The following is a 450669-nucleotide window of genomic DNA, read 5'->3' as shown; positions in this document are numbered from 1 at the left end:
GGCTGCGCATGGAAGCCGGCCCCGAAGGCGAGCTGGTCCGCCGCTACATCAAGGCGCTCGGCGGTGGCCATGCGACGCTGATCCGTGCATCGGAGCAGGTGCGGGCGGCAACCGCGGCGTTTCATCCGGAGGCCGAGGCGGTGGCGATGCTGTCGCGGCGGGTGAAAGAGAAGTTCGATCCGGCGGGGATCTTCAATCCGGGGAAGATGGGGTGAGAAGATGAGCCTGTGCGCGGAGTACCCCCTCTGTCCTGCCGGACATCTCCCCCACAAGGGGGAGATCGGCAAGAGGTGGGACGATCGCTTCCTATCTGGCGTATCGCAGTCGCAGCAATTTCGTTGTTTGGGGAGGCCGTCAATCCCATCCGATCTCCCCCCTTGTGGGGGAGATGTCCGGCAGGACAGAGGGGGGTGCCCCGGGTACAGCGCGCCCAAGGCGGAGGCCCCGCTAATGCAAACCAACTTCACCCCCACCCAGCTCGCCGATCCCGATGTCGCCGAATCCGAGAAGATCCTGCGCAAATGTGTCCATTGCGGTTTCTGCACCGCCACCTGTCCCACCTATGTGACGCTCGGCAATGAGCTCGACAGCCCGCGCGGTCGCATCTATCTGATCAAGGACATGCTGGAAAACGGCCGGCCGGCCGATGCCGAGGTCGTCACCCATATCGACCGCTGTCTCTCCTGCCTTGCCTGCGTCACCACCTGTCCCTCTGGCGTCGACTATATGCATCTTGTCGATCACGCCCGCGCCCATATCGAAAAGACCTACCGGCGCCCATTGATGAACAGGCTGACACGGGCGATCCTTGCCGCCGTGCTGCCCTATCCCAGCCGATTTCGCCTGGCGCTCAATCTCGCCCGCCTCGGCCGGCCCTTCGCCGGGCTGATGCTGGGGGCCACTCTCAAGCCCTTCGCCGCCATGCTGGCGCTTGCGCCGCGCCGCATCCCCGCCGCTTCAGCCATGGCAAAACCCGGCAGCTACCTGCCCGAAACGGAACGGCGCGGCCGGGTGGCGATGCTCTCCGGCTGCGCCCAGCCGGTGCTCGATCCCGGTATCAACGCGGCGGCGATCCGGCTGCTGACCCGGCTCGGCGTCGAGGTGGTGCTGCCAGAAGGCGAGGTCTGCTGCGGTTCGCTGGTTCATCACATGGGCCGCGCCGACCAGGCGCTCGCCAGTGCGCGCACCAATGTCGATCTCTGGACGCGCGAGATCGAAGGGCAAGGGCTCGACGCGATCATCATCACCGCCTCGGGCTGCGGCACGACGATCAAGGATTACGGCCATATGCTGCGCCTCGATCCCGCCTATGCCGCAAAGGCGGCGAGGGTCTCGGGCCTCGCCAAAGACATCACCGAATATCTGGCAACCCTCGAGCTGCCGGTGCACACGCCGAAGGGCATCACGATCGCCTATCACTCCGCCTGTTCCATGCAGCACGGCCAGCGCATCACGCTGACGCCGAAGCAATTGTTGAAGGCGGCGGGTTTTACGGTGCGCGATCCCGCCGAAGGCCATCTCTGCTGCGGTTCGGCTGGCACCTACAACATCATGCAGCCGGAGATCTCGGCTGCGCTGAAGGCACGCAAGGTCAAAAACATCGAAGCCACCAAGGCCGACATCATCGCCACCGGCAATATCGGCTGCATCACCCAGATCGCCACCGGCACCGGCATGCCGATCCTGCATACGGTCGAGCTGCTCGATTGGGCCTATGGCGGCGCTGTGCCGGAAAAATTAACAGGTTTGCCGTTAGGCTGACGTGAAAGGCCTGTCGGGCCTGTCTCGGGAGTTTAGACGATGTGGCGGGGAATGATCGTGTTTGCGGGACTGCTCGGTGCGGCGGGCGCCGCCCATGCCGACAGCCGTTTTTTCTGTTCCGCCGATGACAAGGAAGCGCGCTTCACGCTCGAAAGCGGTTTCGAAAGCGAAGCCGGCCACAAGCTCAACCATTTCCGCGGCGCGCTTGTTGTCAAGGATCCGGCCCAGGCGACCGTGTTCGGCAAGCGTGTTTTCGAATCGCAGCATCTGACCAACCATTGGTCGCGCGACGGCGATCTGCTTCTGGAGGTCTTCGATGGCGGCGAAGATGACACCGGCGGGGCAACGCTGGATCTGGTCGTGGTTGCCGGCGAACGCGGCAAGCCGGCGGCAAATTTCAGCGGCACCTATTCCCTGACGATCGAAGGCGGTGAAAAACCCTATGCCGTCGAAGGCAAGGTCAGCTGCGGCAAGAAATAGAGCAATGCCAGAAAAACCACGAAGCGCGTTTCCGTCTGGAATTGCGCCTTAGCAAAAAAATAGAGCGGCCCCAAAAGCTGGACCGCTCTAATGAGTTAATTACCAGTGGAACGAGACGCCGACATTGACGGCGTTGGTGAAGATGTTGGTCTTCAGGTCCACGCCGCTGTCGATCGGAACGTCGATGCGCGAATAGGTGCCCTTGTATTCGACGAAGGTCGACCAGCGGTCGGTCACCTTGAAGTCGACGCCGGCCTGGGCCTGCAGCGTCACGCCGCCGAATTCATAAGCCCAGGTCTTGCCTTCGGGGCGAATCACTTCGACATGCGGAATGTTCACGCCCACACCGGCGCCGAGATAGGGGGTCCAGCGGCGGCTCGGATCCTGAAAGCGATAGAGCCCGTTCACCGTCAGGAGGTTCAGGCCGTCGGTGAATTCGAAATGCGACCAGCCGGTCTTGGCCAGTGTATCGTCGTCGGCATAGACCTTGTCATGGGTATAATCGAGCGAGATACCCCAGTTCGGCTTGTTGAAGTTCTCGAGCCACCAGGTGACGCGGCCGCCGTAATAAGGCGGGGCGCCGAAGGATTTGCCTTCCCAGCCGGCGGTGAAATGCGTGCCGTCGGAGAGATCGACGCCGCTGTGCGGTGCCGTCTGGTAGCCGCCATAGACAGAAAATTGCAGATCTTCCGCCGAAGCGGAGGCTGCCGAACAGATCGTGAAAAACGCAATGCCCGCAAGCAGGGATGCTGAGGAACGCAGCGCATATGTCATTGAATAGCCCCGATATTGTAAAATAAGTCGACCTTGCGGCAGATGTGCCAGCTTTGTGCCGCAATGTCTAAGCAAAACGAAAGGCGCATCCGAAAGCGCCTTTCGTTTTTTTCGTGAGTGTTGCTCAGCCGCCGAACATTGTGCGGAGCACGTCGATGCCTCTGTCCTCGAACGCGACCTTGCCTTGCCTGTTGCCGGGGCCGATGACGATCACCTTGGTGCCGACAGGGGCGCGATCATAGAGATGCGTCACATCTTCGTTCATCATCCGGATGCAGCCGGAAGACATGTTGAGGCCAATCGTCCAGGGCTGGTTGGTGCCGTGGATGCGGAAGATCGTGTCGCGGCCGCCCTGGTAGAGATACATGGCCCGCGCACCGAGCGGATTATCCTCGCCGCCTTCCTGGAAAGCGGGAATGATGTGACCCTTGGCGGCTTCGCGGCGGCGCATCTCGGCCGGCGGTGTCCAGCCCGGCCATTCGGCTTTGCGGCCGATCTTGACGACGCCCGACCAGCCGAACCCGTCGCGGCCGACGCCGATGCCGTAGCGGGTGGCCCGGTTGTTACCTTCGACGAGATAGAGATATTTGTTGTTGGTATCGATGATCACGGTGCCGGCGGCTTCCGTCGTCACCAGCCGCACTTTCTTGCGCTTGAACTGCGGCTTCACATATTTCGGCATCTGCGCCACACGCACGACGTGCGCCGGGCGCTGGGTGTTGTCGGAGCCGGTAGGCGCGGCAAAGGCGGATGTAGACATCAAGGACAGGACAAGTCCGGCCGCGGCCAGACCTGGCATCAATTTGATCATGATCGATTCCCCTCAAGCAAATCTGCCTGAAGCTACATGAACTTCTGCCCGATTCAAGATCGGCCCGGCCGGATAAAGCAATTTCGGGGAAGGAAGCCGGCTGTTCTTGCGGCTTCCAAGATATTGTATGTGCCGTTACATGACGACGACGCGGGTTCCGACGCGGACGCGGTCATAGAGATCGACGACATCTTCGTTGCGCAAGCGGATGCAACCGGAGGAGACGGCGCTACCGATCGACCAAGGCGCGTTGGTACCGTGGATACGGTAAAGCGTCGAGCCGAGATACATGGCGCGGGCACCGAGCGGGTTTTCCGCACCGCCATCCATCCGCGCCGGCAGGTAGTGGCCCTTGGCGGCTTCACGGCTGATCATTTCGGAAGGTGGCGTCCAGTCCGGCCATTCCTGTTTGCGGGTGATCTTGTGGGCGCCGGCCCATTCGAAGCCGGGCTTGCCGACGCCGACGCCGTAACGCCGCGCCTTGCCGCCATCCATCACCAGATAGAGGAAGCGGTTGTTGGTATCGATGACGATGGTGCCGGGCTTTTCCTGAGTGTCGTAATCGACTATCTGCGGCAGGAATTGCGGCTCGATCGGATGGCGGATCGCCGGTATGCCCGGGTTGATCGCCGAAACGGTCTGCGGTGCGATCTGCGGCGCCTGGCGGATGACGCGGCGCTGGAAAAGGCCGCGCTGCTGCAACTGGACGACCGGTCGCTGATAGACGACGGGGCGAACCGTGCCGCCGCCGAGCTGGTTGATCCAGGGTGCGGTCAGGTCGGGGCTGAGCACGACCGGCGGACGGGTGGCGTAGCGGTCGTCTGCAAGGGCGGCCGTGGAGCATATGCCGAACAGGGCTGCGGCAAGAACAAGCTGTTTCATCATCGGGCGGACTCTCTACAAATGGCCGAAAATGCGCTGGCGGAGACGTCCGCCCGGGCGGAGATGTTCCGCCCGGGAAAGACGCTGCCACCCAATCCGCCAGCGAATGGTAAAGATCGATTTCATGAAAACCCGACCGGCCGAATAAACTTTTCGTCAGGGTTACCGTTCGGTTTGGAAAGACGGTTTGCAAATGGTAAAGCCGGAATCATGACCGGAAACCCAAGCGGACCGGCGAACGGACGGACCCGGGAATGAAGCGGACATGAGCGAGACAGGCATCATCATCGGCGAGGACGGCAGGAGCCGCTGCCACTGGCACGCCAATCTGCCGGATTATCTCCGCTATCATGACGAGGAATGGGGCCGCCCTGTCACCGATGATATCCGCCTCTTCGAGAAGATCTGCCTCGAAGGCTTCCAGTCCGGCCTTTCCTGGCTGACCATCCTGCGCAAGCGCGAGAATTTCCGTGCCGCTTTTTCCGGCTTCGATTTCGAAAAGGTCGCCCTCTTCGGCGACGAGGACGTCACCCGCTGCCTTGCCGATGCCGGCATCATCCGCCATCGCGGCAAGATCGTCTCGACCATCAACAATGCCAGGCGCGCCATTGCGCTGAGAGATGAATTCGGCTCGCTCGCCCATTATTTCTGGCGCTATGAGCCGGGTCATAACGAACGGCCCGGAGTAGTCGACCGCGAGCATATCGTCGCCAATCCGACGACGCCGACCTCGACGATCATTTCCAAGGATCTGAAGAAACGCGGCTGGACCTTTGTCGGCCCGACCACAGTTTATGCTTTCATGCAGGCGATGGGCCTCGTCAACGATCATCTGGAGGGCTGTTTCTGCCGGCCCGAGGTCGAGGCGATGCGCGCCGTTTTGGTCCGACCATGAAAGAAGATGCATCCGTGAGAACATTGATCGCCGCCGCTGCCCTCCTTCTCCTGACGGTCCCCGCTCTGGCGCAGACGCCGCAGCTCGATCCCGGCGAAAAGCTGGAGAAGCTGCAATTCCCGGCCGTCACCATGCAGTTGAAGGGCTGGACGAAGTTCGGCAACGGCCATGTCTACACGCTGCCGGTGCGCGCCGGCCAGCACATGAAGATCGACTTTGCCACCAAGAGCAAATTCGCCTTCCTGGCAATCTTCGACCTGTCGAAACCGGATGACGAGGCCTTCTTCGGCACCGACGAGGACGGCATGAGCTTCGAGACGACGGTCAAGGAAAACACCACCTGGCTGATGCGTCCCTATTATTCCAAGGTGTCGCCGCGCCGCGGCCTCGGCGCCCCCTTCAGCATCCTGATCGAGCCTTTGGCGGCTGCCCCGAAACAGCCGCAGCCGCCGGCCGAGCCGGAACGCCCGTCGCTGTTCCCGAAGGCGCCCGCCAAACAGCAATAAAGGCGGGCGAGCGGCCCGCCTATGCCAGCCGGTCGATCAGGTCACGCAATTCGCCGAGATGACCGATCTTACGGAATCGCGGCGCCTCCGTCGGTTCGTCCACATGTTCCAGCACCCAGGTGAGTTCATGCGGCACGAAGACACCGTAGCTGCCGGCGGCGATCGCCGGCACGATGTCCGATTTCAGCGAATTGCCGACCATCATCGCCCGTTCCGGTCCATCGCCGACCTTGGCGAAGATGCGACGATAGGTGACGGCCGTCTTGTCGGAGACGATCTCGACGGCATCGAAGAAGTCGCCGAGCCCGGACTGGGCGAGCTTGCGCTCCTGGTCGAACAGGTCGCCCTTGGTGATCATCACAAGCAGATATTTGCCGGAAAGCGCTTCCAGCGTGTCGCGCACATGCGGCATGGTCTCGACAGGATGGGAAAGAAGATCGCGGCCCGTATCGAGGATCTTGGCGATCACGCCGGCGGGAACCTTGCCTTCGGTGATCTCGATCGCCGTCTCGATCATCGAGAGCGTAAAACCCTTGATGCCGAAGCCGTAATGGCGAAGGTTGCGCTTCTCGGCTTCCAGCAGCCGCTCGGAGATCTTCGGCCCTTCGGCGAAATCGGCAAGAAGCCCGGTGAAATGCGCTTCCGTCAGCCGATAATATTGTTCGTTCTGCCAGAGCGTGTCGTCGGCATCGAACCCGATCGTGGTCAGTGGTCGCGTCGTCATATGCGTACCTTCGAGCATGATGCCGAAAAGTGCGAGCGGCTTTCGGACGACATCATGCTCTAACTCTAAAATTGAGAACAGGATTCAGATCTGAGGCCGACCCGGCCCAAAATCATCCTGTTCTTGAAATATGACCGGAAATCTATCGGTCGCCTGTGTCGAGACAAGGGCATCGCTTTCCCGGGCTGCAAAGGGCGCGGCGTTGAAAAGCGCCGCCGCCGCACTACATCGAGTTTGCCTCACCCTGCAGCCAGCCACGGCTGTGCCTGTCACGCGCAGGCCAATAATCAAAAAATGAAGTTCTTAGGTTCGCAAGCCCCTCTTGCGGCAGACACAAAGGATTTTTTCGACCATGCGTTACAATCAACTCGGAAATACGGGACTTTTCGTCTCGGAAATCTGCCTGGGCACCATGACCTTCGGCGAAGCCAAACAGGGCACCATGTGGGGCGCCATCGCCGATGTCGACCAGAATGCCGCCGACCGGATCGTCGAGCGCTCGCTCGGCTCTGGCGTCAATTTCATCGACACGGCCGATGTCTACTCCGCCGGCGAGTCCGAAAGGCTGCTCGGCCAGGCGCTGAAGAACCTCGACGTGCCCCGCAAGGACGTCGTCATCGCTACCAAGGTCTATGGCGTCATGGGCGAGAAGCCGAACGACCGCGGCGCCTCGCGCGGCCACATCATGGATTCGGTCGAGGCGAGCCTCAAGCGTCTGCAGACCGATCATATCGACCTCTATCAGATCCACGCGACCGACACGGTGACGCCGATCGAGGAGACGCTGCGCGCCTTCGACGATCTCGTGTCCCGCGGCCTCGTGCGCTATATCGGCGTCTCCAACTGGCAGGCCTGGCGCATTTCCAAGGCGCTCGGCCTCTCCGAACGCCGCGGCTTTGCCCGTTTCGAGACGGTGCAGGCCTATTATTCCATCGCCGGACGCGACCTCGAACGCGACATCGTGCCGATGATGCAGGAGGAGAAGCTCGGCCTGATGGTTTGGTCGCCGCTCGCCGGCGGTCTCCTGTCGGGCAAATACGGTCCCGGCGCGCCCGGCAATGGCGAGGGCCGCCGCGCCAGTTTCGACTTCCCGCCGGTCGATAAGGACAAGGCCTGGGCCTGCGTCGCCGTCATGCGTGAGGTCGCCGAAAAGCACGGCGTCAGCGTCGCCACCGTGGCGCTCGCCTATATCCTCGCCAAGCCTTTCGTCACCACCGTCATCATCGGCGCCAAGCATGTCGACCAGCTCGACCAGAATCTTGCCGCCGTCAAGCTGAAGCTCGACGGGGACGATATGACGAAGCTCGACGAGGTCAGCGCGCTTGCCCCCGAATATCCGGGCTGGATGCTGGAGCGACAAGGCGCCGGCCGCCGCCCGGCCGATTTCGAGCCGAAAGGCTGAGATCGCCGACAGGGGACCCTCATCCGCCTACCGGCACCTTCTCCCCGCTTGCGGGGCGAAGGGACTATGCCGCAACCTTTCGGTTCCCACCTCGCTCTCGCAAGGCACGTCCCCTCTCCCCGTCAGAACGGGGAGAGGGTTAGGGTGAGGGGCAGCCACGGCACGAACCGTGGCCTTTTGCCTGAAATCCCCTTCACCGGTTAGGGATACTTACTTGCCGTGGGCCTTAAGCCAGGCGTTCATCTCGGCGATCTCGGCTTCCTGCGCCTTGATCACCCCTTCGGCGAGTTTGCGGATTTCCGGATCCTTGCCGTATTGAAGCTCGATCTTTGCCATGTCGATCGCGCCTTGATGATGCGGGATCATGCCGCGGACGAAATCCGCGTCGGCATCGCCACTATATTCGATCATCATATTCTTGTGCATCTTGTCGTTCGCCTCGGTGAAGGCATGGCTTGCCGCGTCGTGGCTGCCCATCGGCTTGCTCATATCCATGGCCTTGTCTTCGGCAAGGACGGGAGCGGCAATGATGGCGAGCATGGCGGTAAACGTAATGATTTTCAGAGACATGAAAGATCCTTCCTCTTTCTGACAATAGGTTCGCGGGCGACTGAGGCCGCTCGCTTCTCAATGCATCAGCGTGATGTCAGGACAGTCGGGGAGGGGGTGCCTGCGGTGCGGGTCTTCTGTCATCCAGAGCGCGCGCAAGCGCGGGGGCGGGATAGAAGAAAACGGACTTTCCGCCATCCATGACCGTCACCGTCGGCGGCAGCAAAAGACAGGCGGCGCACAGCGGCATATGCGCGGCATTGCCGCTGGTGCAAGGGTCTCTCAAGGGATCCGCCTTGCCCGCCGCGTCAGGCATCTGCATGCCGGCCATCTCATGATGCATGCCGGCTTCGGCGGCGGCGGGTGCATTCATCGACGCACAGGTCGGACAGCCTGCCCAAGCAGACATGGCGCTGTAGACCAGCCAGCCGAGAACCATCGTGATGAGAGCGAGCGTGCGCATCGTCCTTCATATAGGCGAATGCCGGATGCAAGCCAAGCCGATCGGCGGTCACATCCTGGTCACCAGGCGGCAATCACCTTGTGCTCGATCCGGTAATCCCGGCTCTCCTCGCCAAGCGGCGCCACCGGCCATGTCCAGGTGGCTTTGACCGGCGGCGGCGGGATGCCGTGCAGCAGGTCGGCCTCCTCATGCGTCCGGCCGTTGCGGTCGATGACGGCATAGGCGATGTCGCTCACCAGGCAATGGCGGCAGGAGAGCCCCGAAAGCCCGACGAGATGCGCCGCAATCAGCCGTGCCACCGTATCTTCAGGCATTCCGGCCGCCTCGGCGTCGCAGCGCCGTTTTACGCCGCGGCCGATCTGCGACAGGAGATTTGCCGAAACCACGAAATCGAGATAGGGCACGGTGCGCAGGAAGCCGAGCGGCTCCGGCTCCTTGCCGGCGGCGAGATCGTCATAGCCGGAGAGATCGCGTTCGATCAGCGTGATATTGCGATAGCCCTTGGCCGCAAGCCATAGGCGCACCGAGGCGAGATGAACGAGATCGACCAGAACGACGGTATCGAACGCGCCTGCCAGTTCGTCGATCGGCACGTCGCGCAACAAGCCGGAGCCGAGCACGACGGCGGTCCGTTTCTGCCTGAGACCAGCCGCCGCCGCGCGGATCGCGTTCCGGCTCATCGTCTCATGTTCGGCCCAACCCCGGGCGCAACGCCCGGCCCGCGACCAGAGATTGACGGAATAGCGGATGAACTTGCGATGCGCCTTGCCGGTCAGCGGCCATGTCGCGGCATAAAGAAGCGTTTCGGTGATCATGAGCATATCCGCATTCTGATAGGCGCCTCTGCTTCAATCGATTCGGCTTGCGGCTTCAAGACCCTTCGCCCTTGCCGCTCCCCGCCCAATCCGCTAGGAAACCGCCACTGTCACAGTCAGTGGAATTCCCGGAAATGAATGACAAGCAGAAGAAACCGCAAAAGCTCAAGGCCCGCCTGCCGCGCGGCTTCGTCGACCGGACGGCCGGCGATATCCGCGCCGTCAACGAGATGACGGCAAAGATCCGGGAAGTCTATGAGCATTATGGTTTCGACCCGCTCGAAACGCCGCAGTTCGAATATACCGATGCGCTCGGCAAGTTCCTGCCCGACAGCGACCGGCCGAACGAGGGCGTCTTCTCGCTGCAGGATGACGACGAGCAATGGATGTCGCTGCGCTACGATCTGACGGCGCCGCTTGCCCGTCATGTCGCCGAGAATTTCAACGAGATCCAGCTTCCCTACCGCACCTATCGCGCCGGCTACGTCTTCCGCAATGAGAAGCCGGGCCCTGGCCGCTTCCGCCAGTTCATGCAGTTTGATGCCGATACGGTCGGCGCGCCGGGCGTCCAGGCCGATGCGGAAATGTGCATGATGATGGCCGATACGCTTGAGGCGCTCGGCATCAAGCGCGGCGACTACGTCATCCGCGTCAACAACCGCAAGGTTCTGGACGGCGTCTTGGAAGCGATCGGCCTCGGCGGCGACGATAAGGCCGGCCAGCGGCTGAACGTGTTGCGTGCCATCGACAAGCTCGACAAGTTCGGCCCCGAAGGTGTGGCGCTGCTGCTCGGCCCCGGCCGCAAGGATGAATCCGGCGACTTCACCAAGGGCGCCGGTCTCGACCAGGCGCAGATCGACAAGGTGCTGTTCTTCGTCGGCATCAAGGACTACGCCGAAAGCGCTGCCCGACTCGCCGAACTCGTTGCCGGAACGTCGAAGGGCGGCGAAGGCGTCGAGGAACTGAACTTCATTGGCGCGCTGGTCAAGAGCGCAGGCTACGAGTTCCGATCGCATCAAGATCGATCCCTCCGTCGTGCGCGGCCTCGAATATTATACCGGCCCGGTCTATGAGGCCGAATTGAGCTTCGACGTCACCAACGAAAAGGGCGAAAAGGTCGTCTTCGGTTCGGTCGGCGGCGGTGGCCGTTATGATGGTCTCGTCTCGCGTTTCATGGGCCAGCCGGTGCCGGCCACCGGCTTTTCGATCGGCGTCTCCCGGCTGATGACGGCGCTGAAGAACCTCGGCAAGCTTGGCGCCAGCGAAGTGATCGAGCCGGTGCTGGTGACCGTCATGGATGGCGACGTCGAGGCGATGGGCCGTTATCAGAAGATGACGCAGCAACTGCGCGCCGCCGGCATCCGCGCCGAGATGTTCCAGGGCAATTGGAAGAAGTTCGGCAACCAGCTGAAATATGCCGACCGTCGCGGCTGCCCCGTCGCCATCATCCAGGGCGGCGACGAACGCGCAACCGGTGTGGTGCAGATCAAGGATCTGATCGAGGGCAAGCGGCTCTCCGGCGAGATCGAGGACAATGCCAGCTGGCGCGAAGCCCGCGTGGCGCAGGAGACGACGCCGGAAGCCGACTTGGTCGCCAAGGTGAGGGAAATCCTTGCGGCGCAGGCGGAGGATCGGAAGAGGGCGGGCGATGCGCAATAGACCCCTCCCCAACCCCTGCCCACAAGGGGGAGGGGCTTCAAGTGGTGACGCTGTGCCCAACTCAACGTCTGCTTCCTCGACGGTTCTTTCGATTTGTTTCGACGGTCGCCACGGGATAATCCCTCCCCCTTGTGGGCAGGGGTTGGGGAGGGGACTTTTCCCGGGAGCGACACCATGCCCCTGATCAACCTCCCCGAATTTGCCAACGACCTGCTTTCCGAATTCGACGCCCGCAAGGCCGAGCGCATCGATACGCCTGTCATTCAGCCGGCCGAACCTTTCCTCGATATCGCCGGCGAGGATCTGCGTCGCCGCATCTTCATGACGGAGAGTGAAACCGGCGCCAGCCTCTGCCTGCGCCCCGAATTCACCATTCCCGTCTGTCTGCGCCACATCGAGACGGCGACCGGCACGCCGAAGCGTTACGCCTATCTCGGGGAGGTCTTTCGCCAGCGCCGCGATGGCGCCAATGAGTTCTATCAGGCCGGCATCGAGGATCTCGGCGATATCAACATACCGAGCGCCGATGCCCGCGCCATCGGCGATGCCACCGGCATTCTCGCCCGTCTGCTGCCGGGCCGGCGCCTGTCGGTGACGCTGGGCGACCAGGCGGTCTTCGAGGCCGTTGTCCAGGCGCTCGGCCTGCCGCTCGGCTGGCAGAAGCGGCTGATCCACGCCTTCGGCAACATGACGCAGCTGGAAGCGTTGCTGGCCGGTCTCGTCAGCCCGCAATTCGTCACCGGCCTCGACGACGATATCGCCAAGCTTGTTGCGTCAGGCGACGAGCAGGCGCTGGTCGCCCATCTCGAGCAGGAAATGCAGGCGACGGGCTATTCGACCAATGCCGGTCGCTCGCCGCTGGAGATCGCCCGGCGGCTCAAGGAAAAGCTCATCCTCTCCGAAACGCGCCTCGACGATGCAGCCTTCCATGTGCTGGAAGAGTTCCTGTCGCTCGACGTACCGCTCGTCAATGCGTCCGCAGCACTGGCCGGTTTTGCCGATGCTGCCGGCCTGAAACTTGGCAATGCGCTTTCCCGCTTCAACGGTCGTGTCGGCGCCCTTGCCGATGCCGGCGTCGATCTTTCCTGTCTCGACTACCGCGCCGCCTTCGGACGACCGCTCGATTATTATACCGGTCTCGTCTTCGAGGTGACGGCTGAGGGATCGAGCGCGGTTCTGGCCGGCGGCGGCCGCTACGATAGGCTCCTGACTTTCCTCGGTGCGACGGACCGCATTCCGGCTGTCGGCTTCTCCTTCTGGCTCGACCGCATCGAAACCGAAAGGGCAGCCGTATGACCATCACCATCGCGCTTCCCTCCAAGGGCCGGATGAAGGACGACGCTTCGGCGATCTTCGAGCGGGCCGGCATGCCGATCACGGCTGTCGGCAACGACCGCTCCTATCGCGGCCGCGTTGAAGGCTGGGACGATGTCGAGGTTGCCTTCCTCTCTGCCTCCGAAATCTCCCGTGAACTCGGCAACGGCACTGTCGATTTCGGCGTCACCGGCGAGGATCTGATGCGGGAAGGTTTTTCCGAAGTGGATAAGCGCGTCGAATTCTGCGCCCGCCTCGGCTTCGGCCATGCCGACGTCGTCGTCGCCGTGCCGGAGATCTGGCTGGATGTCGAGACCATGGCCGATCTCGGCGATGTCGCTGCCGATTTTCGTGCCCGCCACTCCAGGCGCCTGGCCATCGCCACCAAATACTGGCGCCTGACCCAGCAGTTCTTTTCAAGCCAGCACGGCATCCAGCTCTATCGCATCGTCGAAAGCCTCGGCGCCACCGAGGGCGCTCCCGCCTCAGGCTCGGCCGATATCATCGTCGACATCACCTCCACCGGCTCGACCCTACGCGCCAACCATCTGAAGGTGCTCCAGGACGGCGTTATCCTGCATTCGCAGGCCTGCCTTGTGCGCGCCCGCAAGGAAAGCCATGCCGATGAACCCGTCGTGCAGGCGATTATCGACGCGGTGCGCGCCGCCCTCTGATCTAGCCATCAATGCATAAGAAAACCCGCCGTCAATTCAATGACGGCGGGTTCTCTCATGTCTGGGAGGATGTCTGCTGGATCAGGCAGTCGCATAGGCGCCGCGGCGGGCGTCAATCGAATAGGCACCGGCACCGACGGTGGCGAGCAATATGTACGCGCCGGCAAGCGTGATGTTCTTCATGACCATGATCTGGTTGAGAATATTCACGAGATCCGCGCCACTTGCGTAGGGCAGATGGAAGGCAACCGCCGTGAAGACACAGAAGCCCGCCAGCAGCCAGCCGGCAATGCGGACCTGGAAGCCTGTGAGAACCGCAAGGCCGGCGAGCAGTTCAAAAAGGCCTGCGACATAGGCCAACAGGGTTGCGGCCGGCAGGCCGGCACCTGCGATCATGCCCGCAGTACCGGCAGGATCGGTTAGCTTCATGAAGCCGGAAAGGACGAACATGAAAGACAGAAGGATGCGGGCAATCAGGATAATGGCGTTCGACATGGATGCAGTCTCCGTTTGAATGGCTCTGGAGATCTTGGTGCCCCGGCACCGTGTGGACCTCGGATGCGTCCTATGTCGCTCTTTTCCTCCGTTATGGATAGATAAACAGACGCGGACAGTTCGTTCAATAATGTGGAACGATCTCCTGCGGACGGCCGCTTGCCTTTGCCGCACCCGGTCTCTTATGGTCGGCGCCCAACAAGGAGAATCCGATGGCAGATCTGTCCGCATTTCCGATCACGAAGCGCTGGCCGGCGAAAAATTCCGACATCATCCAGCTCTATTCCCTGCAAACCCCAAATGGGGTGAAAGTATCGGTCGCCCTCGAAGAGTTCGGGCTCGCCTATGAGCCGCATTATATTTCCTTCGCCGCCAACGAGCAGAAGTCGCCGGAATTCGAATCCCTCAACCCGAACGGCCGCATTCCGGCGATCATCGATCCGAACGGGCCTGATGGTAAACCGATCGGCCTTTTCGAATCCGGCGCCATCCTGCTTTATCTCGCGGAAAAGACGGGCAAGCTCATCCCCGAGGATGCTGCCGGCCGCTATGAATGCATCCAGTGGGTGTTTTTCCAGATGGCCGGTATCGGCCCGATGTTCGGCCAGTTCGGGCATTTCTACAAATTCGCCGCCGACAAGGTCGCCAACAATTCCTATCCGGTGGAGCGCTATCGCGACGAATCCAAGCGGCTGCTCGGCGTGCTCGAAGGCCGCCTGAAGGGTCGGCAGTGGATCATGGGCAATCAGTATACGATCGCCGACATCACCACCTTCACCTGGGTTCGCGGCGCCGATATCTTCTACGGCGGCCGCGAGGTTCTCGACTATGCGAATTTCCCCGCCGTGATGGACTGGCTGCAGCGCTGCATCGCCCGTCCGGCCAGCGAGAAGGGGCTCAACATTCCGGTCAAGCCGGAGTAGGGACTGCCGGAAAACACAAAGATCGTCCCCGGGGAACTCGGAGACGGCCTTTTTGCTCTGCATGGGTGGTCTTATCGCGGACTTGTGATCTGCCTTGCGCCTTCGAGCTTGAAGCGCGGAAAAATAAAGACGCCGACCATGCTGCCGCTGTATTTTTCCTCGAGCCCGTTCGACTCGCCCATGCAGAAGAGCGGCTGGCGCAAGCCGTTCGGCATGATGATCGTCGTCGAAAAACAGAAGGAGGAGCAGAGCGTCGCCGCCTGCTCGAATAGCTCCAGGATGTGGCCGCGGTCCTTGCTGTCATAGCAGCGGATCAGGCTCAATAGCCCGCAGTCTCGTGCGGAGAGGCCGTGCAGCATCGCGCTCCATTCGCCGAGGCGGAGCATGCCGCTCGACAAATCTCCGGTCCAGGCCTCGGAAATCGAAAACTGAGCCACCATCTCGTCATTTTGATTGTGGTGCTCCAGCGAGCCGGGTGTCAAAGGTACGGCTGCATTGGCTTTGGCGATCTTAAACAAGGCGTTCCCCCGTTCGGATGCAGCTCCTCCGCCGCACGCTCGGTAAACACAAAAACAGGATCACGCAGCAGCAGGCATGATGCCCGTGCTTTTACCGGCGATTGTTGCCGCGGCCCTCGGGCCGGCGGAACGTCAAGGATCCTCTCTCGCGCCCGTTTGGTAGGCGCACTTCAATTGCAGCGCGGATTTATAGGAGCTTTTGAACAAACGGCAACGGCTTTTTAAGGGGTGTTCGGATCGGCATTTTCCCCTGGGATGCCGCCACTCTCGCCTTATCCAGCGGGAAAGCCGCGCCGACACATCAATTTCGCGCGATTTGGATACCATTCCACTCGATATGAGGTCAGAAATGGCGCCCCAACACCGCATTCCCGCGCCGAGGCCGGCGGCCTGAAAAAACGCGCCAACGCAAGTTTCGCGCAAGTTTCCGGGGCAGGAGCCGGCAACGCGCCATAAAATTGCGCGCAACGGACCGAATCGCTTTGAGCGCAAAAGAAAAGGGCGACCCGAGGGCCGCCCTTCCTATTCCGGATGCCGGAATGGTGATCAGTGCAGGCTTTCGCCTATCACATCATGTCCATTCCGCCCATTCCGCCCATGCCGCCAGGCATGCCGGCAGGGGCATCCTTCTTCGGCAGTTCGGCGATCATGGCTTCGGTGGTGATCAGCAGCGATGCGACAGAAGCAGCGTTCTGCAGCGCGGTGCGAACGACCTTGAGCGGGTCGACGATACCCATGGAGATCATGTCGCCGAATTCGGACGTCTGGGCGTTGTAGCCGTAGTTGTCTTCATTCTTGTCCAAGACCTTGCCGACAACGATCGAGGCTTCGTCGCCTGCGTTTTCAGCGATCTGGCGAACCAGCGACTGCAGGGCGCGGCGAACGATGTTGATGCCGGCTTCCTGGTCGTCGTTTGCACCCTTGACGGTGATCTTCGTGGAGGAGCGCAGGAGTGCGATACCGCCGCCGGGGACGATGCCTTCCTGAACGGCAGCGCGCGTCGCGTTGAGGGCGTCGTCGATGCGGTCCTTCTTTTCCTTCACTTCGACTTCAGTCGAGCCGCCGACGCGGATGACGGCAACGCCGCCAGCGAGCTTGGCAAGGCGTTCCTGCAGCTTCTCGCGGTCGTAGTCGGAGGTGGTTTCTTCGATCTGGGCCTTGATCTGGGCAACACGGCCTTCGATGTCGGACTTGGCGCCCGAACCGTCGACGATCGTGGTGTTTTCCTTGGAGATCGAAACCTTCTTCGCACGGCCGAGCATGTCGAGCGTGACGCTCTCGAGCTTGATGCCGAGGTCTTCGGAGATCACGGTGCCGCCGGTCAGGATGGCGATGTCTTCGAGCATGGCCTTGCGGCGGTCGCCGAAGCCAGGAGCCTTGACGGCAGCGATCTTGAGACCGCCGCGCAGCTTGTTGACGACGAGCGTAGCAAGAGCTTCGCCTTCGACGTCTTCAGCGATGATCAGGAGCGGCTTGCCGGTCTGGACGACAGCTTCGAGAACCGGAAGCATCGACTGCAGGTTCGAGAGCTTCTTCTCGTGAAGGAGAATGAAGACGTCTTCGAGGTCGGCGATCATCTTTTCCGGGTTGGTCACGAAGTAGGGGCTGAGGTAGCCGCGGTCGAACTGCATGCCTTCGACGACTTCGAGTTCGGTTTCGGCGGTCTTGGCTTCTTCAACTGTGATGACGCCTTCGTTGCCGACCTTCTGCATGGCTTCAGCAATGTCGAGACCGACCTGCTTGTCGCCGTTTGCCGAGATCGTGCCGACCTGTGCAACTTCTTCAGAGGTGGAGATCTTCTTGGCCTTGGCCTGGAGATCCTTCACGACGTCGGCCACAGCGAGGTCGATACCGCGCTTCAGGTCCATCGGGTTCATGCCGGCTGCAACGGCCTTGTTGCCTTCGCGAACGATCGCCTGGGCAAGAACGGTTGCAGTCGTGGTGCCGTCGCCGGCGATGTCGTTGGTCTTCGAAGCAACTTCGCGGACCATCTGGGCGCCCATGTTTTCGAACTTGTCTTCGAGTTCGATTTCCTTGGCGACGGAAACGCCGTCCTTGGTGATGCGCGGAGCGCCGAAGGACTTGTCGATGATGACGTTACGGCCCTTCGGGCCGAGCGTTACCTTGACTGCATCGGCGAGAATGTCGACGCCACGCAGCATCTTTTCGCGCGCGGTACGACCAAACTTGATTTCTTTAGATGCCATGATTGAAACTCCTCAATTCGAGTGTCCGGGTTTTGGGACCCGTCGGCTACGTCGGAAAGGCCAGCGGCTGATCAGCCGATGATGCCCATAATGTCGGCTTCCTTCATGATCAGAAGGTCTTCGCCGTCGATCTTGACTTCGGTGCCGGACCACTTGCCGAACAGGATGCGGTCGCCAGCCTTGACGTCGAGTGCGACGACCTTGCCGGACTCGTCACGAGCGCCGGAACCGACGGCGACGATTTCGCCTTCCTGCGGCTTTTCCTTGGCGGTATCGGGAATGATGATGCCACCCTTGGTCTTGGCTTCGGACTCAACGCGGCGAACAACGACGCGGTCGTGAAGGGGGCGGAAGTTGGTGCTTGCCATTGTCTAATCCCTCGATCGAATGACATTCGCGGGCCGGAGCGGCCCACATGGATAGATGTTAGCACTCCCTTGCAGTGAGTGCTAGCGACGAGCATTTAGGGATGGCTCCGAGAGGAGTCAATGAGAGCAATCACGAATTTTTGTGCCGGAATTGTGAAGAGGCCGGAGAATTGCGGAGATTGCCGCCGAAACCGGCATGCTGGGCGAACGGCAAAGAAAATTCCTTGCCATCGCCTTGCGCCTTTGCAATGTCACCGGTGACTGAAGCAAATCGGGAAATCGGAATGGCCAGGCGGATAGAAAACTTCTCGGAAATCACAGCTCACTATGACGTGGTGCTCTGCGATGTCTGGGGCGTCGTTCACAATGGCGTCGATCCGTTTCCGAAGGCGGCCGCAGCTCTTGAAGCGGCCCGCGCCAGCGGCGTCGCCGTCGTCCTCATCACCAATTCGCCGCGCCTTTCCTGGCAGGTGGTCGAGCAACTGCGCCAGATCGGCGTTCCCGACGGCGCCTATGACCGGATCGTCACCTCTGGCGACGTCACGCGCCGGCTGATCGCCGAAGGGCCGAAGACGGTCTTTCTGCTCGGCCCCGAGCGTGACAGCCCGCTGCTCGACGGCCTCGATGTCGAGCGCCGGCCGGCTGAAGAAGCGCAATCGCTCGTCTGCACCGGCTTTTTCGACGATGAGACCCAGAAGCCGGAGGATTACACCGACATGCTTCTGGAGTTCAAATCCCGCGAGGTGCCGATGATCTGCGCCAATCCCGACCTCGTCGTCGAGCGCGGCCATCGCATCATCCCCTGCGCCGGCGCCATGGCCGCCTATTACGAGCAGCTTGGCGGCAGCACTCGCATCGCCGGAAAACCGCACCGGCCGATCTATGAGGCGACGCTGGCCGCTGCCCGCGAGCTTCGCGGCGATTTCCCCGTCGAGCGCGTGCTGGCAATCGGCGACGGCATGCCGACCGATGTGCGCGGCGCCTTGAATTATGGCCTCGACCTTCTCTACATCAGCGGCGGTATCCACGCCCGGGAATACACCTTGAACGGCGAGACCGACGAGGCGATCCTCAACGCCTATCTCGATCGGGAAAACGCCGCGCCGAAGTGGTGGATGCCCCGCCTTGCATGAAGACACGCCTTGCATAAAGAGAAGCCAGCCGATGACCGTCTTCCACCGCAATGAAACCCGGGAACCCTTGCCCGCCCATCTCAAGGGCGGCGTCATTGCCATCGGTAATTTCGACGGCGTGCACCGCGGCCACCAGTCGGTGCTCAACCGCGCACTCGAAATCTCCAAGGCGCGCGGCATCCCGGCTTTGGTGCTGACGTTCGAGCCGCATCCGCGCACGGTCTTCCGGCCCGAGACCCCGGTCTTTCGCCTCACGCCTGCGCCGCTGAAGGCCCGCATCCTGGAAACGCTGGGCTTCAACGCGGTGATCGAATACCCCTTCGACTACGAGTTCTCGCAGCGCTCGGCCGATGATTTCATCCATTCGATCCTCAAGGATTGGCTCGGCGCCTCTGAGGTCGTCACCGGTTTCGATTTCCATTTCGGCCGCGGCCGCGAGGGCGGTCCGGCCTTCCTGATGAATGCCGGCCAGACCTATGGCTTCGGCGTCACCCTGATCGATGCCTTCCGCGACGAAAATGCCGATGTCGTCTCGTCGAGCCATATCCGCGCGCTGCTGAAAGAAGGCAGCGTCAGCGAAGTCGCCGGCATGCTGGGCTATCGTTATACGGTTGAGGCCGAGGTGATCGACGGCGAAAAGCTCGGCCGCCAGCTCGGTTTTCCCACTGCCAACATGCGCCTGCCGCCGGAGGTTGAACTTGCTGCCGGCATTTACGCCGTCCGCTTCCGCCGCCAGGACGGCACGCTGCACGACGCCGTCGCGAGCTACGGCCGCCGCCCGACGGTGACGGAGAACGGCGCGCCGCTGCTCGAAACCTATCTTTTCGATTTCAGCGGCGATCTCTACGGTGAGCTCTGCTCCGTCTCCTTCTTCGGCTATCTCCGCCCCGAGCTAAAATTCGACGGCCTCGATCCGCTGGTCGCCCAGATTAAGCGCGATGAGGAAGAGGCGAGGGCGCTGCTTGCAGGTGTCAAGCCGCTCGGCGCGCTTGATCAGAAACTCTGCTTTTCCTCAGCGCAATAGCCGGCTGTCGAAAGGATAGCGGATCGTTTTTTCGATCGTCAGGCGCGACGCGTCCGGATGACGCGGATTGATAAGAATATTCGCGGCCTCTGGCATGATTGCCGATGGGACGCGCAGGAGACAGAATTCATTGTCTTCCAGTAATTTGTTGCCACGGTCGCGCGTCAGGCTGGTCTGGTTGATCGCAGCAGGATCGATCCCGATATCGAAGACTTCGATGTTATCCGGGCAACGGATTTTCAGGAGCTGAAAATCTCTCGGAATTTGATGCAGGTCGACCTGTACCAGAATTTCGAGGAGCGCAGTCGACGGGTGATCACAGCAATAGACGACGGGAATTCCCTGATGATGCCATCGTCCCGGTGCAAGCAGCCCGCCGCGTCCGGAAAGATCGGCATAATTCGAGATACGCCATAAGATCATGGCCTAGACGTAAATCCCGTGGTCGATCTGGTGCAGGGCCTGCTCGACGAGGCGGGCGCCGGTTTCCGATTCCAGCAGATCGATCGGCGCGATGCCGTCCATGCCGCGATTGGGCTTGCGCAGCCAATCGAACGCAACGGCTCTGTCGCCGAAAATGCGCTTAGCCATGTCCGCGATCCGCACGATGCGTAAGGCGCCGTCGTTTTCCTCGACCGTCAGCGGCTCGCCGTTCGCATTGCGTCTCGCCAGAGTTCGGCGCGGTGCGACGAAACGATATATTTCCTCCACGGAAAAGCCGAGTTCTGTCAATTTCAATGCCATTGCTCCGTCATAAACCTGGACGGAGCCGTGCGAAGCGATCTCGAGGCGCTCGCGTATAGTCATCGATTCTGGTGTCTGAAGAAAACCAAGCATTGCCCTGAATGACCTTTATGCCACTTGCCCCAATATATATGCGCATTTGGCGCCATCTTCAATTGCTTCCGTTGTGGCAGCCGGCCTCTTCCTTTTCCCGGCAAAAACGCCTATGAACCGGCGCGATGACAAAATATCGGCTGGCAATGATGATGCGAATTATCGGCCCGGCCTTCCGCGCGCGCTAAGCGGCCGGGAGGTCCGGGTTTTTGGCGCTTGGATATGAGCGCTTCCGTCACCAGCTTTTTCACGCCGTTGCGCCCCTTCCTGGGCCGCCAGAAACGATTGTCCCGATATGACCGACACAGCCGAAAAGATCGACTATTCGAAGACCCTCTATTTGCCCGAAACCGATTTCCCGATGCGTGCCGGCCTGCCGCAGAAGGAGCCGGAGCTGGTCAAGCGCTGGCAGGAGATGGGTCTCTACAAGAAACTGCGCGCCTCTGCCGCCGGCCGCGAAAAATTCGTGCTGCACGATGGCCCGCCCTACGCCAACGGCAACATCCACATCGGCCACGCGCTGAACAAGATCCTCAAGGACGTCATCAACCGCTCGTTCCAGATGCGCGGCTACGACGCCAATTACGTGCCCGGCTGGGATTGCCACGGCCTGCCGATCGAATGGAAGATCGAGGAAAAGTACCGCGAAAAGGGCAAGAACAAGGACGAGGTCCCGGTCAACGAATTCCGCCGGGAATGCCGTGAATTCGCCGCCGGCTGGATCAAGGTCCAGGCAGAAGAGTTCAAGCGTCTCGGCATCGAGGGCGACTTCGACAATCCCTATACGACGATGAACTTCCACGCGGAGTTCGCGCATCGCCGGCGAACTCTTGAAGATCGCCGCAAGCGGTCAGCTTTATCGCGGCTCCAAGCCGATCATGTGGTCGGTCGTCGAGCGCACGGCGCTGGCCGAGGCCGAGGTCGAATACCAGGACTATGAGAGCGACACGATCTGGGTGAAATTCCCCGTCGTCGAAGGTCCGGCTGCGCTCAAGGATGCGTTCGTGGTCATCTGGACGACGACGCCCTGGACGATCCCCGGCAACCGCGCGGTCTCCTTTTCCGCGCGTGTTTCCTACGGCCTCTATGAGGTGACGGCCGCCGAGAACGATTTTGGTCCGCGTCCGGGCGAAAAGCTGATCTTTGCCGATAAACTGGCTGAGGAGTCCTTTGCCAAGTCCAAGCTGCAGTACAAGCGCCTGAGCGATGTCTCCGCGGCCGACTTCGCAGCGATGGCCTGTGCGCATCCCTTCAAGGGTCTGGACGGCGGCTATGAATTCCCAGTGCCATTGCTCGATGGCGATCACGTCACCGACGATGCGGGCACCGGTTTCGTGCACACGGCGCCCAGCCACGGCCGCGAAGACTTTGATGCCTGGATGTCGGCTGTCCGCACGCTTGAGGCCCGCGGCATCGACACCAAGATCCCGTTCCCGGTCGACGACGGCGGCTTCTACACATCGGACGCCCCCGGCTTCGAAGGCGCCCGCGTCATCGACGACAACGGCAAGAAGGGCGATGCCAACGACCGCGTCATCAAGGCGCTGATCGAACGCAACGCGCTCTTTGCCCGCGGCCGGCTGAAGCACCAGTATCCGCATTCCTGGCGCTCGAAGAAGCCGGTGATCTTCCGCAACACGCCGCAATGGTTCGTCTATATGGACAAGACGCTTGCCGACGGCACGACGCTGCGTTCGCGCGCGCTGGGTGCGATCGACGACACCCGCTTCGTGCCCGCCGCCGGCCAGAACCGCTTGCGCGCCATGATCGAGGGCCGCCCGGACTGGGTTCTGTCCCGTCAGAGAGCATGGGGCGTGCCGATCGCCGTCTTTGCCGACGATGAGGGCGAGGTCCTGGTCGATGAAGCCGTCAACACCCGTATCCTCGAAGCCTTCGAACAGGAGGGCGCCGACGCCTGGTTTGCCGATGGCGCCAAGGAGCGCTTCCTCGGCAACGACCATGACCATTCCCGCTGGAAGCAGGTCATGGATATCCTCGACGTGTGGTTCGACTCCGGCTCGACGCACACCTTCACGCTGGAGGACCGTCCGGACCTGAAGTGGCCGGCCGATCTCTATCTCGAAGGCTCGGACCAGCATCGCGGCTGGTTCCATTCGTCGCTGTTGGAATCGGCAGCCACCCGCGGCCGCGCGCCTTACAACGCCGTCCTCACCCATGGCTTCACCATGGACGAGAAGGGCGAGAAGATGTCGAAGTCGAAGGGCAACGTCACCGCGCCGCAGGAAGTAATGAAGGATGCCGGCGCTGACATCCTGCGTCTGTGGGTGATGACCTCCGACTATGCCGACGACCTGCGCGTCGGCAAGACGATCATCCAGACCAATGTCGACGCCTATCGCAAGCTACGCAACACCATCCGCTGGATGCTGGGCACACTTGCCCACGACAAGGGCGAGGAGATCGCTTTTGCCGATCTGCCGGAACTGGAGCAGCTGATGCTGCACCGGCTTGCCGAACTCGACGAGCTGGTGCGCGAGAATTACGATGCCTTCGATTTCAAGAAGATCGCCCGTGCGCTGATCGATTTCGCCAATGTCGAGCTTTCGGCCTTCTATTTCGATGTCCGCAAGGACGCACTCTATTGCGACGCGCCGTCGAGCCTGCGCCGGCGCGCCAGCCTGCATGTCATCCGCCAGATCTTCGATTGCATGGTGACCTGGCTTGCCCCGATGCTGCCCTTCACCACCGAGGAGGCCTGGCTGTCGCGCAACCCGTCCGCCGTTTCCGTGCATCTGGAGCAGTTTGCCCCTGTTGCCAAGGAATGGCGCAACGATGCCCTGGCCGAGAAGTGGAAGAAGATCCGCGCTGTCCGCTCGGTTGTCACAGGCGCCCTGGAAATCGAGCGCAAGGACAAGCGCATCGGCTCTTCGCTGGAAGCCGCTCCCGTCGTCCACATCGCCGATCCGGAACTGATGAAGGCGCTGGAAGGCCAGGACTTCACCGAAGTCTGCATCACCTCGGCAATCGAGATTGCGGCCGGCGATGGCCCGGCGGAGGCTTTCCGCCTTGCCGAGGTGCCTCTGGTCAGCGTCGTGCCGAAGCTGGCGGAGGGCCAAAAATGCGCCCGCTCCTGGCGCATCACCAGGGATGTCGGTTCCGATCCGGAATATCCCGATGTCTCGGCCCGTGACGCTGCCGCGCTTCGCGAGCTTGCCCGGCTCGCGTGAAGAATATTGCCGGGTGAATTGCGTTTTCGCGGTTCATCCGGTAAAAGCTGCCTGAAAATGGCCGGATTTTTGCGTCAGGGGGACGGTTGTCCGGTAGGGCAACGATTGCACCGGTGGCTGGAAGGGTTTTCATGTTCGCAACGCATTGGTTCCGTATGGGCGCCTGCCTGTCTGTTGTCATGGCGGGATGCTCCCTGGTCTCCAGCTGCGCCAGCAGCCCGACCTACGGCACCGACAAGACCGCCATGGAGCAATTGACCGACGATCTCGGCCAGTCCGTGTCGCTGACCGGGCCGGACCCGAAGAACAAGGGCGTCAAATACACGCCGCGCCCGACGCTGGTGCTGCCGGCCCAGGCGCAGAGGGAAACCCTCGTTGCGCCACAGCCGACCGTCGCCAACAAGGACAATCCGCAGTGGATTGAATCGCCGGAGGAAACCCGCGCCCGCCTGGTCGGGGAAGCCGACGCCAACTCCGACAATCCGAATTACCGCTCGCCGCTGGCAAGCTCCGCCATCGAGGGCGGCCGGCGTACGACCGAAGCCCAGACCAAGGCCTATCGCGAAGCCCGCGCCCTGCAGAAGGGCTCCTATGTCGATCAGCGCCGCTATATTTCCGATCCGCCGCCCGGCTACCGCACCGTCGACGACCCGGCAAAGCTCGATGATGTCGGCGAGCCCGAACTCAAGAAGCAGAAGAAGCGCAAGAAGGATGCGGCGATCGCCAACAGCGGCAAGCAGTGGTGGAACTTCCTGCAATAGTCTCCTTATCTGCCTGAATAGACGCGAGGCGCTGTAGAGACTACGGCGCCTCTCTCTTTTGCGAGAAGAATGTTCGCAATATATCGGCCGATTGCACCTCGTTGAAGCCGGAATAGACTTCCGGTGCGTGGTGGCAGGTCGGTTGCGCATAAAATCGCACGCCATTGTCGACGCCGCCGCCTTTCGGGTCCTCGGCGCCGTAATAGAGCCTGCGGATACGCGCAAACGAGATGGCTGCCGCGCACATGGTGCAAGGCTCGAGTGTCACATAAAGATCGGCGCCGACAAGACGCTCCTGGCCGAGAGCTTCGCAGGCCAGCCGGATCGCGGCGATTTCGGCATGTGCGGTCACGTCATTAAGCTCGCGCGTGCGGTTTCCCGAGCGCGAAACGGCAATATCGTCGATGACGACGACGGCGCCGATCGGCACCTCGCCGCGGTCTCCGGCGGCGCGTGCCTCTTCGAGCGCCATCTCCATGAAACGATTTGTCTTCACGATCGCAAGAATTTCCACTTAACCGCAGATGCGTGACCTGATAGACAGGCCCAAAAGGCAGGCAAACAACAAATGACACCCAAAGACAAGCCAAAACGCCCGGGCGCAAAGCCCTTTTCACGCGACAGCGGGCCGAAGGCCGGCGCGAAGTCGGGCGGCACGAAGCCGGCAAAGGCTGCGATCGCGGCCGAGACCGAAGGCGAGGCCAAGGCCGAACGCATTTCCAAGGTGATGGCGCGCGCCGGCGTCGCCTCCCGCCGCGACATCGAGCGCATGATCATGGAAGGCCGCGTGACGCTGAACGGCGCGGTTCTCGACACCCCTGTCGTCAACGTCACGCTGGCCGATCGCATCGAGGTCGACGGCGTGCCGATCCGCGGCATCGAGCGCACCAGGCTGTGGCTCTATCATAAGCCGGCCGGGCTGGTGACCACCAATGCCGATCCGGAAGGCCGCGCGACCGTCTTCGACAACCTGCCGGAAGAACTGCCGCGCGTCATGTCGATCGGCCGTCTCGATATCAACACCGAAGGCCTGCTGCTGCTGACCAATGACGGCGGTCTTGCCCGTGCGCTCGAGCTGCCGGCGACCGGCTGGCTGCGCCGCTACCGTGTCCGCGCCCATGGCGACATCGATCAGGACGCTCTCGACAAGCTGAAGGACGGCATTGCCGTCGACGGCGTGCTCTACGGTTCGATCGAGGCGACGCTCGACCGCACGCAGGGCTCGAACGTCTGGATCACCATGGGTCTTCGCGAAGGCAAGAACCGCGAAATCAAGAACGTGATGGGCGCGCTCGGCCTTGACGTCAATCGTCTGATCCGCATCTCCTACGGCCCGTTCCAGCTCGGCGACTTACCGGAAGGCCATGTCATCGAAGTGCGCGGCCGCACGCTTCGCGACCAGCTCGGCCCGCGCCTGATCGAGGAAGCCAAGGCGAATTTCGATGCGCCGATCTATAACGCGCCGGCGGTTGCCGCCGAGGAAGGGGCTGAAGCCCCAGTACCGGAAAGGCGCGAGCAGCGTCCGCGCCGCGACGAGGACAAGCGCGAACGGGCGCTGAGCCGCCTCGACACCAAGCGCGACGATCGCCGCGGTGGCGGGCGTAGAGATGACGACCGCCGCGATGGCGGCCGCTTCGACGACGACAAGCCGAAACGTCCCCAGCCGCTCGGCCAGCGCCGCAGCGCCAATGTCTGGATGGCGCCGGGCGCCCGGCCGCTCGGCGAAAAAGCTGCGGCGAAAGCTGCCAAGAATGAGCAGACCGCGCGCCGGCGCGGCGAGCAGGTGCCGGCAAAAAGCAGCGGTTCCCAACATATCGAGGATCGCCCGCGCACACAGATCAATCGGGTGCGCGAAGAGGACGGCGAATGGATCCGCTCGAGCGAGCAGCTCAATCGCAAGGATGAAGGCGAAGCCCGCGGCCGCAAGCGTCCGTTCGGGGATCGTCCGGGCCGTGAAGAGCGCGGTTTTGGCGACCGCCCGGCCCGCGGCGACCGCAGGCCCCGTGAAGGGGGTGACGAACGTCCGCGTAGCAGAAGCTCTGCCGGTGAAGGCCGCCCCGAGCGTCCGCGCGGCGATCGGCCTTTCGGTGATCGTCCCTCGCGTGGCGACCGGCCCTTCGGCGACAAGCCGCGCGGGGATCGCAAACCGCGTGGCGATGGTGACGAACGTCCTCGTGCCGCCAGATCCTCCACCGGTGAGGCCCGTTCGGAGCGTCCGCGCGGTGACCGGCCTTTCGGGGATCGTCCTTCGCGTGGCGACCGCCCCTTCGGCGATAAGCCGCGGGGTGAACGCAGGCCGCGCGAGGACGGTGATGAACGTCCGCGCGCAGCCAGAAGTTTTGCCGGCGAAGGCCGCTCCGAGCGTCCGCGTGGCGAGAAATCCTTCGGCGACAAATCTGCGGGCGGCCGGTCTTCGGGCGATAAGCCGCGCGGCAAGGGCTTTGGCGCCAAGCCGGGCGCGGCCAAGAATTTTTCCGGTAAGCCGAAGGACGCCAAATCAGGCGGCGACAGACCGGGCGGCGACAGGCCCGCGGGCGGGCCGTCCAGAGGTAGTGGAAAAGGAAAGGGAATGACGCGCGGTGCGGATCGTCGGCGGTGAATTTCGCGGGCGGCCTCTCGCCGTGCCAAAATCCAACGAGATCCGGCCGACTGCCGACCGGACGCGCGAGAGCCTGTTCAATATATTGAGCCATGCCTATCCGGAATGCGTCGATGGCACCCGGATCCTTGACCTTTTTGCCGGAACCGGCGCGGTCGGTCTCGAAGCCGTTTCACGCGGCTGTCGTCACGCGCTCTTCGTCGAAAACAGCGTCGAGGGCAGGGCGCTGCTCTGGGAAAACATCGATGCGCTCGGCCTGCACGGCCGCACGCGCATCCTGCGCCGCGATGCGACCGATCTCGGCAGCGTCGGCAATCTCGAAGCTTTCGACATGCTGTTTGCCGACCCGCCCTATGGCAAAGGCCTCGGCGAAAAGGCGATGGCGGCGGCGGCCGGCGGCGGCTGGCTCAGGCCCGGCGCGATCGCGGTGCTCGAGGAACGCGCCGATATTGTCGTATCCGTGCATCCTTCCTATGTTTTCCTCGAAAACCGCATCTTTGGCGATACGAGGGTACATTTCTTCCGGTATCAGCCGCAATAAGCGGGGGCGGGGCGTGCAGCAGGCAGAGATCATCAGTCCGAAACTGCCTGCGATCAGCGATCTTCCAACGGTCGCCGTCGCTTTCGGCGGCGGTGGCGCGCGCGGACTTGCCCACATCCATATCATCGAGACGCTCGACGAACTCGGCATCCGCCCGGTGGCGATATCGGGTTCGTCGATGGGCGCGATCATGGGGGCCGGCATGGCCGCCGGCATGTCGGGAGCCGAAATCCGCGAACATGCGCTGACGACCGTCGGCAACAAGACGGCGGTCGTTGCACGCATCTGGGGCCTGCGGCCGGCGACGGTGCGCGATGCGGTGGCCAAGGGCATCCGCATCGGCCAGTTCAATCTGGAGCGGATCCTGAAAGCCTTTCTGCCGGCCGAGTTGCCGGCCCGCTTCGAGGATTTGCTGGTGCCGATGAAGGTCATCACCACGGATTATTACGGGCAGAACGAAGTCATCATCGAAGAAGGTGAGCTGTTTCCGGCACTCGCCGCGTCTTCCGCCATTCCCGCCGTCTTCATGCCGGTGCGCCTGCGCGGCCGGGTGATGATCGACGGTGGTATCAGCAATCCCGTGCCCTATGAACCGCTGATGGATCTTGCCGATATCGTCATCGGCATCGATGTCGTCGGCGCGCCGGAAGGCGACGGCACCCATATTCCGAACCGCATGGAGAGCATCTTCGGCTCCGGCCAGCTGATGATGCAGACGGCGATCACGCTGAAGCTGAAGCTCTGCCAGCCGCACATCTTCCTGCGCCCGGCCGTCGGCCGCACCGGCGTCATGGATTTCCTCAAGGCCCGCGAGGTGCTGGCCATGTCGGTCGGCGTCAAGGACGAGCTGAAATTCGCCCTTGACCGGGAAATCGAAGCGCGGCTCAAGCGCTAGAACATAGTGTTATTGGGCGTGGCCCTCATGGCCACCCGCCCCGTTTGACGCCGCGTTAATCATCATGACCGTGCCCTCGAAGCTTGAGAACAGTGCCAGCGCGGAGGGATCAAGGCTTGTCTCGGCCTCTTTCAGCTTCGCAGCCAGTCCGGCCGCGTCACTTGCCGGGAGGCCGATTTTCTCCAGCGTCCCCGCATCCTTCAGGCTGTCGCCGCTACTGAGATAGATGCTCCAGCCATGATGCGTCTTTTGCAGCAAGACGCGTCCGCCGCGCCCAGCTTGGCGCCAGCCGGCGATCGCCCAATCGGCCTGGACGACGACCGGGGCGATGTCCAATGGCTTATCAAGCCTTTCGAACATCAGCTTCAGCCTTGCCGGGATCGCCTGCTGCGGATCGTCGTCCGCAGCTGCCATGGATGCGAAAAGCATGCAGGCTAGAAGGGCAATGATCATCCTCATCGAATGGTCTCCCTTAAGCGACAACGCGTTTCAACACGGGCACGAAGCGCACGACGATCTGGTCGAAGGCGATCATGGCGACAATGGCGAGCCCGCTCATCGGGAAGGCGACGGCGAAGATGGCGGTAATCAGCCACAGGCCGTAATAGACCGCGCGTTTTGGCGGCATGGGTGGCACGCCGAGCCGGCCGGCCGGGCGCCGTTTCCACCACATGATGACGGCACTCACGCAGCTGAGCACGATGGCCAGGCAGGTTGCGAGCATCAGCAACTGGTTGAAACGCCGCCATTCCTGTCCCTGGTGGGCATTGATGCCCCACTCGATCGCCTTGCCGAGCAACGGATACTGATTGAAGCCGATATCGACCAGCGGTTTGCCGGAATACTGGTCGATATGGATGGTGCGTTCGTTGGCCAGATCGTCGGGATAGAGCGAGGCGGTATAGACGCCCGTCTCGTCGGAGGGAATGACCACGTCGAAGCCCGGCGCCATGCCCAGCCGCCTGGCGATCTCCACGGCCTTGTCGAGACCGATCGGCTTGGCCGATTGTGCTGCGGCGATATCGGAAAGCGGAACCGGCGCCTTTTCGACGATCCAGCCGCTCTTCGGCAGGATGTCCTCGGTCACCTTCTGCGATTTCGGCACGTCGTCCCAGAGCTGGACGGGATAGCCGAGGCCGTGTTCGGTCAGCCAGGCATTGGCGTTTGCGCCCCAATAGCCCGACCATGGCATGCCTGTTATCGCCAGGAAGAAGATCAGCACCCCGGCGAAGGCGCCCGTCACCGCATGCAGGTCACGCCAGAAAACCCGGCGGCCCGATGTTCCCCGCACGCTGACGACACCGCCCGTCTGGCGGCGCGGCCACCAGAGATAGATGCCGGTGACGACGAGCACCATGGCAAAGCCGCCGGTGATCTCAATCAGCCGGTTCGCTATACCGCCGAAATAGGCCAGGCTGTGGATGCGCTTGACGACATAATTGAACTCATCGGTCGATCCGACCACATCGAGCACCTTGCCGGCATAAGGGTCGACGAAGACCAGCGTCGTGCCGGCATCGCTGGCGACGGTGACGATGGCCGATCGCTCAGGTCCGGCCGGCTCCTTGTAGGAGGTCGCCGCCGAGCTCGGCACCGCGGCGGTGGCGATTTCCGCGATCCGCTCGGCCGGCAGCGCCTGGCCGGAGGGCTGGACGGTATAACGGTAGCCGAAGAAGCTGTTGTTGATCTCGTCCTTGAAAAGATAGAGCGATCCGGTCACGGCCAGATTGAGCATGAAGGGTATGACGAGAAGCCCGGCAAAGAAATGCCAGCGCCAGATGGCGCGGTAGAGCGAAACGCCGCTGGCGGCGTCCTCCGCCGGTCCGGCGGCAGTGATAGTCGACATGAGGATGGATCCGTATCCGCGGCCGGCTGCGGGAAGCAGTTCGGCCGGCGTTGAAAGGCGTCACGGCGCCTGCCGCAACACGAGGTTCAGGCGAGGATCGGATCGGAAGGCGGAGCGCGGGGACCGGTATTGGGCGGGAAAAGCCGGCGAGGGAAGCTTTCGGCCCGGATCGGCAGTTCGACCGCGACCGCAAAGGGTATCGGAGCACCGGCGACATCCATCGGCGCCGGCAGCAGGGTCGAGGCGCCGATCCGGCAGGCCTCGCAACCATGCGAATGGGTTTTGTCGTGCTGGCCTTGATCGGATTTATCGCTGACGGTGACGCAAAGCGACGGCAGCGTTCCATCGGGCAGTACATATTGCGCGAGTTCGGTCGGACCGGACTCATCGGCGACGGGAGCCTGATGGGCGAATGCGACAAAAACCAACGTCGCCGCGCACAGGATGCGCAGTGCCCATTGCTCGATCTGTCTCGCCCGTCTGATCAAGTGTCCCTCTCCGATCACCCGCTGATAGACGCCGCCGAGCGCATATTCAATGCGTCAATTTAACAAGCCGATCGGCGGCGATCAGGCCTCCGCCGTCGCATCCACCGTTCCCGCCAGCGGATCGTCCTCGAATGGATCGGCGGCGCGTTTCGGCTTCACGAGCGGTTCGGGGCGGACAGGGTGGGAAAACAGCATGTCGCGGCCGGCCTGCAGCCCTTCCGACACCTGCAGCACCAGGCGCGCCTCGTCGCGCTTGCGGATATCCTCGCCGATCTCATAGGCGTCGACCTCGGGAACGCCGAGCGCCTCCAGCGTCCGCCGCCCGAAGAGCAGGCCGGATTCCAGCGTTTCGCGCAACTCGTAGTCGACGCCCTTGTTGCGCAGTTCGATCGAATGGATACGGTCGTAGGAGCGCACGTAGAGCCTTGTGTGCGGATAATCCGCCTGCACCAGCTCCACCACCTTGTCGGTGACCTCCTTCTTCTGCGTGCAGACGAGCACGATCTTTGCCCGGTCGATGCCGGCCGAGCGCAGCACGTCCTTGCGGGTGCCGTCACCGAAATAGATGCGGAAGCCGAAAGAGGAGGCCTGGCGGATGCGGTCCGCCGAAAATTCGATGACGGTGACGCTGCGCCCGCCGGCAAGCAGGATCTGCGCGGCGATCTGGCCGAAACGCGAGAAGCCGACCATCAGCACGTCGGCGCCGGCGCCCTCGAAATCCTCGTCCAACTCCTCATGCTCGTCGCCGCTGAGCAGACGCTTCGCAAGCGCCGCGCCGATCGGCGTCAGCGCCATGGACAGCGTGACGATCGCGACCAGCAGCGATGCCGTGCTCGCCGACATCAGCCCGACGGTCGCCGCCGCGGTAAACAGCACGAAGCCGAATTCGCCGCCCTGCGGCAGCAGGAAGGCGATGCGGATCGCATCATCATGCGGAGAGCCGGAGATCCGGCAGAGCCCGTAGATGATGATCGCCTTGACCGCCATGATGATCGGCACCGCGACGATGACGAAGAGCACGTTGTCGGCAAGCACGTCGAGCTGCAGCGACAGGCCGACGGCGATGAAGAAGATGGCGAGCAGCACGCCGCGGAAGGGCTCGATATCGGCCTCCAGCTCGTGCCGATAGGAGGATTCGGCGAGCATCACCCCGGAGAGGAAGGCGCCCATCGCCATCGAAAGCCCGGCAAGCTGCATTAGGCTCGCCGATCCCATGACGACGAAGAGGGCGGCGGCGATCATCGCTTCGCGCGCACCGGTGCGCGCGATGACCTGGAAGAGCGGCGTCAGCAGGTAGCGCCCCATGACGACCATCGCCGCGACCGCGCCGACGGCGACCGCAAAATCGGTGAGCGGCGCAGGGCTGCCCTTGCCGCCGCCGTCGAGCACGGTGATCAGCGCCAAGAGCGGCACGATTGCAAGGTCCTGGAACAGCAGCATCGAGAAGGAGCGCTGCCCATACCTCGTGTTGACGTCGCCGTCGCCCTCGAGGATCTGCATGGCGAAGGCCGTCGAGGATAGTGCCAGGCCGAAGCCGGCGACGATGCTGCCGCGCCAGTCGAGAACCTCAGAAAACCAGGCAAGCGCGGTCAGCGCCAGCCCGGTCACCACCACCTGCGCCGTGCCGAGGCCGAAAATGTCGCGGCGCATTTGCCAGAGGCGGCTGGGTTTCAGCTCCAGCCCGATGATGAAAAGCAGGAAGACGACGCCGAGTTCGGCGACGGCAAGGATCTGTTCGCCATCGGTGATGCCGTGGAAAACCGGCCCGATGACGATGCCGGCGGCGAGATAGCCGAGCACCGTGCCGAGCCCGAGCTTCTTGAATATCGGCGCGGCGACCACCCCTCCGCCGAGCAGCAGGATCGTTTCGGAAAAAAAGGCATTGGACGCGGACATCGGGGCGATTTCTTTCGACGGCGGGGAACAGGCCGGCAGCCCCGACAAAGAATCGGCGGCGGCGGCCTTGATGCTTGGGTGAGTGCACAATAAATGGAAGCCGAAGGAAAGGCCAAATCATGTCCTCTGAAATCGATTCCTCGACACTTCTTTCCCGCGCAAGTCAATTGATCGATCTGGCCAGGAAGGCAGGGGCCGACGCCGCCGACGCCGTCGTCGTCCGGTCGCGCTCGCAATCGGTCAGCGTCCGCCTCGGCAAGGTCGAGGGCACGGAATCCTCCGAAAGCGACGATTTTTCGCTGCGCGTCTTCATCGGCAAGCGCGTTGCCAGCGTTTCGGCCAATCCGGGCTTCGATCTGCAGGCGCTGGCCGAACGCGCCGTCGCCATGGCCAAAGTCTCGCCGGAAGATCCCTTCGCCTGCCTCGCGGATGAGGCGAGCCTTGCGAAATCCTACCCCGACCTGCAATTGCTCGATACCACCGAGGTCTCCTCCGAGATGCTGCGCGAGGCAGGCCTTGCAGCTGAGGCCGCGGCCCTTGCGGTCGAGGGCGTCACCAATTCCTCCGGCGCCGGTGCCTCGGCCGGCATGGGCGGCCTGGTTCTCGCCACCTCGCACGGTTTCGAAGGCAGCTACATGGCCTCGCGTTTCGGCCATTCCGTCAGCGTCATCGCCGGAGAAGGCACCGGCATGGAGCGCGATTATGATTTCGACAGCCGGCTCTATTATGCCGAGCTCGACGATCCCGCCGAGATCGGCCGCCGAGCCGGCGAACGGGTGATAAAGCGCATCAACCCGCGCCAGGTGCCGACCGGCAAGGATGTCACCGTCATCTTCGATCCGCGAGTCGCCCGCGGCTTCGTCGGCCATATCGCCGGCGCAATCAATGGCGCCGCCGTCGCCCGCAAGTCGAGCTTCCTGCGCGACAGGATGGGTCAGCAGGTACTGAAATCGGGCCTGTCTATCACCGACGATCCGTTGATCGTGCGCGGCCCCTCCTCGCGGCCCTTCGACGGCGAGGGCGTATCGGGCGAGCGGATGGTGATGATCGAGGACGGCGTCTTGAAGCATTGGTTCCTGTCGACCTCGACCGGTCGCGAGCTCGGCCTTCAGACCAACGGCCGCGGCGTGCGCGGCGGCACTGCCGTTTCGCCGTCCTCCACCAATCTTGCCCTTGAACCCGGCGACATCACGCCGGAGGAACTGATCCGCAGCGTCGGCAATGGCTTTTATGTCACCGAATTGATCGGCCACGGCGTCAACATGATCACCGGCGAATACAGCCGCGGCGCCACCGGTTTCTGGATCGAGAACGGCGAACTGACCTTCCCGGTCTCCGAGGTGACGATCGCCTCGAATCTCAAGGAGATGTTCATGCGCCTGACGCCGGCAAACGACATCGACCGCAAGTTCGGCGTCGCGGCCCCGACCTTCGCCATCGAAGGCATGACCCTGGCAGGGCGGTAGAGCATGATGCCGAAAAGTGTGTGCGGTTTTCGGACGACATCATGCTCAAACGAAAGTTGGACGGATTTGACGGGATGAGCGATAGGGAAAAGCCCCGTTGGCAGAGCGATCTCACGCTGATCGTCGATGCTGCGAAAGAGGCCGGTGCGGTCGCTTTCGGTTTCTTCAACCAGTCTCCCGAGGTCTGGTGGAAAAACGACGACCGCTCCCCCGTCAGCGCCGCCGATTTCGCCGCCAACAAGACGCTCGAAACCATTCTGCGCAAGGCCCGGCCGGATTATGGCTGGCTGTCTGAGGAAACCGACGATGATGCCGGCCGCCTCTCGCATGAGACGCTGTTCATCATCGACCCGATCGACGGCACGCGCGCCTTTCTCGGCGGGCAGAAGCTCTGGTGCGTCAGCGTCGCGGTCGTTCATCGCGGCCGTCCGGTCGCCGGCGTGCTCTATGCCCCGGCGCTCGAGGAACTCTATGAGGCCGTCGACGGCGGCGTGGCGCTGAAAAACGGCGTGCCCTTCACCGTCTCCGCCGCGGGACCGGAGGAGACGAGCCGCCTTGCGGTCGGCGAGGACCTGTTGACGACCTTTCCGCCGGAGTTTCGCGACCGGGTCAGCCGCCACAAACACATTCCCTCGCTTGCCTATCGCATCGCCATGGTGGCGGACGGTCGTCTCGAAGGCACCTTCGTCAAGAGCAATTCGCATGATTGGGATCTGGCCGCCGCCGATCTGATCCTTAGCTGCGCTGGCGGTGGCCTCGTCGATCTCGACGGCAGGCCGATCGTCTACAATCGCGCCGACGTGACCCACAACGTCCTCTGCGCAGCACCGACGCCCCGCATCAGCGAGTTTCTCGCGGCCTTTGCGGGACGACGAGACAGTTGACGTTTCCGTCAAAATCCCGCAGATGGGGTGGCGGAGGAGAATAGCAGAAAGAGAACAAAAAATGACTGACTCCGGTGACAAGAAGCAGCTTTTGCATCTCGTTTTTGGCGGCGAACTGGAAAGCCTCGACAACGTCCAGTTCCGCGATCTGAAGGGTCTCGATATCGTCGGCATTTTCCCGGATTATGCCACGGCGCTGACGGCCTGGAAGTCGAAAGCGCAGCAGACGGTCGACAATGCGCATATGCGCTATTTCATCGTCCACATGCATCGTTTGCTCGATCCGCAGGAAAAGGCCTGAAGCAGCCGATCTCGGCCATCGGCCGCGGCATGTATCGGCGGCCTGCGGTTCGTCGCGCCGGGTTCGTGCACCGGCCGTCCGTCGATCCGGATCGTTTGACGCATTCTGAACAAATTCATCGGCCATTCCGGCCGCAACGATAATGAGGGAATGGGTTTGATGTCGATCTTGGATCGGAGACTGGCGCAATGAGTTCCCGGATGGCTCGGTTCGGTCTGAGCGCATACCGTTTGGCGGGAACCGTGGCCTCTCCTGTCGTCGGCCTCTATATCACCTACCGCACGGCCAAGGGCAAGGAAGACCGGGCGCGCCGCCTGGAACGCTTCGGCTATCCGAGCGCCAACCGGCCGCAGGGCCCGCTCGTCTGGTTCCATGCTGCAAGTGTCGGTGAAACCAATGCCGTCATTCCGCTGATCCGCGAAATCCGCCGCCGCGACATCCATGTCATCTTGACCACGGGCACGATCACCTCGGCCAGGCTCGCCGCCGAGCGCCTCGGCAATGACGCGATCCACCAATATGTGCCGCTCGACCTGAAGCCCTCGGTCAGCCGCTTCCTCGATTATTGGGCGCCCGATTGCGCAATCATCGCCGAATCCGAGATCTGGCCGGCAACAGTGCTGGAACTCGGCCGCCGCCGAATTCCGCAGATCCTGATCAATGCCCGCATGTCGGATCGTTCCTTTGCCCGCTGGCGCCGCCGGCCGGCAATCGCCGAAGCCTTGTTCGAGAATCTCGCCCTCGTCATCGCCCAGTCGGATATCGATGCCGAACGTTTCCGCGATCTCGGCGCCGTTCCCGTTATCACCTCGGGCAATCTGAAAGTCGATACCGACGCACCCCCTTATGACAGCGCTGTCCTCGCCCGCTACAAGAAGCAGATCGGCGACCGCAAGACCTGGGCGGCGATCTCGACCTTCGACGGCGAGGAGAATGCCGCTGCCATCGTTCATCGGGCGCTGAGGGAGCGCGATCGTCAGCTGACGATCATCGTGCCTCGCCATCCCGACCGTTGCGACGAGATCGAGGCGGCTCTGGTCAAGCTGGGGCTGAAGGTCGCCCGCCGCACCCGCGACGATGTCCTGTCGGCCGATGTCGATATCTTCCTCGGCGATACGATCGGCGAAATGGGCCTCTATTTGCGACTGACGGAAATCGCCTTCGTCGGCCGCTCGCTTTTTGCCGAAGGCGGCCAGAATCCGCTGGAGCCCGCCATGCTCGGCTGCGCCGTTCTCTCCGGCGGCCATGTGCAGAATTTCCGCGATGCCTATCAGAAGCTTGCCCGCAGCGGCAGCGCCCGCATGGTGCGCGATACCGAAATGCTGGCCAAGGGCGTGCATTACCTTTTGACCAATGACGAAGCCCGCCGCAATATGATCGAGGCCGGCATCACCGCCGTGCACGAGATGCGCGGTGCGCTGACCGCGACCGTCAAGGGGCTGGAACCCTATATCAATCCGCTGACGGTGAAGGCGCGGCTGCTGCCCAAGGCCGTGGCCCAGCTCTGAGGATAAAGCATGGCGGCAGCGTCGCTTATCAAAGGCATTCTCTTCGACAAGGACGGCACGCTGCTCGACTATGACGAGAGCTGGCTGCCGGTAAACCGCGAACTTGCCCGCATCGCCGCCGAAGGGGATCCGCTTCTTGCCGACCGGCTGCTGTCGGCCTGCGGCATGGATCCGGCGACTGGCCATATCGTGCCTGACAGCCTGCTTGCCGCCGGCAATACCCGCCAGATTGCCGAGGGTCTGGTTGCCGCGGGTTCGATGGTCGATGTCGGCGAACTGACGGTGCGCCTCGACGAACTGTTTTCCAACGCCGCCGAATTTTCCGTGCCGGTAACCAATCTCGCTGACTTCTTCGCCAGGCTGCATCGGCGCGGCTTCAAGCTCGGCGTCGCCTCCAGCGACAATGAGCGCTCGATCCGCCAGACCGCGGAACGTTTCGGTTTCGCCCGCTATGTCGATTATATCGCCGGATATGACAGCGGTTTCGGCGTCAAGCCGGAGCCGGGCATGGTGCTCGGCTTCTGCGCTGCGACCGGTCTTTCGCCCGAGGAAGTGGCGATGGTCGGCGACAACAATCACGACCTGCACATGGGCCTGAATGCCGGAACGGGGCTCAGGATCGCGGTGCTGACCGGAACCGGTTCGCGCGATTCGCTGGCCGCCGCCGCCGATCATGTGCTCGACGATATCACCGCTCTCGAGACACTGCTGCCGGATCTGCAGCCGGCCTGACTGGTAAGGGCTTGCATTTTCATTGAATTTGGCTTCTCAATCCGGCCGGTCGAAAAGCAAGGGGCTGGTTGCCGTAAGGCGGGCAGGGGAGCGGAACGGCAAGATGATATCCGAAGCGCCGCCGTTCTGGTGGAGGAAAGCCGATTGGCGGGCCTGGCTGCTGCTGCCGGTTTCCTTTCTCTACGGTCGTATCGCCGGCCACCGCATGGCCCATGCGCGCCGCGCCTCCGTTGCCATTCCGGTCATCTGCGTCGGCAATTTCACCGTCGGCGGCGCCGGCAAGACGCCGACAGCGCTGACCATTGCCCGCGCCGCCAAGGCGAAAGGGCTGAAGCCGGGCTTTCTCAGCCGCGGCTACGGCGGCTCGCTCGATGTGACGACGGTGGTCGATCCCGATCATCACCGGGCGGTCGCCGTCGGCGATGAGCCGCTGCTGCTTGCCCGGGAGGCGCTGACGGTGATTTCGCGGAGGCGCGTCGACGGGGCACAGCGTCTGGTCGCGGAAGGCGCCGATCTCATCATCATGGACGACGGTTTCCAGAGCGCCCGGCTGGCGATCGACTATGCCCTGCTGGTCATCGATGCGACCCGCGGCCTCGGCAACGGCCATATCGTGCCGGCCGGCCCGGTGCGGGCCCCGATCCGCCAGCAGCTGCGTTCGGCCACCGCCCTGTTGAAGGTCGGCGGCGGCAATGCCGCCGACAGCATCGTCCGCATGGCGGCACGCGCCGCAAAGCCCTATTTCACCGCCTCGCTGAAAGTGCGCGGCGACAATACGCTCGCCGGCATGAAGGTGTTCGCCTTTGCCGGCATTGCCGATCCCGCCAAATTCTTCCGCACGGTCGAATCGCGCGGCGCTGAAATCGCCGTCGCCAAGTCCTTCGGCGACCACGAGCACCTGACCGAGGACGAGATCGACGACATCCTGACGACCGCCGAGCGTCAGGGCTTGCTGATCGTCACCACCTCAAAGGATTTCGTCCGCCTTTCCGGCCATCCCGGCAAGGCGGCACAGCTCGCGGAAAAGTGCCAGGTGATCGAGGTCGACATGGTGTTCGAGGATCACCTCGCCCCGAGCCTGATCATCGACCGGGCGATCGTTGCCTGCCGCGAGCGGCGCCTAAGGGAGATGAAGGCCGGCTTTAAAGCGATGCCCGGAAAGGCTGGGCCGCTCTAAAAGACTGCCGCGAACTCGCGTTGGTTTGCGGAGGCTATGGATCGCCGGCCTCTTGTCCGCCGGTTCGCCGGGCTTTCTGCTACCCCAATCGCAATGTGGTTACACGATCGAATGAAGCAAAGTTTCGCGGGCGGAGGTCAGATGCGACCGACAAGCGTGATCGATCAACGCGACATTGCGGCTTTCGAGGGCATCGATCAGCGCGAGATGTTCCCCAATGGCGACCTCATTCCGAGCGCGTTCATCCCGCTTGTTCCACTGATAGTGATAGTGGAAGACCATGGCGATCACGTCTTGGAAGCTTTCGATAAAGCGGTTTGGCGCGACAGCCACAATCAGGCGATGGAACCGGCTGTCCAGTTCCGAGAAATCCTGAAACCGGGCATCGATGTCCGCGAGCAGTTCCAAATGCGCCGCTCGTATTGCACGCACCTGCTTCCAGATGGGTGAGCTGTCGGGCAGGGTAGCGAAGAGACGTGCGGAGCGCATTTCGAACATTTCTCTGATTTCGAACAGTTCGAGTGCGAAACTCGCGGTGAACCCTTTAAAAACCCAGCCTGCATTCTGACGCCTCTCGATCAGCCCATATTTCTGAAATCGATTGAGAAATTCACGGACTATGGTTGTCGCGACGCCGAATTTCCGAGCTAATTCAGCCTCATTGATTTCTGTGCCCGGACAGGCATCGCCGCGCAGCATCCATTCCATGAAACTCGTCTCGACCTGTTCCGAGATGGCTAAGGTCTCTTCCTTCGGATAACGCTCTATCTGCCGCGGCTGCTCGCGTATGATCCGCCTATGCGCTTCGGATATGATGATCCCACGTGCGGACATCGCCGCCAGCACCTTCCGCACCGTCGTTCTGCTCACGCCAAGCTGGGCGCGCAGTGCGTTTTCGGACGGCAATTCCTCCCCAAGACCGGATGTCCGAATGATATCGATCATATCATTGAAGGCCCGCTTAAAGGTCGTATCCGTCCTCATTGCACAACTCCCGGCATGTTTAGATATCCATAAGAAACAAATTGACGTACGTGTATCATATGTTTCTTATGTATAAAAAACCAGGGAGGCTGGGGAAATTTGGAAGACTCTGGGATTCTGCCTCAGAATTCGTCCCGACCTGGAGGTTCGCAAGGTGCAACCTTCCACCCGAGACAATCTGGCATCACATTAGGACTGAAGCTTTTGAGCTTAGGCCCATTGCTGATCCTCATCATCCTCATCGCCGTCGTCAGTCTGATCACGCCGGCTTTTCTAAAGCCCGGCAACCTGGGGAACATCCTGGCGCAGACGGCGGTGATTGCTCTGGTGGCGATGGGGCAGCAGCTCGTTATCCTGACTCGCGGTGTCGACCTGTCTGTCGGCTCGAATCTCGCGCTCGCGACAGTCATCGGCGGACTGGTCTATCAGCAGGTTGATGCCTCGATCGCCGTCATTATGGCCATGCTGCTTTCGGGTGCTGCAATCGGGGCGGTAAACGGCGTGGTATTTGTCTATGGCAGGCTGCCACACCCCTTCATTATTACCCTCGCGACCTTGAGTATCTGCCGTGGCCTTGCACTGGCACTGGCCCCTGGCCACACCACCATGCGCGGGATGCCCAATGCAATTACTGCGATCGGCGGCGGTACGACGTTTGGTGTGCCCAATTCCTTCCTTGCCGTCGGGATCTTCGGGCTTCTTTTTCTGATTTTGACGAAGTCAATGGTCTGTGGCCGATGGATCTATGCGGTCGGTGGCTCGCCGAATGCCGCCAGAAGCATGGGTATACCGGTAAAGGGCGTTCTGCTCTCGACCTACATTATCTCAGGCTTTTGTGCCGGCGCCGGCGCGGTGCTGCTGGCGGGACGAACCGGCGCCGCCTCGCCGATCTACGGCAATCTCTTGGAGCTCGATACGATTGCCGCGGTGATAATCGGCGGTGCCAGCTTCCTCGGCGGACGAGGCCATCTCGGCCACGCTCTGATCGGCGCCGTGCTAATCGGCGTCATCCGCAACGCCCTTAACCTTCTCGGCGTCGACGTGTTCTTTCAAATGATCGCGATCGGTCTCGTCATCGTCATCGCCGTTGAGGCCGATGTGCTTCGTAACCATCTCGAGGCGCGCGCGCGTGTGCTTCAATCGGCGAGAGTGCAATGAACGCTGCATCCGCTCCACCGGTCCTTTCGGTTCGAAATGCGCAGAAGCGCTTTGGCGCCATTCATGCCCTGAAAAATGTAAGCTTTGATGCATATGCAGGCGAGGTAACCGCTCTTCTGGGTGACAACGGCGCCGGCAAGTCGACGCTCGTCAAATGCATTAGTGGGCTTCATAGCCTCGACGAAGGAGAGATCCTCGTGGATGGTGCTCCCGTATTGCTCCATTCAGCGGCGGCGGCCCGCCGCGCCGGCATTGAAACCGTCTATCAGGATCTGGCGCTTTTCGACAATCTGACCCCTGTGCAGAATTTCTATTGCGGGCGAGAAATCTCTTTCCCTTCCTGGCTGCCACGCCCGCTCCGCTTCCTCAACACCGGCGTGATGAAGCGGGAAGCAGCGCGTGTGATCGATCGCCTGAAGGTCAAGCTGCCGCGGTTCGACGCGCCGGTCGCGCTGATGTCTGGTGGACAGCGACAGGCGATCGCGGTCGCGCGCGCCATTGTTTTTGCGCGCAAGCTTGTGATCCTTGACGAGCCAACGGCCGCCCTCGGCGTGCGAGAATCTCGCCAAGTTCTTGACCTTGTCAATCAGCTCAAAGCCGAAGGCAATGCCGTGATCATAATCACGCACAATATGGAACATGTCGTCGAAATCGCCGATCGGGCCGTGGTGCTGCGGCAGGGTCGCAAGGTGGGTGAACTGAAGCCAGCCGAAGCGAACAAGCAGGACCTTGTCGCGATGATTGTGGGCGCCGAGGCTTAAGGGAGATCACTGCTTCGATAGGGCAGTGGACAACGAGATCGCTCTAGAGGAGGGCGATCGAAACATGGGAGGTGTTATGATGAAACCGCAATCCCTGCTGGGAGCTCTTGCGCTTCTGGCTCTCGCTGTAGTCCCATCCTTGGCGCAGGAGCCGGTCAAGCTCGGCTTTATAACCAAGTTCCCGGTTCCGTTTTTCGCAACAATGGAGAACGCAGCCAAAGATTATGCAAAGAGAAATCCCGGCGTCGAGATCATCTACGGACAGGGGACGTCCGCAACTGACATCGAGGGCCAGATTGCACAGATCGAGTTGATGGTGACACGAGGCGTGCAGGGCATCGCCCTGACGCCCGTCGATCCTACCGTGTCCACGGCTCTGGACAAGGCGGTGGCAGCCGGCGTCAAGGTCGTCCTGATGGATAACAATATTCCGGATTGGAAAGGCAGAACGGCGCTTGCCACGACCAATAATTTTGCCGCGGGCAAAATCGCGGGCGAATATCTCAAAACGGTTCTCAAAGCGGGCGATACGCTCGGGATTCTCGAGGGTGTGCCCGGTGTGCCAGCGCTTGATGACCGTGTGAAGGGCATGCTTGAAGGGCTGCAGGGCCTTGACGTCAAGATCGTCGGGAAAGGCGCAACAAACTGCACTGAGGAACTCGGGATCAGTGTCGCCGAAGACCTGCTGACGAAGAACCCGGACCTCAAGGCCATTTATGCCGCTTGCGGCCCGCCCGCTGCTGGCGCTGCGCGCGCCATCAAGAACGCCGGCACTGCCAATGACAAGATTGTGCTGGTCGGTTTCGACTTCTGCTGTGGTGAAGAGGAAGCGCTGAAGAGCGGAATCGAGGATGCTTCGGTGGCGCAATTCCCCACCAAGATGGCTGAACTCGGTGTGGATGCGCTGGTAAAATCGATTCGCGGAGAGACGGTGGAGTCTTTGATCGATTCCGGCGCCGCGCTCGTGACGCCCGAGAATATGGCGCAATTCAAGTAAACCGTTGCCGATCTGTGCAATTTGCAGAGAGCGCATATCGACCTTGCTGTTGCCTAGCAAACGGCCCGTCCTTCGTGGGGCGGGCCGGACCTGCGGCCTCTCGCACGCGGCCGCGCTTAACGCCGCTGGTTCGGCAGCACGCCGGCGCGTTTGTCGGCTTCGATCGCCGAGATCACGTCGGCATAGGGCTCCTGGCGGGCGACGCTCCAATAGCGCAGTTCGTCGAGCGGGATCTGTTTTCCCGTCATTGCGCAGACGACATAGGAGCCGGGCGAGAGAATCTGGAAATCGCCATCGAGATATCGGATCTTCGCTTCGCGGTTTCCGTGCCCTTCGAACAAATTCATGCGCTCCGTACCCTGCAGCCTCTCATCCGTTTGCCATACTCCCGCAAAGGCGGCTTTTCCAGCTTTTTTAGCTTCTGCCGAAAAGCCGCTCGATATCGCTGAGCTTCAATTCGATATAGGTCGGCCGGCCGTGATTGCACTGGCCGGAGCCGGGCGTCACTTCCATTTCCCGCAGCAGCGCGTTCATTTCCTCCGGCCGCAGCCGTCGTCCGGAGCGCACCGATCCGTGGCAGGCCATGGTCGCCGCCACATATTCGAGCTTGGCCGACAGGCCTGACGCCGTATCCCATTCGGCAATCTCGTCGGCAAGCTGGCGGATCAGCCCATGCGCATCGACTTCGCCGAGCATCGCCGGCGTCTCGCGCACGGCAATCGCCCCAGGACCGAAACGCTCGATCGCCAGGCCGAGTTCGGAAAGCTCGCCCGCATGCTGCATCAACCGGTCGCAATCCTCTTCCGGAATATCGACGATCTCCGGAATGAGCAGCACCTGCGAGGCCAGCCGCTTCGAATGCAGCGCCTTGCGCATCGCTTCGAACACCAGCCGCTCATGCGCGGCATGCTGGTCGACGATGACGAGCCCGTCCTCGGTCTGGGCGACGATGTAATTGGCGTGGATCTGCGCCCGCGCCGCGCCGAGCGGATAGCGCGCGGTGGTGTCGGCTGCTGCCGGCTGCGGCGGAAACGGCGGCTCGGCCCGTGCCGTCGGCATCGAGAGCCCGTCGAAGGAGGCCTGCGGCCGTTCACCGAAACCGTTTGCCGGCTGGTAGGGACGGGAAGGCGAGGTCTCGGCCGACCATGCCGTCTGTGGCCGTTGCGCGTAGGGCTGAAAACCGGGACGGAAGGAGCGCAGCATGTCGCTTGCCCCGGTGGTTGCCGCCCGGCTGCCGTCACGCGCCAGGGCCTCGCGGATGGCGCCGACGATGAGGCCGCGCACGAGGCCGGGGTCGCGGAACCGTACGTCGGATTTTGCTGGATGCACGTTGACGTCGACGAGGGCGGGATCGAGGGTAATCGATAGCACCACCACCGGATGGCGGCCTGACGGGATGGTTTCGGCATAGGCGCCGCGGATCGCCGACAGGATCAGCTTGTCCTGCACCGGCCGGCCGTTGACGAAGGCATATTGATGGGCGGAGTTGCCGCGATTGAAGGTCGGCACGCCGGCAAAGCCCGTCAGCGAAATTTCCTCGCGCACGGCGTCGAGGGCGATGGCGTTGTCGCGGAAGTCCTTGCCGAGCACCTGCGCCATGCGCGCCAGATGGTCGTCGCCGGTCGCCGGAAATTCCAGCGTCGTGCGGTCGGAGCCGGACAGCACGAAGCGCACGGCCGGGAAGGCGATCGCCATGCGCTTGACGATCTCGGTAATGGCGCCGGCCTCGGCCTTCTCGGTCTTCAGGAATTTGAGCCGCGCGGGGGTCGCGAAGAAAAGATCGCGCACTTCGACGATCGTCCCGGGATTGGCGGCGGCCGGGCGCAAATGCGCGATCTTGCCGGCGTTGACGGCGATCTCGTGGCCGCCAGCGCTGTCGCGCCGGCGGCTGGCGATGCTGAGCCTTGCAACCGAGCCGATCGAGGGCAGCGCCTCGCCACGGAAGCCGAGCGTGCGGATATTCTCGAGCGTCTCCGATAGTTTCGAGGTGCAGTGGCGCCTGACCGCCAGTTCCAGATCGGCCGCATCCATGCCCGAACCGTTGTCGCTCACCCGCAGCAGTGCCTTGCCGCCGCCTGCCGTGGCGATCTCGATGCGCGTCGCGCCTGCATCGAGCGCGTTTTCGATCAGTTCCTTGGCAGCGCTCGCCGGCCGTTCGATGACTTCGCCGGCGGCGATCTGGTTGATGAGCGTTTCGGAAAGCTGTCTGATGGCCATGGGCTATTTTCGAGGATTCGCGGGCCGGAGGGAAGAGGGTTCGGCGGGCTTTCCCAAAGCGTGATCCGAGGCTCCCGCAACCTGGGAATCGCCGCTGCATAATTCATGCTTAAATCGGAACCGATTTACTGATGAAATTATGCAGCAGTTCAAAGTGTTATTGCGCCCTATGCGCGCCTGGAAAGGACCCGCGGCGCTGTAGTGTTAAGCCGGTTTTAACATAAAAATGGCATTTCTATTCAAATACCTCCGGAAGCTTTCGAAATCGAACAGATGTGGGACGCAACAGCATGAGTGCCGGCTTCGATAAGGCGGACACATCATCGGAAACCGACGGGATTTCCGCCGGAGCCGATCTGCAGACGGCGCTTTTCGATGTGGTGTGCGACAGCCTTTCGTCAGCTTTCATCATCTATGACAAGAACGATCATCTGATCTTCGCCAGCCGCCAGACGCTGGAATTCTTCCCGCTGCCCCCCGAGATGCTGAAGCCCGGCACGCGGCTTCGCGATTTCCTCGGCGCGGTTTACGACACCGGCATTCGCCAGCAATATGACGTGAAGCAGCGCGGCTCGCTGAGCCGCGAGGATTGGCTGTCGCAGAAAATCGCCTCGCATTGGCGCGAGCGCTTCGATGCCGTCGAGCGCCATGCTGCCGACAGCTGGGTCCGTTTCGTCAAACGCAGGCTCCCCGGCGGTTACGGCGTCACCATCATTTCTGATATTTCCGAGGACAAGAAGCGCGAAGAGCAATGGCGCTCGGATCTGGAGCGGGTGCAGCTCACCGAGGACATTCTCGACAATCTGCCGTTCCCGCTCTTCGTCAAGGACCGCAACCTCACCTATGTCGCGGTCAATCTCGCCTTTTGCGAGAAATATCAGACGACCGCCGACGAGGTGCTCGGGCGCAAGAGCAGCGACCTTTTTTCCGTCGAGATCGCCAAGCGTTTCGAAGAAAGCGACCGTCATGTGCTGGAGACCGGCGAGATGTCCGTCTCCCGCCAGCGGCAGATCTCCCGCGACGGCATCGAGCGCGACATCGTCAGCCGCAAGCACCGCATCGGCAAGCCGGGCCGCTATTTCCTCGTGTCGACCATGCAGGATCTGCCGCGCGATGGCGCCGATCTCGACGAGTTCGGCCGGGCATCGGCGATCACCACCTCAAGCAATCAAAGCTATCGCCGCGCCTATGTGCCGGTACCGAGCGCTGTCGAGCGCCGCGAGCCGGCGGCGATGGAAGCGATCGTTCCGGAGAATTTTTCCGGCCGCAAGGTCCTCGTCGTCACGTCCGACCTTGCCGCTGAGACCGCCGCGTTGCGGACGCTGTCGAAATACGGTTTCGAATCCTGCTCGGTCCGCGGCGAGGACGAGGAGGAGCGGTTCCTGGAAATCGCCACTTCCTCCGGCATCTCGCTCGATCTCTTGATCATCGACAACCAGATGGGCATGCGCTGCCTCGAACTGTCAGAGCAATATGGCATCCCGGCGCTTGTTATGGACGGTTTTCAGATCGCCAACGAGCTCACCTTCCAGATCGCCCGCCATTTCAATCGCAACAGCCGCAATGGCGCCGCCGGTGCGGATTCGGATTGGGAAATCAGCATTTCTGACGACGTCGTCGGCCTGCAGGTTCTCGTCGCCGAAGACAATGATATCAACCAGATCGTTTTTTCGCAGATCCTCGAAGGCCTTGGCTATCGCCATATGATCGCGGCGACCGGCGATGAAGCCGTGCGCCTCTGGGCCGAGCACCGGCCGCAGATCGTGTTGATGGATATTTCGCTGCCGGGCTTCAACGGCTTCGAGGCTGCCCGCCTCATCCGGCAGATGGAAGAAACCGGCGGGACAAGCCACACCCCGATCATCGGCGTGCTCACCCAGGCCTTCGAACGAGACCGCGCCGAATGCGTCAAGGCAGGCATGGACGATGTCATCATGAAACCGGTCAGCCCCGATATGCTCGAGGCTGTCTTCCAGAGGCATCTGCTGGATGAAGGCATACGGGCGCGAGGCTGATACATGTCATCAGGACCTCTTAGCGGTTCCGGCTAACGACATAAAAATTAACGACTTTAGCCGGGACTACCGGTCGACTCCTGGATTCTGGGGTGGTTTTAGCGGCAATGCCTGCTGATTTACTATCAAATTGTTAAGACATGCCGGTCATTCTTTGCATGGCGCGGGAAAGCTCGGGTGAATGATGAAATCGGCGGACACAGCTTTCTTGACCGTCGGTCAGAATGAGCTTCAGGCGATGGCCTATACCGATCCGCTCACCGGATTGGGAAACCGCAATCGCATGCGGGACAAGGTCTTGCAGATCTCTTCCGAGCGCGCTAGCGACCCGGCTCCCTTCACCATCGGCATCGCCAATCTCGACAGTTTCAAACCGATCAACGATCTTTTCGGCTCGGCTGCCGGCGATGAGATCCTTTGTCAGGTCGCCCATCGCCTCAGGGCCTGCATTCCCGATGGCGCGCTGGTCACCCGCCATGACGGAGATGAATTCGCCTTCGTGCTGCCGCTGATCTTCGAGCGGGCGAGTGCCGAAAAATTCGGCCAGATGATCCGTGAAATACTGTCGGCCCCCTGATGATCTCGGCGACCGCAACGTCCGTCTTTCCGCCTCCCTCGGCTTTGCCATCTACCCGTTCGCCGGAGAAGACTGCGAAGAGTTGCTGAAGAGCGCCGAAACCGCCCTCTACCGTTCCAAGCGCCGCGGGCGCGGCCAGATCACCGTCTATTCGCGCGAGATCGCCCAGGAAATGAAACGCGCGACGCAGCTGGAGCAGGCGCTTAGAAACGCCATCATCTCCGACGCGATCGACGTGCATTTCCAGCCGATCGTCTCGCTCTCCAACAATCAGGTGGTCGGCTTCGAGGCGCTCGCCCGCTGGAACGATCCCGATCTCGGCTTCGTCTCTCCCGGCGTCTTCGTGCCGCTCGCCGAAGAACGTGGTTTCATCGATGCACTGTCGGAAGCGCTGCTGCGCAAAGCCACCGAAGCAGCTCTTTCATGGCCGCGCGAACTCTTCCTGTCGTTCAATCTCTCCTCGGCTCAGTTGATGGATCCAGGCACCAGCGGCAGCGTCCTGTCGATCCTCGGTCGGGTCGGCTTCGATCCGCATCGCCTGGAGCTGGAGATCACCGAAACCGCGGTGATGAGCTCGGCCGATACCGCCCACCGCATCATCGCCGATCTGCGCGCCGCCGGTGTGCGTATTTCGCTTGATGATTTCGGCACCGGCCAGTCGAGCCTCGGGCGCCTGCGCGACTTCATCTTCGACAAGATCAAGATCGACCGCGCCTTCGTCTCGCGCATCAACTCCGACCGCGCCTCCGAACACATCATCAAGGCGATTCTGACCATGTGCGACGGCCTGGAGCTGGAAGTCGTGGCTGAGGGCATCGAGGATTATGCCGAGGCAGTGAAGCTGCGCATGCTCGGTTGCGGCATGGGCCAAGGCTATCATTTCGGCCGCCCGGCGGACGGGATCGCCACACTGCGCTTTCTGCACGAGAACTATTACGATCCCGCCATGGCGGAGCGTGTCAGCGCATAAAGCATGATGCCGAAAAGTGTGAGCGGTTTATCATGCTCCAAAGACCGACATAGCAAAAAGCGATGGCGCCCCTAGGAGCGCCATCGCCTACGCTATACTACCGCGCGGTATATCTGGCCGGGCTGGCTAAACGCCAACTTACTTGGGCGTTGTCGAGCCGGTGGCCGTGGTGTCGGTGCCGGTTGCAGCCGGAGCCTTTTCGGCCGACTGCATGGCCAGCGTCTTGAACTCAGGTGCAGCCTTCAGCGATTCAGCCGTTTCGCTTGTCGTCAGCTTGACGCTGCCATCCTGAGTATTCTGGGCGACCGTGATCTTCTCCATCGGGACGGCGACGTTCTTTTCGCCGATACCGAGGAAGCCGCCGACGCCGACGATCGCAGCAACGAAACCGCCGTCCTTCTTGAGAATCAGGTCGTTGACGCTGCCGATGCTTTCATTGTTGCCGTTATAGACCGACTGGCCGATATAGGTGTTGGCGCTGACCTGGTCCGGAGATTGCTCCGTGATATAGCCGGCCTGCGCCGTGTCTGCCGTCGGGGCTGCAGCCGGAGCCTGTGCGGCATCGCCTGCGGGCTTGGTGACGTCAGGGGTCATCGGCTTCGGTGCTGCCGGATCGGCCGGAGCCGCCTGTGTCGGAGCGGCCGGGTCCGCGGGCTGCGGCGCCGCCTGCGAGAATGCCGCCGGTGCGAAAGCCGTGGCAAACAGTGCGCCAGCGGCAACGGTCGTCAAGAGTTTGCGTGTCATTTCGAACCTACCTTCAGTTCCTAGAGTGGTCGCTGACGCGGCAATTTCTGTTTCATTGCCGCGCCGGTTCGAAAGGAAAATGACTGGTGCGCCGAATGGTTCCGGTTGAAAACACGGAAAATTTCTCGATTTTCACGGAACATTTATCGCGCAACCGCCACCAGAGCGAGAAAAGGCGCCTCCGGCCGGAAGCGCCTCTGATTGTTACGGGCAAGCTGTCTTCAGATCACGTAGACCGGATCGAACACGCCTTTCACCTCGATGCCGAGTTCGAGCAGCGCGCCGGCGCTCGGCTGCGCAGAACGGGCATCTTCGTCGAGGCCCTCCCAGGCGGTCGTCACTGCCAGCCGGTCGGCATTGACGCCGATGAAGGCGGGGCAGGAGGGCTGGACGGCGGGAACCTTATAGCGCGAGATGCGCAACCCGTCGGGATTGTAGCGGTCGACGACGCCAGCACCCCAGCGGGAATTCCAGATATAACCATCGGCATCGACCACCGAGCCGTCGATGTCGCCGGGCTCGTCGGCGCTGTCGACCAGCACGATCGGTTCGCCCGAGGGCATGCCGGTGTTCGGATCGACCATGACGCGCATCAGTCGATTAAGGCGGGAATCCGTATAATAGCCGATCGTGCCGTCCGGCGAGAAGCAGATCGAATTCGGGATGCTGATGCCGTTGAAGATCTTCGTCACCTTGCCGCCGGCGACATGATAGATGGCGCCGGCCTGGTTTTCCGCCCGCTTGCTCATTGTGCCGATCCAGAGCGCACCGGAAGGATGGGTGCGGCCGTCGTTCGAACGGTTCTCCGGCCTGTCGTTTTCGAGCGCGGCATAGAAGGTGAGGTTGCCGCTCGCCACATCGCGAACGAAAAGCCCTTCCTCCGTCGCGATCAGCTGCCGGCCGGCGTCGATACGGGCAAGCACGCTCGCCATGGCAGGCAATGGATGCACCTTTTTGGCGCCCGTCGAGAGATTGAGCTCGTGCAGTTCCTTGCCGAGGATGTTGAACCACCAGACGGTGTTGCTGTCCGGATCATAGGTCGGGCCTTCGCCGAGAACGGAATTGGTGTTGCAAAGGGTCTTGCCCTCGAACTCGTAGATATCGGTCATACGCTCACGCTCCCAATGGCTGCATCATAGGCGTAAATGGTCGCCTTGGCGCGCTCGGCAACCTCTGATGCGGTCATTCCGGGCTTGTAGAGGCTGGTGCCGAGACCGAAGGCGAAGATGCCGGCCTTGGTGTAATCGCCGAAATTCTTGTCAGACACGCCGCCGACGGCGGCAATCGTCAGTTCCGGCGGCAGGATCGCCCGGATCGCCGTGATGCCGGAAGGACCGAGCACGCTTGCCGGAAAGAATTTGAGACCGGTGGCGCCGGCCCGCGCTGCGGCGAGCGCCTCTGTCGGGGTAAAGACGCCAGGCATCGTCACCATGCCGTATTGGCGCGCCCGGATGATCACCTCGGGCTCGACATTCGGCGTGACGAGCAGCGTGCCGCCGGCCGCATGCAGGCTGTCGACCGCCTCGACCGTCAGCACCGTGCCGGCGCCGATCAGCACCTCGGGCGGCGCCATCTTGGCGGCGATCTCGATCGATTTGAACGGTTCCGGCGAATTCAGCGGGATCTCGATCGCCATCAGGCCATTGTCGATCAAGGCGCCGACCACGCTTTCGGTCTCGTCGGGCCGGATGCCGCGAAGGATGGCGATCAGCGGGCGCTTCATGTCGGGGAAGGGGATACGCTTCATCGTGTCGGCTTTCTCAATTCGGCCAGATGGCTTCGGCGGCGGCCGAAAGCCCGCGGCGCACGGCGGCGTCCGCATCGATGGCGGTGAAGGGAAGTGAAAGGGTTTTGAAGGCCTGTTCATAGAGCGCCTGCAGGCGCCCGGAAGCGACCAGGGTGATGCCTGAGTTGGCCGCCTCCTGCAGCGCACCGGCGATTTCGAGACCGATCAGCGTGCCGGAGAGGCGGGCCTGCGCGGCAGCGGCGGAGATTCCGTGCAGGAGCTGCCCCGAGCGGGCGGTAAAGAGCAGATTGGAGGCAAGCGCGGGCCGCGCGAAAGCGGCCGAGACCGCCGCCTCGAAGGCGGGCGCATCGGCCGGCTGCTCCTCGGCGCCGGCAACGGCATGCGAAAGGATCGTGTGTTTGCTGATGACGTCGAAAAGTTCGCCGGTCATGAAGGTCGAAAAACCGGTGACCTTGCCGTCGCCCACATGCACCCACTTCGAATGGGTTCCGGGCATGCAGACCGCCTGGGCGCCCGCGCTTGCGCTGCCGAGCGCGCCGAGAAGCTGGGTTTCCTCGCCGCGCATGACGTCGGGTGTCGCCATATCCCGCTGGGCAAGGCCGGGCAGGATGCGGATGTCACAGCTTTCGCCTGGCACGGAGACCGCCCCGGTGAGGACGGAGGCAAGGGGCGCCGGCACATCGATATAACCGGCCTCGACCCAGCCCTGCCGTGCGCCGGCCATGCCGCAGATGATCACCGGCAGGTTTTCCGGCGCCTCAATGGCTGTGAGATGGCCGGTAAGCACGGTGGAAAAGCCGGTCTTTGCCGCGCTCGTCATGCCTTCGCCGCTGCGGCGTTCGGCAAGGATGGTGCCGTCCCTACCCATGAGCCAGAGCCGGAAGCTGCTGGTGCCCCAGTCCACCGCGACATAAGCGGGATTTGCCATTACAGAACGCCTCCATCGACAATCAGGGACTGGGCGGTCATTCCAGCCGCACAGTCGGATGCAAGAAACAGGCACGGACCGACGATCGCATCGGGCTTGAGCGCGATCTTCAGGCACTGGTCCTCGACCGAGCGCGCAATGCTCTCCTCGGTGAGCCAGTGCTGCATCTGCCGCTCGGTGACGACCATGCCGGGCAGAATGCAGTTGACCCGGATGTTCTCCGGCCCGAGCCTGCCCGCCAGGCTCTTCGTCAGCCCGACGACCGCCGCCTTGGCTGCCGCATAGGCGGGAAAGCCACCCATGTTCAGCTTGAAGGCAATCGACGACATATTGATGATCGCCCCGCCGCCGGCCACCCGCATCGGTGGCACGACTGCCTGCGAGGTGAAGAACACATGCTTGAGGTTGACCGCCTGGTTGTTGTCCCAATAGGCCTCGGTCACCGCGTCGAATTCATGGCGGTCGTCCCAGGCGGCATTGTTGACCAGCACGCGGATCGGCCCTGAGCTGGCAATGACGCTATCGACCGTGCGCCGGATCGCCTCGATGTCGCGCAGATCGGCATGGTGAAAGGAGACTGGATGCATGGTCTCCTGCGACAGCCTTTCGGCGAGTTCGCGGCCGGCAGCCTCGGCGATATCGATGAACGAGACCTTGGCGCCCTGGCGCGCGAAGCCTTCGACGATCGCAGCACCGATGCCCGATCCGCCGCCCGTCACCAGCACGGTTCGATCTCTGAACTCCGGAAATTGTGCTGGCATCGCCGTCGCCTTTTGATATTCAATGCGTTCCATTATTTGGAACTATATTTGACTATATGGAATTATCAAATTATGCTGGCCTTGCTGTCAAGGGCGGACGAGACGATGAATTCAAATAGCGAAAGCATGGCGCAGAGCCGCGAGACCGGCACGCTCGGCAAACTGATGGTTCTGCTCGATCTCGTCACCCATGCCGATGCGCCGCTGCGTTTCACCGATATCCTCGCCCTTGCCGGCCAGCCGCGCGGCACCTTGCATCGCCAGCTGAGCCATCTGGTGGAGGAAGGGTTGCTTGAGCTTGATGGCGACGGCCGTTATGCGCCGGGCCTGCGCCTGCTCGATTTTGCGGCACGCAGCTGGGCGCGCAATGAATTCCGGCTGATTGCCGAGCCGCACCTTGCCGCTCTGCAGCAGGCGACCGGCGAAACGGTGCATCTCGGTGTTTTGAGGGGCCAGTCGATCATCTATCTCGACAAGGTCGACGGTCGTCAGCCGGTGCGCATGTATTCGCAGATCGGCAATGCCTCGCCCTGCTACTGCACCGGTGTCGGCAAGGCCGCCCTGTCCCTGCTACCGGCCGATCTCCTCGCCGATCTCCTCGCCGGCCTCAACTTCATCGGCTTTACCGCCTCGACCCATCTCTCGGCAGAAACGCTGCTTGCCGAAATCCGCGAGATCACCGACCAGGGCTATGCCTTCGACCGCGAGGAGCATGAGGCCGGCATCCGCTGTGTCGCCGCTCCGCTATGGTCGCAGGATCGGAGCTTTATCGGCGGCATTTCGATTACCGGCCCGGCCTATCGTCTGTCGATGGAACTTCTGTGCCAATGGACCGTTCCAGTTCAGCTGGCAGCTGGGAGGATCATGGAAGATATGCGCGTTCGGCTCGGCCCGCGCCGCTAAATGCGATCGGAGAGCATGCTTATGATGAGGGCGATATTGAGATTTTCGGGCGAATCACGACAACTGCAAATAGTCCGCGAAATCGATTAACCACCTGCCGGCCGAACGCCTCTGCGGCGAGGCCGATTCCATGTGATCCAATCAGCGATCGTCATTCCCCGAGGCAATCGAACCGGCCGTTGCGCCGAAGATGAAGAAATGTGATGGCACCCTTGTCGCAAACATCCCAGGAAGACGACGATTACATCCAGGAAATAGCCGGCCTGAAGACCCAGTTCGATATTTTCCGGTTCCTGAAACGTGTGACGGAAGCCTATCGCAGCCGTGCCTTCCTGGTTCTCAATCTGCCGCCGGTCACCTCCCTGGATATCCAGGGCAGCACCGTCATCACCAGTTGGCCGGCCGAGCTTCTGGCGCTCTACGACCAGGAGGGACTGCTGGTCAACAGCCCGGTTCTCAGGCGGCTCAGAACATCGGCGCGGCCCTTTTTCTACGACATGTCTCGCGAAAACTGGTCGCGCGACGACGGCAAGTCCATCCTCGTCGCCTCGCTGTTCGAACGTTTCCGGATGATGCGCGGCGCCTATTTCCCGACGCATGAGCCATCCGGCGTGCGCGGCGCCATCTCTTTCGCCGGCGACCGCGAGCCCTTCAGCCCGGCGGAGATGCGCGAGCTTTGCTATATCTCGATCCATGTCTATGACAGGCTTGCCGAGATCCGCAACCTCGACACGCGCATTACGGACACGCTGACCGACCGGGAAATCGATTGCCTCAACTGGACAGCGGCTGGCAAGACCAGTGCGGAAATCGCCGAAATCCTCACCCTCTCCGAGCACACGGTCAATCACTACCTCAACCGTGCCACCAAGAAGCTCGATACGGTCAATCGCACCCAGGCGGTGGCCAAGGCGCTTCGGATCGGCCTGATCAAATAAGGTGCAAAAGGCATAGCGGGTCTTCGCCGGGCGCCCAGCGCTTGGGCATATGGCGGCCGTCCCAGCCGGCGTTTGCGCCATTTCCGCCGATTTTCCGTCTGGCACGCTTTCTGCTTCTCTTTTGCCAGAGGCCCAGAGGGGACTTGGACCAGCGCCAGGAAATGGCGCGGCCGCACACCGCTGCCCGACGCCGATGCCGCTTTTCCCAAGCCTTCGGTGTCGGCGGCGGTTGTTGCGTTTTGGCACCGCCTCTTGCACAGCTGCGCGCCATTTGGCCCTCCCGCTTCATTTTTCGCTGGCCTTTTTGTCGGCTTGCTCTAGTTCGCCCCGGATTGCGCCGGTTCTCGGGGAGACCGTTGCGGCCATCAGGGCGAAAGCCCGGCGGACTTGATGGCCGCAACGGATTGCCCGTTCTCCCCGGCGCTTTTTGCAAGCCGGCAAATCGATTTTCCCGCCGATGATTTTGTTTGGCGAAGGCGTCCGTCTCCACTATCTGTGATCGGGAAGCAGCAGTGAGGGTGGAATGACCGACGTCACCAAGGAACAGGTTCTCGAAACGCTGAAGACCGTGCGTGGACCGGATCTCGAGCACGATATCGTCGAGCTCGGTATGGTTTCCGACGTCTTTATCTCCGACGGCAAGGTTTATTTCTCTATCACCGTTCCGGCCGATCGTGCCAAGGAGCTGGAGCCGATGCGGCTCGCCGCCGAGCGCGTCGTCAAGGCAATGCCAGGTGTCAAGGGCGCGCTCGTCGCACTGACCGCAGACAAGAAAGCTGCCGCCGCCGCTCCGGCTGCCCGCCCGGTGCCGAACCCGTCGCACGGCCATGCCGGCCACGATCATCACGGGCATGACCATGGTGGCCATGCGCACGCGCCGCAGCAACAGCCGCCGCGGGCCGGCAAGATCGGCGTCCCCGGCATCGGCGCCATCATCGCCGTCGCCTCGGGCAAGGGTGGGGTCGGCAAGTCGACCACCGCCGTCAACCTGGCGCTCGGCCTGCTTGCCAACGGTTTGCGCGTCGGCATTCTCGACGCCGATATCTATGGTCCCTCCATGCCGCGGCTGTTGAAGATATCCGGCCGCCCGACCCAGATCGACGGCCGCATCATCAATCCGATGGAGAATTACGGCCTCAAGGTCATGTCGATGGGCTTCCTCGTCGACGAGGAGACGGCAATGATCTGGCGCGGTCCGATGGTCCAGTCGGCGCTCCTGCAGATGCTGCGCGAAGTCGCCTGGGGCGAGCTCGACGTGCTCGTCGTTGACATGCCGCCCGGCACCGGCGACGCGCAGCTGACCATGGCCCAGCAGGTGCCGCTTGCCGGCGCCGTCATCGTCTCGACGCCGCAGGACCTCGCTTTGATCGATGCCCGCAAGGGCCTCAACATGTTCCGCAAGGTCGAAGTGCCGGTGCTCGGCATCGTCGAGAATATGAGCTATTTCATCGCGCCGGATACCGGCACCCGCTACGACATCTTCGGCCATGGCGGCGCCCGCAAGGAGGCCGAGCGCATCGGTGTGCCCTTCCTCGGCGAAGTGCCGCTGACGATGAATATTCGCGAGACCTCCGACGCCGGCACGCCGCTTGTCGCCTCCGAGCCGAACGGCGTCGTCGCCGGCATCTATCGCGGCATCGCCGCCAAGGTCTGGGAGCAGCTCGGCGGCCAGACCCAGCGTCCCGCCCCGACAATCGTCTTCGAATAAGCGCTGTCATCGGCACCCGGGCGGCTGCTCCGAGCGGCCGAATCGCGATCGCCAGTACCCCAAATTGTGGGGGAAACGTGGTGAAAAGCCGCGCTTCACGGAAGATGTCTTGATTATTTCACGGCTTTGCTGCATATGCGCGCGGCGCCATGATGGCGTTTGCTGCAGATGCTCAATGACGGCCGTCCTCGTTTGGAAGATTTCGGCCCGCCTGCAAGTTCGGAGTTGTCTTGTCGATCGAAGGATTGATCGCTGCGATGCGGTGGAGCACAATGCGCATGCCGGCCTTCAAGGTTGGATGCAGCCGGAGTTGTATGACCTTTTTTGATCCGCTTCCGTTGGGACCTGGGACGAGCGACCCTCGCGTTGCCGCGCTGGCGGCCGCATGGAAAGGCTGCCGGTGATCACCGCTTACTGTTCCAATTGCAGGTCGGTCGAGATCCGCGATCTGTCGCATCCCGCATCCTTCCCCGAGGATGTCGTCTGGATCGACATGATCGAGCCGAGCCGCGACGAGGAGCTTTATGTCGAGAAGGTGCTCGGCATCGAGGTTCCGACCCGGGACGACCTCAAGGATATCGAGCCCTCCGCCCGTCTCTACGTCGAAAACGACGCTGTCTTCATGACCGCCTCGCTGCTCTGGAAGGCCGATACCGACGCGCCGACGCTGACCGATGTCGCCTTCATCCTGGCCGGAAACCGGCTTGTCACCATCCGCTACGCCCATCCCAAATCCTTTGCGCTGTTCATCGCTGCCCTCCACCGGCTGCCGGAAAACTGGCGCAGCGGCGCTGCCCTTCTCGCCAAACTGCTGGAGACGATCGTCGACCGCACCGCCGAGATCCTCGAGGTCTCCGTCTCGCGCCTCGATATCCTGTCGATGCATGTCTTCGGCGATCGGGCGAAGAAGACGCGCAAGCCCTCGAATTATCTCAGAGGAGAAGCTGCGCGATATCGCCGGTTATCACCGGATGATCAGCAAGGTGCGCGACAGCCTCGGTTCGCTGTCCCGCCTGCTGACCTTCTTCCACACGATTCCGGCGGTCCAGCAGGACCGCGAGACGAAGGAACTCTGCCGCACCCTCTCGCGCGATATCCAGTCGCTGTCGGAGCATGCCGCCTTCGTTGCAGGCAACATCACCTTCCTGCTCGACGCTTCGCTCGGGCTGATCAACATCGAGCAGAATTCGATCATCAAGATTTTCTCGATTGCCTCGGTGGTTTTCTTGCCGCCGACATTGGTCGCCTCCATCTATGGTATGAATTTTCAGGTCATGCCGGAGTTGGCCTGGGCCGCGGGTTATCCCTATTCGCTGGCCCTGATGGTGATATCAGCCGTCATCCCCTTTTTCTTTTTCCGCTGGAAAGGCTGGCTCTGAGGAGCCTGTTGCAACTTCATGTCCGAAGAGAGCCATCCGAACGAATCCCAGATGACGCCGAAAAAGCTGTTCTATCTTGCGCTCGGTTCCGTCGGTGTCGTCTACGGCGATATCGGCACCAGCCCGCTCTATGCTTTTCGCGAGGCGCTGAAGCCGGTCGCCCATGACGGCGTCACCCGTTTCGAGGTCATCAGCCTGATCTCGCTGATGATCTGGGCGCTGACGATCATCGTCACCATCAAATATGTGCTGTTTTTGCTGCGCGCCGACAACGAAGGTGAGGGCGGAACGCTGTCGCTGCTCGCCCTTCTGATGAAAACCGCCAACGGCCATACCGCCATACTGATGCTGCTCGGCCTGATGGGGGCTGCCCTCTTCCTCGGCGATGCGATGATCACGCCGGCGCTGTCGGTACTCTCGGCGGTCGAGGGCCTGAAACTCGTCACGCCGAGGCTCTCGGAATATATCGTGCCGATTTCGGTGGTGATCCTGGCGCTGCTCTTCGTCGTGCAATCGCGCGGCACCGGCGCCGTCGCCAGGTTCTTCGGCCCGATCACCGCCGTCTGGTTCCTGGTCATGGCTGCCGCCGGCATTTCCCATATCTCCGACGATTTCGGCATCCTCGCCGCCTTCAACCCCTATTATGCCGTCAGCTTTCTGCTGCATGAGGGCTTTTACGGCGTCGTCGTGCTCGGCGCCGTGTTCCTGACGGTGACCGGTGCGGAGGCGCTTTATGCCGATCTCGGCCATTTCGGCCGCCGTCCGATCCAGTGGGCCTGGTTCCTGCTGGTCTTCCCGGCGCTGACGCTGAACTATCTCGGGCAGGGCGCTCTCGTTCTCGGCAATCCGGAGACGATGTCCGATCCCTTCTATCTGATGTATCCGAAATGGGCGCTGCTGCCGGTCGTCATCCTGGCGACTGCCGCGACGATCATCGCCAGCCAGGCGGTCATCACGGGCGCGTTCTCGATGGTGCGCCAGGGCATCAACCTCGGCTTCCTGCCGCGTATGGAAATCCTCTTCACGTCGGAAACCAATACCGGGCAGATCTTCGTGCCGTCGGTCAATGCTGTGCTGTTCATCGGCGTCATCTTCCTGGTCCTGAGTTTCAAGACCTCGGATGCGCTGGCGACCGCCTATGGCATCTCCGTCACCGGTGCGATGGTCGTCACCTCGATCATGGCCTTCGAATTCGTTCGCGCGCGCTGGAACTGGTCGCTTCCGGTGGCGGTGATCGCGCTTGCGCCGCTGGTCGTGCTCGAACTGATCTTCCTCGGCGCCAACCTTTTGAAGATCCACGACGGTGGTTATATCCCGATCCTGATCGCCACCGCCTTTACCGTCATCATGTGGACCTGGCGTCGCGGCACCGCGATCCTGATGGAAAAGACCCGCCACACCGATATTCCGCTCCCCTCCTTCGTCGAGCTCGATCGAGCGCAAGAGCGAACATTCGCCGGCCCAGGTCCCGGGCACCGCGATCTTCCTGACGAGCGACCCGGAATCGGCCCCCGCCGCCTTGCTGCACAATCTCAAGCACAACCATGTGCTCCACGACCGCAACGTCATCCTGACGATCCGCACCGTCAACAAGCCGCGCGTGCCGAGCCACGACCGCTATAAGGTCGAGCAGATTTCCGAGCGTTTCTCCCGCGTTGAACTGCTGTTCGGCTTCATGGAATCCCAAAACGTCTCGCAGGCCCTGGCGACGCTGCGCAAGACGGGGCTGAAGTTCGACATCATGTCGACCTCCTTCTATCTCGGCCGCCGCAAGCTGGTGCCGGACGCCAAATCAGGCATGCCCTACTGGCAGGACCGGCTTTACATCGCCCTTGCCAACGCCGCCGCCAACCCCTCGGACTACTTCCGCCTGCCGGCCAACCGCGTGGTGGAACTGGGGTCGCACGTTATTATTTGACAGGTGCGGGCGACATTCCCGACACGCGTGTCTGCGCTGTCTGGCTGCTTCCGCGACCTCGTCTTCCGTCATGCTCGGCCTTGAGCCGAGCATCCACACGGCATCCACAGCAGCCGCGGCATGGATCCTCGGCTCAAGGCCGAGGATGACGGAGAGTGGGGATGCGTCCCTGTCAAACAAGCCACATTAGAACATGCAAAACTTCGCATGGTCACATTCCGGCACGCCCCGTTAACCCGACGTCAAGGTTAATGAGAGATTTTCGATGGAATGTTCCCGCGTTCCATGCCCGGAGTTGGTGTTGCGTCGAAAGAGCTCTTCCCGTAGCAAGCTGCGTCTTCTTCCCGAGAATTGGGTGTCGCCCGCAATCTTCGGGCTCGCCGGCTGGCTGATCTTCCCGAGCGTCGCGTCTCATGCGGATCTCGCCGCCATGCTCGCCGGTCTCGATCGGGAGGGGAGAACTGGCGCATGGTGCTGACCAATTCGCCGGCCGGCTCGATCCATCAGGCCGAACTTGCCTTTTCCGATCCGGCGGTGACGGGCTCGATCTCGTCGGGTGCCGGCATGGTGCTTCCCGATGGCCGCAAGGTGGCTTTCAGCAAGGAAAAAGGCCACGAGGACACGCCCGACGAGGATCGCGTCAACCGCGGCACCAAGAAAGGCCGCGTTGTCGCCGTCGAGAAGATGCAGCCGCCCAAGGATTTTTCCGCCGGTTCGATCCTCGAGCGCACCAGGATGCTCTTCACCCCGAGTTTCGATCTCAAGGACAGGTCGGTTTTCGTCAAGCCGAAGATCCAAGGCAAGGAAATCGAGATCGCCACTTCTTTCTATAAGAAGCAGCCGGTGGTGACCGATAGTGGCGTGCCGGCAATGCTCGCAAGCCTCGTCACCAGCGACAAGGCCGATGTCCTGGCCACGGCCTATGGGCCGCCGGCGCCCGACTATTCCCGCCAATCGCCTTTCGATTCCATTCTGACCGAGCAGGATAGCGGCCGCTTCGTCCCGCAGATCGGCCCGCGCGACCATGCCTGGGCCGCCAGCATATTGTCGCCGAGCGTCTTTTCCGCCCGCGAGCAGCAGTGCCTTGCCTCCGGCATCTATTTCGAGGCGCGGGGAGAATCGGTGAAGGGACAGGCGGCCGTCGCCCAGGTCATCCTCAACCGCGTCCGCAACCCGTCCTATCCGAAAACCATCTGCGGCGTCGTCTACCAGAACGAGGACTGGCGCAACCGCTGCCAGTTTTCCTTCGCCTGCGACAGCATCAAGGACAGGGTGAACTCGGAATATCACTGGCGGATGGCCCGCGATGTGGCGATGGCGGTGACATCAGGTAAGATCTGGCTGCCGCAGGTGGGCTCGGCGACGCATTACCATGCCGTCTATGTCAGGCCGAAATGGGCAAAGACGATGGAAAAGGTCGGCCGCATCGGTCTTCACGTCTTCTATCGCACCTATGGCGGCGGCTGGAGCTGAGATAATTCGCTCGGGCAAGCGGATTTGCCGGGCTGAAAAGCGGATTCTTTCCATCGAATTTAACAGATCGCCCCAGAAACGACTTATCTCTTTGATTTGACAAAACTATTTTATGGCTGGACAGAAGCTGCCTACGCCTTGACTATACCAGTCCCTAAAACTATGTTGCGCGCGACTTCAGAACGGGCCGGAAGGGTTTCAACCTTCGCGTCCGGGGTCCGAATGACCGGGGTAGCGGGAGTGCGGGCGACGGGCAGGCGAGGAGAGATCCATGGCGGATGACCGCGAAGAAAGTCTTGAGAAGCGCCGTGCGCAACTGGAAGCGAAACTCGCGACCAAGCGCGTGGAGGCGAAAGTGGAAGAGGCAAGCGAAGCCCGTTCCGAGGTAAGCCGCAAAGGTTATGCCCAGGCGATGAAGCTTTCCAGCGAGTTCATTTCCGCAATCGTCGTCGGTGCTGTCCTTGGCTATGTCTTCGACCGTTTTGTTGGCACGGCGCCTTGGGGGATGATTGTTCTTCTGCTTCTCGGATTCTGTGCCGGCGTTCTGAACGTGCTGCGTTCTGCGGGGGTGGTGGCCCATCCTCTGGACGATAAGGACGACAAGAAGTAAGGACCGGTCCCGGTCCAGTGCAATGACCCCGCGTCCTGCGGGCCAAAGAGAGAGAACAAGCGGTGTCCAACGATCCGACTCATCAGTTCCAGATCTTCAAGATTGTGCCGATCGAAATCGGCGGGATTGATTTCTCGTTCACCAATGCATCGCTCTTCATGGTCGCTTCGGCCGCCGTGGCCGTAGGCTTCCTCTATTTCGCAACCTCGAACCGCGCCATCGTACCTGGCCGTTCGCAGTCGGTTGCGGAAATGTCCTATGAATTCATCGCCAACATGTTGAAGGAAGGCGCGGGAAAGCAGGGAATGAAGTTCTTCCCGCTGGTCTTCTCGCTCTTCATGTTCGTGTTGACGGCGAACCTGCTTGGCATGTTCCCGTATTTTTTCACGATCACCAGCCAAATCATCGTCACTTTCGCACTGGCGATCCTCGTCATCGGCACAGTTCTCGTCTACGGCTTCTATAAGCATGGCTTCCACTTCCTGAATGTCTTCGTGCCCTCGGGGGTCCCGGGTATCCTGCTGCCGCTGGTCGTCTCGATCGAAATCATTTCGTTCCTGTCCCGCCCGATTTCACTGTCCGTTCGTCTTTTCGCAAATATGCTCGCCGGTCACATTACGCTGAAGGTGTTCGCAGGCTTCGTCGCCTCGCTTGGAGCCCTTGGTGCAGTCGGTGTCGGCGGCGCCGTTCTTCCCTCATCATGACCGTCGCCCTGACCGGTCTCGAGTTCCTCGTCGCCTTCCTCCAGGCTTACGTCTTTGCGGTGCTCACTTGCATGTACCTCAACGACGCAATCCATCCGGGCGGGCACTAAGGATAACGACATCGACGTCATAGGGCGTCAGTCATTCGCCGCAACAACCATTTCAAAGGAGTTCAACATGGAAGCGGAAGCAGCAAAGTACATCGGTGCAGGCCTGGCTTGCTTTGGTATGGCCGGTACGGCTCTCGGCCTCGGCAATATTTTCGGCAGCTACCTCTCCGGCGCACTGCGCAATCCGTCTGCCGCTGACAGCCAGTTCGGCCGTCTGGTATTCGGCTTCGCCGTTACGGAAGCTCTGGGCATCTTCTCGCTGCTCGTCGCTCTCCTCCTCCTCTTCGCCGTCTGATATCGGCGAATAGATGGATCACGGCCTGCCACCGCAAGCCGTGATCCTTTGCATTTGCAGTCCACCTGGAGGTGAGAATGTTTTTTGTGACCCCGGCTTACGCTGAAGAAGCACCGGCGGCAGCGACGGGTACGGATGCGCATGCCGCTCCGGCCGCAGGCGAGGTCCATACCGAGACTGGTGTTGCCGGCGGCGAGCACGCCCGTGGCCCTTTCCCGCCTTTCGATTCGACGACCTTCGCGTCCCAACTGCTCTGGCTGGTGATCACGTTCACCGTCTTCTATTTGCTCATGCAAAAGGTCATCGCGCCGCGTATCGGGGCGATCCTCGACCAGCGTCATACGCGCATTTCCCAGGATCTGGAAGAAGCGGGCCGCCTGAAGGCGGAAGCCGACGCTGCTGTTCAGACCTATGAAGGTGAACTGGCTGCTGCCCGCGCCAAATCCAACGCGATCGGCTCCGCCGCACGCGACGCCGCCAAGGCCAAGGCCGAAGAGGATCGCCGCGCTGTCGAGGCGAGCCTGTCTGAAAAGATTAAGGCTGCCGAGCTCCGCATCGGCGAAATCAAGGCGAAGGCTTTTGCCGATGTCGGCACCATTGCCGAGGAAACCGCGGCTGCCGTGGTCGATCAACTGATCGGCGGCACCGTCGCCAAGGCCGATGTCGCCGCTGCCGTCGCAGCCGCCAAGAAGGAGGCTTGATCGATGGAATTTGCCTTAGACGCAACTTTCTTCGCCTTTGTCGGCCTCGTCCTCTTCCTGGCGCTGGTCGTTTACCTGAAGGTTCCGGGCATGATGGCACGGTCGCTCGACGACCGCGCCGATCAGATCCGCAACGAATTGGCCGAAGCCAAGCGCCTGCGCGAGGAGGCCCAGCACCTGCTGGCCGAATACCAGCGCAAGCGCAAGGAAGCCGAAGCCGAAGCGGCCCACATCGTTGCCGCCGCTGAGCGCGAAGCCGAAATGCTAACCGCCGAAGCAAAGAAGAAGACGGAAGAATTCGTCGCCAACCGCACGGCGGTTTCCGAGCAGAAGATCAAGCAGGCCGAGGCCGAAGCGATGAAGGCGGTCCGTTCCGCCGCCGTCGATCTCGCAATCGCGGCTGCCGAAACGGTGCTCGCCAAGCAGGCCGACGCCAAGGTCCAGTCCGAGCTCTTCGGCAACGCCGTCGGCCAGGTCAAGACGCGGCTCAACTGAGCAGTATCGAATGAAATGAGCAAAAGGCCGGGCATGTCCCGGCCTTTTCTTGTTGATAGTTTCTTTTATGAAATCCGAGCCTGTCCGGTTGGGGAGGGGGCCTGAAGCAGCTCTCGGCAGTCTGGAGTCCAGACCTATTCCGAGATCAGCTCGTCCATCTCAGGACCGTCCTCGACCTTGCGCAGCGGCCGAAAGCTCATCCGGTGCAGGGAGCAGGGGCCGAGTTTTTCGATGCCGGCGCGGTGCTGCGCCGTGCCGTAGCCGACATGAGCGGCAAAGCCGTAATCGGGAAAGACGTGATGGGCGCGCGCCATCATCCGGTCGCGTGTGACCTTGGCGACGATCGAGGCGGCGGCGATCGAGACCGAACGGGCATCGCCCTTGACGACAGCCTGTCCGGGACAATCGAGGCCGGGCGGCACGTCGAGCCCGTCGGTCAGCACGTAGCTTGCCGGGATGGCGAGGCTGCAGATGGCGCGGCGCATGGCGTCGAGGCTCGCCTTACGGATATCCGTCTCGTCGATACGTGTCGAGCTGGAGGAGGCGATCGAGACGGTGGCGGTCGCCAGGATCTGCACGAACAGCTCCTCGCGCCGTTGCGCCGAAAGCTGCTTGGAATCGTTCAGCCCCTCCGGGATGCGCTTCGGGTCGAGGATGACGGCGGCAGCAACGACCGGCCCGGCGAGCGGCCCGCGGCCGGCCTCGTCGGCGCCGGCGACCGGCCAGTGGCCGGCCTTGCGGGCTTTGAGCTCCAGCCGGAAATCCGGCACGAGGGGAACCGCTTGGAACAGCTGGGGAGAATCGGGTGGCGTGCGAGGTTTCATGCGGCTGAACCTCGCACGCCAACCCGATTGCCCGCAAGTCCCCGATCAGGGCGGCGGTCGGGGACCGGGTCCGGCGGATGGTGGCGGTCAGTGCCATCCGCGGGAATTGCGCTCGGGGCTCGAAAACAGGGCGGTTTTTCTGAGCAGCCGATGCGCAAGCTTGAAGCAATTCCGGGAAAAGTGCGGCACGGTTTTCCGTCCGGAATTGCGTAAAAAGTCAAAAAGCAATTCCAGACAAAGCGAGAAGCCAAGAATTGCGTAAGACAAAGCCTAGAGCAGCGACAGCTGCACGCCGCTGCCATCGGGCGGCACGAACAGATCGTCGCGCAGCGGCATGCCGCGCCGCGTCAGGCCGAAACGCCTGGCGGCCATTTCAAAGCGCCGGGCGATCTGCCAGGCATAGGGACCGGCGCCCTTCATGCGCTTGCCGAATTCGGCATCGTAATCCTTGCCGCCGCGCATCGAGCGCACCAGCGACATCACATGCCGGTAGCGATCGGGATAATGCTGCAGCAGCCAGTCGCGGAAGAGCGGGCTGACCTCGAGCGGCAGTCTCAGGATGACATAACTCGCCTCGGCAGCGCCGGCAGCCTTGGCCGATTCGAGGATGCGCTCCAGCTCGTGATCGTTCAGCGCCGGGATCAGCGGTGCAGCCATCACAGCCGTCTGGATGCCGGCTTCCGACAGCGCGTGAATGGTCTCCAGCCGGCGCGGCGGCGTGGCGGCGCGCGGCTCCATCGTCCGGGCAAGCTTGCGGTCGAGCGTGGTGACCGAGATGCCGACGCGCACCAGGTTCTTCGCCGCCATCTCCCGCAGAATGTCGAGATCCCGCAGGATCATCGCTGACTTGGTCACGATCGATACCGGGTGGTTCGCCTTGTTCAAGACCTCGAGAATACCGCGCATGATGCGCCATTCCTTTTCGATCGGCTGATAGGGGTCGGTATTGGTGCCGATTGCGATCGCCCGCACCTTGTAGCCCGGCTTGGCAAGTTCCCGTTCCAGCAGTTTTGCCGCATCCGGCTTGGCGAAGAGCTTCGTCTCGAAATCAAGCCCCGCCGAAAGCCCCATATAGGCGTGCGTCGGCCGGGCGAAACAATAGATGCAGCCATGCTCGCAGCCGCGATAGGGATTGATCGAGCGGTCGAAGCCAATGTCAGGCGATTCGTTGCGGGTAATGGCCGTGCGCGGCTTCTCGATCTGCACGTCCGTCTTGAACGGCGGCAGCTCTTCCAGCGTCTGCCAGCCATCGTCGAAGGTCTCGCGCTGCAGCGCCTCGAACCTGCCTGTCGGGTTCAATCCCGCCCCGCGCCCACGGCGCCGATCGACCTCGATCCGCAGCCCGGAGGACACGATCATCGCATCGGCAATATCTGCCGTATTGGCAGGCGCGAATGCGGCCTGCCCTGCCAAGGACTGCTCTCTCATCGGATTCTCCCGCGGCAAAAGCCATCGCTTCCGCCCGTTTTGATGATTAAATTCCTATCCGCAAAACAAGAACAATGCAAGAACAAAATGCGGAAAACGCCGCTGGCAATAATTTGTACGGCGCATTATGAATGGGCGATGTTGACGGTTGTTCTCGAATGTCAGGATCAGGAAACTGAGCTGGCCCAGACTTTATCGGTATTGGTGGCAGGCGCGGTAGAGGGGCTGGTCAGCGATGTGGTCGTGCTCGATCACGGCTCGCGCGACGGCAGCTCGCGGGTCGCCGACGCCGCTGGCTGCCGGTTTTATTTGCACTGGGATATCAAGGACATCGTCCGCTCCGCCCGCGGCGAATGGCTGCTCTTCGTCGAGCCCGGCGCGCGGCCTCAGGCCGGCTGGATCGACGAGATCGCCGAATATATGGCGCTGAACAAGCTGCCGGCGCGCTTCACCGCCTCGCGCGGCTACCGGCGCCCGTTTCTGAAGCGCATCGGTCGCGCCGCGCCGCCGTTGGAACTCGGTCTGCTGATGCCGAAGAACCAGGCGCTCGCCGCCGCCCAAAGCGGCATGGCCCTTGCCGAATTCGCCAAGGGCCAGAAGCCGCGCAAGCTCGCCAGTGAATTGATTCCTTCCTGGGTGGCGCGCGCCGCTCGGTAGACGATTTCGCTCTCAATCTTGAGCTGGGCTTGACCGCGCATATCTGGTTGGCGCCGAAAACGTCCTCTCCCCGTGAAGAACGGGGAGAGGGGACGTGCCCTGCGAGACGTTAGCGGGGAACGGAGAGGTTGCGGCATATCCCCTTCGCCCCGCAAGCGGGGAGAAGGTGGCCGCAGCCGGATGAGGGGCTGGTCCCGCAATAACGTCGGCGATTGCAACCCACCATCGCGCAAAAGATGGCGCCCAATCGGATTTTGCGCTATAATTCTTCCATGGCGCCGCCGAAGCGCCTCGCTTCGCAACGGATGGCCATGGATGCCGGTGGACGGCAGAACAGGTCGGCGACAATCTCCTCTTCTGCCGGGTTCCCGGCGGAAGGAGGTGCGTCATGGTACGCAATATGCTCTACGGCCTGCTGGCCGTCATATTGCCGACATTGGTGATCGCGCATCCGCATTCGGCAGCATCGCAGACGATGCTCAGTTGCGCAGGCCGATCCGAGGTCGTCAATTTCCTGGACAAGAATTTCGCCGAAAAGCTGACAGCGGTCGGACTGGTCAACGAGAACGCCGTTCTTGAGGTCTATGCCGCCGAAAGCGGCACCTGGACGCTCGTCGTCACGGATGTTCACGGCATAAGCTGCATCCTGCTGTCGGGTGACAGCTGGGAAACGATGCCCACTCTGCCGGGCCTTGCCACATAGCGAGCCGGGTTCGGTAGCCTATTTCATCGCGCCGCGTTTCAGGTGTTCGTCCAGACGCGGCATGATCTCGACGAAATTGCACGGCAGGCTGCGGTAGTCGAGCTGTGCTTTCAAAATGCCGTCCCAGGCATCCCGGCAGGCGCCGGGCGACCCCGGCAGCGCGAAGATGAAAGTGGCGTTGGCAACGCCCGCCGTGGCGCGAGACTGGATCGTCGCCGTGCCGATCTTGTCGTAGGAGATGCGGTGGAAGACGGCGGAAAAGCCGTCCATGCGCTTTTCGAACAAGGGCTCCAGCGCTTCGGGCGTCACATCGCGGCCGGTAAAGCCGGTGCCCCCTGAGGTGATGACGACGTCGATCTCATCCAGCTCGGTCCAGGCCTTCACCCGGGCGGCGATTTTCTCGCGATCATCCGGCACGATCGCCCGGTCGACCAGCCGGTGGCCCGCCTCGGTGATTCGCGCCGCCAGCGTGTCGCCTGACTTGTCCGTCTCCCGCGTGCGCGTATCCGAGACGGTGAGAACCGCAATACCGACGGCGATGAAGGGCCGCTTCTCGTCCAGACCTGCCATCACATGCCTCCCGAAACCGTTTCCGTCGCCTGGAAATACCAGTCGGGCCGCTCGCCGTGAAGGGCTGCAGCCGCTTCTTGCGCCTCAGCCATGTTGGCAAAGATCCCGAAACAGGTAGCGCCGGAGCCGGACATGCGGGTCAAAAGCGCGCCCCGGGTCTGCAGCATCTCAGAGATGACTGCAATCTCAGGCACGAGCTGGCGCGCCGGCGGTTCCAGATCGTTGCGGGCGGCATCGATGACTGCCAGCCAGCCGGCACTCCCGGATACACCGGTTGCGAGGCTCAGGGCCGCGTTGTTCTTTGTCGTCAGCCGGCGGAACACCTCGGGCGTCGCAACACCCTTCAGCGGATTGGCAAGCACCATGGCAAAGGCCGGCAGATCAGCCACGGCCTCGATCTCCTCACCGATGCCACGGGCGATCAGCGGCCGGCTTTCAAGGCACATCGGCACGTCGGCGCCGAGCTTCAGCGCCAGGCTGGCAAGCGCCTCCACCGGCAGGCTCATGCCCCAGAGCCGCATCAGCCCGCGCAATGTCGCGGCCGCATCGGCCGAGCCGCCGCCGATGCCGGAGGCAACAGGCAGGTTCTTTTGCAGGTGGATATGGACGGGGAAGGCGAGGGCGCCGAACTGCTCGCGCAGGAGATCGCGTGCCCGCAGCACCAGATTGGTGCCGCCTTCGCCGGCAAGCATCTCGCTGAAGCGGCCCGACAGGGTGAAGGCGTCGACTTGGGCAGGCAGGAAGCCCAGCCGGTCGCCGCAATCGGCAAAGGTTACCAGCATATCAAGCAGATGATAGCCATCTGCCCGCTGGCCCGTCACATGCAAGGCGAGATTGATCTTCGCGCGCGCCTCTTCGGTGACGCCGAACGCCTCGGCCAGGCCTGCTTCAGGCATGTTTGTCGCCCGTCAGGATTTCTTGTCGACCGGCGGCGGCGTGACCGGGGCCGGATCCGGCTGCTTCTTGTCGGCCGCCTTGGCATCGTCGCTGACGGCAGGCAGGCCATTGGCGACCTTGTCCTTGATCTTCGGGATCTCGGCTGCTTCTGGCTCGGAGGCGAGCGCCCGGTTCCACTGATAGACGGCCTCAAGCTTGCGGCCGACGCGCCAGTAGGCGTCACCCAGATGGTCGTTGATCGTCGCGTCGCCGGCCTTGATCTGGGCGGCCCGCTCCAGCTCGTCGACGGCATCGTCGAAACGGTTGAGGCGGAAATAGGCCCAGCCGAGCGAATCGATGATGTAGCCGTCGTCGGGGCGAAGGTCGACGGCCTTCTTGATCATGCCGAGACCTTCGTCGAGGTTGCGGTTCATGTCGATCCAGGAATAGCCGAGATAGTTCAGCACCTGCGGCTGGTCGGGATTGAGTTCGAGGGCCTTGCGAAAGTTCGGTTCCGCCTGGTCCCACTTCTTCAGCCGTTCATAGGCAATGCCGCGCTGGAAGAAGACGCTCCAGTTGGCGCGGCCGGGAATGGGGCCGATCGCGTCGACCGCCTTGTCGTAATTGGCGGCCATCGCCTCGTAGTCCTTGGCGTCGGAGAGCACGCTGCCATAGGCGAGATAGCTGCGGATATCCTTCGGGTCGGAAGCGATCAGCGCCTGCAGGTGCTTGCGCGCTTCGTCCACCTTGCCGCCCTGGGCTAGGGCAAGGCCGAGCTGCAGCTCGGAGATCCGCCGCATCGGCGAATTCTCCGGCACCTTCTTGTAAAGCGCAATGGCGCGATCCATCTGGTTCTGCTTCTCGGCGATGCCGCCGAGCAGCACCAGCGTATCGGCGCTGTTCGGGTCGAGCGCATTGGCGGTCTGCAGGTAAAGCGAAACGATGTCCTCGGCGCCATCGCGGTTCAGCGCCCCGCCGACCGAGAACAGTACGCCGGCAGCGCCTTCTTCGGCCGTCTTGACCTGTTGCTCCTGCTTCTCGTCTTTTTCGATACTGTCGCGCAGCGCGTTCAGCGGCGCGTAGTTCGGCAGCAGATTGTCGCCGACGGAAACGGCGTCGAGCGCCTTCTGCTTATTGCCTTGTGTCGCTTCGAGACGGGCCAGCGCCATCACTGCGCGCATGAAGGTGTCGGGTGCCGTCGCACCTCCCTCCTTGTCGAGCACGGCATCGTTGAGATGCTTCCGGGCCGATTTCACGTCGCCGGTGGCGATGGCGATTGCCCCGGCATTGTAATTCTGGAAGATGCGGACCCAGTCCGGCCCCTTCATCTTCTCGACCATGGCGAGCGCTTCCTTGCCGCGGCCTGCGCCGACGCGGGCCCAGGCGAGCAGCAGGTCGTTCATCATCCGGTCGAGATCGTTCGGCCCGTTATATTTGAGAATGCTCTCGGCCGTCTTGTAGTCATCACGGCGCACGGCATCCATGCCGCGCACGATCGTGGTAATGCGCTCGACGGACGGATCGCCCTTCAGGTCGTTGGCATATTTGACGCCGTCCTTGATGTCGCCATTGAGCAGCAGCGAGATCATCAGCCGCTGGCGGATCTCGGGATTGCCGGGCTCAATCTGCAGCGCCTTCTTGTAGAGTTCGATCGCCGTCTCGTAGTCATGATCGACATCGGCCGTGCGCGCCGCAAGGAAGGCGCCGGAGAAGGTGGTAACGCTATCGGCATCGAAGCTATCGGTCTTCGCCACATCGCTCGGCTTGGCCGCATCCTCGGCATTCGCGCCGCCGACACCGCTGAGCGAAAGGACAGCGGCAAGCGCTGCGCTCGTAAGAAGACGGATGGCAATTCTCTGCCGCATTAGGAAACCTTTCTTCGACAGCGTCCCGACAATGGTGCCGGTCGCAAAACCAGTTGTGTTCACTGATTCATAACAGGATGGCTTTTTTGAAGCGGCGCCGCAAGAAATTCAGCCTAAGATCAAGGACGTTTGATCAATTGACGCGCTCGATGCAGAAGTCGATCACTTCCATCAGGGAGGATTTCCATACGGTATCGGGCAGCGGCGCCAACGCGTCCCGTGCGATCGTGCCGTAATGAATCGCCCGGCCGATCGTGTCGGCGAGCGTGCCGTATTTGGTGATCAGCCCCAGCGCTTTTTCGAGGTTGGCGTCGGTGCTGTTGCCGGCTTCGATCGCATCGCGCCAGAAGGCGCGTTCGTCTTCGGTGCCGCGGCGATAGGCGAGAATGACCGGCAGGGTGATCTTGCCCTCGCGGAAATCGTCGCCGACATTCTTGCCGAGATCGGCCGCCTTGCCGCCGTAATCGAGCGCATCGTCGACCAGCTGGAAGGCGAGCCCCAGATTCATGCCGTAGGATTTCAGCGCGTTGCGGCCGGATTTGCCGGCCTCGGCGACGATCGGCCCGACTTCGGCGGCGGCGGCAAAGAGCGCCGCCGTCTTGGCGCGGATGACGGAGAGATAGTCGTCCTCCGTCGTCTCCATGTTCTTGGCGACGGAAAGCTGCAGAACCTCGCCTTCGGCAATGATGCAGGCGGCGGAAGACAGGACGTCGAGCGCATCGAGCGAGCCGACATCGACCATCATGCGGAAGGCCTGGCCGAGCAGGAAGTCGCCGACCAGCACGCTTGCCTGGTTGCCCCAGATCATCCGCGCTGTCGATTTGCCGCGGCGCAGGTCGCTTTCGTCGACGACGTCGTCATGCAGAAGCGTTGCGGTGTGCATGAACTCGACCGAGGTGGCGAGCTTGACGTGGTTTTCGCCCCGGTAGTCGAACAGCGAGGCGGCCGCCAGCGTCAGCATCGGCCGCAGCCGCTTGCCGCCGGACGATATCAGATGGTTCGCCACTTCGGGGATCATCTGCACGTCGGAGCCGGCCTTGGACAGAATGAGCTGGTTCACCCGCTCCATGTCCGCCCTGGTGAGATCGACCAATGGCTTGATGGATGCCAGTTTGTTTTTGCTTTCTTCAAGCGGTATGACCACGCCCAACGACCCGGACTCCTGTTCATTCTTTGCATCTGACAATAGAAAGGGGCGATGGACGCGGCAAGGGGTGAATTGTCGCGCAAGGCGAAATTGGAAGGAAAACGACGGCAAATGCATGAACTTATCCGCGCCAACGACGCTGTTCTGCTCTCCTTTGCTGAGAGCTTGATGAAGGATGCCGGAATTCACTGCTTCATCGCCGATCAGGGCATGAGCGTGCTGGAAGGTTCGCTCGGCATGCTGCCGCGCCGCCTGCTCGTGGATGAGGAGATGGCCGATCAGGCCCGCCGCATCCTGATCGACGCCGGCCTCGGCGACGAATTGCGTGACAGGACGTGAGGGGAGGATGACCGGGGAGCCCGCCGAAACCATCGATGCCTTCCATCGCGGCGCCTTCCACCTGGTGCAGCCGAAGGGCAGGGGCCATCGCGCCGGCATGGATGCGATGCTGCTCGCCGCCCTCGTTGCCGACGACCGTCCGGTCAAGGTCGCCGACCTCGGCGCCGGCGCCGGTGCTGCCGGCCTTGCCGTCGCCTCGCGGCTTGCCGATGCTGAGGTGGTGCTGTTCGAGCGCTCGGCCGAAATGGCCGATTACGCCCGCCGCAGCATCCTGCTGCCTGAAAACGCCCATCTTGCTACCCGCGTCAGCGTCGTCGAAGCCGATGTGACGCTGACTGCCAGAGCACGCAACGATGCCGGCCTCATCGATGAGAGTTTCCACCACGTCATCATGAACCCGCCGTTCAACCATGTGGGCGACCGGCGCACGCCGGATGCGTTGAAAGCCGAAGCCCATGCGATGACCGACGGCCTGTTCGAAAGCTGGATCCGCACGGCGGGTGCGGTCATGATCCCGGGCGGGCAATTGTCGCTGATCGCCAGACCCCAATCGATCGCCGAGATCATCGATGCCTGCGGCCGGCGCTTCGGCGGCATCGAAATCACCGCAATCCATCCGCGACAGGGTGAAAACGCCGTGCGTATCCTGGTGACCGCGATCAAGGGATCGCGGGCGCGGTTGTCGCTGCGCGCGGCCCTCATCATGCACGAAGAGGGGAGCCACAAGTTCTCCCCTCTCGTCGACGATTTCAACAATGGCCGGGCGGCCTATGCCAGGCTTTAATTTAGCCGGTGACGAAGTCGAAGAGCAGCTTGACGTTCAGCCCCGCAATTACAACCGCGATCAGATAGGCGATGCCGCTCAGCCAGCGCGGCGCCACGAGTTCGCCCATTTTGGCCTTGTTGGCGGTGAACATGACGAGCGGGAAGACGGCGAAGGAAAGCTGCAGGCTGAGCACTACCTGTGTCAGGATCAAAAGCTGCGCCGTGCCCTGGTCGCCATACCAGATGGTGACGATCGCCGCCGGCACGATGGCGATGGCGCGGGTTATCAGCCGGCGCATCCATGGCGGCAGCTTGATTTTCAGGAAACCTTCCATGACGATCTGGCCGGCAAGCGTCGCCGTCACCGTCGAGTTGAGGCCGCAGCAGAGAAGCGCGATGCCGAACAATGTCGGCGCGATGGCGAGACCGAGCAGCGGCGACAGCAGCGAATGCGCCTCGCCGAGTTCGACGACATCGGTCCTGCCATGCGCATTGAAGGCGGCAGCCGCCAGGATCAGGATCGAGGCGTTGATCAGCAGCGCGAAGCAGAGAGCGACCGTCGAGTCGATCGTCGCATAGGTCAGCGCCTCTTTCTTTTCGGGAACCGTATGGCCATAGGCCCGTGTCTGCACGATGCCGGAGTGAAGATAGAGATTGTGCGGCATGACGGTCGCGCCGAGAATGCCGAGCGCCAGATAAAGCATCTCAGGATTGGTGACGATCTCCGTCGTCGGGAAGAAGCCGGTGACGACGGCGCCCCACTGCGGATCGGCCAGCAGGATCTGCACGCCGAAGCAGATCGCGATGACGCCGAGCAGCGCGATGATGAAGGCTTCCACCCAGCGGAAACCGAGCTTTTGCAGGAAGAGAATGACGAAGACGTCGAGCGCGGTGATCAGCACGCCAAGTTCGAGCGGGATGCCCATCAAGAGGTTGAGGCCGATCGCCGTGCCGATCACCTCGGCGATGTCGGTGGCAATGATCGCGATTTCGGCAAAGGCCCAGAGCGGCACCGAAACCCATTTCGGATAGGCGTCGCGGCAGGCCTGCGCCAGGTCGCGGCCGGACGCGATCGCCAGGCGCGCGCAGAGCGATTGCAGCACGATCGCCATCAGGTTGGAAAGCAGCGCGACGGTGAGCAGCGCATAGCCGAATTTCGAGCCGCCGGCGAGCGAAGTCGCCCAGTTGCCGGGATCCATGTAACCGACGGCGACCATGTAGCCGGGTCCGGCAAAAGCTGCCGCCCGCCGCCACCTTGAGCTATGACGCCCGGTTCCGACGGTGCGATAGACATCTGATAGCGACGCCTCTCCCCGTTCGTGCCGCCAGCCGCGGTTTGCATTCGGATTCAGGGCATCCATACGATTTCCACCTATTAGTCGTGAGTGGCACTATGACGAATTAGAATGATAATGCAAGTCATTCGCAACAAGAAAATCAATCCGCTGTTTTCAGGGCCGATGTTTTCGAGAACGCGGCCATTGCGTTTGTCGTTCCAGCGCATACATGGATGCCGATCATCATTGACGTGATCGTGCGACCCGAAAGCGAAGGATTAGAGATGGCCGGATTCTGGAGAAAGCTGCTGCCGAAACGGTTCCGCAAGAACGGCATCACCATCCCGGTCGTCAGATTGCAGGGGCCGATCGTCAGCGGCGGCGGCCCGTTTCGGCCGGCCCTCAATCTCGCCAATGTCGCTCCGGTTCTGGAAAAGGCCTTCGCCATGAAGGACGCGCCGGCGGTTGCCATAACTATCAATTCGCCGGGCGGTTCGCCCGTCCAGTCCCGCCTGATCTTCACCCGCATTCGCGAACTCGCCCGCGAGAAGCAGAAGAAGGTCCTGGTCTTCGTCGAGGATGTCGCCGCCTCGGGCGGTTATATGATCGCGCTCGCCGGCGACGAGATCATTGCCGACGCCACCTCGATCGTCGGCTCGATCGGCGTCGTCTCCGGCGGTTTCGGCTTTCCCGAACTTTTGAAGAAGATCGGCGTCGAGCGCCGTGTCTACACCGCGGGCGAAAACAAGGTGATCCTCGATCCGTTCCAGCCGGAAAAGGAAAAGGACATCGAATATCTGAAGAGCCTGCAGCTCGAAATCCACCAGGTCTTCATCTCGATGGTGCGCGAGCGCCGCGCCGGCAAGCTGAGGGACGATGCGGCGGTCTTCTCGGGCCTGTTCTGGAGCGGCACCCGCGGCCTCGAACTCGGCCTCGTCGACGGTCTCGGCGACATGCGCCAGGAATTGAAGCGGCGCTACGGCCAGAAGACCAAGCTGGAACTCGTCGCCGCCGGCCGCGGCCTGTTCGGCCGCCGTGTTCCCGGCGTGTCGCCGGTCTCGCTCGAAAGTGCGGCATCCGGTCTCGCGACGGGGCTTGTCGAAGCGGCCGAAGAAAGAGCATTGTGGAGCCGTTTCGGGCTTTGAGGGGAGCGAGAGAGGGAAATGGCGCAGCTTATCACCATCCTGGTCCTGGTCTTCTCGGCCTGGTGGCTCTACCGCCGCTTCGTCTCCGATGCCCGCAAGCTCGCCGAAAAATCGCGCCGCGCCGAAAGGGAGCGCCAGACCGGCGCAATCGGCACGCTGGTCAAGGATCCTGTCACCGGCGAATACCGGCTGAAGCGGGATGAGGAATAGGGCGTCGATTTTCCCTTCTCCCCAGCGGGGGTCCGAAGGACGGGCGAGACCGGTGGCTCGCCCAGGCTGGTGGCCCGAAGGGTCGGATGAGGGGGCCGCACGGCACGGCATTAATTGCCCTTCGGTTGCGCTCAGCGCATTCGCGGCTTTGCCGCTTACCCCTCATCTGCATGCCGGCATCTTCTCCACGCTGGGGAGAAGGGATATGCCGCGACCTCTCCGTCCCGCACCGACGCCTCACGGGGCACGTCCCCGTTGGGCTAGGGTGAGGGCAGAGACCCTCTCCATACGGGCCGTTCCACTCTCGCAAAACCCTTGACCCCCGCCGCCCTCCATGGCACCTGTCGCGCCGATAATCCCCACGCAATCGGTGCCGTTTCATGTCAGCCATCCCAGACCATATGAACCCGAAGCGCTCCTTCCAGGCGCTGATCCTGACCCTGCACAGCTACTGGGCGGACAAGGGTTGCGCGGTGCTGCAACCCTACGACATGGAGGTCGGCGCCGGCACCTTCCACCCTGCCACCACGCTGCGCGCCCTCGGCCCCAAGCCTTGGAAGGCCGCCTATGTCCAGCCGTCGCGGCGCCCGTCCGACGGCCGCTATGGTGAAAACCCGAACCGCCTGCAGCATTATTACCAGTATCAGGTCATCCTGAAGCCGAACCCGCCCAATCTGCAGGAGCTTTATCTCGGCTCGCTCGCGGCGATCGGCCTCGACCCGCTGCTGCACGACATCCGTTTCGTCGAGGACGATTGGGAAAGCCCGACGCTCGGCGCCTGGGGCCTCGGCTGGGAATGCTGGTGCGACGGCATGGAAGTCTCGCAGTTCACCTATTTCCAGCAGGTCTGCGGCATCGAATGCGCGCCGGTCGCCGGTGAGCTGACCTATGGCCTCGAGCGCCTCGCCATGTATGTCCAGGGCGTCGACAATGTCTACGACCTGAACTTCAACGGCCGCGAAGGCGACGAGAAGATCAGCTATGGCGACGTCTTCCTGCAGGCCGAGCAGGAATATTCGCGTCACAACTTCGAATTCGCCAATACCGAGATGCTGCATCGCCACTTTGTCGATGCCGAGAAGGAATGCCGGGCGCTGCTCGATGCCGGCGCGCCTGGCGACAACGCCAACCAGCGCCTGCACAAATGCGTCTTCCCCGCCTATGACCAGTGCATCAAGGCCAGCCACGTCTTCAACCTGCTCGATGCCCGCGGCGTCATCTCGGTCACCGAACGCCAGAGCTATATCCTGCGCGTGCGCACGCTCGCCAAGGCCTGCGGCGAAGCCTTCCTCCTGACCGACGCCGGCGGCGTCAATCTGGGCAAAGAGGCAGCGTGACGCAAAAGCCTGCCAGCCGTATTGTCCATATCAACGGCTGGCCAGGCACCGGGAAGCTGACCGTCGGCCGTTTGCTGGCGGTTTTCGACCATGCCGTGCGTGCCGATCCGGCCGACAGCTTCGTCTTTACCGATGCTCTTGCGGATGACGCGGATGATAGTGCGACGTTTTCCTGGTATCTCGATCTGGCTGCCGGCAGGGGCGCGGATCTGGTCGCAGTTCTCCTCGACTGCGCGCCGGAGGAAAATGCCAGGCGCCTCGTCTCCCCCGGCCGATCGGAGGCGCTCAAGCTGACGGATACGGCGAGGCTGCAACAGCTCCGGGCAAACTATAAACTGTTGCGCGGACTTGCTGAGCACACGGTCGAAATTGATAAGACGGATCTTTCGCCGGAGCAGACGACGGCCCGAATTCTCGCGCATATCGGTGTTTGACGGCAACTGGGAATCCTGCGTAGTCTTTGCACCAAGATTACTTCGTTGCAGGGGATTCGCGATGTATATTGCGCTTGGCGTCATCGTTTTGGTCGCCCTCTATGTCGTCTTCATCTACAACGGCCTGGTTCGCTCGCGGCAGATGGCTGAAGAAGCCTGGTCGGGTATCGACGTGCAGCTGAAGCGCCGCGCCGATCTGATCCCGAACCTGATCGAGACGGTCAAGGGTTATGCCGCCCACGAGAAGTCGACGCTCGAAGAGGTGGTTGCGCTTCGCAACAAGGCGCAGGCCGTGCCAGCAGATGATGTCGCCGGCAGGGCGCAGGCGGAAGGGCTGCTCGGCCAGGCGCTCGGCCGTGTCATCGCGCTCGCGGAAGCCTATCCCGATCTCAAGGCCAACCAGAATTTTGCCGAGCTGCAGGCCTCGCTCGAAACCATGGAAGGCGAGCTGCAGATGGCGCGGCGTTATTACAATGGGGCAGCTCGCGACCTCAACGTCAAGGTCGAAAGCTTCCCCTCCAATCTCGTCGCCGGCCAGTTCGGTTTTGCCAAGCGGGACTATTTCGAAATCACCAACGAGGCCGATCGCGCCGTCCCCAGCGTTAAATTCTGACGATCCGGCATTTTGCCTTTGCGAAAAAGCGACTAAGAGCAGGGGCAGACTGCGGCCGGCAAGAGCATGTCGCGCAAAACTGTGCAGCGGCACGATGGACGGAAGAACAGCATGACACGTACAGCCAAACTCACGATCATCCCGCCGGACAAGCCGCTTTCGGGCCGCGCCATGCCGCCGGGCTCCAAGTCGATCACCAATCGGGCGCTGCTGCTCGCCGGCCTTGCCAAGGGCACGAGCCGGCTGACCGGCGCGCTGAAGAGCGACGATACGCGCTATATGGCCGATGCGCTGCGCGCCATGGGCGTTTCGATCGACGAGCCCGACGACACAACCTTCGTCGTCACCGGCAGCGGCAGGCTCCAGCCGCCGAAAGCACCGCTCTTCCTCGGCAATGCCGGCACGGCGACACGCTTCCTGACGGCGGCCGCCGCCTTGGTCGATGGCACCGTGATCGTCGACGGCGATGAACATATGCGCAAGCGCCCGATCGGCCCGCTGGTTGAGGCGATGCGCACGCTCGGCATCGATGCGACCGCCGAGACCGGCTGCCCGCCGGTCACCGTCAAGGGCACCGGCCGCTTCCAGGCCGACCGCATCCGCATCGATGGCGGCCTGTCCAGCCAATATGTCTCGGCTTTGCTGATGATGGCGGCCGGCGGCGACCGGCCGGTCGATATCGAGCTCGTCGGCGAGGATATCGGCGCACTCGGTTATATCGATCTGACCACGGCGGCGATGAAAGCCTTCGGCGCCAAGGTCGAAAAGACCAGCCCGGTCACCTGGCGGGTCGAGCCGACCGGCTACCGCGCCGCCGACTTCATCGTCGAACCCGATGCCTCGGCTGCGACCTATCTCTGGGCCGCCGAAATCCTGACCGGCGGCGCGATCGATCTCGGCGTTCCCGCCGACGCTTTTTCGCAGCCGGACGCGCGCGCCTACGACATGATCGCCCGCTTTCCGCAGCTGCCCCCGAAATCGACGGCTCGCAGATGCAGGATGCCGTTCCGACGCTGGCCGTGCTTGCCGCCTTCAACGAGACGCCGGTGCGCTTCGTCGGCATCGCCAATCTGCGCGTCAAGGAATGCGACCGCATCCGGGCGCTTTCCTCCGGCCTCAACCGCATTCTCCCCGGCCTTGCCCGCGAAGAGGGCGACGATCTGATCGTAAAGTCCGATCCGGCCCTTGCGGGAAAGCGTCTTCCGGCCGAGATCGACAGTTTCGCCGATCATCGTATCGCCATGAGCTTCGCGCTCGCCGGCCTGAAGATCGACGGCATCACCATTCTTGATCCCGATTGCGTCGGCAAGACCTTCCCCGCCTATTGGCGGACGCTCGCCGCCCTCGGCGTGACATATCAGAACAAGGATTGACTAGAAGCAGCCGAGGCTGCCGGCGGGGAGACAGGGATGGGGCGTCGGTTTTTCGGATTTTGTTTTGCTCTGCTCTTGATGCTGGCGGCCCCGGCGGCTTTCGCTGCCGAGGTCATCGACAGTTTCGCCTCCGCCATCAGGCTCGAAAAGAGCGGCGCGATGACGGTGGCGGAAACGATCACCGTCAATGCCGAGGGCAACCGGATCAATCACGGCATCTTCCGTGACTTCCCGCTCTATTTCACCGACGCCGAAGGCCGTCGCCGTAGCGTCGATTTCGATATGGTGTCGGTCACCCGCGACGGCGAAGACGAGCCTTGGCACACGGAATCGATTTCCGGCGGCATCCGCATCTATGCCGGTTCCGCCGATGTGTCGGTGACGCCGGGCCGTCACCGCTACGTCTTCACCTACAAGACCAACCGCCAGATCCGCTATTTCGACGATCATGCCGAACTCTACTGGAACGTCACCGGCAATGGCTGGATCTTCCCGATCCGCTCGGCCACGGCGACGGTGCAACTGCCGCTGGGTGTTGCCGCCACCGACACGGTCTTCTTTACCGGCCCTCAGGGCGCGACGGGGAAGAACGCCCGCGTCGATGAAGCCGGCGCCGGCCTGGTCTTTGCCACCACCGCGCCGCTTGCCGCCGGCGAGGGCCTGACCTTCGCGATCCGCATGCCGAAGGGTTCGATCGATCCGCCGAGCGCCGATATGGAAAGCACCTGGTGGCTCAAGGATAACCGCAATTATTTCATCGGCTTCGGCGGCTTGATCCTGGTTTTCGCTTATTACACTCGTTCCTGGCTGAAGGTCGGCCGCGATCCCGCCCGCGGCGTCGTCGTGCCGCGCTGGGACGCACCTGAGGGCATCTCGCCGGCGCTGGTCAACTACATCGACAACAAGGGTTTCTCCGGCGGAGGTTGGACGGCGCTTGCTTCAACCGCGCTCAACCTTGCGGTGCGCGGCTACGTCAAGCTCGAAGACTTGAAGAATTCGATCGTCATCCAGGGCACGGGCAAAGCGCTCGGCAAGGAGAAATTCCAGGCCGGCGAGACCGAGCTTCTGAAAGCTGTCGGTGGCGCAGGCAGGACACTGACGATCGACAAGGCCAATGGCGAGCGCGTCAAATCCGTCGGCCAGGCCTTCCGTTCGGCGATCGAGAAGGAGCATCGCGGCAAATATTACAATTCCAACCTGGCCTATACCGCAGGCGGCATCGCGCTCAGCGCCGCTTCCCTGGTGGCGCTGTTCGTTTTCGGCTCGCTGCAGCCGGACACGATCGCTCTGATGCTGGTCCCGACGGCGATCGCGGTTTTCGTTGCCGTCTTCGTCGCCGGTTTCATGAGGTCGATGCATCGCGGTAACTCGCTATTCGGCAAGATCGTCGCCATCATTGCCACGGCGGTCGGTGTTTTCGTCGGCATCAGCATTCTTGCCGTCGTCGTCCTGGCGCTTGCTTCGTCGCTGGTGCAACTGCACGAAACGCCGATGCTCTTTGCCGTCGGCGGCATCGTGCTGCTCAACATCCTCTATTTCTTCATCATGGGCGCGCCGACCCCGCTTGGCGCCCGGATGATGGACGGCATAGACGGCCTGCGCCAATATCTGACGCTGGCCGAAAAAGACCGCATGAACACGGCAGGCGCGCCTGAAATGTCGCCGCAGCATTTCGAGACGCTGCTGCCCTATGCGGTGGCGCTCGGTGTCGAGAGGCCCTGGTCGCGCACCTTCGAGACCTGGCTTGCAGCCGCCGCGGCCGGTGCGGCCGCCGCCTATGCGCCCGCCTGGTATTCCGGCAATTTCAACAGCGGCAGTTTCTCCGACCGCGTCGGCGGCTTTTCCTCGTCGATGGCCTCGACCATCGCCTCGACCATACCCTCGCCGCCGCCGTCGAGCTCGTCCTCCGGTTTTGGCGGCGGCGGTTCGTCGGGGGGCGGTGGCGGAGGCGGGGGAGGCGGGGGCTGGTAAGCTTTCCCGCTTGACCTTTCGCCCCTTGGCCCTTAACCGCCAGAGGCAAAAGGAAAGGGTGGCGCATGAAGGTTCTGTTGATCGGATCGGGCGGACGCGAGCATGCGCTCGCCTGGAAGCTGGCGCAATCGCCGTTGCTGAGCGAATTCTATGCCGCGCCCGGCAATCCCGGCATTGGCGAACACGCCGTGCTCGCGCCCGTCAACATCGAGGATCATGAAGCGGTCGCCGCCTTCTGTAAGGACAAGGCGATCGATTTCGTCGTCGTTGGCCCCGAGGCGCCGCTCGTTGCCGGCCTTGCCGACCGGCTGCGCGCCGATGGCCTGACCGTCTTCGGACCCTCGGCAGCCGCCGCCCAGCTCGAGGGCTCCAAGGGCTTCACCAAGGATATCTGCGCCCGCTACGGCATTCCGACAGGCGCCTATCAGCGCTTCAACAATGCGCCGAAGGCCAAGGCCTATATTCGCGATCAGGGCGCGCCGATCGTCGTCAAGGCCGATGGCCTTGCCGCCGGCAAGGGCGTGACGGTGGCGATGACGCTGGATGAAGCCTTGGCTGCCGTCGACGACTGTTTCGAGGGCGCCTTTGGCGCTGCCGGCGCCGAAGTCGTCGTCGAAGCCTATCTCGACGGCGAGGAGGCGAGCTTCTTCTGCCTCTGCGACGGCAAACATGCGCTAGCGCTTGCCACCGCCCAGGATCACAAGCGGGTGGGCGAGGGCGATACCGGCGTCAATACCGGCGGCATGGGCGCCTATTCGCCGGCGCCGGTCATGACCGCCGACATGGTCGAGCGCACCATGAAGGAAATCATCGAGCCGACGATGCGCGGCATGGCCGAGAGCGGCCATCCCTTCTCTGGCGTGTTTTTCGCCGGGCTGATGATCACCAGCAAGGGGCCGGAGCTTATCGAATACAATGTCCGCTTCGGCGATCCCGAATGCCAAGTGATGATGATGCGGCTGAAGAGCGATCTGCTGCCGCTGCTGCTCGCCACCGCCAACGGCACGCTCGATCAGGTGAGTGCCGAATGGAGCGACGATCCGGCCCTGACGGTGGTCATGGCCTCGAAGGGTTATCCCGGCGCGTACGCGAAAAACACGCCGATCCTCTCCCTGCCCGAGGCAGGCGAGGGCGAGAAGGTGTTTCATGCCGGCACGGGCCTGAAGGACGGCGCGCTGGTTGCGACCGGCGGGCGCGTGCTGAACGTCACCGCGTCAGGCGGCACGGTCGCCGAGGCCAGGGATCGCGCTTACGCGCTGCTCGACAGGGTCAAGTGGGAAAACGGCTTCTCCAGGCGCGACATCGGCTGGCGGGCGATCGAGCGCGAAACAGGTGCGGACACAGTATAAACCGCCGCGTTCTTTAAATTTTTACCCTTTCCCCTGACGGGATGGAAACAAAGCTGCGCTATACCGCTCTCATAGTGAGACGGAGTTGCGTTGATGCGTCAGATTTTCCTCGGTGCGGCAATCCTGCTGATGGCAGGTTCGGCGATGGCTTCCTCGATCGAGGTGATCGGCAAGACCGCGGCGCCGGCTGAAGGCAGCATCATCACCGAAAGCTGTGCCGCTTGCCCGCCGCTCCAGGCCGAACTCGTCAAGAAGGACTATACGGTGCCGGAGCTGAAGCCCGGTGTCCTCCAGGCGAGTGAAGTCCGCGATGTCGGCGGCGAAAAGAAAATCTATCGCACCGAAGGCTGGATGGGCGGCTCGCCCGTCGTCTTCGTCAGCAAGGCGACACCGGAAGCGATGATCGCTGCCGCGCCTTCAGCCCCATCCGCGGATGGCATCGATATGAGCGCGACGACCGCGGCCGTCATCGGCGGCGATGCCAAGCCTGTTGTGGCCGGCATGGCGGAACAACCGGCAGCCCTGAACGTTTCGGAATTCAAGCTGCGTTTCTAAAGTTCCCTGCCCCTGCCCGATCAAGGTTTCGATCGTTTGGGGTTCCACCTCAGGTGGACCGAATGCACCCTCGAAGATAAGCGGGGGTGCATTCTCTTTTGTGCGTGATGGCGAAAACCTAGGCGGTTTGCGTCCGGCTCGCAGACAACAACTTATTCAAGAACTTCAAGCAAATGAGATCCAATTATCGGTGAACATCGAGCGTTTTGCTTCCCAGTCGACCCCTGAAATTTTAGGGAAATTCCCGTCACTTATAATAAAATTAAACATTTCTTATGGGGTGAGCCTCAATGGTTATTTACCCGGTCGCAGCATGTTGTTTGAGCAGCGGTAGATGCGTCGCCGTTTTGGCGCGCTCGCACAGGCGGTAGGAAACCGCACCGGACTGCACTCACCGTTCCCGTTGCGAGGCGTCATGAAAAATCTGAAAATATCGAAGCAGCTCATACTGCTGGTCGTCGGCCTGATGATCGCCTTTGCAGTTGCCACGTCCCTGCAAATCCGTTCCTCGGTCGATGCGATCTACAAGGAGCGTTATGACATGCTCCGCGCCGAGGTTCAGTCGGCGGTCTCCGTTCTCAAGCTTTACCAGGCTAAGGTCACCGCGGGCGAAATGACGCTCGAAGATGCCCAGAAGCAGGCCTACGCCACCGTCAACGGCATGAAATACGATCCGGACGGCTATTTCTTCGGTTATAGCTATGACGTCCAGATGCTGTTCCACTACGACGCCGCGAAAGTCGGGCAGAACCTCAAGGGCCAGCCGGACAGCAAGGGCAAGCTCTACCGCGAGGAACTGGTCAAGCTCGGCCAGCGGGGCGGCGGTCTCGTCGAATTTTATTCCACCAGCAAGCCGGGCGAGCCGGCCGGCGATTATCGCAAGACGGCCTATGGACAGGCCTTCGAGCCATGGAAAGTCGTCGTCGTCACCGGGGTTTATATGGACGATCTCGATGCGCAGATCCACAGCACGATCCTGACCGCGCTCTCCGGCAGCATCGTTCTGTTCTTCCTTGCCATGGCGGCCGCCTACGTCGTAATCCGTGGCATTTCCGGCCCTCTCAACAGCGTCCACGCAGCGCTGAAGGCTGTCGCCGAAGAGGATGTTTCCATCGCCATCCCGCATACGGCCATGAACAACGAGGTCGGCTTGATGGCGAAAGCCACGCAGTCGCTGCAGGAAAAGATCCGCGAACGCCATGCGATGTCGGATCGCGAGGCGGCCCAGCAGCTGGCGCTGGAAAACGAGCGCGAAAACAATCAGCGCCAGCAACAGGACGAGACGGCACTCCAGGTCCGCGTGATGGCGACGATCGGCCAGGCGTTGGAGATGATTGCCCGTGGCGATCTCACCGTCCGCTGCGCCGATCTCGGCCAGAAATATGCCGCCCTTCGCGACAACTTCAACGATGCGCTGTCGCATCTCGAAGCCGCCATGGCCAAGGTCAGCGCCAAGGGCGCCGATATCGGCACCAGCAAGGAAGAAATCCGCCGCGCTTCCAACGAGCTGTCGCAGCGCACCGAGCGCCAGGCGGCGAGCCTCGAGGAAACCTCGGCGGCCCTCGACGAACTCACCGTCGCCGTCCGCCAGACGGCCGATGGGGCCCATGAGGCGAGCAAGCGCGTCCACTCGGTCAGCAACGAGGCCACCCACAGCGATGCGATCGTCGGCCAGGCGATCGAGGCGATGAGCGGCATCGAGAAATCGTCGTCGGAGATCACCAAGATTATCGGCGTCATCGACGAAATCGCCTTCCAGACCAACCTCCTGGCGCTGAATGCCGGCGTCGAGGCGGCCCGCGCCGGTGAATCCGGCAAGGGCTTTGCGGTCGTCGCCCAGGAAGTGCGCGAACTCGCCCAGCGCTCCGCCGCCGCGGCCAAGGAGATCAAGGACCAGATCGCCCGCTCCTCCAGCCAGGTCGAGCACGGCGTCCGCCTGGTCGGCGAGGCAGGCGAGGCGCTGAAGCGCATCTCCGACCAGATCAAGGCCGCCAACGAGATCGTCGCCAAGATCGCCCACAGCGCCTCCGAGCAGGACACGACGCTGCGCTCGATCTCATCGTCGATGAACCAACTCGACGCCGCTACCCAGCAGAACGCCGCCATGGCCGAGGAAACCACGGCATCGGCCGAAACGCTGGCCAGCGACACCGACGAGCTGCTTGATCTGATCCGCGGCTTCCGCGTCGGCAGGTCCGGCGCGGCTCCGGCCATGCATCAGGGTCGTCGCGCCGCTTAAACGGCCCCGCGAGTTCCATCACCAGAGCCTGTGCGGCCGCCGGTTTCCGGCGGCCGTACTGTTTTGGAAACATTCAGCAACGCGTTTGATCTCGTGATCTGATAAAATGCCGGCGCCGGCGTCGTCATGGATGAAATCGCCCGGCGGGAGCAGCCCCTCATCCGCCTGCCGGCACCTTCTCCCCGTAAACGGGGCGAAGGGGATATGCCGCGACCTCTCCGTTCCCCACAAGCTCTTGCAGGGCACCTCGACTCTCCTCGTCAGAACGGGGAGAGGGTTAGGGTGAGGGTGAGGGGCAAATTCCGGTGCTAACCCGGCAGCCGTAGGCCCAACTTGAGAGGTAGAAAGATTACCGACCCAACCCGCTCTCACCCCGAGATCTTCGAGAAGTCCGCCACCGTCCCCGTCGCTTCGCGGATCAGCCGCAGCAGAGCCAGGCGGTTGGCGCGGATGGCCGCGTCCTCGTCGTTGACGAGCACGTCTTCGAAGAAGCGGTCGACCGGGCCGCGCAGCTGGGAAAGCCCTGCCATCGCCGAGCGGAAATCTTCTCCGGCGACGGCATTGGCCGCTTCCGTCGACGCACTGGAGATTGCCGCGAACAGCTCCTTCTCGGCATCGAGCTTCAGCAGCGCCGGCGAAACGGCATCGGCGATCACAGTGCCCTTCTTCTCCTCGGCGGCGAGCAGCTGTGTGGCGCGCTTGGTGCCGGCAAGCAAGTTTTTGCCGTCCTCCGAGGTGATGAAGGCCGTCAGCGCTTCGACGCGGCGGGCCACCATCAACAGATCGTCGGCATCGGCCGTCAGCACGGCGTCGATCAGATCGTGGCGGGCACCCTGGTCGCGCAGATAGACCTTCAGGCGATCGTGGAAGAAGGAGAGGAGGTCGAAGCAAGTCTCGGCCGGATCGCCTGCGAATGAAAACACGGACTCGCCGCCTGTCTTGGCGAGCAGCGACGTCCGGCTCATGATCTTCAGCAGCGGCAGCCTGACATTGCGCTCCAGCAGGATCCTGACGACGCCGAGGGCGGCACGCCGCAGCGCGAAGGGATCCTTCGAACCTGTCGGCTTTTCGCCGATCGCCCAGAAGCCGATCAGCGTGTCCAGCTTATCGGCGAGCGCGACGGTGATCGCGACCTTGTCGGCGGGAACGCGGTCCGACGGGCCTTGCGGCTTGTAGTGGTCTTCGATTGCTGCGGCAACCGAGCCATTCTCACCCTGCAGCGCCGCATATTTGCGGCCCATCAGGCCCTGCAGTTCGGGGAATTCGCCGACCGCTTCGGTGCGCAGATCGGCCTTGGCGAGCACGGCGGCGCGATCGGTGAGAGCCGCATCCGCGCCGGTGATCTTTGCCAATTCCTCCGCCAGCGCGCGGAGGCGGGCGACACGTGCGCCCTGCGTGCCGAGCTTGGCATGGAAGGTCACGTCGAGCGCATCGAGCTTGGCCATGCGCTGGTCGAGCGGCTTCCTCAGGTCGAGGTCGAATTTTGCTGCCGACGCCTTCAAAGTCTCCAGATCCGGCAGGCCGCCCTGGTCGCGCTTCCAGAAATGCAGCGCATCCGAAAGCCGGGCCCGCACCACCTTGCCGTTGCCGTGGACGATTTCCTTGCCGCCGTCATGTGCCTGGATATTGGAAACCAGGATGAATTTGTTCGACAGCGTTTCCTCACCCTGCTTGCGGGTGACGAAGCACTTCTGATTGGTCTTGATGGTCAGCCGGATGATCTCGGAGGGGATGGAGAGATAATCTTCCTCGAAACTGCCCATCAGCACCTGCGGCCATTCCACGAGGCCGGAGACTTCCTCCAGCAGGCCCTCGTCTTCGACAAGCTCCAGCCCGTTGGCAAAAGCGGTGTCGCGGGCGTCGTGCAGGATGATATCCTTGCGCCGCTCGGCGTCGAGGATGACCTTTGCCTTTTCCAGGCTTGCCGCATAATCGTCGAAGCGCCGGACGGTGATCGCCTGGGGCGCGTGGAAACGATGGCCGTAGGTGATGTTGGAGGCGATGATGCCGTCGATCTCGAAGGGGATGACGGTGGTTTCCTCATGCTCGGGGCCGAAGGTGCAGACGATCGATTGCAGCGGCCGCACCCAGCGCAGAGCACCGGCCTTGGAGGACGCCTTGCCCCAGCGCATCGACTTCGGCCAGGGGAAATCGCGGATGATGCCGGGCATCACCTCGGCGACGATCTCTTCCGCCGCGCGGCCGGGCTTGGAAATGACCGCGACGTAGAAATCGCCCTTCTTCGGATCGCTGACCACCTGCGCCTCGGAGATCGACGAAAGGCCGGCGCCGCGCAGAAAGCCTTCGATCGCCTTCTCATTGGCGTCGGTGCGCGGCCCCTTGCGCTCCTCGCGCACGTCGGCCGAGCGCGCCGTCAGGCCGTGAATGTCGAGCGCCAGCCGCCGCGGCGTCCAATATTCACGGGCGCCCTCATAGGAAAGACCCGCTTCGACGAGCGCATCGGTGACGAGCTTCTTCAGATCGCCGGCAGCCTTGCGCTGCATGCGGGCCGGAATCTCTTCGGAGCGGAGTTCGAGAAGAAGGTTTGGCATATCACACTTTTCCTTGCGCCCGCGGGCAGGGCGATCCAAAACGTTGCTTCTGCTATCAAAGAATGCCGCATCTGCACAACCGCAAAAACGGAAGAGAGCAATGGGGTGAACGGTTGGTAGGCGTTGTGCCGTGTGGCCCCCTCATCCGACACTTCGGGCCGCCTTCTCCCCGCTGGGGAGAAGACAGGAGCAGGCCGCTTGCCCTCGGCTCCGCAAACAGTACCTCCAGGAGGGCGAGACGCTGCTACGATTTCGCTTCTCCCCTTGGGGAGAAGGTGCCGGCAGGCAGATGAGGGGGCTACGCGGCGCAATGCCGATGATCCCCCAATCCAATAACTTCCGCTGTGGAAACCACAGTCGGGCATTGCCTTGCCGCTTTTCGCCGCTATGGTCCCGCAACTTTCGTCGAAATAGGAAATCCTATGGCCGCTGACCTCCGTTTTCTCGCAGCCCGCATCTCGGCCGAAATCAACGCTCGTCCGGAACAGGCCAAAGCCGCCATCGAGCTGCTCGACGAAGGCGCCACCGTGCCCTTCATCGCGCGCTACCGCAAGGAAGTGACGGGCGGGCTCGACGATACGCAGCTGCGCAATCTCGCCGAGCGGCTGGTCTATCTGCGTGAACTCGAGGCCCGGCGCGCCGCGATCGTCGAATCGATCACCGGCCAGGGCAAGATGACCGACGAGCTGATGGCGAAGGTTTCAGGCGCCGAAACCAAGGCCGAGCTCGAAGACCTCTACCTGCCCTACAAGCCGAAGCGGCGCACCCGCGCCGAAATCGCCCGCGAACGCGGCCTCGGGCCGCTTGCCGAGGCGATCCTTGCCGAGCGCGGCCGGGAACCGGCGGCGCTTGCCGAAAGCTTCGTCACGGCTGATGTGCCCGATGTGAAGATGGCGCTCGAAGGCGCGCGCGACATCATCGCCGAAGGCATTGCCGAAAATGCCGATCTGCTCGGCAGATTGCGCGCCCATATGCGCCAGGCGTCGCTGCTGAAGGCCAAGGTCGTCGACGGCAAGCAGGCGGCGGGCGAAAAATTTTCCGATTATTTCGACCATTCCGAACGCTGGGCGACCGCCCCCGGCCACCGCGCGCTCGCCATGCTGCGCGGCTGGAACGAGGAGGTGCTGACGCTGACGATCGAGGCCGACGCCGAGACCGCCTCGCCGAACAAGCCGGTCGAACGCATGATCGCTGCGGCCTATGAGATCGGCGCAAGCCGCCCCGGCGACCGCTGGCTGATAGAGGTCGCGAGCTGGACCTGGCGCGTCAAGCTTTCCATGTCGCTGTCGCTCGACCTGATGCGGGAGCTGCGCGAGAGGGCCGAAGAGGAGGCGATCCATGTCTTCGCCCGCAATCTCAAGGACCTGCTGCTCGCCGCCCCCGCCGGCTCGCGCGCCACCATGGGTCTCGATCCCGGCATCCGCACCGGCGTCAAGGTCGCCGTCGTCGACGGCACCGGCAAGGTGGTTGCGACATCGACGGTCTATCCCTTCCAGCCGCGAAACGATGTGCGCGGCGCCCAGATCGAGCTCGCATCGCTGATCCGCAAGCACAATGTCGAGCTGATTTCGATCGGCAACGGTACCGGCAGCCGCGAGACCGAAAAGCTGGTGGCCGACATGCTGGCCGAACTGCCGGCGCCGAAGCCGACCAAGGTCATCGTCTCGGAAGCCGGCGCCTCGGTCTACTCAGCCTCGGCAACCGCAGCGGCCGAGTTTCCCGATCTCGACGTGTCGCTGCGCGGCGCCGTCTCGATCGCCCGCCGTCTGCAGGATCCGCTCGCCGAACTCGTCAAGATCGAGCCGAAGTCGATCGGCGTCGGCCAGTATCAGCACGATGTCGACCAGCAGAAGCTGTCGCGTTCGCTCGATGCTGTGGTCGAAGACGCGGTGAACGCCGTCGGCGTCGATCTGAATACCGCCTCGGCGCCGCTGCTGTCCCGCGTCTCCGGCCTCGGGCCCTCGATCGCCGACGCCATCGTCCGCCACCGCGACAACGAGGGCCGCTTCGAGACGCGCCGCGATCTGTTGAAGGTTGCCCGCCTCGGCGGCCGCACCTTCGAGCAATGCGCCGGCTTCCTGCGCATCCCCAACGGCAAGGAGCCGCTCGACGCCTCCTCCGTTCACCCGGAGGCCTATGGCGTCGCCAAGAAGATCGTCGCCGCCTGCGGCCGTGACCTGCGCGCATTGATGGGCGACAGCGCCATGCTGAAATCGGTCGATCCGCGCCAGTTCATCGACGAGAAATTCGGCCTGCCGACCGTCAGGGACATCATCTCGGAACTGGAAAAGCCTGGTCGCGACCCGCGTCCGAGCTTCAAGACCGCCACCTTCGCCGAGGGCGTCAACGAAATTTCCGACCTGAAGCCCGGCATGATGCTGGAGGGCACTGTGACAAACGTCGCCGCCTTCGGCGCCTTCGTCGATATCGGCGTGCACCAGGACGGTCTGGTGCATGTGTCCCAGCTTGCCGACCGCTTCGTCAAGGATCCGCACGAGGTGGTCAAGGCGGGAGATGTCGTCAAGGTGCGGGTCGTCGAGGTCGACGCCAAGCGTAAGCGCATCGCTCTGTCGATGAAGCGCGACGACGGTTCTGCAGCGCCGCCGCCGCGTGGTGATTCTCGCGGAAACCAGGGCTCGCGGCCACAGAACGAGCGCCGGCCTGCCGCTCCCAAGCCGGAGAGCCAGGGTGCTTTTGGCGCGGCACTGGCCGAAGCGATGAAGCGAAAATAAGGGTTTAGCCTGTATTTCGGCAAAAATGCAACAGTTTGGCAACGTTCTGAACGGAGTGCTAAATCCGGCGCTTGTAAGGCGAAGGAGAGTTATTAAGTTGATGTGACCATCCTGTCACATTTGCGAGGCGTCCATGGCGTCGGCTTTCCTTTCGATCGTCCAGCAAATCATCCGCAAGGGTTCGTTGAAACTTACCCTTGCCAATGGCGACACTTATTTGATCGGCGACGGTAGCGGAGACATGGTTGCCGCCCGCCTCGCCGATCAGGAGGCCGAGGACGCCATCCGGCGCGACCCGACGATGAAGCTCGGCGAGATGTATATGCAGGGCCGGTTCATTCTCGAAGAGGGCAATATCTACGATTTCCTGTCGATGGTGAAACAGAACACCACCAACGAGATCTTCGATTTCAAGATGGCAGCACTGCTTCTGGGCCGAATTGCCTGGCAGCAGCTGAAGAGCCGCGTGCCGGTCAATCGCAACAAGCACAATGTCGCCCATCATTACGACCTGTCAGCCAAGCTCTTCGATCTCTTCCTAGATGAGGACTGGCAATATTCCTGCGCCTATTTCGAACCCCCGGGCATCGGGCTCGACGAGGCGCAGCTCGCCAAGAAACGCCATATTGCCGCCAAGCTCCTGCTCGAGCCGAACCAACGCATCTTGGAGATCGGTTCCGGCTGGGGCGGCATGGGCATGTACCTGACGGAGGCGACCGAAGGCGCCGAATTCACCGGCATTACGCTCAGCGAAGAGCAGCTCAAGGTTTCCCGTAGTCGCGCTGAAAAGCGTGGCCTTGCCGAGCGCGTGCGGTTCGAGCTGCAGGATTACCGCACCCTGACGGGCAGAAAATTCGACCGCATCGTCTCGGTCGGCATGTTCGAGCATGTCGGGATCGGCAATTACCCCAATTTCTTCCGCAAGGTGTCGGATCTGCTCGACGACAACGGCGTCATGGTGCTGCATTCGATCGGCCGCCCGAAGCCGAGTTTCGGCACCAATGCCTTCATCGAGAAGTATATTTTCCCCGGCGGTTATATCCCTTCGGTCGGCGAAGTCTTGCCGCCGCTCGAAAAGGCCGGGCTCCTGGTCAGGGATGTCGAAATCCTGCCTTTGCATTATGCCTATACGCTGCGTCACTGGCGCGAGCGCTTCGTGGCCCGCAAGGCCGAAGCGGTGGCGCTTTACGACGAGCAGTTCTTTCGCATGTGGGAATTCTACCTGGCCGGCTCGGAAATGGGTTTTCGCTGGGACGAGCTCTTCATCCTGCAGATCCAGATCGCCAAGAACCAGTTCACCGTTCCCGACAACCGCAATTACATCGCCCGCAACGAAGCCAAGCTGAAGGAATTCGAGGCGAGGCGCCCGCCGTTGGAAAAGGTGACCTTCTGAGCGGCAGCCGGACGCGATGAAAGGACATGCCGATGAGCAGTGCGTTTCCCGAGATCTACCTGGTTCGGCACGGAGAAACCGAATGGAGCCTGTCCGGGCGCCATACCGGCCGCAGCGATATCCCGCTGACGGCGAATGGTGAGGCCGCCGCCCGCAAGCTTGCCGAGCGACTCGCCGGCCACGCCTTCTCCGCCGTCTGGTCGAGCCCGTCGGCGCGTGCCCGTAAAACCTGCGCGCTCGCCGGCTTCGGATCGGGCGCGGTGATCCGCGACGATCTCGCCGAATGGGACTATGGCGCTTATGAAGGCGTCACCACGAAGGCAATCCTGGCGGAGCGCCCCGGCTGGCAGCTCTTTCGCGACGGTTGCCCGAATGGCGAAACGGCGGCCGACGCCGGCGCTCGCGCAGATAGCATCATCCACGCGCTTCGCGAGGCGGCGGACAGCATCTTGATCTTTTCCAGCTCGCATTTCCTGCGCGTGCTCGCCGCCCGCTGGCTCGGCCTGCCGCCGGAAGGCGGCGCGCATTTCGTGCTGGATACGGCCAGCATCAGCGTGCTCGGTTACGAACACGATCTGACGGAACCGGTCATTCGCCGGTGGAATCAGAGATAGGATGCCATCAGCCGTGTGGGGCCGACGACATGACTTTCATTAGCGCCCTTTGTCCCCCGTGGTTAACATTGGGGTAACGACCCCACTATAAATGTAACCGTCGCCGCTCTCCGCGGCTTTGTTTTTGCGTTTTCTGGAGTGCGGACGTGTCTCATCGATCAGTCGTATCGATCTCTTTGGCTATTGCCTTTTTATCTTTCGGTTCAGCGGCGGCGCAGGAAAGCGGCCAGCATTTCTGGTCGGGCGACTGGTATCTGAACGTCGGCGTCGCCGGCTTCTCGGCGCCAAAATTCGAGGGCTCGTCGCACAATGAATTCAAGTTCAGCCCACTGATCTCGGTCGGCCGCCAAGGCGCCGGCCCGCGTTTTTCATCGCGCAACGACAATCCCTCCTTCGCCCTGATCGACAAGGGCGCCTTCCGCGCCGGCATCGTCGGCAAGTTCGTGCCATCGCGCGACGAGGGCGACGGCCATGAGCTGAAGGGCTTGAGGAAGGTCAAATGGGGGGCTGAGGCCGGCGGTTTCCTAGAAGTCTACCCCACCGATTTCCTGCGCGCCCGCGCCGAAGTCCGCCAGGGCATCCGCTCGCATGACGGCGTTGTCGCCGATCTGGCGATCGATGCCTTCACCGATATCGCGCCCGACCTGCAGCTGTCAGGTGGCCCGCGCGCGACATTTGCGACAAGGGGCTATTACGACGCCTATTATGGCGTCAGCGCCAAGCACGCCGCCGAAAGCGGCCTTGATCCTTACAAGCCGACGGCGGGCATGCAGTCTTACGGCGCCGGCGCAGCACTGACGTGGAAGGCGACCGAAAATCTCTCGGCAAGCTCCTTCCTCGAATATAAGCGGCTGGCCGGTCCCGCCGCCGACAGCAGCCTGGTGCGCGACCGCGGCTCCAAGAACCAGGTCCTGATCGGCGTCTCGGCGACCTACAAGTTCAATTTCTCCCTGCAGTGATCCAATGCATGTCGCCCGGAAGTGTGCAGCGGTTCCGGGATAACGACATGCATTAAACATCCAATGCATGTCGCCCAGAAGTGTGCAGCGGGTCCGGGATAACGACACGCATAAGACAAGAGATCGCTTCTTGACCGGATCGCCGGCCGGTCGCTAGATGGCGGCATGCAAGATACCGGCGACTTCCACGATCGCGTTTCCGACGCACCTTCCGATAACTGGGTCTACCGGATCCTGCCGCCATGGCTCTGGCCCTATGCACAGCTGGCGCGATGGGATCGCCCGATCGGCTGGCAGCTGCTGATGTGGCCGTGCTTCTGGTCGGCAACCCTTGCCGCCAATGCGGCGATCGGCGAGGGGCTCTATTCCGGCAGCCTGCTGGTGTCCCACCTTTTGCTCTATTTCATCGGCGCCGTGGCCATGCGTGGCGCCGGCTGCACCTATAACGATCTTGTCGACCACCAGATCGACATGGAGGTGGCCCGCACGCGCTCGCGTCCGCTTCCCTCCGGCCGGGTGACGCGCGCCCACGCGAAGATCTTCATTGGCCTGCAGGCCCTCGTCGGGCTTTTCGTGCTCTTGCAGTTCAACTGGTTCACCGTCTTCCTCGGCGTGCTCTCGCTCGGCATCGTGGCGCTTTATCCCTACGCCAAACGCTTCACCGACTGGCCGCAATTCTACCTGGGGCTTGCCTTCTCCTGGGGCGCGCTGATGGGCTGGGCCGGCATTTTGGGCGGCCTCTCCTTTGCCGCTGTCCTGCTTTATGCCGCCTCGGTGGCCTGGACGATCGGTTACGACACGATTTACGCCCATCAGGACAAGGAGGACGACGAGCTGATCGGCGTCCGTTCCACCGCGCGCCTGTTCGGCGACAGGACGCGGGTATGGCTGATCGGCCTCTATGGGCTGACGCTGGTATTGATGTTTGCCGCTTTCGCGCTTGCCGGCGCCAATCTGATCGCTTTCCTGGCCCTGTTCGGGGCCGCCGGCATGTTCGCCTGGCAGATCGTCCGGCTCGATATCAATGATGCCGCCCAATGCCTGGCGCTCTTCAAGTCGAACAATCGCGTCGGCCTGATCATCTTCTTCGGCCTCTTCGTCTCGCTGCTCTTCGCCATTCCCTGAATGGGGCGATGCGTGAAAAGACAAACCCGGCGCGGGCGCCGGGTTTCAAATGCGTGCGAAACGAAGTGTCGCGAAATCGCTCAGTTGCGGGCGATGATTTCCTTGCCTTCGATCTTCATGGCGACGCCGAGCCGGCCGGTGGTGCGGCGCACGAGGAAGCGCGGGCGGCGGTTGGCGAAGTAGGAATGGCGGCGGCGCGGTTTGAGATCGCTGGTGCGCAAGCCGCCGATATGGTCTTCGAGCGGCCGGGCGACGCCGTCGGCCTCGACCATCAGCATCGGAATGCGGAATGCTTCCGACCAGCCGCGCCAGTCGGCGGCGATATCGCTGAGATCATGGGCGACGAGCAGCGGAATGCACAGTTCCGGATCGGCATGATGGAGTTCGAGGGTGACGGTAACCTCGCCGTCGCCATGGTCGATGGCGCGGGCGGCGACACCTTGGAAGACGCGCTTCGGCAGCGCAATCGAGAGCGGCAGGCCGCTGGAGGGGAGGACCTTGCGCAGGACCGCGCCGCGTTCGTCTATGGTAATATTCACGTCATCCGAACAATCATGGATGGCGTAGCTGACCTGCTGCGGAAAGCGGGACGGATCGAGGCGTAACGTCGTACCAGCCCAGGCGGGCTTCATTACGGGATTGTTCATGTCATTCTACCCTTGTCTTACCTGAGAGCCGATTTCCGGTCTTCTCCTTGGGACTTTTCGTCCTCTATGGCCGACAATAGGGGCCTGCCGTTCCGTACAGCTTAAAAATTGCGGTTAAGAAAACTTTGCGTCCTCTGATGGTTATCAAAACCGAATCCGGCAGGGTTTCCGGAAGGTGAACGCCATGCTGTGCTGAAGTGATGCATCCTGAGGTAAGGCTCAGGTAAGTTTTTCGTGGCAAAATATGCTTACCAGCAGTTCGTTCTTTTAGAGATTTTGCCGAAAAGGGCGCATTTGATGATTACGGCCTCCCTCGCTTACACGATCCTGTCGAAGGATATGACGTCGAGCCTGAACAAGGTCGCGTCGCAGGCGACGGTCAAGAAGGACGCCGAATACTACGCCGATCATATCAACAAGGTCACCTCGGTCGACGACTTCCTCGGCGATTACAAGCTCTACAGCTATGCGATGAAAGCCTATGGTCTTGAGGATATGACCTATGCCAAGGCCTTCATGAAGAAGGTGCTGGAAAGCGATCTCACCGACCCCAACAGCTACGCCAACAAGCTCTCTGATACGCGCTATCGCGAATTCGCTTCCGCCTTCAATTTTAATGCGCCCGAGAAGGACGTGCAGACGGACGCGCAGGAGGACGATCTGATCGGCCTCTACAAGCAGTCCTTCATCGATGCCGACAAGGCGACGTCCGCAGAGAGCACTTATTACGGCAATAATATCGACAGCGTGACGACCGTCGACGATCTGGTCAACAACACGAGGCTTCGCACCTACGTGCTGAAGACGTTCAACATCGATCCCACCTATGCGTCGAAGGATTTTCTGCGCCAGGTGCTGACGAGCGATCTGAGCGACCCCACGAGCGTCGTCAACACGCAGGGCGGCGACAAGTACAAGGCGCTTGCCGCCCAGTTCAGCTTCAACGCCGACGGCACGGTTACCGGCACGGCCCAGACCGCGGCGCAGAAGGCTTCGGTCATCGAAACCTACACGCTGAATTCCCAGTCGGTCATCATCGACAATTCGGTCGGTTCCGACGTCGTCTACGTCAACAAGACGGCGGCCGACTATAACCAGGCCTATTATACCGCCAAGATCGGCACGATCACCAATGTCGACGACCTGGTCGCAGACAAACGTCTGACCTCCTACATCAAGACCGCCTACAGCATGGGCGCCGATTTCACCGCGGCAGCACTGCGCACGGTCCTGACTGACCCCGGCTATGCCCAGCTGATGGGCTTTACCAATGTCTACAACGCCTTCAACTTCAAGGCTGACGGCTCCACCTCGAGCACGGCGCGCGTCCGGACGCTCGATCAGGCAAACAAGCTGTCGTCGGCGGCGTCGCAGACTGCCAACTACTACAAGGTGACCTCTCAATCGAGCGGCATCACCAATGTCGACGCCCTGCTCGCCGACGGAAACATGGCGCGCTACATCAAGGATGCCTATGGTCTCGGCACGGATTTCAGCAATGCCGATCTGAAGAACATCCTGACCGACTCCGCCTATGCCGCCGCGCAAGGCCATGCCGATCTCAACGCCGATTTCAACTTCCAGCCGGATGGCTCGATCAACGGGTCGGTGATCCAGACGGACACGCAGCGCAAGTCGACCACCGACAAATCGGCGGCGAACGCGGCCCACTTCAACGCCATGATCGACAGTGTCACCAGTGTCGACGACATCATGTCCGATCCCGTTGCGGTCAGCTATCTCAGAACCAGCATGCAGGTCGCCGACAGCGTCTCCGATGCGACGCTGAGGACCTTCCTCGTCGATCCCGCCGCTGCCAGCGCCCAGGGCTATAGCGACGTCCACGATCTCTTCAATTTCAAGACGGACGGTTCGATCGCCACCCTCTACGCCTCGCAGACGGCCGCGCAAAGTGCCAGCACCGCCAGCAAGGCCGACAATGCTGCCGTTTATTACCAGGCGACCATCGCAGGCATCGCCAATGTCGATCAGCTGCTGGCGGACCAGAAGCTGAACAATTTCGTGCGCAACGCCTTCGGCATCCCATCCACCGTTACCGACGTCGCTCTTCGCAGCATCCTGACCGATCAGAGCGGCACCGGCACCTATGCCGACGTCGCCGCCGCCTTCAATTTCAAGGCCGACGGCTCTCTCAAGGACGGACTGGCGGCGCAGACGGACACCCAGATCCGCAACACGAAATTTGCCGCCGGAGCGCGCACCGACGACTATTCCGCCCGGATGGCGACGATCGCCAATGTCGACGATCTCATCGCCGATCCCGCCATCACCAATTTCCTGAAGAGCACCTATAATCTGCCGTTGAATATCTCGGACGCCGACCTGAAGAGCTACCTGACCGATGCGACGGCTGCCTCAGCCGCCGGTTATGCCGATCTCAACGCCGATTTCAACTTCGCCGCCGATGGATCGCTGCCGGTTGTAAGCTCGGTCCAGACGGCCGATCAGGCGCAGACCACCAATGACAATTATATGGCGCGCTATGACGACGAGCGCGAAGAGGCGATCGACGAGGTTGCTTCCAACTACTCGAGCATGATGGCCGACAGTACGAGCCTGCTCGATACTGCCGAGATCAAATCCGTCAACGATTTCCTGCGCACCAATGCCACAGCCGATTTCAAGAAGAGCAACGACAATCTGCCGGATCCCTATCATGTGGCGCTGCAGGCCTTTGGCCTGACCGACCAGGACGTGCCGCGCTCGATGATGCGCAAGATCCTGACGAGCGACGCCTATGATCCGGACGGCTATATCGCCTCGCTGAAGGACGAACGCATCACCAATCTCGCCCGCGCCTTCAATTTCGGCCCGGACGGCAAGGCGGCATCACCCTTCCAGGCGCTGCCCGACGCGACCATGGCCAAATACGCCACCGACTACAAGGCGCATATGACCATGCTGCTGAAGGCCGGCCCGGTAAAGGACAAGGCATCGAAGGACGCGACTGCCGAAGTCGACTATTTCGCCAAGGGCATGGCCAAGGTGAAGTCGCTCGACGATTTCCTCGACGACAGCCGCCTGACGGATCTGGTGCTGAAGGCCAACAATCTCGACCCGAAGGATTACGACAAGGCGACGCTGAAGAAGATCTTCACCTCCGATCCCGACGACAAGAAGAGCTACCTGAACGCCAAGGCCGATGCGCGCTTCCAGGATATCGTCGCCGCCTTCAACTTCGACAAGGACGGCAATCTCACCCGCGCCAAGATGGGCACCATCCAGAACAAGGCGGCCGAGGAGCACACCCAGGAGCTCTACGTCCAGCAGACGATGGAAGCCCAGCAGGGCGAAAGCAACGATGGCGTGCGCCTGGCGCTCTATTTCAGCCGCAAGGCCCCGAGCATCACCTCGATCTATTCTATCCTCGGCGACAAGGCGCTCTATCAGGTCATCACCACAGCTTACAGCCTGCCCTCGCAGATGTCGGGCATGGATGTCACCAAACAGGCCGACCTCCTCAACCGCTTCGTCAAGCTCGAGGATCTCCAGGATCCGAAGAAGGTCGACAAGCTGCTGCGCCGCTTCACCGCCATGTACGACGTCCAGAACGCCACCCAGCAATCGCCGGCGCTGCAGATCCTGACCGGCGGCGGCACGCAGTCGTCCTAATTGCTAGTCAGTTTCAATGATTTGCCCCTCACCCTAACCCTCTCCCCGTAAAAACGGGACGAGGGGACGTGCCCCGCGCCACTTTGGTGAGGAACGGAGGGGTTGCGGCAAGTCCCCTTCGCCCCGCAAGCGGGGTCCGAAGGACGGGTCGAGACCCGTGGCTCGACCCCGGTCGGTGCCGGCAGGCGGATGAGGGGCTCTCCCCGTCCGCCACCCTCAAACCTCGAGGCTGACCACCTTTCCCGGGTTCATGATACCAGCCGGATCGAAAGCCCGCTTGATGCGGCGCATCAGTTCGATTTCGATTGCCGGGCGAATCGCCGCCAATTCGTCGCGCTTCAGCTGGCCGATGCCGTGTTCGGCCGAGATCGAGCCGCCATGCGCCAGCACCAGCCCATGCACGATGTGGTTCATTTCGCGCCAGCGGCCGATGAAGGCGGCCTTGTCGGCGCCGATCGGCTGGGAAATATTGTAATGGATATTGCCGTCGCCCATATGCCCGAAGGCGCAGATGCGGGCTCCGGGCATTGCCGCCAGGACCGCTTCCGCGGCCTCGGCCATGAAATGCGGGATCCGCGACACCGGCACGGAAACATCGTGCTTGATCGACCCGCCTTCGGGCTTCTGGGCATCCGACATGCTTTCGCGCATGTGCCAGATTGCTTGCTGCTGCGCCACCGATGAGGCGATCGCCGCATCGAGCACCAATCCGGCCGAAAAACCCTGTTCGAGCACGCCGTTCATCATCCGCTCCGCCGTCTCGGCCGAGTCAGACGTCGAAATGTCGATCAGCACATACCAGGGATAGGCCGCGTCGAGCGGATCGCGTGCGCCCTCGATATGGCGGGTGGTGATTTCGACGCCGAAACGCGGCATCAGCTCGAAACCGGTGAGCGAGGTGCCGCAGAGGCTGGAGGCTAGGTTGAAAAGCGCAAGCGCATCCTCGACCGAATTCAGGCCGGCGAATGCCACCTGATGGCCGAGCGGCTGGGGAAACAGCTTCAGCACAGCGCCGGTGATGATGCCGAGCGTGCCTTCGGCGCCGATGAAGAGGTCGCGCAGATCGTAGCCGGTATTGTCCTTCTTCAGGCGGCGTAGGCCGTCCCAGACCTCGCCGGTCGGTAGCACCACTTCGAGGCCGAGACAGAGCTGGCGCATATTGCCATAAGCCAGCACCGCCGTGCCGCCGGCATTGGTGGAAAGATTGCCGCCGATGCGGCAGGAGCCCTCGGAACCGAGCGACAGCGGAAACAGCCGCCCATGCGCTTCGGCCGCCTTCTGCACGTCGGCAAGAATGGCGCCGCCGTCGGCGACCAGCACGTTCGCCACCGGATCGACGTCACGGATCCTGTTCATGCGCTCGAGCGACAGGATGATATCGGACTTGCCGGCGCGCGGCGTCTGGCCGCCGACAAGGCCGGTATTGCCGGTCTGTGGCACGATCGCCGTTCCGGTCTCCGTCGCAAGCTTCATGATAGCAGAGACGTCCTCGACCGAGCCGGGTTTCAGCAGGAGAGGGGAGGAGCCGTGATAGAGGCCGCGGTTTTCGACCAGGTGCGGCGCAAGATCGGCCTCGCCCCGAAGCGCGTATTTATCGCCGACGATGGCTGCGAAACGGTCGAGAAGTTCGGTGGAAATGCCGGTGCTGCTCATCGGGGTCGGTCTCCTCGGTCGATTTGATCGGGTCTGTCAGTCGCGTGGCGCCGCCGCCCGCTGCAGGCGGTCGTTGATCGCTTCGCCGAGCCCCTCTTCGGGAATGGCCGAGAAGGCGATGCTCGAAGCCCCGCTGGCATCGGCCCGCTTCATATAATCGAAAAGATTGGCCGCCGCCTCGGCAAGGTCGCCGCGCGGGCTGAGATCAAGCACGATCCGGGCGCCGTTTGTGCCGGAGATTGCCGCGCCGCCGAAGGCGATCAGCGCTTCGCCGGGTTCGACCCTCGTCGCATCGAGACGCACGGAGGCGCCGGGCGCATAGTGCGAGGCAAGCATACCAGGTGCTTCGATCGCCGCCGATGCCGTTTTCGCCCTGAGCAGCGGCCGGCCTGCGACACGCTCGATCTCGCGTGCTGCCAGGCCGCCGGGCCGCAGCAGCCTTACCCGGTCGCCCTCCACCTTGACGATCGTCGATTCGACGCCGACGGTGCTTGGCCCCGCATCGAGGATCAACGGGACCTTCGCTCCGAGATCGGCCTCGACATGAGCCGCACTCGTCGCGCTGATCGCGCCTGAGGTATTGGCGCTGGGGGCTGCGAGCGGCCGCCCGAAGGCGCCGATCAGGGCGCCCGCAAAACCTTTCGGCACGCGCACCCCGACGCTGTCGAGCCCGGCGGTCGCCAGCGAATGGATCGGGCTTTGCGGTTTCAGCGGCAGCACCAGCGTCAGCGGGCCGGGCCAGAAGGCTGCGGCGAGCGCCCGCGAGACAGGATCGAATTCGGCATGCTCTTCGGCCATGGCAAGATCGGCCATATGGCAGATCAGCGGGTTGAAACGCGGCCGTCCCTTGGTTTCGTAGATGCGGGTGATGGCCGCCGGATTGGTGGCGTCGGCGGCAAGGCCGTAGACGGTTTCGGTCGGAATGGCGATGGCAAAGCCGTCGGCAAGAGCGGCTGAGGCCGCTTCAAGTGCTGCCCGCCTGTCTGCCTCTATATCGATGATGCGTGCCATGTGCTGCCCGATGCTTTGGTCCCGGCAGTCATTAGGCTTTCCGCTGCCTGCGATCAATCGCGATGTTTGCCTCACCCATCGGTGGGCGTCACAGCTGGCGGATGATTTCGCGCAGCTGTTCGTTACGGGCGCCAAGCAGAAGGATGTTGCGGATTGCCGCCTGCGGATCATGGGTGCGGAACAGCAGGCCGTTGCCGCGCACCGACCGGTCGATGGTCATCTTTTCCTGGGAATTCTCGCCCGCTTTGATGGCGACGGCGAAATACATGCGGGAATAACCGACATCGATCCGTTCGAAGAAGTTGTCGTTCTCGCCGATGTCGGAATAGAAATTGGCGATGTAGAAGGCCCAGCTGACCTCTTCGTAGTGAGCGAACTTCGTTCGTGCTGCGGTGACGTGGCAATAGCCGAGATGCGGGCTGTCCTCCAGCGTCCGATGGAAGATCATTTTCGGAAACTGGATCGAGTGGTGAAAGCCGTTGATGTGCTGATGCGTCTTCTCGCCGGCCACCTGCAGCTTGCGGCCGGTTTTGGCGGCGACCTCGTCATGGGTGAAATAGCGCTTTTCCTCGGCCAGCCAGTGCCGTCGCTCGCGGGGAATGCGGCCGGTGCGCAGGAATTCGGAATGCGCGGCAACCAGCTGCGGCTCCTGCGATCTGCTTGCATCTTTCGCGTCGAAATAACGGAGTTTGGCCATGGTTCGCGTTCTTCGGTCGGTCTGAATCGACAGTAGGATAGGGCGGTATGCTTAAGGCGATGTTAAAATCACCCGGCAGCCGGCCGGCCAAAAGGCAAATGCCGACAGATGTCGCAAACGCGACGGACTTCTATCCCGGCCGGCTTACCTCTTACGCAGCGGGTCTTTACGCCATGTCGCAATTGACGATAATTGCTGCAGAGTTGGCAGATGCGATCGACCTAGACGGGTCGCTTGCATCCTGTCGTCAATTTCGAAGCCGATGTCGCATTACAACCGAGCGGCAGCCAGCCCAGATGATTAAATGGCTGCCATGAACAATTCTCCCGAAGGAGAAGGAAGCGGGCGCGCTTCCGCCGGCCTTCTGCGTAAGGGCGGCAACCGGGTGCACGAGGACATGAAGATGGATATTCGCAGCAACGTTTTGCGTCAGCTCAAGAACCGCCGGGAGGGCTTCAGCCTCGAACGGCCGTTCTATATCGACGAGGACTATTTCCAGCTCGACATGGAGATGATCTATTATCGCGACTGGCTGTTCATCGGCCATGATTGCGAACTGCCGAAGCCGGGCGCCTATTTCACCGTCCAGATCGGCACCTATCCCGTCGTCGTCGTCCGCGGCCGCGACAATGTCATCCGCGCCTTCCACAACAGCTGTCGTCATCGCGGCTCGCGCGTCTGCACCAAGGAGCACGGCTCCTCCGTGCGTCTCGTCTGCCCCTATCATCAGTGGACCTACGATCTCGAAGGCAAGCTCGCCTTCGCCCGCCACATGGGCGATGATTTCGACAAGACCGGCTTCAACCTGAAGCCCGTCCATTGCGAAGTCGTCGCAGGCTATGTCTTCATCTGCCTTGCCAACACCGCTCCGGACTTCCAGCCGGTGCGCGACAAGATCGAGCCCTATGTCGCGCCGCACCGGATCAGCGAGAGCAAGGTCGCCTTCCAGAGCACGATCATCGAGAAGGGCAACTGGAAGCTCGTCTGGGAAAACAACCGCGAGTGTTATCACTGCGCCGCCAATCATCCCGAACTCTGCCGCACCTATCCCGAAGCCCCGAGCGTCACCGGCACGGATGGCGGCGCCGACGATCCGGAGATCGCCGGCCATTGGGCGCGCTGCGAGGCCGCCGGCCTGCCGAGCAAATTCCAGATTTCGCCGGACGGCCAATTCCGCACCGCCCGCATGCCGCTGATCGAAGATGCCGAGAGCTACACCATGTCGGGCAAGCGCGCGGTCAATCGTCCGCTCGCCGACGATATCTCGATCAGCCATATCGGCACCATGCTGCTCTTCCACTATCCGACGACGTGGAACCACCTGCTTGGCGACCACGCCATCTCCTTCCGGGTACTGCCGCTCAGCGCCAACGAGACGGCGGTGACGACCAAATGGCTCGTCCACAAGGACGCCGTCGAAGGTGTGGATTACAATCTCGAGGAACTGACCCACGTCTGGACCGAGACCAACGACCAGGATCGCCGCATCGTCGAAGAGAACGCCTTCGGCATTCACTCTCCGGCCTATGAACCCGGCCCCTATTCTTCCCTGCACGAGGGCGGCGTCATGCAGTTCCTCGAATGGTATTCGAACTTCATGGTCAACCGTCTGCAGGGCGATCAGGCGAAAATCTCCGCCGTGGCCTGAACACACGTCGGACGTGAGGCATTGAAGGTGGTTCGCCCCGGTTAATGCCCGGTTCAGATCGATTTCTTTAAAAATACGAAAGCAGCCGGGCCCCGGCCGCTTTCGGAACCATTCCGGCACGAAAGCGTTGCTGAGCAGGCGGTTATCGCTGCTGAATGGGAGAGAAGAATGTTCGGTTTGAGTAACAAGATCGCGACTGCAGTTCTGGCTGCCGCCGTGGTTCTGACAGGCTTCGTGCCGTCGCAGGCAATCCAGATGCCGACCGCCCCGCAGGTGGAAAAATCCTCCACCGTCGAGAACGTTCAATACCGCCGCTACTATCGCGGCGATTATTACCGGCCAGGCTATCGCCCCGGCGCTTATTACCGCCCCGGCTATTACGGCGGATATCGCGGATATTCCTATTACCGCCCGGGCTATCGTCACTACAACGGCTATTGGTATCCGCTCGCCGCCTTCGGCGCCGGCGCGGTCATCGGCGGCGCCGTTGTCGCCCAGCCGCGCTACGTCGCCCCCGCGCCCCGCATGGGTTCAAGCCACGTCGCCTGGTGCGCCAGCCGCTACCGGTCCTATCGCGCCTACGACAATACGTTCCAGCCCTATAACGGCCCGCGCCAGCAGTGCTATTCGCCGTATTGAGGTGAGGTAGGGCAAGCGCGACGCCAGTTGCTTCGGCCGAGGAGTTGGCCGGAACATCACCCCGCCTCCCGTCATCCTCGAGTCAAGCCCGAGGATGACGGGGGATGGGGGAAGCTCTGCGCCCAATTCCGCGAGATATCCGGGTCAGAAGCGCCCGTGGCCCGAGATGCGATGCGCAGGGACTCAGCAATCACTCATGGACCTGCGCATGCAGCGGAACGAGAGGGCGCTGGCATGAAAGCCCGTGGACCATTTCATCGTCGGCTGCGAAACTCAATGAACGGCAGTAATCACCGAAATGCCAGCTTCGTCGGCGGCACGGATGAGCGCTGCTCGCGCGTCCTGCGCTGAAATTTCCCCATGGATCGCAGCCCGGCACGCCCTGATCGCAATCAGATATTCGTCTCCATCGTCGATTGGCCAGCCAACCGTCAGCATCTCGGCAGCCTGTACGAGGCTTGCAACAAGCTTGTATTTTTCCGGCCCACTCACAACGAGCATCAGAGGGACAAACTCTTCGGATATGCACCATTCCATGACAATTGGTCTCCCCACGGTAAATGTATTAGTAACCGTGCAAGAACCGTTCCGGGCGAGGCGGCGGCATGAAACAGCTCACTCCTGAGCGTCGACCGCGGGATTGCCCACTATTGTGGAGGCTAAACATCAAGGGACGAAGCCTCAAATGAACGACCGGGTTGATGGTCGACAAAAGGGCCTTCACCCTAACCCTCTCCCCGTAAACGGGGAGAGGGGACGTGCCCTGCGAGACGTTAGCGAGGAACGGAGAGGTTGCGGCATATCCCCTTCGCCCCGTTTACGGGGAGAAAGTGCCGGCAGGCGGATGAGGGGCGGCAGCGCCCACCGCACTTCTCACATCAAAGAATATCCACCCGCCGCAGCAGCCACCAGGCAAAGGCAATCGAGGCGACGATGAGGGCGACGGCGTATTCGGTGCCGTAGTCGCCGACGGCGAAGGGCAGGTTGGCGGTGTTCATGCCGAAGAAGCCGGTCACCAGGGTCGGCGGCAGCAGGAAGGCCGTCATGATCGATAGCAGATAGAGGTGGCGGTTGGTTTCGGAGGATTGTTTCGAATCGATTTCTTCGTGCAGCAGGCGCGCCCTGTCCTGCAGCGCATAGATGTCGTGATCGACCGTTTCCAGCCGGCTCGTCAGCCGCCGCGCCACGTCGTCGAAGCCGAAGGGCATCTCGTCCTCGTCGGTTGCCGAGGCGCGCCGCATCAGCGCCAGCACCGTGCGCAGATGCCGATGCAGTCTGACCACGGTTCGCCGCACCGGCGCCAGCCGCCGGCGTTCGTCGCGCGGCGCATTGTCGTAGACGAAATCCTCGATCAGGTTCAGCTCGTCGGTGAGCTCGATGACGATCGCGATCAGCGTGCGCTGAAACTCGATCACCAGCAGTTCGAACAGATCGACCGGCCGCGAGAATTTGCCCGGATTCTTTTCGATCAGCGCCCGCGCCCGCTCGACGCTACGCAGCGGCTGCAGCCTGGTGGTGATGATGAAGCGGTCGGACATGGCGAAATGCAGCCAGCCGAGATTGTTGGTATCCTCAGCGAAATCGCGCTGGCAGTCGACGAGCGTGCCGTAGAGCATCTGCTCGTCGACGGTGATGGTCGCATGCGTGTCGCGCGTCGTCAGCGCCGATTTCGCGTCCTCCGTCAGCCCGGTGAGTGTGTCGAGCAATGCCGGCACACGCGCGTCGACAAGGTTGAGGTGCAGCCAGTAGAAACAATTGTCGGCGGTCAGATCCGCCACCGTCGCACTGTTGTTCAGCCGCACTGCGGTCTTTTCATCCGGGGAGAAGCGATAAGCCCAGACGAAACCGGGTATGTTGACGGGCAATGTATCCATTGGTCGCCGATCCTTTGCGAAGGCGATGTCGTTTTCAGAGGTTCCCCCCTAGAGAGTCTTCATGACGGCTATTTGTGCGACGGTGCAAGAGCTCGGCGCCGTTTCAGTCGAATTATGGCATGGCAGACCGGCAAATCGAAATTGACGTTTACGTAAAAATCAATTAGCCCTTTGCCCCGGAGGGCTTTGCGCGGGATGCAGGCCGGTCCTGCGGAGGAAACAATGTACAAGGCGCCCGTCGAGGAAATCGCGTTCACGTTGAAGCATGTAGCCGGCATGGGCGAAGCGATTTCACTAGGGCTTCTCGGCGATCTCGGCGAAGATCTGGTCGATGCCGTCCTCTCCGAGGCGGGACGGTTTGCCACAGAGGAAGTGGCGCCGCTCGCCGACATCGGCGACCGCCAAGGCGCCCGTCTGGAAGGCGGCGAGGTCAGGCTACCGGATGGCTGGCGCGATCTCTACCGCAGCTGGATCGCCGGCGGCTGGAACGGTCTGACGGCGCCCGAAGCTTTCGGCGGCCAGGCCCTGCCGCATATGCTGAACGTCGCTGCGCTGGAAATGTGGAATTCCGGCTCCATGGCCTTTGCGCTCGCCCCGACGCTGACAATGGGCGCGATCGAGGCGGTCAGCACCCATGGCAGCGCCGCGCTGAAGAAAAAATATCTGGAGAAGATGGTCTCAGGCGAATGGACCGGCACCATGAACCTGACGGAGCCGCATGCCGGCTCCGATCTCGGCGTGCTCAAGGCCCGTGCAGAGCGCCGCGCCGACGGCAGCTATCGCATCTTTGGCCAGAAGATCTTCATCACGTGGGGCGAGCATGACGCGGCCGACAACATCATCCATCTTGTGCTCGCCCGCCTGCCGGATGCGCCGGCCGGCACTCGCGGCATCTCGCTCTTCCTGGTGCCGAAATTCCTGGTGAACGAGGACGGCTCGCTTGGGCCCCGGAACGATCTCTTCTGCCATTCGCTGGAGCACAAGCTCGGCATCCACGGCTCGCCGACCTGCACGATGATCTATGGCGACGGCCGGTTCGGCGACGAAAAGGGGGCCGTGGGATGGTTGATCGGCGAGGAGAACAAGGGCCTCGCCTGCATGTTCACAATGATGAACAATGCGCGCCTGGCCGTCGGCATGCAGGGCGTGGCGATCGCCGAGGCCGCCACCCAGAAGGCTGTCGCCTATGCCAAGGAACGCACCCAAGGCAGGGCGCCCGGCTGGAGCGGCGCCGGCATGAGCCCGATCGTCGAACATCCCGATGTCGCCCGCATGCTCCTCACCATGAAGGCGCTGACCCAAGGCGCGCGCGCCATTTCCTATGCCTGCGCCCACGCGATCGACATGTCCCACCGGGCCGGCGACGTCAGCCGCCACTGGCAGGAGCGCGCCGCGCTTTTGACCCCGATCGCCAAATCCTTTTCGACCGATGCCGGCGTCGACGTCGCTTCGCTTGGCATTCAGGTGCATGGCGGCATGGGCTTCATCGAGGAGACTGGTGCGGCGCGTTACCTGCGCGACGCGCGCATCGCGCCGATTTACGAGGGCACCAATGGCATCCAGGCGATCGACCTCGTCACCCGCAAGCTGCCGCTCTCCGCCGGCGAGCAGGTGAAGGGTTTCATCGCCGAGCTGAAGGAGATCGCCGATAGCGCCCGCCGCTCCAATCTCGATGGTTTCGGCGAGACATCAGTCAGGCTCGACGCAGCAATTTCAGATCTCGAAGCGGCGACTGGCTGGCTCATGAAGATGCTTGCCGACGGCAAGGCGGCCGAGGCGCTTTCGGGCGCGACGCCCTATCAGCGCCTGTTCGGCCTCGTGCTCACCGGCTGCTATCTCGCCAAGGGTGCTCTCGCCGAAAGCGGCGATGGCAGGGGCGAGGGCCGCATCGCGCTCAGCCGCTTCGCCGCCGAAAACCTGCTTGCCGAGACCGCAGCCCTTCGCGACCGCGTCGTCAATGGCGCGGCAAGCCTTGCCGCCGCCCGCATCCTGCTTGCCTGAGGACATCCAATGACCGATCACATCATCGTCGAGCAGCCTTCCGCACATCCCGGCGTCCAGATCATCCGCTTCAACCGGCCGGAGAAGAAGAACGCCATCACCCGCGCCATGTATCGTACCATGGCCGATGCCCTGAAATCGGCCGATGCCGATACGACCATCCGCGCCACCGCCTTCCTCGGCACCGAAGGCTGCTTTTCCGCCGGCAATGATCTCAACGATTTCCTTGCCGCCGCAGTCGGCGGCGGCGGCCTTGAGCAGGAGATCCTCGATTTCCTCTATGCCCTGGTGAAAGCCGAAAAACCCGTGATCTCCGGCGTCGACGGTCTGGCGATCGGCATCGGCACGACGATCCACCTCCATTGCGACCTGACGATCGCCTCGAGCCGCAGCCAGTTCCGCACTCCCTTCGTCGATCTGGCGCTGGTGCCGGAGGCGGGGTCCAGTCTCGTTGCGCCGCGCCTGATGGGCCACCAGCGCGCCTTCGCCCTGCTGGCGGCCGGTGAAGCCTTCTCGGCTGAAGAGGCCAAGGACGCCGGTCTGATCTGGAAGGTGGTCGAACCCGGCGAGGTCGATATTGTGACGCTGGCGACTGCCGCTCGGCTTGCCGCCAAACCGCCGGAAGCGATGCGCATCGCCCGCGATCTCGTCCGCGGCGACAGGGACGAGATCATCGCCCGCATCGACGAGGAGGCCCGCCACTTCTCCGCCCGTCTGAAAAGCGCCGAGGCCCGGGCCGCCTTCGAAGCCTTCATGCATCGCTAGAGCATGGGCACATCGAAGACCTCGCCGGCCCTGAGCGGCCGGAACCGGTCCGCGGCAATATTGTGCTCGCCCATTGCCTCTTGCAACGCCCTTACCGGTGCGTCGACCGCTTCATCCGTCAGTTGGAACGTCGCGAAGTGATGCCCGGCCACATAGGCCGCATTCGCCAGCTTCATCCCCATCACCGCTTCCTGCGGATTCTGGTGCTGGCCTTTCATGAACCATCGCGGCTCATAGGCACCGAAGGGTAAAATCGCCAAGCGAAAGCCGCCATGCCTCTGCTGTGCCGCCTTGTAATTGACGCCGTGATGAAAGCCCGTATCCCCGATGTGATAGATCTTTCCGGCCGGGGTCGAGAGGACGAACGCTGCCCAGAGCGCCATCCGGCGATCGGCGCCGCCGCGGGCGGACCAATGATGGGCGGGTTCGGCATCGATGCTGATTCCGGCGTGCGCGATGCGTTCGCCCCAGTCCATCGATGTCGTCTCCATATCGGGCACGGCGCGGCGGATGATCGTGTCGTTGCCGAGTGGCGTCACCACATGCGGTCGATGCTTTGCATGCAACTGCTTGAGCGTTGCGATATCGAGGTGATCATAATGATTGTGCGAGATCAGCACGAGATCGATCGGCGGCAGATCATCGAACGCAATGCCCGGCTGGACGACGCGTTTGGGTCCGGCAAAGGTGAAAGGGCTGACGCGCTCCGACCACACCGGGTCGGTGAGAATATTGAGCCCGGCGACCTGCACCAGCATGGTTGCATGGCCAACCATGGTCACCCGCAGATCCTCACCGTCGACACGTGTATCCGGCTTGGCCGCCGCGTATGGACTTGGGACCGATTTCGGCCAAGGCTGGCGGCCGCCGCCGAATTGCCACCGCAGCAAATCGCGAAAACCAAGCGGCTCGATACCGTCGGGATTGAAGAAATGCGTGCCGTCGAAATGATCGGACACCGGGCCGTTATAATAGGGATTGCGTCGTTTGGTCTTGCGCATTCGGAAGCGGTTTCCTTCGCCTGGAACAGGTTCGGATTTTAGGCCAGGTCGACCGGGATCTGAACCTGTTCCAAATTAAAGACTCACAAGGAGGCAGGAAACTCGTTGACCTTGCGCAGGAGGCTGTCGACCAGCCGCTCCGGCAGGAAGCGGCGAAGCGAGCGGACCTGGCGCGACTGCTTGCCGGCGGAATAGCGCAGCTTCGGCTTCTTGGCGGTTGCGGCTTTCACGACCATGTCGGCGACCACCTGTGGCGCGTCGCCCGTCTCCATCCACTTGCGCATCAGAGCCTCGCTCCGGGTCCGCTCCGAGTTCGTAGACGGGAAGAGGTTGATCGACGCGCGTCAGGTTCTCCTCGAAGGATGTCTTGGTGATGCCGGGCTGGACGAGAACGACACGGATGCCGAAGTTGCGCACTTCATGGTCGAGGGATTCGGAATAGCCCTCGATCGCATGTTTGGTCGAGGCATAGAAGGCGTTGTACGGGGATGGGATAAGTCCGAGGATCGAGCTCATATTGATGATCCGGCCGCTCTTCTGCTTGCGCATGATGGGCAGCACGGCATTGACGACGCGGGCGACGCCGAAAAGATTGACGTCGAAAAGGCGCTGGGCCTGGTCGATCGACGATTCTTCCGCGCCGCCGAGCAGGCCGATCCCGGCATTGTTGACGACGAGGTCGATCCGGCCGGCCTGTTGCATGATCTCGGCAATCATCGCCTCCACCGAGGCCTTATCCGTCACGTCGCAGACCAGCATGGTAATCCCGGGCTTGCCGGCAACCTGTTTGCGGCTGGTCCCATAGACGCGATAACCGGCTTTCACCAGGGTTTGGGCGGTGACAAGGCCAATGCCGGAGGAAGCACCGGTGACCAGGGCGATGTTTTTGGTTCTGTCGATCATGCTGTCAGCTCTCATTTGAAGTGGATCATTGGCTGACGCTGTGTTACTATCTTTTAGATATCATGTCACTATCGAAAAGATACCTAATGAAAAATACTTCGATCCTCCAGTGCCCGGTGGCCCGCGGTCTTAAGTCTGTGGGCGATGCGTGGAGCATTCTGGTCTTGCGGGACGCCCATACCGGCCTTACCCGGTTCGACCAGTTCAGGAAGAGCCTCGGCATCGTCCCGACCATGCTCACCAAGCGCCTCAAGGCGCTGACCGACGATGGCCTGCTGGAAAAGCGCCTCTATTCCGAGCGACCGCCCCGCGAGGAGTACGTGCTGACGGAAGCAGGCCGGGATTTCCTGCCGGTGCTGATGATGATCGGGGCGTGGGCGCACCGCCACTGCGACGGCGAACTCGCCCGCTATGTCGATGTCGAAACGGGCTCGGAGATCGAGCCGATCGCCATCGATGCGGTGACGGGTGCAAAACTCGGAACCCGGGCAATGCGGCTGAGTGCTGGTCAAGAACAAGAATCCGGCGACCAATAGAGAGGGGGCGTCGCCCCTCGACATTGATACGGAGGGAGCAGCCGACGGCAGCCCCTATTTCTCCAGCGTCGCCACCACCTCGACATGCGAGGTCCAGAGGAACTGGTCGATCGGCGTCACGCCGGTGATCCGGTAGCCGCCCTCGACGAGGATCGCGAGGTCTCGCGCCAGCGTCAGCGGATTGCAGCTGACGGCGGCGATCTTCTTCACGCTCGAGCGGGCAAGCTCCTTGCACTGGAACTCGGCGCCGGCGCGTGGCGGATCGAAGACGACGGCGTCATAGGGCTTGAACTCCTGCGTCATCAACGGGCGGCGGAAGAGATCGCGCTTCTCGATGCTGACCGGTTTCAGCCCCTGCGTGTTGCGGGCGGCATGGTCGAGGGCGGCGAGCGCCTTTGCCTCGGCTTCGACAGCATGCACGCGGCCGACACGCGCCAGCCGCAGCGAAAATGTGCCGGCGCCGGCAAAAAGATCGGCGATCCTTTTGGCCTTGCCGGCATGGGCAAGCACCAGCTCGGCCATTGCCTCTTCCGCCGGCTTGGTTGCCTGGGCAAAGCCGCCCGGCGGCGGTGAAACCTGGACGCCGCCGAAATCAATCAGCGGCTTCGACGGCTCGATGAGGATTTCGCCGTTCAGAGAAACACGGGCAATGCCGCGCAGGCTGAGCACGGTTTCGACCGCCTTGCGCCGCTGCGGGTCGGAGAGCTTCTTCACCTCGTCGACCGCAATGTCGAGGCCGGACAGCGTTTCCAGCACGGAGACGCGGAAGGGTTCGGCATTGGTCGCGAGTGCTGAAGCAATCGCCCGGATCGCCGGCAGCCGGGCGACGATCCCCGCCGACGAGATCGGACATTCCTCGATCGCGACGATATGATGGCTTTCGGCCTGGTTGAAACCGATCAGCATGTCCTTCTCGGTCTTGCGCGCCGCAAACACCACGCGTCGGCGCTCGCCCGGCCGGGCCGGCACGATCTCGCCGACATCGGGCGTCAGCCCCTTCGATCTGAGTGCATCGATGACCAGCTGTCGCTTGAAGGCGCGGTAGGGGCTATCGGTCATGTGCTGCAGCGTGCAGCCGCCGCAGGTGCCGTTGACGCCATCCGGACCGAAATGCCGGCAGGGCGGCTCCTGCCGGTCGGGCGAGGGTGTCGTGATCGACATGATCGTGCCCTGGCTTTTGACGCGGGCGATCGCCACGGTTTCTCCGGGTAGCGAAAACGGCACATAGATTGGCCCGCCGGCGCTGCCGGCAATGCCGTCGCCCTGGGCGCCGAGCTTTTCGATGGTGACGGTTTCGGTGCTCACGGTTTCGATCCTGCCAGAAGATATTCCTGATTGCCGTCGCCGCCAGCAATCGGGGAGGGGATGAGGCCGAGGCTTTTCCAGCCCATATCCTCGATGAACCAGCGCTCCAGTTCCGCAGCGACGGCGGGCGCGGACGAGGGGTCCTTCAACAGTCCGCCTTTGCCGATCGCCTCGCGCCCCGCCTCGAACTGCGGCTTGACCAAGAGCACGGCGACCGCACCCGCTTCGGCGATATCGAGAGCCGGCGCCAGCGCCAGCTTCAGCGAGATGAAGGAGACGTCGGAGACGAGGAATGTGGCGGGCTTGCCGATATCCTCGGCCGTCAGGTGGCGGGCGTTGAGGCCTTCCTTGTTCGTCACCCGCGGATCGGCCGCAATGCGCGGATGCATCTGGCCATGGCCGACATCGATCGCCGTGACATGCGCGGCGCCGCGCTGCAGCAGCACCTCGGTGAAGCCGCCGGTGGAAGCGCCGATATCAAGACAGCGATGGCCGGCGGGATCGAGCCGAAAATGCTCGAGGGCGCTAGCAAGCTTCAATGCCGCGCGCGACACATAGTCCTGCGCCGGATCGTCGATCTCGATATTGGCGTCGTCGCCGATGAGCGCGCCGGCTTTCGTCACCACCTGGCCGGCGATCCGGACGGTGCCGCGTTGCACGGCGTCGCGAGCCCGCGAGCGGCTGGCGAAGAGGCCGCGGGAGACGAGAAGTTGGTCGAGGCGTTGGCTGTTTTGATCGGACATCGGCTGTGAATGACCGGCAAAGCCGCCGGTTGCAAGCATTTTGTTCCAGACAGCGTCATTGACCCTCGAAAGCTTTCGGCGATAATCCTGCCGCGGCGATTACGGGGCGGCCGCAGGCACGGGGGTGTTTTATGCTGAAGCTCTTCACTCTTCTTGTCGCGGCAGGGATCGCATCGCCGGCGCTGGCAAACGATACCATGGCCGAGGTCAAGACCGGCGGGCTGATCTTTGCCCAATCCGACGATGTCAGCATGGTGCAAGAGGATCTCTTCATTTCCGCTTCTGAGGTGCGGGTCGATTACGTGTTCGAGAACACGTCCGACAAGGATGTCGAAAGCCTGGTCGCCTTCCCGATGCCCGACATATCGGGTCAGATGGACAACAACTCCGCCATCGCAGATTATGACAGCGACAATTTCCTGCATTTCTCCACCGTGCAGGACGGCAAGCCGATCACCGCCAAGCTGCAGCAGCGTGTCGTCTCGCTCGGCATCGACGTCACCGACGAACTCGCCAAAAATAACATTCCGGTCCTGCCCTACAGCGACAAGACCCGCGACGCGCTCGCCAAACTTCCCCAGACCATCCGGAAGGATTGGATCGCCCGCGGCCTGATCTATCCGATGGCAGAGGCCGATCTGGTGCCGCTCTGGACGCTGCGCTCGACCTATTGGTGGCGCACCACTTTTCCCGCGAAGAAGAAAGTGAGCGTCGAGCACCGCTACCAGCCAGCCGTCGGCGGCACCGTCGCCATCAGCTTTCTCGAAAACGGCCAGCCGAAGGGCGAGCGCTTCGAGGAATATTCCCGCAAATACTGCCTGGACGCAGACTTCGTCCGGGTCGCGCAGCAGCGTGCCGCGGAAGCCGAGACGAATGGCGCCAACTACACCGAAAGCTGGATCTCCTATGTACTGTCGACCGGCGCCAACTGGGCGGGGCCGATCCGGCGCTTCCAGCTGACGATCGACAAGGGCAAGCCCGGCAGCCTCATCAGCTTCTGCGGCAGCAATGTCGAGAAGATCGGCCCGACGACCTTCCGGATGACAGCAGAGGATTTCGATCCCGCCAAGGACTTCGACATTCTGATCCTCAATCCGCCGGAAACCGCACAATAATCCGCAGGCTCCGCCGCTGTTGCGCCGCACAAATTTAAACATATTTAAAGCCTGCCCATATAGGTTCAGCGCGATTGCAGCGGTTCATCTGAACTGCTCGGCGCCATGAAGGCGCAAGCGTTTCCACGCCGATCATGTTTTCAGCTTCAAACATCCCGGCGGTTGCGTCTCACGCGACCTGCCTCTCGCCGCGTCGACTGTCGTCAGGAGAAATCACCGATGTCCGCCAAAAACATATCCTTGAACGGTAAGCTTGCGGCCACGTTCGCAGCCCTCATTCTCATTTTCGTCGCCATTTCCGCTTTTGTTTATTCCAAGGCGACGGCGTCTGCGGCTGCTTCTGCCGAGCAGGAGAAGTCCGAGCTGCTCGTTAACCAGATCGACGATGCGCTGCAGGCAATGCTCGAGCAGGCCGTCAATCTGCGCGGCTTCATCCTCTTCCGCAGCGACAGCACCTATGGCGATGTCTTTGCCAACCGCGAGCGCATGCTGAAGGCGATTGCCGCTGCCAAGCAGACGGCGGCCGGCGAACCGCAGCTGGTCGAGATGATCGACGGCATGCAGAAGGCAGCCGACCTCTATTTCCATGAACTGGCCGAGCCGCAGACCAAGGCGCGCAAGGAAACCGACATGCCGATCGAAGAGGTCGTCAAGATCGGCGTCAACGCCACCAAGGGCCAGCTCGACGGGTTCCGCCAGGCCTCGGCGAAGATCAAGGCCAGCGCCCGCGAAAAATCCGAAGCGCTTGCTGAAATTCGCGCCGATGCCAACAGCGATCTGAAGACGACGCTGCTGGCCGGCGGTATCGTCGCCTCGTTTGCCGCCGCCGTGCTCGCCTGGCTGATGTCGCGCACCATCGTCCACCCGATCGTCGGCATGACGAGCGCCATGGATCGCCTCGCCGGCGGTGAAAACGATATCGAGGTCCCGGCAACCGACCGCGGCGACGAAGTCGGCCGCATGGCCCAGTCTGTGCTGGTCTTCAAGCAGGCGGCGATCGAGAAGCTGCGGCTTGCCGGCGAGACCGACCGCATGCGCGGCGACGCCGAACGCCAGCGCCGGGCAAGCGACGAGCAGAAGGCCCGCGAGGAAGGCGAGATCCGCCATGCCATCGACGCGCTGGCCGGCGGCCTCGCCGAGCTTGCCAATGGCGATATGGCCGGCCGTATCCAGACGCCGTTCGCGCCGCAATATGACAGCCTGCGCAATGACTTCAACCATGCCGTTGAAAAGCTGCAGGCGGCCCTGCAATCGGTCGGCCGCAACGCCTCGGCGATCAATGCCGGCGCCGGCGAAATCCGCTCGGCCGCCGACGATCTTGCCCACCGCACCGAACAGCAGGCCGCCGCCGTCGAACAGACCGCCGCAGCCCTCGAGCAGGTGACGACGACCGTCCGCGACAGCGCCAAGCGCGCCGAGGACGCCGGCAATCTCGTCGAGCGCACCCGCCTCGGCGCCGAAAAATCCGGCGAAGTCGTCCGCAGGGCGGTCTCCGCCATGCAGCAGATCGAAAAGTCTTCGGGTGAAATCTCCAACATCATCGGCGTCATCGACGACATCGCCTTCCAGACCAACCTCTTGGCCCTGAACGCCGGCGTCGAAGCCGCCCGCGCCGGCGATGCCGGCAAGGGCTTTGCCGTCGTTGCCCAGGAAGTGCGCGAACTGGCCCAGCGCTCGGCCAAGGCGGCGAAAGAGATCAAGGCGCTGATCACCACATCGGGCGAACAGGTCGTTGCCGGCGTTTCGCTTGTCGGCGAGACCGGCAAGGCGCTGGAAGCAATCGTCGCGGAGGTGCAGGAGATCAACCACCACGTCAGCGCGATCGTCACCGCCACCCGCGAACAGTCGATCGGCCTGCAGGAGATCAACACCGCCGTCAACAACATGGACCAGGGCACCCAGCAGAACGCCGCCATGGTCGAGGAGCAGACGGCGGCAAGCCATGCGCTCGCCCAGGAGGCAAACGCGCTGGACGAATTGTTGCACCAGTTCAAGCTCGGCCAGACGAGGCCGGATGCAGCACCGCGCGCGGCCGTTGCGAACGCCCGCCCGGTCGCTTCTCCGGCCCGCGCGCTCGCCAACAAGGTCACCAAGGCCTTCGGCGGCCGGCAAGCGGCCGCTGCGGTCGCGGTTCAGGAAGACTGGACGGAGTTCTGAGAGGGCGCTTTCCTGGAAGGGAAGAATGTCAAGTGAAGACGGCGGCGCGGTAGTGCCGCCTTTTTTATGGGAATAAGCTTCTGTTAGGTCTGTCCGACCTCGCGGCCCCCTCATCCGCCCTACGGGCACCTTCTCCCCAGGGGAGAAGAGGGAGTCGAGACATCGCCGCAAATTTCGTCCGCCCAGCGGGGGGCCGAAGGACGGGTTGAGACCAGTGGCTCAACCCCGGTCGGTGCCGGCGGGCGGATGAGGGGGCCGCACGGCACACCCTCACACTTCACCTATCCCGCAACCCCGACCGCAACCCCGCGCCCAAGCGCCCGGAACACCGTGGAAACAATCCCGGCGCGATCCAACCCGGCATGGGCGTTCATCGCTTCCGGCTTTGCCTGCTCCATCCAGATATCGGGCATGACGAGCGAGCGGATCTTCAGGCCGTTGTCGAGCAGGCCCTCGCTCGAGAGATATTGCATCACCTGGCTGCCGAAGCCGCCGACCGAGCCTTCCTCGACGGTGATGACCATCTCGTGGTGGCGGGCCAGCTGGCGGATCAGGTCGTGGTCGAGCGGCTTGGCGAAGCGTGCATCGGCAACCGTCGTCGAAAGGCCGGCGGCATCGAGGTCTTCGGCGGCAAGCAGACAGTCGGCAAGCCGGGTGCCGAAGGAAAGCAGCGCCACCTTGGTGCCTTCCTTGACGATGCGGCCCTTGCCGATCTGCAGGATTTCGCCGCGCACCGGCATGTCGACGCCGACACCTTCGCCGCGCGGATAACGGAACGAGATCGGCCCGGCATCATAGGCGACAGCGGTGCGCACCATATGCTTGAGTTCGGCCTCGTCGGCCGCCGCCATCACCACGAAGCCGGGCAGGGTGGTGAGGAAGGCGGTGTCGAAGGAGCCGGCATGCGTCGGCCCGTCGGCGCCGACGAAGCCGGCGCGGTCGATCGGAAAACGCACCGGCAGTCCCTGGATCGCCACGTCGTGCACGACCTGGTCGTAGGCGCGCTGCAGGAAGGTGGAATAGAGCGCCGCGAACGGCTTGTAGCCCTCGGCGGCAAGGCCGGCGGCGAAGGTCACGGCATGCTGTTCGGCGATGCCGACATCGAAACAGCGCGACGGAAAGGCTTCGGCGAGCTTGTCGAGGCCGGTGCCGTTTGGCATGGCGGCGGTGATGCCGACGATCTTGTCGTCGAGGGTGGCTTCCTGCACCAGCGCTTCGGCAAAGACGCTGGTATAGCTCGGCGCATTCGGCTTGACCCTGGCCTGGGCGCCGGTGATGACGTCGAACTTGTTGACGCCGTGATATTTGTCGGCGGCGGCTTCTGCCGGTGGATAACCCTTGCCCTTCTGGGTGACCACATGGATCAGCACCGGTCCGCGCGCATTGTCGCGCACATTGCGCAGCACCGGCAGCAGATGGTCGAAGGAATGCCCGTCGATCGGCCCGATATGATAGAAGCCCATCTCCTCGAACATTGTGCCGCCGGTGACGTAGCCGCGGGCATGCTCGACGGCGCGGGTGATGGCGCGATCGATGTTCTTGCCGAGATAGGCCGTCAGCTTCTTGCCGAAGTCGCGGAAGCCCATATAGGTGCGGCCCGAGGCGAGGCGGGCGAGATAGGCGCTCATCGCGCCCGTCGGCGGCGCAATCGACATGTCGTTGTCGTTGAGGATGACGATGAGCCGCGCATCGAGCGCGCCGGCATTGTTCAGCGCCTCATAGGCCATGCCGGCCGACATCGCCCCGTCGCCGATGACGGCGATGACGCGCCGGTCGTTCTTGTCGAGATCGGCGGCGATCGCCATGCCGAGGCCGGCCGAGATCGAGGTCGATGAATGCGCCGCCCCGAAGGGGTCGTATTCGCTCTCGGCCCGGCGGGTGAAGCCGGAAAGCCCGTCTTCCTGGCGCAGCGTGCGGATGCGGTCGCGCCGGCCGGTGAGGATCTTGTGCGGATAACACTGATGGCCGACATCGAAGATCAGCCGATCGTCAGGCGTGTCGAAGACGCTGTGAATGGCGATCGTCAGCTCGACGACGCCGAGACCGGCTCCGAGATGACCACCGGTGCGCGACACCGCATCGATCATTTCGTCCCGCACTTCGCGGGCAAGCTGCGGCAGGTCGCGATCCTCCAGCTTGCGCAGGTCGGCGGGGTAGGTGACCTGATCGAGCAGGGGGGTCTTCGGCAGTTGTGTCACGGGCGGGCGCTCTTTCTTACTTTTCCTTGTACCGCTTTATTCGATTAGAACGAGGCAAAACAAGTGATTTTCAGGAACCGAAGGTTTTCACCTTAGAGCATGGCGGAAAAATGTGTGAGCGGTTTCGGGAGATATCACATTCTATTTCTGCGCGTTGCATTCGCCTGATCCTGGCCGGTTCCGCCCTGTTTTTCCGAACGGTGGTCGAACGCGCGAAGGGCCGGCGAGCAGCTTGAATATGACACGGAATGGTAGCAGAGTTGCGGCGCTCACTGGGGAGACGGGCCATGGGAACGATTGTCGCAGCGCATGCCTATGTGAACAACGAGGTCGCCTATGTGGCCTGGCACATAGACGCCAAGATCGATGGATGCCTCGGGTTCGAAGTCGTTCGCGTCTATCTCGACGAACAGGGAAACGTGTCGAAAAGACCCGATGGCAGCGATGACCGAGTGACGTGCGCCGCCTGGGTCGCCTTCAAGGGACAGCGCAATCCGCATTGGTTGCCGCAGACGACATCGCTCTGGCCAGTGCAGAAGCTCTCCTGGCGCGACCTGACGCTGCGCAAGCGGCGCAATGAAATGCGGCGGCGGCCGGACGAGGTGCGGGTGCGCTACGAGATCCGTCCACTCGGCGATCTGAAGCCGGGCATGGCGGCTGCCCCCGACCCGACGCCTCAGCTTGTCGAGATCAACAAGCGCGACGCCAACGGCAGGCCGATCAAGAAGGCCGACGGCACCTTCGAGAAAATCTCCGTCAAGGCCTATGACGGTCCTCCGCGGCCGCTCGGTTATCTCGGACCGGCGGTCGCCTCCAACCCCGTCCATGTGACGCGCAAGCGCGGCCAGTTCGAGTCGACCTTCACCAATGGTATTCTCGCCGCCCAGTGGTTGCGCAACGTCCTTCTCGAAGACGGGGTGAAACAGCCGAATGAGCTGATCGACATGATTTCCAATCCGTCGAACGGCATCCGCAAATATCTTGCCGGCGATGTTATTCCGATGCTCAGGGAATTCATGAGTAGACCGGGCCGTTTCCTCGTCGCGCTTTACGAGCTGGAGGACGAGGAACTGCTGGAGCTGCTGCTTGCCAACAAGAACAGGCTGCGCATCATCCTCGCCAATACCGGAAAGGTCGGGGATGCCTGGGATGTGCGCAATGCGCCTGCGCGCAAGGCATTGATCGATGCAGGCGTCGAGATCCACCACCGGATGTTCAACAATTCGAGCCAGATCGGCCACAACAAATTTGTCGTGCACCTACCGGCGGATGACGCTCCGCGCAGCGTTTTCACCGGCAGCACCAACTGGACGGCCACCGGGCTTGCCGGCCAGTCCAACAACGCCTTGATCGTCAGGAACGATGCGGTCGCCGCGGCCTATGTCGCTTATTGGGATCGGATGCTGAAAGACAATAAGACGCTGGAAGCGCCCGTCGAATTCGATGACGGCATGCCCGACAACCAGCAGAGCAAGGAATTCCGCCGCTCCAACGAGACGCCGTCCATTATACCCACAGCCAACGGGGCTTCGCTTCAAACCTGGTTCTCGCCGAACATGCAAAGCCGCAGAAAAGGCAAGGCAATTCCGCCCGACCTTCGCGAGGTCTATCGCCTGATGCGCCGTGCCGAGCATGCGGTGCTCTTTCTTGCCTTCTATCCCGGTCAGTCGGGCCGGGATTGCATCGTCGGCGAGGCGATCGATATCGGCCTCAAGGATCAGAAGCTGATCGTCACCGGCGCCGTTTCCAGCCCGCAGGCCATGCCCAATTACGTCCCCGGCAAGGACAACGATCCCGACGATCCGGATGACGATGAAGAGGGTGTTTCGCCCCATACTTTCGACGAGGCCAATGTATCGATCGTTCGGGCGTCGCGCATCGATGACCGCCAGTTGCTGGCGGATTTCGGTGCGGAGGAACTGACGGCCAAGAAGGTGGGCGCCATCATTCACGACAAGGTGCTGGTGATCGATCCCCTGTCGGACGAATGCGTCGTCGTCCTCGGCAGCCACAATCTCGGCTTCAAGGCCTCCTATGCCAATGACGAAAACATGCTGATCGTCAAAGGCGACCGGGCGCTGGCCGAAGCCTATGCCGTCCACATCCTCGACGTCTATGACCACTATCGCTTCCGCGCCGTCGAGGCTGAATTGAAGCGCCAGGGCAAGAAGGGCTGGTCGGGCTTTCTCAACGTCGACGACAGCTGGCAGGATGGCTATATCAACCGCACGAAGGGCGCACTGACGCGGTATTTCGCGGCGGGTTGAAATTCGGGGACAGGTGACCGGCGGCGGCCGATCATTGCCGCCGTCAGCCTTCCGGCAAAGGCACGAATTCCTCTTCGTCGCCGGGAACGATATCGAAGCGGCCGCTGCGCCATTCCTCTTTGGCTTTTTCGATCCGCTCCTTCGAGGAGGAAACGAAATTCCACCAGATGTAACGTTTCGAATTCAGCGCCGCGCCGCCGAACAGCATCAGGTGGCAGCCGTCGCTGCCGGCTTCGAGCGTGATCGGATCGCCGGGCCGAAAGACCAGCAGCTGATCGGCGGCGAAGCGGTCGCCTGAGATGACGACCTCGCCGGAGAGCACGTAGACGGCGCGCTCTTCATGCGCTGCGCCGAAAGGAAATTTGGCGCCCGGCTGCAGGTCGAGATCGACATAGAGCGTGTCGGAGAAAACCCCGACAGGCGATGTCATGCCTTCGAACGAGCCGATGACCACGCGCCCGCGTACGCCTGGAGCCTCGATCAGCGGCATTTCAGACTTTTCCGTATGAGCGAAGGAAGGATCGATTTCCTCCTTGTCGTCGGGCAGCGCCAGCCAGGTCTGCAGGCCCGACATCAGCAGCGGATGGCCGCGCAGATTGTCGGGCGTGCGCTCGGAATGCACGATGCCGCGCCCTGCCGTCATCAGGTTGATATCGCCCGGACGGATGACCTTTTCGGTGCCGAGGCTGTCGCGATGGCGGATCTCGCCGTCGAAGAGATAGGTAACCGTCGACAGCCCGATATGCGGATGCGGCTTCACATCAAGCGCCTCGTTGGGCTTCAGGATCGCCGGCCCCATGCGGTCGAAGAAGATGAACGGCCCGACCAGCCGTCGCTGCCGCGTCGGCAGCGCCCGCCGCACCTGGAAGCCGCCGATATCGCTGGTGCGCGGAATGATCAGATTCTCGATCGCATCACAGGCGAAGGCATCGCCGGGCAGCGGATCTTTACCGGGAAAGAAGGACATGATGGAACTCTCCGATCTGAGGTGCCGTTGCAGCAGTTTGAATGATGCAGCTTTGCACTGCCCACAGATAGCGCTTGGAGCGCCGCGCGTCCAATCACGCGCTGAGCCGGCCCGTCTCAGATTGCCGTAAAGCCGTTGTCGACGAACAGATGGGCGCCGTTGACGAAATTCGACTCGTCGCTGGCGAGGTAAAGGGCGGCCCGCGCCACGTCTTCGGGCTCGCCGATCCGACCCTGTTGCGCGGCGATGGCGGCATCGGAGACGTCGACGCCGAGCGCCTGCAGGTCGGCCACCTCGCGCAGGCCGTGCGGCGTGCGGATGAAGCCGGGGCAGACGGCGTTGCAGCGGATGTTGCGGTCGCGGAATTCCACGGCGATGGCGCGGGCAAACATATGCACGGCGCCCTTGGTCGTGTCGTAAAGCACTTCCATCGGCGTGGCGGCGACCGCCGAGATCGACGAGGTGCAGACAATCGACCCGCCGCCCGCGGCAATCATCTTCGGCAGCACCGCCTTGGTCATCAGGAACATCGAACGCACATTGACGGCGTGCAGCCAGTCCCATTCCTGAAGCGTCGTTTCCAGGAAGGGTTTGATGACGATGGTGCCGGCATGGTTGAAAAGTACGGTGACAGCGCCGTAGTGTTCCTCGACGCCAGCGACGGCTGAATTGACCGCAGCTTCATCGGAGACGTCGGCCGTCCAGCAGTCGGCCTCGCCGCCGGCATCACGGATCTGCTTGACGGTCTCGGCCGCAGCTTCTCCATTGCGGTCGATGATCGCGACACGCGCGCCTTCCGCCGCAAACAGCTTCGAGGCGGCACCGCCCATGCCGGTCGCGCCGCCTGAGATGATGGCGACCTTGCCCTTCAATCTGTCCGTCATGTTTCCGTCCCCTCATTTATTGGAAGGGGATCATAGATCGGCCGCGAGCCGATCGCCAAGCGCCAAAAGGCAGCTTTGCTCTGACCCTCAGGCCCCGTCGAGCGGTTCGACGCCCTGCGGCTTGCCGGCGCGGTCGAGCCTGATCTTCTCGATGCGGTTTTCGGCGGCCGAAAGCAGCGTCTCGCAATGTTTCTTCAGCGCTTCGCCGCGCTCATAGATCTCGATAGATTCATCCAGCGCCACGTCGCCGCGTTCCAGCCGGGCGACGATGCTTTCGAGTTCGGCGACCGCCTTTTCGAAGGAAAGGCCGGATACCTCCGGCTTGGCGCTGTCAGTCATTCTCAACCCTTCATCATTCGCAGAATATGCATGCCCGCCGATTCGGCGAGCCCCTCGAGATCATAACCGCCTTCGAGCAGGCTGACGACCCGGTTCTTCGCGTGCCGGTCGGCCAGTTCGAGCACGCGGCCGGTTGCCCAGTCGAAATCCTCGCCCGTCAGGTTGATCTGCGCCAGAGGGTCGCGGTGATGCGCGTCGAAGCCGGCGGAGATGATGATGAGATCCGGCCTGAAATCGGCAACGGCCGGCAGCACGCGCGATTTGAACGCCTCGCGGAAATGGTCGCTGCCGACATTCGGCGAAAGCGGCGCATTGACGATGGTGTTGTGCTTGCCCTTCTCGTCCTTGGCGCCGCTGCCGGGATAAAGCGGCATCTGATGCGTCGAGCAGAACAGCACCGAGGGGTCGTCCCAGAAGATATCCTGGGTGCCGTTGCCGTGGTGCACATCCCAGTCGATGATGGCGACGCGCTCGGCGCCATGCCGCTTCTGCGCATGGCGGGCGGCAATCGCCGCATTGTTGAAGAAGCAAAAGCCCATCGCCGTCATCTTCTCGGCATGGTGGCCCGGCGGACGGGCGGCGACGAACACATTGTCGGCGGCGCCGGAAAAGACGTCGTCCACCGCCGCCATCGCACCGCCGATGCCGGTCAGCGCCGCCTGCAGGCTTTTGGGACTGGCATAGGTATCGGCTTCGAGCTGGTTGATCCGGTCCTCTTCCTCAGGAATTTCCCGCATCACGGCTTTGAGATGTTCCTCCGGATGCGCCAGCAGCACCGCATCCGCGCTCGCTTCAGGCGCCTGCCGGCGCTCCAGCCGCTCGAAATTCGGATGTTCGAGCGCGACATTGATGGCGCGGATCCTGTCCGATCGCTCCGGATGACCAGTGGGCGTCACATGTTCCAGAAAGATCGGATGCTCATAAAGACGGGTGCTCATGGAGACACTCTATCGGTCGCTTATGTCATGTTCCACAGCAGATGGGGCATCGCCCGACGATTTCAACAAGCGCGCCTGCGCCCCATCTCGTCGCCGCCGGCATTATAAATTCCTGTCATCTCAGCGGTTTACTTCGAAAAACCCCGTGCTACTGTCGTCAACGGGGAATTTTGTAGGCAGAGTTGTTGATGAGTCAGTCGAAACGCCCGGGTGTAACGGAAATACATGTGCCGTTTCGCGATGTCGATATGACCGGCCAGATGTTTCTGGCCTCCTATATTTCCTATGCCGAGTCCGTCATTGCGAGCTTCTGGTTAGCGCGGCCCGAGGTCGAGGACGAACCGGTCTATATCGCCAGCAAGATTACCTGCGTTCTCCACCGCCCGCTGCATTACGACGAGCCGGCCCTTTTTACCGCCGCCGTCGACAAGATCGGCGTGCGTTCCATCGGCTTCATCGTCTCGATCGATACGGGGGAGGAACGCGCCGCCGAGGTGGAGATCATCTGGCAGGCCCGCAGCGGCGAGGATCAGCAGCCGGTGTCTTTGCCGGAGGAGACGCGGGACTGGCTTTATGGGTTCTTGGATTAGAGGAGCCATTCGGTGACGCGACTTTCAATGCTCGCAACTGGCCTGTTGCTTGTGTCCGTCAGCGCTGCTTGGAGCGATGATGAGCCCCGTCCCTACCAAGGTCCTCTTTTCTTCAATGGCGAGGGTTACGTCAGCACGCGTTTTATTAGCGCAATCGCACCACTAGGTGACGGTTCTCCCATCTATGCAGGTGCCAAGCCGGGGGGCGGAACGGTACTCGCAGTGCTGCACTCAGAGCCAGGTCCAGGAGTTCGTGCCGTTCACGTTGTTCCGAATGAGGACATCGTGGTAGTGGTGATCGCGCCGAAGCGCACCGGTCTTATAGGATGGAAAGGCTGGATCAAATTTACGGTTGTGACCGAAGGCTTTCCTGATGGAAACGAGGTTTCCCGGACGTTTCCAGCCGCCATCCAAAAAGTCGACAGCAATTGAACCGATCCCGGAGTTGGTCCAGCGCTGATCTCTGAAGGCGACTGGGTGAGCGGAGATCCGGGCAGAGTTAAATAGGGGATCGGTAGCGGCCCTATCTTGCGTCAGGAACAGAAAACCAACGCGATCCGGCTTATGTCACGCCCTCCGGTCATCTCGCCGCCATGCTGGCGACCAGATCGCTGAACCTCTCTCCCTGAATGCCGACATGCGTGCGCAGCAGGCGGCGGGCTTCATCTCCATCGCCGGCGAAGATCGCATCGACGATGGCGCAATGTTCCGAGAAAGAGGTCGACAGGCGATTGCGCACCCGCAATTGGAGACGGCGATAGGGGCGCAGGCGCCGATGCAATTGCACGCATTGCTCCTGCAGGAAATCGCTTCGGCTTGCGGCGTAGATGGCCTTATGGAATTCCTCATTGTCGTAGTAGTAGGCATCGCTGTCGCCGGCGCCGGCGGACTGCTCGCAGCGGCCGTGGGTGGCGGTGATCGCTTCCCGGGAGGTCTTGTCCAACCGGCGTGCGGCGAGCGCTCCAGCCAAGCCCTCGAGCTCCGCCATCACCTCGAACATCTCGTAAATGCGGTGCGGCCCCGGATCGATCACGACAGCGCCCCGGCGCGGCCGGATTTCTATCAGGCCGATCGCGTCTAGCTGCATCAAGGCTTCGCGTACCGGCGTTCGCGACACGCCGAACCGATTGGCAAGCACGGTTTCATCCAGCCGTTCGCCGGGGGCGAATTCGTAGGAAAGTATTGCATTTTCAATCTCATCCCGGAGCCACCGGCCGACATTCTCGGACATTTTTCTCGCATCCTTCATACATAAATGCCATTCTTGTATACACGATTGTTGACTTCGTGTACGAAGAATGACAGTCTACATACTACAGACCAAGCCCTTCGATGGGAAGCAGGGGTCCAAGGCGCGCATAATGTGGCGGGCCTGCAGAGAGGGGAGAATGACATGCCTGAAGCTTCTTTCTTCACCGACATGCTGCAAAGCATCACCGATCACGGACGCCAGCTTCTGTTTTCCGGCTCGCGCAATACCCGGGCTGCGGCCAAAGCCGATCTGCAGACTCTCTGCGAGATGCTGTTGTCGAGCCGGGGTGAAGCATCAGGCATCGCCCTTGCGGCCGAGATACTCGATCGCTGGGGCGCGCTCGAAAGCGCGGGCGCGCAGCAATTCTTCCATATGCTTCACGAAACGTTCGGGCCCGACACGGTGAGGCTCGACCAGGCGATGGAAAATTACCGCGCTGACAAAAGCTCTGCCGCCGTCATCGCGCTCCATCAGGCCGCGGAGCCGCGGCGCCAGGAGCTCCTGCGCCGGTTGAATCATGCGCCCAACGGCACCGCCAGGCTGGTCCGTATGCGTCAGCAGCTGCTTGCTTCCAAGGACCGGTCCGAAGCCTATCACGCGCTCGATGCCGACTTCACGCATCTGTTCGGCTCCTGGTTCAATCGCGGCTTTCTGACGCTGCGGCCGATCGACTGGTCGACGCCGGCAAACATCCTCGAAAAGATCATCAAATACGAGGCCGTGCATGAGATCGCCAGCTGGGAGGAGTTGCGCCGCCGTCTGGCGCCGGCCGACCGTCGATGCTTTGCCTTTTTCCATCCCCGATTGGCCGACGAACCGCTCGTGTTCGTCGAGGTGGCGCTCACCCGATCCTTGCCGAATGCGATCGCCGATGTACTCGACGAGGGGAGGGAGCAGATCAATGCCGATGAGGCGACGACGGCTGTCTTCTATTCGATCTCCAACTGCCAGGATGGCCTGCGCGGAATCTCGTTCGGCAATTTCCTGATCAAGCAGGTCGTGGAAGACCTGCGGCGAGACCTGCCGGGCCTGAAGAATTTCGTCACGCTGTCGCCTGTCCCGGGCTTCGCCCGTTGGCTTGCCAAGGCGCGCGATCCGGCCGGCGCCCGGTCCTTGTCCAAAGCGGCCCTGGAAACGCTGAGCCTGCTGGACGACCCGAACTGGCCCGACAAGGAGAAGAGCAGCGCCGAATTGGAGCGCGTGTTGCTGCCGCTTGCGGCGCGCTACTTCCTGACCGAACGGACGCCGGAGGGCCGCCCGGTCGATCCGGTGGCCCGCTTCCATCTCGGCAACGGTGCTCGGCTTGAAAGAGTGAATTTTCTCGGCGACCGATCGCCGAAGGCAGTCCGGCAGGCGCATGGCCTGATGGTCAACTACCTCTATAAGCTCGACGACATGGTGGCCAACCACGAGGCCTTAGCGCAGCGCGGCGAAGTGATCGCCTCGCCAGCCGTCAAAAGCCTGCTCAACCAGAGCGACGAAGGCGGTCGCGGCGGCAACGGCCAGCAAGGCTCTCGAGCCTTCGCACAGATCATGAACTCAACGCTTGGAGGAGGGCGAAAGTGAGCAACCATCTTTTCGACGCCATGCGGGCCGCGGCACCCGATGACGCACCGTTCATTCGGATCGGCAGCGCTCAGACTTGGACCTATGGCAATGCCTTTGCTCTTTCCGGCCGCCTCGCCGGCGCCATGGACACGCTCGGCATTCGCCCCGGCGATCGGGTTGCGGTGCAAGTCGAGAAAAGCGCCGAGGCATTGATCCTTTACCTCGCCTGTCTTCGAAGCGGCGCGGTCTACCTGCCGCTCAATACCGCCTATACGCTGGCCGAGCTCGATTACTTCATCGGCGACGCCGAGCCGCGTCTGGTGGTCGTTGCCTCGGCTGCGCGGGAGGGCGTGGAGAAAATCGCCAAGCATTACGGCGCGATCGTCGAAACGCTCGACGCTGACGGCAGCGGCTCGTTGCTCGATCTGGCGCGTGACGAGCCGGCCGACTTTGTCGACGCTTCGCGCTCCGCCGATGATCTGGCCGCGATCCTCTACACCTCGGGAACGACGGGACGCTCCAAGGGGGCGATGCTCACGCATGGGAACCTGCTTTCGAACGCTCTGACCTTGCGCGACTATTGGCGCGTCACCCCCGATGACCGGCTGATCCACGCCTTGCCGATCTTCCACACGCACGGGCTGTTCGTTGCCACCAACGTCACGCTGCTCGCCGGCGCCTCGATGTTCCTGCTGTCGAAGTTCGACGCCGACGAGGTCGTTTCACTGATGCCGCAGGCAACCATGCTGATGGGCGTGCCTACCTTCTATGTCCGCCTCCTGCAAAGCCCGCACTTCGGTAAAGAGGCGGCAGCCAGCATCCGCCTGTTCATATCAGGCTCGGCGCCGCTGCTTGCAGAAACGCACACCCAGTTCCAGGCGCGGACCGGCCACGCGATTCTCGAGCGCTACGGCATGACGGAAACCAACATGAACACCTCCAACCCCTATGAAGAGAAGCGGATCGCCGGGACGGTCGGCTTGCCGCTGCCTGATGTGACGGTGCGCGTCACCGATCCCGCCACGGGACAAGTGCTGCCGCCTGAACAAACCGGCATGATCGAGATCAAGGGGCCGAACGTCTTCAAGGGTTATTGGCGCATGCCGGAAAAAACCGCGGCCGAATTTACCGCGGACGGCTTCTTCATCAGCGGCGACCTCGGTAAGATCGACCGGGACGGTTATGTGCACATCGTCGGCCGCGGCAAGGATCTGGTGATTTCGGGGGATACAATATCTATCCGAAAGAGGTCGAGAGCGAGATCGACCAGATCGAGGGCGTCGTCGAGAGCGCTGTGATTGGCGTGCCGCATCCCGATTTCGGAGAGGGCGTAACGGCCGTCGTCGTATGCAGACCCGACGCCGGCCTGGATGAAAAGACCATTGTCCGCGCCCTCCAGGATCGCCTCGCGCGCTATAAGCAGCCCAAACGCATCATCTTCGCCGAGGACTTGCCGCGCAACACAATGGGCAAGGTTCAGAAGAACATCCTGCGGCAGCAATACGCCGATCTCTACACAGGGACGTAAGACGGCCGCCCTCTGGGAGGAGGGCGCGTCGGTATCCGCATCAATATTGCAAACAGCAGCGACGGCGCCGGAGGCGTCGGAGGGAGGGGAATCATGGGTATTGAAATTCTGGCCATAGGCCTGCTGGTCGCCATGTTCATCGTTGCGACGATCCAGCCGATCAACATGGGCGCGCTCGCCTTTGCCGGCGCCTTCGTGCTTGGCTCGATGACCATCGGCATGAAAACCACCGACATTTTTGCCGGCTTTCCGAGCGATCTGTTCCTGACGCTCGTCGCCGTCACCTACCTCTTCGCCATCGCGCAGATCAACGGCACCATCGATTGGCTGGTCGAATGCGCCGTCCGCCTGGTGCGTGGACACATAGGCTTGATCCCCTGGGTGATGTTCCTCGTCGCCGCCGTCATTACCGGCTTCGGCGCTCTTGGGCCTGCCGCGGTCGCGATTCTTGCGCCCGTCGCGCTGAGCTTTGCCATCCAGTACCGCATTCACCCCGTCATGATGGGCCTGATGGTGATCCACGGCGCGCAAGCGGGCGGTTTTTCGCCGATCAGCATCTATGGCGGCATCACCAACCAGATCGTCGCCAAGGCCGGCCTGCCTTTCGCGCCGACCTCCCTGTTTCTCTCCAGCTTTTTCTTCAACCTGGCGATCGCGGTGCTGGTCTTCTTCGTTTTCGGGGGCGCAAAGGTCATGCGGCAGGTACCCGCATCGTCCTTTGGCCCTTTGCCCGAACTGCATCCCGAGGGCGTGTCGGCGTCGATCAGAGGTCACGGCGGCACGCCGGCAAAACCCATCCGGGAGCATGCCTACGGTACGGCGGCCGATACCGCCGCGACGCTGCGCCTGAACAATGAGAGAATTACCACCCTGATCGGCCTGACGGCGCTCGGCATCGGCGCCCTGGTTTTCAAGTTCAATGTCGGCCTCGTCGCCATGACCGTCGCCGTCGCTCTCGCGCTGCTATCCCCGAAAACGCAGAAGGCGGCAATCGACAAGGTCAGCTGGTCGACCGTGCTGCTGATTGCCGGCATCATCACTTATGTCGGCGTCATGGAGAAGGCCGGCACGGTCGATTACGTGGCGAATGGCATATCCAGTCTCGGCATGCCGCTGCTGGTGGCGCTGCTGCTTTGCTTTACCGGCGCCATCGTCTCGGCCTTTGCATCCTCGACCGCGCTGCTCGGCGCGATCATCCCGCTTGCCGTTCCGTTCCTCATGCAGGGACATGTCAGTGCCATCGGCGTGGTCGCCGCCATCGCGATCTCGACGACGATCGTCGATACCAGCCCGTTCTCCACCAATGGCGCGCTTGTGGTCGCCAATGCCCCGGATGACAGTCGAGAGCAGGTGCTCAGGCAACTGCTGATCTACAGCGCGCTGATTGCCATCATCGGCCCGATCGTCGCTTGGCTGGTTTTCGTCGTGCCGGGGCTGGTTTGACGACGGGCAGCCGCAGCCATTGCTTGACGCCGCGGGGCATCGCCCGCGGCGTCAAAATGTCCATGCCGCGCGCGGGCATTCCCAGTTCCATGCGTTTCCCGGCTGGAAGGCGCCAGTCGCCAAATGTAACGACGGTCTAAGATGAAGCATGCTTCGGTTGTAGTATTGCGCAGCCGGCAGCTACCGGATTTGAACGCGCGAATTCCGTTGCATTTCCGAATTCAACGCTATTGATTATTCGAAGATGCTTTCATTCGCTGAAGTTGAAAATCGATCATGGTTCAATCGACTGACGTCTCATCTCATTTGACGGATTTGATTTATGGAAGTCTCTTCGGCGAGTGCAGCTGGCAGGATTTCCTCGATCGCGTTGCGCAAACGTCGCCGGGCGGCAAGGCTGCGCTGCATTACCACGATCTGACCTCGTCGGTTGCCCATGTTCCCTTCATGTCGGGCTTTTCGCAGGCCGAGGTCGACCAGTTCAGCAGCCACTTTGCCGCGGTCAATCCTTGGATCCCAGATTGGGTCTCGTGCCCGTCGGCCAGGGCCTGTGCGGCGACGAGATCTTTCCGCGCGAAGAGCTGATAAAATCGGAATTTTACAATGACTGGCTGAAGCGGCAGGCCGGATGCGAAACCAGTGTGGGTGTTTCCATCATTCGCGAGGAAGACCGCACCTTCATCTTGTCGACCTCGACATCTTCGGCCGACCCCGATCTCAACAGGGAAGCGGCCCAACGCTACACGATCCTCGCGCCGCATCTGAAGAGGGCGTTCGATTTCATTCGCAAGCGCGATCTGTTTGCGCCGCACGAACACGTAACCCAAACCCTGTTCGACAGCATCGGGGTCGGCCTGATCTATGTTTCGGAGCAAGGGAAAGTCCGTCGCTGGAACAAGAGCGCGGAGGCCTTGATGGAAGCCGGCCTGCCGGTGCGGATCACCGCAGATGGCAAGCTCGGACTGCAGTGCCAGAAGTCGGCTGCCGTTCTTGAATTGCTGACCTCCCGAAACGGTATGCAGACCAAACCGCACACGGCAATCGTCAAGGGCAGGGACCAGGATAACTACCGCCTCACGCTCGTCCGGCTTCAGTCCGATGCGTTTACCGAGTTTCTGGAGGGGCCGACCGTGGCGCTCATTGCCGAGCCGATGCTGGCGAGCCCCCTCAGGGAGCGGCGCGATTTGCTGATGCAGCTCTACAAGCTGACCGCAACCGAAGTCCGGATCGCATCGAGCATCGCATCGGGCCATTCCGCAAGGGAAGTGGCGATCGCCGACGAGATCAGTTACGAGACCGTCAGAACTCATCTGCGGAACATCTATTCCAAGCTCGGGGTCAACTCCCAGGCCGGCCTGGTGTCGCTGCTGATGCGTTGATTGGTATCGGCTGGCTGGAACTGTTGGGCTACCGCTTATCGCGTTTCATGCTTTTGAAGCCGATGGCGCCCCAAGCTGCCATCTCGTGAGACGATAGTCGCTATCCCCGAGTTGCCATTGGTTCCGGTTAAACTGAAATCTTCGGTCGCGGCAGCGGTTCGGCGGCATGATTGCGATACCGAAACCGCTTACCTTTTGGCTGCGAATGTCACCGTTACAACATCCTTTGGTTCAGACAGGAATGTAATGCCATGGTTCTCCAGCGTTTCGCGCGCCCGCTCGACGTTTTCAGCTTTGACCGAGTGAGCATCCGCTTCCATACGTCGTATTGTGGAAAAGGAAATGCCCGATCGCTCTGCCAGTTCCTGAGCCGTCCAACCGAGCATTGCGCGCGCGGCCCTGATGTGAACTTCGCAGACCGCATTCTGCAGATTGGGTTTCGCGGGAATATCCTCAACCAACTTGGAGACGCCGTGCCATTCAACGATCTCGCCATCGTTATCGAGTAGGGGAACCGCTGTATTTTCGAAACGCTGAAAGACGCCGTCATGCCGTCGGACACGAACGGAGAGATCCAGTTTATACTTGCCCTCAATCGCTCCCTGCCAAGTCGTGCGGAAATGTTGCCGATCGTCAGGATGAACCGCTGCAAGCCTGTCGTAATCCCTGAGCTGCTCCGCCGTCTGACCGGTGAAGCGCATCCAGTTGGTATAGTCGAGCAGCTTACCCTGACTGTCGGCGCGCCAGAACTCGCCACCCACAAGCTTACGCAACGACGCATTGGCCGCGGCGGCGCGGTTGTGTGCAATTTGCGCCTTGTGATCATTGGTTACGTCCTGAACGACACCGTGGAGGATGGCCAGCCGGCCACTGCGGTCATATTGGCGGTCAAATCTGCTTTCGAGCCAAATAAGATGCCCGTCGGGCCGGATGACGCGAAAGCGGCGCGAGGACAGTTGGTTCGCATGTGCCAACTCTACAATTTCTTCGTGCGCTAGACGGTCGTCGGGATGCACAAGGGATTCATAGAGGTCGAAACTTGCCGCAACGGCCTTTGGATCGAGTCCGACGAGACGATAGAGCCCGTCCGACCACGTCAGTTCCCGCGTGATCAGATCATAGGTCCAGGTTCCCGCTCCGAGGAATACCTCAATCAGTTGCGCTCGTTTTTCAGGTGTTTTTGCATTCCGGAGTGGCATTGCCGCGCGCATCCTCTTTTGGCGAGCCCAGAGCCGTCTTTTACGGCCTTCGGAAGGCAGTGAAGACGACATATATCAATTTGAGCAGGATTTCGCCAAGTGAGCAGATATTCGCAGCTTAATGAGCATTAATTGCTCAAAGTCTCTGATGTGAGCAATTATTGTTCATTAGAAATATGTTGGCTGGCTGCCGCGTTCTTACTGACGAGTTACTCGCTAGCGCTAATCTATACTTCAAACGTGGAAGCTCAGGAATTCGGGATCGGATCGCGAATTCCAAAATATTGCCGGTGAATGATCGTGGTGGCCGTCGAAATCGCAATGCTCCTACTGCCCGCAAAATCTGCGCCGCAGGCAAATATTCGTCTCCTCCTTTCGTCGTCAAACTTGCCAACAAGTTCCTGGCGCAAAGCAACTCCAGATACTTTGCAGGTTCCACGACCAAGCTTTCCACTCCTGTGTAACTCCTCCCCAACAAAACAAAGGTCGCCGCTGTGCCAAATCTATCTGTCTCCCGCCTCATCATGCTGTTTGGAATCATCGTTACGGCAGGCTTGATCCTGGCTGTCGGTCTGCAGACTAAGGCCTTCGAGGAGTTAAGGGTCAGGGGTCCGGTCTATAACGGCCTCGTCGAGGGCAAGGATCTGGTTGCCGATATCCTGCCGCCGCCAATTTTCGTCGTCGAAGCCTATATGCTGGCGACGGAGGGTGCGGTGCATACCGAGCTGTTGCATCCCAATCTCGGCCGCATTGTCGAGCTTCACAAGGGATACCTGGATCGCAAGGCATTCTGGGCAAAGGCCGACCTTCCCGCGGAAGTCCGCGCCAGGCTGTCGGGTGTCTACAGCTCGGCGGACGTCTTCTGGGACGAGGTAGAGCGCACCTATGCCTCTGCCGTCTCCCAAGAGGACGAACACGCCGTTCACGCAGCGCTTGATCACCTGAAGGACGCGTTTCATGCGCATGAAGCGCAGGTCAATGTTCTGGCGCAGCTTAGCAATGTCTGGTTGGCAAAGTCAGAGACCGCCGCTGAGGCCGCCGGCGTTCGGGCGAGGACGCTTGCGCTGTCGGGCAGCGCGGTTTCGGTTGCACTCTTTCTGCTTGGCCTGTGGTTCGTCCGCAGTCGCGCCATCAGGCCGCTCTTCGCGATTGCCGACAACATGCAGGAGCTTGCAGGCGGCGACTACACGAAATCTGTGCCGTTCCTGTCGCGAAAGGATGAAATCGGCGTGATCGCGGGCGCCGTGGAAGTCTTCCGCCATGCCGGTATGGAGCGTCAGCGCTTGCAGCAGGAAATGGACGACAGCCGCGCCGTCGCGCAACGCGACGCAGCCGAACGCAGCCGCCTGCAGGCGCAGCAGGCAGAATTGCTGCAGCAAGTCGTTCAGACACTCGGCGCGGGCCTCGGTCGACTGGCGGACTGCAATATCCGTACCACGATCGATGAACCCTTTGCCGCCGACTTTGAACCGCTGCGGCACGACTTCAACAATTCGATTGCCACCTTCCAGGCCACGCTCGAACAGGTACTGGCCAAGACCGGACATCTCTCGGCCTCGGCGCAGGAGATGCGCGGTGCCGCAGACAATCTTGCACGTCGCACGGAACAGCAGGCCGCAGCGCTCGAGCAGACGTCCGCATCGCTCGAAGAGGTATCGTCAACGGTGCGTTCTTCGGCCGAACGCACAGCCGAAACCCGCGACCTCGTTCGCGAAGCCAAGGACTGCGCCACCGCCTCCAGCCAAGTGGTCGGCGAAGCCGTCCAGGCAATGAAACGAATCGCGGACGCCTCAGGCCAAATCAGCCAGATCATCAATGTCATCGACCAGATCGCCTTCCAGACCAATCTGTTGGCGCTTAATGCCGGCGTCGAGGCGGCGCGAGCCGGAGATGCAGGCAAGGGCTTTGCAGTCGTGGCACAGGAAGTGCGCGAGCTTGCCCAGCGCTCGGCAAGTGCAGCCAAGGAGATCACTGCGCTGATCCGCAACTCGACCGATGAGGTCGCCTCGGGCGTTCAACTCGTCGACGAAACGGGCAAGGCACTTTCAAAAATCGCTAGCTACGTCACCGAAATCGACGCCAAAGTCGATGCGATCACCACTGCCTCACGCGAACAGTCGATCGGCCTACAGGAAATCAGCGGCGCAGTGAATTCGATCGATCAGATGACGCAGCAGAATGCGGCGATGGTCGAAGAGAGTACGGCGATCGGCCACTCCCTCGCAGTAGATTCCCAAATGCTCACCGAACTGGTTGGCCGTTTTAAACTCAATCGTCGCACCCAGGTCCGCGAGCCGGACGCAGCCTGGGCACGCAGACCAGGCGAGGAGTCGGCGAGAGCCCCCAGACTGGCAGCCGTTCGCTAGTGTGTCAGACGGTTTGGAACCGACAGAACCCAACCTGCGGCGGAGCCTGCCGCCGCAGGCCTCCTGTATGAAGAACGAGATGCAATGCAGCCGCGCGCTGAGCCGGCTCGGCTTGGTGCTGCCGCTCATGCGCTGATTGCCATCAGCCGGCTGGAGCCGGTGGGCTAACCATTTTAGCATTCCGCGCTTTTGCCGCGGAGGACCGGTTCGCTGAGGATATTGATATCGACGTTTGGATAAACGTGCTCTTCCAGCAAGGTGAGGGATCCAGCTCGCATTCCCATGGGTAAACAGTCTGCGTCGAAACTTACCGCCGGCACCGGCTCTTGGGCGAAAAACCTGAACAGCGTTATATGCGCTATGCGGGGCGGGGTTGGACGCCACTGTTCGAAGCAGATGGCCTGTGAAATGGCCGAGCGAAGTCTGTGCAATTCCGCCGGCTCCTCGGCTTTTACGAAGATAGCCGCTTCCGAAGCCGCCACCTCGTGAAAATGAACGTCGAAGGGTGGGGTCTCGTCGATCAGTCTCTCGACAATCTCCGTCCATTGTTCCCCGTTCCGCTTCCAGACCTCCTCGTTCGGAATGCCGAATTGGGCTGCCGCATTAACGAGGGTGACGACCGTCATGTGCAGGCTTGTGGCCGGGACGCGTGAGAGGGACGCGGCGCTGTCTCGCTCGATGCTGTCTTGCAGGACGCAGAGCTTTGACAGCGCCTCGCGATCGGGAAGGAACTGCAGGTGAAACGCGCAGCACCGCTTGAACCACAGCGTATCAACCTTCGTGCGGATCACTGGCAGCACCCTTCCACCCAGCCGGGGCACGCCGCACCGAGAGCGTGCAATTCCGATCCTTGCTATCACATCGCCAAACTGTTCGCCAAGGACGGGCGACCCGGCCGGAGATCGGCGGATGATGAGGATCGTGAGCCGCTCAGGAAGATTGCAGCACCCCCGCCGCGTCCCTCGGCTCAGTATTCGGAACCGCTACTGTTGTTCAGATCGTGACGTTCCGTCCCTTTCAAAGGTGGATTGAAGACACTGACGAGAATGAGGTCCTTGTCCTTGCCACCCCGCAAATAGTGGCGATCATGTTTATCGAGGACGTAAATGTCGCCGACGCGGATCGGAAAGACGTTGCCGTCCATATCCTCGACCTCGCCTTCGCCCTGGATGCAATAGCAGGCCTCCAGGTGGTTGCGGTATTGCAGCAGAGCTTGCGTGTTGGCGCGAACGACCGTGTGGCAGACCGTGAACCCCATCCCGTCATCATTCGTCAGCAGGCGATGGCTCGTGCCATTGCCCCAATCGACGAAGCGCTCGGTCTGCTCCACGTCTTTCAGGCTTCTCACAAACATGTTGTTCTCCTCGAAAATGGCGGAGATAGCTCGATCTCCATGATCCATTAGGCCCTGAAATCCACGCCTGCTTCAAATGATCTAAATTGAGAAAACTGTTAGAATAATTTACATGTTTCGCCCGAATTTGATGTAGATGCCCGAATTTGATGTAGATAAAGGAGCCTATCCTGGCTCTCATGTGAGGAATTCAAACAGATGCAGCTGCCGCCGCTGAACGCATTGAGGGCCTTCGAAGCGACCGCTCGGCTCATGAGCCTCTCAAAGGCCGGAGACGAGCTGCATGTGACCCATGCCGCGATCAGCCACCAGATCAAGCATCTGGAGACGTGGCTGGGGCGCAAGCTGCTCCAAAAATCCGGACGCGGCGTGGCGCTGACGCCAGCGGGTGCCGAATATTATCTTGCCGTCTCCGGCTCATTGGCAGCCATCGCCCATGCAACCGGCAACATGCGCAGAGACCACAATATGCGTTCGATCACGGTCGGCTGCATTCCTTCGATCGCGTCGCGCTGGCTGGTTCCGGCACTGCCGTCGTTCCGGGAGAGCGATCCCGATCTCGACGTCAGGATCGTTTACGCCAGAGCCGAGGAACGCTTCGATGACGAAAGCCTGGATGTTCTCATCACCATGGGGGAAGACCTGTCGGGAGGACGGGAGAGCCGCCTGCTTTTCTCCCGCCGCAACCAGCCGGTGGCCAGCATTCATTATCTGGCCAAGCGGAATTGGACTGTCGGCAGTATTCCCTTTGCAGCGGCCGACCTGCTGCACGACGAATCCGTCGACGGCTGGAAAGAATGGTTCCGGAAGACTGAGATGAAGGCGCCCGAGCCGGTTCGCGGGCCGATATTTCAGGACTTCAACATCCTTGCCACGGCGGTAATAGCCGGGCATGGGGTGGCATTATGCCCGGTCGAAGTGTTTCGGCGAGAGATCGATCGCGGCGACCTCGTCGTGCTTTCGGACATCTCGACCGCCGAGACCCAGGGATATTACCTGATCACCAGTTCCTGGGCGAAAAAGCCGGTGCGTCGTTTTACGGAGTGGTTCACGAAGGAATGCCGATCCGCCGGCTCACCGATCGTTGAATAAGCTCCGCCAAGGCGGGCGCTCAACGGGAGGGCAAAGCGCGCCGGCCCAAACAGCGCGCTTGTTCGAAACCACGCTTGATGCTAGAAAAATGGTATGGACAACAACGTGATCAGCACTTTCGTGATGATGATGCCGCGCTCATAGCGTGGCGGGTTTCGTGCGTCCATAATGCACCAGCAACCGCCCTCGAGGCGGTTTTTTCATGGGTCGATCCGTCTCGCCGGCAATAACAGCCTTCGAAAGGAAACACCGATGAACAAGGCGGATATCTATATCACCACTTCCATCCCCTATGTGAATGCCGCGCCGCATGTGGGTTTTGCCCTGGAACTCGTCCAGGCCGATGCCTATGCCCGTCATCTCAGGCTCCTCGGCCATGACGTCAGGTTCCAGTGCGGGACCGATGACAACAGCCTGAAGAATGTCAGGGCCGCGGAAGCCGCGGGACTGCAGGTGAGGGACTTCGTCAATGCCAACGCCGACAGGTTCGAGCGCCTTGGCGGCCGGCTCGATATCTCCAACCAGGAATTCGTCTGCACCTCCCGTGATCCAAGGCATGTCGCTTGTGTCCACGCCTTATGGCGGGCCTGCGCTGACACCGGCGACCTCTATCGCAAGGCCTATGAGGGCCTCTACTGCGTCGGCTGCGAGCAATTCTACGAGCCATCGGAACTCGATGACGGGCGCTGCCCGGAACATGGGATCGCTCTTGAGATCGTCCGTGAGGAGAACTGGTTCTTCCGTCTATCCCGATATGGCGGCAAACTCCGTGAACTCGTCGAAACTGGTGAGCTTCGCATCGTTCCAGCCCATCGGCGCAACGAGGTCCTTGCCCTGCTGCGGCGTGGCCTGACCGACATCAGCGTGTCGCGCAGCGCCGAACGAGCGCGAGGCTGGGGCGTTCCGGTTCCCGATGGGGGTGGCCCCGAAGCAGGTGACGTCGTCTATGTCTGGTTCGACGCCCTGGCGAACTATCTTACAGGTCTGGGGCACGGATCCGATCAGGTGCTCCAGCAGCGCTATTGGAATCGCGGAGAAAGCATCCACGTCGTCGGCAAGGGCATCTCCAAGTTCCACGCCATCTACTGGCCGGCCATCCTGCTGTCCGCCGGCCTGCCGCCGCCGTCGTCGATCCTGGTGCACGGCTATGTCACGGTGGACGGCAGGAAGATCGGCAAGTCGGCCGGCAACGGCATTGATCCCGAAGGCATCATCGACGCCTACGGAACGCCGGACGCGCTGCGATATTACCTGCTCCGGCATATACGCTCGGGAGACGACGGCGATTTCTCGGGCGAGCGTCTCGAAGCCGCATGGGCGGGAGAGCTCGCAGGCCAGCTCGGCAATCTCGCCAACCGGGTGCTTACCCTTTTATATCAGTCGTTCGGCGGCATCGTACCGCCCGTACCGGAGAGCGAGTTCGTGCAGAAAGCTTACCGCCTTCCGGGCAAGGTGGCGGAGGCCTTCGATGCCTACGAGTTGCATGTCGGCCTCGCTGATATTTTCGAGTTTGTCGGTGAGGCGAACCGGCGATTTACAAAAGGCGCACCATGGGCTGATGCGAAAGCGCTGCTTTGCGATCCCGCTCCGGAGGATCGCAAGGTGACCGCCGAACGTCTTGGCGCTTGCCTGGCGGAGCAGGTCTGCGGCCTTGCGATCGTTGCCCGCTGCCTACTCCCGTTGCTGCCGGGCTCGGCCGCAACGCTGCACTCCAGGCTGGGAATACCGTCTCCTCGGCTCTATCGGGATCCGCTGATCGTGGCTGGGGCCAAGGCTGCCCCGCAAGCCGTGCTCTTCCCACAAAGAGCGGCAGCTTGAATCATCCCGGGGCCGGATACCCTGCGCTGCAGCGACAGCAGCGCAGGGTCGGGAGGGCGGTGACAAGAGAGGGCGTTTTGACGCGATCCGGAATGTCATAAAAGTTTCATACTAGAGCAATTGTCCGGATCGAGAAAATAATCTATTATTTTCATAGGGAAACAAGATTTCTCGATGCAAACGAAAGGATACTGATTGGACACATTTTTCTCGGATGCCATGCCCTTCGCATGCTTCATCTTGGTTTTTGCCCTGATAGTTGCGAGTGGCAAGCGCAGTTCAGCAAGCTCCGGCGATGGCGGTGGAGGCTCGTTTGATGCCTCGGACGACGGGGGCTGTGACGGCGGCGACGGAGGTGGAGGAGACTAAATCAAACTGAAATCGATAGAATGACCGACCGCCTCAAGGCGGTTTTTTGTTGCCCGGATTCCGGGTTATGCCGGTCTGACGGGCAGTGGGCGAATTGACCTGCCATACAATCAATGATTGCCACCCTGATTGCGAGTGCGTTGCCTCGATATCCAAGTCCAGGTAGTATTGGACGAGGTTCTGGGGGGATCACTATGGTAAAATCCGAAGCTGGCAGTCCGTATATTTACGGTATCGACGCATTGCGATTTGTGTGTGCGTTAATGGTAACGATGTTTCATCTTGGATTTGCTTCCTGGGCTTCGCCCTTATATCTCAGACCCTACAAAATGCCCGTGATTGAGAATATTGCCCAACCCGGCTGGGTTGGCGTCGAACTGTTCTTCGTCATCTCAGGGCTCGTCATCATCAACTCTGCCGCTTCGGCTACCGCGATGTCGTTTCTGAAGGGGCGAATTCTGCGGCTATATCCGGCGGTATGGATATGTGGGTCACTGACACTCCTCTTCATCGCAACGCAGGATGTTAACAGGCGGATTATCAAGAACTTTCTTCGGTCGATCACGCTGTACCCCGGCGGCCCATGGATAGACGGTCAATATTGGACGTTGGCCTGTGAGATCTGTTTCTACGCCCTTGTCTTCATCCTGTGTGCGGCCGGTCAAAGGGCGAGGATGCCAGCGCTGGCGCTCGGCCTGTCGTTGGCAAGCACGGGTTTCATCACTCTGTTGAACGCCTTTCCCGATTCAGAGGTGCTGGCGATATTCACCGATACTGCCTGGCGGGCCGTTCCCTTTTACTACGGCTGCCAATTCGCCATCGGCATCTACATCTACATCTGGCTTTTGTCTCAAACCCGGATGAGCAGGGTTTCGTGGGTGGGTTTCGTCTTCGCGCTGGTAGCGGGTGCCACTCAGATTTACATGGCAGCCGGCAGCACCAGCGAGCGAACGCTTGCCGCAGCTGGTCACTCCTTCTCGCCGTTTCCGGCAATCTTCCTCTGGGTGGCGGGGCTGATATTCATCGCCGCGAGCGTCGCCTATGGCCGGCAGATCAGTCGTCTGCCAAAAGCCTTCCTCCAAGCGGTCAAAACCCTCGGTTCGATGACCTATCCGCTCTACCTCCTGCATTTTGCCATCGGCATTCAGTTTCTCGATTGGCTGACCGGTTTGGGAGTGACACCGCTGCCGGCACTCGGTTTGGCCATTGCGATCGTCTGTCTGATGTCGCTCGCCGCGTGCAAATGGGGAGAGCCTCCCATCCGCAGCGTTTTGCGCACGGTTTTCGAGAGGCTTGGTCAATGGGCCCCGCGTTTTCAGGCAAAGGAGTCTCGGGTTTAGCTGCTCGAGTTCTCTCATGGCCCCGGCGTCGCTGGATCTGGCCGATGACGCAATCGATGTTCAACGCAGCCCTTAGAAAAGCGCAATGGCCGCCTTTGAGCCTGAAGGCGGCCATTGGTGCATTTGCGATAGCGTGCCTATGCTTTATGCGCGCGCCGGCAGCAGGGGATAGCCGACCATGACGGCGCGGCCGAGGAGGGCGGCGACAAAGGCCTTGATCACATCGCCGGGAACGAAAGCCATCGAGCCGACGAAGGCTTTCGGGAAGCCGAGACCGGCGACCGTCGCGAGATAGGTGATGCCGAAAGCATAGAGAACGACGATGCCGCCGACCATGGCGGTGAGGAAGAAGCTGACCGTCTGCACCACGCCGGACTGCCGGTCGTTGATCAGCCGCTCGCTGAGGTAACCGGTGACGAAGGCGGCAAAGATCCAGCCGATGAGGAAGCCGGCCGTCGGCGAGGCGAAGATCGCAAGCCCGCCGCGGCCGCCGGAAAGCACCGGCAGGCCGATGGCGACGAGCAAGAGCACGATCAGCACGGCAATGGCGCCGCGCCGGGCGCCGAGCACGACGCCGGCCATCATGACGCCGAGCGATTGCGCGGTGATCGGCACCGGAATGAAGCCGAGCGGGATCGGCGGCAGCAGGCCGAGCGCCACGATGATTGCGGCAAAGAGGGCGGTGAGAACGAGGTCGCGGGTGCTCATCATGAATTCCGTGGTTAAAATTGATTAACTTCCATGCCGTCGAATGCCGCGCGCGTCAATCGCCGCGGCGATATTATCCGCATCCTTGAGCGTCAGGATGATCAGCGGCGCAAGCAGGCTCGCCGGCCGGACCTTCAGCCCGCGCGCCCTGTGTGCCTCGCGGATCGCCTGGTAACGGTCGACGATTTCAGGCACGAAACGCAAGACCAGGCCCAGCGCCAGCCCGATATCGTCGGCCCGCACCCGGCCCGTACGCTCCAGCGGGCGGGCAAGTGCCGTCACTTCGTCGATGAAGGCGGTGATCGACGTCGTCGCCGTCACGGCGGCGGCAAGCAGCATCAGCGCCGTCAGCCGCAGCGGCGGCACGAGCGCCTGCTGCCAGGGATTGAAGAGCAGGTTGAAGAGCGCGACGACCGCGATCGTCAGAAAGATCGGCCGCAGCCGCCTCAGCGCGGCGCCCATCGGCAGGCCGACCATGCGATAGAGGATCGCCGCCGCCAGCACGGCGAGAGACAGCAGCACGAGATTGCCGGTGATGAACAGCACGATGCTGAAGATCGCAAGCGACAGCAGTTTCACCCGCGGCGAAAGCCGATGCATTGCGCTGTTGCCTTCGACATAGAGCGACTGCATCAGAGGGCGATCTCCCTGTAGCGGGCGATCGCCTCAGTCGCCGGCGCATCCGCGGCAAGCCGCCCTTCATGAAACAGCAGCACCCGCTCGAAACCGGCGATCAGCTCCAGATCATGGGTGATGACGATGGCGCTTTCGGCAAGTCCGGCGATAATTCCTTCGACCAGCGCCCGGTTTTTGAGATCGAGCTGGTTTGTGGGTTCGTCGAGGATCAGAATACCGGGCCCCGTCGCCAGCACCGAGCAGAGGGCTGCCACCTGCAGCTCGCCGCCGGAAAGCTCGTGCGCCCGCCGCCCGGCCAGCGCCTCGGCGCCGAAGCGGGCCAGCACGCCCTCGACTTTCGCCTCGATCTCCGCCTTGGTGAAGCCGCGCCGCTTCAGCCCGAAGGCGATGTCGTCCCGGACGATCGGCATGATGATCTGGTTCTGCGGCGACTGAAAGATGAAGCCGACATCGGCTGCCGCCGTCTTCTCGTCGGCCGTGTCACGGCCGTTGACGGTGACCCGCCCGACCGTCGGCTTGGTCAGCCCGTTGATCAGCCGCGCAAACGTGGTCTTGCCCGAGCCATTGAGCCCGATGACGCCGATGCGTTTGCCGCTGATGCCGAGCGTGAGCGGCGCGAGCGCCACCCGCGTTCCGAAACTGACCCCGGCGCCTTCGAAGTGTATGTCCAAACCAGTTCCTCGCATTTTTCATCGGAGGAGATTGCCGATCCCGGCCCCTCATCCGGCTGCCGCCACCTTCTCCGCGCAGGCGGGGAGAAGGGGATATGCCGCACCATCTCCTTCTACCTCGACGCTGCGTCTGGCACGTCCCCTCTCCACGTCAAAACGGGGAGAGGTTTAGGGTGAGGGGCAGTCATTGGCGCCGACCTGACAGCAGTGCTTCTACAAAGAGCAAACCTCGCTGTCGACATCCGATAGCGATATCGGGTGGCTAGGAAGATTTTCCGCGTTATGATGTATCCATGACGAATCTGCTCTCCAATTCCGACGCCCGCCGGGTCTTCCTCGCCAAGCAGGGCCTCAGCGCCCCGCCGAACCGCGCTTTGACCAAGCAGGGGCTGCTGCAACTGATCGGCGAGCTGGGGTTCGTTCAGGTGGACAGCATCCAGACGGTCGAGCGGGCGCATCATCAGATCCTGTTCTCCCGCAACCAGACTTATCGGCGCGAGCATCTGACGGCACTGCTCGAAAAGGACGGCGCGCTGTTCGAGCACTGGACGCACGACGCCTCGATCCTGCCGAGCGCCTTCTTCGTCTATTGGAAGCACAAGTTCCGCCATCAGGAGAAGGTCATCGTCGAGCGCTGGCGCAAATGGCGCGGCGAAGGCTTCGAGGCGGCCTTCGAGGAGACCTATCAGCGCGTCGAGCGCGACGGGGCGATCCTAGCGCGCGACATCAAGGCCGACGGCCATGTTTCCGGCGGCTGGTGGAACTGGCATCCGAACAAGACGGCGCTCGAATATTTCTGGCACACCGGCAAGTTCGCCATCGCCGGCCGATCGAACTTCCAGAAGATCTACGATCTCACCGAGCGCGTCATCCCGGCCGAATTCCGTGAGCCGGAGGTGAGCCGCGAGGACTTTATCGACTGGGCCTGCCGCAGCGCGCTCACCCGCCTCGGCTTTGCCACCCATGGCGAGATATCGGCCTTCTGGAACCTCGTCTCGCCCGAGGAAGCCAAGGCCTGGGTATCAGCCCATCGCGACGAGCTCGCCGAAGTGCTGATCGAACCGGCGCTCGGAGCCAAGCCGCGCCCCTCCTGGGCCTTTGCCGATTTCCTCTCGACGCTCGACAACTACCCCGCCGCACCGCCGCGCATCCGCGTACTCAGCCCCTTCGACCCGATGATCCGCGACCGCAACCGCACCGAACGCCTGTTCGGCTTCTTCTACCGCATCGAGATTTTCGTCCCCGAGCCGAAGCGCGAATATGGCTATTACGTCTTCCCGCTGCTCGAAGGTGACAGGCTGATCGGCCGCATCGACATGAAGGCGGATCGGAAAAAGTCGACGCTCGATGTCAAGCGGCTCTGGCTGGAGCCTGGCGTGAAGCCGTCAGCCGGGCGGCTGGAGAGGCTGGAAGCCGAGCTGGAGCGGCTGGCGCGGTTTGCGGGGGTAGAGAAGGTTGTGTTGCTCGACGGCTGGAGAGGATAAAACCCCTCCCCCTTGTGGGGAGGGGGCTTCTCCGAGCCTCAGCAAATCTCCGTCTTGCTGATCTTGATCCCGAAACCTTCCAGCCCGACATAGTGGCGCTCGCGGCTGGTGAGCAGCTTGATCGAGCTGACGCCGAGGTCCTTGAGGATCTGGGCGCCGAGGCCGATTTCCAGCCATTCGCTGTCGCGGCTCTGCGCTTCGGCATGGGCTTCGCGGCCCTGGTTGCGGGCCTTGCGGCCGTTGTCGTGGTGGCCGACGCCGACCGAGCCTTCGCGCAGGTAGACGATGACGCCGCGGCCTTCCTCGGAAATCTTCTGCATGTAGAAATCGACCGGGCTGTTCTTGCCGAAGAGATCCTCGGCGACATTTTCCGGATGCAGGCGCACCGGGATGTCGACGCCGTCGCGGATGTCGCCGAAGACGACGGCGAGATGCTGCATCGGGTCCCAGGGCAGGGAATAGGTATGAGCCTTGGCCTTGCCGAACGGTGTGTCGATGTCGAAGCTCGTGCCGTGCTCGACCAACGTTTCCTTGCGCTGGCGATAGGCAATGAGATCGGCGACGGAGACGAGCTTCAACCCGTGCTGCTCGGCGAAATCGACCACCTGCGGGCCGCGCGTGACGGTGCCGTCGTCATTGACGAGTTCCGAGATGACGCCGATCGGCGGCAGGCCGGCGAGTTTGCAGAGGTCGACGGCCGCTTCCGTATGGCCGGAGCGCATTAGCACGCCGCCTTCGCGCGAAACCAGCGGGAAGATGTGGCCGGGCCGGACGAAATCGGCGGCGCCCACATTCGGATTGGCGAGGTTGCGCACCGTCAGGGTCCGGTCGTCGGCGGAAATGCCGGTCGTCGTGCCGTGCTTGAAATCGACCGAGACGGTGAAGGCCGTCGTATGGGCCGAGTCGTTTTCCGCCACCATGGCGTTGAGGTTGAGGCGCTTGGCCTCTTCCTTCGGCATCGGCGCACAGACGATGCCGGATGTGTGGCGCACGATGAAGGCCATCTTCTCCGGCGTGGTGTGCACGGCGGCGACAATCAGGTCACCCTCGTTCTCGCGGTCATTGTCGTCCATGACGACGACGATCTCGCCGGCCTCGAAAGCCCGGATGGCGTCGACGACGCGCTTTTGATCATACGACATGGGGCGCTCCTATTTCAGGCGGCCGGTCTGGCCGCGGTCGCGAAGATAATGGTCAGCGATGGCGCAGGCGACCATCGCCTCGCCGATCGGCACGGCGCGGATGCCGACGCAGGGGTCGTGCCGGCCCTTGGTGCGGACATCGACATTCTTGCCGTCGGCATCGATCGACTGGCGCTCGGTCAGGATCGACGAAGTCGGCTTGACGGCGAAACGTGCCACGACAGGCTGTCCGGTCGAGATCCCGCCGAGAATACCGCCGGCATTGTTGGAAAGGAAGATCGGCGTGCCGTCATTGCCCATGCGCATCTCGTCGGCATTGTCTTCGCCTGAGGTTTCGGCTGCGGCAAAACCATTGCCGATCTCGACGCCCTTGACGGCGTTGATCGACATCAGCAGCGAGGCGATGTCCTGGTCGAGCTTGGCATAGATCGGCGCGCCGAGGCCGGCCGGCACGCCTTCGGCGATCACTTCGACGACGGCGCCGATTGAGGAGCCGTTCTTGCGGATGCCGTCGAGATATTCTTCCCACACAGGCACGATCGCCGCATCGGGGGAGAAGAACGGGTTCTGGCCGACCTGATCCCAATCCCAGTTGCGGCGGTCGATCTTGTGCTTGCCGATCTGCACCAGGGCGCCGCGCACCGTGACACCGGGCACGACCAGCCGGGCGATGCCGCCGGCGGCGACCCTTGCTGCGGTCTCGCGCGCCGAGGAGCGGCCGCCGCCGCGATAATCGCGAATGCCGTATTTGAGGTCATAGGTAAAATCGGCATGGCCGGGGCGGAATTGCCGGGCGATCTCGCCGTAATCCTTGGAGCGCTGGTCGGTGTTTTCGATCAGCATCGAGATCGGCGTGCCGGTTGTCGTCATCGTCTCGCCGTCGGCGTCGAGCATGACGCCGGAGAGCACCTTCACCAGGTCGTCCTCGCGCCGCTGCGTCACGAAGCGGGATTGCCCGGGCTTGCGCTTGTCGAGCCAGACCTGCAGGTCCTCGAGCTTGAAGCGCAGCCCCGGAGGGCAGCCATCGACGACGCAGCCGAGCGCCGGACCATGGCTTTCGCCCCAGGTGGTTACGCGGAAGAGGTGACCGAATGTATTGTGCGACATGTGTTCCCACGGTGGCGCGCCAAAGCCGGTTGCGCCATTGCTTGAAAAGGCGCGACACTCATAGGCCAAAAAACCGTCGAGGCAAAAGCCTTTCTTTGCGTCAAACCGGCGGTGGCGGAAATGCTGTTTCCGTCCCTGTCAAAGGAAGGCGGTCAGGATGCCAGCCGCCATCCCGTTCCGGTGGCCTCGGTGGTGAAATCGTCGAAGGAGAGCGGCCGCGAGAAGGCATAGCCCTGCAGGATGTCGCAGCCGAGATCGCGCAGCAGTTCGGCATGGGCCGCCGTCTCCACCCCTTCGGCCACCGTCTCGACGCCGAGCGAGCGGGCGATGTCGATGATCGAGCGGACCAGCGCCCGCTCCTGTGTTGCGCCGACGATCGGCTGCACCAGCTGGCGGTCGATCTTCAGGCGCTTGGGCTTCAGCTTCAACAGGCTGACGATCGAGGTATGGCCGGTGCCGAAATCGTCGATCTCGATATCGATGCCGAGCGCCTTGATGTGCTCGAGATTGTGCGAGACGACGTCCTCGCTCTCGTCGAGGAAGATCGATTCCACCAGTTCGAAGGAAAGCTCGCCGGGGCAGATATGCAGGTCGGCGAGCGATTCCAGCAGGCTGCCGTCATGCAGCCGTCGCGCCGAAACATTGACCGAGACCTTGGGCACGGCAATGCCTTGCGCCGTCCAGCGCATCTTGTCGCGCAGCGCCGTTTCCAGCACGATCCTGTCGAGCATCTGCACGACATTGATCTCGTCGGCGATGCGCAGGAACTTGTCTGGCGTCAGCCACCCCTTGGTCGGATGTTTCCAGCGCACCAGCGCCTCCACACCCGTCAGTTCCATCGTCCGGGCTGAGAATTGCGGCTGGTACCAGGCGGTGAACTCGCCATTGTCGATGCCGGCGAGGATCTCGTCGGCCGTGCGCTTGGTGTTGACGATATCGGCCTGGAGATTGTGATTGAAGAATTCGAAGCGGTTGCGGCCCGTGCTCTTGGCGCGGTAGAGCGCGATATCGGCATTGATCAGCACCTTGCGCGCATCGACGTGAATGCCGTTGGCAAGCGCCACGCCGATCGACACGCCGCAGCGGCAGGAAAAACCCTGGAAATCGATCGGCTGGCGCATCTCTTCGATGATCCGCGCCGAAAGCTGTGCCATCTCCGTGTCGCCGACATCAAGGGCGAGGATGACGAATTCGTCGCCGCCGATGCGGGCGACGATATCGCTGCCGCGGACATTCTTGGCGAGCACCTTCGAGGCGTGCACCAGCATGGCATCGCCGGCGGCATGGCCAAGCGTGTCGTTGATGTCCTTGAAGCGGTCGAGGTCGATGTGCAGGATCGAGAATTTCTGCCGCTGCCGGCGGCCGTCATTCGTCAATTCTTCGAGCGCGATATCGAGCTTGCGGCGATTGGCAAGCGCGGTCAGCGGGTCGTGCAGCGAATTGTGCTCGATCCTGTTCTTGGCAAGCTCGAGCTCGATATTCTTGGCGACCGCCTCGTCCTTGGCGGCTTTCAGCCGGATCGTCATTAGCACGTCTTCGGTGGCATCGAAGGCGATGCCCATGATCTTCATCTCGCCGGTCCCCGTCTGGTGGACCTTGCCGACGGAGCGGACATAGCGCACCGCGCCGCCATCGACGATCACCCGACAGACGAGGGTGTGGGTATCGCCATTTTTCTTGAAGTGGCGCGCGCTTTCGAGCGCCAGACCCCGATCCTCGGGGTGGATGCAGCCAAGCCAGGTCTCCTCGGTCATGAAGCCGTTGCGCGGCGCAAGCCCATAGAGCTCGTGCATGCGCTCGTTCCAGATCGAGCCGCCCCGGTCGGGCCGCGCTTCCCAGATGCCGCATTGATAGGAGTTGAGCGCCAGGTCGAGCCGGCTCGACAGCTCGGCGAGTTGTCCCTCGCGGCTGGAAAGCTCTTCAAGCGCCAGCTCCAGCTCGGCATTCTTGACCTCGCTCATGTCTTTCGCCTTGCGCAGCGTATCGGTCGTCTCCGCATCGGCGGTCACGTCCCAGACGATGCCGATCGTCCTGCTGACGCCGCCGGCATCGGTATAGAAGGCGCCGACCGAGCGCAGGTGACGGATGCCGCCATCGGCTGGCACGATACGGTACTGCGCCGTGCAGGCGGCACCGGCGATGCTGCAGCTGAAGAAATGCACTTCGGCGATCTCGCGGTCCTCGGGCAGGATCGCCGTTAGCCATTCGTCGAGCGCCCGGCTTCCTTCCTGCGCCGGCTTGCCGTGCAGGGCCGCCGCACGTGCATCCCAGAGCAGGCTGCTCGAATGATCATCCAGCTCCCAGATGCCGATATTCGAGGATTCCAACGCCAGATCGAGCCGTTGCGACAATTCCTTGAGTTTCGCTTCGCGCGTCTCGAGCTCGGTGATATTGCGATTACGCTCCCCAAGCAGGAGGGTCGCGAAGAAGATCGGGACGATGATGATGCAGCCGGCGGCAACGACGATCAGCCGCAGCTCGGTCTGGTTCTCCGGTATCGCGTGCCAGCCGCTGTTCGGAACGACGGAAAGTTCCCACTTGCCGCCGGCAAAGCCGATCTTCTGGCGCATAGGATCCTTGTCATCGATCTCGGACGACCCGAAGAACGGCGCGGTTGTCGCGGCCCTCGCCGATGAGCCGATATCCCGGAGGGCGATCGATAGATGGTTGAGATGCGGAAAACGTTCCCGGTTCTCGCGGTCGCGCGCCGGCATCAGCCCGGTCGCCTCGTAGAACATCTGCTGGTCGATGACGAGCTCGACCGCCCCCAGAGCCGCCGTTGGCCGTTCTCCTTGACGAAAACCGGGAAGAATATGGCAAAGCCGTCCCGGCCGTCGGTGCTGACAGGGCCATAAAAGCGCGCCGACAGATCGGCGGCCGCCGGCGTCATCGCCTGGCGTGAAAACAGCGTTGCGCGCACGTCGCGGCCGATCTCCTCATTGCCGGGTAGCCGGGGATAGACGTTGTCGATGATGAAATCCGGTGCGACGGCGATGTGAATGAAGGACGGATTCTGGATCAGCAGCCAGTTGATCTGCCGCTCCATCTCCTCTCCGTTTGCCGCACTGACGGAGATCAGATTGGCAAGATCGCGGACCATGCTGAGGTCCATATTGATCTCAGCCATCACCCGGGCGCGGATGAGGTTTGCCTCGCTTTCGGTGCGGATATGAAGTTCGCGCTCATAGGATTGAGTATTGGCCCGGTCGAGGCCGAAGCCGACCATGATGACGACAAGGGCGACAAGCGATGAAACCAGAAACGAAACGCGGGTATTCTTCAACACGCGCCGTAACTGCTTGTTGTCGCTCAGCCTGAATAGCAAAATGAAACTCCCGTCTTCCGGGCGACTTTAGGGCGTGGGGGTTAATTTACGATTGCCCGCAAGCGATGCCAAAAATCATGGGAAGGCAAAAGCAGCGGTTAACACGGCGTCTTGATTATATTTAAAATCCTATTCATCAATTAGGCGGGAAAAGCCATTCTTCCGGGCAATTTTCGCCATATTCAGGAGGCTATCTGTGGCCAGTCATGTTCTCGTGCAGCGTCTGAAAAGGATTGTCGCCATGCGTTTCGTCGTCGCCACGCTTTTGGCAACAGCAAGTTTCCTGTCGCCGATGAGCGGTTTTGCCGAGAGCGCCGATGTCGAGGCGACGATCAAGAAGGTCGATACCGCCAATCTGGTGCTGACGCTCGACGACGGCAAAACCTATCAGGCGCCTGAGGAATTCAATTTCGACGGCCTCGAAGCCGGCGTGAAGGTGATCGTCTTCTATACCGAGGTCGACGGCAAGCGCGTCATCAACGATCTGGATATCGTCAAGTAGGGCGGGTCCGCGGAGGATGGCATGAAGCATGCTTCGATCGTCGTGCGTGCTGATTGGGATGAAGAGGCTGGCGTTTGGGTCGCCAGCAGCAACGATATCGAAGGACTGGCCATTGAAGCCGGTACCCTTCGAAGCCCCCAAGCCTAAACTTATCGCTGTTGCAGCCGGCCTTCTCGAGCTGAACGGTTTTACCTCTAACCAGCCGGAAATCCCGATCCACATCATAGCCGAACAACTCGTCGGCATCCCCAATCCCACAAAGTGAGCCTATCGCGGGCTAAGATGCGGCAACGCCCTACAGCCAGACGATCGTCCGCTCAGTAGTATCGATCCTGACAATCTGGTCCTGCGGGATCCCGCCTTCGGCAGCGCTGCTCTTCGGCAGGTCGGCGATCATCTGGAACAGTGTGCGGATGACGCCGCCATGGGTGACGCAGACGGTCGGGCGGTCGACGGATTGCAGCCATGAGCCGGTGCGCCAGGAGAGGATCTCGTAGCTTTCCGCGTCGTCGCCGGGCGGGATGAAATCCCATTTCGAAGCATTGCGTTCGGCCACCCGCTCGCGCTGCGTGGCCTTCAACTCCTTGAGCGTCGAGCCCTCCCAGTCACCGAAGGAGATCTCGACCAGCCTCGGATCGGTGCGATAGGCAAACGGCGGCAGGCCCATGGCGCCGCGGACGATTTCCATGGTCGCGCGCGTGCGTTGCAGCGGGCTTGCGACGAAATCGAATTCATCGACCGTGTCGCCGAGAATTTCGCCAAGCGCCACCCCGTTCTGCCGGGCCTGTTCCAGGCCCGTGGCGTTCATCGGGATGTCCTTCTGGCCCTGCAGGCGGCGCTCGGCATTCCAGTCGGTCTGACCGTGTCTGATCACGTAGATAAGCACGGTCTCTGCTCCGGGAATGCTTCAGTCCTTGACGACCGAAATGTCAGGGGCGTCGACCGCTTTCATGCCGATGACATGATAGCCGCTGTCGGCATGGTGCACTTCGCCGGTGACGGAGCGCGAGAGATCGGACAGCAGATAGAGGCCGACATCGCCGACTTCTTCGATGGTGACGGTGCGGCGCAGCGGCGCGTTGTATTCGTTCCACTTCAGAATATAGCGGAAATCGCCGATGCCGGAGGCTGCGAGCGTCTTGATCGGGCCGGCCGAGACGGCGTTGACGCGGATGTTCTGCGGTCCGAGGTCGACGGCCAGATACTTGACGCTCGCTTCGAGCGCGGCCTTGGCGACACCCATGACGTTATAGTTCGGCATCACCTTTTCGGCGCCGTAATAGGTCAGCGTCAGCATAGCGCCGCCATCCGTCATCAGCTTCTCGGCGCGGCGTGCGACCGAGGTGAAGGAATAGACGGAGATCTGCATCGTCTTGGCGAAATTGTCGGCCGAGGTGTCGACGTAGCGGCCGGTGAGCTCGTCCTTGTCGGAGAAGCCGATCGCATGCACCAGGAAATCGATCTTGCCCCAGAGCTTTTCGACGTTTGCGAAAACCTCGTCGATGGTGGCTTCGTCGGCAACGTCACAGTGTCCGACCAGCGTTGCGCCGATTTCGGCGGCAAGCGGCTCGACGCGCTTCTTCAGCGCATCGCCCTGGTAGGTGAGCGCGACTTCTCCGCCCTGCGCATGAATGGCCTTGGCAATACCCCACGCAATCGAGCGATTGTTGGCGACACCCATGATAACGCCGCGTTTGCCTGCCATGAGGCCGGATGCTTGAGCCATATTTCGCTCCCTAGGAATTCTGATTGATCCTGCCTATGGCATAGGCCGCTAATCGGTTCAAGCTTGGCCTGGATCATCAACTGTTAGGTTTCGTAACAAAGGGTGCGAAAGTCATAAATATTTCACAGGAACAGGCCTTCGCGCATGCTCCGCATGAGATCGGTGACTTTGTCGTCGGGCTTTTCCCACAGGATAATGCGCAATTCGACGACGAGATCGCCTCTGCCGCCCTCTTCGCGAGGCAATCCCTGGCCGGGAATTCTAATCGTCTTGTCCGAGCCGGACCATGCGGGGATCGTCACGTTCAGCGGCCCGCTCGGTCCTTCGATACGCGCCTCGGTGCCGAGCACGGCATTTTCGATGCTGAGCGGCAGCACCGCATGCAGATCGAAACCGGCGACCGTGAAGCGTGGATCGGGCGCAATGCGAATGTTGATGACGGCATCGCCCCGCTGCATGCCCGGCAGCTTGAAGCCTTGTCCCTTGAGCCGCAGCTCGTGACCATCCTTGGTGCCGGCCGGCAACGCGAAACCGATCTCGCGACCCTCCGGCAGTGAGGCGGTGATCCAACCGCTTTTCAGCACGTCGTCGATCGTCACCGTCGCCGTCGCCACCTCGTCGGGGGCTTTTTCCAGGCCGGTATCCTTGGCGCCGGTGAACCGGCGCACCAGGGATGTCAGGATGCTGAGCGGCAGCGGCAGGTTGGCGCCGGCATTTGGCCCAGCCTCGCCGGCCTCCTCGTCGCCCTTGGTTTCACCCTCGGCGGCGTCGCCATCCACGCGCCTGCCGGCCTCGCCAGCCTGCTGGTATTGCGCCCGTTGCGCGCGAGCCTGCGCCTGGCCGCCGGCCGCAGCGCGGGCCTGAGCGCCGAAAATGCGATCGACCATCTCGTCGGCGGGCTCGGCCGATCCTGCCTGTTGTCTGGAGCCGTCGGCGGCGGCCTTCTGGGCGGCGCGCGCAAGCTCTTCCATCACCCGCTCGGCATTGGCCTGCGCCGCCTTGGCGCGCACTGCGGCCTCACGTGCGGCCTGGCGCTGCTGCATGATCGTCTGTTCGTTCTTCTTTGCTTCCGCCATCCGCACGGCATTGTCGAACAGGCTGCGTTTGCGCGGGTCCTTCAGCGTTTCATAGGCGCGGCCGATCTCGGCGAACCGGGCGGTTGCCGTCGGGTCACCCTGATTGTGGTCGGGATGGGCTGACTTGGCCATATTGCGCCAGGCCGCCTTGATCTCGTCCGCTGCCGCGTCGCGCTTGACGCCCAGAATTTTATAAGGATCGCGCATGTTAAACCGCCGGTGTTGCGATGCGGGAAGCCACGTCCTTGCCCGGCATCCCGAAATTCCGAAATCAAAAGCCCAATAACAATTCGCGCCATCCCGTCGCACAGGCAGGGACAACCACTCTCAACGCTGATCGTGCGTCGGAGTTGCTAATCACTTCTTATTTCTATGGAGAGATGTGGGGTGTTTTGCGCCGAATGGTTAGCTCTTTGCTAAGCATTCGGCCGAAAGGTGTCGGGCGTTAACCTGTCGGCGAGCCGGATCAGCTTTCCCGCCGGAGCAGCTTTCCCGCCGGATCAGCTTTCCGGCTGGAAGCTCAAGAGCTGCCAGTTGCCGCCGCCGACGAGGCAGGTCTTGCCGTAGAATTTGGCGATGCCGACATAGGAATGCCGCGTCGTGCGGAACTGGCGGCAAACCTGGCCCGACTCGTTATTCTCGACGATCGTATCGATGACGCCGGCGCTGCCTGTCGATGCATTCGCCCAGGGAAGCGGTTGGCCCTCGAGCCTTTGCACATCAGCCGAGGTCACGGCATTGCGCACGGTCATCTCGTCCGACAGCGTATCGGTGCTCGGCGGCGTCTGCGGCACCGTGCCGGTTGCCACCGATCGGTCGACCTTGGCTTCGCTGAGAAAATCCATACCGCCTGCTAGGCAGCCGGAAAGCGAAAGCATTGCGGCGCCGATGACGAAGAACGTGCTGCTGCGATGCCGCAGGCCCTTTGTATGGCGATATGACTTTGCTATGACTTCCACCCTGCATCCTGTCCAGTTATCAAAAGCTGGGCGAGTTTTGAATAATCCGGGGCATTTGAACCAATATGTCGGCAAACGAGTTAACAAGCGGTGACTTTACCGAAAGTGGCGAACCCTTCAAGCTCTTTGCCGAATGGCTTGGCGAAGCGGAGGCTTCCGAACCCAATGACCCGAACGCCGTGGCGCTGGCAACGGTCGATGAGGATGGTCTTCCCAATGTCCGCATGGTTCTCCTGAAGGGATTCGACGACAACGGTTTCGTCTTCTACACCAATTTCGAGAGCCAGAAAGGCCGTGAAATTCTCGGCCAGAAAAAGGCCGCCATGTGTTTCCACTGGAAAAGCCTGCGCCGCCAGGTCAGGCTGCGCGGCCCGGTCGAGATCGTCACCGACGCCGAAGCCGACGCCTATTTCAAGACGCGGGCCCGCGGGAGCCGCATCGGCGCCTGGGCTTCGAAACAATCCCGCCCGCTCGAAAGCCGATTCGCGCTTGAAAAGGCGGTGGCCGAATATACTGCCCGTTATGCCATCGGCGAAATTCCGCGCCCCGCCCACTGGTCGGGCTTCCGCATCCGGCCGACCTCGATCGAGTTCTGGAAGGACCAGAATTTCCGCCTGCATGACCGCATCGAATTTCGACGGGCCTTGGCGGAAGGCGCATGGGAGAAGGTCAGGATGTATCCGTAAGCGGCGCTATTTGCCCATCAGCTTCAGCGGAATGCCGGAGGCAAGCGCTGAGACGTAGCGTCGCTTCTGGTAGAAGCCGTTCAGCGAAATGCGGCTGAGATAGCCGGTTTTCCTCGCCTCCGGCAGGCCCGGCTGGGTGGTGACCGCAAGCTCGAAGCCGAGATTGCGGGCGATCGCCGCCTCGCGGCTGGTCGCAGCCTCCGGCGTGCCGTAGGGATAGGCGATCGTCTTGGGGCGAATGCCGCTCACCGCCTCGACGTAATCGGCCGAAACCTGCATTTCTATCCGCGCTTCGGCCTCCGGCAGGCGGGCCAGCGCCCGATGGCTGATCGTATGGGCGCCGAGTGTGGCGAGCGGATGGGCCGCGAGCCGCTGCAACTGGCGGGGCTCCATCACCAGCGCGCGGGTGAGATCGGTTGGCTCGATGCCGTTTTCCCGCGCCAGCATGTCGATCGCGGCGACGGCGCACGCCTCGTCGGACCGGTGGATAAAGGCGGCGAATTGGTCGAAGGCATCCCATTGCTGCTGCGGATCGTCGAGCGCCAGCCGTTCGCTGCCACGGCCGAAGTCGAAGCGAAGTTCGCCTGACCGGCGTAAGAGGGCGGCGAGCGTCTCCCACCAAATGCTGTGCGAGCCCTCGGCAAAACCCTTGGCAACGAACACTGTGAACGGCGCCCGATGCTGTTCGAACACCGGCAGCGCGTGCTCCAGATTGTTTGTGTAGCCGTCGTCGAGCGTGAAGGCAGCAAACGGCGTTCCGCCCTCGGGCTCGGCCAGCAGCGCCGGCACCTGATCGAGCGGCACGAAACGATAGCCCTCCCGCTTCAGCCGCCGCAGCGCCGTATCGAGAAAGCCGGGGGTGATTTCGAGATGCGCATTCGGCTCGAAAGCCTCCGGCACGTACGGGCGGACATGATGCAGCGTGAAGACGACGCCGCGTCCGCGCGCCTGGCGCATCAGCCCGGCGGCGGCAATCAGCCAGGAAAGCTCGAGCCCGACGCCGATCGCCGCGCGTTTTGCCAGTCGCCGGAATTGTCCCATCATGCGCCGTCCGTTGCTTTTTGCCGCAAACTAGCAAGCGCGACTTAAGCCTTGCTGAATCCCGATTTCGCACGGCTCCTTTCATTTCCTGTTAACCAAGGCAATGAAAAGGCTAGAAAAATGGTAGGAGTTGCCTCAAAGTCGCGCCAAACTTGCCGCTTCTGTCACGTTACGGCACAACGCCGATCCGATCGAGCGCCGACGCATCAAGGGGAACTGCATGAGAACGCTTCTGGCGGCTGTTTTGACCGTAACGCTGGCCGTTTCGGCGCCTCTTGCGGCCCTGGCCGGCAGCGCTTCACTGGTCCTCGATGCCCGCACCGGCAAGGTTCTCGCCGCCGAGAACGCCGATACGTTGAACCATCCGGCCTCGCTGACGAAGATGATGACGCTCTATCTCACCTTCGAAGCGCTGAAACGCGGCAAGATCGCCTGGGATACGCCGATCAAGATGTCGAAATACGCCGCTTCCCGGCCGCCGACCAAGCTCGGCGTCAAGGCCGGCGGCACGATCACCGTGCGCGAGGCGGTCTATGGCATGATCATCAAATCCGCCAATGATGCCGCCTCGGCCATGGGCGAGAAGCTCGGCGGCTCGGAAAGCGGTTTTGCCCGGATGATGACGGCCAAGGCCCGCCAGCTCGGCATGAGCCGCACCGTCTTCGTCAACGCCTCCGGCCTGCCGGACGGCCGCCAGGTCACCACGGCGCGTGATATGTCGACGCTCGCCATCGCGCTGATGAAGAATTATCCGAACGAATACCGGCTGTTTTCGGTGGCAAGCTTCAATTTCCGCGGCCGCACCGTGCGCGGCCACAACAATCTCATGTACCGCTACCAGGGCATGGACGGCATCAAGACCGGTTACACCAACGCCTCCGGCTTCAATCTCGTCAGCGCTGTTCGGGACGGCAACCGCCGCGTCGTCGGCGTCGTGCTCGGCGGCCGCACCGCCCGCAGCCGTGACGACAAGATGGCCGGTCTGCTCGACCGTTATCTCGGCCGTGCCTCCTCTTCCGGCGGCGCCAAGCTGGTGGCGAGCGTCGGCGCCAGGGAGCCTGTCGAAGTGGCGTCTGCCGCCGACGATTCCGATGTTCCGGTGCCGCTCAGCGCACCGCGCCCGGCCGACGATCTTGCAGCAAAGAGCCTGGCCTATGCCGATGACGCCGTCGTGCCGCTGGAGCGTCCCGTCGCAATGGACGAAATCCTGAACGCCGGCAAGGCGCCGAAAATGTCGGCAGAAAAGTCCGACGGCGACTGGCAGATCCAGATCTCGGCCGCCCCGAGCGCCGATGCTGCGCGTGCACTTCTCGCCCAGGCGAAGTCTGAAGGCGGCGCGCCGCTCAGTTCAGCCTCGCCCTATACCGAAGCAGTCGGCAAGGGCGCCAACAAGATCTACCGTGCCCGCTTCGTCGGTTTCGCCAGCAAGGATGCTGCCGTTTCCGCCTGCGATGCGCTGAAGCAGCGCTCCTACGACTGCATGCTGCTGCCTGACCACGGCTGATCGCCGCAGTCAGGCAATCGACTTCTGGACAAGCATCGGGAATCAGCGTCTCCTCCATAAACAAAAGGAGAACGCCGATGTTGCGTCGTCTTGCCGATCAGTTCGAAATCTCATCCGCCTCCCATGTCGCCGCCAACGGCATCGAACGCGATGCCGACTGGTTCCTGTTGAAGCTGCAGGAGGAAATGGGCGAGCTGACGCAGGCCTGGAACCGGCTGACCGGCCGCGGCCGTGCGAAAGGCCGCTCGCCTGACGAGATGCGGCGCGATCTGGCCGACGAGACCGCCGACCTTCTCGGTCATCTGCTGCTATTTGCCCGCCGCAATGATATCGACCTTGCCGCGGCGATCGAACGCAAGTGGCTGTTTCAGCCGGCGGAGGCGCCGAAGAGCTGAAGCATGCCGGTGGCCTTCAGCCGACCTTATGCCGATAGAACTTGGTGTCCACCGCCATCAGCGGGAAGGCGCGGGGCAGGGCGCTTTTGGCGATCTCGGTAAAGCCGTTCTTTTCGTAGAAGCGATGGGCGGCGACGAATTTGTCGGTCGTGCCGAGGAAGATATCGGTCAGGCCGGCATCCCTGGCATGGGCGAACATGCGGTCGAGAAGCAGCGCCGCCACCCCATGTTCGCGGCCGCGAACCTCAGCGGCAACGAACATCTTGCGCAGGGCCGCCTGATGATTGCCGATGTCCTTCAAGCCCAGCGTGCCGACGATGGCGCCATCCTTGACGGCGACCCAGAACTCTCCCTTGCCGGACTGATAGAAATCCGGGATGACCCTCAGATCCGGCTGCGCGTCGGCGGTGATGTCGATGCCGAACTCTTCGCGCTGGATCGGCAGGATCACCGAAAGCACGGCATCGGCGTCGCCTTCCGCAAAACGCCTGATCTCGACCTCCGCCATGACAGGCTCCTTTCGCCTCAGGTCTGGGTGCCGCCGACGGTGATCTGATCCATGCGCAGATGCGGCTGGCCGACGCCGACCGGAACCCATTGGCCGCCCTTGCCGCAATTGCCGATGCCGGTATCGAGCTTCATGTCGTTGCCGATCAGCGACACCCGCTTCATCGCATCCGGGCCATTGCCGATCAGCATCGCGCCCTTGATCGGCGCGCCGACCTTGCCGTTCTCGATCAGATAGGCCTCGGTGCAGCCGAAGACGAACTTGCCTGAGGTGATATCCACCTGGCCGCCGCCGAAGGAAACGGCATAGATGCCCTTCTTCACCGAGGCGATGATTTCCTCGGGCGTCTTGTCGCCGCCGAGCATATAGGTGTTGGTCATGCGCGGCATCGGCACATGGGCATAACCCTGGCGGCGGCCGTTGCCGGTCGGCGCCATGCCCATCAGCCGGGCATTCTGCCGATCCTGCATATAGCCGACGAGCTTGCCGTTCTCGATCAGCACGTTGTAGCCGGAAGGCGTGCCCTCGTCGTCGATGGTGATCGAGCCGCGGCGGTTGTCGATCGTGCCGTCGTCGACGACGGTCACGCCGGGAGCGGCGACCATCTGGCCGAGCAAGCCGGCAAAGGCCGACGTCTTCTTGCGGTTAAAATCGCCTTCCAGCCCGTGGCCGACGGCTTCGTGCAGCATCACGCCCGGCCAGCCGGAACCGAGAACGACATCCATCGTGCCTGCCGGCGCATCGATCGCCTCGAGGTTGACGAGCGCTTGGCGCAGCGCCTCGTCGGCGCCGTATTGCCAGCTGCCCTCGGCGATGAAATCGCCGAAACCGATACGCCCGCCGCTGCCGTAGGAGCCGCTTTCCTGGCGATCGCCTTCGCCGACCATGACCGAGATGTTGATGCGGGTCATCGGCCTGATGTCGCGCACGCGATGCCCGTCGGCGCGCAGGATGTCGACCACCTGCCAGCTCGCCGCCACCGACGCCGTCACCTGCCGCACCTTGTCGTTCTTGCCCCTGAGATAGGCGTCGATATCCTGCAGAACCTTGACCTTCTCCTCGAAGCTCGGCTGGCCGATCGGGTTCTGGTCGCCGTAGAATTTCTTGTTGGTGCCTTGCGGGGCGGCCGCATAGGAGCCGGAATAGCCGCGCGTCACCGCGCCCACCGCATCCGCCGCCCGCTTCAGCGCCGCCACCGAGAGATCGCCGGCATGGGCGTAGCCCACCGCTTCGCCGGCAACGGCGCGCAGGCCGAATCCCTGCTCGGTGTTGAAGCTGCCGCCCTTCAGCCGGCCATTGTCGAAGGTCAGCGCTTCGGCCTGCGCATGCTCGATAAACAGCTCGCCGTCATCGGCGCCGGCGAGCGCCTCGGCGACCAGACCACGCATCGTGGCTTCGTCGGCATCGAATAGCGTCAGGAGATCGGTGGTCATGGTCTGGCTCCAATGGGCATGCGTTCGGGGATGCGCTTACGCATCTAGATAGGGCTCCTCATGATAAGGAGTGAAGCCCTGCGGCGGAATATTCTTTGTTGGGCAGGATATCTAGGAGAGGGGATGCTTCCAAAGAGCGGGAAGCTCGGGGAGAAGGTGCCGGCAGGCGATGAGGGGGCCACGCGGCACACCCTCTCCTAATCCCTGTCCGGCGACGCGCACGGCAAGCGACTTGAAGACAGTCAAGACCATGCCAGTGCGGCCGAAGCTGGATGGACGTTCTTCTTGTTGGACGCTCCGGCTTTGCGGCCCCCTCATCCGCCCTACGGGCACCTTCTCCCCGAGGGGAGAAGAGGGAGCCGAAAGGCCGCGGCACACATCACCTGATCTCAAGGCAGCGCGTCGAAACCCTCGGCGAAGCCCTTGAGGTCGACGGGGATGCCGATGCCTTCTTCGGGGGTCTGGAAGACGATGAAAGTTGCCTGGGCGCCGCTGCGGAAGGTCTTCAGCAGCTCGTCTTCCAGCACGACCTCGGCATAACAGCCGTCGGCGAAGCAGCGCACGAAATAGGCGCGGCCGATATCCTTGCCGTCGACATTAAGCCCGAGGCCGTTCGGCAGCAGCACGCCGAGCGGCGCCAGCACGCGGAGAATCTTCGACTTGCGGTCGGCCGTCTTCAAAACGACGACGGAAAGCCCGACCTCCGGCCGATCCTCGGCGATGACGTTCTGCATCAGCGCGCATTGTTCGGTCGCAGCCCCTGCCGGCTTGTCGCAGACGACCGACCATGCGCCGTGATTGGATTTCACCGTGCCCGGCGCCTGCGGCTGGGTCTGGCCGGGTGTCACCTGGATATTCGGATTGGACGCGCTCGGCTGCTGCGGCGTTGCAGCAGGAGCAGGGGCCGCAGCCGGCGGCTTGGCCGGCGCCGGCGTCGGTTGCTGCTGTGCGAAAACGGGCGTCGTCGCCGCGGCCGCGATGCTGGCAGTCACGAGAAGCGACTGCGCGAGGGAACGGAAACCCATGGAAACCTCTGGATATCGAATCATTGCGGCTATTGTTGAAGCTGCCCACCAAAAATGAAAAGCCCCACCCCGTGAAAACCGGGGGACTGCGGCGGAAATTGGACCTTTCGGCAAGAATGTGCGGCGCGCGGATTGGCCGGAAAGCCGATTTTTCATATGCTGATGAAAAACTTGGGATGTTTTGCCCTTCCGGCCTGCCTATGCTTTCAGCAAAAATGCCGCATAGACAATTGCTCTGGCCTGTTGCGGCAAATGCCAAACTGTGGTTTGAAGCGCTGAAGATGGCAAGGATTCTGCGTTCTATTCTGCAGGTCAAGCGCTCGAGGGAGATTATAAGGTGATGAAGAAGGCTTATGCAGCCCTGACCACGCTGGTCTGTCTGCTTTTTGCTTCCGGCACATATGCCGACCAGCCGCTGCCGTGGCAGGCAACGCTGCAGCCGGCGGCGACGCCGATCATGCGGGAAATCCATTGGTTCGAACAATATACCCTCTGGTTTATCGTTCCGATCACGCTCTTCGTGCTGGTGCTGCTCATTGTCGTCTGCGTCAAGTTCCGCGCCAGCGCCAACCCGGTTCCTTCGAAGACGAGCCACAACACGCTGATCGAGATTGCCTGGACCGTGGGGCCGGTCCTGGTGCTGCTTCTTCTCGCCATTCCCTCGTTCAACCTGCTGACGGCGCAGCTGACGCTGCCTGAAAACCCCGACGTGACGATCAAGGCGACCGCCACCCAGTGGCAGTGGAATTACGAATATGAAGGTTCGGGCGACAGCCCGCTGGCTTTCGACAGCTACCTCTTGAAGGATCAGGACCGTGCTGCCGCCGGCAAGGAAGACAAGTCGGTTTATCCGAGACTTCTGGCCGTCGACAATGAGCTGGTCCTGCCTGTCAACAAGACGGTGCGCGTTCTCGTGACCTCGGCCCCGACCGACGTCATCCACGCTTTCGCCATGCCGTCCTTCGGCGTCAAGATCGACGCCGTGCCGGGCCGCCTGAACGAGACCTGGTTCCGGGCCGAGCGCGAAGGCCTGTTCTATGGCCAGTGTTCCGAGCTCTGCGGCAAGGACCATGCGTTCATGCCGATCGCCATCCGCGTCGTCTCCGAGGACAAGTACAAGCAGTGGCTGACCACAGCCGCCAGCGACCTGCCCGGCGCCTACAAGACACTCATGGCCGCAACCGATGGTCCCGCAAAGACCCTCGACGTCGCCGAAGCACAGTAATTAAGGGATCGGGACAATGGCTGGACCTTCCGCTCACGACGATCATTCTCATGATCACGCCCATCACGACCACGCTCATGATGACCAGGATCATCACGATCACGGGCACAAGCCGAGCTTTGCCAATCGCTGGCTGTTCTCGACCAACCACAAGGACATCGGCACGCTCTACCTGATCTTCGCGATCATCGCCGGCATCATCGGCGGCGCGCTGTCGGTGGCGATGCGCATGGAGCTGCAGGAGCCTGGTATCCAGATCTTCCACGGCCTGGCCTCGATGGTCTACGGCTATGAGGGCGATGCCGCGATCGACGGCGCCAAGCAGATGTTCAACATGTTCACCACAGCGCATGCGCTGATCATGATCTTCTTCATGGTCATGCCGGCGATGATCGGGGGGTTCGCCAACTGGATGGTGCCGATCATGATCGGCGCCCCCGACATGGCCTTCCCGCGCCTGAACAACATCTCCTTCTGGCTGATCGTTCCGGCCTTCGCGCTGCTGCTGCTGTCGATGTTCGTCGAAGGCCCGGCAGGCGCCTACGGCACGGGCGGCGGCTGGACGATGTATCCGCCGCTGGCGACCAGCGGCACGCCGGGACCGGCGGTCGATCTTGCGATCTTCGCGCTCCACATTGCCGGCGCCTCGTCGATCCTTGGTGCGATCAACTTCATCACCACGATCCTCAACATGCGCGCTCCCGGCATGACGCTGCACAAGATGCCGCTGTTTGCCTGGTCCGTGCTGATCACCGCCTTCCTGCTCTTGCTGTCGCTGCCGGTTCTGGCAGGCGGCATCACCATGCTGCTCACCGACCGCAACTTCGGCACCTCCTTCTTCTCTCCGGAAGGTGGCGGCGACCCGATCCTCTACCAGCACCTGTTCTGGTTCTTCGGTCACCCTGAGGTCTACATCCTCATCCTGCCGGGCTTCGGCATGGTCAGCCACATCATCTCGACCTTCTCGAGGAAGCCGATCTTCGGTTATCTCGGCATGGCCTACGCCATGGTCGCGATCGGCGCCGTCGGCTTCGTCGTCTGGGCCCACCACATGTACACGGTCGGCCTGTCGCTCGACGCGCAGCGCTACTTCGTCTTCGCGACGATGGTCATCGCAGTTCCGACGGGCGTGAAGATCTTCTCCTGGATCGCGACGATGTGGGGCGGCTCGATCTCGTTCCGCACGCCGATGCTCTGGGCGATCGGCTTCATCTTCCTGTTCACGGTCGGCGGCGTCACCGGCGTCCAGCTTGCCAATGCCGGTCTCGACCGCTCGCTGCATGACACCTATTACGTCGTGGCCCACTTCCACTACGTTCTGTCGCTCGGCGCCGTCTTCGCGATCTTCGCCGGCTGGTACTACTGGTTCCCGAAGATGACCGGCTACATGTACAACGAGCTGGTCGGCAAGCTGCATTTCTGGATCATGTTCATCGGCGTCAACCTGGTGTTCTTCCCGCAGCACTTCCTCGGCCTCGCCGGCATGCCGCGCCGCTACATCGATTATCCGGATGCCTTTGCCGGCTGGAACTATGTTTCCTCGATCGGCTCCTACATCTCGGCCTTCGGTGTGCTGATCTTCCTCTATGGCGTCTTCGAAGCCTTCGCCAAGAAGCGCGTCGCCGGCGACAATCCGTGGGGTGAGGGTGCAACGACGCTCGAATGGCAGCTGCCTTCGCCGCCGCCCTATCACCAGTGGGAACAGCTTCCGCGCATCAAGTAAATTGCGCGGACATCAGGACGCCGCGTTCGATACGGCGTCCTGATGGTAAGACATTCAGGACGGAATGATGACGGTTATCGACAATCACGGGGTGCTTGCAAAGGACGGCGAATTGTCGGAAGCGAGTGCGCGCGATTATTTCGAATTGCTGAAGCCGCGGGTGATGTCGCTCGTGGTCTTCACCGCCTTTGCCGGCCTGGTGCTGGCGCCGGGCCACATCCATCCCGTCCTCGGCCTGATCGCCATTCTCTGTATCGCCGTCGGCGCCGGCGCCTCCGGCGCGCTTAATATGTGGTATGACGCCGATATCGACGCCATCATGAGCCGCACCGCCAAGCGTCCGATCCCGGCCGGCCGCATCGCCCCCTCGGAGGCGCTCGCCTTCGGCCTGGTGCTTTCCGGCTTCTCGGTCGTCATCCTCGGCCTTGCCGTCAACTGGCTCTCGGCCGGCATCCTTGCCTTCACCATCTTCTTCTACGCCGTCGTCTACACCATGTGGCTGAAGCGCTCGACGCCGCAGAACATCGTCATCGGCGGTGCTGCCGGCGCCTTCCCGCCGATGATCGGCTGGGCCTGCGTCACCAACAGCGTGACGGTCGAGAGCACCGTTCTCTTCATGATCATCTTCCTGTGGACGCCGGCGCATTTCTGGGCTCTGGCTCTGTTCAAGATGCGCGATTACGAGGCCGTCGGCGTGCCGATGCTGCCGAACGTCGCCGGCGAGCGGGTGACCAAGCATCAGATCGTCGCCTATGCGGTGCTGACCGCCGTCTGTGGGGTATTGCCGTCCTTCCTCGGTTTCGCGAGCCTCGGTTATGGCCTCGTCGCCGCCGCCCTCGGCGCGATCTTCATATACTGTTCCATCGCCGTCTGGCGTATGCCCGACGGCGATCTGAAGATGATCCCGGCGAAGAAGCTCTTCGGCTTCTCGATCTTCTACCTCTTCGCCGTGTTCTCCGCCCTGATGATCGACCGGCTGGCGTCGGTACTGTTCTCGCATGCGGGAGGTTGGTTCTGATGGAAACGGTCAAGCTCACCGAAAAGCAGATGAAGTCGCGCCGCAACCGCAACATCGCCCTTGGGCTGGTGCTTGCCGGCCTCGTCGTCCTCTTCTACGCGATCACCATCGTGAAGATCGGCGGAGGAATGGCCGGATGAGCGAAAACGGTGCACCGAAGAAGCAGGGCCGCAACAACGGCGCCGTCGTCATGATGTGCCTGAGCTTCGTCTTCGGCATGGGCGCGATGAGCTACGCCGCCGTGCCGCTCTATCGCATCTTCTGCCAGGTCACCGGCTATAACGGCACGACGCAGCGCGTCGACCAGGTGTCGAGCGTCGTGCTCGACCGCACGATGCGCGTCACCTTCGACGCCAATGTCGCGCCCGGCCTGCAATGGGACTTCAAGCCGGTCGAGCGCGAGGTCAATCCGAAGATCGGCGAAACGATCCAGGTCAATTTCACCGCCGAGAATCGCTCGAACGAGACCCAGCGCGGCCAGGCGGTTTTCAACGTCACGCCGGGCGAAGCCGGCGTCTATTTCAACAAGGTGCAATGTTTCTGCTTTACGGAAACGGACCTGAAGCCGGGCGAGAAAGCTCGACATGCCGGTGGTGTTCTACATCGACCCGGAAATCGTCAAGGCCGTGGAGTCCAAGGACATCCACACGGTCACGCTGTCATATACGTTCTACCCGAAAGAGGGTCCGAAGCCTGTGGCTTCGAATGAGGGTGGAGCGGTAAAAAGTGAAAAGAAACTTTGATCAAGGCTCGTTTCCGGCTATGCCGGGAGCGGAGTGAAGGAAGACATCCGGGGATAGCTACATGGCCGATGCTCATCAGAAGAATCACGACTATCACATCATCGATCCGAGCCCATGGCCGATTCTCGCCTCGCTCGGCGCCTTCATCATGGCGATCGGCGGAGTCTGCTACATGCGCTACCTGAGCGGCGGCTCTTTCAAGCTCGCCGGCGCCGAACTCGCCAACCCCTGGCTCTTCTACATCGGCTTCGCGCTGGTGCTCTACGTCATGTATGGCTGGTGGGCCGATACGGTGAAGGAAGCCCATGAGGGCGCCCACACCCGCGTCGTCTCGCTGCACCTGCGCTACGGCATGATCATGTTCATCGCTTCGGAAGTGATGTTCTTCGTCGCCTGGTTTTGGGCCTATTTCGACGCCAGCCTCTATCCGAACGAGGCAATCCAGGCCTCGCGTCTGCTCTACACTGGCGGCACCTGGCCGCCGAAGGGCATCGAGGTTCTCGATCCCTGGCACCTGCCGATCTACAACACCGTCATCTTGCTGCTGTCGGGCACGACCGTCACCTGGGCGCACCATGCGCTGCTGCACAACGACCGCAAGGGCCTGATCCAGGGCCTGACGCTGACGGTGCTGCTTGGCATTTTCTTCTCAAGCGTCCAGGCCTATGAATATGCCCACGCACCTTTCGCCTTCAAGAATTCGATCTACGGCGCGACCTTCTTCATGGCGACCGGCTTCCACGGCTTCCACGTCCTCATCGGCACCATCTTTTTGCTGGTCTGCCTGATCCGGTCGTTGCGCGGCGATTTCACCCCGAAACAGCATTTCGGCTTCGAGGCCGCCGCCTGGTACTGGCACTTCGTCGACGTCGTCTGGCTGTTCCTGTTCTTCTGCATCTACGTCTGGGGCGGCTGGGGCGCGCCCGTCGCAGCCGGCTGACGGCAGCGATTATCCAAACAAAGGGCGGGCCTCGTGTCCGCCCTTTTTTGTGTGTTCCCCCATGATCGGTTCTCGTCAGTAGGGAACGGAGCGGTTGCCGCAAATCTCTTTCCCCAGCGGGGAGAAGGTGCCGGCAGGCGGATGAGGGGGCTACACGGCGCCACGCCCGTAACCGCCTATCCCAGTAAGCGACACGGGCGAGACAATTCTGGCGCGGTCGAACCTCCGCAACGTTTGGAAAGACCTGTTTCTGTGGCCCCCATCCGCCCTACGGGCACCTTCTCCCCGCTGGGTGGAAGGGGGAGTCGATAAGCCGCGGCATGCCTTTGCCCATTTGGGCCTCGCCCTTTCTCAGCGCCCGCCGGCGATCCGTTCGAACGCCGAAGGCTCGGGAATGCCGAGATCGAGGCGCTGGCGGATCGCTTCGGCGCATTCAAGTGCCGTCAGCACCGAAGTATCGACCTCCATGTCATAAATGCCCGGCCGGTGCACCTCGTCCTGCCAGCGCTGCACCGGCTCGGGGATCGGCACCTCCTCGGTGGCTCTTACATACAGTGTCTCGCGGCCTTCCTGCTTGAATTCCCGGCGCTGCATGATCGTTTCGATCGGACAGCGCACGCCGACGAACAGCACGGAAAAGCCGTCCAGGCGCCTGGCACAGTCGGCGAGAATGCCGAGCGGCTGCGAGTAGCTGTCATGATGGCCGAGATCGGCCACCACATTGAGGCCAAATCCGGCATGCATGGCGATCGATTCATAAAGAGCCGCATAGAGGAACGGCACCAGTTCTTCGAGCTCCGGCCGCTCGCCGCCCGGCCTTAAGCCGATGCCGGGCAGATAGCGCTTCGGCGTCATGGCATTGTAGCTGTCGACGCCGAGGTTGATCCACGGCCCCTCGAATTCGTCCTGGATTGCGCGCGCAATGCTGGATTTGCCGCTTCTGGGCGCACCGTTCAAGATAATGATCTGGCCGGCATGGTTGTCATTGGTCATCCGTCTTCTTCTTCTGTTTGGCGCGAATCACTGAGGCGAAAGCGCGCAGGCATTTCCATTCGGGATGCGAATACTTTATGGGAGAGTTAAGGCAGGATGGACTGCAGAGAAGGAATGGCCAGAAGGAATGACATGAGCGAAGACAGCGCCCATTATCCCCCCGTCGATCCGGTCAAGACAGGCATCAAGGGCTGCTGCCCGCGCTGTGGTCAGGGCAAGCTGTTCGACGGTCTGCTCGGGGTCAAGCCGCGCTGCGCCTCCTGCGGCCTCGATTATTCCTTCGCCGATGCCGGCGACGGGCCGGCCGTCTTCGTCATCCTCATCGTCGGCTTCATCGTCATCGGCATGGTGCTGTGGCTGCAGGCGAATTACGGGCCGCCGATCTGGGTGCATATTCTGCTCTTCGGTCCGCTGACCATTATCCTGTCGCTGCTGACCCTACGCTGGTTCAAAGGCATCCTGATCGCCATGCAATACCGCCATAATGCCCGCGAAGGACGCCTGAGTGACTGAAATAGAGCATGCCATGCCGCGCCGCCGGCTGCCCGTCATCACTGGCATCCTGGTGCTGATCGCCCTTGCCATCCTGATTTCGCTCGGCACCTGGCAGGTGGAACGTCTCCATTGGAAAGAGGGCCTGCTCGCCGATATCGCCGCGCGGCAAGTGGCCGCCCCGTGCCGCTTGCCGATATCGAGGCGATGGCGGCAAGCGGTGGCGATATCGAATATCGCAAGGTCACCGCCACTGGCCGCTATATCAACAACAAGGAGCGCCACTTCTTCGCCACCTGGCGCGGCCAGACCGGCTTCTATGTCTATACCCCCCTGGAGCTTGCCGACGGGCGCGCGCTCCTGGTCAATCGCGGCTTCGTTCCCTATGAGAACAAGGAGCCCGAAATGCGCATGCAGGGCCAACTGACGGATCAGCAGACCGTCACCGGTCTCGCCCGCGAAAAACTTCCCGGCAAACCCTCCTGGGTGGTGCCCGACAACGATATTGCCAAGAACATCTTCTATTGGAAGGATCTCGACGTCATGGGCGAAAGCGTCGGGCTGGAGAAGGCCCGCGTCATTCCGTTTTTCGTCGATGCCGACTCAACTCCCAATCCGGCCGGCCTTCCGATCGGCGGCGTTACCCAGGTGGATCTGCCGAACGACCATCTGCAATATGCCTTCACCTGGTATGGGCTTGCCGCCGTGCTTGTTGCCGTGGTGGGGATCTCCTGGTTTCGCAAGCCGGGCAAGCAGCCGGCGCAATAGTATCGCTTCAAATTCCACCTATATTGGGCTAGAGGTCCCTAAATCTCTCAATCCGGAACAGACATGAATATTGCGGCGAAACCTCCCTTGACGATCAGGCTCTGTGGGCCGCGCGGCTTCTGCGCCGGCGTCGACCGCGCCATCCAGATCGTCGTGCTGGCGCTGAAATCCTATGGCGCGCCTGTCTATGTGCGCCACGAGATCGTCCACAATCGCTATGTCGTCGAGGGGCTGGAGGCCAAGGGCGCCGTCTTCGTCGAGGAGCTGGACGAAATCCCGGCCGAGCATCGCGCCCAGCCGGTGGTCTTCTCCGCCCATGGCGTGCCTAAATCCGTGCCGGAGGATGCGGTAAGCCGCAATCTCTTCTATCTCGACGCCACCTGCCCGCTGGTCTCCAAGGTCCACAAGCAGGCGATGCGCCACAATCGCCTCGGCCGCCATGTCGTTCTGATCGGCCATGCCGGCCACCCCGAAGTGATCGGCACGATGGGCCAGCTGCCCGAGGGTTCGGTGTCGCTGATCGAGACGATCGAGGATGCCGACGCCTATATTCCTGTCGACGCCGACAATCTCGGTTACGTCACACAGACGACGCTGTCGGTCGACGATACGGCCGGCGTCATCGCCCGCCTGCAGGAGCGTTTTCCCAATCTGACGGCGCCGGCGGCCGACTCGATCTGTTATGCGACGACCAACCGCCAGGAAGTAGTGAAGCAGGCGGCCCCCGGCTGCGATCTCTTCATCATCGTCGGCGCGCCGAATTCCTCCAATTCCAAGCGCCTCGTCGAAGTGGCGCTGAGGGCAGGGGCGAAGAAATCGATCCTGGTACAGCGCGCCGCCGAACTCGACTGGGACGAAATCGGTGCGATTTCGACGCTCGGCCTTTCCGCCGGCGCCTCCGCCCCTGAGGTCATCGTCAACGAGATCATCGAGGCCTTCCGCGCCCGCTTCGACGCCCGTGTCGAGCTGGCCGAAACGGTGCAGGAGACCGAGAATTTCCTGGTCAACCGCGAATTGCGCAGCATCGAGCTGACGGCGGCCGACATGGCCTTCGTCAACGGCTGATCCCCAGACGGAAACCCCATCGACGCCGGATGGTCGATCCGGCGGCCCAATAACCGCAATGCATGAAGGCGAGACCTCACTTGGCAGTCTATACCGATATCGCCGAAGACGATCTGAAGTGGTTCCTGACGGAGTATGACGCCGGCACGCTGCTTTCCTACAAGGGCATCGCCGAAGGCGTCGAAAACTCCAATTTCCTGCTGCATACCTCCAAGGACCCGCTGATCCTGACGCTCTATGAGAAGCGCGTCGAAAAGACCGATCTGCCCTTCTTCCTCGGGCTGATGCAGCATCTCTCGGCCCGCGGCCTTTCCTGCCCGCTGCCGCTGCCGCGCCGCGACGGCGCGCTGCTCGGCTCGCTCTCCGGCCGCCCGGCGGCGCTGATCTCCTTCCTCGAAGGCATGTGGCTGCGGAAACCGGAGGCCAAACATTGCCGCGAAGTCGGCCGGGCGCTGGCCGAAATGCATGTCGCTGGCGATGGTTTCGAATTGAAGCGCCCGAACGCGCTGTCGATCGACGGCTGGCAAACGCTCTGGGAGAAATCCGAGGCGCGCGCCGACGAGGTCGAGGCCGGCCTGCAGGACGAGATCCGCGGCGAACTCGATTTCCTCGCCGCCGCTTGGCCGAAGGGCCTGCCTGCCGGCGTCATCCATGCCGACCTCTTCCCGGACAACGTCTTCTTCCTTGGCGACGCGCTCTCCGGCCTGATCGATTTCTATTTCGCCTGCAACGACCTGCTCGCCTATGACGTCTCGATCTGCCTGAATGCCTGGTGTTTCGAAAAGGACGGCGCTTATAACATCACCAAGGGCACGGCGATGCTCGAGGGTTACCAGAGCGTGCGCCCGTTGAGCAACGAAGAGATCGCCGCTCTGCCGGTGCTGTCGCGCGGCGCGGCGCTGCGCTTCTTCCTGACACGGCTCTATGACTGGCTGACGACGCCTGAAGGCGCCATGGTCACCAAGAAGGACCCGCTCGAATATCTGCGCAAGCTGCGCTTCCACCGCCAGGTCGGCTCGGCCGCCGAATATGGATTGAGCCTATGAAACACGTCGATATCTTCACCGACGGCGCCTGCTCCGGCAATCCCGGCCCCGGCGGCTGGGGCGCGGTGCTGCGTTATGGCGATGTCGAAAAGGAGCTTTGCGGCGGCGAGGCGGATACGACCAACAATCGCATGGAGCTGCTGGCGGCGATCTCGGCGCTATCGGCCTTGAAGAGCCCTTGCGAGGTCGACCTCTATACCGACAGCGCCTACGTCAAGGACGGCATCTCCAAGTGGATTTTCGGCTGGAAGAAAAACGGCTGGAAGACCGCCGACAAGAAGCCGGTGAAGAATGCCGAGCTCTGGCAGGCGCTGGAGGCGGCCCGTGACCGCCACAAGGTGACGCTGCACTGGGTCAAGGGCCACGCCGGCCACCCGGAAAACGAACGCGCCGATGAACTGGCGCGGCGGGGCATGGAGCCATTCAAGAAGGGCAAGGCGGTTTCGTTTTAGAAAGCCGCCTAAGGGTAGGATTGCATTTCCCCTTGCTCCCTTGAGCTTCTGACAGGCGAACGACGAATGCGACGTTGCCACGAGCGGGGAGAAGATGCCGGCAGGCAGATGAGGGTGAGCGGCGAAGCCGCGAATGCGCTGCGCGTGAGCGAACAGCAATCATAAAACTGTTGCCGTGTGGCCCCCTCATCCGACCCTTCGGGCAACCTTCTCCCCGCTGGGGAGAAGAGGGCGCAAGCGCCACCCGCGGCGTGCACCCCGCAAAGTGCTCTGACCTCTCTCACCCCACCCGCTACGGCGCCGTCGCAGCCCCCTGGATCAGCCGGTGCAGATATTCGAGCTTGGCGACGACCGGCGAGGACAGCACGAAGGGGTAGGAGTCCGGCTGGCCCATGCTGCGCTGGATGGCGTTGATTGCCAGGCTGAGCGGCACCCAGGCGCTGACCAACTGCTCGGCGCTGCTTGCCCGGTAGGGGAGGAAATCCACCTCGCCGGCGATTTCCTCGTGGCCGCGCGGATCGATAGCGATGCCGAAGGCGCGGGCGGTTTCGAGCGTGTCGACGATGTGGAGGTAATGGGCGAAACATTCGGCGAAATCCTCCCATGGATGGGAGGCCGCATAGGCGCTGATGAAATTATCCTGCCATCCCAAGGGGGCGCCGCCGGCATAATGGTTCTGGAGGGCTGTCGCATAGTCCTGCCGTTCGTCGCCGAAGACGGCGCGGAAATCGGCAAGGCCGCCCCGATCGCGCACCAGCTTGTTCCAGATGAAATGGCCGGCTTCGTGGCGGAAATGGCCAAGCAACGTGCGATAGGGTTCGTTCATCGAACTGCGCGCCTGTTCGCGCGTGGCATCGTCGGCCTCGGCGGCGCGGATGGTGATCAGGCCTTCCTCATGGCCGGTCATGGCCGGCACGATATAACCGTTGCTCTCTATCGAATCCTCGAGAAAATCGAAGACCAGGCCGCCTTGCGGGTCTTGCTCCCGATCGGGATGCGGCAGCTTCCAGCGCAGCAGCGAATAAAACAGATGACGTTGCGCCTGGCTGATGCGCCGCCAGCGATCGATGCCGTCCTGGGTATCGGTGTTCGGAACCAGCCGGTTATGCCGACAGGCAACGCAGAATTCACTCTCGCCGTCACCGTCCACCACCCAGTTGCAGATATCGAGGCCGGCATTGGCGCAGAAGCGGACGTCGCGATCGGGATTGGAAACGAGCTGCCAGAGTGTCTCGTCGCGCGGCTCCAGCGCATGCATCGCCAGATCGCCGGGCAGGAAGCCGAGGCGATGGTTGCAGCGCACGCATCGCCGGTTGTCGAAGTGGACGACCTGATCGCAGTTGTCGCAGGCAAAAAGTTTCATCGTATCTATCTCTGCAGATCATGAGGGTGACGGATTAAAAATGCCTGCCGCGCGAGGGCGCAGCAGGCATGGTGACAAAGGATGAGCGTCTACTGCGCATTCCTTAAATTGGAAGCACAGCGTCCTTTGCGCGTCTTAGTGCTGTCGCTCAGAGCCGATCGACGGCGCCCTTGAGCTTGTCCTTGACCTTGCCGGTTGCGACTTGTCCCTTGCCCTTGGCCTCCTGGACGGCGCCCTTGGCCTGCATCTCGCGATCGTCCGTCGCCTTGCCGACGGCCTGCTTGGTCTTGCCGGCAATTTCGTTTGCCTTGCCGGAAATCTTGTCGCTGGTGCTACCCATAAGTGATGTCTCCTTGGTCGGCATGGGCCTTTTGTCCATGCTTGCCGAAATGAAACGTCACTCTTGGCTATTCGTTCCCGCTGCCGTCAGGCCAGCCTTTCAGGCATGGCCGGCTTCGGCCGAAAGCATCGCAGCGGTCACGCCCATGCCGGCGAGCGCCCGCTCGTATTTGTCATCGAGGCTGCGGTCGAAGATCAGTTCCTCATTGGCCGGGCAGGTGAGCCAGCCATTGTTGACGACCTCGCTTTCGAGCTGGCCGGCCGACCAGGAGGAATAGCCGAGCAGCATCGTCGCCCGCGTCGGCCCATCGCCCTTGGAGATGGCGCGGACGATATCGAGCGTCGCCGTCAGGCAGATGTCGTCGCTGACGGGGATGCTGGAGTCGCTGGAATAATCGTCCGAATGCAGCACGAAGCCGCGGCCGCTTTCCACTGGGCCGCCGGTCTGGATCGGGAAATCGCGCGCCCGCTTCGGCAGCACGATCGAATCTTCCTGCTTGATCATGTCGAGATGCAGCAGCACATCGGTGAAGGTGAGGCTCTGAGGACGGTTGATGACGAAGCCCATGGCGCCGGCATCCGAATGCGCGCAGATGTAAATCACGGTGCGCGCAAAATTGCGGTCTTCCATGCCCGGCATGGCGATGAGGAACTGGCCATCGAAGAAGCCACGTTCCCGTCTGTTCTTCAGCGTCAATAAGGACATCGTTCCTCCTGCTGCTAGACCGCACCAAGGCCTCGACAAAAGAAACATGGGCCAATGTCACACATCAATCAACTGAAAATGAAGATTTAAATCGCCGCGACTTCTGGCGGCCAAACAGCACATTCGGTAAACCTTTGTTCCATGATGATTATTTCCTCAGGCCCGCGCAGGCTTTTAATCGCGGTTGTATCGGTGGCCGCAGCCCTTGTGCCGTCTTATTCCGCCCATGCGGAAATGAGCCCCTGGGCGGACAACGAGGGCGGCCGCATGCGCCTCGTGGGGCTGGCGCCCGATGCCGCCGGCAAAATCCGCGCCGCTCTTCAGATCGAGCCGAAACCCGGTTGGATCACCTATTGGAAAGAGCCAGGCGGCAATGGCATTCCGCCCCAGATCACCATCGCGGCGGGCAGTGGCGTCACGCTCGAAACCATCGCCTATCCCGTTCCGAAGCATTTTTTCAACGGCGCGATCGAGGATATCGCCTATGACGCGCCGGTGACGCTGCCGCTGTCGCTGACGGCGGCCGGCAAAGGCCCGGTTACGATCGACGCCTCAGCCTTCATCGGCATCTGCAAGGATATCTGCATTCCCTTCCAGGCGGATTTGCAGCTGAAGCTTGGCCCCGCCATCCAGTCGCACCCGCAGGAGGAGGCGATCCTTCAGGCTGCCGATGCGAGGCTGCCGAAGCCGCCATCGCCGGATTTCGACGTGACGGCGCATGCGATGTCGCCCGATAGGAAGACGCTGTCGCTGACGCTCGCTTTGCCGGGCAGGGGGCCGGGCGAGGGCAAGGCCGCGCCCGATATCATCGTCACCGGCCCGAGCGGCTATGCCTTCACCAAGCAGATCGGCGGCAAACGCGACGGCGCCACCTTCAAGGTCGATGTATCAATCGGCAAGCTGCCAAAGGATTACGACATATCCGGCAAGCGCTGGGGCGTGCTGGTCATCGACGGCGAAAGGGCGATGGAGACCACACTTGCCTTTCAATGATGGGCTCCTATAGTCGCCTCGATCCCCTGCTGCGCCCGCCGCCAAGCAGAACCCCAAAGCCGGAAACCCCCAAGCCAGAACCAAGGAGAACACCATGACCATCGCGATCGGCGACAAGCTTCCTGCCGCCACCTTCAAGGAAAAGACGGCTGACGGCCCGGTCGAAATCACCACCGATCAGCTCTTCGCCGGCAAGCGCGTCGTGCTCTTTGCCGTGCCGGGCGCCTTCACGCCCACCTGCTCGCTGAACCACTTGCCGGGTTATCTCGAAAACCGCGACACCATCCTTGGCAAGGGCGTCGACGACATCGCCGTTGTATCAGTCAACGACTGGCACGTGATGGGCGCCTGGGCGCAATCCTCCGGCGGCATGGGCAAGATACACTTCCTCGCCGATTGGGATGCCGGCTTCACCAAGGCCGTCGGCCTCGACGCCGACCTCTCCGCCGGCGGCCTCGGCCTCCGCTCCAAGCGCTATTCGATGCTGGTGGAAGACGGCGTGGTGAAAGCCCTCAACGTCGAGGAAAGCCCCGGCCAGGCAACGGTCTCGGGTGCTGCCGCGATGCTGGAACAGCTCTGAGCTTCCGTTGCTGATGGATGAAGGGCGGCCATTCGGTCGCCCTTTTCGCTTGTGTGACCGGCTCGCTCTCGGGCGGCCAAGTTGCAGCGCGATTGTGACGCGCTTTAGTCCTTCATCGGCTCACCGAGCGTATGCATCAGCCGGTTCGCCCAGCCGAAGATGGCAGACGAGAGGACGAGATCGAGAGCCTCCAACTCGTCAAGCCCGACGTCTGCCAGCGCCTGCGCGTCGGACGCGACCGCCTTGGGCGGTGTGGTCGACAGTCGGGCTGAGAAGTCGAAGATTGCCTGGAGGTGCTCGTCGAGCGTCGCCTCGAGACCGTCGGCGAATACGGCCTCGATGACATCAGTGCGTTTTGTCAGATTGTTGAACCGGGAGGCATGGACGGCCGCGCAGTAGACGCAGCGGTTGACGACGGAGGCCGCGACCGCGCCCAGTTCGCGCTCGCTCGCCGCCAGTCCGTCCTTGCCGTACATGATCAGGTTGAACAGCGGCGAGCGGACCGCGAGCGTCTCGGGGTCGTGCGCCAGGGTCAGCACATAGGGCGAGATGCCCTTGTTCGATGGCGTCGTCTGCATCGCTGCATGCTGCTCGTCGGTAGCTGTCGCGAAATCGACCGGAACGACATAGGGCTGCCAGCGCGGCACCGTGGTGGTGAAGGTGTGGACGACCTCGCTCATCGCATCTCTCCCAGCAGCTTCAGGCCGGCGAGAACCCGCACCTGGTAATTGACGAAAGCCGCAAGCTCCGCGAGCCGGACGATGTCGGCGTCGGTGACGCCGACCTGAGCCAATGCCTCGACATGGGCACGCGTGGCATCGCGCGGCGCGAGCGTCAGCCGGTCGGCATGACGAACGATCTCCGCAGTGCGCGGGTCCGTCACATTCGTGTCGGGCTCGGCGAGCAAGGCTGTCGCCGCTTCGCCGGCGCGGGCAACGAGCGTGTCGTAGTGGCTTGCGAGCGCCGGGCTGCGGTTGTGGCGCGCCATGCGGGCGGCGAGCGCGGCCCTCAGGCCGTGGGACAGTCCGCCGGGATCGCGTGGCAGAAGCACGGCGTCGTGGGCCGCTTCACTGAGGCGCAGGATTTCCGCGCGTTTCCCCACGGCTTCCGCGAGGGCTGAACCCGGGCTCACGGAGGCAAGAGTTTCGATGAGTGTCAAAACAAGCTCCTCAAGACGTCAAAGGACATAAGCCCTAGGTAGGCCTGACGCCTCATTATGTCAAATTGGAATGATAAGCAGCAGTCGATGTGAATTTTTTATCTATTTCCCGTCGTCAAATGAGAATTGTCATGCTTTACTGACATGAAGGAGAGTGTTTGATGTCCACTATGCATTCTAACTCTTTCGATATAAGGCAACTTGAAGCCTTCGCAGCGGTGATGTCCGCCGGCAGCGTGACCGGGGCGGCAAGGCTGCTGGGACGATCGCAGCCGGCGGTCACGCGGCTGATCCAGGATCTGGAAGCCGATATCGGCTATGCGCTGCTGCATCGAAGCGGCCCGCGCATCAGCCCGACCGCGCGCGGTCTGCTCTTTCATGCCGAGGTGGAACGCCATCTTGCCAGCCTTGCCCACATCCGCGAACGGGCGAATGCCATCGGTCTCGATGAGCCGCCGTCGCTGACGATCGCGGCCACGCCTTCACTTGCGGCCGGCGTTCTGCCCCAGGCGATCGCGGCCGTCGCGCCGGACCTGATACCGCGTCATCTCCATGTGCAGGCGCTGGCGGCCGAGAACGTCGTGCAGGCCGTGCTCGCCCGCTCCGCAGACTTCGGCATATCAAGCCTGCCGCTGGAACATCCCGGTCTCGACGTGCACTGGATTGCCGAAGCGCCCTGCGTCGTTGCGCTCGCCGCGAACGACCCACTGGCCAGCAATGACGTGGTGCGTCTTTCCGATCTCGCCGAGCGCCGCATCATCACGCTCGCCAATCCCTACCGCCTGCGGCACCGCATCGACGAAGCCCTGGAACGGGCGGGCGTCGCGCCGCAACGGATGATCGACGTCAACGCTTCGCTGACGGCCCTCACCATGGTCCGGGCCGGACTGGGAGCGGCCATTGTCGAGCCGGCAACCGTCTGCGGCGTTCCGCTCGAGGGGATCGTGATGCGCGCCCTCGACCACACCATCCCCTTCCTGTTCGGCGCCATCTCGCCGGCCGCGATGCCGCTGACCCCGACGGTCGCCGCCGTCATCGATACGGCGCGCGCGGTGGCCCTGGCGATGCCCGGGTGCCGGCTGCATGACGCAGGCGGCGTCGAAGCATTGGCCGACACCGTCTACGGCGGTAGCCCGATGACCGAGGAGGTGCCGTCATGAGCGACCTCTCGACGTTTCCGAACAATCTCGAGGCTCTCGAGGCACGCCTGCGGCAGGACCTTGCCTGGCTGGAGCTGCCGGCCAAGTCCTGGGTTCCGCCCCGCCTCGTCGATGGCCAAGGGGTGGTCGACGTCGTGATCATCGGTGCTGGTATGGCCGGGCTCGTGGCCTCCGCCATGCTGAAGCGGCTCGGCGTCGCCAACCACGTCGTTCTCGACAAGGCGCCTGCCGGAAGCGAGGGGCCGTGGGTCACCTTCGCCAGGATGCGAACCCTTCGCTCTCCCAAGCAACTGACCGGGCCGGCGATGGGCCTGCCGGCGCTGACCTTCCGCGCTTATTACGAGGCGCTGCACGGCCGCGATGCCTGGGTCGCGCTCGACAGGGCGCCGCGTGAGACATGGATGGACTATCTGGTCTGGTATCGACGCGTGCTTGACCTGCCGGTGCGCAATGGGGTCGCCGTCGATGCCATTCGTCCGCGCGCCGACGGCCTGCTCGACGTCGTCTGCCGTCACGATGGCCGGACCGAAACGGCAATCGCGCGCCACGTGGTGCTGGCGACGGGCCGGGACGGCCTGGGCGGCCCCTTCGTGCCGCCGATCGCCAATGACGTCGATCGCAAGTTCTGGGCTCACACCGCCGACGAAATCGATTTCACCGCATTGCGCGGCAAGCGGGTTGGCGTCGTCGGCGCCGGCGCCTCGGCGATGGACAACGCCGCCACCGCGCTCGAGGCAGGCGCTGCCCGGCTTGACCTGTTCGTGCGCAGGACCGACCTGCCACGGATCAACAAATTCACCGGCATCGGCAGCCAGGGCGTGGTGCACGGCTTCGCCGGTCTGCCGGATGACTGGAAGTGGCGCTTTCTCGACTATGCCATGCGCTCGCAGACGCCGCCTCCGCGTCCGAGCGTCTTGCGTGTCAGCGCTTTCCCGCAGGCCCATTTCCATCTGGGAAGCCCGATCGACCGGCTGCAACAGCAAGGCGACCATATCGTCGTGACGACGCCGAACGGCAGCTATCCCGTCGATTTTCTGATCTTCGGCACCGGGTTCAAGGTCGACCTGACGAACCGGCCGGAACTTGGCCCCGTCGCATCGCATATCCGTCTGTGGCGCGACCGCTTTCCCGTGCCCGCGGATATGCGAAACGACGAGCTTGAAACCTCGCCGGACCTCGGCGACGCGTTCGAGTTCCTCGAGGTTGAGCCGGGGGCCTGCCCGGCGCTGGCCCGCATCCACTGCTTCAATTTCCCGGCCACCCTCAGCCACGGCAAGCTCACGGGCGATATTCCGGCGATCAGCGAAGGCGCCGACCGGCTCGCCCGCGGCATCGTCAGGGCGTTGTTCGTCGCCGACCGCGAGCGTCATTTCGCCGATCTCCAGGCGTTCGACACGCCCGAGCTGCTCGGAGACGAGTGGGCCAACGACGAGACCACGACGCTTTCCGATCTATCTGCCGAAAGGACACCGACCCGAAATGCTTGAGCTCAAAGATCTAAAGCTGTCCTACGGCAACACCCAGGTCCTGAACGGTGTCGATCTCTCGGTGAACCGCGGCGACGTGGTGTCGATCATCGGCCCCAGCGGCACCGGCAAGACAACATTGCTGAAGTGCATCAACTATCTGGCGAAGCCCGCCTCCGGCACGATCGCCTTCGATCAGGTCAGGATGGACTACCGGAAGCCGGACAGCACCGCGGTCCAGGCGATCCGGCTGCGGACAGCGATGGTCTTCCAGCAGTTCAACGTCTTCAAGAACATGACCGTCATTCAGAACGTGATGGATCCGCTCGTCGTCGTGCAGCGCAAGTCGAAGGAGGAGGCGCGTTCGATCGCTTTGCAGGAGCTTGAGCGGGTGGGGCTTTCGAACAAGGTCGACAGCTACCCGTCCCAGCTGTCTGGCGGCCAGCTGCAGCGAACCGGCATTGCGCGGGCGCTGGCCGTGAAGCCGGATGTCATGCTCTTCGACGAACCGACGTCGTCGCTCGACCCCGAACTCGTCGGCGAAGTTTTGAAGGTGATCAGGGACGTCACGTCGTCAGGCATCACCTCGCTCCTCGTCACCCACGAGATGCAGTTCGCCAAGAACATCTCGAACCGCATCGTCTTCATGGATCGGGGCGTTGTCGCCGCTCAAGGCAGCCCCGCCGAGATCTTCGACACGCCCACCAACCCGCGCCTTGCCCAGTTCCTGAATTCCGAACACTCCATCCAGTAAAGAAAGGATGCCTGACATGTCTTCCATCAAGTCGACTTCCCGCCGCACCTTCGGCCTCGCTGTCGCCGGTGTTGCCTTGGCCCTCGCAACAGCGGGCGTATCGCATGCCGAGGACGTGCGCACCATCAAGATCGCCACGGCTGCCGAATCCAAGCCGCTCTCGTGGGGTGCCATCGGCGTCGAGCCGCAGGGTTACGAACCCGACGTCCTGAAGGCGATTAACGCCAAGCTGCCCCAGTACAAATTCGAGATGGAGGGTGCAGCCGACATCGCTCAGGAGACCGGCCTTGCGACCGGAAAATACGACATCGCGACCGGCGGCTACTACCGGGCGCCCGCTCGTGAAAAGCAGTTCCTCATTCCCGAGAGCCCGATCGGCGCCAGCCTGATCAAGATCTACAGCCGCAAGGATAGCGGCATCAACGAGATGAAGGATCTGGTCGGCAAGAAGATCGTGCCGGTGACGGCCGGCGGCGGCATCTACAAATTCGCCACCGCCTGGCAGGAAAAGAACCCCGACTTCAAGATCGAGATCACCGCCTCCAGCGCCGGCATTCCCTATCCGGATCGCCTGAAAGAGGTCGAGAACGGCAAATACGACGCGCTGGTTCTGCCGTCGAACCTCGGCGAGCAGACGGTCATCGACCAGCAGAAGCTCAACGTCAAGGCAAGCGAGCCGGTCGCGATCAACAACACCTTCGTGCTGATCCATCGCTCCGAGGAGAACAAGGCGCTCTCTGCAGACATCGACAAGGCTCTGAAGGAGCTCAAGGCCGACGGCACGCTCGCCAAGCTCTCGCAGAAATGGTTCGGCGAGGACATCATCACCTACATGAAGTAACGCCCAAGGCAGGGCCGACGATCAAGGCTGAATTTGAAACAAGGAGTGTTCCAAAGTGGACCTTTCCATCATGATCCCCGAGCTGCTCAAGGCATTGCCGCTGACGCTTGCGATCACGTTCACGGCCATGATCGCCGGCTTCCTGCTGGCGCTGATTGCGACGACGTTCCGGGTGCGCAGGATACCGGTTCTCAGCCAGCTGGCTGACCTCTACGTGTCCTATGCCCGGAGCGTCCCCGTCGTGCTGCAACTGTTCGTCGCCTTCTACGGACTGCCGCTGATCGTCGCTCTGTTCGAGGTCGAGGACTTCGTGTCCCCGAATGTCGCGGCGATCGTCGGCCTCAGCCTCTACCATGGAGGCTATCTTTCCGAGGTTCTGCGGCCAGCCTACCTCGCCGTAGAACGCGGTCAGCATGACGCCGCCGACAGTCTCGGATACACTTTCCTTCAGAAGATCCTTCGTGTCGTCGGACCCCAGGCGGTGCACATCGCCCTGCCAGGCTACGGCAATTCGATCATCTACCTCATCCACAACGTCGCACTCGTGATGTACATCGGCGCCGCGGATGTCATGGCGACCGCCCATCTCGTCATGGAGCGCGACTACAATCAGTACCAGTTCGAGACCTACCTTGTGCTGGCGGTGATCTATTCGCTGCTATGCCTCGTGGCATGGATGGTCGTGCGCTTTTTCGAAACGCGAAACGCAAAGTTTGCGCCCAATACCGCACCGGCCAAGGCCACCATGATGGCAAGCGTCTGATCGAATAGGAGGTCATCACATGTTCGATTCCGAAGTCCTTCTGCCCGATCTCTGGGACATCCTCGGCGCGGTCCCGGTGACGCTCGCCATGGCGCTTGGCATCTTCGTCTTTTCTACGATCGTCGGCAGCCTTTTTGCGATGGTGGAATACCGGCGGGTCCCGCTGCTTCGGGAACTGGTCGTCGCCTACAAGGTCGTCTTCAAGGGCGTTCCGATGGTGATTGTGATCTTCCTCGCCTATTACGGCTTGCCGCCGACGCTGCAGTTCCTGACCTCGCTCGTCGGCATCGACTATAACGGCCACTCGACGCCGAACTGGATCACGCTCATCGTCGCCCTGACCGCCTGCGTCGCAGCCTTCCAGGCGGAAGTCGTGAAGGGCGCACTGAATTCTTTCGACAACGGTCAGGCCGATGCGGCCTACTCCCTGGGCTATAAACGCAGCCAGGTGTTCCGCCGGGTGATGCTGCCGCAGGTCATCGTCGCGGCCATCCCGGATCTTGCCAACTCTATCATGGTGATCATGAAGGCACTGTCGCTGGGATTTGCAATCGAGGTCGTCGACATCTTCGCGCAGTCGCAGCTGACCGCGGCGCTGAACTTCTACTACCTCGAAGCCTTCCTGATCGCTGTGGTCATCTACATGGTGATCGCCTATCTCGTCACCTATGCCGCCGACCGGATGGAACGGGCTCTTAGGGTATGGGCATAGGGGCGGTTCGCCCTTTCTCGAGCGCGCTGCAGGGGTCAGGATTTCCACAGCCGTTTCGGCATGTAGCGGCCATCCGCGACAGCGAACTTTCGCTTCGGGCTCGATGCGCCATCCGCTGCGCCGGCGGGGAGTTTGGCAGAAACGCATCCCAAACCTCCGTCACCCCAGGCCCTGAGCCTGGGATCCATGCCCGGTGCTGATGGAGGCAAGAGTGGATCCTCGGGGTGGGGTGGCTTCTGAAGCAAGGACAGCGGAGCGCTGCAACTACGAGCATCCTGACAGATAAAGGGCGACCGTTTATCGCCCTTTTCAATTGTGTGAATAACCGCGTGCTCCTCGCCTCATTCTCGCCGCAATCGTTATAACATAACTGTAATGTTATTACATTATAGGATGCGCCATGCCCCCGAGCCCCGACCGCCCCTCCGTCAGCCTGCTGGGAAAGTCGGCTTTATCTAGGGTGACCGGCATGGCGCTGGTCATTGCCGTGCTCTGGCTGGTGATCCACTGGGCGGTTCTGTTGCCATGACGCCGCTGATCCGTCTGGAGAATTTGACCGTCGCCTATAACAGGCATCCCGCCATCCATTATGTCACCGGCGCCTTCGCCTCGGGTAGTCTGACGGCGATCGCCGGGCCGAACGGGGCGGGCAAGTCGACGCTGCTGAAGGCGATCATGGGCGAGCTTCGCCCCGCCGAAGGCAGGGTCGAGCACCGGCTGGGGCGGGCGGAATTCGGTTATCTCCCGCAGGCGGCCGAGATCGACCGCCGCTTTCCGATCTCGGTCATCGATACCGTCATGCTCGGCGCCTGGAAGAAGACGGGCGCCTTCGGCCGCATCGCGCCCGCCGAGATGAAAAGGGCAGGCGAGGCGCTCTCCGCCGTCGGCCTCGAAGGCTTCGGCCGCCGCCATGTCGGGTCGCTGTCGGCCGGCCAGTTCCAGCGCGTGCTCTTTGCCCGCCTGCTGCTGCAGGATGCCGGCACCATCCTGCTCGACGAGCCGTTTACAGCGATTGATGCCCGCACGACCAGGGACCTCATCGATATCGTCACCCGCTGGCACGGCGAGGGCCGCACGGTGATCGCCGTGCTGCACGATTTCGAGCTCGTCCGCGCCCATTTCCCGCAAACCCTGCTGCTTGCCCGCGAACTTGTCGGCTGGGGTGCGACCGCAGACGTCATGTCCTCCGTCAATCTCCTGAAGGCGCGCGCCATGGCCGAACGCTGGGACGAGGATGCGAATGCCTGCGCACCCGAAGAGGCGCCGGCGGCATGACGGCCTACGATCTCTTCCTCGCGCCCTTTGCCGATTACGGTTTCATGCGCCGCGCGCTCGTCGCCTGCCTCTGCCTCGGGCTCGGCTCCGGCCCGATCGGCGTCTTCCTGATGCTGCGGCGCATGAGCCTGATGGGCGACGCGATGAGCCATGCCGTGCTGCCGGGGGCCGCCATCGGTTACCTCGTCGCCGGCTCGCTGTCGCTGACGGCGATGGGCCTCGGCGGTCTCATCGCCGGCCTGTCGGTGGCGCTGCTTTCCGGCGCCGTCAGCCGGATGACCGTGCTGCAGGAAGATGCAAGCTTTGCCAGCTTCTATCTCGCCTCGCTGGCGCTCGGCGTGCTGATCGTCTCGCTGCGCGGCTCGAATATCGATCTCCTGCATGTGCTCTTCGGCACCATCCTGGCAATCGATGCGCCCACCCTTTATCTGATCGGCGCGATCACCTCGATGAACCTCGTCATCCTCGCCTTCATCTATCGGCCGCTGGTGACCGAATGTTTCGATCCGGGGTTCCTGCGCGCCGTCGGCGGGCGCGGGCCGGTCTATCACGTGCTCTTCCTGCTGCTCGTGGTGCTGAACCTCGTCGCCAGCTTCCAGGCGCTCGGCACGCTGATGGCGGTCGGCCTGATGATGCTGCCGGCAGCAGTCGCCCAGCTCTGGTCGCGCAGTCTGTCGGTGATGATGGCGATATCAGCCGCAAGTGCCGCCGCATCCGGCTATCTTGGCCTGATCGCCTCCTACCATCTCGAACTCGCCTCCGGCCCGACGATCATCATGACGGCGGCGATCCTCTACGGCCTTTCTATTCTTTTCGCGCCCTCCGGCCTGGCCCGGCGCTTCTTTCCCGCCCGCATTTGAAGGGCTGATCCCAAGGAGACTTCGATGACATCGCACAGACTGCTTCTCTCCGCAGCAATCCCCGCTTTGATGGCGCTGTCGGCCATGCCCGCCTCCGCCGAAACGCTGAAGGTTGTGGCGTCCTTCACCGTGCTTGCCGATGTTGTGAAACAGGTCGGCGGCGAGCACGTCAAGGTGACGAGCCTTGTCGGGCCGAACGGCGACCCCCATGAATTCGAGCCGTCGCCGGCCGATGCGAAGAATTTGAACGCGGCGCAGGTAACCTTCGTCAGCGGCGAGGGGTTGGAAGGCTGGATGGACCGGCTGATCTCCGCCTCGGGTTACAAGGGCAAGCCGGTCACCGTTTCCGAAGGCATCAACACCCGCACCATGGAAGAGGACGGCGAAAAAATCACCGATCCGCACGTCTGGAACAGCCCCGTCAACGTCAAGATCTGGGTCGCCAATATCGAAAAGGCGCTGTCATCGGCCGATCCCACGGACGCCGCCGCCTTCAAGGCCAATGCCGAGAAGTACACAAAGACGTTGGATGAATTGAACGCCTACGCCCACGCGAAATTCGACAAGGTGGCCGACGATCGCCGTAAGGTGCTGACCAGCCATGATGCCTTCGGCTATTTCGGCCGCGAATATAATGTCAGCTTCCTGGCGCCGCTTGGTCTGTCCACCGAAAGCGAGGCCTCGGCCGCCGACGTCGCCAAGCTGATCGAGCAGATCAAGGGCGAGCATGTGAAAGCCTATTTCTTCGAGAGTTCCAACGATCCGCGGCTGGTCAAGCAGGTCGCCAAGGCAACCGGTGCCGAGCCCGGCGGCGAGCTCTATGTCGAATCCCTGTCCGACGCCAAGGGGCCGGCGCCGACCTATGAGAAAATGTTCAAATACAATGTCGACCAGCTCGCCGCCGCCATGGCGAAGTCGAGCTGAGGCATCGAGGGCTGCAGGTTTATCCTGCGGCCCTTACAAATTGAGGTCGAAGACCAGGATGCCGGCGAGGCCTCCATCCGTCGACGAGACGATGCGCTCGCCAACAGCCACATGCTCGGGATGGATGAGATAGGCGTCGCGGGCCTCGGGGCTTTCAAAGGTCACGGCAAAACCGTCGACGAAGCCGCCATGCAGGCCTTCGGGCGAAACATTCGGCCCGTACTTGATATCCACTACGCCCGGAATGACCTGTTTCAACGCGGCGATCGCTTCGAACAGCGACTGCTTGTCTTCGTTCGTCATTGCGGTCTTCAGCCGCAGGAATACGCAGTGCAGGATCATCAGTGGTCCTCCCGATTTTCTTTGGCCGATTTTCTTTGGCCCGATTTTCTTTGGCTGGAGAATAGCGGCGAAAGCCGCGAGAGCAACGAGATTTATTTTCACGCAGACGTTGCGGCGCGAGCCAGGACCCGGGCAGATTACATCTGGTCGGTCTTGACCAGAGGCCGTTTGTAGATCTTCTGCACGAGATCGCTCGCCAGCGCGCGGGCTTCGTCTTTCTCAGCCGGCGTCATCGGCCGGCAGGTGTTCCTGGTGTTGGAACTGTCGAGCACCGTCGCGGCACCCGAATTGGCGATGACGAGATGCCAGCTGCAGGAGGCGACCTTGTCGATGGCGACTGCGCCATGGCAGCCTGTGGACAGGCAGAAGGCGACGGTCACCTGGGCGCCGTGATCGCCCTTATACGCCAGATCCATGGCCGTCTTGAAATCCTTGACCCAGCGCTCGCAGTGCCGCTGTTTGTCCCCCGGCAGGCAGCTCTTGGTGACGGGAGTGAGTTCGCCGGCCTGAAGCGGCGAGACGCAAAAAACACCCAGGGAGAGGGTGAGCAGAAACTTGAGCATGGAATTTTCCTTGTGCAAGCAATGAGAGGCGCACATCGCAGGCCGCAGGTCAATGGCCATCATTGGAAGGGAAGGCCGCAGTCGCGGCGGGTCGTCAAACCGTGCTCGCGCTGGAATTGATTGGCGATCGAACCGCCCGCAACGCGTGGCTGAAACCTCACGCGCTGGAGAGGCTGGCCGTCAGTTTCTAAATTCGGGCTGCGTCCGGTCGAGCGTGCGCTTGATCGATTCGAGATGGAGGCGTGCGGACTCCGGATCGCCTTCACGCATCTGCAGATAGGCCGCCTCGGCGATCTCCGGAGCGACAGGCAGGACCTTTCGCCCGGTCGACAGGGCAAGGGTCTGAACTTCGCAGGCTCTTTCGAGATAATAGAGGTCGTCCCAGGCTTCCGCTATGCTGGGGCCGCAGACCATGACGCCATGATGCTTCATGAAGACGATGTCGGCATCGCCGATCGCCGAGGCGATGCGATCACCCTCGCGCTCGTCCAATGCGAGGCCGTTATAGTTCGAATCCACCGCGGTGCGCCCGTAGAATTTCAGGGCGGTCTGGCCGGCGAAGATGAGCGGCTCGCCCTCCGTCATCGAAAGTGCGGTGGCATAGGGCATGTGCGTATGAAAAGCAGCCTTTGCCCTGGGAATGTTCTCATGAATGCGGGCGTGAATGTAAAAGGCGGTCGCTTCCGGCTTGCCCTCTCCGGCAACGACGTGACCATGAAAATCGCAGACCAGCAGCATGGATGCGGTCAGCTCGCTGAACGCGTAGCCGTAAGGATTGACGAGGAACAGGTCGTCATAGCCCGGCACGACGGCGGAGAAGTGATTGCATATGCCTTCCTCCATTCCGTAGTGCGCCGCCATGCGAAAACAGGCGGCGAGATCGGCGCGCGCACGCCAGATTTCTTCGGTTTCCAGCTTCGGCTGATTGGGGCCGGCCGAACTTGAAACGGAGGAGGTGTTCAGTGAATGGGCCATGATGTTGCTCCCTGCTGGGGTGAAAGACGGCGGATGTCAGCTTGCGCTCAGGCGCCGGCGGACGATGCTCGTGTGGAACGTGGCGCCGTGGATCAGTCCGCCGTCGTTGAAATCGTAATTCGGATTGTGCAGCGGCGCCGAACCTTCGCCATTGCCGAGGAAGACGAAGCAGCCGGGGACATGGTCGAGAAACCGAGCGAAGTCTTCCGATCCGGTCATCGGCTCGCGCCGGACCTTGACGTTTTCGGACGGGAAGACGCTGCGGGCTGCGGCAAAGGCTTCCTCGGCCAGGGCGGCATCGTTGAGCAGGGGGACGAATTCCCGGGTATAATTCACCTCGGCCGCGACATTGTGGGCGAGCGCCGTCCCCTCGGCGATCAGGCGCATCTGCGTCTCGATCGCCGCGCTGACCTCGGGACGGAAGCTGCGGGCATCGCCCAGGATGCGCGCCAGCCCGGGCAGGGCGTTGCGGGTGCCGTCGGTCAGAAGTTCGGTCACCGAGACGACGCCGATATCGGTCGGGTCGAGCCGCCGGGAAACGATGGTCTGGAGGTTCGTCACCAATGCGCAGGCGGCGACCAGGACTTCGTTGCCGGAGTGCGGACGCGCGGCGTGTCCGCCGACGCCCTTGAGCACGATCTCGAAATTATCCTCCGCCGACATGATCGCGCCGGCGCGGGTCTGGAAAACGCCGAGCGGAAGACCCGGCATGTTGTGCAGCCCGTAGATTTCGTCGAAGGGAAAACGCGTCATCAGGCCGTCGCCGAGCATCGCCAAGGCGCCTTTGCCCCATTCCTCGGCCGGCTGAAAAATGAACCGGACGGTGCCGTCGAAATCGCCGTCCTCGGCCAGCATCCTGGCGGCGCCAAGCAGCATCGCCGTATGGCCGTCATGGCCGCAGGCATGCATCAGGCCTTCGGTCTGCGAGCGATAGGGCCGATCGCCCTGTTCGGTGATCCTCAGGGCATCCATATCGGCGCGGAGCGCGATGGAGCGGTTGCCGCCGCCGCGCCGGAGCGTTCCGACAACCCCGGTGCCGCCGACACCTTCGACGACCTCGTCGAGCCCGAACTCCCGCAGTTTCCGGGCGACGAAAGCCGCCGTCCGCTTCTCCTCGAAGCCGAATTCGGGATGGCTGTGGAGCTCGTGCCTCCAGGCGGTCATGTCCTGTTCCAGCGTCCGGCTGTCCATGGTCATTCGGGCAATTCCCCTGTTGCGAGTCCGCAAACGACGTCGAGGAGGATATTCGCTCCCGCGATGAGGTCTACGTCTGTCGTGAACTCCTTCGGATTGTGACTGATGCCGCTGCGGCTGGGAACGAAGATCATCGCGCTTGGCGCGATGCGGGCGATCATCTGGGCATCATGGCCGGCGCCCGATGTCATGCGCCCGCACGCCAGGCCGCGATCCCCGGCGGCCGCTTCGATCAGCCGAACGATCGCCGGATCGAACTTGACCGGCTCGAACCGCGCCAGCCGCTCGGCTGAAATGCCGACCTTTTCCTCGGCCGAAAGCAGCTCGAGGAAGGCAGCGAGCGCGGCTTCCTCTTCCTTCAGGCGGTCTTCGTCCGGATCACGCAGATCGACCGTGAACGTCGCGCGAGAGGGAATGACATTGATGGCGTTCGGCTCGAAAGCGATGCAGCCGACGGTCGCGACCGTCGGGGTGTTCGAGGATTTCGCCCGGTCCCGCAGAAAGGCGATGACGCGGGCCGCCGCGTATCCGGCGTCCCGGCGCATCGAGATCGGTGTCGTGCCTGCATGGTTCGCATCGCCGTCGATGGTCACCCTCTGCCAGGAAATGCCCTGCAGGTTCTCGACCGCGCCGACCGATACGCCCTCCCTTTCGAGAACGGGACCCTGCTCGATATGCAGTTCGACATAGGCGTGCGGCGTCATGAAGCCGGGCGCATGGGTGCCGGCATAGCCGATCCGCGCCAGTTCATCGCCGAGCAGAGTGCCGTCGGTGCCCAACGTCTTCAGCGCGGCGGCGACATCGAGGCCTCCGGAATAGACCAGCGAACCCATCATATCAGGCGCATAGCGCACCCCTTCCTCATTGGTGAAGGCGGCAACGACAATCGGGCGCGACGGTTCGAACCCTTCGTCTTTCAGCGTCTGGATCACCTCCAGGCCGGCCAGCACGCCATAACATCCGTCATAGATGCCGGCATTGATCACCGTGTCGATGTGAGAGCCGATCATAATCGGCTTTTCCTCCCCGCCCGCGCCATTCCAGATGCCGAAGATGTTGCCGATATGGTCGACCGCAACCTCCAGTCCGGCTTCCTCAAGCCAGGCAACAAACTGATCGCGCCCCAGCTTTTCGCTATCGGAGGCCGCCAATCGGACAAGCCGTCCCTCCGCATCGCGGCCGATCTCGCCGAGCGTGGAGATGCGCCTGAGCAGACGCGCCGGATCGATTGAACGGCGGCTCATGCTGAAGCTCCGGTCTTGAATTTCGCGGCGACCGCGGCCGGTGATCGCCCGACGATCTCTTGATATTTGCCGGGATCGGTCGCGCCTTCAGTGTTCACCAGCAATATGCGCGAATGGCCGTCGAGAGACAGGGCTTGCCTGATCGCGGGATCGCCGGCAGCGCGGATCAGCCCGGCAAGCCCGACGCCGCCGCTTTCGCCGGCGACAATCGCCGGGTCGGTTCCAGCCGGATCGGCAAGCCGTTTCATCACCGAGATCGCCTCGTCTTCGTCAACGGTCATGAACGCGTCGGCGACGCGGGAGAGGATACGCCAGGCGACGAGGGACGGTTCGTAGCATTCGAGCATCGCCATGACGGTCGGCTCGCCATGGGCAACGGTCACCGGATGTCCGGCGCGCGCCGTTTCGAACAGGCAGGCGGCGCGGGCGGGGTCGACGACTGTGAAGGTCGGGCGTTCCTCGCCGAAGGCGATGGCCATGTGGCCTGCGACGGTCGCGGCAATCCCGCCGACGCCTGCCTGGAGGAAGACATGGGTGGGCGGCCGCGGCATTGCCCTGAGCGCTTCCCTGATAAGGGCGGTGTAGCCCTGCATCACCAGCCCGGGAATGCGCTCATAGCCGGGCCATGAGGTGTCCGAGACGATGGTCCAGCCCTTTTGCTCAGCCATGCGCGCCGCCTCCCGAACGGAATCGTCATAGGTGCCGGCCACACGGATCATCTCGGCGCCGAAGCGGGCGATGGCGGCGACGCGTTCGTCGCTAACGCCGGCATGCACGAATATCGCCGCCCGGACTCCCACAAGCTGCGCGCCCTGGGCCACCGACCGGCCGTGATTGCCGTCGGTGGCGCAGGCGACGGCCATCGTCTCGGCCACCTCTCGCACATCGGAAGAATGCAATTCGGAGACATCGACGGGACGGCCGAGCCTCCTTGCTGCTTCCTCGAGGACCAGACGGATCACGGCATAGGCACCGCCAAGCGCCTTGAAACTCCCAAGGCCGAGTCGGTGGCCCTCGTCTTTCACATGGATCGAGCCGACACCGAGTTCGGCCGCCAGCGTCGGCAAGGCGACGAGCGGCGTTTCCGCATGGTTTTCCCGGAATGTCAGGTGGCGCTCGACGGCGTCTGCCGCCTCCATCCCGAGGATTTCGGCGTCCCGCGGGTCGAGGGGCTGGCGGTAGTCGGCATTGGTGTTCAGCAGAAACATGAGCGCCTCATTTCAATTGTTCGGCTAAAACATATTGCAGGCGAGGTGAAAAAGGCGCTGTATTTCGGGCTTGGTTTTGCAATTTTGTTTCGTTGGAGCCCCGTTCTGAGCCGGCCGCTAAAATCTCCCTTGGATGCTTTCGATCACAAAATCCTGGCGATCCTGCAAAGGGACAATACCACGCCGCAGCGCACGATCGGCGAAGCCGTCGGCCTGTCCGCGCCCGCCGTCCAGCGCCGGATCAAGCGTATGACGGAGGATGGGGTCATCCGGGCAAACGTCGCCGTTCTCGACCCTGCAGCGCTCGGCCAATCGATCACCATCTTCGTCGAGGTGGAGGTTATCAGCGAAACGGCAAAACAGATCGAACAGGCCAAAAGCCAGTTCGCAGCCGCGCCGGAAATCCAGCAATGCTACTACGTCACCGGCGAGGCGGATTTCATCCTGGTCATCGTCGTTCCCGCAATGGCCGATTACGAAGCGCTGACGCGGCGGCTGTTCTTCGGCAACAACAACGTCAAGCGCTTCCGGACCTTCGTCGCGATGGATCGGGTGAAGGTCGGTCTCGGCGTTCCCGTCGAGCGCTGAGACTGGCCGCTCAGGCCGCTTGGTAAGCGCAAATCATTTCAGAAATTACACTGAACGGCCGAACATTTCACAATCACCTCTTGCCATTCGTAGTACCACAACAGACCTTGCGCGATCACGGTCGAGACCGCGACAACCAATATCATTTGTTGGAGCGTGAGGGATTTCCAAAACAAAAACCGAGCTAGAAGTAGGCAGCTCGTCATTCCTGCCGGAAACATCAAAACTGGCACGAATGAACCAAATTCTGCTTCAAATCGGTTTTTCGACGAACAGCACAAGAAGTATTTGTGGTCTTCCGAAAGCCCAAGAATGACCTCGGTCACCGCTATATACCCACTCCAAACCACCGACACCGGAGCAAGAAGAAAACCCCACGACAGAGATGACGAGGAATGCCCCGAAAAAAAACAGGAACGAATTCAGGCCCATCATAAAAGCGAGTGTTTTCAGAACGAGGAAAACTGGCGATGTCAGAACACAAAGCAACGCCGCCGATGCCCAAGCCCACTTTTGTTTCTGAGTTGGAAGGTCGACTTCGGCTTGCACATTCATGCGTGGCCCCTCAAATGTGAGAAAGCAAGACGACCATGTGGTTGGTATAGTGGCCAAAGGTGACCTTTGCCGCCGAGGCCGGCAACCGCTGAAACCGGCAGGCCATCTCACGCCCGCTTGGTTAGCGGAAACCGTTCCCGCAGCAGTCGCAGCACGGATTCCGAGGCGATCGGCGGGCCGAACAGATAGCTTTGCCCGTAGTTGCAGCCCATCTTGGCGAGCTCGATCGCATCCTCGTTGGATTCGATCCCTTCGGCCACCACCTTCATTTCAAGTTCGCGCGCCATTGCGATGACCGAGCGGAGCACGGTCGCCTTCTTGTCGCTGCCGTCGCGCACCAGGGCCTTGTCGAGCTTGATCATGTCGAAGGGGAAGCGGGTCAGATAGGCGAGCGAGGAATAGCCGGTGCCGAAATCGTCGAGCGCCAGGCCTATGCCGGCTTCCTTCAGCTTCTGCAGCACGAGGCGGGCCTGTTCCGGATTTTCCATCACCATGGACTCGGTCAGTTCGAGCTTGAGGCGGGCGGGCTGGCAATGGGTCTTGGCGAGAACCGAGCGCACGTCGTCATAGAGCTCGTTGTTGAGCAGCTGCACGCTCGACAGGTTGATCGACACGAAGATCGGCAATTCGCCGGTCTGGTTCTGCCAGCTCATCAGATCGTTGGTCGCCTGCTCCAGCGCGAACATGCCGAGCGGGCCGATGAGATCGGAGGCCTCGGCGATCGGGATGAATTCGGAGGGCGGAATATTGCCGCGTTTGGGATGTTCCCAGCGCATCAGCGCTTCGAAACCGGCGACCTCGACATCTTCAAGCCGGGCGATCGGCTGGTAGACCATCGACAATTCCTTGCGCTCGATGGCGCGGCGTAGATCCGTTTCGAGCTGCAGCCGGTCGGTGCCGAAGTCGCGGAAGGCCGGCTGGAACGGCTCGACGCGGTTGCCGCCGGCCCGTTTTGCCCGGTACATGGCAAGCTCGGCATCGCTGAGCAGGCCGCTGGCGCTCTCCTGCCGGTCGACCCAGGAGGTCAGGCCGATCGACGCCGTCAGGATGATCTCGCGGTTGGCGAAGTTGATCGGCACCATGATCGCCTTGCTGATCGCATCGGCGAAATCGGCGACCTTGGCCGGATTGTGCTCGGACACCAGGATCAGGCCGAACTGGTCGCCGGCGAGCCGCGCCAGCGTGTCCTGCGGCTTCAACAGCCGGCGCAGGCGCCGGGTCAGCGCAATCAGGATATTGTCGCCGGCAGCGACGCCGAGTGCATCATTGACCAGCTTGTAGCGGTCGATGTCGATCACCATCACGGTGGGCTTGAGCGTATCGCCACCCGGCGCCAGCGCCAGCACCGCCTGCAGCCGGTCGAGGAACACCTGCCGGTTCGGCAGGCCGGTGAGATTGTCATGCAGCGCATCGTGCAGCAGCCGCTCGACGGAATTTTTCTGCTCGGTGACGTCGACGATCGTGCCGACGCAGCGGATGATTTCGCCGTTCGAGCCGAGCACCGGCCGGGCGCGGATCAGCAGCCAGTGGAAATGCCCGTCCTCGGCGCGGATGCGGAATTCGTGGTTCAGCCGGCCGCGCCGGTGTTCGAGCAGCACGTCGAGCGTGGCGCGGAAGCGGTCGCGATCGTCTGGGTGCAGCCGCGGCAGCCAGTTGCGCGCCGCCCCATGCATGGTGCCCGGGGACAGGCCGAGCTTGGTCGAAACATCGGGAATGGTGACGACGCGGTCGCGCGCCACGTCCCAATCCCACACCATGTCGCCGGACCCGGTCAGCGCCAGCGATTGCCGCTCGAGATCGGAAAACAGCCCCTGCTGGAAGGCGCCGCCTGCAAAGGCGTGCTGCATGACGGTGAAGCCGATCAGAAGCACGATGAGCACCAAGCCGCCGCCGAGGGCCGGCTGGATGATGTCGTTGTCGAGCCGTCCGGTGACCGTCAGCCATGCGCCGAACAGCCAGACGAGCGTCAGCGCCCAGGCGGGCACCAAGAGGATGGCGCGGTCGTAGCGGTTGAAGCCGAGATAGACGATCAGCAGCAGCCCGGTCGCCGCCGTCAGGGCGAAGGAAAGCCGGGCGATGCCGGCGGCAATCGACGGATCGTAGATCGCGACGCCGAAGAGCAGGGCAAGGCCGAGCACCCAGGCGAGCGTCGCGTAGCCGAGATGCGCATGCCAGCGGTTGAGGTTCAAATAGGTGAACAGGAAGATGACGAAACTGGAGGCCAGCGCCACCTCGGCGCAGGCGCGCCATATTCGCTGGTCGGCCGAGGCCACGCTGATCAGCTTGCCGAGAAAGCCGAAGTCGACGCAGATATAGCCGAGCACCGCCCAGGCAAGGGCTGCGGTCGCCGGCAGCATCGAGGTGCCCTTGACGACGAAGAGGATGGTCAGGAACACCGCCAGCAGGCCGGCAATGCCGAGCACAATGCCGCGGTAGAGCGTGAAGGCGTTGATCGTGTCCTTGTAGGCGTTCGGTTCCCAAAGGTAGATCTGCGGCAGCTCCGGCGTCGACAGTTCGGCGACGAAGGTGATGACGGCGCCGGGGTTCAGCGTGATGCGGAAGACGTCGGCCTCGTCGCTCGGCTGCCGGTCGAGCGCGAAACCTTCGCTGGGCGTAATCGCGCTGATGCGCTGCGAGCCGAGATCCGGCCAGAACAGCTTGGAATTGACCAGCCGGAAATGCGGCGCGACGATGACCCGCTCCAGCTGTTCCTCCGAGACGTTGGCGAGCGCGAACACCGCCCAGTCGCCCTGGTGATTTTCAGAGCTTGCCCTGACCTCGATGCGCCGGCGGATACCGTCGGCGCCGGCCGCCGTCGAAACCTGGAAGGCCTCGCCCTGGTTGACGTAGATTTCGGTCGTCGCGGTCAGGTCGAGCGCGGTGTCGTCACGGGAAATCTTCACCGGTTCGGCCGCCTGGGCCGCGCCCGCCGAAAGGGCGAACACCGCCAGCAAAAAGGCTGCGATCACCGCGATCAAACGTCCGGACGGTGACTTGGGCAGCATGCGGTCTCTGGTCATCGGCTGTCGGTTTTCCTGCCTTTATCCGTATCGGTGGCGAGACGTGAAAACATCACATGGTCATGCCACTGACCGTTGATCTTCAAGTATCCGCGCAGATAACCTTCCTGCTGAAACCCGGCCTTTTCAAGCAGGCGGATGCTGCGCGCGTTATCTGGAATACAGGCTGCTTCGATACGGTGCAACTCAAGCCCGGTGAAGATATAAGGAATAACCATTTGAAGGGCGGCGAACATATGCCCCTGGCCGGCATGGCGCTCGCCCATCCAGTAGCCGATCATGCAGCTTTGTGCCGCGCCCCGCCTGATATAACCGATGGTGATGCCGCCGACGAGGGCGTGGTTTTCCTTGAGGAAAATGAACAGCGGGATTGCCTGGCCCGAGGCATATTCCTGCTTGCCGCGGATGACGCGGGCGCGGTAGGCGCCTTCCGTCAGCTCGTCGCGCCGCCAGGTCGGCTCCCAGGGCTCCAGGAACTTGCGGCTTTCGGCGCGCAGCCGGTGCCATTGGTTGAAATCCTGGTAGCGCGGCAGGCGCAAGAGATATCGGTCGTTTTCCAGCTCGACCGCATCCGGCTGCCGCGACAGAAACCGAAACACCGATTTTGGCATCCATCACTCCCGGCAGGACGAACGCCGGCTCAGCGGCCGGCCTGCATCGTTTTCGGTGCCGGGACCGAAAGCGACGCGGTGATGTCTTCCATCGGCGCGAGCTGTTCCAGCGGACCGATCGCCGAAAGCGTCGGCACCGTGTCGTAGAACAGCCGGCCGGCGAGATCGGTCAGCCGCTCGATGGTGATGCCCTCGAGCCGTTCCATCATCTCCATATTGGAGATCGGCCGGCCGTAAAGCATCATCTGCCTGGCGATCTGGCCGGCGCGCGACGCCGGACTTTCCTGGCCCATCAGCAACTGGGCGCGGATCTGGGCGCGGGCGCGCTCGATTTCCTTCTGGTGGATCTGATCGGCGGATTTGTGCAGCTCGTCGATGATGACGGGCACCAGCTCCGGCAGATTTTCGCCGCCGGTCGCAGCATGAATGCCGAAGATGCCGGTGTCGGAAAAGCCCCAGTGGAAGGCATAGACCGAATAACAGAGACCGCGGAATTCGCGCACTTCCTGGAACAGCCTGGAGGACATGCCGCCGCCGAGGATATTGGCGAGAATCTGCGAACAGTAGAAATCGCGGGCATGGTAGGGCTTGCCCTCGAAGCCGAGCAGGATCTGCGCGTCCATCAGATCGCGCGGTTCGCGCACGCTGCCGCCGATATAGCGCGCCGCTTCCATGACCGGCGGCGCCGAAGGCTCGCTCGGCAGGCTGGCGAAACGATCCTCGACCATGCGCAGGAATTCGTCATGCTCGACGGCGCCGGTGGCGACGACGAACATGCGGTCGGTCGTGTAGTTGCGGCCGAGATAGCCGCGGATCTGCTGCGGCGTGAAGGAGACGACGGTCTCCGGCGTGCCGAGGATGGCTCGGCCGAGCGTCTGGTCGCGATAGGCGACCTCGGAGAACCGGTCGAACACCACGTCGTCGGGCGTGTCGTTGGCGGCGTTGATCTCCTGCAGGATCACCTGCTTCTCGCGCTCCAGCTCCTCCTCCTCGAAGGCCGATTCCGTCAGGATGTCGGCGAGGATATCGACGGCGAGCGGCACGTGGTCTTTCAGCACGCGGGCGTAGTAGGAGGTGGTCTCGGTTGAAGTGGCGGCGTTGACTTCGCCGCCGACGTCCTCGATTTCCTCGGCGATCTGGCGGGCGCTGCGGCGTCCCGTTCCCTTGAAGGCCATGTGTTCTAGCAGATGGGCGATGCCGTGCTCGTCTGCCGTCTCGTTACGCGATCCCGATTTGATCCAGACTCCGAGCGCAACGCTTTCAAGGTGCGGCATGGTTTCTGTGACTACTGTCAGCCCGGATTTCAGCCGGGTGCACTCAACTGTCATTGGCTATCTTTCTGCGCCTGCCGTCGTCTTGCCGCGGGCGTGTTTGCCGATAAAGGTCTCTACGGCTTTCAGCTCCGGTTCGATGATCTGGAAGCGCTCCTCCCTGTGCATCAGATCAGCAAGCCACGTCGGAAGCGCCGGGTCAATACCGCAGGCCGATTTTACGGCGGCCGGGAATTTCGCCGGATGCGCGGTCGAAAGCGTCACCATCGGCGTATTCGGCTTTTCCTTCTTCCTGGCGACGAAGACGCCGATCGCCGAATGCGGATCGAGCAGATAACCGGTCTCGGCATATGTCGTGCGGATCGTCTCGGCCACCTGTTTTTCGCTGGCGCGACCGGCCCGGAAGTCGCGGCGGATCGCCTTCAGCGCTTGCTCGCCGATCTCGAAGCCATTGGATTGTTTGAGGCTTTCCATGGCCGCGCGCACCTTCGAGGCGTCGCGCCCATAGGCTTCGAACAGCAGCCGTTCGAAATTCGACGAGATCTGGATGTCCATCGAAGGCGAGCTTGTCGCCTTGACCGCCTTCATGTCGTAGCGGCCGGTCTTCAGCGTCCGCTCCAGGATGTCGTTCTCATTGGTGGCGATCACCAGCCGGTCGATCGGCAGGCCCATGCGCTTGGCGCCGTAGCCGGCAAAGATATCGCCGAAATTGCCGGTCGGCACCGTGAACGAGATCTTCCGGTCCGGCCCGCCGAGCGCCACGGCGGTCGTGAAATAATAGACGATCTGGGCCATGATGCGCGCCCAGTTGATCGAGTTGACGCCGGAGAGGCCGACCTTGTCGCGGAACGCCGCGTCGTTGAACATCGCTTTGACGAGGTTCTGACAATCGTCGAAATTGCCCTCGACGGCAAGCGCATGCACATTGGCGGCCGTCGATGTCGTCATCTGCCGCTGCTGCACCGGCGAGACCTTGCCATGCGGGAAGAGAATGAAGATGTCGGTACGCTCGCGCCCCGCGAACGCGTCGATCGCCGCCCCGCCGGTATCGCCCGAAGTGGCGCCGACGATCGTCGCCCGTTTGCCGCGCTTCTCCAGCGCGTAATCCATCAGCCGGGCCAGCAGCTGCATCGCCACATCCTTGAAGGCGAGCGTCGTGCCATGGAACAGCTCCATGACAAAACTGTTCGGCCCGGTCTGCACGAGCGGCGCGATCGCCGGATGGCGGAAGGTGCCGTAGGCCTCGTCGATCATCGCTCGGAAAGTCGCCGCGGGGATCTCGCCATTGGTGAAGGGCGAAAGGATGGTGAAGGCGATTTCCTGATAGCTCTTGCCGCGCAGCGCCCGGATTTCTTTCTTCGAAAACTGCGGCCATTCCCGGGGAACATAGAGCCCGCCGTCGCGCGCCAGCCCCGTCAGCAGGGCGTCGCAAAAGCCGAGGGCAGGGGCCTCGCCGCGGGTCGAGATATAGTCCACGTTCATCATCCTTGATCTATCGCTGGAGGAAGTTCGGCCGGGCCGGGCCGTGGCTCGCGCAGCCGGAAACCGGCCAGCGCTGCGCTTGCGGCCATACCATCGCCGTTATCTTGTTGAAGTTGCCCGCATCCGGGGGCGAAAAGTGCATCAAAACGGCGCGTACCCAATCGATTTTTGTTTGCGCCGCTGATATAGACCATCGCAAACCGTCATGAAAGGCCTCGCGCAAAAGACATGGGGCCTCCAAGAAACGCTTGTGCAAAGGGTGGAACATAGTGCTCGGCAAGGTCTCGCGTCTCATCGTCTCCGCTTCCATTCTTGCCTTGCTCGCCGGCTGCGATACGCTGGGCATCGGCGGCGACAGCAAGTCGGCGGCGCCGGCGCAGTCGAACGGCACCGCCCAGATCATGCCGCTGGCGCCGGCCAATCCGACCTCGAACAATCCTTCGATCGGCACCGCAAAGACCGCGCAGGGCGCCGTCGCCCCCGTCGTCCAGGGCGCCTGCCCGCAGATCTTTATGCGCGACCAGGATGCGATCTTCCGCACCTATGCCAAGGGCAAGAAGGACGATGCGCAGCAGATCGTCTTCCAGGCGTCCTTCGGCGATTACACCCGCCAGTGCACGCTGAACGAGGCGAACCTGACGATGACCATCGTTGCCCAGTTGCGCCTCATCACCGGCCCGGCCGGCGCTCCCGGCCCGGTGACCCTGCCGATCCGCGTCACCATCCTCGACGGCGAGACCGTGCTCTATTCCGAAGTCACCAAATTCCCGACCGAGATCCCGGCGGGCGCGCCGGGCACCCAGGTGATCTTCCGCAAGGACGGCATCAAAATGCCCGTCGGCGCCGGCGCCCTGGTGCGCGTCAACATCGGCTTCGATACCCAGCCGGCAAAGACCAAGAAGAACAGCTAAAGCCGCCCGGTGAGTTCGGTCTTCCTGGTTCATCGGAAAAGCATGCGGCAGCACGTTCGGGAAGATGCGCCCCCTGCGAGGACCGAAGTCATGTTGTCCAAGGAAAAATCGCAGATCTCTCTCAGGTTGCCAACGTCGACGGTCGAAGCATTCGATCGCATCGCCCAGGTTCTCGATCGAGATCGAACCGGAGTGATGTTGAAAGCCCTCGACCACTATCTGGCGAATGAGGGCGCCGAGATGCTGCAGGATGCCCATGGCTTCGATGAACTTGACCGCGGGGAAAGCGTCGATCTCGACGACGTGCTTGAAAAGGCTCGGATGATCGTTGACGCTTCGGAAGTTCGACATCGTCGGGTTGGCTGATGCCGGCTGCCCGTCTCTCCAAAAGTGCCGAACGCTGGCTTCTGACCAGAATTGCCGAATTGGCAGAAATCAATCCTGCAGCCGCCAGAAATCTTATCGACCGTCTTGAAAGACAGAAGGCACCGTTGTCGTCCTTCCCCAAAATGACGGAAAAAGGCGGCCGGCTCCCGCTTCTGACGGAGCGCCGTTGCTTGTCTCAGATCAGAGAACGCCTTCCCAGGCCGCCAACGCGGCGACGACACCAGGCAGGTCGTTCATGCGGGAGATCGCCGTTTCGGCGCCGGCATCGGTCAGCTTGTCGGCATGGGCGGGATAGCTGTGCGAGGCGCCGGTGAAGCCGATGACGCGCATGCCGGCGGCGCGCGCCGCATGGACGCCGTGCACGGAATCCTCGACGACGACCACCTTGTCCGGCGAGACACCCATCTGACTTGCGCCGTGCAGGAAGATGTCGGGCTTCGGCTTGGCCCGGTCGGGCCCGAGATCCTTGGCGGAAAAGATATTGGGGGCAAACAGCGGCTTCAGCCCCACCTTGCCGAGCATCATGTCGAGCCGCTTCGTGCTCGAATTCGAGCAGATGCAGCGCTTCATCGAGAGCCTGGAGACGGCGAATTCGACGCCTGGAATGGCCTTGACGTCATTCGCCAGCCTGGCGTCGAGCAGTTGCTCGGACTTCTCGAGCAGCGAGGCAGAAAACGGGATGCTCGCTTCGCGCTCGATCTGCAGCAGGATATTGCGCCATGTCATGCCGGCGAAGCGTTCGCCCATTTCCTCGACGCCGATCGGATATCCGGCCTCCGTCAGAAGCGCGGATTCGACTTCCGCGGCGATGATTTCGGAATCGACGAGCACACCGTCGCAATCGAAGATAATGAGATCGAAGCCGTTCATATGTTCACGCCTTGCTGGAAATCTGGGTCTTGTCCGGGGATTCAGCGGCTTTACACGATGCCCGCCGAAAGCTCAACCTGATCTCAAGCATGGCTGCGATGCGGCAAGCGACCGGCTCCGCGGTCGCTGCCGGATCGCTTCCGTGAAGCCGTCAAGCTGCCCGTCGTGCGAATTGCGCCGGCGCCGTCGCGCGCAGCTTGAAGCGGGAAACGAGTTCGCGCAGCTTGGCGGCTTCCTCGGCCAGATGACCGGATGCGGCGGTCGATTGCTCGACCATGGCCGCATTCTGCTGGGTCACCTGATCCATCGAGTTGACGGCGGTATTGACTTCGGCAAGGCCGGTCGACTGCTCTCTTGCCGATACGGCAATGGCATCCATGTGCTGGTTGATGCGGGCGATCTGCTCGCTGATGGCGCTCAGCACCTGGCTGGTGTCGAGAACCAGCTTGACGCCGCTTTCCACTTCCACCGAGGATTTCTGGATGTGGCCCTTGATTTCCTTTGCCGCCTGCGCCGAGCGCTGGGCGAGTTCGCGGACTTCCTGGGCCACCACCGCAAAGCCCTTGCCGGCCTCTCCCGCGCGCGCCGCTTCGACGCCGGCGTTCAGTGCCAGCAGGTTGGTCTGGAAGGCGATTTCGTCGATCACGCCGATGATGCTGGAGATCTGCTGCGACGAGGCCTCGATGCGGCGCATGGCCTCTTCGGCATGCGACACGACCTCCGCCGATTTGGCGGCGTTGCGATTGGCGTCCGTCGCTTCGGTGCGCGCCTCGTCGGTGCGCTTGCTGGAGTTCGAGACATTGGCGGTGATCTGATCGAGCGCTGCGGCGGTTTGTTCGAGAGAGGCCGCCTGCTGTTCGGTGCGTTTCGACAGATCGCCGGCCCCGGATGCAATTTCCCTTGTGCCTTCGTCGATCGCGGCAATGGCCGTTGCGATGGCGCCGAGCGTCTGATCGAGCTGGCGGATCGACATGTTGAAATCATGCCGGAGGCTCTCGAAGTCGGGGGCAAAGGGCTCTTCGATCTGGAAGGCGAGATCGCCGGAGGCAAGCCGCTTCAGGCCTGCGGCAAGACCGGATGTTGCCGCCCGCAGCCGTTCGGCCGCATCCTCGTCCGCCTGCTTGCGGGCCGTGACCCGCTCGGTTTCGCCCTGCAAGCGGGCGGTTTCGGAGTCCTGCTCGAGCTGCTTGTTGGCGATCGCCGCCTGACGGAAAATTTCGACAGCCGATGCCATCGTGCCGATTTCGTCAGTGCGGCCGATCCCGGTGCAGGCAATGGTCGTGTCACCGCCGGCGAGCCTTTGCATATCGTTGGAAAGCGAAAGGATCGGCTTGGTGACGGTCTTGCGGGTCAGGAAATAGAGGCCGAAGGCGAACAGCGCGGCCGAAGCCAGAAGGGCTTTGAGGGTGATATCGACAGAGGCTTTGATGTCGGCGCTACGCTCGGAAATATCATCCGATACGGCGGTGATCTGATCGCCGGCCTGTTCCATGGCCGTTTCCAATGTCGAGAACTGCTGCATGAATTCCGGCAGCGCCTTCAACGCCGCCGCCGGATCCTTGCCCGCAAGATCGACCATCTTCGTGGCGCTTTCCACATAGACGAGCAGGGGACGTTCGATGTCGGCAAGGACCGCTTTCGTTTTTGCGTCGGAGACAAGAGCCTTGTTGGCGTCGATCATCTCGCGGAACGATGTCTCGTGCTCCGCCAGATCCGCCTTCACCGCGGCGGCGTCTATGCCGGCTGCCGGGTTGGATGCGAGCAGGGAGGCGAGCACGTCGGCGCGCAGTGCGTCATGCATCATATCGGCCTGCATGTGGTTGCGCAGAATTTGCGCCGACTGGGCGACATCGGCGCTGTTGGCCGAAAGGGTGGAGGCAGACCAGATGCCGACCCCTGTGGCGCCGCCCGCCAAGGCGAAAATCGCGATGCTTGCAATGATGATCTTATGCTGGATCGACGCCATGTCGGGTTCTCACGTTAATGTAGAACCTGAGATTATCGGAACATGCTTAATGATTTCTCAGCGAGACCTCGCGAATCCGCGTAAAAACAACAGGTTGTAGTGTTTGTCTCGTGCGATGAGCAGTTGAATGCGCTCGAAGAAGGCCGAGCCTTAAGCACCGGAGGCCATTGCGCCAAGGCCAGGGGCTCGCCCTTGTTTGTGCGAGGCGAGCCCATCTAACCTACTGTTCCGGCAGGATGATCTTCTGATTGGTGGTATTCTTGACTGGCTTCTCGCCGGGAACATGCGACATGGTGCGGGTCGTGCTTTCCAGCGAGCTGCCGTCGGTGCTGGTCTTCGTGCGGGACTTGCTGAACGTCCCCTTGTCGACGGCCTGGGCCTTGGTTTGTGCCTTGAGCTTGTCGCCATTATCGTTGACATGGGTCTTGCTTTGCGCCTTGCCATCGATGGTGGCTGCACTTCCCCCGATCCGATCGAGGAAGTGGTGCCGGTCCGGCACGTGCCTGCGGTTCCCACAGAGCTCGCCGAGGTGCCGCCGGCCGAAGCGCTTCCGCCAGTGCCGACCGTTCCGGCCGCATTGCAATCCTCCGCAAGAACCACCGAACTCGACGCGAGAAGCGCGATCGAGGCGGCTGCGATAAGGTTGATATGTTTCATTGTCCTCTCCTATTTCGTCGGTTTCGTCATTGAGCAGGTGCCGTCGGAACGTTTGGTGATGACGGTGCCGTCGGGCCTTGTGATGCTTGCCGTGGAAAAGCTGTCGACGCTTCCGGATCCCGCCGACGAGCCGGCGGAGGCGGACGACGAAGAGGAGGAGCCGGCCGAACCGCTGCCTGTTGTGGTCGACGAAGACACGTGCCCGTTGCCGGCCGTCACGGTGGTGGACATATCTCCGGCCTGTGACTGGACGATTGTGCATGTCGTTCCGTCGTCGAGCTTGATCTCCTCCGACATCGTCTGCCCGGCGACGAAGACCAGGCAAGCGCTGAGTGCGATTGTGGAAAGCTGGGTCATTGTCTTATCTCCAAGGGTTTGGCCGACGCCGCAAAGGCGCCGGCCGATAGCGTCAGCAGCCCTTGGTGCCGGCGGCATCCTTCTTGACCTGGCCGGGCGCGCAGCCCTTCTTGCCCTTGTCGTCATGCGACGTTCCAGCCGCACTGCCGCCGGTTCCGACGGTGCTGCCCGTCTTGTCGCCGTCCGCAGACGAGGCGCCGGTTCCGACACTCGAGGCCGAGTTCGCATCGCCCGAGCCCGCGGCAGAACCGCCGGTGCCGACTGAGCTGCTCGAGGTGCCGCCGCCGGCCGATGAACCGCCTGTGCCGAGCGTCGAAGCAGAACCCGAGCCGGAGCCTGAACCCGCGGCAGAGCCGCCGGTGCCGACGGTGCTGCTCGAGGTGCCGCCACCGGCCGACGAGCCGCCGGTGCCGATCGTCGAGGACGAGCCGGAATTGCAATTGGTCGCGCCGGCAGGGCAGGTGCCCCCGGCAGAGCTGCCACCAGTACCGACGGTGCTGCTCGCAGTTCCGCCGCCAGCCGACGAACCGCCGGTGCCGACCGTGCTTGACGATTGCGCGAAGCCGGAAACGGCCGTGCCGGCCAGAAATGCCGCTGCCAAGGCGAGATGTGTTAGTTTCATCATGATGTATCCTCCGTTTGTTTGTGACTGACTGCCGCAGCGGGCAGCTGATTTCCAAACGAAGGTTCTGCCCGGCTGTTCCGGATCTAGGTATTCAGTCGGATAAGACGTCGGACTTTTGGTCGATGTCGCCGGCGTCCGCGGCAACCCCGGCCGATTTGCCGGCGATCGCCAAGACAAGGCGGCGATAATGCGCCATCTGCCCGGCTACCCAGGTCTCAACCTGAAGGAGCGTATCGTCGGGCATCAGCGCCAGTTCGCCGCCCGGAGAGATGCAATACCAGCCTTTCTCGGCCGCCTCGTCGAGGATATTGCTGATGTGCTGGCGAGAGACGTCGAAGCGCTGGGCAAGAGCCCGATAGGTCAGGCTTCCGGCGATTGCCTTGCCTTGACGCTGGCGCAGGGCTTCGGCCATGACGGCGCAAAACACAAGGTGGCCGGCGTCTCTTTCGCTGTGGCGGACGATTAGAGGAAATGGGCCGAACAGGTCATCCTTCACCGCGTAGCGCTCCGCCGAAAGCGCCAACCAATGCGCCAGCAGGGTCTCGTCCGTCGCCAGATCATCCGGCCGGATCGGCAGGAGAGGTGCGAATAATTCCGATGAGCTCAGAATGGCGAGCGGTGATTGGGCAATCTCCCGCATCAATTCCAGGCTAGGCTTCAGGACTTGTGTTCGCCGATCCGTCTCGAGCGATTTTGCCGTGACGAGACCACGGTCGCGCAGCCCGCTGATTAAAGCGGCAATCTGGCGCGGGCTGCCGGGTGCCGATCGTTGAAGAAGCGCAAGCGAAGGCGCCGGGCCACGCGACTGAAGCCACTGAACATGAAGGCAGATCAGAATGAAGGAGACGAGGTAGCGCTGCTTCTGGGCAAAGAGTTTGTTCGCCGGCAGCAGTTTTGGCACGCGCGCAGTCATCGCGTCGCAATAGGCGAGAAGCGCGCTGCCATAGGAAGGATGCCGTATCAAGCCGGCCGCTTCGACCCACAGACTGTCCGAAGCGAAATCTTTCACCCCGGGATAAAGGCGCGTTTCGCTCATGTTTTCTACCGCCGGCTCAGATGATCGATGCAAAGTTTGGACTCCCCGGAGTGCGGGCAGCATTTTATACAGCCTCCGCGATCAATTTTTTAGTAAAGCTGATTCTGATGAAAGCACAGTGCCGTTTTTCCATTCATTTCGCCGTTGCCGGTTCAGCCTTTATCACCCTTGTTCTCTCGGCCGTTACCGCTCGCGGCGACTCCTCTCTCAGTTCCTATGTCGAGATCAGCAACGGCGGCGAGTTGGGAACCGATCAGGTCGACATGTCGACGGGTGGATGGATCAGATCCGTGGGGGCCGGAACCGTCAACCTGGCCCCGGAAATGGATATTATGGACGGTGCCGTTGTGCGTTTCTCCGCCATCTCCGGCAGCGATCTGAATCTCAGACTTTATCGGGCCGGCACGGGCGCGGAACTTCATTTCGGCGGCGCCGGCGACACCGGCACAGTCACGCTTGCGGATAACTTCTTCTCGGGCGGAAGCCAGGACGTTTATGTCGATTCCGGCACGCTGCTGGTCCCGGGCGACGGTCAAGGGGCACTGCTCCGCGCCACCACAACAACCGTCGCGTCGGGTGCCACCATCGACTTCGGAGCGCACAGCGATTGGATAGCCTCCCTTGCCGGCAGCGGCACGATTCACCTCAGCGATACGGATCTCGAGATCCGAGACTTCTCCTTCGATGGAACGATCGACGGCGCAAACCGTGTGACCTTCAGTCGGAGCGGAAGCTGGCAAGGCAGGTTCGTGGGTGTCGGCGAAGTCGCACTCTCGGCCAATCGGTCCATGAGCATTCTGGATGCTGCCACCGCCGCAAATCTTTCGACGCTCGATTCGCTTCGATTGTCGTCAGGCTCGACCCTGGATCTAAGAACGTACGACGCCTCGCTCAACAACCTGTACGGCGCGGGCATGATCGGCACGACGGAAACGCTGGCAATCGGATCCGGAAATTATTCCGGCGGCATCATCGCCGCCCGCGGCTTGACGATTTCCGGGGATTTCCTGTGGTCGGGCGTCTCGCAAGGGGCCCTGTCGATCGACGTCCTGTCCGGCGCGACACTGACCGCCGATGGCGGCAAAGTCTTCGGAGGCTCGGCCGACATCAGCCTCGATGGGGCGCTAAGAATCAATGCGAGCGAAGCCGTGGACGCGTTGACGGGCAGCGGCACCATCGACGTCGCCAGCAACGCCGTTCTGTCGGTCGGGGCCGGCGACAGTTCCACCACCTTCGACGGCGAAATATCGGGCGCTGGCGGTCTGACCAAAGCCGGCACCGGCACCTTCACGCTCAGCAGCCGTCAGTCCTATACCGGTGCAACGACCATCTCGGCAGGCACATTGCAATTGATGTCGGCGAACGCGCTTTCCGCATCGTCCGGCCTTTTCATGGATAACGGCACCCAATTGGATATGGGCGGATTCAACCAGGCTATTGCGAGCCTTTCCGGCGGCGGCGAGGTTCTGATCGGCAGCGCCAGCCTTTCGATTGGCGGTTCCGATGCGAGCGGATCGTTCAGCGGCGTCATATCCGGCAGCGGGTCCGTGACAAAATCGGGCGCCGGAACTTTAGGGCTTTTTGGACCCAACAGCTTTTCCGGCGCGATGAATGTGCTGGGAGGAACCCTCTTCGTGTCCTCATCCGCATCTCTCGGCGATGGAAGCGCCACCAATACGCTGACCCTCGATGGCGCGACGCTGCAGACATTCGGCACCGTTGCGTCTCCGGCCTCCCGGGCTGTGGTCATCGGCGGCGCCGGCGGCACCGTGAATACGAGCGGCAATGCGGTAACCTTTGCCGGAAACGTATCAGGCACTGGAGGGCTGACAAAGACCGGCGCGGGCACGCTGACCCTTTCGGGCAACAATACGCGGTCGGGGGATACGGACATCGAGCAGGGGCGGCTATCCCTCCAGAACTGCAACGCGTTGGCTGACGGCGCCCGCGTGACCATTGCCGATCTCGCCGGCGCCGGGCTCGACGTCGCCACCTCCGAAACCATCGGATCGCTCGCCGGCGGCGGCTCGTCGGGAGGGGATGTCACGCTTTCCAATGCAGCGACGCTGAATGTCGGCGGCGATGACAGTTCCACCATTTTCGCCGGGTCGATTACTGGAGGCGGCAGCCTCGTCAAGACCGGCGCCGGCTTGTTTCATCTGACGGGCAATAGCAACTATAGCGGCGACACGGATGTGCTGGATGGTACGCTCTCCGTCGACGGCAGCCTGGCTGGCGCCGTCAACATTGGGTCAGGCGCAAGACTTCAGGGAACCGGCAGCGTCGGCATGACTTCGCTTGCAGCAAGCAGCATCCTTGCTCCCGGAAATTCGATCGGAACCCTGACGGTCACCGGAGATCTGAACTTCGATCCAAGCAGCGTGTTCGAAGTCGAGATCGGCAGCACCGGGCTCAGCGACAGGGTCGATGTCACCGGCACCGCCTTCCTGAACGGCGCCAAGGTTCAGACGATCCTGTGGGATCCGGCCGTCAGCTACGTCAACGGCCAGTCCTACACGATCGTCTCGGCCGGGACCGTCTCCGGCACGTTCGGCGATCTGGAGATTGATTCTGCCTTCCTGAAGTCTTTCCTCAGCTATTCCGCTACCGACGTAACCTTGACCTTGCGGACTGTGCTCAGCCCCGGCTCTCTGTTTCCGAGTGCCGCTCTTACGTATAATCAGCAACAGTCGGCTTATGGCCTCGACTTCCTCGACCAGACAAGCGGCTCCAGCAGTCTCGCGCTCTATAACGCGATCCTTTACAGCGACAGGGCAGAAGCGAGGGACGCGTTCGACCAGCTCTCCGGCGAGATCCACGCCTCGCTGCAAAATGGCCTTTTCAGCGAGGCCGATGACGTGCGCAATGTGGTTTACGACCGGCTGGACGAGGCTTTCGAGACTGGCGCCAAGGTATGGACGAGCGCCTATGGCAATATCTCCTGGCTGAAGGGTGACGGAAACGCCTCCAGCGCCAGGACTGCGCGCGGCGGCGTTCTTTACGGGGTCGACTGGCTGATCGACGATCGTGCGGCCGGCGTTTTCGCAGGCGTCGGACAATCCTCTTTCGAGATCCCCGATCTCGGCTCCACGGCCAATATCGACAGTGTGCATTTGGGCCTCTATGCCGGCCAGAGATTCGGCGGCTTGCAGGTCAAATTCGGGGCGTCGAACAGCTGGTACGACATCGAAACGCGCCGAGACATCGCCTTTGACGGTTTTTCCGACAGCCAGACGGCAAGCTATCGCGGCAGCACCGCCCAATTCTTTTCCGAGGCCTCATTCGACTTCGGCCTTTCCCGTGACCTTATTATCACCCCATTCGGCAGACTGGATTATGCAATCGCTCAGCGCGACAGCTTCCACGAAGATGGCGGCGCTTCTTCCCTTTCCGGAGAAAGCGCGCGCGAAGACCAGTTTGCAACGACGGTCGGACTGCGTGCGGAACGGCAGGCTTCGGTCGCCGGCAAGAACGTCGTAACCGGTTTCGATGTCGCCTGGAGACGGATAGCCGATCAGGACACGGCGCTCTCCGCGCTGACATTCGAAAATGGCGGGAGTTTCGTCGTGAAAGGGTTGCGCAATGCCGAAAACAGCGTCGTTGCCGGTGGATCAGTGGCATTGCAGTTGACCGCGGCCGCGGCCGCATCCGTATCGTACCGGGGAGAATTCGGCGATGGCCAGAACCGCCATAGCGCCAACGCCCGATTGGACGTCAGATTCTAACGGAAAGCTACGCCTGTGACGGAAACAGTTTCACGAACTGCCGGGAGCCTTCGAGCGAGAAGATGATCGAGCGGCTTTCGGCGGTGCGCCTCGCCCAGCCCTTGTCGAGGAAGGTTGACAGCAGCGCCTTGCCGAGGCTGCCGGCAAGATGGGCGAGCCTTTCGCTCCAGTCGAGGCAGGAACTGCAGAGCGGGCGGCGCGCCGAGCCGGAGGGCGCCGACATCGATGCCGATGAGATCGCTTCGCCCTTAACCAGTATCCCGGCTGGCGCGACACCATCCTCATTGCCGGCTCGGGGGCTGGGGCGTACCATGCAGGGCAAGAGGAGAGGGACCATGAGGCTTTCAGCCCTTGTTCGATCGGCGGCAGCCGTAGCGCTGCTTTTTGCCTTCACATCCACCGAGGTCACCGCCAAGGGCGGCAAGCACCACAAAAACTGTGCGCAGCTGCAGGCGATGATGGATAATGGGCTGACCGGCGGAAAACATGCCAGTGATGGACCCGAGAGGCGAGCCAAGGTCGAAAAGAAAATGAGGAAGAAGGGCTGCTAGCGCATGATGCCGAAAAGTGTGAGCGGTTTTTGGACGACATCATGCTCTAACTCTTTAATTTAGAACAGGATTCAGATTTTAGGCCGATCGGGCCTAAAATCATTCTGTTCGAGGCGGCAAGCCCTTGAAAGTCGGCTACGGACGCCGTCTGGCAGCCGACCGCTATGCCGAGATCGAAGACCGCTCGACCGGTACGTGCGCGTCAGGCTGTTGCCTCAAGCGAGGCGGGTGAGAAATCGATGAAATCCGCGTGATCACCGGCCCATTACAGCCCCGGGACTACCTTTGGCATTCTCATGCACTAGATGGCGCTCGGGGAAGAGGACGCCACCGCCGCCATGGGGAAGAGGAGAGGCGGCACGCCGAAGAACCGACCAAGAGGAAGCCTGCATGACGATCGAGGACATTATCGAAACCCTGGAAAAAACGGATATGCCCGACGGCCGGATCGACGCCTTCATCACCTGTGCCTTTTTGCTGAAACAGCTCCGGCCGGCCGAGCCGAACGATTTCGACGGTCCCCATGATTACATGCCGAGCAGCATCAAGTCGCAGCACGGCTTCCTGATGGCGCGGCCGTTCACCCACGACGTCAATCACGCCATCGATCTCTGCCGGGAGATCCGGCCGGATGCCGTCTGGCATCTTGCCCGCGGCCAGGCGTCTGACGATTGCCTTTACGGCGCGCAACTGCGCGAGATCGAGGAAGGCGAAAACGTGCTGGGTGAAGCCGAAAGCAATCACGCCGCACTGGCGCTCACACTCGCGGCGCTGCGTGCGCATGTGCGGCAGCAGGATGGGTGGAAGGCCGGTGGTCTATAGCCAGCACCAGCCGGAATGGCGCTGAATGGTTGTGCAGATCCGCAGCGAACCTACGCGTCGATCGGAAAGAGCTTCAGAAACTGCCGGTCTCCTTCCGGGGTGAAGAGGACCGAGCGGCTTTCGGGCGTGCGCCGCGCCCAGCCCTTGTCGAGGAAGCTTGACAGCAAGGCTTTGCCGAGGCTGCCGGCAAGATGGGCGCGCCTTTCGCTCCAGTCGAGGCAGGAGCGGCAGAGCGGGCGGCGCGACGATCGGAGGTCGCCGACATCGATGCCGATGCATTCGAGATCGTTTTCGCCCTTCTCGGTCAGCGATAGCCCGTCTCCGACCGCGTCGATCGAGCCTGAGGCGATCAGGCTGTCGAGCATGCGCACGCCGTAATCGCCGGCGAGATGATCGTAACAGATACGCGCCTTGCGCAGCGCCGGCTCTTTCGGCCCCGGCTGGTGGCGCAGATGCCCGCGTCCGGCGGCAAACCCCATCATGCTTTCGATCAGCCGGGCAACAGCCTCGTCGGCCAAGGTGAAGTAGCGGTGACGCCCCTGCTTGCGCTGGGCAAGCAGTCCGCCGGCTTCAAGCTTGGCAAGATGTGTACTCGCCGTCTGCACGGTGATGCCACCGACGCCGGCAAGCTCGGTCGCCGTCAGCGCCCGGCCGCCGGTGAGCGCCGCCAGCATGTTGGCGCGGGCGGGATCGCCGATGAGCGCACCGATTTGCGCAATGTCAGGACCTTCCTTCATACTTCGATCGTAACCGAAGCATCGCCGTCAGGCAATGTGCGAAAACGAGCAGGCACAAAGGAGAAACACCGATGATCACCTGCTTCATCCGTTATCAGATCGACCCCTTCAAGAAGGAGGCCTTCGCCGAATATGCCCGCAACTGGGGCCAGGCCATTCCGAAAAACGGCGCCGACCTGATCGGCTATTTCGGCCCGCATGAGGGCTCGTCGACAACGGCCTACGGCGTCTACAACATCGAAAGCCTCGCCGCCTACGAGGCCTATCGCGCCAGGCTGGCCGCCGACCCGCTCGGCCGCGACAATTATGAATTCGCCAGGCGCGAAGGCTTCATCCTCAAGGAGGACCGCATCTTCCTCAAAAATGTCTCCGCCCCTCACGCCAAGCTGGTGCAGCCATGATCGCCGTCATCTTCGAAGTCGTGCCCTATATGGGCGAGCGCCACAAATATCTCGACCTCGCCGGCGAATTGCGATCCGAGCTCGAAAAGATCGACGGCTTCATCTCGATCGAGCGGTTCGAGAGCCTGACGAACCGCGGCAAGCTGCTGTCGCTCTCCTTCTTCCGCGACGAGGAGGCCGTCAGACAGTGGCGCAACCTCGAAGCCCATCGGGCAGCCCAACAGGCCGGTCGCGGCGGCATCTTCGCCGATTACCGCCTGCGCATCGCCAGCGTCCTGCGCGATTACGGCATGTTCGAACGCGACGAGGCGCCGGCGGATAGCCGCAAGGTGCATGATGCGGCGTGAGGTCGAGAGCGAGCGCATCCCGCGCGGTCGCCAGGCCGGCGCTGTGAAAAATGCAACTGGCGTACCCCGTTCGAACTACAGGCGTGACAATGAATTTATTTCATTTATCAAAATGGAGAAAATGCTATCTGCAGTTTAAATATCAAGCAATGCGGAAAACCAGATCGTGTGGGCCTCAAAGATAATAAAATTTGTATGGGCAGCTATATTTTCCTTTATCTACATTGTCTTAGCGTTCTTCGTAATTTCTACGGCTCTCATGATCATCCAGAATCCTGATATCATTGGGGTGACATTCCCAGAGCGAGCAATCTCAGATGCCGCGCGCTTAACCGGCCGAAGTAAAAATGAAATCGACGGTGAATGCAGCATGAAAGGCAGCTATTTTGATAAGCAAGTTACCTGTGACATGAGGAGGGTGCAGGGTAATAAGATAACGGACACTGTGCTGTTGGAGTATAGGGTGATGTTTGACACGATCATGAGTTTTAACGACATCCGGGAAAATCTTGAATAAAGAGATGTTTGACGTGGTTGCGGCCATCTCCGCCGGCCAGCCTGGCTGTCACCCACAGCTCTCCGGTCATGCTAGTGATTGCCCCTCACCCTAACCTTCTCCCCGTTCTGATGGGGAGAAGGTGGCGGCAGCCGGATGAGGGGCGGCCCTCGCCGATCTCCTCGGCTGGGAGTATTGAGCTCCTGTTCGTGTCCCCGACCAGTGAAAAACGCCGCAACCCAAAGACAATCAATGTCTTCCGTCCGGCCCCGCATCTTTTAACTGGACAGCATTGGTTGTTGCCCGAATAAATTCCTGAAATCGGCCACCGCTTCAGGCTTTGGTAACTAAGTTGGGTAACCATAACGGAGAGTTAAGCGTCAAGCGTATGAGTGAGTATCAGAATGGCATCAGTTTTTCCGCTTGCCGACCTCAAGGCTTCCGTCAAGTCGGCTTCCCGGCCGGGGTCTTGGGTCGACACGATCATCAAGGGTGACTGCGTCAGTGCCCTTGAGGCCTTGCCCACCCACTCCGTCGATATCATCTTTGCCGATCCGCCGTATAACCTCCAGCTCGGCGGATCGCTGCACCGTCCCGACCAGTCGCTGGTCGATGCCGTCGATGACGAATGGGATCAGTTCGCTTCGTTCGAGGCCTATGACGCCTTCACCCGCGCCTGGCTTCTCGCCTGCCGCCGTGTCTTGAAGCCCACGGGCTCGATCTGGGTGATCGGCTCCTATCACAATATTTTCCGCGTCGGCGCGACGCTGCAGGATCTGAACTTCTGGATCCTCAACGACATCATCTGGCGCAAGACCAATCCGATGCCGAATTTCAAGGGCCGACGTTTCCAGAACGCCCATGAGACGATGATCTGGGCAAGCCCCAATGCCAAGGCCAAGGGGTATACTTTCAACTACGATGCGATGAAGGCCGCCAATGACGACGTGCAGATGCGCTCCGACTGGCTGTTCCCGATCTGCAACGGCAATGAGCGGCTGAAGGGCGAGGACGGCAAGAAGGTGCATCCGACGCAGAAGCCGGAAGCGCTGCTCGCCCGCGTCATCATGGCCTCGACCAAACCCGGCGATATCGTGCTCGATCCCTTCTTCGGCTCGGGAACGACGGGTGCGGTCGCCAAGCGTCTCGGCCGTCACTTTGTCGGCATCGAGCGCGAGCAGGATTATATCGATGCGGCATCCGCGCGCATCGCCGCCGTCGAGCCGCTGGGGAAGGCGGAACTGACCGTCATGACCGGCAAGAAGGCCGAGGTTCGCGTCGCCTTCAACGTGCTTGTCGAAAGCGGCCTGATCAAACCCGGCCAGGTGCTGACCGATGCCAAACGCCGTTATAGCGCCATCGTGCGCGCCGACGGCACAGTGGCTTCAGGCGGCGACGCCGGCTCCATTCATCGTCTCGGCGCCAAGGTGCAGGGTCTCGATGCTTGCAACGGATGGACCTTCTGGCATTTCGAAGACGGGCAGTCCCTGCGCCCGATCGACGATCTCAGGTCCGTCATCCGCAGTGATCTGGCAAAGGTGGAGTGAGCACCACTTTCGGCGGATCGAAATACCTTCTTCCGGTTTCCTCCAGTTGCGGAAGAAGGCCAAGGCGCCCGGGGTCTTAGCCCCGGGCGTCTTCGATTTGAGGCCTGCTTCAGAAATCCTCAGAAATCCTTGTAATCGGTGACGTCGACCCGGGTGATGCGGCCTTCATCATTGAAGGTAATCGTCTCCTCGCCTTCGCGGATCAGCACCTTGCTGGTCTTGCTGTGGGTGGCGCGAAGCGACCAGACAGCCCGGCCGGACAGCGGCGTCAGTGTCTCCACCAGCGAATTTTCCGCCGTTTGATCGGGATAGTCGTCGAAATATTTCCTGAAGGCGGCCATGATCTCGCTCCGTCCGGCAAGGCTGCCGACGCCGTTCGAGACGTAGGCGGCATCCTCGGCGAAATAGGCCTCGATCGCGGCGAAGTTGAGAGCGTTGATGGCGGCATGAAAGCGGTCGATTTCCTCTGCGGGATCGAAAGCCATGACTTCAGACCTTCAGGCCGTAAGCGGCAAGATCGCTGCGCAGCTTGTCCGCGCCCGAAAAAAGCACCGCATTCCAGCCGAACTCCTTGGCGCCTTCGACATTAACAGGCGCATCGTCGATGAAGATCGTCGCCTTGGGGTCGAGGCCGAAGCTTTTCGTGTGGGTCTCGTAGATCGCGAGATCCGGCTTGATCAGGCCGACATCGCCGGAGACGGTGACGCCGCGCGGTTTGGTGAGGAAGGGAAAGCGCGCCTGCGCCTCGCGGAAGGTGTCGGAAGCGAAATTGGTCAGCATCGTCACATCGCGCCCTTCGGCGATCAGCCCTTCCATGATTGCGACGCTGTCCTCATAGGCGTGCGGCACCATCTCGTGCCAATATTTGCGGAAGGCACGGATATGCTCTTCGCGGGCCGGGTGCTCGGCAATCAGCAGCGCTTCGGCCTCAGCCCAGGTGCGGCCGCGGTCCTGCTCGATGTTCCAGTCATGGGTGCAGATATTGGCGAAGAACCAGTTGCGCTCCGTCTCGTCGGGAATGAGGCGGGCGAAGGCAAGATGCGGATCGTAATGAATAAGGACTTTGCCGATATCGAAAACGATATGTTTTATTTCGGTGGTCATGGTCATCCCTTGGATGTTTTGAACGCGAGAGGAATAGCCGCTGCGATCGCTTTTTTCATGATGGTCGGCAGGGCCTGCGCTTCAAGATTTGTAACCGGCTCCCACCATCCGTCATTCGGGCGGTCATCCACCTTGCCGGCGATCGCCGTGCGCCAGATGGACAGCCGGAGTTCGAAATGGGTGAAGACATGGAGGACGGTGCCGCAGGCCTGCCAGGCCGCCTCGAAGGGCGCGGCCGCAGCCGAGGTCTCGCCGTCGAGCCGCGCCGTCCAGGCCGTTGTCGGCACCTCGGTCATGCCGCCGAGCAGGCCGCTTTCGGCGCGCCGCCTGAGCAGGATCTCGCCGTCGGCGGTGACTGCGACGAAGGCTGCACCCTGCCGCACCGGCTTCTCCTTCTTCGCCGCCTTTACCGGGAAGAATTCGGGATCGGAATGCTTCAGCGCCGCGCAGGCGCCGCGGAATGGACAGAGCGAACAGGCCGGCCGCTTCGGGGTGCAGATCGTCGCCCCGAGATCCATCATCGCCTGGGCGAAATCGCCAGGACGAGTCGCGGGTGTCAGCCGCGTCACCTTTTCCTTCATCAGCGGCTTTCCCACCGGAAGCGGCGTTTCGATCGCATAAAGCCTGGAGATCACCCGCTCGACATTGCCGTCCATGACGGCCGCCTGCCGGTTGAAGGCGATGGCGGCGACGGCGGCGGCCGTATAATCCCCGATGCCTGGCAGCGACTTCAGCCCTTCCTCGGTATCGGGAAAGACGCCGCCATGCTCTTTCGCCACCGCTTCGGCGCATTTCTTCAGGTTGCGGGCCCGCGCGTAATAGCCGAGCCCGGCCCAGGCCGCCATCACGGCATCGTTTTCGGCAGCGGCAAGATCGGTCACCTCGGGCCAGCGCTGCAGAAACTTGGCGAAATAGGGTTTGACCGCCTGCACCGTCGTCTGCTGCAGCATAACCTCCGAAAGCCAGACGCGATAGGGATCGGGTTTGGCGCCGCCGGCCGCCATGCCGGGCGAGATGCGCCAGGGCAGATCGCGGTGATGGCGGTCGTACCAGTCGAGCAGGGGTTTTGCGGTGGGCGTGTCGGGTGTCGTGATCGTCATGATTTGCCGGGATCGGGGGAAGTGCCTATACTTGGCGAAGCAATGCCGCGCGATCAAGCCGGTGATGCAAATTGCCTGTGCGATCGGCAGAGGTGTCCAAGGGTTTCGATGAGTTCTCCACGCAAAGGTGCAAAGCAGATTTCCGAGCTGGCGAACGGGCTAATCGATCCCGTCCTGGCGCGCCGCGCCGGCATCAACACTGCGCTGCTCGGTTCGTGGAGCGAAATCGCCGGCGAGGATTTCGCCGATTGCACCCGGCCGGAAAAGATCGCCTGGGCCCGCGGCGGCGGCGATGACGGCGGCTTCCGCCCCGGCGTGCTGACAATCGCCTGCGAAGGCGCGCGCGCGCTTTTCCTGACCCATGCCCAGGGCGAACTCATTCAGCGCATCAACAGCTTCTTCGGCTTCGCCGCCGTCCACCAGATCCGCATCGTCCAAAAGCCGGTCTCACAAGCCATCCGCCGCTCCCGCACCCCGCCGCCGCTGAAAGGCGAAGCCGCCCGCAAGCTCGAAGGCATGATGGAAGGCATCGAAAACGACAAGCTGCGCCAGGCAATCCAACGCCTGGGGACCGCGGTGATGGGCAAGCGGGGGCGGTGATCCTTTGTTTGCCGCTTGCCTATCTGTATCGTGCAACGGTGATCCCGGCGTTCAAATCAAACGAATTCCTTTTGCGAGTCCGCGTGAGGTCGTGCTACGTTCTGACTCACGATGAGCAAAAAGCCCAACTTGACCCGCAATGCCAATATCGGTCGCCTGACCCAGGCGCGAGCCGAAAAGATCAGTGCGGTCGAAGGCCTGATACTCAGCCCGCGCATGCGTAAGGTCCTCGCGGAGACTGTAGACCAGCCGACAGAAGCGCGCCGTGAAGCGATCCGCGCGCAGTTTGTCCGCAAGTCTGCCTAAACGTTGGTCTATACTGCCGGATACGACCCGCTCTGTTATCTGGGCACGCCCGTGCTCCGCAACAAACTGGACCTTACGGACCAGGCGGAGCTCGATGAGTTTGAAACAGCGATGTTCGTGCTCCGCTCGGATGAGCCTTGGCCGGAGGGCGATCTGGATGTCATCCACTATCTCGCCCTCCATCAGCACCTGTTCCAGGATGTCTACGATTGGGCCGGCGAGATTCGCACCATCCGTATCGGCAAAGGTGGCAACTGGTTCTGTTATCCTGAGTTCATCGCAAACGAGCTGAATCGGATTTTTCGGGAGCTGGCCCAGGCGAACTATTTCCGAGGACTGGCACCAGCAGATTTTGCAATTCAAGCCGCGCACCTTCTTGCCGAGATCAACGCGGTCCACCCTTTCCGTGAGGGTAACGGCCGCACCCAATTGACCTTTCTCGCTCTACTGGCCGAACGTGCTGGTCTGCCGTTCAATGCCGAAGTACTAGATCGAGACCGTGTTATCGACGCCATGATCGAGAGCTTTGCCGGCTCAGAGCAACCGCTGGCGAGGCTCATCCTCGACATCATCACCGAACCTTGACGCGCGAGCCGCCCGCTCGCAATTTTGCCTAGCGGTCCCATCACGGTCACAATTCTTTGAAGGAAGTTGGTGAACCGTGGCTTGTGAGCGGCCGTCAGCCGTTATATCGCACAGTCACGCCGTCACTCTCATACCTATGGGGAACCCATGCAGATGTCCGAAATGCAACTGACGAAACGCCGCCTCCTGGGTGGGATCGCCATCGCCGCAGCTGCCGCAGCGCTTGCCGCCTGCAACGACAGCAAGGACGCTGCCGATGCTTCGTCCTCCGGCAAGACCATGGCCGACGGCACCAATGTCGATACCATGCAGACGGCGGCGACATCGGCGACCGAAATGCCGCAATCCGACGGCGATGTCGATATGGCCGAGGTGCTGAAGCCCGGCGCGTTGCCGGAGATGGCGCTTGGTAAGGCCGATGCCCCGGTCAAGATCGTCGAATATATGTCGATGACCTGCCCGCATTGCGCCCATTTCCACAATACGACTTTCGATGCCATCAAGCAGAAATATGTCGACGCCGGCAAGGTGCAGTTCATCATCCGCGAATTCCCCTTCGATCCGCGCGCCGCCGCCGCCTTCATGCTCGCCCGCTGCAGCGCTTCCAACCCGGAGCAGTTGAGCACGCCGGAACAGTATTTCCCGATGGTCTCGATGCTGTTCAAGCAGCAGCAGGTCTGGGCCGCCGCCGATGACGGCCGCGCCGCACTGCTGCAGATGTCGAAGCTCGCCGGATTTACTGAGGATAGCTTCACGAAATGCTTGACGAACCAGAAGCTTCTGGATGAAGTGAACGCCACGCGGGAAAGAGGTTCCAAGGATTTCGGCGTCAACGCCACGCCGACGTTCCTCATCAATGGCAAGCGCTACTCTGGAGACATGCCGGTTGAAACCTTGTCGGCGCTCATCGACAGCCTCATCTGAACCGGACCGTTTCGAAACGACGGGCGACGGCGAAAGCCGTGCGCCCGTTTTTCGTATTCAGCGCAGCTTGCGGCTGAGGGGGCTTCCTGCCGTGGATGTCTACGCATGAAGTTCAACAAGCTGCGCCTGGTCGGCTTCAAATCCTTCGTCGAGCCTACGGAATTCATCATCGAGCGGGGGCTGACCGGCGTCGTCGGCCCGAACGGCTGCGGCAAGTCGAACCTCGTCGAGGCGCTGCGCTGGGTGATGGGCGAGAATTCCTACAAGAACATGCGCGCCTCGGGCATGGACGACGTGATCTTTTCGGGTTCCGGAAACCGGCCGGCCCGCAACACCGCCGAAGTGGCACTCTATCTCGACAATGCAACGCGCACCGCGCCCGCCGCTTTCAACGATGCCGACGAGATCCAGGTCACCCGCCGCATCGAGCGTGAGCAGGGCTCGCTCTATCGCATCAACGGCAAGGAAAGCCGCGCCAAGGATGTGCAGCTGCTGTTTGCCGACGCCTCCACCGGCGCCCGTTCGCCCTCGATGGTCGGGCAGGGCCGTATCGGCGAGCTGATCCAGGCCAAGCCGCAGGCCCGCCGCCAGCTGCTCGAAGAGGCGGCCGGCATTTCCGGCCTGCATTCCCGTCGCCACGAGGCCGAACTGCGGCTGCGCGCCGCCGAAGGCAATCTCGAGCGTCTCGATGACGTCACCTCGCAGCTCGAAAGCCAGATCGAGAGCCTGAAACGCCAGGCCCGCCAGGCCAACCGCTTCAAGACGCTGTCGGCCGATATCCGCGCCCGCGAGGCAATGCTTTTACATATCCGCTGGATGCAGGCCAAGGAGGCCGAGGCCGAGGCCGATAGCGCGCTGAACCAGGCGACATCGGTCGTCGCCGAAAAGGCCCAAGCCCAGATGGAGGCGGCCAAGCAGCAGGGCATTGCCAGCCTGAAGCTGCCGGAACTGCGCGACGGCGAAGCGCGTGCCGCCGCCGCGCTGCAGCGGCTTCAGATCGCCCGAAGCCAGCTGGAGGAAGATGCCGGCCGCATCCTGCGCCGACGCGATGAACTCACCCGCCGTCTCGCCCAGCTTGGCGAAGATATTCGCCGCGAGGAGCGGCTGGTGGCCGACAATGCCGTCATCCTGGCAAGGCTCGACGCCGAAGAAGCCGAGATTGCGGAAGTCTTGGCCGATTCCGGCCGTTATGCCGAGGAAACCCGCGAGGCCTTTGAGGAAGCGGCGGCAAAGCTTGCCGACAGCGAGCGTATTTTTACCGCGCTGACGGCCGAGCGCGCCGAAGCGGCTGCCGGCCGCAACCAGCTGGAACGCGCCATCCGCGATCTCGCCGATCGCCGCATGCGCCTCGAGCGCCAGATGGACGAGGCGAACCACGAACTCGCAGCCATCGGCGACAAGATCGCCGGCCTGCCAAACCCGGATGAAAAACGCGCCATCGTCGAGGCCGGTGAGATCGCCGTCGCCGACGCGGAAGCCGCCGTTCAGCTGGTCGACCAGGCGCTTGCTGTTGCCCGCCAGACCGAGGCGCTGTCGCGCGCGCCGGTCGATCAGGCCCGTTCGAGCCTGAATGCGCTGGAAACCGAGGCCCGCACCATTTCCCGCATGCTCGCCGCCGGTGCTGCCGCCGGCAAATTTCCGCCGGTTGCCGACGAACTGAAGGTCGACCGCGGCTTCGAGACGGCGCTCGGTGCCGCCCTCGGCGACGATCTGGAATCGCCGCTTGCTGCCGAGGCGCCGGCCCATTGGTCGGACAATGGTGATGGTTCCGGCGATCCTGCCCTTCCCGAAGGCGTCACGCCGCTGCTCGGCCATATCAGCGCGCCTGCCGCACTCACCCGCCGCCTGCGCCAGATCGGCCTGGTCGCCGATGGAGACGCGGAACGCCTGATGGCGGCGCTGCAGCCCGGTCAGCGGCTGGTGACGAAAGAGGGCGCCGTCTATCGCTGGGACGGTCACGTCACCGGCGCCGACGCGCCGAGTGCGGCCGCCCTTCGCCTTGCCCAGAAGAACCGCCTGGCCGAGCTCGAAGGCGAAGCAGCCCTTGCCCGCGACGTGCTCGCCGAAGCCGAGGAGCGGCAAGCGGCGGCCGCCGAAGCAATCCGGCTGGAGGAGCGCCGGCTTACTGACGCCCGCGACATGAGCCGGCTGTCGGCGCGTCATTTGGCCGAAGCCCGCGAAGCGCTGGTCGCGGCCGAGCGAGCCTCCGGCGACCTGATCCGCCGCCGTGATGTCGTCAGCGAGGCGGTCAGCCAGCTGGGCGCGCAGCTGGAGGAGATCGGCGTCCAGGAAGAGAACGCCCGCATCGAGCTGGAAGATGCGCCCGATCTGACCGCGATCGACGAGCGTCTGCGCTTCCAGCAGGCGGAGGTCGCGACCGATCGCGGCGCGCTTGCCGAAAGCCGCGCCCGCCACGAAAGCCTGGCACGAGAAAACGAGGCTCGCCAGCGCCGCATCATGGCGATCGGCCAGGAGCGCGAGACCTGGCGCCAGCGGGCGCTCAGCGGCGAGGACCAGGTCGCGACGCTGCGCGAGCGCGAGGAAGAGGCGCGCGAAGAGGCAGCCGAACTCGAAATGGCGCCGGATGAATTCGACGACAAGCGCCGGGCTCTGCTTTCCGAATTGCAGAAGGCCGAGGAGGCGCGCCGCAACGCCGGCGATCTCCTGGCGGAGGCCGAACGCATCCAGCGCGAGGCCGATCACCAGGCGGCGACGGCGCTCTCCGCGCTTGCCGAATGCCGGGAAAGGCGCGGCCGCGCCGAGGAGCGCCTGGTTTCGGCCCGCGAGAAGCGTCAGGAAAGCGAAAGCCGCATCCGCGAAGTTTTGAATGTCGCGCCGCATGAGGCGCTGCAGCTGACCGGGCGCCCGGCCATGCAGGCGCTTCCCGATCCGCGCGAGGTCGAGCGCGAGCTGGAGCGCCTGCGGATCGAGCGCGAGCGGCTCGGCGCCGTCAACCTGCGCGCCGACGAGGAACAGAAGGAGCTGAGCGAAAAGCTCGAAGCGCTGATCAGGGAGCGCGACGACGTCATCGATGCGATCCGCAAACTGCGCGGCGCCATCCAGAGCCTTAACCGCGAGGGCCGCGAACGGCTGATCGCCGCCTTCGACATCGTCAACGCCCAGTTCCAACGGCTGTTCACCCATCTCTTCGGCGGCGGCACCGCCGAGCTGCAGCTGATCGAATCCGACGATCCGCTCGAAGCCGGCCTGGAAATCCTGGCGCGGCCGCCCGGCAAGAAGCCGCAGACCATGACGCTGCTCTCCGGCGGCGAGCAGGCGCTGACGGCGATGGCGCTGATCTTCGCCGTCTTCCTAACCAATCCGGCGCCGATCTGCGTGCTCGACGAGGTCGACGCGCCACTCGACGACCACAATGTCGAGCGCTACTGCAATCTGATGGACGAAATGGCGGCCTCCACCGAAACCCGCTTCGTCATCATCACCCACAACCCGATCACCATGGCCCGCATGAACCGCCTCTTCGGCGTCACCATGGCCGAACAGGGCGTCTCCACCCTCGTCTCCGTCGACCTGCAGACCGCCGAACGCCTGCGCGAGATCGCCTGAGGGGTTGGTGGGGCCGTGGATTCCAGGCTCAAGGCCTGGAATGACGGAGGTTGAAGGGACGGGCGGGCAGGAGGCGTGAACCCGGTAAGGGAGAAGCTGGCAAGAGGCGGGACCGCATTCATATCTGGCGTCCGTGGCTGTTTTGCTGCGGCGGTCACCCCACCCTCTGTCCTCCTCGGGCTTGACCCGAGGACCCATCTTAGCGCGATCAGCAGCGCGTGGATCCGAGACTCAGAGGGCGTGGGATGACCGAGGAGAGGGGTGAAACGGGCAGGAGACGGGGCTTGGCGGGCGGCGTTTGGTCATATTGCGTAACAGCGCGCCATACGGCGTGATTTCTGAGGCATGGAAGAGTGGCCCGGGAGGGGCTGAGACACGCAGGCCGACGGCCGAAACCTGCTGAAAAGGCCCGCACTTTCGTCGGAATTTTCGTAAGCACCAAAAAAGGTCGGCTTCTTTGCGGCTCGTACCCCATTTGGGTGATGCTCTTTGCGATGACTTGCATTAGAAGTTGTTTCAACGCAACCTGATGCTTCTGCGGAAACGTGGGCGGTCATATGTGCGTATTGTCGGATTTGCAGGCGGTTTTCCGGGCAGAGGGCAAGAGCCGGAAAATCGGGGGCAGTTCCAGGAGGCGCGCAAAGCGGCTTTCGCAGGAATTGCGTGAAGACCAAGCGATAGGGCATTCCATTACTTGAGGAAAGTGCCCTGGGTTGAGGGACCCCCGTCCGGTTTTCCTGGCCGGACGGAAACAAGGCTTTGCGGGACATGTTGCAGTCCCGCAAAGCTTTTTTTATGCCGTCTTGGTGCCGGGCGATGTTTCAATCGTTTCGATCGCTGCCCTGCCGAAGATTTATTGTGCAACGCAACATTCTGCCGCATTTGTCGATTTTCATTTCAACACCAACGGATTAAGCTAATCCCGGTTTGGTGTTGGGGGGAAGATGACCAAGTGGGTCTATACGTTCGGCGACGGGCAGGCTGAGGGCCGGGCGCGCGATCACGAGATTCTGGGCGGCAAGGGCGCCAATCTGGCGGAAATGTGCGCGCTGGGTCTGCCGGTTCCGCCGGGGCTGACGATCATCGGCGATGCCTGCAACACCTATTACAGGAATGGCCGCCATATCGAAGACGGCGTAAAGGCCGAGGTGCGCTCCGGCATTGCGGGCATCGAGGCGATCACCGGCCGTCGCTTCGGCTCCGGCAGCCAGCCGCTGCTGCTTTCGGTGCGCTCCGGCGCCCGTGTTTCCATGCCCGGCATGATGGACACGGTGCTCAATCTCGGCCTCAACGACGAGACGGTGCAGGCGCTCGGCCATGATGCCGGCGACGCGCGTTTTGCCTGGGACAGCTACCGCCGCTTCATCCAGATGTATGCCGATGTCGTCATGGGTCTCGGCAACGACGCCTTCGAGGAGATCCTCGAGGACGAGAAAGCCAAGCTCGGCCATGAAACCGATACCGAACTCAGCGCCTCGGAATGGCAGCACATCGTCTCGCTCTACAAGAAGCTGATCGAGGAGGAACTGGAGCAGGAATTCCCGCAGGATCCGGAAGTCCAGCTCTGGGGCGCGGTCGGCGCCGTCTTTTCCAGCTGGAAGAGCGCGCGCGCCGTCACCTACCGCCAGCTCCACAATATTCCCGAAGGCTGGGGCACGGCCGTCAACATCCAGGCGATGGTCTTCGGCAATCTTGGCAATGCGTCTGCGACCGGCGTCGCCTTCACCCGCAACCCCTCCACAGGCGAGAAGGCGCTCTACGGCGAATTCCTGGTCAATGCGCAAGGCGAGGATGTCGTTGCCGGCATCCGCACGCCGCAGAGCATCACCGAGGAGGGGCGGATTTCCTCCGGCTCTGAAAAACCCTCGATGGAAAAGCTGATGCCGGAGGCGTTTCGCGAGCTTTGCCGCATCTGCAGCGAGCTTGAGATCCATTACCGCGACATGCAGGATATCGAATTCACCATCGAGCGCGGCAAGCTGTGGATGCTGCAGACCCGTTCGGGCAAACGCTCGACCCGGGCGGCGATGAAGATCGCCGTCGACATGGTCGATGAGGGAGTGATCACCGAGGACCAGGCGGTGCTGCGCATCGAACCCTCCAGCCTCGACCAGCTCTTGCATCCCACAATCGATCCGCGCGTCACCCGCCAGGTGATCGGCACCGGGCTTCCGGCTTCGCCCGGCGCTGCGACCGGCGCCATCGTCTTCACGGCCGAAGAGGCCGTCGAGGCGGAATCCGAAGGCCGCAAGGTGATCCTGCTGAGGGTCGAGACCAGCCCGGAGGATATTCACGGCATGCATGCGGCCGAAGGCATCCTGACGACGCGCGGCGGCATGACCAGCCATGCGGCGGTCGTTGCCCGCGGCATGGGCATCCCCTGCGTCGTCGGCGCCGGCACCATGCGCATCGATCAGCGCAACGAGCGGCTGCTCGGCATTGGCGTCACCCTGAAGAAGGGCGACATCATCACCATCGACGGCTCAGCCGGCCAGGTGCTGAAGGGCGAGGTGCCGATGATCCAGCCGGAACTCTCGGGCGATTTCGGCCGGATCATGGGCTGGGCCGACCGCGCCAGGCGGATGACGGTACGCACCAATGCCGATACGCCGGCCGATGCGATGGCCGCCCGCTCCTTCGGCGCCGAAGGCATCGGCCTTTGCCGCACCGAGCACATGTTCTTCGAGGGCGAGCGCATCCATGTCATGCGCGAGATGATCCTGGCCGTCGATGAGAAGGGCAGGCGGCTGGCGCTCGACAAGCTGCTGCCGATGCAGCGGCTGGATTTCACCGGTCTCTTCACCGTCATGCACGGCCTGCCGGTGACGATCCGCCTGCTCGACCCGCCGCTGCACGAATTCCTGCCGAAGACCGATGACGAGGTGGCCGAAGTCGCCTTCGCCATGGGCATGGAAGCGCAGGCGCTGCGCCAGCGCGTCGATGCGCTGCACGAGTTCAACCCGATGCTTGGCCATCGCGGCTGCCGGCTGGCGATCTCCTATCCTGAGATCGTCGAGATGCAGGCCCGCGCCATCTTCGAGGCGGCGGTTGCCGCGGCGAAGGAGACCGGCGCGGCCGTCGTGCCGGAGATCATGGTGCCGCTGGTCGGCCTGCGCTCCGAGCTCGATTACGTCAAGGCCCGCATCGACGAGGTCGCCGGCGATGTGATGAGCGAGGCCGGCATGAAGATCGATTATCTCGTCGGCACGATGATCGAGCTGCCGCGGGCGGCGCTGCGCGCCCATGTGATTGCCGAAGCCGCCGAATTCTTCTCCTTCGGCACCAACGACCTGACGCAGACCACCTTCGGCATCTCGCGCGACGATGCCTCGGCCTTCATCCCCACCTACCAGCGCAAGGGCATCATCGAGCATGACCCGTTCATCTCACTCGATTTCGACGGGGTCGGCGAATTGATCAGCATCGCCGCGGAACGCGGAAGGCGCACCCGCAACGACATGAAGCTCGGCATCTGCGGCGAACATGGCGGCGACCCGGCTTCGATCCGCTTCTGCGAAACGATCGGCCTCGACTATGTCTCCTGCTCGCCGTTCCGCGTGCCGATCGCCAGGTTGGCGGCGGCGCAGGCGGTCATATCAGGCGGTCTGAAAGACCTCCGGGGGAAATAGTCAGCTCGGCCTCAATGATGATGGTGCCAGCGATCGCGGTAGATATAGGGCCCGTTCAAATCCCAGGCCATGCTCTGCATCATCTCGGCACTCTGCGCCCGCGATTCGGCCCGCCGGTCGAGATCGATGCGCTGCAGGCAGGTGGCAAAACCATCGGTGCCGCGGCGGAAGCCATAGCTTAAACACCGCTGCTCATCCGCCGCCCGCCGCTCCTCCGGCGTCATCGTCTGACAGGCGGACAGGCCGGTGATGGCGGCGAGAAGGGTGATGAGGACAGCGGTGCGCATCGGGGTATTCCTTGCTTTTCCCGGAGGAAATGCCATTCGGGTGCGGGCGTCAAGTTTCGGGCCGCGGGCGTGCCTCTGGTTTCGCTGGCGGATGGCCGACAGGGATGTCTACCTGTGAAGGGTTTCTCCTGCCCACCCCACCTTCCGCCATGCTCGGCCTTGAGCCGAGCATCCATCAGCGGCAGTGGCAGGGATCCCAGGCTCAAGGCCTGGGATGACGGAGAGTGTGGTTGGCGTTTTCGTCAAAGCCGCCAAACCAGGGAGACTCCGCACAAGCACGAGCGAGTGTGACGGTCAAGCCGCCCCGGCCGGATCGCCGATCGGCAGCAGCGCCGGATTGAGCGGCGGGTCCTGCGGGTTTTTCGTATCGCCGGGGTCCTGGGCAGGCGTCAGTGGCGGTTTTTCCTGGATGCGGTCGGGAATGCCGGGTGTTGGCGTCGGCCCGCGCGGCGTATCGGTTGTCGGTGTCGGAATCGGATCTCTGTTCGGCATGATGGCCTCCTTTTCGAGGAGGGAACGGCACGGCCGGAAGATGGTTCCACTTTCACCAGCCGGCATTCCTCTGTATGAGAAGGCCTCAAGCATGAGGACGAGCATGGCCATCCGCGATCGATTTTCGAAGAAACTGAACTGCCCGCAATGCGGCAATGAGGGCTTTGCCGAAGCCTCGGAGATCGACGATCCCAAGCGCAAGCACCCGGATTTCAAGGTCGATCAGCTGCCGCGCGGTTTTGGCGTGCAGCGGCCGTCCAACCACCAGGAAAGCTTCATGCTGAAATGCGAATGCGGCCGCAAGTTTCCCTTCCGCAGCCTGGCGGAGGCTGCGGCCGAGCGGCGCTAGAACGCAGGGTCAAACTTAAATCCGCTCCAGCAACTCGATGAAGGCATCGGCGAAGCGCACCAGATGCGCGGTCTCCTCGTTGGGCGCCTGCATGCGGATTTCGGTGCCGGCATAATCGAGCAGCGCCAGCACGACGCGCATCTGACTGCCGCCATCGGGAATGCGCAGCACGGCGATGCGCCGGCAATCCGCGACAAGGCCGCCGGCCGGCAGGTCGAACAGCAGCTCGCCGCCCGACCGCTGTGCTGCCTGGCGCACTGCCTCGCAGAAACCGGCATCGCCGCCGGCATAACCTTCGAGCGAAAGTTCGAGCTCGACGAGCTCCAACGGCAGCATCGGTTCGCTGTGGTCGATCCCGCCAAGCGCAGACGCCTGTGGCCTGGCTGCTATCTCGGGTGAAATCATCCCGTCTCTCCTTGCCTTTGAATTCGGAGATGAAACCGCGGCAGAATGACCCTTTTTAACCATATCAGCAAGGGCTCATGAAATGGCCCCGTCTTCGCCTCGCCTTTCGCCTCGGCCATCCCAGGCGGATTCCGGCTGATATTCCAAGACAACAGTTTCAATTCAGCCGAAACCTGCCCAGATCCGGATGATTTTGGGCCGGGCTGGCCAAAAATCTGAATCCGGATCCAAATCAAAGAAATAGAGCATGATGTCGTCCGAAAACCGCTTCACACTTTTCGGCATCATGCTCTAAACAGGGTTATGGCGATTTGCGTTGTTTGATGGCGCGGCGCTGACGAGCAACCGGTAAGTTTGATGGCCATCCGTTTCGACCGTCCCGTTTCAGGCGCCGCCCGCTTTTCGCGGCTGCTCGGGGCGTTTTCGCTGGTTCTGGCGCTGGCGGTGCTGATCGCTCATCGCTTCGGCGGCCTCGCCACCCCCTATCTCGTGCTGCTTCTGATCGCCGCCGCCGGCTGCGGGCTGCTGGCCGCCATGCTGGCCGCAGTCGGCCTGCGCAGCCTCTGGATGACAGGCGCCGAAGGCGGGCTCGCCGCACTCGCCGCCCTGATCTATGCCGCCTTTCCGCTCGGCATCGGCGCCTTCGCCGCCGAGCGGTACATGACGCTGCCTGATATCTACGACGTCTCCACCGACCCGGTCGCAGCCCCTGACTGGCTGTCGACCCCGAAATCCGATCAGATCTGGCTGAAGCGCAATCTCGTGACGCCGGAGGATCGCGAAAAGCAGATATCAGCCTATCCCGAGTTGACCGGCCGGCGCTATGAGGGCGCGCTCGACCGGGTGCTGGAAGCGGTGCGCAAGGTCGCCAAGCAGAGCGGCTTTACCATCGTCAGAAGCACCGGCACCAGCGAGCCGGACCGCGACCCGGAGGACGGACCGGCCAAACCCGAGCCCGGCGACGAAGCCGTTGCCGATGCGCCCGGCATCATTCCCGTGCCGACGCCGCGCCCCTATGACGACGACGTCGCCAAGCTGATCCGCGGCGCCAACGGCGTGACGCTGCAGGCGAGCAACCGCACACTGATCCTCGGCTTGCGCTTCGATATTCTTATCCGCCTGCGCGAAGAGGCCGAAACCACCTTCGTCGACATCCGCGTCGCCTCCCGCTACGGCCAACACGACCTCGGCTTCAGCGCCGAAATCGCCGGGGATTATTTGAAGGCGCTGGACGCCGAGTTGCTGGGGATTGCGGGTGGGTGAGCCGCGGTGGCGCAAAGCGCCAGCAATCGATCCAGTGAATCGATTGCAGCGGGTGAGCCGAGGTGCCGCGGAGCGGCAGCAATCGATCCAGTGAATCGATTGCAGTGGGTGAGCCGAGGTGCCGCGGAGCGGCAGCAATCGATCCAGTGAATCGATTGCAGCGGCGAACGCCCTGAGCCCAAAGCGAAGGGCCGGGAGAGGGTGCGGCAGGCTCGACATTCTTACGATGCCGCGAATTCGACGATCGGCCTCTGGAGAGACGGCGACACGCACCACGATCAGCCCTCATCCTGATGTGCCCCGCAGGGGCCTCGAAGGAAGAGGGCGGGTGGCTGGATTGCCGCGGCATCGCGAAGGTGGCCAGCCCCGTCCTTCGAGGCTTCGCCCTGCGGGCTACGCATCTCGGGATGAGGCTGGAGAGGGCTCACTCCATCACCAACCACCCCGTATATCTCACCACCAACCCCGTCAGCCGCCCGCCGATCTCGACGTGAAAATGGAACCGCCCCTCACGTTCCTCCTCGAACGTCTCCCCGCCCGGCGCCAGAAACAGCGGCAGCGGAAGCCCGCAAAAGCGCCAGCCGCGCACCGCCAGCCGCAGCCTCTCCCCCTCCGGCACCAGCGCCACCAGCACCCGGAACGGCCCGAACACCTCGGCGAGCAGATGCCGGTCGCGGCCCTTGCCCTCGAGCTGCAGGCTTTGGAAGCTCTTATCGCCGAAATGCCGCGTCCAGATCTCCTTCTCGCCATCGGCGGTAAAGCGCACCGTGACCGGCACATCCTCGCCGGCCGGGGAAAGCCGATCAGCCGGGCGACGATCCTCGCCAGCCACCCGCTGCCGCGCTCGACCCGCGCCCGCCCGGAGGCGACACGGGCGCTGCCCGAATATCCGCCCGCATGCATGGCTGATATGGCCGGCGGCAGCCGCGCGAAGGCGCTGCCGAGGACCCTGTGGTAAAGCGGCAGGCCGGCACCCTCGCTTTCCGTCCTGATCCCTGTTGCAATCGAGAACCGCCGGAATTCCGCCTCGAAATCTTCCAGCCGCAATTCCCCCGTCGCCGGCCGCGCGCCACTCTCCGGCCGGACGCCGCGCAGCAGCCGCCGCACCAGCGCCGCCACGCCGGTGACCGGAATGAACGGCCCGTCATCCCCCTCGGCAATCAGATGCCAGCCGCAGGCAAGCGGCTTGCCGGCGGTATCGAGGCCGCTCAGGCGCACGAACATGCCGCCGCGATGCTCGCCGATCGCCAGGCCGTGGCTCGCCCGCTGCATGAGCCGCGCAAACGGCGTCAGCGACGGCAGCAGCTTCCGCCGCGTGAGACCTGCCGCAAGCCCAAGCAGCCGCTGCAGCAGCTGCGGCTCCGTGCCGACCCCGGTGAAGCTGGATTGCAGGCCGGCAAAGCGGCCCGGCAGCAGCGCCAGATCCGGCGCATCCACCAGCAGGAAATTCCGGCTCTTGAGCGGCGCCACCCCGGGCGGGGCGACCGTCACCCGCATCGCCTCGATCAGCCCGCGCGCCTGCGCCGGCCGCCCCTGGCGCAGCACCGAGACCGGCTTGCCGGCATAACTGGCGATTGCTCTCACAACATTGAGCCCGATCTTCACATGCGCCGACGGGGCAATGCCGGCGGCCACCGCATCGATCCGGGAAAACCGCGGCGCCATCACTTCGAGCGCGGCGAAGGACAGCGCCGGCAGGCTGCTGAGACCGGAGAGCGCAAAAACCCCCTTCGCTCTCGCCTCGGCATCGAGCTCGCCGATCCCAGCGACGAAGCCGGTGCTGTCGGCGAGATCGGCATAATCGATGTCGAGCCCGATGCAGGCGCGCACCACCTTATAGGGATCTTGCCCAAAACTCTGGAACGGCCCGGAGGCATCGACGACCAGATCCGGCCGCAGCCGCGTCAGCTGTTCGGTGAGATCGCCGTCACGATCGAAGGCCACCGCCTGCAGCGTTGCCCCGAGATTGCTGCTTCCCAGGCCCTCGGATCCATCTTTCGGGGATCTGAGATCGGCAACGAAATCATCGGCCTTTTCAAGCGAGCGCCCGGCGATCAACAACCTGAGCCTGGGTTGATCGCCAAGCAGCCACGCCAGCCGGCCGCCGAACGTGCCATAGCCGCCGATGATCAGCAGCGAGAGCCGCTCGCCGCTCATGCGATGAAACGGCTGCGCTGCTCCGCCGTCGGCACCATGCAGCTTTGCCGCCCGGCGATCTTCAGCCGGTTGCGGGCGATGAATTCATAGAGCGCATCGGCCACCCGCCGCGGCAGCAGCCGGAAGATCCTGACCAGCGAATAGGGAAAGCCGAGGCCGGCCACCATGCGGATCGACCCATCCGACTTGAAGAAGGCGCGGCCATGCTCGATGAGGATATTGGTTTCGTAATCGCGCTCATTCAGCCCATAATGCCGGTAGAGTGCTGCGCCGAGCGGCGTCTGGGCGGCGAGGAAGCGGTAGCGCCGCTCACTGTCGTGCTTCAGCGCGAATTTCACCCAGCCGGAGCAGAACACGCATTCGCCATCAAAGACGATCAGCGGCTGGTCATCGGCAAAATCGGGCACATCGGCATCGCTGCGATAGCTGTAAGCGGCACGCGTCATGGTAATCTCCCCATCTCCCGCTTACAACAGCCGGTAGGTGGCGGCAAGCGAAGGCGGCCCATCGGCCGCAATCTCGCCGCGCTCCATGAGATTCTCGATATGGGCGAGCACGGAAAGGGCGGCCGCCCCATGCAGCTTCGGATCGGTATCGCGATAGATCACCTTCACCATCTCGGCAATCTGAGTGTCGCCCGCCTGGACGCGCGCCAGCACCGCCTGCTCGCGCCCGAGGCGATGCGCCTTCAGTGCCTTGAGGAATCCGGCCGGCTCCGTCACCGGCCCGCCATGGCCGGGCAGCAACAGCCGGTCGTCGCGCGCAATCAGCCGCTCGAGCGAGGCCATGTAATCCGCCATCGAACCATCTGGCGGTGCGACGATCGAGGTCGACCAGGCCATGACGTGATCGCCTGTGAACAGAATGTCCTGACCCTCCAGCGCAAAGGCGGCATGATTGGCCGTGTGCCCCGGCGTCAGCACCGCAGTCAGCGCCCAGCCATCGCCCGATAGGGTCTCGCCGTCACTGAGCGTGATGTCGGGCACGAAGGATAGATCCGAGCTTTCGGCAAAGGGATTGATCTCGCCATCCCTCAGCGGCCGCGCCGGCCGATGCGGCCCCTGGCCCACCGTCACCGCACCCGTTGCCGCTTGCAGCCGGCGGGCAAGGGGAGAGTGGTCGCGATGCGTGTGGCTGACGAAGATATGCGTCACCGCGCGGCCGGCAAGCGCTGCCATCAGCGCCTGAAAATGCGCCTCGTCCTCCGGCCCGGGATCGATGACCGCGACGGAGGAGGAGCCGACGATATAGCTGTTGGTGCCGAAAAAGGTGAAAGGGCCGGGATTGTTCACTGTCACCCGCTCGACCCCTGAGGCGACCGGCACGGCTTGCCCATAGGCCGGCTCGAAAGCGAGGTCGAATGCGGGACTGTCCATGAAGGAATGATCTCGGGCCGATGACGTCGCCAATTCCTAGCACGATGGCGGCCGCTACGCAGCGCATAAATCTGCGCCGGGTTAAACTTAGTCATTGTGACAGGCGAAGAGCTTTGCTAATCAGGCGTCGATTTGAGCAAGCGGTTTCCGCTCAAGCTCTGGTGGGGCGTCGCCAAGCGGTAAGGCAACGGTTTTTGGTACCGTCATCCCTGGTTCGAATCCAGGCGCCCCAGCCAACGCAGTGTTTATTTTCAGCAATCTAGGCTAAGGAAGCGGCTTGCCAGTAATAGTTCGGTGCTCGAAACCGTCTTAAGTCCCTTGGTGAGCGGGCGACAGCTCGGCAACTCGCGTTATCGGAAGGCCGTGCAAACATGCGTCGGCCAGACCGCTGGGGGATAGGTAGAATGATCGAGTGCACCGCACTCGAAATGTGCCATATCTGTAGGGGTATCGTAGGCTCAAATCCCTCTCTGCCAGATTTCCTGTTAAGCTATTGCTATTGCCTCCTTTTTATTCGCCCTTTCAAGTTACCCCACGCTTCAACCCACATTTTAGCCTAGCTCGCTCAGAACGATGTCACAGGAATATACCAGCAAGCGACTCATCTCCTCTAAACGAGTTCAGTGATTGCAATGCAGAAGGCTGAGTAAGGAGCTGTCTTTTCCCGCATTTTTCTCAGGGTGCTGATGGCTTGCCTGTATGATTGCTTGTGATCGGCATCTCCGTCTTCGAGTTCGCGCAAACAATCGCTTAGCTTCTACACGCAGCTCTTCAATACTGGCTTTCACGTCCATGCGAGCTTTCACAAAATCACTGTGGTTAATGTTGTAGCACTCGATGGATAACATCGCCATGTCGTGCTTGTATTGCTCGCTAGCCGGAAATCGGGCCATAGCCTCGCCGTCTTCCTTGAAAGTGATCATCGCGACCTCATCCGGATTACACGGATCGATTAGATAGGTCTTTTCCGATTTCCAATTTGCGTCCGGGCCCATCGCCCGCGTCGCTTCTACTACAGGAAACCTATCAGCTTTTCCTCCTACGAGGTCGGTCTCGATGTCGCGCCGTAGTCTATTCGCGTAGATGCAGCTGTAGCGATAGTTATCGAGATCGTAAGCAAGCCACCAATAGCCCGGATGCTCGTCGCCCTTCGTGGATCGCTCAAAGACTCGCCTCTTGGGCCTAAAGTGGTCCACATCGGTGTCTGTGCCCCTCTGAGGGGACTCAGTGTACCAACATTTTTCGCTAAATACCTTCCGAAGCTCGAATTTGATCTCGGACCAAATTTCGTTTTTGCGGATGATCTCGCTCCGCTTTAGAGGGTCGTTCTCTTTAAGCAGTCTTTTTTTAAAGCCTCGGCGCGTTCGGCCCAATCAGGTGGGAGAGATAGCTTTTTCGGATCGTACTCGACGGCTCTCACTGGCTAGGCCCCGAGTTTTCTTCCGTTAACATTTCTCGGATGATTTCGTCCGCAATCCGACGCCGCACTTCAGCGAGTGTGCTATCTTTAGTCGAGTTGAACAGCTCATCCGCGATTTTCTTCCGTCGTCGCAGATAGTCTTGATAATCGGTATCCCAGTGCGATGTTGAGAAACCAAGGCCCTGAAGTTCACTATTGATCGCGTTAAGCCGAATACTTTCTTCGGAGGAAAGCTCAGTTTTTTCACTCAGAGCTCTGCGTTCCCGAATTAGCTCTTCTGTCGGGAGGTCGAGTGTTGTCTGTAAGCCAAACATATCGCTTGTTAGAATCCCAGCGTACCCCATGCCGCGCGGGCTCTCGATTGGAGGTTTTGCACGTACACGGTACTCACTGTCACGCGTCATAACTTGAACCTGATCTTTATCAAGCTCAGCAATAGCAAGTGGGTGATGGGTTACCATGAGCAGGTGACTCGCCTCATGATTTGGAACGAATCCGCGCAGAAATTCCAAGTATTTCACGGCCCATGCGGGGTTAAGGTGGGTGTCCGGTTCATCGAGGAGAAAAAGTGAATCACGGCCGCCGGTGAATTTTAGCAAGCCGAGAACAGTAAGCAGCTGTTGCTCACCTTCGCTAAGCTCTCTGAACGTCAAGGGCGCCTCACTAGAGCTAACTCTGACACGAACGTTCACTTCAGCAATGATTTCCGACAATAATGTGCTTTCCAGCATCTTAAAGAACACGTCAGGTGTAAGTTCAGACGAGAAAGCGCGGAGGCTTTCAACGTCAGGAAGGAAAAGATGTATGAATTCGTTTTTGATTTTGCGCCCGGTAAGCGACAAAGTTTCGTTTCGAGTGACCCTGAGTGGGGAGAGAGCGAGCGGGTAAAGGCGGTCTAGAAAATCTCGAACGACACCTCCTGCACCCCAAAATTTCTCAGTTTTTAAATGAGATTTTACCCATTCCGGTCTCCGCATAACGAAGTGGACGGCGTCAAGCCCTTCAATTCCAAGTTGATCTCTGAGAAATTTTCGCTCTTTGTCCTCTTGTGTGCTCAAGAAAAAGGCGAGAAGCACAAACTGGCTATGGTTGGGTTTGGCGTAAAATAGCGGCCGTATCTGCCCGCCTAGCTCGACCTTATTTTCCAACAGCTTTCTGTAGAACTCGGTCCTGTGACGGCGAAAGTGATCTTCGAGGCGGTCACTGGGGCCGGAGTAATAGGCGAAGAGGTAATTGGGCAGGTAGTAACTTACACCGCTGGGATTTCTCTTTGCCCGCGAAATTGGGACCTGCTTCTCCGTTGTGAGCAAGTCACCAGGAGTCTCTCACTGCAAGTGATCTGATATTGCTTGCTTATTGACCCTCTACCCGGGTCAGCATCCACAGTGATCCATCGCTCGTCGTTGCTCTCTCCCAGCTTGTATCGGATAGCATAGGAAAAGGCCGGGCTTTCGCCGAGGTCGAGGTTGCGAAATATAACGACTAGCGCCTCTAACACGTTAGATTTGCCGGAACCGTTCCGTCCGACAACGACGGTCATTAAATCGTCTTCATCGAAGTCGATCCGTACGCCCTCCAGATTTTTGAATGATGAGCGAATATGTAAAAAGTCAATCTTCATTCAGCTTCGCCCTTCTGAGGTACGAAGACGTCGTGTCCATCCCGCTCTAATCGCAAAATGGATCCAGCTTGGAGTTGGGTTCGGAGATCGAGGAAGAATTGTTCGATAAGGTCTGTTGAAGAGTCTTCTGGGTAGCCACAAAGGTAGAAGAGTTTCTGACCGTCTATCGGCTTATCCACGCCCTTTAAAGCTTGAGAAACGGGTATCTGGCCTTTCATGAGCGATGTCCTAGGTTTCGATCTTCGCCTCGACGGCTTCGGTTGTGCTGCTAATAATGCTTCATATGCACTTAAGGATGTAAGCACATCTGTCTCACCGCTGATCTGTCTTGCTAATTTTCCGGCCAGCGCTTCTTTTCTGAGCGCTTTTTTCAATGCACCAAGTAGGCTCTCGACGCGACTGGCTTCATTGCGGATTCGCTCAATGTTATCCAAGTGCTCTCTACTGATGCGAGCAATGTCGCGCTGCTGGTCGATAGGCGGAAGGGGGAAGGGAAGCGCGGCGAAACGCGAGACCCCGAGGTGTGCTAGGTTTGTGGTGATTTTAGCAATGCTTCTGAAAACGCCGCTGTGGAGATAGTGGCGAAACACGAGGAGCGCATATTCAGGCTCAACTGCCCCAGACGCCCGAAACCGGACCAACGAATTGGTAAAAGCAACTGGGTCAAGCTCATTCCGAAACATAGCGGGTCGTCCGACAAGCTCCAAGCTTTGACCCTCATTAAGAAGTATGTCCCCATGTCGCAGCCTGTATGTTTCAAATTCCTTTTGCTCAAAGTGCATTGTCATAATGTCATCGACAGAGATTCGATCTTCGAAAACATTTGCAACCCGCAGATAAGGTTGCATATTTTCACCATAGTGATTTTTAGGAGAGCGTTGTCGACCCGCGCTAACATCGCCGGCTGCCCCTACAGTAGATTTCTTCCACTCAAGCGGCGTCTCAAGGTTGCCGGAGGAATTTCGGCCTCGTACAGTGGCGGTCGAGTTTCGCTCCACTCTGGTTCGCTGTTTGCTTTGCCAACCCTTGAAAAGTTTTCCCTGCACCCCAGCCTCTATTATTCTGAAGGGCATGCGCTGAATGACTTCCGCTAAATCACTTAGCTTCTGATTGATTGTAGAAAGCAGAGAATACCGAACTTCCAGCTCTCGTATTATTCGCTGTTGCTCATCATAAGGAGGAATATGAGTAGAATATGCGAGAACGTCCGCTACCGATATTCTTGGCAAATTAACGCCTTTTGCTTTTGAGATCGCATAATCGATAAAGCGGTCATCGCTAAGTATCTCTAGCAAATAGCTGGTATCGAGCATCGCCGTCGGACGGAATACAACTATGTCTGTGGAGCAAATACCATCGAACGGTGCTATGGCAACCTTGTTTAGATTGGGTCGGAGCCGGCCATATAGCAGATCACCCGCTCGGAAACGGTTTTTAACGCTGGATATATCTGCGCCACTACCGTGGCCGATAATACGATGCGTATGACGCTCAATATGTTCCAAGCCTAGATACACTTGGCTTGCTGCATCCTCCCAATCAAACCTATCACTGGAAATAGCTGCCACTTGGCTCAGCTTAAGTTCGGCCCATCCGGCGGGAACGCGATTCGTGCTCATTGATCGTCTTCGGTCACGTTCAACGCCACATGGAGATCCTCAACATCTTTGATAAGCGATCCCAAAGAAACCAGAACCAGCGCAGAAATCTCGTCGGGTCTCAACCCTTCATATTCATCGCTTTCCTGTTCATCAGTGAGCCAATGAATGTCGAGGTTTTCGTTAGTCGATGACAGATAGTCGAGATCGAACCGCTTAAACCTGTCATTTTCTACCCGGTCTTCGCTCACCCTTTCGAGATGGGGCCACTTGCCGAACTAGAAATAAAGTCTGCGAAATAGGATGAGGTTAGAGGATTCTTTTTTCCGAATTTAGGAGCGGCGGTTCGTAGGTCGTAAATCCAGACTTCCTTGGTATTTTCTTGGTTGCCATGGCCACGGGTGAAGAAGAGAACATTCGTTTTGACGCCTTGTGCGTAGAAAATTCCCGTCGGCAGACGCAAAATAGTATGAAGCGAACAAAGCTCCATAAGCTCTCGCCTAATCTGACGAGCCACTCCTTCCTCGAAAAGCACATTGTCAGGCAACACAACAGCTGCTCGTCCACCGGGCTTCAGGCTCTGATAGATATGCTGGAGGAATTCAAGCTGCTTATTAGAGGAAGAGTAGGAAAAGCTGTCTCGTGTAGCGCGTACGCTTCCCGATTTTGCGCCGAATGGTGGGTTGGCGATAATCACGTCAGCTGGTTTTAGATGCGAGCCATCTTCGGTAAGCGCATCACCGAGCGAGAGAGAAGCGTTCATACGATGCAGGAACACCGTTCATCAAACATAGCCTATATGTACCCCGCTCGATCTCGACGCCCTCATACTGCGGCGGCGTGGCTTCATATTCTTCTTGCGTTTGGGTAGCTCTAACATAGGCATCTGCGCTAATTAGAAAGCCACCCGTGCCTGTCGCAGGGTCTTGAATTAGCTCTCCTACCGTCGGCTTCACGATAGAAACTATGCAGTCTACCAACGCCCTCGGGGTAAAATATTGGCCAGCCCCTGAACGAGCATCCTCTGAGTTTTTTGCTAGAAGGGCCTCATAAATTTGCCCGAGGCCATCTTCAGAAATCTGATTCCATTGGATGGCGTTGAGGCCGTTTATAACCACCCGCAGGTTTTCCGAGTGTGAAAAAACGGTTGTTGGAAAAGCGAAAATGTCTCGAACCATTTTCGTTTCCGAGCTTGTACCAAGGTGAGTCAACATCTCCTGATAATGGCCCAGCAGGTTCGCCCCGTCATATGAAACGAGGTCTTTCCAACGATAGCCCTCAGGGAGGGAACTTTCGGCGCCATTTTCTTCGGCCACCTTTAGAAAAAGTAGATAGGTGAGTTCCGCAATGTACTGATTATAGCTGATACCGTCGCCGCGAAGGACATTGCAAAGTGACCAAATGCGTGACGCGGTGGCACGAGTTGACGGCGGCAAGGTTGTCAAAGCTGTAACCTTTCGAAAATGCTCTGAGTGGGCGTTGTTCGCAATTACGACATTCTGTCAAGTGGTGATGATGGTGGCATTCCGAAGAACACGGTCGGCAACGCCCGGCACCCCGCCGGTCCTGCGCCTTCCCCGCGCTCTTCAAACAGATGGACACCCGTCAGTTCAGCAAGCTTTTCCACCAGCGCATCCTGAAACCCCGGATCGCTATTCTCCGCCGCCGCCTCCCGTTGCTGACGATGATGCCAATGCCGGCCGCTGGCCTTGGCTGTGGCGGCATCGCTCGTCGCCAGCCGATGCTCGCAAATCGGCGCTCGCCGGCAAATTATCTGGACAAGGGCGATAAAGCGAATAGAAATTTCTGTACAATCTGCGGTCACGCCTGGGGCAAATTTTGAGCGATATCAAACTCTTTAATTTCGGCGACGCGCAGGTGAGCGAGCTGCCCGGCAGCGCCATGCAGGTCGAGAAATCCCTGCAGGTTCTGTTCGAGGCCAATCTCGAGGCGTTGCTCGGCATCCGCTTCCTGGCGACCGAGCACTCGACCGGTCACGTGCACGGCGGAAGGATCGATACGCTCGGCCTGGACGAGGACAACTCGCCGGTCATCATCGAATACAAGCGGTCGGTGAACGAGAACGTTATTAACCAGGGCCTGTTCTACCTCGACTGGCTGCTTGATCACCGCAAGGAATTCCAATGGCTGGTTATGGAACGCCTCGGCCAGGACGTGGCGAATGCTGTTGACTGGTCTGCTCCGCGACTGCTCTGCATCGCCGGCGATTTCACCCGCTATGACGAGCACGCCGTTAAGCAGATCGCCAGAAACATCGAGCTTATTCGCTACCGGCGGTTCGGCGAGGATCTGCTGATGTTGGAACTGGTGCATGTGCCGAAGACCAGTAAACTCACTGGCACTAAGGTGATAACTGAGGTGAAAAGCCTGGGCTCCCTGCAGCCCGCAGCTGAGGCCGGTCAGGAAAGCGACCCCTACCTCAGTCAACGAATGAGCTACCGGCTATCGCAGTCGTCGGCAGACCTTCGAGATATTTATGACGCTGTTCACCAGTTTCTGATCGCGCTCGGGGATGATGTGCAGGTAAAGGAATTGAAGCTCTACACAGCATTTAAGCGGCTGAAGAACTTCGTCTGCATGGAGATCTATCCCCAGGCGCGGACTGTGACGCTCTTTCTAAAGCTCGATCCAACTACCGTGGCGCTTGAAAGCGGCTTTGCACGCGACGTGAGCAATGTTGGCCACTTTGGTACGGGTGATCTTCAGGTAACGCTAAAGTCGATGGCGGATTTTGAGAAAGCACAGCCATTACTGGTTCGGGCTTACGAGGGTGGGTGATCAGGGGAGCGCCACAACAATATCTGTCGTCGGTTTCGATTCAGCTTGGACCGACAATCCTCAGGGCGCCGGGTGCAATCTGTGTCGTTCGACTCGATACGCAAGGTGCGCGGTTGCACGTTGCGCCGAGGTTGGCGTCATTCAGCGAAGCGGCAACGGTTATAAGGACCGAAAGATCTGAGGTCGGCAAATGTCTCGTCGCGCTCGATCAGCCAACAATCGTTCCCAACCTCAGTGGCTCGCGTCCGGTCGACAAGGTTGCAGGGGCGCTCATCTCCTGGGTAGGTGGCGGTGTTCAACCAGCCAACCGATCGAAGCTTGGCATGTTTGATGATGCCGCACCGATCTGGCGGTTCAAACAGGCAATCGGCGCCATTGAGGATCCAGAGGCCGCACGGGCCGCATCGTCAGGGCTCTTTCTAATTGAAGTATTCCCCGCTCTAGCACTGGTTGTTATGGAGAGCGCCTACTGCCAACGTTATGGGGCGCCAAAATACAACCCAGCCAACCGGAAAATGTTTAAATTAGATCACTGGCTTTCCGTGGCGGAGACGATCCGGACATTCGGATCGCTCAGGGCTTTAGAGCAGCTAGAACTCTGGTGTTCTGATGTGTCGACTAACCTGATGCCGAGGAAAGCCGATCAGGACAAGGTTGATGCGATGATCTGTGGCCTCGTTGGCTTGCATTGGCTTTTGGCACCGCGCGACCAATCTGTCATGATTGGTGATCTGGACAACGGCTACATGATCGCCCCGGCGGTAAACGGCATCCATGAGCGGTTGGTTACCGCTGCAAGGAAAAGGAATGTGCCAATTAGATAGTGCGATCCTGATATGGCGCCGTGCCATGCCTGCGGACCCCGTTCTTGCGCCTCACCGGCCATCTGCGAACAGCCGGACGCCAGTCAACTCCGCCAGCCTCTCCACCAGCGCATCCTGAAACCCAGTATCGCCAACCTCCGCCGCCGCCTCCCGCCGCTGCCGATGATACCAATACCCACCGCTGACTTTCGCAGCCTCCGCATCGCTCGCCGCAAGCCACGTCTGCGTGAGATGCCCCATCTCCAGGTCATCGGGTGCGCCGGCGCCGCCCATCTTCGTTGGCACCCAGCCGGGATCCACCGCGTTGCTCAGAACATCCGGCCAATGGCGGGCGATGGCGGTGGCGAGGGTGGCGATGTAGAGCTTGCTTTCCGAATAGGCCTGGCTGGCGTTCCACGGCCGCTTCTTCCAGTCGATATCGTCAAGGGCGCTGCTGCCGCTGCGGTGCATGCCGCTGCTGAGATAGATGAGGCGCTCGGGGCGGGTGATCCAGGCGGTGAGCAGATAGGGGCAAGCACATTCACCGCCAGCGTCTTGGCGTGACCATCAGGCGTTTCGCCCCGGCTCCTTTCGAGGTAGATGCCGGCATTGTGGATGACGGCGTCCATGCGGCCGATGGCGTTGACCTGCTCGGCAATCGAGCGCGTTTCCGTGGTGCTGACGAGATCGCCGATGACGATGCCGAGTGCGGTGGCTGACACCTCGGATATGGCGGCGGCCCGCTTCCGGGAGCGGGCATGCAGCACGACGTCATGGCCTTCCTTCATCAGGGTGCGGGCGGCGGCAAGGCCGAGGCCATCGGTGGAACCGGTGATGAAGATGCGGCTCATTGGGTTTCCCTTCGCGGCGGCGTGGAGGGGGGCAGAGTGCTTGTGTAGGGTGGTCGGGTCAAGGTGGGATGGTGGACAAGTCCGCCAGCGAGTGGGTGCGGTTTTGCAGATTGGTTCCCACCTACTCCGTCATCCTCGGGCTTGACCCGAGGATCCATACGCAGCACTCGACGTACATGAGTTCACGCATAGGATGCCCCCTGCCGCTCCGTCTGTCGACGGCGAGCACAATGCTCGGGGCATGGATCCTCGGGTCAAGCCCGAGGATGACGGAGGAGGTGGTGGGGCTCGGCGAAAAACGGCGGCGCCGTGGATCCCGGGCTCAAGGCCGAGGATGACGGAGGGTGGGGTGGCGTCCCAACCAAATCCTACCCCGCTAAACCACTGAAATCACCCCCGCCGCCTTTCCGCCCCCGCCGCAATCGTCTGCACCAGCTCATCCACCTCCCGCGCCAGCCGCTCCAGCGGCAGGCCGACGAAGCGGCCTTCGAGGCTGATGCTCACCACCCCATGCACCGCGCCGAACAGGGTGCGGGCGCGGATGGCTCGGTCTTCGGGGGGCATGTCGGGTTGCAGTTCGGCCAGCGGTTCGGCGATCACGTCCATCAGGAAGAGGTGTTCGTTCAGATGCCATTGCGGCGTCGGGCTGGTGTCGGGGGGAAGTGGTCGAACAGCGCCTTCCAGAGGTTCCGGTGCTCGACGGCGAAGCTTAAGTAACCCTGCGCCAGGTTGCGCAGCCGGTCGGTCGGCGGCTTGTCCTTGGTTTCGGAAAGCGTCAGCCTCGCCTCCAGCGCCTTCAGCGTGGCGGAGTTGACGTGGATGACGAGCTCGGCGAGGTCTGAAAAGACCGTGTAGAGGCCGCCGAGCGCGCAGCCGGCATCCTGGGTGATGTCGCGGGCCCTGAAGATTCGTCAGCCCGTCGCGGGCGATCCGCTCGCGCGCCGCCTCGATCAGCCGGGCCTTCAGGTCTTCGCGTTTTTCTTCTCGTCTGCCGGCCATTAACCATTCCACTTCGATTTTTTGAACGTCGTTCAAAATTTATCTTGAACGACGTTCATGATTCTGGCATAACACCTCTCGTGAACAACGTTCATAAACCGGAGGCAAGAAATGTTCAAACTGATTTCTATTCTCTTGCGGGGCAGGGCGCATGATGCCGAACAGGCTTTTGCCGATCGCAACGCCGTGCCGCTGCTTGCCCAGCAGATCCGCGATGCCGCCCAATCGATCCAGTCGGCCCGCCGCAGTGTCGCCGTCGCCATCGCCCAGAACGAGCAGGAGAGGGTGCAGCACGCAGCGATCGTCGCCCGCATCGCCGATCTGGAAAACCGCGCCTCCGCCGCCTTGGCGAAGGGCAATGAGGCCCTGGCCCGCGAGGCGGCCGAGGCGATCGCCTATCTCGAAGCCGAGCGCGATGCATCCGAAAAGGCGCAAGGTCAGTTCACCAGCTCCATCGACAAGCTGAAGGCGATCGTCCGCGCGTCCGAGGCGCGGCTGCAGGAGCTGCAGCGCGGCGAGCGGCTGGCCCGCGCCACGCAGGAGGCGCAGAAGCTCGATGTCGTCGTCGCCGGTCCGGGGCTTGCGACGCTCGACGATGCTGAGGAGACGCTCGCCCGGCTTCGCCTGCGCCAGAGCCAGAATGAGCTGACGGCCGCAGCCCTGAAGGACACGGAAGGCGCCATCCGCCCGGCCGGCATCATCGAAAAGCTTGCCAATGCCGGCTGCGGGGCGCCGCTGCGCTCATCCGCCGATGATGTGCTGGCGCGGCTGAAGAGCCGCATCACGCCTGCTGCCTGAAATTGCATCCATCGAACCATTCATCCATCGAACCATAGGGACCACTGATATGAACGACAGTTTCCAGAAACATTCCTCAAGCTGGGTCAGCTTCTCCTACATCTCCTTCGGCTCGGCCGCCTTCATGCTGGCGCTTGGCCTTTACATGATGCCGCTCGATCTCTGGGGCAAAGGCTATCTCGCCATGGGCATTCTAATGCTGGTGCAGACCACGGTGAACATCACCAAGACGCTGCGCGACAATGCCGAATCCGAGAAGCTGATCCGCAAGGTCGAGGATGCCCGCACCGAGAAACTGCTGGTCAAGTTCAATCGTAACGATGAAGATTGATCTTCGTTAACCGCACTGCAGAGTTGTTATCGCACTCAACTATTGCGTAACAACTCTGTGGCCTTCTCTGCCTGCCGAAAGAGGAACGAGCCCGTGCAACACAATCTGATGACATCAAGGAAATTCGCGCCGCTGTTCTGGACCCAGTTCCTCACGGCCTTCAACGATAATTTTCTGAAGAACACCCTGGTGTTCCTCATTCTCTTCAAGATGTCGGCGAGCGAGGGGGCTGCGCTGGTGACGCTTGCCGGCGTCATCCTCATCGTCCCCTTCCTGCTGCTCTCGGCGCTCGGCGGCGAACTCGCCGACAAGCATGACAAGGCCAAGATTGCCGAGCTGCTGAAACGCTGCGAGATCGCCATTGCCGGGCTTGCCGTCGTCGGTCTGGCGTTTTCCTCGATTTTCGTGCTGATGGCGGCGCTGTTTGGGTTCGGCGTCGTCTCGGCGCTGTTCGGGCCGATCAAATACGGCATCCTGCCCGATCATCTCGAACGCCGCGACCTGCCGAAGGCCAATGCCTGGATCGAGGGCGGCACCTTCATCGCCATCCTCGCCGGCACGATCATCGCCGCCTTCGCCTTCTCCGGCGGTGACAATGTGCTGATCTTCGGCACGATGATGATGGGGCTTTCGGTGCTTTGCTGGCTGGCCAGCCGGATGATCCCGCCCACCGGCTCCAAGGCGCCGGATCTCGAAATCGACCGCAATGTCATCCGCTCCAGCTACACCTTGGTCATGGAAATCCGCGCCGATAAACGGCTGTGGCGTTCGGCGCTGATGAATTGCTGGTTCTGGCTGGTCGGCGCCTTTGTGCTGTCCATCCTGCCGACCATGGTGACCGAGCTGCTCGGCGGCTCCGAGCTCGTCGTGCCGGCCTATCTCACCGTCTTTGCCATTGCCGTTGCCGTCGGCTCGGCGATTGCCGCCTGGATGTCCTCCGGCCGCATCGTGCTGCTGCCGGCCCCTGTCGGCACGGCGCTGCTCGGCCTCTTCAGCCTCGATCTCGCCTGGAACCTCTGGGGCCTGGCGTCAGTCGGCCATGCAACGACGATCGCCACCTTCTTTGCCGGTGAAAATACCATTCGCGTCGCCATCGATCTCGCCGGCATGGCAATCTCTGGCGCCTTCATCGCCGTGCCGACCTTTGCCGCGCTGCAGACCTGGGCGCATGAAGACCGCCGCGCCCGCGTCATCGGCGCCGCCAATGTGCTCTCGGCGCTGTTCATCACTGTCGGCCTCGGCCTGGTCGCCGCCTTCCAGGCGCTCGGCGCCTCCATTCCTCAGATCCTGATCGGCCTCGGCATCATCAATTTCGCCGTCGCCTGGCTGATGCTGAAGACGCTGCCGACCAATCCCTTCCGCGATTTCATCTCGATCCTGTTCCGCGCCTTCATGCGCCTCGAGGTCGAGGGGCTGGAGAATATCAAGAAGGCCGGCCGCGCGCCGATCATCGCCCTCAACCATGTCAGCCTGCTCGATGGTGCGCTGGCGCTTGCCATCACCGAGGAAGAGCCCACCTTTGCCGTCGATTACAAGATCGCCCAGGCCTGGTGGGTGCGGCCCTTCCTGAAGATGTGCAAATTCCTGCCGCTTGACCCGACCAAGCCGATGGCGACGCGGTCGCTGATCAAGGTGGTGCAGGACGGCAACCCGATCGGCATCTTCCCCGAGGGCCGCCTGACGGTGACCGGCACGCTGATGAAGGTCTATGATGGCGCCGCCATGGTCGCCGACAAAACAGGCTCGATGGTCGTGCCGGTAAAGATCGACGGGCTGGAGAAGAGCTATCTCTCCTATCTCGATAACGGCAAGATCCGCCGCCGGCTGTTCCCCAAGGTCAAGGTCACCATTCTCGAGCCGGTGAAGCTGGAAGTGCCGCCGGAACTGAAAGGCCGCAAGCGCCGCACGGCGGCAGGCGCTGCCCTTTATCAGGTGATGTCGAACCTGCTGTTCCAGACCGCCGATACCTCGTCGACCGTGCTCGACCGCGTCATTCAGGCAGGTGGCGAATTCGGCATGGGCAAACTCGCCGTCGAAGATCCGGTCACCGGCCGGCTGACCTATGGCAAGCTCTTGACCGGGGCTGCCGTGCTCGGCGCAAAATTCCGCGCCCGCTTCCCGGAAACCAATCTCGGCGTCATGCTGCCGAATGCCAATGGCGCCGCCGCCACCCTTCTCGGCGTGATGACGGCAGGCAAGGTGCCGGCGATGCTGAACTTCACCGCGGGTGCCGCCAATATCCTCTCCGCCTGCAAGGCCGCCGAAGTAAAACATGTGCTGACCTCGCGCGCCTTCGTCACCCAGGCGAAGCTCGGGCCTGTGATCGAGGAGATGGAAAAGCAGGTGGCGATCGTCTGGCTCGATGATCTCAGGGCCGAAATCTCACTCAAGGACAAGATTTTCGGGTTTCTCAGGAAGGCGCGGCCGCTGGTCAAACGCCAGCCGGATGATCCGGCTGTCATCCTCTTCACCTCGGGTTCCGAGGGCACGCCGAAGGGCGTGGTGCTCACCCACCGCAACATCCTGTCGAACGCCGCCCAGGCGGCTGCCCGCATCGATTTCCACAGCGGCGACAAGGTGTTCAACATCCTGCCGGTGTTCCATTCCTTCGGGCTGACGGCCGGCACGGTGCTGCCGCTGATCTCGGGCGTGCCTGTTTATTTCTATCCGTCGCCGCTGCATTACCGCATCGTGCCGGAACTGATCTATGTCTCCAACGCCACGATCATCTTCGGCACCGACACCTTCCTCAATGGTTACAGCAGGACGGCGCATCCCTACGACTTCCGCTCGATCCGTTACATCTTCTCCGGCGCCGAGCCGGTGAAGGCCGCAACCCGCCAGACCTATATGGAAAAATTCGGCCTGCGCATCCTGGAAGGTTACGGCGTCACCGAGACCGCACCGGTCATTTCGATCAACACGCCGATGTACAACAAATCAGGCACGGTCGGCAAAATCCTGCCGGGCATGGAATGGAAGCTCGAACCGGTGCCCGGCATCGAGGAGGGCGGCAGGCTGCATGTGCGCGGCGCCAATGTCATGGCCGGTTATCTCCGCGCCGAAAAGCCCGGCGTGCTCGAGCCGTTGGTCGATGGCTGGCACGACACCGGCGACATCGTCACCATCGACGAGGATGGTTTCGTCAAGATCCGCGGCCGCGCCAAGCGCTTCGCCAAGATCGGCGGCGAAATGATCTCGCTCGCCGCCGTCGAGACGCTCGCCGCCGAACTCTGGCCCGGGGCGCTGTCGGTCGTCTCCTCGCTGCCCGACGCCAAGAAGGGCGAGCGCCTGGTGCTGCTGACCGACGCCCCCACCGCCACCCGCGCCGAATTCCTCGCCTTCGCCAAATCCAAGGGCGCGATGGACATGATGGTCCCGGCCGAGGTCAATATCGGCAAGGTGCCGGTACTGGGCTCCGGCAAGGTCGATTTCGTCGCGGCGCGCAAGCTGGCGGAGAGCGTGGCCGAGAAGGGGGAGGCGGCTTAGGCGGACTTAGGTTTGGGGCGTCGCGTCCTGCGGCACCCCCTCTGCCCGGCCGGACATCTCCCCCACAAGGAGGGAGATCGGCAGGAGGCCAACGCTCGGTCCCACTTTGCCGGTACGTTGATTCCAAATGGCAATTGTTTGGGGAAGCCCTAACGTCTATCCGATCTCCCCCCTTGTGGGGGAGATGTCCGGCAGGACAGAGGAGGGAGCCCCCACCACGCGCCAACAGAAGCGCACCACGACCGGCTAACTCACCGCCGCCCGCTCCGTCGTCTCCAGCCGCAACCCCAGTACCAGCGGCACGGCGAGCGCGTAGACGGCGACGACCGATAGCCAGATGGCGCCCGGCCATTCCTCTCGGAAGAGGAAATAGAGGCTGGAAAAGCCGAGCGGCGCGACGATCGAGGCGAGGCTGACGGCTGAGGCCAGCACGCCCTGGAACTGGCCCTGGCTATTTTCATCGACCTGCCGGGTCGCCAGCGACTGCAACGCCGGCACGCCGATGCCGCCAAGCGCAAAGACCGGCATGATCGCGAAGATCATCCAGCCCTGGCCGGCGAAGGCCATGACGGTGAGAGCGAGTGAGACGGCGGCAACACCCACGAGGATCGCGGCGCGTTCGCCGAGCAGCCGGACCGCCGGCCCCGGCAGCAAGGCCTGGGCAAATGTCTGGCAGATGCCGAAGGCGCCCAGCGAAAGGCCGATCGACAGCCCGTTCCAGTGAAAGGCCTCGCTGCCCCACAGCGCCCAACAGGTGCCGTAGGCCTCGCCGGTGGCGCTGAAGATGAAGAACAGGGTGACGACCGGCAGCAGGCTTTTGACCTCCAGCACCGACCGCAGCGGTTTCAGCGGATTGAGCGCCGCCAGATCGATCGTCTCGCGGCTGCCCGGCCGCGATTCCGGCAGGATGAAGAAGGCAAGCAGCAGGTTGGCGCCATTGAGCACGGCGGCTGCGATAAACGGCAGCCGCAACCAATGATCGCCGAGCACGCCGCCGAGCACCGGGCCGATGATGAAGCCGAGGCCGAACATGGCGTTGAACAGGCCGAAGCGGCGGGCGCGTTTCTCCTCCGGCGAAATGTCGGTGATATAGGCGGTGGCGACCGAGATATTGGCGCTGGTCAGCCCGGCGATCGCCCGGCCGACGAACAGCAATGCGAGATTGGGCGCAAAGGCGAGAAACAGGTAGTTGACGGCGGCGCCGGCGAGCGAAATCAGCAGCACGGGCCGTCGGCCGAGCCGATCGCTCAGCGCCCCGAGCACCGGCGCGAAGATGAACTGCATCACCGCATAGAGCGCCGTCATCGTGCCGATATACGGTGCGACGTTTTCGGCATGGGTGATATCGCGCAGCAGCGACGGCAGGATCGGGAAAATCAGCCCGATGCCGACGGCATCGAGGACAATGGCGGTAAAGATGACGATAAGGGATCTGGTCATGGGTGCGTTCCGGGTCGACGCAAGCCCGCAGGACCGTCAGCGCCTCCCTGATTTTTCCAAATCACGGAATTGCATCGGGACGCCGATGGCTCACGATAAGGCCTGATCTTTGTCAGGCGATTGGTTTCTAGGGGGTGCTGGCCGAACCATGGCTGATGCGCATGGCTGGCGTGTACTCGACCGCCTGGACGACCCATTCGTCCACCTGTTTACTCCGCCACTGAGCGGATCAAGGGAGGCAGTCGCTTTTCGCGACGGGCAAGACATACGCCGGATGGTTGAGTAGGGCAAGCCTGTTTTTGTGTGGGGGATGGTTGCCGGTGTGAGGTTTTGTGGCGCCGTCGATCAATTCTCTGCCGTGTTTCAAGTGAGACCGTCGAGGACCTCCAACAGAATGGAAGGTGAACTCAGAAAGCCTCCCGCCACGAGGCCAACGAAGCCAAGCGCCAGCGCTCCAGCAATTCCGTGGCTCTCCCAGCCGTAATGGGCCCCCAGGGCCGTTGCCGTCATGACGATCGAAACTGTCCAAACGATCTTGACCAGCGAAATCAAGCGCCGCCCAATCGTTCGTCTTTCTTCTGCCTCGGCCAAACCAACCTTCTCGAGCGCTTCCCTGCCACATTGAAGCATTGCAATTTTTAGGGGCATCATCAACGGGGCGAAGTATCGAAGGGAAGAGATGGTAAACGCGCGCCCGCACGGTTCGCGCGGCACGGCATGCCCCGGCGGCAGCGGCCCCTGGGGTCGAGATGGGTGGATGGGGGTGGGCTTCGCGGGGATATTATGAACGCCGCACCCCCAATGACGCGTTTCGTCTGTCGTTCGGCGCATATGAGGTTGTCCCGCCGGGGCAGTCGCTTCACCATGAGGCAACTTCAGCTCGGGGAACAGACAGGCAGGCCATGACCGATATCGCGCAGATGCAGGAACAGCGATTGAGCGCCCTTCGACAGACTGCGTCGGGTGCGCCGAAGCTGCCGTCCAACCCGTTCTTCGGCGTCGGGCCGATCACCGATGCGACGACCGATGAAGTGGATAGCCGCCTGCGGCGCATCGCCTTCGACGCCTGGATCGAGAAGACCTATCGCAAGTTCGACGATCGGGGCAACGATATCGGCGGCTTCACCACGGCCGAGATTTCCCGCAGCATGCATCGCGGCTATCCGGCCGACAAGATCCTGACCGACATGATGCGGGCGATCCATCGTTATTTTGGTTTCCCCAAGACCAACCGCATGGCGGTGGGGCTCGGCGGCGGCCATAGCGGGTTCACCGTCTGCATCCAGCACCTGATGAATGCCAACGACGCCGGCCAGCGCGTCTATGTCGATACGCCGCGGCCGGAGAGCGATCCGTCCAAGGCCGCCGGCTTCTTCCGCCAGTCCTGGGCAACACAGCTGATCGAGATGCAGCGCTTCGCCGAAAAGGGTTGCGAAAGCCGCATTCATTTCGCCGCCTCCGAGGGCGTGATCCCGACGGCGGCCGAACTGTCCTCCCTTGGCGTTTCGATCTTCGTCGGCGTCGGCCACGAGACGACGGGGGCGAACGCCTATACCAGCGCCGAAATCCACGAACTGTTGAACTGGCTCGACGGCGATCCGGCCAACCGCCATGCGGTGTTCGACGCTACCTCGATGCTCGGCGCCATGCCGTGGGAGCCCGAGCTGGTCAGCGCCGTCATGGCGAAGTGCTGCCTGTTCATGCCGTTCCAGAAGGCGATCGGCGGGGTATCAGGCTATTTCGTCGCCTCCTTCACGCCGCATGCGCTGGCGTTGATCGAGAAGAACCAGCAGGATCCCGCCTGGGCGATCCCGCGCCAGCTGAAGATCGCCCCGCCGATCGATCCGCGCCAGCCGTTTTCGGCCAAGCGCTCCGTCGATGCCGGGCCGTTCTTCGATCCGGCCGAAGACCGCATGCTCGGCGGCGTCATCAACACCTACAGCGCGCTCGCCTTTGCCGAGACCACTTTCGGCCTGCTGCAGTCGGAAGCCCGGGTCGGCTCCGTCGTCGAGCTCAACCGCCGCTCCGCCGGCAACCGCGCGGTGATCGACGAATGGGTCAAGTCGCATCCGCTGCTGTCGCTTGCAGTCACCGATGCCGAGCGCCGCGGCGCGGCGGTGACGCTGCTGAAGGTCGAGGACGACGTCACCGATGCCGGCATCCATGCCCGCATCATCGCCCGTTCCAAGCAGCTGCTCGGTTATGAGGGCATCACCCATCCGAACGGCGAATACGAGCCCGGCCTCGACGCGGCCCGTTACGTCAACGCCTTCCCCGGCACCCCCGGCGATTACCGCGCCTGGGTCGGCGGCATCCGCGAGCCCGAAGATGTCGTGGCGCTGCTGGAAAACCTGCAATATGCCTATCTCAGAGCCAAGATCGTCGTGCTCGAAGAGGAACTGGCAAAGAGCGGCGTGACCTTCGAGGCGCCCGTCAAGGCCGACGGCGCCGTGCGCAAGGACGATCCCAACCACGCCTATACGGTGCTGATCGCCGATCTCGTCGGCCTGCGCTTCGGCGCCGGTGGCGAGCCCGACCATAGCGAGGTCAAGGCCTATATCGAGGAGAAGGGCGGCAGCTTCCATCTCGGCCCGCTCAGCGACCGTTCGGCGCTCGAAAAGGGCCGCATCCACTTCTTCTATCAGCCGAACCTCAGCACCGAGGCGGAGATCCTGCCGCAGACCGACAAGGGCCAGTATGACGCGCTGATCGCGGCGGCGACCTTCATCCCGAAGGCCTCCGTCTTTTCGCTCGGCGGCGTGCGCATCGGCGCCGGCACCGGCAATATGGGCTCGGCCTCCTGGGGCGGCGGCAATGGCGAGGGCGGCAATGCGCCCCTGATGAACACGCCCGGCATCAACAGCCGAGCGACCGCCCAGATGGCTCTCAAGGCGATCCTGAAGGTCGTGCCCGACCTGCCGGTCGACCGGCTTCACCGGATGGTCGCCGGCGGCGATTTCGATACCGGCCGCCAGCTCAAGGATTTCCCGACGGCAAAGCTCGAGGGCCGCAAGCTTGCCGTTCTCGGCTACGGCAATATCGGCCGCGAAGTCGCCAAGCTCGCCAAGGCCTTCGGCATGAAGGTGGCGATCTATGCCCGCGAACATCACAAGCGCTGGATCGAGGCAGAAGGCTTCGACTATGCCGCAAGCCCTGAGGAAGCGGCAAGCGGCGCCGACGTGCTCTCCGTCCATATCGGCCTTGGCCGCCTCGATGCTTCGACCGGCACCTATTCCAATGCCGGCACCGTCGATGCCAAGGTGCTCGGCGCCATGAAGGACGGCGCGGTGCTCGTCAATTACGACCGCGGCGAAGTCGTCGATCCCTATGCGCTCGATGCGGCACTTTCTTCAGGCAAGATCGCCCATGCGGCCATCGACGCCGATCTCTTCAGGGATGCGGCGACCGGCACGCTCAGCGGCCCGATGCTGCCTTACCTGCCGCTCGAAGAGCGCCACAAGGGCAAGCTCGAACTGCTGCCGCATGCCGCCGCCGACACCGACCACCCCTCGCGGGTGACCGGCGCCAGGCAGGCTGTCGACCAGATCTTCGACGTCATCCGCTTCAAATCCGTCGTCAATCTGAAGGGCGACCTGCCTGAGGGTTACGTCTCCGGCGGCAGCCGCACACCGGCCGGCATCGGCCGGGTGACGAAGCAGGTCGTGGCCGAAGCCGGCGGCAAGGCGAAGCTGCTCGAAGAACTGCGCCAGGCTTCGGAAAAGATCGCCGCCATCACTGGCGCGCTGTCGGCCGTTTCCGATCCGGATCATCGCCAGCGGATCGTCGAGCGCTACACGAGCTTGCTGGTCGAAAATGCCGACCGGCAGCGGGCGCTGCTCGACCAGCTTGGCCTGTATGGGCCGGCGGAGGGGTGAGCTGCAGCGGCGCGGTTCGGGCCAAGCCCAAGACCCCGCCCCAACCCCTCCTCACAAGGGGGAGGGGCTAACGTGCGGCACCGCTTCACGTAATCTCCATCGTACCGATCCGTGGGGCGATAACAGCCAGCAAGAACTTGTCTTCTGGCCACCGCCCAACACCACAGCTTAGTTCCTTCCCCTTGTGGGAGGGGTCTTGCGGCGGGCGCATGGAGGATCCGGAGCGGCAGCCAAAAAACAAAACAGGCGGCACATCGGCCGCCTGTTTTCGTGTCTTCGGGTTGCCCGTTACTTCTGTTCCGGAGCCAGGAACTCGGCGCAATAGGACGGACCGTTGACGCCGGGAATATCGGCGACGGTGCGGATGTCGCGGATCGTATAATCCGAACTGGTGGTAATTTCGGCCTGGCAGCGCAGATAGGCGGTGCGGGCGGACGCGATCTGCTTGCCGCGCTTGCCGTCGGCGCCTTCGGCATATTTGGCCGGAATGCGCACGGTCTTGTAGCCGCCGCGCCAGGTATAGACGGTGGTGGCGCCTTCCTCGCGGTCGCTGAGCGGCGGCCCGTAGGCGGCAAAGAAGATGCCGGCCGATTTGCCGACCCAGCGGGCCTCGATCGGATTGCCGGCGGAAGGAATGGTGGTGCATCCGGCAAGCCCAATTGCAAGCCCGGCCGCGGTGATGGTGCGGAGTTTCATCGTGTTGTCCCTGGTCTCTAGCGCAGTGGCTGCGAATCCGCTCTCTACGCGCGGTTTCGCCTGTCCCGTCGAGCCCTTTAGCGCGGAACCCGGCAAAAGAAAATTGCCCCCGGGGCACTTCCCGACGATTTGCTCCAGGTGTGTCTTTTTGCAGCAGCACCGCCCTGCCGCACCCTGTCATCAACCCGTCAAAAATTCCCTCGGATTTTTGGAATTTGGTGCTTGTGCAACCAGATAGGCTGTTCTATAGAAGCGCCGCTGGTCACGGAGTGTAGCGCAGTCTGGTAGCGCACCACGTTCGGGACGTGGGGGTCGAGTGTTCGAATCACTCCACTCCGACCAGCTAGAAACCCCGCTCCGGCGGGGTTTTTCGTTTCCGCTAAGATCTTGGCTTAGGGAAACGCGGTCGGCAGGCTGTCGTCCAGAATATAGAAGTGTTCGCCGATCTTGCTGACACTGATGAACTCGTCCGCACCGGGATAGAGAGTGACGCATTCCTTCTTTCTCTCCAGACAGAACGTCTGAAGGCGCTGTTGCCAGGCTGCGGATTGCGCGCCTTTGGGCAAGGCGATTTCATCGCTCTCATCATAGACGAGCGTCGAGTATGTCTTACGCCTGAACGTATCGTCCCATACGAATGTCCGGAAGCGCTGCTCCGCGCCCGGGAGATCGGCTCGTTTGATCTCTGCCAGATATGCCTGCTTGGTCAGTGCAAATCGAACGCTGTCGGGCGTTATGCCGGCGACGGCGAGAAGATGAAGGCAGACGAGCAGCAGCAGGGGCGTTATCAGCAGAGACAGGACACGTCGCCAGCGCCGCAGTACCAGGTTGAAGCAGAGGGAGCCTGCCATGGCGATCAGCGTTGCGAGGAAGACGAAAAGATCGACCGTCCACCAGTCCCATTGGGGAGCAAGCCAATAAAGCCAATCCTGCCCCAGAAACGGCAACAGCCAGAGAGCATATGTCCACGTAAGCTGGTCGCCACGTTTTTCTGGCTCTGGCACGTCTGGCTACCGGCAAGTTGATTCGCTCAGCGACAATAACATGTGAGATAATCGCCTCAACCGGAACGAGTCCGAACGCCGCTCGTTGAGTTGCGTGTTCTGCGTGAGGGGCTGCATCATGAGCAAGCGACGAAGCTTCAAACCGGTGAAGATCACCATCAATGGCAAGACCAGGACGGTCTATAATGTCGTTCAGGCCGGCAATACCTTGCTGAACGATTGGCCCGAGCAGACGCCGGCGGCCAAGGCTGCCGAGCTGCTTGTGCTCGATGTCTTCAACGATATCGCCGAGCCAGAGCAGGTGCGGCGGGCATTCATAACCGCAGCCAGGGCAAGCGACATCAAGTTCACTTCCTGACCGGCGGCGCTTCAAAAAGCATTCGCTTACTTCCATGACACCTGTTCCTGATTGGCGCGGTCCTGGTTCTTGAACTGTGTCTCCATCCAGGCGGCCGAAATGATCGCGGCGAGGAAGCCGAAGGTGAGGCAGGTGATGGCCTGCTTGCGCCAGGAAATGAAGGTGACCGGCGCCGGGGTGAGGGGCTTTTGCGCGCATTCACCGAGCGGGCAGGCGCAGCCGGAAAAGGCCTTGACGATGCAATCGGCAGACATCTCCGTTCCCCCTCAGGCGTAAAGCTGATCGCGATCGGTCGTGCCCATGATCTCGCGGGCATAGCGGTAATGCTCCTCGACGGAGGCGCGGGCGCCGCGCAGCCAGGAGGGGCCGCGGATTAAATGTTCGGGGCGGCGCAGGAAGGCAAAGCCGAGGGCGCCCATGCGCTGGGCCTCGATCGCCATATAGGCGCTGCAGTCTCCCATCCCCAGCGCGCCATTCCAGCGGGCGTCGCGCCTGCTTTCCACGGTCTCGATATTGCGGATGTGCTGCATCGCCCTGTCCTCTCACGCGCCTCTAATCGGCTCATGAGATTAAGGTATATATAATACCCTAAATCGTCAACCGCAGCAGGTATAAAAAATACCCTACTGATTGACGAGGTACGAATCATAGGCGTATGTCTGTCGCCAGCGATTGGGCGACCGGGTGCAACTCCCGAGCTGACGAAGCCCAGCGGCGCGGGAAGCGAAAGTCCTTAAGTGCGCTGTCAGAAAATCAGGACGAGGGCGAAGCGAATGGCCCCTCTGGCACGTGTCCCATCCCGGCTCCGGCCTTCAGGACCTGGCCAATGCTCTCCCGGCTTCATGGGCTTTGCTCATGGGGTAGGGGGAAGCTTTGGCCGGAACCCTCCCTCACCAGCCTTCAGAAGCGAAGACAGAGAGATAGAAACAAGATTCTCTGGAGTCTGATGTTGCGAGAAAAACGGCGGGGCGCAACGAGATCGAAATCGCCGGCGAGGGTGACCGGGCCCGGGTCTTGGGGTCGCCGAATTTGGAGTCGTGGGGGAGGGCTGCCAAGGATATTCTCGCAGCCATTCGCTCCATCCCGGCGGTAACGCGGCGGTGCGTGGACGACGTCCGGAGCTTTTGCATTTTTTGATTTCGGAAGAAAGGATGCTCTCGCGATCCTGGTTGCCGGATCGGGGAAATCGGGTGGGATCCTACAGGCCGTACATTTCGCGCGTGGCGCTGAAGGCCAGGAGAAGCGCCGCTAATGTGACGATATGGAACCAGATTCTGCCGGCGCGAGAGGAAGGGAGGATCGTCTTGTTTTCCTTGATAAATATGGCTTGTTCGCAACGAGCATGGATGCCTACATCTCGATGATCGACCGGCGGACGCGGCCGACGATGGTGACGACGCCCTGGAAATCCGGCGGCGGCACGTCCTCATAAGAAGCGGGCTGAAAGGGCGGGTTGTCGTTCGGGCGATAGCGCTTGTAGGTGGCAGCCCCCGTCTCGTCGGCGACGACATAAAGCGCGTTCGGCGCCAGGCGCTTGTCGCGAAGGTTGACGAAGATGATCGAGCCCGGCGGCGAGATCTTGTTCATCGAATTGCCTTCGACCTCGAGCGCGATCCATTCGCCATCAGGCAGATCGAGGGCGGCCACCGTCGGGAATTCCGAAAAGTCGGTGATCGGCGCCTGCTCGCTCAGCTGGCCGGCGCTGACCCAGGAGATCTTCGGCACGTCGGCGACAGAGACCGGCAGCTCATCCGGATCGAGCGCATTGCCGGTGCCGAACTGCAGCCAGTTGAGATTGACCTTGAAGGCGCGGGCGTATTTCTTCGCATCGGCAATTCCGAAGCCGTTGCGGCCGGACTCATGCGCCTTGTAGACATTCGCATTCCAGCCGAACCGGTCGACGATCGCTTTCGGCCCGGCAAAGCCCGCGTTTTTCCGGGCCATGACCAGCCGCTTTGCGCGTTCTTCGCGCTCAAATTGTTCCTGATCTTTCAACATGATATAAAAAATACCCCATTCCAGGGTATATGTCATGCTTTTTTCTGCTTGACGTGCGGGGTATTAAATATACCCTATACGCATGACAAACAGCCAAAACATCAACGCCTCCATCCAGGCGACAGTCGGTCCATTCCAGCGCGAAAACGCCCGCTACACCGGCTGCCCGAACTGCGGCAAGGCGCTGTCGATCGCCGAGGTGATCGAGCACCATTGCGAAAATTGCGGCCGGCAGACCAGCCCGAAGGAGATGCGGCAGACAGCCGATCGACCCGGCGCGTCTGCGCTCACCGATCCCGACAGCCTCACGCCTCCCTGACGGCTCTCGGTGGCCGGCGTCGTCGCCCTCCCTCGGCGACGCCGGCAGCTATTTCCGGGCGGCCATCGCCGCCGATGAACTCACATGAAGCAGCTGGCAGCGCCCGCTTCGGCGGCAACGGCCCGCTGCGCCCGAAATGGACAAGAAGGATCATCCCGGCATGAACGCGCTCGAGCTCTTCCGCACCGGCAGGGACTACATCGAAATCGCAGCCATTCTCGGCATGTCGGTGCCTTCGGTGGAAAGCGAGATCCACCGGCTTCGAAGCGCCGAGAGGGGCGATACCGCCCAGCAGGATCATGCCGGCGCGGAGATCCGCCGCTTTCCGCATCGGATCAAGCCGGGCACGCCGGTGAATTTTGCCGGCGGGCAGCGGCGGCAGGTTTGAGCGGCGGGAAAAGGGAAAACGGCATGGCGAAGGACACAATGAGCAAGGACATCATGGACATCCTCAGCCCGGTGCTGGGGGAAGAGCTGGCGGCGGCCGTCATCGAGCATCGCAGGCGCACGCTGAGGAAGCCGCTGACGGCTTACGCCGCCCGCATCCAGGCCAGGGAATATCTGCTGACCGGCGATCCGGCCGGCGCTGCCGAGATGCAGATCTTCCGCGGCTGGCAGGCGATCAAATGCGACTGGTACCTCAAGGAGAAGGCGAGGGAAGCCGGGTCGATCAACAGCAGCACGAGAAGGACGACAGTCGATGCCGCAAGAGATTTCCTCTCCGGTGAGGATCATAGCGGGGATGCTTTCGGGTTTCCCGGCATCATCAGGCACTGATCCCGACATGCAGATCCGCGCCTATCTCCTCGCCATCGACGGCATCCCGCTGGAGGCCGTCTGGCAGGCGGCCAAACTGTTCATTTCAGGCAAGGTCAGGAATCATAACCGCGCCTTCGCACCGAGCTCGGCCAGTTTCGCCGAGCAATGCCGCCGGCAGCAGGCGGCGATAACGGCGCAAAGCCGCCCGCGCGTCGCGCCGGCGCCCGAGCCGCCGCAGCCGAAGGTCGCGGCCTACAAGCTGCAGCTCTTGCGCGACGCCGCGAATGGCAGCCGCAGCGCCAGGCGGGAGCTGGCGAAGATGTTTCCCGACAACCCGATCATTGCACGAGCCACACGACACGAGGAGGCATTGAGGTGAGAAGCCTGTTCTGGACGGAAGACAAGATCGTCAAGGCGCAGAAGCTCTGGCAGCAGGGGCTCTCGGCAAGAGAGATCGCCAACCTGTTCGGCTCGAAGAAGAACACCGTCATCAACATGGCGCACCGCAACCGCGACAGGTTCCCCGCAAGGCAGGTCACCCGGCCGCCGCCGCCCGAGACCCGCGAGGCGCCGGCACCGATCCGCCACCCCGACCGCGTCACGCGGGTAACCTTGTCGGGGGCTGAGGTGACAATGCCGCGCGTGCCCTGCATCGATGGGCCGGCATCATGAGCCAGCCCACCCCGCGCGAAACCGAAATCATCGGCTGGATGGCGGCCGGAAAGACCGCCGCCGAGATCGGCACCATTCTCGGCATCTCCCCCATCACCGTGAATACGCACATCGCCAACGCCAAGGCGAGACTCGGCGTCTTCAAGGATACCGCACTGGTCGCCGCCGCACTGCGCAACGGCATTATTCGATAGAAGGACAATCAACATGGGTGGCAAAGCAGCCAAGGTCAGGACACAGCGGGCAAACAAGGGCGCCGGCCGGCCGCGCAAGGCAAATGTCGAGCGTTTTCCCTGCGGCAAGATCAAGCCCTTCGAGACCGAGAAGGACAATATCAGCGTCGCCATATCAGCCCGCCGCCGCATCCACGGCTTCGGCCGGACGGTCGACGACGAGACGGTCAAGAGCCCGTTTGCCGGTTATACGCTGGGGCGCATGTTCCTCGACGGCCTGATCACCGCAGCGCAGCGCCAGGCCGGCGACGACTATGCCGAGGCGATCGCCCGCTACCACAAAACCACCGGCATCCCGGCCCCGAGCCCGCGGGCGCAATCGCTCTTTTCCGTCAAGGGCCACGAAGGCGAAGTCACCGAAAGCCTCGCCGACCGCGCCCGCAAGGCCAGCAACCGCATGATGGCGCTGCAGGGCATCCTGCTGCGCTGCCAGGACGGCCCGCAGGTGCGCAGCACCGTCTATAACGTCACGGTGATGGACTACGAACACCTGCGCCAGATGCCGCCGCAGCAATTGCTCTGGCTGCGGCGCGGGTTGATCGCGCTGCGCGGGGCGAGGGGTGGGTGATGATGACGAGGCGAGGGAAGCGAAATTCGCCGACATCCCATCCGCCGTCGCTGTCCTTGCCGCAGAGCTCACTCACCCTCCGTCGTCCTCGGGCTTGCCCGAGGATCCACGCTCGGCCTCCATTAGCAGCGGCCCGGAGACACGGGCGGGAGCGGGGCGAGGGGCATGCTGCGACATCTGTGATTACAGCCGTCTGCCTTCATAGGAAGGCTTCACGAGGCTGAGAATTTCACCATGACACCGCGCTGCCGTAGGCCTCCATCCGCTTCCTGCCAGAACGGTTATTCTGCACGAGCCTGGCCGGGTCGAATACGGCCTCTTTCAAACCCGCCCGCGTCAACGCTGCCTTTAGGGCCGCGATATGCACGTCGATGTCGGCGTTGTCCGCCTGGAGCGACTCATAAATGCGGTTTGTTGCATCTGCTACGGTCGGTTCGCTCACGATTACACTCCTGTTGTCGTCTGGCTGGCCTGACCGTATTGGGGTGAAACCCGTTTACGTCAATGGGTGACAATGGATTGGAACAATTCGTCCACTTTCGAAGACGAACCACCAGAAGCCGCCTCCCGTACGAGAGCCGACCTCATCGTTGGCGAATGGCTCAGTGTTAGATCTTCAAAAATCGATAGGCGAAGCGATCGGTCGCTCCCTTGATCGAGGGATCGAAGACCTTGATCGAGTGCGAATCGTCCTTGTTCGCGAGCACGGTGCTTTGCGCGTCCAGTACGAAGCCGGCCGCCTCCACCTCCTCGCGAACGGATGCAGGCTCAATCCGATGCAGCGACTGTGCATCGCTCGTGCCCGCCCCGACGGCGGCGGCGTGGTCGACGATGACATAGGACCCGCCGGGCTTCAGCCGCTCGTAGACGGCTCGATTGAAGGCGGCGGCCGTCGCGCCCCTGGCCTGGATCAGGGCGGTGTGGAGATCGTGGTAAAACAGATGCAGCCACAGGACATCCGCTGTTTGCGTGACCTCCGGCATCGCCACGAGGTCCGCCGAGACGGCTTCGACGTTCGCTCGGCCCGGTTCCATCGCAAGCGTTCGCATGCGGCCGACCGGATCGTTCTTGAAGTGAGCGACTTCGGCCGGTACGAAGCTGAAGACCCGTCCGTCGGGTCGCACGATGTCGGAGAAGAGGCGGGTCCAGTCACCGTCGCCCGGGTAAACGTCGATGACGGTGGAGCCCGCATCGACCCGTGCGAACCGGATCAATTCGGATAGCTTGGATTGGTCGTACATTGGAATCTCCTTTACGGTTGAGTATTAGACGAGCGCGCGGCGTGCGAGGCTCCGATCCATGGCTCATTCACCTTCGACGCCGGGCGGAGGGCCGCCGTCGGCCAGCGCTACGCCAGCCCTGACGCGTCCATCTGCGCGGCGCGCGCCAGTGCTTGCGTGTCGACGTATTCCCGGATGTTGGTCAGTCTGCCGTCCCGGACCGTGATGGCGAAGACCCAGTCGTCCTCGAACGGCTTGTTCGTGGCCTTGATCTTTCCCTTCGCGAAGCCGACGACCAGGACCCGGTCTCCTTGCGCTACGAACTCCCGGGGTTCCGTGGACGTTTCTATCGACTTGGATGCCGTCTCGAGCAAATCTGCCAGTCCCGCGTGCCCGCGGTGCGTTCCGGCCAGCGGCCAGTCCTTGCCCGGAATGATCCACTCGATGTCCTCGGCGACCAGCGCCAGCAGAGCCTCCCTGTCGCCGTGGCCGATCGCGGCGAAGAAGTCCTTCACGGTCTTGATGTTCTTCTCGATGCTCATGGCATCTTCTCCATTTCTGCCGATCGGATCGCGCTCGATCCGATCGGGTGCATCGTGTCGCTGCTGATGGGGATGTCGTGTTCGTCAGTCGAACTTGACCAGGTCCTTGAAGATCAGCCGGCCCCAACTATTTCCGCGCGCCTGCACAAGCAGTCCGCCTTCAGAAAGCCCGCCAAGTTCGATCGGCGCGAAACCGAGATTTTTCGCCAGCGCACCAATCTCCGCTGCGGCAGCGTCATCGTCGCTCGCCAGGAACACGACTCTCCTGCCACCCTTTACGGCGGGATCCTGGTCAAGGCTGGCCGCGATCAAATGGTTGAAGCCCTTGACCAGTTTCGCACCGGAAAACGCGTGTGCGACGTACCTGGAAGACGGCTGTCCTTCGAGTTCCTCCGGGGGCACGCCGTAGGCATTGGTCACATCGACGATTGTCTTCCCCTGCCAGGTGGGAAGCGTCTTCGCGACCTCCGGGTGCGCCTCGAAACGGACAGCCAAAAAGATGATGTCCGCCTTGACGGCTTCCGCCAATCTCTTGGGAATGATCGTGGGCCCGATCGCGGCTGCGGCGGATGCGAAGCTTTCCGGGTCGCGCGTGGTTGCAACGGAAACTTCGATGCTGTTTCTGGCAAAGGCCCTAGCAATAGCCTGGCCGATATTGCCGAATCCTATAATTGAGTAGCTCATAATGCTTCTCCGATCCTGTGTTGACGCCGGGTCAGACCTGCGCCCAACCACCATCGACGGCGAGATCTATACCGGTGATGTAGGAGCTCTCATCGGAGGCGAGGAACGTGAGCGCAGCCGCGATTTCCTCTGGCTTGCCCCTGCGTCCCATTGGGATCTGTGCAGCAAACTGGGCGACCGCCTCCTCGGCTTGCTCAGCGGTCAGGCCGGTCGTTGTCGCCAAGGCGGGAGTCTCGATCGCGCCGGGGCTCATCGTGTTGACGCGGATATTGCGGTCCTTCAGCTCTTGGGTCCAAGACCGCGAGAAGCTGCGAACAGCCGCCTTGCTCGCTGCGTAAGCGCTGAACGCTGGCAGCCCCATCACATTCGAGACCGAAGAGTTCAGAATGATCGATCCGCCGTCCTTGAAGAGGGGAAGGGCCTTCTGCACCGTAAAGAACAGACCCTTCACATTCACATCGAAGGTCTGGTCAAAATGGGCCTCAGTCGCTGCCGCAAGCGGCGCGACCGTACCTGCGCCCGCGTTTGCGAAGAGAATGTCGATGTGACCATGTTTCTCCTTCACGGTGGCGTAGAGCCGGTCCAGATCTTCCAGGCGCGAGACGTCGCCCACGACTGTCGTCACGTTTTTCCCGATAAGGGCCGCAGCCTCTTGTAAGGCTTTCTCGCGTCGCCCGATAATCACGACCTGCGCACCTTCCTCCACGAAGCGCTTGGCAGTGGCCAATCCGATGCCGCTGCTTCCGCCCGTGATGACTGCTACTTTGCCTTCGAGTTTTTTCATGATGTTCTATCCTTCGTTGTGTTCCTAGGGCGCGGGATCGCGTCGGGTCAGAGTTGCGCTAGGCCGCCGTCGACGGCGACTTCGCTGGCTGTCATGAAGCTGCTGTCCGACGACGCGAGAAAGGCGGCCACCGCCCCGATCTCCGCGGGATCGGCCATACGCTGGAGTGGAGTCATCGCGCCGTAGGCCTTCTGGCCTTCCTCACCCAGCGCCTCCTTCGCGAGTTCGGTCGCCGTCGCCCCGGGTGACAGCACGTTGACCCGGATGCCGGTGCCCTTCAGGTCCTCTGCCCAGGTCCGCGCGAGATTGCGTACCGCGGCCTTGCTCGCGCTGTAGGCAGTGAATCCCGGGGCTCCCGTGGTGCCGGCGCTCGATCCCGTCAGGATGATCGAACCGCCTGAGCCCATCAGCGGCAGCGCCTTCTGGACCGTGAAGATCGTGCCCTTCACATTGGTGTCGAAGGTCTCATCAATGTGCTCGGCGGTGATTTTGCCGAGCGGAAGCGGGCTTCCCGCCCCGGCATTGGCGAAGACGATGTCGAGCGCTCCGCGCTCTGCCTTCACCGCGTCGTACAGGCGAACAAGGTCGGCCTCATCCGAGACCGAGCCCTTTACCGCCCGCGCATTGGGCCCGAGCTCCGCCACAGCGGCGTCAAGCGCCTCCTGCCGGCGGCCGAAGATGAAGACGAAGGCCCCCTCGTCGATGAAGCGCTTGGCTGCGGCGCGGCCGATGCCGGTAGCGCCGCCGGTGATCACGGCGGTCTTTCCATTCAGTCTGTTCATGTCATGCGTCCTTCGTTTCGCCGTCACATGTTTTCGGCTGTACGGGGATGTCTCCCGAGAACTCCGATATGGGTTCGTCGAAGTCGGGCGGTGAGTGCGCAATCACGCACATGGGTGGTGCAAAAACGATCCATCCAGATGATCAAGTGCCGCAACACTCGCGCACATTGCGGCTCAGTGTGCTAGAACGGGCTTCGGAAGCCGCGCCGCGCGGCGCGGGAATGCACCATGATCGACTGGGATGACATTCGCTACTTTCTTGCCGCCGCGCGCGGAGGCTCAGTGCGGGCTGCCGCCAAGCGCCTCGGGGTGAACCACGCGACGGTGCTGCGACGCATCGCCCAGCTCGAGGAACGCCTCGGGGCGCAGATGTTCGAAAAGCTGCCTTCAGGCTACCGCCTGACGGCTGCGGGCGAGGAGGTCCTCCAGCTCGCGGAGGAGATGGAAGCGTCGTCGCACCAGCTGGAGACGCGCGTCTTCGGTCGCGACCAGAGCGTGCGCGGGCTTCTGCGGGTGACGTTGGCTCCGACCCTTGCGACACACCTGCTGATGCCGGACTTCGCCGATTTTGCGCGTCTGCATCCTGATATCGAGATGGAAATCGTGTCGTCCGGCGAGCTGGCGAATTTGACCAACCGAGAGGCTGACGTCGCGATCCGCGTCGTCTACGACCGCAAAACCCTGCCGCTCAATCTTCACGGCCTGAAGGGGCCGGATATATTCGGCGGTATCGACATGTCCCGCGATCTGCTGGCAGCGTGGCGTGCGGGGGCGCCGGATCCCATCCGATGGATCGTCATAAGCATTCATGGCATCCCGGACTGGGTCCGCGACGGCGAAGTTCGCACCACGGGGGTCCCGTTCAGGACGACGGACGGCGAGGCGCAGATCGTTGCAGTACGGCAGGGGCTCGGGATCACGACACTGCCGTGCTTCGTCGGAGATGCCGATCCCCAGCTGGTGAGGGTGCCGGGCACCGACCTGCACATGTACGGAACGCTCTGGCTTCTCACGCAGGGGGAGACACGCAAGACGAAGCGCGTGCGGCTCTTCACGGAGTTCGTATCCGGCAGGCTCGCCGCCTACGCTCCGCTTCTCACGGGGCTGTCCATATCGCGCGACTGACGCCCGGCAGGTCGCCGGCGGGCATGTCGAGCCGCTTGATTGGGAGCCGATAGTCCATAGGTCCCTCCATGCCTTGATGCTGGCGACCACAAACGAGTGACGGCTGGGTCGGCGGGCTCAGCGGCGGACGCGGTAGCGGATGTGCGTGGCCTCGGTTGTATCGATCACCCGAACGATCTCCAACTCGACGCGCGATGGTAAGACTTCGAACATTCGGCGGCCACATCCGAACAAGACTGGAACCTGGTGTATTTGCAGTTCGTCGAGCACGCCAGCTTCCAGCGCCCGTTGCGCCGTATACGCGCCAAGCATCAACACGTCCCGGTCCCCGGCGGCGGCCTTCGCCTGCGCCATTGCACTCGTGATCCCGTCGCTCACGTATTTGACCAACGGATAATTCGCGACGGATGGCCCGGGCGGCCTGTGACTGGGTACGAAGATCGGGACACCGTGATTGTCACCGCCCCAGTGATCGACCTGCTCCACGGTTCGCCGACCCGCCAGAATCGCACCTGGCGCGTTCCATTCGTCCCACAATTCTCCGACCGGTCCGGTCGGTCGGGAAAATCCCCGTACCACTCGTGCAACCGCATAAAGTCGTCGCCGCCAGGATTGCCCACTTCATCGTTGGGCCCCGCGATATACCCGTCCAGTGACATGGACATGAAGAGCACTGATGCAGACACTTTTATCTCCTTTGGTCTTTTCCAAACTGGGCGGTGGGAATTCTCTCTGCGGGTGGGCTATTGATGCAAAAGCGCGTTCAGGCAAGCCGAGCGCGCGGGCGGACAGTCTCGATGTTCCCAAGGACGCTCGAGCGACGCTGACGCCGACATCCCGAATACGATTTAGGTACCGCCCTATCTCACAGGGGACCGAACCATGCTCGAGCCGACTGGGTTGGCGCCAAGCGCGGTGAAATCAGCGCACTGCTCGTCGGAGAACTCGTAACGATCCTGGCCTGGGCGAACGATCAGGACCAGCGGCGGGAAGCCCCTGGCATATTTCCCTGGTCGTTCGGGGAAGGCGTGTCGGTGCGTGTAGGCTCAGGGCCTGGGATGACCGAGGGTGGGCGTGTGTTTTCGCTAAACTCCCCGCCGATCGAGCCGAAACCCGCCGTGGAGCAATAGTGCACTTTAGCGATGCCTCATGAACCCTTTCCGTTGCCGTTCTGTGGGAGTATTTTGATCGCACTCAACTTGGCGCTGGAGAGTGCAGTGTTTGTAGACGGCCGTCGCACGTTTCTGCTCTTTTTGGCCATCGCATTCTGTCAGATGGCGTTCGCGCCGCGATCAGGGGCGGCCGACGACACCGTGACGATCGACGGCGGAATGCTGAAGGGTGAGAGGTCGGGCACGGTCGTCAGCTTCAAGGGCATACGCTATGCGGCGCCGCCGGTTGGTGATCTGCGATGGCGCAATCCGCGGCCAGCGGAGACATGGAGCGGTATTAGGGATGCCCGCAATTTCGGTCCGTCCTGCATGCAGACCGACGACCTGCCGAAGTCAGAGGATTGTCTGACCCTCAATGTCTGGACACCCGTCAAGCGTCCCCGCACACCGCTGCCGGTGATGGTCTGGATTTACGGCGGCGCTCTTGCCCATGGAAACACCCCCCAATATCCTGGTGGCCAGCTGGCCGCCCGGAAAGTTGTGTTCGTCAGCATGAATTACCGCATGGGCCGACTGGGTTATTTTGCCCATCCGGCGCTGATGAAGGAATCCCCTGACGAGCCCGTCGGCAACTATGGTTACATGGACCAGCTTGCCGCCCTGAAATGGGTCCAGCAGAATATCGAAGCCTTCGGCGGCGATCCGAAGAAAGTGACGATCTTCGGAGAGTTGGCCGGTGGCGGCTCGGTGATGGCGCACATGATATCGCCACTGTCACGCGGGCTGTTCCGGGGCGCCATTCTACAGTCACCGGGTCTGCCGACCGCGCGTGCGCAGAGCACGCCCTTGTCACCTTTGGAAGAAGCAGAGAAAATCGCGTTGGACTATGCGGCTTCTCTGGGAATCAATGGCAGCGATGCCGAGGCTCTCGCGGCCCTTCGGGCGCTGCCTGCGCAAAAGCTGACCGAAGGTGCATCGGCACAAGAGGTGCTTGTGGGAATGTCGACAGGCAAGCCTGTCATCGGCATCTCAGGCGCGATCATTGACGGACGGTTTTTGCTCGAAACGCCGGAAGCGGCTTTTGCGGCGGGCCGTCAAGCGCCGGTTCCGGTCATCGTCGGGGCAAATGATCGAGATCTCGGCATCGGTGAGGCCGCGACGAAAGACGATCTCTTCGCGCTCTTCGGGAAGCATGCCGCCGAAGCCCGCAGACTCTACGATCCCAGCGGCCAACAGACCCTCGATGAGCTGAAGCAGCAGGTTCTGGCCGACAAGACGCTTGTCGAACCATCCCGCCACCTCGCTGACGAGATAGCCCGCACCGGCCAGCCGACATGGTGGTATCGTTTCTCCTATGTCGCCGAGGCCTTGCGCAACGATCCGATGTGGAAAGGCACTCTGCACGGCTTCGAAATTCCGTATACGCTCGCCATCCCAAACGCACTGGTGAAAGACAAGGTGACACCTGCCGACTGGGCCATGGCCACATTGGCAAGCGAATACTGGCTCGAATTTGCAAGGAGCGGTGACCCCAATGGCGGCTCACGGCCAAAATGGCCCCAGCACAACCCGGCCGTCGACAGGGTCATCGACTTCAGCAATCACGGCGCAATGGTCGGAGCCGATCCGCTGAAGCCGAGGCTCGACCTCTGGCAAAGGCATTGGGAGGAGACGAAATGACGGGGGCGGCACCTGTCGCCTGATGTGTTGCCTTACCCATTGCGGGAACTGCCGAATAACACAAGCCCGCTTTGTCATTGCAATCTTCCTGGGAAGACCGGATGTCGCGATTGACGGAAGCCCGATCTCCGCTGAATTGCGCTTGGCAGCTTTGGGGCGAAAGGCGGCAGCCGGGTCGGTCGGATTGGGCCGGAAGCAGACGTCCTATTCCCGCTGGGCTGTCTCGCATAGGCTGAGAATCTCGCCTAGTCGCTGAGCTAAAGTTGTGCGATATTCAAAGCGGGATCGAACTCTGTCTACCGCAGCTCTTTGCAAGACAATCTGCCGATGCCGGCAAACACAGCCGTCCTTGACGCTGATCCCATCTGCACTAGCAGGCATGATCGCCCCTTCGGCGCATAATACATAGCCACGAACAACTTTCAGCCTACCGCATTGCACGCACCGTAGCACCGTTCAAACCGGTGCCTTAACGGGCGCGCAAAACTCAGGAGGAGGAGTCATTATGAGCTATACAAAAAACCTCTGTTTCGGACTGCTGGCTTCGGCATTTGCTGTCACGTTAAGTGCACCGGCAATCGCTCAGAACCAAACGCCGAAACCAAACATCGTCGTCATCATGGGCGACGACGTTGGCATCTGGAATATCGGGGCCTACAATCGCGGCATGATGGCGGGCCGCACGCCAAATCTCGACAAGCTTGCGGCCGATGGCATGCTCTTCACCGACTACTACGCCGAGGCGAGTTGCACGGCAGGCCGTGCGAACTTCATCACCGGCGAGCTGCCGGTCCGCACGGGCATGACCACGGTGGGCCAGGCGGGTTCTCCGATCGGTCTGCCGGCTGCTGCCCCCACGCTCGCGACCGTGCTCAAGTCGATGGGCTACGCCACTGGGCAATTCGGCAAGAACCATCTCGGTGACCTGAACGAGTTCCTGCCGACCGTTCACGGTTTCGATGAGTTCTTCGGCTATCTCTACCACCTCGATGCGATGGAAGACCCCGCGCACCCTGGTTATCCGCAGGACCAACTGAACGTCGTCGGGCCACGCAACATGGTCCATTCCTGGGCGACAGAGGTGGATGATCCGACAGAAATGCCGCGCTGGGGCAAGGTGGGCAAACAACGGATCGAGGATGCCGGCACGCTCTATCCTGAGCGCATGAAGACAGTTGACGACGAAATCCAGTCCCTCTCTTTCAAGTTCATCGAAAAGGCCAAGGCGGACGGAAAGCCATTCTTCCTGTGGCTCAACCCGACCCGCATGCACATTGTAACGCATCTCTCGGAGAAGTATGAAAATATGCGCAACTCGGAGAATGGATGGACCATTCACGAGGCTGGCATGGCGCAACTTGATGACATCGTGGGCGCTACGATGCAAAAGCTCAAGGATATGGGCGTAGACGACAACACCATCGTCATGTTCACCACCGACAACGGAACCGAGAACTTTACCTGGCCTGATGGCGGGCAGACGCCGTTCTATGGCGGGAAGGGCACGACCTTTGAGGGCGGCTTTCGCGCACCGGCAATGATCCGCTGGCCTGGACATGTCCCGGCCGGCTCAATCGGCAACGGCTTGATTTCGGGCCTCGACTGGTTCCCGACTTTCACCGCGGCCGCAGGCAATGCCAATATTGCCGTGGAACTTAAGGCTGGAAAGGAAATGAACGGGCAGAAGTACAAAGTGTATCTCGACGGTTATGACCAAACGAGCATGATCACCGGGTCGGGTCCGTCGAACCGCCACGAAATCTGGTATTTCGCCGAAAGTGCTCTCGGCGCCGCCCGCGTCGAAGACTACAAATATACCTTCAAGGAACAGCCCGGCGGCTGGCTCGGTGACACAGTGACATTAGGTGCGCCAACCATCGTCAATCTACGTCTGGACCCGTTCGAGCGGACAGCGTTTTACAAGGGGAACACCGGCTCTCTCGAATATTTCGAATGGTATAAATTCGAGTTCTGGCGCTTCGTGCTTGTACAGCAGCGGGTAGAACAATTGGCGAAATCCGCCGTCGAATTCCCACCCATGCAGGCTGGTGCGAGCTTCGGGTTGAGTGCCGTCAAGGCGCAGATCGCCGAAGCCATGAGGAAGCAAGCGCAATAGGCAGTCCTGCATTTCGAAGGGCAGCTCGCAGGGGCTGCCCACTTTCGTGGCTAAGCCGCAAGACTGCGGTCCCGGCCGTAACAGCAAGCTCTTCTCATCCACGTGCTCATGCTTTCACAGCCGAAAAGAACAGGAACCGCGGCTTGGTCGTCAGGCTCTGATAGGCCCGCGGAAAAAGCGTGCGGGCTTCAGGATCGGGCTGGGGCTCGCTGACGATGTCGATCTGAAATCCGGCCGACTTCAGCGCCTCGAACATGGCGTGCAGCGGCCGATGCCAGAAGCGCATGGCGATATCCTTTCCGCCGCGCTGCCAGGTCTCATCGAAACTGTAGGTCTCGAAATAATTGTCGCGACCGGTCGAGGCGTGATCCATGAAGGGATGGTGGGTGGAAAGAACCAGGCGACCGCCTTCGGGCAGCAGCCGGTTGAACTCCGAAAGGGGCCCCGACCAGTCGGCAAGATAATGCATGACCAGCGAGGCAAGGATCAGATCGAAAGCTTTGTCCGTAAACGGCAATGCTTCGTTGAGATCCGCCAACAGCAGCCGCGCGCGCCCTTGCAGGCGACGTTGCGCGATCTCAAGCATGCCGGCACTGGCGTCGATCCCGGTCACGACAGCCCCGCGCTCAAGGAGCGCTGCCGCATGCGCCCCACCGCCGCATCCCGCATCGAGCACGGAGAGACCGGCGACGTCGCCAACCAGGGCAAGAATAGCCGGCCGCTCGTAATAGGCATTCCAGGCATTGGTCTCGTTATCGGCATCATAGGCCGCCGCGAAGGCATCATAGTCATTCTCGGCCAAGATTTTTCCCTTTCCGAAGACTGTTCGAAGACGCCTCTGTGTCAGAAGCTTGCTCGATCGACCTGCAAAAGGCCGAGATCGGTCACGCACGATCTCAAGGGTGACATTGCCAAGACGCGCTGCATCCGAGCGCGAGCCTCCGCCATAGATCAAGGCAAGCGCCAAAAGACGACGCGCCTGCGCCGCGTGCTTGCTCTTGCGGGCCAGACGCCGAACACCTTCCGCGTCAAAATCCGCCCGTAATGAAATCGCTGCTCCCATCGCAGACCTCTCGTTTGGCGTATTGATCCCTGTCAGCTTGCCGGATTGCGCGCGGTGACGATCCACGCCGCGCCGTTGATCATCACCGACCGCTCACCGGGGCAGCCGCGAAGGCGGCACGAACCGCAGCCGAGGCGCGGGCCCGGATATCGTCGGGTTGATCAGCGAGAGAGCGCGCCAGCGGGCCGACCTCGAGTGTCATCTTCACCGCGTCGTCGAGCGCCGCATCCCGCGTCTCCCCCTTGCCGAATGGGATAGAGGCATCGAAGGGCGCGATAGCGACATCGGTGAAGCCAGCCGCCGTTAGAATGCGCGTCACCCGCCCCTGGTCGCCAAACGAGAACGGGCCGGGCGCTTCGGGATCGGGCGGCGCCGTCGGCGGGAGGATGCCCTTCATGGCGCCTACCGGCAAGCGAACCCAATCGTTCTCGGCCATGGAGCGCCAGCAGACGAAAGCGACCCGCGCGCCCGGCTTGAGCGCACGGCGCATATGAGCGAACGCCACGGTCGGATCGTCAAAGAACATCACTCCGAAGCGCGAGAACAGGATGTCGAACGCGCCCTCGGGCAGATCGGCGCTGCTGGCGTCGGCCACCTGGAACAGGGCCGGCGTATCCTGCGGCGCGCGCACGCGCGCTCTGCCGATCAGCGGTTCGGATATGTCCACGCCTAGCACATGGCCCCCAGCGCCGACGCGGGCGGCAAGATCCAGACTGGACGCTCCCGCGCCGCAGCCGACGTCCAGCACGCGTTCGCCTGTAGCGGGCGCGGCGGCTTCGATCGCGGCCTGACCGAACACCGCCATCATGGCATCGAGCCGGACCTGGTAAGCGACCCAGCGCTCCCCGCTTTGGCCTTTCCAGTCGGCGACCTGATAAACATTTTCCTCTGTCATGCCATATCCTTGTTCTGATCTGTTCTTAATCAAGCTATCCGCCCGCGTGATTGTTGCCACCGTGCGCGGCGATGAACATGGCAACGGCCGACCGGCAATAGGTTTCGATTTCGTTATCGTCCTCTGCTCTCGCCTCATCGAAGCGTGCGATAATCAGGAGATCGGATCCTTTGATAAGCGCGGCAAACAAGCGGGCGGACTGGAGAGGATTGGGCACGTTCAAAACCGCCTTCGTGTGCAACTGACGCAGCAGGGCCTCGATTTGGGCGATGACATAGGCGGGGCCGGCTTCGTAATGGAGCTTGCTTAAAGACTTTTGATTCGTCTTGTCGGCCATGATCATGGCTTCGACACTGCGCACCTCCGGGCTCAACAGCGTGCGAAGCAGGGATGATCCCACCGCCATGAGCTGCTCTTGGGCCGAACCGTCGATGCCTTCAAAAAGGGCCTGTGGTGCAAACTGATGGCAGTGGGCCGCAATGGCCGCACTGAACAGCGCCTCCTTGTTCTCGAAGTGCCGATAGATGCTGAGCTTGGATATCTTCGCCCGTTGGGCGACCTTTTCCAATGTCGTCGCTTGAAAGCCCAATTCCACAAAGAGTTCGCACGCGGCGTCGGCTATCGTTTGGCCAAGCGCCTCATTGGCGGGCCGGCCGCGCCGGGCCTGGCTGTTTTTTTCGGTCACGACAATTACGATCCTTGACAGTATCTTAATTCCTGCATTAAGATACCACGCGGTATCGGAAATGTGCAAGCCAGAGATTGGATTTTACCCTGTCCCCCAAATCAAGTTTCCCGAGGGCGCCCGGCAATATCGAATGCGGCATCGTCCGCCCGGTCAATACAGTGATGGGCGACTGTCTCGGCAATGCCGGAGCCCTGCTCGCTGCCCGTCTCGAGCGCTTATCGCTGGCCGCTATTTCGCGCCACGCCCACCCCAACCCCCACCATCCGCAACACGGAGCCCATCACCATGGATGACGTCATCATCATCGGCGGCAGCTTTGCCGGCCTCGCCGCCGCCCTTCAGCTCGGCCGTGCTCGCCGCAAGGTCACCGTTCTCGATACCGGCCTGCCGCGCAATCGCTTCGCCGGCCACTCGCATGGCCTGCTCGGCCACGATCACAAGCCACCGCTGGACATCCTGGCCGAGGCGCGGCAGCAACTCGCGCGTTATCCCACGATCAGGCTGGTCAATGCCCGGGCCGACAGCATCTCCGGCACCATCGACGACTTCTCCGTCCTCACTGGCGATGGCGAGCGCCTTGGGGCGCGCCGCCTGATCCTGAGTTACGGCGTTGCCGACCAGATGCCCGATGTTCCGGGCTTTGCCGAAAGCTGGGGCACATCCATCGTGCCCTGCCCCTATTGCGATGGCTTTGAAGTCGCCGACCAGCATTGGGGCCTCGTCTGGTCCGGCCCGCCGTCGCACAATTATGTCAGGCTGTACCACGACTGGACCGAAACGTTGACGGTCTTCGCCGATGGTCACGACATTTCACCCGATATCCGGGCCGATCTGGCGCGCCGCAACATACCTGTCGTTGATGGCCGCATCGCCGAAATCGCCCATCACCGGGGCCATATCACCACCGTTAATCTCGAGAGCGGCCGCAATGCCGCAGTCGATATCCTGTTCGCACATCCGCGCAACAAGCCGTCCGCAAGCCTGCATGACTCACTGGGCCTCGCCACGGTCAATACGCCCTTCGGCATCGCCCTCAAGGTAGACGAGCGCCGCGAAACCAGCACGCCCGGCATCTACGCTGCCGGCGATCTTGCAAACCCAGCCATGGCCTCGGTCACCACGGCAATATCGCAGGGCGCGACGGCGGGTATCTCCGCCCAGCAGTCAATGCTGGTTTGAGAAGACACAGATGGAGTTCCAACACGTCACCTTCGACTCTGATCAATGAGGAAGCCATGGTCGCCCACGTGCTGTCGACCAGCTGGCCTGTCTGGCCAGCACACTTGCCGCTATCGTCAACGGCCACAAGCAAAGCCGGATCGATGAGTTGCGGCCTTGGAATTACGTGAGATAGAAGGCGGTTCCGCCTTAACGCAGATAAGAAGGTGGTGGCTGCCGGTTCATATCCTGTGATAGTTCACGGGGATGATCTACAAGCATCAACACCTTTGGCCCGGCGTCCCGCTCGCTCTTGGCTCGGCCGTTCTCTTCGGGGCGTCAGCGCCGCTCTCCAAGCTGCTTTTGGGGTCAATCGATCCTTGGTTGCTGGCAGGCGTTCTATATCTTGGAGCCGGGATTGGGCTCGCCGCCGTCAGTTGGGGACGTCGCCTGATCGAGCTGCCGAACGTGGAGGCTCCGCTACAAAAGGGAGATATTCCCTGGTTGGTCCTGGTCGTCTTGTTTGGTGGCTTACTCGGTCCGCTTTTGTTGATGCTGGGTCTTTCTCGGACCTCGGCATCTTCGGGCTCGCTGCTTCTCAATCTTGAAGGATTGGCGACCATGGGTATTGCATGGCTTGTATTTCGCGAGAACGTAGATCGGCGGCTATTGCTTGGCGCTATGGCTATCCTCGCTGGGGCGGCTGTGCTGTCATGGAACGGTGAGACGCTTCACCTCGATATCGGTGGTCTGCTGATTGCAACTGCGTGCCTGTCATGGGGTATCGACAACAACCTTACCCGCAAGTTGTCTTCGTCCGACCCAGTTCAAATCGCGATGATCAAGGGGCTCGTCGCCGGTACGACCAACCTTGTGTTGGCGATAATGTTTGGCGCGTCATTGCCAAATGCTACTCTCGTTTGCGCTGGTTCATTGGTCGGCTTCCTCGGCGTAGGAGTCAGCCTGGTGATGTTCATGCTCGGGCTCCGCCATCTTGGGGCAGCCAGGACAGGGGCCTACTTCTCGTTGGCTCCGTTCATTGGCGCAATTCTTGCGGTCCTCATTTTTGGCGAAGCCGTTACACTGCAGCTTGTTGCGGCGGGCATCCTGATGGGCATTGGCCTATGGTTGCATCTGGCCGAGCGTCACGACCACGAACACTTGCACGAGGCGCTGGAACACGACCACTCGCATGTCCACGACGCACATCACCAACACGTCCACGACGGGCCATTCACGGAGCCTCATTCTCACTGGCATCGACACGAGCCGTTAAGTCACAGGCACGCCCATTACCCCGACCTGCACCATCGCCATCCGCATGAGTAAGCCATCGAAACGGTAGGGCACGCGATGCGGTCGGACAGACCCTCCGGTTAAATAGCGCGACCCCGATAGAAATCACCTTGTAACGGCCACTTCAGGCGCAATACGGACAGCCGCGGTCTTGCCCGAAGATCGAGCCATCGGCCGCAACCATGGATCGGCGCCTACCATCGACAAGCGCGCCTCAGGGAGGAATGGCTGGACATCGGCCTAGTTCTGCGGTGTCGGTCTCGCTGGCGCGAGCTGTTCGTCGCAGCGTAGGCAACAAGGCCCAGCCAAGGTTCTGCAAAAGGCAAGCCCTTCGCACGCCCTACGGCGTAACCGTCAGCCTGGCTTGCATCCCGGCTTCGTAGTGGCCCTTCATGTTGCAGAAGAGCAGATAGGTGCCCGGCGTCAGCTTGGCGTTCAGCTTGCCGCTGGCGCCTGGTTTCAAATCGGAAACCTCGCCCAGGCTTTTCAGCTTCGATTCATCGATGCGATTCTTGGTGGCGTTGACCGGGATGGGCAGGTCCGGAGATTTCAGGCGAACGACGACCATTTCATGCTGCTCGGTCATCGCATCGTTGTGGACTGCGAAGGTCGCGGGGCCGGCTTTCACCGTCGGCGGGTCGAGCTTCAGCGACATCGCACCGCCGCCTTCTCCATCTTCCGTAACATTGATCACGGTGGCGGCCGCAAAGCTTGCTCCGGCCGAGCAGGCGAGAATGGCAGCTCCGGCGAAAAGGGACAGCAGTCTGGCACGTGGCTTCATCGTTGGTCTCCGTCGGGGTTTAAGAGTGGTGGGCGCTGAGCCGGTTGCTCAGCCAAGGATCATCCGGGGCGGCATGCAGTGGGTCGCTGTCGTCATCGAAGGCTCGCTGGTTGTCGTTTCGATCGCGGGAAGGGAGGCGTCCACTGCATGCCGCACGACGCTGGTAGCGCGGCATTCTTACGCGCACTTTGCCGGGATCATACCAATCCGTAAGAATGCAGCCCCGGCCGTTCGACCCTCGCACTTTACGAAAATGTATAGTCCGGGCGAGGTTCCCGTGAGGTTTGGAGCGCAGCTTGGCGCCATCATTGCCAAGTCGAGGTCAGCTCTCTCATGTACATGCGCACCGCACCTGCCGCCCCTTCATCCGATCAGCCTGCGGATGAATACCTACCTGATCAATCTCGACCGCGCGCCATTGCGCCGGTTTCGAATGGAGCGCCTGCTGGCAGGTTTCGGCCTTGCCTTCGAGCGCGTGGCGGCGGTCGATGGGGCAGGGCTGAGCCTGCCGCATCCAAGCGGAGGCTCAAATGTCGCCTCTGCCGGTGTGCCGTGGTAGCCCCCTCTGCCCTGCCGGGCATCATCTCCCCCACAGGTGGGGAGAACACAAGTGGCTAAACCTTCGCATCCAGCTACCGTTTCGTCGGGCTGCGACGCCAATTGTTTGGGGAAGCCAGCGCTCCCAGCCAATCTCCCCACCTGTGGGGGAGATGCCCGGCAGGGCAGAGGGGGCGGCCGGGACACGACCCTCTCAGCGGCGGGCATGGATCCCAGGCTTGAGTCCTGGAATGACTGAGGTTGGAGGCGTGGTTTCGCCAAACTTCCGGCTGAGGTTAAGCCTTGCCCAGGTGCTTCGGCCAGAATTGCTGATGCACTTCGGCGGCTTCGTCTTCGAGGTTCGTCGGGCCAACCACAGTGACGGTGCGAGCGCCGGTTTGCAGCACCGCACGGCTCGGCACGTTCAACCCGATGCCGGCGATCTCGCCAAGCCGGGCTTCGGAGCAGGCAAACACCATGCGTCCGATGCCCGACCAGTAGATCGCCCCGGAGCACATCGCGCACGGCTCCGTGCTGGTGTAGAGAGTGCAGTCGGCGAGAAAGCCGGTGTCGTAGTGCTTCGCCGCAGATTTAATCAGGTTCATCTCGGCGTGATTGGTCATGTCGTGGCCGGTGAGGACGCTGTTTTCGGCGCGCAGGATGACCTCGCCGTCCTTCACCAGCACCGAGCCGAATGGTTCGTCGCCTCGGTCCATCGCGGATTTCGAGAGCGCAATCGCCTCGCGCAAAAACCGCTCATGGTTTTCCATCAGAGTCTCCCCCATAGCTAGAGAAGAGCGATTTTGTCTTGAATCGGAGGGATTTCCAAGGGCTGCAAATCCGATTCAGGATCGGCGATCGAATCGCGGCAACCAACCGTGTTCTGGCCGCCGAGCAAGTCTGCCGGCTGGGGACCGCCGGATGCGGAAGAGCCGTTCCTCGCCAAAACAAAGCCTGTGCAAGTCTTTCAATTGCCGTTTGACGCTGCTTCAATGCAACCGTCTAACTATGAGCGCGAGAGTGTTTTTCTCGATCAGTTGCAAGGGGGTACTGTGCTCAAAACATTCTCGTTACGGGGTAGGCTTGGTCGTCTTCGCTATTTCCTGTTTACCCTCGCAGTCATCATTATCGCCGCGGCCGCGGTATTCGTACTCACGCGCCTACTGACGCTGGCCGGCACTCGAGAAGCGTTTTCAATTGTTCAGGGCTTAATCGCTCTAACCTATGTGCTGGCTATCATCGCCAGCTTTTGCCTGATGGCGAGGCGACTGCATGACTTCGATCAGAGCGGCTGGTGGACCCTTTCAGTCCTTGTGCTTCACTTGGTCTACAGCCATTACGAGGCAGCCGGCTCCCTGACCGCGACAATTCTCATGGGTATCGTTCTGCTGGCCGTCCATCTTGCAATCATCCTCACTCCTGGCTCGAAAAATCCCAACAGGTTCGGCGAACTGCCCGGCTCCGTCGCAGCGCCCGTTTAGTTTGCTCGGCGGATAATAGCCGCCGCGAGCAAGGTCTGCCGGCTGGGGACCGCCGCCGGATGTCTCGTCCGGGGTGCAGACCCGCACCTTACGAAAATGTATAACCCCGGCGAAGTGCCCGTGAGTTTTCCGGCGCAGGCTTGGCGCAGTCGTTGCCAAGTCGAAGGCCAATTTCATGAATATGCGCGCCACACCTGCCGCCCTGATGCCGGCGATCCATCCGGTCAGCCTGCGGGTCGACACCTATCTGATCAATCTCGACCGGGCGCCGTTGCGGCGATTTCGGATGGAGCGCCTGCTGGTGGGCATCGGCCTGGCCTTCGAGCGGGTGGCGGCAATCGATGGCGCAACGCTCAGCCTGCCGCATCCGGATTTTGACGAAGCCGCCTATCTGAGCCGGCATGGCCGTCGGCCGAACCCTTTCGAGATCGGCTGTTTTCTAAGCCATGTCGAATGCGCCAAGCGCTTCCTCGGAAGCCATGCCGAGTTCGCGCTCATTCTGGAAGACGATCTCGATTTCGATGACGATCTGGCCGAACTGCTCGAGGCCGCGCTTGAGCATCAGGCGCGCTGGGACATCCTGCGCCTGTCGACCGTCAATTCCGGGAAAAAGCACAAGGTGGAGCCGCTGACCGCGTCACGCTCGCTCGCCATCGCGCTCACCCGCGAGAAGGGGTCCGGCGCCTATCTGATCAACCGCAAGGCGGCGGGCTGGATTGCCGATGTGCTTGTCCCCATGCGCCTGCCCTATGATCTCGCCTTCGATCTGGAGTTCGATGATGGGCTGAGCGCCTGCTTCGTCGATCCGCTGCCGGTCAGCCAAAGGGCCGATCCCTGCTCCCAGATCCAGGCAGGGCTTTCGGCATACCGGCTGGGCCGCCGCCGGCCGTGGAGCGTGCTGCCGTATCGCGCGGCGGCTGAGGTGCGCCGGTTCGTTCGCCGCTTCCGCCGTCTCGCGGCTTGGAGGGTGAGCGGCTAGGGCCGCTCCCCCGGGGTGAGCGGCTAGGGCTTCTCGGCCGAGATCAGCGGGAAACCGACCGAAACGATGAGGCCGGGATGATTGTCCGCCATGGTGATGTCAGCCGAATGCAGGTCGGCGATTGCCTTGACGAGACTGAGCCCGAGGCCGCTTCCCGGCGTCGTGCGGCTCTTGTCGAGCCGGTAGAGACGCCGGAAGACCTTGTCCCTTTCGTCGGCGGGAATGCCGGGGCCGCTATCGCCGACCGAGACAATGGCGCGGCCGCCCTGGCAGCGGAGCGAGACCGTGATGCCGGTTCCATCAGGGCAGTGGTTGATCGCGTTCTCCACCAGGTTGGCGATCATCTGCGTCAGGAGATCGCGGTCGCCCCAGACGAGCGCGGGACAGCGCTCCGCGATCGTCAACGCCATCAGCGCGTCTTCGGCGACATCGGCATAGACCTCGGAAATGACGGCAAGCACGGTGTCGATATCGGTCGCCTGGAAACGCTCCTTGCGGGCGCCGGCCTCGATCTGGGAAATGCGCAGCAGCGCCTCGAAGGTGGCGTTGATCCGGTCGCTCTCGTGTCTCGCTTCGTCAAGCAGAGCCGAAACGTCCGCCTGCTGGTCGTTTCCAGCCACCGCCGCATCCAGCGTCAGGCGCAGCCTGTTGAGCGGCGTCTTCAGATCGTGGGCGATATCGGCGCTCACCTGCCGCATGCTCTCGACCAGTCTTTGCAGCCGCTCCAGCGCCGCGTTGATCTGGATCGCCACCGTATCGAGGTCGTCGCCGTTGCCGGTGATCGGAATGCGGGCGTCGAGTGCGCCGTGGGAGACATCGTTCATGGTATGGGCGACCCCGTCCAGCCGCGCCTGGGCCCGGAAGGCGAGAAAGACGCCGCCGCCGATCGCTGTCGCCACGACGATCGCAGCGGCCCATTCGAAGCTGACCAGCACGATCCGCAGCATCTCGTCGACATCGTTGAAGTTTTCCGCCACCACCAGGCTGTAGGGACCGATGGTCGAGACCTGCATCCGGTAGCGCTCATGCCCCTTCAACCCGACATCCCTAGAGGTGACGGTGTAGACGCCGTTGGGGATGCGGGGTGCTGCAAAATTGCCGGCGAGTTTCTTGCCGGCATGGTCGGTCAGCGAGTAGAGCCCGTCGGAGGTCGACTGGAAGCTCGCATAATTGTTCAGCGTATTGATCAGATCCTCGGTATCGTTGGGCTCGTAGGTCGAGACAACCAGCGAATTCATTTCGCCCAGCGACTGTTCGAGATCACGCGCAAGGCCCAGGCGCAGCATGTGATAGATGATCGCGCCGCTCAGGATGAAGGCGACGACGAAGAGCACGCCGAAGGTGACGGCAAGCCGGAACGGCGTGCTCCTGCGTAGGCTAGCGAGGCGCATGCAGGCTGTATCCGGTGTTGCGGACCGTATGCAGGAGCTGGACCTGGAATGGCTTGTCGACCTTCGCTCTCAGTCGGCTGATATGGGTCTCGACGACGCTGGTCTTCGGATCGAAGTGGAAGTCCCAGACCCGCTCCAACAGCATCGTCTTGGTGATGACCCGGCCTTCGCCGCGCATCAGCACTTCGAGCAGGGTGAATTCGCGCGGCTGCAATTCGATCGCCTGACCGGCGCGGCGGGCTTCGCGGCGGATCAGGTCGAGCTCGAGATCGGCAACCTTCAGCACCGTCTTCTGCTCCTGCACCGGCGGCCGGCGGCCGAGCGCGTTGACCCGGGCCAGAAGCTCGGAGAAGGCAAAAGGCTTGGTGAGATAATCGTCGCCGCCCGCCTCCAACCCCTCGACCCGGTCATCGACGCCGCCGATCGAGGTCAGGAACAGCGCCGATGTGCCGACCTTGGCGGCCCGCAGCGAGCGGATAATCGCCAGCCCATCCAGCCCCGGCAGCATGCGATCGACGACAATGACGTCATAGGCTTCGCGCTGCGCCTGAAACAGCCCATCGCGGCCGTCACCGAAGACGTCGCAGACATGGCCTGCCTCGGAAAGGCCCTTGGCGATATAATCGGACGTCTTCCGATCGTCCTCGATAAGCAGGATCCGCATCAGCCCGATCATTCCCACAGGTGTGGAGGCAATCTAGCGGAGCCTACGGCTGAGCGACAACTTACGGATTTGTAAGGTGGGCAGGGCTTGAGCAGCCGAACCCCTCTGCATTTGCAGCGCTCTCAGCCTCGCGGGCGTGGTTTCGCCTCATATGTCGTCCGAACGATCGAAGTGGGGTCAAGGCCGCGTGCGACCGGCGTCCAGCCGGCGGGCTGGCTCCGTCTGACGAGGCCGACATCGTCCAGATGCTCATCATCCAGCCGATCGAGATCCGGCATCGCATCATGGCGGGATGCCCTGTTTTCACGCCAGTTGGAAAGGCTGTGAAGCGCAAGCGCAAGCGGATGCGCGATCGCGGCGAAGATGGCGGACTGGGTGTTCGATCTGGCGAAGCTGGTCATTTGCATGTTCCCCTCGGTTGACGGTGCATGCTGGCATCACGGGCTGGACATGTACCGACGGGCGGCTGACGAAGAGCTGAATTTTCGCTGAAAACAACGTTTGCCAGTGCGACGGCGTGGGGCCGCGCCAAAGTATGTCGCGCAAAAAGTGTGCAGCGCTTTTCCCAGGCAAAGCGCGAAGCGCTTTTGCCGCGCTTTAAGCCTCTCCGGGAAGGACCGGGAACCGGGCCGACTTCAGCAGATCGAGTATGTGGGCGCGCTGCTCCGGCCGCTTCACCCCGGCATGATCGAGATATTGGCTGGCGGACTTGTAGCCGATCAGCATCGCCTGGTCGCGCCAGCCCGCGGCTTCTTCCGGCCGGCCGACGGCAACGGCGCAGCAGGCAGCCGTCACCAGGTCGTCCATCGAGCGGGTGTTCGGTTGCCGGCGCAGAACGAAGGACAAAGCTTCCTCATATCGGCCGGCATGGAAGGAGGCGCGGCGGAATGAACTGTCGTACCAGATCGGCCAGCTCGGATTGAGCCGCCGGGCCTTTTCAGCCGCAGCGATACCCTCCTCGATGCGCCCGAAGACCGGCGCCCAGCCGGAGAACATCGCCAGCACGTCGGCGTTCGAAGGACCGAGACCGAGCGCCCGATCCAACGCCGCCTCCGCCGCTTCCATCTGTCCCATGTTGCCGAGCATCTCGCCGAGCGCCACCAGCGCTTCCGCGTCGAACGGATCGAGTTCAACGGCGCGCCTGGCGGAATTGAGCGCCGCAGCGTCGTTCTCGGTCATGTCGACGCCGAAGGAGGCGAGTTCATCGTGCGACCAGGCAAGACCGAGCCAGGCGCGGGAAAACAAGGGGTCTATCTCGGTTGCCCGCTGGAAACAGTGCAGCGCCTTTTCGGCATCTTCCCGGTTGAAGCGATTGGTGTGATATCGCCCGCGCAGATAGAGTTCGAAGGCATCGCGATCGGCCGCCGCCCGTCGATGCAGGTGCTCGGCGGCGACGTTCAGCAGCACGCCGTGGCCGGCAAGCGCGTTGACGATGCCCTCGGCGATTTCCGACTGGATTTCGAGCGCATTGGCGATCGCCCCGTCCCAGCTGGCTGACCAGACGATCCGGCCGCTCGACATTTCGGTCAACACGGCGGTGACCTTCATCATGCCGTCGACCGACTGCACCATGCCGTTGAGGTCAAATCCGAGTGTTGCGCGCAGAGGCGAGGGGACTGCCTTCTCCGGCAACCAGGTGACCTCCAGGTCGTGGTAGCGGGCCAGCCTGGAGGCGACCTCGGTGGAGAAGGCCTCGGCAAACCAGGCCGCATCGCTGCCGGGGCCGATCAGACGGAACGGGGCCACCGCCAGGGGAAGCGTCCGCACGAAGGCCTTCTCCGGCATGGCGTTGGCGGCCGATTGCTTGTTCTCGAACAGATAGCCGCGCCGGAACAGCGTGCGGATCAATCCGTCGGCGCCGATCGCCTTGCGGATCTGGCTGATCGCCTGGGTCAGCGAATCCTCGGTAACGATGACACCTGGCCAGACCGCTTGCATAAGCTCGTCCTTGGAGACCACGCGGCCCTCGTTCTGGACGAGATAGGTGAGCATGGCCAGCGGCTTGGCGCCGATGTCGACATCCATGCCGCGCCGCATGAGCCGCCCCCTTTCGGGGTCAAGCGTGACGTCAGCGAAGGTGAACAAATCCGTCATGTCAGAGACCGCTTTAACCGTAGGAATTATACCAAGGCGAGCGCGAACCGAAGCCCCGCGCGACGGTGCAGATGAGGAGGCGCTAAAGCGCCTCACGGCAATTCTGGCGGTCGCCGGCCTCGGGCATGTCATGGTAGCCAGGCCGGCAAAACCTCGATTGCCGGTAAAGTTACTACCGTTGTCGAGCGTTTCAAATCACCCAGGGGGAGTATGACGGATTGCTGGGCGTTGTGGGGACACATGCCCGATACGCTCGGCGGCGGCCACGTGCTGCTCGCCGATCGCGCCTACGACAGTGATGCCTTGCGCCTCGAATAGCCCCCCTCGAATGCTCGCAGAGGCGTTCGGGCAGGAGCCCGACCATGATCAAGATGAGCGTCTACTATCCGGCCGCCGGCGGCTCGAAGTTCGATCACGACTACTATCGTACCAGCCACATGCCACTGATCCAGGAACGGCTCGGCGATGCCTGCCTGCGCTACGAGATCGAAAAGGGCCTTGCGGGTCCCGAACCTGGAAGCGCGCCGGCGGCGATCCGACACTTGCCGCGGGCCTGATTTCGCCTGAAGTCTGACCGACCTTGGCCGTGTCGACGCAGGTTATTCGGCGCGTTTGTTAAATCCCCGAGCCGTCGAGCTGCTCGGCGTCGTCGCCTTCCCAAGGTGAGGGCATCGAGAGGCGGGCGAGATTGGCCGAGGGCATCGGCATCCAGCACTTCAATTCCGGCTCGGCATATTCGATGATCTGCCCGGGCGAGGAATCCGAGGCGCGCCAGCCTTCTGCGCCAAACTGATCGCCATGCGACCAATAGGCGAGGTCTACTTCCGCTGGCCCCTGTTCGGACGGGCGGATGGTGACCAGGATCCGACTGCCGTCTTTCGGTGCGCTGGCCATGCTGCGCCAGCGGTCTGCCTCGTCCATCGTTTTGCCTCCTGCCTTGCTGCTTGTGCAACTGTCGCCTCGCCAACGAAAGCGGTCAACTCAAACTTTGAGGGGACCCTTCGCTATCGATGGCGGTTAAGCTATCCTGACGTCCCGGATGGAGGAACAGCGCATGGCGAAGCTCGTCTTCGGAATGAACGTCTCCCTGGATGGCTATGTCGATCACCAGAAATTTGCGCCCGACCCCATCCTCTTTCGCCACTGGATCGAGCAGGCGCGCGGCCAGACGGGGAGCCTCTATGGCCGCCGCCTGTACGATGTGATGCGCTATTGGGACGAAGACAATGCCGAGTGGACCCCGGAGCTGCACGATTTCGCGCTTGCCTGGCGGCGCCAGCCGAAATGGGTCGTGTCGCGCTCGCTGACCTCGGTCGGCCCCAATGCCACGCTTGTCACCGACGACATCGAGACGGTGATCCGCGGCCTGAAGGCCGAGCTTGCCGGGGAGATTCAAGTCGGTGGGCCGGAGCTTGCGGGAAGTCTGGCCGACCTTGGCCTGATCGACGAGTATCGACTCTACTTCCACCCCGTCGTGCTCGGCCACGGCAAACCGTTCTTCACCGGCCCGAGGCCTCCGCTCCGCCTTGTCGCCAGCGATTTGATCGGCGGGGATGCGGTGCGATTGACCTATGTTCCTGGTTGATTGGGTCGGTGCCCTTACTGAAATCCCTCGAATGGGTCTGGTCACCGCTGATGAAGAGCATCGGGCGAGGAGAGCCCATCTCGATATCGTTGGGATAGAAGACGTCAGAACGCGCCCTGCGGCGACGGAACGCCGACGCGAATGGCCTGCGAAAAATTCGGCGAAAGACCGTCCTCGTGCGCTCTTGCAGCGATGTGTGCGGCCGACCGCAGTTGCGACAAGGGAACCGAGATGTCCAGCGCGCGCCGGTCATAGGCGTATTCCGGCAGGTATCCGTTGACGATGAGACGCCAGTCCATCGGCACGGCGTCGCCTGCCACGCGCATCATCTTGACGATGGTCGTCGTGCAGTTGGTCGTCAGCGAATTGTAAAAGGCGGGCCGCGCTGCAAGCGCGTTTGCATCGGAGACGTACTCGCGCAGAAGAAGCCTCGCAGCCGCCGGCGTCGCCCTCAGGCGGTAGATCTGGACGTCCTCACCGCGAAAATTGGAGCGGAGGCCGATCACATCTCTTTCGTCTGCCGCGATGATGACCAGAGGACTGCTTTTGAAGAGGTCCGCCAGCGGTGAGAACGAACCGCCGGAAAGGCGGCGCACTTCGATAGACCACGCCAGATAACGGCCGTCGTCGAAGCCGAAGCTCATTATGACATGCGCGATGGTCGGACCTGACCAGTACGACATGAACATGTCGACGTTCTTCAGCTTGTTCAGGTCGTAACTGCGAGTTGTCCATTGTTCCGTGAAATCGGTGGCACTGCGCCACTGGAACTCGCGGACATTCGTCAGCGTCAACAGATCACCGTCGAATTCGCCGGTGACCTGACGAGCAACGTCCGGAGCCCACGCGCCATTTGCCTGCGGCTCGATCGTGCTCCACCAGAAGAGGACTATGACGAACGCGGCCACAAACGCGAGGACCGCACGAATGCGTCTCCTGCCAAAGAGCGCCACGATGACGGAGGCGCCAAAAAGCCCGAACAAGATGGCACTGGCTTGCCTGCCGAGTTCGGGCAACGGCAAGCGGTACCAAAGCGCGAGCGACGACCAGGCAGCGGCGGCGGCGACGACAAACAGGAGCACTGCAATGACGATCGCGCGGACCGGTCGAACCATTTTGATTTTCCAAACGGGTTTGAAACGTTCGTCCTGATCGTCGACCCTAGCGGTTTCCGAGCGTGAAGCCCAGAACCTATCCGAAGCGACGGGCTCCGGATTTTCTATTTTGGCAAGGCTCGATTGCGCCGGCAACGGCCCTCGCTTTTTCCGGCGCTGAACGATATGGACGATCTTGCCTGATCCAACATGAAGAGCATCCGATGATCCACGAATTGCGCATCTATACATGTCTGCCGGGGAGATTGCCGGCACTGCAGCAGCGTTTCGAGACCGCGACGCTGGCGATTTGGGAACGGCTCGGCATCCGCTCACTCGGCTTCTGGACGACGATGATCGGTCCTTCCAGCAACGATCTGACCTACTTGCTCGAATGGCGGTCGCTTTCGGAGCGCGAGCAGAAATGGGCCGAGTTCATCGCCGATCGCGAGTGGCAGGAAGCGAGGGCGAAGAGCGAGGCGGATGGGCCGATCGTCGCCAACATCGCCAGTTCGCTGCTGCAGCCGACACGCTTCTACCGCAGCTTCTCCAAACCGTCGGAATAACGGCTAAAGCGCGTCGTGCCAAATTTGATTCATGCGACGTGCTTTAGCTCTTTGTTTTTACGCATGTCGTTGCCGCAAAACCGCGGCACACTTTTGCGCGACATGCCCTAGAAACTCCGAACGCAGTTCATTGAGAAGTGGTTCGGATGTGTTTCTGCATGAGTGCGGGCCGTCGTGCGCAAATGGCGCAATCTGCACGAAGCGGGCTCCCGCCGGGACCACCGCCATCTGCCGAACAGCGCAGCCATTGTGCGTTGAGCCGCAAAAAGGAAACGCCAGAGCATAGCCCTGGCGTTTCGGTTCAGGCCACCAGGCCCTTGGTCAGCTCCAGCGCCTGCCGCTCGAACAGCCGGCGGTAGATGCCGTCGGGGCGGCGGATCAGCGCCTGGTGGTCGCCTTCTTCGACGATTTCGCCCTTGTCGAAGACCAGCAGCCGGTCGAGCGCCCTCACCGTTGACAGGCGGTGGGCGACGACCAGTGTGGTGCGGCCGTCCATCAGGCGTTCCATCGCCTGCTGGATCTGCACTTCGCTCTCGCTGTCGAGGCTGGAGGTCGCCTCGTCGAGGATCAGGATCGGTGCATCGGCCAAGAAGGCGCGGGCGATGGCGACGCGCTGCCGCTCGCCGCCCGAGAGTTTGACGCCGCGTTCTCCCACCATCGTCTCATAGCCCTTGGGAAGGCTCAGGATGAAGTCGTGGGCGCTCGCCTGCTTCGCCGCCTGCTCGATTTCGCGCCGCGAGGCATTCGGCCTGGCATAGGCGATGTTCTCGGCCAGCGTGCGGTGAAACAGGATCGGCTCCTGCTGCACGATGGCGATCTGGCTGCGCAGGCTGGATTGCCTCACCTCGGCGATATTCTGTCCGTCGATGCGGATCGAGCCCGAATTCACGTCGTAGAGACGCTGGATGAGCTTGACGAAGGTCGTCTTGCCCGAACCCGAATGGCCCACAAGGCCCACACGCTCGCCCGGTTTGATGGTGACCGAAAAGTCCTCATAAAGCGGGCTGGGATGCGCGCCATACTGGAAGGTGATGCGATCGAAGACGATCTCGCCCTGGTCGATCGCGATGGGCGTCGCGCCCGGCCTGTCCTCGATGCCGAGCGGCATCTTGTCGAGCAGCACCAGCTCTTCCATGTCGTTGACGGCACGCTGCAGGTTGCGGATGTCCTGGCCGACATTGCGCAGATAGCCCTGCAGGACGAAGAACATCGCGAGCACGAAGGTGACGTCTCCAGGCGTCGCCAGCCCCTGCTGCCACATGATGAGGCCCGTGCCCAGAATGCCGGCCTGCATGGAGACCATCATGAAGCCCTGGATCGTGCCGCTCAATGTGCCGCGCTTCCATGTCCGCCGCGTGCGGCTGTCCCACGTGCCGAGCACACGGCCGAGCCGGGTCTCCTCGCGGTTTTCGGCACCGAATGCCTTGACCACCGAGTTGCAGCTGATTGCATCGGCGAGCGCCCCGCCGAGCTTGGTGTCCCAGGCATTGGCAAGCCTTGCCGCCGGCGACACGAAGCCCATGGAAAGCGCCACGGTGACGCCGATATAGATCAGCGATCCGAGGCTGACGATCAGGCCCATGACCGGCCAATAGCTGCCGAGCACGATGCTGGCGCCGACCAGCATGACGATCGACGGCAGGAGGGCGACCAGCAGCAGGTCGTTCAGCGAATCCAGCGCCCACATGCCGCGGGTAATCTTGCGTACGGTCGAGCCGGCAAAGCTGTTGGCGTGCCAGTCGGTGGAGAAGCGCTGCACCTTGTGGAAGCCGCCATTGGTCACATCCGCCATGGTGCGCAGCGTCAGCCGGATGATGCCGTTGAAGATGAAATAGCGCAGCGCCACGCTGGTGAAGCCCAAGGCGACGACGATGACGAAGGCGCTGAGGGCGCTGTCGGCCGGATTGCCGCCGGCGATGGCATCGACGATCTGGCCTGAAAAGACCGGCACCATGACTTCGGCGAGCGTGCTTGAGATCACGAGCACGATGATGAGACCCACCAATCCAGGCCGGTGGCTCCAATGATGAAAGATAAAGCCGAGCACGTTGCGATAGGCATCGGCGCGGAAATCGAGCTTCTTGCGAGTCATTCGAACCAACCCGGCCGCATATCGGCAACCGGTCCTCAAAATCGAGAGTTAAATGGCACAGCCCAAGCGGGAGACAAAATGATCCCGTCAGATCATCGGGCTATGAAGAGAGAGAAAACCGCATGTCGGGCGCGCTGGAGGCGGGCCGCGAATGGAAATGACCTAGTGTCGGTTCATTCCGCACGGGAGGATTTTGGTGATTGCTGATGATGTCATGCAACGCCTCCCTTTTGTTCGATCTGACGCGGTGAGCCTCTTGTAGCGAAGGCAACCGCGCTTGCCAACCGGGAATTTGCAACCTGACAGAAAGTGATGCGAAAACGACACAATCTTCAACGTGCAGGTTTACGCGCCGCCGTTTGCAGGCGGGTTCGCCGAGCCGATGGCGGAAATACTACGCCAGACGCGAAAGGTCGGTCGGCTCCGGTTTTGCGCCCGCTGCCGTCAGCATCGCGTGGACCTGGCCACGGTGGTGGGTCTGGTGGTTGAAAAGTTCGATCGCACAGTTGGCCTTCGGCTTCTCGACCCGCGTTGCACCATCGCCGGGATACCAGACAAGGATGCCGTCGAGCTCCGCGTCACGCAATCCTCGCGCCCAGGCTTCGATTTCGGCGTTGCGTTGCAGCCGCAGGACCTTGAACGCATCCCAATCCGACGGGCTTGTCAGCGAGTGCGTGATGGTTTCCTCGGGCCGCTCATTGCCCTTCAATCGCGCGAGGATGAGGGCGTCGGCCCAATAAAGATGGTTCAGCGTCGCGGCGATCGATTGGAAGAACGCCCCCCGATCCTTCCAGCGCTCCGCATGCGTCAGCCCGTCGGCGGCGGTGACGAGTGAGGTGTTCTGCCAGCTGTTGTAGCGGGCCATGAGTCGGCAATAGTCGGCTGAGATCATTGTCTCGGGCTCCTGGTTAGCGATGATGGGGGGAGGGTGGCGATTGCAGGGAAGACCCATGGGGCCGTTCGTGCTCTGTCGCCTGCGCCAATGAAGGCGTGCCGTGCGAGAGGGCACGGACAGCGATCAGTCTATCCTGAAACGGCCTCGCCGCAAATTGCTGATGACATTTTTTCTTTTCAAGGGTCTTCCGTTCACGGGGCAGGTCGTCGCGGGAGGTTCCCGACGCAGCCCGTCGGTTCGCCGAAACTGCTCAGAGCGTGCGAACTTCGGCAAGCCGCTTGACGGCGTATTCGTCGTCCCAGCAGATGGCGGCTTCCCATGCTGCCGATGCTTGCGCGGCGATGTCATAGGCGATGCCTTCCAGACCGGCTGCATTGTGGGGCAGGACGAGGTCAAGGTCGGGCACGTCGACATGCGACTCATCCCAGTCGATCAGGGCGACGCGGTTTGCGGTCATGCGGATGTTGCCGGGGTTGGTCGGGTTGCCGTGGACGACGCTTGTTTCGCGACCGACAAGCCGCGCCCACGCCGCGCGGCATCGGGCGACGCCATTTGGCGGCATCGCGGCAAGGTCGATCCTCGTCCCCGTTTCGGCGTGCAGGAGGTCAGTCGAGGATCGCCAAGCTGGGCGCTGCGGCCAGCCCTGCGTCAACCGATGCAACTCGCGCAGTGTCTCGGCCACGCGACGCCAGTCGGCCTCCGTCTCGGGCGGCCCGCCCTGCATGTATTCCATCACTGTCAGACCATCGGCGAAGAGGCGGCCATCGGCCGTCGGGATCGGCACCGGCACGCTCAGACCTTCGCGGTCGAGGTGGCGTAGGAGTTCTGCTTCCCAAGCGAGATCAGCGTCGCTCCTGGTCCCCAGACGACCGACTGCAAGTTGGCCGCGGATGCGCAGGCTCCAGACATCATTGGCAACTCCGCCGGAGAGCCTTTCGATGCGAACCGCGTCCTTGCCCCACAGCTCCAGCGCTTCCCATCCCATACATAATCCTCAGTCTTTGATTTCCCCGACAAGCTCCCAAATGTCGACCTTCTCAGCGCGTCCCTTGACCGGGGCGAGGCCGAGGGGGCGGAAGGTGAAGCGGTCGGCGACGGCGTCGCGGGTGGCGGCGCTGACCAGGATCGATGTGTTCAGCTCCTTGTTCATGCCTTCGAGCCGTGACGCCACATTGATCGTATCGCCCATCGCCGTATATTGCTGGCGCGAAATCGCCCCGAAGCTGCCGACGACTGCCGGGCCGGTGTGCAATCCAAATCGAGTCAAAAGCTCGGGGCGGCCATTGCTGAGATTGGCTTCGTTCAACCCGTCGACCGCCGCTTTCATGGCCAGGGCGCATCGACAACCATGTTCGGCATGGCTGATATCGTCGACCGGGGCGTTCCACATGACGAAAATGGAATCGCCGAGATATTGCACGACGGCCCCGCCATGGCGCTCGGCGATGGTGTTCAGCAGTTCGAAATAGGCAGAAAGCGTGTCGACCACCTCCTCGGGCGAATGTTGTTCCGCGATGGTCGTGAAGTCTTTGATGTCGGTGAACAGCACCGTCACATCCTGTCGCTTCGCCCTGACGATCGCTCTCGTCTCGGGGTTGACGATCTGCCGGACCACTTCACGCGGCACATAAAGCGCAAACTGACCGATGGCATGACGGCTGGCCGCCAGGGCGTTTGCCAGCGTGTTGATCTCGCTGATCCAGGAGTGGGCCATCGGTTTCTCCCCACATCCAGATCGCCGATCCTGCGCGCCTCGTCGGCCAGCCGATAGAGCGAGCGGCTGACCATGCGCGACAGCAGCACCGAGGCGCCGACACCGGCGATCACCAAGGCGGCGGCAATGAAGAGATTGCGCACCAGCAGCCGATGGGCTTCCGCCACCAGATCCGCCAGCGGCACGACGATGGCAGCCACGCTGCCCGTGAACAGGCCGGAGACGCTGACCGGGGCGATCTGCACAAGATAGGTTTCGCCATCGAAATCGACCCGCGCCAGGCCACCGCCGGCAAAGGCCGGGTCCTGCCTGAGCCGCACCACGGTTTTAAGGCTCGGGTCGAAACCGTTTGCCGTCGTGGCAAAGGCGCCTGATGTTCTCGACCATAATGCGATGATCCTGCTCATGATATCAGGGTCGGAATGGGCGACGAGATTGCCGTCGGCATCGATGATGTAGGCGCGGGCCCGCGGCGAGATCTCAGCTGCGTCGAGCAGCCGGCTGACGGTCTGCAGGTGAATGTTGATGCCGAGCACCACCTTGCCGTCGTCCCGCAGCGGGGCTGCGATCGTCAGCGTCGGAACATTCAGCGTCCCGGTGATATAGGGCCCGACGGACACCGGCGCGCCGTCCTGAATGACGGATCGATACCAGGGGCGTTGCCGCGGATCGAAGGATGTATCCTCGATCGTGCGCTCCGCGATCGGCTTTGCATCGCTGTCGAGAAAACCAAGCGTCGAGACGATATCGGCCGCTGGTCGCCGTGCGATCATTCTAATCGCGAAAGCCGTACCATCGGGTGCGGCCAGCGTCTGGCGGACGTCGCGCCGGGCCGTGTTGATCACCTGCAGGTAGGAGCCATCGGGATAGCCGGCGTAAACGCTGGTGGCGTTCGGGACGTTTCGCAGAACCTCCTGAAAGAATTGCTGTTTATCCTTGATATCCTCAGGCGGCGGGGAAATGAGCTGCGGCAGGGTGGAGGCCAGCGCCACGGCCTCGGTACCGCCCTGCAGCGTATTGCGGTATCCCTCGATCAGCCGCAAGCTCATCGCCCGCATCTGCTGCGCGCCGGCGCTGACCGCAGCTTCGGTTCCATGGCTGAATGCCATCCAGATGATCGGCGCCGATGTGCAAAGCAGCGACGCGACGACCAGGACGCCGAGATGCAGTCTGAGCGGTTTGGACCAGCGCACGCGATTTCCCCGAAATGCGGACCTGTCTCAGCAGGTAGCGCAATGCCTGCCCGGCATGCCCTACCCAACGATGCCAGCTAACTGCTTTTTGAAGGCTTGCACAAGCTGGTGATACCAGCGCTCCCGCCCTGGGAATTTGGCTGTTGCTGCGCGATGCCGGGGTAATGGAGGCTGAGCTACGAACGTCGCTGAGTTTGCCACTGAGCTCACCCCACCCTCCATCCTCCGCGGGCCTGCCCCGAGGATCCACGCCGGCCTCACCAGCGGGGGCCATGGAATCCCAGACTCAAGGCCTGGGACGACGGAGGGTGGGGGTGCGTCTTGCCAAAGAGATGGCGTGTGCGCCTTACCGCTGAAGCTCGGCATCATGAGCGTTTTTCAGCGCGTCGCATCCACCAAGCTCTTTCGTAGCGCTCGATGCCCAGTCCTGCACCTGCCGTTCTGATATCGGCAGGTCAGGGGCTTCTGCTTCGGCGAGAACCCGCAAGCTCGCGCCCTCCAATTTTGCGATTGCCTCCTCGACGTCCGAATAGATCTCGGTTCCCGGAGGACAGCCCTGTTTTTGGATATATCCCAAAAATCGTGGACGCATCGGCTTCGGCTCTACTCCGCAATATTTCTCCGCCAGGACATGCACCATCAGCGCGTAGTCGATTCCCATGAATCGCGACTCGATCGGTTCGTTCGGCTTGAAACTGTTTCGGCAAAGATTTGGAGATGCGGCTTTGGCGGCAACGAGCGGCACGCAGGCGAATATTAGGCCGCAGACATAACGAAACAATTCACTTCCCTTCATTGTTTGGGAACGAGGCCATCGAGCAGGAAGTCGAGGCCTTTGCTGAAGGCGCCGTCCCAATCATTGTCCAGCAGCAGCCGGGAGCGTTCGATGGTGGGGTAGTGTTGGCTGAGACTTGTGAGGCGCTGCTGCGCGGCGGCTCTGTCGTCGTCCGAGAGGTCGAAGCTTGCCCGGGTGGTGGTCGCGCCGATCACATAGTTCCAGAGCGACCAGATCGCGACGTTCAGATCGGCGTCGGCCACGCCGGCTCTGGACAGGGTGCTGCTCAGCAGTTCCAGGCGAGCAAGGATGTTCGGGCCGAGCGCCCGGCGTGGCAGCAGCGCTGCCGACCAGGGATGGCGCAGCATGCCGGCGCGCCAGTCTTTCAGCATGTGAACGACTTCGCCGCGCCAGTCCTGAGACGCATCGATTGGCACCGGGCCGCGATATGCGAGCACCGAATCCAGCGCCAGATCGAAGACCTCCTCCTTGTTGCCGACGTGCCAGTAAAGGCTCATCGCACCGGCGCCGAGGCAATCGGCCAGCCGGCGCATCTTCAATCCGTCAATTCCTTCGCTATCCAAAAGCTCGACCGCGGTCGCGACGATCCGTTCCAGCGAGAGGGGCTGTTCGCTGCGCGGTTCCGGCCCGGATGGCGGAGGCACTTTACGTTCAGACTGCTTGCTCTGCCCGCCGCTGCGTTTGGCTGCCATCCGTTTTCCCTGCCAATCAGAACGTCGATTTAAGCCGACAATGCGATGAATGTCGATCCCGACGGATTCGACTCGTACAGTGTACGATGCGAGTTAATCGTACGTCGTACGAGTCAGTCGTATCGGCGGCAAATCAATTGCGGGCCGCGGTGAGGCGGCCCGCAGTCCTTAAAGCTCAAGAGAAAATCATGTCACGCGCAATCAAGCATCTGCTCATTGGAGGGCTCATCATCATGACCATTGGAATTCCGGCTGCAGCGATGGCCAACGAGAACGATCTCAAGCTGACCATCGTCAATCCGAAAAATTTCTACGACCCCTCGCCGAACGGCTACAGCACGGCGGTGATCGTGCCGAGGCAAGGCCGGCTGGCCTATATCTCCGGGCAGGGCGGCCAGGACAGCACCGGCGCCCTGTCGCCCGATTTCGCCGTCCAGGTGAAGCAGGCCTATGCCAATTTGCGCACCGCCCTCGATGCACTCGGCGCCAGGCCGGATCAGGTCGCCAAGCTGACGGTCTTCGTGGTCGACCACGATATGTCCAAGCTTCCGGTGTTGACCGAGAACGTCAAGGCGATGTTCGGCGCAGCTCTGCCGGCGCAGACCTTGATTCCCGTTCCCAAGCTGGCGATCGACCCCATGCTCTTCGAGGTCGAAGCCGTCGTTGTTCTGGATTAGCGATGGGACTGCAGCTCGCCAGCTTTCGAAAGCGAAGCAAGCTCGCGAGCGGACTGGCCCGCGGGCAGCATGAAATTCTGCGCGGCTGCAGGGGGATGTACCGGACGGACGATTTCGCATCGAAAGGCTTGAAATTTCCGATGGACCTTGTCGATTGCAGAACCGTAAGATCGACAACCGTCTGTCAACACGGAACAATCACATGCCGATCTTTCATGCCAAGTGCAGCTGCGGCGCCCTGTCCCTGGAGGTCGATGGCGATCCTTTGCACAACCACATATGCACCTGCAGACGTTGTCAGCGTGCATCCGGCAGCGCGCTTTCACACAATGTATGGTTCCGCGAGGAGAATGTCCGGGTCGTTTCCGGAGACTATTCCGTATGGTATCCGCAGGGCGAAAGCACAGCTGATGTGATGAAAGCGTTTTGCCGGATCTGCGGCGGCGGTGGATTTTCGAAATCCGGAACATACTTCCCCGGTTCGGTCGTCATCGCGGGCGGCACATTTGCCGATCCATCCTTTCCCGCGCCGGATCATGTTCATTGGTGGAATAGTCGCCCGCACTGGATCGATCTGGCCGAGGCAATCGAGCGTCATGCCGACGAGTGAATTCGTTCGAGCAGCTGAAGACCTGGAATGACGGAAGTCAGGGCGCGGGGGTTTCGCCAAGCGGTCTGCCGACGGCTCAATCCGCCTTCGGCTGCCCCGGAAGCTCTCCGTAAGCCGTCAGAATGGCCTTGATCAGGCCGGGGAAACGCTCGTCCAGCTCGGCGCAGCGGGTTTGATTGCGCATCTCGATACCCTGGCGTTCGCTGAGGATCAGGCCGGATTCGCGCAGCACTTTGAAATGGTTCGACAGCGACGACTTCGGGATGACGCGCTCGCCGAGTTGGCCAAGTGCCGAACAGGTCCTGCCGCAGCCGGCACCGGAAAGCCAGGCGAAAATTGCGGCGCGCTCCGGATCGGAAAGCGCATAGAGGATCGCTTCGGGCCGGATGTCCTCCAATGCGGGGTGAAAAAGCGGTCTCATCAAATTTTATATAGCGACACTTGACATCAAGATCAACAGTTCCGAATTTCTGAACTACGGAACAAGGCCGCCAGTTTCGGCGGCAGTCCGGATCAGAAGGAATTGGATATGGCTAAGCTTACGGGAAAGGTCGCTGTGGTCACGGGGGCCTCCAAAGGCATCGGCGCCGCGATTGCCAAGGCGCTTGCGGCCGAAGGTGCGCAAGTGGTGGTGAATTACGCTTCGAGCAAGGCCGGAGCAGACGCCGTGGTTGACGCAATCAGCGCCGCCGGCGGCAAGGCGATCGCCGTGCAGGGCGACGTCTCGAAGGCCGAACAGGCGCAGGGCCTCGTCGATGCCGCCGTCAAGCAATTCGGCAAGCTCGACGTGCTGGTCAACAATTCGGGCGTCTATGAATTCGCGTCGATCGAGGAAGTGACCGAGGAACATTATCGCCGCATCTTCGACGTCAACGTTCTCGGCGTTCTCCTGACCACCCAGGCGGCGGTCAAGCATCTCGGCGAGGGCGGCAGCGTCATCAACATCTCCTCGGTGGTCACCAGCATGGCGCCGCCGGCCTCTGCCGTCTACACCGGCACCAAGGGCGCCCTGGAGGGCATCAACAGCGTGCTCGCCAAGGAACTCGGCCCGCGCAAGATCCGCGTCAACGCCATCCTGCCTGGAATGGTCGAGACCGAGGGCGCACACACGGCCGGCGTCATCGGCTCGGATTTCGAGCAGGTCGTCGTCGGCCAGACGCCGCTCGGCCGCGTCGGCCAGCCGGATGATATCGCCGGCGTCGCCGTCTTCCTCGCTTCCGACGACGCCCGCTGGATGACCGGCGAGCGGCTGGCTGCCAGCGGTGGTTTTCGCTAAGGCTGGCTGATGGCGCGCGCGTCTCGACGGGGCGCGCGCTGCCCGCCGGAGAGAGCCTAACACTTCCATGGCAACCAAAAGCTCCCGCATAGGTAAGCCGCGCCGCACATTCCGACCAAAGGCCCAGGCCCTTAGCCTTCAGGAACAAAGTCGGCATGGCGAGGTTGGTATTGCGATACAGCGCAAAACCCTGGGAGAAACTCATGCGGAAATCTCTTCAATTCATCCTGGTTGGCCTCGCCGCCATGACCGGCTTGACGATCTCGCCGGCGATCGTGGCTGCGCAGGATCTGGAATTGCGGGTCGGCCCTGGCGGTGTCGGTGTTTACGATCGCGACCGTGATCTTGACCGCTATGACGGATATGAACGCCGAGGTCGGCGCGGCTGCGATCCCAACGATGCGCTCGACATCGCCCGCAGCGAAGGACTTCGCCGGGCACAGATCGTCCGCATGTCGCCCCGCAGCATCGTCGTCCAGGGGATGACGCGCCGGGGACCAGATCGGATGACCTTTGCCAACCGGCGGGGCTGCCCGGAAATCTGAACTGCGTCAGTGACGAGTTGGACGGGCCGGGTTTGAGAGCGCGGCGCGGAACCTTTGGGCGCGCCGGACATTGCTGCCCATGCAGCGCTCTGCACGGGTCGGCTGCACTCTTTGAACCTTGGGAGGATTCATCATGATGAGCGGTCAATTGAAGGCGCTTCTCGCCGTTCTTGCCGTTGCCGGCTACCAGAACAGAGACAAGATCGGGGAACTCCTGCGCGGCATTCAGAACCCGCAGTCGGCCGGCTCCGGCGGCCAGCAGCCGGGCGGGCTTGGCGGCATCCTCGGCGGGCTGGGCGGTTCGGGTGGTCTTGGCGGCCTTCTCGGCGGGCTGACCTCCGGTGGCATCGTCAGCGGCGGTCTCGGCGATCTGCTCAAGACCTTTCAGCAGAACGGCCATGGCGACAAGATCGACTCATGGGTAAAACCCGGCCAGAATGCCGAGATCAATGATGGCCAGCTCGCCGAAGCCCTTGGCCCCGATGTCCTGAACGAGATTGCCCGGAATACCGGCCTGTCGCGAGACGAGATTCTCGGGCGGCTGAGCCGCGATCTCCCCAAGGCCGTCGATGATTTGACGCCTGAGGGAAAGCTGCCGACCGCCGACGAGGATTTTCTGTCGTCGGCGAGCCAATCGACCACCTCCGGGCGGCCGAGCAGCATCTGAACTTGCGATAAAAGTGATGGCGATGAAAGCGCGCGCGACCTGCCGGGGCCGCGCGTTTCGCCACAGTGGACTCGACAATTGTGGTCGGACTTGATGAAGATTCTGCGGCGCGATAAATCACCTGTTGCCATCAACGCGGATCGCCCGAAGTGAACAAGAGACATCGCAGCTCCGATACTTCCGCAACCCATGTTTTCACACGCAGCGCCATCGCGTCAGATCTTGCCTGGCTGCCTGACATGGTTGGCCTTGGAAAGCCATCGATTGCCGCTGAAGCCTATATCCAGGCCTATCTGGCGGATCCCGGCGGATGGTACTGGTCGACGATCCTGCTTCACGATCCGAAAGATATGGTATCAGCGGGTTCTCGCCATTGTCGAGCAAGCCAAATTGCCCGATCACGAGGAGGCGCTCGGTCAATTGGGCGCCGGCCCGCTCGAAGACATGATGTCGGATGAACTGCTGGATCATCTGCAGCATTGGCTGCCGTTTACGCCCGCCATGCGTTACGCGCTTGGTCAGGTTCGCATATCTGCCGAACATCCCGCCTTGCAACGGCGATTAGAGGCGATGCTTTCGCGGTAGTGCCTCCGATGACGGGTGGGCATGCCATACGTCGCTGATTTACCGCAGAGTTCACTCCACGGTCCGTCCTCTTCGGGCTTGACCCGGGGATCCACGCCGGCCCCCATCAGCGGTGGCATGGATTCCAGGCTCACGGCCTGGAATGACGGAGGTTGGGGGGTGATGCCGAACTCGGCGTTCCGCATGGCAGCGTCTTGCCGATTGCGGCCGACCTTTATCTCGACAGGGATGTCCGAAGAAACGCGTAAACGCTGCGCATGGACTTTGCCGCGGCGTCCGGGTTGTATTTTTCGATATGTCCCAGCACCCTTCTTCCCACCGCAAATTCCGCGGCATCAAAATTGTGATAAACGCCCTTGTAGAGATTGAACTCGATGGGCGGGGCATCATCACCAATACGGGCGAGCCTCTTGCGGCATGGCTCAGCCGGGCTCCAATTGTCTCGGTCACCGCTTAAAATCAGGGTCGGCACCGTCGCATCGCCCTGACTGGCGGCGCAGGCCGGATAATAGGCGACCGCCGCCTTGAATTTGTGCTCCATCAGCTGTTCGTTCCCCTCGATCTTTGTGGCCTCCAGCGTCGCGGTGCCGCCCGTGGAAAAGCCCATCAGTGCGACGCGCCTGATATCGACGAAGCTCGATTTCGATAGGAAATTCAAAGCGCCATAGGCGTCGAAGACCCGGTCGGGCAGAGAGCTTCGGCAGGTGTCCAAGATATTGCGGGTGGTGAAGCTGTCGACAACAAGCACGACGTAACCCCAGGAGACCAGCCGCTTCGGCCAGAGGTCCTTGACGCTCGGACGCATGCCGTCGCATCCATGCATGATCACGACCGCCGGAAACGGGCCGTCGCCCGGAGGGCGGGACAAATATCCGAGCAATGGCGTGCCTGGCGGCTGCGAAAGGATTTTGCCTTGTTCCGCAGCCTTGCGAATTCGAAAGGCGCTGAGCGTGACGGGAGCGCTTTCAAACCGCACCATTTCGTCGGCATCGGCTGGGTTTTCAGCAAGCGTGATGCCGAGACAGGCGACAAGGCAAAGAAAAAGTCTCGCGGTTTTCACTGACGCCTCCATCGTCTGAGCGACAGAATGCCAATTTTACGCCGGACTTGACGGTTGGCAAAGGCGCTGATGGGGTTGGGCGGGAAAGAGTTCACAACCGCTATTTCTCACAGAGTTCACCCCTTGCTCCATCCTCCTCGGGCTTGCCCCCGAAGGATCGACGCTGGCTTCCATCAGTGGCGGGCATGGATCCTCGGCTCAAGGCCGAGGAGGACTGTGGGGTAGCGTTTTCGCCAAACTTATCGGAAAGCGGGGCATTCTGGGTCGGGCAGAGCAGAGTTTAGGCTGAGCCTCGCTCATGCTATGCTTGAAAGGCCTTGATCACCCCCCGGCAAGTCGGTTAAGCCTACCGTAAATCCAAGCTGCAAAATTTGAATCCTTACCGAATGACGATCAAATCGGTGTCGTCCTTGCCGCCGAATGCGTTGCTCACCAAGACTTGCGAGCCGGCCAAGGTCGTTGAGCGCAATCGCAGGTTTGCCACAGAGTTCACCCCTTGCTCCGTCCTCCTCGGGCTCGACCCGAGGTCCACGCTGGCTTCCATCAGCGGCGGGCATGGATCCTCGGCCCAAGGCCGGGGAGGACGGAGGGTGGGGTGGCGTTTGCGCCAATTCCGCAGCCGGGCGCCGGAGGGGCTGCCGCCAACTGGGGCGGGCAGGCTTCATTCTAAACTGGGCCGCATTAGCGCTTGATCACCCCCCGGCGGATCATTTATCACTACCGTAAATCCAAGCTGCGAATATTGAATCCGAAGGCAATGTCGATGATCAAGTCGGTATCGCTCTTCGCTCGCATGCATTCGCCGAGGCTGCACGGCTAGTCACCGAACGCCACGGCGGGTTTGACAAAGTGCTCACCCCTTTCTCCGTCCTCCTCGGGCTTGACCCGAGATCCACGTGGCCTCTGCCAGACGTGGGCATGGATCCCAGGCTCGAGGCCTGGGATGACGGAGGGTGGGTGGACGTTTCGCCAGGCCTACCGGAGCTAAGTCCCTGCGGCCGCCCACATCGAAGACCACCTCACAAGGAGAACAGCAATGGACGCTTCGATTGCGCCGGCCTCGCGGGCTGCCGTGGTGACGCCGAATGATAGTGCGATTGTCGGCGCGCGGGCGCTTTATATCGGCACGGCGGGCGATGTGGCGATTGCGCCGCGGCGGGATATGGATCCGGTCATTTTCAGGAGCGTGCCGGCCGGGACGATCCTGCCCGTGCATGCGGCCATCGTGGCGCTGACCGGGACGACGGCGTCCAATATCGTCGCGTTGTTCTAAGCCTTTCGGAAGCAGAGCATGGGCAGACCGACCAAGTTCACCCAGGCGCTGGCCGAGAAGATCTGCGATCGCATTGCCGATCGGGAAAGCCTGCGGTCGATCTGCCGGGACGAGGATATGCCGGCGAAATCGACGGTGCTCTCCTGGCTCGCCGATGACGGCAAGGCGGCGTTTCGGGCGCGCTATGCGCTGGCCCGCGAGATCCTGGCCGACGGCTTCGTCGACGAGCTGGTCGAGATTGCCGACGACCGCAGCAATGACTGGATCGAGAAGAAGAACGCCGCCGGCGAGACCACCGGCTGGCAGGAGAATGGCGAGGCGATCCGGCGCTCGCAGCTGCGCATCGCCACCCGCCAATGGGTCGCCGAGAAGCTCAGGCCGAAGAAATACGGCTCGAAAGCCGAGCCCGAACAGGGCGCAACCGGCGAAGTCTCGCAATTGCTGGAAGATATCAATGGCAAAACCCGCGGACTTCCAAACGGCGGTTGACCAGTTTTCCGACTGGCGCTGGCGGCTGAACAATCTCTACTGGATCACCGACAAATCCGGCCGGCGCGTCAGGTTTGAAATGAACTGGACGCAGATGACGTTTTTCGAGGAGATGCATTACCTCAACGTGCTGCTGAAGGCCCGCCAGCTCGGCCTGACCACCTTCATCCAGATCTTCATGCTCGATGCCTGCGTCTTCAACCGGGATATCCGCGCCGGCACCATCGCCCATACGCTCGGCGACGTGCAGACGATCTTCCGGGACAAGGTCAAATATCCCTACGACAATCTGCCCGAGGGTATTCGCAACGCCGTGCCTATCGTCCGGACCAACCAGGCCGAACTGCTGCTCGCCAACAATTCGAGCATCCGCGTCGGCACGTCGCTGCGCTCGGGAACGCTGCAATATCTGCACATCTCCGAATACGGCAAGCTGTGCGCCAAATATCCCGACAAGGCGCGGGAAGTGCGCACCGGCGCGCTGAATACGGTGCAGGCCGGCCAGCTTGTGTTCATCGAAAGCACGGCGGAGGGCCAGGAAGGGCATTTTTACGCGCTCTGCGACGATGCCCAGGTGAAGCAGCGCCAGGCGCTGGAGCTGACCGAACTCGACTTCAAGTTCCATTTCTTCCCCTGGTGGAAGGAGCCGCAATATGCGATCGCGCCTCAGGGCGTCATCATCGGCGACGCTTTCGCCAAATATTTCGGCCAGCTGGCCGAACAGGGCATCACGCTGACGGAGGGGCAGAAGGCCTGGTACGTCAAGAAGGCAGAGACCCAGCTCGGCGACATGAAGCGCGAATATCCCTCGACGCCGGCCGAGGCTTTCGAAGCAAGTGTTGAGGGCGCCTATTATGCCGATCAGATGGCGATGGCGGACGCTGAGGAGCGCATCGGGGTTTTCCCGCATGTGGAAGGTTATCCCGTCCACACCATTTCCGACATCGGCATGGACGATACCAACAGCGTCTGGCTGTTTCAGGTGCTGCCCGGCCGTATCCGGATGATCGGTTATTTCGAACATACCGGCACCGGCATGGACGGCATGCTCGGCGAGCTGGAGCGGCGCGGCGGCGACAATGGTTATGTCTACGGCGTCCACAACATGCCGCACGACATCAAGGTCCGCGAATGGACGCGCGGCGGCATGACCCGCATCGAAATCATGCTGAAGGAGGTCAAGGCGCGCGGCCTCGGCACGGTGCGCAAGGTCGAGCGCGCCTATGTGCATGACCGCATCAACGCCACCCGCCGCATCCTGGCAAAGATCGAGTTCGACCAGGCCGGCTGCGCCGAGGGCATCAAATGCCTGCGCAATTACCGCAAGGACTGGGACGAGGATCTCGCCGTCTTCCGCGACGAGCCGCTGCACAACTGGGCGTCGCATGGGGCGGATGCCTTCGGCGGTCTGGCGATCATCTTCACCGGCTTGGCGCCGGAACCGCTGAAGCCAGAGCGTAAGCCGCTGCCGACATTCCAGACGATGACATTCAACGAATTTGCCGATGCCACCCCAAGACAGAGCGAGCGTGTTTGATGGAAGACGAAATAACGGCTTCAGAGAGCGGGCAGCGCTGGGACCCGGCAAAGGTCGGCGCCCATTGGCAGCAGGAGCTGGAACGCGCCCAGCGCTATTTCAAGTCCTGGCACGACCGCTGCGTCAAGATCGAGAAGATCTATCTCGACCAGCAATCGGACCAGACGAGCGCCGCCAAGCGCCGGTTTCCGATGCTCTGGGCCAATACTTCGGTGATGCAGCCGGCGGTCTATGCCCGCGTGCCGCAGCCGGTGGTCGAGCGCCGCTTCAAGGATGCACAGCCGGTGGCGCGCATTGCCTCGGAACTGGTCGAGCGCAATCTCGCCTATACCGGCGATGAAGCCGATATCGATTCGATCATGCGGGCGGTGCGCGACGATTTCCTGCTCTGCGCCCGCGGCACGGTGTGGCTGCGTTACGAGGCCGATTTCGAGCCGCTCGATATGGGCGTCCAGCCCTCGGACCCGGCGGCTGAGGCTTTGACCGGTGAGATGGGCGAGGCGCGGCCGGAAGCGATCAGCGACGAGCGTGTCTGCATCGATTATGTCCACTGGTCGGATTTCCTGCATTCGCCGGCGCGGCGCTGGAAGGATGTGACCTGGGTGGCGCGGCGCGTGCCGATGACCGACGAGGAGATGGAAAAGCGCTTCGGCCCCGAGGCCATGGCATCGCGGGCGGCCGAAGGTTCAATCGGCAATAAGGGCGTCAGCCAGGCCGAGCGCCTGGAGAATGAAGGCAAGACCCATGTCTGGGAAATCTGGTGCAAGAGCGAGAACTACACCGTCTGGATCGCCGACGGTTCGCCGGTGGCGCTCGAGGTCTCCGAGCCGCCGCTCGACCTGACGCATTTCTGGCCTTGCCCGCGCCCGGCCTACGGCACGATGTCGACGAGCTCGCTGATCCCGGTTCCCGACTATGTCTATTACCAGCAGCAATGCGAGGAGATCGATCTTCTCACCAAGCGCATCAACAAGCTGACCGATCAGCTGCGGCTGAAAGTCTTTTACCCCTCCGGCGACGGCGCGGTCTCGCCGGCGATCGAAAAGGCGATGCGGCCTGAGAACGACATGGTGATGGTGCCGATCCCCGAATGGGCGGCCTTCACCGACAAGGGCGGCTCGAAGGCGATCGTGACATTGCCGATCGACGAGGTGCAGAAGGTGATCGTCGCCTGCATGCAGGCGCGCAAGCAGCTGATCGAGGATGTCTACCAGATCACCGGCATCTCGGACATCGTGCGCGGCGACACGCAGGCCTCCGAAACCGCGACGGCGCAGCGGATCAAGAGCCAGTGGGGCTCGATCCGCATTCGCGACCGCCAGGCCGAGCTTGCCCGCTTCGCCCGCGACATCATCCGCCTTGCCGGCGAGATCATCTGCGACCAGTTCCAGCCGGAAACGCTGATGCTGGTGAGCGGCATCAAGCTGCCGACGATGGCCGAGAAACAGCAGGCGCAAATGCAGATGCAGCAGATGCAGATGGCGGCACAGCAGGCGGCCATGCGGGCGCAGCAGATGGGGCAACCCGCACCACCGCCGCCCGATATACCGCCGCAGCTGCAGCAGATGATGCAGCAGCCGACGATCGACGAGGTGGTGCAACTGCTGCGCAATGACAGCATTCGCGGCTTCCAGATCGAGATCGAGACGGATTCGACGATCGAGGCTAACGAGGATGCCGAAAAGCAGCGCCGCATGGAATTCGTCCAGATGGTCGGCGGCTTCATGCAGCAGGCCGGCGCCATGGCGCAGCAGAGCCCGATGCTGGTGCCGGTGATGGTTGAGACGCTGCTCTTTGCCGCCCGCGGCTTCCGGGCCGGCCGCCAGCTCGAAAGCACGCTGGAGCAGGTGGGAGCCCAGCTCTCCCAGGCGGCAGCCGCGCCAAAACCGGAGCCGCAGCCTTCGCCCGGCGAAATGCTCAAGCTGAAAACCGCCGAGGTGAAGGCGGGTGCCGAACAGCGCAGGGCCGAACTCAGTGTCGCAGAGGCCGAGATCGAGCATCGCGCCACGGTGGAGCAGGCGCGCGGCGAGATGGCGGCGCAGGCATTGCAGCAGATCCGGGGGCAGCAGATCCAGGGCCAGCAATTCCAGACGCAGCCGGCCTATCAGTGAACGGGAGCAAGAAATGAGAGAACGCTATTGCCGCGTCTGCGGCGGCTGGCACGCACTCGACCAATGGCCGCAGAACTGCCTGCCGGCGCAAAATGCGGCGCAGTCGGATCTGCCGGCGCCGCATTTCGTCAGCGACAACATCGATATCCAGTCGATGCATGACGGAAAGCATTACACCTCGAAAGCCAGGCTGCGCTCGGCCTACCGGGCAGCCGGCGTAGTCGAGATCGGCAATGAAAAGCCGCAGCCGATCGAGCAGCCGAAGACGGATCGAACGGCGATCCGCAACGAACTGCGGCGCGTGCACGCCGAATACAACGCCTGAACCGGGAATCAATCCCCGACATAGGAAATTTCCCCATGGATATGGAAGACCTGAACGAGGCCGGCAACGGCAGCGAAGATTTTGGCGCGTTCGACGACAAGCCGGTCAGCATCCGCGACAGTTTGAAAGCGGCGATCGACACCGTCGAAGCCAGTGGACCGGGCGATATATCAGGCCAGCCGCGCGACGGCGAAAACGGCCGCTTTCTGGCCAAGGGGCAGGAGCAAGCTCCTGCAGCGAGGGCAGGGCGCAGGCCCCCCAGCAGCCGGCGCTTCAACCGCTGTCGCGAGGCCAGGCTGGTGAACAGCCGGCAGTGAGCGCCAGCCGGGTTCCGCCCGGCTGGTCGGCGGAAGCCAAGGCGCAGTTCACAAGCCTGCCCCACGAAGTGCAGGCGGCGATCGCCAAGCGAGAACAGGAGGTCGATAACGGCTTCCGCGTCCTGCAGGATTACAAGGGGCTCGAGGAATTCACCCCGATCATCCGCCAGGCCGGCATGACCCATGCCGATGTCATGCGCCGGGCGATCGACTGGGAGAAGGCGCTGATCCATGATCCCGTCAACACCGTCGTTCACGTTGCCAGGATGGCCGGGGTCAATCTTCACGCTCTGGTCAACGGTCAGACGGGAGAAATCCTGCAGCGGAATTCGCAGCAGGCCATATCACAACCGCAGCCTCGATCTTTCAATGTCGAGGCGACGGTCGAACATGTTTTGCGGAAAAGGGACACCGAAACTCAAGTCGATGCCTTCCTTTCCGACCCAGCAAACGCGCACGCCGAAGATGTGCTTGAGGACATGATCGCCCTTGTCAACGCAGGGCGGGCAACGTCGCTCCAGGACGCCTACGACGCCGCATGCTGGATGCGCCCGGACATTCGCCGGCAGTTGATCAGCCAGACTGCTCAAGCCTCCGTCCCACAACTCCAAGCCCAGAGGGCCGCAGCGGCAGATCAAGCCCGCCGGGCCTCGCGATCCATCTCTGGTTCTTCCGCGCCGGGCCCGACCCGCGATGCGGCAAGAGGCCAGCCCACCTCCATCCGCGAACTCGCTGCGCGACGCCATGCGTTTTTCGCGCGGCCAAGTCTGATCAAAGGCCAATTCTGATCAAAGGAATGATCGATGCCCATCTCCCCCAACCTCTCTGAAATCGTCACCACGACGCTGCGCAACCGCAGCGGCACGGTCGCCGACGACGTGACGAAGAACAACGGTCTTCTCACCCGTCTCAACAGCCGCGGCCGCAAGAAGCCGATCTCCGGCGGCCGCACCATCGTCCAGGAGCTGCAGTATCAAGAGAATAGTACCTTCAAGCGCTATTCCGGTTATGACATCCTCAATGTCCAGCCCTCCGACGTCATCACCGCCGCCGAATACGACCTCAAGCAGGCGGCGGTCGCCGTCTCCATGTCCGGCCTCGAACAGCTGCAGAACTCCGGCGAGGATGCGATCCTCGATCTGCTCGAGCAGCGCATCGAGAATGCCGAAACAACTTTGAAAAACAACATCGCGCTCGATTGCTATTCCGACGGCACGGCCGATGGCGGGCGGCAGATCGGCGGCCTGCAGCTGCTGATTTCGACCTCGCCGACCTCCGGCACCGTCGGCGGCATTTCGCGCGCCACCTGGGGTTTCTGGCGCAACCAGAAATTCTCGGCCTCGGCCGATGGGGGCGGCGGCCACCAACGCCAACATCCAGAGCTACATGAACCGGCTCTATATGTCCTGCGTGCGCGGCTCCGACGCGCCCGACCTCGTCGTCGCCGACAACAACTTCTTCCGCCTCTACTGGGAATCGCTGCAGGCAATCCAGCGTATCACCTCGGCGGACAAGGGCATGGCCGGCTTCCAGTCGCTGCAATACATGGGCGCCGACGTGATTTTCGACGGCGGCTTCGGCGGCGGTGCGCCGCTCAACCAGATGTTCTTCCTGAACACCAAATACCTATTCTACCGCCCCCACCGCGACCGTGACATGGCGCCGATCGGCGACGAGCGCATGAACACCAACCAGGATGCCTTCGTCCAGCTCATGGGCTTTGCCGGCAACCTCACCATGAACAACGCCTTCCTGCAGGGCGTGTTGTTCGCCTGATCGAACGAAAGGAACACAGCAAATGTCGATCGCTTCAATCCAGTCCGATCGTCTTGGCGCGAACCCGTTCGTCGTCGAAGGCCCGATCATTTCCGGCTCCGGTATTCCTGGACCGAACTTCGCCCTCGGCGCGATTGCCGGCGGCGATCGTGAATCCGAATGGGTCTATTGCCAGCTGGTGTTGGCGTCGCAGACGACCCTTCAGCCCGGCCAGTGGTTCCAGTGGACCCGGGATTACGTCGCTTCGCTGCTGACCACGGCGGCGGCCGTCGTCGGCCAGCGCTGCGGCGTCTTTTCGGGTGCGGCCCAGCCGCCGACGCTGACCGGCGGCCCGGTCGGTGCCATCACCCTTGCCGCCGGCACCTATTATATCTGGCTGCAGCGCAACGGCCAGGCGCCGTCGCAGGTGGCGACCGCAACGGCGGCCCTCGTCGTTGCCGAAACCACTACCACCGCAGGCCAGGCGAGCGCCCCGGCCTCGGCCACCGCCACCACCAAGGCGATCGCCAACGTCAACTTTGCCGCCGCCAACCAGACGTTTACGGCAACGACGGTCAACGGCTCCAACCTGCTGACGGGTATTGCCGGGCTCAGCGCCGGTTCCGGCCCGTTCATCGGCGCCGCGGTTTCCGGCACCGGCATCGCAGGCGGCACGACGATTTCGGGCATCACCTACAGCCCGAACGGCGTCGTCCAGAGCATCACGCTCTCGGCCAATGCCACGGCCAACGGCACGGGCATCACCATCACGGCGACGGGTGTGCTTGAGGCGACGCTGATGCGGCCGTTTCTGTCGAAGGTGAACTAAGCAATCGGTGGGCGTTTCGGCGCCCGCTTCACCGACCTCTATCCGCGTGGCGTGCCTCTCATCCGGCTGCCGCCACCCTCTCCCCGTTTTGACGAGGAGAGGGTTAGGGTGAGGGGCACACGCCGGACACGACATCACAGCGGCGCTTCGGCGCCCGCATCTCCCCGCCATCAACAGCGAGACCAGCACATGCCCGACAACACCGGAATCTACGCCTCCTTCAGCCTCGAGCCGGTCGAACAGACCTTTCTGACCGAGAAGGAAGGCCGGCCGATTTTTGCCGATAAGGAATTCGTCCGCATCTTCATATCAGGCGACAAACACACCGAGGTCTACCGCGAGGTGACCGACAACGACAAACAGCGTTTTGCCGACGCCTATAAGCGGTTCAAGGAAGGGGCAGCGGCCCGCGAGCAGCTGACCGGCACGCCGCTTTCGCAATGGCCCTATCTGAAGCCCAGCCAGATCAAGGAGCTGGAGGCGGTCAATATCTACACCGTCGAGCAGCTCGCCGCCCTTTCCGACACCGCCAAGCAGAAGATCGGCATGGGCGCCAACGAGCTGACCGCTGCCGCCCGGGCCTATCTCGCCACCGCCGAAAGCTCCAGCGCCGCCTCGGCCTTTGCCGCCGAAAACGAGCGGCTGAAGGATGAAGTCACCCGCCTGCAGGAGCAGATGCGGGAGATGGCCGCCCGCTTCGAGGCGTTCGAAAACGAAAACGGCGGCAAGTCCCGAGGTCGGCAAGCAGCCTGAAGAAGCGCTGACACAAGACGCCCGCTCATCCGACCCTTCGGGCACCGACCGGGGTTGAGCCACGGGTCTCAACCCTCACGCAAATTCACCTCACCCGCCACGCCAACTGCTCTGAACCGGAGATCCGCGCATGTCGCTCTTGACCATCATTCAGAACGTCTGCGCGGAAATCGACCTCGATCCGCCGACGGCCGTCATGTCCTCGGCGGATCCGCAGATCATGCAGCTGCGCATCCTTTCCACCCGCGCCGGCCGCGACCTGATGCGCGAGCATGACTGGTCGGCGCTGATGGTGCGGCGGCAATTCGCAGCGACCGGTGCAAATCCGGAGCCGGCCGAGCCGCCCGCCGACTGGAACCGTTTCGCCGCCAATGCCAAGATCTGGAATGCCGCCCGCCTCTGGCAGCTCAACGGCCCCGTCGAGCCACAGACCTGGCAGCGCCAGACGATCCTCAACGCCAACCCGGTGCCGCAGATCTGGCGCATCGCCGGCGGCAAGCTCGACATCTACCCGAACGTTGCCGGCGAGATGATCGAATATGCCTATATCTCCGGCTTCTGGGTGGCGGTGAATGGCGGTGCGGCGACGGCTGGCACCTGGGCCAACGACACCGATACCGCCCGTCTTCCCGAAGACCTCCTCGAACTCTCGCTGATCTGGCGCTGGAAGCGGGCCAAGGGCCTCGATTACGGCGAGGAGCTTGCCGGTTTCGAGCGATCCAAGGAAGCGGCGATCGGCGCCGACCGCGCCGCCAGCCCCGTCGATCTCTCGCTGCCGGCGAGGAACGGGGCGCCCGAGAATTATTGGCCCGGCACAATCACGGTGGCAAATCCATGACCCGCAGACCTGTCCCTCCGAATGGGCGCACCGGCCGCGTTTCGCCGAGCAAAGACTGGATCGCGCCAATCGGCGGCTGGCGAACCGATGTCGAGATGGCGGATATGCCTGCGGATGCGGCGTTTCAGCTCGACAATTTCTTTCCCGAGGCCAACCGCGTGCGCGCCCGCTATGGTTTTCTCGCCTTCTCCACCGGCCTCGGCGGCGATGTGCAGACGGTCATCCCTTATTCCGGCGTCAGCAACAGGCTGTTTGCCGCCGCCGGCGACAAGATCTTCGACGTCACAGTTGGGGGTGCTGCCGGTGCGCCCGTCGTCTCGGGCATGGCGAGCGCCCACTGGTCGGTGCAGCAATATACCAACCCGGCCGGCCAGGAATTCCTGCGTCTCGTCAATGGCCTCGACACGCCGCTGATCTTCAACGGCACCTCCTGGACCAATAATTTTCTGGTGGGCACAGCAGCGCTCGCCACCCAGAACGTTGCCGTCCGCAACACGGCCTATACGCTGAGCTTCTTCGGCACCGGCTCGGTCACGCTCTCCGGCGCTTTCTCAGGCACGTTGAACGGCACCGGCGTCAACAACCGCGTCTCGCTTTCCTTCACGCCGGCGGCCGGCACGCTTGTCGTCACCGTGACGGGAACGGTCACCAATGCGCAGCTGGAAAAGGGCGCGGCGGCCACCCCTTACGTCGCCTCGACGATGATATCAGGCATATCGGACTCGTCGCTGCTGATCGCGGTCACCGCCTATCGTTCGCGCCTTTGGTTCATCGAGAAGAATTCTACCAATGTCTGGTATCTCGCCACCGACGCCGTCAGCGGTGCGGCCACGGTTCTGCCGGTCGGCGGCAACATGAAATATGGCGGTACGCTGGTAGCGATCAACGTCTGGACGATCCCGGTTTCGACAGGACTGCAGCAATGCCTGGTGCTGATCTCCTCGGAAGGCGAGGTGATCGTCTTCCAGGGCTCCGATCCTTCGAGCGTTTCGAACTGGGGGCTGATCGGCACTTTCAAGCTCGGCCGGCCGCTCGGCAGCGACCGATGCCTGCTCTCGGTCGGCGCCGATCTGGCGATCATGACGACCGACGGCATCGTGCCGATCACCAAGGCGGTGCAGCTCGACCGCGGCGCCACCAGCCTCGGGGCGATTACCGCGAGGATCGGCCCGACATGGCGCGAGACGGTGGCGGCGACCGGCACGACCTCGCAGGAATGGCAGCTTTCGAGCTTCCCCGCGCGGCAGATGGCAATCGTCAACCTGCCGTCCTCCTTCGGCCCCTATCAATATGTGATGAACACCGAAACCGGCGCCTGGTGCCGCTTCGTCGGCATGCCGGCCTCCTGCTGGGCGACGTGGCAGGACCGGCTGTTCTTCGGCGCCGGCGACGGCACGGTCTACGAGGCCGAGGTCGGCGCCAACGACAATGGCGTGGCGATCGACGCGCTGATGGTCGGCGCCTGGAGCCGATATGGCGACGGGCTTTCGACCAAGCTCTCGAAGCTGATCGGGGTGACGGCGCAGATCGGCGTTTCCTCGCTGATGTATGGCGGGATCTCGGTGGATTACCAGACCAAGATTCCCACAGCGCTGCTGTCATCCGTCGAAAACAACGCGGCGGCGAAATGGGGAGCGGCGGTCTGGGGCGTCTCGAAATTCCCCGGCGTTTCGCTGGTGCGCAAATTCGCTTCCGCCGGTGGCGCCGGCTCGGCCTTGGCGCCGACGATCCGCGCGCTGATCTCCGGCTCCTCAGGCTCGGTCTCGGAAGCTGCCGTCGTCGGCGGCTCGGTGCTTTATGAGAGAGGCACCCCGATTTGATCGTCTCCGAACCGCGCGAGGAAATCGCTGCCTGGGTCGGCGGCCGGATCGGCGTCAGCTTCCACCCGCCTTACACCACGCTCGCCCATGTCGACCGCGGCCGGATCATCGCCGGCTTCGTCTTCAACGTCTGGACCGCGCATGACGTCGAGGTCTCGCTTGCCGCCGACCGGCTGACGCGGACGCTGATGCGATCGGTCTTTCACTATGTCGTGCACCAGCTCGCCTGCCGGCGCGCAACCGCCAGGACACGGGCTGACAACCTTGACGCCCAGACGATGCTCGCAAGGCTCGGCGCCCAGCTGGAAGGCCGCCAGCAAGCCTATTTCGGCGACTGCGACGGCCTGCTTTACGCAATCATGAAGGAGGATTTCCCCTATGGTCTCCACGCCGAAGGCCCCGAAGGCCCCAGATCCGACGCAGACCGCGGCGGCACAGACGGCCACCAACGTCGACACCGCCATCGCCAATGCCGGCTTGAGCCACACCAACCAGTACACGCCGGAGGGTTCGCTGGAATACAAGGTCAGCGGCTACCAGACGATGAAAGACCAGAACGGCAAGAGCTACCAGTTGCCGACCTATTCCGCCTATCAGACCTATTCGCCTCAGAACCAGGCGATCTACGACCAGACGCAGCAGACGCAACTCGGCCTCGCCAGGCTTGCCAACGACCAGACCGGTAAGATCTCCGGCATTCTCGGCACCAATGTCGATCTGAGCGCCGGCAATGTCGACAAATATGTCAATAATCACTGGCGGTCCGGCTTCAACAACCAGTGGGACCGCGACCAGGCAAGCCTCGACCAGAGCCTGGCCGACAAGGGCATCGCGATGGGCTCGGCGGCTTACGACAACGCCATGCGCGATTTTTCCACCCGCAAGCAGGCCGCCTCCGACCAGTATCTCGGCGACATGTATTCGAATGCCCAGAATTCGATCCTGACAGAGCGGAACCAGCCGCTGAACGAGATTTCGGCGCTGATGTCGGGATCGCAGGTCCACCAGCCGAGCTACGTCAACACCCCGACGACGCAGCTGCCGAACGTCGACCAGGCCGGCCTGATCAACGATAATTTCAACCAGAAAATGGGCATCTACGACCGCCAGGTCGCCCAGTCCAACGCGGCGATGGGCGGCCTTTTCGGGCTCGGCGGAACACTCCTTGGCGGCTGGGCGAAATCCGACCGCCGGCTGAAGGAGGACATCAAGCGCGTTGGCACGCTGGATAATGGGCTGCCGGTCTACGCCTTCCGTTACAAGGACGGCGGCCCGATGCAGATCGGCCTGATGTCCGACGACGTGCGAAAAATCCATCCGGACGCGGTGTTCGAACACGCCGACGGCTTCGATCGCGTCTTCTACGAAAGGGCAGTGGCATGATCCCAACCATCTTCGGCGGCAATACCGGCAGGACCCAGGGCGACATCGACGACAAACGCAAGCAACTGGCCTACGCCATGCTGGAGCAGGGCATGGATGCGAGCCCGGTGCAATCTCCCTGGCAGGGCGCGGCACGGCTGGCGCAGGCAGGACTCGGCGGCTTGGCGATCCGCCAGCAGGAGCAGGAGCAGCAGGCAGGCGCGGGTCAAGGTGCCGGCGTTTCGACAGCCCAGCCTTCCAAACCAGCGCCCGCCTCTCCCGGCTTCCTGTCGCTGTTCTTCGGGGGCGCGCCGACGCGCCGGACTGACGGCTGAATTAGGACATCAGCGGGATAACGGCGTGCCGATCGGTCCCCACCGATACAGGGACGACGGTCCGATCCGGATCGGCCTCGCGTTCAATAATCTGTGAAAAATCCATCCAGACAGACGGTTTCGACCGCGTCTTCTACGAAAGGGCAGTGGACCAATGTCACTAGCGTCATTCATTTTCGGCGGCGATACCGGCAAGACACAGGGCGACATCAGCAACCGGCGCAAGCAGCTGGCTGATGCCATGCTGCAGCAGGGCATGGATTCAGGCCCCGTACAATCCCCCTGGCAAGGGGCCGCGCGTCTTGTCCAGGCCCTCCTGGGCGGACTGGTGATCCGCCAGCAGGAGCAGCAGGCAAGCGGCGAGGGCAGCGCGGCGCCGGCCGGCGATGCGGGCGACTATCCCTTCGCGCCGCTGCCCGACAACGGGCCCGTTCCGCCGGAAAGACCCAGTCTCGACCCGCTGATGACGACGGACGATCGCGGCGAACAGCCCATGGCCCCCGCCGCCCAGCCCGGCGCCGGTCTCTTCGCGCCGCTGCCCAACAACGGGCCTATTCCGACGCCGAAGCCCTATCGCGACCCGATGGTCACGACGGACTATCGCCGGGCGGCCGACCAGCCTGGTGACGATCCCTTCGCACCGCCTGCCAATCCTCCCATTCCGACGCAGCGGCCTTATCGCGACCCGATGGTTACGACCGACTATCGCCGCGAGCAGCCGATGGCGGCCGATGAACCAGGCGACGATGCCTTCGCTCCGTTGCCTGACAACGGACCCATTCCCTCGCCGAGACCCGGATATCGCGACCCGCAGGTGACGACGGACGAACGCCGCCAACAGCCCGCGGCACCGGCTGCTGTCGGTGACGCCGCCGGATCCGCAAACGACGGGGCAGAGCTTCGAACGATTCTGTCCGATCCCGTTCGTCGCGCCGAACTACCGCCCGGCATGCGCAACAACAATCCCGCCAATCTCAAATACGCCGGGCAGCATGGCCCAGGAATCATCGGCCCCTCCGAGAACACCGACCAGGGCGATCCGCAAGTCGTCTATGCCTCGCCGGAAGCGGGCATGCGGCACAATTTCTGGCAGATCATGAGGAAGTATCGAAAAGGCATGCTGACGCCGAACCAAATGATTGCCAGCGATATGGGCTGGACGCCTAAGTCTTTTACGGCGGCTGCCAACGTCGCGCAAATGATGGGCATTGGCCCTGACGATGATCTGCGCCTGGACGACCAGGCCATGGCAAAGAAGTTCGTTCGCGCCCTCATCACGCAGGAGCAGGGGACGTCGGGCGCGCTTTATCCCGACGGCATGATTGAAGCGGCGATCGCGGCACAGACCGCTGGGACCGCGCATGCCGTCCCTACGAGGACCAAGGTGCCCATTCCGACGCCGCGACCGGAATATCCCGATCCGCAGATGACGACGGACGAGCGCCGCCAGCAGCCCGCGACCGCGCCCCAGCGGCCTGGCGACGATCCCTTCGTTCCAACGGGCAAAGTGCCCGTTCCCACACCGAAACCCGGCCGCCACGATCGGCAGGCGACAAGGGGTACTCCCAGCCAGCAACCCGTCGACGCCGATGTCTTCGACGGCTTCATGGGCACGATCAAGAACGGCTATAAGCAGCGGGATGGATCGATCATCAAGGTGACCAACCCTTATGGTCTTGCGGCTATCGCCTCGACGGGCCAGTCCGAAAGCCAGTTCTCGGCCAAGAGAGCCAATAGTTCCTGGTCCGACCCAAGCAAGAGCGGAAAGCCCGGCAGATCAGGCGCCATCATGTCGTGGCGCAACACCCGACTGCAGGCACTTTACGACTTCGCCGCCGCCAAGGGCGAAAAGCCGGGTTCGATCAGCCCGCAGACACAGGCCGAGTTCTTCCTGCAGGAGGACCCTCGCCTGATCGCCAGGCTGAACGCGGCTCAATCGCTCGAGGAGGCGCAACGCCTGATGAACAGGGCTTGGGCTTTTCGAGATTACAATGTTCCGGGGAACCAGGAGGCCGCAAATCGGTTCGCCAGAGCAAAGAGCTTTCTGCCGCAGTACCAGACTGACGGCGCCGCCGATCCTTACGCCCTGCCTGACAACCCGCCCATTCCAACATCGAAGCCGGACTCTCGCAATCCGCGGCAGACGATGAATCAAGGGCGCGAACCGGCGGCGGCCGCCCTCGTGCGTGCGCTCCTTGCCCGGCAGCAAAGTGGCCTCTGGTAGGCCGGTTAAGGGCGGCAACATGCGAACGTTCGCTTGGATCGCGATCAATCAGTTTCCGCGGCCGACAATACTCGATCTCAGGCCTCGCAATCGCGGGGCCTTTTCATTTCGGAGCAAGGTAAATGCCCAGAAATCCATCAACCGGCGTCTATTCCAAACCCGCCGGCACGACACCTTCCGTCGGCCAGGTCATCGACCCGGCGCCGTGGAACGCGCTGACAACCGACCTCGGCAACGAAATCACCAATTCGCTGCCGCGCGACGGTTCGGCGCCGATGATCGCACCGCTCAAGGCCGCAGGCGGAACCGTGTCCGCGCCGGGCGTCGGCTTCGCCTCGACCCCGCAGACCGGCCTCTATCTGAAAGGCGGCGGCCTGCTCGGCTTTGCCCAGAACGGCGTCGACGTCGCATTCGATCAGGATCTGGTCTATGCGGTGAAGTCAGGCGATTACACCGCGCTCGCATCCGACGATAACGCCGTCCATCGCTTTACCGCGGCAGCCACGCTCACTTTGACCGCGGCGGCAACGCTCGGTGCAAACTGGCACTATTGCGTCATCGCCGATGGCGGGGATGTGACGATCGACCCGAATGGTTCGGAGACGATCGACGGCGCAGCCACGCTTATTCTCAAGGACGGTTACAGCGTCGAAATCATCTGTTCCGGCGCCGCTTTCTTCACCAACAAGCTCTTCGCCAGGATCCAGAGCAAAGCCGACAGTTCGGCGGTCGGCGATTTCATTGTCGGGCTCACCCTTTCTAACAACGGCGCCAGCCCGAATACGCATATCGATTTTGCTGCAGGATCTGCCAGGACGGGATCGAGCTTCGTTTCCAGCGCAACGTCATTGACGAAGCGAGTGACGGGAACATTTGCGGCTGGCACCGGCGCCGGCGGCCTCGACGCCGGCGCCGTTGCGGCGAATGCGACCTACTTTGCATATGCCTTGCGCAAGGACGCAGACCTGTCTTTCGACATTGTTCTCTCGACCTCGGCGACGATCGGCGGCATCGCCACAACGCTGCTCACCGGCTATAGCATCGTCAAATGCATCGGCGTGGTGCTGACCGATGCCAGCTCGCTCATCCGGCAATTCGTGATGTACCCGCGTGACGAATATACTTTCGTTACGCCCGTCAAGGACGCCATCAACGTTGCTATCTCTACGACTTCGGCACTCCTGGCGCTGACAGTGCCGAATGGGGTGAAGGTCAAGGCCAAGCTGCGATTTGAATTCACCTCATCGGCGGCGACTAACGCAGCGCTGCTATCGGACCCTGCACAAGGAACTCTTTCAGGCGGGATCGGTAATGATGGCGGCAACATGGGCACCATACAGGTCGCCAATGGACTTGCAATCGGCTGTAGCGATATCTGGACAAATACAAGCAGGCAGATCCGCCATGTAGCTGGCGCGTCCGGCACTATCTGGCTGTGGAACGACGGTTTCTATTTTCCGTGCGGGAGGAATGCATGATGCCGTTTGTGTCCCGATCGAGCGCGCTCGAGCTTCTAGCGGGAATATGCACGCATGATCACTGGCAATAATCGATGTCGTCAGCTAATGACCTTCGAACTCGGAGGAAATCATGGCAGCCGATAAAGCATCGTACCGAAACCGCGGAGGAATTCTTCAGCGTCTCGTTACCGCCTACAAGCGGTTTCGCTACTTCAGCCGCGCCGGCGCGAACCTGGTTGTCAAGCGCAGCGCCGAGTTCCGCATGGTAAAACACGCAGTTCTTGAGGTCGGCAGCAACGTCACGATTCAAGACTATTCCTTCTTCCAACTCACGATGCCTGAGCCGAAGGTGTTTATCGGAAACAACACCGTCATCGGACGGCGGAATATCATCACTGCCAAGAACCGCATATCTATAGGCAATGATGTGCTGATCGGCTCGGATGTCCAGATCATTGATCACGGCCACGGTATGAGACGAGACGTACCAATTAGGCTTCAGAAGGCCGAAATCGGTTTTGTCGAAATTGGTGATGATGTCTGGATTGGTGCAGGTGCCAAAATACTGATGAACGTTACGATAGGAACGGGCGCCGTGATCGGAGCAAACTCCGTCGTCACGGCCGATATTCCCGAATATGCAATCGCCGTCGGGTCGCCGGCGAAAGTAGTCAAATACCGCATTTAAGTCGGATTGGGATTGCAAGGGGGCAGGGCGGTCGCTCGGCCTTGGCCAGAACGGATCAACTCTTGGCGCAAATCCATAACCGATCAATTGCTTGATACCTCATGGCTTGCACTATCATGACCTTGAGGTATTGGAACACGAGAGGGCGCTTTTAAATTCTCGGTAAAGCCGTAGATGCTCCTCTGCGCCTATGTGGCCAGGAAGCATATCAATGCATAAGCAGCTAGTAAGAGAGATTGCGGCCAAGGCGGGCTTTGCCCTTGTGTCTCACGCCAAATATCGGAACGGCGGCGTTACCGGCACCAGCGGAAAAGTCTACGGAGCCGATCTCTTATTCAAGAGACGGTAACGAGACTTAAAAAACGGAAACAAAGGCGGTTCTTCGGAGCCGCCTTTTTCTTTGCCCAATCCACAATCCGGAGCCCACCCCATGCTCGTCCATAACTGGCACGACGTGCTTAAACGCGCCTGGTCCGTCCGCCTCATGGCGCTGGCGCTGCTCTTCATCGTGCTTGAGCCCGTCATCAATTTCGTCGCTGCAACCTGGGTGTCGCGCAACCTCTACATCCAGCTCGCCATGTCGGCGGCAACGGGGCTTTTCGCCGTTGCGGCGATCGTCGCCCGCATCTTCGTTCAGCAGAAAATCTCAGGAGAAATGAATGGCAAACCGCCTGCAGAAGGGTAGTGCCGCAGCGGCCATGGCTGTGGCGCTTGTCGGCTCGTTCGAGGGATTGCGGCAGAATGCCTATCCCGATCCGGCCACGAAGGGGCAGCCATGGACGATCTGCTATGGCAGCACCAATGGCGTCAAACCCGGCGATCACAAGACGGTGGAGCAGTGCAAGGCGCTGCTGGCGCTGGAACTCAAGTCCTATGCCGGCGGCGTCGAACGCTGCATGCGCGTGCCGCTGCCGGATGCGCGTTTCGTGGCGTTGACCTCGTTCGCCTATAATGTCGGCGTCAAGGCCGCCTGCGGCTCGAGCGCGATCAGGCTCATCAACCAGGGCAGGACGGCCGAGGGCTGCGAGGCGCTGTTGAAGTGGAACCGCGCCGCCGGCATCACCTTTCCGGGCCTCACCCGGCGCCGGCAGAAAGAGCGCGCCTTCTGCCTCGAGGGCATCTGATGTTCTCCCTCCTCGACACGCTCAAGATGGGCGCCGGCATCGCCGCCGGCTTGGTGCTTTATCACCTTTATGCCGTTTCGATCGGCTATCCCTCGGCGGCCCGCGAGGCGCGGGCCGGCTATATCCTGCTGGCCGAGAAGAGCGCAGCCGACGCAAGAGCCGCCGAGATGGAGCGCCAGCGCAATGCGGCGTCCCAAGCCATCGAAGAGCACCGCAAGCGCTTGGCCGCCGCCGAAGCGTCGGAGCAGGCGGCCAGAGACACACTCGAAACCGAGATCCAATCCTATGAGCTTCAGCTTTCGGAAAAGAACCGCGCTTGCGCTGTCACTGCTGCTGATCGTCAGTGGCTGCTCCGCCACTGAGCGGCTGAACAGGGCGGCGGTGACGAAGGGGCAGGCCGCGGCCGGCATGGCGCTGCCGCCCTTGCCGGACGATCTCCTGAGGCAGGAAGCGCATGCGCCTGTCGTGGAGGGCGAGCCCGTCATCGCCATCCTCGCCCGCGAGCGGCAGGCGCTCGACCGCGCCAATGCCCGCCAGGGGCGCACCGTTCGCTTCTACGCCGACCTCACCACCAGATATGGAGCCCGCCCATGATGAACGGCATCTCGCTTGCCCTGACGTATCCGAGGGGTGGAGCTGTCCTGGCGCCACCGCCTTGGGTGCCGGATCCTGATCGCTACATGCCGGCGGCGACGCGAACGCGCTGGCCAACCGGCGCGATCGCCACGCCATGGACGTTCCCGGCCGGGCTGAATTACCAATGCACCAAGCTGTTCTTCGGCTCGCCCGACTATCCGACGAACGACTTCCTTATCCCGTTCGTCGGCTTCGCGCTGACCGAAGGCGGCAATGCGCCGCAGGAAACGCAGTCTCCGAACGCCGATACCGTGATCGACGAGGCGTTCTTCGTGATGCCGAACGGCACGGAATACCCGATCTTGTTTGGCGGTCTGGTGCCGGCGACGGTCACCGCCGCAACCGGCATTGTTTACGGGCAGGTCATACTGCCAGTTGCTCTGCCGGCATGGTCGATCTTTGGCGTCCGGACGGTCTATCACGGCGCAGAGGGTGCGCAGCGCTGCGGCTCCTATCGCATCCAGCGCCATCGCGGCGAAAAGTATTGGGGTGCCGCCGACTTGGCGTCTGTACAGGCGCTGGCGGCCGCTGACGGGGCGTCCACGGCGGCGCTCGATCCTGACAGCCTTTACAACACGATCGGCAACGCGACGAATTCGCAGATCCAGGCTTACGGGCCCGCGCTTGTCCTGGCGAAAGGATGGGACGGCCGGCCGATTCCACTCGTCGTCGGTGACAGCCTGATCGAGCGGCAGGAGATCGCCGCGTCGGCCGACGAGCGCGGCAACATGGGCATGATACGGCGATGGCTCGACCAGCGCGACCAGGTATGGGGAGCACTGTCCCGCTCGTCATGGGCGTGCCTGGTGAGCATAACGAATTCGAGCTTGCCACCAACGCTACCAGGCGATGGGTGATGATCGACGCCATCAAGACGACGTTCAACGGCGGCAAAGACATTTGGACTTTCTGCCTCGACCAGGGCGGCCGCAACGACAACAACACGACGCTTTCGCTCTGGCAGTCGCGCAAGTTCGGGCTCGATGATCGGATCATCGCCCGGTATCCCGGCGCGCATATGGTGGGCATGACCATTCTGCCGACCATGGCGGGATCGTCGGATAGCGGCCGCACGGTCGCCGGCTACAGCGCGACGTCGGCGCTGTGGAACCCGGTCACGGGGACGCTTGCCAGCATGAACGCGTCACTCATCGCGTCAACGCGGTTCGCCAAGACGATTGATATCGTGCCGGCCTTCATGTCGGACAGTGATCCGACGAAGGGATCGGCGGCCGAATTAACGCCGCTCGGCAACGTCATCGGCCATCCCGGCAACCAAGATGGCGTGACGACATGGGACACGATGCGCCTGCCAAACACGACAAAGCTCGGCGCGCGCATCATGTTCGAATATCAGCCTGGGCTCTGGACCAGCCGGACGCTGGTAGACCGAACGGATTTGGGAGACGGCACGGCGAACTACCGCGTCGCCGAAGTGCTGGCGACCAACGTGCAGGATAACGCCGCCCTGCTCGGTCACGCCTATACGGCCGCCGATTTCGTTCACCCGGCTCTCTACGGCGTCCTGCGTTTCGTCAGCCGTCTGCCTCAATCGCACAAGGCGAAGTTCTATCCATGACATCCAATGACGATATTCTCCGCGCTCTCGGGCGCGTCGAGGGAAGGCTGACCGGCATCGAGGAAAACGTCGCGCTGCTGCGCAACGAGGTCCGCGACGAAAAGGCCAATGCTCATGACAGCCGCGCCGTGATCCACACCCGGCTCGACGAACAGGCAAGGCAGATCGCACATCTCGATACCAGGGCAGCGCTCAGCGGCGGTGTCGACGCCCAGATCCGCGAGGAGATCAAGAGCCTCAAGGAGACCGTCGAGAAGAACCAGGAGACGGTGGCGCCGGCGCTGGAAGAATGGAAACGGATGAAATCGATCGGTTACGGCATTTCGGGGCTGATTGCCTTTGCCGGGCTGACGGTCGGCGGGATGATTGCCTATGCGAGCGACGGTGCGGTGGCGGCCTTGAGGCATTGGTTGAAGATCAGTTGAGCTCGCCTAAGTTACTGCGCTGCTTGGCGATCGATACATTTTTGCTGAACAGGGAGTAAGTAATACCAAAATTTAGACTTTGCTAACGAACCAATTCGCATCGTGCTGGTTTCCCTCTCAGGAGGAAACGGTCATGAAAAACATGAACAATCGCCAAGTTCGCATCCCCGGTTCGCGGGAGCATGATGTTGCAGAACATTGCCGCAAGTTCGGGATCGGTCCGGCCGAGGAAAAGAAGCTGAAGAAACTTCTCGGGGTTCGGGCGCCGCTGCATGAAATCCAGGCCAATGCGCCGCCGAGACAGCCGCGGTGGCGTTAGCAACGGTCGCGGTTCAGGCAGAGGATCTGACTTGTTTCACGCTGCGTTACGGTGATGATTCAAAGATTGAGCGAACCGCGGAAAGGCGAGGGGAGATGATCCCGTTTTCCGGTCTCTACGGCCGATTCTGTTGCTCATGCAGGGCCGTTTATGGTGATTATCCCGCGAAACCCGCTGAAAGCCCCGCTCTGCCGGGGTTTTTTGCTGGGCTGATGATGCGCGTTCGTTTTTCGTCAGCGCCGACACATACCAGTCTAGCGATTGAAGCGAAGCGAAGCAATTTCCGCTTGTTCCTCCGGCCGACTTGCGAGAGCAAAGGCTCATTTGCGGCGCCGATATGGGCGGAACTTCCGACAAATATTGACGTTGTGGCCGACGGACCGCGTAGCAGGTCTTGTCTCCTGTACCAACTGCTGCCCCTGCAGTCGCTGCGCGGTCCACTGCCACATCTCTCATGGCGGAAGTGCTCTTCCGCCCAGCAGCGCACAAATCCAATCAATACCGAAGCTGGCGCGACAGCATGAGGATATAATCGTCGGCGATATCGGCGATCACCATCGCGGCTTCCGCCGGCGGATAACCCCTGCTGACGGCCTCGCCGAGGATCTTCATGACGAGAGGTTCAAGCGCTTCCCGGCAGTCGGCGAGAGTTTCGACATGCGGGCATTTGGGACGAAATTCCAAGACGTTGTTCATGGCTTACCCTCCATATGATCGAGCTCCGGCCTATATGGAAGCCGGCCTCTTCAGGAGAGGCGGGCCACGGTTCCGGCGAGACTGCTTCAGGAACCACAGATGTTACCCTGAAGATACGATGGCATAGGGCCTGATGTATTCAAGCGTATGCTGATATTAAGGTAAGCCAGTAGGGTTAATTCGTCCACTGAATCGTGTCATCGCAAGCCAGTGCCGGGAGCCGTGAGAGTTGCCCACCCGGCAACCCCCTATCCTTGTTCCCTTTTTCAGGCGTTGGTTTTCAGGCGCTGGTGCGGCGGCCGGCCTTATCGGCCTCTTTGCGATTGGCGCCATATTTTTCGATGATGTCTTTGGCATCCTCATTGGAAATACGATGTTTCTTTGCGAAGTAGATCACGTCGTAGGGTCCGTCGGTCGTCGCCGCGTTTTTGGTTTTGTCATCGGTCATGATATTTCCTTTCATGGAATTGTCGAGCTGAGTGGCGCGTCATGGCAGGACACGCCAGCTGCATGGTCTCATCAGGATTTGAGAGCCAGCATTCCGTCAACGTCGGCCGGACTGGCTTCGTTCCGGTTATCGATGCGACCGAGCTGTCGTGTGTTTTTCCCAGATCTGGGTTGCCTGAGCTGCGGTGCCGATTTTGTAGAAGGTGAGCAGGTGCCGCCCTTCCGCCCGTCGTTTTTCGTCGAAAGCGCTGTTTTCGTAGTCGGACCCTTCGATGATGCTCTCGCTTTTAAGAACGTCCTTCAGTTCCTGTACGAAATGTCCGGTGATGTTGAAAAGCGTCTCGTTTTCGGGTGCGTGGTTCATGGTTTTCCTTCGTGATGGTCGCGTGCCATTAAACGCGATGCTGGCTCAGCACGCGTTGGTAAAAAGCATCAAGCAATCCGCGCCCCTATGGGAAGGCTGGTATCGGACAGCGCTTAGCCGTGTCTGTGTGGAGTTCCATATATCGTGCAGCAACGCCGCCCTGCGAAATCGAGGGGGCACGGCAGGTCTGAAGGCTGCACCTTAAACCACTTGCCTCCCAGATATCATATCAATCGAAATGCCGAAGAATATGGAGGGAGCAGGACTGTCTTCGCTTTCCGAGTTTAACGCAAGCGATCCGGGTTCCCACCAAAACGGTTGCTTTTGCAGAAGAGACCAGGCGTGGATGCGCTCGTCATGGCGGGCCGGCGTATCGGTCAGCTCATCAGAGGTGCCCTGAACAAGCACGCTCTTCCACGTTCGGTTTTCGCCGAATTCTTCCACCTGAACACAGGCTGGTGCATTGGCCCGCAATAGATCAACTTTCAGGCCCGGCATCGAAAATATAAAAATCCGGTCTTTTTCATACGCATAGTGGATGGGAACGATATAGGGATATTGGTCGCCCTGGCATGCTAGGTGGCCACGGGTGTGGCCGGCCAGAAAGGCGAGGCAATCTTGTTCATCCATTTCTCGCAACTGCATTTGCGTTGTCCAGTTCCGTCATCAGGGTTAGTGACCTCGTCCGACAAGCGCAGCGAGGCGCGTCTTGGCCCGCCACGGTGTTGCAGCGCTTACCAGAGCACATCCTTGAAGACGACATAGATGATAAAAGCCACGCTGATCGCCGGCGTCAATTTCACCAGAAAGTCGATATAGCGGAGCCTCCCGGCATGCTGAGCCAGACTTTTCCACGAATGGATTTTTATCATGGCTGACATGATGCCCTCCTTTGGGGCCGGTGAACTCTAACTACCCCGAAGCGGTGCCCGTTCACAAACTGCCACTACACCAGATATGGGTGCCAAACGTCTGCGCTACAAGGCGTGCGCGATTGCCGGTCAGGCAGGGAGCTCGCGCCGCTGCGCACAATCGCCAAGGGCGGCGCGAGCGTGCGGCGAGGACGGGGCGCGCTCATACAGGACTGTGCTTTTACCTCGACCATCGCTTCGATCAGCTTCAGGCGATCGAGCTTTCGCCGTTGATCATCGTAGAGCCTGCCCAACAGCTCGTAGGCCAATCCCGAGGGGCTGCCCTTAAGCCGTAGTCTCCCGATTACCATTTCCTGCTGGGCAATGCGTTGCGCCGCCTTCACGATGTGGCAACGTGCAAGCCTAAGGTCTTTCGTTCGGTATCGTGTCGAAACCATGCTTTGCCCCTCTGTCATCCGGCAGCCGCAGGTCCACCGTCGTTTCAGTCGCCGCGGTTCTGCGTCCGGAATTGTGCAGAAACAAAAAAAGGTGAGCATTTCCGTGGTTCTGAAAACGGAAATATTCTAACGAAAATCTTCGGCCTTGAGCGTGAAGTTGTTTCCGCGTCGATGCTGATAGGCTCTCGATGCTGCCTCCTGAATGGAAGAACGCGCGGCGTCGAAGGCATTGAGGTATGCGGCCTCGGACGAACTCTGTGTGATAGCACCACCGAGTGCGCCTTCCTCGACCAGGAAGCGGACCTCGAACATGCCGTCATAGCCGGTGAAGCGCACGCCTTTTCGCACTTCGTCGAAGCTCCGGCTTCGGTTTGGAAAGATAAGTGCCATGGCGGTCGATCCTTAGAGATGGGCGCGGGCCGTTGTGCGGGCCCGGGAGCCGACGATGATCTGGATGCACTCAGAGAAGCACGAGCTTGAAGCCTGTCGGCATGTAGCGACCGCCAACCGATCTTAATGGCCTATCTTAGTGGCCAACCGATCTTAATGGATAGTCTGCACGATGACCCTGTTCTCCAGCAAGGCCTCCGAAGTCTTGATCAAGCGCACAGTGCTGGCAATGATCTGGTCGGAATAAACAGGGTCCGCATGGGAAATTTCATCCGTCATATCGCGGAGAACGCTGTTTATCTCAAGCAGAGACGGCACAAGATTGAGCAATCCATCAGCCGCCAGCCCGTAAGCCAGGCGGCCGATGGCCTCACTCAGATGATCTATAAGGGCACGTCGTTCGGAAACCGCCAATGCCGACGGCCTTGTGAGGGTCGCTTCACCGTTGAACTGCATGATGCGTATCCTCCTCTCTCTAAAATGGGTTTTGCGACGACATTATCAATGGCTGCCGGCGAATGAGGTTGCGGCCATGTGGCAAAGAGCGCAAGCTGAGCGATCGGCGGGCACGATAAGGGCACCGCCGCTTGGGGCGCGTGAACCCTAGCCCCAATAAAGGAGGACTTCATGTCTTCCACATCTGAACGGTTTTTCGATGTCACCAATTTGCGAATGCTGGAGCGCATTCTTCGAAAGGCCGGTTTCCGCGGCGGCGAAACCTATGCGATTGATATCAGCGAGATCAGCGCGACTAGTTTCCTCATTCATTGTTTCCAGATTGGAATCGTCGATGAGGCGGCGCTGAGGTCGGCTCTGAGAATGTATCTTGCAACCCAATTGAGTTCAGGGCCGCTCACCCAAGCAATCGAAGACGCGTCCTTTGTAAGATGGCAGGATGACGGCGGCGCCCCGCCCAAGGCCTATCGGATTGGCCGGTATACGGCACCCACGGGTGCCAACCCATCGCGGCGACCGGTCGGCTATCGCTTCCCAAGAACCAGGTTGCCTGAACGATGATCGTCAGTCACCGCCGCTCACTGCGGCGGCATACGCACCCAAGAGGGTGATCTCCCGACGCAGCAGCAATTCGACGCAATAGATTGGCGAGAGCCGAACGCGAGGGGGGCGGTTGGTCGAAAGCCCGTTCTCACGGGCTTTCCTTTGACTTCGAGCCGTCAGGCCGCACCGAACGGCACGGCGACGAAAGTCTTGCCGCCATCGCGTTCGACGAGCAGTAGCACCGATTTGCGGCCGGCCTTGCCGGCCTCGGCAATCGCCGTCTTGACGTCGCGACTGTTGTGGACCGGCCTGTCGTTGACCGAGACGATGACATCGCCCGACTGAATGCCGGCGGCCGCGGCCGACTTGTCGGGATCGACGCTGGCGACCACCGCACCGCTGACGGCGCGCGGCAGGTTGAGCTGCTGGCGCACGTCCGGCGTCAGGTCGGCAAGGCCGATGCCGAGGCTCGGCTGGCCGCTGCTCTCACCCTTGTTGTCCGAGCTTTCGGCGGCGGCCTGTTTCTGGCCATCCTCATTGCCGCCGACGGTGACGTTAAGATCGATCGTCTTGCCGTCGCGCCAGATGCCGAGAGATTTTTTGGCGCCTGGCGAAAGATCGGCCACCAGCCGCGACAGGTCCTTCGGCGTCTTGACGCTCTCGCCGCCAACCGAGGTGATGATATCGCCCGGCTTCACACCGGCATGGGCCGCCGGCGTATCGGCGGTGACGGCGGCAACCAGTGCGCCGCCTGTTTTGTCGAGGCCGACGGCATCCGCGACGTCTTTCGTCACGGGCTGGATCTGCACGCCGAGATAACCGTGATCGATCGTGCCGTCCTTCTGCAGCTTGGCGACGATCGCCTTGGCCTCGTCGGATGGAATGGCGAAGCCGACGCCGACACTGCCGCCGTTCGGCGAATAGATGGCAGTGTTGATGCCGACGACATTGCCGCTGCGGTCGACGAGCGGGCCGCCGGAATTGCCATGGTTGATCGGCGCGTCGATCTGGATGAAATCGTCATAGGGGCCGCTGTGCAGGTCGCGGCCGCGCGCCGAGACGATGCCAGCCGTCACCGTGGTGCCGATGCCGAAGGGGTTGCCGATCGCGAGAATCTGGTCGCCGAGCTTCAGCCGGTCGGAATCGCCCCAGGCAATGGTCTGCAGCGGCTTGCCCGCCTCTATCTTCAAGACGGCGACATCGGATTTCGGGTCGGTGCCGATCAGCTTGGCCGGCAGTTCGGTGCCGTCATCAAGCGTCACCTTGATGTCGACGGCGTTGTCGATGACATGGTTGTTGGTGACCACAACGCCATCCGGGCTGATGATGAAGCCGGAGCCGAGCGCCATTGCCTGCTGCGAGGGCCGGTTTTTCGGCGCCTGCCGCGGCAGTGGGATGCCCTGATCCTCGAAGAACTGGCGGAACTGCTCATCCATCGGCGACTGCTGATCGGCGCTGACATCGGTCGCCTTCACAGTCGTGGTGATGGTGACGACGGCAGGCTTGTCGGTGTCGACGATGGAGGCGAAGGAGCCGCCGGCGGCGAGGACGCCGCCGGCATCCGCAGGCGAGGCGACGGCATTCGCCGCGTTGAGGGTGAAGGGCAGGCATGCCGCGCCGGCGATGATGGCAGCCCCGACCAGGGCTGCGGCGCGATGTTTGCGGAGGATGTGTGACATGGTGATGGTCCCTTGCGAGAGTGTTGGATTGTGGCGTCGGGGTTCCATGGCGTCGTGGTTCATGTCTTGGGACCTGGCGTCGGATGGCGTTGGCGCCAATTCATCTCATCGCAGCGCAGTCGTTTAGGTCGCGACCGGGCGAATGCAAGAATTCGCGCTCGGGATTCATATGATCGCGGTTGGTGGATTTACAAATTAAATATTGATCATCTTTATATTGCCGATTTGTAAGAAATGACCGGAATTTAATCTTTGTGCCGAAGGTGTTTGGCCGGGGTGCCGCGCGCCGGAAATTCCGGCCGGGACGTTGTCTCGCAGCGCACTCTTCGCAGCGATTTCCTTCGCAAATAAACGGACTTATTCCAGGGCGCGGTGATCCGACCGCCATATTCGCCCGTAACTTGCCGATAGACGATCGCGCCGCCGTTTCCGGAGATTCTATTCCCGGAATCTGTTGCGAATATAAAATGTTAGTAGACTCTAAATTATTTATTCTTCAGAAGTGAAGACTGCGAATCGGGGCAGCTGAGTCTCGCGGTGGCATAAGAGGGGCGATGAACAAGGCAGTTGAGCGGGGCGCAACGGCAAGCGCGGCGCGCATGTGACGTTGAGCGATGTGGCGAAGAAGGTGGGCGTCAGCCCGATCACCATCTCGCGTGCGCTTCGCAATCCTCAGATCGTCTCGGAAGATCTGCGCGAGGTGATCCTGCGCACGGTCGAGGAGATGGGTTATATCCCCAATCTTGCCGCCCGGGCGCTTGCCGGCCGCCACAACGGCATCGTCGGCGTCATCACGCCCGCCTTGCACCAATACGGCTTCACCGGCCTGATGGTCGGCATCGAGGATCGCTTCCGCGACACCGAATTCACCGTGCAATATGCCAATACTTTGAACCATGGCGAGGGGGAGGCCGGTCTGCTGAAATCCTTCCTGACGCAGAAGCCGGCCGGCGTCATCATCGCCGGCGCTGAATCCTATCGCGATCTTCTGCCGCTCATCGAGCGCGCTGCCTGTCCCATCGCCCATATCACCGATCTCAGCCAGGAACCGCAGAAGCTGGTCGTCGGCCTCGATCATTATACGGCAGGCGCCGAACCCACCCGCTTCCTTCTGTCGAGGGGCTATAAGAGGATCGCCTTCTTCGGCCGGGGCGCCGATGTCCGCTCGCGCCGCCGTATCGAAGGCTATGAGGCCGCGATGCGGGACGCCGGGCGTTTCGACCCCGATCTCATCATCGGCGGGGAGGCGGCAAGCCGCACCGGCCTCGGCAGGGAGCTGTTCTCCCGCCTGTTGCAGCGCGTACCCGATGTCGATGCCGTTTTTGCCCAGAGCGACGAACTGGCGCTCGGCGTCCTCATCGAATGCAAGGCGCGCGGCATCCGCGTGCCTGAAGAGCTCGGCATCTGCGGCTTCAACGATCTGGAATTCTCGGCCTTCATCGAGCCGTCGCTGACGACGGTGCATATACCGCGCTACGATATCGGCTACCGCGTCGCCGACATGCTGCTGCGCGCCGTCCGCGACCAGCCGCCGGATGAAGACAAGGCCGACCTGGGCTTTACCATTATTCCGCGCGGTTCGACGCGGTAATTGCGCGAGCTGCACCCGTCCCAATATCCATTGCCGGGAGAGATGCCGATGGCCGACCTCGCCCTTCGAGGCGTTGCGGCCGATCGAAAACAGCGGCGTCAGGCTGGGCGACCGGTTCGATCTCTGCCCACCCACATCACTTTTCGCAAAGCCGTCGGCTGCCGGAATATGGCTGATAGGTACAATCGGACGGCCGGAAGGAGCGGTAGCTGCGCGAGCAGGCAGTGATGTTGCAGGACTGCGGCGCGCCTTGGCCATCGACGGCTGCTTCTGTCGATCGCACACCGTCCAACGTTGGTTCGCTCGTCGCCTCGCGCATGAAGTCCCGCCAGATATGCGCTGGCAGGGCGCCGCCGGTCACTCCCTTCATCGGCGCGTCGTCATCGTTGCCAACCCAGACGCCGACGACGAGGGCTTCCGTGAAGCCGACGAACCAGGCATCGCGATTGTTCTGGCTCGTGCCGGTCTTACCGGCGGCAAAGGTACCCGGATCTGCTCCGCGTCCCGTACCACGCTCGACCACCAGCTGCAGCAGGCCGAGCAGATCGGACTGGTAGGGCGCAAGATCGACATTCGGCTTTGATTGTGAGCCAACGCGAAACGTCTTGGACTGCCCCGCCGCTTGAAAGTCGATAATGCCCCAGGGTTTGACGGGGGCCCTGCCGAGCTGGACCGACGCATAGGCGCTTGTGAGATTAAGCAGATTGACTTCGGATGTGCCAAGCGCCAATGACGGCGTGTTGGCCAGTGGCGCATCGATGCCGAGTTCGCGCGCGGCGGCAATCACATTGTCCAGCCCCACCTCCTGCGCAAGCGTCACCGATGCAGCATTCAGCGATCGCGCGAACGCCTCGGCAAGCGTGACCCAACCGCGATAGTCGCCACCGGAATTCTCCGGCGACCAGCCGTTTATGTCTATCGGCGCGTCCAGAACCTGGTCGGACAGAGTGAGACCAGCCTTCAATGCTGCGTAATAGACGAACAGCTTGAAGGTGGAACCCGGCTGGCGCATCGCGGTGACGGCGCGGTTGAACTGGCTCGCCTTGTAGTCACGGCCGCCAACCATCGCAACGACCGCGCCGTCGGGCGTCATCGCAACCAACGCCGCCTGCGATGCGCCGACCGTCTTTCCCTCACCGTCGAGGGCTCGTTTCACCACCCTTTCGGCGATCTGCTGCAATGTCGGCACCAGCGTGGTGCGCACCGTGGTCGAACCCGGCGAGGCGCCGGCGATTTCGCTCGCTTGCGGCGAAATCCAGTCGGCAAACCAGCTTCCGGAACGCGGCGTTGGTGTCGTTGGATGGAGGCTCGCAAAGCTCGTCTTGGCCTCGGCCGCCTCCGGCGCGGTGATCTTGCCATTGGCCGCCATCGCGTCGAGGACGACCATGGTGCGCTGCCGGGCGCCTTCGAAATTGTCGATCGGATTCCATTGGCTCGGCGCCCGCAGTAGTCCCGCCAGCATCGCCAACTCCGGCAGGTTGAGGGCGCCGATATCCTTGTTGAAATAGATGCGCGCGGCGGCAGGCATGCCCGTCGCCCCCGCGCCGAGATAGACGCCGTTGAGATAACGCGTCAGGATTTCCGCTTTGCCGAGCTTCCACTCCAGCCAGAAGGCGATCACGACCTCCTGAATCTTTCGTTTGATCGTTCGGTCGCTGTCGAGATATTGCAGCTTGATGAGTTGCTGGGTGATGGTGCTGCCACCCTCCACCACCGAGCCGGCCTCCAAATTTCGCCAAAACGCCCTTGCGATGCCCCTGGGATCGATGCCGAAATGATCCACGAACCGGCGATCCTCGATGGACAGGACGGCATCGATCAGATGCGGTGGAAATTGGTCGTATCGAGCATATGGCCCTTGATAAGGTCCCTGTCTGACCAACGGCGCGCCGTCGGCAGTTTCCAGCACCACGATCGGCTTTAACGTTCCATCCCGGATTTCGCTCCAGGGCACGTCTTTCAGGGCCCAGACCAGCACACTCCCGACGAGGAGGCAGACAAGAAGGATCGACCCGAGAGCGAGTTTCCGCCAGCCCGCAATGAACGATGCGCTCCCACGACTTTCACGCGGCTTTGAACGCCGACCGCGAATACCGCGCCAGGCTTTGACCGAAGCAGTCGTCAGCCATCTGTGGGGAGCTGAGGTGACTGCAGACCGGCTCGACCTTGTTAGCTTCGTCTTCAATAACAAGGCGGCTGCCTTGATCCTTGCCAAAGCAGAACTTGCCTGCAAATCCTGGCGTATCGCACCCAATAGCGTTCTGGCGGCCCGTCTGGTTTGGTCGAAGGATCCGTGGGGCGGCTGCGGGTCTTCGCCTTGAGTTCCAGGCGAATCCAAGGTGTCCGCTTGCGCTGCCGAATTCAGTGTCTTCTCGCGATCCGAGCTCGAGCTGCTGACGCTTTCACCAGAGGATTCGGGAGAATTGGGCATCGGTTACCGCCTCGGACAGGTCGTTTTGATGATCTACCGCCCAGTCGTAAATGGCCAGCAACCCACTGCGCAACCGCGCGGTGGGCGTCGAGCGCGTTTTTTGATGTTAAAGTGCGACTTGGGAAGCTGCCGACATCAATTCCTGGGAATTCGGTGCCTTGAATGTCTGCAGCCCGGCCTCCAGAACTTCAGTGAAGCTCCAGCGCACGATGCCCTCCCGGTCTATCAGGAACTGACCGACAAGCTGCCCGTGGTCGGCAGTCATCATCTGCTCATCGGCTGCCGTAACTTGATATCCTTCCTTCTCGTTGAGAAATTCGTCCATTGCCATCACGCTCATCGGCTCGGGCAACTCGTCCGGAAGATCGATCCGTATCGCCATGGCCGCGTCGATCCCGATCTCGCGTAAGCCGAAGGCTTGGTGCGAAGCCCGTGCCGGGTCGGAAGCAGCAAGAAGATCGGATATTGGGTGGTAACGGAAATAGAGCCGCGCGCGTTCGACCGGGGTGTTTACCACGGCCAGGGATTGGACGCCTTTCTCACGCAGCATCGGGTTGAGGTATGCCATGGCCGCGACATGGCGCCGGCAGAACGGGCAATGCAGGCCTCGAAACAAACCGATCAACAATGGGCTGCGGCCACGAAAATCATCAAGTGCGATCTTCCCCTCGCGCGAGATCGCATCGAACTCAACGTTCGGGACCCGGTCGCCCGGTTGTAGCGGATGGTCGACATAGGGCGTGGACATGGACAACCTCCTCGCTCGGGGATCAGTCGAGAAAAGGCGCCACGTCGAGTGTTTCGAGGTCGAGATTGAACGTTGCAGACCTGACCTCTCGTTTTACCGCACCGCCAGGATCCGATCTAAGAATGGCCCCACTTGAGCCCGCGGGCAAGCGGTAAACGGCGAATCGTGAATTGAGAAAGTTCGTTTTCAGTCCCCCCAGCTCAATTTTCTTTGTTGGTCTCTGGCCGCTCCCGCAGCTCAAGCCTTCAATGCTGTGGGTCATGGCTCAAGCAGCAGATTTCAGCTTGCCACCGACCGCCCAGGAATCCTTAGGCGATCTCCGGTTTGCCAGATCTCCAGCGATTCCGGCGGCACGCCAGCGTTCGACGGCGGCCTTGGTCGCTTCTCAAACGAAGGCGCGCTTCTGATCGTCGGGGTGGCAGATTGCAGGGACGACGAACGGAGCGACGGCTCTTACTTTACCGTGATGGCAATACCGCTAAGATCGGCGTTGACCTGCAGGCCTACCTGCTTGCCTGAGAGTTCGAGTTGGGCGCCCTTGTCGTTGGTCATGACGATCACCTGGGCCCCTTTGCCGACGGCGCCGCCACCGCCCGCCGCACCGTATACCCCCGTCACATCTTGGGCGCGGCGAATATGGTGAACGGTACCACGGAAATAGGTCTTAGAAGCTCCGAAGGCGAGGCCGCCCGAGATGCCGCCGACAGAGATGGGATAGCGGCGACCATGAAAGGTCAGCATGCCCTCGCCTCCAGAACCACCCACAAAGAAGGCCGCCTTGTAGACTGAGAAACTGATCTTACCGTCGTCGGCATACGCGGCGCCAGCAGCGCTGATTCCTGCTGCTGCGATAACCGCAGCCGCGACTGAACGAAATCCGGACGAAATCTTCATGATGCGTCTCCTAAAATCGAGGCTAACCCAGCCAGGAGGGCACGTCAGCAGTATGCCAAAGTCACAGCTGAAACAGTATCGATCGTCAATAGTTCCAAACTCCAGCTCGGAGACGGCCGCCACGAAACGAGGTTGATAATAGTCTCGGTGGCCAGCCGATGGCAGCCAACGCTCGGCTCACTCAGCATTGCCGAAATCTCGAGCATTTGTCGATGATGGAAGGTGATGTCGAGCGCCGAAATTGTCGTATTCATCCGGATACGATTTGCGCTGCCGCAGGAGTTCGCTCCGACCGACACCTTCTTCTAGGGGGGCGATGACAGGGGATTGGGCGACAACCGACGTCTGGCGATGGAGACTTTTGGGGCCGTACGCCCAGGTTTCATCTGGATGGCACTGTACCGCGCGATATTCAGGCATGGCCGGTGACACTCGCCAGTGCCAGGAGCAACAGGAACGCGAGAGGTGGCGGGAGCTCCCGATAGTTCCTGATACGAACAATGGCTACGATCGCGGCGAGCATAATCGAGACGCCCAACGCGACCCCGATATATCGGGTGCCGGCTATCACCAAAAGCACCGCAGTTACGAGCTCGAAGGCGGCCGTGACCCAGCACCACCAGAAAGGAAATCCCAGTCGCACGAAACCCATGCGGATTTTCGGATGTCCACTTGCGTTGACGATGGCGCCGACGAGAAACGCGCCGGCGGCCAGCCAGATGAATATGGTACCGAGCGATGTGCTTGTGAAAATATTCATTGGAAGTTCCGTCTAGGTCTTTTCGATATATCGATGTTAATTAATCTAGCAATGCTAGTTTGTCAATCAATGTTCCTTTTGATAATTTCGCGCCAGGAAAAATCGCGCGCATGAAGATTGGGGCACTGGGGTGGGTATCAGCGAACGCAAGGCTCGAGAGCGGGTCGACCGTGAACGCAGGATCGTCGTAGCTGCACGGACGATCGCAGAACGCGACGGCTGGGCTGCCGTCACGATCCGGCGTCTCGCCGAGGAGATAGAATACAGCCAGCCAGTTCTCTATTCGCATTTCGAAAATCGCGATCAGATCGTCGGAGCAGTCGCGCTTGAAGGCTTCGGCGAATTGGCTGCGACGCTCCGCGCTGCGATCCACCCATCGTCCACGTCAAAGGCGCGAGTGGAAGACGTCGCAGCCGCCTATCTCGATTTCGCTTTCGCTTGCCCTGCGATGTACGAGGCGATGTTCGTCCTGCCGACTGGGCTCCACTTCGCCAGATCCGACACGCCAGCCCAACTTCGCGATGGCTTCGGAGCCATGGCGACGGTGATCGCGCCGTTCTCTCAGGATGTAGATACCGCTACCGAAACTTTCTGGGCGGCACTTCACGGTTTGGCGGAGCTTGAACGTCACGGCAGGATAAGACCCACTTTCCGGGCTCAACGTATTACGCTCATCATGAAGATGGTGTCGGGTCAACTCTGAGAGCAGGGTCTTGCGATTAATCTGATCCCGCCTAAGTGGCTTGAAAAATGCCGGACAAGGCAAAGGCCTTAAGGCTAATGCATGTCGCCCGGAAGTGTGCAGCGGTTCCGGGGTAACGGCATGCATGAAAAAAGAGCTTTAGGAGTTTGGCCGCTTCGGGCCGAAAGCCGGCGTACAACGTCCGAGGATCTGCTCGATTTCAACGCTGAAATGCGACAGCGCCGTTCGCGAGGAATCCGCCAGTCCGCAGCCTGCGGATTCGGCCTCACAGAAGGGGCCAGTTTTGCTGGCCCCTTATCTCTCATCAGATATCGCTTGCAGCGCTCGACCAGAGGTCGGCTGCTTCGGCCGCCGTCATGCGGCGCACCTCGGCTTCATGGCTGCGGCTGGCGAAGAGTTCGCTGGCCATGATCTGCTCGGCAAGATCGGCCGGGAGCGAGAGGATGACGCGGCCTTCGCCATTGTGCAGGCCGCCGAGTTCCGTGCGCTTGCCTGTCACCATGCCGCCGGCGACCGTGTTGTTGGTCTCCGGGTCGATCAGGATGAAGGAGCCGGACAGCCGGTTCTGCTCATAGGGGTCGAAGATCGCCGCTTCGTCGAAGACAAGCCGGACTTTGCCGATAGCGTTCATGTAGAGCCGCTGGGCGGCAGTCCAGGTGCCGGTCTTCAGCTCGAGCTGGCTGAGCGGCTGCACCTGGACGCGCTGGCGCCGCGAACCGCTCTTCAGCCAGTAGCGTTTGCCGGGCTCGATGCCCTCGGGCTGCAGCGCGACGATCTGCGCGTCGAAAGCAAGGCCGACCTGCGGCTGAGCGTCGATCGAGACGATCATGTCGCCGCGCGCCACATCGACCTGGCGATCGAGCACCAGCGTGATCGCATCACCGGCGACGGCAGCGTTGCGCACCAGATCGAAGGTAACGATCTTGGAGACATTGGCGACCATGCCGGATGGCAGGATCATGACGCTGTCGCCCGGCTTGACCGAGCCGCCGGCAACCGTGCCCTGATAGCCGCGGAAGCTTTCGCCCGGGCGCGAGACGCGCTGCACCGACAGGCGGAAGCCGACCGTCTGCGACGAGCGCACGGTCGCAAGCTCCAGCGTCTCCACCAGTGTCGGGCCGCTGTACCAAGGCATGGCGGCCTGGCCGGAATAGACGACGTTTTCGCCCTTAAGCGCCGACATCGGAATGGCGGTGATCTGCTTGACGCCGAGCGACAGCGCAAATTCCCGGAATTCATGGCTGATCTTGTCGAAGCCGGCGCGGTCGTAGCCCGTCAGGTCGATCTTGTTGACGGCAAGCACGAATTGCTTGATGCCGAGCAGCGAAGCGATCGTCGCGTGACGGCGTGTCTGCTCGAGAATGCCGAAGCGCGCATCGACCAGCAGGATGGCGAGATCGGCGGTCGAGGCGCCGGTCGCCATGTTGCGGGTATATTGCTCGTGGCCGGGCGTGTCGGCGACGATGAAGGAGCGCTTGTCGGTCGAGAAATAGCGATAGGCGACATCGATGGTGATGCCCTGCTCGCGCTCGGCCTGCAGGCCGTCGAGCAACAGCGCGAAGTCGGGCAGGCCGAGATCGTTCTGCTTGCCGGTGGAATCGCGCTGCAGCGTGGCGGCCTGGTCTTCCTTGACCGCCTTGGTGTCCCAGAGCAGGCGGCCGATCAGGGTCGACTTGCCGTCATCGACGCTGCCGCAGGTAATCAGGCGCAGCGGGCGCGTGTCGCGCTGGGCCTTCTGCGGCTCGGCGGCGGGCAGGCTGACGACGGTGGCGGCCGAGACGGCGGTTTGGGCTGCGGTCATCTCAGAAATATCCTTCACGCTTCTTCTTTTCCATGGAGCCGGACTGGTCGCGGTCGATGGCGCGGCCCTGGCGTTCGGACACCGTTGCGATTTCGAGTTCGGCAATCACCTCTTCGAGGGTGGTGGCCTGTGAGCGGATGGCGCCGGTCAGCGGGAAGTCGCCGAGCGTGCGGAAGCGGATCATGCCCTCCTGGCGCACTTCGCCGGGCAGCAGTTCGAGACGCGGATCCTCGGCCAGGATCATCATGCCGTCGCGCTCAACGAAGGGCCGCTTCTTGGCGTAATAGAGCGGCACCAGCGGAATGTCCTCAGCCTGGATGTAGCGCCAGATATCGACCTCCGTCCAGTTCGACAGCGGGAAGGCGCGGACGCTCTCGCCCTTGCGGATCATGCCGTTATAGACGTTCCAGAGTTCCGGCCGCTGGTTGCGCGGGTCCCAGCGATGGTCGGGCGTGCGGAAGGAATAGATGCGCTCCTTGGCGCGGCTGGCTTCCTCGTCGCGCCGCGCGCCGCCGAAGGCGGCGTCGAACTGGCCGGCATCGAGCGCCTGGCGGAGGCCCTCGGTCTTCATGATGTCGGTGAAGGCAGCCGATCCATGGGTGAAGGGCGTGATGTTTTCGGCCGCACCGCGCGGATTGATGTGCTCGATCAGGTCGAGATCGTACTTCCTAGCGGTCTCGTCGCGGAAAGCGATCATCTCCCGGAATTTCCAGCCGGTGTTCACATGCAGGAGCGGGAAGGGCACGCGGCCGGGATAGAAGGCCTTGCGCGCCAGATGCAGCAGCACCGAGGAGTCCTTGCCGATCGAATAGAGCATGACGGGACGCTCGAATTCGGCCGCGACCTCGCGAAAGATATGGATGGATTCGTTTTCCAGCGCCTTCAGATGCGGGTCGAGTGGCGCCTTGGCGCTCTGGGGATTGCTGAGTTCCGTATCCGGACGGCTATCGGGCATGTTTTACTCCAGACTGTCGATCCTTTGCGGTTCGCCGCAAAGCAGTTCCTGATGCTGGCTTTCCCAAGGCTGCGGCGGTGGCAGCGCCCGGGTTCGGTAAGCCGTGAAGTTGATTATTGTGCGGCGATGACGGCGGCCTCTTCGGCGACATGCAGGCCGCATTCGCGCGTCTCGTCCTGCTCCCACCACCAGCGACCGGCGCGTTCCGGCTCGCCGGGCTTGATCGCCCGGGTGCAGGGCTCGCAGCCGATCGAGGGATAGCCGCGGGCATGCAGCGGATTGACCGGAACGCCGTTGTCGGACACGAAGGCCTTGATCGCCTCCAAGTCCCAATCGGCGAGCGGATTGACCTTCAAGAGGTGCCGTTCGGCGTCGTATTCGGCAAAGGGCGTCTCGGCGCGGTTGGCCGATTGGCCGCGGCGCAGGCCGGTGATCCAGATCGTTGCCCCTTCGAGTGCGCGCGCAAGCGGCTTCAGCTTGCGCACGCCACAACAGGCATGCCTGGCTTCGACGCTCTCGTAGAAACCGTTGAGGCCATACTGCGCCGCATAGGCGTCGATATCGGCCTTCTCGGGCTCGTAGCGCTGGATCTTTACGTCGTACTGGCTTTCCGTCTCGGTAATCAGCGACAGCGTCTCGGCAAACAGCCGGCCGGTCTGCAGCGTCGCAATATCGATCGGCAGGCGGTGCGTGCCGATCTCGGCGGTGATCACCTGGTCCTCGATGCCGAGCGAGGTGGTGAACACCACGCGGCCCCCGAGGCCGGAGACCAGCGACAGACGTCCGGCCAGGTCGAGACCTGCCAGCTTGTCGTTCAGCGCCTCGGCTTCGGCAATGGGCCCTTCTTCCGCAATCGTATTGATAACAGTCATGAGAATCCTGTCCTTTGTTGACGGGAGTATCGCAGTTCAATCCTGGATCGGACAGAAAAAGGGATTTCGAAAGCTGCGGCCAGAGGAGCAAATATCTCTCCGAAGCTGCCGCAATGCAAAAAAACAGCCGCCCGGGGACAAAAATCCCCGCGAACAACTGGTATGTCTATAAAAATAGTAGAGTTACACGCGGCCTGTCAATCCGAAATCTGAAGTGATGCCGAAAAAGGTGCAGAAAGGGCGGTTTAAGCGTAGATTGTGACAGTTCGGCCGAGAGGGAAAAACAAGGCCGAAAACGCTTAGTCCTCAAGGCTTTCTCCGGCGCGTTCAAATTCCGTTCATGCTGGTTGTGCCATAGAGGCGAAAGTAATTCCGTAGCGGCGCGGAGATTCGCGCCGCCTGTGTGTCGATGGTCTGAGATGATTACGCAAAAGGCGAAATATGCGCTGCGGGCGCTGACGGTTCTGGCGGATGCCGATGCCGACGAACCGGTGATGATTTCCGATATCGCCGCCCAGCAGAAGATCCCGAAAAAGTTCCTCGAACAGATCCTGCTCGACCTGAAGCATCACGGCATCGTCGTCAGCCGTCGCGGCAAGCAGGGCGGTTATCTCTTGCTGAAGCCCGCCCACACCATCACCTTCGGCGAGATCCTGCGCATCATCGACGGCCCGATCGCGCCGCTGCCGTGCCTGTCGATCACCGCCTACCGCCGGTGCGACGATTGCGACGGCGAACAGAACTGCCAGATCCGTCACGTCTTCGCCAAGGTCGCCGACGCCACCCGCAAGGTGCTGTTCTCGACAACCATCGCCGACGCCGTCGGCCCAAGACACGGCGCCGAAGTCACCCGGCTGCTGGCCTAAGCGGCTTTGGCCGGCTATCCCCGGTGCGGTCGCGCGTCTTTTGCTGGGGCAGCGAGACCGGTATCTCCACCCTACGGGCGTAGACCTCCTAGCGTATAGCCGCCATCGACGGTGATTTCTTGCCCGGTGACGAAGGCGGCATCATGGGAAAGCAACCAGGCGACAGTACCTGCGATATCTTCTGACGTTCCATTTCGCCGAAGCGGTGTGTGGGCGGCTAGCCTTGCAGCAAAAGCCGGATCGATAACATCATCCGCCATAGGTGTGAGAATAATCCCTGGATTGATGGCATTGATCCTGACGTTGCGAGGTCCTTGCTCCGCCGCCAGGGTCCGCATCATCGCAAGCAACGCCCCCTTCGTGCTGGCATAGGCTCCAGCACCCGGCATCACGCCGGCTGCTGTCCACGAGGCGTTGATGAGAATGCTGCCGCCTTCCAGGAAGGGCAGGCACTGTTTGATCGTGAAGAAGGTACCCTTGAGATTGGTGTCGATCAGCGCGTCGAAATCGTCTCCATCCGTCACTGCCAACGGTTTGAATTCGCCGAGAACTCCGGCATTGGCAAAGACCGCATCCAGCCGTCCGAAGCGTGCGATCGTCTTCTCGACAATCGCGGCGACGGCTTCATTGTCGGCGATATCGCCGGCAATTGCGATGGCCGCACCGCCTGATGCCTCGATCTCTCCAAGCAGTCGATTGATCGGCTCGGGGCGGCGTCCGACGAGGACGAGCTCGGCTCCTTCCGCCACTAGGCGAAGGGCGGCGGCCCGGCCCATCCCCGTTCCAGCACCTGTAATGAGAACTGTTTTGCCGATGAACCGGGTTCGCGTCATGTCTTGCTCCTTGAATGATTGCGTCGAGGCGGTTGTAATTCGAGCACTTACTCATGATAATTGGGGAAAATACGCGATCATTTAAAAGCAGAAGTATTGAATGGGTCTCTTTCGTTCCATGCAGGTATTTGTCACAACCGTCCAGGAAGGCTCGATGAGCGCAGCATCGGGCAAGCTTGGCATCTCGCCGGCAATGGTCGGGCAACACGTCGCCGCACTGGAGGAACGGCTGGGTACGCGCCTCCTCAACCGAACCACGCGTCGGCAGAGCCTGACGGATTTCGGCAAGAGCTATGTCGAGCAGTGCCGGGATATTCTGGAGCGGGTGGCTATTGCGGATCAGGACGCCGAGGCATCGCAGACGAAACCGCGCGGCCTCTTGAAGGTCACGGCGCCGGCGACGTTCGGGGCGGAGGTGCTGATGCCGGCTTTGCAACGCTACCGAGAGATCGCTCCCGAGGTGATGCTGGATATTACCTTGACCGATCGTAACGTCGATATCGTCGAGGAAGGTTTCGACATCGCGATCCGCATCGGGGACCTGCCCGACAGCCGCCTCATCGCGCGTCAGCTCGCTCCCTATCGAATGATGATTTGCGCGTCACCGGATTACCTCGCTCGACATGGAAATCCTGCCCATCCAAGCGCGCTTTCCGGCCACGAAACCGTTGGTTTCACCCCGGCGGCGCGCTCGCCCTGGAGGCTGTCGAAAGGCAAGGATGAGGTCGAGGTCGCGCCCAGATTGTCGATCACCGTCAATAGCGGTCAGGCCGTGCGCATGGCCGCTCGTGCCGGATTGGGTGTCGTTATGCAGCCTGCCATCCTGCTGGCTTCGGATATCCGGGCCGGCCTTCTCGTCCAGCTCTTCCCCGATTGGCATCTGCGTGAGCGGCCTATGTCACTCGTCTATCACCGGGATCGGCGCATGACGCCACGCGTGCGAAGCATCATCTCATTCGTCGTTGCGGAGTTTGGAGCAGAGCCGGAGAGTCCGGCAAATCGCCCTGCCGAGTGACCGCAATCGATGCCTTGGGCCGACGTCACGCCTGGTGGCGTGATTAGCTTTCCGCCAGTTCCCTGGCGCGCCGTGCCCGGATCGCCGCGGCAATGAAGACGCGCGACAAGCCGTGATAGAGCGGCTCGCGCGATAGCAGGCGCGAGGTGATGTAGCCGATCATCGACACTGCCATGATCGGGATGACCGCCTCGTGATCCCCGGTCATCTCGAGGATGATGACGAAGGCCGTCATCGGCGCCTGCACGACGCCGGAGAAATATCCGGCCATGCCGAGGATCGCCGCAAGGGCGATGCCACTGCCCATCAATTGGCCGACCGTGCTGCCGAAGCCGGCGCCGATGGCGAGTGAGGGCGCGAAGATGCCGCCCGGGATTCCCGAAATCATCGACAGGAAGCCGGCAACAAGCTTTTCGAGGAAGAAAAGCAGGGGCAGGGGATTGCCCTCGACGGCACCCTTCGCCTGGTCGTAGCCGGTGCCGAAGGTCGTACCACCCGACAGGATGCCGACGGCGGCGACGGCGAGGCCGCAGACGGCCGCCAGCATTACCATCCGCCGCAGCGGTTGCGGCTGCGCAAAGCGGCGCACATGCTGGCCGGCATAGAGCGCCAGCCCGCTGAATGCAGCGCCAAGGGCGCCGCCGCCGATGCCGCAGACGAGCACCAGTTCCCAGTCGCGCAGCGATGCCGGCGCAACGGATGTCGAGCCGAAATAATTATAGCTGCCGGCGAGCCCGAGCGCGGCAAGGCCGGACAGGATGACGGCGGTCAGAACCAGTCCGTTGGCGCGCGATTCATAGGTGCGGCTCATCTCCTCGATCGCGAAGACGATGCCGGCGAGCGGCGTGTTGAAGGCGGCGGCAATCCCGGCCGCCGAACCGGCAAGGATCAGCCCGCGGGCTTGTGCCATGCCGCCGAAGCGAGCGACCGCCAGCATGATCGATGCGCCCACCTGCACGGTCGGTCCCTCGCGGCCGATCGATGCGCCGCTGAGCAGCCCGAGCACCGTCAGCACGATCTTGCCGAAGACCAGCCGCAGCGACAGCAGGCGGGTTCGGTCTTCCGGATCGCGCAGATGCCGGGCGGCGATCGCCTGCGGAATGCCGCTGCCCTGCGCGTTCGGGAAATACCGTGCGGCGAGATAGGCCGACAGCATGAAACCGAGCGGCGTGACGACGAGCGGCAGCAGAAAGCCCCATTCGCCGGAGGCTGTTATGTCGGCAAAGGCGCGTTGGGCGAGATCGGCCAGCCTGGCAAAGCCGACGCTGATGATGCCGATCGCGCAAGCGCCGAACCAGAAGATCAGCCGTGGGCGCCAGAGTGCGAGGGAACCCCAGAGAACACGGGAGCGGCGAAGAAGTCGGGACTTGCGATACAACACTGACATGCCGGGAGCGGAAGTTGAACAGAGCTTCTTCCTAAACCGGTTTGCGGGGAAAGAACCACCTCTTTCGTCGGAAATCGCCGCCCCTACCAGTCTTCGATCCGCACCATATCTCCAGCCATCACCGATCGCTGACCGCCGCCCTGGGATTGACCCATGGCTCCTGGTTGGAGCGCGCCAGCGGCTGTTTGCCGAGGATGTGGTCGGCGGCCTTCTCGCCGGTCATGATCGAGGGGCCGTTCAGATTGCCGTAGGTGACGTGCGGGAAGATCGAGCTGTCGGCGACGCGTAGGCCATCGACGCCGATCACCCGGGTCTGCGGATCGACCACCGCCATCGGATCGTCCTTGGCGCCCATCTTGCATGTGCCGCAGGGGTGATAGGCGCTTTCCAGATGTTCGCGCAGGAAGGCGTCGATCTGCGCGTCGCTCTGCACACCTTCGCCCGGCTGGATCTCCGGCCCGCGATAGTCGTTGAAGGCGCTCTGGCCGAAGATCTCGCGGGTGAGGCGCACACAGTGGCGGAACTTCTCCCAATCCTCGGCATGGCTCATATAGTTGAAGCGCAGCACCGGATCGGCCTTGGGGTCGGCCGAACGCAGCGTCACGCTGCCGCGCGACTTCGACAGGTTGTAGCCGACATGCACCTGGAAGCCGTGGCTCTTGGCCGCCGCCTTGCCGTCATAGCTGATCGCCACCGGCAGGAAGTGATACTGGATGTCGGGCTGCTTCAGCCCAGGGGCGGAGCGCAGGAAGGCGCAGGCCTCGAACTGGTTGGAGGCGCCGAGCCCGCCGCGCGAGAGCAGCCATTGTGCGCCGGCCACGCCCTGCCAGAACCACGGCAGCCAGGAATAGAGCGACACCGGCTTGGTGCTGACCTGCTGGAAATAGAACTCCATATGGTCCTGCAGATTGGCGCCGACGCCCGGCCGGTCGACCTTCACCGTAATGCCCATGTCCTGCAGATGTTGGCCGGGACCGATGCCCGACAGCATCAAGAGCTTCGGCGAATTGAACGAGGAGGCTGAGACGATCACCTCGCGGTTCGCCTTCACCACCTCTATTTTGCCGTTGCGTTCGATCTCGACGCCGGTCGCCCGTCCGTCCTCGATCAAGATCCTCTGCGCAAAGCCGTAGACGATATTGACATTGTCCCGCTTCAGCGCCGGTTTCAGATAGGCATTGGCGGCAGACCAGCGGCGGCCGGAAAAGATGGTCTGCTCCATCAGCCCGAAGCCTTCCTGCTTGCTGCCGTTATAATCCTCGGTCGTCTCGAAGCCCGCCTGCTTGCCGGCCTCGACAAAGGCGCGAAACAGCGGATTGGTGAAACCGCCGCGCTGGACATGCAGCGGCCCGTTTGTACCGCGCCAGCCCTCCTCGCCGCCATGCGAATGCTCCATCCGCTTGAAATAGGGGAGAACGTCGGCATAGGCCCAGCCGCCGGCGCCAAGCTCCTCCCACCGGTTGAAGTCCTCGGCGTGGCCGCGCACATAGACCATGCCGTTGATCGAGGAGGAGCCGCCGATCACCTTGCCGCGCGGCGCAGTGATGCGCCGGTTGTTGAGGTTGGGTTCCGGCTCGGACAGATAACCCCAATTATAGCGCTTCATGCTCATCGGCCAGGCAAGCGCCGCTGGCATCTGGATGAACGGCCCGAAATCGCTGCCGCCCGCCTCGATGACGAGAACGGAATTCTTGCCGTCTTCCGACAGGCGATAGGCGAGGGCGGACCCCGCCGAGCCCGAGCCGATGATGACGAAATCTGCTTGCATGGCGTTCCCTTAAATTCCTTTGCACGGTCCCCGAAGACTTCGGGACATCAAGACCCCGCCCCAAACCCCTCCCACAAGGGGAGGGGCTTAACCTGCGGCACTGCCTCACTCCGAAATCAGCGCCGCAAATGGTGCGATCGAGGGGAGGCAAAACCGGTGCGGCATTCTAGCCCCTCCCCCTCGTGGGGAGGGGTTGGGGAGGGGTCTTCTCACTCTCAATAAGGCGCCGCCACCGGCCCCATGCCGACGTAAACCGTCTTCAGCTCGGAATAATGCTCCAGCGCCGCCAGCGAATTCTCGCGGCCGAAGCCGGATTGTTTCGAGCCGCCGAAGGGGATTTCCACCGGGCAGAGATTATAGGTGTTGATCCACAGCGTGCCGGCCTCCAGCCGGTCGACGACGCGGTGGGCGCGGGTGAGGTCGGCGGTGAAGACGCCGCCTGACAGGCCGAATTCGCTGGCATTGGCGCGTGTGATGACCTCGTCCTCATCGTCGAAATCGAGCACCGACATCACCGGCCCGAAGATCTCCTCGCGGGCGATGGTCATGTCGTCGGTTACGTCGGCAAACACCGTCGGCTGCACATAATAGCCTTCGCCGGAAACGTTGTTGGGAATACCGCCGCCGGCGACAAGCGTTGCGCCCTCGGCCTTGCCCTTTTCGATATAGGCGACCACCTTCTCGCGCTGTGCCCAGGAAACCATCGGGCCGATCTGCGTCGCCTCATCAAGCGGATCGCCGATCAGCATCGCCTCGGTGCGCGCCTTCAGCCGCTTCAGGAACTCGGTCTTGACCCCCTTCTGCACGAAGACGCGGGTGCCGTTCGAGCAGACCTGGCCGGTGGAATAGAAATTGCCGAGCATGGCGCCGCCGACCGCCGAATCGAGATCGGCGTCGTCGAAGACGATGAGCGGCGACTTGCCGCCGAGTTCCATCGTCACATGCTTGAGATTGCCGGCCGCCGCCGCCGCCACCCGGCGCCCGGTCGGCACCGATCCGGTCAGCGACACCTTGGCGACATCGGGATGGTTGACGAGCAGCGGCCCGGTATCGCGGTCGCCCTGGATGACGTTGAAAAGCCCCTTCGGCAGCCCCGCCTCGTGCAGGATCTCGGCAATCTTCAAGGCGCCGAGCGGCGTGTTTTCCGAGGGCTTGAAAACCATGGCATTGCCGCAGATGAGCGCCGGCGCAGCCTTCCAGCAGGCGATCTGCTGCGGATAGTTCCAGGCGCCGATGCCGACGCAGACGCCGAGCGGCACCCGCTTGGTGTAGGCAAAATCCTGGCCGAGCGGGATATGCGAACCATTGAGGCCGGCCGGTGCGACACCGCCGAAGAATTCGAAGGCATCGGCGCCCGAGGTCGGATCGGCGACGATCGTCTCCTGGATCGGCTTGCCGGTATCGAGCGTTTCCAGTTCCGACAACGCCCGGTTTCGCTCGCGCATGATGTCGGCGGCGCGTTTGAGAATGCGTCCGCGCGCCATCGGGCTCATCGCCGCCCATTCCGGCTGGGCGCGTCTGGCCGCGGCAATCGCCTTCTCGACAATCGCGGGCGTTGCGGCATGTAGCCGGGCGATCACCTCGCCGGTCGCCGGATAGAGGCTCTCGATGACGGTCCCGTCGGTGTCCTCGACATATTCGCCGTCGATGAAGTGCGAGGCTCTCGGCTGGGCTTTCATGTCATTTGTCCTTGGATGTTCGATGTGGTTGTCCCATCTCGGCTGGAAGGGAAGGTGGCGGCCAGAAGCGCATTCAGATAATCCTCTGTCAGTGCGATCGAGGCTTCGATGCCGATCGGTGCCGATTTCAGACTTTGCCTGATGTAGAGCCCGTCGATCATCGCCGCAGCGCCCTCGGCGATGCGTTCTGCGGCGTCGGCCGGCAGCAGCGCCTTGAGATCGGCAAGCAGGTTGGAGCGCAGCCGGCGGGCATAGATCACCAGGAAACGCCGCGTCTCCTCCGAGCGCTGCGCTTCGGCGTAAAAGGCAAGCCAGGCGGCGATCGTGTCTGGCGCGAACTGGTCGGCGTGGAAGTTGACACGGATGACGGCCGAAAGCCGGGCGCGCGGCGTCTGCGCTGCTATCAGCGCCGCCACCGTATCGCTGCGCAATTGCCTAAGAAGCGAGCGGATCGTCTCGATCAGCAATTGTTCCTTGCTGCCGAAATAATGATGGGCAAGGGCCGGCGACACGCCAGCCTGGCGGGCGATGTCGGACATGGTGACGGCAAGCGAGCCGTGATCGCCGATCACCCGCAGCGCCGCATCAACGAGCGCCTTGCGACGCACCGGCTCCATTCCGACTTTCGGCAAAGCGCCAACTCCTCACGCATTTTCGATAAGGATATTTTTGATTGACTGATCAATCAACAAAAATATTGACCGAATTGATTTCGCGCAGATCTTTTCCGGAGAAACGGGCGCAACATATTCAAAGTTGATCAGGAGGTGTGCCATGACCAGCGTCTTCAACGAAATGCCCGGATCCCCGCTACGGTCGAAATGGGTCTGGTTCCTCGGCCTCGGCGTGCTGCTTCTAATCTGTGGCCTCATCGCTCTTAGCAACCTGCTAATGGCGACCGTCGCTTCGGTCTTTTATGTCGGCATGCTCATGCTGGCGGGTGGCGTCATCTATCTCATCCACGCTTTTCAGGTGCGCCGTTGGGATCAAGTGCTCTTCTGGGCTCTGAGCGGTGTGCTTTACGTGCTTGCCGGCATCTGCGCCTTCATCAATCCTATCTTCACCTCGGCGGCCTTGACTTTGTTTCTGGCCATTGCGCTGCTGGTGGCCGGCATTTTCCGTCTCTGGGTCGGGATGCGGATGCGGCCGCTGAAGGGCTGGCGCTGGATCGCGACCAGCGGCGTCATGACGGCCCTGGCCGGCTTCGTCATCGCGCTGGGCTGGCCGGTGAACAGCCTCTGGATCCTCGGTCTGTTCCTGGCCGTCGATCTCATCATCCAGGGCTCGACCATGATTGCCTTCGGCCTCGGCATGCGCGGCTGAAGCCTTTTTGATACGCCTATTTTGACAAGGGCATGACAGGGGATTAGACTAAAGGGGTATGGACCGATCGCCAAAAGCGGGTGGTCCTGTGTGCGATAGCCGCAAATGGTCATGCGTCCCCCAAAGGCAGGGTTCTGCCTCAATAAAAAGGGAGGAAGTTCATGCCGATGGTCACCGTTTCCATCTCTCCGCAACAGGCAGCGGGCATCCGCGCCGCCGTCGACACAGGCGGCTATGCCTCGAGCAGCGAGGTCGTCCGCGAGGCGCTCCGCCTCTGGGACACCGCCCGCAAGCTCAACGAATTCCGCGACGATGTCCTCGACGACGAGGGCGCTCCGTCCGGCGGCAGATGCGTCGCCGACATGTTCGCTGATCACGAGGCAGAGCGCCGCCGCTCCGCCTGATTAAGCGCCTGATTGTATTATGAAATTCAAGATGAACGCGGAACGCGTGGTCGTGCCCTGCATCTTTCACAAAACTTTCATATTGGCGAAAGGGTTCATTGATCCTTCCGGGGCATCTTTCTGACCAAGAAGAACAAGTCACAGTGGAGATCAGCCAAATGAAGAGCGGGACTTCCCTGGCTGCCACCGTCGAGCCCGGCGTCCTGCGCCGCTATGCCAGCGACCAGATCGTCACGCTTGCCAAGCTCGTGGTCGAGAACGCCTTTCAGCCGATCGTCGAGGCCGGCACCGGCACGGTGTTCGGTTACGAATCCCTGATGCGCGGCCAGGAGCGTATCGGCTTCGACACCCCGGTCGACATTCTCGACGAGGCCCATCAGGCCGGCCAACTGCTGCAGCTCGAACAGATGCTGGCGAGCCGCGCGCTCGCCAAATTCGCCACCCTGTCGAATTTCTCCACCTCGACGCTGTTCCTCAATCTCGATGTCCGGCTCATCCCGCATGGCGAACGCTTGGTCGAGAGCCTGCTGCAGCACCTGCGGAAGGCCAATATTCCGCCGTCCTCCGTCTGCTTCGAATTCTCCGAACGTTTCGACAACACCAGCGTGCCGGAATTTGCCGCGCTCGTTTCCAAGCTGCGCAAGGCAGGTTTCAAGCTGGCGATCGACGATTTCGGCGTCGGTCACGGCGAGATGAAGCTGCTTTGCGACTATGCCGTCGATTACCTGAAGATCGACCGCCATTTCGTCGCCGAGCTCGACCGCAGCTCCCGCAAGCGCCATCTTTTGAAGAGCATCGTCAACATCGCCCATGTGCTCGGCACCCGCGTCATCGCCGAAGGCATCGAGACCGAGGCCGAATTCATCGCCTGCCGCGAATATGGCGTCGACCTCGTCCAGGGCTGGTTCATCTCCCGCCCGACGACGCATATGTCGGAGCTGGCGCCGTCCTTCCCGCATCTGCAGGAGCTCGGAAAAACCAAGCGAGGCAGCCAATCGCTCGACGAAATCCTCATCCGCAAGCAGATCGAACTCCTGCCGACGGTTTACGAGAACGACAGCATCGACAGCGTCTTCGAACTCTTCCGCCGCAATCCGCGCCAGGCTTTCTTTCCCGTGCTCAACGCCAATAGCGAGCCGCGTGGCATCATTCACGAGCAGCACCTTAAGGAATATATCTACCAGCCCTTCGGCCGCGATCTCTTGAAGAACAAGATGTATGAGCGCAGCATCTCGCATTTCGTCGAAATGGCCCCGATCGTCGGCCTCGACAGCGATGCCGAGCAACTGATGGCGATCTTCGCCAATATGGAAGGCAGCAACTGCCTGATCCTCACCGACAATATGCGTTATGCCGGCGTCGTCTCCGCCGCCTCGCTGATCAAGGTCATCAACGAGAAGCAGCTGAAGACCGCCCAGGATCAGAACCCGCTGACCGGCCTGCCGGGCAATCGCGCCATCCGCGATTTCATGCGCCAGTCCGGCCGCGACGGCGATGAGGTCCGCCATTTCTGCTACTGCGACTTTGATAATTTCAAGCCATTCAACGATGCTTACGGCTTCCATCTCGGCGATCATGCGATCTCGCTGTTTGCCGCGCTGATGCGCCGCTATTTCTTCGCCGAGCGCCATTTTCTCGGCCATGTCGGCGGCGACGATTTCTTCATCGGCGTCGTCGGCTGGACGCAGGAGGAGCTGACCGAGATCCTCGACCGGCTGATCAGCGATTTTCACGACGACGTGCTCGATCTCTATTCCGAAGAGCACCGCGCCGCCGGCCGAATCCTCGGACACGATCGCGCCGGCGTCGAGGCGCTGTTTCCGCTGATGCGCTGCTCGATCGGCGTCATCGAACTGCCGAAAGGCCTGGTCATCGACGATATCAACCGCGTCAGCGCTGAGATCGCCGTCATCAAGTCGGCCGCCAAGGAGAGCGACGAAGGTCTCGTCTTTCACTTGCTGGGCGAGGCGAATTGACGCCCTTGCCACATCAAGCCTTCCCAAGCCCGCGGGGCTGACTTATTTCCTGGTTCCGATCAGGGAGGGTCGCGCCATGTCACTGCCCCAGGAAATGCGTTTCATCGATCTCAAGTCCTTCGGCGCCCCGGAGGTGATGACGATCGGCAGACGCCCGCTGCCGGTGCCCGGTGAGGGGCAGGTTCTCGTGCGCGCCGAGGCGATCGGCGTCAACCGCCCCGATGTCGCCCAGCGCCAGGGCAGCTATCCCGCGCCCAGGGATGCAAGCCCGATCCTTGGCCTGGAACTGTCAGGCGAAATCGTTGAGATTGGCCCTGGCGTTAGCGGCTACGGCGTCGGCGACAAGATCTGCGGCCTCGCTAATGGCGGCGCCTATGCCGAATATTGCCTGCTGCCGGCCGGCCAGATCCTGCCCTTTCCCAAGGGTTATGACGCGGTGAAGGCCGCGGCCCTTCCCGAAACCTTCTTCACCGTCTGGGCCAATCTCTTCCAGATGGCCGGGCTGACCGAAGGCGAGACCGTGCTGATCCATGGCGGCTCCAGCGGCATCGGCACGACGGCGATCCAGCTCGCCCGCGCTTTCGGCGCCGAGGTCTATGCGACGGCCGGTTCAAGCGAGAAATGCGCGGCCTGCGAAAGGCTCGGCGCCAAACGTGCGATCAACTACAGACGCGAGGATTTCGCCGAGGTGATCAAGACCGAGACCGGCCAGGGCGTCGATATCATTCTCGATATGATCGGCGCCGCCTATTTCGAGCGCAACCTCGCCTCGCTCGGAAAAGACGGCTGCCTGTCGATCATCGCCTTCCTCGGCGGGGCTGTTGCCGAAAAGGTCAATCTGTCGCCGATCATGGTCAAGCGCCTGACGGTCACCGGTTCCACCATGCGCCCGCGCACGGCGGAGGAAAAACGCGCCATTCGCGACGATCTGCTCTCCGAGGTCTGGCCGCTTTTGGACGCCGGCACCATCGCCCCCGTCATCCACAAGGTCTTCGCCTTCGAAGAGGTCGTCGCAGCCCATCGGCTGATGGAAGACGGCAGCCATGTTGGTAAGATCATGCTCAGCGTCGGCTAGAGCATGATGCCGAAAAGTGTGAGCGGTTTTCTCATGATATCATGCTCTAACTCTTTAATTTAGAACAGGATTCAGATTTTGGGCCAACCGGGCCTAAAATCATCCTGTTCTAAGTGACAGTGACACGCCGATGGCGAGAACGCCGGGCAGCGCAATCAGCAGATAGAGCCAGTAGGCTGCCGACAGCGCCCCGGCAACGCCGCCCGGATCGACGAGGCCGGCGCCATTGGCGATGACGCCGGCAAAGGCAGCACCGAAAGCGCCGCCGAGCGAACTCATCGTCGGGATCGCCGCCGAAGCCTTGTCCAGTTCGCTGTCGGCGACGAGCGTCAGAACCATGGCGACGAGATGCGTCCAGCCGAGCCCGACGCCGAAGCCCATCATGAACATGCCGACTGCCGCCGGCACGATGAAGAGCATATGCGCCTGCGGATTGTCGCGCGCGAGAAAGACCGCCAGCGAAATGGTCGCCGCCGCCTCGATGAGCGCGCCGGCAACGATCGCCGCCTGCGCGCGACCGCCGGTCAGCGAGCCGCTGAGGAAAGCCGAAAACGTCCAGCCGAGGGCGACAAGTGCCACCAGATAACCTGAAACAAGCGGCGTCACCCCGTGCAGCACCTGTAGGAAATAGGGAATGAATACGTCGCTGACGAGCACGACGGTCATGGCCAGCATCGTCAGGTAGACACGCGCAATCGGCCTGGAAAGGCTGACCGCGCCGGAGGGCAGCAGCCGGTTCGGGCTTCGACTTTCGATGAGGAGCATGCCGCCGACCGCAGCGATCGATGCCGCGATCAGGCCAATTTTCGCGGCCGTCACCTCGATCGTCCCGGCGGTGCCGACCATCAGCACGGCGCCGAGCAGCAGCCCGATCTGGGCAATCGGCGTTTTCGCCTGCTCGCGGTCGTCTTCGACCTCGGGCAACAGCCGCGGCGCCAGAACCGCCATCACCAGGCCGAGCGGCATCAGCACGATGAAGGCGTAGCGCCAGTTGCTGCCGGCGGAGAAAAAGCCGCCAAGCGTCGGCCCGATAACGGTCGCCACACCCCAGATCGCCGCATAGAGCGTCGACGCCTTTGTCCATAACGGCTCGGGATAGACGAAGCGGATGAAGGCATAGCCAAGCGCGGCAAGCGCTCCGGTACCGAGACCCTGCACCGCGCGTCCGACCAGCACCACCGGCATGGACGGCGCGGCTGCGGCGATCAGGCTGCCGACGCCGAAGACCAGCGCGGCGATCACATAGATGGCGCGAAGCCCGATCCCCCGCGGGCGCATGGCGACGAAAATCGAGCCGAGCACGGCGGCGGCGACGAACAGGCTGGTGACCCAGGAAAACAGCGCCAGCCCGCCGATATCACGCACGATCGAAGGCGCGATGGTCGCCGTGATGTAGCTCTCGACCGCGTAAAGCATAACGCCGCCGGCAAGCATCAACGTTGCCGGCAGGTGCTCGGGCAGGAAGAGGCGCAGGAGGGAGCTGGTGGCGGGGATGGCCGCAGTCTGGTCGATATTGGACATGGAATGACCCTGATAAAGACCGACGGCCCGCAGCTTGGCGCCGCGATCGGTGATGTGCTTGGCATATCGGGCGAGGCCGCCCGTCAGCAGCTCGCCAAGCTGGCGGAACAGGGGCTGGTGGAGCCGGTCACCGTCGGCGCCACGGGCAGGGGCCGGCCGCGTCAGCTCTGGCACCTGACTGCCGCGGGCAACCGCCAATTCCCGGACGGTCATGCCGAACTGACGGCAAACCTGCTCGGCACGCTGGTCGAACAGCTCGGACCCGCGGCCCTCGACACTGTCATCTCGGCCCGCGAGGCCGAGGCGCTGCAGCGCTATCGGCTGGAATTGCAAAATGCCGGCGACCTTGCCGCGCGTGTCGAAGGTCTTGCCGCCATCCGCACCCGCGAGGGCTATATGGCCGATCACTGGCAGGAGGCGGATGGCTCCTTCATGCTGGTCGAAAACCACTGCCCGATCTGCGCGGCGGCCACCGCCTGCGCCGGCTTCTGCCGCTCCGAACTCGAAACCTTCCGTGCTGCACTCGGCGCCGAGGTCGAGCGCAGCGAACACATCCTCTTGGGCGCCCGCCGCTGCGCCTATCGCATCACGCCGCGTTGAGGCGGAGCACGCGCAGGCAGCTCGCGCTTCAGGCCGGCTGCCGCGCCTGCCGCCTGGCGCTTTCGAGATAAAGCAGGACACCGATCGACGCGAAGCCTGCGGCCGCGCCGACAAAGGCGGTGCCGGAATAGTCGCTGACCGATGTGCCGAAGGCGAAGAGCCCGGCGGCGATGCCGGTGCCGATGAAGGTGTTGAGCGAGATCAGCGAGGTTCCGAGCCCCGGCCGGTCTGCGATCAGGTCCTGCAGATAAGTGATCGGCACGCTGAGGATTGCCGCCGCCCCGCAGGCGTTGAGGAGGAGCAGCGCATAGATGTGCCAGGGCGCTGAGGCAAATCCGAGCAGCAGCAGATAGGCACAGTAGATCAGCGCGCCGAAGGCCAGGACATGCACGGTGCGGAACCGCCGCTGCGCCATGCCCCACATCATCATGAACGGCATTTCGAGAAAGGCCGTCAGCCCGGCGATGAAGCCGACATCGACCACGCTTCCATCAGCCGCATGGGTGATGATCAGCGGCAGCAGCATGCTGTTTAATCGCTGCAGCCCGAAGAGCAGCGCCATGACGATGACGCGCACAAGCACATAGGGCATGAAAATCCGCTTCAGCGATGCGAGGAAGCCGGGCTGATCGGGGGAGGGACCGGCCGTGCCGTTTCCAGGCGCGAAGAAGAAATATAGGCAGAAACAGGTGCAGCTTGCCAGGGCGGCGATCCCGTAAGCCGGCGTCATCGACGGCGAATTGACGAGATAAAGGCCGATCATCCCCGGCGCCACCGCCCACGAGCCGGAAAACAGCGCCCGCACCGTTGCGGTGATCCCCGCCGCCTGGCCGCGATCCATCTGGTTGGTCCTGGCACGCAGGCTGGCAAAGAGCAGCGAATAGGTGGAGTTGCTCATCGGCACCAGCAACAGTGTCGAGACGATGAAGACGGCAGGGCTGTGAAAGATCGCGATCGACCCGAAGCCGAGCATGCCGGCCACCGAAAGCCCCAGCACCAGCGGCCGCCGCTCTTTCAGCCTGTCCGACCAGATGCCGAGCGTCAGGCTGGTTGTGACGTTGACGATCGCCGAGAAGAAGATCAGCGCCGAATAGGTGCCGTTGCTCAAGTTCAGTTCGTTGATCCCGATGATCGACTGATAGGGCGCGGTCGAAGCATAGGTGAAGGCGAGCGCCACAAGCGTCACGGCCGGGATACGGATCCGTTTGTCGCGCAGGATCAAGGAGAGGGTGGATGACATGGGACGGTTCCTGATGCATCACCTTTAGCGGGAAGGGACACATCAGGAAAACGATAGTTTTCGATCGTCGCGGTCAATTTTTGTGATGTTTGTCTGCGTCAGGTCTGCGCTGTCAAACTGGAAAGTTAGAAATCGATTTGGCCCAAGGGCAGAACGTTACCGAGGAAACCGACCAGAACTGACGCAATCGATATCAAGACCAACCCCAGAAGCGCTCCAAGGATGACTCCAACGCTCGTCCTCGTGGGCCGGCGCGCCAGCCAGCACGCCAGGCAGAGAGAGACGACCGTGAAAAATACCCAGGCCGGATTGCAAAACAATTCCTTCGATGCGAACTGGGTTGCAAGATAGTGTGCCGATACGCCTAACCTCAAGGTCTGCTTTTCACAGGAGGCGGACAAAGCTGGCGCTCCCCGAGCAGCCTCATCAACAACGACCGGCGGCGGGCGCAATTATCCCCCTGATCCGCCCCGCATTGCGGTTCTTGCTGCAGAAGCCCACCCCACACTCCGTCCTCCTCGGGCTTGATCCGAGGATCCATGCTGCCACCGCTGGTGGGTGCGGGTGCGGGTGTGGATGCTCGGCTCAAGGCCGAGCATGACGGAGGGTGGGCCAAACCCCGTTGGCTTTCGCGCCGCGACGCGTTATGCCTGCGGCATCCCGCCAGCATCCGGATGAGAGCTCATGACCAATCCCGTCACCGTCGAAGTTACCCGTGGCCTGCTCGTCGAAAGCCGCCATCGTGGTTCGGTGGCTGTCGTCGATGGTGACGGCAAGCTCGTCTTCTCGCTCGGCGATATCGAAGCCGCCGTTTTCCCGCGTTCGGCCTGCAAGGCGATGCAGGCGCTGCCGCTGATCGAGAGCGGCGCGGCCGATGCCTATGGTTTTGGCGATAAGGAATTGGCGCTCGCATGTGCTTCGCATAATGGCGAGGACGAGCATGTGGCGCTTGCCGCCTCCATGCTGTCGCGGGCCGGCCGCAATGCCGAGGCGCTGGAATGCGGCGCCCATTGGTCGATGAGCCAGAAGGTCCTGATCCAGCAGGCCCGTGCGCTCGATGCGCCGACTGCGCTGCACAACAATTGCTCGGGAAAACATGCCGGCTTCATCTGCGCCTGCTGCCATCAGGATATCGAACCGACGGGTTATGTCGGCTATGAGCACCCGCTGCAGGTCGAGATCCGCGCGGCGATAGAAAGCCTGACCGGCGCCGTGCTCGGTGCCGAGAGCTGCGGCACCGACGGCTGCTCGATTCCGACTTATGCCGTGCCGCTCAAGAGCCTTGCCCACGGCTTTGCAAAAATGGCGACGGGCGTCGGCTTGGAACCTTTGCGCGCCAAGGCATCCCGCCGGCTGATCGAGGCTTGCATGGCCGAGCCCTTCTATGTCGCCGGTACCGGTCGCGCCTGCACGGAATTGATGCAGCTCGCCCCCGGCCGCATTTTCGCCAAGACAGGCGCCGAGGGCGTCTTCTGCGCCGCGATCCCGGAAAAGGGCATCGCCATCGCCCTGAAATGCGACGATGGCGCCACCCGCGCCGCCGAAGCCACGGTGGCGGCGACACTTGCCCGTTTCTTCGAGACGGAAAGCGAAGTGCACGCCGCCCTGACGGCCTTTGCCGCAACCTCGATGCGCAATTGGAATGGCATCCATGTCGGCGATATCAGAAGTCACGTCCGTGCTGACTGGAAAATAAACGAGCCAATACCTTTATCAGGAAGTATTTAGCGGTTCGGAGATAACGGAACCCAGCAATGGGACGGCGTCAACACAGGTCATCGGGCTCGTCGGAACCACTCTCGCTTCTGAACAGCCCTGATCTCATTGATATCGAAGTCTACTATGACCAATTCCTGCTGCTTGCCGCCCATAATAAGAACCTTGCCTAGCGGATCGACGGCGAAAGAACGACCGTCGTCTTTCGGTACCGGATAATTGGCCACGGCTATCCCCACGACGGACTGGAAGGCCAGTGCTCGCACCCCCGCCACGCGCACGTCACCTACGCTTGGATCGTCCACGAGTGGGCAGCTGTTTGGAACGAGAATAATCTCCGCGCCGTTCCGAACGAGATCCGATGCTACATCGGGAAACTCCCGATCCATACAAATCATTATGCCGATCGCAACCTCGCCCGCTTTTGTCTTCAGCTTTGCCACTCTTGAGCCATCGCCTGGGGCGCAAGCCTCTTCCGGGACGTCGAAAAAGCAAATGTGTCGCTTGCGCTGATGGAGGATGATTTCGCCGCTGTCATTGATCACTACGGCCGCGTTGAAAGGTTTTGCCTCTCCGTACTCAAGGAACGTTGCCACGATCGCGAGACCATTATTGCGCGCAGCTTGTCGAAATCTATCCAGATAGGGACCATCAAGCGGTATTGCCGCGTCGATCCAAGCCTGCCGGGACGCCGCATTCTCGGAATCAAAGCGACTGTACCCGTTTGAGAACATCTCCGGAAATAAGATGATGGCGGCACCTTCAGCCGCAGCAGATGCGCAAACCTCATCGATATTTACGTCGCTCATCATCTGCGCCAGCGCGATTCGAAGGGAAATGCTTGTCAAATTCTGTTCCTCCTCATGCATGGGCCGTGCCATCGTCCTCGTGAGGTCGAAGGTTAGGCAGTCTGATCCCACACGTCAAACTGGCATGCGTCCCCGGTTTCCCCGGCCGATCAAGCCGCGGCGATCGTGCTGTTGAGATCGCGATAGGGTTTCAGCCGCTCGGCCGGCATTTCCGCCGGCACGATCAGCCCCGCCACCTCAGAAATTCCAAGCACCGGGCAGGGCGAGACGAGGTCGAACTTCTCCTCCGTCAGCAGCACATGCGTTTCGGCCGAGCAGCGGGCGATATGGCGTTTGATCGCCGCTTCCTCGAAGTCGCCGGTGGAAAGCCCGTGCACCGGATGGGCGGCCGTCACGCCGAGGAAGAACAGGTCGGGGCGCAGTTGCGAGATCGCCGCCGCCGCCGCCGCGCCTGTCGCCACCATCGAATGTTTGTAGAGCCGCCCGCCGGCAAGGATCACCTCCGCCGTCGGGTGGTGCTCGAGTTCGGCGGCGATCGTCGGGCTGTGGGTCGCAACCGTCAGCGGCGTGTCGCGCGGCAAGTGCCGGGCGATCTCAGCCGTAGTTGTGCCGCCATCGAGAAAGATCAACTGACCGGGCTTGACCATCGCCGCCGCAGCAGCCCCGAGCCGCGCCTTGATCTCCGACGAGACGCTGCGCCGCGCGGTAAAATCGGGCAGATCGGGCGCCAACGGCATTGCGCCCCCATGCACCCGTTTCAACAGCCCCTCCGCCGCCATTTCGCGGAGATCGCGCCGGATTGTGTCTTCCGAAAGGGAAAAATCCTCGGCGACACGCTTGGCGACCACCTGGCCGTCACGGCGCAATATGTCGAGGATGAGGGTTTTGCGTTGTGACGTCAGCATAGGCTCTCTGCACGAAATTAAACACATTCGCCCGATATTGCACGAAAAGACTCGACATTCAAGAAATCTCGTGCATTTTCACGAAATCCCGTGCATGACGCCGGGAATGCTCAGCGATGGAGTGGATGATGTTGATATTGATTGCCGGGCCTTATAGGTCGGGAACGGGCGACGACCCGGAAAAGATGGCCGCCAACCTGGAGCGGCTGGAGGAACCCTCGCCCGCACTGTTCGCCGCCGGCCATGTGCCGATGATCGGCGAATGGGTGGCTCTGCCGATCTGGCACGCCGCCGGCGGCAAGTCGGTCGGCGATGCGCTCTACGAAGAGATCTTCCACCCTGTCGCCGGCCGGCTGCTGCAGCTCTGCGACGGCGTGCTGCGGCTGCCGGGCGACTCCAAGGGGGCGGATAACGACGTGCGCATCGCCAGGGAGCGCGGCATTCCGGTCTGGCACCGGCTGGAGGACGTGCCGGGCTGCGGCTGAGCGGCGAGTTTGTCCTGGCAAGATGCCCCTCACCCTAACCCTTGCCGGGGTCGAGCCGCTGGTCTCGACCCGTCCTGCGAACCCCCGTAAACGGGGCGAGGGGACGTGCCTTACGAGAGGTCTGCGAGGAATTGAGAGGGTGCGGCATATCTCTCCCGTCAGAACGGGGAGAAGGTGCCGGCAGGCGGATGAGGGGCGGCCCGACGCAGAGACAAAACCCAATCTCCCCAGTTCCGGCGCACCCATCCCTGCGCTATATCACGTGCCGAAAGGGAGTGGCCCATTATGCTGACATTGTACTACGCGCCGGGAACCTGCGCGCTCGCAAGCCTGATCGCCCTGGAGGAATCCGGCCTCGCCTTCGAAACAAGGAAGCTCAGCTTCGCCAATGGCGAGCAACGCTCGCCGGATTATCTGCAGATCAACCCGAAGGGCCGGGTGCCTGCGCTGGTCACCGATCGCGGCGTGCTGACGGAAACGCCGGCGATCCTCGGCTTTGTCGCGGAAAGTGCGCCGGCCGCCAAGCTGGCGCCGCTCGGGGATGCTTTCGACATGGCGCGGCTGCAATCCTTCAACTGCTATCTCTGCTCGACCGTGCATGTGAACCATGCCCATCGCCCGCGCGGCTCCCGCTGGGCCGACGATCAGGCGGCACTCGAGGCGATGAAGGCCAAGGTGCCTGAGAATATGGCCGGTTGTTTCACCCTGATCGAAGAGACGATGTTCAAAGGCCCGTGGGTGATGGGCGAGAGCTATTCGATCGCCGATCCCTATCTTTTCGTCATGACAGATTGGCTGCCGTCCGACGGCGTCGATCCCGCCCGCTTCGTCGACGTGAGCGACCATCACGCCCGCATGCTGCAGCGCCCCGCCGTCCAACGGGCGCTGGCCTACGATCGCGGCTGATAGGCTGCATGATCGCCGCGGCCTGCGGGGCAGGCGCAGCGGAGCTCATGCCGACATCTCCCAAGGATTGATCACCGAGGCCCCGGTGTCGGCGAAGTCACTGACGTTGCGGGTGACGACGATCAGGTCATGGACGATCGCGGTCGCGGCGATCAGCCCGTCAATATCGCCGCGTGGCCGGATCGCGGCGATGCGACCCCATTCCACGGCGATCTGATCGGTTACCGGCAGGATGCGGGCGCCGTGATCATGACGCAGCTTGCGCAGCCACTCCGTGAGGTGCGCCGCAGCCTTCGGGTCCGACCTCTGTTTGAGCGCAATGCCGCGCATGATCTCGCCAAGGGTCAGCGCGCTCAGGTGTATGCTCAGCGGATCGACGGAGCGCAGCCAGGAAATCGCCTGCGATGTGCCGCGCCGCGCCTCCGAAACGATATTGGTATCGACCAGATACATCAGAAGGTCACGTCGCGGCTTGGGCTCGCAGCGCGTGCTTCCACCGTATTGGCAAGCTCATCGTCCCAGGCCGGGCCGCCAAGCAGGTCGTCGACCAGTGTCGGCCGGCCGGCGCGCAAGGCGTCGTAGTCGCGGGCGGACAGCACGACGGCCGTTCGCTCGCCCCGGAGCGTGACCACCTGCGGGCCTTCATCACGCGCCTTCTGCACCACTTTCGAAAACTTGTTCTTGGCCTCCTGCAACTGCCATTCCATTATTTGCCTCCTGGCTAGACTGTCTGAGATATTTAAGCATGGAAAGACGCAGGGTCAATGGGTAGCAGCAGCATCCATCGGATGAAGATGGTAAGGGGCCCTTGTCACACGGCCGATGCGGCGGTGAACACCGCCAACTGGGCCGCGAAAGCACGCTGATAGGCCGGCCGGGCTTCGCCGCGGGCGACATAGGCGGCAAGGTTTGGATATTCCTCCAAGAGACCTGATGCTTGCGCCCTGAGCAGCACCGTCACCATCAGCAAGTCGCCGGCGCTGAACGCGCCATCGAGCCAGTCGGCATCGCCAAGGCGAGCGGAAAGGCTCCCCAGCCGTTTGCGGATGCTGTCCTCAAGCGCATGCAGGCGCTGCTCGTACCAGGGTTCGTCGCGCTCGAGGATGGTGGCGAGGCTGCGCTCGAAGATCGGCGGCTCCACCGTGTTCAGCGCAGCAAACATCCACGTGACCGCGCGCGCCCGGGCATTCGTATCCGCAGGCAGCAGGCCCGCATGGCGCTCGGCGATATGGAACACGATCGCACCGGACTCGAACAGAGTAAGATCGCCTTCTTCATAGGTCGGAATCTGCCCGAAAGGATGAAGTGCCAGATGCGCGGGCTCCTTCATCGTCTTGAACGAAACGAGACGAACTTCGTAAGGCTGGCCCGCTTCTTCGAGTGCCCAGCGAACGCGCATGTCGCGCGCCAGACCCCGGCCGCGATCGGGCGAGCGTTCAAAGGCGGTAATGGTAATCGTCATCGCTTCCTCCATATGATTATCCTTAGATCGATGCGATGTAAGGCGTTGTGCAATGGCTTGAAGACGGCCGGCGAAATGAGATTCCGACACCGATGCTCGCGATAATCCTCGCTGGCCTTGCGACGATCGCCAGATCCCGACCTACTTCCGCTCGACCGTCAGCACCATCGGCATGGCCCAATTGGCCTCGGAAATCGGCCAGCGGAGCAGGCTTACTTTGTTATCGTCCGCCTGAGACTCCCATCTTGCGTAGAATTTTTGCCGATAGCCATCCAGCCGAACGCTCCGGCAGGCGACGGGACCGCCATCAAGATTAAGCGCGACCTTGAGATTGAGCGGCGAGGTCTTCAGAAACTCTCCAACCGGTCGAGGGAAAAGAACGCTTCCTTTGTCGTCCCGATGACGACACGCCCCAAGTCGTCTTTGGCGACAAACGTACGGTTGGCGAGCCAGCGGCTTTTCACATTCACATGCGTCTGCCCGTCGTCGCCGATCAGGAGCGGATAGGAGACCATGGCGTTCGACGCGCCGGCAAAGGCTGTCTGCCAATCTTGATGCGTCAGGTCGCGGATCTCGGCAGTGTCTTTGCCGGCAATGAAGGCGCCGGCCCTCGCGTCATATTGCTGAGGACCCATCGCAATGCCTTCGCTGATGAAAGGCGTATCGGGCCTGCCATGTTTGTCGAAATAGCTGCCGTTCACGATCAGCGCGGCGTTAGGCAAAACCTTCTCCCATTCGTCGATGCCGGTATCGCCAGCAGCCGCGTTACGGGTGACGAATCGAAAGCGGGCCGGGTCAATTCGGCTGAGCAAGATCCGGTCGACTTCGCGGCCATCGGCAAGAACCGGTAGTTCCGCCACCTCGAAGCCCGTCTCCGGCTCTTGCCAGACCAGCGGCCCGGGCAAAACGGCCGGGATGACCGGGCGCAACGCCAACTGCACGGAGGCGGAAAGGCGCTCGTCGTCAGGTTTTATGTCGATCCAATAGGTTCCACCGCGCCGCAAGACGGTGTTGAAACCGTAAGCACCCGCGACCTGCCAGAGCCAGCCGGCGCTGACGACAATGGCGACCGTTAAAATTGCGAGGAGTCCCAACAGGATTTTTCGAATTGCTGGCACTGAAATTCTCTTTGCTGAAACAGATAGGGCTCCGACGCCGGGTTGGCGTGGTCGCGCGAATGCAGGCGACAAGTAGGGTTTTTTCTACGGCGGAAGCGCTGCCCGCTCTGTCGAATCAGCCCTTCAGCCTGCCAGGGCCAGTTCTCCGTAACGGCTGGACAAAGAGGCCGGCGAGCTTCAATATCGATCCGCATCCGCTCATTCCGGGGTCAGGCCCGAAGAGGAGAACGCCTTTGTATGCCGTCGCAAAATATTCAGAACGCACCGGCCGAGGCGGAAGGACGAGACGCGGCTCGAATTCAATCGAGGGCTAGTCTTGCTGCTCGGCTATGACGCGCCAAAGCTGGCGCAGGTCCAATGTCGAGAATAATATGATCATCGAATTGACTGCTTATGATTTCGCCGGGTTGCTGAACGGCGCCGCGCCCGCAGATACGCGCCTGGTTTCCGATAGCGCCATCGCGCCGCCTGAGGTGCTGGAGATGCTGGCGAGGATCGCCGCGGAGATCGGCGCCGATTTTACCCCGTCGGCCTGGATGATCGTCGAGGATGGCGAGATCGTCGGGCTGTGTTCCATCATCAGTGCGCCTGAGAGGGGCGAAATCCACGTCGGCTATGGCATTGCGCCGAGCCGCGAGCGGCGTGGCTATGTCACGCGTGCGATCGGCGAACTGCTCGAATGGGCGCGGAAAGACCCGCGCGTGACGCACGTTTCGGCCGATACGGGCGTGGAAAACATCGCCTCGCAACGTGTCCTCGAACGCAACGGCTTCATCCGCATCGGCGAGCGCATTGATCCGGAGGACGGTCGTGTGATTTGCTGGCAGGCATCGGTGGACTGAGGCAGGTCGCTAAAGCGCGTCGCGTCACGCGAGTGATGCGGCGCGTTTCAGAGCGGCTGACACGGGCGCGCATCGTCACGCGCATTTCGCCAGCGTCGGTTTGGCCTCGGCGGCAAGGTTGGTCTCTGTTCCAATCGGCAGATCGGCAATTTCCCGCATCGACATGCGCTCGACCTCGGGATGCCGCAGCGGATCGTTCTTCCAGGCTGGGAGAGCGTCTGCGCTGCCCAAGGCAAGGGCGGGCCTCAAGAAAAACTTCAGCAATGACATGGCATGCCTCGCTTTCTCCAAGCGGCGGGGGATGGTCGCCGCAGGCTGTAATCTCTGCTCCCTCAAGCGGATTTTCAATTGAGATTAATGCGGCTCTGCTATAGAAAAACTATATGAAGAACCTCAACACTGTGCATCTCAACGGCCTTAAGGCGCTGGAAGCCGTCGGTCGGCTCGGCTCGCTGCAGGCGGCCGCCGATGAGCTCGGCGTCTCGGTCGGCGCCGTCAGCCAGCAGGTCATCAAGGCGGAGGCGCAGCTTGGCCTGGTGATCTTCGAGCGCACCGCCCGGGGAATGATGACGACCGAAGCCGCCCGGCCGGTACTGGCCGCGCTCGATGAAGGCTTTGCCCGTCTTTCGGCGGCCGTGTCGATTGCGCAACGCAAGGACGACACGATCCTGACGATCTCGGTGGCGCCGGTTTTTGCCGCCCGCTGGCTCGTCTGCCGGCTCGATCGTTTCGCTGAGCGCCATCCCGATATCAAGCTGCGGCTCGATGCAACCACCAATCTCGTCAGCCCCGCCCTCTCCGACGTCGATATCGGCATCCGCGTCGGCACCGGCAAATGGCCTGACGTGAAGGCCGAACTGCTCCTGGAGCAGGAGGTTTTTCCCGTCTGCTCGCCGGAGATGGCGGCGAAACTGAAGGCGCCCGCCGATATCCTGGAACTGCCCGCCGTCATCGACGGTCGCGCCATGTTCAGCTGGGAGGTCTGGATGCGCGAGGCGGGACTGTCAGGCGCCACACCGGCGACGCGCCACGTTTTCAACGATGCCTCGCTGTGCCTCGATGCGGCGATCGCCGGGCAGGGCGTCATGCTTGCCTGGCAGACCCTTGCCGCCTTCGCGCTTGCCGAAGGCCGGCTGGCGGCGCCCTTCGGCATTCGGGCGCGCACCGGTTTCGGTCATTATTTCGTCACCGCCGAGGGCACGCGCGAGCCGAAGAAGGTCAGGGACTTCAAGGCCTGGATCCGCGAGGAAATGGCCGGCACGCTTGCCTTGTTCCGCTAAAGCATGTCGCGCAAAGCTGTGCGGCGGTTTTTCCAGGCAAGGCGCGAAGCGCTTTTGCCGCAACGACATGCGCAAAACAACAAGCTAAAGCGCGACGCGCTTTGGCTCAGACCTCGATCGGCTCCCTGCCGCGCGTCTCCTGCATCTTCTTGTAGGCCGGGCGCGACTGGCAGCGCTCGATCCAGGCCTCGATATTCGGATGTGCCTGGAAAAGCGCCTCCTCGCTCTGGGCGTATCGCAGCACCTCGGCGATGTTGAGATCGGCGACGGTGAAGCGGTCGCCGGCAATCCACTGCCGGCCGGCAAGCTGGCCTTCGAGCGTGGCAAGTGGCCTGCGCAAGGCATGACAGGCGGCTGCGATCGTCTCCTTGCCCTCCTGGCTGTTTTCGAGGCCGTTGTCATAGGTCAGCACGATCCTGACCGAATGCGGCTCGACCTGCGAGGCAGCCCAGACGGTCCACATCGTCAGCAATCCGTCTTCTTCGACGGTTTGTCCCGCAAGCGGTCCGCCATGTTTGCGGGCGAGGTAGAGATTGATCGCCAGCGACTCATGCATGAGGAGATCGCCGTCCTTGATGCTGGGGATCTGCGCCATCGGGTTGACGGCGGCGAAATCGGGCGAGTGCGTATTGAGCGGCGCGCTCTCGGACAGGGGCTCCGCCAATCGCCTGGCTTGCAGCACCGGCACCGACTGGAATTCGAGCCCCAGCTCCTCCGCCATCCAGTAGACGCGCGACGCCCGCGATCGATAGACTCCGTAGATTGTCAGCATGATCTTGTCCCCTCGATGTAATTGTCCGAGAGGGTAGAGGCCGCAGCGGCTGCGGAAAAGTCCTTGCCGCTGATGGGATGATGAAAGCTTTTGATGCTCTTCAGGAGACCCGGTTTCGCTCGACGGTCAGCTGTTTGTACGGCGCGCCGCCCGCCATCTCGTCCGACACTTTCTTCTCCCATTGGAAGCCGAGGACCGCGCCTTCAGCGGTCTCCTGGAAGACGTTGTCGGTGATGACGGCGGTGCCGGCGCCGTCGGCGACCGAGACGGCGCATCCGACAGGTGCCTTGCGCACCACATTGCCGCTGACGACGACGTTACGGAGATAAGGACCCCAGCCGATCTGCATGCCCCATCTCGGCGCGCCCTCGATCACATTGCCCGAAATCAGCGTGTCGGCCTCCGCCGCAATGCCGATGCCGAAGCCGACCTCGTGTTTGTAGGGGCCTTTCAGGGTGAGGTTGCGCACGACATTGCCGGTGACGCTCGCCAGCCTGCCGCCTTCGTCGAAATTGGCAATCGAAATGCCGTTCGCCGCCCCGTCGATCATGTTGGCGGAAACGACGGCGCCCTCGAAGGCGAATTCGACATAGATCGCCGTTTCGCCGGAACGCCGGCATTGATTGTTGCTGATCTGGATGTCCGATGCCGAATTGGCGCGGATCGCGGTGAAGGCGCAGTCGGAAATATGGTTGTTCACCACCATCACACCATCGGCGCGGAAGATGTTGATGCCGTTGCCGTTCTGGCCGGTGCCGCCGTCATTGGCGCGGATGTTGGAGATGCGGTTACCGGAAACCACCGTGCCGTCCTCGGCCTTCTTCCAGCGATGCACCAGAATGCCGCCATTGCCGCAATCGGTGATCGTATTTCCGGTGACCGAAAGATTGGCGGAATCGACCGCGTAGAGCCCGGCCTCGGCCGCGCCGGATATGCGGCTGCGCTCGATCCGTCCGCCGCAGCGCTCCAGCTGCAACCCGTGTTTGCGACTGCCGCCGATCTCGCAATTGTCCATCAGCACCTCGTCGACGCCGGTGAATTGGACGAGCCCGCCGGCATAATCACCGAGCCAGCGATTGCCGCCGTCGATGACGAGGTTGGAAAGCTCGATGCGCCGCACATTTGTCGCCGTCAGTAGGTGGCCTTCGCCGGTATAGACGAGCCGTGAGGCGCCAGGCACGCCTGTTATGCGGGTATTGTCAGGCAGGTTGAGATTGGAGACTCGATAGGTGCCGGGCGGCAGGAAGACCGGCATGTTCTCGCGCGCCGCCTGTTCGATCATCTGTTGCAGGTTGCGGGTCTTGCGGTCGCCGCTTTCGGGAATGGCGCGATATTCCACCGCGTCGATCGCGCCGCGCAGATCGGATTGCCCGGCAGCCGCCAGCGGTGCGGCAAGCGCGCGCGGCGCTGAACCTCCCGCAACCGCTGCGGCGGCGAGTAGGAAAAGCATGTCGCGGCGTGAAGGCATTCCGGATTCTCTCGTCATAACGCGCCCGTAGCACGAAACGTGCCAGACCCGCCTGTCTCTTTCTGGCACAGGTGGCCGGAATTGCGGTTGTCGCCTTGGCCAAGGGCAGGATATCGCCGCCGATCTTGTCGTCTTGTTCACTCTTTCATTTAAGCAAGCCGAAGGGAATGAGGACTACTTTGAAGGGAATATTACGGGGTGATTATGCGGGATGAGGCCTTCGGCCTCCGGGGAGAATGACGGCATGCACGAACCGAGTGCCAGGCGATGGGAATCGACCGATGCCCTGTCGGCCGAAACGCGGCGCATCGTCGCCGCGACGGAGGCGATGATGGCCTCGACCGCCCATCACCTCTCCGACGGCATCGAGAACCTGCGCCTGAAGACGATCGTCCACGAGCTTCCGGATTTCCTCTATGTCAAGGATCGCGACAGCCGCTTCGTCTTCGCCAACGCCGTCACCGCCAGCAGCCTCGGTCTGGAGAGCGCTGATCTGCTTACCGGCAAGCGTGATTTCGACCTGTTCGATTTCGAGACGGCTCGCCGCCATTTCGATATCGAGCAGCAGATCATGGCGACGGGGCAAGCCTGCATCGATATGGAGGAAAGCTACGTCCTGCCCGGCGGCAAAAGGCCGATATGCCGGCTGACCTCGAAAATCCCGCTGCGCAACGATCGCGGCGAGATCATCGGCCTGATCGGCGTTTCCCGCGATATCACCGAACGCAAGCGTCAGGAGGATCTCCATCGTGAGCAGGCGAACCTGCTCGAAATGATCGCCCGCAACGAGCCGCTGCCGATGATCCTCGAGGCGCTGGTGCTGATGATCGAGGCGCAACTGACCGGCATCGACGGATCGGTGCTGCTGCTGAACGGCGAGGGCACCAGGCTCTATCACGGCGCCGCCCCCAATCTGCCCGGCGGCTACAGCCGGCTGATCGACGGCGTCACCATCGGTCCCAAGGTCGGCTCCTGCGGCACCGCCGCCTGGCGTGGCCAGACTGTGATCGTCGAGGACGTGATGAGCGATCCGCTGTGGGAGGATTTCCGCGCGCTGGTCGCGCCGTTCGGCTTCCGCTCCTGCTGGTCGACACCGATCGCCACCTCGCAGAACAATGTGCTCGGCACCTTTGCCCTCTATTCCAGGGAAGTCCGCCGTCCGACGGAGCACGAAATAAAGCTGGTGGCGCTCGCCACGCACATTGCCGGCATCGCCATCGAGCGCAAGCGTGTCGATGATCGCATCCATTTCATGGCCCATCACGACGATCTCACCGGCCTGCCGAACCGCGCCTTCCTCAAGGAGCGGCTCGCCAATATCCTCGACCAGGCCCGGCGCCACACCCGCAAGGTCACCGTCGCCTATATCGATCTCGATAATTTTAAGGACATCAACGACGGCCGCGGCCACGCCGCCGGCGACGAGGTGCTGAAGGAAACCGCCGCCCGCATGGCCAACAGCATCCGGGCCTCGGATATGGTGGTGCGTCTCGGCGGCGACGAATTCCTCGTCGTGCTCGTTCACCAGTCGAGCCACGATGCCGGCATCACGCGCCGCCTCCGCGAGCTGCAGAAGGCGATCAACCGGCCGATCCCCAGCGACGGCGGCGAGATCACCGTCACCTCGAGCATCGGCGTTGCCGCCTTCCCCTTCGACGGCGCGACCTCGGAAGAGCTTCTCGCCAATGCCGACCGCGCCATGTACCGTGCCAAGGAGCTTGGCCGCAACACCTTGCAGCATCACGATGGCGGTGGCGCGCCGGTGGGAATGCCGCTCGGCGAGCAGGAGGAGCTGCACCAGGCGATTACCGGCCACCAGCTGTTCCTGCAATACCAGCCGCAGGTCGATGTCGCCACCGGCCGCATCACCGGCATCGAGGCGCTGGTGCGCTGGAACCATCCGGCCAAGGGCAGGGTGCCGCCGGTCAATTTCATTCCGCTCGCCGAAGAAACCGGCCTCATCGTTCCCCTCGGTCTCTGGGTGTTGAACGAGGCCTGCCGCCAGGCGCGCCAATGGCAGGATATGGGCCTGCCGTCGCTGACCGTCGCCGTCAACGTCTCGGCCAAGCAGTTCGCCGATCCGGATTTTGCGTGCCACGTCGCCGAAGCGCTGGAGCGCCACCGCCTGCAAGCGCGCTGGCTGGAACTCGAGGTCACCGAAAGCGTGGTAATGCAGGATGCCGAACGCGCGCTTGCCATGATGGAATCGCTGCGCGCGCTCGGTGTGCGCCTGTCGATCGACGATTTCGGCTCCGGCTATTCCAGCCTGGCGGCGCTGAAGACCTTCCCCTTCGACCGGCTGAAGATGGATCGCTCGCTGGTCGAGGCCCTGCCGGGCGACAAGACCGCCGTTGCCATCGCCTCGGCGGTGATTTCGCTGGCGCAGACGCTGAAGCTTTCGGTGCTCGCCGAAGGCGTGGAAACCGACGCGCAGATGGATTTCCTGCGTCACGCACACTGCGAGGAGGCGCAAGGCTACCGCTTCTCCAAGCCCGTTTCTCCGGAGGAGATCCCGGCATTGCTGCGGGCACGCAGCCTCTAAAACCCGTCGCGCAAAACTGCGCAGCGTTTTTCGCAGGCAAGGCGCGAAGCGCTTTTGCGGCAACGACATGCGTAAAATAAGGAACTAAAGCGTAAGGAGTGAATCTGAAAGATCGCGACGCGCTTGAACGCCTTATTTTTCCAGCTTGCCGATCGCCTCGATCTCGTTCGTCCATATGCCCGCCGCATAGTTCTCAGGCAGTCGCGCCAACAGCGCGGCGTCGTCGATGCCGGTCGAGAAATCGCTGCCGCGATAGGGGCCGAGCACGAAGACCTCGGTTCCTGCATCCTGCATGCGGTTGAGAAAACGGTCCGGCCAGCCCCAGAGCCAAGGCGCAATATTGATCGGCACCAGCATCATGGCGTGTTTGCAGGCATCCGGCAGCACGCCGGTCCAGCCATAGCCGATGTAGCCGAAAAGGCAGCCTTTCAGGCTCTGGCGCGAGGCGGTTTTGATCTCGGGCACCAGCCGGCGCAGGACATCGATCGGCTCGTCGCCGCCATAGACGATGATGTCTGCCCGTCGCGCGGGTGAAAGTCCGTTGAGCACGGCGGCGAGTTTTTCGCCCTCGGACGGATCGCGGCTCTTGACGTTGATCAGGAAGCGCCGATCCGGAAAGGTCGAGAGCACCTCGGCCAGCGTCGGCATCATGCCGATGCCGCGGCCGCGGAAGGGAAAGCTCTTGCCGCCGTCAGCGGTATAGCCATAGCCGATGTCGAGCTTCCGCAGCTCCGCCATCGAATGATCGCGGGTGACGCCGTGCCCGTCGGTGCGGCAGTCGAGTGTCCAGTCGTGAAAGACGGCGAATGCGCCATCTGTCGTCGGATGCACGTCGATCTCCACAATATCGGCGCCCGCCGCAAAGCCTGCCTGCATCGAGCGGATGGTATTTTCGAGATAATCATGTTTCGGCGCCAGCATGCGGCTCGCCGTGCAGGTGTCGTTCTTCAGATCGGTCTCGTCGAACCGCTGGGCGATGCCGCGATGGGCGAGCAGCACCGGCTTTCCCGGCTGATGCTCGGCGAGCAGGCTGGTGTTGTTGAGATAGATGCCCGCCGCGACAAGTGCGACCGCGCCCACGCAATAGAAAAGCTTCCTGCCCATTATGCTCCCCATGATTGCATCGAAAGAAGCAACAGCTAGAAAGCGATTCTGGTTGTTCTTGGGCTCTTTTCCGGCTTTTCTATGCTGGCAGTTTATTCCCCGGAGAGGATCGGTATCGCCATGGAACCACAGGACGACGAGCTCATCCGTTTCGCAGAACACGGCGCGGCCGCCTTGCCGCCGGCATCTGCCGAAGGCCATGTCGGACGCGACGGTGCCCGCATCTGGTATGCGAGCTATGGGACCGGTCCTGCCGTCATCCTGCTGCATGGCGGTCTCGGCCATAGCGGCAACTGGGGCTATCAGCTCCCGGCGCTGCTCGACAGTGGCCGCCGCGTCGTGCTGATCGACAGCCGCGGCCATGGCCGCAGCACCCGCGATGCCCGTCCCTACACCTATGAACTGATGGCATCAGACGTGCTTGATGTCATGGACGAACTGCGTCTGGACAAGGCAGCGTTCATCGGCTGGAGCGACGGCGCCTGTATCGCGCTGATCCTCGCCGCGACGGTGCCGTCACGTGTCGACGGCGTCTTCTTCTTCGCCTGCAACATGGATCCGAGCGGTACGCTGGAATTTGTTGCGACCCCGGTCATCGACCGATGCTTCAGCCGCCATGCCAAGGATTATGCGGCCTTGTCCGCCACGCCGCATGACTTCAATGCCTTCGTCGAGGCGGTCAGCCAGATGATGCGCACGGAGCCGAATTACAGCGCCGAAGACCTCGCACGGATCGGTGTGCCGGTCGCGATCGTGCTCGGTCGGCACGACGAGTTCATCAAGCCGGAGCATGCCGAATATCTTGTCCGCAGCATTCCGGACGCTGAGATGATTTATCTCAAAGGCGTCAGCCATTTCGCGCCGCTGCAACGGCCGGCGGAGTTCAATGCCGCGGTACTGTCCTTTCTCGACAGGATAGCCTGATGACGACCTCTGGCCTCGCGCCGATTTCCGGCTATCTCTTGCTTCATGAGACCTGATGCGCTGCTCTATCCCGCCCCGGAAGGGCTCTATTGCCCCGAAGGCGGCTTCTATGTCGATCCTGTGCGGCCGGTGGAGCGGGCGCTCGTCACCCACGGCCATTCCGATCACGCCCGGCCGGGCCATGTGAACGTGCTTGCCACCCGCCAGACGCTCGACATCATGCGCCTGCGTTACGGCGAGGGCTTTTGCGTCAGCGAGCAGGCTGCCGCCTTCGGCGAGGAACTGCTCATCAACGGCGTCAAGGTGAGCTTTCATCCGGCTGGCCACGTGCTCGGCTCGGCGCAGATCGCCATCGAGAAAAACGGCACCCGCATCGTCGTCTCCGGCGATTACAAACGCCGCCCGGATCCGACCTGCGCCGCCTATGTGCCGGTCGCCTGCGATGTCTTCATCACCGAGGCGACCTTCGGCCTGCCGGTCTTCCATCATCCCGATCCGATGGATGAGATCGGCAAGCTGCTCGCCTCGCTCCGCCAATTTCCCGAGCGCACCCATCTCGTCGGCGCATATGCGCTGGGCAAGGCCCAGCGTGTCATCAGGCTGCTGCGCGATGCCGGTTACACCGAGCCGATCTATATCCACGGCGCCATGGAAAAGCTCTGCGACTACTATGTCGGCGAGGGCATCGATCTCGGTGAGCTGCTGCCGGCGACCATCGAGAGCCGCGACAAATCCGCCTTCAAGGGCGCCGTCGTCGTCGGCCCGTCCTCGGCCTTCGCCGACCGCTGGGCGCGGCGCTTCAACGAACCGCTGCCGGCCTTCGCCTCCGGCTGGATGATGGTACGCCAGCGCGCCAAACAGCACGGCGTCGAACTGCCGCTCGTCATCTCCGATCATTGCGACTGGCCGGAGCTGACGGAAACCATCCGGGAACTGCACCCGGCCGAAGTCTGGGTAACCCACGGCCGCGAGGAGGCCCTGGTGCGTTGGTGCCAGCTCCAGGGCATCAAGGCGAAGCCGTTGCATCTGGTGGGCTATGAGGATGAGGCGGATTGAGATGAGCTCTGTGCTGGATCAGAACCCCTCCCCAGCGGACCTTGCCGCTATCGCCGGCGCGCTGGAAATGGCGGCTATGCACGCCCCTCGCTCCCTCATTCCTGTGCTCGTCACAGGAATCCAGCCACCGCGCGTCGGCGCGGTGAATGACTTATGTGACACCGAAGAGTTTCTCGCGCTCAAGGACTTGGGCGCACTGGATTCCTGTGACGAGCACAGGAATGAGGGCGTACCCTTTGAGCCTTCCCCTCAAACGCGGAGGCCGACATGAAAGCCTTCGCCGACCTCCTCGACCGCCTCGTTCTCACCCCCAGCCGCAACGGCAAGCTGAAGCTGCTGACCGATTATTTCCGCGACACGCCGGACCCTGACCGCGGCTACGGCCTTGCCGCCATCGCCGGCACGCTGGAGGTGCGTAACGTCAAGCCCGCCATGCTGCGCGAACTGGTGCTGGAGCGCATGGACGAGGTGTTGTTCCGTTATTCCTACGATTATGTCGGCGATCTCGCCGAAACCATCTCGCTAGTCTGGGACAATGAGCGGGATATCGACCGCTCGGCCCTTTCCCAGCCGCGTCTCGGCGCTGTTGTCACCGATATGAATGCGCTCGGCCGCACGGAAGTGCGCGGCTTCGTCCGCGACCTGCTCGACCGGCTGGATTCCTCCGGCCGGTTCGCTTTCATCAAGCTGGCGACCGGCGCCATGCGCATCGGTGTCTCAGCCCGTCTTGCCAAACAGGCGCTGGCTGATCTCGGCGACAAGGACGTCACCGAAATCGAAACGCTCTGGCACGGCCTGCAGCCGCCTTACGAGACTTTGTTCGAATGGCTGGCTGCGGGCGGCGAAAAACCGGTGCTGGCGACACCGGCGATCTTTCATTCGGTCATGCTCGCCAATGCGGTGGAGGAGGGGACCTTAACGGTCTCGATCCGGCCAACTACGCCGCCGAATGGAAATGGGACGGCATCCGTGTCCAGCTCTCCCGCTCCGGCGACCGGCGCAAAATCTATTCGCGCTCCGGCGACGACATTTCGGTCGCCTTTCCCGATATTCTCGACGCCATCAGCTTTTCCGGCGTTGTCGACGGCGAGCTGCTGGTCGGCGGCACCGCCCGCTCCAACAGCCCGACCCGCACTTTCTCCGATCTGCAGCAGCGCCTGAACCGCAAGACGGTGACGGCAAGGATGCTTTCCGACTACCCCGCCTTCATCCGCACCTACGACCTGCTCTTCGACGGCGACGAGGATGTGCGGGGCGATGGCTTTACCGATCGCCGCGATCGGCTGGCCGAGATCATCGACCGTGCCCCCCACGACCGTTTCGACCTCTCGCCGCTCGTGCCTTTCTCGTCCTGGGACGAGCTCGACCGTCTTCGTGCGGCCCCGCCCGATCCGGTCATCGAGGGCGTGATGATCAAGCGGCGCGACAGCATCTATCAGGCCGGCCGGATGAAGGGCCCCTGGTTCAAGTGGAAGCGCAATCCCTATAATGTCGATGCGGTGCTGATGTATGCCCAGCGCGGCCACGGCAAGCGCTCGAGCTACTATTCCGATTTCACCTTCGGCGTCTGGGCCGACGACGAGGACGGGGAACAACTGGTGCCCGTCGGCAAGGCCTATTTCGGTTTCACCGATGCGGAACTCGAAGTGCTCGACAAATTCGTGCGCAACAATACCACCGAGCGCTTCGGGCCGGTGCGCGCCGTGCGCGCCGATAAGGATTTCGGCTTCGTCGTCGAGGTGGCCTTTGAAGGCATCAACCGCTCGACCCGGCACAAATCGGGCGTCGCCATGCGCTTTCCCCGCATCGCCCGTCTTCGCCCCGACAAGCCCACTTATGAGGCCGATCGGCTGCGCACCCTGATCGCCATGATCGACGCCAAGCCGGGGTGAGGGCCAATCTCCTGTGCAACAATGCCGCAGTCCCAAAATTTCAACAGGATGTGTATTGGCGGCAACGATCTTCCGGTGCAAATCTTGTGTGCCGGGGACGTGATTTGGGTGCTGCGTTATGAGCTCGCATGAACAAAATGCCTTTTTCCGCCAACGCCGTGCCGTGCTGGCGGGTCTTGCCGGCGCACTCGTCCTGCCGCAAGTGGCGGCGGCCTTCGATGTTCCGGATGAACCGCGGCTTGCCAAGCATGACTATGCCAAGGTCCGCCACCAATTCCGCACCAAGCTTTTGCAGAAGGGTCCGGCGCCCGACAAATACGAGCCGCTGAGCGCGCCGGCCGACGCCGACAAGATCTTTTATCGCTCCGGCTACGGCGAACTCGAGTTGGTCGCCTGGGTCTCGAAATATAAGCGCGAGCGCGCCGCCAAGCCCGCCGTGCTCTTCCTCCACGGCGGCAATGCCATGGGCATCGGCCATTGGCAGTTGATGAAGCCCTACATGGATGCCGGCTACGTTGTGATGATGCCGTCGCTGCGCGGCGAAAACGGCCAGATGGGCAATTTCTCCGGCTTCTATGACGAGGTCGACGACGTTCTTGCCGCCGCCGAGCGGCTGGCGCATCTGCCGGGGGTCGATCCAGGGCGGCTGTTCATCGCCGGCCACAGCATCGGCGGTACGCTGACCATGCTGACGGCGATGAGCACCCAGAAATTCCGGGCCGCCGCGCCGATATCGGGCAATCCCGACGCCTTCCGCTTCTTCAAGCGCTATCCCCAGGATATCCGCTTCGACGACAGCAATGCGCATGAGTTCGAGGTGCGGTCGGCGCTGTGTTACGCCCAGAGCTTCAAATGTCCTATCCGTGTCGTTCACGGCACGGAAGAGGCTCATTTCAACGACCGGGCCGATCTTCTCTCCCGCCGCGCCCGCGCCGCCGGCATCCATATCGAAACCGAAACCGTCGCCGGCAACCACACTTCGGCGCTGCCGGCCGAGATCGAACAGAGCATCCGCTTCTTCCATGGGGTGGCGGCCTGATTTTTCGCCGCCGCTTCAAACGCAGGCCTATTGGGCCTGTGTTCCCGGTGTGACAACGGACGCAGAGACCATGATCGTGCCGAACGACTTCCCCGAGCTGCTGCCTTCGCCATTGCAGGAAGTTTAGCTGGGCAGTGGGGATGGCCCTGAGGCACAGCGCTTTTTGCTCTGCACTTCGGGTCGCATGCATTAGCTTCCGGCTTTCCCGCCCTCAACACCAGCCTCGCGCCAGCCGCGGATGCCATCGTCGCGGTAGATATCGCTGTCTCGCCGATCGTTGATAAGGGTGGTTCCATGAATTTTCTGCGCCGGGTCTTCCCGATTGCCGGGCTCGTCATCGCAGCCGGGTCGCTGAGCGGCTGCAACATCCTCATTCCCGATGTCGCCGCCGATTCGCCCGCCCGCTTCGTTCAGGAGACCTCGCCGGTCTTCTATCAGCCGCCCGGCGTCGATCCGCGCCGGGTGCGGCCGATACCCGATCAGCCGGTGCCGCAGACGCGAGAACTCTACAAGACCCAATTCCATCAGACCTACGGCCTGCCGGTCAGCAATCCGGTGCATATAGCAATGTATGGCGCGGTCCGCGACGAGGATTTCACCCTGCCGGCGATCCCGGTCAGCCGCGTGCAGCCGCAGTTCCTCCGCCAGGAAGTCGATTACCAGACGACCGAGCGCCCCGGCACGGTCATCGTCGATACCAGGGCGCATTTCCTCTATTTCGTCGAGGAAAACGGCAAGGCGATGCGCTACGGTGTCGGCCTCGGCCGCGATGGTTACGCCTGGTCGGGCCGCGGCGTCATTCAGTGGAAGCAGAAATGGCCGCGCTGGACGCCGCCGGTCGAGATGGTCTCGCGCCAGCCCGAGGTTCGCGCCTTTTCGGCCGAAAACGGCGGCATGAATCCGGGCTCCAGAACCCGCTCGGCGCCCGCGCCATGTATATCTTCAAGGACGGGCAAGATACGCTCTATCGCATCCACGGCACACCCGACTGGCAGTCGATCGGCAAGGCCACCTCGTCCGGCTGCGTGCGCATGCTGAACCAGGACGTCGTCGATCTCTATGACCGCCTTCCTGCCAAGGCGGAGATCGTTGTGATGTAGCGCTGCAACAGCGCCGCTGATATCGTCTGCCCAAGGCCGGACACGTCTGCGTGAAGCTATGGTTTATTTGGCGCAAGCCGATAGATCTTCTGATGTTGTTCTCGGCATCGGACGAATCGCCGCTCACGCAGGGTTTTGTCCGGCTCCCGCATCAGAGGAAATCAGTCCCGCGTCATGAGCTTCGATAGACATCTTTCCCGCCGCAGCTTTCTTTCCTTTTCGGCATTGACCGCAGCCTCCGCGCTCACCGGCTGCGCCTCTTCGGCCAATACGGTCACATCGGGCGATACGACGATCATCTACCGTTCGCCCATGCGCCTCTTCCAATCGCCTGGGGCGTCGAGCGTGCCGAGTGGGGCCGAGCTTGCCGTCATGTATGGTCCCGTCGAGGATGGTGGCTTTCTCATCCCCGCCATTCCCTATGAGCAGATCGACCCGCGCTATTATCGCCAGCGCGTTCTCGATCCCACCGGCCAGCCGCCCGGCACCATCGTCGTCGATACGCCGTCGCGCTTTCTCTATCTCGTCCAGGGTGACGGCATGGCGATGCGCTACGGCGTCGGCATCGGCCGCGAGGGTTTCGCCTGGCAGGGTTCCGGCGTCATCCAGTGGCGTCAGAAATGGCCGCGCTGGAAGCCGCCGAACGAGATGGTCGCCCGCCAGCCGGAACTCGTCAAATATTCGATCGAGAACGGCGGTATGGAGCCGGGCCTGAAGAACCCGCTCGGCGCCCGCGCGCTCTATATCTTCTCGAACGGCGAAGACACGCTCTACCGCCTGCACGGCAATCCCGACTGGCGCTCGATCGGCAAGGCCGTCTCCTCGGGCTGCGTCAGATTGATGAACCAGGATATCATCGATCTCTACGACCGCGTGCCGACAAAGGCGCCGATCGTCGTCTGGCAGTGATGTCAGCGGGGCGGCCGCGATCCGGCCGCCCCGGTTCGATCTTGCCCGGCCGAGCGGCATTCCGTGGGTAAATGCCCTCGTTTCCCACGCCCGGAAAAGTTTTATTTTCAGAAAACCATTGCTTAATTCGGTAAATAACCTACATGGTGCGTATCGAATTGCTTGCGACCTTTGTCCACGCGCTGAAGCGCTCCGTCAGATATCCTCTCAACATCGATACGGCTTGTCGGACATTCTTCCGCAGGCGAACACAACGGTTGAAAAGGAGATCGTTATGAATTCAGGCGTCGTCAAATGGTTCAATGGCACCAAGGGTTTTGGCTTCATTCAGCCCGATGATGGTTCTACGGATGTTTTTGTCCACATTTCAGCGGTCGAACGCGCCGGCATGCGCGAACTCGTTGAAGGCCAGAAGATCCGCTATGATCTCGTCCGCGACAAGAAGTCCGGCAAGAATTCGGCTGACAACCTTCAGGCCGCATGATTTGTCATTCGCCTATGCTGTCCAGATGCTGGCGGCGCGCTGACCACGGATGTACTGGCAGCGAGCTGACCGACTGGCGGAGAAATGGCTGAGTGACTGGAAGAGGTCGGGTGCCAACCCGGCCTTTTTGCTTTGATCGCCGGCATGTCCGAATTGACCGCGGTTATTCTGATTGACCGGCGAGCAGCCGAAGAGTTCAAGGGACGCTGAAATGGGCAGACTAAACTATCAAATCGGCGATATGATCGTGCTGAAATCGGGCCTCACTCGTACGGCGAAAGCCGATAAGCGGTGCCGGATCGCCAGCATTCTGCCCAACGACCACGGGCATGTGCAATATCGCGTCCGGTTCGACGCGGAGAATTTTGAGCGCCGCATCACCGAGGCCGACATCGATACCGGGGAATCGCCCTCCAGGGCTTCCCCCGAGGCAGTGGCTAAGTCTGATGGCGCCGAGCCTTGGCTGAAGTTTTCGAGCATTCGGACGGGCAAGTAGTCCCGCCGTTTTTACCATCACAGCGCGGCCCGGCCGCCGACAGGAAGGATATCGTTTTGCAGGTTCTCGTCAGGGATAACAACGTCGATCAGGCGCTCCGCGTGCTCAAGAAGAAGATGCAGCGGGAAGGCCTGTTCCGGGAAATGAAGGCGCGCAGCGCTTTCGAAAAGCCGTCCGAGAAGCGCGCCCGCGAAAAGGCCGAAGCCATTCGCCGCCAGCGCAAGCTTGCCCGCAAGAAGCTGCAGCGCGAAGGCCTGCTGCCGGCGCCGAAAAAGGTTCTCCGCGCCCGCTAATCCCGGCATCGCGGCCCAACCGCGGCATCGCGGCCAGCCGGCCCGGCCGCGGAATCACGGCTCTTAGCCATGGCTAAAGCCTCCGTCATCACCTGAGAAAGGGGCACATGACCGCCACCAAGGGAGAATTCTTCAATCCCGCCAAGCTTTCGTCTCGCGACAAGGCGGAAGCGACCGATCACACGGCGCGCGCCATCATCGCGGCCGAGGCGTCGGCCCGAGACAAGAAGACGGAAAAGCTGAAGGCCCTGCGTCTGCAGCAGGAGGCCGAGGCAGCACCTGAAGCGGCGCCTGCAAAGAAACGCCGGTCGCCGGCCAAGGCGGCTGTGAAGCGGCCCTGATCCTCAGGCTTACACCGTTTTAAGCTAACCGGGCGGATGTGGTCAGCCGCCGTTTGTGCCGGCCCGGCCGAGATTGCCGCGCAGCCGATGCAGCATGTCGCGCATCTCAGCCATTTCCTTCAGCGTGCAGCCTGCGGCTTGGCCGATCGCTGTCATGATCGTATCGATTTCCCCTTTCATCGCCTCACCTCCAGCGGTCAGCGACACGATCACCTGGCGCTCGTCGCGCAGGTCGCGCAGCCGCTTAATCAGCCCGCTTTGCTCCAGCCGCTTCAACAGCGGCGACAGCGTGCCGGAATCGAGATCGAGTTGCTCGCCGATCGTCTTCACCGGCAACTCGCCGCGTTCCCATAGCACCAACATCACCAGATATTGCGGATAGGTCAGGCCCACCCTGTCGAGGATCGGCTTGTAGGCGCGGGTGAAAGCATGCGCCGTTGCGTAGACCGCGAAGCACAACTGCTTTTCCAGCCGTTTCTCCTCCTGCGGTATCTCCATCGTTTTTATCGTCTGCGCTTTCATATCCATCATCCTTAAGGCCGTGATTGTCTTCTTTTCCATGCCAAAATGCAATTTGCAAAATTCACTTGCGTACAATTTAATTGTACGATAGTAAAAATCCAACCCGATCGAAGGGCCAACCAAAGGAGATCGTCATGCCTATTCTCTATACGACCAAAGCCTCTGCCACCGGCGGCCGCGCCGGCCGCGCCGTTTCCGAAAACGGTGTTCTGGACGTGACGCTGACCGTTCCGAAGGAACTCGGCGGCGACGGCGCAACCGGCACCAATCCCGAGCAGCTCTTCGCCGCCGGCTACTCTGCCTGCTTCCTCGGTGCCTTGAAATTTGTCGCGGGCCAGCAGAAGGTCAAGATTCCGGAAGACACGACGGTCTCCGCCAAAGTCGGTATCGGCCCGCGTGAAGATGGCACCGGCTTCGGCATCGAAGTGGCGCTGACGGTCAACATCCCCGGCCTCGACCGCGAAACCGCCGAAAAGCTCGCCGCCGCCGCCCACATCGTCTGCCCCTACAGCCACGCCATGCGCACCTCGACCGAAGTTCCGGTCACGGTTGCCTGATTGCAGTAACAGCCGGAAGATCGGCGAGGTGGCCCCTTATCCGCCTGCCGGCACCTTCTCCCCTAAACGGGCGAAGGGGGCAAGCCGGACACTCTCCGATCCCCAGACCTTGCGCGGGGCACGTCCCCTCTCCCCGTCAAAACGGGGGTCCGCAGGACGGGTCGAGACCCGTGGTTCGACCCCGGCAAGGGCTAGGGTGAGGGGCAGCCGTTTGACGCTGATCGAACAGCTGCAAACATACTCGAACAGTGGCGGAGTGACGTTCGGCTCGCCCTATTCGCCGACTGCCCGTGCGCCTTAACGTAGTCGGCGCCCGGCCGGCTTCGGCGTCTCATCCGTCATCCCTGACACCGTCTGCAGATCCTGCCTCAGCCGCGCGGAACTTCCATCCGGGAGCTTTTGGTCGAGCGCCGCATGCGTCTCTTTCCAGATCGGCAGCGCTGTTGCTAGCACCGCCTTGCCTTCGCCGGTGAGGGCAAGCAGCCGGCCGCGCCTGTCCTTCGGATTTTCCATCACGCTCACCCAGCCCTTGCGCTGCAGCGGTTTCAGCGCCGCCGTCAGTGTCGTCTGGTCCATGGCAAGCAGGGAGGCGACCGGCCCCATCGGCGGCGGCTCCGGCCGGTTCAGCGACATCATCAGCGAAAACTGCCCGTTGGTCAGCCCCGCGGGCCGCAATGCGTCATCGAACAGGCGAGCGAGTGCCCGCGCCGCTCGCTGCGCATGCAGGCAGAGGCAGGTGTCGCGCACCAGCAGCGTTGTAGAGAAAGGAATTTCAACCGAATTTGACATGGCCATTTTATATTGATATCAATCTTTCTAGTCAAGGAGAAGGAGAGGGGCCGGCTCGCCGGCAGCGCCGGAGGAGGGCGCATCCAATGCAGAACGAAGTTGTTTCCCGCGAGCTATGGCTCGAGGCCCGCCGTGCCCTGCTCTTGAAGGAAAAGGAGGCGACGAAGCTGCGCGACAGCATCAACGCCGAGCGGTTGGCGCTGCCCTGGGTGAAGGTCGATAAAGATTACGTTTTCGACACGCCCGAGGGAAAGAAGTCGCTCGCCGAACTCTTCGATGGCCGCAGCCAGCTTTTGATCTATCATTTCATGCTCGGCCCGGATTGGGATGCCGGCTGCCCCGGCTGCTCCTTCCTGTCCGATCATATCGATGGCGCCCTGCCGCATCTGAACCATCACGACGTCACCTGGGTCGCCGTCTCGCGCGCGCCGCTCGACAAGATCGCCGCCTACAAAAGCCGCATGGGCTGGAAATTCCCCTGGGTCTCTTCCTTCGGCAGCGATTTCAATTTCGATTATCACGTCTCTTTCAGCCCGGAGGACCTTGCCAAAGACAAGGTCTTTTACAATTTCACTCCCATGCAGCCGGCTGGCGCCAATGACGAACTGCCGGGTCTGAGCGCTTTCTACCGAAACGACAAGGGCGAGGTCTTCCACACCTATTCGAGCTATGCCCGCGGGCCCGAGGAACTGATCGGCACCCTGATGATCCTCGACCGCGCCCCGAAAGGCCGCAACGAGGACAGCACGATGAATTTCGTGCGCCGTCACGACGAATATGAGGAGGCCCCCAAGGCGCCATCCTGCTGTCACTGAGCCAAAGCATGATGCCGAAAACTGTCAGCGGTTTTCGGCATCATGCCCTGGCTGGCCAGCGCAAATTCGAGCAGACGTCACAAAGCGACCTCCTGGGAGTTGCGCCGATAAAGGCATTGGCCAACATCACGCAAGGGAGAAGGATGATGAAGACCGCAGAAGTGCTGAAGGAACATTCCTTCCTGGAGAGACTGGTGGGCGACTGGACCGTCACCGCACCCGAAATGTCCGGCGGCGAGCCCTGGACGGAGACCGTCCGCTCGCTGCACGGCATCTGGTTCGTCGCCGAGGGCACCGGCCGCATGCCGGATGGCAAACAGGCCACCAGCATCCTGACGCTCGGCTATAACGCCGCAAAGGCCAAGTATGTCGGCAGCTGGATCGGCAGCATGATGGACTTCATGTGGATCTACGAAGGCGAGCTCGACGCTTCGGGCAATGTGCTTGACCTCTATACGACAGGGCCTGACTTCAACGGCGAAGGTCTTGCCGATTACCGCGAGCGGATCACTTTCGTCGACGCCGATCACCGCACCTTCATCTCCAGCGCCAGGCAGCCGGACGGCGCCTGGAAACAGTTCATGGAAGCGCATTACGCCCGGCAGATCTGACAATCACGGCGCTCGAACCTTGAAAAAGGGGCGCCTCTAAAGGGAGAGTACGATGTCTGAGACGCATGGAAAGTTCATCTGGTGCGAGTTGATGACCCCCGACACATCGGCTGCCGCGAAATTCTACAGCTCGGTCGTCGGCTGGACCACCTCCGAGATGAAGGTGGAGGGCATGCCGACCTATACGATCTTCGAGGCGAACGGCATCGGTGTCGCCGGCCTGATGGAATTTCCAGCCGAACTCGAGGGTAAGGGCATTCCGCCGAACTGGACGGGTTATGTCGATGTCGACGACGTCGATCAGTCGGCCAAGGATTTCGTCGCCAATGGCGGATCGGTCCGTCGTCCGCCGGACGATATCCCGGGTATCGGCCGCTTCGCCGTTGTCGCCGATCCGCATGGCGCGGTGCTCTGCATCATGACGCCGGCGCCGATGGACAAAACCTGGCCGGAACTGGCCCCCGATGCGCCTGGCAATATCGGCTGGCACGAACTCTATGCCGGCAACGGCAAAGACGCCGTCGCCTTCTATTCCAAGCTGTTCGGCTGGACCAAGGACAGCGAAATGGACATGGGCCCGATGGGCGTCTACTACCTCTTCGCCCGTAACGGCAAGCAGATCGGTGGCATGATGACCAAGCCGGAAAACATCCCGATGCCGTTCTGGAGCTATTATTTCATCGTGCCGGCGCTTGATGCCGCGATCGAACGCGTCAACTCCGGCGGCGGCAAGGTCGTCCACGGTCCCATGGAAGTCCCCGGCGGCAGCTGGATCATCCAGGCCACCGACCCGCAGGGTGCCTTCTTCTGCCTGGTGGCGCCGAAGCGGTAGGTTTTGGCCCCTTTAGCGTCGTGCCGTGAGCCCCCTCATCTGGCTGCTGCCACCTTCTTCCCACAGGGGAGAAGGTGCCCGTAGGGCGGATGAGGGGCCACCCGTCACACCCTTTGCGGCAGCCGGACTGACAACCGCCCGCCAGTCTTCCCCTCAGAACTTGTAGCTGCTCCCGAAGAGAACCTTGTCCTGCGTGGCGCCGACATCGCCGATGGCGGAGCCGAAGTCCTTGTTGCCGAAATCGGAATGTCGATACTCGCCGCGCACCAGGATATGGTCGGTGACCGCGTGTTCGATGCCGCCGCCGGCCGTCCAGCCGATCAGGATGCCGTCCTTCTTTCCGGCGGTGGGAATGTCGACCTTGCCACCGCCGGCCGCCACACCCGCCGTTGCGAAGAACAGGGTTCGATCCAAGGCGTAACCAACCCGCGCCCGGCCGGATGCATCCCATTCGAGGTTGGCATCGTCGTTTTTCTCGAAGTTGTAGTTGAAGTCGTTCTCGATGCCGTAGACGATATTTCCGGATTGGAAATTATAGCCGGCATGCAGCCCTGCCGTGCCGCCGTCGATATTCTCATCCGAGCCGAGGATCTTCGTCTGGCTCCAGGAATATCCGCCCTGGCCGCCGAGATAGAAGCCCGACCAATCATAGGCCACAGATATCTGCTCGGCGGCGGGAGCAGGTGTCTCGTAAGTGAGGTCGGCGGCAACGGCCGGAACGGCGGCCGAAAGCGCCGGCGCGGCGCAGGCGATAAATCTGATATGCATGAAGATGCCTCGTGTTCATTGGGAGCAAAAAGAGGGCAGTGGCGACACCGCCCGACTCTCAGCAACATGCCCCGCCCCGATGTTGCGGAGTGTCTTTTAACGTTGAGATTTGTTGCGGGCCGATCGCGGCGGAGGGGGCGGCACCGCCCGCCCCATCACCGATCTGATCCCACCGAAGCGAAAAACCTTTCCGGGCTCTCCGCTTCCACCAACTTGTTCTTTTCGATCAGCCAGAACCGGTTTCCCACCGCCCGCACGAAACTGCGGTCGTGCGAGACCAGCAGGCAGCTCGCCTCCTGCGCCATCAACTCGCTCTCCAGCGCTTCCTGTCCCTCGATGTCGAGGTGGTTGGTCGGCTCGTCGAGCAGGTAAAAATTCGGCTCGGTCAGCCTGAGCACCAGCATGCCGAGCCGCGCCTTCTGGCCGCCGGAAAGCTGGCCGATCGGTTTTGCCTGCATGTCGATCGTCAAGCCGGCGCCTGCCAGCAAGGCCCGCGCCCGCTGGTCGCCGACATCGAAGCGGCGGATGATCGTGCCGATCGGCGTATCGCTGTCGGCAAGATCGGCAAGCGCTTGGTCGCCGTAGCCGAGCACGAGCGAGGGCGTCGCCTTGATGCTGTCGCGCGCTGTCTCCGGTCTTTCGATCGCCTGTTTCAGCATCGACACCAGCCGCGACTTGCCGGCGCCGTTGAGGCCGAGCAGCACGATGCGGTCGCCCTGGCAGATGAACTGCCGGCCGGTCTTGAACAGCGGCGTTCCATCGGGCGTCGTCACCACCGCATCCTCCAACGTCACCAGCACCTTGGCATGGGTGCCGCGGTTGGCGAGCCGGATCGCCCCGGCCGAGCGCTCCAGATGCGCCGGTTTTGCCGCGTCCTCCAGCTTCTCCGCCCGTTGCCTGAGCTGCTTCGTCTTGACGACGAGCAGGTCGCTGCCGGAATTGATGCCGATATTGTTGAGCTTCGCCGCCTGCTTGCGCAATTGCTCCGCCACCTTCATGTCGCGCTCGTAGCGCCGGGCTTCGGAAGCGTCGGCCTCGTCGAGCGCGGCGCGCGCCCTGGTATAGGGCAGGGAGAAGACCGGCGATTGCTCCGGCCGCAGGAACAGCGTCCGGTTGGTCGTCGCATCGAGGAAGGCGCGATCGTGGCTGGACAGGATAACCGGCACGTCGCGCGGCAGCGCGTTCAGCCAGCTCTCCACTTGCCCGATCTTTTCGAGGTCAAGATGGTTGGTCGGCTCGTCGAGCAGAAGCACGTCGGGCTCGCTCACCCAGGTGCGGGCAAGCATGGCAAGCCGCTGCCATCCGCCGCTCAATTGCTTCAGCGGCCGGCTCCGCATGGCCTCCGGCACGTCGAGCGATTCCAGCACGACGTCGACCCGCCAGCTCTCGCTTTCGGCCTGATCGGCCGGCAGCGCCTGCAGCACCGCATCGTAAAACACCGTGTCGAAAAGGGCAGGCGGCACATTCTGCGCGACATGCCCGACGGTCAGCCCGCGCGCCTTGGTGATCTCGCCCTCGCTCGGCTCCAGCGCACCGGTGATGCAGGCAAGCAGCGTCGATTTCCCCCGCCCGTTGGCGGCGACGAGGCCGATGCGGTCGGCTGAATTGACGACAAGATTGAGTTTCGAAAATAAAGGATTGCCCAGCGTCACGCCGAGATTGCGGATATTGATGAGGGTCATGATCGTTCTCTGGTCTGACCGGGTGTCGACGCGATCCGGGGCGTTCAGCCATCACGGGATTGCGCCTATCGGGCCCGGGAAAATGACAGGAATGGGCGCGGTATTTCGCACGGCGCCGCATTGGCCACGAGGGCAGACCAGGAAGAGATGTCGAGAAACGGTCTCTGGTCAGCCCTGCAAACGCATTTGCAGGGCGTTGACGGGACCACGCTGGCGATGATGCCGGAAATAATATTGCATAGCGTGATCCTCCTTTCTCGAACGGGTTTCAGGATTGAAATACCATTGCCTGTACTAGGAGGCAAGGGAGGCGCCGTTGCCCGGCGCCCAAGAGAGCCTCATCCTGAGGTGCCCCGCAGGGGCCTCGAAGGGCGAGGCAGGTGCGTTGGTGGTTGATGGATGCAAGGAGCATCCATCGATCAACCCGCCGCACACCGCCAGCCAATTCCAGCCGCCCCTCTATACCGATGCTCTCGAGAAACGTCTCGTCATGGCTGACGACGATGAGCGCCTCGTCATAAGCACGCAGCCCGGCCTCGACCGCTGATATCGAGTCGATGCGCCGTTCAGAACTCATTGGCGGCAAAGGTTGCCTATTTCTCCAACCTTTTGCTGCAGGTCCGCGAGGTCTTTGGCAGCCAGTTCAGTGCCCAATTGTTTGTACGTCGTGATGTCGGCCATCTTCTCGGTGAAACAGGTGCAATAGGTTTGGATTTGCTGCTGGGTAATAGCTTGGTTGAGTGAGGCCTGCTTTCGAACGCAAGCAAACTGGGTGTCGGCTATGAATGATTTTCGAGCTTCGCCACCGATTGCTTCGTCGCGAGAGAACACAAACTCTCCGTAGGCAAGAAGGCCGACGAAAATTGTGACAAAGAGCGCCGCAAACGTGATTGCCCCCCGAATGGCACTTGCGTTCGACTTAGCTTGACCCCTTCTGAAAACGTTTCGTATGGCTGCAATCACCACAAATAATAGTGGTGCGGCGAGAACCTGCCCACCTAAAGCGCTAATCGTTTCCGCACTCCGAGTGTGGGCGTAGTTTGCTAGTTCAAAGCCTCGACCGTTCGCGACCTGAAGCAACAAGATGGCAGCGCTAACGCTAATGCCAATATTGGCGCTTCTCCAGAGGCTCCACTTTTGGGCTGCACGATGCCCGATCGCCTCTTCCATAGTCATGCCCTTCTCCTCCAAGCCGCCGCGGTGGTTATCAATAGGTTGAATGCGTTATATCTTGCAAGTATGGCATCGCTTTCGAACTAGCGACCTCAAGCCTTTTCACGGCGAAACGGGCTAGTGGAGCAATCGAGATTGAGCGAAGACTTAATGGCAGGCCGAAAGGCAAATACACCGGGGCCTTTCTCGAAAGGGTTGCAGGATGGAAATACCGTTGCCGGAAAAATGAGGCAAGGGAGGCGGCGTCAGAGGGATGCAGGAAGCAATGTTGCGGCGTGCTTCGAGGCTACGCCCTCTCGGGCTTCGGTTGAGCCGCGCTCTTATAGGCAGTTAGGGAATGGTAGGTGCCGGTGGTGGAGGGCGCTGCTGCACTCCTGAAATCACCCACCCGCATCGCCCGGCAATTCCAGCCGCCGCCTGATGCCGATATTTTCGAGAAACGTCTCGTCGTGGCTGACGACGATGAGCGCTCCGTCATAGGCGCTGAGACCCGCCTCGACCGCTGATATCGAATCGATGTCGAGATGGTTGGTCGGCTCGTCGAGAATCAGGAGCGGCGGCGGCGCGGAGCCGAGGGTGCAGGCAAGGCCGGCGCGCAGCAATTGCCCGCCGCTCAGCGTCGAGACGGTCTGCAGCGCCGCATCGGCCCGGAACATGAAACGGGCAAGCGCGGCGCGGCAGGTGTTTTCATCGGAAGGCGGATTGATCCGGCGAAAATTATCGCGGATTGAGGCCGACGGATCGAGAAGGCTGACCTTCTGGTCGAGCATTGCAAAGCCGGTCATCATGGCGATTGTGCCGGCCCAGGGTTTCAACGCGCCGGTTACAAGCGCCAGCAGCGTCGTCTTGCCCGCGCCGTTGCGGCCGGTGACGGCAATGCGCTCCGGTCCCGTCACGTCGAAGGAGAGATTTTCGATGACGGCATCGCCCGGCCGATAGCCCACGGTGACGCCCTCCATTTTCAGCACGGCTTTGCCGGCAGAAAGCCCGGTCGCCGGCAGGCGCACCGACAAGGGCTGCAGGATCTCGATTTTTTCGCGCGCGGTCTTTGCTTCGTCCAGTGCCTGGGCGCGCCGGCGTTCGGCCAACCGGGCATTGTCGCCGCCCGTCGTTTCGCTGCGCTCCTTCATGCCGCCGAGCATGATGCGCGGGATGCCGCCCTTGGCCGCCATCTTCCGCCCGGCGCTGTCCCTGTGCGCCTGACGCTCCACCGTCGCCTGTGCCTTCCTGGCGACCTCGGCCATACGCTTTTCGGCATCGGCAAGATCGTGCTCTGCCGCCGCAAGCTCAAGCGCCTTGCGCTGGCGATAATGGCTCCAATTGCCGCCATAACGCGTCCCGCCGAGCGACGTCAGTTCGACGATCGCATCCATGTTTTCGAGCAGTTCCCGGTCATGGCTGACGATGATCGCGCCGGCTCGCCAGCCCGATATCAGCGCGATCACTGCCTCGCGGCCATCGCGGTCGAGATTGTTGGTGGGTTCGTCGAGCAGCAGAAAATCCGGTTCGTTGAAAACAAGCGCGGCAAGCCCGGCCCGGGTGCGCTGCCCGCCGGAAAGTTCGGCCAGCCGTGTCTGCGGCAGTGCGTCGAGCCTCGTCCGGCTGAGTGCTGTTGTGATCCGCGCCGGCAGCATCCAGTCCGCCGATGCAAGCTCGTCCGCCGTCGCCTCGCCGGCTTCGGCGCGCTGGAGAACCGCAAGCGGCCCGGCGACTCCGAAGAGATCGGCAATGGTTTCGTGAGATGCCACCTGCACATTCTGGCGCAGGATGCCGAGGCTGCCGCCGACCGATACTGTTCCCGAATGCGGCTTGGCGTCACCGGAGACGAGCTTCAGCAGCGTCGTCTTGCCGACGCCGTTGCGCCCGACCAGACCGATACGCTCCGCCCCGAAACTTAAGTCGAAATCGGAAAAAAGCGGCCGCCCGTCAGGCGTGGCCCATGAAATTTTGGAGAGAGTGATGGATGCAGGCATGGATATGGATTTCCCCGTTGGCAAGGCGAACTGGCATTGCGATCGGGTTGAAATCCATTGCGGCACACATCCTGTTGAAATGGTCGATGGCGGGTAATTTAGGGGATGACGGCTTGCGGTTCAAGGCGGGGAACGATCTGTGCTAACGTTTCGCGCCCTCAATACCCCGCGCACCAAAGGCAGGGCTGCCGCAATCCGAGTGCTTTGCAGCTAAAGCATATCGCGCAAAAGCGTGCAGCGGTTTTGTGGCAACGACATGCGTAAAAACAAAGAGCTAAAACGCGTAGCATCAATCAAATTTGACGCGACGCGCCTTAGACGATCTGCTTCACATAAATTTCCGGATCAAAGTCAACGCGCCTTGCTTTCCCGTCGGGTGTTTTCAAAACAAGCTCGACTCCGCCTCCGAGAGAATGCATGTACCGCACGACGGACGACAGTAGGACATCGTCGGCGCTTTCGATTTTCGAAACAGTGTTCTGCGTCATGGCGGCACGCGCAGCGACATCCTGCTGCGTTGCCTGCATCGCCTTGCGCACTTCCGCCAAGGCCTTGCCCAGACGGCGCTCCTGACGTTTCATGTCGAGCCGAGTGCGAACATCTTCTGGAAGTTCGGCGCGTAACGTCTTCCACTCAGCGCTCATTTTAACTCTCCTTCAGCCATGCAGCGAACCGGGCGTCAGCCTTGTTGATCAGTTGTTTGTAAAAGAGCATTTCATTTATCCCTTGCTTGTCCCCTCCACAAAGGACAATGGCTCTTTGGGCAGGGTCGAAGGCGAATGCAAAACGCCAGACCTGTCTTCCAAACCTGACTCTGATCTCCTTCATATTTGCATAATCGGAACCGGAAAGCGTATCGACCTCAGGACGACCTAGGAAGGGACCATCGTCTTCGAGGTGGTCCAACACTTCGCCAACCAGTTCCTTCAACCCCATCTCCAGCTGCTTCCATTCGGGGACGAAATCAGGATGGAACTGCACCTTATAGATCATTGGCCGCCCTAAAAAATATATACTAAAAGATATAAAATCAAGGCCAGATTTAGTTACGAGCTTGCGCCCTGCTCAAGAGCCCCGAGCAGGGTCGCGCCGCAGCTCTCGATCCCTCCTTCGTATCCCCAGGGAGGCAAGCCTACCGCTTCAGGCTCCCCAATATCCCGCGCACCAGCGCCCGGCCGACCTGGGTCGCCACTGTGCGGGCGACGCTCTTCATCGCCGCTTCCACCACCGTTTCGCGTTGGTAGCCGGAAGACCGGCCGCCTGATTGGCCGCGGCCCTGCTGGTTGTCGTCATTGCCGCCGCCGAAGCCCGGCAGGTTCCAGCCGGAGGTCGTGCCGCCCTGTTGCTGAGGCGCTTCTTCCTGGGCTCGCTTGGCGGCTTCGGCATCGGCCGCCTTCTTCGCCCGTGCGGCCAGCAGTTCGAAGGCGGATTCGCGGTCGATATCCTCGTCATAGATGCCGAGAACCGGGCTCCTGTCCATGATCTGCCGGCGCTCGTCATCCGTCACCGGGCCGACGCGGCCGGATGGCGGGCGGATCAGCGTGCGCTCGACGATCGAAGGCGCGCCTTTGGCCTCCAGCGTCGAGACCAATGCCTCGCCGGTGCCGAGATTGGTGATGACCGTGGCGCAATCGAAGGCCGGATTCGCACGGAATGTATCGGCCGCCGTCCTCACCGCCTTCTGTTCACGCGGCGAATAGGCGCGAAGCGCATGCTGTGCCCGGTTGCCGAGCTGGGCGAGCACCGTTTCCGGCACGTCGAGCGGGTTCTGAGTCACGAAATAAACACCGACGCCCTTGGAGCGGATCAGCCGCACCACCTGCTCGACGCGTTCGGTCAGCACCTTTGGCGCATCGTTGAAGAGCAGGTGCGCCTCGTCGAAGAAGAAGACGAGCTTCGGCTTGTCGGGGTCGCCCACCTCGGGCAGTTCCTCGAACAGCTCGGAGAGCAGCCAGAGCAGGAAAGTGGCGTAAAGCCGCGGGTTCATCATCAGCTTGTCGGCGGCAAGCACCGAGATCTGGCCGTAGCCGTTATTGCTGGTGCGCATGATGTCGGAAATCTTCAGCGCCGGCTCGCCGAAGAAATGTTCCGCACCCTGCTGTTCGAGAACGAGCAGCGCCCGCTGGATCGAGCCGACCGAGGCTTTGGAGATCAGCCCGTACTGATTGGAAAGCTCGCTGGCGTTCTCGCCCATATAGTTTAAGAGCGAGCTGAAATCCTTGAGGTCGAGCAGCGGCAGCCCGCCCTGGTCGGCGATCTTGAAGGCGATGTTGATGACGCCTTCCTGCGGTTCGGAGGCATCCATCAGTCGGGCAAGCAGCAGCGGTCCCATCTCGGCGATGGTGGTGCGCACCCGGTGGCCCTTCTCGCCGAACAGATCCCAGAAGATCACCGGAAACTGGTCGAATTCGTAATCGGTGAAGCCGATCTGCTCGGCGCGCTTCGTCAGGAAATCCCTGGGCTCGCCCTTGGCGGCGATGCCGGAAAGGTCGCCCTTGATATCGGCCGCAAACACCGGAACGCCGGCGCGGGAGAAACCTTCGGCCAGCACCTGCAGCGTCACCGTCTTGCCGGTGCCGGTAGCACCGGTGACGAGGCCGTGGCGATTGCCGAATTTCAGGTCGAGATATTCCGGCTTGTTGATGCTGTCATCGGGATTGCGGCTCGCGCCGATGAAAATCTTGCCTTCCTCGATCATTCGGAATGCTCCCTTGGGGCTCTGCCGCCATTTATGAGAAGGCTTGCTTCCGCTGCCTTCATCGAACCATCGTTTCCCTGTTATAAGCAGGCAGGCGCATGCGGACAACTGTTTGCATTGAAAGCAAAACTGGACAAAGTGCCGCCCGGGGAGGGCCGGCTTGAGTTGCTGTGGAATTTCGAATAACGTTGACGTTAACGTCAAAAAAACAGGAGGCTGACGATGAATGAAATTGTGACCCAGATCGCCGATCGTGTGGGTATTGCGCCAGATTTGGCCGAAAAGGCGCTCGGCATGATGCTCGGCTTCCTGCAGCGCGAGGCCGCCGATGGCCCGGTTGCCAAGATGATCGAAGCGATCCCCGGTGGCGCCGATCTCGTCGCCCAGTTCAACGGCGCAGGTGCCGGCGGCGGCGGTCTGCTCGGCGGGCTGATGAGCTCGCTCGGCGGCGGCGGCATCATGGGGCTCGGCCAGCAGCTGATGGGCGAAGGCCTCGGCATGGGCGAAATCACCTCGCTTGCCAAGGAAACCATCGCGATCGCCAAGCAATATGCTGGCGAGGAAGTCGTCGACGAGGTCGTCGCTTCCGTCCCGGGTCTCAGCCAGTTCGTCTGAGACGAGAGATCAGGAGCCCCGCATTTTGCGGGGCTCATTGTTCTCGCTTCGGAAGCACCGGAGTGAAGAGCATGCGCTGTCCCTTGAATGGAAGGAGAGCCCATGACCATCTGGCGCCCATCGCAGCAGATCAGGGTGAAGGTGATCGGCCTCGCCTGGCGGAAAGACCAACTGCTCGCCGCCGAAGTGGAGGATGACAGGGGTCGCATCAAGGGCGTTCGCCCGCTAGGCGGCGCCATTGAATTCGGCGAAAGCCGCGAAGAGGCCCTGCAGCGCGAATTCCAGGAGGAACTCGAGACCGATATTCGCATCGTCGGCCCCTGGCATCTGCTTGAAAACATCTACGAACATCACGGCGCGACCGGTCACGAATACATCTTTGCTGCCGATATCGAGCTGGCCGATGCGTCGCTCTATGAGCGTGATGAAATCCACTATTCCGAACTCGACGAGACGGCGGCGACGGCGCGCTGGTTCGGCCGCGACAGGCTGCGCGACGCCGGCATCGATCTCTATCCGACAGGTCTCGACAAACTCCTGGCGCGCTGGCGCGATTGAGCCTGATATCACCCTGCTTTGATGTGGCTTCGGCCGATCGCCAAACTTTGATCGTCTGCGGCCCGCTTCCGGGGGAACAATGAGCTGGCATCGCCTGTTGCTAGAGGAATTCCAGCAAAAGTGTGCAGCGGTTTTGCGTCCGGAATTGCGTGAAACAAAAACGATCGCTGAAACCAGAAGGAATAGCATCATGCGCAGGTTTATTGCAGCAACTTCGATCGCTCTCCTCAGCCTCTCCGCCCCGGTTCTTGCCCAGTCGAACATGGGCATGGATGCCAGCGGCCGGATCGACGGCACGCCGCCACTCGGCACCGCGCCGGGAGTTGAAACGCAAAGCGGGCTGATAATCCCGCTCGACTCGATCGAAACCGGCAGCATCGACAACGAGCCTCTAAGCGGTCCGGTCGACTGGGCGCGCTGCCCGCCGCGCAAGGCACGCGGAGCGCTTGCCACCGAGGGCGGCAAGAGCGGCGCCTCGGTCAGCGCCGCATGCCGTGATAACGGAAACCAGTAACACCAGGGGAGGGCGCTATTTGCCGTTCTTCTTGTCGTGATGCAGGATGACGCCGAGTTCATGCCACTGCCGCCTGTCGCGCTGGATCAGTTCGTCGGCTGAGGCCGGTCCCATGCTGCCCGGAGCGTAAGCGTCAGGCACACTCTGATCCCCAGCCCAGATGTCGAGGAAGGGCTGCACCGCCGCCCAGCCGGCCTCGATGCCGTCGGCGCGCTGGAACAGCGTCTGGTCGCCGATAAAGAGATCGTAGAGCAGCGATTCATAGCCGGTCGTCTTGGCGATATCGAATTTGTCGGCATAGCGGAAATCGAGCGAGACCGGCACGGTATCGACGGAAAGCCCAGGCGATTTGATCGAGATTTCCATGCTCATGCCCTCGTCCGGCTGCACCTGGATCACCAGCCGGTTCGGCGGCAGGCGGCTCTTGACATCCGTCTCGCGAAACTGTGCGAAGGGCACCGGCTGGAAGGTGATGACGATCTCGGTGTCGCGCGCCGTCAGCGCCTTGCCAGTTCTGAGATAGAAGGGCACGCCGGCCCAGCGCCAGGTATCGGCATAGAGCTTCAGCGCCACGAAAGTCTCAGTCCTGCTGTCGGGCGAAACGTCCTTGGTGTCGCGATAGGCGGGAAGCTGAGCCCCATTGAGCGGGCCTGCGCCATAGGCGCCGCGCACGCCGTGCGTCTTGGCCTCATCAGGCGTATAGATGCGCAACGCCTTCAGCACCTTGCTCTTCTCGTTGCGGATTGCCTCGGCATCGAAGCTGTTCGGCGGCTCCATGGCGATCATCGCCAGCAACTGGAAAAGATGGTTCGGCACCATGTCGCGCAGCGCACCTGTCGCATCGTAGAATTTGCCGCGGCTGCCGACATCGACGATCTCGGCGGCGGTGATCTGCACATGGTCGATGTAGCGGCTGTTCCACAAGGAACTCGATCATCATGTTGGCGAAACGCGCCGTCATCAGGTTCTGCACCGTCTCCTTGCCGAGGAAATGGTCGAGCCGGTAGACTTGGCTTTCCCCGACCTGGGCGAGAATCTGCGCATTGAGCGCCTGCGCCGAGGCGAGATCGGTGCCGAACGGTTTTTCGATCGCGACACGGCGGAAGACGCCATCGCTTTCATCGGTCAGCCCATGGGCGGCGAGCTTCTCGACGATCGTCCCGAAGAAGGATGGCGGCACCGCGAGATAGAAGGCGGCATTGGCATTCGGCCCCAGCCGCTTGCCGATCTCGATGAAAATATCGTCCTTGGTGAAATCGCCTGACGTATAGGAAATACGCCGGCGCAGGCTTTCCCAGGCTTCGTCCTTTTGCGTCTGCTCCTCGCCGCTCAGATGGCTGAGGAAGTCGTCGAGCCGCCCGCGCAGGAATTCATCGTCACCCGGCTCGATGCCGATGCCGAGAATGTGGAGATCCTCGCCGACGAGGCGGCCGCGCGTCAGATTGATGATCGCCGGTACCAGCAGCCGGCGCGTCAGGTCTCCCGTGGCGCCGAAGATGACGAGGGTGACCGGCGGGGTAGGGGTAGCGTCCATGATGTCATCTCCGAGTTTTTCCGGCCGACTATAATGCGCGCCGGTTTGGCCGCAACATATGAGGGCGGGGGATAACACGCATTTGACATTATCTGGGGCGTGCTGGGGACGCAGCTCCTCAGTCCGGCTGCCCAAGACCCCTTCCCAACCCCTCCCCACAAGGGGGAGGGACTAAGCTGTGGTATCGGGCAGTGACCAAAAGGAGGGGGCTTGCAGGCTGTTACCGTTCGACGGATGGTTACGATTGAGGATTAAGTGAACCCATGCGGCATCTTAGCCCCTCCCCCTCGTGGGGAGGGGTTGGGGAGGGATTTGGCTTCGTCCTAACTGGAAAGCACTGATCAGCAGCCGACTACCCCTTCACCGCCACCATAAAAATCCGCGGAAACCGCAGCAGCACCCGCCCATCCGACATCTTCGGATAAGCCCTTGCCACCCGGCCGAGATAATCCGCCAGAAAGGCCTCGCGATACTGCTCGCCGGCCTGGGCGAGATAGGGCATCAGCCCGGTTCCCTTCACCCATTCGACGATATCTGCCGCATCCGCCATTGGGTGATTGTAGATGGTGTGCCAGATATCGACGCGGGAGGCCTTGGCGATCAGCCTGGAGTAATAGGCTGATGGCGCCGGCAGCCCCTTGCGTCGCACGCTCTTTCCCTCGAAGGCGGCCTTCCAGGGCCCCGCATGCGCGCTCTCCTCCATCAACAGGTGGGTGGGTTCGCCGAGATTGTCGGGCATCTGCACCGCCAGCACGCCGCCGGGGGAAAGCCCGTCCATCAGCCGGTCGAAAATATCGAGATGATCGGGCAGCCATTGGAAGACGGCATTGGCAAACAGTAGGTCGGCGGTTTCAGTCGGCTGCCAGCTGCCGAGATCGGCTTCGACGAAGGCGGTGCCGGGAAGCCGCTTGCGGGCGGCCTCCAGCATGTTGAGATCGCTGTCGAGGCCTGAAACGCCTTCCGCCCCATAACGCTCGATGATGAGCTCGGTCGAATTGCCCGGCCCGCAACCGAGGTCGACGGCGCGGCGGATGCTCTGGAGCGGCACCTGCGCCAGAAGGTCGCGCGCCGGTCGCGTGCGTTCGTCCTCGAATTTCACATATTGGCTGGCAGACCATGCCATCGCGTTTACTCCTGATATCAGGCCACACTTTCCATGCGGCGGATGCGGATTTTGTCGATGCTGCGGCCGTCGGACCCGATGATCTCAAGCGAAGCAGGCCCCGCCGAGCTTCACTCCGCAGACACAAGTATCTTGTCGACGCGCCTGCCGTCGAGATCGATGACTTCGAAGCGCCATCCACCTCTGGTGAAGCTCTCACCCAACTCGGGCAGATGTTTCAGCTCTTCCAGCACCAGGCCGGCCACAGTCTGATATTCGAGATCGTCATCGAGCTTGAGATTCAGGAACTCGGCGAATTCGTCGATCGGCGTCCAACCGGACACCAGGTAGGAACCGTCGTCGCGGCGAGCGATGGCTTGCTCGTCCACAGGTCCCTCCTGCAGAGCCCCCATGATCGCTTCCAGAATGTCGCCTGACGAAACAATCCCCTCGAAATGGCCGTACTCGTCAAAAACCAGCACCATGTGGACTGGCGATTTCCGGATCGCTTCGATCACATGGATGGCGGTTGAAAGGTCGGAAACCACCGGCACGTCCTGCGTCAAGGCCTTGATATCGGCACTGCCGTATTGCGACACCGAGTCGTAAAAATCCTTGACCGGAAGGATGCCGATCACCTCGTCCGAACTGCCCTTCCGAACCGGCAGCCGGGACCGTTTCGTCCGATGCAGCTGAGCTCGAATTTCATCAAGGCTGTCGTCGATATCGATAATTTCGACGTCGCGCCGGGGCGTCATCAGCGCTCGGGCGGTGCGGTCCGCCAGCCGCATGACGCCGGATATCATCGCCAACTCTTCGCTTTCGATCACGCCGGCCGACTGCGCCTCGGCCAAAACGGTTTTGATCTCCTCGTCGGAGACGTTGTCGCCGCCTTTTCCTGTTTGGCCCAGGAGCTTCAGTACAAGATTTCCGGAGGCGTTCAGCAGCCACACGAGCGGCAGCGCGATCTTTGAAAGCAACGCCATGGCGGGCGCCATTCTCGCCGCAACGGCTTCGGGCTCCCGCAATGCGATCTGCTTTGGAACAAGTTCGCCGACGATCAAGGAGAGATAGGTGATGGCGACGACGACTGAACCGACGCCGATTGCGTCGGAGGCCGTTGACGACATCCCCTGCGCCTGCAGCCATCCTGCTAAGCGGCCCCCGAGCGTCGCCCCTGAGAAGGCGCCCGAGAGAACACCGACCAGCGTGATGCCGATCTGAACCGTGGAAAGAAATCGGCCGGGGTTTTCGGCAAGTTTGATGGCTTGCGCCGCACCCTTGCTGCCATTGTCGGAGAGAACCTTGAGGCGGGCCGTTCGAGAAGACACAACGGCCAACTCCGACATGGCGAGTACACCATTGAGGATGGTGAGAAACGCCACAATTCCAATTTCCAGAAACACAGGGAGCCTATTCGTTGAGGTTTTATGCCGCATCCCTAGCGATGCGGCGAGGCGTTCGAAGAGACGCTATATCAGCATCGCCCTTCGTCTTTCCATTGTCGTGTTAACATCGAGGCGGCCCGTCATTCGCAATCATCCGGAAGATACCAGCGCTCTGCGGGATCAACCGAGGCGAGGCGGAGGCCATCGCGTCTACAGCGGTCGCCACCTTCCTCGGTCGGGAAATCCCGGCTGGAACGGGCGGAGCTTGTACTGGATGGGTCGCTGTCGGGCATGTCGCAATTTTGGCGGTGAAATGCTATCGGCGCAAGAGGCGCCGGGCAAAATCATCTCACCGCAGCGATGTGACAGTTTCGAAAAGGACGGCGGAGCCGTGTTCCCGGCTGGGCTTTCCGGAGAATTTTTCGCATTTCTGCATGATGCCAAAACAGCTCGAACGTTCCAACATCATGCGTTCGCGCCGTCAAGCCGCCAGAATCGTAATCCCGTAAGCATTGGCGGCTGCCGTCATGCGGGCGATGGTCTCTGCCGAAGGGCTGGCCTTCGGAGGCTCTGTTACGCCTTCCGCTTCGATGAATTCGGCCATGTCACGATCGACGACGGCGGAAAAGATTGCCGGGGCGGTTCCGCGATTGGAATAGCCGTGCACCATGAAGGGGGAATGGCGACGATGTCGCCGGCGCCGGCCTCGATTTCTTCGGGGCCGTTGTCCGTCAGCCGCCAGATCGTCAGGCATCCCTCAAGGACGCGGAACACCTCTGGGCTCGCATGCGCATGTCTCGGCGTCCGGCTGCCTGATGGTACGGTGACGTCGAAGAGATTGAGCCAGTTTCCGCGGATGCGAAGCCGCCGCTCGATCCGCTCGCCGAGGACGAAGTAGCGCTTCGCCTCATCCCCGGTCTCTTCAGCGGCGTGCACGTTCACAAATGAGTTGGACATCATGTCTCTTTCTTTTTCTTGCGGGCTTTTGTTGCTGGCCCTTTCTTGCGGGCGCAGCCGTTAGCCCTTTGCGCCGGCTTTGGCAACCATCACAATATATGCGCCAGGAAACCGACGGCCCCGATATCGGTGCGGCGGGGCGTTTTCGCAAGACCTGCCGGGCTGCGGCAAATGGGCCGGATCGGTGCGGGTTTCTATCCCGATCGCCACTGGAACCTCGGCGACGGCTCGATCCACTGGCACGCCGTCTTCGCTACCCTTGCCAAGCTCGAAGGCAATCCGCGCCTGATCATCGAGATCAAGGATAAGTCGAAGATCCGGGCTTCGGCTGCCTATCTCGCTTCGATTGGGGTGGCCGAATAGGGGCAGTTGGCCATCCGCCTGCCTCATGAAAACCGCGTGATCACGCTGATCCCCGTCGCCTCCGCCTTGTCGAGCGCCATCAGCGCCGGCACGGCTTCCTCGAGGCTGATGCGGCGGCCGATCAGCTTCTGCGGGGCGATCTTGCCGGCCGCCAGCATCGACAGCATGGCGTCGTAGCGCCAGGCCTGCATGCCGTGGCTGCCGTAGATCTCTAGTTCGTGGCCGATCACCTGCGCCATCGGGATTTGCGGCGTGGCATATTCGCCAAGCATCAGCCCCACCTGCACATGCCGCCCGCGCCGGCGCAGATTCTTGATCGAATTGAAGCAGGTGGCGGGATGGCCGAGCGCGTCGATCGAGACATGCGCGCCGCCCTTGGTGATCTCGCGCACCGCCTCCGCCACGTCGGCGACGCCGGAGGCGTTGACGGTCGCTACCGCTCCGCATTCTCTGGCGAAGGCAAGCTTCTCCTCGGATATGTCGATGCCGATCGCATTGGCGCCGAGTGCCGTGGCGATCATGATCGCCGACAGGCCGACGCCGCCGCAGCCATGCACGGCGATCCATTCGCCGGGGCGGGTGCGCGCCTGGTCGGCGACGGCGCGGAACGAGGTGGCGAAGCGGCAGCCGAGGCTTGCCGCCGTCGCATCGTCGATCGTATCGGGCAGATGCACCAGATTGGTGTCGGCATAATCGATCGCCACATATTCGGCGAAAGATCCCCAATGGGTGAAGCCCGGCTGGAACTGGTTCGGGCAGACCTGCTGGTTGCCGGAATGGCACTCGGCGCAATGGCCGCAGCCGGAAACGAAGGGCACGGTCACCCGGTCGCCGACCTTGAAACGCATCACGCCGCGGCCGGTGGCGACCACCCGCCCGGCAAGCTCGTGTCCCGGCACATGCGGCAGGCGGATATCGGGGTCGTGTCCCATCCAGCCGTGCCAGTCGCTGCGGCAGAGCCCGCTGGCGCCAACCGATATGACGACGCCGTCTTCGGAAGGCGTGGGATCGGGCAGGGTGCGGATCTCGGGCGCCTCTTCGAAGGCTTCATAATACATGGCTTTCATCGGCGTCTTCCCTTGCGGCTATCTCGCGATTTCTCCCCATGATCGCATGCAGCAGGCCGCCATTCCAACATCCAGTTCCATCATTTTTGCTGATGCACCCATCGCTTCGCCGCGGGCACCGCGCACGAATATTGCGGCCCGGCGCCATCCTCCGGCATTTTCTTGCTTCCGCATTTGCCGCCCGGATTTGTCCTTGACCCGGTTCACCGCAGGGGTTTTTGCTGTCCCGACTTCAGAGGGGAGGGCAATATGGCCGTCGATACATCACCGCGTTCAACCACCTGGACTCATGTCGACGGGGAGTGGCTTTCCGGCAATCCGCCGCTGATCGGGCCGACCTCGCATGCCATGTGGCTCGGCTCCACGGTTTTCGACGGTGCCCGCTGGTTCGACGGCATCGCGCCGGATCTTGACCTGCATTGCCAGCGCATCAACCGCTCCGCGCTCGCCATGGGGCTGAAGCCAGTGAAATCGGCTGATGAAATCGCCGCACTCGCCTGGGAGGGCGTCGGGAAATTCGACGGCGCCACGCCGATCTACATCAAGCCGATGTATTGGGGCGAACATGGTTCGCCCGGCAGCATCGTCTCCGTCGATGCGGAATCGACCCGCTTCGCGCTCTGCCTGTTCGAGGCGCCGATGGGCGGCCATGGCGGCACCAGCCTCACCGTCTCGCCCTACCGGCGCCCATCGCCGGAGACGGCGATGACCGAGGCGAAGACCGGCTCGCTTTATCCGAACAGCGGCCGCATGATCGCCGAAGCCCGCAGCCGCGGCTTCGACAATGCGCTGGTGCGCGATCTCAACGGCAATGTCGTCGAGACCGCTTCTTCGAACGTCTTCCTGGTGCGCGACGGCGTGGTGATGACGCCGGCCGCCAACCGCACCTTCCTTGCCGGCATCACCCGCGCCCGCGTCATGGACCTCTTGCGCAAGGCCGGCTTCGACGTCTTGGAAACAACGCTGTCCGTCGAGGATTTCCTCGCCGCCGACGAAATCTTCACCACCGGCAACTACTCCAAAGTCGTCGGCGTCATCCGCCTCGACGACCGCAACCTCCAGGAAGGCCCGGTCACCCGCAAGGCGCTCGACCTCTACATGGACTGGGCCCATGGAAGAAGCGAGAGCGAGGAGTGAGCAGCGGTTCGGCGCAGCCGAAGCAATCGATCCAGTGAATCGATTGCAATGACGAACGCCCGAAGCGCAAGTGAAGGGCAGGGTTGTTCGGAGACGCAGAGCAAGGCCCGCCCCTCATCCGGCTGCCGCCACCTTCTCCCCGTGAACGGGGCGAAGGGGGTATGCCGTGAACCTCTCCGTCCCTCCCCAACGTCTCGCGGGGCACGTCCCCTCTCCCCGTCAGAACGGGGAGAGGGCTAGGGTGAGGGGCAGCCTCTCGCGCTGAGGTCTGCCGCCTCACGCCTCACGTCATCCACTTCCGATGCTCCGCAAATCTCTCCGCCAGGAGGTCGATGAACAGCCTTACCTTGGTCGCCAGATGGCTGCGGTTGGGATAGACGGCGTTGATGCTGAATTCGACCGGGCGGTAGTCCGGCATGATCTTCACCAGCCGTCCTTCGGCGATGTCGTCGAAGACCACGAAGCTCGGCGCCAGGAAGATGCCTTTTCCGTTCAGCGTCAGGAAACGCAGCATCTCGGCGCTGTTGGAGACGGCGTTACCGCCGACCTTGACGCTTTCCTGCCGGCCTTCGCCATCCTCGAAGCGCCATTCCTCGCCATAGGGGTAATAGGCATATTGCAGGCAATTGTGATCGGCAACCTCGGCCGGTTTTTGCGGCATCGGATGGCTTTCGAAATAGTCCGGCGAGCAGACGAGCACATGGCGCCAGGGCGTCAGCTTGCGCGCGACGAGCGATGAATCCGGCGGCGGCACGGTGCGGATCACCAGATCATAGCCGTCCTCGATCATGTCGACCATCCGCTCGCCGATGCTGAAATCGAGCGCGATCGACGGATAGAGTTCCATATATTCGCTGACGACGGGCAGCAGGAAACGCACGATGGCGCTGCTGGTATAGACCTTCAGCGTGCCGCGCGGCGTGGTGCTGAGTGCGCCCGCCGTCCGGTCGGCCTCGTCGAGTTCTGCAAGGATCTGCGAGGAGCGTTCATAGTAATATTTGCCGGTTTCCGTCAGGCTGACCTTGCGCGTCGTGCGGTTGAGGAGCCTGACGCCGAGCCGATCCTCCAGCGATTGCACGTGATTGCCGACCATGGTGACCGACATGTTGAGCCGGCGCGCGGCGGCGGAAAAACCGCCGCATTCCACCACGCGGCCAAAGACTGTGAGGCTTGTCAGCCGATCCATATCGCCCTCGGATTATCCGCTGAGAGTTGATGATCCTTCCCGATTTAAGCAGATTATCACAATGAACGGCAGGGTGCATTGTCCCTTCGATCGAACAGGGCCTCTCAACGGGGCCGGCATTGAAGGAGAAACATGATGGTTGAGTTGCCCCGCAAGGACGTTTTCGACACTGCCCGGCAGGCCGATGCCACGCCTGCGGCCGAAGCGCCTGTCGTCGAAGCCGCTGCTAAGGAGACGCCGAAGAAAACCGGCCGCAGGACCGTCAAGCGCGCGGTCATCGCCGCAGCATTGCTTGCTGGCGTCGGTTTTGCCGGCGATTTCGGTTACCGCTACTGGACGGTCGGCCGCTTCATCGAATCCACCGACGATGCCTATGTGAAAGCCGATTACACCACCGTCGCCCCGAAGGTCGCCGGCTATATCAGGCAGGTGCTGGTCAATGACAACGACCCGGTCAAGTCAGGCCAGGTTCTCGCCCGCATCGACGACCGCGACTTCCAGGCGGCATTGTCGCAGGCGAAGGCAGCCGTGAAGGCAGCCGAAGCCGCCGTCGCCAATATCGACGCCCAGATCGCTTTGCAGCAGTCGGTCATCGGCCAGGCCAAGGCGACGATCGATGCATCGCAGGCGTCGCTGGATTTTGCCGTTTCCGATGCCGCCCGCTCGGCCCGGCTGATCACCAGCGGTGCCGGCACGCAATCGCGCGCCGAACAGAGCCAGTCGGCCCGCGACCAGGCGGCCGCCGCCGTCGAGCGCGACCGGGCAGCCCTCGTCGCGGCCGAGAACAAGGTGCCGGTCCTTGAAACGCAGCGTCAGCAGGCAATTGCCGAGCGCGATCGGGCGGCTGCTGCCGCCCAACAGGCCGAACTCAACCTGTCCTACACTGATATCGTCGCCGCCGTCGACGGCACGGTCGGCGCCCGTTCGATCCGCGTCGGCCAATATGTCACCTCGGGCACGCAGCTGATGGCCGTCGTGCCGCTGCATGCCGTCTATGTCGTCGCCAATTTCAAGGAGACGCAGCTGACCCATGTCCGCCCCGGCCAGCCGGTCGAAATCAAGATCGACAGCTTTCCCGACATGGCGATCAAAGGCCATGTCGACAGCGTTTCGCCGGCGAGCGGCCTCGAATTCTCGCTGCTGCCGCCTGACAACGCCACCGGCAATTTCACCAAGATCGTCCAGCGCATCCCGGTCAAGATCGTCATCGACGACGAGGCGCTGAGCGGTCTGTTGCGCTCGGGCATGTCGGTCGAGCCCGAAATCGATACCAAGGCTGCAGAGACCTCGGTCGCCGAGGAGGGACTATCCCGCCACGCCGGATAATCCTTCCGCCGTTTCCCAAATTCGCCCGAACCCCGTCATGAGAAGGTTTTCCGTGAGAACCGGAAAGAGATCAGCCATGGCCACTCTTCAGATCGCCGCAAACAGCAATTCGCTCACGCGCCCCGCCGCTAGGGCGCCCGCCACCATCAGCCCGGTCCGCATGTGGATGGCCGTCGTCGGCTCTACGCTCGGCGCCTTCATGGCGGTCTTGAACATCCAGATCGTCAATGCTTCGCTTGCCGATATCCAGGGCGCCATCGGCGCCGGCACGGATGACGGCGGCTGGATCTCGACCTCCTATCTGATCGCCGAGATCGTCGTCATTCCCTTGAGCGGCTGGCTGACACGGGTCTTCTCGCTGCGCAATTACCTGCTTGTCAACGCCATCCTCTTCCTGATCTTTTCCGTCGCCTGCGCCTTTGCGGCCAATCTGCAGCAGATGATCGTCCTGCGCGCCATTCAGGGCTTTTCCGGCGGCGTGCTGATCCCGATGGCCTTCACCATAATCATCACGCTGCTGCCCAAGGCGAGGCAGCCGATCGGCCTGGCACTCTTTGCCCTTTCGGCCACCTTCGCACCGGCCATCGGCCCGACCATCGGCGGTTATCTGACCGAGAACTGGGGCTGGGAATATATCTTCTACGTCAACCTGGTGCCCGGCGCGCTGATGATCGGCCTGCTCTTTGCCTCGCTCGACCGGGCGCCGATGAACCTGAAGCTGCTCGCCAAGGGCGATTGGCCTGGCATCGTCACCATGGCGATCGGCCTGGCAGCTCTGCAGACGGTGCTGGAAGAGGGCAACAAGGAGGACTGGTTCGGCTCCGATTTCATCCTGCGCCTGACTGTTATCGCCGCCGTCTCGTTGACGCTGTTCATCATCATCGAGCTGAAGACGGCCCATCCGCTTCTGAACCTGCGTCTGCTGGTGCGCCGCAACTTCGGCTTCGGCATCGTCGCCAACTTCCTGCTCGGCATCGCGCTTTATGGTTCGGTTTTCGTGCTGCCGATCTATCTCACCCGTATCCAGGGTTATAACTCCGAGCAGATCGGCATGGTGCTCGCATGGACTGGCATCCCGCAGCTGCTGCTGATCCCGCTGGTGCCGCGGCTGATGAAGCGTTTCGACATCCGGTTGCTGATCGTCGTCGGCTTTGCCCTTTTTGCCGCCTCGAACTTCATGAACGTGCACATGACCGGCGATTATGCCACCGACCAGCTGTTCTGGCCGAACATCGTGCGCGCCATCGGCCAGGCGCTTGTCTTCACCCCGCTTTCGGCCATCGCCACATCAGGCATCGAGCCGGAGAATGCCGGTTCGGCGTCCTCGCTCTTCAACATGATGCGCAATCTCGGCGGCGCGGTCGGCATCGCCTCGCTGCAGACCTTCCTGTCGAAGCGCGAACAGTTCCACTCGAACATCCTGACCAACTCGGTCTCCGTCTTCGAGGAAGCCACGCGCGATCGCATTGCGAGGCTCACCGGCTACTTCATGAGCCACGGCGTCAGCGATCAGGCGCTGGCCAGCCACAAGGCCGTTGTCGCCATCGCGCTCAAAATACGCAAGCAGGCCAATATCATGGCCTTCAGCGACACCTTCTTCCTGCTCGGCGTCGCCCTTGTCGTCGCCCTGCTGGCAAGCCTGCTTCTCAGCAAACCCGGTCAACTCTCCGGCGGTGGCGCTCACTAGAGTTTGATGGAGAGAACACCATGACATCAACGATCCATGCCCCCGATACCAGCCGGTTTCTGCCAAGGGCGGCCGGCAGTGCCGTCAGCGCCGGCGCGCTGCTCTCGATCATCGAATGGCTCTCCGGCGACGAATGCCACGCCCTCGACGAGGCGGGCCTCGTCTCCGGCCTCGGCCGCAGGCTTCAGGCGCTTGGCCTGCCCGTCGACCGGGTGACCCTGCATCTGATGACGCTGCATCCCGAGTTCATCGGCCGCACCATCGCCTGGGCGCCGGGCGAGCCGGTCGAGATCCACGACCGCGAACACGGCGCCCGGGTTGCGATTGCCAATACGCCGCTGCGCAAGGTCATGGACACCCGCGAACCGCTGGTGGTCGGTGCCGGCGAAAGCATGCATGGCCGCTGGCAGCATATCGATGTCTTTGCTGATCGCGGCCTGATGCAGCTCGTCATCGCCCCGCTCTGCAATGGCGACGGCCCGGTCAGCGCCGCCGTCTTTGGCACCAGGCGGCCGGGCGGCTTCACCGCCTCCGAGCAGCAGCTGATCGAACGCATCCTGCCGGCGCTGCGCAATACCAGCGAGCTGCGCGTTCTTCGCCAGGTCGAGCTCAGCCTGCTCGACACCTATATCGGCCCGCTGACGGCAAGCCGGATATTGGCGGGCCGCATCCGCCGCGGCGAGATCGAATCCATGCAGGCGGCCCTGCTGCTTTGCGATCTGCGCGGCTTTACCGAGCTGTCGAACCGGTTGCCCGGCAGCACCGTGCTCGGCCTGCTCAATGCCTATTTCGACAGGATCGTGCCGGCGATCACCCGCGAAGGCGGCGAACTGCTGAAATTCATGGGTGACGCCGTGCTTGCCTTCTTCCCGGGCTATGATGCCGCCCATTCCTGCGGTGCGGCTCTTGCCGCAGCCCGCGCCATGCTCGATGAGATCGACCATTTCCAATATGAAGGCATCGGCGTGAAGGCCGGTATCGCCCTCCACTACGGCGAAGTCAGCTACGGCAATGTCGGCTCCGGCCGCCGCCTCGACTTCACCCTGATCGGCGGCGACGTCAATCTGGTCAGCCGCATCCAGACCGCCTGCAGCGAACTGGGAGAGGCCTTGCTGATGTCGGCGCCGTTTCGCAGGGAGGCCGGGGCAGGGGATGCCGTCTCCGTCGGAGCGCATGGGCTGAAGGGGTTTGCCGAGCCGGCGGAGCTCTTTACGATCGTACGGTAGGCCGCCCAATCCAGTGATCCGAAATCCGACGCTCACTTGCATAAAATGCATGGCAGGTCTGCCCGAAACGGCTTCGTCTTTCCTCATCTTTTCGCCATAGTGGCGCCGGAATTCCGTAAGCGGGGAGGAAGAGCTTATGACTGTGCTGTTCGACGAACAAGGCGAGATCATCCGCGAATTGGGTGTCGCCGCCGAGATCGACCCTGAGCGGGAGATCGCGCGGCGAACCAATTTCCTCAAGGATTATCTGGTCGCTTCGGGTATGCGCGGCTACGTCCTCGGCATCAGCGGCGGCGTCGATTCGCTGACGGCGGCGCTGTTGGCTCAGAAGGCCGTGCGCGAGCTGCGTGACGGCGGCCATGCGGCCGAATTCATCGCCGTTCGCCTTCCCTACGGCGTCCAGGCCGATGAGGCCGACGCGAGCCGAGCGCTGGAAACCATCGGCGCCGACCGCTCGATGGTGGTCAATATCAAGGCCGCGGCGGATGCGATGCTGGCCGCCGCTCAGGACGGCCTTGCCTTCGCCGATGCCGGCCGGCAGGATTTCATCCTCGGCAACATCAAGGCCCGCCAGCGGATGATCGCTCAATTCGCTTTGGCCGGCGCGGTTGGCGGCCTCGTCATCGGCACCGATCATGCGGCCGAAGCAGTCATGGGCTTCTTCACCAAATTCGGTGATGGCGCCGCCGATATTCTGCCGCTCGCCGGTCTCAACAAGCGCCGCGTCCGCTTGCTGGCAAAGCGGCTCGGTGCCCCGGACGAACTGGTCTTCAAGGTGCCGACCGCCGATCTCGAGGATCAGCGGCCGCTGCGCCCCGACGAGGAGGCCTATGGCGTCTCCTATGACGAGATCGACGATTTTCTCGAAGGCAAGCCGGTCGGCGAGATCGCCCGCCGCCGCATCCTTGCCGCCTATCGCTCCACCGCCCACAAGCGCGCTTTGCCGGTGGCCGTCAACGCCCTCTGACAGGCCTGATCTTACGGCCGCACCGGCGAGCCGGTCCGGCCTGATGAGGCGAGATAGGCCTGCGGCGCGAAATAGATGCCGTCCGCGTCGAAGGCCTCGAGCTCTTCGGCCTGCAGCGCTTCACGCACTTTCGTGCGTGCCGCCACGCGGGCCATGAACCCGTGCAAGCCCGGCCATTGCTGGAGATCGATGCCGGTCCAAGGCGACCAGTTCAGGCAGACGAAGAGGTAGGCATCCGCCACCGTGAAGGCCTCGCCGGTGAGATAGGGACCGGCAAGGCGGCCGTCCAGCCAGGCAAGCCGCTTCGATATCAGCGCCCGGATTTGCTCGTGCACGCTCGCATAAAGCGGGTTGAACAACAGCACCATCGGCTTGTGCAGCTCGGCAGTGATGAAATTCAGATAGGATTGCACCTCATTGCGCTTGAGGTCGCCGACCGCCGGCAGCATGGCCGATCCTTGCGGCACACTGTCGGCGAGGAACTGCACGATCGCCGGCCCTTCGGTCAACACCTTGCCATCGTCGAGCATTAATGCCGGCACGTAACCGTTGCCGTTGATGGCGAGATAATCCTTGCCGTCGCTTGTTCTGTGGGTCTGCCGGTCGACCTGGACGAGTTCGATGTCGAGCCCCAGCTCCCGGCAGACGATATGCGGCGAAAGCGAGCATGCCGCGGCGTGCATATAGAGTTTCATGACTGGCTTCCTTCTGATGAGGCGGGCGATGCCGCCCGTTAATGGCGTTGAACTTCTGTACTGTTTCGCATAAAATAACCTTCGTCAAGAATTTAATGCGAAACGGTACAGAATATGAAAGACGAGAAGAAACGCGGCCGCCCCAGAGCCTTCGACGCCAAGGCGGCACTCGGCAAGGCGCGCGACGTTTTCTGGGACAGGGGCTTTGCGGCTGCCTCGCTCGACAATCTGAGTGCTGCGACCAACCTCAACCGCCCGAGCCTTTACGGTGCCTTCGGCGATAAGGAGAATCTTTATCTCGATACGCTGGAAGGCTATCGGCAGGACGGCATGGATGCGCTGTCTGAGGCGCTCGACCCGTCACTTCAGCTGCGCGACAATCTCGCCCGCGTCTATGAGAGCGCGCTTTCGATCTATTTGCATGGTGAAACTGCCGCCCGCGGCTGTTTCCTGATCGGCACGGCAACGGCCGAGGCGATCCAGCATGAGCGCGTCCGCGAGGTGCTCGGCCGCAGCCTCAGCGATTTCGACGGCGAGATCGAAAAGCGCATGCGCCTTGCCGTCGAAAGCGGCGAGCTTCCCGAGGGCGCCGATCCGCAGGCGATGGCGAGGCTCGCCTCCGCCGTCATGCATTCGCTTGCCGTGCGGTCTCGCGCCGGCGACAGCCGCGAGACGCTGGAAGCGATTGCCCGCTCCGGAGTCGAGCTCGATCTGCGGACGGCGCTAAGCTGGAGCATGATGCCGAAAAGTGTAAGCGGCTTTCTCAAGACATCATGCTCTAACTCGTTAATTTAGAACAGGATTCAGATTTTTGGCCGATCCGGCCTAAAATCATCCAGTTCTAGGTCCGATGTCTGCGTATCTCTTGGCCGTACCAACCAGGCATAGGCAGCACCCGCCACAAGCAGCACCGAGGTGCCGAGGAAAACCGCCCGCATGCCGATATGCCCGCCGACGAAGCCGCCGAGGATCGGGCCGGCCACCTGGCCGACATATTGCGAGGAGATGGAAAACCCGAGAATGCCGCCGGCCGCACTGTCCGGCACGCTGTGACGGATGACGGCGGCGATGCAGGGCAGCAGCCCGCCGAGGGCCGCGCCCATCAGGAAACGCAGGATGATCAGCTGCCAGGAGCTGGTGACGAAGGCCTGCGGGATCAGCAGCAGCCCGGCGACGGCGAGCGCCCCTGAGATCACCGGCCAATGACCGATCCTGTCGGCAAGCTTGCCGAGCCATGAGGCCGAAAGAATGCTGCCGAGGGCGGCCGCCGACATGACGATGCCCGAGATCATCGTCACCTCATCGGCGGCCGGCACGATCTGCGCGACATAGACGGTGATGATCGGCTCGATCGACATATTGGCGAACATCAACAGCATGCCAGTCGCCAGCATGGCGATGACAGGCCGTTTGTCGCCGATGGATTTCCAGCCGCCGCTCGCCTTGGCCGCCTGTTTGCGGGCCGGCGATTTTTCCTCTTTGATCAAGAAGGTCGTGGCGAGAAAGGCGAGAAAGATCATCGCCCCGGCGGCGAGAAACGTGCCGCGGATGCCGATCATCGGCGGCAGTGCCCCGCCGATCAGCGGGCCGACGAGATTGCCGGCCATGATGCCGGAGGAGAGGAGGCCGAGCGCCCAGGCCGAGCGGTCTTTCGGCGTCTGCGTCGCCACCAGCACCATCGAGCCGGAGGAATAACCGCCGGCAAGCCCGACAAAGAGGCGCAGCGCCACCAGTTGCCAGACATTGCCGGCCATGCCCATCAGCGAGATCGCCAGCGTCATGCCAAGGCTCGCGCGCACCAGCATCAGCTTGCGCCCGTAAATATCACCGAGCCGCCCCAGAGCGGCGCGACCAGAGCCGCAGCCAGAAAGGTGGCGCCATAGGCGATGCCAGACCATTGCACGATCGCCGCATGGTCGCTGACGCCGAGTTCCTCGACATAAAGCGGCAGGAAGGGCAGCAGCAGCGTCATCGCCACGATGGTGGTGAAGGAGCCGAGCAGCGAGATTGCCAGGTTGCGCTTCCAGTAGATCGAGCCTGCGCTAACGCTTGCAGCGTCCAATTGCTTATCGGTCATTCCGTGCCTCGGCATCGATCGTTAGGGCGCGATTGCGCCGAAACTGGATCATCTCGGATAAAAGTGCTAGATATACTGATTGCGAGATGCAATCGGTTAATCGGAGGATATTGCCATGAACGATATGCACACGCGGCAGCAGACCGTCCGCGATCTCTACGCCGCCTATCTGGAAGACCGCAAGGATAAAGTCGTCGCCATGCTGACGGAAGATTTCACCTTCTCCAGCCCGCGTGACGACCATATCGACCGGGCGACCTATTTCGAGCGCTGCTGGCCGAAGGAACCGTTCTTCCGCGCCATCCACATCGAATTCCTGGCGGTCGACGGCGACGAGACAGCCGTGCGTTACCGCGCCGAAAAACTCGACGGCGGAAGCTTCGCCAACATGGAGAGTTTGCGCTTCCGTGGCGACAAGATCGCCTCCGTGGAGGTCTATTTCGGCCGAAATCTGTAGTCCGGTCCTAATGCATGTCGCCCGGACGTGTGCAGCGATTTCCCAGGCAAAGCGCGAAGCGCTTTTGCCGCAACGGCATGCATCAAAACAAAGAGCTTTAGAGGAGCCGTATTGCCGATGTCACGATGATGACCATCGAGACAGCCACCATCAGCGCCCGCACCGGCAGGCGCTTGACGAGGATCGCGCCGAAAGGGGCGGCGATAACGCCGCCGATGATCAGGCCGATCGCCGAATTGAGTTCCGACCAGCCGAGCGTGAGGATGAAAGTCAGCGAAATCGTCAGTGTCACCGCAAATTCGGTGAAATTGGTGGAGCCGATCACCCGCTTCAGGTCGTGGCCGCGGCCGACCAGCGTGCTGGTGACGACCGGCCCCCATCCGCCGCCGCCGATCGCATCGAGAACGCCGCCGCAAAAGCCGACGGGCGGCACCGCCCAGTCGCGAACCTCGCGCTTGGCCGGCGGCCGAAAGGCTTTGTAGAAAATCAACAGGCCGATCGCGATCAGATAGGCCGACACGAAGGGCGCGATCACCTTGCCGTCGATATTGGCCAGCAGATAGGCGCCGATCGCGCCGCCGATCATGCCGGCCGGTGCCAGCCGCGCCACCAGACGCCAGTCGACATTGCGGTGATAGGCATGCGAAATGCCGGACGCTGCCGTGGTGAACATCTCAGCCACATGCGTCATGGCGCTGGCATTGGCCGCCGGCACCCCGAAGGCCAGAAGGCTCGTCGTCGACAGCACGCCGAAGGCCATGCCGAGTGCGCCATCGACAATCTGCGCACAGAAGCCCACCACGATGAAGAAGAAGATATCCGATGTCATGCGGTCCCCTCAGACGAACGGTAGCATCAGAATCCGCGATGCGGGAAAATTTTTAATTCAGGCGGAAAGTCCGCGCTGTTTCAGCCGGACGATCTTGAAGAAGCCGTTCGGAAAGACCGGCAGAATCTCGGCAGCGGAAAAATCGCCGCGCCGCTCGGCCCAGGCGAGGATGCGGTGGATGCGGAAAGCGGAGGACCAGCCGATGTGACGCACCAGCGGCGCCACCGCCGCCTCGATCGCGCCCTGCAGGCCGGCGCCGTCGCCGAGCTTGCTGGCCAGGATGATCTCGCCGCCCGGCCGCAGCACCCGGGCACATTCGTCGAGAGCCCGCTCGGGCTCGGGGATCAGCGTGATGACGAAGGGCAGGCAAACCGCATCGAAAGACCGGTCGGCAAAGGCGAGCGCATGCGCATCCATCACCTCGAGCGCGCTGATATGCTGCAGCTTCTCGCGACGCACCTTTTCGCGCGCCCGAGCGATCATGTGTTCGGAAATGTCGATGCCGGTCACCCGGCAGCGGCTGGGATAGTGTCTGAGGGTCAGGCCGGTGCCGACGCCGACTTCCAGAATATCGGTGCCGGCCGCGGCTGCAAGCGCCGCCAGTTTGCGGTGGCCGTCGGCAAGGAGGCCGCGATAGACACGGTCATAAACCGGCGCCCAGCGCTGATAGATTTTCTGCTGATCTTCCGGCCTGCTGCGAAGCTCCGACATACCGCACCTCCCTGACGCCCAGACTTCAACTCCTAAGGGTAGCGTCCGGTTCCCCACGAAATGTGACCGAAGGCACAGATTCGCGGAGACAGCGCGGTGCCGACGCAGCCTATTTTGGCGGCGTGAGGCCAAGCTGTTTGGCGTCCAGTTCGCTACCGATCTCCACGGTTTTCTTCTGCTTGTCGTAGACGCAGATCTGGGCAACAAGCCCCTTGGCGCCTTTCGGCTTGCCCGTCACCAAAGCCAGCCCGTAGCGGCTGGTGCCGAAGGGATCGACGCTGGCGGCAGGTCTTTCGAGCGTGACCGCCGCTTCCTTGCACTTGACCTCGACATCGGCTGCCAGCTGTTTCCAGGCATCGTCCGAAGAGGCATGCACCGTACCGGAAAGCAGCGGAAGTGCTGCCATGGCCAGAAGCGGGATTATATTCCTGTTCATATCGGGTCTCCGTTGCAGTGAATCGCCGGGGAAACGGTTTTCGAGGCGGGCATCCCAGGCGATTTGCACGACTGATTCCAACTCTGCAACTGAGGCAAATTTTCCTTCGACGGATCGTTTTTTGACATTTCGCTGGTTGCCTCTCCCCCGTTCCCCTCCTATGTTCCGCCACACCTGCCGATGACGCAATCTATCGCCAAGAGGAGATCTGACATGGCTTTCGAATTGCCTGAACTTCCCTATGATTACGAAGCGCTTGCTCCCTTCATGTCGAAGGAAACGCTGGAGTTTCACCACGACAAGCACCATAAGGCCTATGTCGACAACGGCAACAAGCTCGCCGCCGAAGCCGGTCTTTCGGATCTGTCGCTCGAAGACGTCGTGAAGAAGTCCTTCGGCACCAATGCCGGCCTCTTCAACAACGCTGCCCAGCACTACAACCACATCCATTTCTGGAAGTGGATGAAGAAGGGCGGCGGCGGCAACAAGCTGCCCGGCAAGCTCGAAGCGGCTTTCGCCTCCGATCTCGGCGGCTACGACAAGTTCAAGGCCGATTTCGCCAACGCCGGCGCCACCCAGTTCGGCTCCGGCTGGGCCTGGGTTTCCGTTAAGAACGGCAAGCTCGAAATCTCCAAGACCCCGAACGGCGAAAACCCGCTCGTCCACGGCGCCACCCCGATCCTTGGCGTCGACGTCTGGGAACACTCGTATTACATCGACTATCGCAACGCCCGCCCAAAATACCTCGAGGCCTTCGTCGATAGCCTGATCAACTGGGATTACGTCCTGGAGCGCTACGAAGAAGCCACGAAGTAAGCGGCACCAGACCCGCCGCGATGGGCGGCAATGTCTCTGCTTTCTAATTCAGCACCCGGCGCCACAAACGTCGGGTGTTTTGTTTTATGCGCCCGTCGCGAAACCTTGAAGTTTTGAGCGCCTAGAGATCGATGATGAAGCAGCTTCCCTTCAAGCCCGAAGCCGTCCTGTTCGACATGGACGGCCTAATTTTCGATACCGAGGCTTTGTATCGGGACGCCGTTATCAAGGCCGCTGAGGAAAACGGGTTTAATATCCCGGTCTCCGTCTATCTGGAAACGGTTGGATTACCCAGCATGTCGGCCAGAGCGCTTCTGGGGATGCATCTTGGCAGCGAATTTCCGATCGAGGACTTGTGGAAACAAGCCTCGGACCGGTTCCAGACGATGGTTGCAACAGCGCTGCGCCTCAAACCGGGGGTCATTGAAATACTGGACTGGCTGGAGGAAATCCAACTTCCGTGGGCCATCGTCACCTCCTCGGACCACGCCACAGTGCTTAGCCATCTGATCGCGGCGAATCTGAAGGATCGCTTTGCGCACATCATTGCCCGTGAAGATTATGCCGCGGCGAAACCTCATCCAGAGCCGTATCTGAAAGCCACAAGCCGGTTAGGGGTGAACCCGAGCCGTTGTGTTGCACTCGAGGATTCTCACAATGGTGTGCTTTCGGCATCTCGTGCCGGTCTGATGACCATAATGGTGCCTGACCTCGTGCAGCCAACGCCGGATACTCAAAATCTATGTGCCTATATCGCACCAGATCTACACGACGTTCTTGCTGTTTTGATCCATAGGCTCCGCACACTCGGAGATTTCGACAGTTGACGCAGTTCGATCATGGTTTAGGACATCGTCACATCCCTGTCACCCGCCGCTCCTAATCACGTTCCATGTCTTCCTCCGCTCTTCCCCTGTTCCGCTTCGGCATCATCGCCGACCCGCAATATGCGGCAATCCCGCCGCATGCGGCCATGGACCGCTATTACGCCAACAGCCTCGCCAAACTCGCCGAGGCGATCGAGCTCTTCAACGGCGAGGAATTGAGCTTCGTCATGACACTCGGCGATGTCATCGACCGCAGCTTCAAAAGCTTCGACGACATCCTGCCGGTCTATGAGAAACTGAGGCACGAAGCGCTCTTCCTGCTCGGCAATCACGACTTCTCGGTCTCCTCGGGCCATCTCTCCGAAATCCCCGCACGCCTCGGCATGCCGTCGCCCTATTACAGCTTCCGCCGCCACGGCTGGCGCTTCGTCGTGCTTGACGGCAACGAGATCAGCACCTTCGCGCCGCCCGAAGGCCATCCGCATCGGGCTTTGGCGACAAAGATGCTGGCGGACCTGCAGGCGAGGGGCGAAAGAAACGCCCATCCGTGGAACGGCGCGCTGAGCGACGAGCAGTTCGCCTGGCTCGGCGATGAGATCGCAAGCGCTGCCGCGGCCGGCGAGAAGGTGATCGTCATGAACCACTATCCGGTCTATCCCGCCGGCGAGCACGACATGTGGGACTGCGACCACATTGTCGCGTTGCTCGCCGCGCACGACAATGTCATCGCCTATTTGAACGGCCATAACCATGCCGGCAGTTACGGCAAGGCCGGCGCCTGCCACTTCGTCAATTTCAAGGGCGTGGTCGATACCGAGAGCGAAAATGCCTTCGCCATTGTCGAACTCCACCCCGACCGCATCGAAATCCGCGGTTTCGGCCGCGAGGAGAGCCGGACGCTGGTTTATTAGGCTGCAAGGGACTTCTTGCAAATCCAAGACCACTCCCCAACCCCTCCCCACAAGGGGAGGGACTAATCTGCGCCACGCTCCCGCCACCAAAACGCGATGCCACATGCGGTATCGTCAGAATTGAAGCGTGACGGGCGCGGCACGGTAGTCCCTCCCCCTTGGGGAGGGGAAAGCAGCAATCTCAAGTCTCACATTTTCACACCGGCCTAGCCTTCTCCGTCCACCCGCTCGTCCACAATTCCCGCAGCCTGTCGCCGTCGCCTTTGAAGAAATCGTTGCTTGCCGCACAGCGCTCCACCCGGTCGCTGCGGAAATTGCGGATGGCCTGGCGCAGTTCGCACCAGGCGACGATATTGGCGGTCTGCGAATAATAGATCAGCGCGATCGGTTGGATCGTCCGCTCGGTGGCGCGGCCAAGTTCGTCGCGGTAGCCGAGCATGAGCTTGCATTCGTCGCGGATCGCCCGGCGCACGATCGCGAGATCGAAGCCTGCCGGCTGCGCGGTCGAGCCCCAGGCGTAAAGCGCCTTCGTGTCCATCGCCTGGCGGAGCGGCGCCGGCACGGCGCCTGATATCTTCCGGTTGACCCGGCGCGCCGCCTGCTTCAGCTCCTCATCGGCGGTGCGTTCGAGCAGCGCCAGCGACAGCACGATCGCCTCCATCTCCTCGATCGAGAACATCAGCGGCGGCAGGTCGAAGCCCGGCCGCATGATGTAGCCGATGCCGCGCCCGCCCTCGATCGGCACCCGCATCGCCTGAAGGGCGGCGATATCGCGATAGATCGAGCGCACCGTCACCTCGAGCGTCTCGGCCATGACAGCCGCCGTCATCGGCTTTCTGGCGAGCCTCAGGATCTGAATGATCTCGAAAAGCCGCGAGGCCTTGCGCATTTTGCCTCTCCCATCCCTTAGGCTCCTGACAATACACTGTCAGTTGGGTTTGCGTATAGAGCCGCCTATCAGATTGAAATCAATCATGGTCTTTCAAAACGGCCCATGCACAGACAAGGCGGTAACTGACATGAACTACCACGAAAACCTCTGGCTCTTCTTCACCCTTCTCTTCGGCATCATCATCGTGCCGGGCATGGACATGCTCTTCGTGCTCGCCAATTCGCTGACCGGCGGCGTCAGGCGAGGGCTCGCGGCGACAGGCGGCATCATGGCCGGCGGCGCCGTACATTCGGCCTATGGCGCGGCCGGCGTCGGTCTGCTCGTCACCATGCTGCCGCAGCTTTTCAACGTTCTGCTCTTTGCCGGCGTCGCCTACATGGTCTGGATCGGCATTTCGCTGATCCGCAGTTCGATCACCGTCGAGGCGGTCGGGCCGGGAACGGCGCGCTCCGGCTGGCGCGCCTTCCGCCAGGGCGCCGTCACCTGTCTCGTCAATCCGAAGGCCTATATATTCATGTTCGCCGTCTATCCGCAGTTCCTCAAGCCGGAATACGGCCCGGTCTGGATGCAGGGCCTGATCATGGGCGCCATGACGGTAGTCACCCAGTTCGCCATCTACGGTACGCTGGCGATGACGGCCGGCCGCAGCCGCGATCTGCTCGTCGCCAATCCTGACGTCACGGCATTCGTCGGCCGTTTCGCCGGGCTGCTCCTGGTTGCGGTCTCCGCTTTCAGCCTCTGGCAGGGTTGGAAAAGCGCCTGAATTGCGAAGGCTTATCACATTGTTTTTATGATGATCCGGCAAAACGTGACTGCCCGGCAGGCATGGATTTTGTCATGCTCCCGGTGCAGATTGGCCATCGGCCGCCTTGGCTCGGGAAAATGCAGAAAAGAAATGGAGAGGAATATGAATTGGAAAGCAGTAGCTGCCGCCGCAGCGATGGCAGGAATAGCCTTCGGTTCGGTGACCGCCGCCGACGGCACGCATGATTCGCGCATTGCCCTGATGAAGCAGATCGGCGGTGCGGCCGGCGCCTTGGGAGCCATCGCCAAGGGCACCAAGCCCTATGATGCCGAAGCGGTAAAAACGGCGCTGACGACGATCGCCGCAACGGCCAAGGTGTTCCCCGATCAGTTCAAGCCGGGCACGGAAACGGGCGACCAAGAAGCGAGCCCGAAAATCTGGGAAAACATGGACGACTTCAAGGCGCGCGCCGCGAAGCTCTCCGCCGATGCCGAAACCGCGCTTGCCCAGCTTCCGGCCGATGCCGCGGCTGTCGGCGCCACGGTCAACACGCTCGGCGCCAGCTGCGGCGGCTGTCATAAGGCCTATCGCATCAAGGAGTGAGCGATAGGCCATTCCCATCCGACACCGATCTGCGCCGCCTTGCCGCCGGCGCGGATCGCCTTATTCTCCGCCCGTGCGGGGCTAGTCGCAGAATCGGTCCCTATAGGAAAATCTCGGAAAAAGGGGAGGCGGGGCATGATCCGCAGGTTCATCCGGTTACTGCTCTGTCTGATCGGCGTCGCCGTGCTGGGCGGAGGCGCCTTCTATCTCGTTACCGCGCCCGATCCGCTGCCGGAAAGCCATTGGGCCGGTCTCGGCGCGCCGGATCCGGCAAACGGCCAGATGGTGTTCTGGGCGGGCGGCTGTGTCAGCTGTCATTCCGCCCCCGGTTCCGAAGGCGATGCCAAGCTGACGCTATCAGGCGGCCTGGCGCTGAAGAGCCCTTTCGGCACCTTCCACGTGCCGAACATTTCGCCCGATGAAAAGGCCGGTATCGGCGGCTGGTCGCTGGCGGAGTTCGGCAATGCGATGAAGCGCGGCGTCGGTCCAGGCGGCGAGCACCTCTACCCATCCTTTCCCTATGCTTCCTATTCCCGCATGAGCGACAAGGACGTCAACGATCTCTTCGCTTTCCTGAAGACGCTGCCGAAGAGCGCAAATGTCGCGCCCCCGCACGAGCTGCCGTTCCCTTACAATATCCGGCTGGCGCTCGGCGGCTGGAAATTTCTCTATTTCAACGATCAGCCGCGTGTTGCGCTCGCCAAGAGCGATGACAAGATCAAGCGCGGCCAATATCTGGTCGAAGGCCCCGGCCATTGCGGCGAATGCCACACACCGAGGGACGCGCTCGGCGGCTTCCAGGCAGGCCAGTGGCTCGCCGGCGCCCCCAATCCGGAAGGCAAGGGCCGCATACCCGATATCACGCCGGCCTCCAAAAGCATCGGCGGCTGGAGCGAGGCCGATATCGCCAGCTATCTCGAAACCGGCTTCACGCCTGATTTCGATAGCGTCGGCGGCTCGATGGTCGATGTGCAGCAGAACATCGCTCATCTTCCGGCCGCCGACCGCGAAGCGATCGCCGGCTATCTGAAGGCGGTGCCGGGACGGTAGGACAGACCTGCCTCAAGCGATCGACTGCATGTAGCGCATGCCGGTGACCGGCCGCGGGGTGAAATCCAGCTGTTCGTAGAAGCGGTGCGCCAGCACGTTTCCGGTGGCGGCGCTGACGGAAAGGTAGCCGCAGCCGGCCTTGCGCGCGGTCTCACGGGCTCGGTCGACGAGCAACTGGCCGGTGCCGTGGCCGCGATGGCCGTCGCGCACGAAGAGATGGTGCAGGTCCATGCCGCGTTTTCCCTCTTGCGCCCTGTAGAGCGGCACGAGAATGGCGTAGCCGATCAGCCCGTCGCCGGTTTCGGCGACCAGTGCATGGATCCACGGCAGTGGGCCGAAGAGGTCGCGCTCCAACTGCTCCGGCGTCGTTGCCGCGGCATCGCCGTGATGGGCTGCCAAGAGGGCGATCATCGAATTGAGTTCGGGCAGGTCGCGGGGCTTGGCGGCGCGGATCGTCACCACAGACGGGCGCATCAGTGAAATTTCGCTGTCTTCGATTTCGGTCATGGTCTTCGCGTCCTTTGATAGTCTGCCGTCAGGACGCTGCCGATACAACAAAGCCGCCTGACGGCGGCTTGTTGACAATATGATCTGTCCAGCCGCCCTTTACAGGTACAGCCAAAAATACGAGCGGCTCTGGTGCGAGTTTTTGATCATGGCGCATCAATCGTCGGAAATGCCGTGTTTGTCAAGGCCGATCGCCACGCGTCGGCAATGATCCCGTTTTTGTCTTTGATAGTATACCCCCCTATGCTATATAGGCGCCCATGTCTCACACCACGCTGCAGAAAAAGAAACTCATCGCCCGCGTCAGCCGTCTGAAGGGGCAGATGGAGGCCGTCGAGCGGGCGCTGGAGGCCGAGCGCCCCTGCGGCGAAATCCTGCAGCTGCTCGCTTCCGTCCGTGGCGCCCTGACCGGGCTGACCGGTGAGGTGTTGGACGATCATCTGCGCGAACATGTGCTGAATGCCGAGGACGACGCCGCAAGGGCCGAAGCGGTCGAGGAAATATCGGAAGTCTTGCGAACCTATATCCGCTGAGTGCCGTGACGAAGGAGCCTGTAATGAGTACCGGGATCGAGAATGCCGGAGTGAACGCGCTGGAACATGATCATATCTTCCTCGGCGCCGACCATGCGGTGAACGAGCGGCGCATCTGGCTGGTAATCGCGCTGACGGCGGTGATGATGGTGGCGGAAATTGCCGCCGGCACCGCCTATGGCTCGATGGCGCTGGTCGCCGATGGCTGGCACATGTCGACCCATGCCAGTGCGCTTTTGATTTCGGCGCTCGCCTATCTCTTTGCCCGCAAGCAGGCACGCAATCCGCGTTTCACCTTCGGCACCGGCAAGCTCGGGGATCTCGCCGGCTTCGCCAGCGCCATCATCCTTGCGCTGATCGCCTTGCTGATGGCCTGGGAAAGCTGGCTGCGCCTTGCAAATCCGGTGCCGATCGGTTTTGCCCAGGCGATCGCCGTCGCGGTGATCGGCCTTGCTGTCAATCTCGTCAGTGCCTGGCTGCTTGGCGGCGGCCACGCGCATGGGCATCACCACGGTCATCACGCGCATGGTCACCATGCGCGCCATCACGGCGATCATGCCCATCACGGTCATGGTGATCACGTCCACGATCATCACGCCCACGATCATCACGCAAAGCCAGGCGACAACAATATCCGCGCCGCCTATCTGCATGTCATTGCCGATGCCATGACCTCCGTGTTTGCAATCGCGGCGCTGACGCTCGGCAGCCTCTATAGCTGGCTCTGGCTGGACCCGATCATGGGCATCGTCGGCGGCCTTGTCATCGCCAACTGGTCCTGGAGCCTGATGAGATCCTCGGGCGGCGTTCTTCTCGACGTCGTGCCGCACGGCGAGACGTTGCCGGCAGAAATCCGCCATGCGATCGAGACGGAGGAAGACCGGATCACCGATCTGCATGTCTGGCAGGTCGGCCCCGGCCATCACGCCGCCATCGTCGCCGTTGTCACCCCGGCGCCGAGAGAGCCGGCCTTCTACAAGGGCAGGCTTACGGCGCTGACGGAATTGTCGCATGTGACCGTCGAGGTCACGCGCGCGGCGTAATCGCCGCGGCGGACGACAAGGTTGCTCGGCGGCCGAATTACTCGCTCGGCGGCAACAAGGTTGCCGCGGGGACGAGATGCCGCCGCAATCGCGCCTTAGCTCTGTCCTCCTCACCGCCGGAGGATGTCATGGATCTCAGTCTTACCCGCCGCATGCTGATCGGCTCGGCGCTCTGCCTGCCTGTTTCGGGCCTGCCCGCCATTGCCGAGGACAAGGCCGGGGAGGACGACGACAACATCCAGAAGCGTCTTGCGGCCCTGGAAAAACGCACTGGCGGCCGTCTCGGCGTCTCGGTGCTCGACACTGACACGAGCATTTCCTTCAACTATCGCGGCAGCGAGGCCTTTCCGATGTGCAGCACCTTCAAGGCGCTGGCCGCCGGCTTCGTGCTTGCCCGCGCTGACAAGGGCGAGGAGAGCCTCGACCGGCGGGTGACTTACGGCAAGGATAAGCTGGTCGACTATTCGCCGCTCAGCGAAAAACATGCCGGTGCCGACGGCATGACCGTCGCCGAGCTCTGCGAGGCGGCGGTGACGGTCAGCGACAATACGGCCGGCAACCTGCTGCTCGAAAGTTTTGGTGGCCCGGCTGGGCTGACCGACTGGCTGCGTTCGATCGGCGACGGCACCACCCGTCTCGACCGCACCGAACCGACACTGAACGAGGGAAGGAAGGACGATCCGCGCGACACGACGACACCGGATGCGATGCTCGACACGCTCGGCAACCTGACACTTGGCTCGGTCTTGAGCGAATCCTCCGCAGATAGGCTGATCGCCTGGCTGGTGGCCAGCACGACCGGCGGCGAGCGGCTGCGGGCCGGCCTGCCGGCGGAGTGGAAAGTCGGCGACAAGACCGGCACCGGCCCGAACGGCTCCCTCGGCGACATCGCCGTCATCTGGCCCCCGACCGCGGCCCGATCGTCGCCACCGTCTATATCGCCGAAGCGTCCGTACCGGTGAAGGAGCTCAATCCGGTCTTTGCCGAGGTTGGGCGGATGATTGTGGAGATGGTTTGAGTGCAAATGCAAAGGGCATGATCGACAGCTGTCAGGTTCGCGGGAAAACCCCTCCCCACAAGGGGAGGGGCTACCCCTGGGATGCCCGTCGCATTTTCATTTCTGCCGATGCAGCTTGTGACACCGTATTCTGGTCGCAAGGACCCCACCGCGGGTTAGTCCCTCCCTATGGCGAGGGGTTGGGGAGGGGTCTTGCTTCCGCAAGGAGCCCGCGCTCCTCCATCACGGCAGCGTATAAGCAATCACATAATCACCGGGCTTCGTCCCGACCGAGCCGTGGCCGCCGGCGACCATGACGACATATTGTTTATTGTCGCTTGTCGTATAAGTCATCGGCGTCGCCTGGCCGCCGGCCGGAAGCCGGGCCTGCCAGAGTTCTTGCCCGTTCGTCACGTCATAGGCCCTGAGATAGTTGTCGACCGCAGCACCGAGGAAGGCGACCCCGCCCTTGGTCAGCATCGGTCCGCCGATGCCGGGCACGCCGACTTTGAAAGGCAGGGGCAGCGGCGTCATGTCGTGCACGGTGCCGTTCTTGTGCATATAGGCGATCTTGCCGGTGCGCAGGTCGACGCCGGCGACATAGCCCCATGGCGGCGCCTGGCAGGGGATTTTCAAAAGCCCGAGGAACGGCCCCATGAAGACGCCGTAGGGCGCGCCGTCATTGCGGTTGAGCCCCTGTTCGCTGCCCTTCTCGTCCTGGCCTCTCGGCGGAATGTCGGCGGCCGGCACCAGGCGCGAGGTGAAGGCGAGATAGGTCGGCATGCCGAACATGATCTGCCGCTCGGGATCGACAGCCACGCTACCCCAGTTGAAGGTGCCGAAATTGCCGGGGTAGACGATCGTGCCGACAAGCGATGGCGGCGTGTAGCGGCCCTCGTAGCGGTATCGGTGGAAATCGATGCGGCAGGCAAGCTGGTCGAACAGCGACACGCCCCACATGTCCTTTTCCTTCAGCGGCTCAGGCGAGAAGGTGAGGTCGGAGATCGGCTGCGTCGGCGAGGTGTGATCGCCGGAGACCGCGCCGCCGGGCGCTGCGATTTCCTTGACCGGGATGATCGGCTCGCCGCTGCGCCGGTCGAGCACATAGAGATCGCCCTGCTTGGTCGGGCCGACGAGGGCGGGAACCACCGTACCGTCCGGCTTGGTCAGATCGATCAGCGCCGGCTGGGCCGGTACATCCATATCCCAAAGATCGTGATGCACGGTCTGGCGCACCCAGCGCAGCTGGCCGCTGGCGATGTCGAGCGCGACGATCGAGGAGGAGAATTTCTCGACATTGTCGCTGCGGTTGATGCCGAGCTGGTCGGGCACCTGGTTACCGAGCGGGATGTAGACCATGCCGAGCGCCTCGTCGACGCTGAAGACCGACCAGCTGTTCGGCGAGTTGGTCGTATAGGTCTGGCCTGCCGCCAGCGGCGTTGTCACGTCGGGATTGCCGGAATCCCAGTTCCAGATCAGCGCACCGGTCTTGATGTCGAAGGCGCGGATGACACCGGATTGCTCCTCGGTCGAATAATTGTCGTTCACCGCCCCGCCGACGATGATCTTGCCCGCCACCGCGACCGGCGGCGAGGTGGAATAATAATAGCCGGCCGGATTGTAGCGCATGCCGGTTTCCAGATGCAGTACGCCTTGGTCGGCAAAACCGGTGCAGACCTTGCCGTCCGCGGCATCGAGCGCGATCAGCCGCGCATCGGAGGTCGGCAGGTAGACGCGCTCGGCGCAGGGCTCGCCGGCGGCAACGGCAGGATCGGCATAATAGGTGACGCCACGGCAGGTCTGATGCTGCCGGTCGGGGTTCATGCCGGAGTTGGCGTCATATTTCCATTTCTCCTTGCCGGTTTTGGCGTCGAGAGCGATCGCCCAGTTGTGGGGCGTGCAGAGATAGAGCGTGTCCTTCACCTTGAGCGGCGTCACCTGATAGGTCGTCTCGCCGACATCGTCCGGTCGCTTGACGTCGCCGGTCTGGTATCGCCAGGCCTCCTTGAGGGTGGAGACATTCGCCGTTGTGATCTGGTCGAGCGGCGAATAGCGCTGGCCGAACGGCGTGCGGCCATATTGGTGCCATTCCCCATCCGGCACGTTGCCGCCGAAGGCGGGGTTGGCGGCGACCGCATCCTTCGGCAGTTCGCCGGCAAGATCGTGCGGATCCGTCGTCATCGAATAGAACGCGACGACGATGGCGAGAATGACCGGCAAGGCGAGCGGCCAGGGATTGGCGCCGTAGATGATGCCCGTCGGGCTGCGAAAGCCGAGCGGCCGGCGGATCCACGGCGTCAGCAGCCAGAGCCCGAGTAGGATGATCATGCCGCCACGGGGCCCAAGCTGCCACCAGTCGAAACCCACCTCCCAGATCGCCCAGGCGAGTGCTGCGACGACGAGCACAGCATAGACCCAGAGCGCCACCGCCTTGCGCATCAGAAGCAGACCGGCGGTGATCAGGAACATAAGCCCGGCGAAGAGATAGAAGACGCTGCCGCCGAGCGTGACGAGCCACAGCCCGCCGCCGCCGAGCGTAAGCCCGATGATGATGAAGAGGATGGAGGTGATGACGATCGCCATAAGGGCTGTCTCCCGCTGAGGTTAGCCGGGTGAAGATGCGGCGGAAAAGCTCCGCCGATCAGCCAGATAGCGCGAAGGAGATGCCTTTCAACGGCCGCATTTGCCGCAGGCAGACGTCACGGTATGGTTGTAGGAAACCCGCTCACGTCCCGCAGAAGGTCGCAAGCACCCGTTCGCTCGGCTTCGGCGGCTCCATATAAGCGGCAAAGCCGGGCTGGTCGTCATAGGGTTTCGCCAGCACTGTCAGCAGCGCCTCGAATAGCGAGAAATCGCTGTTCTCGACCGCCGCCTCGATCGCCTGTTCAACTCGATGATTGCGCGGGATAAAGGCCGGATTGACGCTGCGCATGGCCGTGGCGCGCTCAGCGGCCGTCTGCGGATCGCGCGACAATCTCTCGCGCCATTGCGCAAGCCAGGATCCGCAGGCCTCCGGCTCCCGGAAACTTGCGGCAAAAGCAGGCTCTCCGGCGATATCGCCGGCAAGATCCGACAGCCGCCGGAAGGTCAGGGTGAAATCGGCACTTTGCGTCTGCATCAGCGACAGCAGCGCCTGCACCAGTTCGAGATCGCCGTCCTCTTCGCCGGCAAGGCCGATCTTTCCCCGCATGCCGGCCAGCCAATGCGCCTGGAAGCGTTCGCCATATGCCCGGATCACCGCATTTGCCTTGTCGACGGCCCCGTCCGGCTCTTCGTCGATCAGCGGCAGCAGCGTTTCGCCGAGCCTTGCAAGGTTCCATTGGCCGATGCCGGGCTGGTTGGCATAGGCATAGCGGCCGTGCTGGTCGATCGACGAGAACACCGTTGCCGGATCGTAGTTGTCCATGAAGGCGCAGGGGCCGAAATCGATCGTCTCGCCGGAGACGGTCATATTGTCGGTGTTCATCACCCCATGGATGAAGCCGACATGCAGCCAGCGGGCAATCAGCGCCGCCTGGCGCTCGGAGACAGCCGAAAACAGTGAAAGATATGGATTGTCGGCGTCTTTCAGGTCGGGATAGTGCCGGTCGATGACATAATCGGCGAGCGCCCGCACGCCCTCGGTATCGCCTCTGGCGGCGAAAAACTGGAAGGTGCCGACCCTGATGTGGCTGGCCGCCACCCGGGTAAAAACGGCGCCCGGCAGCACTTCTTCGCGATAGACCGGCTCGCCCGTCGTCACTGCCGCTAGCGCCCGGGTAGCCGGAATGCCGAGCGCAAACATTGCTTCGCTGATGATATATTCCCGCAACACCGGCCCGATTGCCGCCCGCCCGTCGCCGCGGCGCGAAAAAGGCGTAGGGCCTGCTCCCTTCAGCTGGATGTCGTAGCGCCTGCCGCTCAGGTCGATCACCTCGCCCAGCAGGATCGCCCGCCCGTCGCCGAGCTGCGGCGAGAAGCCGCCGAACTGATGGCCGGCATAGGCCATCGCCAGCGGTTCGGCGCCTTCGGGAACGAGGTTGCCGGAGAAGATCGCCGCCCCATCGCGGCGCAGCGCCTCGACATCGAGGCCGAGTTCGACGGCCAGCGGCTCGTTGAGCTTGATCAGCCAGGGTTGGGCCACCGCTGTCGGCGTCTGCGCCGCAAAGAAGCGGGCGGGCAAGCCGGCATAGCTGTTGTCGAATGGAAAGGGCGCGCCGGCCCGGTTTTTCTGCAGCGTGGAGGTCATGCTTCATAGGTAGGGCCGGGGTGGCTGCGGCGCAAGCCGGTTCGGATGAGTACCCCGCAGCCCTTCACGAAGAGCGGGCCGATGCAAGGAATCGTGATCTGCCTTTACCTCTCGGCAAAGCAGCTTTGCCATAAAGGACATAGCGCCGCCATGATCGCGGGCGTATAGAAAATCGTCTCCCCTTGGCGTTACGCCATGTCATCCCCCGCGGCCCTGCAGCCTCGTGTGCTCCGCCGCGCCACCGTGAGTGATCCCGGAAGATGTCGGATCAGATTTACCAGGCGCCGATGGTTCGGCGCGCCGCGCCCAATTTCCGGGTGATCGCGATGATCGTCGCGAGTGCTATGCTGATGGAAAACATCGATGCGACCGTGCTGGCGACCGCGTTGCCCACCATGGCGCGCGATTTCGCCGTCAGCGCCCCGGCCATGTCGATCGCGCTGACCTCCTATCTGCTCAGTCTGGCGATCTTCATTCCGGCGAGCGGCCGGATGGCCGACAGTTTCGGCTCCCGCACCGTGTTCCGCGCGGCGATCGCCGTCTTCGTGATTGGCTCGATCCTCTGTGCGCTGGCGCCGACCCTGTCCTTCCTGGTCTTGGCGCGGCTGCTACAGGGTATAGGCGGGGCGATGATGATGCCGGTCGGGCGCTTGGTGCTGATGCGCAGCGTTGCCCGCAAGGATATGGTCAGCGCTATGTCCTGGTTGCTGGTGCCGGCGCTGATCGGCCCGATCGTCGGCCCGCCGCTCGGGGGCTTCTTCGTCACCTATCTCGACTGGCGCTGGATTTTTTATATCAACGTGCCGGTCGGCATCATCGGCATGATCTTCGTCTCGATCTATATCGACGAGGTGAAGGGCAAGGCGAGCGGTCCCTTCGATACGATCGGCTTCGTGCTCTCCGGCCTCTCGCTCGGCTCACTGCTTTTCGGCTTCGAAATGTCGAGCCACGAGGGCGAGGGCGCCTTCTCGATCTTCCTGATCGCCGTCGGCCTCATCTTCGGCATCGGCTATCTCAGGCATGCCCGCAGGCATCCCTCGCCGATCATGGATTTTTCGCTGATGAAGGTGCCGAGCTTCGGCACTTCGGTGATCGCCGGTTCGCTGACGCGCATCACCCAGGGTGCCCAGCCCTTCCTGCTGCCGCTGCTTTTCCAGATCGGCTTTGGCCTGTCGGCAGCCGCCGCCGGCCAGATCGTCATCGCCACCGCCCTTGGCGCGCTCGCCATGAAGCCGATGGCGAAGTTCGTCTTCAGCCGGCTGGGCTTCCGCCGCAGCCTCGTCCTCAACGGCATCTTCGGCACCGTCGGTTATGGTCTCTGCGCCGCCTTCCGGCCGGACTGGCCGATGCCGCTGATCTTCATCGTCCTGGTGCTCAGCGCCTTCTTCCTGTCCTTCCAGTTCACCGCCTATAACACCATCGCCTATGACGAGATCGAGAAAGAACGGATGAGCTCGGCCACGAGCTTCTACACCACCTTCCAGCAGCTCATGCTGTCGCTCGGCATCTGCATCAGCGCCTTGGCGCTGCACGGCTCGATGGCTTTCAACAATGTCGAAACGCCGTCGCTTGGCGATTTCTCCATAGCCTTCATCGTCGTCACGCTCATCTCGATCACCGCCACCATCTGGAACCTGCGCTTCTCCAAGACCGCCGGCGAGGAGATCAGCGGCTACAAGGCGAAACGGACGACAAGGGATTGACCATGTATAAAACAAAGGCTTGAGGTGCCTCGCTTGAATCAAATTCTGCGTTGGACACTCAGCCTTCCATCGCGGCCGCCATGTCCGCAAGCTTGCGCACGGTGTTGAGATTACGCGAGGTGCCGGACTTCAGCGCGGGGAACTTCAGCTTCGAGCGGCCGGACCCCTTGGGATAATGCACATAGATTTCGCGGGCGGCGAGCTTCGCTTCCTCGCCATCGGGCGCCACCATTTTATCGAGCGCATTTCCGGGCGGCTTTTCCGGCAGGAAATAGACGAGCAGGAAGTTCGGCTTGGCATCAGGGAAGGGCGCGTCGGCGGCAATCGCCTCGAGCGCCTTGCTGGTCCGCACCATGACGCCCGGCCGCTTGCCCAACTTCTGCCCGAGCGCCGCGTCGAGCTTTTCCTCCACGGCCGTTTCGGATGCATCCGAGCGGAAGAGCACATTGCCGCTCTGGATGTATGTTTTCACGTCTGAGAAGCCGAGGCCTTCGCAGATGGTCTTGAGTTCAGCCATCGGCAAGGCGCCGGTGCCGCCGACGTTCACGGCGCGGAGGAGGGCGATATAGACCGGCATTTGCTTCTTCCTCGGCACACCTCTAAAGATTTCACATCTTCCCCGCCACCTTGATCGCAAACGCATACTCGAACGCAATCTCCTCCAGCCGCTGGAAGCGCCCGGAGGCGCCGCCATGGCCGGCGTCCATGTTGGTCTTGAGCAGGATGGGTGCTGCGCCGGTCGTCTGGTCGCGCAGCTTCGCCACCCATTTGGCCGGTTCCCAATAGGTGACGCGCGGGTCGGTCAGGCCGCCGAGCGCCAGGATCGGCGGGTAGGCTTTGGCGCCGACATTGTCATAGGGCGAGTAGGCGGCGATCTGCTCGTATTCTTCCTGGCTGTCGATCGGGTTGCCCCATTCCGGCCATTCCGGCGGGGTGAGCGGCAACGTGTCGTCGAGCATGGTGTTCAGCACGTCGACGAAGGGGACGGCTGCGATGATGCCGGCGAATTTCTCCGGCGCCATGTTGGCGACGGCGCCCATCAGCATGCCGCCGGCCGAGCCGCCCTCGGCGATGATCCTCGCGTAAGAGGTGAACTTCTGTTGATTCAGATAATCGGCGGCAGCGACGAAGTCCTTGAAGGTATTCGTCTTCTTGTCCATCTTGCCGTCTTCGTACCAGGAAAATCCCTTGTCCTTCCCGCCGCGGATATGGGCGATGGCATAGACGAAGCCGCGATCGGCAAGCGACAGGCAATTGGTGTTGAAGCCGGCCGGAATGGTGATGCCGTAGGCGCCGTATCCGTAGAGCAGGCAAGGCGCGGTGCCGTCGAGCGGCGTGTCCTTGCGATAGAGCAGGGTGACCGGCACCTTCTCGCCATCCCACGCCGGGGCAAAGACGCGGCGCGTGACGTAGTCGTCGGGATTGTGGCCGGACGGCACTTCCTGCGTCTTCAACAGAGTGCGCTCGCGCGTCACCATGTTGTAGTCGTAGAGCTGCGACGGCGTCGTCATCGAGGAATAGGAGAAGCGGATGACATCCGTGTCGTATTCCGCCGCACCCGAAAGCCCCAGCGAATAGGCTTCCTCGGCGAAGGCGATCGCATGTTCCCCGCCGGTCGCCCGATCGCGGATCATGATCTGCGGCAGCCCGTCCTTGCGCTCCAGCCAGAGAAGATGGCGGGCATAGGCCATGTGGCTGATGATCAATGTGCCGGGCTTGTGGGCAACGACTTCGCGCCAGCTCTCCTTGCCTGGATTGTCGACAGGCGCTTCCATGATCTTGAAATCCTTGGCGCCGTCGTCATTGGTTAGGATGTAGAAGATATCGCCGCCCTCGGTCAGGGAATATTCGATGCCTTCCTCGCGCGCCGCCACCAGCTTCGGCTCAGCGGTGAGGTCCTTGGTCGACAGCAGCCGGTATTCGCTGGTTTCGTGATCGTGAATGTCGATATAGATGACATCGTCGAGCAGCGACCCGCCGACGCCCATGAAGAAGCCGGCATCGGCCTCCTCATAGACCAGCCGGTCTTCCGATTGCGGCCGGCCGACAATATGGTGGAACACCTTGGAAGGCCGGTGGTTCTCGTCGAGAGCCGAATAGAAGAAGCTCTTGCCGTCGGGCGCCCAGACGCCGCCGCCGCCGGTGTTCTCGATCCGGTCGGCAAGGTCCTCGCCGGTTGCGAGATCGCGGACCTTCAGCGTGTAGAATTCCGAGCCCTTGTCGTCATAGCCCCAGATGCCGTGGCTGTGATCGGTTGTATGGTCGAGGCCGGCGAGGCGGAAATAGGCCTTGCCCGATGCCTCCTTGTCGCCGTCGAGCAGCACCGTGCGGATCGTCTCATCAGTGACGTCGCCGTCGCGGGCGATGCGGAAATAGCGCGGCTGTTCGCCGCCGGTCACGTAGGAGGTGCCATAGGCATAGGCGCCGTCCTTCACCGGCACCGAGCTGTCGTCTTCCTTGATGCGGGCGCGCATTTCCGAAAACAGCAGCTTCTGCAGCGGTTTGGTGTCTTCCATCGCGGCGTTCATATAGGCGTTTTCGGCTTCGAGATGCCGGCGGATCTCCGGGTCGAGGATCGATGGATCCTTGAACATCGCCTGCCAGTTGTCGGCACGCAGCCAGGCATAATTGTCCGTGCGGGTAATGCCGTGGCGCGTATCGGAGACGGGCTTCTTCGGTGCGGCAGGCGGTGTCGGCAGGCTGTTGAAAACGGACAAGGAATGGCTCCGGATCGGGATATCGGGTTGGCAAGAGATAGAGGCGCACTGGTCCCGGATCAAGCGGCAAGGCTGCGTCAAGGCGGTGGATAGGCTTCCACAGGCTTGGAGGTCACCCTGCCGGCCTTGCCTTGATGTCACCACAATATTTAAGAATGTCCGCTATCGCAGAGCGAAATTTACACGTGCCAAGCCCCCGGCAAGCTGCCTGTGGCAGGGTGAAGAATGGACAACAGCAAGGGATTTCTCCGCAATGCCGAAACATCTGCTCCTGTTTGTATCCCTCGTCAGCCTTGCTGCCCCTGCCTTTGCCGTCGATCCCGCCATCAAGAAGCAGCTTGAAAAACTCGATCCCTCCACCCGCCTGGAACAGAGCTGCGACACTGAGGCAATGAGCCGCATCAACCAGGACAGCGCCGGCTTCAAGCCCGACAAGGTGATTGCCTATACCTTCAAGGACCCGATCCCCGGCGACAATTCGCTGCAGGCGCCGGGCGCCGTTTTCCGCAGCAAGGGCGACTGGTACCATCTCTCCTACAATTGCATCACCGGCCCGCAGCATATCAACGTGCGCGAACTGAATTACCAGATCGGCGACAAGGTGCCGCGCGAGAAGTGGGACAAGTATTATCTCTACGATTGATCGCCTGTCCCATTGACTGCGCTAACAGGCCACATGGTTTTGGACGAATGCAGTCGCTAAACTTGGCCGATCGAATCGTAGAAGTCCTTTCATGAACCGCATCTTGCTTGCTTCGGCGTTTCTTCTGGCCGGCCTGTCTACGCTGTGCGCGGCCGAAGCGCCGCCGCTGCCGGCCGCCGCCGCTCCGCTCATGAAGAGCCCAGCGGTAAAGCTCGTCGAGCCGCATCTGCATATTGCCCGCTCCAACATATCAGGCCATGCCCGCATTGCGCTGACCTTCGATGCCTGCATGGGCCAGGCGGACGAGCGCATCCTGTCGACGCTGGTGCGTGCGCGCATCCCGGCGACGATCTTCGTCACCGCCCGCTGGCTGAAGCACAACCCCGCAGCCCTTGCCGTGTTCCTGCAGAACCCTGATCTCTTCGAACTCGAAAATCACGGAGAGAACCATATCCCGGCCATCGACACGCCGACGCTAGTCTATGGCATCGCCTCGGCCGGCTCGCCGCAGGCGGTGAAGCAGGAGGTCGAGGGCGGCGCCGCGGCAATGACCGCGGCGGGCATTCCCGCGCCACATTGGTTCCGCGGCTCGACCGCCAAATATGACTTGTCCGCCATCGGCGAGATCCGCGCCATGGGCTATCGCATCGCCGGTTATTCGGTAAACGGCGACGGCGGCTCGCTGCTCGGGGCCGTCATCACCGAAAAACGCATCGCCTCGGCCAAGGACGGCGACGTCGTCATCTCGCACATCAACCAGCCGACCCATGCGGCGGGCGAGGGGGTGGCGAAGGCTCTGGTCGATCTCAAGATGAAGGGGACGGAGTTCGTTCGTCTGGAGGATGTCGAGGATATGGGTGACGACAAGACGACGGAGTAGTTTTGTGGCTAACGGTGGCCGTGGCCTCTACCGCAACTCATGCCCAGCCCCCAGCCTATCCTCTCCAAACCGTCGCAGCCCCGGCCCATCCCTGTCGAGCGCGAAATCCTCGAACCAGTCGCGATGCATGCCGGCCAGCATCGCGCCGATCATCTGGGCGGCGAGATAAGAAAAGGTGATGCCGTTGCCGCCGTAGCCGTAGGCTGCGAACACATGCGGCATATGGGGCACCGGGCCGATCAGCGGCAGGCCGTCGGCGGTTTCGCCGAAGGTTCCGCACCAGGCGTGCTCCACCCGCGTATCCGCTTTCGGCCATAGCCGATTTATCTTCTCGCGAATCGCCATGATCTTGGCCGGCAGCTTGAGGTCGCGGGCTTCGGGATCGGCCGTGCCGTCATCCTCGCCGCCGGCGACGATGCGATTGTCCTCTGTCGTGCGCATGTAGAGATAGGGGTGGCTGTCCTCCCATATCAGCGCCCTCTCGCGCCAGAAATTTGCCGGGTCCTGGGGTACGGTGGCGAGCGCCCAGCTCGAACTGGTGCGGTGCAGCTTCGGCATGTAGAGGCCCGGCATCGAATAGCCGGTGGCAAGCACGGCATGCCGCGCCTCGATGACGTGGCCTCCGTCCGTCTCGGCCGTGACGTGATCGCCTTCACTGTGAAGCGCGGTGACGGAAGCATTGACCAGCCGCGCGCTGCGCCGGACGGACATTTCGATCAATGCCCAGGTCAGAAGCAGCGGATCGGCCTCGGCCGAACCCGGCGAATAGATTGCCCCATCCCGATCGAGTTCGAACTGGGTGAAGAGGTCGGGATGTTCGAGATAGACGCCGGGCAGGCCGGCCCGGCGGCGAAGTTGGCGCTCCTCCAGCAACTCGCGCGCGCCTTCCTGGTTGGCGGCGAGATAGAGCGTGTTGCGCGGCCGGAAACCGCAGGCAATCCCGTGTGCGGCGATCAGTTTGGAAAGGCCGGCGACCGCTGCTCCGCTGCGGCGGTAAATGCCGGCGGCGCGTTCGAAGCCGTAATAATCCTCAAGTTCGGTGAGCGTGCTGTCGATTTCCCATTGCAACATCGCGGTGCTCGCCGCAGTGCTGCCGAAACCGGGCTCCTCCCGGTCGATGATAACAACGGAAAAACCGCGCGCCGTCAGATGTTCGCCAACCAGGGCGCCGGTGATGCCGCCGCCGATCACGGCGATGTCGGTGGAAAAGCTCTGCTCGATCGGCCGCCATTCCGGCCGAATGCCGCTTTTCCCCAGAGCGATCGACCGCTGACCATCTGGTCGTGATCGGATTCGTTGAGAGTGAGATCAGACGCCACCACTATCTCCCCGGTTGATCATTTCGGCAATTGCGGCTGCGGCTTTTCCTCGATCAGTATTTCGTCGATGACAGTCATGACGATTAGCGAAAGCGGAAGCGCCAGCATGGCACCGACGGCACCCCACATCCATGTCCAGAACAGGATGGCGAGGAAGACGACGAAAGGATTGATTTCCAACCGCCGTCCCATCACCGCCGGGAAGATCAGGTTTTCCATCAGGAGATGCACGGTGAAGAAGGCTGCGGCCGGCATCAGGCCGACGAGGAGGCCATCATGGGTCAGGATGCCGGCGACGGCGACGGCCAGCGTCATCAGCGTGATGCCGAGATAGGGGATGAAGCTCGACAGGAAGGCGAAGAAGCCCCAGAGCACCGGCGCCGACAACCCGCCGGCATAGGCGATGACAGTCATGACAACGCCGAGTCCGACATAGATCAGCGAGGCCGTCGCGAAATAAAAGCCGAGCACTTGCTCGACGGCGTTGATGACACGGATGGCGGCCAGGCGCTGCGTGCGAGTGCGGAAGGTCATGATGATCGTCTTGCGGAGGTTGACCCGACCCGCGAGGAAGAACAGCAGCGCCGCAAAGAAGATCATCCCCTGCACCAGTGCCGGCGTCAGGCTGCTCGTCACCACGTGCAGGACGTTGCCGGTGTTTTCGAGCAGCGCACCGATCGACATCGACCCGCTTTCAAATGTCGCCGGCGTGATATGCAGCCATCGGATTCGCTCCAGATAAGGCATGACGCGGTTTATCATTCGCTCGGCGAAGGCCGGGCCCTCATTGGCAAACGTCATCAGCGGATCGGCGAGCGAGTTGATGAGCAGGAAGATCACCAGCGCCACGCTGCTTGACAGGATAAAGGCGTTGGCAAGCCGCGGCACTCCCATCTTGCTGAGCTTTTCTGCCGCCATGCCGAGGATCATGCCGACGACGACGGCAAGTGTGATCGGGATGAGGATCAGCGACATCAGATAGACCGCGGCAAGGAAGAGAATTCCGAAGATGCCGATGATCGCCCAGGCCATGCTTATATCCAGGCCGTCTTTCTCAAGCCGGTGCAGCGGTGCCGGCGGCAGCTCTTCGGCTGCCTCCTTCAGTGTCTGCGCCCAGGCGCTGGTGCGGCGTTCGCCGATCGCAATCTTCTTGGCTTGTTTGCGGATGCCATTGGCGATGCCCATGCGGTGAGGTCCCCCGAAGCTCATTGCTTCGTGACCGAAACGCGCCGACGCGGTTCCGGTTCCCTGAGGCAAAGGGCTAGCCGGCAAACCGCACGCGGCACCTCTTCATACGCATTGTTTTGCCCGCATGGCGCGAATGTTTTCGGCCGTTTCGGGCTGATTCGCGCTTGGGAAATTACGCCGAAAGCGTCAGGCCGATACCCCAGGGATCCTTGAGGAAGGTGCCGCCATCGCGCTTCTCGCTCTTGATCTCCAGCGCATCGAGCTTGGAGATCGCCGCATCCAGCGTCGCATTGTCGTTGAACCGGACCTTGTAGTCCGAAAGTCCGGTCATATTGTCGGCGCGGGCGGCGGCACCCCGGCTGTTCCAGATATTGGCGGCGAGATGGTGATGGTAGCCGCCGGTCGCAAAGAAACTGGCACCGGGACGGCTCGCCATCAGCTTGAGGCCGAGCACGTCGCGATAAAAGGCGTCGGCCTGCGGGATGTCGCCGACCTGCAGATGCAGGTGGCCGATCGCCGTTCCCGCCGCCATGCCGCCCCAGCGTTCGTCCGGTGCGCTGTCGTAGAGCGCCTGCAGGTCGAGGCGCAGCGTCGCCATCTCCACCATGCCGTCCTGCTGGAATTTCCATTGCTCGTGCGGCCGGTCGGCATAGATTTCGATGCCGTTGCCTTCCGGGTCGGACAGATAGATCGCCTCGCTGACGAGATGGTCCGAGGCGCCGTCGAGCACGACATTGTTCTGGGCCGCATGGCGCAGCCAGCGCGCCAGTTCGGCGCGATCCGGCATTAGGAAGGCGGTGTGGAAAAGGCCGGCCGCGTTGCGCGGCGCGATCGCGGCATCCTTGGCCGTCGTTAGCGTCAGCAGCGGCAGATCGCCGACACCCAGCACTTGGCCGCTCGCCGTCTCCTCGATGACCTTCAGGCCGAGCATCGATTGATAGAAGCCGGACACGAGAGCAAGGTCCTTCACGACGAGATGCGACTGGTCGATATAGGCGGGCCGCGTCAGCGCGTAGGAAGTTTCGGTCGTCATGGATTGGTCTCCTGCCTGTGATCTGTCCTGTTGAAAGGAAGGCGTGCCGGCGGTGGCGGCAAATGTGCCGCCTGCAGCAAGGCCGAGGAAGTTTCGCCGGTTCATTCGCCTCTGTCTCCTCTCAGCCGCCGTACCTGATCTCTATATGGCGGATCGCGATTGTTCACAGAAGACCCGTTTTTGATGATGAAGTGTTGAGCGGGTGTTGACGATGACTTGCGCCCACTTGATCGCGGTGAATGCGTCCATATCTTCTTTAGAGGATACTTATACATCTCAGTCATGGAGGGAGCCATGTACAGGAAGATCATCGTAGCGATCGCGCTCGGGGGCATCGAAAAGGGAGAAAAAATCCTTCGCAAGGCCGCATCGCTGCTCGACGACGGCGGCGAGATCGTCGCACTCAACGTCATCGAGGATGTCCCGACCTATGTCGCGATCGAACTGCCGGCCAATATGGTCGAGGATGCCATGCAGGACAGCCGCGACCAGCTGAAGGCGCTAATAACAGAAACCGGCATCGCGGCAACCGTCGAGATCCGTAACGGTCCGCCCGCCAAAGCCATCATCTCGACCGCCGAAAGCTACGGCGCCGACCTCATAATTGTCGCCTCGCATGTTCCGGATTTTTCCAACTACTTCATCGGCGCTACCGCCGACCGGGTCGTGCGCCACGCGAAATGCTCTGTGCTCGTCGACCGGCAAAAGGTCTGATTGCGCGAGCCGTCTCGGCGCCAGACAGCCTGTTACGAAGATTGACCGCTTGTGCACTTCGCCGCAGTTGCGCACCCGTTCGTTCGATGCGACGATTGCCATTGGGTCTGAAACGGATTGGCGTGCATGGCCGAGTTCAACGGCATTCGCTGGGCTTACGACAGATACGAACTGATCGCCGATGGCATCGTCCATGGCGTCGGTCTCGTGCTGGCGCTGATCGGCGCCACGGTGTTGATCTTCTACGCCACGCTCTGGAGTTCCTACGGCGCGCTCGCCGCCGCCTGGATCTATGGCGTCGGGCTGGTGCTGACGCTAGCCATTTCCTTTTCCTATAATGCGTGGCCGGTCTCGCGCACCAAATGGTATCTGCGCCGCTTCGATCATTCGGCGATCTTCCTGTTGATCGCCGCCACCTACACGCCCTTCCTCGAACGCGGCGCAGACGACCCGCTGCTTCTGTTCATGCTGGTGGCGATCTGGCTGTTTGCTGCTGCCGGCATTATTCTGAAATGCGTCTTTCCCGGCCGTTACGACCGTGTCGCCATCCTGCTCTATCTCGCCATGGGCTGGAGCGGCGTGCTGGTGGCCGAACCTGTCGCCTCGCGCATTCCCTCCGCCTCGATGCTGCTGATCGTCATCGGCGGGGTCATTTATTCGCTCGGCGTCATCTTTCATGTCTGGGAGAAGCTGCGCTTCCAGAATGCCATCTGGCACGGTTTCGTCGTCACCGCCGCGGCCGTGCACTATTCGGCCGTCTTCACCTGTTTCAGCCTGTCGGCGCCGGGCGTCTGATAAAGATCGCGCCCGGCGTCTCTCGCAGGTGGATCCGCCGTTTACATCTTTTGGGGCAGGGCGTATGCCGCCTGTCGCAGACAAAACGAACAGGCAATTATGAAAGACACCGTCCTCCTCCGCGACGCCACCGAAACCGATCTTCCCGCCATCCGTGATATCTACAATCACGCCGTCGAACACACGACGGCGATCTGGAACGAGACGCTAGTCGATCTCGAAAACCGGCGGGAATGGATGAAGGCGCGCAAGGCCCGCGGCTTTCCCGTCATTGTCGCCGAGCTGTCGGGCAAGGTCGCCGGCTATGCCTCCTATGGCGACTGGCGCGCCTTCGACGGTTACCGCCACACCGTCGAGCATTCCGTCTATGTCGACAAGGATTGCCGCGGCGCCGGCATCGGCGAGCGGCTGATGCGCGAATTGATCGTCCGCGCCGCGGCGGGCAATATTCATGTGATGATCGCCGGCATCGAGGCCGAGAACACCGCCTCGATCCGGCTGCACGAAAAGCTCGGTTTTCGCATCGCCGGTAGATTTTCCGAGGTCGGCACCAAATTCGGCCGCTGGCTGGACCTCACCTGCATGGAGCTTCGCCTGCCTTCGGCCTAATCCGGCATCCCTCGGGCCCCCGGGCATTGCCATTGTCAACGGCGCTCTCCATCTTTTTATTGTAGTCAGAGCTGTGTAAGAAAGTAGAGGCGACCGGCTTCGAGGGTGGCCTTAGAATGGTATGGAGGTGAACAGTTCAATGGCAAAGCACGGATCGTCGCTCGGTCTCCTTGCCCTCGCTCTTCTGGCATTTCCGCCGGTCGCCGCCCGGGCCGCCGATTGCGGCAGCCTGGCCTCGCCGAAGCTCGACTGGCAGGAATGCACCAAGAAGAACCTGATGCTGCAGGGCAGTGATCTCGAAGGTGCCAACCTCGTCGGCACGGATTTCTCGCTGACTGATCTCGCCGGCGCCAACGTCAAATCCGCCAATCTCGAAAAGGCGACTTTGGTGCGCGCCTCGCTCGAGGGCGCACACGCCGAAGGCGCCAGCTTCGCCAAAATCGAAGCCTATCGCGCCAGCTTCGCCAATATCATCGCCGAAGGCGCTTCCTTCGCCGGCGCCGAGCTGCAGCGAGCCAATTTCGCCGGCGCCAGGCTTGCCGGCGCGAGCTTCGAAAAAGCCGAACTCGGTCGCGCCGATTTCGACAAGGCGGTGCTGACCGGCACGAAATTCTCTTTCGCCAATCTCTCCCGTGCCGATCTCTCCGGCGCAAGTTTGGAAGGCCCGGCGATCTTCGAGCGCGCCTTCATGTTCCTCACCCGCATCGAAGGCCTCGACCTCTCGGCGGCATCCGGCCTCGAACAAGCCCAGATCGACCTTGCTTGCGGCGACACCTCGACCAAGCTCCCCGCCGGCCTCTCTGCGCCGACGACCTGGCCATGCCCTGCCGAGCATGAGTGATCGGTCAAGACTCGCCAGCCGGACCGTCGCGCTGTAGGCCCGGTTTTGCGCCGAAAGCTTGCCCCTCACCCTCTCCCTCTCCCCGTAGAAACGGGGCGAGGGGACGTGCGATACGAGACGTATCGTGGAACGGAGAAGTTGCCGACAGGCGAATGAAGGGCAGGTTGCCTCCTGCGCCGAACGTCTATTGCCCCGGCTCAAACACCATGGAATGGCCGTTGATGCAGTAGCGCAGGCCGGTCGGCGGCGGGCCGTCGGGGAAGACGTGGCCGAGATGGGCTTCGCAGCTGCCGCAGCGGATTTCGGTGCGCACCATGCCAAAGGCGGTGTCGCGATGCTCGGTCACCGCATCGGGCGAGACGGCTTCGAAATAGCTCGGCCAGCCGCAGCCGGCGTCGAACTTCGTGTCGGAGCGGAACAGCGGGGCGTTGCAGCCGACACAGCGGTAAAGCCCTGTCTCGAAGGAATCCCAATAGGGGCCGGTGAAGGCGCGCTCGGTGCCGTGCTGGCGGGTGATGCGGTATTGCTCGGGGGTGAGCTGCTCCTTCCATTCCGCATCGGTCTTGTGGATCTTGGCGGTGGTTGCGGTTTCGGACATGCCATGCTCCTTTCGCCGAGGGGCGGTTCCGTTTTGCCAGAAAATGTGGTGCGCCGTCGACAGTTCATCAAGACTTGGGCACCATCCCGCCCCATTGACCATGTACCGCTTTTTGGGGAGGGCGCCTGCTCTTACATCCGTTAGGGGTTTTCTGTTAGGGTTAATGTTACGTGTATAGGGGAATCACTGGTGTTTGAAGCAGCAATCGTCCTGCTCTACGGCTTCGTAGCCGCAGCCGCCATGGCGGTCACGCTCCTGGAGGGCTGGGCCAACCATGACGGCTTGACGCTCCATCGTCTGGCGGGGCTTTTCGCCTGCCTGCTGTGGCCGCTGACGCTTCTGGTCTTTATCCTGCACGGCTGCGTTGTCCGGTTGCTGACCCGTCTTTCCCGATCGGCCGCCTGATTACGTCGAATAGCTCCTGCGGCCGAAATCGCTTGAGACGCCCTCCCGTTTCGCCTAAGTCAGAAGACAGGCCGGTTTTCGCTGGTGCGTCGTTTATCGCTGTTGGGGAGGAGATATGGCCGATGTCACGGCTTTGACATTTCTGGCCCTGTGTCTGCCGCTTGTCGGCGCTCTTGCCGCTCCTCTCGTCATCCGCATCTTCGGCGCCAACGGTGCCTGGTTTCTGGCGCTCGCGCCCTTGCTCGCCTTTCTGCATTTCCTGCGTTTCGTGCCCGCGATCGCGCGCGGTGAGGTCGTCGCCGGCGGTTATGCCTGGGTACCGAGCTACAATCTGTCCTTCTCCTGGTTTCTCGATGGCTTGTCGCTGGCTTTTGCACTGCTGATCACCGGCATCGGCACCCTGATCGTGCTGTATGCCGGCGGCTATCTCAAGGGACACAAGGATCAGGGCCGCTTCTTCTCGTTTATCTTCCTCTTCATGGGGGCGATGCTCGGCCTCGTCGTTTCCGACAGTTTCCTGATGCTCTTCATCTTCTGGGAGCTGACGTCGATCACCTCCTTCCTGCTGATCGGCTTCGATCACGAGCGCGAGGCGGCGCGCCGCGCCGCCCTGCAGGCGCTTGTCGTCACCGGCGGGGGAGGGCTCTGCCTGCTGGCCGGCCTGCTGCTGCTCTGGAACATATCGGGCGTCACGCAGCTGTCGCAGCTCATGGCATTTGGCGATGCCGTGCGCGAAAGCCCGTTCTATCTCGCTGCCCTTATCCTGGTTCTTGCCGGCGCCTTCACCAAGTCGGCGCAGTTTCCCTTTCATTTCTGGCTACCGAACGCCATGGAGGCGCCGACGCCGGTGTCGGCCTACCTGCATTCGGCCACGATGGTGAAGGCGGGTGTCTATCTGCTGATGCGGCTCAATCCCGTCATGGGGGCGACCCCCGCCTGGGAAATCCTTCTGCCCTTCTTCGGCGGGTTGACGCTGGTGGTCGGCGCCACGCTCGCCATCGGCGAGGCCGACCTGAAGCTCAAGCTCGCCTATACCACCGTCTCCTCGCTCGGCCTGCTCGTCATGCTGATCGGCTTCGGCTCCGAACATGCGGTGGAGGCGGCAGCGCTCTATCTGGTGGCGCATTGCCTTTTCAAGGGTGCGCTGTTCATGGTCGCCGGGATCATCGATCACGAGACCGGCACGCGCGATGTCACCAGGCTCGGCGGCCTCGGGCGGGCGATGCCGCTGACGTGGGTCATCGCACTTGCGGCGGCCCTCTCCATGGCCGGCCTGCCGCCCTTCTTCGGCTTCCTCGCCAAGGAGGAGATCTATACGGCACTCACCGGCGGCGATGTCCGCGCGCTTACCTTCACTACCATCACCGTCTTCGGCAATGCGCTGATGTTTGCCGTCGCCTTCGCCGTGGCGCTGAAACCCTTTCTCGGCCGGCCGGTGGAGACGGAGAAACATCCGCACGAAGCGCCCGTCCTGCTCTGGCTCGGCCCGGCCGTTCTCGCTGCCCTCGGCCTGCTTGCCGCGATCTTTTCGAGCTTCACGCACGCTGCCCTGTCGTCGCCGATATCAGCCGCGATCCGCCAGACCCCTGCTGAGATCGACATTTCGCTGGCGCTGCATCCAGGCGTGCCCTTGGCGGTCTCCGCTTTGACAGTGCTTCTCGGCATCGGCGTCTATTGGCAGCTCGCCCTCGCCCGCGTGGCGATGGCGATCTTCCTGCGCGCCGCCGGGCGCGGGCCGGATCACGGATTCGATCTTGCCATATCGGGCCTTGTCCGCTTCGCCGCCCGCACCATGCGTATTCTGCAGCCGGGGCGGCTGCAAATCTATATCGCCTGCACCTTCCTCTCGGTCGCCGCCATCCTCATCATCCCCCCGTCGTCTTTGGTGAATTGCCGCAGCTTCCAGCCTGGCCGGCGGATGTCCGGCTCTATGAATGGGCGGTTTTGCTGATCGCTGCGGTCGGCCTTGCCGCCGTGCTCGTCGCCCGCGACCGGCTGACGGCAATCGTCTCGCTTGGCATTCAGGGTCTTGCCGTCGCTATCATCTTCCTGCTGTTCGGGGCGCCGGATCTCTCCTTCACCCAGTTCATGGTCGAAACCCTGTCGGTGGTCATCCTCGCCCTGGTCATGACCAGGCTCCGCCTCTCCCCGGACGATCGGCGCCCGCTTGGCCGAAGGCTCTTCGACGGCGCGCTTGCGCTCGTCTGCGGCCTCGGCTTCACGCTTATGCTGATGCGGGCAACACAGGTGCCGTTCAACGATGCGCTGACGGTGTTCTTCAACGCCTATTCGAAAACGATTGCCCATGGCGCCAATGTCGTCAACGTCATCATCGTCGACTTCCGCGGCACTGATACGCTCGGCGAAATCGCCGTCGTCGCGGTCACCGGCCTTGCCATCCTGGCGCTGATCCGCATCCGCGCCGGCACGGAGCGCAAGCTTGCCGCCAATGATCCAGTGGAGGCCGAGGGCTGATGCATACCCTGATCTTCCGCACCATTGCCCCGTTCCTCACCGCGCTGATGCTGCTTTTCTCCGTCTTCGTGCTGCTGCGCGGCCATAACGAGCCGGGCGGTGGCTTCATCGGCGGGTTGATTGCCGCTTCGGGACTGGCGATCTATGGCATTGCTCTTGGTGTTGCCGCCGTTCGCCGCGCGCTTTTCTTCCATCCGCTGTCGATCGCCGGCTTCGGCCTGCTGCTGTCGACGCTATCAGGCCTTCTCTCCATCCTTTTTGCCGTTCCCTTCATGACCGGCCTCTGGGTCTATCCGAACCTTTTCGGTCTCGAAGTGCCACTGTCGAGCGTCATGCTCTTCGACGTCGGCGTCTATCTCGTCGTCTTCGGCGCTATCACCTCGATCGCGCTGACATTGGAAGAAAAGGAGGTGGAATGATGGAGCCGCTTCTGGCGATCCTCGTCGGCCTGTTTTTCGCTGCCGCCATCTATCTGATGCTGTCGAAATTCACGATCCACATCATGCTCGGCATCGCCATCCTCGGCAATGCCGTCAACCTCCTGCTCTTTACTTCAGGCCGGCTGACGCGCGAGGTGCCGCCAATCATCCCGGCGGGTCTCGACGCCTTGCCCGCCGGCACCGCCAATCCGCTGCCGCAGGCACTGATCCTGACGGCGATCGTCATCTCCTTCTCCTTCCTCGCCTTTCTGCTGGTGCTGACCTACCGCGCCTACCAGGATCTCGGCACCGACGACACCAGCGAAATGCGCGCCGCCGAGCCCGACGACCGGCCGCTGCCGCCATTGGGGTATTGATGCAGATGTTGGTGCTGGCGGTTACACCCCTCTGCCCTGCCGGGCATCTCCCCCACAAGGGGGAGATCGGCTGGGGGCGAAGTCTCACCCTCGTCAGATGCCTGAGATAGACGAAGCGGCTGGGGGTGCAATTGATATATCGGCAAGGGCGCGCGTCTTGCCGATCTCCCCCTGTGGGGGAGATACCCGGCAGGGCAGAGGGGGGCATCCCACGGCACGCCCCTCGCGTTCCCAAAGGCCACGCCTGATGGCCGCTCCCACCTCCGCCGTCGATCTCTCCGCCGCCCTGATCACCGCCCCGGTGCCGATCGGCCATTGGCTTGCCATTCTGCCGGTCGCCCATTGCATCACGCTCGGCGCCGTCCTGCTGATGCTGCGCGCCTACCCCCGCCTGCAGGCCTGGCTGGCCATTTTGGGCCTTGTGTTGCTGGCGCTGATCGATGCGGCGCTGCTGGCCAAGGTCGTGGCCGAAGGGCCGCTCACCATGGTGATGGGCCGCTGGCTGCCGCCCTTCGGCATCGCCTTCACGGTCGACCTCTTCGGGGCGCTGATGGCCTTCACTTCAGCCCTTGCTGCGCTCGCCGCCGGCATCTATGCGCTGACCGATATCGGTGACAGCGGCCGGCGATACGGGTTTTTCCCGCTGCTCATGCTGCTGATGGCCGGTGTCAGCGGCGCCTTTCTCACCGGCGATATCTTCAATCTCTATGTCTGGTTCGAGGTGCTGCTGATCTCCTCCTTCGGGCTGATCATTCTCGGCTCCGAACGTCGGCAGATCGACGGTGCGCTGAAATATGCGGTGCTGAACCTCATCGCCACGACGCTGTTCCTGATCGGCGTCGGCATCCTTTATGCCGTCTTCGGCACCCTCAACATGGCCGATATCGCAGTAAAGGCGAGGGATTTGCGCGCCACGGCGCCGCTGATGACGCTGGCAAGTCTCTTCCTGCTCGCCTTCGCCATGAAGGCGGCCGCCTTTCCGGTCAATTTCTGGCTCCCAGCAGCCTATCATACACCGCGCATCGTGGTCTCGGCGCTGTTTGCCGGCCTGCTCACCAAGGTCGGCATTTACGCATTGATCCGGGTGGTCGTCATGCTGCTGCCGGTGGAGCGCCAGGAATTGAGCCTGCTGATTGCGCTTATCGCCGCGGCGACCATCCTCGTCGGCGCGCTCGGCGCGCTTGCCGAAAACGATATCCGCAGGCTGTTCGGCTATGTCGTCATATCGGGCATCGGCAATATGCTTGCCGGCGTCGCACTTGGCGGTACGGGCGGCGGCATCAGCGGCGCAGTCTTTTACGCGCTTCATTCCATGGTGCTGATGACGGCGCTTTATCTTGCCGCTGGTGAAATCGCCCGGCGCGGCGGCGGCTTTCTATTGTCGACGCTCGGCGGCCTCTACCGCCAAAGCGGCGGCTTCACCGCGCTCTCCCTGGTGCTCTTCCTTGCCGCCTGCGGCCTGCCGCCCTTTTCCGGCTTCTGGCCGAAGGTCATTCTCGTCAAGGCCGCGCTCGATAGTGGCGCCTGGTGGCTGGCGGCCGTGATCCTCGCCGGCGGTTTTCTGACGACGATCGCCTTTGGCCGCCTCTTTCTGCTCGCCTATTGGCGCCCGGCGCCGATGGCCGCGAAACCGGCCGCAGCCCTCTGGGGCACCGGCCTGCCGCTTGCCGCGCTGACGGCGCTGGTCGTCGGCTTCGGCATCCTGCCGGACCAGCTGCTGGCGCTGTCGCAATCGGCCGCCGCCGGTCTTGCCGATCCAGAAGCCTATGTTCATTCGGTCTTTCCCGGAGGCATCAGGTGATCGCCTTTCTCTTCAATCTTCTGCTCGCCATTGCCTGGGTCGCCGTCACCGGCAGCGCCTCGCTGCACAATCTCGTTCTTGGCTTCCTGCTTGCCGCCCTTTCGCTCGCCATCATCCGCGAACCCTTCGGCGGCAAGGGATATCTGCGCCGCGCCAGCCTGGTGTTCTCGCTCGCCCTCTTGTTCCTGAAGGAATTGTCGCTGTCGGCCTGGAGGGTCACACTCACCATTCTTTCGCCCGATATGAAGCTGAAGCCCGGCATCTTCGCCTTCCCCCTGACGGTGACGAGCGATTTCGAGATCACTCTGCTGGCAAACCTCATCACCCTGACACCCGGCACGCTTTCGGTCGATGTCTCCACAGATCGCCGCACGCTCTATGTCCATGCGCTCGATTGTTCCGATCCCGAGACAGCCAAGCGCGATATCGCCAATGGTTTCGAGCGCAAGATCATGGAGGCTTTCCGGTGATCACACCTGCCGCCATCGTCGCGGCCGCATCCTCGGCTGCACTCATCATCCTCGGCCTGGCACTGATTCTGACGGTCTGGCGCGTCGTTGCCGGCCCGACATTGCCGGATCGCATCCTCGCCCTCGATATGCTGACCGGCATCGCCATCGGTTTGATCGCCGTCATCGCGGTCAAAACCGGCTTTTCGCTCTATATCGATATCGCCATTTCGCTCGGCCTCGTCGGTTTCCTGGCAACGGTTGCCTTCGCCCGATTCGTGCTGTCGCGCGGCAACATCAAATCGCCGGCGTCCGCATCTCCGGCAAAGGCCGGCGCCAAACGGCGTGCGGGAGGGAAGAAACGATGATGGATTATATCCTGGCCGGCACCACTGCCTTGCTGCTGATATCGGGTGCGCTCTTTGCTCTTTCGGCAGCGATCGGACTGGTCCGGCTGCCGGACCTCTATACGCGTATGCACGCGGCCTCGAAGGTCGGGACGGTCGGTTCCGGTCTGCTGCTTCTTGCCGCCGGCCTCTATTCGCAGGAACTGTCGATTCTCGCCCGCGCCATTGCCGGCTTCGTCTTCCTGCTGCTGACGGCGCCGGTCTCCGCCCATCTGCTGGCCAGAGCCGCCCACCTTTCGGGATATGCGCTCGGCGCCGTCTCGGTCCGCGACGATATGCGAAAGCGCTGAGCCTGTGCTGTTTCGCCGCTTTACCAGATTTATGCAAAACTTATGCACAGGAAGCTGTGAGTAAAGCTTGCCAGAACGCGCCTTAATTCTTCATCTGTCATTTTTTCTCAAGAAAAACGACAAATAATAATTGGCCTTTCGACCAAACGATGGTATTTGAAAATGCAAGTAGAGTTCTGATTGTGAATCGCAATCGTACTGCTTCCAAGTCTCTCAGTTTTGATTTTTTATGTCTAAACTGGGGCCATCGCCTGGGGCATGACGTAGTGATTTGCAGCCAGGCAGTATTAGAACAGGTCTCGCTCTTCGGAATCTAGGGGTGGATTTCGCGTTTTTCGAAACAGAAGGTCGCTTCCCGTGCTTTTGCTGTTCGCTTCTACGAGGCGGGTCTTTGACGTAACAGTCAAAGGCCGTTTGAGCATGCTAACAGGAGAAAAAATATGACGGAAATGGCGACCGGCAATGCGCCGGAGACTGCTTGTGGAACTGACAGCCGACATCGTCGCGGCTTATGTCAGCAACCATGTTGTCCCGGTCAGCGACCTGGCAAATCTGATTTCCGACGTGCATTCGGCACTGAGCAACACGTCCGTACCGCAGCCTGCTGCGGCCATCGTCGAAAAACAGAAGCCTGCAGTCTCTGTCCGCAAGTCCGTACAGGACGAGCAGATCACGTGTCTGGAATGCGGCGGCAACTTCAAGTCCCTCAAGCGTCACCTGATGACGCATCACAGCCTCTCGCCGGAAGAATACCGCGAGAAGTGGGACCTGCCGACCGACTACCCGATGGTAGCGCCCGCCTATGCCGAAGCGCGTTCGCGCCTGGCAAAGGAAATGGGCCTGGGTCAGCGCCGCAAGCGCGGCCGCGGCTGAGCTTTTTCGAAAGCCATCAACGACAAAAGCCGGGTCTTGTGCCCGGCTTTTCTGTCTGTGCTTGCGGCGGCGCCTCTGACCTATGCTTTGCGAGCAGCCGTAGAATGTATTCCTATACTATCAGCAAGTGTTAATGTACTGATTCGTTGATCGTAGCGCTTCCTGAATCGCTTGGGCGCGGCGTCTCTCAGAACCCCTTATCGCAAGCGCGTTCAGGCCGCGGCGCGAAGCTTTGCTTCCTCACGGATCCTGTTGACCATCGATCGCAGTCCATTCGAACGCTGCGATGACAGGTTCTCCACCAGACCGATCTTCGAGAAGATCTCGAAGGCATCAAGGCCGGCGATCTCCGACGCCGTCTTGCCGGAATAGGTGGCAAGCACGATGGCGACGAGGCCGCGGACGATATGGGCGTCGGAATCCCCTTCGAAACTCATGACCGGGTTGTCGGGATCACCTGTTGTATGCGTCACCAGCCAGACCTGGCTGGCACAGCCCATTACCTTATTTTCGGAGGTACGCTTCTCCTCGGCGAGGTCCGGCAGCGCCTTGCCGAGTTCGATGACATAGCGGTAGCGGTCTTCCCAATCGTCCAGGAAGGCGAAGTCGTCGATGATCTGGTCGAGGGATGCCATGGGAAAGCCTTTCAATCTTAAAACTGCATATAGGTGAAAGACCGGCGGATTTGAACCGTTAAAGCGCGCCGCGTCGAACAGGATTCATGCGACACGCTTCAATTCCTCGTTTTCATGCGTGTCGTGATCTCTAAACCGCGGCACGCGTCCTGGTGACATGCATGAAAAAGAAACGCCGTGAGGGATGGGCATCCTCACGGCGCAGCAACATGCTGAATTAAACAGGGCAGGCACGTCAGGCATGGGGCATTTCCGCGTCGTGCGGGCCACCGATGCAAGCTTGGAAAATCTAGATCGCCGGCTTCGGCGTCGGCAGCGGGATCGCGCCGGTGACAACCGTCTCGGCGGAGGCGTCATCTTCGACCGGCGGGCGGTAGGGCATCGGCTGGTTCAGCGCGGCCTTTGCCTCGCGTACCTTTTCCTGGATGGCGGGTGCCGTAAGCGAAGGCATGGTGAGAGCCACCGGCATTTGCGTTTCGGCATGTTTTGCTGTCGCCGGCGTCTCGTCCTTGAACTGGCTGTCGAGCAGTTCATAGGCGACGTGGGCGCCTTCACGCGCCCGGTAGCCGAGTGCGGTGAGCGTTTCGGCGCCCTTGGCGCAGACCTCGGGTTTTTCTGAGCACATGCCGGTGAGATAGTCATAGGCGCCGCTTGCCGCCGTAAAGGCGTCGGAAAGCTGCAATTGCGGGCCGCTGGCGAACTTGTCGGAACCCTCCGTGCTAAAGACGGAAAGGAGCACGAGCACAAGGCCAAACCAGAAGGATCCTTTGATTAGAAACCACATTGTCGTTGCCCATCCTGTTTTCCCGTCCGGTTCTTGTCGCCGAATCAGGCCGGTTGTCCGGTGTGATTTCACCCTACCGCCAAGTTGCGAATGCCGCTTTTCGAAACTCACGCGCATTTGCGGCAAATTTAGTTCAAATTTTAGCGAACGGTATTTGACGGACATTTTAGTCGAATGCGAGCGATCGCCGTTAAGCATCAGGGCAGCACCTCGCTGCAATTGCAGGGCTTTTGCCGGCTCGCCTTGCCACAGGAGTTAACGCAATGCTGAAATATGAGGAAAATCCGTCGCTTACCTGCCATTAACCACAAAAGGCAAAGAGCCTTTCAGATGCTTCAAAACGGGATTTTCGGGCCTTTTCGGCTGTGAACAGCGCTTTTGCCTTATCCTTTCTTTAAGCCGCCGGGGCCTATTGTCCGGATCGATAGACAGCCTTTTTGGGCGGGTATTGCGTGCGAGTATTGAGTAACATTGGCGGCTGGGTGACGGCGCTCGTAGACCGGGCGGCGACAAGCTGGCTCTCCCGGACGGGCGGCGGTGAAGCCGTGCGCCAGCGCGAGCTTGCGATCCTGCGCCGCCTCGTGCTGTTCTCGTCGGCTGCGCTTATTGCCGCTCCGATCGGCCTCTCGGCGGTCACCAGTCCGGCCGTCGCCTTGCCGGCAGGGGTCGCCATGGTTTGCGCCGCCTTTCTGTTCTCCGCCGTCGGCAGCATCGCGCTTGCCCGTCAGGGCTCGTCCGCCGGGATCGCGACACAGTCGGCCGAGGACTTCTTCCTTGACGCCACCCCCGGGCTCGTCTTCTTCCTCGATCCGCACGGCAGTGTGGCCACGATCGGCGGCCGCGACCGGCGCGATTTCCTCGCCTGGATGCGCGATCCCAAGGGCAGGGGCTTCCTGGAGCAGGTGCACGTCTCCGACCGCATCCTTTTCCTGCAGGCGCTCGATAGCCTGCGCCGGGGCGAGGATGCCGAGTGCGTCGATCTGCGCATCGACCGCCCCTCGGTCGCGCGCGATCAACGCCAGTTCGCCTATCTTAGAATGGACATGACGGCCCGGCGCGACGCCGACGGCGAACTTGCCGCCGTCATCGCTCAGCTGCGCGATGTCTCCGTCGAGCAGCAGCTGCGGGCCGAAGCCCAGAACCGTGTTGCCGATGCCGAATCGGCAAACGACGCCAAGTCGCGCTTCCTCGCCGCCGTCAGCCACGAACTGCGCACGCCGCTGAACGCCATTCTCGGTTTTTCCGATATCCTGATCGGCGAATATTTCGGCAAGTTCGAAAACGACCGTCAGCGCGAATATGTCGGCCTCGTGCGCGAATCCGGCGCCCATCTCCTGTCCGTCGTCAACACCATGCTCGACATGAGCAAGATCGAAGCCGGCCGCTACGAGCTTATCCTTGAACCTTTCGATATAGCGAGTTCGGTCAAATCCTGCGAATCGATGCTGGCATTGCAGGCCAAGACCAAAGGCCTGACGCTGACGAGCCGGATCCAGCGCGGCCTCGGCGAGATCGTCGCCGATCAGCGCGCCATCCAGCAGATCCTCATCAATCTCGTCGGCAATGCCATAAAGTTCACCGAGGCCGGCGGCGTCGTCTCGGTCGACGCGGCGGCACGCGACGGCATCCTCAAGCTGACGGTCAGCGACACCGGCATCGGTATTGCGGCCGACAAGCTGGCCTTGCTCGGTCAGCCCTTCGTCCAGATCCAGAACGACTATACCCGTCGCTTCGAAGGCACCGGCCTTGGTCTTTCCCTGGTCAAGGGGCTGGTGGCGCTGCATGGCGGGCATTTCGCCATCGCCAGCCAGCCCGGCGAAGGCACGATCATCACCATAGAGATCGCGGTGGACGGCTCGGGCGCCATATGCGCCGAAGACGCCGGTCATGGCGCGACTGTCGAGTTCCCGCCGCGGCTGAAGGGCGCGCTCAATGCAGGTGTAGAATTGGGGGAGGGGCGTTTGGATGGCCGCGCACAAGCGAAAATCGCCTAAGGGAAGAAGGGGACGGCAGCAGCCGGGCCTCTTGATGTCGGGTGCAGCCGCCCTGGGCGGCCTCAGCCTGCAGGGCGCCTCGGTGCTCGGCGGCGTCATCGGCCGCAATCCCTCGGTTGCCGGCGGCACGATCACCTTTGTCGTCATCTTCTCCTTCGTCGCCGCCAATGCGCTCTGGTATCAGCCGGGCCTGCATCCCCACCCGATTTTCCGCACCCGCGATCCGCAGTCTTCCAACGTGCTCGGCGCCCGCCGCCCGGCGGAGGAGCAGCAGGGCGACGTCACCACCTTCCGCATCGAGCGGCCGGAGGATGCCGCGACCACCACCAACGCAACGCCGGCGCCGGCCGCGCCCGGCCAGCAGCCGAGCCAGCTCGTCATGGACATCCAGCAACAACTGGTGCGCCGTGGCCTCTATAACGGCATACCCGACGGCGTCATCGGCCCACGTACCAGCGCGGCCATCCTCTTCTTCGAGGAAACCGTCGGCATGGCCCAGACCGGCGATCCGACGCCGCAGGTGCTGGCGGCGCTGAAGACTGATTCAGCCGGCCCCTCGACCGTTCCCATGGAAAAGCCGCCCGAGGATGTCAGCTCGAAGGCAGCGGCGGAAGACCCGGTCGCAGCGGCGATCCGCAGCGCCGAAAAGACGGTCAAAACCGCTCCGTCATCCGCAAAGCAGGTTCCCTCAAGCGAAATCACCAATGTCGACCTGGTGCTGAAGATCCAGAAGGGCCTTTCCAACATGGCCTATGCCAATGTCGGCGTCGACGGTGTTGCCGGCGAGCAGACCCGCGCGGCCATCCGCCATTTCCAGAAGCACTACAACCTGCCCGAAAACGGCGAGCCGACCCAGGCGGTGCTGAAAAAACTCAAGGAGATCGGCGCAATTTAGCCCGAAGCCTGTCGCGCAAAAGTGCGTAGCGCTTTTCCCGCGCACAGCGCGAAACGCCTTAGAAACACCCCTACCATAACCGGAAACCCTCGCAGCCCAAGCGGCCTGGCCATGTCGTCTGGAACACCGCCAATCGCCGCATTGCCGCCGCTGGCTGCCCGGTCTATACCGCGCCGATGAGATTACGCGCCGACATCTTCGTTTCCGCCCTCCTGCGCCGCGTCTTCGCCAGCGGCGATTTTGCCGCCGTCGAAAAGAAGGGTGCGGAGGAGGCGGGTGCGATCTTCATCCGCCAGCATTTTCGCGACGGCCTGGAAACGCTCTATGCGCCTGCGCCGCAGACCGCCTTCGGCGAAGATGAGGCGGGCGCCCGTCTGTTCGAGATCCGCCTGTCGCGCAGCGAGCCGGAGGCGGTGCGCGCCATGCTGGAGCGGGAACGCCGGTTCGACCCCGATCTGTGGATCGTCGAGCTCGAGGCGGAGGAATTGGGCGACATGATCCCGCTTGCACGGGATGGCTGAGGGCTGGCGGGTCTGCCGATCTCAGCGGGATCGCCGCCCCAGGACACGCATGTCGCGCTGCGCCGGCGCCTGATTGAGGAAGCGGTGGCTCGGCGTTTCCTGAGGTGCAGGCGCATTGGCCGCTTCGGGTTTGTAGGTGTAGCGATCGGCGCGGCGCCAGGCTTCCACCCGTTCGTGGCATTCTTCCGGATCGAGCGCATCGAGCACCATCCAGCCGCGCGTGACATTGTGCTGCTGTTCGGCAAGATGCGGATAAAGCTTTTCCAGCACGAAGACGGCGTCGAGAAAGCCCATGCCAAGGCTCGTCAGCGTCGTCGCGAGCTGCTGGCCGGAAAGATCGAGCATGATGCGTTCTGCAAGCCAGCGGCTGGCCGACAGCGCATCGGCCAGCGCGGTTGCGAAATGCATTGCCTCGCGTGAGCGGGCAAAACGTACCAGCAGCGCCTCCTGAATATCGGTAAGCGTGCGCAGGCCAAGCCTGTCCTCGTCGGCCCGGCCGAGATGGCCAGCAAGACCGAGAATACGCTCGCGCAGCGCCTCTTCATTGGCAACCCGCTGTTCCTGCAGCGCATCCGCCTCGTAGGTTTCTCCAGGCGCCGGCGACAGCGGCACCGTCTGGGATTCTGTGATGGGCGCCGATGCGGCGGCCGACCGCGGCTGGCTCTGGCGTAGCGCCACCAGCGCATCGATGACCTTCGGCGAGAGGGAATCGCGACTGACGATCGCCTTTACATGCGCTGCACCCTGCATGCGCGCGATGGTAATCAGGGTATCGTCGGCAATTGCCTTGGAGGCGGCAAGAAAAGGGGCGGCGATCTCGATCGGCTGGTTGCCGATGAACAGCGCCACGGCCGCCGGCATGTTTTCGCATTGAGAGAGTGCCGCGACGGCCTGGCGTTTGGCCTCGTCGGAGGAGGCCTGG

Annotated in this window: 419 protein-coding genes, 2 tRNA genes and 44 pseudogenes (2 of these 465 only partly in view); 254 read left to right on the top strand and 211 right to left on the bottom strand. The window is 62.0% G+C overall.

The genetic code is table 11. The features are described from left to right. From glcE to MF410_RS14775, 3 genes are all read left to right on the top strand, one after another. On the top strand, nucleotides 1–215 hold the end of the coding sequence (gene glcE, locus MF410_RS14785) for a glycolate oxidase subunit GlcE (protein ID WP_097623976.1). It extends 985 nt beyond the left edge of the window; the window shows 215 of its 1200 coding nt (coding positions 986–1200); its start codon lies off the left edge, out of view; its stop codon occupies nucleotides 213–215. Nucleotides 216–450: 235 nt separating this feature from the next. Further along, complete coding sequence (gene glcF, locus MF410_RS14780) at nucleotides 451–1761, top strand: glycolate oxidase subunit GlcF (protein WP_097623977.1); 1311 nt, start codon at nucleotides 451–453, stop codon at nucleotides 1759–1761. 39 nt (nucleotides 1762–1800) lie between these two features. Further along, complete coding sequence (locus MF410_RS14775) at nucleotides 1801–2241, top strand: hypothetical protein (protein ID WP_097623978.1); 441 nt, start codon at nucleotides 1801–1803, stop codon at nucleotides 2239–2241. Between the two features lie 99 nt (nucleotides 2242–2340). On the opposite strand, the gene MF410_RS14770 is transcribed toward MF410_RS14775, so the two are convergent. The 3 genes from MF410_RS14770 to MF410_RS14760 all read right to left on the bottom strand — a co-directional run bounded on the left by MF410_RS14770 (nucleotide 2341) and on the right by MF410_RS14760 (nucleotide 4711). Beyond that, the gene (locus tag MF410_RS14770; RefSeq protein WP_097623979.1) at nucleotides 2341–3015 is read right to left on the bottom strand and encodes an outer membrane beta-barrel protein; all 675 of its coding nucleotides are present in this window, start codon (nucleotides 3013–3015) and stop codon (nucleotides 2341–2343) included. Between the two features lie 124 nt (nucleotides 3016–3139). After that, entirely contained in the window at nucleotides 3140–3826 is a 687-nt protein-coding gene (locus MF410_RS14765) for a L,D-transpeptidase (RefSeq protein WP_097623980.1), read from the bottom strand. A 135-nt stretch (nucleotides 3827–3961) separates the two neighbouring features. Next, nucleotides 3962–4711: a L,D-transpeptidase gene (locus MF410_RS14760; RefSeq protein WP_097623981.1), complete on the bottom strand. Its 750-nt coding sequence runs from the start codon at nucleotides 4709–4711 to the stop codon at nucleotides 3962–3964. A gap of 262 nt (nucleotides 4712–4973) precedes the next feature. Here MF410_RS14760 and MF410_RS14755 point away from each other — a divergent pair, with 262 nt between their 5' ends. Beyond that, nucleotides 4974–5603: a DNA-3-methyladenine glycosylase I gene (locus tag MF410_RS14755; protein WP_097623982.1), complete on the top strand. Its 630-nt coding sequence runs from the start codon at nucleotides 4974–4976 to the stop codon at nucleotides 5601–5603. Beyond that, nucleotides 5600–6109, top strand: coding sequence for a hypothetical protein (locus tag MF410_RS14750; RefSeq protein WP_097623983.1), 510 nt, complete (start codon nucleotides 5600–5602; stop codon nucleotides 6107–6109). The genes MF410_RS14755 and MF410_RS14750 overlap by 4 nt, the downstream gene beginning before the upstream one ends. 19 nt (nucleotides 6110–6128) lie before the next feature. Here the strand turns inward: MF410_RS14750 and MF410_RS14745 are convergent, their stop codons facing one another. Beyond that, the gene (locus tag MF410_RS14745; protein WP_003588314.1) at nucleotides 6129–6833 is read right to left on the bottom strand and encodes an HAD family hydrolase; all 705 of its coding nucleotides are present in this window, start codon (nucleotides 6831–6833) and stop codon (nucleotides 6129–6131) included. Between the two features lie 352 nt (nucleotides 6834–7185). On the opposite strand from MF410_RS14745, the gene MF410_RS14740 reads away from it, so the two are divergent. Continuing rightward, nucleotides 7186–8235 (top strand): aldo/keto reductase, encoded by a 1050-nt coding sequence (locus tag MF410_RS14740; RefSeq protein WP_097623984.1) that lies wholly within the window; start codon nucleotides 7186–7188, stop codon nucleotides 8233–8235. A gap of 210 nt (nucleotides 8236–8445) precedes the next feature. On the opposite strand, the gene MF410_RS14735 is transcribed toward MF410_RS14740, so the two are convergent. The 3 genes from MF410_RS14735 to MF410_RS14725 form a co-directional block, all read right to left on the bottom strand. After that, entirely contained in the window at nucleotides 8446–8805 is a 360-nt protein-coding gene (locus MF410_RS14735) for a DUF305 domain-containing protein (RefSeq protein ID WP_097623985.1), read from the bottom strand. Nucleotides 8806–8881: 76 nt separating this feature from the next. After that, nucleotides 8882–9247 carry a hypothetical protein gene (locus MF410_RS14730; protein ID WP_097623986.1) on the bottom strand — a complete coding sequence of 122 codons (366 nt, stop codon included), beginning with the start codon at nucleotides 9245–9247 and terminating at the stop codon, nucleotides 8882–8884. 59 nt (nucleotides 9248–9306) lie between these two features. Further along, nucleotides 9307–10062, bottom strand: a complete 756-nt coding sequence (locus tag MF410_RS14725; RefSeq protein ID WP_097624170.1) for a hypothetical protein — start codon at nucleotides 10060–10062, stop codon at nucleotides 9307–9309. 134 nt (nucleotides 10063–10196) lie between these two features. Between MF410_RS14725 and hisS the strand changes: the two are divergent. The 3 genes and pseudogenes from hisS (at nucleotide 10197) to hisG (ending at nucleotide 13709) form a co-directional block, all read left to right on the top strand. Then, nucleotides 10197–11721 (top strand): annotated as a pseudogene (gene hisS, locus MF410_RS14720) (histidine--tRNA ligase). Nucleotides 11722–11895: 174 nt separating this feature from the next. Continuing rightward, nucleotides 11896–13017 (top strand): ATP phosphoribosyltransferase regulatory subunit, encoded by a 1122-nt coding sequence (locus MF410_RS14715; protein WP_097623988.1) that lies wholly within the window; start codon nucleotides 11896–11898, stop codon nucleotides 13015–13017. Beyond that, complete coding sequence (gene hisG, locus MF410_RS14710) at nucleotides 13014–13709, top strand: ATP phosphoribosyltransferase (protein WP_097623989.1); 696 nt, start codon at nucleotides 13014–13016, stop codon at nucleotides 13707–13709. The genes MF410_RS14715 and hisG overlap by 4 nt, the downstream gene beginning before the upstream one ends. 81 nt (nucleotides 13710–13790) lie before the next feature. Here the strand turns inward: hisG and MF410_RS14705 are convergent, their stop codons facing one another. Further along, nucleotides 13791–14204, bottom strand: a complete 414-nt coding sequence (locus MF410_RS14705) for a DoxX family protein (protein WP_097623990.1) — start codon at nucleotides 14202–14204, stop codon at nucleotides 13791–13793. A gap of 212 nt (nucleotides 14205–14416) precedes the next feature. Between MF410_RS14705 and MF410_RS14700 the strand changes: the two genes are divergently transcribed. Then, a complete protein-coding gene (locus MF410_RS14700) occupies nucleotides 14417–15127 on the top strand; it encodes a glutathione binding-like protein (RefSeq protein WP_097623991.1) in 711 nt (236 codons plus the stop codon). A 71-nt stretch (nucleotides 15128–15198) separates the two neighbouring features. On the opposite strand, the gene MF410_RS14695 is transcribed toward MF410_RS14700, so the two are convergent. The 3 genes from MF410_RS14695 to groES form a co-directional block, all read right to left on the bottom strand. Further along, nucleotides 15199–15645 (bottom strand): hypothetical protein, encoded by a 447-nt coding sequence (locus MF410_RS14695; protein ID WP_097623992.1) that lies wholly within the window; start codon nucleotides 15643–15645, stop codon nucleotides 15199–15201. Between the two features lie 566 nt (nucleotides 15646–16211). Then, nucleotides 16212–17852, bottom strand: coding sequence for a chaperonin GroEL (gene groL, locus MF410_RS14690; protein ID WP_097623993.1), 1641 nt, complete (start codon nucleotides 17850–17852; stop codon nucleotides 16212–16214). 71 nt (nucleotides 17853–17923) lie between these two features. Next, nucleotides 17924–18220: a co-chaperone GroES gene (gene groES, locus MF410_RS14685; RefSeq protein ID WP_003545797.1), complete on the bottom strand. Its 297-nt coding sequence runs from the start codon at nucleotides 18218–18220 to the stop codon at nucleotides 17924–17926. Nucleotides 18221–18504: 284 nt separating this feature from the next. Between groES and MF410_RS14680 the strand changes: the two genes are divergently transcribed. After that, nucleotides 18505–19353, top strand: coding sequence for a TIGR01459 family HAD-type hydrolase (locus MF410_RS14680; protein ID WP_097623994.1), 849 nt, complete (start codon nucleotides 18505–18507; stop codon nucleotides 19351–19353). A gap of 31 nt (nucleotides 19354–19384) precedes the next feature. Further along, complete coding sequence (locus MF410_RS14675) at nucleotides 19385–20377, top strand: bifunctional riboflavin kinase/FAD synthetase (RefSeq protein WP_097623995.1); 993 nt, start codon at nucleotides 19385–19387, stop codon at nucleotides 20375–20377. Here the strand turns inward: MF410_RS14675 and MF410_RS14670 are convergent. Together MF410_RS14670 and MF410_RS14665 are read right to left on the bottom strand one after the other, a co-directional pair. Further along, nucleotides 20366–20800: an RES family NAD+ phosphorylase gene (locus MF410_RS14670; protein WP_097623996.1), complete on the bottom strand. Its 435-nt coding sequence runs from the start codon at nucleotides 20798–20800 to the stop codon at nucleotides 20366–20368. The two genes, MF410_RS14675 and MF410_RS14670, sit on opposite strands and share 12 nt — an antisense overlap. A gap of 3 nt (nucleotides 20801–20803) precedes the next feature. Further along, entirely contained in the window at nucleotides 20804–21184 is a 381-nt protein-coding gene (locus MF410_RS14665) for an antitoxin Xre/MbcA/ParS toxin-binding domain-containing protein (protein ID WP_239619830.1), read from the bottom strand. Between the two features lie 325 nt (nucleotides 21185–21509). Here MF410_RS14665 and ileS point away from each other — a divergent pair. Continuing rightward, nucleotides 21510–24402, top strand: a pseudogene (gene ileS / locus MF410_RS14660) (isoleucine--tRNA ligase). Nucleotides 24403–24533: 131 nt separating this feature from the next. Beyond that, nucleotides 24534–25163 (top strand): hypothetical protein, encoded by a 630-nt coding sequence (locus MF410_RS14650; RefSeq protein ID WP_097623999.1) that lies wholly within the window; start codon nucleotides 24534–24536, stop codon nucleotides 25161–25163. A gap of 40 nt (nucleotides 25164–25203) precedes the next feature. On the opposite strand, the gene MF410_RS14645 is transcribed toward MF410_RS14650, so the two are convergent. Beyond that, nucleotides 25204–25641: a nucleoside deaminase gene (locus tag MF410_RS14645; RefSeq protein ID WP_097624000.1), complete on the bottom strand. Its 438-nt coding sequence runs from the start codon at nucleotides 25639–25641 to the stop codon at nucleotides 25204–25206. A 90-nt stretch (nucleotides 25642–25731) separates the two neighbouring features. On the opposite strand from MF410_RS14645, the gene MF410_RS14640 reads away from it, so the two are divergent. The 3 genes from MF410_RS14640 to MF410_RS14630 are packed head-to-tail and all read left to right on the top strand — an operon-like array spanning nucleotide 25732 to nucleotide 29198. After that, nucleotides 25732–27762, top strand: coding sequence for a pseudouridine synthase (locus MF410_RS14640; protein WP_239619829.1), 2031 nt, complete (start codon nucleotides 25732–25734; stop codon nucleotides 27760–27762). Beyond that, a complete protein-coding gene (gene rsmD / locus MF410_RS14635; RefSeq protein ID WP_097624002.1) occupies nucleotides 27743–28303 on the top strand; it encodes a 16S rRNA (guanine(966)-N(2))-methyltransferase RsmD in 561 nt (186 codons plus the stop codon). Before MF410_RS14640 ends, rsmD begins: the two co-directional genes overlap by 20 nt. Nucleotides 28304–28316: 13 nt before the next feature. After that, on the top strand, nucleotides 28317–29198 hold the full coding sequence (locus MF410_RS14630; protein WP_097624003.1) for a patatin-like phospholipase family protein: 882 nt from the start codon (nucleotides 28317–28319) through the stop codon (nucleotides 29196–29198). 9 nt (nucleotides 29199–29207) lie between these two features. Here MF410_RS14630 and MF410_RS14625 read toward each other — a convergent pair whose 3' ends face one another. From MF410_RS14625 to MF410_RS14610, 4 genes are all read right to left on the bottom strand, one after another. Further along, nucleotides 29208–29657: a copper uptake system-associated protein gene (locus MF410_RS14625; RefSeq protein ID WP_097624004.1), complete on the bottom strand. Its 450-nt coding sequence runs from the start codon at nucleotides 29655–29657 to the stop codon at nucleotides 29208–29210. A gap of 13 nt (nucleotides 29658–29670) precedes the next feature. Next, the gene (locus tag MF410_RS14620) at nucleotides 29671–31044 is read right to left on the bottom strand and encodes a PepSY domain-containing protein (RefSeq protein ID WP_097624005.1); all 1374 of its coding nucleotides are present in this window, start codon (nucleotides 31042–31044) and stop codon (nucleotides 29671–29673) included. A gap of 86 nt (nucleotides 31045–31130) precedes the next feature. Further along, nucleotides 31131–31532, bottom strand: coding sequence for a hypothetical protein (locus tag MF410_RS14615; protein WP_097624006.1), 402 nt, complete (start codon nucleotides 31530–31532; stop codon nucleotides 31131–31133). 81 nt (nucleotides 31533–31613) lie between these two features. Then, a complete protein-coding gene (locus MF410_RS14610) occupies nucleotides 31614–33428 on the bottom strand; it encodes a monovalent cation:proton antiporter-2 (CPA2) family protein (protein ID WP_097624007.1) in 1815 nt (604 codons plus the stop codon). Nucleotides 33429–33547: 119 nt separating this feature from the next. On the opposite strand from MF410_RS14610, the gene MF410_RS14605 reads away from it, so the two are divergent. The 6 genes from MF410_RS14605 (at nucleotide 33548) to lpxK (ending at nucleotide 39496) form a co-directional block, all read left to right on the top strand. Further along, on the top strand, nucleotides 33548–34894 hold the full coding sequence (locus tag MF410_RS14605) for a TldD/PmbA family protein (RefSeq protein ID WP_097624008.1): 1347 nt from the start codon (nucleotides 33548–33550) through the stop codon (nucleotides 34892–34894). A gap of 74 nt (nucleotides 34895–34968) precedes the next feature. Next, nucleotides 34969–35778 (top strand): 3'(2'),5'-bisphosphate nucleotidase CysQ, encoded by an 810-nt coding sequence (locus tag MF410_RS14600; RefSeq protein ID WP_097624171.1) that lies wholly within the window; start codon nucleotides 34969–34971, stop codon nucleotides 35776–35778. Nucleotides 35779–35839: 61 nt separating this feature from the next. Beyond that, the gene (locus MF410_RS14595; RefSeq protein ID WP_012556727.1) at nucleotides 35840–36079 is read left to right on the top strand and encodes a DUF4170 domain-containing protein; all 240 of its coding nucleotides are present in this window, start codon (nucleotides 35840–35842) and stop codon (nucleotides 36077–36079) included. Nucleotides 36080–36267: 188 nt separating this feature from the next. Then, the gene (gene waaA / locus MF410_RS14590; protein ID WP_097624009.1) at nucleotides 36268–37587 is read left to right on the top strand and encodes a lipid IV(A) 3-deoxy-D-manno-octulosonic acid transferase; all 1320 of its coding nucleotides are present in this window, start codon (nucleotides 36268–36270) and stop codon (nucleotides 37585–37587) included. Between the two features lie 9 nt (nucleotides 37588–37596). Further along, complete coding sequence (locus MF410_RS14585) at nucleotides 37597–38319, top strand: HAD family hydrolase (RefSeq protein WP_097624010.1); 723 nt, start codon at nucleotides 37597–37599, stop codon at nucleotides 38317–38319. Between the two features lie 103 nt (nucleotides 38320–38422). After that, entirely contained in the window at nucleotides 38423–39496 is a 1074-nt protein-coding gene (gene lpxK / locus MF410_RS14580; RefSeq protein ID WP_097624011.1) for a tetraacyldisaccharide 4'-kinase, read from the top strand. A gap of 99 nt (nucleotides 39497–39595) precedes the next feature. On the opposite strand, the gene MF410_RS14575 is transcribed toward lpxK, so the two are convergent. Continuing rightward, a complete protein-coding gene (locus MF410_RS14575; protein WP_097624012.1) occupies nucleotides 39596–40480 on the bottom strand; it encodes a GntR family transcriptional regulator in 885 nt (294 codons plus the stop codon). Nucleotides 40481–40579: 99 nt separating this feature from the next. Here MF410_RS14575 and MF410_RS14570 point away from each other — a divergent pair, with 99 nt between their 5' ends. The 3 genes from MF410_RS14570 to MF410_RS14560 all read left to right on the top strand — a co-directional run bounded on the left by MF410_RS14570 (nucleotide 40580) and on the right by MF410_RS14560 (nucleotide 43396). After that, nucleotides 40580–41638, top strand: a complete 1059-nt coding sequence (locus MF410_RS14570) for an ABC transporter permease (protein WP_179867054.1) — start codon at nucleotides 40580–40582, stop codon at nucleotides 41636–41638. Continuing rightward, nucleotides 41635–42399 carry an ATP-binding cassette domain-containing protein gene (locus MF410_RS14565; protein WP_097624014.1) on the top strand — a complete coding sequence of 255 codons (765 nt, stop codon included), beginning with the start codon at nucleotides 41635–41637 and terminating at the stop codon, nucleotides 42397–42399. Before MF410_RS14570 ends, MF410_RS14565 begins: the two co-directional genes overlap by 4 nt. Nucleotides 42400–42478: 79 nt before the next feature. Then, complete coding sequence (locus tag MF410_RS14560; RefSeq protein ID WP_239620429.1) at nucleotides 42479–43396, top strand: sugar ABC transporter substrate-binding protein; 918 nt, start codon at nucleotides 42479–42481, stop codon at nucleotides 43394–43396. A 116-nt stretch (nucleotides 43397–43512) separates the two neighbouring features. Here the strand turns inward: MF410_RS14560 and MF410_RS14555 are convergent, their stop codons facing one another. Next, on the bottom strand, nucleotides 43513–43743 hold the full coding sequence (locus tag MF410_RS14555) for a DUF2093 domain-containing protein (protein WP_003588271.1): 231 nt from the start codon (nucleotides 43741–43743) through the stop codon (nucleotides 43513–43515). 67 nt (nucleotides 43744–43810) lie between these two features. Beyond that, entirely contained in the window at nucleotides 43811–45613 is a 1803-nt protein-coding gene (gene mutL, locus MF410_RS14550; RefSeq protein WP_097624015.1) for a DNA mismatch repair endonuclease MutL, read from the bottom strand. A gap of 290 nt (nucleotides 45614–45903) precedes the next feature. Between mutL and MF410_RS14545 the strand changes: the two genes are divergently transcribed. Together MF410_RS14545 and MF410_RS14540 are read left to right on the top strand one after the other, a co-directional pair. Further along, entirely contained in the window at nucleotides 45904–47628 is a 1725-nt protein-coding gene (locus MF410_RS14545) for a response regulator (protein WP_097624016.1), read from the top strand. A 181-nt stretch (nucleotides 47629–47809) separates the two neighbouring features. Then, nucleotides 47810–49175 (top strand): annotated as a pseudogene (locus tag MF410_RS14540) (EAL domain-containing protein). Between the two features lie 138 nt (nucleotides 49176–49313). Here the strand turns inward: MF410_RS14540 and MF410_RS14535 are convergent. From MF410_RS14535 to MF410_RS14515, 5 genes are all read right to left on the bottom strand, one after another. Then, complete coding sequence (locus MF410_RS14535) at nucleotides 49314–49919, bottom strand: PRC-barrel domain-containing protein (RefSeq protein ID WP_097624018.1); 606 nt, start codon at nucleotides 49917–49919, stop codon at nucleotides 49314–49316. Nucleotides 49920–50140: 221 nt separating this feature from the next. Continuing rightward, nucleotides 50141–51028 (bottom strand): SMP-30/gluconolactonase/LRE family protein, encoded by an 888-nt coding sequence (locus tag MF410_RS14530; protein ID WP_003588263.1) that lies wholly within the window; start codon nucleotides 51026–51028, stop codon nucleotides 50141–50143. Beyond that, nucleotides 51025–51666: a 2-dehydro-3-deoxy-6-phosphogalactonate aldolase gene (locus MF410_RS14525; RefSeq protein ID WP_097624019.1), complete on the bottom strand. Its 642-nt coding sequence runs from the start codon at nucleotides 51664–51666 to the stop codon at nucleotides 51025–51027. The genes MF410_RS14530 and MF410_RS14525 overlap by 4 nt, the downstream gene beginning before the upstream one ends. Nucleotides 51667–51679: 13 nt before the next feature. Then, nucleotides 51680–52594: a 2-dehydro-3-deoxygalactonokinase gene (locus MF410_RS14520; protein ID WP_097624020.1), complete on the bottom strand. Its 915-nt coding sequence runs from the start codon at nucleotides 52592–52594 to the stop codon at nucleotides 51680–51682. Then, nucleotides 52594–53355 (bottom strand): SDR family oxidoreductase, encoded by a 762-nt coding sequence (locus tag MF410_RS14515; RefSeq protein WP_097624173.1) that lies wholly within the window; start codon nucleotides 53353–53355, stop codon nucleotides 52594–52596. Before MF410_RS14515 ends, MF410_RS14520 begins: the two co-directional genes overlap by 1 nt. Before the next feature lie 105 nt (nucleotides 53356–53460). Between MF410_RS14515 and MF410_RS14510 the strand changes: the two genes are divergently transcribed. From MF410_RS14510 to MF410_RS14460, 11 genes and pseudogenes are all read left to right on the top strand, one after another. Then, a complete protein-coding gene (locus MF410_RS14510) occupies nucleotides 53461–54258 on the top strand; it encodes an IclR family transcriptional regulator (protein ID WP_097624174.1) in 798 nt (265 codons plus the stop codon). A 203-nt stretch (nucleotides 54259–54461) separates the two neighbouring features. After that, entirely contained in the window at nucleotides 54462–55196 is a 735-nt protein-coding gene (locus MF410_RS14505; protein ID WP_097624021.1) for a LuxR family transcriptional regulator, read from the top strand. A 523-nt stretch (nucleotides 55197–55719) separates the two neighbouring features. Continuing rightward, nucleotides 55720–56904, top strand: a complete 1185-nt coding sequence (locus tag MF410_RS14500) for an Mrp/NBP35 family ATP-binding protein (RefSeq protein WP_097624022.1) — start codon at nucleotides 55720–55722, stop codon at nucleotides 56902–56904. A gap of 400 nt (nucleotides 56905–57304) precedes the next feature. Continuing rightward, nucleotides 57305–58283, top strand: a pseudogene (locus tag MF410_RS14495) (magnesium transporter CorA family protein). An 18-nt stretch (nucleotides 58284–58301) separates the two neighbouring features. Then, a pseudogene (locus MF410_RS14490) lies at nucleotides 58302–60201 on the top strand (potassium transporter Kup). 265 nt (nucleotides 60202–60466) lie between these two features. Next, nucleotides 60467–61674: pseudogene (locus MF410_RS14485) on the top strand (cell wall hydrolase). 271 nt (nucleotides 61675–61945) lie between these two features. Continuing rightward, a complete protein-coding gene (locus tag MF410_RS14480; protein ID WP_097624025.1) occupies nucleotides 61946–62284 on the top strand; it encodes an AtpZ/AtpI family protein in 339 nt (112 codons plus the stop codon). A gap of 62 nt (nucleotides 62285–62346) precedes the next feature. Further along, nucleotides 62347–63098, top strand: a pseudogene (locus MF410_RS14475) (F0F1 ATP synthase subunit A). 67 nt (nucleotides 63099–63165) lie between these two features. Continuing rightward, complete coding sequence (locus MF410_RS14470; RefSeq protein WP_003545854.1) at nucleotides 63166–63393, top strand: F0F1 ATP synthase subunit C; 228 nt, start codon at nucleotides 63166–63168, stop codon at nucleotides 63391–63393. A gap of 77 nt (nucleotides 63394–63470) precedes the next feature. Continuing rightward, complete coding sequence (locus MF410_RS14465; RefSeq protein WP_097624027.1) at nucleotides 63471–64094, top strand: F0F1 ATP synthase subunit B; 624 nt, start codon at nucleotides 63471–63473, stop codon at nucleotides 64092–64094. A gap of 3 nt (nucleotides 64095–64097) precedes the next feature. Then, nucleotides 64098–64589, top strand: a complete 492-nt coding sequence (locus MF410_RS14460) for a F0F1 ATP synthase subunit B (RefSeq protein ID WP_097624028.1) — start codon at nucleotides 64098–64100, stop codon at nucleotides 64587–64589. A 134-nt stretch (nucleotides 64590–64723) separates the two neighbouring features. Here MF410_RS14460 and MF410_RS14455 read toward each other — a convergent pair whose 3' ends face one another. Together MF410_RS14455 and MF410_RS14450 are read right to left on the bottom strand one after the other, a co-directional pair. Then, nucleotides 64724–65413: a ribonuclease HII gene (locus MF410_RS14455; RefSeq protein WP_003588235.1), complete on the bottom strand. Its 690-nt coding sequence runs from the start codon at nucleotides 65411–65413 to the stop codon at nucleotides 64724–64726. 270 nt (nucleotides 65414–65683) lie between these two features. Beyond that, complete coding sequence (locus tag MF410_RS14450) at nucleotides 65684–66841, bottom strand: PA0069 family radical SAM protein (RefSeq protein WP_097624029.1); 1158 nt, start codon at nucleotides 66839–66841, stop codon at nucleotides 65684–65686. Between the two features lie 138 nt (nucleotides 66842–66979). On the opposite strand from MF410_RS14450, the gene MF410_RS14445 reads away from it, so the two are divergent. Together MF410_RS14445 and MF410_RS14440 are read left to right on the top strand one after the other, a co-directional pair. Further along, nucleotides 66980–67498: a glycosyl transferase gene (locus tag MF410_RS14445; RefSeq protein WP_097624176.1), complete on the top strand. Its 519-nt coding sequence runs from the start codon at nucleotides 66980–66982 to the stop codon at nucleotides 67496–67498. 388 nt (nucleotides 67499–67886) lie between these two features. Further along, on the top strand, nucleotides 67887–68201 hold the full coding sequence (locus MF410_RS14440) for a hypothetical protein (RefSeq protein ID WP_097624031.1): 315 nt from the start codon (nucleotides 67887–67889) through the stop codon (nucleotides 68199–68201). An 18-nt stretch (nucleotides 68202–68219) separates the two neighbouring features. Here MF410_RS14440 and moaB read toward each other — a convergent pair whose 3' ends face one another. The 4 genes from moaB to MF410_RS14420 form a co-directional block, all read right to left on the bottom strand. Continuing rightward, on the bottom strand, nucleotides 68220–68771 hold the full coding sequence (gene moaB, locus MF410_RS14435) for a molybdenum cofactor biosynthesis protein B (protein WP_097624032.1): 552 nt from the start codon (nucleotides 68769–68771) through the stop codon (nucleotides 68220–68222). Continuing rightward, the gene (locus MF410_RS14430; RefSeq protein ID WP_097624033.1) at nucleotides 68771–69667 is read right to left on the bottom strand and encodes a 4-(cytidine 5'-diphospho)-2-C-methyl-D-erythritol kinase; all 897 of its coding nucleotides are present in this window, start codon (nucleotides 69665–69667) and stop codon (nucleotides 68771–68773) included. Before MF410_RS14430 ends, moaB begins: the two co-directional genes overlap by 1 nt. Before the next feature lie 12 nt (nucleotides 69668–69679). Further along, on the bottom strand, nucleotides 69680–71512 hold the full coding sequence (locus MF410_RS14425; RefSeq protein WP_097624034.1) for a tetratricopeptide repeat protein: 1833 nt from the start codon (nucleotides 71510–71512) through the stop codon (nucleotides 69680–69682). 133 nt (nucleotides 71513–71645) lie between these two features. Then, nucleotides 71646–72662 (bottom strand): polyprenyl synthetase family protein, encoded by a 1017-nt coding sequence (locus tag MF410_RS14420; RefSeq protein WP_097624035.1) that lies wholly within the window; start codon nucleotides 72660–72662, stop codon nucleotides 71646–71648. Nucleotides 72663–72770: 108 nt separating this feature from the next. On the opposite strand from MF410_RS14420, the gene MF410_RS14415 reads away from it, so the two are divergent. After that, entirely contained in the window at nucleotides 72771–72998 is a 228-nt protein-coding gene (locus MF410_RS14415; protein WP_012556751.1) for a DUF2007 domain-containing protein, read from the top strand. A 7-nt stretch (nucleotides 72999–73005) separates the two neighbouring features. Continuing rightward, complete coding sequence (locus tag MF410_RS14410; RefSeq protein WP_097624036.1) at nucleotides 73006–73782, top strand: methyltransferase; 777 nt, start codon at nucleotides 73006–73008, stop codon at nucleotides 73780–73782. 1 nt (nucleotide 73783) lies between these two features. On the opposite strand, the gene MF410_RS14405 is transcribed toward MF410_RS14410, so the two are convergent. Then, nucleotides 73784–75124 carry an Nramp family divalent metal transporter gene (locus MF410_RS14405; protein WP_097624037.1) on the bottom strand — a complete coding sequence of 447 codons (1341 nt, stop codon included), beginning with the start codon at nucleotides 75122–75124 and terminating at the stop codon, nucleotides 73784–73786. Between the two features lie 200 nt (nucleotides 75125–75324). Here MF410_RS14405 and MF410_RS14400 point away from each other — a divergent pair, with 200 nt between their 5' ends. From MF410_RS14400 to MF410_RS14355, 10 genes and pseudogenes are all read left to right on the top strand, one after another. Further along, the gene (locus tag MF410_RS14400; RefSeq protein WP_097624177.1) at nucleotides 75325–76185 is read left to right on the top strand and encodes a S49 family peptidase; all 861 of its coding nucleotides are present in this window, start codon (nucleotides 75325–75327) and stop codon (nucleotides 76183–76185) included. 18 nt (nucleotides 76186–76203) lie between these two features. Continuing rightward, complete coding sequence (locus tag MF410_RS14395; RefSeq protein WP_003588221.1) at nucleotides 76204–76395, top strand: hypothetical protein; 192 nt, start codon at nucleotides 76204–76206, stop codon at nucleotides 76393–76395. Nucleotides 76396–76775: 380 nt separating this feature from the next. Further along, nucleotides 76776–77732, top strand: coding sequence for a glycine--tRNA ligase subunit alpha (locus MF410_RS14390; RefSeq protein WP_010069596.1), 957 nt, complete (start codon nucleotides 76776–76778; stop codon nucleotides 77730–77732). Continuing rightward, nucleotides 77729–78166 (top strand): nucleoside kinase, encoded by a 438-nt coding sequence (locus MF410_RS14385; RefSeq protein WP_097624038.1) that lies wholly within the window; start codon nucleotides 77729–77731, stop codon nucleotides 78164–78166. Before MF410_RS14390 ends, MF410_RS14385 begins: the two co-directional genes overlap by 4 nt. 61 nt (nucleotides 78167–78227) lie before the next feature. After that, nucleotides 78228–78779: a LemA family protein gene (locus MF410_RS14380; protein WP_097624039.1), complete on the top strand. Its 552-nt coding sequence runs from the start codon at nucleotides 78228–78230 to the stop codon at nucleotides 78777–78779. A 111-nt stretch (nucleotides 78780–78890) separates the two neighbouring features. Continuing rightward, a pseudogene (locus MF410_RS14375) lies at nucleotides 78891–80152 on the top strand (3-phosphoshikimate 1-carboxyvinyltransferase). A gap of 36 nt (nucleotides 80153–80188) precedes the next feature. Further along, the gene (locus MF410_RS14370; protein ID WP_097624041.1) at nucleotides 80189–82123 is read left to right on the top strand and encodes a DUF2207 domain-containing protein; all 1935 of its coding nucleotides are present in this window, start codon (nucleotides 80189–80191) and stop codon (nucleotides 82121–82123) included. A gap of 65 nt (nucleotides 82124–82188) precedes the next feature. Further along, nucleotides 82189–83472, top strand: coding sequence for a phosphoribosylamine--glycine ligase (gene purD, locus MF410_RS14365; RefSeq protein WP_097624042.1), 1284 nt, complete (start codon nucleotides 82189–82191; stop codon nucleotides 83470–83472). A 93-nt stretch (nucleotides 83473–83565) separates the two neighbouring features. After that, entirely contained in the window at nucleotides 83566–84027 is a 462-nt protein-coding gene (locus tag MF410_RS14360) for a plant virulence effector HPE1-like domain-containing protein (protein ID WP_097624043.1), read from the top strand. 415 nt (nucleotides 84028–84442) lie between these two features. After that, nucleotides 84443–86266 carry a methyl-accepting chemotaxis protein gene (locus MF410_RS14355; RefSeq protein ID WP_097624044.1) on the top strand — a complete coding sequence of 608 codons (1824 nt, stop codon included), beginning with the start codon at nucleotides 84443–84445 and terminating at the stop codon, nucleotides 86264–86266. 368 nt (nucleotides 86267–86634) lie between these two features. Here MF410_RS14355 and glyS read toward each other — a convergent pair whose 3' ends face one another. Continuing rightward, nucleotides 86635–88818 carry a glycine--tRNA ligase subunit beta gene (glyS, locus tag MF410_RS14350; protein WP_097624045.1) on the bottom strand — a complete coding sequence of 728 codons (2184 nt, stop codon included), beginning with the start codon at nucleotides 88816–88818 and terminating at the stop codon, nucleotides 86635–86637. 422 nt (nucleotides 88819–89240) lie between these two features. On the opposite strand from glyS, the gene MF410_RS14345 reads away from it, so the two are divergent. From MF410_RS14345 to ubiA, 5 genes are all read left to right on the top strand, one after another. Next, nucleotides 89241–91550 (top strand): Tex family protein, encoded by a 2310-nt coding sequence (locus MF410_RS14345; protein ID WP_097624046.1) that lies wholly within the window; start codon nucleotides 89241–89243, stop codon nucleotides 91548–91550. Between the two features lie 133 nt (nucleotides 91551–91683). Continuing rightward, complete coding sequence (locus MF410_RS14340; RefSeq protein ID WP_097624047.1) at nucleotides 91684–92943, top strand: cyclopropane-fatty-acyl-phospholipid synthase family protein; 1260 nt, start codon at nucleotides 91684–91686, stop codon at nucleotides 92941–92943. A 32-nt stretch (nucleotides 92944–92975) separates the two neighbouring features. Continuing rightward, nucleotides 92976–93557, top strand: coding sequence for a histidine phosphatase family protein (locus MF410_RS14335; RefSeq protein WP_097624178.1), 582 nt, complete (start codon nucleotides 92976–92978; stop codon nucleotides 93555–93557). A 146-nt stretch (nucleotides 93558–93703) separates the two neighbouring features. Beyond that, nucleotides 93704–94516: a MipA/OmpV family protein gene (locus MF410_RS14330; protein ID WP_097624048.1), complete on the top strand. Its 813-nt coding sequence runs from the start codon at nucleotides 93704–93706 to the stop codon at nucleotides 94514–94516. A 165-nt stretch (nucleotides 94517–94681) separates the two neighbouring features. Then, nucleotides 94682–95641 (top strand): 4-hydroxybenzoate octaprenyltransferase, encoded by a 960-nt coding sequence (gene ubiA / locus MF410_RS14325; protein WP_097624049.1) that lies wholly within the window; start codon nucleotides 94682–94684, stop codon nucleotides 95639–95641. Between the two features lie 80 nt (nucleotides 95642–95721). On the opposite strand, the gene MF410_RS14320 is transcribed toward ubiA, so the two are convergent. Continuing rightward, nucleotides 95722–96288, bottom strand: a complete 567-nt coding sequence (locus MF410_RS14320) for a DUF6101 family protein (protein ID WP_012556768.1) — start codon at nucleotides 96286–96288, stop codon at nucleotides 95722–95724. A gap of 297 nt (nucleotides 96289–96585) precedes the next feature. Between MF410_RS14320 and MF410_RS14315 the strand changes: the two genes are divergently transcribed. Beyond that, the gene (locus MF410_RS14315) at nucleotides 96586–99921 is read left to right on the top strand and encodes a DUF1217 domain-containing protein (RefSeq protein ID WP_097624050.1); all 3336 of its coding nucleotides are present in this window, start codon (nucleotides 96586–96588) and stop codon (nucleotides 99919–99921) included. A gap of 216 nt (nucleotides 99922–100137) precedes the next feature. Here the strand turns inward: MF410_RS14315 and MF410_RS14310 are convergent, their stop codons facing one another. From MF410_RS14310 to MF410_RS14300, 3 genes are all read right to left on the bottom strand, one after another. Next, the gene (locus MF410_RS14310) at nucleotides 100138–101574 is read right to left on the bottom strand and encodes an FAD-binding oxidoreductase (protein ID WP_097624051.1); all 1437 of its coding nucleotides are present in this window, start codon (nucleotides 101572–101574) and stop codon (nucleotides 100138–100140) included. Between the two features lie 36 nt (nucleotides 101575–101610). Next, nucleotides 101611–102585: an L-threonylcarbamoyladenylate synthase gene (locus MF410_RS14305; protein ID WP_239619828.1), complete on the bottom strand. Its 975-nt coding sequence runs from the start codon at nucleotides 102583–102585 to the stop codon at nucleotides 101611–101613. Nucleotides 102586–102673: 88 nt separating this feature from the next. Further along, on the bottom strand, nucleotides 102674–103282 hold the full coding sequence (locus MF410_RS14300; RefSeq protein ID WP_003588182.1) for a DUF6656 family protein: 609 nt from the start codon (nucleotides 103280–103282) through the stop codon (nucleotides 102674–102676). Nucleotides 103283–103685: 403 nt separating this feature from the next. Here MF410_RS14300 and MF410_RS14295 point away from each other — a divergent pair, with 403 nt between their 5' ends. Together MF410_RS14295 and MF410_RS14290 are read left to right on the top strand one after the other, a co-directional pair. Then, a complete protein-coding gene (locus tag MF410_RS14295) occupies nucleotides 103686–104930 on the top strand; it encodes an aromatic ring-hydroxylating dioxygenase subunit alpha (protein ID WP_097624179.1) in 1245 nt (414 codons plus the stop codon). 168 nt (nucleotides 104931–105098) lie between these two features. Beyond that, on the top strand, nucleotides 105099–105569 hold the full coding sequence (locus MF410_RS14290; RefSeq protein WP_131711363.1) for a BA14K family protein: 471 nt from the start codon (nucleotides 105099–105101) through the stop codon (nucleotides 105567–105569). A gap of 273 nt (nucleotides 105570–105842) precedes the next feature. Here the strand turns inward: MF410_RS14290 and MF410_RS14285 are convergent, their stop codons facing one another. Both MF410_RS14285 and MF410_RS14280 read right to left on the bottom strand, forming a co-directional pair. Further along, nucleotides 105843–106106 (bottom strand): DUF982 domain-containing protein, encoded by a 264-nt coding sequence (locus tag MF410_RS14285; protein ID WP_097624054.1) that lies wholly within the window; start codon nucleotides 106104–106106, stop codon nucleotides 105843–105845. A 341-nt stretch (nucleotides 106107–106447) separates the two neighbouring features. Further along, nucleotides 106448–107443, bottom strand: a complete 996-nt coding sequence (locus tag MF410_RS14280; RefSeq protein WP_097624055.1) for a transporter — start codon at nucleotides 107441–107443, stop codon at nucleotides 106448–106450. A gap of 222 nt (nucleotides 107444–107665) precedes the next feature. Here MF410_RS14280 and MF410_RS14275 point away from each other — a divergent pair, with 222 nt between their 5' ends. Next, on the top strand, nucleotides 107666–109444 hold the full coding sequence (locus tag MF410_RS14275) for an acyl-CoA dehydrogenase (protein ID WP_097624056.1): 1779 nt from the start codon (nucleotides 107666–107668) through the stop codon (nucleotides 109442–109444). A gap of 9 nt (nucleotides 109445–109453) precedes the next feature. Beyond that, the gene (locus tag MF410_RS14270) at nucleotides 109454–110209 is read left to right on the top strand and encodes a crotonase/enoyl-CoA hydratase family protein (protein WP_097624057.1); all 756 of its coding nucleotides are present in this window, start codon (nucleotides 109454–109456) and stop codon (nucleotides 110207–110209) included. Here MF410_RS14270 and MF410_RS14265 read toward each other — a convergent pair. Next, nucleotides 110206–111210, bottom strand: coding sequence for an MBL fold metallo-hydrolase (locus tag MF410_RS14265; protein ID WP_239619827.1), 1005 nt, complete (start codon nucleotides 111208–111210; stop codon nucleotides 110206–110208). The genes MF410_RS14270 and MF410_RS14265 overlap by 4 nt on opposite strands. An 83-nt stretch (nucleotides 111211–111293) precedes the next feature. Further along, a pseudogene (locus tag MF410_RS14260) lies at nucleotides 111294–112113 on the bottom strand (oxidoreductase). A gap of 86 nt (nucleotides 112114–112199) precedes the next feature. Here MF410_RS14260 and MF410_RS14255 point away from each other — a divergent pair. Continuing rightward, a complete protein-coding gene (locus MF410_RS14255; RefSeq protein WP_097624060.1) occupies nucleotides 112200–112649 on the top strand; it encodes a helix-turn-helix domain-containing protein in 450 nt (149 codons plus the stop codon). 54 nt (nucleotides 112650–112703) lie between these two features. Here the strand turns inward: MF410_RS14255 and MF410_RS14250 are convergent, their stop codons facing one another. Both MF410_RS14250 and MF410_RS14245 read right to left on the bottom strand, forming a co-directional pair. Beyond that, entirely contained in the window at nucleotides 112704–113954 is a 1251-nt protein-coding gene (locus tag MF410_RS14250) for a class I SAM-dependent RNA methyltransferase (protein ID WP_097624061.1), read from the bottom strand. Next, entirely contained in the window at nucleotides 113951–114736 is a 786-nt protein-coding gene (locus MF410_RS14245; RefSeq protein WP_239619826.1) for a TlyA family RNA methyltransferase, read from the bottom strand. Before MF410_RS14245 ends, MF410_RS14250 begins: the two co-directional genes overlap by 4 nt. 92 nt (nucleotides 114737–114828) lie before the next feature. Here MF410_RS14245 and MF410_RS14240 point away from each other — a divergent pair, with 92 nt between their 5' ends. Further along, nucleotides 114829–115812, top strand: a complete 984-nt coding sequence (locus MF410_RS14240; protein ID WP_097624062.1) for a DUF4424 domain-containing protein — start codon at nucleotides 114829–114831, stop codon at nucleotides 115810–115812. 219 nt (nucleotides 115813–116031) lie between these two features. After that, nucleotides 116032–117969, top strand: coding sequence for a methyl-accepting chemotaxis protein (locus MF410_RS14235; RefSeq protein ID WP_097624063.1), 1938 nt, complete (start codon nucleotides 116032–116034; stop codon nucleotides 117967–117969). 281 nt (nucleotides 117970–118250) lie between these two features. Here the strand turns inward: MF410_RS14235 and dxs are convergent, their stop codons facing one another. Continuing rightward, nucleotides 118251–120167, bottom strand: coding sequence for a 1-deoxy-D-xylulose-5-phosphate synthase (gene dxs / locus MF410_RS14230; RefSeq protein ID WP_054181462.1), 1917 nt, complete (start codon nucleotides 120165–120167; stop codon nucleotides 118251–118253). A 287-nt stretch (nucleotides 120168–120454) separates the two neighbouring features. Between dxs and MF410_RS14225 the strand changes: the two genes are divergently transcribed. Further along, nucleotides 120455–122434: a phospholipase D-like domain-containing protein gene (locus MF410_RS14225; RefSeq protein WP_097624065.1), complete on the top strand. Its 1980-nt coding sequence runs from the start codon at nucleotides 120455–120457 to the stop codon at nucleotides 122432–122434. A gap of 43 nt (nucleotides 122435–122477) precedes the next feature. Here MF410_RS14225 and MF410_RS14220 read toward each other — a convergent pair whose 3' ends face one another. The 4 genes from MF410_RS14220 to MF410_RS14205 form a co-directional block, all read right to left on the bottom strand. Beyond that, nucleotides 122478–123401 (bottom strand): pirin family protein, encoded by a 924-nt coding sequence (locus tag MF410_RS14220; protein WP_097624066.1) that lies wholly within the window; start codon nucleotides 123399–123401, stop codon nucleotides 122478–122480. Between the two features lie 116 nt (nucleotides 123402–123517). Continuing rightward, the gene (locus tag MF410_RS14215; RefSeq protein ID WP_097624067.1) at nucleotides 123518–124285 is read right to left on the bottom strand and encodes an SDR family oxidoreductase; all 768 of its coding nucleotides are present in this window, start codon (nucleotides 124283–124285) and stop codon (nucleotides 123518–123520) included. Nucleotides 124286–124372: 87 nt separating this feature from the next. Then, complete coding sequence (locus tag MF410_RS14210) at nucleotides 124373–124624, bottom strand: exodeoxyribonuclease VII small subunit (RefSeq protein ID WP_003545921.1); 252 nt, start codon at nucleotides 124622–124624, stop codon at nucleotides 124373–124375. Between the two features lie 2 nt (nucleotides 124625–124626). Next, the gene (locus MF410_RS14205; protein ID WP_097624068.1) at nucleotides 124627–125562 is read right to left on the bottom strand and encodes a histone deacetylase family protein; all 936 of its coding nucleotides are present in this window, start codon (nucleotides 125560–125562) and stop codon (nucleotides 124627–124629) included. A 188-nt stretch (nucleotides 125563–125750) separates the two neighbouring features. Here MF410_RS14205 and MF410_RS14200 point away from each other — a divergent pair, with 188 nt between their 5' ends. Next, nucleotides 125751–126152, top strand: coding sequence for a thioesterase (locus MF410_RS14200; protein ID WP_097624069.1), 402 nt, complete (start codon nucleotides 125751–125753; stop codon nucleotides 126150–126152). Nucleotides 126153–126164: 12 nt separating this feature from the next. Beyond that, the gene (locus tag MF410_RS14195; protein WP_131711366.1) at nucleotides 126165–126584 is read left to right on the top strand and encodes a hypothetical protein; all 420 of its coding nucleotides are present in this window, start codon (nucleotides 126165–126167) and stop codon (nucleotides 126582–126584) included. 148 nt (nucleotides 126585–126732) lie between these two features. On the opposite strand, the gene MF410_RS14190 is transcribed toward MF410_RS14195, so the two are convergent. Next, entirely contained in the window at nucleotides 126733–127383 is a 651-nt protein-coding gene (locus tag MF410_RS14190) for a GntR family transcriptional regulator (RefSeq protein WP_097624070.1), read from the bottom strand. A 162-nt stretch (nucleotides 127384–127545) separates the two neighbouring features. Here MF410_RS14190 and MF410_RS14185 point away from each other — a divergent pair, with 162 nt between their 5' ends. From MF410_RS14185 to MF410_RS14170, 4 genes and pseudogenes are all read left to right on the top strand, one after another. Next, nucleotides 127546–128970, top strand: coding sequence for a malonyl-CoA decarboxylase (locus MF410_RS14185; protein WP_097624071.1), 1425 nt, complete (start codon nucleotides 127546–127548; stop codon nucleotides 128968–128970). Further along, nucleotides 128967–130480 (top strand): annotated as a pseudogene (locus tag MF410_RS14180) (malonyl-CoA synthase). The gene MF410_RS14185 and the pseudogene MF410_RS14180 overlap by 4 nt, the downstream one beginning before the upstream one ends. 93 nt (nucleotides 130481–130573) lie before the next feature. Next, nucleotides 130574–131923 carry an SLC13 family permease gene (locus tag MF410_RS14175; protein ID WP_097624073.1) on the top strand — a complete coding sequence of 450 codons (1350 nt, stop codon included), beginning with the start codon at nucleotides 130574–130576 and terminating at the stop codon, nucleotides 131921–131923. A gap of 276 nt (nucleotides 131924–132199) precedes the next feature. Then, a pseudogene (locus MF410_RS14170) lies at nucleotides 132200–133302 on the top strand (helix-turn-helix transcriptional regulator). Between the two features lie 188 nt (nucleotides 133303–133490). Here the strand turns inward: MF410_RS14170 and MF410_RS14165 are convergent. Beyond that, nucleotides 133491–134501 (bottom strand): PAS domain-containing protein, encoded by a 1011-nt coding sequence (locus tag MF410_RS14165; protein ID WP_165503940.1) that lies wholly within the window; start codon nucleotides 134499–134501, stop codon nucleotides 133491–133493. A 494-nt stretch (nucleotides 134502–134995) separates the two neighbouring features. Here MF410_RS14165 and MF410_RS14160 point away from each other — a divergent pair, with 494 nt between their 5' ends. Beyond that, on the top strand, nucleotides 134996–136867 hold the full coding sequence (locus tag MF410_RS14160; protein ID WP_239619825.1) for a HAMP domain-containing methyl-accepting chemotaxis protein: 1872 nt from the start codon (nucleotides 134996–134998) through the stop codon (nucleotides 136865–136867). A 173-nt stretch (nucleotides 136868–137040) separates the two neighbouring features. Here MF410_RS14160 and MF410_RS14155 read toward each other — a convergent pair whose 3' ends face one another. Together MF410_RS14155 and MF410_RS14150 are read right to left on the bottom strand one after the other, a co-directional pair. Next, complete coding sequence (locus tag MF410_RS14155; RefSeq protein ID WP_097624077.1) at nucleotides 137041–137658, bottom strand: 2'-5' RNA ligase family protein; 618 nt, start codon at nucleotides 137656–137658, stop codon at nucleotides 137041–137043. A 176-nt stretch (nucleotides 137659–137834) separates the two neighbouring features. Then, on the bottom strand, nucleotides 137835–138221 hold the full coding sequence (locus MF410_RS14150; RefSeq protein ID WP_131711368.1) for an ectoine synthase: 387 nt from the start codon (nucleotides 138219–138221) through the stop codon (nucleotides 137835–137837). Between the two features lie 198 nt (nucleotides 138222–138419). Between MF410_RS14150 and MF410_RS14145 the strand changes: the two genes are divergently transcribed. The 3 genes from MF410_RS14145 (at nucleotide 138420) to MF410_RS14135 (ending at nucleotide 142840) form a co-directional block, all read left to right on the top strand. After that, nucleotides 138420–139313 carry a LysR substrate-binding domain-containing protein gene (locus MF410_RS14145; protein WP_097624079.1) on the top strand — a complete coding sequence of 298 codons (894 nt, stop codon included), beginning with the start codon at nucleotides 138420–138422 and terminating at the stop codon, nucleotides 139311–139313. A 252-nt stretch (nucleotides 139314–139565) separates the two neighbouring features. After that, entirely contained in the window at nucleotides 139566–141131 is a 1566-nt protein-coding gene (locus MF410_RS14140) for a methionine--tRNA ligase (RefSeq protein WP_097624080.1), read from the top strand. Nucleotides 141132–141694: 563 nt separating this feature from the next. Further along, the gene (locus tag MF410_RS14135; protein WP_097624081.1) at nucleotides 141695–142840 is read left to right on the top strand and encodes an acyltransferase; all 1146 of its coding nucleotides are present in this window, start codon (nucleotides 141695–141697) and stop codon (nucleotides 142838–142840) included. A 144-nt stretch (nucleotides 142841–142984) separates the two neighbouring features. Here MF410_RS14135 and MF410_RS14130 read toward each other — a convergent pair whose 3' ends face one another. Genes MF410_RS14130 through MF410_RS14120 form a run of 3 tightly spaced genes read right to left on the bottom strand, consistent with a single transcriptional unit; the run spans nucleotide 142985 to nucleotide 144855 of the window. Continuing rightward, nucleotides 142985–143548, bottom strand: coding sequence for a biotin transporter BioY (locus tag MF410_RS14130; RefSeq protein WP_239620428.1), 564 nt, complete (start codon nucleotides 143546–143548; stop codon nucleotides 142985–142987). Between the two features lie 24 nt (nucleotides 143549–143572). Continuing rightward, on the bottom strand, nucleotides 143573–144181 hold the full coding sequence (locus MF410_RS14125; RefSeq protein WP_097624082.1) for an energy-coupling factor transporter transmembrane protein EcfT: 609 nt from the start codon (nucleotides 144179–144181) through the stop codon (nucleotides 143573–143575). Next, entirely contained in the window at nucleotides 144181–144855 is a 675-nt protein-coding gene (locus MF410_RS14120; RefSeq protein ID WP_097624083.1) for an ABC transporter ATP-binding protein, read from the bottom strand. Before MF410_RS14120 ends, MF410_RS14125 begins: the two co-directional genes overlap by 1 nt. Before the next feature lie 293 nt (nucleotides 144856–145148). Here MF410_RS14120 and MF410_RS14115 point away from each other — a divergent pair, with 293 nt between their 5' ends. Next, nucleotides 145149–146339, top strand: a complete 1191-nt coding sequence (locus MF410_RS14115) for a winged helix-turn-helix domain-containing protein (RefSeq protein ID WP_097624084.1) — start codon at nucleotides 145149–145151, stop codon at nucleotides 146337–146339. 38 nt (nucleotides 146340–146377) lie between these two features. Here the strand turns inward: MF410_RS14115 and ribB are convergent, their stop codons facing one another. From ribB to MF410_RS14100, 3 genes and pseudogenes are all read right to left on the bottom strand, one after another. Further along, entirely contained in the window at nucleotides 146378–147481 is a 1104-nt protein-coding gene (gene ribB / locus MF410_RS14110) for a 3,4-dihydroxy-2-butanone-4-phosphate synthase (RefSeq protein ID WP_097624085.1), read from the bottom strand. A gap of 9 nt (nucleotides 147482–147490) precedes the next feature. Further along, nucleotides 147491–148588, bottom strand: coding sequence for a chorismate synthase (gene aroC / locus MF410_RS14105; protein ID WP_097624086.1), 1098 nt, complete (start codon nucleotides 148586–148588; stop codon nucleotides 147491–147493). 152 nt (nucleotides 148589–148740) lie between these two features. Then, nucleotides 148741–151913: pseudogene (locus MF410_RS14100) on the bottom strand (EAL domain-containing protein). A 241-nt stretch (nucleotides 151914–152154) separates the two neighbouring features. On the opposite strand from MF410_RS14100, the gene MF410_RS14095 reads away from it, so the two are divergent. Both MF410_RS14095 and MF410_RS36780 read left to right on the top strand, forming a co-directional pair. Further along, entirely contained in the window at nucleotides 152155–152415 is a 261-nt protein-coding gene (locus tag MF410_RS14095) for a DUF1344 domain-containing protein (RefSeq protein ID WP_003569889.1), read from the top strand. 21 nt (nucleotides 152416–152436) lie between these two features. After that, a pseudogene (locus MF410_RS36780) lies at nucleotides 152437–152680 on the top strand (DUF1902 domain-containing protein). 30 nt (nucleotides 152681–152710) lie between these two features. Here MF410_RS36780 and MF410_RS14085 read toward each other — a convergent pair. The 4 genes from MF410_RS14085 to MF410_RS14070 all read right to left on the bottom strand — a co-directional run bounded on the left by MF410_RS14085 (nucleotide 152711) and on the right by MF410_RS14070 (nucleotide 156176). Next, the gene (locus MF410_RS14085) at nucleotides 152711–153301 is read right to left on the bottom strand and encodes a histidine phosphatase family protein (protein ID WP_097624088.1); all 591 of its coding nucleotides are present in this window, start codon (nucleotides 153299–153301) and stop codon (nucleotides 152711–152713) included. Between the two features lie 21 nt (nucleotides 153302–153322). Next, the gene (fabI, locus tag MF410_RS14080) at nucleotides 153323–154141 is read right to left on the bottom strand and encodes an enoyl-ACP reductase FabI (protein ID WP_049736024.1); all 819 of its coding nucleotides are present in this window, start codon (nucleotides 154139–154141) and stop codon (nucleotides 153323–153325) included. 122 nt (nucleotides 154142–154263) lie between these two features. Beyond that, nucleotides 154264–155424, bottom strand: coding sequence for a DnaJ C-terminal domain-containing protein (locus MF410_RS14075; protein ID WP_097624089.1), 1161 nt, complete (start codon nucleotides 155422–155424; stop codon nucleotides 154264–154266). Nucleotides 155425–155717: 293 nt separating this feature from the next. Further along, nucleotides 155718–156176, bottom strand: a complete 459-nt coding sequence (locus tag MF410_RS14070) for an RT0821/Lpp0805 family surface protein (RefSeq protein ID WP_097624090.1) — start codon at nucleotides 156174–156176, stop codon at nucleotides 155718–155720. Nucleotides 156177–156241: 65 nt separating this feature from the next. Between MF410_RS14070 and pdxH the strand changes: the two genes are divergently transcribed. Continuing rightward, entirely contained in the window at nucleotides 156242–156862 is a 621-nt protein-coding gene (gene pdxH, locus MF410_RS14065; RefSeq protein ID WP_097624091.1) for a pyridoxamine 5'-phosphate oxidase, read from the top strand. Nucleotides 156863–156868: 6 nt separating this feature from the next. Here pdxH and MF410_RS14060 read toward each other — a convergent pair whose 3' ends face one another. Continuing rightward, a complete protein-coding gene (locus MF410_RS14060) occupies nucleotides 156869–157906 on the bottom strand; it encodes a polysaccharide deacetylase family protein (protein ID WP_239619823.1) in 1038 nt (345 codons plus the stop codon). Between the two features lie 217 nt (nucleotides 157907–158123). On the opposite strand from MF410_RS14060, the gene MF410_RS14055 reads away from it, so the two are divergent. Together MF410_RS14055 and MF410_RS14050 are read left to right on the top strand one after the other, a co-directional pair. Next, the gene (locus tag MF410_RS14055) at nucleotides 158124–159407 is read left to right on the top strand and encodes a D-alanyl-D-alanine carboxypeptidase family protein (RefSeq protein ID WP_097624093.1); all 1284 of its coding nucleotides are present in this window, start codon (nucleotides 158124–158126) and stop codon (nucleotides 159405–159407) included. A gap of 77 nt (nucleotides 159408–159484) precedes the next feature. Further along, nucleotides 159485–159802: a pyrophosphatase gene (locus MF410_RS14050; RefSeq protein ID WP_097624094.1), complete on the top strand. Its 318-nt coding sequence runs from the start codon at nucleotides 159485–159487 to the stop codon at nucleotides 159800–159802. 16 nt (nucleotides 159803–159818) lie between these two features. Here the strand turns inward: MF410_RS14050 and MF410_RS14045 are convergent, their stop codons facing one another. From MF410_RS14045 to MF410_RS14035, 3 genes are all read right to left on the bottom strand, one after another. Continuing rightward, nucleotides 159819–160310, bottom strand: coding sequence for a GNAT family N-acetyltransferase (locus tag MF410_RS14045; protein WP_097624095.1), 492 nt, complete (start codon nucleotides 160308–160310; stop codon nucleotides 159819–159821). A gap of 17 nt (nucleotides 160311–160327) precedes the next feature. Continuing rightward, nucleotides 160328–161743: a metalloprotease TldD gene (gene tldD, locus MF410_RS14040; protein ID WP_097624096.1), complete on the bottom strand. Its 1416-nt coding sequence runs from the start codon at nucleotides 161741–161743 to the stop codon at nucleotides 160328–160330. A gap of 389 nt (nucleotides 161744–162132) precedes the next feature. Then, nucleotides 162133–162792, bottom strand: coding sequence for an invasion associated locus B family protein (locus MF410_RS14035; RefSeq protein WP_179867056.1), 660 nt, complete (start codon nucleotides 162790–162792; stop codon nucleotides 162133–162135). A gap of 11 nt (nucleotides 162793–162803) precedes the next feature. Between MF410_RS14035 and MF410_RS14030 the strand changes: the two genes are divergently transcribed. The 7 genes and pseudogenes from MF410_RS14030 (at nucleotide 162804) to MF410_RS14000 (ending at nucleotide 168417) form a co-directional block, all read left to right on the top strand. Beyond that, nucleotides 162804–163109: a hypothetical protein gene (locus tag MF410_RS14030; RefSeq protein ID WP_131711370.1), complete on the top strand. Its 306-nt coding sequence runs from the start codon at nucleotides 162804–162806 to the stop codon at nucleotides 163107–163109. Beyond that, the gene (gene coxB / locus MF410_RS14025) at nucleotides 163109–163993 is read left to right on the top strand and encodes a cytochrome c oxidase subunit II (protein ID WP_003588103.1); all 885 of its coding nucleotides are present in this window, start codon (nucleotides 163109–163111) and stop codon (nucleotides 163991–163993) included. Before MF410_RS14030 ends, coxB begins: the two co-directional genes overlap by 1 nt. Nucleotides 163994–164009: 16 nt before the next feature. After that, nucleotides 164010–165716: a cytochrome c oxidase subunit I gene (ctaD, locus tag MF410_RS14020; RefSeq protein ID WP_097624098.1), complete on the top strand. Its 1707-nt coding sequence runs from the start codon at nucleotides 164010–164012 to the stop codon at nucleotides 165714–165716. Between the two features lie 67 nt (nucleotides 165717–165783). Continuing rightward, on the top strand, nucleotides 165784–166734 hold the full coding sequence (locus tag MF410_RS14015) for a heme o synthase (RefSeq protein WP_097624181.1): 951 nt from the start codon (nucleotides 165784–165786) through the stop codon (nucleotides 166732–166734). Next, nucleotides 166734–166874, top strand: coding sequence for a hypothetical protein (locus MF410_RS14010; protein WP_097624099.1), 141 nt, complete (start codon nucleotides 166734–166736; stop codon nucleotides 166872–166874). The genes MF410_RS14015 and MF410_RS14010 overlap by 1 nt, the downstream gene beginning before the upstream one ends. After that, a pseudogene (locus MF410_RS14005) lies at nucleotides 166871–167477 on the top strand (cytochrome c oxidase assembly protein). Before MF410_RS14010 ends, MF410_RS14005 begins: the two are co-directional and overlap by 4 nt. Nucleotides 167478–167538: 61 nt before the next feature. Continuing rightward, on the top strand, nucleotides 167539–168417 hold the full coding sequence (locus MF410_RS14000) for a cytochrome c oxidase subunit 3 (RefSeq protein ID WP_097624101.1): 879 nt from the start codon (nucleotides 167539–167541) through the stop codon (nucleotides 168415–168417). Nucleotides 168418–168768: 351 nt separating this feature from the next. Here the strand turns inward: MF410_RS14000 and MF410_RS13995 are convergent, their stop codons facing one another. After that, nucleotides 168769–169410, bottom strand: a complete 642-nt coding sequence (locus MF410_RS13995; RefSeq protein WP_097624102.1) for a chloramphenicol phosphotransferase — start codon at nucleotides 169408–169410, stop codon at nucleotides 168769–168771. Nucleotides 169411–169542: 132 nt separating this feature from the next. On the opposite strand from MF410_RS13995, the gene MF410_RS13990 reads away from it, so the two are divergent. The 5 genes and pseudogenes from MF410_RS13990 (at nucleotide 169543) to rnhA (ending at nucleotide 173233) form a co-directional block, all read left to right on the top strand. Next, complete coding sequence (locus MF410_RS13990; RefSeq protein WP_097624103.1) at nucleotides 169543–169923, top strand: DUF983 domain-containing protein; 381 nt, start codon at nucleotides 169543–169545, stop codon at nucleotides 169921–169923. After that, a pseudogene (locus tag MF410_RS13985) lies at nucleotides 169916–170670 on the top strand (SURF1 family protein). Before MF410_RS13990 ends, MF410_RS13985 begins: the two are co-directional and overlap by 8 nt. A 63-nt stretch (nucleotides 170671–170733) precedes the next feature. Next, nucleotides 170734–171735: a 4-hydroxy-3-methylbut-2-enyl diphosphate reductase gene (gene ispH, locus MF410_RS13980; protein WP_003588093.1), complete on the top strand. Its 1002-nt coding sequence runs from the start codon at nucleotides 170734–170736 to the stop codon at nucleotides 171733–171735. 80 nt (nucleotides 171736–171815) lie between these two features. After that, nucleotides 171816–172781 (top strand): homoserine kinase, encoded by a 966-nt coding sequence (locus MF410_RS13975; RefSeq protein WP_097624105.1) that lies wholly within the window; start codon nucleotides 171816–171818, stop codon nucleotides 172779–172781. Next, on the top strand, nucleotides 172778–173233 hold the full coding sequence (gene rnhA / locus MF410_RS13970; RefSeq protein ID WP_003545999.1) for a ribonuclease HI: 456 nt from the start codon (nucleotides 172778–172780) through the stop codon (nucleotides 173231–173233). Before MF410_RS13975 ends, rnhA begins: the two co-directional genes overlap by 4 nt. A 292-nt stretch (nucleotides 173234–173525) precedes the next feature. Here the strand turns inward: rnhA and MF410_RS13965 are convergent, their stop codons facing one another. The 3 genes from MF410_RS13965 to MF410_RS13955 all read right to left on the bottom strand — a co-directional run bounded on the left by MF410_RS13965 (nucleotide 173526) and on the right by MF410_RS13955 (nucleotide 175641). Next, the gene (locus tag MF410_RS13965) at nucleotides 173526–174596 is read right to left on the bottom strand and encodes a putative zinc-binding metallopeptidase (protein WP_097624106.1); all 1071 of its coding nucleotides are present in this window, start codon (nucleotides 174594–174596) and stop codon (nucleotides 173526–173528) included. A 148-nt stretch (nucleotides 174597–174744) separates the two neighbouring features. Beyond that, nucleotides 174745–174936: a CsbD family protein gene (locus tag MF410_RS13960; RefSeq protein ID WP_003546001.1), complete on the bottom strand. Its 192-nt coding sequence runs from the start codon at nucleotides 174934–174936 to the stop codon at nucleotides 174745–174747. Nucleotides 174937–175035: 99 nt separating this feature from the next. After that, nucleotides 175036–175641, bottom strand: coding sequence for a YqgE/AlgH family protein (locus MF410_RS13955; RefSeq protein ID WP_017959273.1), 606 nt, complete (start codon nucleotides 175639–175641; stop codon nucleotides 175036–175038). Nucleotides 175642–175782: 141 nt separating this feature from the next. Here MF410_RS13955 and MF410_RS13950 point away from each other — a divergent pair, with 141 nt between their 5' ends. Both MF410_RS13950 and MF410_RS13945 read left to right on the top strand, forming a co-directional pair. After that, nucleotides 175783–176634 carry a protein-disulfide reductase DsbD domain-containing protein gene (locus MF410_RS13950; RefSeq protein ID WP_097624107.1) on the top strand — a complete coding sequence of 284 codons (852 nt, stop codon included), beginning with the start codon at nucleotides 175783–175785 and terminating at the stop codon, nucleotides 176632–176634. Nucleotides 176635–176728: 94 nt separating this feature from the next. Continuing rightward, a complete protein-coding gene (locus MF410_RS13945) occupies nucleotides 176729–177214 on the top strand; it encodes a peroxiredoxin (protein WP_003557102.1) in 486 nt (161 codons plus the stop codon). Between the two features lie 104 nt (nucleotides 177215–177318). On the opposite strand, the gene MF410_RS13940 is transcribed toward MF410_RS13945, so the two are convergent. Beyond that, nucleotides 177319–177894 (bottom strand): peroxidase-related enzyme, encoded by a 576-nt coding sequence (locus MF410_RS13940; RefSeq protein ID WP_097624108.1) that lies wholly within the window; start codon nucleotides 177892–177894, stop codon nucleotides 177319–177321. After that, entirely contained in the window at nucleotides 177891–178373 is a 483-nt protein-coding gene (locus MF410_RS13935; protein ID WP_097624109.1) for a hypothetical protein, read from the bottom strand. The genes MF410_RS13940 and MF410_RS13935 overlap by 4 nt, the downstream gene beginning before the upstream one ends. Nucleotides 178374–178534: 161 nt before the next feature. Here MF410_RS13935 and MF410_RS13930 point away from each other — a divergent pair, with 161 nt between their 5' ends. The 10 genes and pseudogenes from MF410_RS13930 (at nucleotide 178535) to MF410_RS13890 (ending at nucleotide 187128) form a co-directional block, all read left to right on the top strand. Beyond that, nucleotides 178535–179533 (top strand): LysR family transcriptional regulator, encoded by a 999-nt coding sequence (locus MF410_RS13930; protein WP_097624110.1) that lies wholly within the window; start codon nucleotides 178535–178537, stop codon nucleotides 179531–179533. Next, a complete protein-coding gene (locus MF410_RS13925; RefSeq protein ID WP_097624111.1) occupies nucleotides 179530–181020 on the top strand; it encodes an NAD(P)/FAD-dependent oxidoreductase in 1491 nt (496 codons plus the stop codon). Before MF410_RS13930 ends, MF410_RS13925 begins: the two co-directional genes overlap by 4 nt. Then, entirely contained in the window at nucleotides 181013–181753 is a 741-nt protein-coding gene (locus MF410_RS13920) for an amino acid ABC transporter ATP-binding protein (protein ID WP_097624112.1), read from the top strand. The genes MF410_RS13925 and MF410_RS13920 overlap by 8 nt, the downstream gene beginning before the upstream one ends. Before the next feature lie 16 nt (nucleotides 181754–181769). After that, entirely contained in the window at nucleotides 181770–182594 is an 825-nt protein-coding gene (locus MF410_RS13915; protein WP_097624113.1) for an amino acid ABC transporter substrate-binding protein, read from the top strand. A 55-nt stretch (nucleotides 182595–182649) separates the two neighbouring features. Beyond that, the gene (locus MF410_RS13910; RefSeq protein WP_097624114.1) at nucleotides 182650–183357 is read left to right on the top strand and encodes an amino acid ABC transporter permease; all 708 of its coding nucleotides are present in this window, start codon (nucleotides 182650–182652) and stop codon (nucleotides 183355–183357) included. A 19-nt stretch (nucleotides 183358–183376) separates the two neighbouring features. Beyond that, a complete protein-coding gene (locus tag MF410_RS13905; protein WP_018245131.1) occupies nucleotides 183377–184069 on the top strand; it encodes an amino acid ABC transporter permease in 693 nt (230 codons plus the stop codon). Between the two features lie 400 nt (nucleotides 184070–184469). Next, nucleotides 184470–184598, top strand: a complete 129-nt coding sequence (locus MF410_RS36630) for a hypothetical protein (RefSeq protein ID WP_275593015.1) — start codon at nucleotides 184470–184472, stop codon at nucleotides 184596–184598. Further along, nucleotides 184595–185344, top strand: a complete 750-nt coding sequence (locus MF410_RS13900) for a metal ABC transporter ATP-binding protein (RefSeq protein WP_097624115.1) — start codon at nucleotides 184595–184597, stop codon at nucleotides 185342–185344. Before MF410_RS36630 ends, MF410_RS13900 begins: the two co-directional genes overlap by 4 nt. Next, nucleotides 185341–186212: pseudogene (locus MF410_RS13895) on the top strand (metal ABC transporter permease). The gene MF410_RS13900 and the pseudogene MF410_RS13895 overlap by 4 nt, the downstream one beginning before the upstream one ends. A gap of 16 nt (nucleotides 186213–186228) precedes the next feature. Further along, the gene (locus MF410_RS13890; RefSeq protein ID WP_097624117.1) at nucleotides 186229–187128 is read left to right on the top strand and encodes a metal ABC transporter substrate-binding protein; all 900 of its coding nucleotides are present in this window, start codon (nucleotides 186229–186231) and stop codon (nucleotides 187126–187128) included. 33 nt (nucleotides 187129–187161) lie between these two features. On the opposite strand, the gene MF410_RS13885 is transcribed toward MF410_RS13890, so the two are convergent. The 6 genes from MF410_RS13885 to MF410_RS13860 form a co-directional block, all read right to left on the bottom strand. Then, the gene (locus tag MF410_RS13885) at nucleotides 187162–187470 is read right to left on the bottom strand and encodes a Dabb family protein (RefSeq protein ID WP_097624118.1); all 309 of its coding nucleotides are present in this window, start codon (nucleotides 187468–187470) and stop codon (nucleotides 187162–187164) included. Between the two features lie 137 nt (nucleotides 187471–187607). Next, on the bottom strand, nucleotides 187608–188033 hold the full coding sequence (locus MF410_RS13880; protein ID WP_097624119.1) for a hypothetical protein: 426 nt from the start codon (nucleotides 188031–188033) through the stop codon (nucleotides 187608–187610). 180 nt (nucleotides 188034–188213) lie between these two features. Further along, on the bottom strand, nucleotides 188214–189008 hold the full coding sequence (locus tag MF410_RS13875) for an aldolase (RefSeq protein WP_097624120.1): 795 nt from the start codon (nucleotides 189006–189008) through the stop codon (nucleotides 188214–188216). Between the two features lie 36 nt (nucleotides 189009–189044). Beyond that, nucleotides 189045–190205 carry a M20 aminoacylase family protein gene (locus MF410_RS13870; protein WP_097624121.1) on the bottom strand — a complete coding sequence of 387 codons (1161 nt, stop codon included), beginning with the start codon at nucleotides 190203–190205 and terminating at the stop codon, nucleotides 189045–189047. After that, nucleotides 190202–191446 (bottom strand): Zn-dependent hydrolase, encoded by a 1245-nt coding sequence (locus tag MF410_RS13865; RefSeq protein ID WP_131711373.1) that lies wholly within the window; start codon nucleotides 191444–191446, stop codon nucleotides 190202–190204. The genes MF410_RS13870 and MF410_RS13865 overlap by 4 nt, the downstream gene beginning before the upstream one ends. Continuing rightward, on the bottom strand, nucleotides 191443–192654 hold the full coding sequence (locus tag MF410_RS13860; protein ID WP_097624123.1) for a diaminopropionate ammonia-lyase: 1212 nt from the start codon (nucleotides 192652–192654) through the stop codon (nucleotides 191443–191445). The genes MF410_RS13865 and MF410_RS13860 overlap by 4 nt, the downstream gene beginning before the upstream one ends. Nucleotides 192655–192759: 105 nt before the next feature. Between MF410_RS13860 and MF410_RS13855 the strand changes: the two genes are divergently transcribed. Further along, nucleotides 192760–193242 carry an Lrp/AsnC family transcriptional regulator gene (locus tag MF410_RS13855; RefSeq protein ID WP_097624182.1) on the top strand — a complete coding sequence of 161 codons (483 nt, stop codon included), beginning with the start codon at nucleotides 192760–192762 and terminating at the stop codon, nucleotides 193240–193242. A gap of 252 nt (nucleotides 193243–193494) precedes the next feature. Here the strand turns inward: MF410_RS13855 and MF410_RS13850 are convergent, their stop codons facing one another. The 6 genes from MF410_RS13850 to MF410_RS13825 form a co-directional block, all read right to left on the bottom strand. Further along, entirely contained in the window at nucleotides 193495–193797 is a 303-nt protein-coding gene (locus MF410_RS13850; RefSeq protein ID WP_239619821.1) for a hypothetical protein, read from the bottom strand. 107 nt (nucleotides 193798–193904) lie between these two features. Further along, on the bottom strand, nucleotides 193905–196817 hold the full coding sequence (locus tag MF410_RS13845) for a sensor domain-containing phosphodiesterase (protein WP_064837171.1): 2913 nt from the start codon (nucleotides 196815–196817) through the stop codon (nucleotides 193905–193907). After that, a complete protein-coding gene (locus MF410_RS13840) occupies nucleotides 196814–197428 on the bottom strand; it encodes a GNAT family protein (RefSeq protein ID WP_097624124.1) in 615 nt (204 codons plus the stop codon). The genes MF410_RS13845 and MF410_RS13840 overlap by 4 nt, the downstream gene beginning before the upstream one ends. Nucleotides 197429–197457: 29 nt before the next feature. Then, the gene (locus MF410_RS13835) at nucleotides 197458–198756 is read right to left on the bottom strand and encodes a pitrilysin family protein (RefSeq protein WP_097624125.1); all 1299 of its coding nucleotides are present in this window, start codon (nucleotides 198754–198756) and stop codon (nucleotides 197458–197460) included. A 3-nt stretch (nucleotides 198757–198759) separates the two neighbouring features. Continuing rightward, the gene (gene thrC, locus MF410_RS13830) at nucleotides 198760–200184 is read right to left on the bottom strand and encodes a threonine synthase (RefSeq protein ID WP_097624126.1); all 1425 of its coding nucleotides are present in this window, start codon (nucleotides 200182–200184) and stop codon (nucleotides 198760–198762) included. Continuing rightward, nucleotides 200181–200375, bottom strand: coding sequence for a hypothetical protein (locus tag MF410_RS13825; RefSeq protein WP_165503941.1), 195 nt, complete (start codon nucleotides 200373–200375; stop codon nucleotides 200181–200183). Before MF410_RS13825 ends, thrC begins: the two co-directional genes overlap by 4 nt. Before the next feature lie 72 nt (nucleotides 200376–200447). Here MF410_RS13825 and MF410_RS13820 point away from each other — a divergent pair, with 72 nt between their 5' ends. Together MF410_RS13820 and MF410_RS13815 are read left to right on the top strand one after the other, a co-directional pair. Then, nucleotides 200448–201092 (top strand): hypothetical protein, encoded by a 645-nt coding sequence (locus tag MF410_RS13820; protein WP_179867057.1) that lies wholly within the window; start codon nucleotides 200448–200450, stop codon nucleotides 201090–201092. Between the two features lie 90 nt (nucleotides 201093–201182). After that, the gene (locus MF410_RS13815; RefSeq protein WP_097624129.1) at nucleotides 201183–201458 is read left to right on the top strand and encodes a transcriptional regulator; all 276 of its coding nucleotides are present in this window, start codon (nucleotides 201183–201185) and stop codon (nucleotides 201456–201458) included. Between the two features lie 201 nt (nucleotides 201459–201659). Here the strand turns inward: MF410_RS13815 and MF410_RS13810 are convergent, their stop codons facing one another. From MF410_RS13810 to MF410_RS13785, 6 genes and pseudogenes are all read right to left on the bottom strand, one after another. Continuing rightward, complete coding sequence (locus tag MF410_RS13810) at nucleotides 201660–202349, bottom strand: HAD family hydrolase (protein WP_097624130.1); 690 nt, start codon at nucleotides 202347–202349, stop codon at nucleotides 201660–201662. 151 nt (nucleotides 202350–202500) lie between these two features. After that, nucleotides 202501–204315: a methyl-accepting chemotaxis protein gene (locus MF410_RS13805; RefSeq protein WP_097624131.1), complete on the bottom strand. Its 1815-nt coding sequence runs from the start codon at nucleotides 204313–204315 to the stop codon at nucleotides 202501–202503. A 220-nt stretch (nucleotides 204316–204535) separates the two neighbouring features. Beyond that, nucleotides 204536–204972: pseudogene (locus MF410_RS13800) on the bottom strand (hypothetical protein). A gap of 9 nt (nucleotides 204973–204981) precedes the next feature. Next, on the bottom strand, nucleotides 204982–205329 hold the full coding sequence (locus tag MF410_RS13795; RefSeq protein ID WP_097624133.1) for a hypothetical protein: 348 nt from the start codon (nucleotides 205327–205329) through the stop codon (nucleotides 204982–204984). A gap of 52 nt (nucleotides 205330–205381) precedes the next feature. Continuing rightward, complete coding sequence (locus MF410_RS13790; RefSeq protein WP_097624134.1) at nucleotides 205382–205954, bottom strand: hypothetical protein; 573 nt, start codon at nucleotides 205952–205954, stop codon at nucleotides 205382–205384. 91 nt (nucleotides 205955–206045) lie between these two features. Beyond that, the gene (locus MF410_RS13785; RefSeq protein WP_131711375.1) at nucleotides 206046–206990 is read right to left on the bottom strand and encodes a MarR family transcriptional regulator; all 945 of its coding nucleotides are present in this window, start codon (nucleotides 206988–206990) and stop codon (nucleotides 206046–206048) included. 107 nt (nucleotides 206991–207097) lie between these two features. Between MF410_RS13785 and MF410_RS13780 the strand changes: the two genes are divergently transcribed. Continuing rightward, on the top strand, nucleotides 207098–210715 hold the full coding sequence (locus MF410_RS13780; protein WP_165503942.1) for an autotransporter domain-containing protein: 3618 nt from the start codon (nucleotides 207098–207100) through the stop codon (nucleotides 210713–210715). A 7-nt stretch (nucleotides 210716–210722) separates the two neighbouring features. Here MF410_RS13780 and MF410_RS13775 read toward each other — a convergent pair. Further along, nucleotides 210723–210948, bottom strand: a pseudogene (locus MF410_RS13775) (transcriptional regulator); the annotation flags it as partial. Nucleotides 210949–211050: 102 nt separating this feature from the next. Between MF410_RS13775 and MF410_RS13770 the strand changes: the two are divergent. Both MF410_RS13770 and MF410_RS13765 read left to right on the top strand, forming a co-directional pair. Beyond that, nucleotides 211051–211266: a hypothetical protein gene (locus MF410_RS13770; RefSeq protein ID WP_097624183.1), complete on the top strand. Its 216-nt coding sequence runs from the start codon at nucleotides 211051–211053 to the stop codon at nucleotides 211264–211266. Between the two features lie 390 nt (nucleotides 211267–211656). Beyond that, entirely contained in the window at nucleotides 211657–212088 is a 432-nt protein-coding gene (locus tag MF410_RS13765) for a hypothetical protein (protein ID WP_097624137.1), read from the top strand. Between the two features lie 50 nt (nucleotides 212089–212138). Here MF410_RS13765 and MF410_RS13760 read toward each other — a convergent pair whose 3' ends face one another. After that, complete coding sequence (locus MF410_RS13760; RefSeq protein WP_097624138.1) at nucleotides 212139–212825, bottom strand: metalloregulator ArsR/SmtB family transcription factor; 687 nt, start codon at nucleotides 212823–212825, stop codon at nucleotides 212139–212141. Between the two features lie 71 nt (nucleotides 212826–212896). Here MF410_RS13760 and MF410_RS13755 point away from each other — a divergent pair, with 71 nt between their 5' ends. The 4 genes from MF410_RS13755 (at nucleotide 212897) to MF410_RS13740 (ending at nucleotide 215616) form a co-directional block, all read left to right on the top strand. Further along, a complete protein-coding gene (locus MF410_RS13755) occupies nucleotides 212897–213226 on the top strand; it encodes an NIPSNAP family protein (protein WP_097624139.1) in 330 nt (109 codons plus the stop codon). Then, the gene (locus MF410_RS13750; protein WP_097624140.1) at nucleotides 213223–213573 is read left to right on the top strand and encodes an antibiotic biosynthesis monooxygenase; all 351 of its coding nucleotides are present in this window, start codon (nucleotides 213223–213225) and stop codon (nucleotides 213571–213573) included. Before MF410_RS13755 ends, MF410_RS13750 begins: the two co-directional genes overlap by 4 nt. A 259-nt stretch (nucleotides 213574–213832) precedes the next feature. Further along, entirely contained in the window at nucleotides 213833–214090 is a 258-nt protein-coding gene (locus MF410_RS13745; RefSeq protein ID WP_239619820.1) for a hypothetical protein, read from the top strand. A gap of 383 nt (nucleotides 214091–214473) precedes the next feature. Next, nucleotides 214474–215616 (top strand): site-specific DNA-methyltransferase, encoded by a 1143-nt coding sequence (locus tag MF410_RS13740; RefSeq protein WP_097624142.1) that lies wholly within the window; start codon nucleotides 214474–214476, stop codon nucleotides 215614–215616. Between the two features lie 119 nt (nucleotides 215617–215735). Here the strand turns inward: MF410_RS13740 and MF410_RS13735 are convergent, their stop codons facing one another. Genes MF410_RS13735 through mutY form a run of 3 tightly spaced genes read right to left on the bottom strand, consistent with a single transcriptional unit; the run spans nucleotide 215736 to nucleotide 217820 of the window. Then, nucleotides 215736–216101, bottom strand: coding sequence for a nuclear transport factor 2 family protein (locus MF410_RS13735; protein WP_097624143.1), 366 nt, complete (start codon nucleotides 216099–216101; stop codon nucleotides 215736–215738). A gap of 4 nt (nucleotides 216102–216105) precedes the next feature. After that, nucleotides 216106–216720 (bottom strand): HAD family phosphatase, encoded by a 615-nt coding sequence (locus MF410_RS13730; RefSeq protein WP_097624144.1) that lies wholly within the window; start codon nucleotides 216718–216720, stop codon nucleotides 216106–216108. A gap of 2 nt (nucleotides 216721–216722) precedes the next feature. Continuing rightward, nucleotides 216723–217820: an A/G-specific adenine glycosylase gene (mutY, locus tag MF410_RS13725; RefSeq protein WP_097624145.1), complete on the bottom strand. Its 1098-nt coding sequence runs from the start codon at nucleotides 217818–217820 to the stop codon at nucleotides 216723–216725. A 108-nt stretch (nucleotides 217821–217928) separates the two neighbouring features. Between mutY and MF410_RS13720 the strand changes: the two genes are divergently transcribed. The 6 genes from MF410_RS13720 (at nucleotide 217929) to ppdK (ending at nucleotide 227431) form a co-directional block, all read left to right on the top strand. Continuing rightward, on the top strand, nucleotides 217929–218420 hold the full coding sequence (locus MF410_RS13720; protein ID WP_097624146.1) for a DUF721 domain-containing protein: 492 nt from the start codon (nucleotides 217929–217931) through the stop codon (nucleotides 218418–218420). A 111-nt stretch (nucleotides 218421–218531) separates the two neighbouring features. After that, nucleotides 218532–218726 carry a hypothetical protein gene (locus MF410_RS13715; RefSeq protein ID WP_097624147.1) on the top strand — a complete coding sequence of 65 codons (195 nt, stop codon included), beginning with the start codon at nucleotides 218532–218534 and terminating at the stop codon, nucleotides 218724–218726. Nucleotides 218727–218729: 3 nt separating this feature from the next. Next, nucleotides 218730–219311: a Fic family protein gene (locus MF410_RS13710; RefSeq protein ID WP_097624148.1), complete on the top strand. Its 582-nt coding sequence runs from the start codon at nucleotides 218730–218732 to the stop codon at nucleotides 219309–219311. A 147-nt stretch (nucleotides 219312–219458) separates the two neighbouring features. Continuing rightward, on the top strand, nucleotides 219459–220235 hold the full coding sequence (locus MF410_RS13705; protein WP_097624149.1) for a DsbA family protein: 777 nt from the start codon (nucleotides 219459–219461) through the stop codon (nucleotides 220233–220235). Nucleotides 220236–220340: 105 nt separating this feature from the next. After that, nucleotides 220341–223802, top strand: a complete 3462-nt coding sequence (locus MF410_RS13700) for a chromosome segregation SMC family protein (protein WP_097624150.1) — start codon at nucleotides 220341–220343, stop codon at nucleotides 223800–223802. A gap of 944 nt (nucleotides 223803–224746) precedes the next feature. Continuing rightward, nucleotides 224747–227431, top strand: a complete 2685-nt coding sequence (gene ppdK, locus MF410_RS13695; protein WP_097624151.1) for a pyruvate, phosphate dikinase — start codon at nucleotides 224747–224749, stop codon at nucleotides 227429–227431. 11 nt (nucleotides 227432–227442) lie between these two features. On the opposite strand, the gene MF410_RS13690 is transcribed toward ppdK, so the two are convergent. Together MF410_RS13690 and MF410_RS13685 are read right to left on the bottom strand one after the other, a co-directional pair. Further along, nucleotides 227443–227718, bottom strand: a complete 276-nt coding sequence (locus tag MF410_RS13690; protein WP_097624152.1) for a hypothetical protein — start codon at nucleotides 227716–227718, stop codon at nucleotides 227443–227445. Nucleotides 227719–228012: 294 nt separating this feature from the next. Beyond that, a complete protein-coding gene (locus MF410_RS13685) occupies nucleotides 228013–228210 on the bottom strand; it encodes a hypothetical protein (RefSeq protein WP_097624184.1) in 198 nt (65 codons plus the stop codon). 103 nt (nucleotides 228211–228313) lie between these two features. On the opposite strand from MF410_RS13685, the gene MF410_RS13680 reads away from it, so the two are divergent. Further along, complete coding sequence (locus MF410_RS13680; protein WP_037073946.1) at nucleotides 228314–228559, top strand: hypothetical protein; 246 nt, start codon at nucleotides 228314–228316, stop codon at nucleotides 228557–228559. 15 nt (nucleotides 228560–228574) lie between these two features. On the opposite strand, the gene MF410_RS13675 is transcribed toward MF410_RS13680, so the two are convergent. Further along, entirely contained in the window at nucleotides 228575–228964 is a 390-nt protein-coding gene (locus MF410_RS13675) for a hypothetical protein (protein ID WP_097624153.1), read from the bottom strand. Nucleotides 228965–229321: 357 nt separating this feature from the next. On the opposite strand from MF410_RS13675, the gene MF410_RS13670 reads away from it, so the two are divergent. Next, the gene (locus tag MF410_RS13670; protein WP_131711376.1) at nucleotides 229322–230227 is read left to right on the top strand and encodes a DUF1499 domain-containing protein; all 906 of its coding nucleotides are present in this window, start codon (nucleotides 229322–229324) and stop codon (nucleotides 230225–230227) included. Between the two features lie 424 nt (nucleotides 230228–230651). Here the strand turns inward: MF410_RS13670 and MF410_RS13665 are convergent. The 3 genes and pseudogenes from MF410_RS13665 to MF410_RS13655 form a co-directional block, all read right to left on the bottom strand. Further along, nucleotides 230652–232384 (bottom strand): annotated as a pseudogene (locus MF410_RS13665) (DUF4166 domain-containing protein). Further along, on the bottom strand, nucleotides 232381–232830 hold the full coding sequence (locus tag MF410_RS13660) for a DCC1-like thiol-disulfide oxidoreductase family protein (protein ID WP_097624156.1): 450 nt from the start codon (nucleotides 232828–232830) through the stop codon (nucleotides 232381–232383). Before MF410_RS13660 ends, MF410_RS13665 begins: the two are co-directional and overlap by 4 nt. 21 nt (nucleotides 232831–232851) lie before the next feature. Then, a complete protein-coding gene (locus MF410_RS13655) occupies nucleotides 232852–233760 on the bottom strand; it encodes an MBL fold metallo-hydrolase (RefSeq protein WP_097624157.1) in 909 nt (302 codons plus the stop codon). A 162-nt stretch (nucleotides 233761–233922) separates the two neighbouring features. Between MF410_RS13655 and MF410_RS13650 the strand changes: the two genes are divergently transcribed. Next, nucleotides 233923–233996: transfer RNA gene (locus MF410_RS13650), tRNA-Gln, on the top strand. Between the two features lie 384 nt (nucleotides 233997–234380). Here MF410_RS13650 and MF410_RS13645 read toward each other — a convergent pair. The 7 genes and pseudogenes from MF410_RS13645 to MF410_RS13620 all read right to left on the bottom strand — a co-directional run. Beyond that, nucleotides 234381–234956 carry a hypothetical protein gene (locus tag MF410_RS13645; protein WP_239619819.1) on the bottom strand — a complete coding sequence of 192 codons (576 nt, stop codon included), beginning with the start codon at nucleotides 234954–234956 and terminating at the stop codon, nucleotides 234381–234383. Between the two features lie 220 nt (nucleotides 234957–235176). Next, complete coding sequence (locus tag MF410_RS13640; protein ID WP_239619818.1) at nucleotides 235177–236328, bottom strand: AAA family ATPase; 1152 nt, start codon at nucleotides 236326–236328, stop codon at nucleotides 235177–235179. Between the two features lie 469 nt (nucleotides 236329–236797). Further along, nucleotides 236798–238420, bottom strand: coding sequence for a restriction endonuclease subunit S (locus MF410_RS13635; protein ID WP_222148781.1), 1623 nt, complete (start codon nucleotides 238418–238420; stop codon nucleotides 236798–236800). Continuing rightward, nucleotides 238417–238650 (bottom strand): hypothetical protein, encoded by a 234-nt coding sequence (locus MF410_RS13630; protein WP_239619817.1) that lies wholly within the window; start codon nucleotides 238648–238650, stop codon nucleotides 238417–238419. Before MF410_RS13630 ends, MF410_RS13635 begins: the two co-directional genes overlap by 4 nt. Beyond that, nucleotides 238647–239162 carry an N-6 DNA methylase gene (locus MF410_RS36625; RefSeq protein WP_275593014.1) on the bottom strand — a complete coding sequence of 172 codons (516 nt, stop codon included), beginning with the start codon at nucleotides 239160–239162 and terminating at the stop codon, nucleotides 238647–238649. Before MF410_RS36625 ends, MF410_RS13630 begins: the two co-directional genes overlap by 4 nt. Further along, the gene (locus MF410_RS36620) at nucleotides 239137–239844 is read right to left on the bottom strand and encodes an N-6 DNA methylase (RefSeq protein ID WP_275593013.1); all 708 of its coding nucleotides are present in this window, start codon (nucleotides 239842–239844) and stop codon (nucleotides 239137–239139) included. Before MF410_RS36620 ends, MF410_RS36625 begins: the two co-directional genes overlap by 26 nt. Nucleotides 239845–239981: 137 nt before the next feature. Then, nucleotides 239982–240137: pseudogene (locus MF410_RS13620) on the bottom strand (daunorubicin C-13 ketoreductase); the annotation flags it as partial. Between the two features lie 101 nt (nucleotides 240138–240238). Between MF410_RS13620 and MF410_RS13615 the strand changes: the two are divergent. Continuing rightward, complete coding sequence (locus tag MF410_RS13615) at nucleotides 240239–241198, top strand: DUF5655 domain-containing protein (RefSeq protein WP_097624161.1); 960 nt, start codon at nucleotides 240239–240241, stop codon at nucleotides 241196–241198. Then, a pseudogene (locus tag MF410_RS13610) lies at nucleotides 241191–242022 on the top strand (DUF429 domain-containing protein). The gene MF410_RS13615 and the pseudogene MF410_RS13610 overlap by 8 nt, the downstream one beginning before the upstream one ends. A gap of 51 nt (nucleotides 242023–242073) precedes the next feature. Here MF410_RS13610 and MF410_RS13605 read toward each other — a convergent pair. Continuing rightward, a pseudogene (locus MF410_RS13605) lies at nucleotides 242074–242852 on the bottom strand (SDR family NAD(P)-dependent oxidoreductase). A 390-nt stretch (nucleotides 242853–243242) separates the two neighbouring features. Further along, a pseudogene (locus MF410_RS13600) lies at nucleotides 243243–243851 on the bottom strand (WHG domain-containing protein). Nucleotides 243852–243962: 111 nt separating this feature from the next. Between MF410_RS13600 and MF410_RS13595 the strand changes: the two are divergent. From MF410_RS13595 to MF410_RS13585, 3 genes are all read left to right on the top strand, one after another. Further along, nucleotides 243963–244649 carry a PspA/IM30 family protein gene (locus tag MF410_RS13595; protein WP_097627309.1) on the top strand — a complete coding sequence of 229 codons (687 nt, stop codon included), beginning with the start codon at nucleotides 243963–243965 and terminating at the stop codon, nucleotides 244647–244649. Nucleotides 244650–244698: 49 nt separating this feature from the next. Further along, nucleotides 244699–244980 carry a YiaA/YiaB family inner membrane protein gene (locus MF410_RS13590; RefSeq protein WP_003557239.1) on the top strand — a complete coding sequence of 94 codons (282 nt, stop codon included), beginning with the start codon at nucleotides 244699–244701 and terminating at the stop codon, nucleotides 244978–244980. A gap of 93 nt (nucleotides 244981–245073) precedes the next feature. Further along, nucleotides 245074–248469 carry an acyl-[ACP]--phospholipid O-acyltransferase gene (locus tag MF410_RS13585; protein WP_097627310.1) on the top strand — a complete coding sequence of 1132 codons (3396 nt, stop codon included), beginning with the start codon at nucleotides 245074–245076 and terminating at the stop codon, nucleotides 248467–248469. Between the two features lie 246 nt (nucleotides 248470–248715). Here MF410_RS13585 and MF410_RS13580 read toward each other — a convergent pair whose 3' ends face one another. Both MF410_RS13580 and MF410_RS13575 read right to left on the bottom strand, forming a co-directional pair. Further along, on the bottom strand, nucleotides 248716–249909 hold the full coding sequence (locus MF410_RS13580) for a TCR/Tet family MFS transporter (RefSeq protein ID WP_097627311.1): 1194 nt from the start codon (nucleotides 249907–249909) through the stop codon (nucleotides 248716–248718). A gap of 363 nt (nucleotides 249910–250272) precedes the next feature. Continuing rightward, entirely contained in the window at nucleotides 250273–250623 is a 351-nt protein-coding gene (locus MF410_RS13575) for a hypothetical protein (RefSeq protein WP_239619815.1), read from the bottom strand. Between the two features lie 188 nt (nucleotides 250624–250811). On the opposite strand from MF410_RS13575, the gene MF410_RS13570 reads away from it, so the two are divergent. Then, nucleotides 250812–253784, top strand: a complete 2973-nt coding sequence (locus MF410_RS13570) for an NAD(P)-dependent oxidoreductase (RefSeq protein ID WP_239619814.1) — start codon at nucleotides 250812–250814, stop codon at nucleotides 253782–253784. A 288-nt stretch (nucleotides 253785–254072) separates the two neighbouring features. Here MF410_RS13570 and MF410_RS13565 read toward each other — a convergent pair whose 3' ends face one another. Next, a complete protein-coding gene (locus MF410_RS13565; RefSeq protein ID WP_097627314.1) occupies nucleotides 254073–254480 on the bottom strand; it encodes a hypothetical protein in 408 nt (135 codons plus the stop codon). A 265-nt stretch (nucleotides 254481–254745) separates the two neighbouring features. Between MF410_RS13565 and MF410_RS13560 the strand changes: the two genes are divergently transcribed. After that, nucleotides 254746–254822: transfer RNA gene (locus MF410_RS13560), tRNA-Pro, on the top strand. A gap of 50 nt (nucleotides 254823–254872) precedes the next feature. On the opposite strand, the gene MF410_RS13555 is transcribed toward MF410_RS13560, so the two are convergent. Further along, nucleotides 254873–255484 carry a hypothetical protein gene (locus MF410_RS13555; protein ID WP_097627315.1) on the bottom strand — a complete coding sequence of 204 codons (612 nt, stop codon included), beginning with the start codon at nucleotides 255482–255484 and terminating at the stop codon, nucleotides 254873–254875. 118 nt (nucleotides 255485–255602) lie between these two features. Between MF410_RS13555 and MF410_RS13550 the strand changes: the two genes are divergently transcribed. Continuing rightward, nucleotides 255603–255842, top strand: coding sequence for a DUF982 domain-containing protein (locus MF410_RS13550; protein WP_088396116.1), 240 nt, complete (start codon nucleotides 255603–255605; stop codon nucleotides 255840–255842). 26 nt (nucleotides 255843–255868) lie between these two features. Here MF410_RS13550 and MF410_RS13545 read toward each other — a convergent pair whose 3' ends face one another. The 3 genes from MF410_RS13545 to MF410_RS13535 all read right to left on the bottom strand — a co-directional run bounded on the left by MF410_RS13545 (nucleotide 255869) and on the right by MF410_RS13535 (nucleotide 257840). Then, on the bottom strand, nucleotides 255869–256096 hold the full coding sequence (locus MF410_RS13545) for a hypothetical protein (RefSeq protein WP_097627318.1): 228 nt from the start codon (nucleotides 256094–256096) through the stop codon (nucleotides 255869–255871). A gap of 12 nt (nucleotides 256097–256108) precedes the next feature. Beyond that, on the bottom strand, nucleotides 256109–256372 hold the full coding sequence (locus MF410_RS13540; RefSeq protein ID WP_097627320.1) for a hypothetical protein: 264 nt from the start codon (nucleotides 256370–256372) through the stop codon (nucleotides 256109–256111). A gap of 820 nt (nucleotides 256373–257192) precedes the next feature. Beyond that, nucleotides 257193–257840: a S24 family peptidase gene (locus MF410_RS13535; RefSeq protein WP_097627752.1), complete on the bottom strand. Its 648-nt coding sequence runs from the start codon at nucleotides 257838–257840 to the stop codon at nucleotides 257193–257195. An 82-nt stretch (nucleotides 257841–257922) separates the two neighbouring features. Between MF410_RS13535 and MF410_RS13530 the strand changes: the two genes are divergently transcribed. From MF410_RS13530 to MF410_RS13500, 7 genes are all read left to right on the top strand, one after another. Next, nucleotides 257923–258159, top strand: a complete 237-nt coding sequence (locus tag MF410_RS13530) for a hypothetical protein (protein WP_097627324.1) — start codon at nucleotides 257923–257925, stop codon at nucleotides 258157–258159. 160 nt (nucleotides 258160–258319) lie between these two features. Further along, nucleotides 258320–258547, top strand: a complete 228-nt coding sequence (locus MF410_RS13525; RefSeq protein ID WP_239619813.1) for a sigma-70 family RNA polymerase sigma factor — start codon at nucleotides 258320–258322, stop codon at nucleotides 258545–258547. 23 nt (nucleotides 258548–258570) lie between these two features. Next, nucleotides 258571–258936: a hypothetical protein gene (locus tag MF410_RS13520; protein WP_064837306.1), complete on the top strand. Its 366-nt coding sequence runs from the start codon at nucleotides 258571–258573 to the stop codon at nucleotides 258934–258936. After that, nucleotides 258902–259297: a hypothetical protein gene (locus tag MF410_RS13515; protein ID WP_097627343.1), complete on the top strand. Its 396-nt coding sequence runs from the start codon at nucleotides 258902–258904 to the stop codon at nucleotides 259295–259297. The genes MF410_RS13520 and MF410_RS13515 overlap by 35 nt, the downstream gene beginning before the upstream one ends. Beyond that, the gene (locus MF410_RS13510; RefSeq protein ID WP_097627344.1) at nucleotides 259294–259590 is read left to right on the top strand and encodes a GcrA family cell cycle regulator; all 297 of its coding nucleotides are present in this window, start codon (nucleotides 259294–259296) and stop codon (nucleotides 259588–259590) included. The genes MF410_RS13515 and MF410_RS13510 overlap by 4 nt, the downstream gene beginning before the upstream one ends. Next, nucleotides 259587–259784 (top strand): helix-turn-helix domain-containing protein, encoded by a 198-nt coding sequence (locus MF410_RS13505; RefSeq protein WP_097627345.1) that lies wholly within the window; start codon nucleotides 259587–259589, stop codon nucleotides 259782–259784. Before MF410_RS13510 ends, MF410_RS13505 begins: the two co-directional genes overlap by 4 nt. Nucleotides 259785–259797: 13 nt before the next feature. Then, the gene (locus MF410_RS13500; RefSeq protein WP_097627346.1) at nucleotides 259798–260391 is read left to right on the top strand and encodes a hypothetical protein; all 594 of its coding nucleotides are present in this window, start codon (nucleotides 259798–259800) and stop codon (nucleotides 260389–260391) included. A 212-nt stretch (nucleotides 260392–260603) separates the two neighbouring features. Here the strand turns inward: MF410_RS13500 and MF410_RS13495 are convergent. From MF410_RS13495 to MF410_RS13470, 6 genes and pseudogenes are all read right to left on the bottom strand, one after another. Beyond that, nucleotides 260604–260836 (bottom strand): annotated as a pseudogene (locus MF410_RS13495) (hypothetical protein). A 163-nt stretch (nucleotides 260837–260999) separates the two neighbouring features. Next, nucleotides 261000–261632: a class I SAM-dependent methyltransferase gene (locus MF410_RS13490; RefSeq protein ID WP_097627347.1), complete on the bottom strand. Its 633-nt coding sequence runs from the start codon at nucleotides 261630–261632 to the stop codon at nucleotides 261000–261002. Nucleotides 261633–261739: 107 nt separating this feature from the next. Next, the gene (locus tag MF410_RS13485) at nucleotides 261740–262153 is read right to left on the bottom strand and encodes a nuclear transport factor 2 family protein (RefSeq protein ID WP_097627348.1); all 414 of its coding nucleotides are present in this window, start codon (nucleotides 262151–262153) and stop codon (nucleotides 261740–261742) included. Nucleotides 262154–262237: 84 nt separating this feature from the next. Next, nucleotides 262238–262837: an NAD(P)-binding domain-containing protein gene (locus tag MF410_RS13480; RefSeq protein WP_097627349.1), complete on the bottom strand. Its 600-nt coding sequence runs from the start codon at nucleotides 262835–262837 to the stop codon at nucleotides 262238–262240. A 31-nt stretch (nucleotides 262838–262868) separates the two neighbouring features. Continuing rightward, nucleotides 262869–263621 (bottom strand): glucose 1-dehydrogenase, encoded by a 753-nt coding sequence (locus tag MF410_RS13475; RefSeq protein WP_097627350.1) that lies wholly within the window; start codon nucleotides 263619–263621, stop codon nucleotides 262869–262871. A gap of 47 nt (nucleotides 263622–263668) precedes the next feature. Further along, a complete protein-coding gene (locus MF410_RS13470; RefSeq protein WP_097627351.1) occupies nucleotides 263669–264403 on the bottom strand; it encodes an SDR family oxidoreductase in 735 nt (244 codons plus the stop codon). Between the two features lie 228 nt (nucleotides 264404–264631). Between MF410_RS13470 and MF410_RS13465 the strand changes: the two genes are divergently transcribed. Continuing rightward, nucleotides 264632–265528 (top strand): LysR family transcriptional regulator, encoded by an 897-nt coding sequence (locus MF410_RS13465; protein WP_239619812.1) that lies wholly within the window; start codon nucleotides 264632–264634, stop codon nucleotides 265526–265528. A gap of 117 nt (nucleotides 265529–265645) precedes the next feature. On the opposite strand, the gene MF410_RS13460 is transcribed toward MF410_RS13465, so the two are convergent. Beyond that, nucleotides 265646–266014, bottom strand: coding sequence for a dihydrofolate reductase family protein (locus MF410_RS13460; protein WP_239619811.1), 369 nt, complete (start codon nucleotides 266012–266014; stop codon nucleotides 265646–265648). A 731-nt stretch (nucleotides 266015–266745) separates the two neighbouring features. On the opposite strand from MF410_RS13460, the gene MF410_RS13455 reads away from it, so the two are divergent. Both MF410_RS13455 and MF410_RS13450 read left to right on the top strand, forming a co-directional pair. Beyond that, nucleotides 266746–268320: a carboxylesterase family protein gene (locus MF410_RS13455; RefSeq protein WP_239619810.1), complete on the top strand. Its 1575-nt coding sequence runs from the start codon at nucleotides 266746–266748 to the stop codon at nucleotides 268318–268320. 505 nt (nucleotides 268321–268825) lie between these two features. Beyond that, nucleotides 268826–270436, top strand: a complete 1611-nt coding sequence (locus MF410_RS13450; protein WP_097627366.1) for an arylsulfatase — start codon at nucleotides 268826–268828, stop codon at nucleotides 270434–270436. Between the two features lie 106 nt (nucleotides 270437–270542). Here MF410_RS13450 and MF410_RS13445 read toward each other — a convergent pair whose 3' ends face one another. From MF410_RS13445 to MF410_RS13430, 4 genes and pseudogenes are all read right to left on the bottom strand, one after another. After that, nucleotides 270543–271238, bottom strand: a complete 696-nt coding sequence (locus MF410_RS13445) for a class I SAM-dependent methyltransferase (protein ID WP_097627753.1) — start codon at nucleotides 271236–271238, stop codon at nucleotides 270543–270545. A gap of 81 nt (nucleotides 271239–271319) precedes the next feature. Continuing rightward, nucleotides 271320–271499: pseudogene (locus MF410_RS13440) on the bottom strand (IS630 family transposase); the annotation flags it as partial. Between the two features lie 32 nt (nucleotides 271500–271531). Next, nucleotides 271532–272394: pseudogene (locus MF410_RS13435) on the bottom strand (class I SAM-dependent methyltransferase). Nucleotides 272395–272428: 34 nt separating this feature from the next. Next, nucleotides 272429–273085 (bottom strand): TetR/AcrR family transcriptional regulator, encoded by a 657-nt coding sequence (locus MF410_RS13430; RefSeq protein ID WP_179867142.1) that lies wholly within the window; start codon nucleotides 273083–273085, stop codon nucleotides 272429–272431. Nucleotides 273086–273367: 282 nt separating this feature from the next. Here MF410_RS13430 and MF410_RS13425 point away from each other — a divergent pair, with 282 nt between their 5' ends. Then, nucleotides 273368–274261 carry an NAD(P)/FAD-dependent oxidoreductase gene (locus MF410_RS13425; RefSeq protein ID WP_097627369.1) on the top strand — a complete coding sequence of 298 codons (894 nt, stop codon included), beginning with the start codon at nucleotides 273368–273370 and terminating at the stop codon, nucleotides 274259–274261. A 246-nt stretch (nucleotides 274262–274507) separates the two neighbouring features. Then, nucleotides 274508–275569 (top strand): DMT family transporter, encoded by a 1062-nt coding sequence (locus MF410_RS13415; RefSeq protein WP_097627371.1) that lies wholly within the window; start codon nucleotides 274508–274510, stop codon nucleotides 275567–275569. Between the two features lie 307 nt (nucleotides 275570–275876). Here the strand turns inward: MF410_RS13415 and MF410_RS13410 are convergent, their stop codons facing one another. Next, complete coding sequence (locus MF410_RS13410; RefSeq protein ID WP_097627373.1) at nucleotides 275877–276317, bottom strand: copper resistance protein; 441 nt, start codon at nucleotides 276315–276317, stop codon at nucleotides 275877–275879. A 253-nt stretch (nucleotides 276318–276570) separates the two neighbouring features. On the opposite strand from MF410_RS13410, the pseudogene MF410_RS13405 reads away from it, so the two are divergent. After that, nucleotides 276571–276834, top strand: a pseudogene (locus MF410_RS13405) (hypothetical protein); the annotation flags it as partial. 316 nt (nucleotides 276835–277150) lie between these two features. Here the strand turns inward: MF410_RS13405 and MF410_RS13400 are convergent. Beyond that, nucleotides 277151–277624, bottom strand: a complete 474-nt coding sequence (locus MF410_RS13400) for a nucleoside deaminase (protein ID WP_097627374.1) — start codon at nucleotides 277622–277624, stop codon at nucleotides 277151–277153. A 108-nt stretch (nucleotides 277625–277732) separates the two neighbouring features. Here MF410_RS13400 and MF410_RS13395 point away from each other — a divergent pair, with 108 nt between their 5' ends. Together MF410_RS13395 and MF410_RS13390 are read left to right on the top strand one after the other, a co-directional pair. Then, nucleotides 277733–278335: a DUF805 domain-containing protein gene (locus MF410_RS13395; protein ID WP_239619809.1), complete on the top strand. Its 603-nt coding sequence runs from the start codon at nucleotides 277733–277735 to the stop codon at nucleotides 278333–278335. 175 nt (nucleotides 278336–278510) lie between these two features. Beyond that, nucleotides 278511–279314, top strand: a complete 804-nt coding sequence (locus MF410_RS13390; protein WP_097627380.1) for a glycosyltransferase family 25 protein — start codon at nucleotides 278511–278513, stop codon at nucleotides 279312–279314. A gap of 23 nt (nucleotides 279315–279337) precedes the next feature. Here the strand turns inward: MF410_RS13390 and MF410_RS13385 are convergent, their stop codons facing one another. The 4 genes from MF410_RS13385 to MF410_RS13370 form a co-directional block, all read right to left on the bottom strand. Further along, nucleotides 279338–280705: a HAMP domain-containing sensor histidine kinase gene (locus MF410_RS13385; RefSeq protein ID WP_097627390.1), complete on the bottom strand. Its 1368-nt coding sequence runs from the start codon at nucleotides 280703–280705 to the stop codon at nucleotides 279338–279340. Beyond that, complete coding sequence (locus MF410_RS13380; RefSeq protein WP_097627757.1) at nucleotides 280692–281369, bottom strand: winged helix-turn-helix domain-containing protein; 678 nt, start codon at nucleotides 281367–281369, stop codon at nucleotides 280692–280694. Before MF410_RS13380 ends, MF410_RS13385 begins: the two co-directional genes overlap by 14 nt. A gap of 122 nt (nucleotides 281370–281491) precedes the next feature. Then, entirely contained in the window at nucleotides 281492–281770 is a 279-nt protein-coding gene (locus tag MF410_RS13375) for a hypothetical protein (protein WP_097627392.1), read from the bottom strand. Nucleotides 281771–281966: 196 nt separating this feature from the next. Next, nucleotides 281967–283463 carry a winged helix-turn-helix domain-containing protein gene (locus MF410_RS13370; protein ID WP_165503968.1) on the bottom strand — a complete coding sequence of 499 codons (1497 nt, stop codon included), beginning with the start codon at nucleotides 283461–283463 and terminating at the stop codon, nucleotides 281967–281969. A 362-nt stretch (nucleotides 283464–283825) separates the two neighbouring features. Here MF410_RS13370 and MF410_RS13365 point away from each other — a divergent pair. After that, nucleotides 283826–283990 (top strand): annotated as a pseudogene (locus MF410_RS13365) (EthD family reductase); the annotation flags it as partial. An 88-nt stretch (nucleotides 283991–284078) separates the two neighbouring features. Here MF410_RS13365 and MF410_RS13360 read toward each other — a convergent pair. After that, nucleotides 284079–284384, bottom strand: coding sequence for a hypothetical protein (locus MF410_RS13360; protein WP_097627396.1), 306 nt, complete (start codon nucleotides 284382–284384; stop codon nucleotides 284079–284081). Between the two features lie 133 nt (nucleotides 284385–284517). On the opposite strand from MF410_RS13360, the gene MF410_RS13355 reads away from it, so the two are divergent. Beyond that, on the top strand, nucleotides 284518–285048 hold the full coding sequence (locus MF410_RS13355; protein WP_097627398.1) for a dihydrofolate reductase family protein: 531 nt from the start codon (nucleotides 284518–284520) through the stop codon (nucleotides 285046–285048). 104 nt (nucleotides 285049–285152) lie between these two features. Here MF410_RS13355 and MF410_RS13350 read toward each other — a convergent pair whose 3' ends face one another. Then, nucleotides 285153–286163, bottom strand: coding sequence for a DUF4105 domain-containing protein (locus MF410_RS13350; protein ID WP_131711714.1), 1011 nt, complete (start codon nucleotides 286161–286163; stop codon nucleotides 285153–285155). A 203-nt stretch (nucleotides 286164–286366) separates the two neighbouring features. Here MF410_RS13350 and MF410_RS13345 point away from each other — a divergent pair, with 203 nt between their 5' ends. After that, nucleotides 286367–286708 carry an NIPSNAP family protein gene (locus MF410_RS13345; protein ID WP_097627400.1) on the top strand — a complete coding sequence of 114 codons (342 nt, stop codon included), beginning with the start codon at nucleotides 286367–286369 and terminating at the stop codon, nucleotides 286706–286708. 301 nt (nucleotides 286709–287009) lie between these two features. On the opposite strand, the gene MF410_RS13340 is transcribed toward MF410_RS13345, so the two are convergent. From MF410_RS13340 to MF410_RS13315, 6 genes and pseudogenes are all read right to left on the bottom strand, one after another. Then, nucleotides 287010–288800, bottom strand: a complete 1791-nt coding sequence (locus MF410_RS13340; protein ID WP_097627404.1) for an ABC transporter ATP-binding protein — start codon at nucleotides 288798–288800, stop codon at nucleotides 287010–287012. Between the two features lie 394 nt (nucleotides 288801–289194). Continuing rightward, entirely contained in the window at nucleotides 289195–289692 is a 498-nt protein-coding gene (locus MF410_RS13335; protein ID WP_097627406.1) for a DinB family protein, read from the bottom strand. A gap of 253 nt (nucleotides 289693–289945) precedes the next feature. Next, nucleotides 289946–290680 carry a phosphotransferase gene (locus MF410_RS13330; protein ID WP_097627408.1) on the bottom strand — a complete coding sequence of 245 codons (735 nt, stop codon included), beginning with the start codon at nucleotides 290678–290680 and terminating at the stop codon, nucleotides 289946–289948. A 9-nt stretch (nucleotides 290681–290689) separates the two neighbouring features. After that, nucleotides 290690–292602: pseudogene (locus MF410_RS13325) on the bottom strand (adenylate/guanylate cyclase domain-containing protein). A gap of 346 nt (nucleotides 292603–292948) precedes the next feature. After that, entirely contained in the window at nucleotides 292949–293383 is a 435-nt protein-coding gene (locus MF410_RS13320; RefSeq protein WP_097627411.1) for a hypothetical protein, read from the bottom strand. Between the two features lie 11 nt (nucleotides 293384–293394). Beyond that, nucleotides 293395–294090 (bottom strand): TetR/AcrR family transcriptional regulator C-terminal domain-containing protein, encoded by a 696-nt coding sequence (locus MF410_RS13315; protein WP_097627413.1) that lies wholly within the window; start codon nucleotides 294088–294090, stop codon nucleotides 293395–293397. Nucleotides 294091–294278: 188 nt separating this feature from the next. Between MF410_RS13315 and MF410_RS13310 the strand changes: the two genes are divergently transcribed. Both MF410_RS13310 and MF410_RS13305 read left to right on the top strand, forming a co-directional pair. Beyond that, entirely contained in the window at nucleotides 294279–294767 is a 489-nt protein-coding gene (locus MF410_RS13310; RefSeq protein ID WP_097627415.1) for a RidA family protein, read from the top strand. A 202-nt stretch (nucleotides 294768–294969) separates the two neighbouring features. Next, complete coding sequence (locus MF410_RS13305) at nucleotides 294970–295377, top strand: GFA family protein (protein ID WP_097627417.1); 408 nt, start codon at nucleotides 294970–294972, stop codon at nucleotides 295375–295377. 76 nt (nucleotides 295378–295453) lie between these two features. Here the strand turns inward: MF410_RS13305 and MF410_RS13300 are convergent, their stop codons facing one another. Further along, nucleotides 295454–295798, bottom strand: a complete 345-nt coding sequence (locus MF410_RS13300) for a helix-turn-helix domain-containing protein (RefSeq protein WP_097627419.1) — start codon at nucleotides 295796–295798, stop codon at nucleotides 295454–295456. Between the two features lie 108 nt (nucleotides 295799–295906). Here MF410_RS13300 and MF410_RS13295 point away from each other — a divergent pair, with 108 nt between their 5' ends. From MF410_RS13295 to MF410_RS13280, 4 genes are all read left to right on the top strand, one after another. Beyond that, nucleotides 295907–296653, top strand: coding sequence for a glucose 1-dehydrogenase (locus MF410_RS13295; protein WP_097627421.1), 747 nt, complete (start codon nucleotides 295907–295909; stop codon nucleotides 296651–296653). Nucleotides 296654–296856: 203 nt separating this feature from the next. After that, nucleotides 296857–297198 carry a hypothetical protein gene (locus tag MF410_RS13290; RefSeq protein WP_097627423.1) on the top strand — a complete coding sequence of 114 codons (342 nt, stop codon included), beginning with the start codon at nucleotides 296857–296859 and terminating at the stop codon, nucleotides 297196–297198. 133 nt (nucleotides 297199–297331) lie between these two features. After that, nucleotides 297332–297865: a YidB family protein gene (locus tag MF410_RS13285; RefSeq protein ID WP_097627425.1), complete on the top strand. Its 534-nt coding sequence runs from the start codon at nucleotides 297332–297334 to the stop codon at nucleotides 297863–297865. A 390-nt stretch (nucleotides 297866–298255) separates the two neighbouring features. Next, nucleotides 298256–298450 (top strand): hypothetical protein, encoded by a 195-nt coding sequence (locus tag MF410_RS13280; protein ID WP_239619807.1) that lies wholly within the window; start codon nucleotides 298256–298258, stop codon nucleotides 298448–298450. Nucleotides 298451–298664: 214 nt separating this feature from the next. Here MF410_RS13280 and MF410_RS13275 read toward each other — a convergent pair whose 3' ends face one another. Then, on the bottom strand, nucleotides 298665–299510 hold the full coding sequence (locus MF410_RS13275; protein WP_097627427.1) for a dienelactone hydrolase family protein: 846 nt from the start codon (nucleotides 299508–299510) through the stop codon (nucleotides 298665–298667). 1036 nt (nucleotides 299511–300546) lie between these two features. Here MF410_RS13275 and MF410_RS13270 point away from each other — a divergent pair. From MF410_RS13270 to MF410_RS13145, 25 genes and pseudogenes are all read left to right on the top strand, one after another. Continuing rightward, nucleotides 300547–300783, top strand: a complete 237-nt coding sequence (locus MF410_RS13270) for a hypothetical protein (protein ID WP_064837378.1) — start codon at nucleotides 300547–300549, stop codon at nucleotides 300781–300783. A gap of 18 nt (nucleotides 300784–300801) precedes the next feature. Then, entirely contained in the window at nucleotides 300802–301272 is a 471-nt protein-coding gene (locus MF410_RS13265) for a terminase small subunit protein (protein WP_097627429.1), read from the top strand. Further along, entirely contained in the window at nucleotides 301238–302809 is a 1572-nt protein-coding gene (locus tag MF410_RS13260; RefSeq protein WP_097627431.1) for a terminase, read from the top strand. The genes MF410_RS13265 and MF410_RS13260 overlap by 35 nt, the downstream gene beginning before the upstream one ends. Further along, nucleotides 302809–304920, top strand: a complete 2112-nt coding sequence (locus tag MF410_RS13255) for a hypothetical protein (protein WP_097627433.1) — start codon at nucleotides 302809–302811, stop codon at nucleotides 304918–304920. Before MF410_RS13260 ends, MF410_RS13255 begins: the two co-directional genes overlap by 1 nt. 13 nt (nucleotides 304921–304933) lie before the next feature. Beyond that, nucleotides 304934–305245, top strand: coding sequence for a hypothetical protein (locus MF410_RS13250; RefSeq protein WP_097627435.1), 312 nt, complete (start codon nucleotides 304934–304936; stop codon nucleotides 305243–305245). A 35-nt stretch (nucleotides 305246–305280) separates the two neighbouring features. Then, nucleotides 305281–306333: pseudogene (locus MF410_RS13245) on the top strand (hypothetical protein). A gap of 32 nt (nucleotides 306334–306365) precedes the next feature. Beyond that, a pseudogene (locus MF410_RS36775) lies at nucleotides 306366–307338 on the top strand (phage major capsid protein). A 22-nt stretch (nucleotides 307339–307360) separates the two neighbouring features. Then, nucleotides 307361–308146, top strand: coding sequence for a hypothetical protein (locus tag MF410_RS13230; RefSeq protein ID WP_097627439.1), 786 nt, complete (start codon nucleotides 307361–307363; stop codon nucleotides 308144–308146). A 189-nt stretch (nucleotides 308147–308335) separates the two neighbouring features. Beyond that, nucleotides 308336–308899 carry a hypothetical protein gene (locus MF410_RS13225; protein WP_097627441.1) on the top strand — a complete coding sequence of 188 codons (564 nt, stop codon included), beginning with the start codon at nucleotides 308336–308338 and terminating at the stop codon, nucleotides 308897–308899. Nucleotides 308900–309029: 130 nt separating this feature from the next. Next, nucleotides 309030–309737, top strand: coding sequence for a hypothetical protein (locus MF410_RS13220; protein ID WP_097627443.1), 708 nt, complete (start codon nucleotides 309030–309032; stop codon nucleotides 309735–309737). Further along, nucleotides 309734–311557 (top strand): hypothetical protein, encoded by a 1824-nt coding sequence (locus MF410_RS13215; RefSeq protein WP_097627446.1) that lies wholly within the window; start codon nucleotides 309734–309736, stop codon nucleotides 311555–311557. The genes MF410_RS13220 and MF410_RS13215 overlap by 4 nt, the downstream gene beginning before the upstream one ends. Continuing rightward, nucleotides 311554–311964 (top strand): annotated as a pseudogene (locus tag MF410_RS13210) (N-acetyltransferase); the annotation flags it as partial. The gene MF410_RS13215 and the pseudogene MF410_RS13210, both read left to right, overlap by 4 nt. Beyond that, entirely contained in the window at nucleotides 311936–312940 is a 1005-nt protein-coding gene (locus tag MF410_RS13205) for a tail fiber domain-containing protein (protein ID WP_097627448.1), read from the top strand. The pseudogene MF410_RS13210 and the gene MF410_RS13205, both read left to right, overlap by 29 nt. Beyond that, nucleotides 312937–313254: a hypothetical protein gene (locus MF410_RS13200; RefSeq protein ID WP_097627450.1), complete on the top strand. Its 318-nt coding sequence runs from the start codon at nucleotides 312937–312939 to the stop codon at nucleotides 313252–313254. Before MF410_RS13205 ends, MF410_RS13200 begins: the two co-directional genes overlap by 4 nt. Nucleotides 313255–313408: 154 nt before the next feature. After that, complete coding sequence (locus MF410_RS13195) at nucleotides 313409–315478, top strand: hypothetical protein (protein ID WP_165503969.1); 2070 nt, start codon at nucleotides 313409–313411, stop codon at nucleotides 315476–315478. A gap of 122 nt (nucleotides 315479–315600) precedes the next feature. Then, nucleotides 315601–316956: a hypothetical protein gene (locus tag MF410_RS13190; RefSeq protein WP_097627452.1), complete on the top strand. Its 1356-nt coding sequence runs from the start codon at nucleotides 315601–315603 to the stop codon at nucleotides 316954–316956. 112 nt (nucleotides 316957–317068) lie between these two features. Next, nucleotides 317069–317626, top strand: a complete 558-nt coding sequence (locus MF410_RS13185) for an acyltransferase (protein ID WP_206099955.1) — start codon at nucleotides 317069–317071, stop codon at nucleotides 317624–317626. A gap of 430 nt (nucleotides 317627–318056) precedes the next feature. Continuing rightward, complete coding sequence (locus MF410_RS13180; protein ID WP_097627456.1) at nucleotides 318057–318311, top strand: hypothetical protein; 255 nt, start codon at nucleotides 318057–318059, stop codon at nucleotides 318309–318311. Beyond that, entirely contained in the window at nucleotides 318286–318750 is a 465-nt protein-coding gene (locus MF410_RS13175) for a lysozyme (protein WP_131711717.1), read from the top strand. The genes MF410_RS13180 and MF410_RS13175 overlap by 26 nt, the downstream gene beginning before the upstream one ends. After that, the gene (locus MF410_RS13170; RefSeq protein ID WP_097627459.1) at nucleotides 318750–319112 is read left to right on the top strand and encodes a hypothetical protein; all 363 of its coding nucleotides are present in this window, start codon (nucleotides 318750–318752) and stop codon (nucleotides 319110–319112) included. The genes MF410_RS13175 and MF410_RS13170 overlap by 1 nt, the downstream gene beginning before the upstream one ends. Nucleotides 319113–319131: 19 nt before the next feature. Then, nucleotides 319132–319344 carry a hypothetical protein gene (locus MF410_RS13165; protein ID WP_097627461.1) on the top strand — a complete coding sequence of 71 codons (213 nt, stop codon included), beginning with the start codon at nucleotides 319132–319134 and terminating at the stop codon, nucleotides 319342–319344. Beyond that, nucleotides 319341–320243 (top strand): hypothetical protein, encoded by a 903-nt coding sequence (locus tag MF410_RS13160; protein ID WP_239619805.1) that lies wholly within the window; start codon nucleotides 319341–319343, stop codon nucleotides 320241–320243. The genes MF410_RS13165 and MF410_RS13160 overlap by 4 nt, the downstream gene beginning before the upstream one ends. Then, entirely contained in the window at nucleotides 320243–320965 is a 723-nt protein-coding gene (locus MF410_RS13155) for a hypothetical protein (RefSeq protein WP_239619804.1), read from the top strand. Before MF410_RS13160 ends, MF410_RS13155 begins: the two co-directional genes overlap by 1 nt. Next, on the top strand, nucleotides 320962–321390 hold the full coding sequence (locus MF410_RS13150; RefSeq protein WP_097627465.1) for a DUF1515 domain-containing protein: 429 nt from the start codon (nucleotides 320962–320964) through the stop codon (nucleotides 321388–321390). Before MF410_RS13155 ends, MF410_RS13150 begins: the two co-directional genes overlap by 4 nt. A 133-nt stretch (nucleotides 321391–321523) precedes the next feature. Next, nucleotides 321524–321709, top strand: coding sequence for a hypothetical protein (locus MF410_RS13145; protein WP_097627467.1), 186 nt, complete (start codon nucleotides 321524–321526; stop codon nucleotides 321707–321709). Nucleotides 321710–322204: 495 nt separating this feature from the next. On the opposite strand, the gene MF410_RS13140 is transcribed toward MF410_RS13145, so the two are convergent. From MF410_RS13140 to MF410_RS13110, 8 genes are all read right to left on the bottom strand, one after another. Then, the gene (locus MF410_RS13140; protein WP_097627469.1) at nucleotides 322205–322405 is read right to left on the bottom strand and encodes a hypothetical protein; all 201 of its coding nucleotides are present in this window, start codon (nucleotides 322403–322405) and stop codon (nucleotides 322205–322207) included. A 280-nt stretch (nucleotides 322406–322685) separates the two neighbouring features. Beyond that, nucleotides 322686–322853 (bottom strand): DUF3606 domain-containing protein, encoded by a 168-nt coding sequence (locus MF410_RS13135; protein WP_097627471.1) that lies wholly within the window; start codon nucleotides 322851–322853, stop codon nucleotides 322686–322688. 126 nt (nucleotides 322854–322979) lie between these two features. Continuing rightward, nucleotides 322980–323216, bottom strand: a complete 237-nt coding sequence (locus MF410_RS13130; RefSeq protein ID WP_097627473.1) for a hypothetical protein — start codon at nucleotides 323214–323216, stop codon at nucleotides 322980–322982. Between the two features lie 201 nt (nucleotides 323217–323417). After that, nucleotides 323418–323861 carry a pyridoxamine 5'-phosphate oxidase family protein gene (locus MF410_RS13125; RefSeq protein WP_097627475.1) on the bottom strand — a complete coding sequence of 148 codons (444 nt, stop codon included), beginning with the start codon at nucleotides 323859–323861 and terminating at the stop codon, nucleotides 323418–323420. A gap of 89 nt (nucleotides 323862–323950) precedes the next feature. Continuing rightward, nucleotides 323951–324097: a hypothetical protein gene (locus tag MF410_RS13120; RefSeq protein WP_165503970.1), complete on the bottom strand. Its 147-nt coding sequence runs from the start codon at nucleotides 324095–324097 to the stop codon at nucleotides 323951–323953. Between the two features lie 65 nt (nucleotides 324098–324162). Then, nucleotides 324163–324525 carry a hypothetical protein gene (locus MF410_RS36770; RefSeq protein ID WP_097627759.1) on the bottom strand — a complete coding sequence of 121 codons (363 nt, stop codon included), beginning with the start codon at nucleotides 324523–324525 and terminating at the stop codon, nucleotides 324163–324165. Nucleotides 324526–324651: 126 nt separating this feature from the next. After that, on the bottom strand, nucleotides 324652–324915 hold the full coding sequence (locus tag MF410_RS13115) for a DUF1488 domain-containing protein (RefSeq protein WP_097627477.1): 264 nt from the start codon (nucleotides 324913–324915) through the stop codon (nucleotides 324652–324654). Between the two features lie 153 nt (nucleotides 324916–325068). Next, nucleotides 325069–325371, bottom strand: coding sequence for a hypothetical protein (locus MF410_RS13110; RefSeq protein ID WP_097627479.1), 303 nt, complete (start codon nucleotides 325369–325371; stop codon nucleotides 325069–325071). Nucleotides 325372–325542: 171 nt separating this feature from the next. Between MF410_RS13110 and MF410_RS13105 the strand changes: the two genes are divergently transcribed. Further along, nucleotides 325543–325932, top strand: a complete 390-nt coding sequence (locus MF410_RS13105) for a hypothetical protein (RefSeq protein WP_097627481.1) — start codon at nucleotides 325543–325545, stop codon at nucleotides 325930–325932. Between the two features lie 158 nt (nucleotides 325933–326090). On the opposite strand, the gene MF410_RS13100 is transcribed toward MF410_RS13105, so the two are convergent. After that, the gene (locus MF410_RS13100; RefSeq protein ID WP_097627483.1) at nucleotides 326091–327593 is read right to left on the bottom strand and encodes a DegQ family serine endoprotease; all 1503 of its coding nucleotides are present in this window, start codon (nucleotides 327591–327593) and stop codon (nucleotides 326091–326093) included. Nucleotides 327594–328194: 601 nt separating this feature from the next. Between MF410_RS13100 and MF410_RS13095 the strand changes: the two genes are divergently transcribed. Beyond that, nucleotides 328195–329184: a LacI family DNA-binding transcriptional regulator gene (locus tag MF410_RS13095; protein WP_239619802.1), complete on the top strand. Its 990-nt coding sequence runs from the start codon at nucleotides 328195–328197 to the stop codon at nucleotides 329182–329184. A gap of 136 nt (nucleotides 329185–329320) precedes the next feature. Here the strand turns inward: MF410_RS13095 and MF410_RS13090 are convergent, their stop codons facing one another. After that, entirely contained in the window at nucleotides 329321–331162 is a 1842-nt protein-coding gene (locus MF410_RS13090) for a PBP1A family penicillin-binding protein (RefSeq protein WP_239619801.1), read from the bottom strand. 61 nt (nucleotides 331163–331223) lie between these two features. On the opposite strand from MF410_RS13090, the gene MF410_RS13085 reads away from it, so the two are divergent. Then, entirely contained in the window at nucleotides 331224–331505 is a 282-nt protein-coding gene (locus MF410_RS13085) for a hypothetical protein (protein ID WP_239619800.1), read from the top strand. Nucleotides 331506–331721: 216 nt separating this feature from the next. On the opposite strand, the gene MF410_RS13080 is transcribed toward MF410_RS13085, so the two are convergent. From MF410_RS13080 to MF410_RS13070, 3 genes are all read right to left on the bottom strand, one after another. Continuing rightward, the gene (locus MF410_RS13080) at nucleotides 331722–332363 is read right to left on the bottom strand and encodes a peroxiredoxin-like family protein (RefSeq protein WP_097627489.1); all 642 of its coding nucleotides are present in this window, start codon (nucleotides 332361–332363) and stop codon (nucleotides 331722–331724) included. 453 nt (nucleotides 332364–332816) lie between these two features. Then, a complete protein-coding gene (locus MF410_RS13075) occupies nucleotides 332817–333257 on the bottom strand; it encodes a hypothetical protein (RefSeq protein ID WP_097627491.1) in 441 nt (146 codons plus the stop codon). Nucleotides 333258–333669: 412 nt separating this feature from the next. Further along, the gene (locus MF410_RS13070) at nucleotides 333670–334017 is read right to left on the bottom strand and encodes a DoxX family protein (protein WP_097627493.1); all 348 of its coding nucleotides are present in this window, start codon (nucleotides 334015–334017) and stop codon (nucleotides 333670–333672) included. Between the two features lie 130 nt (nucleotides 334018–334147). On the opposite strand from MF410_RS13070, the gene MF410_RS13065 reads away from it, so the two are divergent. Beyond that, the gene (locus MF410_RS13065) at nucleotides 334148–334720 is read left to right on the top strand and encodes a TetR/AcrR family transcriptional regulator (protein ID WP_097627495.1); all 573 of its coding nucleotides are present in this window, start codon (nucleotides 334148–334150) and stop codon (nucleotides 334718–334720) included. A gap of 304 nt (nucleotides 334721–335024) precedes the next feature. Here MF410_RS13065 and cysN read toward each other — a convergent pair whose 3' ends face one another. The 3 genes from cysN to MF410_RS13050 all read right to left on the bottom strand — a co-directional run bounded on the left by cysN (nucleotide 335025) and on the right by MF410_RS13050 (nucleotide 338348). Next, complete coding sequence (cysN, locus tag MF410_RS13060; protein ID WP_097627497.1) at nucleotides 335025–336521, bottom strand: sulfate adenylyltransferase subunit CysN; 1497 nt, start codon at nucleotides 336519–336521, stop codon at nucleotides 335025–335027. A gap of 1 nt (nucleotide 336522) precedes the next feature. Further along, nucleotides 336523–337476 (bottom strand): sulfate adenylyltransferase subunit CysD, encoded by a 954-nt coding sequence (gene cysD, locus MF410_RS13055; RefSeq protein ID WP_064837453.1) that lies wholly within the window; start codon nucleotides 337474–337476, stop codon nucleotides 336523–336525. Between the two features lie 113 nt (nucleotides 337477–337589). Beyond that, nucleotides 337590–338348, bottom strand: a complete 759-nt coding sequence (locus tag MF410_RS13050) for a phosphoadenylyl-sulfate reductase (protein ID WP_097627499.1) — start codon at nucleotides 338346–338348, stop codon at nucleotides 337590–337592. Between the two features lie 419 nt (nucleotides 338349–338767). Here MF410_RS13050 and MF410_RS13045 point away from each other — a divergent pair, with 419 nt between their 5' ends. Beyond that, nucleotides 338768–339214 (top strand): Rrf2 family transcriptional regulator, encoded by a 447-nt coding sequence (locus MF410_RS13045; RefSeq protein ID WP_003569590.1) that lies wholly within the window; start codon nucleotides 338768–338770, stop codon nucleotides 339212–339214. A 71-nt stretch (nucleotides 339215–339285) separates the two neighbouring features. Here the strand turns inward: MF410_RS13045 and MF410_RS13040 are convergent, their stop codons facing one another. Then, nucleotides 339286–340047 carry an SDR family NAD(P)-dependent oxidoreductase gene (locus tag MF410_RS13040; protein WP_097627501.1) on the bottom strand — a complete coding sequence of 254 codons (762 nt, stop codon included), beginning with the start codon at nucleotides 340045–340047 and terminating at the stop codon, nucleotides 339286–339288. Nucleotides 340048–340147: 100 nt separating this feature from the next. Between MF410_RS13040 and MF410_RS13035 the strand changes: the two genes are divergently transcribed. Further along, on the top strand, nucleotides 340148–341062 hold the full coding sequence (locus MF410_RS13035) for a LysR family transcriptional regulator (RefSeq protein ID WP_097627503.1): 915 nt from the start codon (nucleotides 340148–340150) through the stop codon (nucleotides 341060–341062). Between the two features lie 43 nt (nucleotides 341063–341105). On the opposite strand, the gene MF410_RS13030 is transcribed toward MF410_RS13035, so the two are convergent. From MF410_RS13030 to betI, 4 genes are all read right to left on the bottom strand, one after another. Then, nucleotides 341106–342449, bottom strand: a complete 1344-nt coding sequence (locus MF410_RS13030; protein ID WP_097627505.1) for a chloride channel protein — start codon at nucleotides 342447–342449, stop codon at nucleotides 341106–341108. A 118-nt stretch (nucleotides 342450–342567) separates the two neighbouring features. Continuing rightward, on the bottom strand, nucleotides 342568–344217 hold the full coding sequence (betA, locus tag MF410_RS13025) for a choline dehydrogenase (RefSeq protein ID WP_097627507.1): 1650 nt from the start codon (nucleotides 344215–344217) through the stop codon (nucleotides 342568–342570). A gap of 215 nt (nucleotides 344218–344432) precedes the next feature. Continuing rightward, nucleotides 344433–345896 (bottom strand): betaine-aldehyde dehydrogenase, encoded by a 1464-nt coding sequence (gene betB / locus MF410_RS13020; protein ID WP_097627509.1) that lies wholly within the window; start codon nucleotides 345894–345896, stop codon nucleotides 344433–344435. Continuing rightward, nucleotides 345893–346513, bottom strand: coding sequence for a transcriptional regulator BetI (betI, locus tag MF410_RS13015; RefSeq protein ID WP_239620427.1), 621 nt, complete (start codon nucleotides 346511–346513; stop codon nucleotides 345893–345895). The genes betB and betI overlap by 4 nt, the downstream gene beginning before the upstream one ends. Nucleotides 346514–346670: 157 nt before the next feature. Between betI and MF410_RS13010 the strand changes: the two genes are divergently transcribed. The 4 genes from MF410_RS13010 (at nucleotide 346671) to MF410_RS12995 (ending at nucleotide 350674) form a co-directional block, all read left to right on the top strand. Continuing rightward, on the top strand, nucleotides 346671–347219 hold the full coding sequence (locus MF410_RS13010; RefSeq protein ID WP_097627514.1) for an HdeD family acid-resistance protein: 549 nt from the start codon (nucleotides 346671–346673) through the stop codon (nucleotides 347217–347219). A gap of 161 nt (nucleotides 347220–347380) precedes the next feature. Continuing rightward, nucleotides 347381–347623 carry a type II toxin-antitoxin system ParD family antitoxin gene (locus tag MF410_RS13005; protein ID WP_003587881.1) on the top strand — a complete coding sequence of 81 codons (243 nt, stop codon included), beginning with the start codon at nucleotides 347381–347383 and terminating at the stop codon, nucleotides 347621–347623. Nucleotides 347624–347781: 158 nt separating this feature from the next. After that, nucleotides 347782–349599 (top strand): EAL domain-containing protein, encoded by a 1818-nt coding sequence (locus MF410_RS13000; protein WP_097627516.1) that lies wholly within the window; start codon nucleotides 347782–347784, stop codon nucleotides 349597–349599. Nucleotides 349600–349675: 76 nt separating this feature from the next. Continuing rightward, a complete protein-coding gene (locus MF410_RS12995; RefSeq protein ID WP_097627518.1) occupies nucleotides 349676–350674 on the top strand; it encodes an NAD(P)H-quinone oxidoreductase in 999 nt (332 codons plus the stop codon). Between the two features lie 99 nt (nucleotides 350675–350773). Here MF410_RS12995 and MF410_RS12990 read toward each other — a convergent pair whose 3' ends face one another. Then, nucleotides 350774–352195, bottom strand: coding sequence for an MFS transporter (locus MF410_RS12990; protein WP_097627520.1), 1422 nt, complete (start codon nucleotides 352193–352195; stop codon nucleotides 350774–350776). Nucleotides 352196–352198: 3 nt separating this feature from the next. Here MF410_RS12990 and MF410_RS12985 point away from each other — a divergent pair, with 3 nt between their 5' ends. Further along, a complete protein-coding gene (locus tag MF410_RS12985) occupies nucleotides 352199–352795 on the top strand; it encodes a MarR family transcriptional regulator (RefSeq protein WP_097627522.1) in 597 nt (198 codons plus the stop codon). A 28-nt stretch (nucleotides 352796–352823) separates the two neighbouring features. Here the strand turns inward: MF410_RS12985 and MF410_RS12980 are convergent, their stop codons facing one another. After that, the gene (locus MF410_RS12980) at nucleotides 352824–354035 is read right to left on the bottom strand and encodes an MFS transporter (RefSeq protein ID WP_097627524.1); all 1212 of its coding nucleotides are present in this window, start codon (nucleotides 354033–354035) and stop codon (nucleotides 352824–352826) included. 684 nt (nucleotides 354036–354719) lie between these two features. Here MF410_RS12980 and MF410_RS12975 point away from each other — a divergent pair. Then, nucleotides 354720–355731, top strand: a pseudogene (locus MF410_RS12975) (asparaginase). 79 nt (nucleotides 355732–355810) lie between these two features. Here the strand turns inward: MF410_RS12975 and MF410_RS12970 are convergent. Then, nucleotides 355811–356599 (bottom strand): carbon-nitrogen hydrolase family protein, encoded by a 789-nt coding sequence (locus MF410_RS12970; RefSeq protein WP_097627761.1) that lies wholly within the window; start codon nucleotides 356597–356599, stop codon nucleotides 355811–355813. Nucleotides 356600–356709: 110 nt separating this feature from the next. Next, entirely contained in the window at nucleotides 356710–357465 is a 756-nt protein-coding gene (locus MF410_RS12965; protein WP_097627529.1) for a DeoR/GlpR family DNA-binding transcription regulator, read from the bottom strand. A gap of 128 nt (nucleotides 357466–357593) precedes the next feature. Here MF410_RS12965 and MF410_RS12960 point away from each other — a divergent pair, with 128 nt between their 5' ends. Continuing rightward, nucleotides 357594–357950 carry a DUF4406 domain-containing protein gene (locus MF410_RS12960; RefSeq protein ID WP_183777452.1) on the top strand — a complete coding sequence of 119 codons (357 nt, stop codon included), beginning with the start codon at nucleotides 357594–357596 and terminating at the stop codon, nucleotides 357948–357950. A 285-nt stretch (nucleotides 357951–358235) separates the two neighbouring features. Next, nucleotides 358236–358856: a glutathione S-transferase family protein gene (locus MF410_RS12955; protein ID WP_097627531.1), complete on the top strand. Its 621-nt coding sequence runs from the start codon at nucleotides 358236–358238 to the stop codon at nucleotides 358854–358856. Nucleotides 358857–358901: 45 nt separating this feature from the next. Here the strand turns inward: MF410_RS12955 and MF410_RS12950 are convergent, their stop codons facing one another. The 4 genes from MF410_RS12950 to MF410_RS12935 form a co-directional block, all read right to left on the bottom strand. After that, entirely contained in the window at nucleotides 358902–359309 is a 408-nt protein-coding gene (locus MF410_RS12950) for a type II toxin-antitoxin system VapC family toxin (RefSeq protein ID WP_097627533.1), read from the bottom strand. Further along, nucleotides 359309–359563: a type II toxin-antitoxin system Phd/YefM family antitoxin gene (locus tag MF410_RS12945; protein ID WP_097627535.1), complete on the bottom strand. Its 255-nt coding sequence runs from the start codon at nucleotides 359561–359563 to the stop codon at nucleotides 359309–359311. The genes MF410_RS12950 and MF410_RS12945 overlap by 1 nt, the downstream gene beginning before the upstream one ends. A 104-nt stretch (nucleotides 359564–359667) precedes the next feature. After that, nucleotides 359668–360318: a glutathione S-transferase family protein gene (locus MF410_RS12940; RefSeq protein ID WP_097627763.1), complete on the bottom strand. Its 651-nt coding sequence runs from the start codon at nucleotides 360316–360318 to the stop codon at nucleotides 359668–359670. Between the two features lie 347 nt (nucleotides 360319–360665). Beyond that, nucleotides 360666–361412, bottom strand: coding sequence for a phosphodiester glycosidase family protein (locus MF410_RS12935; RefSeq protein ID WP_239619798.1), 747 nt, complete (start codon nucleotides 361410–361412; stop codon nucleotides 360666–360668). Nucleotides 361413–361807: 395 nt separating this feature from the next. On the opposite strand from MF410_RS12935, the gene MF410_RS12930 reads away from it, so the two are divergent. Then, a complete protein-coding gene (locus MF410_RS12930; protein WP_239619797.1) occupies nucleotides 361808–362278 on the top strand; it encodes a GNAT family N-acetyltransferase in 471 nt (156 codons plus the stop codon). A gap of 75 nt (nucleotides 362279–362353) precedes the next feature. Here MF410_RS12930 and MF410_RS12925 read toward each other — a convergent pair whose 3' ends face one another. Further along, complete coding sequence (locus MF410_RS12925; RefSeq protein WP_097627539.1) at nucleotides 362354–362548, bottom strand: hypothetical protein; 195 nt, start codon at nucleotides 362546–362548, stop codon at nucleotides 362354–362356. Between the two features lie 113 nt (nucleotides 362549–362661). Here MF410_RS12925 and MF410_RS12920 point away from each other — a divergent pair, with 113 nt between their 5' ends. Further along, complete coding sequence (locus MF410_RS12920; RefSeq protein WP_097627541.1) at nucleotides 362662–363558, top strand: LysR substrate-binding domain-containing protein; 897 nt, start codon at nucleotides 362662–362664, stop codon at nucleotides 363556–363558. Nucleotides 363559–363664: 106 nt separating this feature from the next. Here the strand turns inward: MF410_RS12920 and MF410_RS12915 are convergent, their stop codons facing one another. Next, nucleotides 363665–364330 carry a glutathione S-transferase family protein gene (locus MF410_RS12915; protein WP_097627543.1) on the bottom strand — a complete coding sequence of 222 codons (666 nt, stop codon included), beginning with the start codon at nucleotides 364328–364330 and terminating at the stop codon, nucleotides 363665–363667. Between the two features lie 100 nt (nucleotides 364331–364430). Further along, on the bottom strand, nucleotides 364431–365798 hold the full coding sequence (locus tag MF410_RS12910; RefSeq protein ID WP_097627545.1) for a TIGR03808 family TAT-translocated repetitive protein: 1368 nt from the start codon (nucleotides 365796–365798) through the stop codon (nucleotides 364431–364433). A gap of 244 nt (nucleotides 365799–366042) precedes the next feature. Between MF410_RS12910 and MF410_RS12905 the strand changes: the two genes are divergently transcribed. Continuing rightward, entirely contained in the window at nucleotides 366043–368340 is a 2298-nt protein-coding gene (locus MF410_RS12905) for an EAL domain-containing protein (RefSeq protein WP_097627547.1), read from the top strand. Between the two features lie 132 nt (nucleotides 368341–368472). Here MF410_RS12905 and MF410_RS12900 read toward each other — a convergent pair whose 3' ends face one another. After that, the gene (locus MF410_RS12900) at nucleotides 368473–369444 is read right to left on the bottom strand and encodes a glycerophosphodiester phosphodiesterase family protein (RefSeq protein ID WP_097627549.1); all 972 of its coding nucleotides are present in this window, start codon (nucleotides 369442–369444) and stop codon (nucleotides 368473–368475) included. Nucleotides 369445–369564: 120 nt separating this feature from the next. On the opposite strand from MF410_RS12900, the gene MF410_RS12895 reads away from it, so the two are divergent. The 10 genes and pseudogenes from MF410_RS12895 (at nucleotide 369565) to MF410_RS12850 (ending at nucleotide 377978) form a co-directional block, all read left to right on the top strand. After that, entirely contained in the window at nucleotides 369565–370368 is an 804-nt protein-coding gene (locus MF410_RS12895; RefSeq protein ID WP_097627551.1) for an alpha/beta hydrolase, read from the top strand. Between the two features lie 45 nt (nucleotides 370369–370413). After that, the gene (locus tag MF410_RS12890) at nucleotides 370414–371424 is read left to right on the top strand and encodes a ligase-associated DNA damage response exonuclease (protein ID WP_097627553.1); all 1011 of its coding nucleotides are present in this window, start codon (nucleotides 370414–370416) and stop codon (nucleotides 371422–371424) included. A 267-nt stretch (nucleotides 371425–371691) separates the two neighbouring features. Beyond that, nucleotides 371692–373316, top strand: a pseudogene (locus MF410_RS12885) (cisplatin damage response ATP-dependent DNA ligase). Nucleotides 373317–373434: 118 nt separating this feature from the next. Further along, nucleotides 373435–374355, top strand: coding sequence for an alpha/beta fold hydrolase (locus MF410_RS12880; protein WP_097627558.1), 921 nt, complete (start codon nucleotides 373435–373437; stop codon nucleotides 374353–374355). Nucleotides 374356–374649: 294 nt separating this feature from the next. Further along, nucleotides 374650–375455 (top strand): annotated as a pseudogene (locus tag MF410_RS12875) (L,D-transpeptidase). 174 nt (nucleotides 375456–375629) lie between these two features. Next, on the top strand, nucleotides 375630–376364 hold the full coding sequence (locus MF410_RS12870) for a L,D-transpeptidase (RefSeq protein ID WP_097627562.1): 735 nt from the start codon (nucleotides 375630–375632) through the stop codon (nucleotides 376362–376364). Nucleotides 376365–376638: 274 nt separating this feature from the next. Continuing rightward, a complete protein-coding gene (locus MF410_RS12865; protein WP_003546468.1) occupies nucleotides 376639–376848 on the top strand; it encodes a cold-shock protein in 210 nt (69 codons plus the stop codon). A gap of 211 nt (nucleotides 376849–377059) precedes the next feature. Continuing rightward, nucleotides 377060–377344, top strand: a complete 285-nt coding sequence (locus MF410_RS12860) for a cold-shock protein (protein ID WP_097627564.1) — start codon at nucleotides 377060–377062, stop codon at nucleotides 377342–377344. A gap of 56 nt (nucleotides 377345–377400) precedes the next feature. Continuing rightward, complete coding sequence (rpsU, locus tag MF410_RS12855; RefSeq protein ID WP_003569533.1) at nucleotides 377401–377637, top strand: 30S ribosomal protein S21; 237 nt, start codon at nucleotides 377401–377403, stop codon at nucleotides 377635–377637. A gap of 107 nt (nucleotides 377638–377744) precedes the next feature. Further along, nucleotides 377745–377978, top strand: coding sequence for a hypothetical protein (locus tag MF410_RS12850; RefSeq protein WP_003580252.1), 234 nt, complete (start codon nucleotides 377745–377747; stop codon nucleotides 377976–377978). A gap of 42 nt (nucleotides 377979–378020) precedes the next feature. Here the strand turns inward: MF410_RS12850 and MF410_RS12845 are convergent, their stop codons facing one another. Next, nucleotides 378021–378509 (bottom strand): MarR family transcriptional regulator, encoded by a 489-nt coding sequence (locus tag MF410_RS12845; RefSeq protein WP_097627566.1) that lies wholly within the window; start codon nucleotides 378507–378509, stop codon nucleotides 378021–378023. A 125-nt stretch (nucleotides 378510–378634) separates the two neighbouring features. Between MF410_RS12845 and MF410_RS12840 the strand changes: the two genes are divergently transcribed. Then, nucleotides 378635–379057, top strand: coding sequence for an organic hydroperoxide resistance protein (locus tag MF410_RS12840; protein ID WP_003580247.1), 423 nt, complete (start codon nucleotides 378635–378637; stop codon nucleotides 379055–379057). 297 nt (nucleotides 379058–379354) lie between these two features. On the opposite strand, the gene MF410_RS12835 is transcribed toward MF410_RS12840, so the two are convergent. After that, complete coding sequence (locus tag MF410_RS12835; RefSeq protein WP_097627764.1) at nucleotides 379355–379846, bottom strand: MarR family transcriptional regulator; 492 nt, start codon at nucleotides 379844–379846, stop codon at nucleotides 379355–379357. A gap of 86 nt (nucleotides 379847–379932) precedes the next feature. Here MF410_RS12835 and MF410_RS12830 point away from each other — a divergent pair, with 86 nt between their 5' ends. The 3 genes from MF410_RS12830 to MF410_RS12820 all read left to right on the top strand — a co-directional run bounded on the left by MF410_RS12830 (nucleotide 379933) and on the right by MF410_RS12820 (nucleotide 382104). Beyond that, nucleotides 379933–380661 carry a thioredoxin family protein gene (locus MF410_RS12830; RefSeq protein ID WP_097627568.1) on the top strand — a complete coding sequence of 243 codons (729 nt, stop codon included), beginning with the start codon at nucleotides 379933–379935 and terminating at the stop codon, nucleotides 380659–380661. Between the two features lie 143 nt (nucleotides 380662–380804). Next, nucleotides 380805–381272 (top strand): DUF1579 domain-containing protein, encoded by a 468-nt coding sequence (locus MF410_RS12825; RefSeq protein WP_097627570.1) that lies wholly within the window; start codon nucleotides 380805–380807, stop codon nucleotides 381270–381272. Between the two features lie 52 nt (nucleotides 381273–381324). Then, the gene (locus tag MF410_RS12820; RefSeq protein ID WP_097627572.1) at nucleotides 381325–382104 is read left to right on the top strand and encodes a VOC family protein; all 780 of its coding nucleotides are present in this window, start codon (nucleotides 381325–381327) and stop codon (nucleotides 382102–382104) included. Between the two features lie 153 nt (nucleotides 382105–382257). Here MF410_RS12820 and MF410_RS12815 read toward each other — a convergent pair whose 3' ends face one another. Both MF410_RS12815 and MF410_RS12810 read right to left on the bottom strand, forming a co-directional pair. Beyond that, entirely contained in the window at nucleotides 382258–382872 is a 615-nt protein-coding gene (locus MF410_RS12815) for an outer membrane protein (protein WP_097627574.1), read from the bottom strand. A 155-nt stretch (nucleotides 382873–383027) separates the two neighbouring features. After that, nucleotides 383028–384554 (bottom strand): ABC-F family ATP-binding cassette domain-containing protein, encoded by a 1527-nt coding sequence (locus tag MF410_RS12810; protein WP_097627576.1) that lies wholly within the window; start codon nucleotides 384552–384554, stop codon nucleotides 383028–383030. A gap of 316 nt (nucleotides 384555–384870) precedes the next feature. On the opposite strand from MF410_RS12810, the gene MF410_RS12805 reads away from it, so the two are divergent. Further along, nucleotides 384871–385101: a hypothetical protein gene (locus tag MF410_RS12805; RefSeq protein WP_131711493.1), complete on the top strand. Its 231-nt coding sequence runs from the start codon at nucleotides 384871–384873 to the stop codon at nucleotides 385099–385101. 26 nt (nucleotides 385102–385127) lie between these two features. Here the strand turns inward: MF410_RS12805 and MF410_RS12800 are convergent, their stop codons facing one another. From MF410_RS12800 to MF410_RS12780, 5 genes are all read right to left on the bottom strand, one after another. Beyond that, nucleotides 385128–385730 (bottom strand): hypothetical protein, encoded by a 603-nt coding sequence (locus MF410_RS12800; RefSeq protein WP_097627580.1) that lies wholly within the window; start codon nucleotides 385728–385730, stop codon nucleotides 385128–385130. Between the two features lie 377 nt (nucleotides 385731–386107). After that, nucleotides 386108–387700 carry an ABC-F family ATP-binding cassette domain-containing protein gene (locus MF410_RS12795; RefSeq protein WP_131711494.1) on the bottom strand — a complete coding sequence of 531 codons (1593 nt, stop codon included), beginning with the start codon at nucleotides 387698–387700 and terminating at the stop codon, nucleotides 386108–386110. 314 nt (nucleotides 387701–388014) lie between these two features. Then, nucleotides 388015–388344: an XRE family transcriptional regulator gene (locus MF410_RS12790; protein ID WP_097627584.1), complete on the bottom strand. Its 330-nt coding sequence runs from the start codon at nucleotides 388342–388344 to the stop codon at nucleotides 388015–388017. A 1-nt stretch (nucleotide 388345) separates the two neighbouring features. Then, the gene (locus MF410_RS12785) at nucleotides 388346–388693 is read right to left on the bottom strand and encodes a type II toxin-antitoxin system RelE/ParE family toxin (RefSeq protein ID WP_097627586.1); all 348 of its coding nucleotides are present in this window, start codon (nucleotides 388691–388693) and stop codon (nucleotides 388346–388348) included. A 139-nt stretch (nucleotides 388694–388832) separates the two neighbouring features. Beyond that, nucleotides 388833–390398, bottom strand: coding sequence for a helicase HerA-like C-terminal domain-containing protein (locus MF410_RS12780; RefSeq protein ID WP_097627588.1), 1566 nt, complete (start codon nucleotides 390396–390398; stop codon nucleotides 388833–388835). Nucleotides 390399–390620: 222 nt separating this feature from the next. Between MF410_RS12780 and MF410_RS12775 the strand changes: the two genes are divergently transcribed. From MF410_RS12775 to MF410_RS12765, 3 genes are all read left to right on the top strand, one after another. Further along, nucleotides 390621–391013, top strand: a complete 393-nt coding sequence (locus tag MF410_RS12775) for a hypothetical protein (RefSeq protein ID WP_003546502.1) — start codon at nucleotides 390621–390623, stop codon at nucleotides 391011–391013. 102 nt (nucleotides 391014–391115) lie between these two features. Next, entirely contained in the window at nucleotides 391116–391571 is a 456-nt protein-coding gene (locus MF410_RS12770) for an NUDIX domain-containing protein (RefSeq protein ID WP_131711495.1), read from the top strand. A 190-nt stretch (nucleotides 391572–391761) separates the two neighbouring features. After that, nucleotides 391762–392085, top strand: a complete 324-nt coding sequence (locus tag MF410_RS12765) for a hypothetical protein (protein WP_018241198.1) — start codon at nucleotides 391762–391764, stop codon at nucleotides 392083–392085. Nucleotides 392086–392100: 15 nt separating this feature from the next. Here MF410_RS12765 and zwf read toward each other — a convergent pair. The 4 genes and pseudogenes from zwf to MF410_RS12745 form a co-directional block, all read right to left on the bottom strand. Then, nucleotides 392101–393619 (bottom strand): annotated as a pseudogene (gene zwf, locus MF410_RS12760) (glucose-6-phosphate dehydrogenase). Between the two features lie 352 nt (nucleotides 393620–393971). Beyond that, nucleotides 393972–394742 (bottom strand): trans-aconitate 2-methyltransferase, encoded by a 771-nt coding sequence (gene tam, locus MF410_RS12755; RefSeq protein ID WP_097627594.1) that lies wholly within the window; start codon nucleotides 394740–394742, stop codon nucleotides 393972–393974. A gap of 110 nt (nucleotides 394743–394852) precedes the next feature. Beyond that, nucleotides 394853–396127: a hemolysin family protein gene (locus MF410_RS12750; RefSeq protein WP_239619796.1), complete on the bottom strand. Its 1275-nt coding sequence runs from the start codon at nucleotides 396125–396127 to the stop codon at nucleotides 394853–394855. 463 nt (nucleotides 396128–396590) lie between these two features. After that, nucleotides 396591–397069 (bottom strand): annotated as a pseudogene (locus MF410_RS12745) (cupin domain-containing protein). A gap of 198 nt (nucleotides 397070–397267) precedes the next feature. Between MF410_RS12745 and MF410_RS12740 the strand changes: the two are divergent. Next, nucleotides 397268–397429: pseudogene (locus MF410_RS12740) on the top strand (sugar phosphate isomerase/epimerase); the annotation flags it as partial. Between the two features lie 23 nt (nucleotides 397430–397452). On the opposite strand, the gene MF410_RS12735 reads toward MF410_RS12740, so the two are convergent. Next, entirely contained in the window at nucleotides 397453–398496 is a 1044-nt protein-coding gene (locus tag MF410_RS12735) for a zinc-dependent alcohol dehydrogenase family protein (protein WP_097627600.1), read from the bottom strand. A gap of 249 nt (nucleotides 398497–398745) precedes the next feature. On the opposite strand from MF410_RS12735, the gene MF410_RS12730 reads away from it, so the two are divergent. Continuing rightward, nucleotides 398746–399633 (top strand): branched-chain amino acid aminotransferase, encoded by an 888-nt coding sequence (locus MF410_RS12730; protein WP_097627602.1) that lies wholly within the window; start codon nucleotides 398746–398748, stop codon nucleotides 399631–399633. A gap of 283 nt (nucleotides 399634–399916) precedes the next feature. Here MF410_RS12730 and MF410_RS12725 read toward each other — a convergent pair whose 3' ends face one another. After that, nucleotides 399917–400819, bottom strand: a complete 903-nt coding sequence (locus MF410_RS12725) for a LysR family transcriptional regulator (protein WP_097627604.1) — start codon at nucleotides 400817–400819, stop codon at nucleotides 399917–399919. A gap of 135 nt (nucleotides 400820–400954) precedes the next feature. Here MF410_RS12725 and MF410_RS12720 point away from each other — a divergent pair, with 135 nt between their 5' ends. From MF410_RS12720 to nadE, 4 genes are all read left to right on the top strand, one after another. Continuing rightward, nucleotides 400955–402145 (top strand): HlyD family secretion protein, encoded by a 1191-nt coding sequence (locus MF410_RS12720; RefSeq protein ID WP_097627606.1) that lies wholly within the window; start codon nucleotides 400955–400957, stop codon nucleotides 402143–402145. A gap of 76 nt (nucleotides 402146–402221) precedes the next feature. Beyond that, the gene (locus MF410_RS12715) at nucleotides 402222–403832 is read left to right on the top strand and encodes an MDR family MFS transporter (protein ID WP_097627608.1); all 1611 of its coding nucleotides are present in this window, start codon (nucleotides 402222–402224) and stop codon (nucleotides 403830–403832) included. A 20-nt stretch (nucleotides 403833–403852) separates the two neighbouring features. After that, on the top strand, nucleotides 403853–405058 hold the full coding sequence (locus MF410_RS12710; protein WP_097627610.1) for an adenylate/guanylate cyclase domain-containing protein: 1206 nt from the start codon (nucleotides 403853–403855) through the stop codon (nucleotides 405056–405058). A 136-nt stretch (nucleotides 405059–405194) separates the two neighbouring features. Continuing rightward, complete coding sequence (nadE, locus tag MF410_RS12705; protein WP_239619795.1) at nucleotides 405195–406025, top strand: ammonia-dependent NAD(+) synthetase; 831 nt, start codon at nucleotides 405195–405197, stop codon at nucleotides 406023–406025. Between the two features lie 11 nt (nucleotides 406026–406036). Here nadE and MF410_RS12700 read toward each other — a convergent pair whose 3' ends face one another. Beyond that, a complete protein-coding gene (locus MF410_RS12700; RefSeq protein WP_097627614.1) occupies nucleotides 406037–406720 on the bottom strand; it encodes a glutathione S-transferase N-terminal domain-containing protein in 684 nt (227 codons plus the stop codon). A 114-nt stretch (nucleotides 406721–406834) separates the two neighbouring features. On the opposite strand from MF410_RS12700, the pseudogene MF410_RS12695 reads away from it, so the two are divergent. Then, nucleotides 406835–407447 (top strand): annotated as a pseudogene (locus tag MF410_RS12695) (TetR/AcrR family transcriptional regulator). Between the two features lie 76 nt (nucleotides 407448–407523). Here the strand turns inward: MF410_RS12695 and MF410_RS12690 are convergent. Next, nucleotides 407524–408797: pseudogene (locus MF410_RS12690) on the bottom strand (multidrug efflux MFS transporter). A gap of 115 nt (nucleotides 408798–408912) precedes the next feature. Between MF410_RS12690 and MF410_RS12685 the strand changes: the two are divergent. Beyond that, nucleotides 408913–409254, top strand: coding sequence for a nuclear transport factor 2 family protein (locus MF410_RS12685; RefSeq protein WP_097627620.1), 342 nt, complete (start codon nucleotides 408913–408915; stop codon nucleotides 409252–409254). Between the two features lie 97 nt (nucleotides 409255–409351). On the opposite strand, the gene MF410_RS12680 is transcribed toward MF410_RS12685, so the two are convergent. The 3 genes from MF410_RS12680 to MF410_RS12670 form a co-directional block, all read right to left on the bottom strand. After that, nucleotides 409352–410083, bottom strand: coding sequence for a sulfite exporter TauE/SafE family protein (locus MF410_RS12680; protein ID WP_012557008.1), 732 nt, complete (start codon nucleotides 410081–410083; stop codon nucleotides 409352–409354). 57 nt (nucleotides 410084–410140) lie between these two features. Beyond that, nucleotides 410141–410794 (bottom strand): class I SAM-dependent methyltransferase, encoded by a 654-nt coding sequence (locus MF410_RS12675; RefSeq protein ID WP_097627622.1) that lies wholly within the window; start codon nucleotides 410792–410794, stop codon nucleotides 410141–410143. Between the two features lie 109 nt (nucleotides 410795–410903). After that, nucleotides 410904–411230 (bottom strand): hypothetical protein, encoded by a 327-nt coding sequence (locus tag MF410_RS12670; RefSeq protein ID WP_097627765.1) that lies wholly within the window; start codon nucleotides 411228–411230, stop codon nucleotides 410904–410906. Between the two features lie 213 nt (nucleotides 411231–411443). Between MF410_RS12670 and MF410_RS12665 the strand changes: the two genes are divergently transcribed. From MF410_RS12665 to MF410_RS12655, 3 genes are all read left to right on the top strand, one after another. Further along, complete coding sequence (locus MF410_RS12665; protein WP_003569477.1) at nucleotides 411444–412046, top strand: superoxide dismutase; 603 nt, start codon at nucleotides 411444–411446, stop codon at nucleotides 412044–412046. 134 nt (nucleotides 412047–412180) lie between these two features. Beyond that, nucleotides 412181–412873: an HAD family phosphatase gene (locus MF410_RS12660; protein WP_097627766.1), complete on the top strand. Its 693-nt coding sequence runs from the start codon at nucleotides 412181–412183 to the stop codon at nucleotides 412871–412873. A gap of 65 nt (nucleotides 412874–412938) precedes the next feature. After that, the gene (locus tag MF410_RS12655) at nucleotides 412939–413784 is read left to right on the top strand and encodes a metallophosphoesterase (protein WP_097627624.1); all 846 of its coding nucleotides are present in this window, start codon (nucleotides 412939–412941) and stop codon (nucleotides 413782–413784) included. A 196-nt stretch (nucleotides 413785–413980) separates the two neighbouring features. On the opposite strand, the gene MF410_RS12650 is transcribed toward MF410_RS12655, so the two are convergent. Continuing rightward, the gene (locus MF410_RS12650; RefSeq protein WP_097627627.1) at nucleotides 413981–414673 is read right to left on the bottom strand and encodes a YafY family protein; all 693 of its coding nucleotides are present in this window, start codon (nucleotides 414671–414673) and stop codon (nucleotides 413981–413983) included. Nucleotides 414674–414803: 130 nt separating this feature from the next. Between MF410_RS12650 and MF410_RS12645 the strand changes: the two genes are divergently transcribed. From MF410_RS12645 to MF410_RS12635, 3 genes are all read left to right on the top strand, one after another. Further along, nucleotides 414804–415439, top strand: a complete 636-nt coding sequence (locus MF410_RS12645) for a LysE family translocator (protein ID WP_097627629.1) — start codon at nucleotides 414804–414806, stop codon at nucleotides 415437–415439. Between the two features lie 144 nt (nucleotides 415440–415583). After that, nucleotides 415584–416024 (top strand): cytochrome c, encoded by a 441-nt coding sequence (locus tag MF410_RS12640; protein ID WP_097627767.1) that lies wholly within the window; start codon nucleotides 415584–415586, stop codon nucleotides 416022–416024. A 135-nt stretch (nucleotides 416025–416159) separates the two neighbouring features. After that, entirely contained in the window at nucleotides 416160–417074 is a 915-nt protein-coding gene (locus MF410_RS12635) for a cytochrome c (protein WP_097627631.1), read from the top strand. Nucleotides 417075–417086: 12 nt separating this feature from the next. On the opposite strand, the gene MF410_RS12630 is transcribed toward MF410_RS12635, so the two are convergent. Further along, a complete protein-coding gene (locus MF410_RS12630) occupies nucleotides 417087–417581 on the bottom strand; it encodes a GNAT family N-acetyltransferase (protein WP_097627633.1) in 495 nt (164 codons plus the stop codon). A 260-nt stretch (nucleotides 417582–417841) separates the two neighbouring features. Between MF410_RS12630 and dmeR the strand changes: the two genes are divergently transcribed. The 3 genes and pseudogenes from dmeR to bla all read left to right on the top strand — a co-directional run bounded on the left by dmeR (nucleotide 417842) and on the right by bla (nucleotide 420175). Continuing rightward, a complete protein-coding gene (dmeR, locus tag MF410_RS12625) occupies nucleotides 417842–418114 on the top strand; it encodes a Ni(II)/Co(II)-sensing transcriptional repressor DmeR (protein ID WP_003587785.1) in 273 nt (90 codons plus the stop codon). A 23-nt stretch (nucleotides 418115–418137) separates the two neighbouring features. Beyond that, the gene (dmeF, locus tag MF410_RS12620) at nucleotides 418138–419157 is read left to right on the top strand and encodes a CDF family Co(II)/Ni(II) efflux transporter DmeF (protein WP_097627635.1); all 1020 of its coding nucleotides are present in this window, start codon (nucleotides 418138–418140) and stop codon (nucleotides 419155–419157) included. Between the two features lie 128 nt (nucleotides 419158–419285). Further along, nucleotides 419286–420175, top strand: a pseudogene (gene bla, locus MF410_RS12615) (class A beta-lactamase). A gap of 222 nt (nucleotides 420176–420397) precedes the next feature. On the opposite strand, the gene MF410_RS12610 reads toward bla, so the two are convergent. Together MF410_RS12610 and MF410_RS12605 are read right to left on the bottom strand one after the other, a co-directional pair. Next, nucleotides 420398–422737 (bottom strand): glucose/quinate/shikimate family membrane-bound PQQ-dependent dehydrogenase, encoded by a 2340-nt coding sequence (locus MF410_RS12610; RefSeq protein ID WP_097627639.1) that lies wholly within the window; start codon nucleotides 422735–422737, stop codon nucleotides 420398–420400. Nucleotides 422738–422879: 142 nt separating this feature from the next. After that, nucleotides 422880–424382, bottom strand: coding sequence for a YdiU family protein (locus MF410_RS12605; RefSeq protein ID WP_097627641.1), 1503 nt, complete (start codon nucleotides 424380–424382; stop codon nucleotides 422880–422882). A 260-nt stretch (nucleotides 424383–424642) separates the two neighbouring features. Here MF410_RS12605 and MF410_RS12600 point away from each other — a divergent pair, with 260 nt between their 5' ends. Beyond that, nucleotides 424643–426085: an MFS transporter gene (locus MF410_RS12600; RefSeq protein WP_097627643.1), complete on the top strand. Its 1443-nt coding sequence runs from the start codon at nucleotides 424643–424645 to the stop codon at nucleotides 426083–426085. A gap of 58 nt (nucleotides 426086–426143) precedes the next feature. Here the strand turns inward: MF410_RS12600 and MF410_RS12595 are convergent, their stop codons facing one another. Then, nucleotides 426144–426662, bottom strand: coding sequence for a DUF1697 domain-containing protein (locus MF410_RS12595; RefSeq protein ID WP_097627645.1), 519 nt, complete (start codon nucleotides 426660–426662; stop codon nucleotides 426144–426146). Between the two features lie 31 nt (nucleotides 426663–426693). Next, entirely contained in the window at nucleotides 426694–428802 is a 2109-nt protein-coding gene (locus MF410_RS12590) for a S9 family peptidase (RefSeq protein ID WP_097627647.1), read from the bottom strand. A 253-nt stretch (nucleotides 428803–429055) separates the two neighbouring features. Between MF410_RS12590 and MF410_RS12585 the strand changes: the two genes are divergently transcribed. Both MF410_RS12585 and MF410_RS12580 read left to right on the top strand, forming a co-directional pair. Next, entirely contained in the window at nucleotides 429056–429445 is a 390-nt protein-coding gene (locus MF410_RS12585) for a DUF930 domain-containing protein (protein WP_003587774.1), read from the top strand. Nucleotides 429446–429536: 91 nt separating this feature from the next. Continuing rightward, entirely contained in the window at nucleotides 429537–430325 is a 789-nt protein-coding gene (locus tag MF410_RS12580) for a polysaccharide deacetylase family protein (RefSeq protein WP_097627649.1), read from the top strand. A 27-nt stretch (nucleotides 430326–430352) separates the two neighbouring features. Here the strand turns inward: MF410_RS12580 and MF410_RS12575 are convergent. The 3 genes and pseudogenes from MF410_RS12575 to MF410_RS12565 all read right to left on the bottom strand — a co-directional run bounded on the left by MF410_RS12575 (nucleotide 430353) and on the right by MF410_RS12565 (nucleotide 433970). Continuing rightward, a pseudogene (locus tag MF410_RS12575) lies at nucleotides 430353–431644 on the bottom strand (FAD-dependent oxidoreductase). A gap of 18 nt (nucleotides 431645–431662) precedes the next feature. Further along, entirely contained in the window at nucleotides 431663–432829 is a 1167-nt protein-coding gene (locus MF410_RS12570) for an AI-2E family transporter (protein WP_097627653.1), read from the bottom strand. Nucleotides 432830–433004: 175 nt separating this feature from the next. After that, nucleotides 433005–433970 carry a VOC family protein gene (locus MF410_RS12565; protein WP_179867139.1) on the bottom strand — a complete coding sequence of 322 codons (966 nt, stop codon included), beginning with the start codon at nucleotides 433968–433970 and terminating at the stop codon, nucleotides 433005–433007. Between the two features lie 189 nt (nucleotides 433971–434159). Here MF410_RS12565 and MF410_RS12560 point away from each other — a divergent pair, with 189 nt between their 5' ends. From MF410_RS12560 to MF410_RS12545, 4 genes are all read left to right on the top strand, one after another. Beyond that, entirely contained in the window at nucleotides 434160–434579 is a 420-nt protein-coding gene (locus MF410_RS12560) for a universal stress protein (protein WP_097627655.1), read from the top strand. A gap of 126 nt (nucleotides 434580–434705) precedes the next feature. Further along, nucleotides 434706–435374: a hemolysin III family protein gene (locus MF410_RS12555; protein WP_097627657.1), complete on the top strand. Its 669-nt coding sequence runs from the start codon at nucleotides 434706–434708 to the stop codon at nucleotides 435372–435374. Nucleotides 435375–435473: 99 nt separating this feature from the next. Next, nucleotides 435474–435983 (top strand): GNAT family N-acetyltransferase, encoded by a 510-nt coding sequence (locus MF410_RS12550; RefSeq protein ID WP_097627659.1) that lies wholly within the window; start codon nucleotides 435474–435476, stop codon nucleotides 435981–435983. Between the two features lie 139 nt (nucleotides 435984–436122). Beyond that, nucleotides 436123–436824 carry a pentapeptide repeat-containing protein gene (locus MF410_RS12545; protein WP_097627661.1) on the top strand — a complete coding sequence of 234 codons (702 nt, stop codon included), beginning with the start codon at nucleotides 436123–436125 and terminating at the stop codon, nucleotides 436822–436824. 184 nt (nucleotides 436825–437008) lie between these two features. Here the strand turns inward: MF410_RS12545 and msrB are convergent, their stop codons facing one another. Beyond that, nucleotides 437009–437422: a peptide-methionine (R)-S-oxide reductase MsrB gene (msrB, locus tag MF410_RS12540; RefSeq protein WP_097627663.1), complete on the bottom strand. Its 414-nt coding sequence runs from the start codon at nucleotides 437420–437422 to the stop codon at nucleotides 437009–437011. 189 nt (nucleotides 437423–437611) lie between these two features. Here msrB and MF410_RS12535 point away from each other — a divergent pair, with 189 nt between their 5' ends. The 9 genes and pseudogenes from MF410_RS12535 (at nucleotide 437612) to MF410_RS12495 (ending at nucleotide 444918) form a co-directional block, all read left to right on the top strand. Beyond that, the gene (locus MF410_RS12535) at nucleotides 437612–437827 is read left to right on the top strand and encodes a hypothetical protein (RefSeq protein WP_097627665.1); all 216 of its coding nucleotides are present in this window, start codon (nucleotides 437612–437614) and stop codon (nucleotides 437825–437827) included. A gap of 115 nt (nucleotides 437828–437942) precedes the next feature. Beyond that, nucleotides 437943–440302: pseudogene (locus tag MF410_RS12530) on the top strand (putative monovalent cation/H+ antiporter subunit A). Then, nucleotides 440302–440721 (top strand): Na(+)/H(+) antiporter subunit B, encoded by a 420-nt coding sequence (locus tag MF410_RS12525; protein WP_097627669.1) that lies wholly within the window; start codon nucleotides 440302–440304, stop codon nucleotides 440719–440721. The pseudogene MF410_RS12530 and the gene MF410_RS12525 overlap by 1 nt, the downstream one beginning before the upstream one ends. Then, entirely contained in the window at nucleotides 440721–441098 is a 378-nt protein-coding gene (locus MF410_RS12520; RefSeq protein ID WP_097627671.1) for a Na+/H+ antiporter subunit C, read from the top strand. Before MF410_RS12525 ends, MF410_RS12520 begins: the two co-directional genes overlap by 1 nt. Nucleotides 441099–441345: 247 nt before the next feature. Continuing rightward, on the top strand, nucleotides 441346–442899 hold the full coding sequence (locus MF410_RS12515) for a Na+/H+ antiporter subunit D (protein WP_097627675.1): 1554 nt from the start codon (nucleotides 441346–441348) through the stop codon (nucleotides 442897–442899). Then, a complete protein-coding gene (locus MF410_RS12510; protein WP_131711496.1) occupies nucleotides 442896–443369 on the top strand; it encodes a Na+/H+ antiporter subunit E in 474 nt (157 codons plus the stop codon). Before MF410_RS12515 ends, MF410_RS12510 begins: the two co-directional genes overlap by 4 nt. Next, complete coding sequence (locus tag MF410_RS12505) at nucleotides 443366–443716, top strand: cation:proton antiporter (RefSeq protein WP_097627679.1); 351 nt, start codon at nucleotides 443366–443368, stop codon at nucleotides 443714–443716. The genes MF410_RS12510 and MF410_RS12505 overlap by 4 nt, the downstream gene beginning before the upstream one ends. Further along, nucleotides 443713–444045 (top strand): monovalent cation/H(+) antiporter subunit G, encoded by a 333-nt coding sequence (gene mnhG, locus MF410_RS12500; protein WP_097627681.1) that lies wholly within the window; start codon nucleotides 443713–443715, stop codon nucleotides 444043–444045. The genes MF410_RS12505 and mnhG overlap by 4 nt, the downstream gene beginning before the upstream one ends. Before the next feature lie 440 nt (nucleotides 444046–444485). Next, nucleotides 444486–444918 (top strand): annotated as a pseudogene (locus MF410_RS12495) (MucR family transcriptional regulator). A 212-nt stretch (nucleotides 444919–445130) separates the two neighbouring features. On the opposite strand, the gene MF410_RS12490 reads toward MF410_RS12495, so the two are convergent. Beyond that, nucleotides 445131–445553 (bottom strand): SufE family protein, encoded by a 423-nt coding sequence (locus tag MF410_RS12490; protein WP_003587751.1) that lies wholly within the window; start codon nucleotides 445551–445553, stop codon nucleotides 445131–445133. 289 nt (nucleotides 445554–445842) lie between these two features. Then, the gene (locus MF410_RS12485; RefSeq protein ID WP_097627683.1) at nucleotides 445843–446337 is read right to left on the bottom strand and encodes a DUF5330 domain-containing protein; all 495 of its coding nucleotides are present in this window, start codon (nucleotides 446335–446337) and stop codon (nucleotides 445843–445845) included. Between the two features lie 452 nt (nucleotides 446338–446789). Here MF410_RS12485 and MF410_RS12480 point away from each other — a divergent pair, with 452 nt between their 5' ends. From MF410_RS12480 to MF410_RS12470, 3 genes are all read left to right on the top strand, one after another. Beyond that, nucleotides 446790–448331, top strand: coding sequence for a HAMP domain-containing sensor histidine kinase (locus tag MF410_RS12480; protein WP_097627685.1), 1542 nt, complete (start codon nucleotides 446790–446792; stop codon nucleotides 448329–448331). Then, on the top strand, nucleotides 448303–449226 hold the full coding sequence (locus MF410_RS12475; RefSeq protein ID WP_097627687.1) for a peptidoglycan-binding domain-containing protein: 924 nt from the start codon (nucleotides 448303–448305) through the stop codon (nucleotides 449224–449226). The genes MF410_RS12480 and MF410_RS12475 overlap by 29 nt, the downstream gene beginning before the upstream one ends. 176 nt (nucleotides 449227–449402) lie before the next feature. Next, nucleotides 449403–449747: a DUF1491 family protein gene (locus MF410_RS12470; RefSeq protein ID WP_097627690.1), complete on the top strand. Its 345-nt coding sequence runs from the start codon at nucleotides 449403–449405 to the stop codon at nucleotides 449745–449747. Between the two features lie 21 nt (nucleotides 449748–449768). On the opposite strand, the gene MF410_RS12465 is transcribed toward MF410_RS12470, so the two are convergent. Further along, a protein-coding gene (locus MF410_RS12465) for a DUF2336 domain-containing protein (protein WP_097627692.1) crosses the window boundary here: on the bottom strand, nucleotides 449769–450669 show its 3' portion. Its footprint extends 149 nt past the window's final position; the window shows 901 of its 1050 coding nt (coding positions 150–1050); its start codon lies off the right edge, out of view; its stop codon occupies nucleotides 449769–449771.

It is taken from the genome of Rhizobium sp. C104 (assembly GCF_022354505.1).
Lineage (GTDB): Bacteria > Pseudomonadota > Alphaproteobacteria > Rhizobiales > Rhizobiaceae > Rhizobium > Rhizobium redzepovicii.
This window is presented reverse-complemented; position numbering and strand designations above follow the sequence as displayed.

Coding starts and splice junctions, on each gene's coding strand:
- MF410_RS12915 (WP_097627543.1), bottom strand. CDS start 364,330: ATGCTGACAATCTACGGAGTCTATCGATCGCGGGCGTCGCGCGTCTAC.
- MF410_RS13255 (WP_097627433.1), top strand. CDS start 302,809: ATGGAAGACGAAATAACGGCTTCAGAGAGCGGGCAGCGCTGGGACCCG.
- MF410_RS14370 (WP_097624041.1), top strand. CDS start 80,189: ATGGGGCGTCGGTTTTTCGGATTTTGTTTTGCTCTGCTCTTGATGCTG.
- coxB (WP_003588103.1), top strand. CDS start 163,109: ATGAAGAAGGCTTATGCAGCCCTGACCACGCTGGTCTGTCTGCTTTTT.
- groES (WP_003545797.1), bottom strand. CDS start 18,220: ATGGCAAGCACCAACTTCCGCCCCCTTCACGACCGCGTCGTTGTTCGC.
- MF410_RS13220 (WP_097627443.1), top strand. CDS start 309,030: ATGTCGCTCTTGACCATCATTCAGAACGTCTGCGCGGAAATCGACCTC.
- MF410_RS14520 (WP_097624020.1), bottom strand. CDS start 52,594: ATGGCAAATCCCGCTTATGTCGCGGTGGACTGGGGCACCAGCAGCTTC.
- glcF (WP_097623977.1), top strand. CDS start 451: ATGCAAACCAACTTCACCCCCACCCAGCTCGCCGATCCCGATGTCGCC.
- MF410_RS14450 (WP_097624029.1), bottom strand. CDS start 66,841: ATGAGAGAGCAGTCCTTGGCAGGGCAGGCCGCATTCGCGCCTGCCAAT.
- MF410_RS36630 (WP_275593015.1), top strand. CDS start 184,470: ATGCCCCCGAGCCCCGACCGCCCCTCCGTCAGCCTGCTGGGAAAGTCG.
- MF410_RS12675 (WP_097627622.1), bottom strand. CDS start 410,794: ATGTCGGAGCTTCGCAGCAGGCCGGAAGATCAGCAGAAAATCTATCAG.
- thrC (WP_097624126.1), bottom strand. CDS start 200,184: ATGATGAACGTGGACTATATCTCGACCCGCGGCGAGGCCCCTGCCCTC.
- MF410_RS14605 (WP_097624008.1), top strand. CDS start 33,548: ATGTCCTCTGAAATCGATTCCTCGACACTTCTTTCCCGCGCAAGTCAA.
- MF410_RS14515 (WP_097624173.1), bottom strand. CDS start 53,355: ATGCCAGCACAATTTCCGGAGTTCAGAGATCGAACCGTGCTGGTGACG.
- MF410_RS13360 (WP_097627396.1), bottom strand. CDS start 284,384: ATGGACGAGGCAGACCGCTGGCGCAGCATGGCCAGCGCACCGAAAGAC.
- MF410_RS13955 (WP_017959273.1), bottom strand. CDS start 175,641: ATGTCCTTATTGACGCTGAAGAACAGACGGGAACGTGGCTTCTTCGAT.
- MF410_RS14465 (WP_097624027.1), top strand. CDS start 63,471: ATGTTTTTTGTGACCCCGGCTTACGCTGAAGAAGCACCGGCGGCAGCG.
- MF410_RS14135 (WP_097624081.1), top strand. CDS start 141,695: ATGGTAAAATCCGAAGCTGGCAGTCCGTATATTTACGGTATCGACGCA.
- MF410_RS12810 (WP_097627576.1), bottom strand. CDS start 384,554: ATGACCCTCATCAATATCCGCAATCTCGGCGTGACGCTGGGCAATCCT.
- MF410_RS14205 (WP_097624068.1), bottom strand. CDS start 125,562: ATGAGCACCCGTCTTTATGAGCATCCGATCTTTCTGGAACATGTGACG.
- MF410_RS14620 (WP_097624005.1), bottom strand. CDS start 31,044: ATGTCGACTATCACTGCCGCCGGACCGGCGGAGGACGCCGCCAGCGGC.
- MF410_RS13505 (WP_097627345.1), top strand. CDS start 259,587: ATGAGCCAGCCCACCCCGCGCGAAACCGAAATCATCGGCTGGATGGCG.
- MF410_RS12955 (WP_097627531.1), top strand. CDS start 358,236: ATGCTGACATTGTACTACGCGCCGGGAACCTGCGCGCTCGCAAGCCTG.
- MF410_RS13540 (WP_097627320.1), bottom strand. CDS start 256,372: ATGCAGCACATCCGCAATATCGAGACCGTGGAAAGCAGGCGCGACGCC.
- fabI (WP_049736024.1), bottom strand. CDS start 154,141: ATGGCTCAAGCATCCGGCCTCATGGCAGGCAAACGCGGCGTTATCATG.
- MF410_RS14665 (WP_239619830.1), bottom strand. CDS start 21,184: ATGACTATACGCGAGCGCCTCGAGATCGCTTCGCACGGCTCCGTCCAG.
- MF410_RS13700 (WP_097624150.1), top strand. CDS start 220,341: ATGAAGTTCAACAAGCTGCGCCTGGTCGGCTTCAAATCCTTCGTCGAG.
- MF410_RS12600 (WP_097627643.1), top strand. CDS start 424,643: ATGTCGGATCAGATTTACCAGGCGCCGATGGTTCGGCGCGCCGCGCCC.
- MF410_RS14750 (WP_097623983.1), top strand. CDS start 5,600: ATGAAAGAAGATGCATCCGTGAGAACATTGATCGCCGCCGCTGCCCTC.
- MF410_RS13920 (WP_097624112.1), top strand. CDS start 181,013: ATGCTTGAGCTCAAAGATCTAAAGCTGTCCTACGGCAACACCCAGGTC.
- MF410_RS14280 (WP_097624055.1), bottom strand. CDS start 107,443: ATGGATACATTGCCCGTCAACATACCCGGTTTCGTCTGGGCTTATCGC.
- MF410_RS14600 (WP_097624171.1), top strand. CDS start 34,969: ATGAGCGATAGGGAAAAGCCCCGTTGGCAGAGCGATCTCACGCTGATC.
- MF410_RS14185 (WP_097624071.1), top strand. CDS start 127,546: ATGCCTGAAGCTTCTTTCTTCACCGACATGCTGCAAAGCATCACCGAT.
- MF410_RS13770 (WP_097624183.1), top strand. CDS start 211,051: ATGAGGCTTTCAGCCCTTGTTCGATCGGCGGCAGCCGTAGCGCTGCTT.
- MF410_RS12910 (WP_097627545.1), bottom strand. CDS start 365,798: ATGCCTTCACGCCGCGACATGCTTTTCCTACTCGCCGCCGCAGCGGTT.
- MF410_RS13230 (WP_097627439.1), top strand. CDS start 307,361: ATGTCGATCGCTTCAATCCAGTCCGATCGTCTTGGCGCGAACCCGTTC.
- MF410_RS14050 (WP_097624094.1), top strand. CDS start 159,485: ATGTTGCGTCGTCTTGCCGATCAGTTCGAAATCTCATCCGCCTCCCAT.
- MF410_RS14500 (WP_097624022.1), top strand. CDS start 55,720: ATGACCGACGTCACCAAGGAACAGGTTCTCGAAACGCTGAAGACCGTG.
- MF410_RS13595 (WP_097627309.1), top strand. CDS start 243,963: ATGTTCAAACTGATTTCTATTCTCTTGCGGGGCAGGGCGCATGATGCC.
- MF410_RS12925 (WP_097627539.1), bottom strand. CDS start 362,548: ATGTCATTGCTGAAGTTTTTCTTGAGGCCCGCCCTTGCCTTGGGCAGC.
- MF410_RS13990 (WP_097624103.1), top strand. CDS start 169,543: ATGAGCGAAGACAGCGCCCATTATCCCCCCGTCGATCCGGTCAAGACA.
- MF410_RS13965 (WP_097624106.1), bottom strand. CDS start 174,596: ATGAAACTTTTTGCCTGCGACAACTGCGATCAGGTCGTCCACTTCGAC.
- MF410_RS14715 (WP_097623988.1), top strand. CDS start 11,896: ATGCCCCTGATCAACCTCCCCGAATTTGCCAACGACCTGCTTTCCGAA.
- aroC (WP_097624086.1), bottom strand. CDS start 148,588: ATGTCGCACAATACATTCGGTCACCTCTTCCGCGTAACCACCTGGGGC.
- MF410_RS14295 (WP_097624179.1), top strand. CDS start 103,686: ATGGATATTCGCAGCAACGTTTTGCGTCAGCTCAAGAACCGCCGGGAG.
- MF410_RS13120 (WP_165503970.1), bottom strand. CDS start 324,097: ATGTCAGCCATGATAAAAATCCATTCGTGGAAAAGTCTGGCTCAGCAT.
- MF410_RS13310 (WP_097627415.1), top strand. CDS start 294,279: ATGTCACGCGCAATCAAGCATCTGCTCATTGGAGGGCTCATCATCATG.
- MF410_RS14670 (WP_097623996.1), bottom strand. CDS start 20,800: ATGATCTTATGGCGTATCTCGAATTATGCCGATCTTTCCGGACGCGGC.
- MF410_RS13385 (WP_097627390.1), bottom strand. CDS start 280,705: ATGCGCCTCGCTAGCCTACGCAGGAGCACGCCGTTCCGGCTTGCCGTC.
- lpxK (WP_097624011.1), top strand. CDS start 38,423: ATGATATCCGAAGCGCCGCCGTTCTGGTGGAGGAAAGCCGATTGGCGG.
- MF410_RS14265 (WP_239619827.1), bottom strand. CDS start 111,210: ATGCGCAAGACCAAACGACGCAATCCCTATTATAACGGCCCGGTGTCC.
- MF410_RS12785 (WP_097627586.1), bottom strand. CDS start 388,693: ATGATCTATAAGGTGCAGTTCCATCCTGATTTCGTCCCCGAATGGAAG.
- MF410_RS13125 (WP_097627475.1), bottom strand. CDS start 323,861: ATGCAGTTGCGAGAAATGGATGAACAAGATTGCCTCGCCTTTCTGGCC.
- MF410_RS13790 (WP_097624134.1), bottom strand. CDS start 205,954: ATGATGAAACTAACACATCTCGCCTTGGCAGCGGCATTTCTGGCCGGC.
- MF410_RS13145 (WP_097627467.1), top strand. CDS start 321,524: ATGAAAAACATGAACAATCGCCAAGTTCGCATCCCCGGTTCGCGGGAG.
- MF410_RS14730 (WP_097623986.1), bottom strand. CDS start 9,247: ATGCGCACGCTCGCTCTCATCACGATGGTTCTCGGCTGGCTGGTCTAC.
- MF410_RS14175 (WP_097624073.1), top strand. CDS start 130,574: ATGGGTATTGAAATTCTGGCCATAGGCCTGCTGGTCGCCATGTTCATC.
- MF410_RS14625 (WP_097624004.1), bottom strand. CDS start 29,657: ATGAGGATGATCATTGCCCTTCTAGCCTGCATGCTTTTCGCATCCATG.
- MF410_RS14015 (WP_097624181.1), top strand. CDS start 165,784: ATGACGGTTATCGACAATCACGGGGTGCTTGCAAAGGACGGCGAATTG.
- MF410_RS13825 (WP_165503941.1), bottom strand. CDS start 200,375: ATGGTCTATATCAGCGGCGCAAACAAAAATCGATTGGGTACGCGCCGT.
- MF410_RS14530 (WP_003588263.1), bottom strand. CDS start 51,028: ATGACCGATATCTACGAGTTCGAGGGCAAGACCCTTTGCAACACCAAT.
- MF410_RS14390 (WP_010069596.1), top strand. CDS start 76,776: ATGTCAGCCATCCCAGACCATATGAACCCGAAGCGCTCCTTCCAGGCG.
- MF410_RS14675 (WP_097623995.1), top strand. CDS start 19,385: ATGACCGTCTTCCACCGCAATGAAACCCGGGAACCCTTGCCCGCCCAT.
- MF410_RS12965 (WP_097627529.1), bottom strand. CDS start 357,465: ATGCTGACGTCACAACGCAAAACCCTCATCCTCGACATATTGCGCCGT.
- MF410_RS13205 (WP_097627448.1), top strand. CDS start 311,936: ATGGTCTCCACGCCGAAGGCCCCGAAGGCCCCAGATCCGACGCAGACC.
- MF410_RS13995 (WP_097624102.1), bottom strand. CDS start 169,410: ATGACCAATGACAACCATGCCGGCCAGATCATTATCTTGAACGGTGCG.
- MF410_RS13130 (WP_097627473.1), bottom strand. CDS start 323,216: ATGAACCACGCACCCGAAAACGAGACGCTTTTCAACATCACCGGACAT.
- MF410_RS14165 (WP_165503940.1), bottom strand. CDS start 134,501: ATGCCACTCCGGAATGCAAAAACACCTGAAAAACGAGCGCAACTGATT.
- dmeF (WP_097627635.1), top strand. CDS start 418,138: ATGAGTACCGGGATCGAGAATGCCGGAGTGAACGCGCTGGAACATGAT.
- MF410_RS14145 (WP_097624079.1), top strand. CDS start 138,420: ATGCAGCTGCCGCCGCTGAACGCATTGAGGGCCTTCGAAGCGACCGCT.
- MF410_RS14480 (WP_097624025.1), top strand. CDS start 61,946: ATGGCGGATGACCGCGAAGAAAGTCTTGAGAAGCGCCGTGCGCAACTG.
- MF410_RS12945 (WP_097627535.1), bottom strand. CDS start 359,563: ATGGAATGGCAGTTGCAGGAGGCCAAGAACAAGTTTTCGAAAGTGGTG.
- MF410_RS12665 (WP_003569477.1), top strand. CDS start 411,444: ATGGCTTTCGAATTGCCTGAACTTCCCTATGATTACGAAGCGCTTGCT.
- MF410_RS14245 (WP_239619826.1), bottom strand. CDS start 114,736: ATGCTTGCAACCGGCGGCTTTGCCGGTCATTCACAGCCGATGTCCGAT.
- MF410_RS14565 (WP_097624014.1), top strand. CDS start 41,635: ATGAACGCTGCATCCGCTCCACCGGTCCTTTCGGTTCGAAATGCGCAG.
- MF410_RS13905 (WP_018245131.1), top strand. CDS start 183,377: ATGTTCGATTCCGAAGTCCTTCTGCCCGATCTCTGGGACATCCTCGGC.
- MF410_RS14335 (WP_097624178.1), top strand. CDS start 92,976: ATGAGCAGTGCGTTTCCCGAGATCTACCTGGTTCGGCACGGAGAAACC.
- MF410_RS13190 (WP_097627452.1), top strand. CDS start 315,601: ATGCCCAGAAATCCATCAACCGGCGTCTATTCCAAACCCGCCGGCACG.
- MF410_RS14415 (WP_012556751.1), top strand. CDS start 72,771: ATGCATGAACTTATCCGCGCCAACGACGCTGTTCTGCTCTCCTTTGCT.
- MF410_RS12565 (WP_179867139.1), bottom strand. CDS start 433,970: ATGAACCGGCGAAACTTCCTCGGCCTTGCTGCAGGCGGCACATTTGCC.
- MF410_RS13755 (WP_097624139.1), top strand. CDS start 212,897: ATGATCACCTGCTTCATCCGTTATCAGATCGACCCCTTCAAGAAGGAG.
- MF410_RS13565 (WP_097627314.1), bottom strand. CDS start 254,480: ATGAAACTCCGCACCATCACCGCGGCCGGGCTTGCAATTGGGCTTGCC.
- MF410_RS12880 (WP_097627558.1), top strand. CDS start 373,435: ATGAGCTCGCATGAACAAAATGCCTTTTTCCGCCAACGCCGTGCCGTG.
- MF410_RS13520 (WP_064837306.1), top strand. CDS start 258,571: ATGGCGAAGGACACAATGAGCAAGGACATCATGGACATCCTCAGCCCG.
- ubiA (WP_097624049.1), top strand. CDS start 94,682: ATGCAAGATACCGGCGACTTCCACGATCGCGTTTCCGACGCACCTTCC.
- MF410_RS13515 (WP_097627343.1), top strand. CDS start 258,902: ATGCTTTCGGGTTTCCCGGCATCATCAGGCACTGATCCCGACATGCAG.
- MF410_RS14560 (WP_239620429.1), top strand. CDS start 42,479: ATGAAACCGCAATCCCTGCTGGGAGCTCTTGCGCTTCTGGCTCTCGCT.
- MF410_RS12730 (WP_097627602.1), top strand. CDS start 398,746: ATGGCCGTCGATACATCACCGCGTTCAACCACCTGGACTCATGTCGAC.
- MF410_RS14640 (WP_239619829.1), top strand. CDS start 25,732: ATGACACCCAAAGACAAGCCAAAACGCCCGGGCGCAAAGCCCTTTTCA.
- MF410_RS13115 (WP_097627477.1), bottom strand. CDS start 324,915: ATGGCACTTATCTTTCCAAACCGAAGCCGGAGCTTCGACGAAGTGCGA.
- MF410_RS12470 (WP_097627690.1), top strand. CDS start 449,403: ATGAGATTACGCGCCGACATCTTCGTTTCCGCCCTCCTGCGCCGCGTC.
- MF410_RS14255 (WP_097624060.1), top strand. CDS start 112,200: ATGAAAAATACTTCGATCCTCCAGTGCCCGGTGGCCCGCGGTCTTAAG.
- betB (WP_097627509.1), bottom strand. CDS start 345,896: ATGAAAGCCCAGCCGAGAGCCTCGCACTTCATCGACGGCGAATATGTC.
- MF410_RS14575 (WP_097624012.1), bottom strand. CDS start 40,480: ATGAGGACGGATACGACCTTTAAGCGGGCCTTCAATGATATGATCGAT.
- MF410_RS14705 (WP_097623990.1), bottom strand. CDS start 14,204: ATGTCGAACGCCATTATCCTGATTGCCCGCATCCTTCTGTCTTTCATG.
- MF410_RS14395 (WP_003588221.1), top strand. CDS start 76,204: ATGGCGCAGCTTATCACCATCCTGGTCCTGGTCTTCTCGGCCTGGTGG.
- dmeR (WP_003587785.1), top strand. CDS start 417,842: ATGTCTCACACCACGCTGCAGAAAAAGAAACTCATCGCCCGCGTCAGC.
- MF410_RS13690 (WP_097624152.1), bottom strand. CDS start 227,718: ATGCGCACCGCTGTCCTCATCACCCTTCTCGCCGCCATCACCGGCCTG.
- MF410_RS13680 (WP_037073946.1), top strand. CDS start 228,314: ATGGCCATCCGCGATCGATTTTCGAAGAAACTGAACTGCCCGCAATGC.
- MF410_RS12780 (WP_097627588.1), bottom strand. CDS start 390,398: ATGATCGAGGAAGGCAAGATTTTCATCGGCGCGAGCCGCAATCCCGAT.
- MF410_RS13850 (WP_239619821.1), bottom strand. CDS start 193,797: ATGAATGTGCAAGCCGAAGTCGACCTTCCAACTCAGAAACAAAAGTGG.
- MF410_RS14770 (WP_097623979.1), bottom strand. CDS start 3,015: ATGACATATGCGCTGCGTTCCTCAGCATCCCTGCTTGCGGGCATTGCG.
- MF410_RS14235 (WP_097624063.1), top strand. CDS start 116,032: ATGTCCGCCAAAAACATATCCTTGAACGGTAAGCTTGCGGCCACGTTC.
- MF410_RS12650 (WP_097627627.1), bottom strand. CDS start 414,673: ATGCGCAAGGCCTCGCGGCTTTTCGAGATCATTCAGATCCTGAGGCTC.
- msrB (WP_097627663.1), bottom strand. CDS start 437,422: ATGTCCGAAACCGCAACCACCGCCAAGATCCACAAGACCGATGCGGAA.
- MF410_RS13745 (WP_239619820.1), top strand. CDS start 213,833: ATGATCATCCAGAATCCTGATATCATTGGGGTGACATTCCCAGAGCGA.
- MF410_RS13340 (WP_097627404.1), bottom strand. CDS start 288,800: ATGACTCGCAAGAAGCTCGATTTCCGCGCCGATGCCTATCGCAACGTG.
- MF410_RS13110 (WP_097627479.1), bottom strand. CDS start 325,371: ATGCAGTTCAACGGTGAAGCGACCCTCACAAGGCCGTCGGCATTGGCG.
- MF410_RS13670 (WP_131711376.1), top strand. CDS start 229,322: ATGGCCATCCGTTTCGACCGTCCCGTTTCAGGCGCCGCCCGCTTTTCG.
- MF410_RS13140 (WP_097627469.1), bottom strand. CDS start 322,405: ATGAACAACGTCTTGGAATTTCGTCCCAAATGCCCGCATGTCGAAACT.
- MF410_RS13475 (WP_097627350.1), bottom strand. CDS start 263,621: ATGAAAAAACTCGAAGGCAAAGTAGCAGTCATCACGGGCGGAAGCAGC.
- MF410_RS13300 (WP_097627419.1), bottom strand. CDS start 295,798: ATGAGACCGCTTTTTCACCCCGCATTGGAGGACATCCGGCCCGAAGCG.
- MF410_RS12995 (WP_097627518.1), top strand. CDS start 349,676: ATGTCACTGCCCCAGGAAATGCGTTTCATCGATCTCAAGTCCTTCGGC.
- MF410_RS13525 (WP_239619813.1), top strand. CDS start 258,320: ATGAACGCGCTCGAGCTCTTCCGCACCGGCAGGGACTACATCGAAATC.
- MF410_RS12940 (WP_097627763.1), bottom strand. CDS start 360,318: ATGACGATTACCATTACCGCCTTTGAACGCTCGCCCGATCGCGGCCGG.
- MF410_RS12515 (WP_097627675.1), top strand. CDS start 441,346: ATGGCCGCTCCCACCTCCGCCGTCGATCTCTCCGCCGCCCTGATCACC.
- MF410_RS13070 (WP_097627493.1), bottom strand. CDS start 334,017: ATGAATATTTTCACAAGCACATCGCTCGGTACCATATTCATCTGGCTG.
- MF410_RS12720 (WP_097627606.1), top strand. CDS start 400,955: ATGGTTGAGTTGCCCCGCAAGGACGTTTTCGACACTGCCCGGCAGGCC.
- MF410_RS13885 (WP_097624118.1), bottom strand. CDS start 187,470: ATGATCCTGCACTGCGTATTCCTGCGGCTGAAGACCGCAATGACGAAC.
- MF410_RS13150 (WP_097627465.1), top strand. CDS start 320,962: ATGACATCCAATGACGATATTCTCCGCGCTCTCGGGCGCGTCGAGGGA.
- MF410_RS13290 (WP_097627423.1), top strand. CDS start 296,857: ATGCGGAAATCTCTTCAATTCATCCTGGTTGGCCTCGCCGCCATGACC.
- MF410_RS13735 (WP_097624143.1), bottom strand. CDS start 216,101: ATGGCTTTCGATCCCGCAGAGGAAATCGACCGCTTTCATGCCGCCATC.
- MF410_RS14610 (WP_097624007.1), bottom strand. CDS start 33,428: ATGTCCGCGTCCAATGCCTTTTTTTCCGAAACGATCCTGCTGCTCGGC.
- MF410_RS13720 (WP_097624146.1), top strand. CDS start 217,929: ATGAGTTCTCCACGCAAAGGTGCAAAGCAGATTTCCGAGCTGGCGAAC.
- hisG (WP_097623989.1), top strand. CDS start 13,014: ATGACCATCACCATCGCGCTTCCCTCCAAGGGCCGGATGAAGGACGAC.
- MF410_RS13785 (WP_131711375.1), bottom strand. CDS start 206,990: ATGAGCGAAACGCGCCTTTATCCCGGGGTGAAAGATTTCGCTTCGGAC.
- cysN (WP_097627497.1), bottom strand. CDS start 336,521: ATGACCGCAGCCCAAACCGCCGTCTCGGCCGCCACCGTCGTCAGCCTG.
- MF410_RS12930 (WP_239619797.1), top strand. CDS start 361,808: ATGATCATCGAATTGACTGCTTATGATTTCGCCGGGTTGCTGAACGGC.
- MF410_RS12840 (WP_003580247.1), top strand. CDS start 378,635: ATGCCTATTCTCTATACGACCAAAGCCTCTGCCACCGGCGGCCGCGCC.
- MF410_RS14055 (WP_097624093.1), top strand. CDS start 158,124: ATGAGAACGCTTCTGGCGGCTGTTTTGACCGTAACGCTGGCCGTTTCG.
- MF410_RS13940 (WP_097624108.1), bottom strand. CDS start 177,894: ATGAGCGAGGTCGTCCACACCTTCACCACCACGGTGCCGCGCTGGCAG.
- MF410_RS14270 (WP_097624057.1), top strand. CDS start 109,454: ATGACCGATCACATCATCGTCGAGCAGCCTTCCGCACATCCCGGCGTC.
- MF410_RS12685 (WP_097627620.1), top strand. CDS start 408,913: ATGAACGATATGCACACGCGGCAGCAGACCGTCCGCGATCTCTACGCC.
- MF410_RS12815 (WP_097627574.1), bottom strand. CDS start 382,872: ATGCATATCAGATTTATCGCCTGCGCCGCGCCGGCGCTTTCGGCCGCC.
- MF410_RS12830 (WP_097627568.1), top strand. CDS start 379,933: ATGCAGAACGAAGTTGTTTCCCGCGAGCTATGGCTCGAGGCCCGCCGT.
- MF410_RS13470 (WP_097627351.1), bottom strand. CDS start 264,403: ATGAACAGACTGAATGGAAAGACCGCCGTGATCACCGGCGGCGCTACC.
- MF410_RS13805 (WP_097624131.1), bottom strand. CDS start 204,315: ATGGCGTCGATCCAGCATAAGATCATCATTGCAAGCATCGCGATTTTC.
- MF410_RS13780 (WP_165503942.1), top strand. CDS start 207,098: ATGAAAGCACAGTGCCGTTTTTCCATTCATTTCGCCGTTGCCGGTTCA.
- MF410_RS13840 (WP_097624124.1), bottom strand. CDS start 197,428: ATGCCAAAATCGGTGTTTCGGTTTCTGTCGCGGCAGCCGGATGCGGTC.
- MF410_RS14760 (WP_097623981.1), bottom strand. CDS start 4,711: ATGATGAAACAGCTTGTTCTTGCCGCAGCCCTGTTCGGCATATGCTCC.
- MF410_RS13170 (WP_097627459.1), top strand. CDS start 318,750: ATGTTCTCCCTCCTCGACACGCTCAAGATGGGCGCCGGCATCGCCGCC.
- MF410_RS13765 (WP_097624137.1), top strand. CDS start 211,657: ATGACGATCGAGGACATTATCGAAACCCTGGAAAAAACGGATATGCCC.
- MF410_RS13370 (WP_165503968.1), bottom strand. CDS start 283,463: ATGACGGATTTGTTCACCTTCGCTGACGTCACGCTTGACCCCGAAAGG.
- MF410_RS14525 (WP_097624019.1), bottom strand. CDS start 51,666: ATGAAGCGTATCCCCTTCCCCGACATGAAGCGCCCGCTGATCGCCATC.
- MF410_RS13845 (WP_064837171.1), bottom strand. CDS start 196,817: ATGACCAGAGACCGCATGCTGCCCAAGTCACCGTCCGGACGTTTGATC.
- MF410_RS13750 (WP_097624140.1), top strand. CDS start 213,223: ATGATCGCCGTCATCTTCGAAGTCGTGCCCTATATGGGCGAGCGCCAC.
- MF410_RS13795 (WP_097624133.1), bottom strand. CDS start 205,329: ATGACCCAGCTTTCCACAATCGCACTCAGCGCTTGCCTGGTCTTCGTC.
- MF410_RS12680 (WP_012557008.1), bottom strand. CDS start 410,083: ATGACATCGGATATCTTCTTCTTCATCGTGGTGGGCTTCTGTGCGCAG.
- pdxH (WP_097624091.1), top strand. CDS start 156,242: ATGTCGGCAAACGAGTTAACAAGCGGTGACTTTACCGAAAGTGGCGAA.
- MF410_RS12790 (WP_097627584.1), bottom strand. CDS start 388,344: ATGAGCGCTGAGTGGAAGACGTTACGCGCCGAACTTCCAGAAGATGTT.
- MF410_RS12525 (WP_097627669.1), top strand. CDS start 440,302: ATGCATACCCTGATCTTCCGCACCATTGCCCCGTTCCTCACCGCGCTG.
- nadE (WP_239619795.1), top strand. CDS start 405,195: ATGACTGTGCTGTTCGACGAACAAGGCGAGATCATCCGCGAATTGGGT.
- MF410_RS14300 (WP_003588182.1), bottom strand. CDS start 103,282: ATGGCCAAACTCCGTTATTTCGACGCGAAAGATGCAAGCAGATCGCAG.
- MF410_RS14060 (WP_239619823.1), bottom strand. CDS start 157,906: ATGATGGGACAATTCCGGCGACTGGCAAAACGCGCGGCGATCGGCGTC.
- MF410_RS12490 (WP_003587751.1), bottom strand. CDS start 445,553: ATGGCATCCCTCGACCAGATCATCGACGACTTCGCCTTCCTGGACGAT.
- MF410_RS12960 (WP_183777452.1), top strand. CDS start 357,594: ATGTTGATATTGATTGCCGGGCCTTATAGGTCGGGAACGGGCGACGAC.
- MF410_RS12550 (WP_097627659.1), top strand. CDS start 435,474: ATGAAAGACACCGTCCTCCTCCGCGACGCCACCGAAACCGATCTTCCC.
- MF410_RS14460 (WP_097624028.1), top strand. CDS start 64,098: ATGGAATTTGCCTTAGACGCAACTTTCTTCGCCTTTGTCGGCCTCGTC.
- MF410_RS13250 (WP_097627435.1), top strand. CDS start 304,934: ATGAGAGAACGCTATTGCCGCGTCTGCGGCGGCTGGCACGCACTCGAC.
- MF410_RS13915 (WP_097624113.1), top strand. CDS start 181,770: ATGTCTTCCATCAAGTCGACTTCCCGCCGCACCTTCGGCCTCGCTGTC.
- MF410_RS14400 (WP_097624177.1), top strand. CDS start 75,325: ATGGCCGGATTCTGGAGAAAGCTGCTGCCGAAACGGTTCCGCAAGAAC.
- ispH (WP_003588093.1), top strand. CDS start 170,734: ATGAATATTGCGGCGAAACCTCCCTTGACGATCAGGCTCTGTGGGCCG.
- MF410_RS12775 (WP_003546502.1), top strand. CDS start 390,621: ATGAATGAAATTGTGACCCAGATCGCCGATCGTGTGGGTATTGCGCCA.
- MF410_RS14275 (WP_097624056.1), top strand. CDS start 107,666: ATGTACAAGGCGCCCGTCGAGGAAATCGCGTTCACGTTGAAGCATGTA.
- MF410_RS12795 (WP_131711494.1), bottom strand. CDS start 387,700: ATGCCTGCATCCATCACTCTCTCCAAAATTTCATGGGCCACGCCTGAC.
- MF410_RS13100 (WP_097627483.1), bottom strand. CDS start 327,593: ATGTCACACATCCTCCGCAAACATCGCGCCGCAGCCCTGGTCGGGGCT.
- MF410_RS14000 (WP_097624101.1), top strand. CDS start 167,539: ATGGCCGATGCTCATCAGAAGAATCACGACTATCACATCATCGATCCG.
- MF410_RS14225 (WP_097624065.1), top strand. CDS start 120,455: ATGGGAACGATTGTCGCAGCGCATGCCTATGTGAACAACGAGGTCGCC.
- MF410_RS12570 (WP_097627653.1), bottom strand. CDS start 432,829: ATGGGCATCGCCAATGGCATCCGCAAACAAGCCAAGAAGATTGCGATC.
- MF410_RS12905 (WP_097627547.1), top strand. CDS start 366,043: ATGCACGAACCGAGTGCCAGGCGATGGGAATCGACCGATGCCCTGTCG.
- MF410_RS13260 (WP_097627431.1), top strand. CDS start 301,238: ATGGCAAAACCCGCGGACTTCCAAACGGCGGTTGACCAGTTTTCCGAC.
- MF410_RS14140 (WP_097624080.1), top strand. CDS start 139,566: ATGAACAAGGCGGATATCTATATCACCACTTCCATCCCCTATGTGAAT.
- tldD (WP_097624096.1), bottom strand. CDS start 161,743: ATGACCACCGATCTCCTGACGCTATTCGATGCCGACGAAGCCACGATG.
- MF410_RS13870 (WP_097624121.1), bottom strand. CDS start 190,205: ATGACCATGGACAGCCGGACGCTGGAACAGGACATGACCGCCTGGAGG.
- MF410_RS13265 (WP_097627429.1), top strand. CDS start 300,802: ATGGGCAGACCGACCAAGTTCACCCAGGCGCTGGCCGAGAAGATCTGC.
- MF410_RS12635 (WP_097627631.1), top strand. CDS start 416,160: ATGATCCGCAGGTTCATCCGGTTACTGCTCTGTCTGATCGGCGTCGCC.
- MF410_RS13155 (WP_239619804.1), top strand. CDS start 320,243: ATGATCGACGCCATCAAGACGACGTTCAACGGCGGCAAAGACATTTGG.
- MF410_RS14045 (WP_097624095.1), bottom strand. CDS start 160,310: ATGGCGGAGGTCGAGATCAGGCGTTTTGCGGAAGGCGACGCCGATGCC.
- MF410_RS13490 (WP_097627347.1), bottom strand. CDS start 261,632: ATGTACGACCAATCCAAGCTATCCGAATTGATCCGGTTCGCACGGGTC.
- MF410_RS13175 (WP_131711717.1), top strand. CDS start 318,286: ATGGCAAACCGCCTGCAGAAGGGTAGTGCCGCAGCGGCCATGGCTGTG.
- MF410_RS12655 (WP_097627624.1), top strand. CDS start 412,939: ATGTCTTCCTCCGCTCTTCCCCTGTTCCGCTTCGGCATCATCGCCGAC.
- MF410_RS12845 (WP_097627566.1), bottom strand. CDS start 378,509: ATGATGGATATGAAAGCGCAGACGATAAAAACGATGGAGATACCGCAG.
- MF410_RS12610 (WP_097627639.1), bottom strand. CDS start 422,737: ATGGCGATCGTCATCACCTCCATCCTCTTCATCATCATCGGGCTTACG.
- MF410_RS13925 (WP_097624111.1), top strand. CDS start 179,530: ATGAGCGACCTCTCGACGTTTCCGAACAATCTCGAGGCTCTCGAGGCA.
- MF410_RS12670 (WP_097627765.1), bottom strand. CDS start 411,230: ATGAACAGGAATATAATCCCGCTTCTGGCCATGGCAGCACTTCCGCTG.
- MF410_RS13685 (WP_097624184.1), bottom strand. CDS start 228,210: ATGCCGAACAGAGATCCGATTCCGACACCGACAACCGATACGCCGCGC.
- MF410_RS14725 (WP_097624170.1), bottom strand. CDS start 10,062: ATGATCACCGAAACGCTTCTTTATGCCGCGACATGGCCGCTGACCGGC.
- MF410_RS14290 (WP_131711363.1), top strand. CDS start 105,099: ATGTTCGGTTTGAGTAACAAGATCGCGACTGCAGTTCTGGCTGCCGCC.
- MF410_RS13040 (WP_097627501.1), bottom strand. CDS start 340,047: ATGACGCGAACCCGGTTCATCGGCAAAACAGTTCTCATTACAGGTGCT.
- MF410_RS13200 (WP_097627450.1), top strand. CDS start 312,937: ATGATCCCAACCATCTTCGGCGGCAATACCGGCAGGACCCAGGGCGAC.
- MF410_RS13335 (WP_097627406.1), bottom strand. CDS start 289,692: ATGATCTCAGCCGACTATTGCCGACTCATGGCCCGCTACAACAGCTGG.
- MF410_RS13355 (WP_097627398.1), top strand. CDS start 284,518: ATGGCGAAGCTCGTCTTCGGAATGAACGTCTCCCTGGATGGCTATGTC.
- MF410_RS14755 (WP_097623982.1), top strand. CDS start 4,974: ATGAGCGAGACAGGCATCATCATCGGCGAGGACGGCAGGAGCCGCTGC.
- MF410_RS14775 (WP_097623978.1), top strand. CDS start 1,801: ATGTGGCGGGGAATGATCGTGTTTGCGGGACTGCTCGGTGCGGCGGGC.
- MF410_RS14545 (WP_097624016.1), top strand. CDS start 45,904: ATGAGTGCCGGCTTCGATAAGGCGGACACATCATCGGAAACCGACGGG.
- MF410_RS12985 (WP_097627522.1), top strand. CDS start 352,199: ATGACCCTGATAAAGACCGACGGCCCGCAGCTTGGCGCCGCGATCGGT.
- MF410_RS14320 (WP_012556768.1), bottom strand. CDS start 96,288: ATGAACAATCCCGTAATGAAGCCCGCCTGGGCTGGTACGACGTTACGC.
- MF410_RS12645 (WP_097627629.1), top strand. CDS start 414,804: ATGAACTACCACGAAAACCTCTGGCTCTTCTTCACCCTTCTCTTCGGC.
- ctaD (WP_097624098.1), top strand. CDS start 164,010: ATGGCTGGACCTTCCGCTCACGACGATCATTCTCATGATCACGCCCAT.
- MF410_RS14505 (WP_097624021.1), top strand. CDS start 54,462: ATGGCACCCTTGTCGCAAACATCCCAGGAAGACGACGATTACATCCAG.
- MF410_RS12800 (WP_097627580.1), bottom strand. CDS start 385,730: ATGACTATGGAAGAGGCGATCGGGCATCGTGCAGCCCAAAAGTGGAGC.
- MF410_RS13890 (WP_097624117.1), top strand. CDS start 186,229: ATGACATCGCACAGACTGCTTCTCTCCGCAGCAATCCCCGCTTTGATG.
- MF410_RS13135 (WP_097627471.1), bottom strand. CDS start 322,853: ATGACCGATGACAAAACCAAAAACGCGGCGACGACCGACGGACCCTAC.
- MF410_RS14200 (WP_097624069.1), top strand. CDS start 125,751: ATGAGTCAGTCGAAACGCCCGGGTGTAACGGAAATACATGTGCCGTTT.
- MF410_RS14680 (WP_097623994.1), top strand. CDS start 18,505: ATGGCCAGGCGGATAGAAAACTTCTCGGAAATCACAGCTCACTATGAC.
- MF410_RS13035 (WP_097627503.1), top strand. CDS start 340,148: ATGGGTCTCTTTCGTTCCATGCAGGTATTTGTCACAACCGTCCAGGAA.
- tam (WP_097627594.1), bottom strand. CDS start 394,742: ATGGCATGGTCTGCCAGCCAATATGTGAAATTCGAGGACGAACGCACG.
- MF410_RS13380 (WP_097627757.1), bottom strand. CDS start 281,369: ATGCGGATCCTGCTTATCGAGGACGATCGGAAGACGTCCGATTATATC.
- MF410_RS13900 (WP_097624115.1), top strand. CDS start 184,595: ATGACGCCGCTGATCCGTCTGGAGAATTTGACCGTCGCCTATAACAGG.
- MF410_RS13705 (WP_097624149.1), top strand. CDS start 219,459: ATGCAGATGTCCGAAATGCAACTGACGAAACGCCGCCTCCTGGGTGGG.
- MF410_RS12725 (WP_097627604.1), bottom strand. CDS start 400,819: ATGGATCGGCTGACAAGCCTCACAGTCTTTGGCCGCGTGGTGGAATGC.
- MF410_RS13345 (WP_097627400.1), top strand. CDS start 286,367: ATGATCCACGAATTGCGCATCTATACATGTCTGCCGGGGAGATTGCCG.
- MF410_RS13465 (WP_239619812.1), top strand. CDS start 264,632: ATGATCGACTGGGATGACATTCGCTACTTTCTTGCCGCCGCGCGCGGA.
- MF410_RS13815 (WP_097624129.1), top strand. CDS start 201,183: ATGTTGTCCAAGGAAAAATCGCAGATCTCTCTCAGGTTGCCAACGTCG.
- MF410_RS36770 (WP_097627759.1), bottom strand. CDS start 324,525: ATGGTTTCGACACGATACCGAACGAAAGACCTTAGGCTTGCACGTTGC.
- MF410_RS12660 (WP_097627766.1), top strand. CDS start 412,181: ATGAAGCAGCTTCCCTTCAAGCCCGAAGCCGTCCTGTTCGACATGGAC.
- MF410_RS13950 (WP_097624107.1), top strand. CDS start 175,783: ATGATGATTATTTCCTCAGGCCCGCGCAGGCTTTTAATCGCGGTTGTA.
- MF410_RS13350 (WP_131711714.1), bottom strand. CDS start 286,163: ATGGTTCGACCGGTCCGCGCGATCGTCATTGCAGTGCTCCTGTTTGTC.
- MF410_RS13480 (WP_097627349.1), bottom strand. CDS start 262,837: ATGAGCTACTCAATTATAGGATTCGGCAATATCGGCCAGGCTATTGCT.
- MF410_RS12950 (WP_097627533.1), bottom strand. CDS start 359,309: ATGTATCTGGTCGATACCAATATCGTTTCGGAGGCGCGGCGCGGCACA.
- MF410_RS13315 (WP_097627413.1), bottom strand. CDS start 294,090: ATGGCAGCCAAACGCAGCGGCGGGCAGAGCAAGCAGTCTGAACGTAAA.
- MF410_RS14455 (WP_003588235.1), bottom strand. CDS start 65,413: ATGAAACCTCGCACGCCACCCGATTCTCCCCAGCTGTTCCAAGCGGTT.
- MF410_RS13195 (WP_165503969.1), top strand. CDS start 313,409: ATGTCACTAGCGTCATTCATTTTCGGCGGCGATACCGGCAAGACACAG.
- rnhA (WP_003545999.1), top strand. CDS start 172,778: ATGAAACACGTCGATATCTTCACCGACGGCGCCTGCTCCGGCAATCCC.
- MF410_RS13400 (WP_097627374.1), bottom strand. CDS start 277,624: ATGGAAAACCATGAGCGGTTTTTGCGCGAGGCGATTGCGCTCTCGAAA.
- MF410_RS14380 (WP_097624039.1), top strand. CDS start 78,228: ATGTATATTGCGCTTGGCGTCATCGTTTTGGTCGCCCTCTATGTCGTC.
- MF410_RS13225 (WP_097627441.1), top strand. CDS start 308,336: ATGCCCGACAACACCGGAATCTACGCCTCCTTCAGCCTCGAGCCGGTC.
- mnhG (WP_097627681.1), top strand. CDS start 443,713: ATGATGGATTATATCCTGGCCGGCACCACTGCCTTGCTGCTGATATCG.
- MF410_RS12555 (WP_097627657.1), top strand. CDS start 434,706: ATGGCCGAGTTCAACGGCATTCGCTGGGCTTACGACAGATACGAACTG.
- MF410_RS13635 (WP_222148781.1), bottom strand. CDS start 238,420: ATGAGCACGAATCGCGTTCCCGCCGGATGGGCCGAACTTAAGCTGAGC.
- MF410_RS13760 (WP_097624138.1), bottom strand. CDS start 212,825: ATGAAGGAAGGTCCTGACATTGCGCAAATCGGTGCGCTCATCGGCGAT.
- MF410_RS12860 (WP_097627564.1), top strand. CDS start 377,060: ATGGGCAGACTAAACTATCAAATCGGCGATATGATCGTGCTGAAATCG.
- MF410_RS12870 (WP_097627562.1), top strand. CDS start 375,630: ATGAGCTTCGATAGACATCTTTCCCGCCGCAGCTTTCTTTCCTTTTCG.
- MF410_RS13880 (WP_097624119.1), bottom strand. CDS start 188,033: ATGCTCAAGTTTCTGCTCACCCTCTCCCTGGGTGTTTTTTGCGTCTCG.
- MF410_RS13425 (WP_097627369.1), top strand. CDS start 273,368: ATGGATGACGTCATCATCATCGGCGGCAGCTTTGCCGGCCTCGCCGCC.
- MF410_RS12545 (WP_097627661.1), top strand. CDS start 436,123: ATGGCAAAGCACGGATCGTCGCTCGGTCTCCTTGCCCTCGCTCTTCTG.
- MF410_RS14510 (WP_097624174.1), top strand. CDS start 53,461: ATGAATTCAAATAGCGAAAGCATGGCGCAGAGCCGCGAGACCGGCACG.
- MF410_RS12865 (WP_003546468.1), top strand. CDS start 376,639: ATGAATTCAGGCGTCGTCAAATGGTTCAATGGCACCAAGGGTTTTGGC.
- MF410_RS13945 (WP_003557102.1), top strand. CDS start 176,729: ATGACCATCGCGATCGGCGACAAGCTTCCTGCCGCCACCTTCAAGGAA.
- MF410_RS13390 (WP_097627380.1), top strand. CDS start 278,511: ATGAATATGCGCGCCACACCTGCCGCCCTGATGCCGGCGATCCATCCG.
- ribB (WP_097624085.1), bottom strand. CDS start 147,481: ATGTCGTATGATCAAAAGCGCGTCGTCGACGCCATCCGGGCTTTCGAG.
- MF410_RS13415 (WP_097627371.1), top strand. CDS start 274,508: ATGATCTACAAGCATCAACACCTTTGGCCCGGCGTCCCGCTCGCTCTT.
- MF410_RS13085 (WP_239619800.1), top strand. CDS start 331,224: ATGAACGATGCGCTCCCACGACTTTCACGCGGCTTTGAACGCCGACCG.
- MF410_RS12735 (WP_097627600.1), bottom strand. CDS start 398,496: ATGAAAGCCATGTATTATGAAGCCTTCGAAGAGGCGCCCGAGATCCGC.
- MF410_RS14240 (WP_097624062.1), top strand. CDS start 114,829: ATGCTGAAGCTCTTCACTCTTCTTGTCGCGGCAGGGATCGCATCGCCG.
- MF410_RS12715 (WP_097627608.1), top strand. CDS start 402,222: ATGGCCACTCTTCAGATCGCCGCAAACAGCAATTCGCTCACGCGCCCC.
- MF410_RS13185 (WP_206099955.1), top strand. CDS start 317,069: ATGGCAGCCGATAAAGCATCGTACCGAAACCGCGGAGGAATTCTTCAG.
- MF410_RS13865 (WP_131711373.1), bottom strand. CDS start 191,446: ATGAGCCGCCGTTCAATCGATCCGGCGCGTCTGCTCAGGCGCATCTCC.
- MF410_RS12560 (WP_097627655.1), top strand. CDS start 434,160: ATGTACAGGAAGATCATCGTAGCGATCGCGCTCGGGGGCATCGAAAAG.
- ppdK (WP_097624151.1), top strand. CDS start 224,747: ATGACCAAGTGGGTCTATACGTTCGGCGACGGGCAGGCTGAGGGCCGG.
- MF410_RS14075 (WP_097624089.1), bottom strand. CDS start 155,424: ATGCGCGATCCTTATAAAATTCTGGGCGTCAAGCGCGACGCGGCAGCG.
- MF410_RS13590 (WP_003557239.1), top strand. CDS start 244,699: ATGAACGACAGTTTCCAGAAACATTCCTCAAGCTGGGTCAGCTTCTCC.
- MF410_RS14210 (WP_003545921.1), bottom strand. CDS start 124,624: ATGACTGACAGCGCCAAGCCGGAGGTATCCGGCCTTTCCTTCGAAAAG.
- MF410_RS13105 (WP_097627481.1), top strand. CDS start 325,543: ATGTCTTCCACATCTGAACGGTTTTTCGATGTCACCAATTTGCGAATG.
- MF410_RS12990 (WP_097627520.1), bottom strand. CDS start 352,195: ATGTCCAATATCGACCAGACTGCGGCCATCCCCGCCACCAGCTCCCTC.
- MF410_RS12710 (WP_097627610.1), top strand. CDS start 403,853: ATGACATCAACGATCCATGCCCCCGATACCAGCCGGTTTCTGCCAAGG.
- MF410_RS12900 (WP_097627549.1), bottom strand. CDS start 369,444: ATGGGCAGGAAGCTTTTCTATTGCGTGGGCGCGGTCGCACTTGTCGCG.
- MF410_RS14310 (WP_097624051.1), bottom strand. CDS start 101,574: ATGAGCAGCACCGGCATTTCCACCGAACTTCTCGACCGTTTCGCAGCC.
- MF410_RS13810 (WP_097624130.1), bottom strand. CDS start 202,349: ATGAACGGCTTCGATCTCATTATCTTCGATTGCGACGGTGTGCTCGTC.
- MF410_RS13005 (WP_003587881.1), top strand. CDS start 347,381: ATGCCGATGGTCACCGTTTCCATCTCTCCGCAACAGGCAGCGGGCATC.
- MF410_RS14355 (WP_097624044.1), top strand. CDS start 84,443: ATGAAAAATCTGAAAATATCGAAGCAGCTCATACTGCTGGTCGTCGGC.
- MF410_RS12605 (WP_097627641.1), bottom strand. CDS start 424,382: ATGACCTCCACGCTGCAGAAAAACCGGGCCGGCGCGCCCTTTCCATTC.
- MF410_RS13180 (WP_097627456.1), top strand. CDS start 318,057: ATGCTCGTCCATAACTGGCACGACGTGCTTAAACGCGCCTGGTCCGTC.
- MF410_RS13160 (WP_239619805.1), top strand. CDS start 319,341: ATGATGAACGGCATCTCGCTTGCCCTGACGTATCCGAGGGGTGGAGCT.
- MF410_RS12920 (WP_097627541.1), top strand. CDS start 362,662: ATGAAGAACCTCAACACTGTGCATCTCAACGGCCTTAAGGCGCTGGAA.
- MF410_RS13660 (WP_097624156.1), bottom strand. CDS start 232,830: ATGACGCGTGCCGCTTACAGCTATCGCAGCGATGCCGATGTGCCCGAT.
- MF410_RS12475 (WP_097627687.1), top strand. CDS start 448,303: ATGGCCGCGCACAAGCGAAAATCGCCTAAGGGAAGAAGGGGACGGCAG.
- MF410_RS13675 (WP_097624153.1), bottom strand. CDS start 228,964: ATGATTTCACCCGAGATAGCAGCCAGGCCACAGGCGTCTGCGCTTGGC.
- MF410_RS12980 (WP_097627524.1), bottom strand. CDS start 354,035: ATGTCATCCACCCTCTCCTTGATCCTGCGCGACAAACGGATCCGTATC.
- MF410_RS14115 (WP_097624084.1), top strand. CDS start 145,149: ATGACGAATCTGCTCTCCAATTCCGACGCCCGCCGGGTCTTCCTCGCC.
- MF410_RS14440 (WP_097624031.1), top strand. CDS start 67,887: ATGGTACGCAATATGCTCTACGGCCTGCTGGCCGTCATATTGCCGACA.
- MF410_RS14035 (WP_179867056.1), bottom strand. CDS start 162,792: ATGATTCGATATCCAGAGGTTTCCATGGGTTTCCGTTCCCTCGCGCAG.
- MF410_RS14585 (WP_097624010.1), top strand. CDS start 37,597: ATGGCGGCAGCGTCGCTTATCAAAGGCATTCTCTTCGACAAGGACGGC.
- MF410_RS14405 (WP_097624037.1), bottom strand. CDS start 75,124: ATGGATGCCCTGAATCCGAATGCAAACCGCGGCTGGCGGCACGAACGG.
- MF410_RS14425 (WP_097624034.1), bottom strand. CDS start 71,512: ATGCGGCAGAGAATTGCCATCCGTCTTCTTACGAGCGCAGCGCTTGCC.
- MF410_RS13030 (WP_097627505.1), bottom strand. CDS start 342,449: ATGTCAGTGTTGTATCGCAAGTCCCGACTTCTTCGCCGCTCCCGTGTT.
- cysD (WP_064837453.1), bottom strand. CDS start 337,476: ATGCCCGATAGCCGTCCGGATACGGAACTCAGCAATCCCCAGAGCGCC.
- MF410_RS13730 (WP_097624144.1), bottom strand. CDS start 216,720: ATGACCACCGAAATAAAACATATCGTTTTCGATATCGGCAAAGTCCTT.
- MF410_RS14360 (WP_097624043.1), top strand. CDS start 83,566: ATGCGTCAGATTTTCCTCGGTGCGGCAATCCTGCTGATGGCAGGTTCG.
- MF410_RS13715 (WP_097624147.1), top strand. CDS start 218,532: ATGAGCAAAAAGCCCAACTTGACCCGCAATGCCAATATCGGTCGCCTG.
- betA (WP_097627507.1), bottom strand. CDS start 344,217: ATGCAAGCAGATTTCGTCATCATCGGCTCGGGCTCGGCGGGGTCCGCC.
- MF410_RS14445 (WP_097624176.1), top strand. CDS start 66,980: ATGTTGACGGTTGTTCTCGAATGTCAGGATCAGGAAACTGAGCTGGCC.
- MF410_RS12585 (WP_003587774.1), top strand. CDS start 429,056: ATGCCGAAACATCTGCTCCTGTTTGTATCCCTCGTCAGCCTTGCTGCC.
- MF410_RS14470 (WP_003545854.1), top strand. CDS start 63,166: ATGGAAGCGGAAGCAGCAAAGTACATCGGTGCAGGCCTGGCTTGCTTT.
- MF410_RS14215 (WP_097624067.1), bottom strand. CDS start 124,285: ATGACGGACAGATTGAAGGGCAAGGTCGCCATCATCTCAGGCGGCGCG.
- MF410_RS13500 (WP_097627346.1), top strand. CDS start 259,798: ATGGGTGGCAAAGCAGCCAAGGTCAGGACACAGCGGGCAAACAAGGGC.
- MF410_RS14745 (WP_003588314.1), bottom strand. CDS start 6,833: ATGACGACGCGACCACTGACCACGATCGGGTTCGATGCCGACGACACG.
- MF410_RS12765 (WP_018241198.1), top strand. CDS start 391,762: ATGCGCAGGTTTATTGCAGCAACTTCGATCGCTCTCCTCAGCCTCTCC.
- MF410_RS13875 (WP_097624120.1), bottom strand. CDS start 189,008: ATGGCCCATTCACTGAACACCTCCTCCGTTTCAAGTTCGGCCGGCCCC.
- MF410_RS12630 (WP_097627633.1), bottom strand. CDS start 417,581: ATGACCGAAATCGAAGACAGCGAAATTTCACTGATGCGCCCGTCTGTG.
- MF410_RS14650 (WP_097623999.1), top strand. CDS start 24,534: ATGTTCGCAACGCATTGGTTCCGTATGGGCGCCTGCCTGTCTGTTGTC.
- MF410_RS13410 (WP_097627373.1), bottom strand. CDS start 276,317: ATGAAGCCACGTGCCAGACTGCTGTCCCTTTTCGCCGGAGCTGCCATT.
- MF410_RS14735 (WP_097623985.1), bottom strand. CDS start 8,805: ATGTCTCTGAAAATCATTACGTTTACCGCCATGCTCGCCATCATTGCC.
- MF410_RS14765 (WP_097623980.1), bottom strand. CDS start 3,826: ATGATCAAATTGATGCCAGGTCTGGCCGCGGCCGGACTTGTCCTGTCC.
- MF410_RS13075 (WP_097627491.1), bottom strand. CDS start 333,257: ATGAAGATTTCGTCCGGATTTCGTTCAGTCGCGGCTGCGGTTATCGCA.
- MF410_RS13535 (WP_097627752.1), bottom strand. CDS start 257,840: ATGTTGAAAGATCAGGAACAATTTGAGCGCGAAGAACGCGCAAAGCGG.
- MF410_RS13740 (WP_097624142.1), top strand. CDS start 214,474: ATGGCATCAGTTTTTCCGCTTGCCGACCTCAAGGCTTCCGTCAAGTCG.
- MF410_RS12700 (WP_097627614.1), bottom strand. CDS start 406,720: ATGAAACTCTATATGCACGCCGCGGCATGCTCGCTTTCGCCGCATATC.
- MF410_RS14190 (WP_097624070.1), bottom strand. CDS start 127,383: ATGTCCGAGAATGTCGGCCGGTGGCTCCGGGATGAGATTGAAAATGCA.
- MF410_RS13045 (WP_003569590.1), top strand. CDS start 338,768: ATGATTACGCAAAAGGCGAAATATGCGCTGCGGGCGCTGACGGTTCTG.
- MF410_RS14130 (WP_239620428.1), bottom strand. CDS start 143,548: ATGAGCACCCGCGACCTCGTTCTCACCGCCCTCTTTGCCGCAATCATC.
- MF410_RS13010 (WP_097627514.1), top strand. CDS start 346,671: ATGACCAGCGTCTTCAACGAAATGCCCGGATCCCCGCTACGGTCGAAA.
- MF410_RS14700 (WP_097623991.1), top strand. CDS start 14,417: ATGGCAGATCTGTCCGCATTTCCGATCACGAAGCGCTGGCCGGCGAAA.
- MF410_RS12770 (WP_131711495.1), top strand. CDS start 391,116: ATGACCATCTGGCGCCCATCGCAGCAGATCAGGGTGAAGGTGATCGGC.
- waaA (WP_097624009.1), top strand. CDS start 36,268: ATGAGTTCCCGGATGGCTCGGTTCGGTCTGAGCGCATACCGTTTGGCG.
- groL (WP_097623993.1), bottom strand. CDS start 17,852: ATGGCATCTAAAGAAATCAAGTTTGGTCGTACCGCGCGCGAAAAGATG.
- MF410_RS14150 (WP_131711368.1), bottom strand. CDS start 138,221: ATGTTTGTGAGAAGCCTGAAAGACGTGGAGCAGACCGAGCGCTTCGTC.
- MF410_RS14740 (WP_097623984.1), top strand. CDS start 7,186: ATGCGTTACAATCAACTCGGAAATACGGGACTTTTCGTCTCGGAAATC.
- MF410_RS12820 (WP_097627572.1), top strand. CDS start 381,325: ATGTCTGAGACGCATGGAAAGTTCATCTGGTGCGAGTTGATGACCCCC.
- moaB (WP_097624032.1), bottom strand. CDS start 68,771: ATGGCAGGTCTGGACGAGAAGCGGCCCTTCATCGCCGTCGGTATTGCG.
- MF410_RS13860 (WP_097624123.1), bottom strand. CDS start 192,654: ATGTTTCTGCTGAACACCAATGCCGACTACCGCCAGCCCCTCGACCCG.
- MF410_RS14345 (WP_097624046.1), top strand. CDS start 89,241: ATGGCCGCTGACCTCCGTTTTCTCGCAGCCCGCATCTCGGCCGAAATC.
- MF410_RS14285 (WP_097624054.1), bottom strand. CDS start 106,106: ATGGAATGGTGCATATCCGAAGAGTTTGTCCCTCTGATGCTCGTTGTG.
- MF410_RS14595 (WP_012556727.1), top strand. CDS start 35,840: ATGACTGACTCCGGTGACAAGAAGCAGCTTTTGCATCTCGTTTTTGGC.
- MF410_RS13285 (WP_097627425.1), top strand. CDS start 297,332: ATGATGAGCGGTCAATTGAAGGCGCTTCTCGCCGTTCTTGCCGTTGCC.
- MF410_RS13835 (WP_097624125.1), bottom strand. CDS start 198,756: ATGACAGTTGAGTGCACCCGGCTGAAATCCGGGCTGACAGTAGTCACA.
- MF410_RS12595 (WP_097627645.1), bottom strand. CDS start 426,662: ATGCCGGTCTATATCGCCCTCCTCCGCGCCGTGAACGTCGGCGGCACC.
- MF410_RS14010 (WP_097624099.1), top strand. CDS start 166,734: ATGGAAACGGTCAAGCTCACCGAAAAGCAGATGAAGTCGCGCCGCAAC.
- MF410_RS13375 (WP_097627392.1), bottom strand. CDS start 281,770: ATGACCAGCTTCGCCAGATCGAACACCCAGTCCGCCATCTTCGCCGCG.
- MF410_RS13960 (WP_003546001.1), bottom strand. CDS start 174,936: ATGGGTAGCACCAGCGACAAGATTTCCGGCAAGGCAAACGAAATTGCC.
- MF410_RS14340 (WP_097624047.1), top strand. CDS start 91,684: ATGGCGTCGGCTTTCCTTTCGATCGTCCAGCAAATCATCCGCAAGGGT.
- MF410_RS14125 (WP_097624082.1), bottom strand. CDS start 144,181: ATGCAGTCGCTCTATGTCGAAGGCAACAGCGCAATGCATCGGCTTTCG.
- MF410_RS14645 (WP_097624000.1), bottom strand. CDS start 25,641: ATGGAGATGGCGCTCGAAGAGGCACGCGCCGCCGGAGACCGCGGCGAG.
- MF410_RS13580 (WP_097627311.1), bottom strand. CDS start 249,909: ATGACCAGATCCCTTATCGTCATCTTTACCGCCATTGTCCTCGATGCC.
- MF410_RS13215 (WP_097627446.1), top strand. CDS start 309,734: ATGACCCGCAGACCTGTCCCTCCGAATGGGCGCACCGGCCGCGTTTCG.
- betI (WP_239620427.1), bottom strand. CDS start 346,513: ATGGAGCCGGTGCGTCGCAAGGCGCTCGTTGATGCGGCGCTGCGGGTG.
- MF410_RS13530 (WP_097627324.1), top strand. CDS start 257,923: ATGACAAACAGCCAAAACATCAACGCCTCCATCCAGGCGACAGTCGGT.
- MF410_RS14555 (WP_003588271.1), bottom strand. CDS start 43,743: ATGAATTTGTTCGAAGGGCACGGAAACCGCGAAGCGAAGATCCGATAT.
- MF410_RS13550 (WP_088396116.1), top strand. CDS start 255,603: ATGAGCAAGCGACGAAGCTTCAAACCGGTGAAGATCACCATCAATGGC.
- MF410_RS13270 (WP_064837378.1), top strand. CDS start 300,547: ATGGACGCTTCGATTGCGCCGGCCTCGCGGGCTGCCGTGGTGACGCCG.
- MF410_RS13050 (WP_097627499.1), bottom strand. CDS start 338,348: ATGACTGTTATCAATACGATTGCGGAAGAAGGGCCCATTGCCGAAGCC.
- MF410_RS13545 (WP_097627318.1), bottom strand. CDS start 256,096: ATGTCTGCCGATTGCATCGTCAAGGCCTTTTCCGGCTGCGCCTGCCCG.
- MF410_RS12640 (WP_097627767.1), top strand. CDS start 415,584: ATGAATTGGAAAGCAGTAGCTGCCGCCGCAGCGATGGCAGGAATAGCC.
- MF410_RS14315 (WP_097624050.1), top strand. CDS start 96,586: ATGATTACGGCCTCCCTCGCTTACACGATCCTGTCGAAGGATATGACG.
- MF410_RS14095 (WP_003569889.1), top strand. CDS start 152,155: ATGCGTTTCGTCGTCGCCACGCTTTTGGCAACAGCAAGTTTCCTGTCG.
- MF410_RS14220 (WP_097624066.1), bottom strand. CDS start 123,401: ATGTCCTTCTTTCCCGGTAAAGATCCGCTGCCCGGCGATGCCTTCGCC.
- MF410_RS12890 (WP_097627553.1), top strand. CDS start 370,414: ATGAGACCTGATGCGCTGCTCTATCCCGCCCCGGAAGGGCTCTATTGC.
- MF410_RS13485 (WP_097627348.1), bottom strand. CDS start 262,153: ATGAGCATCGAGAAGAACATCAAGACCGTGAAGGACTTCTTCGCCGCG.
- MF410_RS13080 (WP_097627489.1), bottom strand. CDS start 332,363: ATGTCCACGCCCTATGTCGACCATCCGCTACAACCGGGCGACCGGGTC.
- MF410_RS13570 (WP_239619814.1), top strand. CDS start 250,812: ATGACCGATATCGCGCAGATGCAGGAACAGCGATTGAGCGCCCTTCGA.
- MF410_RS14410 (WP_097624036.1), top strand. CDS start 73,006: ATGACCGGGGAGCCCGCCGAAACCATCGATGCCTTCCATCGCGGCGCC.
- MF410_RS12520 (WP_097627671.1), top strand. CDS start 440,721: ATGGAGCCGCTTCTGGCGATCCTCGTCGGCCTGTTTTTCGCTGCCGCC.
- MF410_RS13305 (WP_097627417.1), top strand. CDS start 294,970: ATGCCGATCTTTCATGCCAAGTGCAGCTGCGGCGCCCTGTCCCTGGAG.
- MF410_RS12835 (WP_097627764.1), bottom strand. CDS start 379,846: ATGTCAAATTCGGTTGAAATTCCTTTCTCTACAACGCTGCTGGTGCGC.
- MF410_RS14430 (WP_097624033.1), bottom strand. CDS start 69,667: ATGCCTGAAGCAGGCCTGGCCGAGGCGTTCGGCGTCACCGAAGAGGCG.
- MF410_RS13295 (WP_097627421.1), top strand. CDS start 295,907: ATGGCTAAGCTTACGGGAAAGGTCGCTGTGGTCACGGGGGCCTCCAAA.
- MF410_RS12580 (WP_097627649.1), top strand. CDS start 429,537: ATGAACCGCATCTTGCTTGCTTCGGCGTTTCTTCTGGCCGGCCTGTCT.
- MF410_RS12895 (WP_097627551.1), top strand. CDS start 369,565: ATGGAACCACAGGACGACGAGCTCATCCGTTTCGCAGAACACGGCGCG.
- MF410_RS13330 (WP_097627408.1), bottom strand. CDS start 290,680: ATGGGATGGGAAGCGCTGGAGCTGTGGGGCAAGGACGCGGTTCGCATC.
- mutL (WP_097624015.1), bottom strand. CDS start 45,613: ATGGCCATCAGACAGCTTTCCGAAACGCTCATCAACCAGATCGCCGCC.
- MF410_RS12485 (WP_097627683.1), bottom strand. CDS start 446,337: ATGTGGTTTCTAATCAAAGGATCCTTCTGGTTTGGCCTTGTGCTCGTG.
- mutY (WP_097624145.1), bottom strand. CDS start 217,820: ATGACGATCACGACACCCGACACGCCCACCGCAAAACCCCTGCTCGAC.
- MF410_RS14305 (WP_239619828.1), bottom strand. CDS start 102,585: ATGGCACGCATCATCGATATAGAGGCAGACAGGCGGGCAGCACTTGAA.
- MF410_RS13930 (WP_097624110.1), top strand. CDS start 178,535: ATGTCCACTATGCATTCTAACTCTTTCGATATAAGGCAACTTGAAGCC.
- MF410_RS13655 (WP_097624157.1), bottom strand. CDS start 233,760: ATGGACAGTCCCGCATTCGACCTCGCTTTCGAGCCGGCCTATGGGCAA.
- MF410_RS36625 (WP_275593014.1), bottom strand. CDS start 239,162: ATGAACGCTTCTCTCTCGCTCGGTGATGCGCTTACCGAAGATGGCTCG.
- MF410_RS14535 (WP_097624018.1), bottom strand. CDS start 49,919: ATGACACGCAAACTCTTGACGACCGTTGCCGCTGGCGCACTGTTTGCC.
- MF410_RS12850 (WP_003580252.1), top strand. CDS start 377,745: ATGACCGCCACCAAGGGAGAATTCTTCAATCCCGCCAAGCTTTCGTCT.
- MF410_RS13450 (WP_097627366.1), top strand. CDS start 268,826: ATGAGCTATACAAAAAACCTCTGTTTCGGACTGCTGGCTTCGGCATTT.
- glyS (WP_097624045.1), bottom strand. CDS start 88,818: ATGCCAAACCTTCTTCTCGAACTCCGCTCCGAAGAGATTCCGGCCCGC.
- MF410_RS12825 (WP_097627570.1), top strand. CDS start 380,805: ATGATGAAGACCGCAGAAGTGCTGAAGGAACATTCCTTCCTGGAGAGA.
- MF410_RS13000 (WP_097627516.1), top strand. CDS start 347,782: ATGAAGAGCGGGACTTCCCTGGCTGCCACCGTCGAGCCCGGCGTCCTG.
- purD (WP_097624042.1), top strand. CDS start 82,189: ATGAAGGTTCTGTTGATCGGATCGGGCGGACGCGAGCATGCGCTCGCC.